Origin of the sequence: Prauserella endophytica (assembly GCF_005146945.1) — a bacterium.
Taxonomy (GTDB): Bacteria; Actinomycetota; Actinomycetes; order Mycobacteriales; family Pseudonocardiaceae; genus Prauserella_A; species Prauserella_A endophytica.
Genome location: NZ_SWMS01000002.1, coordinates 1 through 461373, shown reverse-complemented (window position 1 = coordinate 461373; position 461373 = coordinate 1). Strand labels below are relative to the sequence as shown.

Annotated in this window: 406 protein-coding genes, 1 pseudogene and 1 riboswitch (1 of these 408 only partly in view); of the genes and pseudogenes, 155 read left to right on the top strand and 252 right to left on the bottom strand. The window is 71.4% G+C overall.

The window, feature by feature from the left end:
* The 7 genes from FCN18_RS06055 to FCN18_RS06025 form a co-directional block, all read right to left on the bottom strand.
* On the bottom strand, nt 1–655 hold the 5' portion of the coding sequence (locus FCN18_RS06055; RefSeq protein WP_112270031.1) for a ribonucleotide-diphosphate reductase subunit beta. It extends 392 nt beyond the left edge of the window; the window shows 655 of its 1047 coding nt (coding positions 1–655); its start codon is at nt 653–655; the stop codon falls past the left edge of the window.
* A gap of 23 nt (nt 656–678) precedes the next feature.
* Entirely contained in the window at nt 679–3501 is a 2823-nt protein-coding gene (locus FCN18_RS06050) for a ribonucleoside-diphosphate reductase subunit alpha (RefSeq protein ID WP_137093969.1), read from the bottom strand.
* Nucleotides 3502–3638: 137 nt separating this feature from the next.
* Nucleotides 3639–3880: riboswitch (cobalamin riboswitch) on the bottom strand.
* Nucleotides 3881–3937: 57 nt separating this feature from the next.
* Nucleotides 3938–4363 (bottom strand): pyridoxamine 5'-phosphate oxidase family protein, encoded by a 426-nt coding sequence (locus FCN18_RS06045; RefSeq protein WP_137093734.1) that lies wholly within the window; start codon nt 4361–4363, stop codon nt 3938–3940.
* 214 nt (nt 4364–4577) lie between these two features.
* Nucleotides 4578–5390, bottom strand: coding sequence for a class I SAM-dependent methyltransferase (locus FCN18_RS06040; protein ID WP_137093731.1), 813 nt, complete (start codon nt 5388–5390; stop codon nt 4578–4580).
* 6 nt (nt 5391–5396) lie between these two features.
* Nucleotides 5397–7313, bottom strand: a complete 1917-nt coding sequence (locus FCN18_RS06035; protein ID WP_137093729.1) for an FAD-dependent monooxygenase — start codon at nt 7311–7313, stop codon at nt 5397–5399.
* Nucleotides 7310–8515 (bottom strand): MFS transporter, encoded by a 1206-nt coding sequence (locus FCN18_RS06030; RefSeq protein ID WP_158303064.1) that lies wholly within the window; start codon nt 8513–8515, stop codon nt 7310–7312. Before FCN18_RS06030 ends, FCN18_RS06035 begins: the two co-directional genes overlap by 4 nt.
* 104 nt (nt 8516–8619) lie before the next feature.
* Nucleotides 8620–12063, bottom strand: a complete 3444-nt coding sequence (locus tag FCN18_RS06025; RefSeq protein ID WP_137093727.1) for a BTAD domain-containing putative transcriptional regulator — start codon at nt 12061–12063, stop codon at nt 8620–8622.
* A 163-nt stretch (nt 12064–12226) separates the two neighbouring features.
* Between FCN18_RS06025 and FCN18_RS06020 the strand changes: the two genes are divergently transcribed.
* The 5 genes from FCN18_RS06020 to FCN18_RS06000 all read left to right on the top strand — a co-directional run bounded on the left by FCN18_RS06020 (nt 12227) and on the right by FCN18_RS06000 (nt 15063).
* Nucleotides 12227–12742 (top strand): hypothetical protein, encoded by a 516-nt coding sequence (locus tag FCN18_RS06020; protein ID WP_137093725.1) that lies wholly within the window; start codon nt 12227–12229, stop codon nt 12740–12742.
* Nucleotides 12743–12851: 109 nt separating this feature from the next.
* Complete coding sequence (locus FCN18_RS06015; RefSeq protein WP_112270015.1) at nt 12852–13349, top strand: DUF2975 domain-containing protein; 498 nt, start codon at nt 12852–12854, stop codon at nt 13347–13349.
* Nucleotides 13349–13600, top strand: a complete 252-nt coding sequence (locus tag FCN18_RS06010; protein WP_112270013.1) for a helix-turn-helix domain-containing protein — start codon at nt 13349–13351, stop codon at nt 13598–13600. Before FCN18_RS06015 ends, FCN18_RS06010 begins: the two co-directional genes overlap by 1 nt.
* An 85-nt stretch (nt 13601–13685) precedes the next feature.
* Nucleotides 13686–14237: a hypothetical protein gene (locus FCN18_RS06005; protein WP_137093723.1), complete on the top strand. Its 552-nt coding sequence runs from the start codon at nt 13686–13688 to the stop codon at nt 14235–14237.
* A gap of 55 nt (nt 14238–14292) precedes the next feature.
* Nucleotides 14293–15063 carry an endonuclease I family protein gene (locus FCN18_RS06000; protein ID WP_137093720.1) on the top strand — a complete coding sequence of 257 codons (771 nt, stop codon included), beginning with the start codon at nt 14293–14295 and terminating at the stop codon, nt 15061–15063.
* Here FCN18_RS06000 and FCN18_RS05995 read toward each other — a convergent pair.
* The gene (locus FCN18_RS05995) at nt 15026–16012 is read right to left on the bottom strand and encodes a DMT family transporter (RefSeq protein WP_137093718.1); all 987 of its coding nucleotides are present in this window, start codon (nt 16010–16012) and stop codon (nt 15026–15028) included. The genes FCN18_RS06000 and FCN18_RS05995 overlap by 38 nt on opposite strands.
* Here FCN18_RS05995 and FCN18_RS05990 point away from each other — a divergent pair.
* The 3 genes from FCN18_RS05990 (at nt 16011) to FCN18_RS05980 (ending at nt 18613) form a co-directional block, all read left to right on the top strand.
* Nucleotides 16011–17429: an aminotransferase-like domain-containing protein gene (locus tag FCN18_RS05990; protein ID WP_137093716.1), complete on the top strand. Its 1419-nt coding sequence runs from the start codon at nt 16011–16013 to the stop codon at nt 17427–17429. The genes FCN18_RS05995 and FCN18_RS05990 overlap by 2 nt on opposite strands.
* Nucleotides 17426–17824 carry an NUDIX hydrolase gene (locus tag FCN18_RS05985; protein WP_137093714.1) on the top strand — a complete coding sequence of 133 codons (399 nt, stop codon included), beginning with the start codon at nt 17426–17428 and terminating at the stop codon, nt 17822–17824. The genes FCN18_RS05990 and FCN18_RS05985 overlap by 4 nt, the downstream gene beginning before the upstream one ends.
* A gap of 504 nt (nt 17825–18328) precedes the next feature.
* Nucleotides 18329–18613, top strand: a complete 285-nt coding sequence (locus FCN18_RS05980; protein WP_137093712.1) for a hypothetical protein — start codon at nt 18329–18331, stop codon at nt 18611–18613.
* Nucleotides 18614–18654: 41 nt separating this feature from the next.
* Here FCN18_RS05980 and FCN18_RS05975 read toward each other — a convergent pair whose 3' ends face one another.
* Genes FCN18_RS05975 through FCN18_RS05965 form a run of 3 tightly spaced genes read right to left on the bottom strand, consistent with a single transcriptional unit; the run spans nt 18655 to nt 21855 of the window.
* On the bottom strand, nt 18655–19926 hold the full coding sequence (locus tag FCN18_RS05975; protein WP_112270000.1) for an MFS transporter: 1272 nt from the start codon (nt 19924–19926) through the stop codon (nt 18655–18657).
* A gap of 20 nt (nt 19927–19946) precedes the next feature.
* Nucleotides 19947–20921 (bottom strand): alpha-ketoacid dehydrogenase subunit beta, encoded by a 975-nt coding sequence (locus tag FCN18_RS05970; protein WP_113644245.1) that lies wholly within the window; start codon nt 20919–20921, stop codon nt 19947–19949.
* Entirely contained in the window at nt 20914–21855 is a 942-nt protein-coding gene (locus FCN18_RS05965; protein ID WP_112269996.1) for a thiamine pyrophosphate-dependent dehydrogenase E1 component subunit alpha, read from the bottom strand. Before FCN18_RS05965 ends, FCN18_RS05970 begins: the two co-directional genes overlap by 8 nt.
* Nucleotides 21856–21962: 107 nt before the next feature.
* Between FCN18_RS05965 and FCN18_RS05960 the strand changes: the two genes are divergently transcribed.
* Genes FCN18_RS05960 through FCN18_RS05945 form a run of 4 tightly spaced genes read left to right on the top strand, consistent with a single transcriptional unit; the run spans nt 21963 to nt 25662 of the window.
* The gene (locus tag FCN18_RS05960) at nt 21963–23291 is read left to right on the top strand and encodes a class-II fumarase/aspartase family protein (RefSeq protein WP_199543284.1); all 1329 of its coding nucleotides are present in this window, start codon (nt 21963–21965) and stop codon (nt 23289–23291) included.
* Nucleotides 23292–23303: 12 nt separating this feature from the next.
* Nucleotides 23304–24083 carry an SDR family NAD(P)-dependent oxidoreductase gene (locus FCN18_RS05955; protein ID WP_112269994.1) on the top strand — a complete coding sequence of 260 codons (780 nt, stop codon included), beginning with the start codon at nt 23304–23306 and terminating at the stop codon, nt 24081–24083.
* An 8-nt stretch (nt 24084–24091) separates the two neighbouring features.
* Nucleotides 24092–24577: a VOC family protein gene (locus FCN18_RS05950; protein WP_113644246.1), complete on the top strand. Its 486-nt coding sequence runs from the start codon at nt 24092–24094 to the stop codon at nt 24575–24577.
* Nucleotides 24578–24627: 50 nt separating this feature from the next.
* The gene (locus FCN18_RS05945) at nt 24628–25662 is read left to right on the top strand and encodes a LacI family DNA-binding transcriptional regulator (RefSeq protein ID WP_112269990.1); all 1035 of its coding nucleotides are present in this window, start codon (nt 24628–24630) and stop codon (nt 25660–25662) included.
* 7 nt (nt 25663–25669) lie between these two features.
* Here FCN18_RS05945 and FCN18_RS05940 read toward each other — a convergent pair whose 3' ends face one another.
* Entirely contained in the window at nt 25670–26272 is a 603-nt protein-coding gene (locus tag FCN18_RS05940; protein ID WP_137093710.1) for a TetR/AcrR family transcriptional regulator, read from the bottom strand.
* Between the two features lie 93 nt (nt 26273–26365).
* Between FCN18_RS05940 and FCN18_RS05935 the strand changes: the two genes are divergently transcribed.
* On the top strand, nt 26366–26764 hold the full coding sequence (locus FCN18_RS05935) for a DUF4345 domain-containing protein (protein WP_137093708.1): 399 nt from the start codon (nt 26366–26368) through the stop codon (nt 26762–26764).
* 437 nt (nt 26765–27201) lie between these two features.
* Here the strand turns inward: FCN18_RS05935 and FCN18_RS05930 are convergent, their stop codons facing one another.
* Nucleotides 27202–27609 carry a VOC family protein gene (locus FCN18_RS05930; RefSeq protein ID WP_228713679.1) on the bottom strand — a complete coding sequence of 136 codons (408 nt, stop codon included), beginning with the start codon at nt 27607–27609 and terminating at the stop codon, nt 27202–27204.
* Nucleotides 27610–27618: 9 nt separating this feature from the next.
* On the bottom strand, nt 27619–27987 hold the full coding sequence (locus FCN18_RS05925) for a winged helix-turn-helix transcriptional regulator (RefSeq protein ID WP_112269981.1): 369 nt from the start codon (nt 27985–27987) through the stop codon (nt 27619–27621).
* Between the two features lie 90 nt (nt 27988–28077).
* On the opposite strand from FCN18_RS05925, the gene FCN18_RS05920 reads away from it, so the two are divergent.
* A complete protein-coding gene (locus FCN18_RS05920) occupies nt 28078–28716 on the top strand; it encodes an NAD(P)-dependent oxidoreductase (RefSeq protein ID WP_137093706.1) in 639 nt (212 codons plus the stop codon).
* 2 nt (nt 28717–28718) lie between these two features.
* Here FCN18_RS05920 and FCN18_RS05915 read toward each other — a convergent pair whose 3' ends face one another.
* The 5 genes from FCN18_RS05915 to FCN18_RS05895 all read right to left on the bottom strand — a co-directional run bounded on the left by FCN18_RS05915 (nt 28719) and on the right by FCN18_RS05895 (nt 33065).
* Nucleotides 28719–29690 carry an SMP-30/gluconolactonase/LRE family protein gene (locus tag FCN18_RS05915; RefSeq protein WP_137093704.1) on the bottom strand — a complete coding sequence of 324 codons (972 nt, stop codon included), beginning with the start codon at nt 29688–29690 and terminating at the stop codon, nt 28719–28721.
* A gap of 171 nt (nt 29691–29861) precedes the next feature.
* The gene (locus FCN18_RS40675; protein WP_323808345.1) at nt 29862–30389 is read right to left on the bottom strand and encodes a hypothetical protein; all 528 of its coding nucleotides are present in this window, start codon (nt 30387–30389) and stop codon (nt 29862–29864) included.
* 72 nt (nt 30390–30461) lie between these two features.
* Nucleotides 30462–31040 (bottom strand): dihydrofolate reductase family protein, encoded by a 579-nt coding sequence (locus FCN18_RS05905; RefSeq protein ID WP_112269974.1) that lies wholly within the window; start codon nt 31038–31040, stop codon nt 30462–30464.
* A gap of 120 nt (nt 31041–31160) precedes the next feature.
* A complete protein-coding gene (locus FCN18_RS05900; RefSeq protein WP_112269972.1) occupies nt 31161–32279 on the bottom strand; it encodes a serine hydrolase domain-containing protein in 1119 nt (372 codons plus the stop codon).
* A gap of 132 nt (nt 32280–32411) precedes the next feature.
* Entirely contained in the window at nt 32412–33065 is a 654-nt protein-coding gene (locus FCN18_RS05895) for a maleylpyruvate isomerase N-terminal domain-containing protein (protein ID WP_137093702.1), read from the bottom strand.
* Between the two features lie 510 nt (nt 33066–33575).
* Here FCN18_RS05895 and FCN18_RS05890 point away from each other — a divergent pair.
* Nucleotides 33576–35285 carry an FAD-dependent oxidoreductase gene (locus FCN18_RS05890; protein WP_112269968.1) on the top strand — a complete coding sequence of 570 codons (1710 nt, stop codon included), beginning with the start codon at nt 33576–33578 and terminating at the stop codon, nt 35283–35285.
* A gap of 80 nt (nt 35286–35365) precedes the next feature.
* Entirely contained in the window at nt 35366–36130 is a 765-nt protein-coding gene (locus FCN18_RS05885; RefSeq protein WP_228713677.1) for a hypothetical protein, read from the top strand.
* Nucleotides 36131–36143: 13 nt separating this feature from the next.
* Here FCN18_RS05885 and FCN18_RS05875 read toward each other — a convergent pair whose 3' ends face one another.
* On the bottom strand, nt 36144–37343 hold the full coding sequence (locus tag FCN18_RS05875; protein ID WP_199543287.1) for a CaiB/BaiF CoA transferase family protein: 1200 nt from the start codon (nt 37341–37343) through the stop codon (nt 36144–36146).
* Between the two features lie 11 nt (nt 37344–37354).
* A complete protein-coding gene (locus tag FCN18_RS05870) occupies nt 37355–38539 on the bottom strand; it encodes an acyl-CoA dehydrogenase family protein (RefSeq protein ID WP_228713675.1) in 1185 nt (394 codons plus the stop codon).
* A gap of 119 nt (nt 38540–38658) precedes the next feature.
* On the opposite strand from FCN18_RS05870, the gene FCN18_RS05865 reads away from it, so the two are divergent.
* From FCN18_RS05865 to FCN18_RS05850, 4 genes are all read left to right on the top strand, one after another.
* The gene (locus FCN18_RS05865) at nt 38659–39384 is read left to right on the top strand and encodes an IclR family transcriptional regulator (protein WP_112269966.1); all 726 of its coding nucleotides are present in this window, start codon (nt 38659–38661) and stop codon (nt 39382–39384) included.
* A 109-nt stretch (nt 39385–39493) separates the two neighbouring features.
* On the top strand, nt 39494–40573 hold the full coding sequence (locus FCN18_RS05860) for a TRAP transporter substrate-binding protein (RefSeq protein ID WP_137093700.1): 1080 nt from the start codon (nt 39494–39496) through the stop codon (nt 40571–40573).
* The gene (locus FCN18_RS05855; RefSeq protein WP_113644252.1) at nt 40560–41138 is read left to right on the top strand and encodes a TRAP transporter small permease; all 579 of its coding nucleotides are present in this window, start codon (nt 40560–40562) and stop codon (nt 41136–41138) included. Before FCN18_RS05860 ends, FCN18_RS05855 begins: the two co-directional genes overlap by 14 nt.
* The gene (locus tag FCN18_RS05850) at nt 41138–42430 is read left to right on the top strand and encodes a TRAP transporter large permease (protein ID WP_137093697.1); all 1293 of its coding nucleotides are present in this window, start codon (nt 41138–41140) and stop codon (nt 42428–42430) included. The genes FCN18_RS05855 and FCN18_RS05850 overlap by 1 nt, the downstream gene beginning before the upstream one ends.
* A 91-nt stretch (nt 42431–42521) precedes the next feature.
* On the opposite strand, the gene FCN18_RS05845 is transcribed toward FCN18_RS05850, so the two are convergent.
* Complete coding sequence (locus tag FCN18_RS05845) at nt 42522–43409, bottom strand: DUF2268 domain-containing protein (protein WP_137093695.1); 888 nt, start codon at nt 43407–43409, stop codon at nt 42522–42524.
* The gene (locus FCN18_RS05840) at nt 43406–45670 is read right to left on the bottom strand and encodes an ATP-binding cassette domain-containing protein (protein WP_137093692.1); all 2265 of its coding nucleotides are present in this window, start codon (nt 45668–45670) and stop codon (nt 43406–43408) included. Before FCN18_RS05840 ends, FCN18_RS05845 begins: the two co-directional genes overlap by 4 nt.
* A 62-nt stretch (nt 45671–45732) precedes the next feature.
* Here FCN18_RS05840 and FCN18_RS05835 point away from each other — a divergent pair, with 62 nt between their 5' ends.
* Nucleotides 45733–46680 (top strand): helix-turn-helix transcriptional regulator, encoded by a 948-nt coding sequence (locus tag FCN18_RS05835; RefSeq protein WP_112269960.1) that lies wholly within the window; start codon nt 45733–45735, stop codon nt 46678–46680.
* Between the two features lie 177 nt (nt 46681–46857).
* Here the strand turns inward: FCN18_RS05835 and FCN18_RS05830 are convergent, their stop codons facing one another.
* Nucleotides 46858–47214, bottom strand: coding sequence for an arsenate reductase family protein (locus FCN18_RS05830; RefSeq protein WP_112269959.1), 357 nt, complete (start codon nt 47212–47214; stop codon nt 46858–46860).
* Nucleotides 47215–47274: 60 nt separating this feature from the next.
* The gene (locus FCN18_RS05825) at nt 47275–47799 is read right to left on the bottom strand and encodes a hypothetical protein (protein ID WP_112269957.1); all 525 of its coding nucleotides are present in this window, start codon (nt 47797–47799) and stop codon (nt 47275–47277) included.
* Between the two features lie 383 nt (nt 47800–48182).
* On the opposite strand from FCN18_RS05825, the gene FCN18_RS05820 reads away from it, so the two are divergent.
* From FCN18_RS05820 to FCN18_RS39000, 4 genes are all read left to right on the top strand, one after another.
* Complete coding sequence (locus tag FCN18_RS05820; RefSeq protein ID WP_137093690.1) at nt 48183–49250, top strand: FecCD family ABC transporter permease; 1068 nt, start codon at nt 48183–48185, stop codon at nt 49248–49250.
* Nucleotides 49250–50035, top strand: a complete 786-nt coding sequence (locus FCN18_RS05815) for an ABC transporter ATP-binding protein (RefSeq protein ID WP_137093687.1) — start codon at nt 49250–49252, stop codon at nt 50033–50035. Before FCN18_RS05820 ends, FCN18_RS05815 begins: the two co-directional genes overlap by 1 nt.
* Nucleotides 50035–51036 (top strand): ABC transporter substrate-binding protein, encoded by a 1002-nt coding sequence (locus FCN18_RS05810; protein WP_112269951.1) that lies wholly within the window; start codon nt 50035–50037, stop codon nt 51034–51036. Before FCN18_RS05815 ends, FCN18_RS05810 begins: the two co-directional genes overlap by 1 nt.
* Nucleotides 51037–51228: 192 nt before the next feature.
* The gene (locus FCN18_RS39000; RefSeq protein ID WP_158303063.1) at nt 51229–51393 is read left to right on the top strand and encodes a hypothetical protein; all 165 of its coding nucleotides are present in this window, start codon (nt 51229–51231) and stop codon (nt 51391–51393) included.
* A 12-nt stretch (nt 51394–51405) separates the two neighbouring features.
* On the opposite strand, the gene FCN18_RS40500 is transcribed toward FCN18_RS39000, so the two are convergent.
* Nucleotides 51406–52020, bottom strand: coding sequence for a TetR/AcrR family transcriptional regulator (locus FCN18_RS40500; RefSeq protein WP_304481740.1), 615 nt, complete (start codon nt 52018–52020; stop codon nt 51406–51408).
* Nucleotides 52021–52049: 29 nt separating this feature from the next.
* Here FCN18_RS40500 and FCN18_RS05800 point away from each other — a divergent pair, with 29 nt between their 5' ends.
* The gene (locus FCN18_RS05800; RefSeq protein ID WP_137093685.1) at nt 52050–52961 is read left to right on the top strand and encodes an alpha/beta hydrolase; all 912 of its coding nucleotides are present in this window, start codon (nt 52050–52052) and stop codon (nt 52959–52961) included.
* A gap of 104 nt (nt 52962–53065) precedes the next feature.
* On the opposite strand, the gene FCN18_RS05795 is transcribed toward FCN18_RS05800, so the two are convergent.
* Nucleotides 53066–53536 (bottom strand): MarR family winged helix-turn-helix transcriptional regulator, encoded by a 471-nt coding sequence (locus tag FCN18_RS05795; protein WP_113644260.1) that lies wholly within the window; start codon nt 53534–53536, stop codon nt 53066–53068.
* 80 nt (nt 53537–53616) lie between these two features.
* Here FCN18_RS05795 and FCN18_RS05790 point away from each other — a divergent pair, with 80 nt between their 5' ends.
* The 3 genes from FCN18_RS05790 (at nt 53617) to FCN18_RS05780 (ending at nt 57488) form a co-directional block, all read left to right on the top strand.
* Entirely contained in the window at nt 53617–55863 is a 2247-nt protein-coding gene (locus FCN18_RS05790) for an LLM class flavin-dependent oxidoreductase (RefSeq protein ID WP_137093683.1), read from the top strand.
* An 11-nt stretch (nt 55864–55874) separates the two neighbouring features.
* Entirely contained in the window at nt 55875–56774 is a 900-nt protein-coding gene (locus FCN18_RS05785; protein WP_137093681.1) for an LLM class flavin-dependent oxidoreductase, read from the top strand.
* A 246-nt stretch (nt 56775–57020) separates the two neighbouring features.
* Nucleotides 57021–57488, top strand: coding sequence for a nitroreductase family deazaflavin-dependent oxidoreductase (locus tag FCN18_RS05780; protein WP_112269939.1), 468 nt, complete (start codon nt 57021–57023; stop codon nt 57486–57488).
* A 50-nt stretch (nt 57489–57538) separates the two neighbouring features.
* On the opposite strand, the gene helR is transcribed toward FCN18_RS05780, so the two are convergent.
* Nucleotides 57539–59746 carry an RNA polymerase recycling motor ATPase HelR gene (gene helR, locus FCN18_RS05775; RefSeq protein WP_206077818.1) on the bottom strand — a complete coding sequence of 736 codons (2208 nt, stop codon included), beginning with the start codon at nt 59744–59746 and terminating at the stop codon, nt 57539–57541.
* 141 nt (nt 59747–59887) lie between these two features.
* On the bottom strand, nt 59888–60985 hold the full coding sequence (locus FCN18_RS05770) for an alpha/beta hydrolase (protein WP_137093679.1): 1098 nt from the start codon (nt 60983–60985) through the stop codon (nt 59888–59890).
* 97 nt (nt 60986–61082) lie between these two features.
* Between FCN18_RS05770 and FCN18_RS05765 the strand changes: the two genes are divergently transcribed.
* On the top strand, nt 61083–61973 hold the full coding sequence (locus FCN18_RS05765) for a LysR family transcriptional regulator (protein WP_113644265.1): 891 nt from the start codon (nt 61083–61085) through the stop codon (nt 61971–61973).
* Nucleotides 61974–62416: 443 nt separating this feature from the next.
* The gene (locus FCN18_RS05760) at nt 62417–62824 is read left to right on the top strand and encodes a VOC family protein (protein WP_137093677.1); all 408 of its coding nucleotides are present in this window, start codon (nt 62417–62419) and stop codon (nt 62822–62824) included.
* A gap of 135 nt (nt 62825–62959) precedes the next feature.
* Here FCN18_RS05760 and FCN18_RS05755 read toward each other — a convergent pair whose 3' ends face one another.
* Entirely contained in the window at nt 62960–63790 is an 831-nt protein-coding gene (locus tag FCN18_RS05755) for an SAM-dependent methyltransferase (protein WP_137093674.1), read from the bottom strand.
* A complete protein-coding gene (locus FCN18_RS05750; protein ID WP_137093672.1) occupies nt 63787–64668 on the bottom strand; it encodes a helix-turn-helix domain-containing protein in 882 nt (293 codons plus the stop codon). Before FCN18_RS05750 ends, FCN18_RS05755 begins: the two co-directional genes overlap by 4 nt.
* A 371-nt stretch (nt 64669–65039) precedes the next feature.
* On the opposite strand from FCN18_RS05750, the gene FCN18_RS05745 reads away from it, so the two are divergent.
* Both FCN18_RS05745 and FCN18_RS05740 read left to right on the top strand, forming a co-directional pair.
* Nucleotides 65040–65306, top strand: a complete 267-nt coding sequence (locus FCN18_RS05745; RefSeq protein ID WP_113644268.1) for a hypothetical protein — start codon at nt 65040–65042, stop codon at nt 65304–65306.
* A gap of 77 nt (nt 65307–65383) precedes the next feature.
* On the top strand, nt 65384–65938 hold the full coding sequence (locus FCN18_RS05740; RefSeq protein WP_137093670.1) for a hypothetical protein: 555 nt from the start codon (nt 65384–65386) through the stop codon (nt 65936–65938).
* A 26-nt stretch (nt 65939–65964) separates the two neighbouring features.
* Here FCN18_RS05740 and FCN18_RS40495 read toward each other — a convergent pair whose 3' ends face one another.
* Nucleotides 65965–66093, bottom strand: a complete 129-nt coding sequence (locus FCN18_RS40495) for a hypothetical protein (protein ID WP_255565778.1) — start codon at nt 66091–66093, stop codon at nt 65965–65967.
* 23 nt (nt 66094–66116) lie between these two features.
* Nucleotides 66117–66716 (bottom strand): TetR/AcrR family transcriptional regulator, encoded by a 600-nt coding sequence (locus FCN18_RS05735; protein ID WP_199543293.1) that lies wholly within the window; start codon nt 66714–66716, stop codon nt 66117–66119.
* A 189-nt stretch (nt 66717–66905) separates the two neighbouring features.
* Between FCN18_RS05735 and FCN18_RS05730 the strand changes: the two genes are divergently transcribed.
* The 5 genes from FCN18_RS05730 to FCN18_RS05710 all read left to right on the top strand — a co-directional run bounded on the left by FCN18_RS05730 (nt 66906) and on the right by FCN18_RS05710 (nt 72882).
* Nucleotides 66906–67427 carry a 2Fe-2S iron-sulfur cluster-binding protein gene (locus tag FCN18_RS05730; RefSeq protein ID WP_112269923.1) on the top strand — a complete coding sequence of 174 codons (522 nt, stop codon included), beginning with the start codon at nt 66906–66908 and terminating at the stop codon, nt 67425–67427.
* Nucleotides 67424–68407, top strand: a complete 984-nt coding sequence (locus FCN18_RS05725; protein ID WP_137093668.1) for an FAD binding domain-containing protein — start codon at nt 67424–67426, stop codon at nt 68405–68407. The genes FCN18_RS05730 and FCN18_RS05725 overlap by 4 nt, the downstream gene beginning before the upstream one ends.
* Complete coding sequence (locus tag FCN18_RS05720; RefSeq protein WP_137093665.1) at nt 68404–70695, top strand: xanthine dehydrogenase family protein molybdopterin-binding subunit; 2292 nt, start codon at nt 68404–68406, stop codon at nt 70693–70695. Before FCN18_RS05725 ends, FCN18_RS05720 begins: the two co-directional genes overlap by 4 nt.
* A gap of 77 nt (nt 70696–70772) precedes the next feature.
* A complete protein-coding gene (locus FCN18_RS05715) occupies nt 70773–72338 on the top strand; it encodes an MFS transporter (RefSeq protein WP_137093663.1) in 1566 nt (521 codons plus the stop codon).
* Entirely contained in the window at nt 72313–72882 is a 570-nt protein-coding gene (locus FCN18_RS05710; protein ID WP_112269919.1) for a TetR/AcrR family transcriptional regulator, read from the top strand. The genes FCN18_RS05715 and FCN18_RS05710 overlap by 26 nt, the downstream gene beginning before the upstream one ends.
* 55 nt (nt 72883–72937) lie before the next feature.
* Here the strand turns inward: FCN18_RS05710 and FCN18_RS05705 are convergent, their stop codons facing one another.
* The 5 genes from FCN18_RS05705 to FCN18_RS05685 all read right to left on the bottom strand — a co-directional run bounded on the left by FCN18_RS05705 (nt 72938) and on the right by FCN18_RS05685 (nt 79219).
* Complete coding sequence (locus FCN18_RS05705) at nt 72938–75256, bottom strand: FtsX-like permease family protein (protein ID WP_137093660.1); 2319 nt, start codon at nt 75254–75256, stop codon at nt 72938–72940.
* The gene (locus FCN18_RS05700; RefSeq protein ID WP_112269917.1) at nt 75253–75933 is read right to left on the bottom strand and encodes an ABC transporter ATP-binding protein; all 681 of its coding nucleotides are present in this window, start codon (nt 75931–75933) and stop codon (nt 75253–75255) included. The genes FCN18_RS05705 and FCN18_RS05700 overlap by 4 nt, the downstream gene beginning before the upstream one ends.
* The gene (locus FCN18_RS05695) at nt 75930–76454 is read right to left on the bottom strand and encodes a PadR family transcriptional regulator (protein WP_112269915.1); all 525 of its coding nucleotides are present in this window, start codon (nt 76452–76454) and stop codon (nt 75930–75932) included. The genes FCN18_RS05700 and FCN18_RS05695 overlap by 4 nt, the downstream gene beginning before the upstream one ends.
* 250 nt (nt 76455–76704) lie before the next feature.
* Nucleotides 76705–77733: a sodium:calcium antiporter gene (locus FCN18_RS05690; RefSeq protein WP_113644276.1), complete on the bottom strand. Its 1029-nt coding sequence runs from the start codon at nt 77731–77733 to the stop codon at nt 76705–76707.
* A 112-nt stretch (nt 77734–77845) separates the two neighbouring features.
* On the bottom strand, nt 77846–79219 hold the full coding sequence (locus FCN18_RS05685) for an MFS transporter (protein WP_228713673.1): 1374 nt from the start codon (nt 79217–79219) through the stop codon (nt 77846–77848).
* Between the two features lie 346 nt (nt 79220–79565).
* On the opposite strand from FCN18_RS05685, the gene FCN18_RS05680 reads away from it, so the two are divergent.
* Nucleotides 79566–80165 carry a hypothetical protein gene (locus FCN18_RS05680; protein ID WP_113644277.1) on the top strand — a complete coding sequence of 200 codons (600 nt, stop codon included), beginning with the start codon at nt 79566–79568 and terminating at the stop codon, nt 80163–80165.
* A gap of 363 nt (nt 80166–80528) precedes the next feature.
* Here FCN18_RS05680 and FCN18_RS05670 read toward each other — a convergent pair whose 3' ends face one another.
* Complete coding sequence (locus tag FCN18_RS05670) at nt 80529–81455, bottom strand: TauD/TfdA dioxygenase family protein (RefSeq protein WP_113644278.1); 927 nt, start codon at nt 81453–81455, stop codon at nt 80529–80531.
* Between the two features lie 246 nt (nt 81456–81701).
* On the opposite strand from FCN18_RS05670, the gene FCN18_RS05665 reads away from it, so the two are divergent.
* Genes FCN18_RS05665 through FCN18_RS05655 form a run of 3 tightly spaced genes read left to right on the top strand, consistent with a single transcriptional unit; the run spans nt 81702 to nt 84354 of the window.
* Complete coding sequence (locus tag FCN18_RS05665) at nt 81702–82724, top strand: ABC transporter substrate-binding protein (protein WP_137093655.1); 1023 nt, start codon at nt 81702–81704, stop codon at nt 82722–82724.
* Nucleotides 82721–83527: an ABC transporter ATP-binding protein gene (locus tag FCN18_RS05660; RefSeq protein ID WP_113644280.1), complete on the top strand. Its 807-nt coding sequence runs from the start codon at nt 82721–82723 to the stop codon at nt 83525–83527. Before FCN18_RS05665 ends, FCN18_RS05660 begins: the two co-directional genes overlap by 4 nt.
* Nucleotides 83524–84354 carry an ABC transporter permease gene (locus FCN18_RS05655; RefSeq protein WP_113644281.1) on the top strand — a complete coding sequence of 277 codons (831 nt, stop codon included), beginning with the start codon at nt 83524–83526 and terminating at the stop codon, nt 84352–84354. Before FCN18_RS05660 ends, FCN18_RS05655 begins: the two co-directional genes overlap by 4 nt.
* Nucleotides 84355–84448: 94 nt before the next feature.
* Here the strand turns inward: FCN18_RS05655 and FCN18_RS05650 are convergent, their stop codons facing one another.
* From FCN18_RS05650 to FCN18_RS05625, 6 genes are all read right to left on the bottom strand, one after another.
* The gene (locus FCN18_RS05650) at nt 84449–85888 is read right to left on the bottom strand and encodes an NAD-dependent succinate-semialdehyde dehydrogenase (RefSeq protein WP_112269901.1); all 1440 of its coding nucleotides are present in this window, start codon (nt 85886–85888) and stop codon (nt 84449–84451) included.
* 104 nt (nt 85889–85992) lie between these two features.
* Nucleotides 85993–87411 carry an Nramp family divalent metal transporter gene (locus FCN18_RS05645; protein ID WP_137093653.1) on the bottom strand — a complete coding sequence of 473 codons (1419 nt, stop codon included), beginning with the start codon at nt 87409–87411 and terminating at the stop codon, nt 85993–85995.
* A 47-nt stretch (nt 87412–87458) separates the two neighbouring features.
* Nucleotides 87459–88076 carry a bifunctional 4-hydroxy-2-oxoglutarate aldolase/2-dehydro-3-deoxy-phosphogluconate aldolase gene (locus tag FCN18_RS05640; RefSeq protein ID WP_137093651.1) on the bottom strand — a complete coding sequence of 206 codons (618 nt, stop codon included), beginning with the start codon at nt 88074–88076 and terminating at the stop codon, nt 87459–87461.
* A gap of 22 nt (nt 88077–88098) precedes the next feature.
* Nucleotides 88099–89832: an IlvD/Edd family dehydratase gene (locus FCN18_RS05635; protein ID WP_228713672.1), complete on the bottom strand. Its 1734-nt coding sequence runs from the start codon at nt 89830–89832 to the stop codon at nt 88099–88101.
* A gap of 109 nt (nt 89833–89941) precedes the next feature.
* Nucleotides 89942–91084 (bottom strand): mandelate racemase/muconate lactonizing enzyme family protein, encoded by a 1143-nt coding sequence (locus tag FCN18_RS05630; RefSeq protein WP_137093649.1) that lies wholly within the window; start codon nt 91082–91084, stop codon nt 89942–89944.
* Entirely contained in the window at nt 91081–91749 is a 669-nt protein-coding gene (locus FCN18_RS05625; protein WP_137093647.1) for a GntR family transcriptional regulator, read from the bottom strand. Before FCN18_RS05625 ends, FCN18_RS05630 begins: the two co-directional genes overlap by 4 nt.
* Before the next feature lie 528 nt (nt 91750–92277).
* On the opposite strand from FCN18_RS05625, the gene FCN18_RS05620 reads away from it, so the two are divergent.
* The 9 genes from FCN18_RS05620 to FCN18_RS05580 are packed head-to-tail and all read left to right on the top strand — an operon-like array spanning nt 92278 to nt 101494.
* A complete protein-coding gene (locus tag FCN18_RS05620) occupies nt 92278–93150 on the top strand; it encodes a TetR/AcrR family transcriptional regulator (RefSeq protein WP_112269891.1) in 873 nt (290 codons plus the stop codon).
* Nucleotides 93147–94040, top strand: coding sequence for a BKACE family enzyme (locus FCN18_RS05615; protein ID WP_137093645.1), 894 nt, complete (start codon nt 93147–93149; stop codon nt 94038–94040). Before FCN18_RS05620 ends, FCN18_RS05615 begins: the two co-directional genes overlap by 4 nt.
* Nucleotides 94033–94986, top strand: a complete 954-nt coding sequence (locus tag FCN18_RS05610) for a 3-hydroxyacyl-CoA dehydrogenase NAD-binding domain-containing protein (RefSeq protein WP_137093642.1) — start codon at nt 94033–94035, stop codon at nt 94984–94986. Before FCN18_RS05615 ends, FCN18_RS05610 begins: the two co-directional genes overlap by 8 nt.
* Nucleotides 94979–95416, top strand: a complete 438-nt coding sequence (locus FCN18_RS05605) for a thioesterase family protein (protein ID WP_112269886.1) — start codon at nt 94979–94981, stop codon at nt 95414–95416. Before FCN18_RS05610 ends, FCN18_RS05605 begins: the two co-directional genes overlap by 8 nt.
* A gap of 32 nt (nt 95417–95448) precedes the next feature.
* Nucleotides 95449–97002: an ABC transporter substrate-binding protein gene (locus FCN18_RS05600; protein ID WP_112269884.1), complete on the top strand. Its 1554-nt coding sequence runs from the start codon at nt 95449–95451 to the stop codon at nt 97000–97002.
* 13 nt (nt 97003–97015) lie between these two features.
* Nucleotides 97016–97972, top strand: a complete 957-nt coding sequence (locus FCN18_RS05595) for an ABC transporter permease (protein ID WP_137093640.1) — start codon at nt 97016–97018, stop codon at nt 97970–97972.
* Nucleotides 97969–98817: an ABC transporter permease gene (locus FCN18_RS05590; RefSeq protein ID WP_112269880.1), complete on the top strand. Its 849-nt coding sequence runs from the start codon at nt 97969–97971 to the stop codon at nt 98815–98817. The genes FCN18_RS05595 and FCN18_RS05590 overlap by 4 nt, the downstream gene beginning before the upstream one ends.
* Nucleotides 98814–100409: an ABC transporter ATP-binding protein gene (locus tag FCN18_RS05585; RefSeq protein WP_137093637.1), complete on the top strand. Its 1596-nt coding sequence runs from the start codon at nt 98814–98816 to the stop codon at nt 100407–100409. The genes FCN18_RS05590 and FCN18_RS05585 overlap by 4 nt, the downstream gene beginning before the upstream one ends.
* A 2-nt stretch (nt 100410–100411) precedes the next feature.
* Entirely contained in the window at nt 100412–101494 is a 1083-nt protein-coding gene (locus FCN18_RS05580; RefSeq protein ID WP_113644290.1) for a serine hydrolase domain-containing protein, read from the top strand.
* 15 nt (nt 101495–101509) lie between these two features.
* On the opposite strand, the gene FCN18_RS05575 is transcribed toward FCN18_RS05580, so the two are convergent.
* Genes FCN18_RS05575 through FCN18_RS05565 form a run of 3 tightly spaced genes read right to left on the bottom strand, consistent with a single transcriptional unit; the run spans nt 101510 to nt 107392 of the window.
* Entirely contained in the window at nt 101510–102070 is a 561-nt protein-coding gene (locus FCN18_RS05575) for a YbaB/EbfC family nucleoid-associated protein (RefSeq protein ID WP_112269874.1), read from the bottom strand.
* Nucleotides 102067–107022 carry an RHS repeat-associated core domain-containing protein gene (locus FCN18_RS05570; protein ID WP_228713671.1) on the bottom strand — a complete coding sequence of 1652 codons (4956 nt, stop codon included), beginning with the start codon at nt 107020–107022 and terminating at the stop codon, nt 102067–102069. The genes FCN18_RS05575 and FCN18_RS05570 overlap by 4 nt, the downstream gene beginning before the upstream one ends.
* Before the next feature lie 37 nt (nt 107023–107059).
* Nucleotides 107060–107392: a type VII secretion target gene (locus FCN18_RS05565; protein WP_112269870.1), complete on the bottom strand. Its 333-nt coding sequence runs from the start codon at nt 107390–107392 to the stop codon at nt 107060–107062.
* 246 nt (nt 107393–107638) lie between these two features.
* Here FCN18_RS05565 and FCN18_RS05560 point away from each other — a divergent pair, with 246 nt between their 5' ends.
* The gene (locus FCN18_RS05560; protein ID WP_137093632.1) at nt 107639–107875 is read left to right on the top strand and encodes a hypothetical protein; all 237 of its coding nucleotides are present in this window, start codon (nt 107639–107641) and stop codon (nt 107873–107875) included.
* On the opposite strand, the gene FCN18_RS05555 is transcribed toward FCN18_RS05560, so the two are convergent.
* From FCN18_RS05555 to FCN18_RS05500, 12 genes are all read right to left on the bottom strand, one after another.
* Nucleotides 107857–108477 carry a dihydrofolate reductase family protein gene (locus FCN18_RS05555; RefSeq protein ID WP_137093630.1) on the bottom strand — a complete coding sequence of 207 codons (621 nt, stop codon included), beginning with the start codon at nt 108475–108477 and terminating at the stop codon, nt 107857–107859. The genes FCN18_RS05560 and FCN18_RS05555 overlap by 19 nt on opposite strands.
* A 422-nt stretch (nt 108478–108899) precedes the next feature.
* Nucleotides 108900–109559 carry a class I SAM-dependent methyltransferase gene (locus tag FCN18_RS05550; protein WP_137093627.1) on the bottom strand — a complete coding sequence of 220 codons (660 nt, stop codon included), beginning with the start codon at nt 109557–109559 and terminating at the stop codon, nt 108900–108902.
* Nucleotides 109560–109910: 351 nt separating this feature from the next.
* Nucleotides 109911–111350: a xylulokinase gene (locus FCN18_RS05545; protein WP_137093624.1), complete on the bottom strand. Its 1440-nt coding sequence runs from the start codon at nt 111348–111350 to the stop codon at nt 109911–109913.
* On the bottom strand, nt 111347–112063 hold the full coding sequence (locus tag FCN18_RS05540; RefSeq protein ID WP_206077817.1) for a GntR family transcriptional regulator: 717 nt from the start codon (nt 112061–112063) through the stop codon (nt 111347–111349). The genes FCN18_RS05545 and FCN18_RS05540 overlap by 4 nt, the downstream gene beginning before the upstream one ends.
* A gap of 2 nt (nt 112064–112065) precedes the next feature.
* The gene (locus FCN18_RS05535) at nt 112066–113262 is read right to left on the bottom strand and encodes a CaiB/BaiF CoA transferase family protein (protein ID WP_137093622.1); all 1197 of its coding nucleotides are present in this window, start codon (nt 113260–113262) and stop codon (nt 112066–112068) included.
* Nucleotides 113263–113267: 5 nt separating this feature from the next.
* The gene (locus FCN18_RS05530) at nt 113268–114959 is read right to left on the bottom strand and encodes a thiamine pyrophosphate-binding protein (RefSeq protein WP_137093619.1); all 1692 of its coding nucleotides are present in this window, start codon (nt 114957–114959) and stop codon (nt 113268–113270) included.
* Between the two features lie 36 nt (nt 114960–114995).
* Entirely contained in the window at nt 114996–116000 is a 1005-nt protein-coding gene (locus FCN18_RS05525) for a hotdog family protein (protein ID WP_112269863.1), read from the bottom strand.
* A complete protein-coding gene (locus FCN18_RS05520; RefSeq protein ID WP_112269862.1) occupies nt 115997–117364 on the bottom strand; it encodes an MFS transporter in 1368 nt (455 codons plus the stop codon). The genes FCN18_RS05525 and FCN18_RS05520 overlap by 4 nt, the downstream gene beginning before the upstream one ends.
* Nucleotides 117365–117407: 43 nt before the next feature.
* Nucleotides 117408–118364 (bottom strand): MaoC family dehydratase, encoded by a 957-nt coding sequence (locus FCN18_RS05515; protein WP_113644294.1) that lies wholly within the window; start codon nt 118362–118364, stop codon nt 117408–117410.
* A gap of 115 nt (nt 118365–118479) precedes the next feature.
* Entirely contained in the window at nt 118480–119097 is a 618-nt protein-coding gene (locus tag FCN18_RS05510; RefSeq protein ID WP_112269860.1) for an ABC transporter ATP-binding protein, read from the bottom strand.
* Nucleotides 119094–119771, bottom strand: a complete 678-nt coding sequence (locus FCN18_RS05505; protein ID WP_228713667.1) for an ABC transporter ATP-binding protein — start codon at nt 119769–119771, stop codon at nt 119094–119096. The genes FCN18_RS05510 and FCN18_RS05505 overlap by 4 nt, the downstream gene beginning before the upstream one ends.
* On the bottom strand, nt 119758–122394 hold the full coding sequence (locus tag FCN18_RS05500; RefSeq protein WP_137093617.1) for an ABC transporter permease: 2637 nt from the start codon (nt 122392–122394) through the stop codon (nt 119758–119760). Before FCN18_RS05500 ends, FCN18_RS05505 begins: the two co-directional genes overlap by 14 nt.
* A 373-nt stretch (nt 122395–122767) precedes the next feature.
* Here FCN18_RS05500 and FCN18_RS05495 point away from each other — a divergent pair, with 373 nt between their 5' ends.
* Both FCN18_RS05495 and FCN18_RS05490 read left to right on the top strand, forming a co-directional pair.
* The gene (locus FCN18_RS05495) at nt 122768–123301 is read left to right on the top strand and encodes a hypothetical protein (protein WP_112269857.1); all 534 of its coding nucleotides are present in this window, start codon (nt 122768–122770) and stop codon (nt 123299–123301) included.
* A 225-nt stretch (nt 123302–123526) separates the two neighbouring features.
* A complete protein-coding gene (locus tag FCN18_RS05490) occupies nt 123527–124717 on the top strand; it encodes an RtcB family protein (RefSeq protein ID WP_113644297.1) in 1191 nt (396 codons plus the stop codon).
* Here FCN18_RS05490 and FCN18_RS05485 read toward each other — a convergent pair.
* The gene (locus FCN18_RS05485) at nt 124707–125915 is read right to left on the bottom strand and encodes an aromatic acid exporter family protein (protein WP_206077816.1); all 1209 of its coding nucleotides are present in this window, start codon (nt 125913–125915) and stop codon (nt 124707–124709) included. The genes FCN18_RS05490 and FCN18_RS05485 overlap by 11 nt on opposite strands.
* Before the next feature lie 129 nt (nt 125916–126044).
* Between FCN18_RS05485 and FCN18_RS05480 the strand changes: the two genes are divergently transcribed.
* Nucleotides 126045–126737: a DNA alkylation repair protein gene (locus FCN18_RS05480; RefSeq protein ID WP_137093615.1), complete on the top strand. Its 693-nt coding sequence runs from the start codon at nt 126045–126047 to the stop codon at nt 126735–126737.
* 43 nt (nt 126738–126780) lie between these two features.
* Here the strand turns inward: FCN18_RS05480 and FCN18_RS05475 are convergent, their stop codons facing one another.
* The gene (locus FCN18_RS05475) at nt 126781–128070 is read right to left on the bottom strand and encodes an aspartate aminotransferase family protein (RefSeq protein WP_112269852.1); all 1290 of its coding nucleotides are present in this window, start codon (nt 128068–128070) and stop codon (nt 126781–126783) included.
* 84 nt (nt 128071–128154) lie between these two features.
* Between FCN18_RS05475 and FCN18_RS05470 the strand changes: the two genes are divergently transcribed.
* Nucleotides 128155–129084: a LysR substrate-binding domain-containing protein gene (locus tag FCN18_RS05470; RefSeq protein ID WP_170200514.1), complete on the top strand. Its 930-nt coding sequence runs from the start codon at nt 128155–128157 to the stop codon at nt 129082–129084.
* Nucleotides 129085–129139: 55 nt separating this feature from the next.
* Complete coding sequence (locus FCN18_RS05465) at nt 129140–129859, top strand: hypothetical protein (RefSeq protein WP_112270620.1); 720 nt, start codon at nt 129140–129142, stop codon at nt 129857–129859.
* On the opposite strand, the gene FCN18_RS05460 is transcribed toward FCN18_RS05465, so the two are convergent.
* From FCN18_RS05460 to hisD, 4 genes are read right to left on the bottom strand one after another with little or no spacing between them, the layout of a single operon-like run.
* Nucleotides 129856–130440: a helix-turn-helix domain-containing protein gene (locus tag FCN18_RS05460; RefSeq protein WP_112269848.1), complete on the bottom strand. Its 585-nt coding sequence runs from the start codon at nt 130438–130440 to the stop codon at nt 129856–129858. The two genes, FCN18_RS05465 and FCN18_RS05460, sit on opposite strands and share 4 nt — an antisense overlap.
* 44 nt (nt 130441–130484) lie before the next feature.
* The gene (locus FCN18_RS05455; RefSeq protein WP_112269846.1) at nt 130485–131282 is read right to left on the bottom strand and encodes a nitrilase-related carbon-nitrogen hydrolase; all 798 of its coding nucleotides are present in this window, start codon (nt 131280–131282) and stop codon (nt 130485–130487) included.
* Nucleotides 131279–132466, bottom strand: coding sequence for an ester cyclase (locus FCN18_RS05450; protein WP_112269844.1), 1188 nt, complete (start codon nt 132464–132466; stop codon nt 131279–131281). Before FCN18_RS05450 ends, FCN18_RS05455 begins: the two co-directional genes overlap by 4 nt.
* On the bottom strand, nt 132463–133797 hold the full coding sequence (gene hisD / locus FCN18_RS05445) for a histidinol dehydrogenase (RefSeq protein WP_112269842.1): 1335 nt from the start codon (nt 133795–133797) through the stop codon (nt 132463–132465). Before hisD ends, FCN18_RS05450 begins: the two co-directional genes overlap by 4 nt.
* A gap of 72 nt (nt 133798–133869) precedes the next feature.
* Here hisD and FCN18_RS05440 point away from each other — a divergent pair, with 72 nt between their 5' ends.
* Complete coding sequence (locus tag FCN18_RS05440; RefSeq protein WP_112269840.1) at nt 133870–134775, top strand: LysR family transcriptional regulator; 906 nt, start codon at nt 133870–133872, stop codon at nt 134773–134775.
* On the opposite strand, the gene FCN18_RS05435 is transcribed toward FCN18_RS05440, so the two are convergent.
* The 5 genes from FCN18_RS05435 to FCN18_RS05415 all read right to left on the bottom strand — a co-directional run bounded on the left by FCN18_RS05435 (nt 134704) and on the right by FCN18_RS05415 (nt 140169).
* Nucleotides 134704–135762, bottom strand: coding sequence for an ester cyclase (locus FCN18_RS05435; protein ID WP_228713665.1), 1059 nt, complete (start codon nt 135760–135762; stop codon nt 134704–134706). The genes FCN18_RS05440 and FCN18_RS05435 overlap by 72 nt on opposite strands.
* Nucleotides 135763–135776: 14 nt before the next feature.
* Complete coding sequence (locus FCN18_RS05430; RefSeq protein ID WP_137093610.1) at nt 135777–137141, bottom strand: ABC transporter substrate-binding protein; 1365 nt, start codon at nt 137139–137141, stop codon at nt 135777–135779.
* A complete protein-coding gene (locus FCN18_RS05425) occupies nt 137138–138031 on the bottom strand; it encodes a carbohydrate ABC transporter permease (protein ID WP_199543304.1) in 894 nt (297 codons plus the stop codon). The genes FCN18_RS05430 and FCN18_RS05425 overlap by 4 nt, the downstream gene beginning before the upstream one ends.
* On the bottom strand, nt 138028–138945 hold the full coding sequence (locus FCN18_RS05420) for a carbohydrate ABC transporter permease (protein ID WP_112269834.1): 918 nt from the start codon (nt 138943–138945) through the stop codon (nt 138028–138030). Before FCN18_RS05420 ends, FCN18_RS05425 begins: the two co-directional genes overlap by 4 nt.
* 222 nt (nt 138946–139167) lie before the next feature.
* On the bottom strand, nt 139168–140169 hold the full coding sequence (locus tag FCN18_RS05415) for a LacI family DNA-binding transcriptional regulator (protein ID WP_112269832.1): 1002 nt from the start codon (nt 140167–140169) through the stop codon (nt 139168–139170).
* Nucleotides 140170–140309: 140 nt separating this feature from the next.
* Between FCN18_RS05415 and FCN18_RS05410 the strand changes: the two genes are divergently transcribed.
* The 4 genes from FCN18_RS05410 (at nt 140310) to FCN18_RS05395 (ending at nt 144139) form a co-directional block, all read left to right on the top strand.
* On the top strand, nt 140310–141449 hold the full coding sequence (locus FCN18_RS05410) for a cupin domain-containing protein (RefSeq protein ID WP_137093607.1): 1140 nt from the start codon (nt 140310–140312) through the stop codon (nt 141447–141449).
* Nucleotides 141446–142159: an alpha/beta fold hydrolase gene (locus tag FCN18_RS05405; RefSeq protein WP_137093604.1), complete on the top strand. Its 714-nt coding sequence runs from the start codon at nt 141446–141448 to the stop codon at nt 142157–142159. Before FCN18_RS05410 ends, FCN18_RS05405 begins: the two co-directional genes overlap by 4 nt.
* Nucleotides 142152–142892, top strand: coding sequence for an HpcH/HpaI aldolase family protein (locus tag FCN18_RS05400; protein ID WP_137093602.1), 741 nt, complete (start codon nt 142152–142154; stop codon nt 142890–142892). Before FCN18_RS05405 ends, FCN18_RS05400 begins: the two co-directional genes overlap by 8 nt.
* A gap of 134 nt (nt 142893–143026) precedes the next feature.
* Nucleotides 143027–144139 carry a hypothetical protein gene (locus tag FCN18_RS05395; protein ID WP_137093599.1) on the top strand — a complete coding sequence of 371 codons (1113 nt, stop codon included), beginning with the start codon at nt 143027–143029 and terminating at the stop codon, nt 144137–144139.
* 4 nt (nt 144140–144143) lie between these two features.
* On the opposite strand, the gene FCN18_RS05390 is transcribed toward FCN18_RS05395, so the two are convergent.
* From FCN18_RS05390 to FCN18_RS05360, 8 genes are all read right to left on the bottom strand, one after another.
* A complete protein-coding gene (locus tag FCN18_RS05390; RefSeq protein ID WP_137093597.1) occupies nt 144144–145037 on the bottom strand; it encodes a formylglycine-generating enzyme family protein in 894 nt (297 codons plus the stop codon).
* Nucleotides 144998–145288, bottom strand: coding sequence for a hypothetical protein (locus tag FCN18_RS05385; protein ID WP_137093595.1), 291 nt, complete (start codon nt 145286–145288; stop codon nt 144998–145000). Before FCN18_RS05385 ends, FCN18_RS05390 begins: the two co-directional genes overlap by 40 nt.
* A gap of 112 nt (nt 145289–145400) precedes the next feature.
* A complete protein-coding gene (locus FCN18_RS05380) occupies nt 145401–145748 on the bottom strand; it encodes a BON domain-containing protein (protein WP_112269820.1) in 348 nt (115 codons plus the stop codon).
* 169 nt (nt 145749–145917) lie between these two features.
* On the bottom strand, nt 145918–146295 hold the full coding sequence (locus FCN18_RS05375) for an MmcQ/YjbR family DNA-binding protein (protein WP_112269818.1): 378 nt from the start codon (nt 146293–146295) through the stop codon (nt 145918–145920).
* Entirely contained in the window at nt 146286–146426 is a 141-nt protein-coding gene (locus FCN18_RS38995; protein WP_158303062.1) for a hypothetical protein, read from the bottom strand. Before FCN18_RS38995 ends, FCN18_RS05375 begins: the two co-directional genes overlap by 10 nt.
* Nucleotides 146423–146752, bottom strand: a complete 330-nt coding sequence (locus FCN18_RS05370) for a YciI family protein (RefSeq protein ID WP_137093593.1) — start codon at nt 146750–146752, stop codon at nt 146423–146425. Before FCN18_RS05370 ends, FCN18_RS38995 begins: the two co-directional genes overlap by 4 nt.
* Nucleotides 146753–146774: 22 nt before the next feature.
* Complete coding sequence (locus FCN18_RS05365; protein WP_113644309.1) at nt 146775–147425, bottom strand: dihydrofolate reductase family protein; 651 nt, start codon at nt 147423–147425, stop codon at nt 146775–146777.
* A 299-nt stretch (nt 147426–147724) separates the two neighbouring features.
* On the bottom strand, nt 147725–148186 hold the full coding sequence (locus tag FCN18_RS05360) for a universal stress protein (RefSeq protein WP_137093590.1): 462 nt from the start codon (nt 148184–148186) through the stop codon (nt 147725–147727).
* Between the two features lie 251 nt (nt 148187–148437).
* Here FCN18_RS05360 and FCN18_RS05355 point away from each other — a divergent pair, with 251 nt between their 5' ends.
* Nucleotides 148438–149436: a zinc-binding alcohol dehydrogenase family protein gene (locus FCN18_RS05355; protein ID WP_137093954.1), complete on the top strand. Its 999-nt coding sequence runs from the start codon at nt 148438–148440 to the stop codon at nt 149434–149436.
* 320 nt (nt 149437–149756) lie between these two features.
* On the opposite strand, the gene FCN18_RS05350 is transcribed toward FCN18_RS05355, so the two are convergent.
* Complete coding sequence (locus FCN18_RS05350) at nt 149757–150917, bottom strand: helix-turn-helix domain-containing protein (protein WP_228713663.1); 1161 nt, start codon at nt 150915–150917, stop codon at nt 149757–149759.
* A gap of 164 nt (nt 150918–151081) precedes the next feature.
* Here FCN18_RS05350 and FCN18_RS05345 point away from each other — a divergent pair, with 164 nt between their 5' ends.
* The 4 genes from FCN18_RS05345 to FCN18_RS05330 all read left to right on the top strand — a co-directional run bounded on the left by FCN18_RS05345 (nt 151082) and on the right by FCN18_RS05330 (nt 152682).
* Complete coding sequence (locus tag FCN18_RS05345; RefSeq protein ID WP_137093588.1) at nt 151082–151339, top strand: hypothetical protein; 258 nt, start codon at nt 151082–151084, stop codon at nt 151337–151339.
* 143 nt (nt 151340–151482) lie between these two features.
* Entirely contained in the window at nt 151483–151764 is a 282-nt protein-coding gene (locus tag FCN18_RS05340; RefSeq protein WP_228713661.1) for a hypothetical protein, read from the top strand.
* 112 nt (nt 151765–151876) lie between these two features.
* Nucleotides 151877–152290, top strand: a complete 414-nt coding sequence (locus tag FCN18_RS05335) for a DddA-like double-stranded DNA deaminase toxin (protein ID WP_113644314.1) — start codon at nt 151877–151879, stop codon at nt 152288–152290.
* The gene (locus FCN18_RS05330; protein WP_113644315.1) at nt 152287–152682 is read left to right on the top strand and encodes an Imm1 family immunity protein; all 396 of its coding nucleotides are present in this window, start codon (nt 152287–152289) and stop codon (nt 152680–152682) included. Before FCN18_RS05335 ends, FCN18_RS05330 begins: the two co-directional genes overlap by 4 nt.
* Nucleotides 152683–152731: 49 nt before the next feature.
* Here FCN18_RS05330 and FCN18_RS05325 read toward each other — a convergent pair whose 3' ends face one another.
* Complete coding sequence (locus FCN18_RS05325; protein ID WP_137093586.1) at nt 152732–152941, bottom strand: hypothetical protein; 210 nt, start codon at nt 152939–152941, stop codon at nt 152732–152734.
* Nucleotides 152942–153294: 353 nt separating this feature from the next.
* Here FCN18_RS05325 and cmtR point away from each other — a divergent pair, with 353 nt between their 5' ends.
* From cmtR to FCN18_RS05310, 3 genes are all read left to right on the top strand, one after another.
* On the top strand, nt 153295–153648 hold the full coding sequence (cmtR, locus tag FCN18_RS05320; RefSeq protein ID WP_112269812.1) for a Cd(II)/Pb(II)-sensing metalloregulatory transcriptional regulator CmtR: 354 nt from the start codon (nt 153295–153297) through the stop codon (nt 153646–153648).
* Nucleotides 153645–154334 carry a cation transporter gene (locus tag FCN18_RS05315; protein ID WP_112269810.1) on the top strand — a complete coding sequence of 230 codons (690 nt, stop codon included), beginning with the start codon at nt 153645–153647 and terminating at the stop codon, nt 154332–154334. Before cmtR ends, FCN18_RS05315 begins: the two co-directional genes overlap by 4 nt.
* Nucleotides 154335–154462: 128 nt before the next feature.
* Nucleotides 154463–155254: an SAM-dependent methyltransferase gene (locus FCN18_RS05310; protein WP_137093583.1), complete on the top strand. Its 792-nt coding sequence runs from the start codon at nt 154463–154465 to the stop codon at nt 155252–155254.
* 2 nt (nt 155255–155256) lie between these two features.
* On the opposite strand, the gene FCN18_RS05305 is transcribed toward FCN18_RS05310, so the two are convergent.
* The 15 genes from FCN18_RS05305 to FCN18_RS05235 form a co-directional block, all read right to left on the bottom strand.
* Entirely contained in the window at nt 155257–156438 is a 1182-nt protein-coding gene (locus tag FCN18_RS05305; RefSeq protein ID WP_137093581.1) for a cytochrome P450, read from the bottom strand.
* 26 nt (nt 156439–156464) lie between these two features.
* Nucleotides 156465–157256, bottom strand: coding sequence for an ABC transporter permease (locus tag FCN18_RS05300; protein WP_113644319.1), 792 nt, complete (start codon nt 157254–157256; stop codon nt 156465–156467).
* Complete coding sequence (locus tag FCN18_RS05295; RefSeq protein WP_112269802.1) at nt 157253–158218, bottom strand: ATP-binding cassette domain-containing protein; 966 nt, start codon at nt 158216–158218, stop codon at nt 157253–157255. Before FCN18_RS05295 ends, FCN18_RS05300 begins: the two co-directional genes overlap by 4 nt.
* A gap of 20 nt (nt 158219–158238) precedes the next feature.
* Nucleotides 158239–159087, bottom strand: coding sequence for a DUF4097 family beta strand repeat-containing protein (locus FCN18_RS05290; protein ID WP_112269800.1), 849 nt, complete (start codon nt 159085–159087; stop codon nt 158239–158241).
* Nucleotides 159088–159163: 76 nt separating this feature from the next.
* Complete coding sequence (locus FCN18_RS05285; protein WP_199543306.1) at nt 159164–159682, bottom strand: Arc family DNA-binding protein; 519 nt, start codon at nt 159680–159682, stop codon at nt 159164–159166.
* 371 nt (nt 159683–160053) lie between these two features.
* Entirely contained in the window at nt 160054–160827 is a 774-nt protein-coding gene (locus tag FCN18_RS05280) for an SDR family NAD(P)-dependent oxidoreductase (RefSeq protein ID WP_112269790.1), read from the bottom strand.
* The gene (locus FCN18_RS05275) at nt 160824–162446 is read right to left on the bottom strand and encodes a class I adenylate-forming enzyme family protein (RefSeq protein ID WP_137093577.1); all 1623 of its coding nucleotides are present in this window, start codon (nt 162444–162446) and stop codon (nt 160824–160826) included. The genes FCN18_RS05280 and FCN18_RS05275 overlap by 4 nt, the downstream gene beginning before the upstream one ends.
* Nucleotides 162443–162997 (bottom strand): EthD domain-containing protein, encoded by a 555-nt coding sequence (locus FCN18_RS05270; RefSeq protein WP_112269788.1) that lies wholly within the window; start codon nt 162995–162997, stop codon nt 162443–162445. The genes FCN18_RS05275 and FCN18_RS05270 overlap by 4 nt, the downstream gene beginning before the upstream one ends.
* A 1-nt stretch (nt 162998) precedes the next feature.
* On the bottom strand, nt 162999–164129 hold the full coding sequence (locus FCN18_RS05265; RefSeq protein WP_137093575.1) for an NDMA-dependent alcohol dehydrogenase: 1131 nt from the start codon (nt 164127–164129) through the stop codon (nt 162999–163001).
* A gap of 13 nt (nt 164130–164142) precedes the next feature.
* Nucleotides 164143–165597, bottom strand: a complete 1455-nt coding sequence (locus FCN18_RS05260; RefSeq protein WP_206077815.1) for an aldehyde dehydrogenase — start codon at nt 165595–165597, stop codon at nt 164143–164145.
* Nucleotides 165594–166427: a sugar phosphate isomerase/epimerase family protein gene (locus tag FCN18_RS05255; protein WP_137093573.1), complete on the bottom strand. Its 834-nt coding sequence runs from the start codon at nt 166425–166427 to the stop codon at nt 165594–165596. The genes FCN18_RS05260 and FCN18_RS05255 overlap by 4 nt, the downstream gene beginning before the upstream one ends.
* Nucleotides 166428–166431: 4 nt before the next feature.
* Nucleotides 166432–166968 (bottom strand): VOC family protein, encoded by a 537-nt coding sequence (locus tag FCN18_RS05250; protein WP_112269782.1) that lies wholly within the window; start codon nt 166966–166968, stop codon nt 166432–166434.
* Between the two features lie 2 nt (nt 166969–166970).
* The gene (locus tag FCN18_RS05245) at nt 166971–167519 is read right to left on the bottom strand and encodes a VOC family protein (protein WP_158303061.1); all 549 of its coding nucleotides are present in this window, start codon (nt 167517–167519) and stop codon (nt 166971–166973) included.
* Nucleotides 167516–169240 (bottom strand): class I adenylate-forming enzyme family protein, encoded by a 1725-nt coding sequence (locus FCN18_RS05240; RefSeq protein ID WP_112269778.1) that lies wholly within the window; start codon nt 169238–169240, stop codon nt 167516–167518. The genes FCN18_RS05245 and FCN18_RS05240 overlap by 4 nt, the downstream gene beginning before the upstream one ends.
* 36 nt (nt 169241–169276) lie before the next feature.
* Nucleotides 169277–170440 (bottom strand): acyl-CoA dehydrogenase family protein, encoded by a 1164-nt coding sequence (locus FCN18_RS05235; RefSeq protein ID WP_113644331.1) that lies wholly within the window; start codon nt 170438–170440, stop codon nt 169277–169279.
* Nucleotides 170441–170610: 170 nt separating this feature from the next.
* Here FCN18_RS05235 and FCN18_RS05230 point away from each other — a divergent pair, with 170 nt between their 5' ends.
* From FCN18_RS05230 to FCN18_RS05210, 5 genes are read left to right on the top strand one after another with little or no spacing between them, the layout of a single operon-like run.
* Nucleotides 170611–171171: a VOC family protein gene (locus FCN18_RS05230; protein WP_113644332.1), complete on the top strand. Its 561-nt coding sequence runs from the start codon at nt 170611–170613 to the stop codon at nt 171169–171171.
* Complete coding sequence (locus tag FCN18_RS05225; protein ID WP_112269772.1) at nt 171168–171356, top strand: ferredoxin; 189 nt, start codon at nt 171168–171170, stop codon at nt 171354–171356. The genes FCN18_RS05230 and FCN18_RS05225 overlap by 4 nt, the downstream gene beginning before the upstream one ends.
* Before the next feature lie 9 nt (nt 171357–171365).
* The gene (locus tag FCN18_RS05220; protein ID WP_137093568.1) at nt 171366–172589 is read left to right on the top strand and encodes an NAD(P)/FAD-dependent oxidoreductase; all 1224 of its coding nucleotides are present in this window, start codon (nt 171366–171368) and stop codon (nt 172587–172589) included.
* 25 nt (nt 172590–172614) lie between these two features.
* Nucleotides 172615–172938 (top strand): ferredoxin, encoded by a 324-nt coding sequence (gene fdxA / locus FCN18_RS05215; protein WP_112269768.1) that lies wholly within the window; start codon nt 172615–172617, stop codon nt 172936–172938.
* The gene (locus tag FCN18_RS05210; protein WP_113644334.1) at nt 172935–173960 is read left to right on the top strand and encodes a zinc-binding dehydrogenase; all 1026 of its coding nucleotides are present in this window, start codon (nt 172935–172937) and stop codon (nt 173958–173960) included. Before fdxA ends, FCN18_RS05210 begins: the two co-directional genes overlap by 4 nt.
* Before the next feature lie 300 nt (nt 173961–174260).
* Here FCN18_RS05210 and FCN18_RS05205 read toward each other — a convergent pair whose 3' ends face one another.
* From FCN18_RS05205 to moaA, 15 genes are all read right to left on the bottom strand, one after another.
* Complete coding sequence (locus FCN18_RS05205) at nt 174261–174761, bottom strand: VOC family protein (RefSeq protein ID WP_206077814.1); 501 nt, start codon at nt 174759–174761, stop codon at nt 174261–174263.
* Nucleotides 174758–175513 carry an SDR family NAD(P)-dependent oxidoreductase gene (locus FCN18_RS05200; protein ID WP_158303060.1) on the bottom strand — a complete coding sequence of 252 codons (756 nt, stop codon included), beginning with the start codon at nt 175511–175513 and terminating at the stop codon, nt 174758–174760. Before FCN18_RS05200 ends, FCN18_RS05205 begins: the two co-directional genes overlap by 4 nt.
* Nucleotides 175510–176736: a cytochrome P450 gene (locus tag FCN18_RS05195; protein ID WP_228713657.1), complete on the bottom strand. Its 1227-nt coding sequence runs from the start codon at nt 176734–176736 to the stop codon at nt 175510–175512. The genes FCN18_RS05200 and FCN18_RS05195 overlap by 4 nt, the downstream gene beginning before the upstream one ends.
* Entirely contained in the window at nt 176729–177862 is a 1134-nt protein-coding gene (locus FCN18_RS05190; protein WP_113644336.1) for a thiolase family protein, read from the bottom strand. The genes FCN18_RS05195 and FCN18_RS05190 overlap by 8 nt, the downstream gene beginning before the upstream one ends.
* Entirely contained in the window at nt 177859–178233 is a 375-nt protein-coding gene (locus FCN18_RS05185; RefSeq protein ID WP_112269762.1) for an OB-fold domain-containing protein, read from the bottom strand. The genes FCN18_RS05190 and FCN18_RS05185 overlap by 4 nt, the downstream gene beginning before the upstream one ends.
* Nucleotides 178234–178264: 31 nt before the next feature.
* Nucleotides 178265–179035, bottom strand: coding sequence for an SDR family NAD(P)-dependent oxidoreductase (locus tag FCN18_RS05180; protein WP_137093566.1), 771 nt, complete (start codon nt 179033–179035; stop codon nt 178265–178267).
* A 2-nt stretch (nt 179036–179037) separates the two neighbouring features.
* The gene (locus FCN18_RS05175; protein ID WP_137093564.1) at nt 179038–180192 is read right to left on the bottom strand and encodes an acetyl-CoA C-acyltransferase; all 1155 of its coding nucleotides are present in this window, start codon (nt 180190–180192) and stop codon (nt 179038–179040) included.
* Complete coding sequence (locus FCN18_RS05170; RefSeq protein ID WP_137093562.1) at nt 180189–181058, bottom strand: LLM class flavin-dependent oxidoreductase; 870 nt, start codon at nt 181056–181058, stop codon at nt 180189–180191. The genes FCN18_RS05175 and FCN18_RS05170 overlap by 4 nt, the downstream gene beginning before the upstream one ends.
* Nucleotides 181055–182011 (bottom strand): LLM class flavin-dependent oxidoreductase, encoded by a 957-nt coding sequence (locus tag FCN18_RS05165; RefSeq protein ID WP_112269754.1) that lies wholly within the window; start codon nt 182009–182011, stop codon nt 181055–181057. Before FCN18_RS05165 ends, FCN18_RS05170 begins: the two co-directional genes overlap by 4 nt.
* 14 nt (nt 182012–182025) lie before the next feature.
* Nucleotides 182026–182451, bottom strand: coding sequence for a MaoC family dehydratase (locus tag FCN18_RS05160; protein WP_112269752.1), 426 nt, complete (start codon nt 182449–182451; stop codon nt 182026–182028).
* A complete protein-coding gene (locus FCN18_RS05155) occupies nt 182448–182888 on the bottom strand; it encodes a hypothetical protein (protein ID WP_206077813.1) in 441 nt (146 codons plus the stop codon). Before FCN18_RS05155 ends, FCN18_RS05160 begins: the two co-directional genes overlap by 4 nt.
* 142 nt (nt 182889–183030) lie before the next feature.
* Nucleotides 183031–183714 carry a TetR/AcrR family transcriptional regulator gene (locus tag FCN18_RS05150; protein ID WP_112269750.1) on the bottom strand — a complete coding sequence of 228 codons (684 nt, stop codon included), beginning with the start codon at nt 183712–183714 and terminating at the stop codon, nt 183031–183033.
* A 4-nt stretch (nt 183715–183718) separates the two neighbouring features.
* On the bottom strand, nt 183719–184219 hold the full coding sequence (locus FCN18_RS05145) for a nuclear transport factor 2 family protein (RefSeq protein ID WP_158303059.1): 501 nt from the start codon (nt 184217–184219) through the stop codon (nt 183719–183721).
* A complete protein-coding gene (locus FCN18_RS05140; RefSeq protein WP_112269746.1) occupies nt 184209–184709 on the bottom strand; it encodes a VOC family protein in 501 nt (166 codons plus the stop codon). The genes FCN18_RS05145 and FCN18_RS05140 overlap by 11 nt, the downstream gene beginning before the upstream one ends.
* 27 nt (nt 184710–184736) lie before the next feature.
* Entirely contained in the window at nt 184737–185762 is a 1026-nt protein-coding gene (gene moaA / locus FCN18_RS05135; protein WP_137093559.1) for a GTP 3',8-cyclase MoaA, read from the bottom strand.
* Between the two features lie 101 nt (nt 185763–185863).
* On the opposite strand from moaA, the gene FCN18_RS05130 reads away from it, so the two are divergent.
* A complete protein-coding gene (locus FCN18_RS05130; RefSeq protein WP_158303058.1) occupies nt 185864–186793 on the top strand; it encodes an alpha/beta fold hydrolase in 930 nt (309 codons plus the stop codon).
* Between the two features lie 6 nt (nt 186794–186799).
* Here the strand turns inward: FCN18_RS05130 and FCN18_RS05125 are convergent, their stop codons facing one another.
* The 8 genes from FCN18_RS05125 to FCN18_RS05090 all read right to left on the bottom strand — a co-directional run bounded on the left by FCN18_RS05125 (nt 186800) and on the right by FCN18_RS05090 (nt 196207).
* A complete protein-coding gene (locus tag FCN18_RS05125) occupies nt 186800–187363 on the bottom strand; it encodes a TRAP transporter small permease (protein ID WP_112269740.1) in 564 nt (187 codons plus the stop codon).
* Nucleotides 187360–188697: a TRAP transporter large permease gene (locus FCN18_RS05120; protein WP_112269738.1), complete on the bottom strand. Its 1338-nt coding sequence runs from the start codon at nt 188695–188697 to the stop codon at nt 187360–187362. The genes FCN18_RS05125 and FCN18_RS05120 overlap by 4 nt, the downstream gene beginning before the upstream one ends.
* 60 nt (nt 188698–188757) lie before the next feature.
* A complete protein-coding gene (gene dctP / locus FCN18_RS05115) occupies nt 188758–189861 on the bottom strand; it encodes a TRAP transporter substrate-binding protein DctP (RefSeq protein WP_113644347.1) in 1104 nt (367 codons plus the stop codon).
* Nucleotides 189862–190031: 170 nt separating this feature from the next.
* The gene (locus FCN18_RS05110; RefSeq protein ID WP_112269735.1) at nt 190032–190808 is read right to left on the bottom strand and encodes an SDR family NAD(P)-dependent oxidoreductase; all 777 of its coding nucleotides are present in this window, start codon (nt 190806–190808) and stop codon (nt 190032–190034) included.
* Entirely contained in the window at nt 190808–193066 is a 2259-nt protein-coding gene (locus FCN18_RS05105) for a molybdopterin-containing oxidoreductase family protein (RefSeq protein ID WP_228713655.1), read from the bottom strand. Before FCN18_RS05105 ends, FCN18_RS05110 begins: the two co-directional genes overlap by 1 nt.
* 232 nt (nt 193067–193298) lie before the next feature.
* The gene (locus FCN18_RS05100) at nt 193299–193985 is read right to left on the bottom strand and encodes a hypothetical protein (RefSeq protein ID WP_206077812.1); all 687 of its coding nucleotides are present in this window, start codon (nt 193983–193985) and stop codon (nt 193299–193301) included.
* A 139-nt stretch (nt 193986–194124) separates the two neighbouring features.
* Nucleotides 194125–194970, bottom strand: a complete 846-nt coding sequence (locus FCN18_RS05095; RefSeq protein ID WP_137093554.1) for a LuxR C-terminal-related transcriptional regulator — start codon at nt 194968–194970, stop codon at nt 194125–194127.
* Nucleotides 194971–194974: 4 nt separating this feature from the next.
* Nucleotides 194975–196207, bottom strand: a complete 1233-nt coding sequence (locus tag FCN18_RS05090) for a TetR/AcrR family transcriptional regulator (RefSeq protein WP_158303057.1) — start codon at nt 196205–196207, stop codon at nt 194975–194977.
* A 164-nt stretch (nt 196208–196371) separates the two neighbouring features.
* On the opposite strand from FCN18_RS05090, the gene FCN18_RS05085 reads away from it, so the two are divergent.
* The 8 genes from FCN18_RS05085 to FCN18_RS05050 are packed head-to-tail and all read left to right on the top strand — an operon-like array spanning nt 196372 to nt 205836.
* The gene (locus tag FCN18_RS05085) at nt 196372–196905 is read left to right on the top strand and encodes a cupin domain-containing protein (protein WP_158303056.1); all 534 of its coding nucleotides are present in this window, start codon (nt 196372–196374) and stop codon (nt 196903–196905) included.
* Between the two features lie 35 nt (nt 196906–196940).
* Entirely contained in the window at nt 196941–199472 is a 2532-nt protein-coding gene (locus FCN18_RS05080; RefSeq protein WP_137093552.1) for a bifunctional FO biosynthesis protein CofGH, read from the top strand.
* Nucleotides 199469–200107: a 2-phospho-L-lactate guanylyltransferase gene (gene cofC, locus FCN18_RS05075; protein WP_228713654.1), complete on the top strand. Its 639-nt coding sequence runs from the start codon at nt 199469–199471 to the stop codon at nt 200105–200107. The genes FCN18_RS05080 and cofC (FCN18_RS05075) overlap by 4 nt, the downstream gene beginning before the upstream one ends.
* Complete coding sequence (locus FCN18_RS05070) at nt 200104–201243, top strand: CaiB/BaiF CoA transferase family protein (RefSeq protein WP_137093549.1); 1140 nt, start codon at nt 200104–200106, stop codon at nt 201241–201243. Before cofC (FCN18_RS05075) ends, FCN18_RS05070 begins: the two co-directional genes overlap by 4 nt.
* A 3-nt stretch (nt 201244–201246) precedes the next feature.
* Nucleotides 201247–202239: an LLM class flavin-dependent oxidoreductase gene (locus FCN18_RS05065; protein ID WP_112269722.1), complete on the top strand. Its 993-nt coding sequence runs from the start codon at nt 201247–201249 to the stop codon at nt 202237–202239.
* Nucleotides 202239–203114: an enoyl-CoA hydratase gene (locus FCN18_RS05060; protein WP_199543151.1), complete on the top strand. Its 876-nt coding sequence runs from the start codon at nt 202239–202241 to the stop codon at nt 203112–203114. Before FCN18_RS05065 ends, FCN18_RS05060 begins: the two co-directional genes overlap by 1 nt.
* Nucleotides 203111–204670, top strand: a complete 1560-nt coding sequence (locus FCN18_RS05055) for a class I adenylate-forming enzyme family protein (protein WP_137093547.1) — start codon at nt 203111–203113, stop codon at nt 204668–204670. Before FCN18_RS05060 ends, FCN18_RS05055 begins: the two co-directional genes overlap by 4 nt.
* A 26-nt stretch (nt 204671–204696) precedes the next feature.
* A complete protein-coding gene (locus FCN18_RS05050) occupies nt 204697–205836 on the top strand; it encodes an acyl-CoA dehydrogenase family protein (RefSeq protein WP_137093545.1) in 1140 nt (379 codons plus the stop codon).
* 21 nt (nt 205837–205857) lie between these two features.
* On the opposite strand, the gene FCN18_RS05045 is transcribed toward FCN18_RS05050, so the two are convergent.
* The 5 genes from FCN18_RS05045 to FCN18_RS05030 all read right to left on the bottom strand — a co-directional run bounded on the left by FCN18_RS05045 (nt 205858) and on the right by FCN18_RS05030 (nt 212701).
* Nucleotides 205858–206187 (bottom strand): DUF6221 family protein, encoded by a 330-nt coding sequence (locus tag FCN18_RS05045; RefSeq protein ID WP_112269714.1) that lies wholly within the window; start codon nt 206185–206187, stop codon nt 205858–205860.
* Between the two features lie 121 nt (nt 206188–206308).
* On the bottom strand, nt 206309–209446 hold the full coding sequence (locus tag FCN18_RS05040; RefSeq protein ID WP_137093543.1) for a tetratricopeptide repeat protein: 3138 nt from the start codon (nt 209444–209446) through the stop codon (nt 206309–206311).
* A 317-nt stretch (nt 209447–209763) separates the two neighbouring features.
* The gene (locus FCN18_RS39450; protein ID WP_170200513.1) at nt 209764–209913 is read right to left on the bottom strand and encodes a hypothetical protein; all 150 of its coding nucleotides are present in this window, start codon (nt 209911–209913) and stop codon (nt 209764–209766) included.
* Between the two features lie 149 nt (nt 209914–210062).
* Nucleotides 210063–211817, bottom strand: a complete 1755-nt coding sequence (locus FCN18_RS05035) for a bacterial transcriptional activator domain-containing protein (protein ID WP_137093541.1) — start codon at nt 211815–211817, stop codon at nt 210063–210065.
* The gene (locus FCN18_RS05030; RefSeq protein ID WP_158303055.1) at nt 211814–212701 is read right to left on the bottom strand and encodes an SseB family protein; all 888 of its coding nucleotides are present in this window, start codon (nt 212699–212701) and stop codon (nt 211814–211816) included. The genes FCN18_RS05035 and FCN18_RS05030 overlap by 4 nt, the downstream gene beginning before the upstream one ends.
* A gap of 68 nt (nt 212702–212769) precedes the next feature.
* Between FCN18_RS05030 and FCN18_RS05025 the strand changes: the two genes are divergently transcribed.
* Nucleotides 212770–214452, top strand: a complete 1683-nt coding sequence (locus tag FCN18_RS05025; RefSeq protein WP_113643553.1) for a right-handed parallel beta-helix repeat-containing protein — start codon at nt 212770–212772, stop codon at nt 214450–214452.
* Between the two features lie 10 nt (nt 214453–214462).
* Here FCN18_RS05025 and FCN18_RS05020 read toward each other — a convergent pair whose 3' ends face one another.
* The 3 genes from FCN18_RS05020 to FCN18_RS05010 are packed head-to-tail and all read right to left on the bottom strand — an operon-like array spanning nt 214463 to nt 241595.
* Nucleotides 214463–240835 carry a WXG100-like domain-containing protein gene (locus tag FCN18_RS05020; protein ID WP_137093536.1) on the bottom strand — a complete coding sequence of 8791 codons (26373 nt, stop codon included), beginning with the start codon at nt 240833–240835 and terminating at the stop codon, nt 214463–214465.
* A gap of 30 nt (nt 240836–240865) precedes the next feature.
* Nucleotides 240866–241189 (bottom strand): hypothetical protein, encoded by a 324-nt coding sequence (locus tag FCN18_RS05015; protein WP_137093534.1) that lies wholly within the window; start codon nt 241187–241189, stop codon nt 240866–240868.
* Nucleotides 241182–241595 (bottom strand): YbaB/EbfC family nucleoid-associated protein, encoded by a 414-nt coding sequence (locus FCN18_RS05010; protein ID WP_112270608.1) that lies wholly within the window; start codon nt 241593–241595, stop codon nt 241182–241184. The genes FCN18_RS05015 and FCN18_RS05010 overlap by 8 nt, the downstream gene beginning before the upstream one ends.
* A gap of 42 nt (nt 241596–241637) precedes the next feature.
* Here FCN18_RS05010 and FCN18_RS05005 point away from each other — a divergent pair, with 42 nt between their 5' ends.
* Nucleotides 241638–242909, top strand: a complete 1272-nt coding sequence (locus FCN18_RS05005; protein WP_158303054.1) for a S8 family serine peptidase — start codon at nt 241638–241640, stop codon at nt 242907–242909.
* Between the two features lie 83 nt (nt 242910–242992).
* Here FCN18_RS05005 and FCN18_RS05000 read toward each other — a convergent pair whose 3' ends face one another.
* From FCN18_RS05000 to eccD, 4 genes are all read right to left on the bottom strand, one after another.
* Complete coding sequence (locus FCN18_RS05000; protein ID WP_112269696.1) at nt 242993–243286, bottom strand: hypothetical protein; 294 nt, start codon at nt 243284–243286, stop codon at nt 242993–242995.
* 27 nt (nt 243287–243313) lie between these two features.
* Nucleotides 243314–243631 carry a WXG100 family type VII secretion target gene (locus FCN18_RS04995; protein ID WP_158303053.1) on the bottom strand — a complete coding sequence of 106 codons (318 nt, stop codon included), beginning with the start codon at nt 243629–243631 and terminating at the stop codon, nt 243314–243316.
* Nucleotides 243632–243793: 162 nt separating this feature from the next.
* Nucleotides 243794–245212 carry a type VII secretion protein EccB gene (gene eccB / locus FCN18_RS04990; protein ID WP_112269692.1) on the bottom strand — a complete coding sequence of 473 codons (1419 nt, stop codon included), beginning with the start codon at nt 245210–245212 and terminating at the stop codon, nt 243794–243796.
* Nucleotide 245213: 1 nt separating this feature from the next.
* The gene (gene eccD, locus FCN18_RS04985) at nt 245214–246614 is read right to left on the bottom strand and encodes a type VII secretion integral membrane protein EccD (protein ID WP_112269690.1); all 1401 of its coding nucleotides are present in this window, start codon (nt 246612–246614) and stop codon (nt 245214–245216) included.
* 36 nt (nt 246615–246650) lie between these two features.
* Between eccD and eccCa the strand changes: the two genes are divergently transcribed.
* From eccCa to FCN18_RS04960, 5 genes are read left to right on the top strand one after another with little or no spacing between them, the layout of a single operon-like run.
* On the top strand, nt 246651–250703 hold the full coding sequence (eccCa, locus tag FCN18_RS04980) for a type VII secretion protein EccCa (protein ID WP_323808344.1): 4053 nt from the start codon (nt 246651–246653) through the stop codon (nt 250701–250703).
* 58 nt (nt 250704–250761) lie between these two features.
* A complete protein-coding gene (locus FCN18_RS04975; RefSeq protein WP_112269686.1) occupies nt 250762–251532 on the top strand; it encodes a hypothetical protein in 771 nt (256 codons plus the stop codon).
* A gap of 30 nt (nt 251533–251562) precedes the next feature.
* The gene (locus tag FCN18_RS40490; protein ID WP_137093530.1) at nt 251563–253659 is read left to right on the top strand and encodes a hypothetical protein; all 2097 of its coding nucleotides are present in this window, start codon (nt 251563–251565) and stop codon (nt 253657–253659) included.
* An 18-nt stretch (nt 253660–253677) separates the two neighbouring features.
* Nucleotides 253678–254352 carry a response regulator transcription factor gene (locus tag FCN18_RS04965; RefSeq protein WP_112269682.1) on the top strand — a complete coding sequence of 225 codons (675 nt, stop codon included), beginning with the start codon at nt 253678–253680 and terminating at the stop codon, nt 254350–254352.
* 6 nt (nt 254353–254358) lie between these two features.
* Nucleotides 254359–255747, top strand: coding sequence for a sensor histidine kinase (locus FCN18_RS04960; RefSeq protein WP_137093528.1), 1389 nt, complete (start codon nt 254359–254361; stop codon nt 255745–255747).
* On the opposite strand, the gene FCN18_RS04955 is transcribed toward FCN18_RS04960, so the two are convergent.
* The 3 genes from FCN18_RS04955 to FCN18_RS04945 form a co-directional block, all read right to left on the bottom strand.
* A complete protein-coding gene (locus FCN18_RS04955) occupies nt 255726–256688 on the bottom strand; it encodes a TAXI family TRAP transporter solute-binding subunit (protein WP_137093524.1) in 963 nt (320 codons plus the stop codon). The two genes, FCN18_RS04960 and FCN18_RS04955, sit on opposite strands and share 22 nt — an antisense overlap.
* Nucleotides 256689–256988: 300 nt before the next feature.
* Nucleotides 256989–257936 (bottom strand): hypothetical protein, encoded by a 948-nt coding sequence (locus tag FCN18_RS04950; protein WP_137093522.1) that lies wholly within the window; start codon nt 257934–257936, stop codon nt 256989–256991.
* On the bottom strand, nt 257933–259042 hold the full coding sequence (locus FCN18_RS04945) for a type VII secretion protein EccE (RefSeq protein WP_228713652.1): 1110 nt from the start codon (nt 259040–259042) through the stop codon (nt 257933–257935). Before FCN18_RS04945 ends, FCN18_RS04950 begins: the two co-directional genes overlap by 4 nt.
* Before the next feature lie 195 nt (nt 259043–259237).
* Here FCN18_RS04945 and FCN18_RS04940 point away from each other — a divergent pair, with 195 nt between their 5' ends.
* Nucleotides 259238–260182: a sigma-70 family RNA polymerase sigma factor gene (locus tag FCN18_RS04940; protein ID WP_228713650.1), complete on the top strand. Its 945-nt coding sequence runs from the start codon at nt 259238–259240 to the stop codon at nt 260180–260182.
* Between the two features lie 71 nt (nt 260183–260253).
* On the opposite strand, the gene FCN18_RS04935 is transcribed toward FCN18_RS04940, so the two are convergent.
* Nucleotides 260254–260730: an SRPBCC family protein gene (locus tag FCN18_RS04935; protein ID WP_137093520.1), complete on the bottom strand. Its 477-nt coding sequence runs from the start codon at nt 260728–260730 to the stop codon at nt 260254–260256.
* Nucleotides 260731–261115: 385 nt separating this feature from the next.
* Here FCN18_RS04935 and FCN18_RS04930 point away from each other — a divergent pair, with 385 nt between their 5' ends.
* Nucleotides 261116–261448 (top strand): YnfA family protein, encoded by a 333-nt coding sequence (locus FCN18_RS04930; RefSeq protein ID WP_112269671.1) that lies wholly within the window; start codon nt 261116–261118, stop codon nt 261446–261448.
* 63 nt (nt 261449–261511) lie between these two features.
* On the opposite strand, the gene FCN18_RS04925 is transcribed toward FCN18_RS04930, so the two are convergent.
* The gene (locus tag FCN18_RS04925; RefSeq protein ID WP_113643544.1) at nt 261512–262411 is read right to left on the bottom strand and encodes a LysR family transcriptional regulator; all 900 of its coding nucleotides are present in this window, start codon (nt 262409–262411) and stop codon (nt 261512–261514) included.
* Nucleotides 262412–262512: 101 nt separating this feature from the next.
* Here FCN18_RS04925 and FCN18_RS04920 point away from each other — a divergent pair, with 101 nt between their 5' ends.
* The 3 genes from FCN18_RS04920 (at nt 262513) to FCN18_RS04910 (ending at nt 267880) form a co-directional block, all read left to right on the top strand.
* Entirely contained in the window at nt 262513–263604 is a 1092-nt protein-coding gene (locus FCN18_RS04920) for an aldo/keto reductase (protein ID WP_206077811.1), read from the top strand.
* 17 nt (nt 263605–263621) lie between these two features.
* Entirely contained in the window at nt 263622–264665 is a 1044-nt protein-coding gene (locus tag FCN18_RS04915; protein ID WP_158303052.1) for an alpha/beta hydrolase, read from the top strand.
* Between the two features lie 233 nt (nt 264666–264898).
* Complete coding sequence (locus FCN18_RS04910; RefSeq protein WP_137093512.1) at nt 264899–267880, top strand: family 16 glycoside hydrolase; 2982 nt, start codon at nt 264899–264901, stop codon at nt 267878–267880.
* Between the two features lie 48 nt (nt 267881–267928).
* On the opposite strand, the gene FCN18_RS04905 is transcribed toward FCN18_RS04910, so the two are convergent.
* The 3 genes from FCN18_RS04905 to FCN18_RS04895 form a co-directional block, all read right to left on the bottom strand.
* Complete coding sequence (locus FCN18_RS04905; protein WP_112269661.1) at nt 267929–268432, bottom strand: nucleoside deaminase; 504 nt, start codon at nt 268430–268432, stop codon at nt 267929–267931.
* Complete coding sequence (locus FCN18_RS04900; RefSeq protein ID WP_112269659.1) at nt 268422–268898, bottom strand: DUF5946 family protein; 477 nt, start codon at nt 268896–268898, stop codon at nt 268422–268424. The genes FCN18_RS04905 and FCN18_RS04900 overlap by 11 nt, the downstream gene beginning before the upstream one ends.
* An 87-nt stretch (nt 268899–268985) precedes the next feature.
* A complete protein-coding gene (locus FCN18_RS04895; RefSeq protein WP_112269657.1) occupies nt 268986–269462 on the bottom strand; it encodes an Lrp/AsnC family transcriptional regulator in 477 nt (158 codons plus the stop codon).
* Between the two features lie 133 nt (nt 269463–269595).
* On the opposite strand from FCN18_RS04895, the gene FCN18_RS04890 reads away from it, so the two are divergent.
* Nucleotides 269596–271908 (top strand): transketolase-like TK C-terminal-containing protein, encoded by a 2313-nt coding sequence (locus FCN18_RS04890; protein ID WP_137093510.1) that lies wholly within the window; start codon nt 269596–269598, stop codon nt 271906–271908.
* Between the two features lie 3 nt (nt 271909–271911).
* Here the strand turns inward: FCN18_RS04890 and FCN18_RS04885 are convergent, their stop codons facing one another.
* A complete protein-coding gene (locus tag FCN18_RS04885) occupies nt 271912–273078 on the bottom strand; it encodes a hypothetical protein (RefSeq protein ID WP_113643538.1) in 1167 nt (388 codons plus the stop codon).
* A 138-nt stretch (nt 273079–273216) separates the two neighbouring features.
* On the opposite strand from FCN18_RS04885, the gene FCN18_RS04880 reads away from it, so the two are divergent.
* The 3 genes from FCN18_RS04880 (at nt 273217) to FCN18_RS04865 (ending at nt 276256) form a co-directional block, all read left to right on the top strand.
* A complete protein-coding gene (locus FCN18_RS04880; RefSeq protein WP_158303051.1) occupies nt 273217–274512 on the top strand; it encodes an outer membrane protein assembly factor BamB family protein in 1296 nt (431 codons plus the stop codon).
* 132 nt (nt 274513–274644) lie between these two features.
* A complete protein-coding gene (locus FCN18_RS04875) occupies nt 274645–275061 on the top strand; it encodes an ACT domain-containing protein (RefSeq protein WP_137093506.1) in 417 nt (138 codons plus the stop codon).
* A 58-nt stretch (nt 275062–275119) separates the two neighbouring features.
* Nucleotides 275120–276256 (top strand): hypothetical protein, encoded by a 1137-nt coding sequence (locus tag FCN18_RS04865; protein WP_206077810.1) that lies wholly within the window; start codon nt 275120–275122, stop codon nt 276254–276256.
* 4 nt (nt 276257–276260) lie between these two features.
* Here the strand turns inward: FCN18_RS04865 and FCN18_RS04860 are convergent, their stop codons facing one another.
* Genes FCN18_RS04860 through FCN18_RS04850 form a run of 3 tightly spaced genes read right to left on the bottom strand, consistent with a single transcriptional unit; the run spans nt 276261 to nt 278073 of the window.
* Entirely contained in the window at nt 276261–277181 is a 921-nt protein-coding gene (locus tag FCN18_RS04860) for a hypothetical protein (protein WP_112273296.1), read from the bottom strand.
* The gene (locus FCN18_RS04855; protein WP_112273298.1) at nt 277181–277537 is read right to left on the bottom strand and encodes a type VII secretion target; all 357 of its coding nucleotides are present in this window, start codon (nt 277535–277537) and stop codon (nt 277181–277183) included. Before FCN18_RS04855 ends, FCN18_RS04860 begins: the two co-directional genes overlap by 1 nt.
* A gap of 20 nt (nt 277538–277557) precedes the next feature.
* A complete protein-coding gene (locus FCN18_RS04850) occupies nt 277558–278073 on the bottom strand; it encodes a YbaB/EbfC family nucleoid-associated protein (protein WP_112273300.1) in 516 nt (171 codons plus the stop codon).
* A 155-nt stretch (nt 278074–278228) separates the two neighbouring features.
* Here FCN18_RS04850 and FCN18_RS04845 point away from each other — a divergent pair, with 155 nt between their 5' ends.
* Nucleotides 278229–278723: a GNAT family N-acetyltransferase gene (locus FCN18_RS04845; protein ID WP_137093502.1), complete on the top strand. Its 495-nt coding sequence runs from the start codon at nt 278229–278231 to the stop codon at nt 278721–278723.
* On the opposite strand, the gene FCN18_RS04840 is transcribed toward FCN18_RS04845, so the two are convergent.
* The 5 genes from FCN18_RS04840 to FCN18_RS04820 are packed head-to-tail and all read right to left on the bottom strand — an operon-like array spanning nt 278692 to nt 286382.
* Complete coding sequence (locus FCN18_RS04840; protein ID WP_112273312.1) at nt 278692–280011, bottom strand: MFS transporter; 1320 nt, start codon at nt 280009–280011, stop codon at nt 278692–278694. The two genes, FCN18_RS04845 and FCN18_RS04840, sit on opposite strands and share 32 nt — an antisense overlap.
* A 60-nt stretch (nt 280012–280071) precedes the next feature.
* Nucleotides 280072–280875 carry an enoyl-CoA hydratase/isomerase family protein gene (locus FCN18_RS04835; protein ID WP_113643525.1) on the bottom strand — a complete coding sequence of 268 codons (804 nt, stop codon included), beginning with the start codon at nt 280873–280875 and terminating at the stop codon, nt 280072–280074.
* Nucleotides 280875–282134 (bottom strand): CaiB/BaiF CoA transferase family protein, encoded by a 1260-nt coding sequence (locus tag FCN18_RS04830; RefSeq protein WP_113643524.1) that lies wholly within the window; start codon nt 282132–282134, stop codon nt 280875–280877. The genes FCN18_RS04835 and FCN18_RS04830 overlap by 1 nt, the downstream gene beginning before the upstream one ends.
* Nucleotides 282135–282144: 10 nt before the next feature.
* A complete protein-coding gene (locus FCN18_RS04825; protein ID WP_137093499.1) occupies nt 282145–284298 on the bottom strand; it encodes a hydantoinase B/oxoprolinase family protein in 2154 nt (717 codons plus the stop codon).
* 26 nt (nt 284299–284324) lie between these two features.
* A complete protein-coding gene (locus FCN18_RS04820) occupies nt 284325–286382 on the bottom strand; it encodes a hydantoinase/oxoprolinase family protein (RefSeq protein ID WP_112273319.1) in 2058 nt (685 codons plus the stop codon).
* Nucleotides 286383–286562: 180 nt separating this feature from the next.
* Between FCN18_RS04820 and FCN18_RS04815 the strand changes: the two genes are divergently transcribed.
* Both FCN18_RS04815 and FCN18_RS04810 read left to right on the top strand, forming a co-directional pair.
* Nucleotides 286563–288416: a helix-turn-helix domain-containing protein gene (locus tag FCN18_RS04815; protein ID WP_112273321.1), complete on the top strand. Its 1854-nt coding sequence runs from the start codon at nt 286563–286565 to the stop codon at nt 288414–288416.
* Between the two features lie 83 nt (nt 288417–288499).
* The gene (locus tag FCN18_RS04810) at nt 288500–289774 is read left to right on the top strand and encodes a hydroxymethylglutaryl-CoA reductase, degradative (RefSeq protein WP_112273323.1); all 1275 of its coding nucleotides are present in this window, start codon (nt 288500–288502) and stop codon (nt 289772–289774) included.
* 12 nt (nt 289775–289786) lie between these two features.
* Here FCN18_RS04810 and FCN18_RS04805 read toward each other — a convergent pair whose 3' ends face one another.
* The 12 genes from FCN18_RS04805 to FCN18_RS04750 all read right to left on the bottom strand — a co-directional run bounded on the left by FCN18_RS04805 (nt 289787) and on the right by FCN18_RS04750 (nt 300821).
* On the bottom strand, nt 289787–291046 hold the full coding sequence (locus FCN18_RS04805; RefSeq protein WP_112273325.1) for an NAD(P)/FAD-dependent oxidoreductase: 1260 nt from the start codon (nt 291044–291046) through the stop codon (nt 289787–289789).
* The gene (locus FCN18_RS04800; protein WP_112273327.1) at nt 291046–291366 is read right to left on the bottom strand and encodes a 2Fe-2S iron-sulfur cluster-binding protein; all 321 of its coding nucleotides are present in this window, start codon (nt 291364–291366) and stop codon (nt 291046–291048) included. Before FCN18_RS04800 ends, FCN18_RS04805 begins: the two co-directional genes overlap by 1 nt.
* 23 nt (nt 291367–291389) lie before the next feature.
* A complete protein-coding gene (locus tag FCN18_RS04795) occupies nt 291390–292883 on the bottom strand; it encodes a glutamine synthetase family protein (RefSeq protein WP_112273329.1) in 1494 nt (497 codons plus the stop codon).
* A 17-nt stretch (nt 292884–292900) separates the two neighbouring features.
* Entirely contained in the window at nt 292901–293572 is a 672-nt protein-coding gene (locus FCN18_RS04790; RefSeq protein WP_112273331.1) for a type 1 glutamine amidotransferase, read from the bottom strand.
* Nucleotides 293569–293844 carry a hypothetical protein gene (locus FCN18_RS04785; protein ID WP_137093497.1) on the bottom strand — a complete coding sequence of 92 codons (276 nt, stop codon included), beginning with the start codon at nt 293842–293844 and terminating at the stop codon, nt 293569–293571. The genes FCN18_RS04790 and FCN18_RS04785 overlap by 4 nt, the downstream gene beginning before the upstream one ends.
* Nucleotides 293845–294444, bottom strand: coding sequence for an aromatic-ring-hydroxylating dioxygenase subunit beta (locus FCN18_RS04780; RefSeq protein WP_112273335.1), 600 nt, complete (start codon nt 294442–294444; stop codon nt 293845–293847). It abuts the gene before it with no gap.
* Nucleotides 294441–295769: an aromatic ring-hydroxylating oxygenase subunit alpha gene (locus tag FCN18_RS04775; RefSeq protein WP_137093495.1), complete on the bottom strand. Its 1329-nt coding sequence runs from the start codon at nt 295767–295769 to the stop codon at nt 294441–294443. Before FCN18_RS04775 ends, FCN18_RS04780 begins: the two co-directional genes overlap by 4 nt.
* Before the next feature lie 204 nt (nt 295770–295973).
* Nucleotides 295974–296744 carry a FadR/GntR family transcriptional regulator gene (locus FCN18_RS04770; protein ID WP_113643517.1) on the bottom strand — a complete coding sequence of 257 codons (771 nt, stop codon included), beginning with the start codon at nt 296742–296744 and terminating at the stop codon, nt 295974–295976.
* A 21-nt stretch (nt 296745–296765) separates the two neighbouring features.
* A complete protein-coding gene (locus tag FCN18_RS04765) occupies nt 296766–297599 on the bottom strand; it encodes a GntR family transcriptional regulator (RefSeq protein WP_112274776.1) in 834 nt (277 codons plus the stop codon).
* 11 nt (nt 297600–297610) lie between these two features.
* A complete protein-coding gene (pdxA, locus tag FCN18_RS04760) occupies nt 297611–298654 on the bottom strand; it encodes a 4-hydroxythreonine-4-phosphate dehydrogenase PdxA (RefSeq protein ID WP_137093492.1) in 1044 nt (347 codons plus the stop codon).
* A complete protein-coding gene (locus FCN18_RS04755) occupies nt 298651–299829 on the bottom strand; it encodes a four-carbon acid sugar kinase family protein (protein WP_137093490.1) in 1179 nt (392 codons plus the stop codon). The genes pdxA and FCN18_RS04755 overlap by 4 nt, the downstream gene beginning before the upstream one ends.
* Nucleotides 299826–300821, bottom strand: coding sequence for a 2-keto-3-deoxygluconate permease (locus tag FCN18_RS04750; protein ID WP_170200512.1), 996 nt, complete (start codon nt 300819–300821; stop codon nt 299826–299828). Before FCN18_RS04750 ends, FCN18_RS04755 begins: the two co-directional genes overlap by 4 nt.
* A gap of 292 nt (nt 300822–301113) precedes the next feature.
* Here FCN18_RS04750 and FCN18_RS04745 point away from each other — a divergent pair, with 292 nt between their 5' ends.
* The 7 genes from FCN18_RS04745 to FCN18_RS39680 all read left to right on the top strand — a co-directional run bounded on the left by FCN18_RS04745 (nt 301114) and on the right by FCN18_RS39680 (nt 309528).
* The gene (locus FCN18_RS04745) at nt 301114–302178 is read left to right on the top strand and encodes a LacI family DNA-binding transcriptional regulator (protein ID WP_137093488.1); all 1065 of its coding nucleotides are present in this window, start codon (nt 301114–301116) and stop codon (nt 302176–302178) included.
* A 40-nt stretch (nt 302179–302218) separates the two neighbouring features.
* Complete coding sequence (locus FCN18_RS04740) at nt 302219–303847, top strand: FAD-dependent oxidoreductase (protein WP_137093485.1); 1629 nt, start codon at nt 302219–302221, stop codon at nt 303845–303847.
* Nucleotides 303848–303868: 21 nt separating this feature from the next.
* Nucleotides 303869–306007 (top strand): hydantoinase/oxoprolinase family protein, encoded by a 2139-nt coding sequence (locus FCN18_RS04735; RefSeq protein ID WP_228713648.1) that lies wholly within the window; start codon nt 303869–303871, stop codon nt 306005–306007.
* The gene (locus FCN18_RS04730) at nt 306004–306654 is read left to right on the top strand and encodes a hypothetical protein (protein WP_228713646.1); all 651 of its coding nucleotides are present in this window, start codon (nt 306004–306006) and stop codon (nt 306652–306654) included. Before FCN18_RS04735 ends, FCN18_RS04730 begins: the two co-directional genes overlap by 4 nt.
* A gap of 9 nt (nt 306655–306663) precedes the next feature.
* Nucleotides 306664–307947: a TRAP transporter large permease subunit gene (locus tag FCN18_RS04725; RefSeq protein WP_137093483.1), complete on the top strand. Its 1284-nt coding sequence runs from the start codon at nt 306664–306666 to the stop codon at nt 307945–307947.
* Between the two features lie 34 nt (nt 307948–307981).
* Nucleotides 307982–308965, top strand: a complete 984-nt coding sequence (locus FCN18_RS40025) for a glycoside hydrolase family protein (protein WP_112273351.1) — start codon at nt 307982–307984, stop codon at nt 308963–308965.
* Nucleotides 308966–309285: 320 nt separating this feature from the next.
* Nucleotides 309286–309528, top strand: coding sequence for a hypothetical protein (locus FCN18_RS39680; RefSeq protein WP_206077809.1), 243 nt, complete (start codon nt 309286–309288; stop codon nt 309526–309528).
* Between the two features lie 148 nt (nt 309529–309676).
* On the opposite strand, the gene FCN18_RS04705 is transcribed toward FCN18_RS39680, so the two are convergent.
* Both FCN18_RS04705 and FCN18_RS04700 read right to left on the bottom strand, forming a co-directional pair.
* Complete coding sequence (locus FCN18_RS04705) at nt 309677–310303, bottom strand: MBL fold metallo-hydrolase (protein WP_112273353.1); 627 nt, start codon at nt 310301–310303, stop codon at nt 309677–309679.
* The gene (locus tag FCN18_RS04700; RefSeq protein ID WP_137093481.1) at nt 310300–311385 is read right to left on the bottom strand and encodes an S-(hydroxymethyl)mycothiol dehydrogenase; all 1086 of its coding nucleotides are present in this window, start codon (nt 311383–311385) and stop codon (nt 310300–310302) included. Before FCN18_RS04700 ends, FCN18_RS04705 begins: the two co-directional genes overlap by 4 nt.
* Before the next feature lie 152 nt (nt 311386–311537).
* Here FCN18_RS04700 and FCN18_RS04695 point away from each other — a divergent pair, with 152 nt between their 5' ends.
* From FCN18_RS04695 to FCN18_RS04675, 5 genes are all read left to right on the top strand, one after another.
* Nucleotides 311538–312812, top strand: coding sequence for a helix-turn-helix transcriptional regulator (locus FCN18_RS04695; protein WP_112273357.1), 1275 nt, complete (start codon nt 311538–311540; stop codon nt 312810–312812).
* Between the two features lie 481 nt (nt 312813–313293).
* On the top strand, nt 313294–313947 hold the full coding sequence (locus FCN18_RS04690) for a TetR/AcrR family transcriptional regulator (protein ID WP_158303050.1): 654 nt from the start codon (nt 313294–313296) through the stop codon (nt 313945–313947).
* 206 nt (nt 313948–314153) lie between these two features.
* Nucleotides 314154–315062 (top strand): SMP-30/gluconolactonase/LRE family protein, encoded by a 909-nt coding sequence (locus FCN18_RS04685; protein ID WP_137093476.1) that lies wholly within the window; start codon nt 314154–314156, stop codon nt 315060–315062.
* 14 nt (nt 315063–315076) lie between these two features.
* Nucleotides 315077–316636 carry an AMP-binding protein gene (locus FCN18_RS04680; protein WP_158303049.1) on the top strand — a complete coding sequence of 520 codons (1560 nt, stop codon included), beginning with the start codon at nt 315077–315079 and terminating at the stop codon, nt 316634–316636.
* Nucleotides 316637–316638: 2 nt separating this feature from the next.
* Nucleotides 316639–317400, top strand: a complete 762-nt coding sequence (locus FCN18_RS04675; protein ID WP_137093472.1) for an SDR family NAD(P)-dependent oxidoreductase — start codon at nt 316639–316641, stop codon at nt 317398–317400.
* A 19-nt stretch (nt 317401–317419) separates the two neighbouring features.
* Here the strand turns inward: FCN18_RS04675 and FCN18_RS04670 are convergent, their stop codons facing one another.
* The 6 genes from FCN18_RS04670 to FCN18_RS04645 all read right to left on the bottom strand — a co-directional run bounded on the left by FCN18_RS04670 (nt 317420) and on the right by FCN18_RS04645 (nt 323852).
* Entirely contained in the window at nt 317420–318979 is a 1560-nt protein-coding gene (locus tag FCN18_RS04670) for an MFS transporter (RefSeq protein ID WP_137093470.1), read from the bottom strand.
* Nucleotides 318980–319138: 159 nt separating this feature from the next.
* Nucleotides 319139–319774, bottom strand: coding sequence for a class II aldolase/adducin family protein (locus FCN18_RS04665; protein WP_112273368.1), 636 nt, complete (start codon nt 319772–319774; stop codon nt 319139–319141).
* Nucleotides 319774–320727, bottom strand: a complete 954-nt coding sequence (locus tag FCN18_RS04660; protein WP_158303047.1) for a sugar-binding transcriptional regulator — start codon at nt 320725–320727, stop codon at nt 319774–319776. The genes FCN18_RS04665 and FCN18_RS04660 overlap by 1 nt, the downstream gene beginning before the upstream one ends.
* A gap of 94 nt (nt 320728–320821) precedes the next feature.
* Complete coding sequence (locus FCN18_RS04655; RefSeq protein WP_112273372.1) at nt 320822–321586, bottom strand: glucose 1-dehydrogenase; 765 nt, start codon at nt 321584–321586, stop codon at nt 320822–320824.
* Nucleotides 321587–321588: 2 nt separating this feature from the next.
* A complete protein-coding gene (locus tag FCN18_RS04650; RefSeq protein WP_112273374.1) occupies nt 321589–322554 on the bottom strand; it encodes a carbohydrate kinase family protein in 966 nt (321 codons plus the stop codon).
* Nucleotides 322551–323852 (bottom strand): MFS transporter, encoded by a 1302-nt coding sequence (locus FCN18_RS04645; RefSeq protein ID WP_112273375.1) that lies wholly within the window; start codon nt 323850–323852, stop codon nt 322551–322553. The genes FCN18_RS04650 and FCN18_RS04645 overlap by 4 nt, the downstream gene beginning before the upstream one ends.
* A gap of 187 nt (nt 323853–324039) precedes the next feature.
* Here FCN18_RS04645 and FCN18_RS04640 point away from each other — a divergent pair, with 187 nt between their 5' ends.
* From FCN18_RS04640 to FCN18_RS04630, 3 genes are read left to right on the top strand one after another with little or no spacing between them, the layout of a single operon-like run.
* On the top strand, nt 324040–325584 hold the full coding sequence (locus FCN18_RS04640; RefSeq protein ID WP_112273376.1) for an FGGY family carbohydrate kinase: 1545 nt from the start codon (nt 324040–324042) through the stop codon (nt 325582–325584).
* Nucleotides 325584–326585 carry an NAD(P)-dependent oxidoreductase gene (locus FCN18_RS04635; RefSeq protein ID WP_113643500.1) on the top strand — a complete coding sequence of 334 codons (1002 nt, stop codon included), beginning with the start codon at nt 325584–325586 and terminating at the stop codon, nt 326583–326585. The genes FCN18_RS04640 and FCN18_RS04635 overlap by 1 nt, the downstream gene beginning before the upstream one ends.
* Nucleotides 326586–326608: 23 nt before the next feature.
* On the top strand, nt 326609–328126 hold the full coding sequence (locus tag FCN18_RS04630; protein ID WP_206077808.1) for an aldehyde dehydrogenase family protein: 1518 nt from the start codon (nt 326609–326611) through the stop codon (nt 328124–328126).
* A gap of 34 nt (nt 328127–328160) precedes the next feature.
* Here the strand turns inward: FCN18_RS04630 and FCN18_RS04625 are convergent, their stop codons facing one another.
* The 15 genes from FCN18_RS04625 to FCN18_RS04560 all read right to left on the bottom strand — a co-directional run bounded on the left by FCN18_RS04625 (nt 328161) and on the right by FCN18_RS04560 (nt 342866).
* Nucleotides 328161–329336 (bottom strand): acetyl-CoA C-acyltransferase, encoded by a 1176-nt coding sequence (locus FCN18_RS04625; protein WP_137093467.1) that lies wholly within the window; start codon nt 329334–329336, stop codon nt 328161–328163.
* The gene (locus FCN18_RS04620) at nt 329333–329761 is read right to left on the bottom strand and encodes a MaoC family dehydratase (RefSeq protein ID WP_137093465.1); all 429 of its coding nucleotides are present in this window, start codon (nt 329759–329761) and stop codon (nt 329333–329335) included. Before FCN18_RS04620 ends, FCN18_RS04625 begins: the two co-directional genes overlap by 4 nt.
* Nucleotides 329758–330975 (bottom strand): MFS transporter, encoded by a 1218-nt coding sequence (locus FCN18_RS04615; protein WP_137093463.1) that lies wholly within the window; start codon nt 330973–330975, stop codon nt 329758–329760. The genes FCN18_RS04620 and FCN18_RS04615 overlap by 4 nt, the downstream gene beginning before the upstream one ends.
* Nucleotides 330965–332305 (bottom strand): MFS transporter, encoded by a 1341-nt coding sequence (locus FCN18_RS04610; RefSeq protein WP_112274782.1) that lies wholly within the window; start codon nt 332303–332305, stop codon nt 330965–330967. Before FCN18_RS04610 ends, FCN18_RS04615 begins: the two co-directional genes overlap by 11 nt.
* A gap of 31 nt (nt 332306–332336) precedes the next feature.
* The gene (locus tag FCN18_RS04605) at nt 332337–332744 is read right to left on the bottom strand and encodes a Zn-ribbon domain-containing OB-fold protein (RefSeq protein WP_112273381.1); all 408 of its coding nucleotides are present in this window, start codon (nt 332742–332744) and stop codon (nt 332337–332339) included.
* Complete coding sequence (locus FCN18_RS04600) at nt 332741–333898, bottom strand: thiolase family protein (RefSeq protein ID WP_112273382.1); 1158 nt, start codon at nt 333896–333898, stop codon at nt 332741–332743. The genes FCN18_RS04605 and FCN18_RS04600 overlap by 4 nt, the downstream gene beginning before the upstream one ends.
* A complete protein-coding gene (locus tag FCN18_RS40670; protein WP_206077807.1) occupies nt 333895–334566 on the bottom strand; it encodes an AMP-binding enzyme in 672 nt (223 codons plus the stop codon). Before FCN18_RS40670 ends, FCN18_RS04600 begins: the two co-directional genes overlap by 4 nt.
* Before the next feature lie 15 nt (nt 334567–334581).
* Nucleotides 334582–335829, bottom strand: coding sequence for an AMP-binding protein (locus tag FCN18_RS39670; RefSeq protein ID WP_206077806.1), 1248 nt, complete (start codon nt 335827–335829; stop codon nt 334582–334584).
* Between the two features lie 123 nt (nt 335830–335952).
* Nucleotides 335953–337164, bottom strand: coding sequence for a PucR family transcriptional regulator (locus tag FCN18_RS04590; protein ID WP_113643497.1), 1212 nt, complete (start codon nt 337162–337164; stop codon nt 335953–335955).
* A gap of 67 nt (nt 337165–337231) precedes the next feature.
* Nucleotides 337232–337858, bottom strand: a complete 627-nt coding sequence (locus FCN18_RS04585; RefSeq protein ID WP_158303046.1) for a 3,4-dihydroxy-2-butanone-4-phosphate synthase — start codon at nt 337856–337858, stop codon at nt 337232–337234.
* On the bottom strand, nt 337851–338615 hold the full coding sequence (locus FCN18_RS04580) for an enoyl-CoA hydratase/isomerase family protein (RefSeq protein ID WP_158303045.1): 765 nt from the start codon (nt 338613–338615) through the stop codon (nt 337851–337853). Before FCN18_RS04580 ends, FCN18_RS04585 begins: the two co-directional genes overlap by 8 nt.
* A complete protein-coding gene (locus FCN18_RS04575; protein ID WP_137093459.1) occupies nt 338596–339780 on the bottom strand; it encodes a CaiB/BaiF CoA transferase family protein in 1185 nt (394 codons plus the stop codon). Before FCN18_RS04575 ends, FCN18_RS04580 begins: the two co-directional genes overlap by 20 nt.
* Nucleotides 339777–340937: an LLM class flavin-dependent oxidoreductase gene (locus tag FCN18_RS04570; protein WP_112273392.1), complete on the bottom strand. Its 1161-nt coding sequence runs from the start codon at nt 340935–340937 to the stop codon at nt 339777–339779. Before FCN18_RS04570 ends, FCN18_RS04575 begins: the two co-directional genes overlap by 4 nt.
* 26 nt (nt 340938–340963) lie before the next feature.
* Nucleotides 340964–342304, bottom strand: coding sequence for an MFS transporter (locus FCN18_RS04565; RefSeq protein WP_228713644.1), 1341 nt, complete (start codon nt 342302–342304; stop codon nt 340964–340966).
* A gap of 37 nt (nt 342305–342341) precedes the next feature.
* Nucleotides 342342–342866 (bottom strand): flavin reductase family protein, encoded by a 525-nt coding sequence (locus FCN18_RS04560; protein WP_112273396.1) that lies wholly within the window; start codon nt 342864–342866, stop codon nt 342342–342344.
* Nucleotides 342867–343011: 145 nt separating this feature from the next.
* On the opposite strand from FCN18_RS04560, the gene FCN18_RS04555 reads away from it, so the two are divergent.
* From FCN18_RS04555 to katG, 4 genes are all read left to right on the top strand, one after another.
* Nucleotides 343012–344241 carry a PucR family transcriptional regulator gene (locus FCN18_RS04555; protein WP_137093457.1) on the top strand — a complete coding sequence of 410 codons (1230 nt, stop codon included), beginning with the start codon at nt 343012–343014 and terminating at the stop codon, nt 344239–344241.
* 79 nt (nt 344242–344320) lie between these two features.
* On the top strand, nt 344321–345430 hold the full coding sequence (locus FCN18_RS04550; protein ID WP_137093454.1) for a TetR/AcrR family transcriptional regulator: 1110 nt from the start codon (nt 344321–344323) through the stop codon (nt 345428–345430).
* A 134-nt stretch (nt 345431–345564) separates the two neighbouring features.
* The gene (locus FCN18_RS04545; RefSeq protein WP_112273402.1) at nt 345565–346020 is read left to right on the top strand and encodes a Fur family transcriptional regulator; all 456 of its coding nucleotides are present in this window, start codon (nt 345565–345567) and stop codon (nt 346018–346020) included.
* Nucleotides 346017–348293, top strand: coding sequence for a catalase/peroxidase HPI (gene katG / locus FCN18_RS04540; protein ID WP_137093452.1), 2277 nt, complete (start codon nt 346017–346019; stop codon nt 348291–348293). Before FCN18_RS04545 ends, katG begins: the two co-directional genes overlap by 4 nt.
* Nucleotides 348294–348380: 87 nt before the next feature.
* Here the strand turns inward: katG and FCN18_RS04535 are convergent, their stop codons facing one another.
* The 3 genes from FCN18_RS04535 to FCN18_RS04525 are packed head-to-tail and all read right to left on the bottom strand — an operon-like array spanning nt 348381 to nt 351727.
* Nucleotides 348381–349934: an acyl-CoA synthetase gene (locus FCN18_RS04535; protein WP_137093450.1), complete on the bottom strand. Its 1554-nt coding sequence runs from the start codon at nt 349932–349934 to the stop codon at nt 348381–348383.
* 27 nt (nt 349935–349961) lie between these two features.
* A complete protein-coding gene (locus FCN18_RS04530; protein ID WP_206077805.1) occupies nt 349962–350747 on the bottom strand; it encodes an SDR family NAD(P)-dependent oxidoreductase in 786 nt (261 codons plus the stop codon).
* Entirely contained in the window at nt 350744–351727 is a 984-nt protein-coding gene (locus FCN18_RS04525; protein ID WP_112273408.1) for a polysaccharide deacetylase family protein, read from the bottom strand. Before FCN18_RS04525 ends, FCN18_RS04530 begins: the two co-directional genes overlap by 4 nt.
* A gap of 146 nt (nt 351728–351873) precedes the next feature.
* On the opposite strand from FCN18_RS04525, the gene FCN18_RS04520 reads away from it, so the two are divergent.
* Nucleotides 351874–353118 carry a PucR family transcriptional regulator gene (locus FCN18_RS04520; protein ID WP_158303044.1) on the top strand — a complete coding sequence of 415 codons (1245 nt, stop codon included), beginning with the start codon at nt 351874–351876 and terminating at the stop codon, nt 353116–353118.
* A gap of 256 nt (nt 353119–353374) precedes the next feature.
* On the opposite strand, the gene FCN18_RS04515 is transcribed toward FCN18_RS04520, so the two are convergent.
* Nucleotides 353375–353698, bottom strand: coding sequence for a DUF3040 domain-containing protein (locus tag FCN18_RS04515; RefSeq protein WP_112273412.1), 324 nt, complete (start codon nt 353696–353698; stop codon nt 353375–353377).
* 461 nt (nt 353699–354159) lie between these two features.
* Here FCN18_RS04515 and FCN18_RS04510 point away from each other — a divergent pair, with 461 nt between their 5' ends.
* On the top strand, nt 354160–355086 hold the full coding sequence (locus FCN18_RS04510; protein WP_170200517.1) for a DMT family transporter: 927 nt from the start codon (nt 354160–354162) through the stop codon (nt 355084–355086).
* On the opposite strand, the gene FCN18_RS04505 is transcribed toward FCN18_RS04510, so the two are convergent.
* The 12 genes from FCN18_RS04505 to FCN18_RS04450 all read right to left on the bottom strand — a co-directional run bounded on the left by FCN18_RS04505 (nt 355065) and on the right by FCN18_RS04450 (nt 366248).
* Nucleotides 355065–355922 carry a class I SAM-dependent methyltransferase gene (locus tag FCN18_RS04505; protein ID WP_112273414.1) on the bottom strand — a complete coding sequence of 286 codons (858 nt, stop codon included), beginning with the start codon at nt 355920–355922 and terminating at the stop codon, nt 355065–355067. The two genes, FCN18_RS04510 and FCN18_RS04505, sit on opposite strands and share 22 nt — an antisense overlap.
* 251 nt (nt 355923–356173) lie before the next feature.
* On the bottom strand, nt 356174–356578 hold the full coding sequence (locus tag FCN18_RS04500; protein WP_112273415.1) for a hypothetical protein: 405 nt from the start codon (nt 356576–356578) through the stop codon (nt 356174–356176).
* 108 nt (nt 356579–356686) lie between these two features.
* Nucleotides 356687–356872, bottom strand: coding sequence for a hypothetical protein (locus FCN18_RS04495; RefSeq protein ID WP_137093445.1), 186 nt, complete (start codon nt 356870–356872; stop codon nt 356687–356689).
* A gap of 25 nt (nt 356873–356897) precedes the next feature.
* Nucleotides 356898–357395 (bottom strand): enoyl-CoA hydratase/isomerase family protein, encoded by a 498-nt coding sequence (locus FCN18_RS04490; RefSeq protein WP_112273419.1) that lies wholly within the window; start codon nt 357393–357395, stop codon nt 356898–356900.
* 76 nt (nt 357396–357471) lie between these two features.
* Nucleotides 357472–359121 carry a chaperonin GroEL gene (groL, locus tag FCN18_RS04485; protein ID WP_112273421.1) on the bottom strand — a complete coding sequence of 550 codons (1650 nt, stop codon included), beginning with the start codon at nt 359119–359121 and terminating at the stop codon, nt 357472–357474.
* Nucleotides 359122–359139: 18 nt separating this feature from the next.
* A complete protein-coding gene (locus FCN18_RS04480) occupies nt 359140–360165 on the bottom strand; it encodes an NAD(P)-dependent alcohol dehydrogenase (RefSeq protein ID WP_113643485.1) in 1026 nt (341 codons plus the stop codon).
* Nucleotides 360162–360893 (bottom strand): iron-sulfur cluster assembly protein, encoded by a 732-nt coding sequence (locus FCN18_RS04475; protein ID WP_112273425.1) that lies wholly within the window; start codon nt 360891–360893, stop codon nt 360162–360164. Before FCN18_RS04475 ends, FCN18_RS04480 begins: the two co-directional genes overlap by 4 nt.
* A complete protein-coding gene (locus tag FCN18_RS04470) occupies nt 360893–361900 on the bottom strand; it encodes an amidohydrolase family protein (protein WP_112273427.1) in 1008 nt (335 codons plus the stop codon). The genes FCN18_RS04475 and FCN18_RS04470 overlap by 1 nt, the downstream gene beginning before the upstream one ends.
* 102 nt (nt 361901–362002) lie before the next feature.
* Complete coding sequence (gene mimD / locus FCN18_RS04465; RefSeq protein ID WP_110343514.1) at nt 362003–362341, bottom strand: propane 2-monooxygenase effector subunit MimD; 339 nt, start codon at nt 362339–362341, stop codon at nt 362003–362005.
* An 8-nt stretch (nt 362342–362349) separates the two neighbouring features.
* Nucleotides 362350–363462: an aromatic/alkene monooxygenase hydroxylase subunit beta gene (locus FCN18_RS04460; protein ID WP_137093443.1), complete on the bottom strand. Its 1113-nt coding sequence runs from the start codon at nt 363460–363462 to the stop codon at nt 362350–362352.
* A gap of 19 nt (nt 363463–363481) precedes the next feature.
* Entirely contained in the window at nt 363482–364528 is a 1047-nt protein-coding gene (locus FCN18_RS04455; RefSeq protein ID WP_137093442.1) for an FAD-binding oxidoreductase, read from the bottom strand.
* An 82-nt stretch (nt 364529–364610) separates the two neighbouring features.
* Nucleotides 364611–366248, bottom strand: coding sequence for a ferritin family protein (locus FCN18_RS04450; protein WP_112273433.1), 1638 nt, complete (start codon nt 366246–366248; stop codon nt 364611–364613).
* 179 nt (nt 366249–366427) lie between these two features.
* Between FCN18_RS04450 and FCN18_RS04445 the strand changes: the two genes are divergently transcribed.
* Both FCN18_RS04445 and FCN18_RS04440 read left to right on the top strand, forming a co-directional pair.
* On the top strand, nt 366428–368215 hold the full coding sequence (locus FCN18_RS04445; protein WP_228713643.1) for a sigma-54-dependent Fis family transcriptional regulator: 1788 nt from the start codon (nt 366428–366430) through the stop codon (nt 368213–368215).
* A gap of 94 nt (nt 368216–368309) precedes the next feature.
* Entirely contained in the window at nt 368310–368771 is a 462-nt protein-coding gene (locus FCN18_RS04440) for an STAS domain-containing protein (protein WP_112273435.1), read from the top strand.
* Nucleotides 368772–368777: 6 nt separating this feature from the next.
* Here FCN18_RS04440 and FCN18_RS04435 read toward each other — a convergent pair whose 3' ends face one another.
* The 4 genes from FCN18_RS04435 to FCN18_RS04420 form a co-directional block, all read right to left on the bottom strand.
* Nucleotides 368778–370043: a sigma-70 family RNA polymerase sigma factor gene (locus tag FCN18_RS04435; protein WP_158303043.1), complete on the bottom strand. Its 1266-nt coding sequence runs from the start codon at nt 370041–370043 to the stop codon at nt 368778–368780.
* 152 nt (nt 370044–370195) lie between these two features.
* Nucleotides 370196–370396, bottom strand: a complete 201-nt coding sequence (locus FCN18_RS04430) for a hypothetical protein (protein WP_112273439.1) — start codon at nt 370394–370396, stop codon at nt 370196–370198.
* 648 nt (nt 370397–371044) lie between these two features.
* Nucleotides 371045–372268, bottom strand: coding sequence for an NAD(P)/FAD-dependent oxidoreductase (locus tag FCN18_RS04425; RefSeq protein WP_137093437.1), 1224 nt, complete (start codon nt 372266–372268; stop codon nt 371045–371047).
* A gap of 66 nt (nt 372269–372334) precedes the next feature.
* The gene (locus FCN18_RS04420) at nt 372335–375199 is read right to left on the bottom strand and encodes an ATP-binding protein (RefSeq protein WP_158303042.1); all 2865 of its coding nucleotides are present in this window, start codon (nt 375197–375199) and stop codon (nt 372335–372337) included.
* 124 nt (nt 375200–375323) lie between these two features.
* Here FCN18_RS04420 and FCN18_RS04415 point away from each other — a divergent pair, with 124 nt between their 5' ends.
* The 4 genes from FCN18_RS04415 to FCN18_RS04405 all read left to right on the top strand — a co-directional run bounded on the left by FCN18_RS04415 (nt 375324) and on the right by FCN18_RS04405 (nt 377388).
* On the top strand, nt 375324–375770 hold the full coding sequence (locus FCN18_RS04415) for a hypothetical protein (protein ID WP_137093433.1): 447 nt from the start codon (nt 375324–375326) through the stop codon (nt 375768–375770).
* Nucleotides 375771–376469: 699 nt separating this feature from the next.
* Complete coding sequence (locus tag FCN18_RS38990) at nt 376470–376646, top strand: hypothetical protein (RefSeq protein ID WP_158303041.1); 177 nt, start codon at nt 376470–376472, stop codon at nt 376644–376646.
* Between the two features lie 53 nt (nt 376647–376699).
* Complete coding sequence (locus FCN18_RS04410) at nt 376700–377071, top strand: hypothetical protein (protein ID WP_137093431.1); 372 nt, start codon at nt 376700–376702, stop codon at nt 377069–377071.
* Nucleotides 377068–377388: a DnaJ domain-containing protein gene (locus FCN18_RS04405; RefSeq protein WP_112273445.1), complete on the top strand. Its 321-nt coding sequence runs from the start codon at nt 377068–377070 to the stop codon at nt 377386–377388. Before FCN18_RS04410 ends, FCN18_RS04405 begins: the two co-directional genes overlap by 4 nt.
* A gap of 28 nt (nt 377389–377416) precedes the next feature.
* Here FCN18_RS04405 and FCN18_RS04400 read toward each other — a convergent pair whose 3' ends face one another.
* The 12 genes from FCN18_RS04400 to FCN18_RS04345 form a co-directional block, all read right to left on the bottom strand.
* Nucleotides 377417–377929, bottom strand: a complete 513-nt coding sequence (locus tag FCN18_RS04400) for a YbaB/EbfC family nucleoid-associated protein (RefSeq protein WP_137093429.1) — start codon at nt 377927–377929, stop codon at nt 377417–377419.
* Nucleotides 377926–378432: a hypothetical protein gene (locus FCN18_RS04395; RefSeq protein ID WP_112273449.1), complete on the bottom strand. Its 507-nt coding sequence runs from the start codon at nt 378430–378432 to the stop codon at nt 377926–377928. The genes FCN18_RS04400 and FCN18_RS04395 overlap by 4 nt, the downstream gene beginning before the upstream one ends.
* 36 nt (nt 378433–378468) lie before the next feature.
* Nucleotides 378469–380049: a putative T7SS-secreted protein gene (locus tag FCN18_RS04390; RefSeq protein ID WP_137093427.1), complete on the bottom strand. Its 1581-nt coding sequence runs from the start codon at nt 380047–380049 to the stop codon at nt 378469–378471.
* A complete protein-coding gene (locus FCN18_RS04385; protein WP_112273454.1) occupies nt 380049–380450 on the bottom strand; it encodes a hypothetical protein in 402 nt (133 codons plus the stop codon). Before FCN18_RS04385 ends, FCN18_RS04390 begins: the two co-directional genes overlap by 1 nt.
* A gap of 632 nt (nt 380451–381082) precedes the next feature.
* Nucleotides 381083–381811: an alpha/beta hydrolase gene (locus FCN18_RS04380; RefSeq protein ID WP_112274785.1), complete on the bottom strand. Its 729-nt coding sequence runs from the start codon at nt 381809–381811 to the stop codon at nt 381083–381085.
* 37 nt (nt 381812–381848) lie between these two features.
* A complete protein-coding gene (locus FCN18_RS04375; protein ID WP_112273456.1) occupies nt 381849–382865 on the bottom strand; it encodes an LLM class flavin-dependent oxidoreductase in 1017 nt (338 codons plus the stop codon).
* A complete protein-coding gene (locus FCN18_RS04370) occupies nt 382862–383182 on the bottom strand; it encodes a TIGR04076 family protein (protein WP_112273458.1) in 321 nt (106 codons plus the stop codon). The genes FCN18_RS04375 and FCN18_RS04370 overlap by 4 nt, the downstream gene beginning before the upstream one ends.
* Nucleotides 383179–384129 carry an oligopeptide/dipeptide ABC transporter ATP-binding protein gene (locus FCN18_RS04365; RefSeq protein WP_112273460.1) on the bottom strand — a complete coding sequence of 317 codons (951 nt, stop codon included), beginning with the start codon at nt 384127–384129 and terminating at the stop codon, nt 383179–383181. The genes FCN18_RS04370 and FCN18_RS04365 overlap by 4 nt, the downstream gene beginning before the upstream one ends.
* Complete coding sequence (locus FCN18_RS04360) at nt 384126–384926, bottom strand: ABC transporter ATP-binding protein (protein WP_137093425.1); 801 nt, start codon at nt 384924–384926, stop codon at nt 384126–384128. The genes FCN18_RS04365 and FCN18_RS04360 overlap by 4 nt, the downstream gene beginning before the upstream one ends.
* 1 nt (nt 384927) lies before the next feature.
* The gene (locus FCN18_RS04355; RefSeq protein ID WP_112273463.1) at nt 384928–385788 is read right to left on the bottom strand and encodes an ABC transporter permease; all 861 of its coding nucleotides are present in this window, start codon (nt 385786–385788) and stop codon (nt 384928–384930) included.
* On the bottom strand, nt 385785–386852 hold the full coding sequence (locus tag FCN18_RS04350; protein ID WP_199543136.1) for an ABC transporter permease: 1068 nt from the start codon (nt 386850–386852) through the stop codon (nt 385785–385787). The genes FCN18_RS04355 and FCN18_RS04350 overlap by 4 nt, the downstream gene beginning before the upstream one ends.
* Nucleotides 386853–386877: 25 nt before the next feature.
* Nucleotides 386878–388494 carry an ABC transporter substrate-binding protein gene (locus FCN18_RS04345; RefSeq protein WP_112273465.1) on the bottom strand — a complete coding sequence of 539 codons (1617 nt, stop codon included), beginning with the start codon at nt 388492–388494 and terminating at the stop codon, nt 386878–386880.
* A 170-nt stretch (nt 388495–388664) separates the two neighbouring features.
* Here FCN18_RS04345 and FCN18_RS04340 point away from each other — a divergent pair, with 170 nt between their 5' ends.
* Nucleotides 388665–389198 carry a cupin domain-containing protein gene (locus FCN18_RS04340; RefSeq protein ID WP_112273467.1) on the top strand — a complete coding sequence of 178 codons (534 nt, stop codon included), beginning with the start codon at nt 388665–388667 and terminating at the stop codon, nt 389196–389198.
* On the opposite strand, the gene FCN18_RS04335 is transcribed toward FCN18_RS04340, so the two are convergent.
* The 3 genes from FCN18_RS04335 to FCN18_RS04325 form a co-directional block, all read right to left on the bottom strand.
* Nucleotides 389199–390467: an amidohydrolase family protein gene (locus FCN18_RS04335; protein ID WP_113643473.1), complete on the bottom strand. Its 1269-nt coding sequence runs from the start codon at nt 390465–390467 to the stop codon at nt 389199–389201. It lies immediately after the preceding gene.
* A gap of 50 nt (nt 390468–390517) precedes the next feature.
* Nucleotides 390518–392113, bottom strand: coding sequence for an amidohydrolase (locus FCN18_RS04330; RefSeq protein ID WP_158303040.1), 1596 nt, complete (start codon nt 392111–392113; stop codon nt 390518–390520).
* Between the two features lie 134 nt (nt 392114–392247).
* Nucleotides 392248–392682, bottom strand: coding sequence for an Lrp/AsnC family transcriptional regulator (locus FCN18_RS04325; protein ID WP_228713708.1), 435 nt, complete (start codon nt 392680–392682; stop codon nt 392248–392250).
* 370 nt (nt 392683–393052) lie between these two features.
* On the opposite strand from FCN18_RS04325, the gene FCN18_RS04320 reads away from it, so the two are divergent.
* From FCN18_RS04320 to FCN18_RS04285, 8 genes are all read left to right on the top strand, one after another.
* Nucleotides 393053–393940, top strand: a complete 888-nt coding sequence (locus FCN18_RS04320) for a tryptophan 2,3-dioxygenase (protein ID WP_112273475.1) — start codon at nt 393053–393055, stop codon at nt 393938–393940.
* Nucleotides 393940–395184: a kynureninase gene (kynU, locus tag FCN18_RS04315; RefSeq protein ID WP_112273477.1), complete on the top strand. Its 1245-nt coding sequence runs from the start codon at nt 393940–393942 to the stop codon at nt 395182–395184. Before FCN18_RS04320 ends, kynU begins: the two co-directional genes overlap by 1 nt.
* Nucleotides 395181–396488 carry an FAD-dependent oxidoreductase gene (locus FCN18_RS04310; protein WP_112273479.1) on the top strand — a complete coding sequence of 436 codons (1308 nt, stop codon included), beginning with the start codon at nt 395181–395183 and terminating at the stop codon, nt 396486–396488. Before kynU ends, FCN18_RS04310 begins: the two co-directional genes overlap by 4 nt.
* Entirely contained in the window at nt 396485–397951 is a 1467-nt protein-coding gene (locus FCN18_RS04305) for a 2-hydroxymuconic semialdehyde dehydrogenase (RefSeq protein WP_113643472.1), read from the top strand. The genes FCN18_RS04310 and FCN18_RS04305 overlap by 4 nt, the downstream gene beginning before the upstream one ends.
* Nucleotides 397948–398370 carry a RidA family protein gene (locus FCN18_RS04300; protein ID WP_112273483.1) on the top strand — a complete coding sequence of 141 codons (423 nt, stop codon included), beginning with the start codon at nt 397948–397950 and terminating at the stop codon, nt 398368–398370. The genes FCN18_RS04305 and FCN18_RS04300 overlap by 4 nt, the downstream gene beginning before the upstream one ends.
* A 70-nt stretch (nt 398371–398440) precedes the next feature.
* A complete protein-coding gene (locus tag FCN18_RS04295; RefSeq protein ID WP_113643471.1) occupies nt 398441–398968 on the top strand; it encodes a 3-hydroxyanthranilate 3,4-dioxygenase in 528 nt (175 codons plus the stop codon).
* 6 nt (nt 398969–398974) lie between these two features.
* Nucleotides 398975–399970, top strand: coding sequence for an amidohydrolase family protein (locus FCN18_RS04290; RefSeq protein WP_113643470.1), 996 nt, complete (start codon nt 398975–398977; stop codon nt 399968–399970).
* 130 nt (nt 399971–400100) lie between these two features.
* The gene (locus FCN18_RS04285) at nt 400101–400883 is read left to right on the top strand and encodes a 2-keto-4-pentenoate hydratase (RefSeq protein WP_112273489.1); all 783 of its coding nucleotides are present in this window, start codon (nt 400101–400103) and stop codon (nt 400881–400883) included.
* A 271-nt stretch (nt 400884–401154) separates the two neighbouring features.
* On the opposite strand, the gene FCN18_RS04280 is transcribed toward FCN18_RS04285, so the two are convergent.
* The 12 genes and pseudogenes from FCN18_RS04280 to FCN18_RS04230 form a co-directional block, all read right to left on the bottom strand.
* Complete coding sequence (locus tag FCN18_RS04280) at nt 401155–403086, bottom strand: heavy metal translocating P-type ATPase (RefSeq protein ID WP_407675766.1); 1932 nt, start codon at nt 403084–403086, stop codon at nt 401155–401157.
* A 747-nt stretch (nt 403087–403833) separates the two neighbouring features.
* Nucleotides 403834–404454 (bottom strand): annotated as a pseudogene (ribB, locus tag FCN18_RS04275) (3,4-dihydroxy-2-butanone-4-phosphate synthase); the annotation flags it as partial.
* 28 nt (nt 404455–404482) lie between these two features.
* On the bottom strand, nt 404483–405076 hold the full coding sequence (locus FCN18_RS04270; RefSeq protein ID WP_112273497.1) for a TetR/AcrR family transcriptional regulator: 594 nt from the start codon (nt 405074–405076) through the stop codon (nt 404483–404485).
* 9 nt (nt 405077–405085) lie between these two features.
* Nucleotides 405086–405541, bottom strand: a complete 456-nt coding sequence (locus FCN18_RS04265; protein WP_158303039.1) for a YybH family protein — start codon at nt 405539–405541, stop codon at nt 405086–405088.
* 26 nt (nt 405542–405567) lie between these two features.
* Nucleotides 405568–407031 carry an aldehyde dehydrogenase family protein gene (locus FCN18_RS04260; RefSeq protein WP_158303038.1) on the bottom strand — a complete coding sequence of 488 codons (1464 nt, stop codon included), beginning with the start codon at nt 407029–407031 and terminating at the stop codon, nt 405568–405570.
* The gene (locus FCN18_RS04255; RefSeq protein ID WP_158303037.1) at nt 407031–408398 is read right to left on the bottom strand and encodes an amidase; all 1368 of its coding nucleotides are present in this window, start codon (nt 408396–408398) and stop codon (nt 407031–407033) included. The genes FCN18_RS04260 and FCN18_RS04255 overlap by 1 nt, the downstream gene beginning before the upstream one ends.
* Complete coding sequence (locus tag FCN18_RS38985) at nt 408395–408730, bottom strand: hypothetical protein (protein ID WP_158303036.1); 336 nt, start codon at nt 408728–408730, stop codon at nt 408395–408397. The genes FCN18_RS04255 and FCN18_RS38985 overlap by 4 nt, the downstream gene beginning before the upstream one ends.
* Nucleotides 408730–409872, bottom strand: a complete 1143-nt coding sequence (locus tag FCN18_RS04250; protein ID WP_112273505.1) for an LLM class flavin-dependent oxidoreductase — start codon at nt 409870–409872, stop codon at nt 408730–408732. Before FCN18_RS04250 ends, FCN18_RS38985 begins: the two co-directional genes overlap by 1 nt.
* A gap of 45 nt (nt 409873–409917) precedes the next feature.
* Nucleotides 409918–410115: a tautomerase family protein gene (locus FCN18_RS04245; RefSeq protein WP_112273507.1), complete on the bottom strand. Its 198-nt coding sequence runs from the start codon at nt 410113–410115 to the stop codon at nt 409918–409920.
* A 4-nt stretch (nt 410116–410119) separates the two neighbouring features.
* Nucleotides 410120–411439, bottom strand: coding sequence for an MFS transporter (locus tag FCN18_RS04240; RefSeq protein WP_228713642.1), 1320 nt, complete (start codon nt 411437–411439; stop codon nt 410120–410122).
* Nucleotides 411440–411480: 41 nt separating this feature from the next.
* Nucleotides 411481–412803, bottom strand: coding sequence for a phenylacetate--CoA ligase PaaK (gene paaK, locus FCN18_RS04235; protein WP_112273511.1), 1323 nt, complete (start codon nt 412801–412803; stop codon nt 411481–411483).
* Nucleotides 412800–413330, bottom strand: coding sequence for a flavin reductase family protein (locus tag FCN18_RS04230; RefSeq protein WP_112273513.1), 531 nt, complete (start codon nt 413328–413330; stop codon nt 412800–412802). The genes paaK and FCN18_RS04230 overlap by 4 nt, the downstream gene beginning before the upstream one ends.
* 533 nt (nt 413331–413863) lie before the next feature.
* Here FCN18_RS04230 and FCN18_RS04225 point away from each other — a divergent pair.
* The 10 genes from FCN18_RS04225 to FCN18_RS04180 all read left to right on the top strand — a co-directional run bounded on the left by FCN18_RS04225 (nt 413864) and on the right by FCN18_RS04180 (nt 426206).
* Entirely contained in the window at nt 413864–414631 is a 768-nt protein-coding gene (locus FCN18_RS04225; protein ID WP_112274789.1) for a FadR/GntR family transcriptional regulator, read from the top strand.
* Nucleotides 414628–415368: a cache domain-containing protein gene (locus FCN18_RS04220; protein WP_112273517.1), complete on the top strand. Its 741-nt coding sequence runs from the start codon at nt 414628–414630 to the stop codon at nt 415366–415368. Before FCN18_RS04225 ends, FCN18_RS04220 begins: the two co-directional genes overlap by 4 nt.
* Nucleotides 415369–416436: 1068 nt before the next feature.
* Nucleotides 416437–417477 (top strand): dihydrodipicolinate reductase, encoded by a 1041-nt coding sequence (locus FCN18_RS04215; RefSeq protein WP_170200510.1) that lies wholly within the window; start codon nt 416437–416439, stop codon nt 417475–417477.
* A complete protein-coding gene (locus tag FCN18_RS04210) occupies nt 417474–419036 on the top strand; it encodes an AMP-binding protein (RefSeq protein WP_112273520.1) in 1563 nt (520 codons plus the stop codon). Before FCN18_RS04215 ends, FCN18_RS04210 begins: the two co-directional genes overlap by 4 nt.
* A gap of 100 nt (nt 419037–419136) precedes the next feature.
* Nucleotides 419137–420570: an aminobutyraldehyde dehydrogenase gene (locus FCN18_RS04205; protein WP_206077804.1), complete on the top strand. Its 1434-nt coding sequence runs from the start codon at nt 419137–419139 to the stop codon at nt 420568–420570.
* A 13-nt stretch (nt 420571–420583) separates the two neighbouring features.
* Entirely contained in the window at nt 420584–421978 is a 1395-nt protein-coding gene (locus FCN18_RS04200) for a (Fe-S)-binding protein (RefSeq protein WP_206077803.1), read from the top strand.
* Entirely contained in the window at nt 421975–423495 is a 1521-nt protein-coding gene (locus FCN18_RS04195) for an FAD-binding oxidoreductase (protein WP_137093416.1), read from the top strand. The genes FCN18_RS04200 and FCN18_RS04195 overlap by 4 nt, the downstream gene beginning before the upstream one ends.
* Nucleotides 423492–423797 carry a hypothetical protein gene (locus FCN18_RS04190; protein ID WP_199543124.1) on the top strand — a complete coding sequence of 102 codons (306 nt, stop codon included), beginning with the start codon at nt 423492–423494 and terminating at the stop codon, nt 423795–423797. The genes FCN18_RS04195 and FCN18_RS04190 overlap by 4 nt, the downstream gene beginning before the upstream one ends.
* Nucleotides 423794–424819: an NAD(P)H-dependent amine dehydrogenase family protein gene (locus FCN18_RS04185; RefSeq protein ID WP_112273523.1), complete on the top strand. Its 1026-nt coding sequence runs from the start codon at nt 423794–423796 to the stop codon at nt 424817–424819. Before FCN18_RS04190 ends, FCN18_RS04185 begins: the two co-directional genes overlap by 4 nt.
* 4 nt (nt 424820–424823) lie before the next feature.
* On the top strand, nt 424824–426206 hold the full coding sequence (locus FCN18_RS04180) for a hypothetical protein (RefSeq protein WP_137093413.1): 1383 nt from the start codon (nt 424824–424826) through the stop codon (nt 426204–426206).
* Between the two features lie 320 nt (nt 426207–426526).
* Here FCN18_RS04180 and FCN18_RS04175 read toward each other — a convergent pair whose 3' ends face one another.
* The 8 genes from FCN18_RS04175 to FCN18_RS04140 form a co-directional block, all read right to left on the bottom strand.
* Nucleotides 426527–427861: an MFS transporter gene (locus FCN18_RS04175; protein WP_158303035.1), complete on the bottom strand. Its 1335-nt coding sequence runs from the start codon at nt 427859–427861 to the stop codon at nt 426527–426529.
* Between the two features lie 91 nt (nt 427862–427952).
* Nucleotides 427953–429521, bottom strand: coding sequence for an AMP-binding protein (locus FCN18_RS04170; protein ID WP_113643458.1), 1569 nt, complete (start codon nt 429519–429521; stop codon nt 427953–427955).
* Complete coding sequence (locus FCN18_RS04165) at nt 429518–430690, bottom strand: thiolase domain-containing protein (RefSeq protein WP_112273530.1); 1173 nt, start codon at nt 430688–430690, stop codon at nt 429518–429520. Before FCN18_RS04165 ends, FCN18_RS04170 begins: the two co-directional genes overlap by 4 nt.
* A gap of 22 nt (nt 430691–430712) precedes the next feature.
* Nucleotides 430713–431444 carry an SDR family NAD(P)-dependent oxidoreductase gene (locus tag FCN18_RS04160; RefSeq protein WP_112273532.1) on the bottom strand — a complete coding sequence of 244 codons (732 nt, stop codon included), beginning with the start codon at nt 431442–431444 and terminating at the stop codon, nt 430713–430715.
* A gap of 46 nt (nt 431445–431490) precedes the next feature.
* On the bottom strand, nt 431491–432465 hold the full coding sequence (locus tag FCN18_RS04155; RefSeq protein ID WP_137093409.1) for a PDR/VanB family oxidoreductase: 975 nt from the start codon (nt 432463–432465) through the stop codon (nt 431491–431493).
* Between the two features lie 20 nt (nt 432466–432485).
* A complete protein-coding gene (locus FCN18_RS04150; RefSeq protein WP_137093406.1) occupies nt 432486–432992 on the bottom strand; it encodes a Rieske (2Fe-2S) protein in 507 nt (168 codons plus the stop codon).
* Nucleotides 432989–434125: an amidohydrolase family protein gene (locus FCN18_RS04145; protein ID WP_137093404.1), complete on the bottom strand. Its 1137-nt coding sequence runs from the start codon at nt 434123–434125 to the stop codon at nt 432989–432991. Before FCN18_RS04145 ends, FCN18_RS04150 begins: the two co-directional genes overlap by 4 nt.
* Nucleotides 434126–434146: 21 nt before the next feature.
* Nucleotides 434147–435274, bottom strand: coding sequence for an amidohydrolase family protein (locus tag FCN18_RS04140; RefSeq protein ID WP_228713640.1), 1128 nt, complete (start codon nt 435272–435274; stop codon nt 434147–434149).
* Between the two features lie 237 nt (nt 435275–435511).
* Between FCN18_RS04140 and FCN18_RS04135 the strand changes: the two genes are divergently transcribed.
* Both FCN18_RS04135 and FCN18_RS04130 read left to right on the top strand, forming a co-directional pair.
* Entirely contained in the window at nt 435512–436258 is a 747-nt protein-coding gene (locus tag FCN18_RS04135; RefSeq protein WP_199543122.1) for an IclR family transcriptional regulator, read from the top strand.
* Nucleotides 436255–439101 carry an FAD-binding and (Fe-S)-binding domain-containing protein gene (locus tag FCN18_RS04130; protein ID WP_137093402.1) on the top strand — a complete coding sequence of 949 codons (2847 nt, stop codon included), beginning with the start codon at nt 436255–436257 and terminating at the stop codon, nt 439099–439101. The genes FCN18_RS04135 and FCN18_RS04130 overlap by 4 nt, the downstream gene beginning before the upstream one ends.
* 115 nt (nt 439102–439216) lie before the next feature.
* Here FCN18_RS04130 and FCN18_RS04125 read toward each other — a convergent pair whose 3' ends face one another.
* The 12 genes from FCN18_RS04125 to FCN18_RS04070 form a co-directional block, all read right to left on the bottom strand.
* Nucleotides 439217–440854, bottom strand: a complete 1638-nt coding sequence (locus tag FCN18_RS04125; protein WP_137093400.1) for a PucR family transcriptional regulator — start codon at nt 440852–440854, stop codon at nt 439217–439219.
* Nucleotides 440855–441022: 168 nt separating this feature from the next.
* On the bottom strand, nt 441023–442051 hold the full coding sequence (gene fgd / locus FCN18_RS04120; protein WP_137093398.1) for a glucose-6-phosphate dehydrogenase (coenzyme-F420): 1029 nt from the start codon (nt 442049–442051) through the stop codon (nt 441023–441025).
* Nucleotides 442052–442131: 80 nt separating this feature from the next.
* The gene (locus FCN18_RS04115) at nt 442132–443733 is read right to left on the bottom strand and encodes a PucR family transcriptional regulator (RefSeq protein ID WP_137093395.1); all 1602 of its coding nucleotides are present in this window, start codon (nt 443731–443733) and stop codon (nt 442132–442134) included.
* A complete protein-coding gene (locus FCN18_RS04110; protein ID WP_137093393.1) occupies nt 443733–445097 on the bottom strand; it encodes a hydantoinase/oxoprolinase N-terminal domain-containing protein in 1365 nt (454 codons plus the stop codon). The genes FCN18_RS04115 and FCN18_RS04110 overlap by 1 nt, the downstream gene beginning before the upstream one ends.
* Nucleotides 445094–446182, bottom strand: coding sequence for a DUF917 domain-containing protein (locus FCN18_RS04105; RefSeq protein ID WP_112273550.1), 1089 nt, complete (start codon nt 446180–446182; stop codon nt 445094–445096). Before FCN18_RS04105 ends, FCN18_RS04110 begins: the two co-directional genes overlap by 4 nt.
* Before the next feature lie 9 nt (nt 446183–446191).
* Nucleotides 446192–447349, bottom strand: a complete 1158-nt coding sequence (locus FCN18_RS04100) for a M20 family metallopeptidase (RefSeq protein ID WP_137093391.1) — start codon at nt 447347–447349, stop codon at nt 446192–446194.
* Nucleotides 447346–448284, bottom strand: a complete 939-nt coding sequence (locus tag FCN18_RS04095; RefSeq protein ID WP_137093389.1) for a DUF1028 domain-containing protein — start codon at nt 448282–448284, stop codon at nt 447346–447348. The genes FCN18_RS04100 and FCN18_RS04095 overlap by 4 nt, the downstream gene beginning before the upstream one ends.
* Nucleotides 448281–449102 (bottom strand): alpha/beta fold hydrolase, encoded by an 822-nt coding sequence (locus FCN18_RS04090; protein WP_137093387.1) that lies wholly within the window; start codon nt 449100–449102, stop codon nt 448281–448283. The genes FCN18_RS04095 and FCN18_RS04090 overlap by 4 nt, the downstream gene beginning before the upstream one ends.
* Nucleotides 449099–449548 (bottom strand): nuclear transport factor 2 family protein, encoded by a 450-nt coding sequence (locus FCN18_RS04085; protein WP_112273558.1) that lies wholly within the window; start codon nt 449546–449548, stop codon nt 449099–449101. Before FCN18_RS04085 ends, FCN18_RS04090 begins: the two co-directional genes overlap by 4 nt.
* Before the next feature lie 11 nt (nt 449549–449559).
* The gene (locus FCN18_RS04080) at nt 449560–450567 is read right to left on the bottom strand and encodes an LLM class flavin-dependent oxidoreductase (RefSeq protein ID WP_112273560.1); all 1008 of its coding nucleotides are present in this window, start codon (nt 450565–450567) and stop codon (nt 449560–449562) included.
* 312 nt (nt 450568–450879) lie between these two features.
* A complete protein-coding gene (locus tag FCN18_RS04075) occupies nt 450880–451944 on the bottom strand; it encodes a Glu/Leu/Phe/Val family dehydrogenase (RefSeq protein ID WP_137093385.1) in 1065 nt (354 codons plus the stop codon).
* 20 nt (nt 451945–451964) lie between these two features.
* Nucleotides 451965–455477 (bottom strand): indolepyruvate ferredoxin oxidoreductase family protein, encoded by a 3513-nt coding sequence (locus FCN18_RS04070; RefSeq protein ID WP_137093382.1) that lies wholly within the window; start codon nt 455475–455477, stop codon nt 451965–451967.
* Nucleotides 455478–455616: 139 nt separating this feature from the next.
* On the opposite strand from FCN18_RS04070, the gene FCN18_RS04065 reads away from it, so the two are divergent.
* Nucleotides 455617–456084: an Lrp/AsnC family transcriptional regulator gene (locus FCN18_RS04065; protein WP_369973613.1), complete on the top strand. Its 468-nt coding sequence runs from the start codon at nt 455617–455619 to the stop codon at nt 456082–456084.
* A 24-nt stretch (nt 456085–456108) separates the two neighbouring features.
* On the opposite strand, the gene FCN18_RS04060 is transcribed toward FCN18_RS04065, so the two are convergent.
* Both FCN18_RS04060 and FCN18_RS04055 read right to left on the bottom strand, forming a co-directional pair.
* Complete coding sequence (locus tag FCN18_RS04060; RefSeq protein WP_112273566.1) at nt 456109–456810, bottom strand: MSMEG_1061 family FMN-dependent PPOX-type flavoprotein; 702 nt, start codon at nt 456808–456810, stop codon at nt 456109–456111.
* A gap of 151 nt (nt 456811–456961) precedes the next feature.
* Nucleotides 456962–457660, bottom strand: a complete 699-nt coding sequence (locus tag FCN18_RS04055; RefSeq protein WP_228713638.1) for a PDR/VanB family oxidoreductase — start codon at nt 457658–457660, stop codon at nt 456962–456964.
* A gap of 395 nt (nt 457661–458055) precedes the next feature.
* On the opposite strand from FCN18_RS04055, the gene FCN18_RS04050 reads away from it, so the two are divergent.
* The 3 genes from FCN18_RS04050 to cofC (FCN18_RS04040) all read left to right on the top strand — a co-directional run bounded on the left by FCN18_RS04050 (nt 458056) and on the right by cofC (FCN18_RS04040) (nt 461211).
* Nucleotides 458056–458730, top strand: coding sequence for a TetR/AcrR family transcriptional regulator C-terminal domain-containing protein (locus tag FCN18_RS04050; protein ID WP_228713636.1), 675 nt, complete (start codon nt 458056–458058; stop codon nt 458728–458730).
* A gap of 362 nt (nt 458731–459092) precedes the next feature.
* Nucleotides 459093–460577 (top strand): APC family permease, encoded by a 1485-nt coding sequence (locus FCN18_RS04045; protein ID WP_158303034.1) that lies wholly within the window; start codon nt 459093–459095, stop codon nt 460575–460577.
* A gap of 4 nt (nt 460578–460581) precedes the next feature.
* Complete coding sequence (gene cofC / locus FCN18_RS04040; protein ID WP_158303033.1) at nt 460582–461211, top strand: 2-phospho-L-lactate guanylyltransferase; 630 nt, start codon at nt 460582–460584, stop codon at nt 461209–461211.
* The last annotated feature ends 162 nt before the right edge of the window (nt 461212–461373 follow it).

The following is a 461373-nucleotide window of genomic DNA, read 5'->3' as shown; positions in this document are numbered from 1 at the left end:
GCTCGGCGATGCCGACCATCTTGTTGCGGCGGCCCAGCGACAGGATCTGCGCGAATCCGGTGTAGAACCACATGCCCTCGAACACCACGTAGAAGGCCACGAGGTCCCGCAGGAAGTTCTGGTCGGCCTCGGCGCTGCCGGTGGCGAAACCCGGGTTCTCCAGGTTCCGGGTGTAGCGCAGCGCCCATGCGTCCTTGTCGGAGATCGAGGGCACCTCCCGGTACATGTTGAACAGCTCGCCCTCGTCGAGGCCGAGGCTCTCGCAGATGTACTGGAACGTGTGGGTGTGCACGGCCTCCTCGAACGCCTGTCGCAGCAGGTACTGGCGGCACTCGGGGTTGGTGATGTGCTTGTACACGGCGAGCACGATGTTGTTGGCCACCAGCGACTCCGCGGTGGCGAAGAAGCCGAGGTTGCGCTTGAGCATCAGCCGCTCGTCGTCGGTGAGCCCGTCGGCCGACTTCCACAGGGCGATGTCGGCCTGCATCGGCACCTCGGTGGGCATCCAGTGGTTGTTGCAGCCTGCGAGGTACTTCTCCCACGCCCAGCCGTACTTGAGCGGCAGCAGCTGGTTGACGTCGGCGCGGGCGTTGATCATCGCCTTGTCGTCGACGCTGACCCGGTCGGCGCCGCGGTCGACGGTGAAGGATTGCATTGTCGTCACAGGTCGATAGTCCTTTACTGGCAGGCTTCGCAGTCGGGGTCGTCGATCCGGCACGCCGCCGGCTCGGGCGACACGGTGGGCACCGTGGGCACGGCGGGGGCGACGGCGTTGAGCTTGCCGTCGGTGCCGCGCAGCGTGGATTTCTCCACGTGGGTCGCCGACTGCGCCCGCAGGTAGTAGGTGGTCTTCAGGCCCTTGTGCCACGCGTAGCGGTACAGCTCGTCGAGCTTGCGCCCGCTCGGCGCGGCGAGGTAAAGGTTCAGCGACTGCGCCTGGTCGATCCACTTCTGCCTGCGCGACGCGGCGTCCACGAGCCAGCGACTGTCCACTTCGAACGCCGTGGCGTACAGCGCCTTCAGCTCGTCCGGCACCCGGCCGATCTCGCCGAGGCTGCCGTCGAAGTACTTCAGGTCCGACACCATAACCTCGTCCCACAGGCCGCGCTCCTTGAGGTCGCGCACCAGGTAGGGGTTCACCACCGTGAAGTCGCCGGACATGTTGGACTTGACGAACAGGTTCCGGAACTGCGGCTCGATGGACTGGCCGACGCCGCAGATGTTGGAGATCGTGGCCGTCGGCGCGATCGCCAGCACGTTCGAGTTGCGCATCCCGCTGGCGCGGACCCGCTGCCGCAGGGTGTCCCAGTCCAGAGTGGACGAATAGTCGACGTCAAGCCCGTCGCCAACGCGGTGCTCTGCCAGCAACCGCAGGGAGTCGATCGGCAGGATTCCCTTGCTCCACAGCGAACCCTCGTAACTCTGGTACGGCCCACGCTCCTCCGCGAGCCGCGAGGAGGCCGCGATCGCGTAGTAGCTGAGGTGCTCCATGCTGCGGTCGGCGAACTCCACCGCCGCATCGGAGGCCAGCGCGATGCCCTGCTCGAACAGCGCCTCCTGGTGGCCCATCAGCCCGAGCCCCACCGGGCGGTGTCGGAGGTTCGCCCTGCGGGCCTCGGGAATCGTGTAGAAGTTGATGTCGATCACGTTGTCGAGCATCCGCACCGCGGTGGTGACGGTGCGCTCCAGACGCTCGGCGTCGAGCCCGTCGCGCGTGACGTGCCGGGCGAGGTTCACCGAGCCGAGGTTGCAGACGGCCACCTCGTCGCCGCCGGTGTTGAGCGTGATCTCGGTGCACAGGTTCGACGAGTGCACCACTCCGGCGTGCTGCTGCGGCGAGCGCAGGTTGCACGGATCCTTGAACGTGATCCACGGGTGGCCGGTCTCGAACAGCATCGTCAGCATGCGCCGCCACAGCTCCACCGCGCGCACCCGGCGGAACACCCGGATCTCGCCGCGGTCGGCGGCGGCCTCGTACTCGCGGTAGCGCTCGGCGAACGCGTTGCCGTAGGTGTCGTGCAGGTCGGGAACCTCGTCCGGGGAGAACAGGGTCCACGTCGTGTCGGCCTCGACGCGGCGAAGGAACTCGTCGGGCACCCAGTTGGCGGTGTTCATGTCGTGGGTGCGCCTGCGCTCGTCGCCGGTGTTCTTGCGCAGGTCGAGGAACTCTTCGATGTCGACGTGCCAGGTCTCGAGGTACGCGCACGCGGCGCCCTTGCGCTTGCCGCCCTGGTTCACGGCCACCGCGGTGTCGTTGGCGATCTTCAGAAACGGCACCACACCCTGCGACTGCCCGTTGGTGCCCTTGATGTGCGCGCCGAGCCCGCGCACCGGCGTCCAGTCGTTGCCGAGCCCGCCCGAGTACTTCGCCAGCAGCGCGTTGTTCTGGTAGCCCTGGAAGATCGCGTTCAGGTCGTCGTCCACCGTGGTGAGGAAGCACGACGACAGCTGAGGGCGCGTGGTGCCAGCGTTGAACAGCGTCGGGGTGGACGCCATGAAGTGGAACGTCGAGAGCAGCTCGTAGAACTCCACCGCCCGCGCCTCGCGGTCGTCCTCGCGCAGTGCGAGCCCCATCGCCACGCGCATGAAGAACGCCTGCGGCAGCTCGAACCGCGTGCCGCGCTCGTGCAGGAAGTACCGGTCGTACAACGTCTGCAGGCCCAGGAAGCCGAAGCCGAGGTCTCGCTCGGGACGGATCGCCGCCGCGATGCGGTCGAGGTCGAACGTCCGCAGCTCGGGAGTGAGCAGTTCCAGCTCCACCCCGCGCCGGACGTAGGCGCGGAAGTAGTCGCCGTAGCCGTCCGCCAGCTGCCGATGATCGGCCTGCCTCGGCTCCCCCGCGAGGTGCGTCAGGGCCTCCCCGCGCAGCTTGTCCAGCAGCAGCCGTGCGCTCACATAGGAGTAGTTCGGCTCGTGCTCCACCAGCGTGCGGGCGGCCATGATCAGGGCGAGTGCCAGCTCCTCGGCGCTGATGCCGTCGTAGAGGTTGCGGCGCGTCTCGGCGAGCACCGGCTGCGCCGCGGTGCCCTCCAGCCCGGCGACCGACTCCTCCACGAGCTCGGTCACGCGCTGCCAGTCCAGCGGCGAGGCCGTGCCGTCCGCGGCCCGCACCGTCAACCCGCCTTCGTCCCGCCTCGGAACGCGCTGCTCGCGCGCCTTGGCACGTTCCTCCCGGTACAGCACGTACGCGCGGGCGACCCTGTGGTGGCCGCCGCGCATGAGGGCCAGTTCGACGATGTCCTGGATGTGCTCGATGTGCAGCGCCGTCTCAGCACCGGTGTGCCGCAACAGCGACGCCTCCACCTGCCCGGTGAGTTCGGCGACCACGTGGTGGATCCGCGAGGACGCCGCGGCGTCGTCGCCCTCCACCGCCAGGAACGCCTTCGTCAGCGCCACCGAGATCTTGCCCGCGTCGAACGGCGACACGCTCCCGTCCCTGCGGACCACCCGCACTCCGGGCGGCGCTTCGCCGGGTGCGTTCCTCTCGGGCGTTGCCGCCACATTATGGGTCACAGCTCTCTCCTCGCGAGCTCGACAGCCGATGCCGGGGGCGCGCGAGGCGCGACGAGAGCACAGTGATGCGGCGACGGTGCCGACCCGTGCGAGCCCTCCCTCGGGGCCCCCGGACACGCGCACCGGCGGTGCGCGTACCGGTGGCAGGTCTTCGGACTCGCGGGCGGGCACGATCTCGCGACCGCGCCGGGCCTACTGGCCGTCGCTTCCCAGGCCCGTCGGCCCAGTGCGCTACCGCGCCGTCCGTCGACGGCACGGTGACGGCGTTCGTTCCCGCTCACCGCTGCGGGGCAGTCCCGGACTCGCACCGGGTTCCCTCTTGCCTCACCCCGCGCGAACGAGGTGAACCACCAGCGGGAGCAACACTACATCTTGTGGTTTGCGAGATCAGGGACCCTAGAAAATGTGGCGTGTTGGAAGTTGATCAGTGGAACCGCACGCGGGTGGGCCGCACCCGGATCACCGACGAGAACTCGGCGAACAGCTCCTGCTCAGTCAGCTGCGCCGCCCGGATCACGTCCTGGTACCTGTCGACGTAGAGGGCCGCCTCGTCCGCGCTGAGCGGCTCGCCGTCGAGTGTGGCGACGCCCTCGAGTGTCAGGACGCTGCCGTCCTCGCTGTCCCGGTCGAGGTCGAGGTGCATGGCGACCTTCGGATTGCCGGCCAGGTTGCCGACCTTCGGGGTGCCGGGCTGGCTCAGCACCAGGAACTCGGCGCCGTCCCACAGGAAGCCGACCGGTGACGCCTGGGGCTGCCCGTCCGAGCGCACGGTCGTGATCCAGATTTCGCGCTCCTCGCGCAGCCGCCGCTCCGCGCGCTCACTCGTCGGCTCGTCAAGACCAGGAAGCATCGGTTCCTCCTTTTCGTCCGGTACGCACGACCCTAGAAGTTCCACCAATGTCGAGGTCAAGCGTGCGACGAGCGCGGCGAGTCCGACCGCGGTGAAGGCCACCTCCACTGCGTTGAACAGGCACGGCGGCGCGCAGCGCCTCCCCTTGGGCGTTGGAGGGAGACGCGCGGGCGCGGGCGAGGTGGCCTTCACCGCGGTGCTGGGCTGGTACCGCTCACCGCTTGGCCGCGACCGCGACGCGGTACTCCCAGTCGGCGGCCACCGTGCCGTCGGAGGCGACGTTGGCACGGTTGCCGAGGTCGACGAGGTCCGCGCGGAACGTGGCCCGGCCCTGCTCGTCGAGGCGTTGCGCCGCCGCGTACGTCGGGCCGTAGTGGGTGAGGAAGAAGTCCGCGAAGAAGTCGGCGCTGGGGAACCGCTGCCGCGCGCTGGCAGTGGTGAAGGTCAGGTCGGTGACCCGGCCGCCCAGCAGCTCCGTCACCGCCTCCTCGGTGCCCCAGCGGGTGGGCGGCAGGGCACCGGGTGGCGGTGGCACGTGACGCGTCACCGTCTTGAGCAGCTCGCCGACGAAGCCGGTGGGTGTCCAGTTGGCGAGCCCGATCCGCCCGCCCGGCCTGCACACCCGCACGAGCTCGTCGGCCGCCTTCTGGTGGTCGGCGGTGAACATCACGCCGATCGCGGAGAGCACGTAGTCGAACGAGTTCTCCGCGAACGGGAGGTCCTCGGCGTCCGCCTCCCGGAAGTCGATCTCGAGATCCTCCGCCTGCGCGCGGCGCTGCGCGGCAGCGACCAGCGCCGGTACGTAGTCGATGCCGGTGACGTCGCAGAAGCGGCGGGCCGCGGTGATCGCGACGTGGCCGGTTCCGGTGGCGACGTCCAGCACCTTCGCACCGGGCCTCGGGTCGACGACCGCGCACAGCGTCTCGGCCAGTGGCACGGTCAGCCAGGCGATCTTGCCGTAGTCGCCGCTGCTCCAGATCTTCTGCTGTTTGGTCTTGATGTCCGCGAACGGGGTCGTGGTGGTCATTTCCGGTTATCCCTTCATCAAGCCGGCCACCGGTGTGGCCGGACGTTCGTCGACTGGCATCGGGTAGGGCGCGAGGACCGGCAGGTACGGCTCGGGGTCTCCGGTCCACCCGAGGCCCCTGATCCGCGCGGCGGAGCGTCTGCCGCTGATCGCACGGAACAACTCGTGCCGCGGCGCGGTCACGCCCGCGGCCGGTTCGCCGTCGCCGAGCACCCAGTGCTCGACGCCGTCGGAGAGCCGCAACGCCGGCAGTCCGAGGCGCGTGATCCGGGCGCGCAGCCAGCCGCGGTACACGGCGAAGCCGAGCCTCGACACCGCCGCGCCCTCGTCCACGGGCTCGCCGAGCGCCTCGCACAGGTCGTCGAGGTGCACCGCGAGGTCGGCGACCGGCGCGGTGAGCAACCACGCGGGTCCACTGGCGACGGGCCCGCTCCCCCGTCGCAGACCGGTGAGGAACCGGCGGGTCGCCTCGTCGAAGTCACCGAGCAGAGAGGCGACGTCCTGACCGGCTCGCCGCTGGACGTGGCTCTCGGTCCAGCGTTCCCGCTCCTCCGCGATCGCGGGGTCCTGCCACGCGTCGGCGGCGGCGGGGAAGTACGCGCCCCGCTCGCTGTCCTCCACCACACCCGTCAGGTGGGCCAGCAGGTCGCGCACCGTCCACTCAGGACAGGCCGGGACCTGCTTCGCGAGCACCCGTGGTTCGGCGCTCTCGACGAGTGTGCGCACGCGGTGTTGGCCGTCCTCGTAGGCCCAGGCGGCCTTCCAGCGGGCGAGCCGCTCGGGCGTGTAGACCTCGGACGGGCGCCGCCGCTTGGTGAACGTGTCCAGGAAGTCCCGGCCGGCCGCGGGATCGGCGGCGAGGCCCGAGTAGTGCGCCGCGGCCCGTGGCGAGCCGAAGCGGGCGAGGTCGAAGGAGAAGTCGTAGTGCTCCCCCGCGCGCTCGTCGCGCCACCGCTCGTACCCGGCGAGGTCACCTCCGCCGGTCAGCTGTCCGGCGATGTGGAACGCCTGCTGCACCGCGTCGCCGATGCCCTGCGCGGTGGTCGGGTGCTTGAAGTGACCGGCGTCGCCGAGCAGCGCCCACCCGGGGCCGGCAGCCTGCCGGTAGTGTCCGCGCATCATCGTCTCGGGCACCACCACGAGCGGTGACACGCGCCGGGCCCGGTCCAGCAGACGCGGGTTGAGCACGGCGGGGAACTGCCGCAGCCCGTCCCGGTAGGCGCTCTCCCGCCGCTCGGCCGTGCCGCGGGTCAGGCCGGGAGGACCGGCCAGGGACAGCAGGTGGATGCCGTCCTCGCACGGCACCGACATCAGCGCCGCCCGCTCGTGGATGTCGAGGTGGCACCATTCGGAGGCGGGCAGGCCTCGCCAGTAGGCCAGCAGGAAGGCCATCTCGCCGCGCCGCTCGCGCGATGCGGGCAGCCCCAGCCGCCTCGCGACGGTCGACACACGCCCGTCGGCGCCGAAGACCCAGCGCGACCGGATCCGCTCCCCCGAGTCGAGGACGACGCCCTCGACGGGATCGGCGCCCAGCAGTCCGGTGACGGCGTGCCCGGTCCGCAGTTCGGCCCCGGCGTCCTCGGCCAGCCCGGTCAGCGCGGCGTCGAGGACGATCCGGCGCACGGACGCGCCCCGGTCGTGGCCGCCGACGGGGGTGAAGTCGCCCGCGACCTGATGACCGAGCACGCGCCAGCCGAAGCGGACCAGCGGAACGTCGTGTGCGGCCCGGAGCCGGGCCAGGAGGCCGAGTTCGTCGAACCGGTGGAGCGTGTCGGGGAACATCATGTGCGTCGAAACGGTGTCGCTCGGGAACCGGTCACGGTCGAGCAGCAGCACCCGCCAGCCGGCCCTGGCGAGCAGCGTCGCGAGCGTCGACCCGGCGACCCGCGCACCCACCACGATCGCGTCGTAACGGTCGTTCATCGCGCGCTCCCCTCCGCGAAGGCCGGAGCGCACCTGCCGCGAGCGGCCGGGAACGTGACCACGGCGGCGGGCACGGTGAGCAGCAACGAGGTGGCGAGTACGGCGCCAAGGCCCGGCCAGCCGGCCACGCTGAGCCCGATCCCGCCGAGCACGGAGCCGCCCAGGTAGCCGGACTGCATGGCCGCGGCGCGCAGGCTCATCGCCTGCAGCGGGCCGACCCCGTCGAGGTCGAGGCCGAGCGCGCTGCCCGCGATCATGCGGGCCCCCGCGAAGAACGCGATCAGCGCGAACAGCCCCACCGAGAAGAGGAAGGACGGGCGGAAGGCGCCCAGCAGCAACGTCGCCACCGCCAGCACGGGCCCGGTGACGAGCAGGAGCCGTCGTGCCGAACCGGTCACCCAGCGGCGGCCCGTGAAGATCCCGAGCACGAACCCCACGGCGCCGATCCCGAGAGCCGTGCCGGCGGCCGATACCGACGCGCCGTGCGCCTCGGTGAGGAGGCTGCCGGAGTAGACGAGCACACCTGCCCAGCCCGCGTAGGCCAGGAACTCGCCGACCGCCCAGCGGGCCGTTCCGGGACGCCGCAGCAGCGTGCGTGCGGAAAGGTGCCCGGGTTCGGGCGCACTTCGCCGGCGCAGTGCCACGGCTACGAGCGCGACGACGCTCGCCGCGAAGGGCAGGACCCAGACGAGCCGCCAGCTGTGCGTACCCAGTGCGCCCACCACCGGCATTCCGACGATCCAGGCGGAAGGCTGCCCGACGAGTGCCCACGACAGGGCCGTGGCGCGCCGCTCGGGCGGCACCCAGCTCGCGGCCGCGGCCAGGCCTGCCGCCAGCACCAGGGCGATCCCGCCGCCCAGCACCGCCTGGGCGCCCGCCAGCACCCAGAAGGACGGTGCTCCCGCGCTGGCGACCGCACCGACGGTGATCGCCGAGAGGCCGGTGGTGAGCAGCCGCCGCAGGTCGCGGTGGCGCGCCGCGACGACGAGACCGGCCGCGGCGACGACCGCCGCAAGGCCGGAGACGGCGCGCAGCTGTCCCGCGGTCGCGGGAGAGACGTCGAAGTCGGCCGCGACACTGGCCAGTACGGGCGTCAGCGCCAGCAGCCCCGACTGGGCCGCCAGCAGGCACGCGAACAACGTCGCGCTCGCCGCGGCGATCGCCGCGCGCGCCGAGCGGGTCGTGGTCCCGCGCTCGTTCATGATGGTCTCGCTTTCCGTGGTGTCCGTGGTTGTCGAACCCACGGTCCAGCGGCACGGTGGAAGCGACGTGGAACGAGCGTGGAAGGCCACGCCTTGCCTGCCGGTCATGGCGGGGCCGGCGGTCTGCGCCAGCGCGGCACGGCGCCGAGCTCGTCGTACAGCGCCGAAGTCTCGCGGTGCCTGCCCTCGGCCTCGGCGGGACGTCCGCTGGCCAGTAGCAGGCAGGCCCACGCGTGCAGGGCGGCCGCGCGATGCCACGGGAGGCGGTGAGTCGCGAAGATCCGCACCGCGCGCTCGTAGGCGGCGTCCGATTCCCGCGACTGTCCACGTGCGCCGGCGACGGCTCCCCTCGCCAGCTCGACGACGCCCGCGAGGCCACGCCAGTCCTCGCCCCCGCCGAGGATCTCATCGCAGCGGGCGAGGTGCCGCTCGGCGTTCTCGATGTCGCTCACCACGTGAATGCGGGCCAGCTCGGCCCGAGCGCTGAGCTCGGTGGGCACCTGTGGCCCCTCGACACCCAGTGCGAGTGCCCGTTCCAGGGCGGCCACCGCCCCGGCCTCGGCGCCGAGCAGCAACCGGGCGCCGGCCAGCCAGCGCGCGTGCACGGCGGCGTCGTTCAGGTCACCGGCGGCCTCGTCGGCGGCGAGCGCCTTGGCCAGCGCGGCCTCGGCGTGTTCCCACTCACCGTCGAGGATCAGCAGCAGCCGCAGGCTGACGGCGTCGGCGGAGAGCCTGCTCGCCGTGTCACGGGCAGCGGCCAGTTCCCCCGCGCGGGCGAGTGCCAGCGTCAGCTGGTCGAGCACGGACTGGTGCGGGTGCGCGAAGGTGTCGAGCCGGGACTGCGCGAGGCCCCGCCGGCACCAGTCGCGTCCCGCCACCGGATCGAGCAGGTACTCGGTCGCGTGCAGGGCCGCCGCGTTCACGGTCATCCACCCGAGGTAGGCGTCACCGCAGTCGCGGGCCGTCGTCCACATCCCGGACAGCGTCGCCGCGGCCGCCGACAGTTCCCCGCGGTTGAGCCGGAACCACGCCTGTCCCCACCACGCGGGCACGGTAAGTTCGCGACCACCCAGGCGGGCCGCGAGCTCGCCAGCCCGGCGCGAGGACGTGCCGAGCAGCTCGGTCCGCAGTCCGTACATGGCCGCGAGGGCGAGGCCGCGCTGCAGGTGGAACGCCGCCCTGCCCTCCCCGTGCGCCGCCTCCGCGGCGGCGAAATGCTCGATGGCCCTGGGGATGTCGAGCACGGAGTGGTGGGCGCACAGCGCCGCGCCGAGTCTGCTGTGGACGGACGCGACCGCGGCGTCGTCGCCGGCCGCGCGGTACGACTCGAGCGCGGCTTCGAGGTGCCGCACCGCGAGCGGGTAACCGATGCTGGACTTCAGCCGCAGCATCGCCGCCCGCACCCTGGCGTCAGCGAGCCGGTCCGCGGGCGCGCCCCCGTCGCCGAGGATCGCGACGGCCGTCTCGGCGTGGCCGACCGCTTCGTCCCAGGCGTAGAGCCGGGCCGCCTCGTCGGAAGCCCGCAGCGCCACGTCGGCGGCCTCCACCGGTTCGGCCGCCGCCCCCGCTCGCCGCAGGTGCGCGGCGGCGGCGATGACGTCCTGCGCGCGGCCGGGTCGGCGGGCCAGCAGCGCCCTCGCGGCCCGCACGTGGATCCGCTGCCGCCGCGGCACGGCCAGGTCGGCGTGGACGGCGTCGCGCATGAGGTCGTGCGGGAACGCGTAGCTCGCCTTCCAGGAGCTGCCCGCCTCGACCAGCAGCCCCGCACCGACCAGGAGGTCGAGCGCGTCGATGAGCGAGTCCTCGTCGACGTCCACCAGCCGGGCGAGCACGTCGAACTCCACCTCGCGGCCGAGCACCGCGGCGACGCGGACCACCTGCCGCACGGGTTCCGGCAGCGCGTGCATCCGGTGCCGCAGCACGTCCCGCACGCCGGCGGGCACCGCCCAGTGGCCGTCGGCCGTCAGCGCTGCGCGGGCCGAAAGGTCGCGGACCACCTCGGTCGCGTAGAACGGGTTCCCGCCGGTGTGGCGCCACAACGCTCTGACGAAGTCCCGCGGCGCTCCTGCCCCGGTCAGCCCGGTGACGAGCGGGCCAAAGTCGTCCTCGGTGAGCGGGTGCAGCGCGAGCCGGTCGGCGAAGCCCTCCAGATCGCCGAGCAGTTCGAGCAACGGCGGATGCCTGCCGCCCGGCGGGTCGCGGAAACAGACGACGACCAGCATCCGCCTCGGGAGGTGGCCGACGAGGTGCCGGATGAGCAGGGAGCTGGCGCGGTCGATGTGCTCGCCCTCCTCCACGGTGAGCACAACCGGCAGCTCGGCCGCGAGGCGATCCAGCAGCCACACCACGGTGTCGAACAACGCGAGCCGCTCGTCCGCGGCGTCGTCGGCCGGTGCTTCGCGCGGACCGGCCGAGCCGTCCAGCAGCGGCGAGAGCCGGTCGCGGAACCCGTCCGGCGCACCGGCGACGACGCGACCGACCGCGGCGCTCGCGCGCAGCGCGCCCGCGACCGGACCGTACGGCACCGGCGATGCCGGATCGCAACGGCCGACGAGTAACGCGGCGTCGTCGCCGAGTCCGTGCGCGAACTCGGCGACGAGCCGGGTCTTGCCCACCCCGGCCTCGCCCGAGACGAACACGACCCGCCGGGCGCCCTTCCGCACCTCGGCCCAGTGCGCGCGGAGGCGGTGCAGCTCGGCGGGACGGCCGACGATCGGCACCCGGCGGACCACCGCGAACAACGCGTCGGCGGGCGGCAGCACCTCGCGGTCGTGGCCGGGTGGCCTCCGTGCGGGAAGGGACAGCGCCGGGTCGTGCCGCAGGATCGCAGTCTCCAGCTCCGCCAGCGCGGGGCCGGGGTCCAAACCGAGTTCGGTGCTGAGCCGCTTGCGCGCCGACGCGTGGGTGTCCAGGGCGTCGACCTGTCTGCCCGAGCGGTACAGCGCGAGCATCAGCTGGCCGACGAAGCCTTCCCGGAACGGGTGAGCGGCCACGAGGCGCTCGAGCTCCGCGATCACCTCGTGGTGCCGGTGCAGGGCCAGGTCCGCCGCGATCCGGTTCTCGATCGCGACCAGGCGGAGCTCCTCGAGCCGGGCGGTCGCGGCCTGGGCGAACGCGGGCTGGCCGAGATCGTCGAGCACGGGTCCCCGCCACAGCGCGAGGGCCTCGCGAAGCAGGTCGGCGGCCCGCTCGGGGTCACCGTCGTCGAGGGCGTGCTGTCCGCGCCGGGCGAGCAGCTCGAACCGGTGGGCGTCCACGTCGGCGGGATCGGCCCGCAGCTCGTAGCCGGGCCGACGGGTGAGCAGCACGTCGGTGCCGCCGGACGCGGCGAGCCGCTGGCGCAGGTGCAGCACGTGGCTGCGCAGGGTCACGTCGGCGCGCGCCGGCGCTTCCGTGCCCCAGAGCGCTTCGACGAGCCGGCCCGCGGGCACCACCCGGTTCGCGTGCAGCAGCAGCATCGCCAGCAGTTCTCGTTGCTTGGGCCCGCCCAGCTGAACCCGATGCCCGTCACCCACGACATCGAGCGGCCCGAGGACACCGAACTGCATTCGTGCACGGTACGTCGCGTTTCCCCTGTTGAGGCGCGTTCGAGCGGGACCAACTATTCAACGCGCGCGATGGCCGCTAGTGGCCACGAAGTGCCTTCCGGACCCGCGCTCGTGCCACCGTCGGCCGGTGCGGAGTCGAAGCCACGACGAGGAGGCGGCCGGCATGGCAACGGAAACCGACCTGGGCACGGTGCTGGGAACGTATCGCACCGAGAACGCACGGCGTGGCCGGCTCGCGGTGGTCCTGCTGCTAGCCGGCGCCGCGGTGTCCGCGGCCGGGGTGGCGTTCTGGCTGGCGGTCGACGACGGCGCCGGCCGGCTGGCTGGCACGGCGGGCGACCCGTTGCTGCTGCCGAGCGCCGTGCTCGGGCTCGGCTTCGGCCTGCTGATCCTGGGCGCCGCGTTCGGGATCTGGTTCCTGAACCGGCGCGGCGAGGTCTTCGAGCTGTACGACAACGGCCTTCGCTGTACGCGCGCGGGCCGCCCCGTGAGCGTCACGTGGGCGGAGGTGGAACGTGTGGACGTCCGCCGGGGCAAGGACACCGCGCTCGCCCGGTGGGCGGGCGGCGACCTCGGCTACACGATCCACTGCGCGGGCAACCGGAAGATCACGGTCACCGGCCTGACCCGCGACGCGCGGGGGCTGCTTCGGCACGTGGAGGCCGCGACCGGTCGTTGACCAGATCCCGTCAGGTCACAACTCCGTAGCGACGTGGCCTGCGGCCACACGTCTCCCCTACTATCGACTTTCGATAGATTCCTATCGCGGGTCGATCGAAGGAGAGACGATGGGAAAGCTGACGGTGCTCGCCCTGCGCGCCGTGCTCGCGGTGCTGCTCGCCGGTTCGGTGTTCGTCCAAACGGTGATGGTCACGCTGCTGGCCAGGGACCTCGAGTCGCTCGACCCCGACTACGCCTACCTGCGCACCCCGATCCTCGTGATCGTGGTTCTCGGCATCGTGACCATCCAGGTGGTCCTGGTCTGCGTCTGGCGGCTGGTGACAATGGTGCGCCGTGGCACCGTGTTCTCCCACGCCTCGTTCCGCTATGTGCACATCGTCATCGGCGCGATCGTCGCCGGCGCGCTGCTGGTGTTCGCGCTCGCGGTCGTGCTGGCTCCCGGAGAGGCCGTCGCCCCCGGCATCGTGCTCCTGCTGTGCGGCGCGGTCGTCGCGATACTCGGGGTCGCGCTCACCGTCCTCGTGTTGCGGATGCTGCTCGCCCAGGCCGTCGCCCGCGACGCCGAGGCCACGCAGTTGCGGGCCGAGCTCGGGGAGGTGATCTGATGCCGATCGCCGTCGACATCGACGTGATGCTGGCCAAGCGCAAGATGTCCGTGGGCGAGCTGGCCGACCGCGTCGGCATCACCCCCGCCAACCTGGCGGTCCTCAAGAACGGCCGCGCCAAGGCGGTCCGCTTCACGACGCTCGCCGCGCTCTGCGAAGCACTCGACTGCCAACCGGGGGACCTGCTGCGCTGGGTGCCGGGCGATATCGGGGACGGCGTCGTCGTGTCTCCGGAGCACAGCGCCGGGTAACCGTCGTGGCAGCCTCCGGTCAGCACGCACCGCCGCGCGACGCACTGCCATACCTTCGCCTTCACCGACTCGGGAAGGGTGAACCATGGCAACGGAAAGCGAGCTGCGCGCGGTGCTCGGACGGTACCCGACCGACAACCGGCGCAGGCGGAGGATCGCCATCCTGGCCACGCCCCTCGGCGCTGTCGCCGGATGCCTCGGCATGCTGATGATGCTGCTCATCGCCGGCAACGAACCGGCATCCGCCATGGTCTTCCCCGCTTTCGTCACCGGATTCGGGTTGGGCGCGCTGTTCGCCGGCCTGTGGCAGGCCCGGCTGGCCGCCACCCGCACCGACGAGGTCTTCACGCTGTACCAAGGCGGTCTCGGCCACGCCTACGCCGGAACGTCCTGGGCGGTGAGCTGGAGCGACATCGCCGGAGTCAAGGACAACGGCAGGGACACCGCTTTCCAGCGAGCACTGGGTCTCGACGTCCACTACCGCGTCGCCCTGCGCTCCCCCGTCGGCGGGCGAAGGAGCGTGACGATCACCGGCCTGACCCACGACGCCGTGGGTCTCGCCGAGGCCGTTCGACAGGCTGCGTCGGCGTGCTCGTCACCGGAAGTTCACGGGGTCAACGACGTTCGTCGGTACTGAGCCGGCACTTCGGCGTGCGAGCGTGATCGGGCGAAAACGATCACGGGGAGAACAGATGCGCACTCGAATCGTACGCACGCTGGCGGGCACGCTGTCCGCGCTCGCGGTCACCGGGACCGTGCTGGCGCCTTCGGCCACCGCACAGGACGACTACTACTCCGGCACCGAAGGACTGACCGGCGACGCCCTCAAGGCCAGGCTGCACGAGATCATCAGCGAAAGCGAGCAACTGTCCTACGACCAGGTGTGGGAGGGATTGCAGGCCACCGACGAGGATCCGGCCAACGCGAACAACGTGATTCTGCTCTACAGCGGCGAATCCCGTGCCAAGAACAGCAACGGTGGCGACGTCGGCGACTGGAACCGGGAGCACGTCTGGGCCAAGTCCCACGGCGACTTCGGTACCGCGCCCGGCCCCGGCACCGATCTGCACCACCTGCGGCCGACCGACGTGCAGGTCAACAGCACCCGCGACAGCAAGGACTTCGACAACGGCGGCAGCGAGGTCGACGGCGCGCCCGGCAACTACACCGACGGCGACTCCTTCGAACCGCGCGACGAGGTCAAGGGCGACGTCGCACGGATGATCCTCTACATGGCGGTGCGGTACGAGGGCACCGACGGTTTCGCCGACCTCGAGCCGAACGACCAGGTGGGCAACGGCTCGGCCCCCTACCTGGGAAGGCTCTCGGTGCTGCTGGAGTGGCACGCCGCCGACCCGCCGGACGCCTTCGAACGCAACCGCAACAACCTGATCCACGAACGGTTCCAGCACAACCGCAACCCGTTCATCGACCGCCCGGAGTGGGCCGGCGAGATCTGGTGACCTCACCGGCCACAGTGGACGACGCGCTCGGTCCGAGCCGCGCGCGCACGGCGGTTCCGGCGCAGGCGATCACGGCGATGCCGCCCAGCACCGTTGGCCAGGTGAGCTGCTCGCGCAGCAGCAGCGCGGCCAAACAGATGCTCAGCACGGGCTGGACGAGCTGCACCTGACTGACCCGCGTCATCGGGCCGATCGCGAGCCCCCGGTACCAGGCGAAGAAGCCGAGGAACATGCTCACCACGGCCAGGTAGGCGAACGCCGCCCACTCGGCCGGGGTGGCGCTCGGCGGGTCCTTGACGACCGAGAGTCCGGTGAGGACGATCATCATTGGCGCGGCGAGCACGAGCGCCCACGACACGGTCTGCCAGGCTCCGAGCTCGCGCGCGAGCAGCCCGCCCTCGGCGTAGCCGATCGCGGCAGCGACGACTGCTCCGAAGAGCAACAGGTCGCACCAGTGCAGCCCGCCGAGTCCACCGCCCTGCGTCGCGGCGAACGCGACGGCGGCGAGTGCGCCCACGGCCGCCATGACCCAGAAGGATCTCGGTGGCCGCTCGTGTCCCCGGAGCACGGCGAGCACGGCGGTCGCCGCGGGCAGCAGCGCGATCACGACGGCGCCGTGGCTCGCGGGCGCGGCCGTCAGCGCGAAGGACGTGAGCACCGGGAAGCCCACCACCACTCCCCCGGCGACCACAGCGACGCGGACCCACTGCGTGCCGCGGGGCGGCCGCTGCCCGGTGAGCGCCAGTGCGGCGGCCGCGAGCAGCGCGGCGACCACCGCCCGGCCGGAGCCGATGAACAGCGGCGACAGCCCGCCGTCCTCGACGGCGAAGCGCGTGAACGGGACGGTGCACGAGAACGCCGCGACCCCGAGCAGCCCCCACCAGAGGCCGGCCGGGTGCTGCGATAGCGCCGAAGCACCGGAGCGAGTAGCGCTACTATTGGCTGACATGTCCGACGATAGCAGTGCCCGGATCGTCGCGGGACTCCGTGACTGGATCGCCACGGCCGCGCCCGGTGCGAAGCTGCCGTCCACCCGCGCGCTCGCGGCACGCTACGGCGCGGGCCCCGTCACGGTGCAGAAGGCCCTGCGGGTGCTAGCCGCGCGGGGCATGATCGAAAGCCGTCCCGGTGTCGGCACTTTCGTCCGTGCGGTGCGGGTCGCCCGTCCGCACGACTACAGCTGGCAGACCGCCGCGCTGGGGTCTCCGGCGAACCGCTCCCCCGCGCTGTCCACCCCGCTGCGCACCGTGCCGAACGACGTGATCGCGTTGCACTCGGGTTTCCCCGACCGCGAACTGCTACCCGAACGGCTCGTGCGGACCGCCTTCACCCGCGCCGCCCGCGGTGCCGCGGCCGTCGGCAGACCACCCGCGGCGGGGCTCCCGGAACTGCAGGCGTGGTTCGCGGCCGAACTCGGCGCCGCCTGCCCGGCCGGGATCACGCCGCCCGCGCCGAGCGACGCGATCGTCATACCGGGTAGTCAGAGCGGGCTCAGCACCGCGTTCCGCGCGCTGGCCGGGGCGGGCAGGCCATTGCTGATGGAGTCACCGACCTACTGGGGCGCGATCCTCGCCGCCAGGCAGGCGGGCGTTCAGCTCGTGCCGGTGCCCAGCGGCGGCGACGGGCCGGACCCGGACGAGCTGGCCCGCGCCTTCCAGCGCACCGGCGCCCGCGCCTGCTACGCACAGCCGAACTTCGCCAACCCCACCGGCGCGCGCTGGTCGCCCGACGTGGCCGACCAGGTGCTCGACACTGTGCGCAGGCACGGGGCCTTCCTGATCGAGGACGACTGGGCGCACGACTTCGGGATCACCGCCGACCCCGTGCCGCTCGCCGCGCGCGACGACGGCGGGCACGTCGTGTACCTGCGGTCGCTGACGAAGAGCGTGTCGTCGGCCGTGCGCGTCGCCGGGATCATCGCGCGAGGGCCCGCGCGCGAGCGCATCCTCGGCGACGTCCAGGCCGAGGCCATGTACGTGAGCGGCCTCCTGCAGGCCGCCGCGCTCGACGTGATGACCCAGCCGGCCTGGCGCACGCACCTGCGCGGGCTCCGGCACCAGCTCGCCGCCCGCCGCGACCTGCTCACCTGCGCTCTGGCCGAACACGTCCCCGCCGCGCACCTCGACACGATCCCCCAGGGCGGGCTGAACCTCTGGGTACGGTTGCCGGACGCCACCGACCTGGCCCGGCTGGTGCGGGACTGTGAAGCCGCGGGGGTGATCGTCGCCGCGGGCACCGAGTGGTTCCCCGCCGAGCCCACGGGGCCGTACCTGCGGCTCAACTACGCGGGCCCGAACCCGGGCGCGTTCCCCGAGGGGGTGCGCCGCATCGGCGAGGCGCTGGAGCGCGGTAGGAAGGGACCATGACGACGATCGACAAGATCGCCTGGCTCCGGATCGAGGACGGCAGGCTCCTCGGTGCGCGGTCGCGCGGCAAGGACGTGTACTACCTCCCCGGCGGCAAACGCGAGCCCGGCGAGACCGATCTCGAGACCCTCGCCAGGGAGATCGGCGAGGAGCTCACCGTCGACATCGAGCCCGGCACCGCCGTGCACGTCGGCACCTTCGAGGCACGGGCACACGGCCGCACCGGCGGAACCGTGGTGCGCATGACCTGCTACACCGCCGACTACCGGGGCACACCCGCACCCGCCGGCGAGATCGACGAGCTGCGCTGGCTGACCTACGCCGACCGCGACCGCGTGTCGCCGGTGAACCGGCTGATCTTCGACCACCTGCACGAGAGCGGCCACCTGCGCTGAGGCGCGCGCTCTTTCCTCGGTCATCCCCGCCAGGCGCAGGTGAATGTCGGCGACCTCGTCCCCGGCGCCGGGAGCCCGTCCGGCTCGGCGAACCGGGCGACCAGTCCGGTCACCGGGACCGAGATCAGCACCGAGGGACCACGGGCCGGGCTCGGCCCCGCACGACCAGGCGCTCCAGGAACCGGGCGTTGCGGCGCTCGACACGGGCGCAGACCTCGTCCCTGTTGTTCCGGAACCCACGGTCGCTCAGTGCCTGGTGCGACTCGGCCTCCGCTTGCTCCCGGAGGCGCGGGACTCCTGTCCGCGCTACGCGGGTCGAGATCGCGGGCGACGTCTGCTACCGTGCCTGGCATGCAGCTGCCTCTGACGTCGAAGCGAGACGTAGTAGTGAGGCGCGCCGGCTGAACCCAGGTCGCCGGCGCGCAGCGCTGCCGACCGCGGACGAGCGGCATTCTTCTCGGGGCCTGGCCCGGATCCTGTCAGTCCTCGAACTGGAGATCCTCCATGTCTCTCGCCATCGGCCCAGCCACACATCGCATGCCCTCTGCCCGCGCGGCGTTCCCCATGCGCCGCCGGATCGCCACCTACTTCACCGGGGGTGTCGAAGGGCTGCTCACCCTGTCCTCGGCCCTGCACCAGGGCGGACACCAGGTGCACGACCTGACCGTCGACATCCACGACGGCGTCGCCGAGAGCAGCGTCGTCTGCACGATCATGACCACCGACGTCGAGCAGCTGCTGGAGAGCCTCCGCCAGCTGCCCGCCATCGTCTCCGCCGAGCTGCTGTAGCGGCGCGCGGGGAGCCGGACCGGCCCGGCTCCCCGCTCCGCTCACACCGGCACCTCGGCCGGGGTCCGCCCACGCTCCCGCACCAGGATGAGCACCGCCAGTGCGCCGCCGAGCGTCAGCACGCCGGCGAAGACGAACGCCGACGTGTAGCTGCCAGTGGCCTGCACCACCGCACCGGTCACGATCGGCGCGAGTATCCCGGCCAGCGTCGAGCACATCTGGATCACACCGGCGAGCCGCCCGGTGTAGCGGGACGGAACCAATGCCACGACGAGCGCCTGGTACTGGTAGCTGGCGAGCAGGAAGAACGTCGCCACGCACACCAGGACCATGCCCAGCGTCGGCGAGCTCACCAGCGGCGAGGGACCGAAGCAGACCGCTACCGCCACCAGACAGCCCACGATCATCCACTTGCGCGGCGTGACGAAGCTGCCGGTGCGCCGGATCAGCCGGTCGGCCACCAGCCCACCGACGACGAGCCCCGCCGTCGCCGCGACCCACGGGATCGTCCCGATACCACCGAGATCGCCCTTGTCCACGCCGCGCGCGTCGACCAGGTACTGGGGGTACCAGGTCATGAACATGAACAGCACCCAGGAGTAGGCGAAGAACGCGATCGCGAGCGCGACGATGCGCCGGTCCCGCAGCAGCTCCCAGAACCCCGCGGTCTGCCGCGCGGCCGACCGCTCGGCCGCGGACTCGTGGTCAGCCGTGATGAACGCGCGCTCCGCGTCGTCGACCTTCGGGTGGTCGGCGGGCCGGTCCCTCGCCACGAACCACCACACCGCGCACCAGACCACGCCGAAAGAGGCGAGCAGGACGAACGTGGGACGCCAGCCGATCGACGTGCAGGCCCAGATGATCAGCGGGGTCGCGATGATCGGGCCGATCGTCGTACCCGCCTGCGCGAGGTTGAGCATCGTCGAGGTCTGCCTGCGGGGGAACCAGTTGGCCGTCAGCTTGGTGCTGATCGGCGCCTGCGGCCCCTCCCCCGCGCCGAACAACAGCCTCGCGATGATGAATGACACCGCGTTCCAGGCGCTCGCCGTCAGCGGGATGGTCAGCGACCAGAAAAGCATGCACACCGTGTACGCGCGCCGGACCCCGATCCGGTCCACCATCAGCCCGCCCACGAGCGCGAAGGGCGAGTACGTCCAGAAGAACGCGCTCAGGATCACGCCCCAGACAGCGGGCGAGAAGTCGAACTCCGCGAGGATGAAGGGCGCGGCCACCGACAGCGCCACCCGGTCCCCATAGTTGATCAGGCAGGCCAGGAAGTTCATCGCGAACACCCGGTAGCGGATCTTGGTCATCGTTGACTCTCCGTCGGTCCTCAGGCGCGGGTGAACTTCCGCAGCTCGGTCAGGATCTGCTCGGTGTCCGGGATCAGCGCACCGGCCAGTGCGGTCGCCGCCGGAATGCGGGTGTCCGCCGCGCCGAGGCGCAGCGGCCTGCCGGACAGCACACCGGCCTCCAGCGCACGCACCACGACCTCGCCGCCGAACCCGCCGGTGACGTTGGCCTCGTGTACCACTGCGAGGCGCCCGCCGGTGGCGGCGACGGACCGGTGCACCGCCTCGTGGTCGAACGGGTTGAGCCACGGCGTCTCCAGCACCGTGACCTCGGTGCCCTCTTCGGCGAGCCGGTCGGCGGCGGCGAGCACGCGGTGCGTCATGGCTCCCCAGGTGACGACCGTGGCCGCCGCGCCGGTACGGCGCATGGTGCTGCCGCCGATCGGCGCGGGCGCGCCGCCGGTGGCCACCTGCTGCTTCTCGCCCAGATAGAGCGTGCGGTTGTCGAACACCACCACCGGGTCGTCGCAGTACACCGCCGAGACCATGGAGTCGTAGGCGTTCTGCGGCGTGGACGGCACGACCACGCGCAGGCCGGGCACGTGCGTGAACAGCGCTTCCAGGTTCTGCGAGTGCTGGGCACAGGCGGCGGGCGAGTTGCCCTGCTGGGTCCGCACAGTCAATGGCGCCGCCAGTCGCCCCTGCGAGACGTAACGGATGTTCGCCGCCTGGTTGACCAGCTGATCGAGCGCGACGAGGAAGAAGTCGGCCCACATGATCTCGACGATCGGCCGCCTGCCCATCATCGCGGCTCCAACGGCGGTGCCGAGAATCGCCGACTCGCTGATCGGCGTGTCGAACACCCGGTCGCCGAAGTCCTTCCAGAGCCTGCGCGTCACCCCGTGCACGCCGCCCGGCTTGGCGACGTCCTCGCCGTAGAGCAGCGTTTCAGGCAGTTCCTCCAGGCACCGGCGCAGCGCCGCGTTGACCGCGCCGGCGTAGTTCAGCTCAGGCATACAGGTGCTCCTTGGCGGTCGCTGGGTCGGCAGGCGGATCGGCCAGCGCGGTCGCCGCTGCCGCGTCGACCTCGTCACGGGCGGCGCGCTCGATCGCCTCCGTGTCCACTCCGGACTCCGCGAGCGCGGCCGTGGCCCGCGCGATGGGCTCGGCGCGACCGTCCTCCTCCAGCTCAGCGCGGGTGCGGTACTGCTGCACGTCGCCGATGTAGTGGCCGACAAGTCGCTGCGTGATCAGCTCGACGAACGCGGGGCCCCGGCCGTCCCGCGCCGCGTCGGCGTACCGGGCGACGGTGGAGCGCACGAGGGCCGGGTCGTTTCCGTCGATGCGAGTGGCGGCGATGCCCAGCGCGGTCGCCCTGTCGGTGAGCGCCTCGTTGCGCACCATGTCCCGGATGGGCGTCAGCTCGGAGTACCGATTGTTCTCGCACAGGAACAGCACGGGCAGGTCGAACGCGGCCGCGAAGTTCATCGCCTCCGCCACCGCGCCCTGGTTCATCGCGCCGTCACCGAACACCGTCATGGCGATCCGGCCGCTGCCGTCGTGCCTGCCGGCCAGCGCGGCGCCGACCGCGTGCGAGACGCCACCGCCGACGATGGAGTTCTCACCGTGGAAGCCATGGTCGGCCGCGCTGAAGTAGGCCGAGCCGCCACGCCCGCCGTTGACCCCGGTCGCCCTGCCGAGCAGCTCGGCGAACAGCGGCCGCAGCGGGACCCCCCGCGCGATGGCCCAGCCGTGGCCACGATAGGTCGCGAACAGTGCGTCCTGCTCGGTCAGCGCGGCGCACGCGCCGACGGGCCCGGCCTCCTGCCCGATGCACAGGTGCACAGAGCCGAGCAGGTCACCGGCTTTGTGCAGTTCCCGCAGCTTCTCCTCGAAGGCACGGATCCGCCACATCGCGAGCAGATCGGCCTCGGGCCCTTCCCGTGTCATCGCCACCTCCGTCCTGTAGAAGTCAAACGATTGATCTCTCGATCATTGCCTTAGTGCGACTGCGACAGTACGGTAAGACAAACGATTGACTAAGACAAGGGAGGACGATGGGCCCGCACCGCTTCGAGATGCTGCTCGGGTTGTACGGCGACGAGAAAATGGCGGCGATCCTGTCGGAGGACGCCATGATCAGCTCGTGGCTGCGGGTCGAAGCCGCTCTGGCCACCGCGCAAGGCGAGCTCGGCCAGCTCGATCCGGCCGATGCCAACGCCATCGCTGCCGCCTCGACGCCGGCGAACATCGACCGTTCGCGACTGTGGAAGGAAACCCGCACCGTCGGTTACCCGATCCTGTCGCTGATCCGGCAGATCGACGCCGCGCTTCCGGAGGAGCGCCGCGGGCGGGTCCACTACGGAGCGACGACACAGGACATCATGGACTCCGGCCTTGCCCTGCAGCTGACGGACGCCGCGGACCGGCTGGACGAGCTGCTCACCCGGCTCGGCGACGCACTGGCCGAGCTGGCCCGCGAGCACGTGTCGACGGTGATCGCCGGCCGCACTCACGCGCTGCAGGCCGTGCCCACCACGTTCGGCGCCAAGCTCGCCACCTACCTCGCCGAGCTGGCCCGCCACCGCGACCGGCTGGCAACGGCACGGGAGCGGCTCGGTGTCGTCTCCCTGTTCGGTGCGGGCGGCACCTCCGCCGCCTACGGCGCGACCGCCCCCGCACTGCGGGCGCGCGTGGCCGAGCTGCTCGGCCTGCGCACCACCGACGTCCCGTGGCACGTCGCCAGGGACGGGCTCGCCGAGTTCGGGCTGGCCTGCTCGCTGTTCACAGCCACCTGCGCCCGGCTGGCCCGCGAGGTGGTCGACCTCTCCCGTACGGAGATCGCCGAGCTGAGCGAGGCGTCCGGGCATCACCGCGGCGCCTCGTCGACGATGCCGCAGAAGGCCAACCCCATCGAGTCCGAGGCGGTCATCGGCCTCTCGGCCACGGCGGGAGCACTCGCCTCCTCGCTGTTCCGTGCCATGGAGGCCGGGCACGAACGCGCGGCGGGAGAGTGGCAGGCGGAATGGCAGGTGCTCCCCCAGCTCGTGAGCCTGTGCGCCGCCGCGCTGCGCACCTCTTCCTCCATTGTGGAGGGTTTGCAGGTCTTTCCCGAAACCATGCGCGCCAACCTCGACGCGGACGGCGGGCTCGTCCTGGCCGAGGCGTACATGATGCTGCTGGCGCCGCGGCTCGGCCGCGAGCGCGCGCACGACGCCGTCTACGAGGCGGTGGGCCGCTGCCGGGCCAGCGGCGAGTCCCTGGCCGACGCCCTGCGCGACGTGCTGCCGGATGATTTCGAGCCGGTGTCCCCCGAGCGGTACGTCGGGGACCCGCAGCTGACCGTCGACGCGGCACTCGCCCAGTGGCGCGCCGGAAAGCCCTGAAGGAGGAACGAAGTGGGACGTTTCGAAGGCAGGACCGCCATCGTCAGCGGCGCGGCGGGCGGCATCGGCAGAGCCTGCGCGCTGCTACTGGCCGACGAGGGCGCGCACGTGGCGGTGACCGACATCGCCGCCGACGGCGCGAGGCAAACGACCGAGCTGATCACCGCGCGCGGCGGCCGCGCGGCGACCTTCCCCGCGGACATCACGTCCGGCACCGCGGTCCGGGACGTCGTGGCCGCCGCGGAACAGGAGCTGGGCCCGGTGACACTCGCGGTCGCGGCGGCCGGGATCATGCGCAACGGCCCGTTCCTCGAGCTGTCCGAGAACTGCTGGGACACCACGATGGCCGTGAACCTCAAGGGCGTCTTCCTTCTCCTCCAGGAAGCGGCCCGGCGAGCGCGCGCACACGGCGGCGGGGCGCTGACCGCGATCTCCTCCGTGGCGGGCCGGGGCGCCCGGCCGACCTCGGCCGACTACGCGGCCAGCAAGGCGGGAGTAATCAGCCTCGTGCGCTCGGCGGCGCAAGCACTGGCCGCCGACCAGGTCAGGGTGAACGCCGTCTGCCCGGGTGTGGTCGACACCGAGATGACGCAGGCGATCCACCGGGAGCGCGCCGTTCTCGAGGGCATCACCCCCGAGGAGTCCTACGCCCGGATGGTGGCCCGGATCCCGCTGGGCCGCACCGTTTCCGCGGTGGAGGTCGCCGAGACGGTGGCGTTCCTGCTCTCCCCTGCCGCGTCGTACATCACCGCACAGGCGGTCAACGTCTGTGGCGGACTGGAAATGGATTGAGGAGCGACATGCTGCACGGTGTCTGGCACTTCAGCTTCACAGTGTCCGATCTGGACGTTTCGGTGGCGTTCTACCGCGACCGGCTGGGTTTCGAGCTGGTGCACACGCAGGAACAACGCAACGCCTACACCAGCGCGCTGGTCGGCTATCCCGACGCGCACCTGCGCGTGGCGCAGCTCGCGGTGCCGGGCCAGCCGCGGAACCTCTCGAGCCACGACCTCGAACTCGTCCAGTACCTGAACCCGGTGGGCAGGCGACTCGGCATCGAAATCCGCGACCCGGGCGCCGCGCATCTCGCGCTGACCGTCGACGACATCCACGAACGGTACGCCGAGCTTTCCGCGGCGGGGGTGAAGTTCTACTCACCGCCCAACGCGATCACCGCCGGTGTCAACGAGGGCGGTTTCACCTGCTACTTCGAGGACCCCGACGGCGCCGTGCTGGAAATGGTGCAGCCTCCGGCACACCGCATGACCCGGCCGGGCCCGACGTGACGGCTAGACTCCGGGCCAGGTCGTAGTCACAGCGCGAAGGCGAGGACGTGATGCCGGGCAGGCCCAAGCAGGCACACAGCGGCAAGGTCACGCTCGCGGACGTGGCGACGGTCGCGGGCGTCGACCGCTCGGTGGTGTCCAGGGTCATCAACGACGACCCGAGGCTGAGTGTGCGGCAGGAGACCCGGCAGCGCGTGCTGGACACCATCGAGCGGCTGGGCTACCGGCCCAACGCGGCAGCTCGCAGCCTGCGCACCGCGCGGGCCTACATGTTCGGGCTCTTCATCCCGGACTTCGCCAACCCGGTGTACGCCGAGATCATCAAGGGGGCGGAGCAGGCCGCGAACCAGCTGGGCTACGGGCTCATGACCGCGAGCTCCGGCGGCGTCCGGCTGGGGCTCCAGCACTATCTCGACCTGCTCGGCCAGAGCCGCGTCGACGGGTTGCTGTTCGCGGGCGAGGAATCCGGGCACGAGCTGGAGCGGCTGCGTTCGGCGTCGGTGCCCTGGCTGCTGGTCAACCGCCGTATCGAGGGCTCGCGGCGATATGTGGTGCTGGACGACGAGCGCGGCAGCGGACTGGCCGTGGAGCACCTCGCGGCGCTCGGTCACCGCCGGATCGCGCACCTGGCGGGGCCGGAGACCGCGGACACCGCCCGCCGCAGGCGAGCCGGTTACACCGCGGCGATGGCGGCCGCCGGGCTGCGCACCGGCACCCGCTACACGGCGCACGCCGACTACACCCCGGAGGGCGGGGCGGCGGCGATGCGGGAACTCCTCGCGGTCCGGCCCCGCCCCACTGCGGTGTTCGTCGCGAACGTCGCCTCCGCCGTCGGCGCGCTCCGCACCCTGCACGAAGCGGGACTCTCGGTGCCCGGCGACATGTCCGTCATCGCCATGCACGACATGTCGCTCGCCGGCCACCTCGTCCCCGCGCTCACCACCGTGCGGATGCCACTGGAGGGTCTCGGCAGGCGGTCGCTCGAACTGCTCGCCACCACGCACCCGCAGGACGACATCACCGAGGTCGTCGCCGAGCCCGTCGAGGTGGTCGTTCGCGCCTCGACCGGCCCGCCCACCCCGTGAGCCCGTCCTAGCCAGGGCGCTCGAGCCGGTCGACATCGACGACGGCGCCGAGCGCGCCGAGCAAGGCACCGACGCACATGTCGCGCAGCTGCGCGCGCGAGAACGCCTCGGTGGTCAGCCACTCGACGCACAGCGCGCGCACGAACACCAGCCAGCTCATCAGCGCCGAGGAGACCAGCTCCCGGTCCCGGTCCTCGAACGCGGTCACGTCGAGCAGCCTGCCGCGCAGCACGTCGAGCTCGCCCTCGATGACGGCCTGGATCACGGGGTCCCCCGCGAGCACGCGGTTGGCCGCGAGCACGGTGTTGCGGTTCGCGACGAAGTAGTCGAAGTGCGCGTCGAGGCCGGCCGCCAGCTGCGCCGACAACGGCAACCCTGGCTCGAGCCTCGTCTGTGCCAGGAGCCGGTCCGCGGCGCGCTGGTACACGGCGGCGAACAGGTCCCGCTTGTTCGGGAAGTACCGGTACAGCAGGGCTCTTGAGACGCCTGCCTCCTCGGCGACGTGCTCCATCAGCACGTCCGCGTACGGCCTGGCCGCGAACAGCCGGGCGCCCACGTCGAGGAGCCGCCTGCGGCGTTCGGCGGGGAGGAGCCTGCTGCGAGTGGTCATCTCACCACGCTACTTGACACGTGTCTACCAGCGGCAGTAGCTTCGAATGCACTAGTAGACGCGTGTCTACTAGTGCGCAAGGGGGTGCTCGACATGGCGAGGCTGCTGAGATCGCTCGCGCTGCTCATGGGGATCGTCTGCGCGGCCATCGGCGTGTTCCACTTCGCGCTGGGCATCGACTCGGTGCCGGGCGAGGGCTCGGCAGGGGCGACCGTCGACAGCCGCGAACGGTTCTACGGCGCGCTGTTCCTGGGCTACGGCCTGCTCTGGGTGTGGGCGGCACGGCGGTCACCGATCTCCGCGACCGGGGTGCGGTGGCTGTCCGGGATCTTCCTGCTCGGCGGTGCGGGCAGGCTGCTCTCGCTGGCGATCCATGGCCCGCCACAGTGGTTCCAGGTGGTGCTGACCGGCATCGAGGTCGTGCTGCCGTTCGTGTTCTTCTGGCTGGCGAGCGCCGACGAACGGGCCAACCGGAGCGTGGCGAGCGCGTGAGGTCCGCGGCCAGGAGGCCTACACCTCGAGCTCGACGATCCGGAAGTACCTGTGGCCGTTGGAGTCGCACGCGACGACCGGGACCCGGCCGTCCTGGACGGGTTCGAACGTGGCGGTGATCCGGCCCGGCCTGGTTGCCCCCGGCTTCCCTCACCGTGCGCCGGCCCTCGGCGGTGTGCACCTGGATGTCGAAGTCACGCAGGCCCATCACGGCTGCACGACGCTGCGAGTCCTGCCAGTGGAGCTCGAGGCGCCCCAGCGCGGTGCGCGTCGCCGGCCCGACGCCGTAGGCGGCAGCGGCACGCAGACACTCGCGTGCTCGCGGGGAGGCACGGTCATGATCGAAATCCGGGCCCGACGCCGGGTGAACGACGCGCTCCTCCGCGGGCGACGCGCCACGTGCCAATCGGTGAACGTCCGCGGCGGTTGACCGGCCGTCATCGTCCGTACGCGGACTCCAGCAGCTCCGGGGGTGGCGCGAGGGTGGTGATGCAGAACGGGTGCCCGGCCGGATCCAGCAACACCCGCCAGCGCGGATCGGGCTGAGGTTCGGCCCTCGTCGCGCCAAGCGAGAGAGCCCGTTGCTCGGGCTCGGCGAGCTTCTCCCCCGCGCTCAGATCCAGATGCACGATCGAGGTCCCCGGCCAGACCGGCGGCTGGTAGTCCGGCACCCGTTGGAGCACCAGCAGCAGTCCCGGCACCTGCACGGCCGCGCTGCGCTCCTCGCTCCACAGCAACCGGCCGCCGAGCAGACCGACGTAGAACGCGGCCAGCTCATCGGAATCGGCGCAGTCCAGTGACACGCCGACGAAACGCAGCTGATCGGACGGTGAGGACTCCGGCACGGCGCCAGCCTACGGGTGCCGCTCCCGCGCATCGAGGATCTGGTCCCAGTTCTCCGCGGCCCACGCGCATGCGGTCGCCAGCGGCTCCAGCATGCCGCGCCCCAAGGGCGTCAGCGCGTACTCGACGTGCGGCGCCGGGCCGGACCGCACCGTGCGCGAGATGAGCCCGCGGCGCTCCAGGCCGCGCAGCGACTGGGTCAGCACCTTCGGGGTGACGCGGTGCAGCGGCACGCGCAGCTCGGAGAACCGGCGCGGGCCGTCCTCCAGGCACCGCAGCACCAGAGCCGACCACTTGTTGTCACCGAAGCGGAACGGCACCAGCCCGGACGGGCAGACCTCATCGAACATGTCGCGGGGAAGCGGCCGCCGGTCGCTCATCGGTGCTCTCCTGCCTGTCTCGGTATCCAGGTGGTAACCGCCCCGCTGGATACCTTCCAGAGCACCGACTCGACGGGAGGTATTCCGGGGATGAGCAAGATCGTCGTTTTCGGCGCGGGTGGCCGCGCGGGCAGGTCGGCCGTGGCCGAGGCACGCCGACGTGGACACGACGTCACCGCGGTGGTGCGCGACCCCGTGCGGCACGGCGGCCTGGCGGCCGAGGGCGTGCGGATCGCGGCCGGTGACGTCACCGACGTGGCGACCGTGGCCGCTCTCGCGGCCGGATACGACGCCGCGATCCACGCGGCCGCCGTGTACGGCGAGGGCACCGATCCGGACGCATTCTTCCCCGGCGCCGCACGGGCGCTCGTCAAGGGGCTGCCCCGGGCCGGAGTGGACAGACTCGTCGCGATCGGACTGTCCGTGCTGCTGCCCGGCGCCGACGGGACCCGCGTGGTGGACGCGCCCGGCTTCCCCGCCGAGTTCCGAGCCTTCTGCCTGGCCCACGAAGCCGGTTTCGCGGTCGTCCGCGACGAGGGCGACGCGCTGGACTGGGTCTACGTCACCCCGGCGGGCGACTTCGGCCACGAGGGCGAGCCCACGGGCAGGTACGAGGTACGCGCCCACGGCGAGCCCGAGGCCCGAATCTCCTACGCCGACTTCGCATTGAGCCTGCTCGACGAGGCCGGGACCCCACGGCACCACCGGAGCCACCTGATCGTGACGTGACCCTACGGGAGCGGGCGTCCCGGTACGCCGACGTCGAGGGTCAGCACACCCGGGGTCGGGGTCGGCGAGAACAGCGAGAAGTTGGCGATGTAGAGCGTCCGCTGGTCGCCGCGCGCCGTTCCGAACGCCGCCGTGCTCGGCTGGTTCAGCCCGTCGGCGGCCGTCGCGAGGGTCTCGATCGCGCCGTCGGCGCCCACCCGCAGGACGAGGTTCTGCGCGGTGACGACGTAGATCGCGCCGTGGACGTCGAGCGCGATGCCGTCGGCGCCGACCAGCTGCGGCGACCGGGCGAGGACCTGCGGAGTGCCCGCGCTGCCGTCCGGCCGCACCGGAATCCGCACCAGCAGGCCCTGCTCGGTGTTGGCGACGATCACCTGGCTCCCGACGACGGCGATGCCGTTGGCTCCGATGGGAAAGCCGAACCCGCCGGCGCCCGTGCCGTCGAGCAACGGGTGGTCCGCCCACAGCTGCGCCCGCCCGTGCTTCGGGATCCGCCACACCGAACCGCCGACGGAGTCGGTCGCGTAGAGGTTGCCGCGCCTGTCGAACCTCAGGTCGTTGGGGAAGATCATGGCCCCGGTCCCCGGAATCCGTGTGACGGTGCCGTCCTCGGTGACCCGGTAGACGCCGCGGACCGAGGGGTCGGTCTGTGCCGTCTGCAGGTTCACGGCCGGGTGGGCGGCGTGGACGGCGCCGTGCGGCTGGACCGCGAGCCCGGCGGGCCCGGCCCCGCCCGCGGGGAACTGGGCCACCACGGACTGCGTACCGTCCGGTTCGATCCTGCGGATCTCGTTGCGTGGAAGCAGACTCACGTACAGGTCGCCGGTCTTGCCGAATGCGACACCTTCCGGGAACTCCCCGGCCGCCGGATCGAAGGTGACGAACGTCCGCACGTCGCCGTCCGCCGCCGCAATGGTTCCGGGCAGGACGAGCGCGGTGACGATGGCCGCCACGAGCAACCGCCCGACACGCATGTCGCCCACCTCCTGTCTGCTCGCGCTGGAAACCGTTCAGGGCCGGGGCATAACGGAGAAGTCCGCCCGGCGCGGGTGAGCGTTACAACGGGAGAGGGGACGTTTTTCACCTGCCGACGACGCTCGCGCCCACCTGCGGTCGGCGGCTCGTCCGTCGTCAGAAGGGCCTGGTCACCCCCGGCCTCCCGGACGGAGCACGCCCCCGAGCGAGACGACGGCGATCCCGGCGACCGGCACCACGAGCAGGCCGAGGCGCAGGCCCGCGGCGTCGGCGACGAGTCCGGCCAGCGGCGGAGACAGCAGGAAACCCAAGCGCATCAACCAGGACACGACCGGCTCGCGCAGAAGCTCATCCATGCCGGAGAAGTGACAGATCATGGAACCGTGCGGGAGGTCGGCGGCGGCGTTCACGCGGTTCGCCCTCGGCGTGAGCGACCGGTGCGAACAACGCCTGGCCACCGCCGACGACCTCACCTCGGCTCGCCGGGCCGTGGTGGAGATCATCACGCGCGACGTCTTCGCCGACCAGCGCGGCCTCGTGCTGACCCACGAGCTGTACGTCCTCGCCGCCGGCGACCCGGCGTACCGGGAGATCGCCAACGCCTGGATGGCCCGCAGCAGGCAGGCGCTCCAGCGGCAATTCGACCCGCTCACCGCGCGCCGATGCGAGCTCGCGCTCCCGTTGTCGTTCTCCCGCATGGAGCCTCCGCACGAAGGTGGTGACGGCGCGGTCGGGGTACGTCGCGGCCAGCACGGGTGCTATCGCCGCGCTCAGGCTTCGGTCTTGACCACACGGAACCGCAGGTGGGTGGCGCGCGGGGTGACGACGGCGTCGGCGCGTTCCAGCGTGATCGCCGAACCGAGGGAGCCGAACAGCGGGGTTCCTGCGCCGAGCAGCAGCGGGACCACGTGGACGAAGATCTCGTCGACCAGGCCGAGCGGAAGGGCCTGCTGCATCACGGTCGCGCCGTGCAGGCCGACGACCTTGTCCCCGGCTGCTTCCTTGGCCAGCTCGATCGCCTTGGCCACGCCGTCGGTGACGAACGTGTACGCCGACGGATACCGCTCGGTCGGCTCGTGATGAGTGACCACGAAGACCGGGACGCCCCGCATCGGGCCGTTCTCGCCCCACATGTCCACGCACTTGTCGAACGACGTGCGGCCCATGATCACCGCACCGGTGCTGTCCATACCTTCCCGCATGAGGGCGCGGTCGGCCTCGGTGGGGTCGTCGAAGATCCAGTCGTGCAGCGTGTCGGCGCCGTCGCCGAACGGGTTCTCGCGGCTGTCGTTGGGGCCGGTGACGTAGCCGTCGAGCGAGATCGACATGTCGGAGATCACGAGGGCCATGGGAGGTTCCTTTCCGCGTGTTTCGGTGTCTTTCACCGACGCGTCGAACACCTCCCCCGCCGATCGACACACCCGGCGAAGAAAAGCCGAAGGGCCGGACAGGCCGGCCCTTCGGCGCGGTCAGTCGCAGAGAGCGGCGTCGAGGACCTCGAAGGACTGCACAGCCGCCGGCTGGGCGAAGGTGTTGGTGACGACCGACGCGAAGCGGCCGTCATCGGTGACCGCCGTCGTCGAGGTGTGCCCCGATTCCACACCCCCGTTCTTGGCCCAGAACGTGCCACCGCACGACAACGGCACCTCGTTGAGGCCGAGGCCCATCTCACCGATGCCCCCGTTCTGGGGAACGGTCCTGCGCATCTCCGCCAGCGCGGCGTCCGACACGATCTCACCCTTGAGCAGCGCACGGAAGAACGTGACCGAGTCCTCCAGGGTGGACTGCATCGCGCCTGCCGCGGAGTAGACCGACGGCTCGAACGAGGTGGTCGTGTCCACCCACAGGAAGAACGGCGGGATCCGGCCGCCCTGGTAGCCCGACACGAACGGCGCGGCAAGTGCCCGTTCCCCCGGAGCGGGGAACGAGGTGCCCTCCAGGCCGAGCGGCTCGATGATCCGTTCGGTGACCGCGTCGCCGACGTACTGGCCGGTGATCTCCTCGATCAGCATGCCGAGCACGTGGTAGCCGGCGTTGGAGTAGTCGACCCCCTCACCTGGGGCCCCCAGCGGAGGCTCGTCCATCGTGGCACGGACCAGCTCCGCGAGCTCGTAGGTGCCGTCCGGGTTCGCCTTCGCGCCGACGCCGATCCGCGCCAGCCCACTGGTGTGCTGCAGCAGCTGGCGCACGGTGATCACGTTGCCGTCGTAGTTGCCGCTGACGACGCCCGGCAGGTACCGCTCGATCGGGGTGTCCAGCCCGACCAGCCCCTCGTCGACGAGCTGCAGCACCACGGCGGCCGTGAACGTCTTGGTCTGGCTCCCGTTGCGGAAGTGGTCCGTCGGCGTGATCGGCCGGTTCTGGAAGAGTTTCGCCGTTCCGGACGTCAGCGTCCACGTCTCGTCGCCGTTGCCGGCGTGGACCGCCGCTCCGGGGCCGCCGACCGTCGACCGGTACTGGTTGAGCGCCACCTGGGTCGCCGCGCGCTCGTCCTGTGCCGCCGCCGCGGGCGTGACCGTCGCCGTGGCGGCCAGCGCGACGCCGCCCGCGAGTCCGGCGAGCCATCGGCGGTTGGTTACCGTTGCCACGCGTCATCCTCCTTGGATCCACCGCCCGGCCCCTCGCCGGACATGATCATCACGGTGCGGGTGGCGGCGGGCCAGGGGAAGGTCGCGCGGCGGCCATCGCTGGCCGGCGGCCATGACCAGCGCGAACGGCGCTCAGCCGAGGGCGAGCGGGAGCTTCGCGGCCACGTCGCCCAGTTGCGCGTGCTCCGCGTCGCTCGGGGCCCGCCGCCCCGTACCGACGCGCAGGGCGTCCGTGTCCGGCCACGACCGAGGGAACGCGAACCCGGCGATCTTCTCCAGCAGCTCGCGGGAGCGGGCGAGGCCCTCGGCGGGCGGCCCGGCCGCGTCCGGCAGGTGCGCGATCAGATCGAGGTGGTGCAGCGTCCACTCCAGGACGTACGCGGCGAGGTAGTCGCCCGCGGTGAGGACCTCGTCGCGCGTGCCGACCCGCAGCTCCGGGTCGGCGAGCTCCACCGCCCGCCCGGCCGCGGAGCCGACGTCGTCGAGGTGGAACTTGAGCAACCACGGCTCCTCGTACGCGGCGGCGAGGCGCACGATCAGCGCGTCGAGCGGGTCCGTGCCGGTCGGCGGTTCGACGACGTTCCAATAGGTCACCGCGTCCCGCGTCGGCTCCGAATCCACGGGGGGCGCGAGGGTGATCAGGACGTCCTGGGCGTCGATGACGAGGTGGCACACCAGGTCGCGCACAAGCCAGCCGGTGCAGCCGGAGGGCCGGGCGAAGTCCTCGTCGGCGAGTCCCGCCACCGCGCTGCGCAGTGCCGCCCACGAGCGCGAGAAGAGATCCACGGCCGCAAGGTAACAGCGCCCTTCCGGGTCGGCGACCGGTTTCCCGGCGGCCGCGTGTGCCAGCGGAGCTCCGAGCTCCCTGGCGCGGCGGCCGGAGGACAGCCCACAACGGCGAGCCCGTGCTCTCACGCCGACGAGCGCCGACGAGCGCGGCCCCGCCTGACCGGCCGGGAGCGACCAGGCCCCGATCCCCTTGGCAGGGAACGCCTTCCAGCTGGCCGGACCCGAGGAGCCGGTCGGCGTCCCCAGCGTCTCGCGGACCGGCCCGCGACCTGACGCAGGCGGTCCATTGGATCCGGCCCCACAAAGTCGAGCCGTATAGGTCGTTATACGTACGGCGTGAAAGACACCGTCCTCCCGCCGGCGTGCCACCGCCGACCTGATCTGCCCAGGCGTGCAGGCACCCCACTGGAAACGCCCCCGCACGCGCCCCTGGTCGCTGTGCCTCGGAGCAAGATCCTTGTAAAACGGGAACTCTGTGTTGTGGTGCGGCGGCGTTAGAGTCGGGGCATGTCTGGCGCTACGCTCGTCGTCGTCGACGAGAACGCTGAGGTGCTGCGCGACGTCGAGCGGGAGTTGCGAGAGCGCTACGCGCGCCATTACCGCGTCGTCAGCGTGGCTTCGTCGCACGAGGCGAAAGGGTGTCTCGACGAGCTCGCCGCGGACGGCGAGGAGGTCGCCCTGGTCCTTTCCGGACAGTGGTTGTCGGGGATGACAGGAAGCGAGTTGCTCGCTCACGTCCGCCGTCTCCATCCACACGCGAAGCGCGGTCTGCTGATCGAATGGGGGCAGTGGGGAGACCGGGAGACGGGCGAAGCGATCTTCGACGGGATAGCGCGGGGCCGGATCGACCACTACCTGCTCCGGCCGATGGCGTCCCCCGACGAGGTCTTCCACCAGGCGGTGTCGGGCCTGCTGCTCGAGTGGTCGGAGGCGCGCCGGAGCTCGCCCTACACGATCCACGTGGTCGGCGAGTCCTGGTCGGGCCGGGCCTACGAACTGCGCCAGGTGCTCGGCCGCTGTGCCATCCCGCACGCGTTCTGCCTCGCCGACTCCAGCGAGGGGCGCGCCCACATCGCCGCCGCGGGGGTGCCCGCCGAGCTGCCGATCGTCGTCTTCCCGAACGGCACGGTGCTCACCAATCCCAGCGACGCCGACATCGCGCTGGCGGCGGGCTCGCCGGTGAACCCGGAACGCACCGAGTTCGACCTCGTGATCGTCGGCGCCGGGCCCGCGGGCCTCTCGGCGGCCATGTACGGCGCGTCGGAAGGGTTCAGCACCCTGGTGGTGGACGAGGGCGGGCTCGGCGGACAGGCGACGTCGAGCTCGCTGATCCGCAACTACCTCGGCTTTCCCCGAGGCGTCAGCGGCCGTCGCCTTGCTCAGCGGGCGTACGACCAGGCGTGGGTCTTCGGGGCGAAGTTCGCGTTCATGCAGAAGGTGACCGGACTGCGGCGCGAACACGGCGAGTTGTCCGTCACCCTCTCCACCGGCGCCCGCGTGCGGTCCCGCGCGGTGCTGCTCGCGACGGGCGCCAGCTACCACCGGCTCGGCGTGCCGGCGCTCGAGGCGCTCAACGGGGCCGGTGTCTTCTACGGCGGCCCGACGTCCGAGGCACCCGCGATGTGCGGCCGGGACGTCTACGTCCTCGGTGGCGGGAACTCGGCAGGGCAGGCCGCGCTGTACCTCGCGCGATACGCACCCAGCGTGACGATCGTGGTCCGAGGCCGGTCGCTGGGCGACGGGATGTCGCACTACCTCGTGCGCGAGGCGGAGGCGACGCCGGGAGTGCGGGTCCGCACGGCGACCGAGATCGTCGGCGGTGGGGGCAACGGCAGGCTGGAGCACCTCGTGTTGCGCGACCGCGTGACCGGCAGCGAGGAGACGGTCGGCGCGGATGGGCTCTTCGTGCTTATCGGCGCGCGCCCGCACACCGGGTGGCTTCCGCCCGAGGTCGGCAGGGACGCGCAGGGGTTCGTGCTCACGGGAGGCGACCTCGGCGAAGGCGCCTGGCCGCTCGAACGCGACCCGTTGCCGCTCGAGACGAGCCTGCCCGGCGTCTTCGCCGCCGGCGACGCCCGGCACGGCTCCGTGAAACGGGTGGCGTCCGCGGTGGGCGAGGGTTCGGTGGCGATCCAGCTTCTGCACCGGATGTTCGCCGCCCACGAGCTGCTCCCGCGCGGTCACGTCCGGGAGCCGGTCGCACCGGCAACGGGGTGACGGAGCACCGAATGCCCGGTCCTCCTGACATCGCCGGATGATCTTCGGTAGCGTCCACTCGCGACGACGAGGGGGGACACGTGACCTACCAGCGGGGCCGGCAGCCACAACCACAGCGGTATCCGTACCCACAGCAGTGGCAGCCGCAGGCGCCGAGGGTCGCGCCCGCCGTGCTCGCCGGGGTGAGCGCGTGGCGCCTGCTGATCGTGGTCTTCGCGTTCACCGGCTTCGGCGCCGTGGTGTCCGATGTGGGCCTCGACGGGGCCATGCCGGGCCTGTCCCAGCAGGCCAGCCTGCTCACCGGGGTGGTCTACCTCGGGCTGCTGGCGTACCCGCTGTTCACCGGCGGGCGCGCGCACGAGCCGCGCTCGCCGTGGCTGCGTGGTGCGCTCGCGGTCCTGCTGCTCCTCGTCGGGGTCACGTTCCTGACACTCATGGGAGGCGACCTCGGCGAGACGTGGTCGCTGTTCGAGCACCTGCTGACGCCGCTGGCCGTGCTCGCCGACTGGCTGTTCGTCGGGCGCAACCAGGCGGCGACCCGGTGGTGGCACCCGCTGACGTGGGTGGCCTTTCCGCTGGCGTACCTGGTGTACTTCGTCGTGGCCGACGTCGGGCTGTACGGCGGTTTCCTCGATCCGGACGACGGCGACTTCGCCCTGACCATCCTCGGCTTCCTGTTCGCCGTCGTCGCGGCGGGCTACCTGCTCTACGGGGCCGCCAAGCTGAAGGCCGCGGCCGCGAGCACTCCGCAGGGACCACCACCCCCGCCATATGCGCAGTACCCTCCGCCGCCGTACCTGCGGTACCCTCCTCCCCCGCCGCCACAGCAGTACCCTCCGCGCTGAGCGCGGCCGGTCGTCAGGTCCCCGGCCCGGGTTCGGCGGGTGCCCTGCCCTCGGCGCGGGCGATGTGGTCGTCCCCGAAACCGAGGTCGCGCAGCACCTCCAGCGTGTCGGCGCCACGGTCTCTCGGCGCGGTCCGGACGCTGCCCGGCGTCCGCGTGAGCTTGACGGGAATGCCGATCCCCCGGTAGCCGTCGAGCTCCACGACCATCTCGCGGTGCAGCACCTGCGGGTCGGTCAGCGCCTCGCCGACATCGTGCACGGGCGAGGACGGCACGCCGCGTTCCAGCAGGCGCGCGCCGAGCTCCTCACGGTCGTGCTCCGCCAGCAGCGCGCCGACGATCGCGCTCAGCTCGGCACGGTTGATGACGCGGTCGGCGTTGGCCGCGAAGCGCGGGTCGTCGGCGAGCGCGGGACGGCCGAGTACCTCGACGAGGCTCCGGAACTGGCGGTCGTTGCCGACGCCGAGGAAGATCGGCCCGTTGCGCGTGGCGAAGGTGTCGTACGGCGCGATGGTCGGGTGCGCGGAACCCGTGCGCGCGGGAACCTGCCCACTGGCGAACCAGGTGGCCGAATGCGGGTGGAGCAGGGTCACCGCCGTGTCCAGCAGCGTGCTGTCGATCAGCTGGCCGCGTCCCGACCGCTGCCGCTCGTGCAGCGCCAGCAGGATCCCCGAGAACGACAGGATCCCCGTGACCATGTCCACAATGGGCACGCCGACGCGCGTCGGGGGGCCGTCGGCGGCGCCGTTGACGCTCATCAACCCCGCGTAGGCCTGGAGGATGGCGTCGTACCCCGGCGCCGATCCCCTCGGCCCGTCGACCCCGTACCCCGTGACGCGGCTGTGCACGAGCCTCGGGTAGGCGCGCCGGAGATGGTCGTCGTCGAAGCCCCACCTGGCGAGGGTGCCCGCCTTGAAGTTCTCGACGAGCACGTCGGCCTCCTCGAGCAGACGACCGAGGACGGCCTGCCCCTCGGCCGAGTTGAGATCCAGCACGATGTTGCGCTTGTTCCGGTTGAGCCCGGTGAAGTACGCGCTGGTTCCCTGGCGCACGAACGGCGGGCCCCAGCCACGCGTCTCATCCCCGGCAGGCGGTTCGACCTTGACCACGTCGGCCCCGTGGTCGGCCAGCATCTGCGTGCACAACGGCCCGGCGAGCACCCGGGACAGATCGACGACCCTGATCCCGGCCAGGGCCCCTTCGACGGTCGGCAACGTTCGCTCCCTCAGTACGACTTCGGCAGGCCGAGCACGTGCTGGGACACGTAGTTCAGCACCATCTCCTGGCTGACGGGCGCCAGCCGGAGGATCCGGGACTCCCGGAAGTAGCGTTCGACGTGGTACTCCTTCGCGTAGCCCATGCCGCCGTGCGTCTGCATCGCCTGGTCCGCCGCGGCGAACCCCGCTTCGGCGCACAGGAACTTCGCCATGTTCGCCTCCCGCCCGCACGAGAGGCCGTTGTCGTAGCGCCACGCGGCGTTGCGGGCCATGAGCTCGGCCGCGTCCAGCCGGGTCACCGCCTCGGCGAGCGGGAACGCCACACCCTGGTTCCGGCCGATCGGGCGGTCGAAGACCACGCGCTCGTTCGCGTACCGCACCGCGCGGCGCAGCGCGGCCCTGCCGATGCCGAGCGCCTCGTGCGCCAGCAGGATCCGTTCCGGGTTCAGGCCGTCGAGCAGGTACGTGAAACCCTTGCCCTCCTCGCCGACCAAGGCGGACGCCGGGACCCTCAGCTCGTCGAGCAGGACCTCGTAGGAGGGCACCGCGTTGCGGCCGAGCTTGGGGATCGGCCGCAGCTGTACGGCGTCGGAGTCGAGATCGACGAGGAACAGCGACATCCCGTCGGTGGGCTTGGCGACCTCCGCGCGCGGGGTCGTCCTGGTGATCAGCACCATCTTCTGGGACTGACCGGCCTTCGTGATCCAGACCTTGCGGCCGCTGATGACGTAGTCACCGCCGTCCCGGCGGGCGAAGGTGCTGATGCGCGTGGTGTCGGTGCCCGCGTCGGGTTCGGTGACGCCGAAGCACACGTGGAGGCTGCCGTCCGCCGCATTCGGCAGGACCTCCTCGCGCAGCTGCGCGCTGCCGTGCTTGACAATGGTGTTGAGGCCGAAGATCGTCAGGTGCATCGTGCTGCACCCGTTCATGCCCGCTCCGGACGCGGCGACCTCCTCCAGCAGCAGCGACGCCTCGAGCAGGCCCAGCCCGCCGCCGCCGTACTCCTCGGGGATGGCGATGCCCAGCCAGCCGCCGTCCGCGAACGCCCGGTAGAAGTCCCAGGGGAACTCCCCTCGTTCGTCCCGCCCGGCCCAGTATTCGTCGGGGAACGCGGCGGCGAGGTCGCGAGCGGCCTGCCGCAGCCGCCGCTGGTCGTCGGTCAGCTCGAAATGCACGAGGAGCCTTTCACACACGTCGTTTCTATATACGACCTTGAATTCTTATTTCCGAACATAGGCAGTCCCGCTGGGCGCTGTCAACCGCTGGAGCCGGTTGACTATCGTTCGTAGATACGAACGGACCAGGAGTGGACATGACCGAATCAGTCGCCAAATCCCACCGCACGGTCAGCCGGGTGACCGCCATCCTCGAACTGGCGGCCGACCAGCCCGGCGTCCGCCTCGGCACCCTCGCCTCCGCGCTCGACGCCCCGAAGTCCTCCGTGTTCGGACTGGTGAAGGGCCTCGTGTCGACCGGCTACCTCGTCGAGGACGCCGGCGGCTACCACCTGGGTCCCGCACTGGGCAACCTGCTCACCGCGGAACGCCCCAACCTCGCCGACGCCGCGCGGCCGAGCCTCGAGGAGCTGCGGGACGCGTTCGGCGAGACCGCCATGCTCGGCACCAGCGTGGGCGACTCGGTGGTCTACGTCGCCGCCGCCGAGTCGCGGCAGCTGATCCGCTACTCGGCCCCGTTGCGGGTTCGCCGCCCGCTGTACCCGCCGAGCGCGGGCAAGGTGCTTCTGGCGTCGTGGTCACCCCGCAAGCGGGACGCCTACCTGCACTCGATCATCGACGACCCCGAGCGGTTCGAGCAGGCGAGACAGGAACTCGAACGGGTCCGCGCCGAGGGTGTGGCGACCAACCGCGGGGAGACGCTGCCGGACGTCAGCGCCACCGCGAGGCCCATCGTCGTCCACGGCCGCGCGGTCGCCGCCATGGCCGTCGCCGGACCCACCACCCGCATTTCGGAACGCCTGCCGGAGATCGCGGACGCGCTGGTGGGCGCGACCCAGGCCGTGGCCGCCCGGCTGGCCTGACCGCCGGCTCAGCCTTCCCGCACCCGCAGCCCCACCGTTGACAGTGGGGCAGACCACTCCTTACGGTGGCATATCGGAACAGCCATTCGTATTTAGGAACGGTGATGCGATGAGGCAGTCACCTCGGCGGGTCGGCGCCCTGCTGGCGGTGCCGCTCGTGCTGCTGCTGGGCAGCGCGTGCGCTCCCCCGGCGCCCAGCCTCGAGTCAGACGGCGTCTACACACTGAAGGTCGCCGACTCCTACCCGGTGGGCCATCCGTTCGCCGAAGCAGGGGCGGGCGTGCTCATGGAAAGGGCGCGGGAGCTCTCCGGTGGCCGCCTCCGGTTCGACTACTTCCCCGCCGAGCAGATGGGCCACGCCGCGGACCTGCCGTCGCTGATCCGCTCGGGAGTCGTCGACCTCGGCTCGGTCGCCCCCGCCTACGTTCCCGCCGAGCTGCCACTGTCCGGGGTGGCCGACCTGCCCGGCCTGGTCGAGGACTCGTGCACCGGCTCGGTCGCGGTGGCCCGGCTGATGTCCGAGGGCGGTGTCCTCTGGCAGGAGGACTTCCAGCCCAAGAACCTGCGACCGCTCGTGGTCGGCATGATCCCCGACTACGAGGTGCTCACCGGCTCCCGGCCCGTCCACACCCCCCAGGACCTGCGCGGGCTGCAGCTGCGCTCCTCCGGCGGGACGATCGACCGCGCCGTCGAGGGCTTCGGCGCCGCGCCGGTCGGCATGCCCGCCACCGAGATGTACGAGGCGATCTCCCGCGGCACCGTCGACGGAACCGTGCTCGGTCCGGTGAGCGCGGCTCCGTACCACCTCGAGGAGGTCACCCGCTACGCGACGCTGGGCGCCCGGCTCGGCAGCTTCACCATGACCTACAGCATCAACGAGGCGGCGTGGGAGGTGCTGCCCGAGGACCTGCGCGACGCGCTCCGCCGGGCCGGCCAGGAGGCCACCCGCAGCCTGTGCGCCGCCCTGCAGGAGGGCAACGCCGAGGGCAGGCAGACGTTGCGCGACGCCGGCGTGCGGATACAGCGGATCGACGAGGCGCAACGCGAGGCCTGGAACCGCGCGACCGCACCCATCCACGAGCAGTGGACCGCCAACATGGCGGACATCGGCAGGCCCGGCGCCGCCGCACTGCGAGACCTCAAGGACGAGCTCCGGCGCGTGGAACGGGAGAACCATGACGACGACTGACGCGCCCCGGCGCACCCGGCCGGAGACGGCCACCGCGCGGGCCGGCTCCCGCGTGCTTCGAGCGGCCTCGGCGGTCGAGCGCGCCGCGTTCGCCGTGGCGGCCGGCGCGCTGGTCACCATGACCCTGCTGATGGTGGTGGAGATCGCGATGCGGTACTTCATCGCCTCTCCGATCGGCTGGAACTTCGGCTTCATCCAGGACTACCTGCTGCCCGGCTACTTCTTCCTCGCGCTGGCGTACACGGTGCGCACCGGCGCCCACGTCACCATCGACGTCGTCTACCAGCGCTGCCCCGCCCCGGTGCGCGCGGCGATGACGGTGATCGCCCGGGTGCTCATGCTCGGCCTGTCCGCGCTGCTGCTCTGGGCGGGCCTGCTGACGACGCACGACGCCTGGAGCTCCCGCGACATCCCGCCGCCCGGCGGCGCCGAGCTCAGCATCCCCACGTGGACGTGGCACGTGCTGGTGCCCGTCGGCGCGGCGCTGCTGACCGTGCGCCTGGTCTGCGACCTGGCCGCGCGCCGGGACGTCCGGCGGGACGACGAGAAGGGGGACGACGCCTGATGTCCGTCCTCGTCGTGCTCGTCGTGATGCTGCTGCTGTTGCTCATCAGGGTGCCGGTCGGCTTCGCCATCGCCATCGCCGGGACGTTCGGCCTGTACCTCGATGGTGGACTGTCCGTTGTGGTCGGCGTGCTCCAGTCGGCCCCCGCGGCCGCCGTGTCGTCGTACTCGCTGTCGCCGATCCCGCTGTTCATCCTCATGGCACAGTTCGTCGTGGCGAGCGGCGTCATGGATGACCTGTTCCGCGCCACGCAGGTGTGGGTGGGCCGGATCCGCGGCGGCGCCGGCATCGCCGCCACCGGCGCGGGCGCGATGTTCGCGGCCGTCTCCGGTTCCAGCACCGCGGCCGCGGCGACACTCGCGCACACCTCGACCACCAAGATGATCGACGCCGGATACAGCACCCGGATCTCCACCGGGCTCGTCGCCGTCGTCGGCACGCTCGCCGCCATGGTGCCGCCCAGCATCATCCTGGTCTTCTACGCCATCCTCGCCGAGCAGAGCGTGGGCAAGGTGCTCGTCGCGGGCTTCCTTCCCGGTGCGCTGGTCACCCTCGCACTCATCGCCACCCTGATGGTCCTCATCAAGGTGAACCCGTCAGCGGCTCCTCCCGGCCAGCGGCACGCCTGGAGGGACAAGCTCCGCAGCCTGACCTCGGCCGGTCCGGTGCTGGCGCTGTTCGCCCTTGTCACCGGAACCGTCTACTTCGGAGTCGCCACACCGACCGAGGCGGCCGCACTCGGCGCGGTCGGCGGGTTCGCGCTGCTCGTCGCGCGCAAGCGGGCGACCTGGGCGGCCAGCAAGCACGCGATCACCGAGACCATCAGCTCCAGCGTAATGATCCTGATGATCATCCTGGGCGCCCACATCCTCGGCTACTTCATCACCTCGACCAGGGTCACGCCCACCGTCGTGGACTGGGTGGCCTCGCTCGATGTCGCGCCCATCGTGATCATCGTCTTCCTGGCGCTCTGCTACGTGCTGCTCGGGTTCTTCCTCGACCAGATCGCGATCCTCGCCCTCACCGTGCCGGTGGTGCTGCCGCTCGTCACGGAGCTCGGCTACGACCCGATCTGGTTCGGCGTGCTCATCGTCCTGCTCGCCGAGATCGGTCTCGTCAGCCCTCCGCTTGGCCTCAACGTGTTCGTGGTGGCACGCACGGCGGGGCGTCCGGCTGCGGAGGTCTTCTGGGGTGCGCTGCCGTTCGTGCTGGCGGTGGTCGCCGTCGCGGCACTGTTCATCGCGTTCCCCGAGATCGTGCTCTGGATCCCCGACACGATGACCGCCGAGTGAGCGGCCCCTCCCGCGGTACGGCCCTAATGCAGTGAAGGCCACCATGCCTGCGTTGAACGCAGTGAAGGTGGCCTTCACTGCGGGTGGTCACTCACCGGATCCGGTCGAGCGCGGTGTCGATCACCTCCTGGCTGCTCACCAGCAGGGCCTGCGCCGCGGTGCGGCCGGTCGCGGCGAGGTAGGCGTCGACGAGCCGGTTGCCAACGGCGTAGCCTGCCCCGTTCGGCAGCCCGACCGGCGTCCCGCCGTAGCGGGCGGCCGTGGCGTCGCCGTGCACCCAGGCGGCGAAGTTCTCCATGCCGGTCACGCCGAGGCCGGAGACGACCTTCGCGAACACCGCGTCGTCGCGCAGGTGCGGCACCCCGATGCGGGCATAGCCGAGCTCGTCGCCGTACAGCTGCCGCGCGAACGCGTCCGCGAGCCCCTCCGACACCACCTGCTCCCCCACCGTGACCGTCGCCGGGTCCCACCTGACGCCGCCGGGGCTGTAGCGCAGGTTGTGGTTCAGCTCGTGCACGGCCGTCGCCTCCAGCCGCGCCAGGTTCTCCGGGTACGGCCAGAAGTTCAGGAACAGGTAGCCGGACACGCTGCCGTTGGCCGTCATGCCGAGGGCGGGACCCATGAAGTGGGCGTCGCCGGGGTCGCCGAGCACGATGAGCACGGTGAGGTCCGGCACCGTGATCCCGGGGGTCGCGGCGAGCTGCACTGTGAGGGCGTCACCGAGGGCACGCTCGATCCGGGCCCACGCGTCGGCCTCGTGCAGCGCGTCGAGGGCTTCCCGGCACCGGGCCTCGTCACGGTCGAGCGGGAATCCCGACCCCGCACCGTGCATCGCGACGAGGTCCACCTCGCCGGGGAAGTACCGGTACATGCCCGCGGCCGGCTCCAGCATGGCCCGCAGCAGCGCGGGCCGCTCAGGTACGGGCGCCCGCAGGATGTCGCGCATGGCCGGGTAGGTGTCGAGGACCGTGATCGTCATGCCGTGGAGGCTAGGGTCTCCAGCCGCTGGAGACTCAAGCCCAGCGCCTGTGCGGTCGCGGTGCCGGTGAGTCCCGCGACGTGTCCCTCGTACAGGATCCGGCCGCCGTGCCTGCCCGGTCCCGGCCCGAGGTCGATGAGCCAGTCGGCGCGGCGGATGACGTCGAGGTTGTGCTCGATGACGACCACCGTGTGGCCGTGGTCCACGAGGTCGTCGAGCACCCCCAGCAGCGTGTCGATGTCGGCCAGGTGGAGCCCGGTGGTGGGCTCGTCGAGCACGTAGAGGGCCGGGCCGCTGGTGTCGCGCAGCTCCTTCGCGATCTTGACCCGCTGGCATTCGCCACCGGACAGCGTGGTCAGCGGCTGACCGAGCCGCAGATAGCCGAGGCCGACGTCGTCGAGATGGCGCAGCCCCCTGGTGATCGCACGGTCGGAGAGGCGGTGGACGGCCTCGGCGATCGTGAGGTCGTCTATGTCCGCAATGGACAGTCCTTCCACTCGGTACCGCAGCACCTCGTCGGTGAAGCGCCGGCCCCGGCACGTCTGGCAGACCGTCTCCTGCCCGTCCATGAAGGCGAGGTCGGTGTAGATCACGCCGAGACCGCCGCAGTCGGGGCACGCGCCCTCGGAGTTGGCGCTGAACAGCGCCGCCGGGACGCCGTTGCGGCGAGCGAACAGCTTCCGGATCGCCGCGGCGATGCCGGTGTAGGTGATGGGGGTCGACCGGCGGTTGGTGCTGACGGGTTTCTGGTCGATCACCACGGCGTCGTGCTGGGCGACGAGCTCGTCCGCGAGGCTGGACTTGCCCGAACCCGCGACGCCGGTGAGCACGCTCAGTACGCCGGCCGGGAAGTCGACCGTCAGGTTCCGGAGGTTGTTGCGCGTGGCCTCGCTGACCGTGATGCGCCCGCGCGGCGTTCGTGGCCGGTCCTTGAGGGGCCGGCCGCGCGCCAGCGCCGCCGCGGTGGGCGTGCCGGCCTCCCGAAGCTCCGGGAACGTGCCCTGGAAGACGAGCCTGCCGCCCTCCTCCCCCGCGCGCGGACCGATCTCGACGACCTGGTCGGCGATGGCCATCACGGCGGGATCGTGCTCGACCACCAGCACGGTGTTTCCCTTGTCACGCAGCCGTTCGAGGAGCGCCGTCATGGCGGACACGTCGTGCGGGTGTAGGCCGACGGTGGGTTCGTCGAAGACGTAGAGCAGCTCGATCAGGCTGCTGCCGAGGTGCTTGACGGTCTTGATCCGCTGCGACTCGCCCCCGGACAGACTCGTGGTGGCGCGGCCGAGGTGGAGGTAGCCGAGCCCGATGGTGACCATCGCGTCCAGCCGGTCCTTGAGCGCGGCCACGACCGGGGCCACGCTCGGGTCGGTCACCTCCGTCACCAGTTCCGCGAGCTCGGCGACCTCCATGCGGGCCAGCTCGCCGATGGTGCGGCCGAGCACCGTGGCCGTCCGGCTGATGGGGTTGAGCCGGTCGCCCTCGCAGTCGGGGCACACCGCGGAGCACGTGAACCGGGCGAGCGTCTCCTTCTTGCGGTCGGACAGGTTGTCCGAGGTGTGCAGGTAGATCCGCTCGAAGCGCTCGACGACGCCCTCGTAGTCCTTCGGAGGCTTGGTGCCAAGCCGCGCGGCGTGCTCGCCGCCGTACAGCAGCGCCTCCCGCTCGGCCTGCGTCCAGTCGCGCAGCGGCGTGCTCACGTCGAACGCGCCGATGTCGGCGTACCGCGAGTACCAGTAACCACCGTTTCCGAAGCCCGGCAACAGGATCGCGCCGTCCTCGAGAGACCGGTCCAGGTCGACGAAGCGGTCGACCGCGCTGGTCACCACCTCACCGAGGCCGGAGCACGTTGCGCACATGCCGGCCGGGTCGTTGAAGGAGAAGTGGTTCGACTCGCCGACGTGCGGCGTGCTCACGCGGGAGAACAGGAGCCGCAGGTAGGTCCACGTGTCGGTGATGGTGCCGACCGTGGAGCGCGCGTTCCCGCCGATGCGCCGCTGGTCGATCACCACCACCGGGGAGAGGCCGTCGAGGTGGCCGACGTCGGGCCGGGTCCACTTCGGCAGCCGGTTGCGGGTGAACGGTGGGAAGGTCTCGGTGAGCTGGAAACCGGCCTCGGCCGCGATCGTGTCGAACACCAGCGACGACTTGCCCGAGCCGGACAGCCCCACGAACACCACCACCTGCCCGCGTGGCACATCGATGTCCAGTGACCTCAGGTTGTTGGTCCGGGCTCCCCGGATCCGGATGTGACGCTCCGCCATGCCCCCGACCGTACGGGCAGATGTGGTCAGAAAATGTCCGCGACTATCGCGACAATGGAGCCATGGCCGATGTGCTGCGACGAGTCCTCGCCCTGCTGGCGGTGCTGCAGACGGGCAGGGCCTTTTCGGGCGACGAGCTGGCGGCCCGGCTCGACGTCACACCGCGCACGCTGCGGCGCGACGTCGACCGGCTCCGCGGCTACGGGTACCCGGTCGAGACGCAGCCGGGCCCTGGCGGCTACTACCGGCTCGCCGCCGGCCGCGCCATGCCGCCGCTGCTGCTGGACGACGACGAGGCCATCGCGACCCTGCTGGGGCTGGCGACGCTGGCCGCGATCGGTGACGCCACCGAGGGAGGCGTCGACGACGCGGCGACCCGCGCCTACGGCAAGGTCGACCAGTACCTGCCCAAACGACTCCGTCCGCGCGCGGCGGCCCTGCGCGAGAGCCTGGAGACCACGCCGACACGCGCCCCGAGCACCAGTGCGGGGACGCTGAGCACGCTCGCGGACGCGATCCACCACGAGCACGTCGTCACCTTCGACTACACCGCGGCGACCGGCGTCACCAGCACGCGCCGGGTGGAGCCGCACCGCCAGCTTCACCTGAACCTGCGGTGGTACCTGCTGGCCTTTGACACCGGCAGGGACGACTGGCGCGTCTTCCGCACCGACCGCATCACGGGGCTGCGCGAGCTGAGCCTGCGCTTCACCCGCCGCCCGCTGCCCGCCGGAACCGGGATCGACTACCTCCGGCAGGGGCTCGCGAAGGACCGGCGGCGGGTGGTCCTGACCATCGACGCCCCGGTGACCGCGGTGGCCGACGCGTTCACGTACCAGGACGTCGAGCTCGCCGCCGTCGCCGGGGACCGCACCCGCGCGGTGCTGTCGCTCGACTCCTGGCACTGGCTGCTGCCGAGCCTCGCCTTCCTCGACGCCGACTTCACCGTCCACGAACCCGCCGAGTTCGCCGCGGCGTGCCGGCGCTTCGGTGCGCGGCTCCGGCAGTGAGCGACTGACCCCACTCACCGGAGGAGCAACGGCCCGAGCACGCGCCGACCCGGTGTCGCCGCGGGCGTCGGGGCGCCGTGCCCGGCGAGTGGGCCGCCGGGTGGTGGCCGACGTCGATACGGGGCGGTTACGCCGAACGGGTCGTCGCCGACGTGGGCTCCCTGGTCGCGTTCACCGCTACGGCAGGACGGAGCGCACGGCCTCCTCCGAGCGCCCCACCACTGTCGTCCCGTCGTCCGCGGTGATGATGGGCCGCTGGATGAGGGCCGGGTGCGCGGCCAAAGCCTCCAGCCACTGCGGCCGATGGGCCGCGTCGCGCGCCCACGAGGCCAGGCCCAGCTCACCGGCAGCGGCCTCGCCGAGCCGGGCGATGTCCCACGGCTCCAGCCCCAGGCGCTTCAGCACGGCGTCGAGCTCGTCCGCAGTGGGCGGCTCCTCCAGGTAGTACCGGACCGTGTAGTCGGCTCCCTCGGCGTCCAGCAGCGACAGTGCGGAGCGGCATTTGGAGCAGGCCGGGTTGATCCAGATTTCCATCAGCGCGGATCCTTCGTGCCGGGTTCGAGGCTGGCCGGGGCATCCTAGCCGCACCTCCCGCTACGGTCGGTCCACCTCCTCGATGCCGAGCACCCGGCCGTCGCCGAAGGCGATCCGCAGCACCCGGTCCGGCGAGGGCAGCACCTCGAAGAACCACAGCTCGACCTCACCCGGGCTCCCGCCGAGAAACCGCACCGAGCGCTGCCTGGCCAGGAGCTCCCCCACGCTCATCCTCGCCAGCGGCTCTCCGAGCAGGCGGACCACCTCCCGCTGCGACATGCCCGCGGTGAGCTCCGTGCCGCGCAGCCGCTCGGCCCGTTCGCGCACGCGGTGATCCCGTTGCAGCGCGGCGATCCGCTGCTCGCGGAAGACCGCCTCCATCTCCTGAGGCCGCTGTCGCGCGCACGAGGCGTGCACCAGCCAGCGCCGGTGCCCGTACAGCGAGATCGGCCGGACCTCGCCTTCCGTCCTCGGCGCGCCCAGCAGCCGCAGGAGCAGTCCGGCCTCGCCGGCGTCGAGATAGTAGCCACGCCGCGTGCCCCAGACTCGCCTGCCGCAGCACAGGCACTCGCCGACTCGCCACATGCTCAGCTCCCGTCACGACCTCGCCGCACGATGCCAGGTTCCCGCGTCCGCGGGAACGACCCTGACCGGTTGCTGCCTCGCTGGGCACCGGCCCGCGCCGCTGACGTCCACGTCACAGCGGATTGACACCCTCGCCGCCGCTGCCCGACGATCATGGACGACAACCGCATCCGCGCCCGCATGGGGGAAGCCGGTCGAAGTCCGGCGCTGACCCGCAACGGTAGGCCGTCCGAGGGACGGCGAGCCCGAACGCCCGGCGAGCGCGGCGCGCTCTTGGACACCCGTCGAGGTCTGCGGGCCGGAGCCTCGGAACGCGGCCCGCCGTAGCGCGGGCGTGGCGCCGCGGCCTTCGCCGTGGGCCCGCATTCCGGAAGGCGGACGACATGGCCGACGCCGTCGCACGGCAGGCCGCCCCGCACCGCCCCGCACCCGTCCCGCTCGTGGTGGCGCTGGCACTGGGGTTGCTGGGTTCGCTGATCTGCGCGCTGGCCCTCGGTGCCGCCCGTGTGCCGCTGTCCGACGTGCTCGGCCATCTCGGCGCGGGCCTCACGGGCGGCTGGATCGACGCCGCCGACCTGCCGGACTACCAGATCGTGTGGGAGGTGCGGCTGCCCCGCGTGCTGCTGGCCGCGGTGGTCGGCGCGGGGCTCGCCGCGGTGGGCGTCGCGAGCCAGGCTCTCGTGCGCAACGCGCTGGCCGACCCGTTCGTGCTCGGCGTGTCCTCCGGCGCGTCGGTGGGCGCCACCGCGGTGATCGTGCTCGGCGCGTTCGCCGCCCTCGGCGTCTACGCCCTGTCGGTGGCGGCCTTCGTCGGCGCGCTCGGCGCCACCGCGCTGGTCTACCTCGCCGCGCGGTCGCCACAGGGCCTCACGCCGCTGCGGCTCGTGCTCACCGGCACCGCGCTCGCGTACGGCTTCTCCGCGGTCACGACCGTGCTGGTGTTCCTCGCCCCGCGCGGCGACGCGGCCCGCTCGGCGCTGTTCTGGTTGCTCGGCAGCCTCGGCGGCGTCACGTGGCCCTCGCTGCCGCTGGCCGCGGCAGCCGTTGCCGCCGGCATCGCGTACCTGCTGTCGCAGGCCCGCGCGCTCAACGCGCTGGCGATGGGCGACGAGACCGCGGCCGCGCTGGGCGTCGAGCCGGGACCGTTGCGGCGCAGGCTGTTCGTGGTCTGCGCGGCCGTCACCGGCTGCCTCGTCGCCGTGAGCGGGGCCGTCGGCTTCGTGGGGCTGATGGTGCCGCATCTGGTGCGCATGGTCACCGGGGCCGACCATCGCAGGCTGCTCGCCGTGGCGCCGCTCGCGGGCGCCGTGCTGCTCGTGTGGGTGGACCTGCTGGCGCGCACGCTCGTCGCCCCGCAGGAGCTGCCGCTCGGCGTGCTCACCGCGGCGCTCGGCGTACCGGTGTTCGTCTGGCTCGTCCGGCGCCGCGGCTACGTGTTCGGGGGCCGCTGATGGACGTCGGCATCGAGGGGCTCACCGTCACCGTCGCGAGTACGCGGCTCGTGTCGGACCTGCGGGTCGCCGTGCCCTCGGGCGCCGTCGTCGGTCTCATCGGCCCCAACGGCAGCGGCAAGTCCACCACGCTGCGCTGCGTGTACCGCGCGCTGCGCCCCTCGGCGGGCCGGGTGCTGGTCAACGGCGACGACGTCTGGCGGCTCACCGCCCGCGACAGCGCGCGGCGGGTGGCCGCCCTGCCCCAGGAACAGCACGCCGAGTTCGACTTCACGGTCGCCGAGGTGGTGGCGATGGGCCGGTCCCCACACCAGGGCAGGCTCGAGGCCGACAGCGACGCCGACCGCGAGATCTGCGCCGCCGCACTGCGCCGGGTGGGTGTGCGGCACCTGGCGCGGCGTGGCTTCCTCACGCTCTCCGGCGGGGAACGGCAGCGGGTGCTGATCGCCCGCGCGCTCGCGCAGGAACCGAGCGTGCTGGTGCTCGACGAGCCGACCAACCACCTCGACATCCGCCACCAGCTGGAGATCCTCGCGCTGGTGCGCGACTCGGGCGTCACCGCGCTGGTCGCCCTGCACGATCTGAACCTGGCCGCGAGCGCGTGTGACGTCCTCTACGTCCTCGACGCCGGCGGCGTGGTGACCAGCGGCAGTCCGCGCGACGTCCTGACGCCGGAGCTGCTCGCCACCGTGTTCGGCGTGCACGCGCACGTGCTCGAACACCCGGTGAGCGGCGCGCCCCAGCTCGTCTTCAGCAGTGCACCCGACCCGGAAGGAACGCCGTGATGCGACGCCCCCTGCCCGTGCTCGCACTCGCCGCCACGCTGCTCGTCTCCGGCTGCGGCGCGCAGGTGCGGGAGGAGCCCGGCTCCGCCGCCGACGGCTATCCCGTCACGGTCACCAACTGCGGCCAGGAGGTGACGTTCGACCGCGCGCCGGAGCGGATCGTGGCCTACGACAGCGGGATCGTGGAGACGCTGTTCGCGCTCGGGCTCGGCGACCGCATCGCCGGTTACGTCCTGCCGCACCAGCGCGACATCGCGTCCTCGCCGTGGCGCGAGGACTTCGAGCGGGTGCCGAACCTCGGCGTCGACACCATCAGCAAGGAGGTGATCCTGCAGGCGGGCGCCGACTTCGTGTACGCGGGCTGGAACTACGGCTTCCGCGAGGACACCGGCCTCACGCCGCGGCACCTCGACGAGCTGGGCGTACCGTCCTATGTGCTCAGTGAATCCTGCCGCAACGGCAACACGGAGCGCTCGCGCGGCATCATGCCTCCGCTGGAGGCGCTCTACACCGACCTGCGCAACCTCGGCCGCGTCTTCGGTGTCTCCGAGCGCGCCGAGCAGCTGGTCACCGAGTACCGCGAGGTGGTGCGGGAGGCCGAGGCGACCGTGCCGGAGGACCGGCCGCGCCCCAGGGTCTTCCTCTACGACTCGGGCACCGACCAGCCGTTCACCGGCGGGCGCTACGCCGCCTCCCACGAGGTGATCACGCGCGGTGGCGGAGAGCACGTCATGGCCGACCTCGCCGACAGCTGGACCACGACGCAGTGGGAGACGGTCGTGCAGCGCGACCCCGAGGTGATCGTCATCAACGACTACGCCCCGACGAGCGCGGCGGAGAAGCGGGCTTTCCTGGAGAGCTTCCCGCCGCTGCGGCACGTCTCCGCGGTCGAGCACAAGCGGTTCCTCGTTCTCGACTACGCCGAGCTGGTGCAGGGACCGCGCAATCCCGCCGCCGTGCGCAAGGTCGCGGACTACCTCAACGGCCTGGGTGGCTACTGACCCATGGGACCCGATCAGGTGATCAACGACTAGACTGAGGGCAGCGGCGCCCGGTCGCGGGCGCCCGAGCCGTCGGCCCTCCGGCCGGGGGCGCTCCTGCCGCTGGTGACAGGTTCCTGGCGTTCCTGTCCGCGGCGACCGATCGGCAGCGTGCGAACCGGCTCGGCCGGTTCCCGACGAGCAGGAGGTTGAATGGAGCACACGGACACCGCCGCGCAGTTCCGGCAGATCGCGAACCCCTACCGGGTCCGCGTCGAGCGGGACCGGATCATCCGGGGCACGTCCTCGCAGCCGTGGCCGCCCGCCGTGACGGCGGACGGCTCCACCGAGACGTCCGACGCCGAACAGGCGTCGTAGCGGCACTGGCGCTCAGTCCCGGCCGGGGCTGAGCGCCAGCATCGTGCGGGCCAGGTCGTCGGCCGCCGACTCGGCCCCGAGCAGCACCCGGTGCAGCTGGCCGTCCACGGCGTGCACGAGCAGCGCGGCCGTGTGCTCGGCGTCCGCTCCTCCTCGGCCACACCGGCGCAGCTGGGCCGCCAGCTCCTCGGCGAGCCCGTCGTGCAGTGCCCGCAGGCGCTCCACGCCGTCCGGCGTGCGCGGCGTGTGCTCGTAGAGCACCGCGTGCAGCCGCGGCCGGTTCCGGTGCAGGTCGTCGACCGCCGCCGCGACCATGCTTACGGTCGTCTCCCAGTCCGGGCGCGCGGCTGCCAGCTCCGCCGACAGCGCCGCGAGCCGCTCCCCCGCCTCGTCGAGATGCCGCTCCGCCAGCGCGTGGAGGAGCGCCCGCTTGTTGGGGAAGTACTGGTACAGCGTGCCGATCGAGACACCGGCGCGTTCGGCGATCCGGTTGGTGGTGGCGGAGATCCCCTCGCGCTCGAAAACCTGAGCAGCCGCCTCCAGCACCACCTCCACGGTCTCGCGGGACCGCTGCTGGCGCGGCCTTTTCCGGGGCGTGTCGATGATGGTCCTAACGCGAGTTGTCACGGGGCTCCGAACCCGCTGGGATCGAGGTCATGCACGAAGCCTACCTCGCCCGACTGCCCGAGGACCTGCGCGCGAACCCGTTGCCGCGCAGGGAGTCCACGTGGTGGCCGTGGCGCGATGCCGACATCCACCTCGAGCGCGTGGGCGATCCCGCGGCGCCGGTCCGGGTGCTCCTCCTGCACGGCGCGGGCGGGCACGCGGCCGCCCTGTGGCCCTATGCCGCCTACGCCGCGTCGCACGGCCTGCACGTCGTGGTGCCCGACCTGCCCGGGTACGGGCGCACGCGCGTTCCGCGCCGCGCGGCCGTGCGCTACCCCGACTGGGTGGCGCTCGTCTGCGACCTCTTGCGTGCCGAGCGGCGGAGCCACGCCGGGCGGCTCGTCGTCGTGGGGGCGAGCATGGGCGGGCTGCTGGCCTACGACGCGGCGACGCGCACCGGTGTCGCCGACCGCGTGCTGGCGACCTGCCTGTTCGACCCGAGGGATCCGTTGGCCCGCAGGCACATCTCGCGGTTCGCGTGGCTCGGCGCCGCGGCCCGTCCGGCGCTGCGCGTGCTCGCCGGGCCGCTCGCGTCGCTACGGGTACCCCTGCGCTGGGTCACCAACATGGGCGCGATCAGCAACGACCCGGGATTGACCGGGCTGGTGCTGGGCGACCGGCTCGGCGGCGGGAACAGGGTGCCGCTGGGCTTCCTGCGCAGCTTCCTCGACTCGGCGCCCGGCGTGGAGCCGGAACAAGCGACGGGTCCCCGCTTCGTGCTCGCCCATCCCGGCGAGGACCGGTGGACCCCCACCGAGGTCAGCCTGCGCTTCTTCGACCGGCTCGCCGCGCCGAAGGAGCTGGTGCTGCTGGAGGGCGCCGGGCACTACCCGGTCGAGGCCCCCGGCGCGCACCGCCTGGCGGAGCTGATCGTCGCGCTCGGCGAGCCGAGCCCGGCCTGAACGCGAGCTCTTCCGGGGATTTCACGTCAGCCCGCGGACCGTCGCACGGCGCCTGAGCAAGATCGTCGGCGAGCCGGTGCGCGGTCCGGCGGCGGCCCGAATCGTCATGACCCGTGCGGCTCGTGCCGGGGCAGCCCCTTGAGCACCGCGTCCGCGATGTCGCCGAGCGCGTCGAGCTGCTCCTCGGTGAGCGCGTCGACGACGTGCCTGCGCACCGCTCGCTTGTAGTGTGCCGTCGCCTCCTCGGCCAGCTCGCGGCCGAGGTCGGTGATCTGGACGACGGTGCCGCGGCTGTCCTCTGCGCAGTCGAACCGCGTGACGAGCCCGCGCTGCTCCATGCGCCGCAACTGGTGGGACAGCCGGCTCTTCTCCCATCCGAGGCCGCAGCGCAGGGCGAGCGCCCGCACGGGCTCGCCGGGGGTGTCGAGCAGCGCGGTGAGGATCTCGTAGTCCGGCTCCGACAGACCCGAGCACGCGGCGAGCTCGCGGTTGAGCTGACCGGCCAGTCGCACCCGCATCGCCTGATAGCGCGCCCACACGTCCGCCTGGCGCGCGGAGAGCCCGGAGGTAGCCATGTGCCCAGCGTAACCCAACAGGTTGATGCGTCAACTTAACCCGGCTAATATGGTTGACGCATCAACCTAAGGAGTGCGAGATGCACTACGGTCACGCACTGACCTTCGGCACGTTCCTCACCCCGACGGCCACCGAGCCCGCACGGGTGGTGTCACTCGCCACGCGCAGCGAGGAGCTGGGTTTCGACCTCGTCAGCATTCAGGACCACCCGTACCAGCCGGCTCACCTCGACGCCTGGACGCTCCTGACCTGGCTCGCCGGCCGCACCCGCCGCGTGACGCTCGCCCCCAACGTGCTCAACCTGCCGCTGCGCGACCCCGCCGTCCTGGCCGGTGCCGCGTCGAGCCTGGACCGGCTGTCCGGTGGCCGCCTCGCGCTCGCGCTGGGGGCGGGCGCGTTCTGGAAGGCGATCGGCGCGATGGGCGGGCGCACCCTCTCCCCCGGCGAGTCGGTCACCGCCCTCAGCGAGGCCATCGACATCATCCGGGCGAGCTGGGACGTCGGCGACGAGCGCCCGATCCGGCTGAACGGTGAGCACTACCGCGTCGACGGCGCCGCGCGCGGACCCGAACCCGCCCACGACGTCCCGCTCTGGCTCGGCGCGTACAAACCGCGCATGCTGCGCCTGCTCGGCGCGAAGGGTGACGGCTGGGTGGTGACGCACCAGCTGCTGCGACCGGGACAGCTCGCCGAGGGCAACAAGCTCATCGACGAGGCCGCCGTGGCGGCGGGCCGGGACCCGAGGGAGATCCGGCGCCTGCTGAACGTTTCCGGCGACTTCCTCGGCGGGCCCGGCGAGGCGTGGGTCGACGCGCTGCTGCCGCTCGTCGTGGAGGACGGCGTGGGCACGTTCATCCTGGCGACCGACGACACGGCGACCCTCGAGCGGTTCGCGGGCGAGGTCGCCCCGGCGCTGCGGGAGGCCGTCGACCGGGAGCTGCCCGGCACTTCCCTGCCGCCGCTCCGCCGGGCTGCGGTCCGGGCAAGGCGACGCGAAGGCATCGCGTACGACGACGTCCCCGCCGCGCTGGCTGACGCCGCGATCGAGCCGGGCGACGTCGGCTACGCCGGGGTGAGGTCGACCTACCTGCGGGGCGGCGCGCCAGGGCTGGTGCTGCGGCCACGCACCGAGGAGGAGGTCGCCGAGGCGCTGGCCTTCGCACGGGCGCACCCGCGGCTGCCGCTGTCATTGCGCAGCGGCGGGCACGGCATCAGCGGGCGCTCGACCAACGACGGTGGGATCGTCATCGACGTGTCCCGGCTGAACTCGATCGAGGTGGTCGACCCCGCCCGCCGCCGTGTCCACATCGGCCCCGGCGCGCGGTGGGCGGACGTGGCCGCGGCGCTCGCGCCCCACGGGCTGGCGCTGACCTCCGGTGACTACGGCGGCGTGGGGGTCGGCGGCCTCGCCACCGCGGGCGGGCTCGGGTTCCTCGCCCGCGAGCACGGGCTGACGATCGACCATCTGCGCGCGGTGCGGATGGTGCTCGCCGACGGCTCCGTGGTCCGCGCGAGCGACGACGAGAACCCAGAGCTGTTCTGGGCCGTTCGCGGCGCGGGCGCGAACTTCGGCGTCGTCACCTCGTTCGAGTTCGAAGCCGACGAGGTCGGTGACGTCGGGTGGGCGCGGCTCGTGTTCGACGCGAGCGACACGGCCGGGCTGCTGCACCGCTGGGGCGCCACGCAGGAGGCCGCGCCGAGGGACGTGACGAGCTTCCTGCTCGTCGGCCCGCCCCGGCGTGGCAGGCCGCCGGTGGCGCACCTGATGGCGATGGTCGACTCCGCCGACCCGGAGACCGTTCTCGACCGGTTGCGGCCCTTCGCGGAGATCGGTCCCCTCCACGACCAGTCGGTGGTGCTGACGTCCTACGCGTCCGTCATGGCGAACGCGAGCCCCGAGGCGCACAACGGCCACGGCGAACCGGTCACGAGGTCCGCGTTCGCCGAGCACATCACACCCGAGTTCGCGGCCGACGCCGAGCGGCTCCTCCGCAGCGGCGCCGTGTACTTCTTCCAGATCCGGGCAGTCGGGGGCGCGGTGGCCGACGTGCCCCCGGACGCGACCGCGTACGCCCATCGGTCGGCCAACTTCTCCGTCACCACCTTCGGCGTGGACCGTCGGCGGGTCGACGCCGAATGGGACCGGCTGGCCGGGCACCTCGACGGGTTGTACCTCAGCTTCGAGACCGATCCCCGGCCGGAGCGGCTCGCCGACGCGTTCCCGCCCGCGACGCTGCGGCGGCTGCGCGAACTCAAGGCCACCTACGACCCGGGCAACGTCTTCCGCGACAACTTCAACGTCACCCCTGAACGCCGATCCCACTGAGGAGCGAACCCATGCCCGACTACGGACACGACCTGCTGTTCGGCACCTTCGTCACGCCCTCGGCCTCGCCCGCCCACCACGCGGTGGACCTCGCGGTGGCCGCCGACCGGGCAGGCCTGGACCTCGTGACCTTCCAGGACCATCCCTACCAGCCACGCTTCCACGACACGTGGACGCTAATGTCCTATGTGGCCTCCCGCACCGAGCGGATCCGGCTGAGCGGCAACGTGCTCAGCCTCCCGCTGCGGCAGCCCGCCGTGCTGGCCCGCAGTGCCGCGAGCCTCGATCTGCTCAGCGGCGGGCGGGTCGAGCTCGGGCTCGGCGCGGGCGCGTTCTGGGACGCCATCGACGCGATGGGCGGCCGCAGGCTCTCCCCCGCGCAGGCGGTGGTCGCCCTCGAGGAGGCGATCGCCATCATGCGGCAGATCTGGGCGGCCGACCAGCCGGGCGGCGTGCACGTGAAGGGCGACTACTACGCCGCCGACGGAGCGAAGCGGGGCCCGGCCCCGGCGCACGACATCGGCGTCTGGATCGGCGCCTACAAACCCAAGATGCTGGCGCTGACGGGAAAGACCGCCGACGGGTGGCTGCCCTCGCTGCCCTATCTGCCGGGCGGCCCGGCCGTCCTCGGCGACCTGAACGAGCGGATCGACGAGGCGGCGGCCTCGGCCGGACGCTCGCCTTCGGACATTCGGCGGCTGCTCAACATCAACGGGCGGTTCGGGGACACCAGCACCTCGCTGCTCAACGGCCCGCCGGACCAGTGGGCCGAAGAGCTGGCCGGGCTGACGCTGGAGCACGGCATCACCGGCTTCGTGCTCGCCACCGACGACGAATACACCACCGAGCTGTTCGCGGCCGAGGTCGCCCCAGCCACCAGGGAACTGGTCGCGGCCGAACGACGAGGGTGATCGCCTGCTGATGCTGGACCGGGCGGGCGTGCCGGCGAGGCGGACCGTCCGACGGCGCGCCACTGCCGCTCCGCACGCCGAGCGCGACGAGCGGTAACGTTCCGGGCCGAACGGTACCGGGGGCTCGCCGAGTACCAGCGCGGGATCGGCCGGTCGTCCCGGTGATCGCGCTCGTTCCGGTGACCTCCGGCTGACCGATCAGGAATCGAGAAGCGCCGACCGGGCGGCCGTTCCTACCGTGAGCGCATGACCTCGAGCCAGCAGACAGGCAATCAGAAGAAGCGCGGTCCGCTCACCAGGGCGTCGCACTGGTTCCAGCGGCGGATGAACGTCAGGACCAACGAGAAGATCCGCAGGAAGGCCGGCAAGGTCATGGGCATGGACATGCTCATCCTGCACACGGTGGGCCGTCACAGCGGGCAGCCGCGGGAGTCGCCGCTGACCTGGTTCGCCGACGGCGACGACGCGCGCCTGATCGTGGCCTCGGGAGGCGGCAGCAGGCACCCCGACTGGTACTTCAACCTGATGGCACACCCCGACAAGGCGGCGATCGAGTTCCACGGCCAGTCCGCCGTCCCGGCGACGCCGCACGTGCTCGAGGGCGCCGAGCGGGAGAAGGCGTGGCAGCGCATCACCGAGGCCCAGCCGCGCTACGCCAAGTACCAGAAGAAGTCCGAGCGGCGCTACCCCGTCATCCGGCTGACGCCGCGGTGACCGCGGACGCCGTGTGGCCGGCCCCGCCCGAGGCCGGCCACACGCGCCCGCTACGCCGATCCGACCGGCGCCCCGGTTTCGGCGAGCCCGCTCAGCACCCGTGGCAGCGGGCCCTGGTGCAACACGCCGAGGCGCTGGGTCGCTCGGGTGAGCGCGACGTAGAGCTCGGCCGCGCCACGCGAGCCGTCGGCGAGGATCCGTTCCGGCTCCACGACCAGGACGGCGTCGAACTCGAGGCCCTTCGTCTCCGCCGGTGTCACCGCGCCGGGCACGTCCGGCGGTCCGATCACGACACTGGTGCCCTCGCGGCCGGCCTCGTCCCGGACGAACTCCTCGATGACGAGGGGCAGCTCCTCGCCGGTGACTCGCTTCGACCACGGCTGAACCCCGCACGCCCGCACCGAGTCCGGCGGCCGCGCCTCCGGGGCGAACTCGGCGAGCAGCGCGCCGGCGACGGCCATGATCTCCGCCGGGGTGCGGTAGTTCACCGTCAGCGACCGGTGGACCCAGCGGCCGGGCACGTACCGCTCCAGCATTGCCCCCCACGACGTCGCCCCGGCCTCCGACCGGCGCTGCGCCAGGTCCCCTACCACGGTGAACGACCGGTTCGGACAGCGCCTCATCAGCACGCGCCAGTCCATCTCGGACAGTTCCTGCGCCTCGTCGACCACCACGTGCCGGTAGGTCCAGTCGCGGTCGGCGGCGGCGCGCTCGACGAGCTCACGGGTATCGGCCTCCACGAACCGCTCGGCCAGATCCTCGGCGTAGAGCAGGTTCTCGGCGACCAGCTGGATGTCCTCGTCCTGCTCCTCCCGGTCCAGTTTCATCAGGTCCATCACCCCGGCGGCGTACTCGGCCTCGGCCCTGCGCTTGCGCTCCTCAGCCCGTTCGGCCGCCCGGTCGGCCTCCTTGTCCCGGCCCAGCAGATCCACCAGCTCGTCGAGCAACGGCACGTCCGGCACCGTCCACGCCGCACCGTCGGCACGCCACAACGCCGGGTCGGCGCCCGCCGCCCGCAGCCGCTCGGGCGAGGAGTACAGCCCCGCCAGCAGTGTCTCCGGTGTCAGGATCGGCCACAGGTCGTCGATCGCGGCGGCGAACGCCTCGTTCTCCGCGAGCTCGTCGAGCAGGTTCCCGCGAAGCTCCTCCCATTCCGCTCGGTCGTCGCGGGTCAGGCAACCCTTGCCGATCCGTCCGATCGCCCGCTCCGTGAGCACGTACGTGATGATCTCGGTGAACACCGACCGTGCCTCGTTGTGCGGCAGGCCGCTCGTGCGCGCCTCCTCCCTCGCCCACTCCGCGGTCGCGGCGTCGATGCGCACCGTGACGTCCTTCAGCTGGATCGGCACCGGCTCCTCCGGCAGCCGCTGCCGGTCGGCGATCGCCGCCGCGAGCACGTCGAGCATCGCCAGCGACCCCTTGAGCCGAGTGGCCTGCGGCGTGTCCTCGGCCGTGACGCGAAGGCCGGGCACGAGGTCGCCGGTGGTCAGGAAGACCACATCGGACTCCCCCAGCGACGGCAGTACGCGGCTGATGTGGTCGAGGAAAGCCGGGTTGGGCCCGACAACGAGCACGCCGTGACGCTCCATCCGCTCCCGCTGGGTGTAGAGCAGGTACGCGACACGGTGCAACGCCACGACGGTCTTCCCGGTGCCAGGGCCGCCCTCGATCACCAGCACGCCGGGGTGGTCGAGCCGGATGATCTCGTCCTGCTCGGCCTGGATCGTGGCCACGATGTCGCGCATCCCGTCACCGCGCGGTGCGTTGACGGCCGCGAGCAAGGCCGCGTCTCCCCTGGCGTCGCCCTCCGCGTCGCCCGGACGGCCGAGCACCTCGTCGGTGAAGCCGACGACGTGCCGCCCCCTGGTGTGGAACTGGCGGCGCCGCCGCATGTTCTCCGGGTTGGCGCCGGTCGCCGTGTAGAACGGGCGCGAGGCCGGCGCCCGCCAGTCGAGCAGCACCGGTTCGTACGAGTTCTCCTCGTCGAAAAGCCCGATCCGGCCGATGTATGAACGCGCGCCCGAATCGCTGTCCAGCCGCCCGAAACACAGTCCGTTGTCCACGGCTTCCAGCCGTCTCACCCGTTTCGCCAGCGACCGCACCTCCACGTCCCGTTCCATCGGTGTCGCGCCGTTTCCCCGCAACGCCGCCTCGTACTCCCCCTTCACCCGCGCGCGCTCGGCGTCGAGCCGCGCGTACAACCCGGCCACGTAGTCCCGTTCGGATCGCAGTTCCTCGTCGTACCCCTGTGTTGACACATGCCCCTCGCTGTGACTAAACTGGCGTTAGGTTCGGCGGGTTTTCCTTTGTTTTCCGGAAAGCACGCCGATTTTTTATTGTCCCCTTCGTGTCAAGTCCTCTCGCGATTCACGAAAGAGAAGACGCCAGTCGGCGAGGGATCACGGCGTCGCGAGGAAGTCCCGCACCTCCGCCAGGAACTGCCCACGACCGCGTTCGGCGCGATCGAGGTGCGCGTAGTGCGTCGCGCCCGCCAGCTCGACCGACCGCACCGACCGCGCGTGCACCAGGTGCTCGGCCAGCAGGTCGGCATCGCCCGGCCTGCTCCAGAAGTCGTACTCGCTGCGCAGGATCAGGGTCCGCGCGGTGACCAGGCTGGCGTCCCACAGCTGCCGGCCGGTCGCGAGGTAGAAGCTGTCCTCCATCGCCCCGGACGGGGCGCGGAAGCTCGCCGGCTGCCGGGAATCGCTGGTGGGGTCCGAGGCCAGCGCGCCCCGAACGTAGGCGTCGACGACGGCGGGATCGCGCCACACCGACTTGTCCTCGACCGGAATGCCGCTGTCCCACGATGGAAGCAGGCTCGCAGCGGTGCTCAGCCGGTAGGCCCCGTATCGGGCCGCGTTGAACCGGCCGGGGTGGTCAGGGTCCTCGTTGTCGGTGCCCCTGCCCAGAGTCGGGTGCCCGTCGAGCGGTCCGTAGAGGGCGTTGTAGAGCACGAGGTGGCTGACGCGGTGGGGATGGGCGGCGGCGTACTGGCCGAGCCAGTGTCCGCCGGTGGCCCAGCCGAGCAACGCGACCTGGCCGCTGCCTGCGCGACGCGTGATCGCCTCCACGACGGCGGTCACGTCGCGCACCACGGCCGCGGAGCGGACGGCGGGCGGGCTCGACTCCGGCGGCCGCTGCAGCTCGGCGGGCCGGGTGGAGGCGCCGTAGCCGCGGGCGTCCATCACGTAGACCCGGTGTCCCGCCCTGGCCAGGTCGGCTGCGAGTGAACCGCCGGGGACGGGCAGGTCGAAGCTCGCCACACCGGGCACGCGCGCGCCGTGCAGGAGCAGCACCGGGGGCTTGGGCCGCGCCGGTCGCCCGGCAGGCCGGACTTCCCGGACGGCGATCCGCACGCCGGGATCGCTCGTGACCCGGAACTCCGCGCGGACCAGCTCGCGCCCGGCCTCGGTCGGCGGTGCGGGGGCGACCAGGGTCGCGGCGGCCGCCGCGATCGCCGCAGCGGTGCTGGACAGGATGGTGAACACGTTGCGCATGCCTCGATCCTGGGACCGACCGGCGCCTCTCGATACGTGATATAGCTGCGCGAGGGGCCATCGATATCCCGGCCGTATCGATCGAGGGAGGACACCGGTGGAGCTGCGGCACCTGCGCTACTTCGCTGCCGTGGCGGAGGAACTGCATTTCGGCCGGGCCGCCGAGCGGCTCGGCATCCGGCAGCCTCCGCTGAGCCAGCAGATCAAGGCGCTCGAGGACGACCTCGGGGTCGCGCTGTTCGACCGCAGCAGCCGCAGGGTGCGGCTCACCGCCGCGGGGCAGACGCTGTACCCGGCCGCGCGCGACATCCTCGCCTCGGTGCAGGCGGCGCGGCGCACGACGCGGAGGGCAGGCCGGGGCGAGTCGGGCGAGCTGTCGCTCGGGTTCGTCGGCTCGGCCACGAACGTCCTGCTGCCCGAGGCACTGCGTGCCTTCCGGCGGGACTACCCGGACGTCACGCTGCACCTTCGGGAGCTGACCACGATGCAGCAGGCGCACGCCCTGCGCGAAGGCGCGCTGGACGTGGGTCTGCTGCGCCCGCCGCTGCCCGCCGACGCGGCTGCCGGGCTGACCGTCGACCCGGTCGGCGCGGAACGGCTGATGGCGGCGCTGCCCGTCGACCACCCGCTCGCCGCCGAGCGGGTGGTCGACGCCGGACGGCTCGCCGCCGAACCGTTCGTGCTCTTTCCCCGCGAGCTCGGACCCGGCCTGCACGACCGGATCCTCGGCTACTGCGCCGAGGCCGGTTTCGCGCCCGCCATCGCGCAGGAGGCGGTGCAGATGCAGACCATCGTCGCGCTCGTCGCGAGCGGGCTCGGGGTATCGGTCGTGCCCTCGTCGGTGGCGCGCACCCGCAGGCAGGGAGCGGTTTTCCGGCCGCTACGCCCCTCGGCCCGGGTCGTGCACCTCGCGGTGGCCAGACGGCGGAACGAGGAGAACCCGGTGGCGCGCAACTTCGTCACCGCCGTGAGGCGCGCGGCCTCATGAGGCAACGCCGATGCCGATCGCCTGCCCCGCTCCGACAACCGGCACGAGGCAACCGGCCGTCTCCCGGCCCTGGCCACCGAGCTCATCGAGGTCGCGCTACAGCCGGGCGTTCCCGGTGTCGGTTCCGGCGTCGCGGGGCATTGGACACCGTGTCCCCACGGCCGACCGGAACCACCCACACGCGGTGCGTCGTGCGCCGGTCTAGAAACGCGTGCGGACCGGCGAGTCCAGCCAGGCAAGCAACCGCCTCCACAAGTTTCCCGCTCCCATGGAGATCCTGCTGAACCGAGTCATCTCGCGGCGCCCCTTCCTGTGCATGTCCGGCACGGCGCGGTCGTTGTCACCGTGGCGCCCGGTTGATCGTCGGCAGGCGCCTCGGTGTTTCACCCCTGGGGCAAAGGAATCCCAGCCGCCCGGCTGTGCGCACTGGCAAGGTCGGGTCCATGCCCGTCACCTCCGGAATCAACCACGTCACCACGTTCACCACGGACCTCGACCGCATGGCCCGCTTCTACGAGGACATGTTCGGCGCGGAGATCGTGTTCGAACGGCAAGCGACCGACGGTCACCCGCGCACGGCGATCGTCGAGCTCGGTGGGACCCGGTATGTGAAGTTCGTCGAGGACCCGGCCTACCGGGCGCCGCACACCACCACGGCGATCGAGCGGTTCGGGCTCGCGGTCGGCTCCCTCGCGATTCTGCGGGAACTCCGGGAACGCATGGCGGCGGCGGGTGCGGCGATCGGTGAGATCGAGCGGCTCCCCACGCAATGGGTGCTTCCTTTCACCGACCCGGACGGCACGCCGCTGCAGGTGTCCGCGCACGCCCGTCCCGGCGACCCCGCCGCGTGACCGCGCGGCCCGTGCGGGGCGCTTGGCTGCTGCTCCGGCGCGACCGCGGTGGCCGGGTCGCCCCCCCGCCGACGGCGCGGGAGGCTGTGGTCTGGACTCGGCGGGCGGACGGCGCCTCGACCGGGGCGGCGGTGCTCAGACGAGGCGGCCGACGCCGGCGAGGCCGAGCTGGCGGGCTTCGTCGTCGGGGTCGGGGGTGTAGCCGGAGTCGGTGGGGCGCCAGTCGGGTATGTGGACGATGCCGGGGTGGAGGATCTCGGCGTCGCCGAAGATGGCTGCGATCTGGTCCTTGTTGCGCATCCAGGTGCGTTCGGTGCGCTGGTCGTAGTCCTTCTTGGCGAGGTTCTGCTGCGCGGCCACGCGAGCGGTCTGCGCGGTGGTGCCGTGGGAGATGACCAGGTAGCTGCCAGGGCAGACCGCGCGCCGGTACCGCTCGATCATGGGAAGCTCCTCGTCGGAGATGAAGTGCAGGACGGCGAACATCAGCAGCCCGACCGGCTTGTCGAAGTCGATGAGGCCCCGCAGGTCCGGATCGGCGAGCACGTGCTCGGGCTGGCGTATGTCGGCGTGGATCGAGGTGGCGTGCGGGTTGTCGGCCAGGATCTCGCGGCCGAGGTCCACGGCGCCACGCTCGTAGTCGATGTAGACCACCCGTGTCTCTGGCGCGATGGCTTGGGCGACCTCGTGCACGTTGTCCTCGGTGGGCAGGCCGGAGCCGAAGTCGATGAACTGGCGGATCCCGTACTCGCCGGTGAGCAGGTGCACCACGCGCTGCAGGAACTCCCGGTTGTAGCGCATCAGCGCGGGCACCAGTGGTAGTGCGCGCACCATGCGGTTGCCGGCGGCCTCGTCGACCGGGTAGTAGTGCGAGCCGCCGAGGATGTAGTCGTAGACACGGGCGGGGCTGGGCTTGCTGGGGTCGGATTCGCGTGGGCCGTAGGCGGGCTGCTCGCCGGACAGGGTCATCGTTGCTCCTTGAACTCGTGAAGAAACCGCAGGGAGTCGGCGGGGCGCAGGGCGGTGCGCACGGCGGAGGACCAGAGTCGTTCGCAGGCCTCGATGCGGCTGATCGGGATCGGGTCATCGCCGATGCGGCCCCAGGCAAAGGTGAGGTCGTCGAGGCTCTGAACTGGGTGGGGCAGGCGCAGGAGCGTCAGGGCGTCCTGTACTCCGGGGGTGGCGCCGAACGTCGAGACCTGAACGGTGATGTTCGGCTGACCGGCGAGCGCGGTGAGGTGGTCGAGTTGCTCCTCCAGCACCGTTGGAGGACCGGGCGGGCGTCGGTAGAAGCAGGATTCGCTGAGCACGGCGTAGATCTCGGGTGGGTCTTGGCGGCACAGCACGCGGTCGTGGCGGGACAGGATCGCGTCGGTCTTCGCCCGCCGCAGCCGCGCCGGCTGGCCGGCGAGGGCCGCGTAGGCGTAGGACTCGCAGGCCAGCAGGTCGGGAATCATCTCGCTGCCGAGCAGCCGGATACTTGCGGCGTCCTCCTCCAGGTCGACGTAGCGCCGGCTGCTGTCGGTGTCGTACGCCGCCCGCGGTCCGCCCCACCGGTCGCGCTTGGCGTAGCGGGGCCTGAGCGTGCACGCCAGCTCGATGACGGTGTCCTCGGCGCCGTAGGCGCGCAGTAGCGCGATCAGGTCGGCCTCGCGCATGCCGCCGTCGCCGCGTTCCAGCCGGGCGATCTTGTTCTGCCCCACTCCGCTGCTCATGCCAGGGCGCACGGTCCGTGCGGCGTCCAGCTGCGTGAGCCCGGCGCGGGCACGCAGGTGATGGCACAACGCGGCCAACTGGAGACGGCGGCCGGTCGGCGTGCGCGCCACGGCGGCGTCGAAAGCGGTCATCGCGGTTCCCAAGGGCCAGGGCAAGCCTGAATCCTGGCCGTGTCGGCACGGGTACGGCAAGTGCGTCGCTCAAATGGCCCCCTTGAAAAGGCTATATAGCCGACTATCGTAAACCATTGAGAGCACATGTGGTTTTATCTAATGAAACGCAGCGGGGGCGGGGAGGAATGGCATGAGCGTGGCACTTGTCGTCGATGACGTTGGCTGGGCTGCCGACCTGCGCCCGGAGAGGGCGCCATCACGCTTCGGTGTTGTGGCTGGGGCCTGCGGGTGCTGCTGTCCGTCCGGTGTGGACCTGCGCCGCGCGATCAGGGCCGGAGTCGACTCGCTGTTCTCGCGCCGACGTCCGCAACGGGGACGGAGGCCGAGCTGTGGTTGTGCATGACACCGCGGTGACGGCCGCGCTGCGCGGGGTGTGCCGCGACGCCCACGAGGCCGTGGAGCAGATGACGACCGGTGAGGGCCTCTCGGTGACCCAGGAGCACCGCCTGGCGGCACGGTTGATCGAGGTCGGCGACCTGCTCGACGAACACGCCGACCAGCGCGCGGCCGGCGCCGGAATTCCGGGGTCCAAGATCGCGGCCGAGGACGGTGCCCCGAGCGGCCACCGAGGCCGGGCGGAGGAGGCTGTCGAGTGAGTCGCAAGCGGCGACCGAAGGGTTCGGGATCACGGCCCCAGCGCAGGGTTCCCACGGGTGTTCCAGGACTTGACTGGGTGACGCCGGCTGCCCAGACCATCTTCACCGGCGAGCGGCGTGACGGCACGACCTTCGCCGTCGACCAGTGGCAGCTGGCCTCGGCGGTCACCCTGCTGGCGCTGCGGGCCGGACGCGGGGTGCTGTCCCTGACGGCCAGCGGGTGGGCACTGGCCCGAGAAGACGTCGAGCGCGGGTATCGATGGCGGCTGTCGATGCAGCGCCCGTCGCAGAACACGCTCACCCTGCACCTGCACGACACGCGGCAGACCACACCACACCGCGTCCAGCTGATCGACATCACCGGGAGCCCCGACGGGGGTCTGCGAGCTCACCACAGGACGCTGACCGCGGCGAAACCCGGGCTCAGCGGCGACACCGAGACCGACACCCACCTGGCGATCATGCTCACCATGCTGCGGGAGAACGGCGGCACCCTCTCCGCCCACCCCGACGAACTCGCAGCCACCGCCGAGCTGATCCATAGTGGACACCACTGGCGGGTGGTGGAGCTGCCCTTCAGCGGCAAGGCCAAGACCTTCCAGCTCGAAGAACCTGAAGAACCTCCTGGGTGACCTGCCGCGAGCCGGCCCCAAGCCGACTACGAGGAGTTCTGTTCGCGATCGCAGGCCTCCGCGATGTCCTGCGTTTCCCAGGAGACCATGAGCTCGCCGGCGCGCGCGGCCGCCGCGAGGTCGGGCAGCTTCGCGATGGCGAGGTGCGTCCTCACCGCGGTAGACGACGCCGGGGAGATCACCGTGGCCGCTCCGCCGCGCGGTAGCGCAGCCCGTCGACGAGCAGCGCGACCATGCGCCGCGCCTGGTCGGGCCGGTCGGCGTCGGTGGCATAACACAGACCGGACACCGCCTGGAGCAGCTCCATGGCGTCCAGGTCGGCGGGGATCGCCCCGGCCGCGGCCGCGGATTCGAGCAACGCCGCCAGTGCGGGCCGGAACCGCCTCTCGAAATAGGCGGGCAGAGCGTCGAAGGCCGGGTCACCCGAGTGCAGGGCCGCGGCGAGCCCGCGCTTGGTCGCGACGAAGTCGACGCACCGGTACAGCCACCGCTCCAGCGCCTCGGCGGGCTCACACTCGGCCGCGAGGACGGGCGCCTCGTCGGCGCAGGCGTCGACCTCGTGCCGGAACACTGCCGTGACCAGGTCGGACCTGCGAGGGAAGTGGCGGTACAGCGTGCCGAGGCCGACCCCGGCCTTCGCCGCGATCTCGCGCACCGGGGCGTCCACTCCCGAGGTGGCGAACACCGCCTTCGCCGCCGCGACCAGCGCGTCGACGTTGCGTCGCGCATCGGCGCGCAGCGGCCTCGAGGGCGCCTCCTCGCTGCTGTCCTGGCCCACGCCACTCCTCAGCCACACCCGTCCGACCTGCCGTTCGCTCGATGATAGGCCACCCGAACGCGCAGGTTACGGCGCGGACGGCGGAGATCGGTTGATAAGCGGAACGGCGCTCCATATAATCGGATCAGCGTTCCAGTTACCCCGTGAACGCGTCATCGTTCCCACCACCACATCGTTGAAGGAGTCTCCGTGGCCGACAGTGCCGACGCGATACGGATCAACGGAACCGCGGTCGAGCCACCCGGCGATCCGCGGGTGTCCCTGCTCGACCTGCTGCGGGAGCGACTGGAGCTCCACGGCGCGAAGAAGGGGTGCGACCAGGGCGCGTGCGGCGCCTGCACCGTGCTGGCCGACGGCGAGCGCATCGTGTCGTGCCTCGCGCTCGCCGTGCAGTACACCGGGCGCGAGGTCGTGACCATCGAGGGGCTCACCGGCGAGGACGGGCCGCATCCGCTGCAGCGGGCGTTCGTCGAGCACGACGGCTTCCAATGCGGCTACTGCACGCCCGGCCAGATCTGCTCGGCGGTCGGCATGGCCGCGGAGCTGGAGCGCGGGGTGCCGAGCTACGTCACGGACGACCTCGCCGCCGAGCGGATCGCACCCGGCCGGGACGAGGTGCGCGAGCGGATGAGCGGGAACCTGTGCCGCTGCGGCGCGCACAACGGCATCGTCGCGGCCATCACCGAGACCTACGGAACGGAGGCCCGATGATCCCGTTCACCTACGCCAGGGCCGAGAACGCGGCCGACGCCGTCCGGCTCGGCGCCGCGGACGGCGTGAAGTACCTCGGCGGTGGCACCAACCTGGTCGACCTGCTGCGCGAGAGCATCGAGCGGCCGACCACGCTGGTCGACGTGACGGGCCTGTCCTCGGCCATCGAGGAGCGCGACGCCGGCCTGCTGATCGGCGCGGCGGCCCGCAACACCGCGGTCGCCGAGCACCGGCTCGTGCGCACCCGGTACCCGGTGCTCTCCCGTGCGATCTCCTCCGGCGCGTCCGCGCAGATCCGCAACATGGCGACCGTCGGCGGCAACCTCCTCCAGCGGACACGCTGCCCCTACTTCTACGACGCCGACGGCTTCCGTTGCAACAAGCGCAATCCCGGCGAGGGCTGCGACGCCGTCGACGGCTCCAATCGCACGCACGCGATCCTCGGCGCATCGTCGGCGTGCGTCGCCGTCCATCCTTCGGACCTGGGCGTGGCGCTCGCCGCTCTCGACGCCGACGTGCACCTGCACGGTACAACGGGCAACCGCACCGTGCCGCTGACCGAGCTGCACCGGCTGCCGGGAGACCGTCCGGACGTCGAGACCGTGCTCGAACCGGGTGAGCTGATCACCGCGATCGAGCTGCCCGCACCGCCACCGGCGACGCGGTCGGCGTACCGCAAGGTCCGCGACCGGGCGAGCTACGCGTTCGCGCTGGTGTCGGTGGCCGCCGTGCTCGGCGTGGAGGACGGCCGCGTCACCGCCGCGCGGATCGCGCTCGGCGGCGTCGCGCCCAAACCCTGGCGGGCTCGCACGGCGGAGGCCGCGCTCCTCGGCGGCCCCGCCACGGAACAGGCGTTCCGCGCCGCCGCCGAGGCCGAGCTGGCCGACGCGAAACCGCTGCGCGACAACGGGTTCAAGGTGGAGCTCGCCGCCCGCACCATCACCGCCGTGCTCGGCCGACTGGCAAGGGAGCAAGCATGAGCAAGCCGGACAACACCGTGAAGGACGCACTCGCGCTGGGCCCGGAGAACTGGGCGGACGGTGAGGACCCGCTGGCCCGTCGCCGTGGCGGGCGGATCGGCGCGCCGGTGTCGCGGCTCGACGGTCCGCTCAAGGTACGGGGCAAGGCGCCGTTCGCCGCCGAGTTCCCGGTGGAGGGGATGGCCTACGCCGCGCTCGTCTTCAGCACGATCGCGAAGGGCCGCATCGCCACGCTCGACACCGCCGCCGCCGAGGCGGCGCCAGGCGTGGTCCTCGTGATGACCTACCGCAACGCTCCCCGCATGCGGCCGATGCAGCAGTTCGACTCAAGCGAGAAGGCGGGCGGCGCCGACACGCTGCCGATCATGCAGGACGAGCACGTGTACTGGAACGGGCAGCCGATCGCACTCGTGCTGGCCGAGACGCAGGAGCAGGCGGACCACGCCGCGTCGCTGGTGCGCGTGACGTACGAGCCCGGGCACGCCGTCACCTCCTTCGCCGAGGCGAAGGCGAACGGTACCGACACCGGCGACTTCCACGGTCCACTCCACCTGGAGATCGGCGACGCGGAGGAGGCGCTGCGGGCGGCGGCCGTCTCGGTCGACGTCACGTACCGCACCCCGCCGCACAACCACAACGCCATCGAGCCGCACGCGACGACGCTGGCCTGGCACGGCGACGAGCTGGTGGTTCACGACGCGACCCAGCTCGTGACCCACACCGCGTGGACCCTCGCCCACATTTTCGGTGTCGACGAGTCACAGGTCCACGTCACCTCGCCCTTCGTGGGCGGTGGTTTCGGCGGGAAGCTCGTCGCCCAGCACCAGGTGCTGGGCGCGGCCGCCGCGCGGCTGGCCGGCCGCCCGGTGCGCATCGCGCTCCCTCGCGAGGGTGTGTACCGGCTGATCGGCGGCCGTGCGCGCACCGAGCAGCGGGTGGCCATCGGCGCGAGCGAGGAAGGCCGGTTCACCGCGCTCATCCACACCGGGACGAGCGCGACGACCCGGCACAGCGCGTGGCCCGAGCCGTTCATGCTGGCGGCGCACAGCCACTACGCGGCCGAGACCTTCCTGCTCGACCTGCAGACGGCGTACGTCGACATGGTCGCCAACGGGAGCATGCGCGCGCCCGGAGGAGCCGTCGGGGTCTACGCCCTCGAGTGCACTGTGGACGAGGTGGCCGCCAAGCTCGGCATGGATCCCGTCGAGCTGCGCATCCGCAACGAGCCCGCCACCGGTCCGACCGACGGCAGGCCGTTCTCCTCCCGGCACGTCGTCGAGGCGTGGCGCACGGGGGCCGAACGATTCGGGTGGGCCGGGCGCAACCCGGCGCCCGGCGCGGTGCGTGACGGTGAATGGCTCGTGGGCATGGGCTGCGCGGCCGCGTCACATCCTTACGTCCGCATGCCCGGCGGCGCCGCGCGGATCACGCTGACCGACAAGGGCCTCGCCCGGGTGGAGGTCGCCGCGCACGACATGGGCATGGGCACCGAGACCGCGCAGACCCAGGTCGCCGCCGAGCGGCTGGGCCTGGAGCCCGGCCAGGTGTCGTTCCGCTACGGGGACTCTGCGCTGCCGGGGCTTGTGCCCGCCGCCGGGTCGCAGCAGAGCGCGTCGATCGGCGCGGCCGTGGTCGCCGCCCAGCACGCGCTGGTGGCTGAGCTGCTCAAGCTCGTCAGCGACGACTCCCCGCTCGCCGGGCTCGAGGCGGACGAGATCGGCGCCGTGAACGGGGGGCTGGCCAAACTCGACGAGCCCGAACGGTACGAGAGTTACGCCTCCATCCTCGCTGGTGCCGGACGCGACGAGGTGTCGGTCGAGGCGAGCGGTCCGCCGCCGCTGGAGATGATGAACTGGTCGATGCACTCGTTCGGCGCGATGTTCTGCGAGGTCCGCGTCAACGCGGTCACCGGCGAGACGCGGGTCAGCCGCTTCCTCGGCTCGATCGACTGCGGGCGCGTGCTCAACCCCAAGACAGCGGGAAGCCAGCTGCGCGGCGGGATCGTCATGGGTCTCGGGCTCGCGCTCATGGAGGAGACCCAGTTCGACGAGCGCCGCGGCCGCATCCTGAACGCGAGCCTCGCGGAGTACCACGTGCCCGTGCACCTGGACGTCCCGGAGATCGACCTGATCTGGACCGACCTCCCGGACCCGCACGCGCCCGCGGGCGCGCGGGGCATCGGCGAGCTCGGCATCACCGGCGCGGGCGCCGCCGTGGCGAATGCGATCTTCAACGCCACCGGCAAGCGCGTCCGCGATCTCCCGCTCACACCCGACAAGCTGCTCTGACCACGGGGCCCTCTCGACGCCTAAAGTTGAACGATGGTAAAACTAGTACATCGGTTCAACTTTGTGCTGGAGGGCGGATGGGGCAGGACACCGGACGGGCCGGCTGGCGGGAGTGGAGCGGCCTCGCGCTGCTGGCTCTGCCGACCGCGTTGCTGGGGCTCGACGTCACGGCGCTGTACCTCGTGCTGCCGAGCCTGGCCGGCGAGCTGGGCGCGAGCGCGGCGCAGACGTTGTGGATCATGGACGCCTACGGCTTCTTCATCGCCGGGTTCCTGATCACCATGGGCACCTTGGGCGACCGCATCGGCAGGCGGCGCCTGCTCATGGTCGGCATCGCCGCGTTCGGCGCGGTGTCGGCGTTCGCCGCGTTCGCCCCCGACGCCGCGTGGCTCATCGTGGCCAGGGCGCTGCTCGGCATCGCCGGAGCCACTCTCATGCCGTCGACCCTGTCGCTGATCAGCAACATGTTCCGCGACGCCCGCCAGCGTGCCGTGGCGATCGGGGTGTGGGCGACGATGTTCGCGATCGGCATGGCGGCGGGCCCGGTCGTGGGAGGAGCGCTGGCCGCCGGGTTGTGGTGGGGCGCGGTGTTCCTGCTCGCGGTGCCGATCGCGCTCGTGGTGCTGGCCGGCGCACCCACGCTGCTCCCGGAGTACCGGTCGGCCCGCACGGCGCGGCTCGACCCGCTCAGCGTCGGCCTGTCGCTGACGGCGATCCTGCCGGTGACCTACGCGATCAAGCAGGCCACCGAAGGGTTTGGCGCCGACGTGCTGATCGCCGCCCTGCTCGGCGTCGGCTCGGGGATCGCCTTCGCCCGGCGTCAGCTGCGCCTGCGGGAACCACTGCTGGATCTGCGGCTCTTCGCGAACCGGGCCTTCTCCGCGGCGCTGGCGGTGCTGCTGATCGGTCTCGTCGGGGTCGGCGGGGTGATGATCCTGGTTACCCAGTACCTCCAGCTCGTCGAAGGGCAGTCGCCCATGACCGCCGGGCTCTGGATGGGCCCGCCGGCGCTGGCGATGCTGGTCGCGGCCATCGGCGCCCCCCTGCTGGCCCGCCGCTTCTCCCCCGGCGCCGTCATGGCCGCAACCCTGGCGCTGTCCCTGCTCGGCTATGCGCTCCTCGCCGTCGCCGGTGCCGGCAGCGCGCCGAGCGTGATCGCCGGCTTCGCCTTCGTCTATCTCGGGCTCGGGGCCATCGCCGCACTCGGCACCGACATCGTCGTGAGCGCCGCACCGGCGGAGAGGTCCGGTTCGGCCGCGGCACTGTCGGAAACGGTGCAGGAGCTCGGCGTCGCGGCCGGGGTGGCCCTGCTCGGCAGCCTCACCACCGCCATCTACCGGGCCATGGCGGAGGCGCCGCCCGGCATGCCGCCCGCCGCCGCCGCCACGGCGACCGACAGCCTGTCGGGAGCCCTGTCGGTCGCCCACCAGCTGCCTGCCGGAGCGGTCGAACAGGCCAAGGCCGCGTTCACCACCGGGCTCAACGTCTCCGCGCTCGCCGCCGGACTCGCGATCGCCTTGTGCGCGCTCGCGGCGTTCAGCACGCTCCGGCACCTCCACCCGATCGGCGCCGACACGGTTGAGGCAGACTCGGCACTCTCGACTCACGGGAGGGACGATGGCGGACGGGGACCACGAGGTTGACGGGCGCAAGCTCCGCGGGCAGCGCCGCCGGGCCGAGATCATCGAGGCGACGCTGACCGTGGTGCTGCGCGACGGAGCTTCGGGGGTGACCCACCGGACGGTCGCCAAGGAAGCGGGTATCCCCGCCAGCCTCACCCTCTACTACTTCGCCACCCTCGACGATCTCCTGGTCGGCGCTCTGAGCAGCATCGCGGACGCCTACACCGAACGCATCCGAGGGCTCATCGAGTCCGATGGGGACAAACTCACCGGGCTCGCCGAGTTCATCGCCGAGTCGTCCGGCCCCGGCCGCAAACGAGCGCTGGCCGAGCGGGAGCTGTCGACACTGGCCGCGCGCCGCCCCGCTCTCCGCCCGGTGGCGCGGCGCTGGCGGGAGAACGTCGCCGAGCTCGCCGGGACGCTCACCGCCGACGCCGACGCCATCGAGTCCGTGGTCGCGCTGGCCGACGGCCTGTGCGCCGCGATCCTGCTCGACGACCGCGACGCGGATCCCAGGCACATCCGCAAGCTCCTGAACGACGCGCTGACGAACCCGCACCGCTAGCGTTCACCCTGGAAAGGCGTCGCCGGCCACCGCGAACCCGTCGAGCGAGGCGCGACTACTCGGCCCGCAGACCGTCCAGCCTGGTCACCTGACGCAGCAACGGCAGCGTCAGTGCCGTGGCCGCGAGCACGGCGAGCACCGCCGCGCCACACACGATCCCGATGAGCCCGGCGTCCAGGCTGAGGCTCAGGCCCGCGTAGCGCAGGGTCGGCAGCGTGATCCCGATCCCCGCCACGACGGCGAGCACGACCCCGATGGCGACGGGAATGGCGTTCTGCCACAAGGATCCCCTGGCCAGCACCGACAGCGGGACCCCAGCCGCCGACAGGGCCGCCAGCGGGCGGCGGCGTTCGACGATCTGCTCGATCGAGAGCATCAGCAACGACAGCGCGGCCACCGCCAGCACGAAGATCGACGCGACCAGCAACATGCCGCGCATCGTGCGCGTCGTCTCGTCGAGGCGGCTCGAGTCGGACACCGCCAGCGCGGGCCGGACGTCGACCTCCCAGCTCAGTGGACCGACCGCAAGTGAGGCGGCCTCGAACACCCTGGCCGGCGCCCCGGTGCCCGTCACGTACAGCACGCGCTCGGCGTCGGACGGGGTCACGCCACCCAGCGCGCCCGGCGTGACGAGCAGGATGGACGAGACCTCGCGCGCAGCCTGGTCCGCGGGCACCTGCCGCACCTCCGCCGGGAGTGTCCACTGCGGACCGTCGGTCTGCTCACCGTCGCCGCCGTAGGAGTAGAACCGCACCCGCGCGCCCGGTTCGGGCATGGCGAGGCCGCTGCTCTCCCGTAGTGCGCCGACCGAGAACACGTCGCCGTCGGCACACGTGCCCAGCTCGGCACGGGAGGCCAGCGCCGCGCAGTCGCCGATCAGTACCTGCCCGTGCCAGCCCGAGCCGTCGCCTGCCGCGCGCAACGGTGCCGCGACGACCTCGTGCACCGCCGTGATCCCGTCGGTTCCGGCCAGCAGGCTCGCGGCCTCGTCGACCTGCTCGTCGTCGCCCACGACCTGCGCGGCGACCGGGGTCGCCGCCTGCCACCTGCTGCCCTCGGACTCCGTCGCGCTGACCGCGCCCACGAGCGTCTGGATCAGGATCGCGCCCGCGAGCACGATGACCAGCCCGGAGACCACGCGACTCGCGGTGCCGCTCTCCAGTTGCAGCCTGCGCACCGCCAGCTGCCAGGCCGGCGTGCCGCCCCGCAGCCCGGCGACGAGCTTCTCCACCGCCCACGGCAGCAGCGCCGCGACACCGATCAGCAGCAGCGAGCTGCCCGCGGCCAGCGCCAGGCCGACCGGCGTGGCGTTCGAGCGTTCATCGGCGAGCAGGGTGCCCGCCATCAGCAGGCCGCCGAGTGCCGCGACCGACCAGCGCCACCACATCCGCCTGCGTGCGGGTTTGCCCTGCCGGACAACCCCGAGCGGTTCGACGATCGTGCGGCGCAGGCCGAAGATCGCCGCGCCAACGGCCAGCCCCGGCACCAGCAGCGCGATGACGACGACCAGTGGCCACGACGGGACGAAGTCCTCGGGGAAGAACCGCATCCCGAACAGGTCGAGGTGCCCGATCAGCGGGCGCAGCGCAAGGAACAGCGCGCCACCGAGCACCAGCCCCGCCACGGCGCCAACCAGCGACTCGGCCGCGGCGATGCGGCGGACCTGACGTCCGCTGACGCCCAGCAGCCGCAGTGCCGCGAGCCTGCGTTCCCGTTGCGCGGCGCCCATGCGCGAGGCAGTGGTGACGAAGATCAGCAGCGGCAGCAGGAGGACCACCGCGACCGGCGCCACGAACGCCGCCGTGGTGATGTCAAGGGCGAGGCCGTCGGGTTCCGCGCCGAACCCGTACACCGGCGTGGTGTAGTCCTCCCCCTTCAGCCGCTCCGCCGTGTCCCCGACGTACACCACCCGGTCGCTGGCCAGGCCCAGACCCGCCTTGCCGACCTCGCCGACGACGGTGCCCCCGATGCGGGCCCGCGCCGGCTCACCGGCCGGGCTGGCGAGGTAGTCGGCCGCCGCGGGCGAGACCACGACCTCCCCAGGAGCGGGGATGCGGTCCAGCCCCGGCGGCACCGGCGCGTTCGGCCCGTCCGGCGCGACGACCACGGCCCGCAGGTAGTCGTCGCCCCCGTCGATGAACCAGTCGAGCCGGTACAGCGGGTCGACACCGGGGCGCGGTTCGACCTGCGGGACCTGGGCGGCCTCTCTGGCGTCCTGCTCGCTCACCAGCGTGTTGATCGACGCCGCCGGGAGCAGGACCGCGACGACGAGCGCGACCCCGAGCGTGGTCATCGCCAGCCGCAGCAGCGCCTGCCCCGAGATCCGGCCACCCCCGACGGCCAGCCGGAGCCCCAGCAGGAGATCGCGGATCATGCCGCCAGCTCCAGGTCTTTCACGCGGCCGTCGCGGACCACGATCTCCCGGTCGGAGTGAGCGGCCACGCGCGGTTCGTGGGTCACCAGGACGACCGCGGCGCCCGCGCCGCGCGCGGCGTCGGTGAGCAGGCGCATCACCTTCTCGCCGTTGAGCGAGTCCAGCGCGCCGGTGGGCTCGTCCGCGAACACCACCTTGGGATCGCTGACCAGCGCCCTGGCCACCGCCACGCGCTGACCCTGGCCGCCGGAGACGTCGCCGGGCCTGCGGTCGCCGAGGTCGCCGACCTCGAGCCGCTCCAGCCACTGCCGCGCCCTGGCCTCCGCTGGCTTGCGCTTGGCCCCGCCGAGCCGCAGCGGCAGCGCCACGTTCTCCAGGCAGGTCAGCTCCGGGACCAGCTGACCGAACTGGAAGACGAACCCGAAGTCCGTGCGCCGCAGCGCGCTGCGCTCGCCGTCGGACATTTCGACCAGATCCCGGCCCTGGTATCGGATCGAGCCCGAGTCGGGTCGGACGATGCCCGCGAGGCAGTGCAGCAGCGTGGACTTGCCGGAGCCCGAGGGGCCCATGACGGCCAGCACCTCGCCCGCGCGCACGGCGACGTCCGCGCCACGCAGCGCCTCGGTCGGGCCGAACGACTTGTGCAGGTCTCGTCCGGCGAGCAATGGTTCGGTCATGAGCGCACCACCTCCGCGAGTGCGTCGAGCCGCGCCGCGGTGAGTTCCAGCCACCGCAGGTCGGCCTCCAGATGGAACAGGGCGTGATCGCAGATCAGCTGGTCGGCCAGGTCGCCGTCCGCCTTGCGCCTGGTGAGATCGCGCATGACGGCGAGGTGGGCCGAGCGCTGGGTGTCCAGCACGTCGTGGGCGCTGCGCCCGGACAGCAGCGCCAGCACCACCTTGGTGTAGAGCGTGTTCTGCAGGTACGGCTCCGGGTTCTCCGCCGTGCGCAGCCACGTCTCGACGTCGGTCACCCCGGCGTCGGTGATCGTGTAGCGCTTGCGGTCCGGACCGGCCCCGTGTTCGACCCCTGCCTCCTCGACGAGCCCGTTGCGCAGCAGCCGCGACAACGTCGAGTACACCTGGCCGTACGCGAGCTGCTTGCCATGGGCGAACTGCTCGTCGTAGGCGCGCTTGAGGTCGTAGCCGTGTCGCGGCCCCGGTTCGAGCAGCGCCAGCAGCGTGCGCGAGACCGACATCGGCCCCTCCTTTCCCTGTGGTCGAGCGTCGGTGCCGTGCACTATACACACGGTGTATTCACTGTGTGTATACCCGGCACCTGGCCCGCGAGCGCCCGCGGTGCTCGCGCGATCCGAGGAGGAAGGCAGGCAAGCCCTGGACCGGCGAGCCGACCCCGGCGCCATGACCGACCACTTCGGACTGTGGGGCCTCGAGATCGCCGAACGGCTCCCCGCGGCGTTGCGGCGGCGACGACGGCCGCGGGCCGTTTCACATCGCGAGGGTCAGCACCGTCACCGCGTAGATGACGACGAGCACCACGCCGTCGAACCCGAGCCGCCACCAGCCCCTGCGCTGGCGCACGAGAAGCCCGCCCAGCAGCACCGCCGTCATGAGCAGGGCCGAGGTGGTGAGGAACAGCTGGTCCTGGCTGGCGGCGTGGTAGAGCGAGCCGCCTCCGTAGAGAACGTCGCCGACGACCAGGTTCAGCGCGTCGAGACTGTTGCCCCCGACCACGGCCGCGATGGCCAGCGTCACCGCGCCCCGGCGCACCGCGGCGAGAGCCGTGACCGTCTCCGGCAGAGCGTTGACGAGGCCCATGAACACGGCACCGACCACGCCCGCGTTCAGACCCGTTGCCGTGACCAGGCTGTCGGCGGCACGTGCGACCGCCCAGCCGCCGACCACCACCACGGCGGCGATCAGCACGAACTCCGTCCACAGTGCACCGAGACCGCGGCTGCTCAATCGCCCGTGGTCGTCCGGCTCGTCCGGCTGCGTCTCGCTGGTGGCGATCGCACGCCACATCGGGTGCGGCTGCCCCCGGATCAGCGCCAGCCCGCCGACGTAGAAGGCAACGAGGATCGCCGAGGCCGGATGCACACCGGCCACGGTGACGTCCGGGCTGAACGACGCGAGCAGGGCCGTGCTCAGCAGCACGATCAGCAGGCAGCCGAACAGGAGGTTTCCGGGCGAGGCCGCCGCGTGCTCGAGGTTCACCCGCCGGTGCGCGGCGTCGGCCACCACGATCGCGAGAGTCTGGGCGGCGATCCCGCCGACGGCGTTGCCGTAGGCCAGTTCGGGCTGGTCGGCGGCCGCGCTCACGCCTGTCATGACGATCCCGGACAGCGACGTCGCGAGTCCGAAGAAGACCGCGCCGAACAGCGCCTCGCCCCAGCCGGTCCGGTCCGCCAGCGTGTCGCCGAGCGCGGCCAGCCGGATGCTGCACAACACCGTCAGCACCGCGGCGGCCACGAACACCGCGACGGACAACCCGACCGGCCATTGCTGGGTCAGCACCGCGGGCTCCCCGCCCCCTTCGATCCCGCCTCCGTGATCACGTGGCCACTGGCTACCCGCGTGCCCCCCGTCTCATGCATCGCCGAGGACGACACGGCGGACAGACCGCTGGTCAGGTCACTCTGATGCGCCACGCGAGCAGGCCCGCCGCGACGAGTCCCGCCGTCGCCAGCGCACAGCTGACGACGAACGGATCGAAACCGGAGAGCGCGGGAGCGAAACCGATGCCGACGTAGAGCGTTACCCCCGACGAGCCGCCGAGCTGGTCGGCGGCACGCTGGACACCGGACGCGACACCCGCGTCGTCGCCGGTCACGCCGCTCACCGCCGCGTACTGCAGGCCGACGAGGCCGAAGCCCATGCCTGCGGCGATCAGCACCATCGCCGGGAGCGACTCCAGCGCACCCGCCGCGACACCGGAGCCGAGTGCGATCGACACCATCCCGGCCGCGGTCAGCACGATGCCGACGAGCGCGCAGGCCCGCGCTCCCCACCTGCCGACGACGCGGGGCACGAGGGTCGCCGCCGCCACGAGCGTCACCGCGAGCGGCAGCAGCGCCACGCCCGCCGCCAGCGGGCCGAGGGCCGCCCGTTGCTGGAGCTGGAACGTCAGCAGCAGGAACGACGTGGACAGGGCGCCGCTGAGCAACGCGGTCGCGACGTTGGCGAGCACCCGAGCCCGGTTCCGGAAGAGCGCGGGCGGGAGCAGCGGGCGAGCCGCCCGCCGCTCCACGACGACGAGCAGGCCGCCCGCCACCGCCGCGCCTGCCAGCGCGACAGCCGCCACCCACGGGTGCCCGCCGCCCTCCCCCGCCTCGACGATCCCGAACACCAGCAGCAGCGGCGCGAGCGTCAGCAGCACCGAGCCGGGCAGGTCGAGCGGTGTCCGTTCGCCCGGTGGATCAGTGGGAACGAGGACCGCGCCGGCGGCGAGCACGAACACGACGAACGGCACGCAGACGAGGAAGATCCACCGCCAGCCGAGCAGTTCCGTGATGACGCCCGAGAGCACGAAACCCAGTACCAGGCCGGTGCTGGCGACGGCGGCCCACACGCTCAGTGCGCGAGTCCGGCGCGGCCCTTCGGGAAACGTCAGCACGATCACCGCCATCGCCGAGGGAAGGGCGAGCGCCTCGCCTACCCCCTGCAGCATTCGCGCGGCCACCAGCAGGGGATACGACGGCGCCACGCCCGCCAGCAGCGAGGCGGCGCCGAACACCGTCGCGCCGGTGAGCAGGACCCGCCGTCTGCCGAGCACGTCACCGAGACGGCCGCCGAACATCAGCAGGCCACCGCCCGCGACGGTGTAGCCGACGACGACCCACGTCAGCTCGCGGGCGCCGACGCCGAAGTCGGCGCCGATCGAGGGCAGCGCGATGTTGACCACGGTGACGTCGACCGCGATCAGGAACTGCAGCATGGAAAGGGAACCGAGGACGAGCCAGGGCCGCAGCCCGGACGTCGCCCGGTGAATGTCCGTACGCACGAAAGATGCTCCGTTGCTCGAGAGAAATCCGAGCAGCACAAATAAGGCCGCTCCGGTCCAGAACGAAGCGACGGAGAATGTTGCGGGAGAACCGCTCCGCCGCTAGTGGCGGAGCGTCCTCGTCACGGCCGCGGCCGCGGCGGAAGCGCCAGACATGTCGCGCAGACTAGCAGGACACCACGGTCCGGACCGGCGCCCTCCCCGCGAGAACACGGGCACGCGCGGCCTGACCTGCGCCGAGAGATTCATCATCACCGGCCTCAATGGCCGTCCGACCGCGGCTGGTGGAAACGATCAGCGCCGAGGTACCGTCGACCGCTCGTAGCCGAGTGACAACGGGGGTGTCGTGAGCCGACGCAAGATCTGGGTCAACCTGGGTGCTCTCGCCGTCGTGGGAGTGCTGGCCGGCGGGTTCTGGGCGGGTTACCAGCAGGCCCCCGACGACGACCGCGCGAACCTGGTCACCGAAGCGGGCGGGGAGCCCATCGACGACCAGGCCAAGGGTGGCCCGACCCCGCCGAGCCTGAGCGCTCCCGGGGCTCCGCGGCCCGAGGCCGTGGCCGGGCAGTGGCTGACCGGCCAGCACACGTTGCACGCGAACGACGCGCGCCCGGACGCCTGGATCAGCCGCGTGGAACAGCTCTCCACCGAGCGGATGCGGGCCGGGCTGGCACAGTTCCGGGACGGCAACGGCGGCATCGTGTGGGAGGACTTCCAGCGCAAGCAGTGCTCCCGTACCGTGCGCGACGTGCGTACCCAGCCCTCACCCTCCTCACCCGGCGCACAGGAGAGCCAGTGGGTGCTCGTGCAGGCGGTGGCCGTCACCAGCTGCCGTCGGGACTCGGCCAACCCGCCGTTCCCGCCCCAGGTTCCCGTGACGGCGACGTTCGAGCTGACCAGATCCTCCGGCAAGTGGCTGGTGAACTCCCGCACCGAGCCTGCCTGACGACGGCCGGTGCCGGGCGCCGCGGTCGCCGGCGCTCCCGGACCCGGCCGATGCCATCGGCCGGCACGCATCGCACACCGGGGATGATTCACCTGCGGACTCGCTCGCGCGGGGCCGCACCGGTCATGGTCACCTGGTGCGGCGCGGCGAAAGCTCCGGCCTGCCGGACGCGGCGGCCGAGCGCCGCGGCTGGAGCAGCCAGCGATCGCGGCGGGCTCCGACGAGTTCGACCACGGCTCCCCCGCGTCGCCCGCCGTCCCCGACCAGGCCAGTGGCACCTCGGCTCACCTGGTGCGGCATGGACGCGTGCGACAGCCGCGTCAAGGCCGCGGCGTACCGGGCACGCAGGCGAGCCCCGGCCCGTCAGTCCACTGTGGAGTAGTGCGACGCGTCGCCAACCCGTGCGGTGCTGCGAACACCGTCGACGCTCTCGGGGATCGTTCCCGCCACCGTGATCCGGTGTAGCCGGCGCGCCTGGTCGTCGTAGTCGGCGACGCCGTAGTGCTGGGTGGCGCGGTTGTCCCAGATCGCCAGGTCACCGGGCTGCCACTGCCAGCGCACGGTGTTCTCCAGCCTGGTGACGCGGGCCTGCAGCAGCCCGAAGATCGCGCTCGACTCCGCCGAGGAGAGCCCGACGAGCTGCTTGACGAAGTGGCCGAGCAGCAGCACCCGCTCCCCGGTCTCGGGATGGACCCGCACGACGGGGTGCTCGGTCTCGTACACGTCGGAGCGGAACTCGTCGCGGTAGGCCTGCTCCTTCACATCCACCCCGCCGATCCGGCGCTCGTCGACGTGACGGGAGTAGTCGTAGAGGTTCGTGTGCACGGCCCACAGCTTCTCGGCCAATGCCTTGAGCGACTCCGGCAGGCCGGCGTACGCCGCGGCCGTGTTGGCCCACACCGTGGTGCCGCCGTAGGCGGGAATCGTGATGGCCCGCAACAGGCTGAACGCCGGGATGCGGTCGACGAACGTGACGTCGGAGTGCCAGCTGTTGGCCCGGCCGTACTCGGCGTCGATGGGCAGGATGTTCTCCAGTCCCACGCTGCGCACCGTGGGGTGCGGCCGGGTCAGCTCACCGAGGAGCCGCCCGAACGCCTGCTGCCCCGCGTCGTCGAGATGGTGCTGGCCGCGGAAGAACACCACCTTGTTCTCCAGCAGTGCCGCCCGGATCCGCGCGACGGTGTCCGCGTCGAGCTCGCCGCCGAGCCGAACCCCGTCGATGCGCGCGCCGATGCGCCCGCCGATCCTGGTCACCGAAACTTCGGTGCTTCGTGCCACATCCACGCTCATTGCTCACTCCTTGGTTCCGTACCGGTCCGCATCAGACTGCGGCTTTCCCCGAGAATCGGGCAATATTTCTGCGGCGTGAAAACAATGCTTCTCAGGACGTGAGAACGTGACACGGAAACCATTGCCGTATCGACGATTTCCGTGCCAGCCTGACGAAACGGGGCCGACTTCCCCGACCGGGAAGTTAATTTCCCCGGTTCTCCAAATCTCAGTTTCCATTATTCCCCGCCGTAAAGGACAACCGCTGTGACGACCACCAATCGACGACAATTCCTCGGGCTGACCGCGCTCGGGCTCACTGCCGCCGCGGGTGCGCTCACCGGCTGCGGCGCGGCGAGCGGGGTGAACACCAGGACGATCCGCTACCAGGGCTGGGCAGGCCAGGTCATCCCGTCGGAGCTGGCCGCCGACCTCGGCTACCTAGGAGACGTGAAGCTGGAATGGGTCGGCAACACCATCAGCGGCCCACAGGACATCCAGTCCGCCGCGACCGGCCAGGTCGACTACGGAGGCGCGTTCAACGGGGCGGTGATCAAGCTGGCCGCGCGGAACGCGCCGATCACCTCCGTCGTCGGCTACTACGGAGTCGACAGGGACGAGGCCAGCGGCTACTACGTGCTGGAGGACAGCCCCCTGCGTGGCCCGAGGGACCTGCTGGGCGCCAAGGTCGGCATGAACACGCTCGGCGCGCACAGCGAGGCCATGCTGGACATCTACCTGGAACGCAACGGGCTGTCGGCGGCAGAGCGCGAGCAGGTGGAGCCGACCGTGGTCCCGCCGGTCAACACCGAGCAGGCGCTGCGGCAGGGCCAGATCGAGGTGGCCGTGCTCGGCGGGATCCTGCGGGAGAAGGCGCTGGAACGCGGCGGGATCCGCAAGCTGTTCAGCGACCACGAGCTGCTCGGCGACTTCACGGCCGGCACCTACGTGTTCCGCAGGGACTTCCTCGAGGACAACGCCGACACCGTGCGCACCTTCGTCTCCGGCGTAGCCAAGGCCATCGAGTGGAGCAAGAGCACACCGCACGAGGAGGTCGTCGACCGCTTCACCCGGATCCTCACCGACCGCAGGCGCAACGAGGACACCGACCCGCTGAGGTACTGGCGCTCCTACGGCGTCGCGGGCACGGGCGGCGTGATCAAGGACCAGGAGCTCCAGCTGTGGGTCGACTGGCTGGGCAAGCGCGGGGACATCGAACAAGACGCGGTCACCGTGCGGGACGTCTACACCAACGAGTTCAACTCCTACGCGAAGGGCGCCGGGGCATGACGACGAAGATCCGTTTCGAAGGCGTCGGGCGCACGTTCCCGATCCGCGGCGGCCGGGAGCGCCTGACGGCGCTGGAAGACATCGACCTGCACATCGCCCAGGGCGAGTTCACGGTCATCGTCGGACCGAGTGGCTGCGGCAAGTCCACGCTGCTGGACCTGCTGGCGGGGCTCGGAACCCCGACCTCGGGACAGGTCCTGCTCGACGGCGAGCCGGTGACCGGGCCCGGAGTGGACCGCGGCATCGTCTTCCAGCAGTACGCGCTGCTGCCATGGCGCACCGCGCAGGGCAACGTCGAGTTCGGGCTGGAGGCGATCGGCGTGCCCAAGAGGGACCGCGCCGAGCTTGCGCGGGAGTACCTCGAGCTGGTGGACCTCGCGTCGTTCGCCGACCGGCACCCGCACGAGCTCTCCGGCGGGATGAAACAGCGCGTGGCGATCGCGCGCAGTCTCGCCTACGACCCGGGCGTGCTGCTGATGGACGAGCCGTTCGCCGCGCTCGACGCACAGACCCGCGAGTCGCTGCAGGACGAGCTCCGCCGCATCTGGCAGCGCACCGGCAAGACGATCGTGTTCATCACCCACGGCATCGACGAGGCCGTGTACCTCGGGCAGCGGGTGGCCGTGCTGACGTCTCGCCCCGGCCGGATCAAGTCCGTTGTGGACATCGTCCTCGACCGCAGCGCGGCCGAGGACATCCGCTCGACGCCGGAGTTCGCCCGCTACCGGCACGAGATCTGGACACTGCTGCACGACGAGGTCGTGCGCGCACAGGAGCTCGAGAAGGAAGCGGTGTCGGCATGAGCGCGCCCACGATCACCGAGCGGGCCGTGGAACGGAAAACCGAGGCCCAGCCTCGCCGGGGCGCCGGCCGCCGGGCCGGATCGGCGCTGTCGGGCGTCGCCACCAGGTCGGTCGCGGTCCTCCTGCTGCTCGCGGTGTGGGAGTTCGCGCCGAGGGCTGGATTGATCGACTCCACGTTCCTCACGCCGTTCTCCGGGGTCGTGCGCGCCCTCGGCGAGCTGGCCGCCAGCGGGCAGCTCGCCGAGCACATCCAGGCCAGCCTGACGCGCTCGCTGTCCGGGTTCGGCATCGCGGTGCTGATCGCCGTGCCCCTCGGGATCCTGATCGGCTGGTACAAGACCGTCTCCGACGTCCTCACGCCCCTGGTGCAGCTGTTCCTCAACACCGCGGCGCTGGCCCTGCTCCCCGTGTTCGTGCTGGTGCTCGGCATCGGGGAGACGTCGAAGATCGCGATCGTGGTCTACGCGTGCACGTGGCCGATCCTGCTGAACACGATCACCGCGGTGCGCAACGTGGACCCCACGTTGCTGAAGCTGGCCAGGTCGCTGAACCTGCCGCCGCCGGCCCTGTTCCGCAAGGTGATCCTCCCCGCGTCGATCCCGACGGTGTTCACGGGCCTGCGGCTGGCCGGCGCGGCCGCGATCGTCGTGGTGATCGCCGCGGAGATGGTGGGGGCGAAGGCGGGGCTCGGCTTCCTCATCAACGACTCCCAGTACAACTTCGCCATCCCGTCCATGTACGCGGGCATCGTGGCCATCTCGGTGCTCGGCGTGGGCTTCAACCAGCTGCTCGTGGTGGTCGAGCGGCGGTTGACGAGCTGGAAGTGACCCGACGGGCACCTCTGAGCCACCGCAGTGAAGGCCACCTTCCCTGCGTTGAACGCAGGGAAGGTGGCCTTCACTGCGGTTCGGGCCTACCAGGTCACTGGTGTGCGATGCTGACCGCGCGGGTGTTGAGGTAGGCCTCCATCGCCTCGGGGCCGCCCTCGGAGCCGTAGCCCGAATCCTTGACGCCGCCGAAGGGCAGCTCGGCCGAGGGCATGGCGGGCATGTTGACCCAGAGCATGCCCACCTCGACCTTGCGGGTGAGCTGGTCGGCCGTGGCCAGCGAGCGGGTGAAGGCGTACCCGGCGAGGCCGTAGGACAGGCGGTTCGCCTCGGTGACCGCCTCGTCCAGGTCCTGGAAGCCGCGGATCGCCGCCACGGGGCCGAAGGGCTCCTCGTTGAACAGCTTGGCCTCGGCCGGGACGTCGTCGAGCACGGTGGGCGCCCAGAAGTTGCCCTCGTCGCCGATGCGCTTGCCGCCCGAGAGGACCGTGGCGCCCCGCTCGACGGCGTCGGCGTACAGCGCCGACATCGCGTCGACGCGCCGCGTGTTGGCGAGCGGTCCCATTTCGGTGCCCTCGGCGAGCCCGTCGCCGACGTTGAGGCCGGTGGCGACCTCGGCGAACGCCTTGGCGAAGTCCTGCCGCACCGACTCGTGCACGAGGAACCGCGTCGGGGAGATGCAGACCTGACCCGCGTTGCGGAACTTCGCCCTGCTCATGGTCTTGACGGCCAGCTCGATGTCGGCGTCCTCGCAGACGATCACCGGCGCGTGCCCGCCCAGCTCCATCGAGACGCGCTTCATGTGCCTGCCCGCCAGCGCGGCGAGCTGCTTGCCGACGGCGGTCGACCCGGTGAAGGTGATCTTGCGGATCACCGGGTGGGCGATCAGGTGCTCCGAGATCTCGGCCGGGTTGCCGTACACCAGCGCGAGCACCCCGGCGGGCAGGCCCGCGTCCTGGAAGGCGCGCACCAGCGCCGCCGGGCTGGCCGGCGTCTCCTCGGGCGCCTTCACGATCATCGAGCAGCCCGCGGCGAGTCCGGCGCCGAGCTTGCGAACGACCTGGTTGATCGGGAAGTTCCACGGCGTGAACGCGGCCACCGGCCCCACCGGGTCCTTGATCACCAGCTGCTGGATGGCGGGGTTGGCGCGGTGCGGGACGAGCCGGCCGTAGACGCGCAGGCCCTCGTCGGCGAACCAGTCGATGATGTCCGCACCGGCCAGGATCTCGCCCTTGGCCTCCACCAGCGGCTTGCCCTGCTCCCGCGTCATCAGTGCCGCGATCTCGTCGACGCGGGCGCGCACCAGCTCGGCCGCCTTGCGCATGATCTTGCTCCGCTGCGCGGGCGTGTGGTCGCGCCACACCTCGAAGCCGCGCCGCACCGAGTCGGCGGCCCGGTCGAGGTCCTGCTTGGTCGCGTGGGCGACGCGCCCGATGACCTGGCCGGTCGCCGGGTTGTGCACGTCGATCGTGCGGCCCTCCGCAGCATCCAGCCACTGGTCGTCGATGAAGAGCTGGGTGTCCGGATAGGTCATCGAGAAGCCTCCCTCGTGGCGTGCTGTCGGCACGCGGCGTCAACGGACGATGTGCCCTCCCCCGACCGTATCCGGAGTCGGGCTCGCGCACGTCATGTGATCGATCACGCACCGGCGATCCCGACACCGAACACCTCCAGCACCGTGTAGACGGCGAGCAGGAAGATACCGATGCTGCTGACGACGAACGCCGCGGTGAGCCACCGGTTGCGCCGGAAGCGCGGGTCGACCTCCAGGGTGCGCAGCCGCCACACGGCGATCAGCACCGCGAGCAGGAAGATACCGGTCGCGATCGCGCCGATCTGCATCATCACCAGCGGCGACTGGACGAACAGGAACATGAGCAGCCAGAGCACGGGCAGGCAGACGGTGAGGATCCGCAGGATCCGCGCCCGGACCTTGACGTCGTGCCAGTCGATCACGCCCAGCAGGCCCAGCGTGTTGGTCCACAGCCGGGGGACCGCGGCCGCGGAGGCGATGTTGGTGGAGAACAGCACCGCGATCGCCCCGAACAGGAACAGGGTCTCCGCCCACGGGCCCAGCGTGTCGGTGTAGATCCGGGACACGGTGGTGATCACGGCATTGCCCTGGGGCACGAGGTTCTGCGGATGCAGCACGCTCGCGCCGACCACGTAGAACGAGAGCGTCGTGACCGTGCAGACGAGCCAGGACACGAACACGTCGAGCTGCATCACCTTGATCCAGCCCTCGGCCCGCCGGGCGCGTTCCTCGCTGCCGTCGTCGGGACCGGTCCAGCGCGCGTAACCCTTCTCCAGGCACCAGTACGTGTAGTTGGTCATGTCGTCGGCGCCGACACCGGTCGAGCCGAACATGGCCACCGCGAGGCCGACGGTGCCCGCCGGGATCGCGAAGCTCAGCCCGTCGGCGAAGTCCCCGGGGCTGTAGGAGAACGGGGTGAACGGCAGCACCAGCACGATCGCCACGGTGCTCAGCGTGAAGATCGCGACCGACCACGTGGTGATCGCCTCCACGACGCTGTACCGGTTGCTGCGCAACAGCCCGATCGTCAGCGCCGTGATGATGACCGCCCACATGGCGAGCGAGCCGCTGCTCAGCGGCTCCCCCACGATGGGCCACAGAATCGAGCACGCGGCGGCCGAGCCGCCGATGACGCCACCGCGCTGGAAGTTCTTGGCGAGGTCGAGCCCGATCCACAGCCAGTTGATCCAGCCCATGCGGCCGATCCTCGGCGGCACGGTGCTGTACCCGGCGAGCGCGGTCTTGCCGTTGAGGATCGCCCAGCGGGCGAGCTCCATCTGCACCCACACCTTGACGGTGGCGCCGACGATCACCAGCCACAGCAGGACGAACCCCGCGCGGGCCCCGAGCGACGTCGTGACGATCAGCTCGCCCGAACCCACCACGGAGGCGGTGAGGATGATGCCCGGCCCCAGATAGCGCAGCCTGCCGCGCAGTGTCGTCGGCGCCTCCTTGACGTCCTCGGCACGAAGCCGGTAGGCGTCCTCGGGCTCCGCCTGCTGCGGCACCTCTTGGGTTGACATGGAAAGGCTTCCTTTCGACTCGGCGTCGTTGCCGGTGTCCGCCGCCTTCAGCGGGTGGCGGCGAGGAGGCGGCGGGCCTCCGCCCTGAGCGCGTCCGGGTCGGCCGGGTCGCCGAGCAGCTGGACGCCGACGCCGACGCCCGCACAGCCCTCGGCCAGGCATTCGCGCGCGAGATCGGCCCCGACCCCGCCGGTGGCCAGCAGTGGCACGTCGGGCAACGGGCCCTTGAGCTGCCGGAGGTAGCCGGCGCCGACGGGGCCGATCGGGAAGACCTTCACCAGGTCGGCGCCGAGGCGCGTGGCGTGGACGATCTCCGTCGGCGTGAAGGCGCCCGGCACGACGCCGAGGCCGAGCGCCTTGGCCCGCTCGATCACGGCCTCGTCCACATGCGGGCAGACGATGAACCGCGCGCCCGCGTCGGCGGCCCGTGAGACGTCGTCGGCCGTCATCACCGTCCCCGCTCCGATGGGGATCTGGTGGCCGTACTTCTCGGCCAGCGCAGTGATGGCGGCGAACGGCTCACCACGGCCCAGAGTCACCTCGAACAGCCGGATGCCCTCTTCGTGGAGCAGTTCGGTTAGCTCGAGGCACTGCCCGGCGGGTTGCCCTCGATAGATCACCATCGCGCGGTGCTCCAGCACCCGGCTCAGGAGGTCGTTGGCCATAGGTCGTTCCTCTCTCGCGTCGTCAGAGGTGCCTGCGGGGCACGGCGTGTCCCCGCCTGCCCACCAGGAAGTCGAAGTCGGCGCCCGTGTCGGCCTGCCGCACGTGCTCGCGGTACAGCCACGCGTAGCCGGAACCGGTGTTCTCCGCCTGCGTCGGCTCGGCCGCGCGGCGGCGCAGCTCGTCCTCGGGCACGTCCATGTCGATGCGGCGGGCGGGGACGTCGAGGGTCACCCGGTCGCCGGTGCGCAGCAGCGCCAGCGGGCCGCCCGCGGCGGACTCCGGCGCCACGTGCAGCACCACCGTCCCGTACGAGGTCCCGCTCATCCGGCCGTCGGTGATCCGGACCATGTCGCGGACACCGGCGTCGAGCAGCTTCTTCGGGATGGCCAGGTTGCCGATCTCGGGCATGCCGGGATATCCGGACGGGCCCGCGTTGCGCACCACGAGCACCGTCGAGGCGTCCACCGGAAGGTCGGGTGAGTCGGCCTGCTCGTGGTACTCCTCGATCGTGTCGAAGACGAGCGCCGTTCCGGTGTGCCGCACCAGTTCCTCCGACGCCGCGGACACCTTGATCACCGCACCGTCCGGTGCGAGGTTGCCCCGCAGCACCGCGGTGTGGCTCCCGGCCTCGCGCAGCGGCTCCGCGCGGGTGTGGATCACGTCGGTGTTCCAGTTCTCGGCGTCGGCACAGTTCTCGCCGAGGCTCCGGCCTGTCACGGTGGCCGCGTCGGTGTGCAGCAGTTCGCCCAGCTCCTTGATCACGGCGGGCAGGCCGCCGGCGTAGGCGAAGTCCTCCATCAGGAACCGGCCGGACGGCAACAGGTCCACCAGCAGCGGTACCTTCGCCGCGAGCGTGTCGAAGTCGTCGAGCGAAAGCTCGACCTCGGCGCGTCCCGCGATCGCGAGCAGGTGCACCACGGCGTTGGTGGAGCCGCCGATGGCCGCGTTGACGCGAATGGCGTTCTCGAACGACCGGCGGTCCAGAATGGACGACGGGGTGAGCCCTTCCTCCACCATGGACACGATCCGGCCGCCCGCCTCCTCGGCGATGCGGTGTCGCCGGGCGTCGACGGCTGGGATCGCGGCGCTGCCGGGCAGGGAGAGGCCGAGCGCCTCGGCGAGGCACGCCATGGTCGACGCGGTGCCCATCGTGGTGCAGTGCCCGGCACTGCGCGAGAGGCACGCCTCGGCCGCGTTGAAGTCCGCCTGGCTCATGCGGCCCGCGCGCACCTCCTCGCTGAACTGCCACACGTGGGTGCCCGACCCGGCGTCACAGCCACGGAACTTGCCGTTCAGCATCGGGCCGCCGGTCACCATCACCGCGGGCAGGTCGACGCTGAGCGCGCCCATCAGCTGCGCGGGGACGGTCTTGTCGCAGCCACCGAGCAGCACGACCCCGTCGAGCGGATTGGCGCGCAGGGTCTCCTCGACGTCCATGGCCATGAGGTTGCGGAACAGCATGGCCGAGGGCCGCATCAGCGTCTCGCCGAGCGAGATCGTGGGGAACTCCAGCGGAGTCCCTCCCGCCATCAGCACGCCGCGCTTGACCGCCTCCGCGACCTGACGCAGGTGCGCGTTGCAGGGCGCCAGGTCCGACCAGCTGTTGCAGATCCCGATCACCGGCCGCCCGTCGAACATCGACGCGGAGTAGCCCTGGTTGTACATCTTCGAGCGGTGGACGAAGCCGAGTTTGCCGTCGAGGCCGAACCACGCGGCGCTGCGCCGGGGTGACACGTCGTTGTCTGGATGCATCATCGCTCCACAGTGAGGGCACATCTGCATGCAAAGCAGATCTGCAGCATAGATTTTCTCAAAGTTACATGCAACATGTTGGCAGCAGGAGCCGCCGCGGAACCGCGGTCGGTCAGGTACGCGGTGTCGCACCCACCTCGGTCTCGGTCGCCGCGGCGACCGCCGTCTCGTCGAGGCGCACGCCGAGGCCCGGCAGGTCGGGCAGGTCGACAAGACCCCGCTCGGGTGTCGGCGGGCCGGCCAGCAACGGGTCACGCAGCGGGTTGTCCCTGACGTCGTACTCGACCCCGGTCACCGCCTCCGCCATCGCGGCGAGCTGCAGTGTCGCGGCGTACGCCACCGCGCCGCCGTACAGGTGGGGCAGCACGGACTTGCCGTGTGCCGCGGCGAGCGCGCACACCGCGAGCGCTTCGGTGAGCCCGCCGGTCTTGGCGAGGTCCGGTTGCAGGACCGCGATCGCGGGCGACGCCGCGAAGTCGCGGAACTGCTCGACCCCGTAGAGGTTCTCCCCTGTCGCGATGGGCAGGCCGGTGCGACGGTGCAGCTCCTCGAGCCCGGCAAGCGGGTTGCCCCGCACCGGCTCCTCGATCCACTCCACGCCGGCGTCTCTCAGCAGCGGCGCCATCGCGACGGCCTCGGCCACGTCCCACGCCTGGTTCGCGTCGGCGTAGAGGGTGACCCCGGGTCCGGCCGCCTCCCGCGCCTCCGCCAGGTTCCGTTCGTCCTTCGCCCTGCCGAAGCCGAGCTTGACCTTCACCGCCGTGTGGCCCGCGCCGACGCACTCGCGCGCCTTCTCGCCGACGTCCTCGGGGCCGAGGCTGCTGGCGTACACGGGGATCCGGTCGCGGACCCGGCCGCCGGCAAGAGTGCTGACCGCGGCTCCGGCCCGCAGGCCAGCCAGGTCCCACAGCGCGAGGTCGGCCCCACTGATCGCCTGCCGGATCGGTCCCGGTGCGCCCCACTGCCTGCCGAGCGGGTCCAGCCGCGCGCACAGCCGCCGGTGCAGCGCCGAGATCCTGGTGGCGTCCTCGCCGAGCAGCAGCGGGAACACGCCCTCGCGCAAGGTGGCGACACGCTCCTCCGCCGCCCACGGCGGGTAGTTGATCCAGCTCTCGCCCCGGCCGGTGAGACCGTCCTCGGTGGTCACCTCCACCAGCACGATCGACCGGTCGCGCAGCGGGGAGAAGGACATCGCGATGCCGTCGTTCGCCGGCGCGCGCAGAACCCGCAGGCGGGCACCGACGATCCGGGTCACTCGCCGCCCTCCAGCTGCCGCAGGAGCACACTGCGCAGGCGGAAGATGTGCGCCCTGGCGGCCTGTTCCGCGGCGACGGCGTCGCCGGACTCGATGGCCGTGAGGATCGCGCGGTGGTCGTCGATGGCCTGCCTCGGGCCCGCCGTCACCGTGGTGGTGCGCATGGCCAGCCGCACCTGGGTCTGCACGTCGTCGAGCAGCCGGATGACCTCCGGGTTGCCCGCGGCCTCCCGGATGAGCCGGTGGAACCGCAGGTCCGCCTCGGTGCTCGCGGCGAGGTCAGCGGTGCGCGTCGCGGCCTCGTGCTCGTCGAGCGCCTCCTTCAGCGCCCGCACCAGCTTGCGCCCGGCGTTCTCGACGGCCAGCCGCGCCGCGAGCCCTTCCAGCACCTCGCGGATCTCGTAGATCGAGACGAGCTCGGCGAGGCCGACGCTCGCCACGATCGCCCCCCGGCGCGGTTCCTCACTGGCGAGCCGTTCCTGCACGAGCCGCAGCACCGCGTCGCGCACGGGGCTCCGGCTGACGTCGAGCGACTCGGCGAGCGCGGGAACACTCAGCCGCGCGCCAGGGGAAAGCTCGCCGGTGAAGATCATCTCACGCAGTCGCTCGTAGACCGCGTCGGCGACCCTGGTCCGGGCCGCGGTCTTCTCGTTCACTCCCACCATGACGGCCACCTTACATGTAAACCGTCGAACTTACATTCTATATGGCAGGGCGCTTCGCCTCGTGGCGACCCGGCCGTCCTCCAGCACGAGCTCGCCCCCGATCATGACGTGCCGCGGCGAGCTGCCGTTCTCCGAGTACACCGGTCGCCGATCGAGCCTGTTCCTCGGCGTGAAGGCGAGCGGGTCGAGATCGAGCGTGGGGGGCGCGCAGCATCTCGTCGGCGGTCGGCCAGGTCTCGTGGCCGGGCTCGGTCACCTTGTGCGGCAACGCGGCCACCTTGGTCACCTCCGGCAGCCGCGGGGTGTCGCTGCTGGAGCAGCCGTCCGGGCCAAGGGCGAGGGCCACGCCCTCGTCGCGGTATTCGCCACCAAGTGGCGGCCGCACGACCACGCTCAGCGAGCGGAAGACCGGGAGCGTCCCGCCGAGTCCATAGTGGGCGGTCCGCGGGCGGCACCGAACTTGCGATGACCTGGCTGACGAGTCAGTAGCCTTGCGCGAATCGCAAGATGACACTACGGTCGTCCCACATGGCCGAGACCGAGGACTTGCGAACGCGGGTTCGGAGTCTCATTCCGGCGAAACCCGGCGCACAGCGCGAGTTCGCCAGGGCCATCGGGATCGACGAGACCAAACTGTCCAAGTCGCTCAAGGGCACGCGGCGGTTCTCCCCGCACGAGCTCGTGCGCATCGCCGAGTACGCCGGTGTGACGGTGAACTGGCTGCTCAACGGCAGCGACGACGCCGTGACCGTCACCGCGGTGCCCGCACCGGCGGCGCGGTCCGCGAGCGCACCCGGCGAGGGCGGCCGGACCGAGCGCAGGCGGCACATCCTGGAGACCGCGTGGGAGCTGATCGCCACGCGCGGCTACCACCACGTGCGCATCGCCGACATCGCCAAGGCGTGCGGCACGAGCACGGCGACCATCCACTACCACTTCCCCACCAGGGAAGAAGTGCTCAACGAGGCGTTGCGGCGCAACGTGAAGCTCGCGTTCGACCGGCAGGTGGCCGAGCTGCACGCGATCGACAACGCCCACGAGCGGCTGGTGCGCCTCGTGGAGCTGCAGCTGCCTGCGGACGGCCTGCTCAGGGACGAGTGGTCGGTGTGGCTGCAGGTGTGGAACGAGAGCGCGCTGAACCCGGCGATGCGCGAGCTGTACTGGGACTCCTACGACCGCTGGTTCGACACGATCGCGATGACCATCCGCAATGGACAGGAGCAGGGGGTGTTCCGGAAGCGGGACCCTCGCGAGATCACAACTCAGCTGAGCGCGCTCATCGACGGGCTCGGCATCCAGGTGCTCACCGGCAAGCCCGGAAGCTCGGTGGACTCCATGCGCGAGCACCTGAGGGACTTCATCGACCGCAACATCGTCCACGGAGGACAGCAAGAACCATGAACAGCGAGATCATCGTCACCTGCGCCCTCACGGGCGCCGGCGACACCGTGGGCAAGAGCGAGCACGTGCCGGTCACTCCCGAGCAGATCGCAGCCTCGGCCGTCGAGGCCGCGAACGCCGGAGCCGCCGTGGTGCACATCCACGTGCGCGATGTCGAGACCGGCCAGGGTTCCCGCGACGTGGCGCTCTACCGCGAGGTCGTGCGCAGGGTCAGGGACAGCGGCGTCGACGTGGTCATCAACCTCACCGCGGGCATGGGCGGTGACCTGGTGATCGACGACGAGGACCCGCTCAAGCCAGTGGACGGCACCGACCTCGTCAACGCCGAGGACCGCCTGCCGCACGTCGAGGAGCTGCTGCCCGACATCTGCACGCTCGACTGCGGCTCGCTCAACTTCGGCGAGGGCCACCAGCTCTACGTGTCCACTCCGGACATGCTGCGTGCGGGCGCCAAACGCGTCCAGGAGCTCGGCGTCAAGCCGGAGCTGGAAATCTTCGACACCGGCCAGCTGTGGTTCGCCACCAAGCTGATCGAGGAAGGGCTCATCGACGCTCCGCCGCTCTTCCAGCTGTGCATGGGAATTCCCTACGGCGCGCCCGCGAACCCCGAGCTGCTGCAGACGATGGTGCACATGCTCCCCGAGGGAGCGCAGTGGGCCTCGTTCGCCATCGGCCGGAACCAGCTGCCGTGGGTCGCGCACTCGGCGTTGCTGGGCGGGCACGTCCGCGTCGGACTCGAGGACAACCTCTACCTCAGCAAGGGCGTCAAGGCCACCAACGGCCAGCTCGTCGAGCGTGCCGTGAACATCGTCGAGGACCTCGGCGCGAAGGTCGCCTCCCCGGACGACGCGCGCCGCATCCTGAATCTGAAGGGGGCCGCGGGTGCCTGAGCCAGCGGAGGTCACCACCGTCGCGTGCGTCGGCGCGGGCGTGATCGGCGGCGGGTGGGCCGCCCACTTCCTCGCCCGCGGCTACCGGGTGCGCGCCTGGGATCCCGCGCCCGGCGCCGCCGAGCGGCTCGGCAGGCTCGTCGAGGCCGCGTGGCCCGCGCTCACCGAGCTGGGCCTCGCCGACGGCGCCTCGCGGGACAACCTCACCGTGCTGCCGACCCTCGCGGAAGCCGTGGACGGCGCCGGGTTCGTGCAGGAGAGCGCCCCAGAGGACCTCGCAGTGAAACGCGCGCTGCTCGCCGACATCGCCGAGGTCACCCCTGCCGACGTCGTCATCGCCTCGTCCACATCGGGCTACGGCATGAGCGAGATGCAGACCGAGGCCGCCAGCCCCGAACGGCTCGTGGTGGGCCATCCGTTCAACCCGCCGTACCTCATCCCGCTGGTCGAGGTGGCCGGCGGCACGCGCACCGAGACGTGGGCCGTGGAATGGGCGAGCGAGTTCTACCGCCGGGTGGGCAAGTCGGTGATCACCATGGACCACGAGCTGCCAGGGTTCATCGCCAACCGCCTGCAGGAGGCGCTGTGGCGAGAGGCGCTCCACATGGTCGCCAACGGCGAGGCCACGGTGGAGCAGATCGACACAGCGATCACCGACGGGCCCGGCCTGCGCTGGCCGGTGCACGGACCGTGCCTGACGTTCCACCTCGCCGGCGGCGAGGGCGGCATGGCGCACATGCTCGACCACTTCGGACCGTCCCTCAAGGCGCCGTGGACCCGGCTGGAAGCGCCCGAGCTCACCCAGCGGCTGCGTGACGACATGGTGGCGGGCTGCGACTCCGCGGCGGGTGACCGCTCGATCGCCGACCTCGTCGCCGAGCGCGACCGCGCGATCATCGCCGTGCAACGCGCCGTCGAAGCCAGCCGAGGGAGGCGCGGTGAGTGAACCACTGGAGTACCACGACACCGTTCGCGACGAGTGGATCGACTACAACGGACACCTGAGCGAGCCGTTCTACGTGATGGTGTTCGGGTTCGCGACCACCAACCTGATGGAGCACACCGGGCTCGACGAGCGCTACCGCGCCGCGACGGGCCGCTCGCTCTACACCGTCGAGGCCCACGTCCGTTACCTTCGCGAGGTCGGGCCGAAAGCGGACCTGCACGTCACCACATTCGTGCTTTCCGTGGGAGAGAAGAAGGTACGGCTCTGCCACGAGATGCGAGTGGACGGTGAGCTGGTGGCAACGGAGGAGCTGCTGGCGATCCACGTCGCGGGGGCCAGAGCGGCGCCCCTGCCCGAGGACGTCGCGCAGCGCCTGCGAAGACACCTCCGCCCAGCCCCCGGCTACGCGGGGCGAGCCATCAGCTCCTGACCCTCAGGTCCCCTATCCGGAAGCCCGACTTCATGTCGTTTGACAAACGCATCTCCAGAAGGAATTTCCTCGTCGGCAGCGCCGTTCTCGCCGGAACGGCACCGCTGCTGTCGGCGTGCGGCGGACGGTCGAGCGCCGTCGCGGCCCCCACCGGAGCGCCCCGCCGGGGCGGCACGCTGCGCGTCGGCATCACCGGCGGCGGCGCGTCCGACACCCTCGACCCCCATATCCCGGCGACCAGCCCGGACATCGCCCGCGTGCGAAACCTCTACGAGCCGCTGCTCTACCGCGACCACGACTACCGGCTCGAGATGCTCGTCGCGGAGTCGCTCACGCCCTCGCCCGACGCGAGGACGTGGACGGCGACCCTGCGCGAGGGCGTCCGGTTCCACGACGGCAGGCCGGTGACGCCCGCCGACGTCATCGCGACCTTCCGCCGGATCATGGACCCCGACGATCCGAAAAGCGGCGCGGCGAGCCTCACCATGCTGGGCGAGGTCGTGGCCAGCGGCGACCGGCGGGTCGAGTTCCGGCTCACCGAGCCGTCCACGGTGTTCGACGACTACCTCGCGCAGTACTCACTGGGCATCGTGCCGGCGGACTTCTCGGTGGACCGTCCGATCGGCACCGGACCCTTCCGCACGCAGGACTTCACGCCGGGCCTGCAGAGCACGTTCGTACGCAACGAGCACTACTGGCGGCCCGGCCAGCCCTACCTCGACGAGCTCGTGTTGATCAACTTCGCCGAGGACGACGCCCGGATCAACGCTCTGTTGTCGTCGCAGGTGGACGCGATCGACCAGGTCCCGGTCGCGTTGGTGGAGGTGCTGCGCAGCGACGAGCGGCTGCGGGTGCTGAGCGCGCAGACCGGTACCTGGCTGCCCTTCACGATGCGGGTGGACCGCCCGCCGTTCGACGACGTGCGCGTGCGGCAGGCGCTGCGGCTGGTCGTCGACCGCGAGCAGATGATCAACCAGGTGCTCAGCGGACAGGGCCGGATCGGCAACGACCTCTACGGGCCGTTCGACCCCGCCTACGCGAGCGAGCTGCCGCAGCGAAGGCAGGACATCGCCGAGGCGCGCCGCCTGCTCACCGAGGCCGGGCACCCGAACCTGGACGTCGAGCTCGTCACCGCGCCCATCCAGGCCGGCGCGGTCGAGGCCGCGCAGGTGTTCCAGCAGCAGGCGAAGGCCGCCGGCGTGAACGTCCGCCTTCGCCGGCTGGACACCACCGCCTTCTGGGAGAACTACCTGAGCTGGGACTTCGCGCAGTCGTTCTGGTACACGCGCAACTACCTGCCGCAGGTGGCTTCCGGCTCGCTGCCGCAGTCGCCGTACAACGAGACGCATTGGAGCGACCCGGAGTTCCTCGGGCTGGTGCGCCGCGCCGACCGCACGGTGGACCGCGCCGAGCGTGAGGACCTGCTCAAGCGGGCGCAGCGCATCGAGTACGAGCGCGGCGGCAACATCATCTGGGGCTTCATGAACCAGGTCGACGCCCACCAGGTGTACGTGGCCGGGCTGCTGCCCGACCGCACCGGCCTGCCCCTGTCCGGTTACTCGTTCCGCGAAGCGTGGCTCGGCTGAGGAGGTGGGTTCGTTGTCCCGTTTGATCGTCCGCAGGCTGCTCGTGAGCCTCGCGGTGCTGTGGCTGGTGACGCTGCTGGTCTTCGTCGCGACGCTCCTGCTGCCCGGCGATCCCGCCCGCGCGATCCTCGGTCAGCAGGCCACGCCCGAGCGCATCGCCGCGCTGCGCGCCCAGCTCGACATCGACGCGCCCGTGTGGGAGCGCTACCTGAACTGGCTCGGTGGCGTCGTCACCGGCGACCTCGGCACGTCGACGGCCACGCAGGGCCCGGTCAACGACCTGCTGGGCGACCGCATCGGCGCGTCGCTCGTGCTGCTCGTGGCCGCCGCGGTGCTCAGCACGCTGGTGGGGCTCGCACTGGGCACCTGGACGGCCATGCGCCGGGGCCGGGCGGCCGACCACACCGTGTCCGGCATCAGTCTCGTGATCGCGGCGCTGCCCGAGTTCGTGATCGGTGTCGCGCTGATCGTGCTGCTGTCCACGACGGTGTTCCCGCTGCTGCCGTCGGTGACGCTCGCGCCGCCCGGTGAGCCCGTGTGGTCGCAGCCGAGCCAGCTCGTGCTGCCGGTGCTGACGCTCACGCTCGTCGTCACGCCCTACATCACGAGGATGATGCGCGCCACGATGAGCGAGGTGCTCGACAGCGGCTACGTCGAGATGGCGCGGCTCAAGGGCATCCCGGAGAAGACGGTGCTGCTGCGGCACGCGCTGCCGCACGCGATCGGCCCGGTCGCGCAGGTGATCGCGCTGCAGCTCGCGTGGCTCGCGGGCGGCGTCGTGGTGGTGGAGTTCCTGTTCCGCTACCCCGGTGTCGGCCAGGCGCTGATCGACGCGGTGAACAGCCGTGACGTGGAGGTGGTGCAGGCGATCACGCTGCTCATCGCCGCCGTCTACATCGTGGTGAACCTGCTCGCCGACATCGTCGGCATCCTGACCAGCCCTAAGCTGCGTGCCGAGGTGACGCGATGAGTACCCGCTCCACTGTGTTCCGTCGCGCGCTGTCCCTGCCGCAGGCCAAGATCGGGCTCACGCTCACCGCCGTGGTGGTGCTGCTCGCGGTGCTCGGCCCGTGGCTTGGGCCGTGGCTCACCGGCCACGACACCACCGGCTTCGCGGGCAAGCCGTTCCAGTCCGACGGCGTGGCCGGCACCGACGGGCTCGGCCGCGACGTGTTCACCCGGTTCCTCGCCGGCGGCGCGACGCTGTTGCTCTACGCCGTGCTGGCCACGGCGATCGGCGTCGTGCTCGGCACCGCGCTCGGCATGCTCGCCGGGTACACCGGAGGGCGCCTGGACAGCGTGATCATGCGCGGCAACGACGTGCTGCTGTCGTTCCCGCAGCTGGTGTTCGCCCTCCTGGCGATAGCGATGCTCGGGCCGCAGGGCTGGCTGCTGGTGCTCGTCATCGGCATCACGCACGCGCCCCGCGTTGCGCGGGTGGCGCGGCAGGCCACGGTCGCGGTGAAGGACAGCGACTACATCAGGGCCGCGCAGCTGTACGCGATGCCGAGGCGGCGCATCCTGCTGCGGGAGGTGCTGCCGAACATCACGGGCCCGCTCATGGTGGAGCTGGGGCTTCGCCTGACCTACTCGATCGGCTACGTCGCGTCGCTGTCGTTTCTGGGGCTCGGCATCCAGCCGCCCTCGGCCGACTGGGGTCTGATGATCAACGAGAACCGCATCGCGCTCGTGGTGGAGCCGTGGGGCGTGCTGCTGCCGGTGCTGGCGATCGCGGTGCTGACGGTGGGCACGAACCTGGTCACCGACTCGCTCGCGTCCGCGGCCGCAGGTCGCGAGAAGGAGGTCACCGCATGACCGCGCACGTCGCCGTCGCAAGCGCCCTCGAGGTCAGCGAGCTGCGCGTGAACACGCTCACGGGCTCCCCAGTGCTGAAGGGTGTCTCGTACGCGATCGCGCCCGGCGAGGTGCTCGCGCTGGTCGGCGAGTCGGGATCGGGCAAGACCACGGCGGGGCTGGCCGCGCTCGGCCACTTCCGGCGCGGGCTCGCCCCGGCGGGCGGCACCGTCACCGCGCGCCCCCGCGACGGGGAGCCGGTGGACGTGCTCGGGCTCGGCGAGCGCGAGCGCAGGACGCTGCGCGGCCACACGCTCGCCTACGTGCCGCAGGACCCCGCGCTGTCGCTCAACCCCGCGCTGCGCATCGGCCGCCAGATCGGCGAGGTGCTGGAGGCGCACGGCTACGGCACGTCCGACGAGGAGCGCGCGGCGCGCGTGGCGGAGGTGCTCGGCGAGGTCGGGCTCCCCGCCGACGAGGCCTACCAGCGGCGCTACCCGCATCAGCTCTCCGGCGGCCAGCAGCAGCGGGTGGGCATCGCGATGGCGTTCGCGTGCAGGCCGAGCGTGGTGGTGCTCGACGAGCCGACCACGGGGCTCGACGTGACCACGCAGACGCTCGTGCTGCGCACCGTCGCCGCGCTGACCGCCGAGCACGGTGTCGCGGCGCTCTACATCACCCACGACCTCGCGGTGGTGGCCGCGATCGCCGACCGGGTCGCCGTGATGCGCGGCGGCGAGATCGTGGAGTGCGGCACGACCGGGGAGGTGCTTCGCCGCCCCGCGCACGCCTACACGCGGGAGCTGGTCGACGCGGTGCCCGACCTCGACCGCGGCGGCGACCTGCCCGCCCCGGACGGCGACACGCAGACCTTGCGGGTCAAGGACCTGTCGGTCTCGTACGGCGAGCACGAGGTGCTGCGCGACGTGTCACTGACCGTCCACTCGGGAGAGTGCCTGCTGCTGCTCGGCGAGTCCGGGTCGGGCAAGACCACGCTCTCGCGGTGTGTGGCGGGCCTCAACGAGCACCACACCGGCACCGTGGAGCTGGACGGCGCCGCGCTGGCCCCGGCCACGCGGCGGCGCTCGGCGGAGGAGCTGCGTGCCGTGCAGTACGTGTTCCAGAGCCCGTACTCGTCGCTGAACCCGCGGCGCACCATCGCGCAGTCGGTGGAGGTCCCGCTGGAAATGCTCACCGAGCTGCCGAAGGCCGCGCGGCGCGAGCGGGTCGCCGAGACACTGGACCGCGTGCGGCTGAGCCGCGAGCTCGCCGGCCGCCTGCCGGACCAGCTGAGCGGCGGCGAGCGGCAGCGCGCCGCGATCGCGAGGGCGCTCGTCACCACGCCGAAGGTGCTGCTGTGCGACGAGGTCACCTCGGCGCTGGACGTCTCGGTGCAGGCGACGATCATCGACCTGCTGTGCGAGCTGCGGGCCGAGCTGGGCACCGCGATGGTGTTCGTCACCCACAACATCGCGCTCGCCCGGCACGTCGCCGACCGCATCGCGGTCCTGCGGGGCGGCGAGATCGTGGAGGTGGGCCCCGTCGACGAGGTGCTGAGCGACCCCCGGCACGAGTACACCCGCCGGCTGCTGGCCAACACCCCGAGGATGTGAGCATGCGGGTCAGCGGCACGGCCCGCCCCGGGTTCGACGGCGTCCGCGATGCCTTCGCCGATGTCGTCGCGGACAGCCGCGGGGGTGCGGCGTTCTCCGTCGTCCGGCACGGCGAGGTGCTCGTGGACCTCTGGGGCGGGCTCGCCGACCCCGAGCGGCGCCTGCCGTGGCGCGAGGACACGCTGTGCGTGCTGTTCTCCGGGACGAAGGGCGTGATGGCCGCCGTCGTCGCCGCGCTCGGCGTGCTGGACCCCGGCTCCGAGGTGCGGCGGTACTGGCCGGGGTTCACCGCAGGGGTCCGGGTGCACCACGTGCTCGCCCACACGGCCGGCCTGCCCTATGTGGAGGCCGATCACGACCTGCTCGACAATCGCGCGTGCGCGGACCTCCTCGCGACGCAGGCTCCACTGTGGACCCCGGGAACGCGCGTGGCCTACCACGCGCTGACCTACGGCTACCTCGTGGCCGAGCTGCTGCGCAGGACCACCGGGCGCTCGGCGGGCCAGGCCGTCGCCGAGGTGCTGGCCCGGCCGCACGCGCTGGACCTGCACCTCGGCACGCCGGCCCACCTCGACGAGCGTGTCGCGAGGCTGGTGCGGGCGCCGGACTACCGGATCAGCACGTTCCTGGACGACCCCGAGCGGCGGCGGATCGTCGAACGGATGTACGCGGGCCTGCTCGACTCGGACGACCTGATCAACTCGGCGCGCTACCGCAGGGCCGAGCTCGCGGCGGGTGGCGCGACCGGCACCGCCAGGGCGATGGCGACGCTCTACGACCTGCTCGCCGCGGGCCGCGTCGCCTCACGCGACGCGCTCGCTCTCGCCACGCGCACCTGGTCGGTGGGCACCGACGCGATCAACGACCGGCCCGTTCACTTCGGGCTCGGCTTCGAGCTGCCCGACCCGATCGGCACGTACGGCCCGGCGACGACGGCCTTCGGCCACTCGGGAGCCGGCGGCGGCAGGCACGGGGCATGGCCCGAGGCCGGGCTGGGATTCTCGTTCCTCACCAACGAACTACGCGCCGAGAACGCCGACGGCAGGGCCGACCGCCTGCTCGCCGCACTGCACGACGCGCTCTGACCGGCCCCGCCGGGATCACCAGGGCGTGTTGTCCTCTTCCTCTGGGTCACCGCCGCCCGCACGGCGGGCCGGTGGCGTTCCCCCGGCCCGAGGCTCGGCGGCGCCGCCCGAGGACGGGGCCGGCGGGGGCGTGGGCTGCGGCGGCTCCGGGGGTCCGGACGGGCCGTCCTGCGGGTCCCCTGGGTCGGGGAACCGGTTGCGCAGCGAGTCGAGCAGCGTCGTGCGGGTCCGCGGGTCCTCGTCGCCCAGCTGCTCGGTCATCACCTCGGCGACCCGCTCGGTGATCCCCGACTGCGCCTGGCGCATCGTGCTGAGCACCATGCGGGCGAGCTCCTCCGGCGGGATCGTCCGTGTCCTGGAGCCGAACTCGAGGTCCGACACCACGCCGTCGGCGCCGACGGTCACGCGCACCGTGCCGTCCGGGCTCGACGCCGTCAGCCGCAGCTGCTCCGTGCGCTCCTGCGCCGCCTTGTACCGCTCGGCCTTGCGCGCGAATCCGGCGGCCCAGTCGTCGATCCGCCGCTTCGCCTCCTCCGGGTCGCGCATCGCCTCGCCGAACGCACCGGCACCGGTCATTTCTTACCGCCCTTGCCGTCCTTGAACAAATCCGGATGCGATTCCTTGTCCGCCCAGCCGGGACGGTCCTTGCCCGCCTCGACGCCGCCGATGCGGCTGCCCGGCCGGTTCTCCCAGTCGGACAGTGACCCGTGGCTTCCGCTCGGCTTGTCCATCTGGTTGAACCGGTCGATCATCGCGTCGACGTCGTCCGCCGTGTACGCGTCCGGGTTCCTGCCGAGGTCCACCCACTGCCGCCGGGCGTCCTTCCAGTCCTCGAGCTGCTGGGTCGTGCCGCCCGGCCAGTCGAAATCCGCGTTGAACCGCACGTCGTCGAGGAACTCCCGCCGCCTCACCGGATCCTTGATCTCGTCCGCCGCCGCCATGATGTCCCCGGCGAACTCGTTGCGGATCTCGTGCAGGTAGCCAGAGGACTCGTAGAACGCCTTCCTCGGGTCCTTCGGCGCCTCCGGAAGGCCGTCCTTCCCCAGGTGGGTGCCGTCGATCTTGCTCTCGATGATGTCGAACTTGTCAACGGTGGCGCCGATGGAGGTGTTCGGTTTGCCGGGGCCGAGCGGGAGGTTGCTGATATTGCTGTTCGCTTCCCGCAGCTTCTCGACGTACTTCTCGGTCGCCGCCTTGTGCTCGGGCGTGCCCGGCGCATATGTCTGGTTCACCCACGACCTGAGGCTGTCGCGCATCGTCTGGAACGACACGATGTGCCGCTTGTCGAACTGGCCGCCGCTCTTGTATGCCGGGTTGTTCGGGTCGTTCTTCTGATGCTTGATGTTGGTCTGCGTCGCGCTCTTGAACTCCGGCCTGTCCCAGGGGTCGTCGCTCTTGGTCTTGGTCTTCTTGGCAGACGGCTGCGTGCCGCTCCCGTCGCTCTTGCGCTTCCGGCCCGCGCCGCCCGGGTTGGGGCTGGGCGCGCTGCCGCCGGAGTTCTTGGGGCGCTGCCTGATCGGCAGGTTGACCGCCGGCGGTGTCTTACCACCCGCCGAGGGGGTCGTGCAGCTGTTCATCAGACCGAGCGCGTCGAACTCGGCGAACGGGTCGGCGACGTAGGCGACCGGGTTCGGTCCCGGCTCCAGGCCAAGCGGGTCCTGGCTGACGTACCGCGCGGTCGCCGGGTCGTAGTAGCGGAACACGTTGTAGTGCAGACCGGTCTCCGCGTCCGCGTACTGGCCGGGGAACCGCAGCGGCGTGGCGGCGCGGGCTCCGGGGGAGGGCAGTTCGCGGCCCCACAGCGTCCTGCGGGAGCTCCAGGCGAGGTCGCCGCGCTCGTCGACGAGATCGGTGGGCGTGCCGAGTGCGTCGGTGACGACCGAGTGGAACCGTTCCCCGGCGGGGCCACGTTCGAGCTGGGTGACCGGCGTGTGCTGGCCGGGCAGGCGTTCCCACGTGGTTGCCCGGCGCACGCCGTGAGCGTCCACGTGCACCTGCTCGATCAGCTCGGTGCCGTCCCAGACGAACCGCACCGACTCGGCCACCGAGCCGTCCGGCAGCAGGCACTCCTTGGCGGTGCGCCTGCCCAGCGGGTCGTAGTGGTAGCGCCAGCGCAGCCCTTCCGGTGTCCGCACCCCGGTGAGCCGGTCGCCGGTCCAGGCGTACTCCCACACGCGCTCGCCGTCCGGGTGCGCCTCGCGGTGCCGGACCCGGCGACCGAGGGCGTCGTGCTCCACCGCCACGCGCACGGCCGAGGAGCCCACGAGGTTGCCCGCCGGGTCGTACCGCAGCTCCTCACTTCCATCCACAGTGGACATCGAAACGACGCGGCCGGTGACGTCCCGGCTCAGCGTCAGGTGCGGACCGGTGTCGTCCCGCACGGCGGCGAGCCTGCCGTCGGGCTGGTACTCGAAACCGCGTTCGCGCACCGGCCCCGAGGTGGCCAGCAGCCGCTGCGCGGTGAGCCGGCCTCCCTGGCCGAAGGACTGCCGCAGCACGCTCGCCTCGTCGACCTTGCGCGCCGCCGCGCGGCCGTCGTCGTCGAGCAGGAAGCGGACCGTCTGCCCGGCGGTGGCCAGCGCGATCGGCCGGTCCCGCTCGTCGAAGGACCATTCGCTCTCCGCACCCGACGGGGTCCGTCGCCGGATCGTGTTGCGTCCCTCGTCGTAGGCGAAGGTCACGGAAAGGCCGTCGACCGTCTCGCGGACGACGCGCCCGTACTCGTCGCGCTCGAACTCCACCACCGAGGTCGCCGAGGCCACCCGCACGACCTCGCCGACCGGGTCGTAGGCGTAGGTGGTGAGCCCGTCGGGCGCGTGGACCTCGACGAGGTTGCCGAGCACGTCGTACCGGTACTCGGTGACTCCGCCCTCCGGGCCCTGCGAGCGCACGAGCTGTCCGGCCGCGTCGTAGCCGTAGGCCCACGTCCTGCCGTCGAAGTCGGTCTGCCCGGCCAGCCTGCCCGCGGCGTCGTAGCGGAAGGACCACACTCGGCCCAGGGGGTCGGTGACCGACACCAGCCGCAGCTCGGTGTCGTAGCCGTAGGCCGTGCGCGCGCCCGCGGGGTCGACCATGGCGGTGAGCAGGTCGAACGGACCGTACTCGCGCCGGGTGACCCGGCCGAGCTCGTCGATGTGCTCGGTCTCGTTGCCCTCTCCGTCATAGCGCCACAGCGCGCGCTCCCGGCGGGGACCGGTCCGGGAGGCACGCTGCCCGTCGACCGTCCAGCCCAGCAGAACCACTCCCCCATCGGCCTCCCGCACCGCGCGGGGCCTGCCGAACTGGTCGCGCTCCACCGGTTCCGGCTCGGCGGCGGGTTCCGGCGCGGGCAGCCCCGCGGTGGCGACGCCCACCGGCTCCCGCACGGGGTCGGGCGCGGCGCCGTCGGCGTAGAACCGGCGCCAGACCCGGCCGTCTCCGTACACGGCGACCGAAGCAGGCACCCCGTCCTCGAGGGTGAGGACGCTGCCGTCGGGGCGCGTGACCCGCAGCGGCCTGCCCTCGTCGTCGTAGGCGTACCGGGTGACGCGGCCCAGCGGATCGGTGCGGGAGAGCAGCCGGTCGTAGCGGTCCCACTCGAAGGCCGTGACGTTGCCGAGCGGGTCGGTCTCCCGGACGGTCTGGCCCGCGTCGTTCAGCTCGAACACGCTGGTGTGGCCGAGCGAGTCGGTGTGCCGGGTGCGCCCGCGCCGCCGGTCGTACTCGAACACGCCGTCCAGGAAGCCCTCGGCGCCCACCGTGCGCACGCACCGGCCTGCCGAGTCGTAGACGTAGCGGTACCAGACTCCGTTGCGGTCCTGCCAGCCCGTCAGCCTGCCCTCGGCGTCGTAGTCGTACCGCAGCGGCAGGCCGGAGGAGTTCACGACCTCGCTGAGCCTGCCCTCCTCGTCGTAGCGGTAGGTCAGCACGCGCACGTCCGGCGCCCCGTCGGCGCCGAGCACGCTCAGCTCCACCAGCCGCGCGCCGTCCGACCGGAGTCCCACCCGGATACCGCTGGAGTGCGTCAGCCGGACGGGCACGCCCGCGTCGTCGTAGGCGAACTCGGTGCGCGCACCGTCGGCGTGCTCGACGGCCCGCAGCGGCAGCAACCGCCCGGTCCCGGCGAAATGCAGTGTCCTGCCGGGAACCGGCTGGGCGACTGTGAAGCCACCGTCAGCGTGCCGGGACAGCGGCCAGCGTGGTCCCTCCACCGGAAGCACCGTGTCACCGGCGGCGGGCACCGGGTAGACCAGGATGACGCCGTCGGGGCCGACGAAACAGACGTCCGTGGCGTCGACCTCCAGCCGCTGGTCCACTGTGGACGCCCAGGACGGGCCGAACCAGCGGCCCGCGCGGTACGACGAGACGTGCACGCGCTCCAGCAGCAGCTCCGGCAACTCCAGGTCGGCCTGCGGCAGGATCACCTCGCCGGTGGCGACGTCGACCGGGTCGCCCTTGCAGTTGCGGTCCGGGGGCCGCACCGATCGTTCGCGCGCGGGGTCGGGCTTGACGGAGCTGGCCGTGGTGGCGTCGCCGCCCTTCTTCGGCTGCTGGACCGGGGGCGGCGGAGGCGTCGAGGTGACGTCGTTCTTGGGGGCGGGCTCGGTCTTGGGCGGGTCCGTCTTCGGCGGCTGTGGCGGGTCGGTCTTGCCGGTGTCGCCGCTGGCGACGGTGCCGCCGCCCCTGTCGCCACTGGCGGTGGTTTGGCCGCCGGTGGAGCCGGGGCTCTCGTACTTGTCGCCCTTGAAGTCGGTGTCGCCGGGCTTCGGCTCCGGGCCGCTCCTGACCGGCGGCGGGACGTCGATCTTGCCGTCCTTGATGCGCTTCAGCGCGGCGGCGGCGTCGCTGAAGGAGTCGCCGAGCGAGCGCAGCAGCGGCGAGAGCTTCGACAGCGCGTCCACCAGTTTCTTGGTGAGGTCGGCGATCTGCGTGGCCGTCTTCGCCACCGCGGCCACGACCTGCGGCACTACCCACGCCATGCCGATGCCGAGCGTCAGCAGCACCTGCAGCGCCCAGCTGATCATGTGCCCGACGAGGTCGGCGATGATGTCGCGCACGAGCGTCCGCACGGCGCCCACGACCTCGCCTGCCGTGCCGATACCGCTGGAGGCGCCGTCGGCGGCGGACTGGGCGGCGGTGATCAGCGTGGCCGTGTCAGCGCCGCGTTCGCGGTAGGAGTCGGCGGCGGGCCCGGTCCAGCCGGCCGTGTCCTCCTCGATCAGCCTCCGCAGGTCGGCGCTGATCGCCGTCAGCTCGGTGCTGACGTTCTTCCAGGTCTCCGAGTGCGCCTTGATGGTGTCCGGGTCGCCCGTGAGCCCGTCGAGCGCGTCGGAGAGCGGGCCGACGTGCTCCATCAGCCAGCCGACCCCGGCGGACAGGATGGCGCCGAACGGGTCCATCGCCATGCCCAGCGCGTCGAGCCCCGCGCCGACCGCGCCGAGCACGGCGCCGGCCCACTCACCGCTCTCGATCGCCTTGGTGGTGTCGTTCACCGACTCCAGCAGCGGTATCCCGGAGAACGCCTCGGTCGAGTCCTGAACCTCTGCCACCAGAGGGTTGCCCACAGCGCGTCCCTTTCCTCGTCCGTCAGACGTCGCGTACCCGCACCGCTGCCAGGTCCCGTTCGAAGCCGGTCATCGGCACCGTGTGGGCCTTGTCGGACTCGCGGTAGGTGTCGGCGGCCTTGCGGACGTTGTCCGCCGTCACCGTCACGCCCTCGACTGCCGCGTCGAGGGCCTCCAATCCCTTTTCCTCCATCGGGTTCACGACCGGTGGGAGGAACGAGCAGAGCAGCCCGTAGGCGCTGTCGTCCATGCTGACGGTCTGCGCGGCGGACACGGCCACCCGCAGCCGGTCGGTGATGCCGTCCAGGTGGCTCGCGTGCGCGACGAGGTCCTCGGGCACGACTTCGAACGCCATCGGTGGTGCCTCCCCAGGCTTCACAAGCACACCGACCAGCGCCGTCGCCAGCCGCGGCTATCCGATCTCGACGGAGGGCACGAAGATCATTCCCGCGCCCGGCACCGACCATAACAGCCCGGACCGACCTGATGGTGGACCAGACCACAAGGTGCTCAACTGAGCGCTCAAAGGCGCTGCGGCGGCACTCCGTCGTCGTCCGGGGTGAGGACGGCCGGTGCTCCCGCCACCCGGTTTCCGGCTGTCGTGGACCACGAGCAGCCCGACCTCGACCCGGGTGCGGGTGACGCCCTGGCTGGTGACCGGCTTGCCGTCGACGACGGCCCGTATGGGCTCATCGTGCGCCCGGCCCCGGACGGCCGGAATGCCAGCGCTCTGACAGTTCCTGCCATGGCCGCCGGGTCCGACGACCTCGACCGGCCCGTCGGACTCAACCACCGGCAGCCGGGCATTCACCCCACGGTTCAGGACAGCACGCGGTAGGTGACGTGCGTGACCGAGCCCGCCGCCCGCGACTCCACCTGCTCGAGTTCCAGCGCCGGAACCCCGTCGAACAACCGCGTGCCCGCGCCGAGAGTGACCGGCACGATGTGCAGCCGCAGCTCGTCGACCAGGCCCGCGGTGAGGTACTGGTTGATGGTGGTGGCGCCGCCATGGATCGAGACGTCGCCGTTCCCGGCAGCGTGGCGCGCACGTTTCAACGCGGACTCGATTCCGTCGGTGACGAAGTGGTAGGTGGTGCCGCCATCCATCGGCTGCGGATCGCGCGGGTAGTGGGTGAGCACGAACACCGGGGCGTGGAACGGCGGATTGTCGCCCCACCATCCGTTCCACTGCCGATCCCATTCGCCACGCACCGGGCCGAACATGTTCCGCCCCATGATGAAAGCCTTGGCCACGTTCATCCGCTCGACCTCTGCCCGGTTCTCCTCGGGACTGTCGAACATCCAGGCGTGCAGCTTGCCGCCCCAGCCGTCAGCGCCATCGTCGCCGAACGGGCGGTCCTCGGTCTGGTTCAGCCCGGCCGAGTATCCGTGGGCCGAGATCGACAGTTCACAGGTCACCTTGCCGGTACGTGTGGTCATCTCTCTGTCCTCCTCGTGACACGGTCACCGGAACAGACCCAGGACCCCGCCGAAACTCATCGGTGAGGGGGACACGCCAGAAAGGCGCCAGGGGTTCGCCGGCGTCGTGTGGTGGGCGGCGGCTGCCCTCACCGGAGTCCAGGAGAATGTCCGGAGGCCCTCGTGATCCGCACCCGCACCGGCACACCGGCCTCGCCAGCCGCCGAGGCGCCCCGCAGTGGCTGGGCGGGCACCTGGCATACGGAGGATCGGGAACGATCCAAGCCCCCTCCACGGACGGTGAGGTGAACCTGACGCAAACCCGCGTCCGCACAAGCCTCTCCGCACTGCGTCACCGTCTATTGTGGCCGATTCGGTCGCGGGGACGAGAGCACCTCCTCGAAGCTCGAGAGGACGCCCGCCGATCACGGCCCGGCGGGCGATCAGGACTCCTGGGGCTTGCGAACCAGCAGCTGGGCCTGCTGGAACTGCCGCTCGTCCTCGTGAGGCTCGCGCAGCAACCGGGCGACCTCGACGAACCCGGCCTGGCGCGACAGTTCCGCCAGACTGTCAGGCGACCATCGATAGGCGAGCGTCACTTTGTGATCGAACTCCCGCGGCAGGGGGTCGTCACCAGCGAAGAATCCGAGCAGCAGGTGACCGCCCGGCGCCAGCACTCGCCGGAACTCGGTGAACACGACCGGCAGCTGCCGCGGTGGTGTGTGGATGATGGAGTAGAACGCGAGAATGCCGCCGAGAACTCCGTCGGCGAGGTCCAAGGCGGTCATCGACCCCTCTTCGAACCGCAGATCCGGATGGGCTCGGCGGGCAAGGGCGACCATCTCGGAGGACAGGTCGATGCCGAAGGTGGCCGGCCCGAGCGCGTGCAGATGCGCGGTCACCTGACCGGGGCCACATCCGATGTCGGCGACCGGTCCGGCGTTGTGGGCCCGCACAAGTTCGGCGAAAGCGGCCAGCATCGCACGTTCCATCGGCAAGGTCTCGAGCACATTGCTGAAAAGTTCGGCGTAGCGGGACGCAACGGCGTCGTAGGCACTCCTGGTGTCATGCAGGACGGAGGGTTCGGTCACGGCGGAAACCATAGCCCGCTGCCGGTGCGGAGACCTGACTGCCGGACCGGTCGAGCTGTCCAGGTCACGAGGAAGGTCGGCCCACCTGCGAGCGCCACAACGAAGAGGAACGAGCGAGACACGCGGATGGAGGGCGGCGCCGCACTCGTGGCCGGCGGGACGTGCGGACAGGGGCCGGGCTCGCCCGTGAACCGCGACCCCGGTTCCGACCGGACGCCGCACAGCGCCCGCATCGCCGACTGCGGTCGCACCCTGCGCCGGCGCCCTCGGCGGGGCCGCCACGCTGCCGGGCCCGCTCGGCACCGGATTCGCCATCATCGACCCGGCGCTCGCGTCGAGCTGGGACCGCCATCGCGGTCGCCCCTACGACATGCGACCGGCGCCGTCCCCGGACAGCCCGTCGACCGCGTCGCGCGCCCGGAGCCACTCCGCGTACAGCGCCGCGTAGCGCGCCGCGCGGGCCGGATCGGGCTCCACCTCGCGTGGCGCGCCGACGAGCCGCGTGCGCAGTACGTCCGGGTCGGTGACCTCCCCAGAGCCGATGAACGCGAGTGAGGCGGCGCCGAGCAGGGTCACGTCGGGCTCCCTCGACACCAGCAGCGGCCGGCCGAGCACGTCCGCGCGCAGCCGGGCGACGTGCGGGCTGCGGGCGGAGCCCCCGGCGAACGCCACGGGCAGCCGGCCAGAGGGGTCGAGCAGGTCCAGCCCCTCGCGCACCGTGTACGTCGCGGCCTCCTGCGCGGCGCGCAGCAGGTGGGCCGCGTCGTGCTCGGGCCGCTGCCCGAGCAGCGCGCCGCGTGAGCCGGGCCGCCACAGCGGGAAGCGCGCCCCGGTCATGGCCGGGAGCACGACGAGTCCGTCGGCCCCCGGCGCAACGGCGGCGAGGCGCTCGTCCTCGACCGAGCCCGCCAGTGCCCGCCAGCGGGCGACCGCGCCGCCGGTGAGCCCGGTGGCCCCGCCCGCCACGAACCGTTCAGGCAGCACCGACGGGTTGAGTACCGCGCCGGGCGGCGTGGCACTCCCCGCGGGAAGCAGGCGGCCGACGACATCGGTGGTGCCCGCGACGTCGGCGAGTACGTCCTCGCGTGTGCCCAGCAGCAGGCCGAGCCCGACGGAGCCGTCGGGGCCGCCCGCCACCACGGGCAGCCCCTCGGGCAGTCCCGTGTCCTCGGCCGCCTCCCGGGTGAGCTCGCCGACGACCGACGCCGGTTCGGCCTGCGGCGGGAACAGCGCCGGGTCGAGCCCGACCCGGGCAAGCGTCGCGGTGTTCCACGCGCGGCCGTGCACGTCGGACGCCAGCGTGTAGGCGGCGTCCACGGTGTCGGTGACCACGCGTCCGGTCAGGCGGGCCACCAGGTAGTCCTTGGGCGAAAGGACGGCCGCGACGCGCTCGGCCACCCGGGGGTCGAGTCCGAGCAGGTAGGCCAGCGCTCCCCCCGTCGGCGCCGGGCGGCCGGAGGCCCGCAGGAGGTCGCGCGTGGTGTCCTCGTCGAGTGCGGCGATCCGATCGGTGCCGCGCGGGTCGGCCCACCCTCCCCCGGCCTCGACGGGCCGGAGAACGGCGTCCACCGCGACCGTGCCGATGTGCGCGGCGATCGCCAGCGCCGACGGCCGCGGACCACCGGCAAGCCCGGCGAGCGCGGCGACGACGTCCTTGTGCAGTGCCTCGGGGTCGAAGGTCTCGCCACCGATTCCCGAGGCCCTGCGGATCTGGTTCGCTGTGACGACCTGCCCGTCGGCGTGCACGAGCGCCGCGCGCACGGCCGAGGTGCCGACGTCGACCGCCACGACGACGCCGCTCATTCGGCGTCGATCCGCAGCAGCACGGGGAACGCGGGCAGCGTCCAGCTCGTGGTGAACTCGACGACCTCGGCGGCCGCGCCGTAGGTGGTACGCCGGGCCTCGAGGACGGCGCCGCCCGGCTCGGCGTCGAGCAGCCCCGCCTGCTCGGCGGTCAGCAGCGCACCGGTCATGGACTGGTCGGCGTAGCGCAGCTGCACGCCGAACCGCTCGGTGAGCGTCCGGTAGAGCGAACCGCCGAGCAGCGGCTCGCGGCACAGTGACGGGGCCACCGAGTAGGGCACCCAGGCATCCTGCAGCGCGGCGGGCGCGCCGCCGATCAGGCGCACGCGAGTGACGCGGTTGACCACGTCGCCCTCGGCGATGCCGAAGACGGCGGCCACCTCCGCCGTGGCCGGGCCGGTCTCGGCGCGCACCACCCGGCTCGACACCTCACCCGCGGTGCCCGCGATCTCGTCGGCGAACGAGCGGAGCCGGTTGAGCCTGCGCCCGCGCTTCGCCGTCTCGCTGACGAACGTGCCGCTGCCCTGCCTGCGCACGACGAAGTTGTCGGAGTCGAGCAGGTCGAGCGCCTGGCGGACGGTCATCCGGCTGACGCCGTACTGCCTGGCGAGGTCGTTCTCGCCGGGCAGCTGTGCCGCGGGCGCCAAGAGCCCCTCCTGGATCTGCGACACGATGTCGTCGTAGATCACGCGATACCTGGGTGCGTGCGCCATGATCAGATCGCTCCCGCCTCGCGCAGCCGGGCCACGTCCTCGCCCGACATACCAAGGATCGTCCGGTAGACGTACTCGTTGTCCTCACCCACCCGAGGGGGCGCCTTGCGGACCGTGGGCGGGGTCTTCTCCAGCTTGACCGGGTTGCCGGGCATCCGGATCATGCCGAGCTCGGGGTGCTCGGACTCGACGATCATGTCACGCGCGGCGATCTGCGGTGAGCGAGCCACCTCAGCGACCGAGGCGACCTTGGCGTAGGGCACCCCGGCGTCGTCGAGCACCCGCGCGATCTCGTCGGTGGTCAGGGTCGCCGCCCATGCGCCGATCTCGCCCTCCAGGTACTCCTGGTGCGCCATCCTGCCCTCGACGCTGCCGAAGCGCGGGTCGTCGGCGAGCTCCGGCCGCTTCATCACCTCGCACAGCCTCGGGAACAGCGACGCCGTGCCCGCCTGGATGTAGATCGGACCGTCCGCGGCCTCGTACACGTTGACCGGGGCCGTGAGCAGGTCCCGCGACCCGCTGCGCGGCATGTCCTGCCCAAGCATCAGCTCCGACATGAGCCGGATGCCCAGCGCGGAGAACATCGTGTCGAACGACGCGATGTCCACCAGCTGGCCCTCGCCCGTGCGCTCCCGGTGCAGGATCGCCATGAGTGCGCCGATCGCGCCCTGGTAGCCCGTGGTGTAGTCGGCGATGTAGGTGCCGCTCAGCGTCGGTTTGCCGTCGGGCTCCCCGGTCATGCTCATCAGCCCCGACGACGCCTGGGAGATCGCGTCGAACAGCGCCCTGCGCGAATCGGGCCCGGTCTGGCCGAACCCGGAGATCGACACGAGGATGATGTCGGGGTTGAGCTCCTTCATGCGCTCGTAGCCGATGCCCATCTTCTCGATCGTGCCCGGCCGGTAGTTCTCCACCACCACGTCGGCCCATTCGATGAGCCGCTCCAGGATGCCGAGGGCCTCGGGGTGGCGGGTGTCGAGGCTCGCGTCGTACTTGTTCCGGTGGTACAGGAACATGTAGATGCTCTCGTCGCGGTAGTACGGCCCGTGGTGGCGCGAGTCCTCTCCCCCCGGCCGCTCGAGCTTCACCACCTCGGCCCCGAAGTCGGCCAGTATCTGCGCGCACAGCGGGCCTGCGATGAACCGGGAGAGGTCCAGCACCTTCACTCCGGCGAGCGGCCCCGTTGTCGCGTTCGCCATCGTCGTCATCCCTTCCTCGGCGCCACGAACGACGGAAACGTCCACGCGTTGACGTCGCGGTCGATCGGCACGTCGAACAACACCGGCTCACCCGCGGCGAACGCGTCGGCGACGCCCTGCCGCAGCTTCGACAGGCTCGTCACCACCTCGCCGCCGACCCCCATCGCGCGGGCCGCCATGCCGTAGTCGACCGGTCCGAAGTCGACACCGACCGTGCGGCCGTTGAAGTGCAACTCCTGCTCCTGACGGATGTTGCCATAGCTGGAGTCGTTGAGGACCACGACACAGACGTTGCCGCCGACGCGCGCGAGTGTCTCCAGCTCACCGAGGCTCATGCCGAGCGAGCCGTCGCCGATGAGCGCGAGCACGGGTCGTCGCGGGTCGATCAGCGAGGCCGCGATGGCCGAGGGCAGGGCGAAGCCCATGTTGCCGAAGCCGACCGGCTTGATGTAGCTGTTCGGCCGCGTGATCTCCCAGAGGAACGACCACACGCCGGGGTTGCCCGCGTCGGGGATCAGCAGGGTGTCGTCGGGCGCCACCTCGCGCAGTGTGCGCACGATGTCGGCGGGCGAGAGCGCGCCCTCGGCGTCGGGGTCGCGGACCTCGGAACCCTGCCACCACACCGTGCGCGCCTTGCTCAGCGACGCGAGCCACTCGGCCCTGCCCTGCCTGGCGGCTTCCGCACGGTCGCCGACCGCGGTGACGAGATCCCGCGCGAACGAGCCGAGATCGCTCACCACGCCCTGGGTGACTTCGGAGTAGTAGCGCCCGATCATCGCCGGGTCGACGTCGACCTGGATCACCTCCGGCAGGGCCCGCTTCCAGCGGCCGGTGGACACCGCGTTGAGGCTGTTGCCGAGTGCCAGCACGAGGTCGGCGTCGCCGAGCACCTGCCCGGACAGTGCCGTGCCCATGCGGCTCACGGCGCCGAAGACCCGCGGGTGGGTGGTCGGGACGGAGCCGATGCCGTTGAACGTGGTGACCACGGGGATGCCCAGCGCGTCGGCGAGCGCGAGCACGTCGTCACTCGCCCGCGCGCGGTTGCCGCCGTTGCCGAGCCAGATCACCGGCCGCTCCGCGGCGAGCACGCGTTCGGCGACCCTCGCGAGCGCGACCGGATTGGCCGACGGCCGCTCGCCGACCCAGTCGCGGCTCGGGTGCGTCTCGGGCACCGAGGGGTTCGCGACCTCACCCTCGATGGTGTCGCGGGCGAAGTCGAGGTGCACCGGACCGGGGTTGCCGGTCAGCGCGTTGACGTAGGCCTCCTCCATCGCCTGTTTGATCGAGGACGCGTGCGCCACGAGGCGGGAGTACTTCACGAGCGGCTTGATCAGCTCGACGTGGTCGGCGTTCTGCGCGTCGTCCTTGTGGATGTTCTCGCCGTTGTTGTTGCACGTGAGGACGAATCCGGGGCTCGAGTCGCGGTAGGCGCCGCCGATGCCGGTGAGCAGGTTGGTCGCGCCGGGCCCGGTGGTGGAGATGCACGCGGCCGGCTTGCCGGTGAGCCTGCCGTAGGCGTCCATCATCACGGCGGCGGCGTTCTCGTGCCGGGTGTGCACGACCTCGATACCCGGGGTGTCGATGATCGCGTCGGTGATCGCCAGCGTCTGCCCGCCGACGACGCCGAAGACGTACTCGACGCCGAAGGAGCGCAGCATGTCGACGACCAGCTGGCCACCGGTCTTGGGATTGCTCATGGAGGTGGTTCCGCTTTCTGTTGTCGGTGCGGTCGGTCAGGTCGCGGGCACGGTCACGCTCGCCCAGCCGGCCGTCATCAGCCTGCTGTCGGAGTCGCGGCGCACCCAGATCTCGAGCTCGACGTCGAGCCCGCCATCGACGGGGGTCACCGCGGTGACGACGCCGGTCGAGGTGAACGGGTCGAAGACGTCGAGCGGGGCGAGGAACTTAACCCGCAGCCAGCCGGAGGTGAGGAACGACGGTCCACAACGGAGGGTGAGCAGCTGGGCGAGCACGCCGAACTGCTGCTGCCCCTGCACGATCGGCATGCGCAGACCGCCCGCGCGGGCCACGTCGATGTCGTTGTGGATGTTGCGCACGTACTCGCCGATCCGGCTGAACACCGCCGCCTGCTCGGCGGTGATCGTCTTGTGCAGCGGGGCGAGCACGTCGCCGGCCCTGGTTCCGGCGTCGACGCTTTCAATCACCCTGGCGTTCTCGGGCACCTCGCCAGTGACACGCTTCTCGGGTCTGGCGGAGCCGCGCCCGCCGATCGCGCCGGGGTTGGTCTTGAGGATCTCGACGCCGCGGTGGCGCACGATGCTGCGCCCGTCCTCGCCGGTGGCCCGCGCCTCCATCACGACGTAGCCCTCACCGCGGCGCTCGTATGCCTCGGTGTAGGTGCCGCTCAGCGTCACCACCTCGTCGAGCTTCGCCGGGCTGTCGAACCACATCTGTTCCTCGGTGTGGTAGCCGACGACCTTGCTGCCCGCGTAGACGAGGGTGAACAGCTGCACGAGGTCGTTGCCGAGCAGGGCCGCGTGCCCGACGCGGCCGCCGAAGGGGCTGTCGTGCAGCGCCCACGGCGAGTGGTCGTCGTGGGTGAAGGCGTAGCGCTTGATCTTGTGATCGTCCACCACGACCTGGACGGTGCCGAGGTCCTCTGGGATCTCGAGGTTCTCGAACTCCGGCTCCTTGAGCCCGGCCTCCAGGTCGTCGACCTTCAGTGCCCGGCGGGGGTCGGTCAGGTCCCGCCAGGGCCGGTCCGGCGCGTTCGTCATCGGGCCTCCTCGTGCTCTTCGCCGATGCGGGTCATGTCGGCCTTGTTGGTCTCGGGCGCCAGCACCGCGCACACCAGCCCGATCACGGCGCAGACCGCGGTGATGAGCGCGATGGGCCACGGGTCTCCGTCGGTGGCGGCCAGCAGGGCCGTCGAGGCGAGCGGCCACAGTCCGATGAGGATGCTCGGCACCTGCGCGGCGAGCGACAGCCCGGTGTAGCGGACCTTCGTGCCGAACAGCTCCGAGAAGAAGGCCGGTTCGACTCCGTAGAGGGCGCCGACGCCGATCGCGTAGCCCACGGCATAGATCACGTACATCAGCACGACCGCGTCGGCGTCGAGGATCCAGAAGAACGGGAACGAGACCACCACGGCCACCACCGAGCCGAGCACGAACACCGCGCGCCTGCCGATCCGGTCGGACAGGCTGCCGAAGAAGTAGTAGGTGTAGATCGCCAGCGCCGCCGCGACCGTGCCCGCGATGAGCACGTCGGTGCGCGGGATGTCGGTGTAGTTGGTGGCGAACGTCAGGCCGATCGTCAGGATGATGTAGCCGAACACCGCCTCGCCGAGCCGCATGCCCATCGCGAGCAGCAGCGGCCGCTTGAACCGCGTGAACAGCTCGGCGATCGGCATCTTCTCCTTGGCCTTGGCGCTGGCCGCCTGCGCCTCGAGCTTCTCCTGCGCTGCCTGGAACGTGGGCGTCTCGGTCAGCTTGAACCGGATGAACAGGCCAACCGCGATCAGCACGGCGCTGAGCAGGAACGGGACCCGCCAGCCCCACGACAGCAGCGCGTCGTCCGGCAGGGTCGAGACGATCGCGAAGATGCTCGTGGACATCACGAGGCCCACGGCGTTGCCGATCTGGGGGAAGCTGCCGTACGCGCCGCGTTTGCCCTCGGGCGCGTACTCCACGGCGACGAGTGAGGCGCCGCCCCATTCCCCGCCGACGCCGAAGCCCTGGATCAGCCGGAGCAGCACCAGCAGCACCGGGGCCCAGATACCGATGTCGTCGGTGGTGGGCAGGAGTCCGATGAGGAACGTCGAGACGCCCATGAGCATCAGCGTCGTGACGAGCGCGGCCTTGCGCCCGAACTTGTCGCCGAAGTGCCCGAAGACGATGCCGCCGACGGGCCGGGCGAAGAAGCCGACGCCGAACACGGCGAACGCCGAGAGCGTGCCGATGATCGGGTCGTTCTCGTTGGGGAAGAACAGCTGACCGAAGACGAGCGCGGAGGCCGTGCCGAAGATGAAGTAGTCGTACCACTCCACGGCGGTGCCGACGAGGCTCGCGACGGCGGCGCGCTTGGCGAGTTTGGTGCGCTCGGTCTCGGTGGAGGGAGGAGCTGTGGCGGGTTCGGCCATGATGACTCCTTTGTCGATCGGGGGGACGGGGGTGGAACGGGGATCAGAGCAGCGGGGCTGGACGGGAGGGGTCGTCGTCGACCCGCGCGGAGGCCCAGCCGAGCGCCGTGCGCGTGCCGTCGGCCTTGTCGACCCAGACCTCGAGCTCCAGCCTGCCGTCGCCGGTGAGGCCGGAGATCGCGCCGCCCGTGGTCAGCTCGTCGCCGACGAACACGGGCGAGACGAACCGCAGGTCCAGTTCGCCCGAGGTGAAGAAGCTCGCCCCGAAGAAGTCGACGACGTTGGAGATGATGAAACCGGTCTGCTGCTGAGCCTGCACGATCGTGCGATCGAGCCCCGACGCGGCGGCCCTCTCGGGGTGAGTGTGCACATTGGAGTAACCGCGGCCCGCCCACGAGAACACCGACATCTGGTCCTGGGTGAACGCCGTCGAGCGGGAGGGGATGCCGGCGTGCTCGGGCGCGTCGAGCCGTGCGCGCTCGACCACGGGCAGGCCCGCGTCGACCGTGCCTCGGACCGTGCGCGGCCGTTCGTCACCCGCGGCCCTGCCCTTCCCGACCACCTCGCCCGCGACGGTGCGCATGATCTCCTTGCCGACGTGGCGAACCAGTAGCCTGCCGTCGGCCCCGCGGGCCTCGGCCTCGAGCGTCACGTAGCCCTGACCTCGGCGCTCGTACTTCTCGACGTAGCCGCCCTGGATCGTCACCGTTTCCCCGACCGGGATCGGCGCGTGGAACGTCAGGTGCTCGTGGGTGTGCAGTCCCTGTGCCGTGTTGCCGTCGTAGTTCTCGTAGAAGAGGAACAGCAGGTCGTTGGCGAGGACGAGCGGATGGCCGACCGGGCCGCCGAACGGCGACTCCCCGAAGTACCACGACCCGAAGTCGTCCTCGCAGTAGGCGTAGTCGAGCACCTTGCGCCGGTCGACGGTCACGGAGACCGGCCCCATCGGCTCGGGCACCTCGACCAGCTCGTAGCGGGCCTCTTTCAGCTGCGACGGCATTGTCACCTCCAGCGGGATCGGCGATTCGTTGACTAGATGTATAGACGACTAGGCAGAACGTAAGGCCGCGACGGTCCGCCTGTCAACCCGGCACCCCGAGCCCGGGGCGTGCCGCTCAGCCGAGCGTGATCTCGCGGTCGGCGCGGGCGATCGCGACGGGGTCGTGGCTGGCGATGAGCACCGCGGCGCCGCGGTCGGCCGCCGCGCGCAGCACGTCGAGCACGAGGGCGCCTCTCCGGCGGTCCTGGTGCGAGGTCGGCTCGTCGGCCAGCACCAGCGACGCCCCGGCCGCCAGCGCCCGCCCGACGGCGGCGCGCTGCTGCTCGCCGCGTGAGGTTTCGCCCGGCAGTCTGCCCGCGAGCGGCGCCAGGTCCAGTGCCGCCAGCAGGCCGGCCACGTCGGCTCCCGCGGTGCGGCGGGCCGCGAACGCGAGGTTGTCCTCGATGGTGAGCTCGTCGAGGAGGCTGATCGACTGCGGCACCACTCCGAGGTGTTCCCACGGCTGCTCGGCCATGCCCACGTCCGGCAGCGGCGGGTGCGGCTTCACCTCGCCGTCGTCCGGCGTCTCCCAGCCGCCCGCGATCATGAGCAGCGTGCTCTTGCCCGAGCCGGACGGTCCCGTCAGCACGGCCAGCTCCCCCGGATACAGCTCGAGACTGACGGGGGCGAGCGCCGTCGTGCGCCCGTAGTCCTTGCGCACGCCGGACAACGTCAGGATCGGTGCCCCGCTCATGCCGTGTCCCTCCGGACGCCGTCGACCAGTTCGATCACCTCGTCGGCCACGGCGAGCACCTCCGGGTCGTGGGTGCTGACGAGCACCGCGTGCCCGCGTGCGGCGAGCTCACGCAGCGCGCCGACGACGAGCCCGGTGGCCGCGCGGTCGAGCTGCGCGCTCGGCTCGTCGGCCAGCAGCACCGGCGGGCCGCCCGCGGCGGCGAAGGCGAGCGCCACGCGCTGCTGTTCGCCGCCCGAGAGCTGCGCGGGCCGGCGCCCAGCGCGGGATCCGAGCCCGAGCGCGTCCAGCAGCGCCGCGGGGTCTCCCCCGGCCCCGCGCAGGCGCGCGCCGAGCGCGACGTGCTCGGCGACGGTGAGGTAGCCGAGGAGGTTGTCGGCGGGGTCCTGGAAGACGTAGCCGATGCGGGCCCGGCGCAGGGCCCGGCGCCGCCGGGTGGACAGCGCTGCGGTCTCCACGCCCTCGACCTCGACGCTGCCCTCCTCGGGCCGGTCGAGGCAGCCGAGGATCCGCAGCAGCGTGGACTTGCCGGAGCCCGATGGCCCGGCGAGCACGGTGACCGCACCGCGCGGAGCGGTCAGCGAAACGCCGGTGAGCGCTCGCACGGGCGCGCCGTCCACGTGGTAGCTGTGGCTCACGCCGGCACAGCGCAGGGCGGGGCTAGCGGGTGTCACGCAGCACCCCCGAGGGCCGGGCGGCGGACGCCGCACGCTGTGCCGCCGCCGAGGCCAGCACCGCGGTGAGCGCGGTCGCCACGGCGAGCACGGCGAACACCGGCCAGGGCAGGGCGACGAGCGTGCCGGGCGAGGTCGCCGGGTTGAGGTCGTAGTCCGCCGCCGTCAACGCGATCACCGCCGCCGCCAACGCCGCGCCCGTGGCGAACCCGGCCAGCAGCAGGCCGCCGACCTCCAGCAGCAGCGCACGCCAGTGCGCTGCCGCGCCGATACCCATCCGGCGCAGCAGCACCGACGCACTGCGCCTCGCCCGTGACCGCGCGTCGAGATACAGCAGCAGGCCCACCACGATCACCACGCCGGTGAGCAGCGAGACGGCCGCGAGGAAGGCGAAGGTGTAGGTGATCCCGGCGTAGACACCGCTGGCCTGCACGTCCTCGGCGCGCGCGACGGCGCTCACCGGCAGCCCCGCCGCCGAGGCCGCCGCCACGATCTCGCCGGGGTCGCCGCGCGCCCACAGCTGCGGTTGTGCCGACGGCGCCAGCTCGTCGAGCAGCGCGCGGTCGACGAGCACCAGCGGGTAGCCCGCCTGCTTGCCGGGCAGCTGCGCCACATCGACGAGGTCGAGCTCCCTGCGTTCGTTCCTGATCGTGAGCACCGAGCCGGTGTCCACTGAGGACATCCCGGCGACGGCCGCTCCGGTGGGTTCGCCGGAGAGCTGGCCGAGCACCTCGTTCAGCGAAGGCCCGGGCAGGGCGGGGTCCCAGAACGCGGCACCGGCGAAGGTCTCCGGATCGACGCCCAGCACGTGGACGGTGGTGTCGCCGAGCCGCCCGTCGACGTAGCGCGTGACCACGCTCGCGCGCCCGGCCAGTTCCGGTGGCACGGGCGTCCGCTCCTTCAGCGACAGCACCGCGTCGGTGCCGACGATCAGCTGCCCCTCGGCGTGCATCGTGCGATCGACGGAGCCGGTGACCGTGGCGCCGTACCCGGCGAGCGCGACGGGCACGGCGGTGGCGCCGACGAGCACCGAGGCCACCAGCGGCGCGGCGACCACGCGCCGCGCCGCCAGGTACACCGCGGGACGCGCCATCGACCGCGGACGGGAACGCAGCCGTCGCAACGTCCACCGGACGAGCCGGGCGCCGAGCATCGCCAGCCCGATCGCCAGCAGGATCGGCGCGACGATGAGCCGGGGCGGGATGCGGGCGACCGTGCCCACGGCGTCAGCGGCGCGTACCTGCACCTCTGCGTCGAGCGCGAACCAGCACACCACGGCCGCGCCCAGCGGAAGGATCTCCCACGGCACGCGGCCCCGCCGCCGGCGCCGCGCGGGCCGCGTGTCGTGCAGGCGTCCGGCCCGGAACCCGGCGACGCCCGCGATCACCGCGAGCGCGGCCACCAGCGCCGTGGCGGCGGCCACGAGTGAGGCCGTGGTGGCACCGGGCGTCACGAGTGGGCTCGGCCCCGCGGCCGCGACGAGCCCCCGCGCGCCCGCCCACCCCGCGACGGCACCGAGCGCCACGGCTCCCGCGGTTTCCAGTGCGGCCTTTCCGCCGAGCGCCACCGGCCCCACCCCGCGCGCGGACAGCACGGCCAGCTCGGCCCGCCGCCGGTCGGCCCAGAACGCGCCCGCCGCCGCGGCGATCACGAGCCCGGCGACCGTGCCCGCACCCGCGAGCGGCCCGACCGTGCCGGTGAGCGCGGCCAGTACCAGCTCGGAGCGGTTGACCTTGTCGGCCAGCGAGGACGTGAACACGCCGCCGTACGGCGCCGAGTCGTCGAACAGGCCGGGTTCCGGCGAGCCGACGGTGTCGGCGCGCAACCGCTCCAGCCCGTCGGCGGAAGGCCGGGCGCCGACCGTGGTGAGCCCGCCGGTGTCGACCGCCCGCTCGATCCACATCGACGCGCCGGTGTCGCCGGCGACGGCGAGCAGGTCGCCGCGCGACACGAACGCCATCGGAAACACCGGCGCGTCGCTGAGCGGGGCGCCGTGGATGGTCTCCCGCAGGCTGCACCAGAACGGCAGCTCCGGCACCGAGCGCAGGTCGCGGAACACCGCGGCCACGGGCATGGTCACTCGGGCGTCGCCGCTGGAGAGCGTCACCTCGTCGCCCACCGAAAGGCCCTGGAGCCCGGCGAAACGGTCGGGCAGCCACAGGCCCCGGCCCTGGCCCCCGGCGACGACGTCGACGTGCTCGCGAAACCCGTCACGCGCCGCGAGCGTCACGAGCGACTGGTCGGGTGCGGCCGCGGGGCCCACGCTCGCGGGCGTCAGCAGTGTCACCACCGGCTCGCTCAGGTGATCCAGCCCGCCGGTCCGCGCCCGCACCAGCTCCACCCGCCGGTCGACGAGGTCCTCCCCCACCGGGTCCCCCGGAGCCTCCGGCGTCGGCCGCGTCGGCACGGCGCCGGCGAGGTGCATCCCGGTCTGCCACGTGCACGATGCGTCGACCAGCTGCCTCAGCGTGGCGTTGCCCGCGGAGGAGAGGAACAGCGGAGCCGCGGCGGCAGGCATCGCCACGAGCAGCGCACCCACCGCGACCGCCAGCGCCACGACGGGCCTGCGCAACAGCATCAGCGGCGCGCGCGACCACGGCGCCGGCATCCCCCAGCGGCTCATCCGGTGGAGTTTGTCATGTCGTCGGGCACGCTCATCCGGCTGCCGCCGATTCGCGGCCCCGCGCTTTCCGGCAGTGCCGCCGGATCGCGGTCCACCTGGTGCGCCGCCAGGCCTCGGCTCCGGCCTTGATCGCTTCGCGGAGGCGGCAGATGATCCTGCAGGGCCGGCAGTGTTCCTCCCGCGACGCGGACTTCCTGATTCGCTACGGCCACGGGGACGCCGTGCGTTGGTCCGGCCGGACACGCGGTGACGGGCTGCGACGCCGAGCCGCCCGGAATCGTCGCCCTGGCCGGGTCGAAGGCGGCTCGGCACATCCGCCGTCGACAGGCCGAAATCGTGAATAGGTGCGGCGGACCGGGGTAGCCGAGGCGACATGATGAAACGCGCGCTGTGGGAAGGGCCGGCCGCCGGTGCGGCGGGAGTGCTGGCGATGACGTTGGGCGAGAAGGTGGAGCAACGCCTGACCGGTCGCCCGGACTCGCACGTTCCCGCCAGGACCATGCAACGGCTCACCGGGATGCGGGAACGAGCCGGCCGGCAGCCGGCTCCGGTGAACCTGGCGATGCACATCGGCCAGGGCATACTGCTCGGCGTGCTGCGCTCGGTGATGGCGCACGCGGGGCTACGCGGCCCGTGGTCCTCGGCGAAGTTCGCCGTGGTGCGGCTGACCAACGACCAGATCCTGGAGAACGCCACGGGCGTGGGCTCCCCGCCGCCCACCTGGCCCCGGCAGGAACTCGTGGTGGACCTGCTGCACAAGACCGTGTACGCCTTCACCACCGGCGCCGTCGCCGACGCGCTGGCCGCCCGCTCCGGCCCTGGCCCGGGGCAGCGCCATGCCGCGCTGCGTCCCGGCCGTCACGCCGACGTCGGGCCGATACCGCGCGAGCACGCCCACACCCGGTAGGCGCTCCGAGCGCCCGGCGCCCACACGAGCAACGCGGAACCACGGCCGAATCCGCTCGCCCCGCCGAACCGGAGCCCGGCCCTGCACGGGCGGCCGCTGGCCAGCCGCGCGGTAACGGGGCCGGTATGTCCACATCGGACTAACCGGGCGCCGTGACAATCCGGTTGCGCCCGCCGTGCCGAGCGATCATCCTGGATCGCCGGTACCGCAAGGGAAGGAAACTTGATGTACGCGTCGGTTGACGGTGGCCGGGTGCCGATCAGGATGTGGGCGGATCCGTCCACGGTAGAGGACGCCGCGATGGGCCAGCTGCGCAACGTCTCGAACCTTCCCTGGGTGCACGGGCTGGCCGTGATGCCGGACGTGCACTACGGCAAGGGCGCCACGGTGGGCAGCGTCATCGCCATGCGCGACGCCGTGTCGCCCGCGGCCGTCGGGGTGGACATCGGTTGCGGGATGAGCGCCGTGCGCACGTCGCTGACCGCCTCGGACCTCCCGGACGACCTCGGCCGCCTGCGCCGCCGGATCGAGTCAGCGGTGCCCGTTGGGTTCGACCTGCACCGCACACCCGTCAACCCGGCGGTCGTGCACGGCGTCGGCGGCTGGGACGCCTTCTGGCGCGCGTTCGGTGAGCTGCACCCCGGTGTGCGGAACCACCTCGACCGCGCCCGGCGGCAGATCGGCAGCCTCGGCGGGGGCAACCACTTCATCGAGGTGTGCCTGGAACAGGGCGGCGCGGACGCGGGGCGGGTGTGGCTGATGCTGCACTCCGGTTCCCGTGGCATCGGCAACGAGCTCGCCAAGCGGCACATGGACATCGCCCGGCGCCTACCGCACAACGCCGACCTGCCCGACCCGGACCTGGCGGTGTTCGTGGCGGGAACGCCGGAGATGGAGGCCTACCGGCGGGACCTGTTCTGGGCCCAGGACTACGCGGCGCGCAACCGGGCGACGATGGTGGCACTCGTGCAGCGCGCGGTCGCCGCCACCGTGCCGGGTACGCGGTTCGACGAGCCGATCTCGTGTCACCACAACTACGTCGCGGAGGAGACCTACGACGGCTTGGACGTGCTCGTGACCCGGAAGGGCGCCATCCGCGCGGGCTCAGGTGATCTCGGCATCATCCCGGGCAGCATGGGCACCGGCTCCTACATCGTGCGCGGACTCGGCAACGAGCGGTCGTTCCAGTCGGCCTCACACGGTGCGGGCAGGCGCATGTCGCGCACCAAGGCACGGAAGACGTTCACCGCGGCGGACCTCGCCGACCAGACGGCGGGTGTCGAGTGCCGCAAGGACGCGGGGGTGGTTGACGAGATTCCGGCCGCCTACAAGGACATCGAGTCGGTGGTCGCCGCGCAGACGGACCTCGTCGAGGTGGTCGCCCACCTCAAGCAGGTCGTCTGCGTCAAGGGCTAGCGACGGTCCGCCGGAGGACGTCGCACGTGTACTCCGCCTCCTCCATGAGACGGGTGGCCTCGGCCAGCAGAACGCCGTACGGTCGGCTGGGATCGGCCAGGGGCAACGAGTCCTGCGCGTACTCGGCCAGGCGGCGACAGTGCTCCCGGGCGTCCTCCGCGGCGGCCCGCAGCTGCGTGGTCTGCTCGTCGAGACGGTCCTCGTCCAGGTCGCCGAGCAACTGCGTCACGTCGGTGAGCGCGGCAAGCAGGTCCCCGTAGCGGCGGAAGAACCCCGCGTGCTCGGGGCCGTCGCCGTCCTTCGGGTACTGGGTCAGGCTGCGCGTCATGGACCCGACCTGGTACGTCACGCGCTCGAGCGCGTCGATCACGGCCTGGTATCCGGCGAACGCGTGGTCGCGGGCATGCCGCCGGAGGATCCGCCGGGGATTGTAGAAGCTACTCTCCCTGGCCAGGTCCACGGAGGACTGCGCCTGCGTCACCAGCGGGCCGAGTCGCGAGGCGCGGTCCCGCCAGTGCGCTGCGCTGTCCTCGTCCAGCTCACCCTGCCGCAGCGCGGGGTACATGTCGCTCATCAGGTCGCACAGCGACCGCGCGAGGACCTGCACGCCGTACTCGGCGCTGCGGTAGCGCAGTGGGGGCAGGACGAGCACGTTGACCAGCACGCCGATGCCGCAGCCGAGTGCGACCAGCTCGATGATCTCGCCGAGCTGGCTCAGCCGCTCCAGCCCGCTGGCCGCGGAGACGTAGGTGGAGAAGGCGAAGAACGCCGCCGTCCCCACCTGCGCTCCCTCGGCGCCGAGCCGGCGCCAGCGGCCGATCGTCGCCGCCGTGGCCGCGACCAGGGCGAAGGTCGCGAGCCCCGTGCCGAAGAGAAAGCCGAACACCAGCTGCACCGCGACTCCGGCGGCGACCGCGACGACGTAGCGCAGGGAATGCCACACCGACTGGTAGACGGTGACCCGCAACATCAGGACGGCGGAGAACGGCGCGAAGGCCGCCGACTCCGCCTTGAGCACGTAATAGGCCACCGCCCATGCCGCGGTGGCCGCGAGAGTGCTCTTGCCGATGAAGACGACGGTGTGGCGTTCGTGTCCGTTGCCGGTCAGCGCCCTGCCGAGCCACTGCCGGAGGCGGGCCGCGCGCCCTTGCTCCGGCGCCTCGGTCCGCCGTTGCCGCATCCCGGTGTGCTCGCTCACCGTAACCCCCACGTTCCCGCTCGAAGTGCTTCCGGCTACCCGCGGCACCGGGCGGAGCAAACCGTGGGCCGCCCTCCGGCCGCCGCGGCAGGTGAGCGCGGCAGCGACCCGGCACGCGAGAATGTCCGGATGACGGCCGAGATCACGCAGCTACGCACGGCGTTGGAAGCGCTGCGAAGCGACACCGAGCACGCCAAGATCACCAGACGGCTGCCCGCGGACAGTGGGCTGAAGGCGATCGGGGTCCGCATGAAGGATGTCTTCGACACCGCGAAAACGTGGACGGACCTGGATCTCGATCAGGTCCCCGAGCTGCTGGCCAGCCCCCTGTACGAGGTCCGCATGGTCGGTGTGTCGATACTGGACTTCAAGGCACGACGTCCGAAGCTGACCGACGCCGGCCTTCGCCGGCTGTACGAGACCTACCTCGATCACCACGACCTCATCAACGTGTGGGACCTGGTCGACCGCGCGGCGCCCCGGGTCGTCGGCGGCTACCTCCTGGACAAGCCCCGCCGGCCGTTGTTCGACCTCGCGCGCTCGCCCAGGGCCATCGAACGACGCACCGCCATCACCGCCGCCTTCTGGCTGATCCGGCAAGGACAACTCGACGATCCGCTCGCGCTGGCGGAGCTCCTGCTGGACGACCGGTCCGAACTGGTCACCAAGCCGGTCGGAACCGCGTTGCGCGAGGTCGGCAAGATCGACCAGCGACGCCTGATGGAGTTCCTCCACCGGCATCACGATCGCGTGCAACGCCCGACGTTGCGGCTGGCCACATCGCTGCTCACCGACCAGGAGCGTGCCGAGCTCGATCGGTGAGGCCGGTGCCCGGTCACCGCGCTGCACGCGGCCGATCGATGGGTCAGCGGCGGATGCCGGTCAGCGCGGTGTCGAGTATGGCCAGTCCCCGGTCGATCTCGGCCTCGGTGGCGGTCAGCGGCGGCGCGATGCGGAACGTGCCGCCCATGCCGGGCAGCTGCACGATGTTCATGTGCAGGCCGAGCTCTGCGCAGCGCCGGGTGACGGCGGGGCCGAGTGCGTCGGCGTTCCCGCCGTCCTCCTCCACCAGCTCCAGCCCGACCATCAAGCCCCGGCCGCGGACGTCGCCGATCACGGGGTGCCGCGTGGCCAGCTCGGTCAGTCCGGCGCGCAGCCGCTCGCCGAGCTCCCGGGCGCGCTCGTCGAGCCGGTCGCGGGTCAGCACGTCCAGCACGGTGTTGCCGACGGCGGCCGGGAGCGGGTCGTTGACGTGCGTGGTGAAGAACAGGAACCCGCGGTCGTGAGCCTCCTGTTCGATCTCCGCGCTGGTGACCACGGCAGCGAGGGGCAGCCCGGCGCCGAGGGTCTTGGACAGTGTGAGGATGTCCGGCACGACGCCGTCGCGCTGGAACGCGTACCAGTGACCGGTGCGGCACAGCCCGGTCTGCGCCTCGTCCAGGATCAGCAGCATGCCCCGCTCGTGGCATTTGTCCCGCAGCGCGGCCAGGTAGCCGGGCGGCAGGTCCACCACCCCGCCGGAGCTCAGGACGGGCTCGATCAGGCACGCCGCGAGGCTGCCGACCGACTGGGCGTCGATCAGGTCGAACCCGAGGTCGAGCTGACGACGCCAGTCCAGGTTCCCGTCGGCGTCGACGATGGCGGGCCGGAACCGGTCCGGCACCGGCAGGGCGAAGTTGCCGGGGGTGGCTGGCCCGTACCCGGCCCGCCCCGCGCTGTAGGTGGCGTTGGCGGCGGCCTGCGTCATGCCGTGCCAGGACCGGGCGAACGAGACGATCTCGTGCCTGCCGGTGACCAGCTTCGCCATCCGCAGCGCGGCCTCGTTCGACTCGGCGCCGGTACTCAGGAACATCGCCTTGTCCAGCGGCCGCGGCAGGGTGTCCGTGAGCCGCTGGGCAAGCTCCAGCACCGGGCGGCTCAGCATGGCGCTGTGGAGGTGGTCGAGCTTGCCGGCCTGCTCGCGGACGGTCGCGACGATCTCCGGATGCGAGTGGCCGAGGATCGCGCTCATCTGCCCCGAGGTGAAGTCGAGCAGCTCGCGCCCGTCCTCGGTGAACACCGAGGTGCCCTTGGCGCGGTCGATGATCCCGGGGCTGAAGGCGCCGTGTCCGGCGTAGCGGACCAGGAAGCGTTCGGGTGCGGTGTCGTCCGGCATGGCTCCGACGCTACGAACGGACGTCCCCGCGCGTCCAGCGCACGAATGCGACGACGCTGTTCGGCGACATCGCACAATGGCGGGGTGTTGAACCCGTGGCGTCTGCGCCTGCTCGGCCTGCTCGACAGCCTCGGCACCGTGCGCGCGGTGGCCGAGACGCTGCACCTGAGCCCGTCGACCGTCTCCCAGCAGCTCGCCGTGCTCGAGTCCGAGACGCGCAGCCGGCTGCTGGAGCGCTCGGGCCGCCGGGTGCGGCTGACCAGGACCGGGATGGTTCTCGCCCGCCGCGGCCGGGAGATCCTCGACCGGATGGCCGAGGCGGAGGCCGAGCTGCGCGCGCTCAACGACGAGCCGATCGGCACCGTCCGGCTCGGGACGTTCCAGAGCGCGATCCACCCGCTCGCGGTTCCCGCGGCGGCGCGGCTCGCGGACTCGCATCCGCACCTGCACGTGGAGCTGGTCGAGTCCGAACCGCACGAGAGCGGCCCCGCGCTGCGTACCGGGGAGCTGGACGTCGTGGTCACGACCACCGACTATGTCGAGTTCCCGTGGAGCCGGGACCTGGAGATCGTCCCGCTGGGCACGGACCCGGTGGTGCTCGTACTGCCGCCCGGCCATCCGCTCACCCGGCGCCGCGTGGTGGACCTCGCCGCGTGCTCGGAGGAGGTGTGGGCGTGCGACCGGGCCGGCTCGTACATGGCCGAGCTGACGCAGCGGCTGTGCCACGAGTCCGGTTTCGAGCCGAGGGTCGCGTGCCGGTTCAGCAACTACCTGCTGCTGCTCCGGCACGTCGAGGCCGGCCGGTCGGTCGCGCTGCTGCCCGCGCTGACCGTGGAACCCGGCCACCAGGTGGTGACCCGCGAGCTGACCACGCCGGTGCATCGCAACATCGCGATCGTGGTGCGCCGGGGAACGGCTCCGCGCGCGGCCGTGGACGCGGTGGTCGAGGCGCTGCTCGACCACCCGGACGTCCCCGCCCTGTCCGCACCTGCCGGCGATCCCCGCGCGCGGTGACCGGACCCTGCCAGAAGCGGTCCGGACCACGGTCGCCGCGCATACGATGGGTGGCGTGCTCGGCTGGCTCAAACGCAATCGCAGCGATACTCCCGGACCGGACGTGCCCGCCGCGGCGGCCGGGATCCCGAGATGGCCGCTGGAGACCTGGCGTGGCGGCCTTTCCGCCGACGTTCCCGGGTACACCACCCTCTGCCTGACCCCGGCGTTCCCGGAAGAACCGGAGACGCGCAATCTCCGCGACGGCGACGCCCTGAACCGGATCATCGAGGTGGCCAGGACGGACGGCTCGACCTCACCGGCGATGGCGGCGGTGGTGGAGGACCTGCTCGCCGACCCGCGCTACGCCGCGCTCGACTCCCTCTACAGCTGGCTGGCGCCCGTGTACCGGGGAACGGACCGGCAGCTGGAGGTGATCGAGCAGGGCCTGCGCACCTGTCCGCGCAAGTACTGGCTGCTCGACCTCGCCGGCACCGCCATGCTGCAGAGGGGGCGAGGCGCGGAGGCGCTGTACTACTGGGCGCACTCGGTGACCAACGCCGAGTCGGTCGGCGAGGGCCGGGAGGCGAGCGCCTACGACTTCCTGATCGTCACCGCCCACGTGCTCGGCGAGCGCACCGCCACGAAGGCGTTCCGGGCCAGGGCGGATCAGGCCGACCACCCGCAGACCGTGCTCGACGAGGAGTACACCGCGCTGGTCGAGCGCGCGTTCCGGAAGGGCACCAAAGCCATGAAAGCCGTGGTCCAGACGCTCGCCCAGCGGGTCCCCGCCTAGTCGGCCGGATAGCGGGCGCGGATGTGGAAGCGCTCGCCCTGCGGGCCGAGGATGCTCAGGAACTCCACGGGGTGCGAGTCGGCGTTGCCGAACCAGTGCGGGAGGTGGGTGTCGAACTCGGCGACCTCCCCGGCGCCGAGCACGAGGTCCTGGTCACCGAGCACCACGCGCAGGCGTCCATTGAGGACGTACAGCCAGTGGTACCCCTCGTGGGAGCGGGGGTCAGGCTCCTGATCGGCCCGCCCTGCCGGGAGTATCTGCTTGAACGCCTGCAGTCCGCCGGGCCTGCGCGTCAACGGGACGACGGTCATGCCGTTGCGCCTGAACGGCCGCGGGTAGACGCGGGGATCCCCGCTCGCCGGGGCGCCGACGATCTCCTCGAGCGGCACCTGGTGGGCCTTGGCCAGCGGCAGCAGTAGTTCGAGGCCCGGCTTGCGCTGCCCGGACTCCAGCCGCGACAGCGTGCTGATCGGGATGCCGGTGGTCTCCGACAGGGCGGTGAGGGTGACTCCGCTGCGGCGGCGCAGTTCACGGAGCCGGGGCCCGACCGCGGCCAGCACCGCGTCGAAATCGTCGCTCATGTGGCCATCGTCGACCGGTCTTGCGATTCGCGCAAAGGGCTTTGTCAGTCGTACAACTCGGGCCTGCGGTCGGCCAGCACGTCGTTGCGTTCCGAGATCGCCTTGTCCCGGGCGCGAGACAGGTCGAGGTCGGCCACGACCAGGGTGTCCGCCGTGGACTCCGCGACCACCCAGCCGGATTCGTCGATGATCGAGGTACCCGCCGTCCACCGCTGCCCCCGCTCGGTGCCCGTGCGGTCGCAGATCGCCACGAACACCCGGTTGGTCCGCGCGGCCGCCATCGCCTGCACCACCTCGGGCGGACGCTCCCCGTGCGGCCTCGGCACGAGCGGCCAGTTGACCGGCGCCACGATCAGCTCGGCACCGCGCAGGGCCAGTGTCCGGGGCAGCTCGGGGAACTCCAGGTCGTAGCAGATCAGCACGCCCAGCGAACCGGCCTTGGTCCGCACCACGGGTGGCGGGAGCTCGCCCGGCGTGAACACCAGCCGTTCGCGATCCCACAGGTGGGTCTTGCGATAGACGGCCCGCACGCCTTCGCCGTCGAGCACGGCGGCGCTGTTGTAGAGCGCGCCGTCGTCGCCGAGCTCGCAGAACCCGGCGACGACGGTCAGCTCTCCCGCGGCTCGCACCCAGTCGGCGAGCAGTGGATCCCGTGCCGGGACGGCCACGGACCGGGCTTCGGCCTCGTCGGCGAACACGTATCCCGACGAGGCCAGCTCCGGCAGCACGAGCACCTCGGCGTCCCGCAGCCGCGCCGCGTGGATGGCAGCGAGCGTGCGCGCCCGGTTCTCGGCCAGGTCACCGAGCCGCGGCGCGAGCTGCGCGCACGCGACCCTCGTCACCCGCGCTCCGGCTCGTCCCGCAGCAGCTGCGCGAGCACGTCGAACTCGTTGAACAGCGACCACTCCTCGACGATCCGGCCCTGCGCGAAGTACAGCTGCGAGATGCCCCAGAGGTGTACCCGCCGGCCGGTCGGCTCGCCGTAGAGCCCGTAGCCGCGGTGGGTTCCCGCACCGGTCCAGCGCACCGACACGCTGAACCCGTCGGACTCGTTGCCCATCCAGTACACCTCGTCGACCCGCACGCCAAGATCGGGGAACGTGGCGAGCAGGTTGCGGGCCATGCCGCGGACGTCCGAACGCCCGTAGCCGGTGCGGTTGGTCGTGCCGTGCCAGCGCACGGTCGGCGCGTAGACGCGGTCGACGGCACTGAGGTCGCGCCGGTTATAAACGTCGTGGAAGAGCCTGCGCACCTCGTACTCGACGTCGAAGCCCGGACGCTCGGCCGCCGGGTACGGCAGTGGCTTTCGCCCGCCCTCGATGCGGTCGACCTCGGCGAACGGGCGCTCCGACAGCGTGGGGAACGTGACCGCGTTGCCGAACTCGCGGGCGGCGGCGAGCACGTCGATGCCGAGCTGCTGCAGCTTCGCCGCGGTGTTGTAGAGCACCCACTCCTCGTAGATCTCGTTGTCCCGCACCACGCAGTTGGCGATGACCCACGTCTCGAGCTTGCGGCCGGTGGGCTGGCCCCAGCGCCACGGGCCCGTGTTGTGCCCGATGTTGATGGCGCGGTGGGAGGTGACGAACCCCTCCTCGTCGGTGCCCGCCCAGATCACGTCGTCCGCGTAGTGCCTGCAGTCGGGGAAGGCGTTGATGCTCTGCATGGTGCCGTGGACGAGCTGCTCCACTCCGAAGTGGACACCGCTGTCGTCGTAGAGCCGGCAGCCCGGGCTGTAGGTGTCGTAGATGTAGCCGACGTCCTGGTCCTCCCAGATGCGGTGGGTGATCCGCACGATGTAGTCGACGATGTCGGTGTAGGTGTCCTCGAAACCGCGCAGCGACTGCCTGCGCTCACCCGGCTTGACGTTCGGCGCGTCGGCGCCGTAGCCGGGCCGCAGCGAGATGCTGTAGTCGGCGGGCATGGTGCGCCTGCCGGGCGCCATCGTGCCCGGCGGCGTCGACGGGCGGCTGTCGGCCTTCGCCGTCGCGGGCTTGGCCACCTCGTGGTTCTGATCGGCCTTGGTCATCGGTTGCCCTCCTGCTCCGGACGGTAGCCTGCGAGCCGCAGCGTCGCGGTGGCGCGGTGTGCCGCCATGCCCTCGTACTCCGAGATCACGTCGACGGCCTCGGCCAGCGCCGGGGTCGCCTCCCTGGTCACGCGCTGGTAGGTGAGCGGCTTGAGGAACCGCGACACCGACAGGCCCGCGCTGTGCTTGGCCCCGCCGGCCGTGGGCAGGACGTGGTTGGTGCCCGCCATGCCCTTGTCGGAGTAGGCGACCGTGCTCCACCGGCCGAGGAAGAGGGAGCCGTAGTTGCGCAGCGCGTCGTGGTAGTAGGCGTCGTCGGCGGTGTGCACCTCCAGGTGCTCCGGGGCCAGCTCGTCCATCAGCTCCACGGCGGTCGCGGCGTCCTTGGCCCAGGTGACCGAGCCGTAGTCCCGCCAGGCGGGGCCGGCGATGTCGCGTGTGGCGAGTGTCTCCAGCTGGCGGTCGATCTCGGCGATCACCTCCTCGCCGAGCCGCTGCGAGGTGGTGACGAGCGCAGCGGGCGACTCCGTGCCGTGCTCGGCCTGGCCGAGCAGGTCGGCGGCCACGAGCACGGGGTCGGCCGTGTCGTCGGCGAGCACCGCGACCTCCGAGGGCCCGGCGAGCAGGTCGATCGCGACACGGCCGAAGAGCTGCCGCTTCGCCTCGGCGACGTAGGCGTTGCCCGCGCCCACCAGCATGTCCACCGGCCGCTCGCCGAGCAGCCCGAAGGCCATCGCGGCCAGCGCCTGAACGCCGCCGAGCGCGTAGGCGCGGTCGGCGCCGGAGAGGTACGCGGAGTACAGCACGGCGGGGTGCGCGCGCCCGTCCCGTCCCGGTGGCGTGCAGGCCAGCACGCTCGGGACACCGGCGGCCTTGGCCACGCCCACGGTCATGAACGCGCTCGCCAGCAGCGGGAACCGGCCGGCGGGCAGGTAGGCGCCGACACGGCCGACCGGCACGTAGCGGTGCCCGGTGACGAGGCCGGGCGCCAGCTCGGTCTCGAAGTCGACGAGGTGGGCACGCTGAGCGAGCGCGAAGGCACGGGTGCGCTCGGAGCCCAGCTCCAGCGCCACGCGCACGTCCTTGGGCAGCTCGTCGCCGGAGCGCTCCAGCTCGGCCGCGCTGATCTCCACGTCCCCGCCCTGCCAGCCGTCGAGGTCGCGGGCGTGGCGCAGCACGGCGTCCATGCCGTCGCGCTCGATCTCGCTCAGCATCGCCGAGACGCGCTCGGCGACCGCGGGGTCGCGCTGTGCGGGCGGCCGGTCGGCCGGGGTCTTGAGCAGGCGGTAGGAGCCGTCGAGCTCCGCGAGCCGGGAAGGGCTGAATCTCATGGCGATGACGCTAAATCCGGTCCCGCCAAAGGACAAGGCCAGTAAATCTTGGGGTTCGGATAGGGTTTCCCTATGACACTGAAGCAGCTGCGCGCGTTCCTGGAAGCGGTGCGCACGGGATCCTTCACCGCGGCCGCCGCGCGCATGGGCATCACGCAGGCGTCGGTGTCGGAGCTGATCCGCAAGCTGGAGGACGAGCACGGCACGCCGGTGTTCTCTCGTGGTGGCCGCAGGCTCGTGCTGACGGCGGCGGGATCAGCGCTGCTGCCGTTCGCCGAGCGCGCGGTCGCCGCGGCCGACGGCGCGCAGCAGGCGCTGCGCTCGGTGCGTTCGCTGCGCGGTGGGGTCGCCACGTTCGGGCTGCTGCGCAACGCGGCCTACTATCTGCTCTCCGATCTCGCGGAGCACTTCCACGACAACTACCCCGAGGTGCGGATCCGCCTGATCGGCCTCAACTCCGTCGAGGTCGCTGCAGCGGTCGCAGCCGGAACCGTCGAAGCCGGGCTCGTGGTGCTGCCCATCGACGACGCAGGGCTCACCGTGACGCCGCTGCTGCGCGACGAGGTGCTCTACGCAAGCACCGCGCCGGAACGCGTGGCCGAGCCGATGACCATCGGCGGGCTCGCGAACTCCAGGCTCATCCTCTACGACGCCCACTACGGATGGAAGGACCCGACGCGCCGCCAGCTCGCCGAACGCGCGCAGCTGGCCGGCGTCAAGCTGGAGCCGTGGATCGAGGTCGAGCACGTCGAATCCGCGCTGGGCCTCGTGGAGCGCGGCATCGGCGACACCATCGTGTCCAGGGCCGTGGCCGAGAGCGGCTCCTGCCCTCCGTCGGTGCGCACGGTGGGCTTCGCGGAGCCGCTCTACGACACGATCGCGCTCGTGCGGCGCGAGGCCGAGGTGCTATCCCCTGCCAGCAGGGAGCTCGCCAGGCTCGCCCAGCGGATGCTCCTCGCCCGCGACGGAGGGCGCTGAGGGCTCGTCGCCGCGCGCCCTGGCGATCTGGGCCAGAATGGACAGTTCGTCGTAGACCCGCCACTCGCGCACGATCCGGCCTTCCCTGAACAGGAACTGCGACGAGCCGAGCAGCGTCACCGGCGAGTCCGTGACGGCGCCGTAGGCCGGGGTCCCGCTGTAGGTGCCCTCCAGCCACCACACCACGCCCACGCGGACACCACCGTGCGCCGGGGAGTCGTGCGCGACGACGTCCCGCACCTCGAACCGCGCGTCCGGCAACGGGGCGAGCAGGTCGAGCAGCCCCAGCTGGTAGCCGTCCGGCCGGGTCAGCGTGCGTTCGCGCGAGATGTGGCACGTGACGTCCCGCGCGACGAACTCGGTCACCTCGTGCAGCATCCGCCGGTTCCACACGGCGTCGACGAGTGCGAGCACGTGCTCGCACTCCGCGCGGTGGTGACCGGGCCGCGCGCCCGAGTCGCCCTCGGCGAGCACATCCGCGAGCGGGGCGCGCACGCCGTCCCAACCGGAGAACGCCAGCGTCCTGGCCACCGCGAACGGGTCGAGGCCGAGCTGCCGTACCACCGCGTACTCGTCGCGCACCACCCACTCCTCCTCCATCTCGCCGCGCCGGTAGAGGCAGTTGGCGATGGTGCGGGAGGAGAACGAGCGGTGGGTCGGCGGCCCGTAGGCCGACCAGCCGGTGTGCGTTCCCGAGCTGAACACCCGGTGTGAGCTGAGGAACGCGTCGTCCCCGCGCGCCTCCCACACCACGTCCTCGGCCTGGCCGACCCGGCCCGGGAACGCCGCGATCTTCATCAGCGTCGAGCGCACCACCGGCTCGACACCCTTGCTGGTCCCGTAGGCGCCGTGCACGATCGCGTCAGAGGCGTAGTTCTCCCTGATCAGCCCGATGCCCCTGCGCACCCAGATCCGGTCGGTCCACTCGACGATGAACTCCTCCGGATCGCGGTAGGGCTCGTAGGCGATCTTGTCCACTGTGGTCACTCTTCTCCTCGCGGTCAGCGCCGGGTCAAGGTGCGGATCTGGGCGGCGGCCTCATCGAGCTTGGTGCGCACGTCGGCGCCGTGGGCCATCTCGTTGATCGCGACCTCCAGCACGTCCTGGATCTGCGGCCAGTCGATCGTCATCGGCACCGTGCGGGCGGTGCGCAGGGCCGACTCCTGCAGCTTCGGCAGCCCGTGGTTGACGGCGTTCACCTCGGGGTCGAGCATGTTCGCCGTGTGCACCACCACGCTGGTGGCGGTGTCCGGATCGGACTTGTCGAGCGCGACGTCGCGTTCGGTCTCGGCGTTGGTGACCCACTTCAGGTACTCCCACGCCGCTCCCTGGTGGTCGGACGTGTTGAGGATGCCCATCAGCCACGTGAAGCCGTAGGTCACCGTGGGTTTGCCCGGCCAGCCCGGCAGCGGGGCGACGCCGATGTCGCCGGCGACCTCCGGCTGCACCTTGGCCGGGTCGGTGAAGTCGTCCATCTGCCACGCCCACGTGAACACGGAGTTGGTGCGGTTCTGCTCGAAGGACTGCGTCGAATCGGTTTCCGTCCAGTTCGTCGACGCCTGCGGGCTGTGCCCGTCGCGCAGCAGCGCGAGATACTGCTCCGTGGCCGCCACGCCCTGCGGTGTGGTGAACGCGGGCTCGCCGTCACGGCCGAGGACGTCGGCTCCGTTGCTCCACAGCATGGACATCCACGTGTAGAGGTTCTGCCCTCCGCCCCGGCCGTACTGCCCGGCGAAGGCGGCCCTGCCGCCGGCGCCGTCGAGCCGCCGCAGCTGCGCGGTGAACTCGTCCCACGTCGTCGCCGGTGTCATGCCGAGCCGCTCGTACTCGCTCTTGCGGTAGAAGTGGTTGTAGGAGAAGCCACGGAACGGAATGCCGTACACGGTGTCCGGGTCACCGGCCCGCGCGGCCTGCTGGAACGGCGGGGAGAACTCGTCGATCGACCGGTCCGCGCGCCGCATCACCTCGTCGAGCGGCTGCAGGCCGATCTTCGCCGAGGCGCCGTAGGCGTCGGGCCACACCACGAGGTCGTAGGTGCCGCCGCCGACCGCGGTCTCCGCGACGATCTTCTGGAGGTACGACTCGTAGGGGATGTTGGCCCACTCGACGGTGATGCCCGTCTTCGCCGTGAACTCCCGGTCGGTCTTCTCCTGTAGAGCGGCGAACTGCGCGGTCGTCTTGCAGCAGCTGAGCAGCCGGATGTGCGTGCCGTCGTAGGGCTTGCCGGTGAGCAGGCCGAGCTCGTCGGTCGGCCCGGTGGCCACCGAGTCCAGCAGGTCCTGCTCGCTCGGGCCCGCCGCGCAACCGCTCGCCAGCAACGCCAGCGCGGCGCCGAGCGCGGCCACGAGCCTCGGTGTGCGCCTCATTTCACGGCTCCCATCGTCATTCCCTCGGCGAAGTGCTTGCGCACCAGCAACGCCATGATCAGCATCGGCGCCATCACCAGCAGGCCGGCCGCCGCCATCTGCCCCCACGCGACGCCCTCGGGCAGCACGAGCGTCATCAGCGCGACCGGCAGCGTCGAGGCGTCGGTCCGGGCCAGGAACGTGGGGAACAGGAACTCGTTCCACGACAGCAGGAACGAGAACACGGCGGCAACGAAGATGCCGGGCGCGGCGAGCGGCGTGATCACCCGCCACAGCAGGCTCACCTGGCCGCAGCCGTCGAGCCGGGCGGCCTCCTCGATCTCGATGGGCAAGCCGTCGACGAAACCCTTGAGCAGCCACGTGATGTAGGGGACGACGAGCGAGAGGTTGACCACCACCAGCGCGAGGTGCGTGTCGATGAGCCCGAGGCTGCGGAACAGCGTCAGGAACGGCAGCGCGATCGCCACGCCGGGGATGAACTGCGTGGCGACGATGGCCAGCAGCATCCCGCGGTGGCCGGGAAACCGGTAGCGCGAGAACGCGTAGGCCGCGAGCAGCGCCAGCGGGATCGAGACGATGGTGGTGGCCACCGCGATCAGCACGCTGTTGACGAGCGCGCCGGTGAGATCGCTGGCCCCGCCGAGGATCGCGGCGAAGTTGTCCAAGGTCGGCGCGAACACCACCGCCGTGGAGAAGGCGTCGCGGGCCGGCTTGAACGCGGTGAGCGCCATCCAGAGGATCGGGAACAGGACGAAGAACAGGATCGCCAGCGTAGCGAGCACCCGGAGGGCCGCGCGCACGATCGCCCAGCCGCCGGGCCGCCGCCGCGGACGTGGCGCCGGGGCGGACCGCGCAGGCGCGGGTGCGGGTTTCACGGCCATGTCGGTCATTTCGCCTCCTGCTTGGCCATCGCGATCAGGTACATGGTCGCCAGCACGCCGAGCACGAGCACGATCACCCACGACACGGCCGACGCGTAGCCGATGTCGAGGAACGTGAAGCCCTGCGAGTAGGCGAAGAAGTTGAGGCTCTCGGTGGCCCTGCCCGGTCCACCGCCGGTGGTGGTGACGACCTGGTCGAAGATCTTCACCGAGAAGACCGCCTTCAGGAAGATCACGATCAGCAGCAACGGCCGCAGCAGCGGGAAGGTGACGCGCCAGAACCGCTGCCACGCGTTCGCGCCGTCGATGGTGGCCGCCTCGCGCACCTCGGGCGAGATCGAGTTCAGACCGCCGAGCAGCATCAGCGCGATCAGCGGCGCCCAGCCCCACACCTCCGTCAGCGCGATCACCATCAGCGCCCAGAACGGGTCGCCGAGCCAGTTGATGTCGTCGGCGAAGGGCAGCACGGTGTCGAGCATCTGGTCGTAGACACCGGTGTCCGGGTTGAGCATGAACCGCCACGAGAAGCCCTTGAGCGCGGGCGCCACCGCGAAGGGCAGGATCAGCAGCGCCTTGGTGAGCGCGCTGAGCCGGGTGCGGTTGTTGAGGATCAGCGCGATGCCAAGGCCGAGCCCGACCGACAGCACCACCGAGATCACGGTGAACTGCAGGGTCACGAGCGCGCTGTTGAAGAACGTGTCGTCGGTGAAGACGCGCTGGTACTGCTCGAGGCCGACGAACTCGCCCGCCTCCCTCGTCTCGTTGAGCCGCCAGTGGCGGAAGCTGGTGATGAGCGCCGAGACAAGCGGGTACACGGTCGTGAGCACGACCGCGAGCAGCGCGGGCGCCAGGTGCAGGTACGGGACGGCGTGCTTGCGCATCCGGGACCGCGGGCGCGGCGGCGGGACGGTGGTTGCCACCATCGAGGGTCGACCTCCTCTGCCGGGAGAACGGCGGGGCTGGGATTCCGGGCAGTGTATGCGTATTCACAGTGGAAGGGCAACGGTGGATTCCGCCCACGGCGGGACGGCGACCTCGCACTGCGCATACTTCGTCTACGTGCGGTGATGATGCGAACGCGCCGACCAGCCCGGCATCCGGGCCCGGGAAGCCGTGATGAATTGCGTATGTAGCGGTGCTGCGGGTCAGTTCCCCGAGGGCGCGCCGTGGGTGCGCCTGCCCACGAACCGGGGGCTCAGCACGACCCGCCTCGGCTCTCCCTGGTACGCCCCGGAGACCCGCTCGACCAGGAGCCCGGCCGCCGTCCGCGCCATCCCGCGCAGGTCGTGCCGCACGGTGCTCAGCTCGAAGCTCGCCCAGGAGGCCATCGGGATGTCGTCGAAGCCGACCACCGTCAGCTGCGACGGCACGTCGACGCCGAGCCGTCGCGCGGCGTCGAGCACGCCGATCGCGACGACGTCGTTTCCGCAGAACACGGCGGTCGGCGCGGGGTCGGCGGCCAGCAACTCGGGCAGCGCGTCACGACCCGTCTCGAACTCGAAGGGGCCGTGCCGCACGTGCGCGGGCCGCAGCGCGATACCCGCGTCGGCGAGCGCCTGCCGGAAACCCAGCTCCCGGTCGCGGCCCGTGCTGGTGTTGTCGGGACCGAAGATGCCGCCGATGTGCCGGTGCCCGTCCTCCACGAGCTGTCGCGCGACCTGCTCGCCGCCGAGCCGGTTGTCCACGGCCACCGCGTCGGCCGGCGTGGTGCCCTCGCGGTTGAGGTAGACGAACGGCAGCTCGCGGCGCCCCAGCTCGGCGGGCAGCGCCGAGTCAAGCGTCGAGGTGGCCAGCACGAGGCCGTCGATCGAGCGGTCCACGAGCCGCTCCGCCGACGCCGCGGCCTCGGAGCGCTCGGTGAACAGCATCATGCGGTAACCACGCTGCTCGAGCTCGTCGTGCAGCGGCCCCACCAGATGCGGGTAGAACGGGTTCGCCAGGTCGGTCACGAGCACGCCGATCCGGTGGCTGATGCGGGTGGAGAGGCTGCGGCCCGCCTCACTGGGCACGTAGTTGAGCGCCTCCGCCGCCATCCGCACCTTGCGCACGGTCTCCTCGGAGACCCGAGGGTCGCCGCGCAGCGCCCGAGAGACGGTCGGCTGCGAGACGCCGGCCAGTCGGGCCACGTCGCGGCTGGTGATCCCCACAGTTCCTCCCGATAGCCGTGCTGCCGCAAAAGCATACGTCCTCGCCCTGGTCGCACGCTCCGATGCCCTGGCCGGGGTTGACAAGAGACGTACCGTCCGAGCTAGTGTGCATACGTATGAAAGAGGAGGATCCAGCTGTGATGAGTGATCGTGTGACGGTGACCGAGGCCGAGGCGGCCAGGCGGACCATCCGCCGCACCGACTTCGTCTCCTGCAACCAGGCGTTCATCGACTGCCGGACGCCGGGCTCTGATCGCAAGGAGAACTACGCGATGATCGGCCCCGGCGTCACCCAGAACGCCGACCAGGTGGTGAACCTGCGCGAACCGCACGGCTACAACATCGGTGCCGCTGCCATGCCCACCGGCATCACCAACAACCTGCACCTGCACTTCACCGCCGAGGTCTTCTACTGCTTCCGCGGCGAGTTCCTGCTGCGCTGGGGCGCTGACGGAAAGGACGGCGAGCTCGTCCTGCGCGAGGGCGACATCGCGTCGATGCCGACCTGGATCTTCCGCGGCTTCACCAACATCGGGCCCGACGACGGCTGGCTGTTCACCACGCTCGGGCACGACGACACCGGCGGCATCATCTGGGGGCCCTCGGTGCTGCGGGAGGCCGAGGGGCACGGCCTGTTCCTGACCGCCGAGAACCAGCTCATCGACACGGTCGCCGGCGACGAGCCGCCCGAGGACGTCGAGCTGGTGCGGCCCATGACGGACGAGCAGATCGCCGGCCTGCGCACCTACACCGCCGAGCAGATGCGCAGGCGCGTCGCAACCGCGGCCGACCTCGAGTACTCCCCCGCGCCGTTCCTGGACAGCACGCTGCCGGGCGGCGGCGCGCAGCTCGCGCTCGTGATCGGGTACGGGATGACCGAGGACATGCACCAGGAGCCTCGCGTGTTCAACCCGCACGGCCACAACGTCGCGTGGCTGCGGGCGGAACCGGGCCAGGGCATGCTCTCCCACCGGCACGCCGAGACCCAGGTGCTGCTGGTCAAGGACGGCGAGTGGGAGGTCACGCTCAACCTGCACGACGAGGTGACGGTCCGGCTCGGTCCGTGGGACATGCTCTCCGTGCCGCGCGGCGCGTGGCGGGCGCTGCGCAACTCAGGGGACGACACCGCGACGATGCTCGTGATCAACGGCGGCGACGGCCGGGTGCGGCTGGAGTGGGACGCCGAGGTCGTCAAGGCCGCCGCGGACGCTGGGGTCGCCACCGACCACAACGGCTACGTCGCGCCGTACGCGCTCGTGCCTAGGACCATCGGCCGATGACGACGGCACCGCTCGTGCTGCTGCCCGGCATGCTCTGCGACGCCGGGCTGTGGGACGACGTGCGCGACGGGCTCGGTGGGTCCACAGTGGACGTCGAGCTGAGCGCACCGAGCATCGAGGGCATGGCGAAGCAGGTGCTCGCCGCCGTCGACGGACCGTTCGCACTCGCCGGGCTGAGCCTCGGGGCGATCGTCGGCTTCGAGGTGCTGCGCCTGGCCCCGGAGCGGGTTACCGGGTTCTGCGCGATGTCCACCAACGCCGGTGCTCCCCGCCCGCACCAGCTCGACCAGTGGGCCGCACTCGCCCGCCTCACCGCCGAGGGCGGCTTCGCCGACGCCGTCGAGGCGATCCTGCCGACGATGTTCGCCACCCCGGATCCGCCGGCCGAGCACGCGCGGCGGTTCCTCGCCATGGCCCGGCGGGTGGGCCCGGACACGTTCGGCGCACAGCTCGCCGCGCAGGCCACGCGCACCGACGCGCACGAGGCGCTGCGCGCCGTGCGGGTGCCGTCGCTCGTGCTGAGCGGCGGCGCCGACGCGCTGTGCCCGGAGAGCTTCCACACCGCGATCGCCTCCGCGATCCCCGGCGCCGACCTGCGCACGCTGCCCGGCGCCGGTCACCTGCTGCCCATCGAGCGGCCCGGCGACGTGGCCGGGCTGCTCGCCGACTGGCTGCGCACCGTGCCGCGGCGGAAGGAATCCCATGCCTGAGCCCCTCAAGCGACGCCTCCTCGCCGGTGAGCGGCTGCGCGGCGGACTCCTGCGGATGCCGGCGGACTTCCTGGTCGAGCTGGCGGGGGTCGCCGGGCTGGACTTCGTGCTCGTGGACTGCGAGCACGGCCCCGCCGACCTCGGGGCACTGCAACAGCACATCCAGGCCGCGCAGGCCAGGGGCATAGGGGTGCTGGTGCGGGTGGGCCACGACGAGCCCGCACTCGTGCTGCGGGTCCTTGACCTCGGGGCCGAGGGCATCGTGGTGCCGCACGTCGACTCGGCGGACCAGGCACGGCGGGCCGTGCGGTCGGCGCACTACCCGCCGCTCGGCGACCGCGGGTTCGCCACCTACTCGCGGGCGGGGTCGTTCGGCGCCGCGTCCATAGCAGGCCACCTCGCCGCCTCGGCCGAGACCACGCTGGTGGTCCCGATGCTGGAAACGGCGGCCGCCTGCACGGCCGCGAGCGAGATCGCGGCGGTGGACGGCGTGGACGCGCTGGTGGTCGGACCCGCCGATCTCTCGGTGTCGATGGGCCTCACCGGCGGCGCGGCGGAGCCCGCCGTGCGGGACGCGATGGGCCGCGCGGCGGCCGCGGCGCGGGAGTCGGGCAAGCCGATGCTGAGCATCGTCGGCACCAGGGAGCAGGCCGCGGCCGCGCCTGCGGGGGCCGTGGTGTTCAACCTGGCGCACGTCCTGCTGGGCACGTTCCGTGAGCTGGCGGCCTGGTGAGCCGCTCGATCGCCACCCACAGAAGTCTCAGTGTGTGCGTTGCGCGACAAGCGGTTGCGGCATTGGCGCGATCTCGGTCGGCACCGGTGTGACGGCCGATGACACGCCCGATCCGGCTCCTCCACCGTTGAGGAATGCACCCGGCACTCGATCAGCTCTCCGACCGGCTGCTGATCCAGTGCAGGCTCTCCCACGCGGCGGCCGCCGCCAGGATCGCCGACGAACACGACACGGGCCTCGTCCTCACCGGCAGCTCACCGGAACCGACCGTCCGTTACCTGCGCGATCAGGGCTTCGACAGACCGATCCTGTGCGATGCCGACCGCTACTCCGGCACCCGGCGGATCAGCGCGGGCAAGGGCATCCGTCCCGCGTGGTGCCGACGACAGCATGACCTCGGCTTGACCGCCCTCACCGACTCGGGCTATCTGGCCACACGCAACTGGACCGGACTGCGCACCATACTGCGGGCCGCGGCGCGGCAGCCGGAGCCCACGATCGCGATGCTGCCCCTGGCCGCACGCTGGTTCGCCACTCCATCCGTGTGCGACGCGCTCGCTCGCGTGATCAACGGGCAGCACGTCCCGGTCGCGCTGGCCATCGAGCACCGCAGCGACCCCTTCGGCGCACAGTACGTGCTGCGCGGGTTCCTCCGGCTCCTCGACGCAATAGCGGTGCCGGTGCTCCTCCTCCGTTGCGACGTCTCCGCGCTGGGCGCCTTGTGTCACGGAGCGCACGCCGCGGCGATCGGCACCGTCAGCGCGCTCCGCCACTTCTACCCGATCACGGTCGGCGGCGGACCCCCTCCGCCCAGGGTCTCCGCCTTCGTCACGCCGCTGCTGAGCTATCACCGGCTCGACACCTGCGAACGCGTGGTTGCCGGAACGCCTGAGCTTCATCAGTTGTGGCCGTGCGACTGTCCCGCATGTCACGGAGCCACGCCCGCACAGCTGAGCACAACCGAGGATCCACCGGTCGCGACGACCGAGCACTCCCTGCACGCGCAGCTGCGGCTTCGGGCCGAGCTGCTCCGCCACACCGGCGAACAAGGCCTGAGTGCCTGGCACGAAGCCTGCAGTCACGCGTTGTTCGTCCATGACCAGGTTGCCGAGACGACCACTCGCTGGCTGGCACCGGCCAATCTGCGAACCTGGTACGCCGTCACTCGCGACCCCCTGCCGCACCGCACGGGCATCCCGCGTCAGCCGGGACGGCGAGCAGCGCGCACGCCACGGCCGCTTGGTTGAGCCGCTAGCGACTCACGTCGGCGGCCACGCGGAAGCCGAGGTTCCCGCTGGAGCTGTCCGGGGTGTTCCCGGTGCGCGCGGCGACCCGGTACCGGTTGCAGTAGGAGTCGTGGCACAGGTACGAGCCGCCGCGCATCGCCCGGTTCGTCCGGCTCGGGTCGAACCAGTCGGCCGTCCACTCCCAGACGTTGCCCGAGGTGTTGTACAGGCCGAACCCGTTGGGGCGGAAGGCATCCACCGGCGCGGTACCGGCGTAGCCGTCGTCCTCGGTGTTCCGCACGGGGAACCTGCCCTGCCAGATGTTGCACCGGTGCTCGCCGTCCGGGGTCAGCTCGTCGCCCCACGGGTAGCGCTTCTGGTCGAGGCCGCCGCGCGCGGCGTACTCCCATTCGGCCTCGGTCGGCAGCCGCACCCCGGCCCACGCGCAGTAGGCGACCGCGTCGTTCCACGACACGTGCACCACGGGATGGTCCTGTCGCGCCTCGACGTCGCTGCCAGGGCCCTCCGGTGCCCTCCAGTACGCTCCCCCGACGGCGCACCACCACGGCGTCTGCTCCGGCCTCGGCGACCGCTTGCGCAGCGCGGCGGGGACGAAGCGGGCGAAGACGTAGGTCCAGCCGAACTTCTCGGCCTCGGTGCGGTATCCGGTGGCGTCCACGAACTGGGCGAAGCGGGCGTTGGTCACGCAGAACGGGTCGATCGCGAACGGCGCCACGGTCACCTCCCTGATCGGCCCCTCGCGATCGTCGGGGAACCCGTCGGCGTCCTCGGTGCCCATACGGAAGGTCCCGCCCGGCACCGTGATCAGCCCGTCGGTGGCGTGGGTCGTGCCGGGGTTCGTCCCCCGGCTCGCCTCGGTCACCGGCCCGGACCGGGACGGCGGGCAGCACTCGGACATGGGCGGCACCTCCTGTTTCCTCGCTCCACCCTAGGGCGCCGCCGCGCGGGCACGGTCGCCGAGGCCCACGCGACGTACTCCTCGTGCGGCCACGCGCACACGGTGGTGAGGTGGTCGTAGGCGTCGTGGGAGGCGATCAGGCCGAGCGCGTCGGCGAGGCGCTCGCGGACCGCCGCGGCGCGCCCGGGCGGTAGCCCGGCGGTCTCGAACGACTCGAGCCACGCGGTTATCTCCCAGCGGCGGGCGAGCACCGGCTCGGCCCTGACGGCGGCGACCGCGGGGGCGTCGGCCGCGGCGAGGAGCGAACGCCCCGTCAGATCCCGCGGGAGGCAGGCGCCGTCTGCCCCTGCCGGACGAGCGCGGTCACAGGTGGATCCAACGATGCTCGCGGCCCTGCCGGTCGTTCCAGACGTAGTCGAGCCGGTTGTGGACCTCGACCACATCGGACACCCGCTCGGTGAGCGTGGTCGCCAGCTCGACGTCGCTCTTGGCCGGAAACTGACCGAGCAGCGTCACGACACCGCGCTCGACGGCGACGCCGACCGAGCCGGAGGAAACACCCAGCCGCAGTCCGAAGACGTCGTCGACCATGTCGCGCCGGATCTCCTCGTCGTGGCGCAGGAAACCGCGCAGCAGGTCGGCCCGCGACAGCACGCCGACGAGCCGTTCACCGTCCACAACGCACAGTCGGCGGACCTCATCGACGACCACATCATCAACATCTACGCGCTCGTGCCGATCCTGCTGGCCGACGTCTGCGCGGGCAACACCTGGGTGCCGGCCGTTACCGGGCCCAGCTGGTCAAGCACAGCCGCTGGCTGCTCTGAACGGGTACGCTCGATCCCGCGCGCAGGCGCGCCCACGGAGCGCCGGACTCTGCTCAGCCGGGCTCGCGCCGTTCCCCGGGACCGCCGGGATGGGCGAGGTCGTAGGCGCGGGAGACCTTCTGGGGCACCACCATCCGCCACGCGTCCACGACGAGCTCGCGGGCCTCGGCCGGATCCAGCGCGGCGAGCTCGGCGCGGACCCAGTTGAACCGCAGGTCCGACTCCGACGGCAGCCGGAACTTCTCCGGCTCTCCGGCGACGAGCGCGGCGCGCTCCTCCTTCGGGAACGCGAACTCCATCACCGTCTCGTCGAGGGAGAACGCGACGTAGACGATCTGCTTGACCCGGAACTTCAACCGGCCGCGCACGTAGACCGGATAGGAGCGCTCGAGCTCCGAGCCCAGGGCGCGGACATCCTCGATCACCGCCATGACACACCTCCTCGCCCGAGGACGAAGGCGGCCATCCCGCCCGCGGCGGAGCGCGCGGGCCGCCGGTCGTCCTCGTACCGGGCCGCTCCCGTCGCCGAGAGGGCGGCCGCGAACGCTCTGGCCGCACTCATTCGTCGAAAATCGGACGGACCTCGACCTTTCGGTTACAGGCCTTCGATCCCTCGGCGGCGAGCTTCAACGCCACGTCGAGGTCGGGGGCCTCGATGATCCAGAAGCCGATGAGGTACTCCTTCGATTCCAGGAAGGGCCCGTCGGTGAACAGCGCCTCCCCGCCCCGGTTGTCGATGACGGTGGCCGCGCTGGGCGAGGCGAGACCGGCTGCGAAGACCCAGTGGCCCTCGGCCTTGAGCCGGTCATTGAACCCGTCGATCGCCGCCTGCTCGTCCGGAGTGGCGAGGCCGGACTGGTCGTGGATCACCGAAACGAGATACTGCATCTGAGAATCCTCTCCTGTGGTGTCAAGACCGGGTGGTGGTGCGGTCGGGTCCTTCCGTCGGCGCGTACCGCGGGCGTCCGGCAGGCCGGAAGACCTGGATCGTCACGCCCTTCGAGTCGACGCGCGACTCGAGCAGCTCGAGCGCGAGGTCCGCACCGGTCTGCGGGAACAGTCGCGCGCCCTGGCCGAGAATCACCGGGATCACAATCAGGGTCAGCTCGTCGACCAGCTCGTGCTCCAGCAGCCACCGGGTCAGGACGCCGCTGCCGTGCACCTGCAGCTCGCCACCCGGCTTGGCCTTCAGGTCCGCGATCGCGGTTGCGAGATCGCCGGACAGGACGGTGGTGCCCGGCCACCCCGAATCGGTGAGGGTGGTCGACGCCACGTACTTGGGCCGTGTGTTCAAGGCCCGCATGACGGGTTCCCAGCCGGGGACGTCCTGGGCCGCCAAGGACCCCCACGAGGCGGCGAAGAGCTCGTAGGTCCGCCTGCCGAACAGGAATGCGTCGGCACGCTGGTAGGTCTGGTTGATGAAGGCGCGGGTCTCGTGGTCACCCTTGCCCCGGGCCCACCCGCCGCGCTCGAATCCGTACCTGCGGTCCTCATCCGACGCGTGGCCGTTCCCCTGCATCACTCCGTCGATAGTCACCTGGGTCATGGTCGTCAGCTTCATGGTCGCGCTTCCTCGCCGTCGGCGCCGCCCCGTCGCGGGCGGCCTCACCCCTGCTACGAACAGCACCGCCCCGATCCGACAGCGCCTTCCGGAATTTCCGCGGATAACGTTCCGGCAGGCCTGGAACAACAGTCGCCGACAGGCGCCGGGGTGCACGTCCGGGTACTTCTCCTGCCAACCGGCGAGCCGCTCGGCGAGCAACCGCTGCTGGTCCTTCTCGTACGGGCCACCCTCGAAGTACCGGCGGGCCTGGTTGAACGCGCGGTCGTACTCGACGTCCAGCGACGCGTTCCCCGCCATCAGAGGCACGCCTCGCAGGGACGCCTCGTGGTAGGCGACGCCGATCGCCTCCTCGCCGACCGGCTGCCGTCGACGCCGACCACCACGGGAACGTCGGCGGGCGCGGCGCTGCCGTCCTCGTGCTTGCGAAGCACCACCACCGGGCCCTCCGCCGGTGGCTCGGCCTCCGGTGTGCGGCCCCGGACGACCGCGACGGGACACCGCGCGTGGGAGACGAGTGCGGTGGCGACGGAGCCGACAAGCGTGGCGGTCAGCGTCCTCAGCCCGCGTGTGCCGACCCACGAGCATCCACGCGGAGGCGGCGCGGATGCTCGCAGCACGGCGACCGCGCCGCCGACCTGGAACTCCGTGGTGACCGTGAGCCTGCCGACGCCGTCCGCGGACTCCGCCGCCGTCTCCGCCGCTTCCGCGAGCCTGCGCCACCCCTCCGCGCGCAGGTCGTCGAGGAAGCTCCGCGGCAACCCGGCACCGGCCTCCCTATGGGGCGGGGATCATGCCCACGGCGACCAGCCGCAGGGCGCGCGTTTCTCAGGCGCCGCGGCGCGCGGCCCAGGCCGCGGGGCCGCCACCGGTGTCGGCCTGGCTCGATGCCGCCGCGCGGGCCGCGGCCGGGAGCAGGGGCCTTCCGTCACCTCACCGGGCACGGCGCGTGCTCCGGTCCGGGGACCTTGGGCCCTTCCCCGGTCCCGGCGTCGGCGGCGACAGTGGCGGCATGCTGGCCTGGCGAGTCCGTCGTCCGAGCACCGCGCCCTATCCGGGGTTCGAGGCACGGGAGGAGCCCACGCCACGGCCGGAACGCGGGGAACTGCTCATCCGGGTGCGGGCCTGCGGGGTGTGCCGCACCGATCTGCACGTGGTCGAAGGGGACCTCCCGCCGCATCGTCCCGGCGTGGTCCCTGGCCACGAGGTCGTCGGGGAGGTCGTCGACGTCGCCGAGGGCGCGACCGGTTTCGCGCCCAGTGACCTCGTCGGGGTGGCGTGGCTCCGTGGCACGTGTGGACGGTGCCACTACTGCCGCCGTGGCGCCGAGAACCTGTGTCCGCTATCGGTCTACACGGGCTGGGACGCCGACGGTGGCTACGCCGGTTTCGTCACCGCCCCGGCCGCGTACGCGCATCGGCTTCCCTCCGGCTACACCGACGCGGAGCTCGCGCCGCTGCTGTGCGCGGGCATCATCGGCTACCGCGCGCTGAAGCGAGCCGAACTGCCCGACGCGGGCCGTCTCGGCATCTACGGGTTCGGCGCGAGCGCGCACCTGGCCGCGCAGGTCGCGCTGGCGCGAGGGGCGACGGTCCACGTGTTCACCCGCAGCGCCAGCGCCCGCGAGCTGGCGCTGAAGCTGGGCGCCGGCTCGGCGGGCGGGGCCACAGATCCCCCACCGGAGCCGCTCGACGCGGCGATACTGTTCGCCCCGGTCGGCACACTCGTACCGCCCGCGCTCGCCGCACTCGACCGCGGCGGCACCCTGGCTCTCGCGGGCATCCACCTCACCGACATCCCCGTGCTCGACTACCAGCGCCATCTTTTCCAGGAGCGGCAGCTGCGCAGCGTCACCGCCAACACCCGCGCCGACGCCAGGGAGTTCCTCGCCATCGCCGCCGAGCATCCGCTGAAGGTGGTCACCACGCCGTATCCGCTCGACCGCGCCGACCGCGCTTTGGCCGACCTCGCGGCCGGCCGGGTCGACGGAGCGGCGGTACTCATCCCCTAGCCAGGGGTGCGAGGCGGCGGGATGGGCTCGGTCTCCACGCGGTGAAGGCCACCTTCACCGCGTGGAACAAGACATGGCGGCGCGGAGCGACTCCGTGGCGGGTGGTGGCCGGAGACGGGTGGGCGCAGGCATGGTGGCCTTGAGAGCAGGCCAGTCGCTGACCTGGACGACTTGCACCGGAGGGCCGCTTGACCGGGGAATATGGCTTGCGTCCGTTGGCGTCGGTGTGCGGTGCTAGTCGACATGGCGGGTACCGGGTAGCGGGCACGCACTTGCGTCCGGCTGTCGCCTTCGGTCGTGCCCGCCCTGGCGTTACCTGCCTAGCTGGGTGCGTCCGTGGCGGCCCGCTTGAGTTGGCGTTCGTCGTCGGTGGCGAGCAGGCGGGCGACGTGTTCGATGCGGATGTCCAGGCGGGTGGAGTTGACGCCGTGGCCGGTCTTACGGGCTGCGCGGAGGGCGGCCCAGGCGGCGTCCAGTTCGCCGGAGCGGGCGTAGGCCTCGGCGATCCAGGTGCGGTAGAGGGCGACCTCACGTGCGTGTTCTGGTGTGTAGGCGGCGACGGCGGCGGAGATGAGCGGTTCGGCATGGGCGGGGTCGCCGAGTTCGATGAGGCAGCGTCCGGCCATGATGTCGATCTCCTTGCGGTCCAGCCAGTACACCCATTCCGGCTCCGGGTTGCCGGGCGTGCGCGCCTCGTAGGCGTCGTCCACCGCGTCGAGTGCGTGTCGGGTGCCGTCGGCGTCGCGGGATCGGGCGCTGGCCCAGGCGACCCGCTCCAGGAGCAGGGCGCGGACCACGGGGGTGGCGTCGGTGGCGCCCTTGACAGCAGAGCGCGCGAGCAGGGCGGCGTCGGCGGGGTTTCCGACGTTGGCGATCTGGTAGCTGAGGCTGGACAGCAACTGCCCGGCCAGGGCGCGGTTTCCTGCCTCGTGGGCGGCGGAGACGCCGGAGAGGTAGACGTGCTGGGCCTCGGCGTAGTGACCGGCGTCGCTGGCGACCCATCCGGCGAGCTGGGCCAGCTCACCGACGACGGTGAGCAGACGCCGGCCGGTGTTCTGGTCGTAGCTGGCTTCGGTGACGACTTGCTGGGCGTCGGTCAGCTCCCGGCGCACGAGAGGGAACAAGTCGCCGCCGCCGATCACGTCGTCCAGGTGCCGCAGGTCGATCACGCGGCGTTCCAGCTCGGTGGCGAGGCTGTCGCCGACGCGGCGCCCGAAAGCGGTGTGGATCGCAACGGGGGTATCCGCCACGAGCCATTCGTGTGCGACCCGCAACGGGTCATCCGGGCGGCCGTACAGGGCGTCCACCGAGATGTCGAGCGCGCGGGAGTAGGCGGTGACATGCTCCGGCTTGACGGTGCGCTTGCCGGTCTCCAACAGACCAAGCAAGGGCTTGCTGTAGTGGGTGCGGGCGGCCATCGCGGCCAGGCTGACCCCGGCGGCCTCGCGGGCCGCCCGTAACGCTGCCCCCAGTTCGCTCACCCGGTCACCACCTGCACGACGACGCTTGTAGACGACAGTAGACGCCCGACCTCTGTCTATCGTGCCCGATCTTCCCGATGGTGGAGAACGTGCGGAAGCCCGGTGGTCGCAACCCGACCCGGCCATCGGGCTCCACGTCCACCGGAAGCGCGGGGAGGCACGACTTGGTGACCGGTCAGGAGCACGCTCGGCACACGGCGGCGCTGTCGCGGCTGGTGTTGTCCGGCTGGCGCGGCACGCCAGTGGGTGACCCGACCGAGCCAGCCGCGCTGGTCTACGTCCACGAGCGGGGCGGCGTCTCCGACGCCGTGGTGGTGCAGGGCTGTGACGAGGCCGTGGCCACCCGCGAAGTGCTGGGCCGCACCGTGCGCGCGGTGGACGGCCCGGCGGCCGAGGTCGTGCACGAGGTCCTGTCGTGGTAACCGGGTCCGTCGTCATCGGTGCCGTCGCTGTGTTGATGACGGCGTGGTGGTGGTTCACGGGTCACACCTACGGCGGCGCCCGTTTCGCGGCCTGGCGCCTCAACCGCCGCGACCGGCGTCACCCACACCGTTGAGCACACTCTATGGAGGTCGATTCACAAATGGCATCTCACGAGGAAACCCTGGCGCATCTCCAGCAGAGCGCGGACAACTGCCTCAACATCCACGGCGCTATCCAGAACGCCGTCCAGTTGTCCTCGGACTTGCTCGGCTCCTTGCAAGCCAGTCTGGGCAACACCACCGCCTACACCGAGGTCGCCGGGTACTGCCAGTCGGTGTTGTCGCAATTGGAGGCCTCGGCGCAGGCGATGGAGCAGACCAAGCACGCCATTGACGGCCTGATGGCCCGATTTCACGGCGCCTAGCGGTGGCCCGGCGCCGACATCCCGCAGCGCGGCCGCCGCGGCCGCCCGGCCGCCCGTGCGGTCCCCGCACGGTGACCGCTACCCAGCGGGGGCCGCGTGGGGTGCGCACCTCATGGAGCGCTACTCACCACCGGGCAGCGGCGTGCCCGTGCGGGGGTTGGCGCGGGCGGCCGGACAGGACGCCACGGTGGAGTTCCGGCCGGGGCAGGAATACTGGGCAGCGAAAGCGACCGAGCGGGCGAAGGCGATCGGTGCACCGGCCGCGTTTTGGGAGGCGAACGTGACGCATCACGTCGAGTTCGAGACGGCCGTCTGGATGATCGAGTCCGGGCACCGCGAAGCCGAGGTGATCGTGAACCGGACGCCCTGCGGCTACCGCAGGGACCTGGAACCGTACCGGCACGCTGGTTGCCACCAGTTCCTCCAGGGCTTCCTACCCCAGGGGCACACCCTGCACGTCTACGGCACCGACGACCACGGCACGAAGACGTTCATCGCCAGCTACGAAGGGCAGAACCCCCAATGAAGGTCACCGAGACCGCCGAGGCGATCAAGACGCTGCGCGACCACGCCGCCGACCCGACCGCCGCGAGGCACAAGCTGCTCGTGCTGGAACGGGCGGACTGGACGACCGAGGACGACGTGTGGGGCACCCAGTCCGGTCCGAACCTGCACGTCTACGCCGGTCCCAACGTCGGCTTCCTCATCTGGGAGGGCCGCGACGACACCTTCATCACCACCGGCGGTACGAACATCGCGCCCGTCGAGTACGCCGTGGACGAATGGAAGACCCGCGCGTTCCCCGAGCGGATCGAGCTGCCGGTCGCCGAACTTGCCGAGGCGATGACCCGGTTCGCGCGCGAAGGTGAGCGGCCGGCCAATGTCGGATGGAAGCCACACGATCCGTCCGGACGCTAGGACCGCCTCCGTCGCGCTTGGCGGCGCCGCATTTTGCACCGCCCCGCCCTCATGACTGGCGCTCCCGGCTGACCGTCAGCCCGGCAATGAGGGCAACGAGCGCGGCACCGATGAGGAGGTAGGTGAACTCCTGCGGCGTCGAGAGAGCGCTGCTGCGCAGCGCCGGGTAGTCCAGGAACCCGGAAGGCGGGTCCGTGCGACTGAAAACGCTGCCGCATGGCATCCCTTGGGCGTCGTGATCAGCGTTGCCGATGGTCACGCCCACGATCCCGAGCACCACGGCCAGCGAGCAGCACCCTCCGCCTGCCGATGTAGTAGGGCATCCGGGTCCGTGGAATCCATCCGTCCGGCGCTCGACATGCCAACCGTCAGCGTCGCCATCTCGACGCGCGGCTTGCTCGTCGGCAGTGCCCGTGGCTCGTCCTCGCCGCCACAACCCACGAGGGCCGCGCCCGCCGATAGCAGCGCTGCGGCAACTGCTGCTCGCATCGTGGTTCCTCCGCTGCCGCACTGCAGCGATCAGCGTGCGGTGAGGGGACGCCCGACGATCCACCGCTAGTCGAATAGTTCAGCGCTTGCTGTCATATCAGCAACGGCTGTACTGTTCGCCCCATGCTGACGTGTGAGACCCGCGGTGCGGCGCTGGCCCGGCTGGGCCGCGCGCTGGCGGACCCGACCCGCTGCCGCATCCTGGTCGCCCTGCTGGACGGCGTGAGCTACCCCGGAAAGCTCGCCGAGTCACTGGGGCTGTCCCGCTCGAACGTGTCCAACCACCTGGCCTGCCTGCGCGGCTGCGGCCTGGTGGTGGCGGCCTACGAGGGCCGTCAGGTCCGCTACGAGCTGGCCGACCCGCACCTCGCGCGAGCACTGGGCGAGCTGGTGCACGTGGTGCTGGCCGTGGACACCGACAAGCCGTGCCTGGACGACGCCGAGCAGCCGGAGCCCGCATCGGGGGCGGCACGATGAGCGAGCCGCGCGAGCTGTCGCCGTCCCCGGCCGGAGTGGAGAGCTGCGGGGACACCTGTTGCGCCGAGGAGCCCGTGGCCACCGTGGTGTCGCCGGAGCGGCGAGCGGTTCTGTCGCGCCGGGTCCGATGGTTCGTGGCCGCCACGATCACCTACAACGTCATCGAGGCGGTCGTCGCGATCACGGCCGGCACGGTGGCGTCGTCGACCGCGCTGATCGCCTTCGGCCTGGACTCGGTGATCGAGGTCGCGTCGGCGGCAGCCGTGGCCTGGCAGTTCTCCGGCAGTGACCCCGAGGCCCGCGAGCGCGCCGCGCTGAGGGTGATCGCGGTGTCGTTCTTCGCGCTCGCCACGTACGTCACGGTCGAGTCGGTGCGCGGGCTCCTCGGCGCGGACCCGGCCGAGCACTCAACGGTCGGGATCGTGCTGGCGACCGTGTCGCTGCTGATCATGCCGTTCCTGTCCTACGCCCAGCGCAGGGCGGGCCGGGAGCTCGGCTCCGCGAGCGCCGTCGCCGACTCCAAGCAGACCCTGCTGTGCACCTACCTGTCCGGCGTGCTGCTGCTCGGGCTGCTCCTCAACAGCCTGCTCGGCTGGTCGTGGGCCGACCCGGTCGTCGCACTCGTGATCGCCGCCGTCGCGGTCAAGGAGGGCCGCGACGCCTGGCGCGGCCAACACTGCTGCTGAGCCGGTCCGGCGTCACGCCCGTCCTCGACCGGGGTGGTCGAGGGCGGGGGCGCGGCGGAAACGCATCCTCTTGCCGTCCGGCCGCCGAACTGGAACCGTGCAGGCAACCTCACCACCGGAGGCGGCGGATGGCTGAAGAGCGCACTCGAGCGACAGCGGCCGGGGTCTACGACTGGTGTCTCGGCGGTCACCACCATCTGCCATGCGACGCCGAGGCCGCCATCGCCGCGCAGCGAGCGTTCCCGCTCACCACCCGCACCGCGCGGTACAACCGGGACTTCCTGCAACGCGTGGTGCACTGGCTGGCCAAGCAGGGCGTGAGACAGTACCTCGACATCGGGTCCGGCTATCCCACCGCGGGCAACGTCCACGAGATCGCGCAGGCCAGCCGGCCCGACAGCCGCGTGGTGTACGTCGACATCGATCCCGACACCGTCGCCGTCAGCAACGGCATCCTGGCCGACGACCCGTGCTCCCTCTGCATCCAGGGCGACATCAGCGACCCCGACGCCGTGCTCGGCCATCCGGGGACGGGGCTGCTGGACTTCACCGAGCCCGTCGGGCTGCTGCTGGTCTCCGTGCTGCCGTTCGTGGAAGGAGACGTCGGACCCTTGCTGCGCCGCTACATCGGCGCACTCGCCCCGGGCAGCCACGTCGCGATCAGCCACATCACCGCGCCGGAGGGCGAGCACGCGCGCCTCAGGCTGGAGGCCGCGGAGCGCCAGTACAACACCAAGGTCCAGCAGCGGGTCAACGTCCGCAGCGGCGACGAGATCACCGCCCTGTTCGACGGTACCGAGCTCGTGCCGCCCGGCCTGGTCCGCGCCACGCACTGGCACCCGCCCCGGCCCGGCTACGTACCCGGTGACGACGACGAGGCCAGCGGCGTGCTCCTCGGCGGCGTCGGCCGCGTGCCCTGAGCTCAGCGGTCCCACGTCACCGGCAGCCGGTGCACACCATGGATGTTCGCGTTGCCCCGCATCGGCACCTCGGCCGGATCCACCGCGAGCCGCAGCGTCGGGAACCGCTCCGCCAGCGCCGGGAACGCGACCCGCAGTTCCACCCGCGCCAGCTGCTGGCCGAGACACTGGTGCGCGCCGTGCCCGAACGCCAGGTGACCGCTCGCCTGCCTGCGCACGTCCAGCACGTCCGGGTCGGGGAACCGCGACGGGTCCCGGTCGGCCGCCTGCAGCGCCAGCGTGACCGACTCCCCCGCCCTGATCGTCTCCCCGGCGAGCTCCACGTCCTCCAGCGCGGCCCGTACCCCGGTGTGTCCGACCGTCAGGTACCGCAGGAGCTCCTCGACGGCGCGCTCGGGATCGTCGCGCAGCGCGGCGAACTGCGCCGGCTCGCACAGCAACGCGAACGTGCCGAGTGCGAGCATGCTCGCCGTGGTGTCGAGGCCCGCGCCGAGCAGGAACGCGCCGATCCCGGCCAGTTCCCCGTCGGTGAGGTCGCTGCGGGTCAGGTCGCTCAGCACGTCGTCGGTGGGCGTGGCCCGCTTGGCGATCACCAGCTCGTGCAGGTAGCCGTACAGGTCGTTGATCGCGGCGCCCTTCTCCTCGGCCGAGGAGTCCATGCTCACCAGTGTGGCGGTGTGCCGCTGGAAGAGCTCGTGGTCGGCGTAGGGCACTCCGAGCAGCTCGCAGATCAGCAGCGCGGGGACCGGCTGCGCGAACATCGCCACCAGATCCGCGGGCGGGCCGTGCTCGGCCAGCACGTCGAGCTGCCGCGCGGTCACCTCCTCGACCCGTGCGGTGAGCAGCCGCATGCGGCGCACGGTGAACCTGCCTGCCAGCAGCTTGCGGTAGCGGGTGTGTTCGGGCGGGTCGATACCGGTGAGGTCGCCGAGCGGCGCGGTGAACCCGTCCGGAATCTCCTGCTCGGGGAACGGCAAGTGCATCAGCTCGTAGCGTGAGCTGAACCGCGGGTCGGCGAGCACCGCGCGGACCACGTCGTAGCCGGTGGCGAGCCAGCCTTCGTGACCGTCCGGGTAGGACATCCGGCGCAGTGGGCGCTCGGCGCGCAACCCGGCGAGCTCGGCCGGTGGGTCGAACGGGCGGCCCACGGGCCTGGCGGTGGGCAGCGTCGTCGGCTCTCGCATGGTGTGCTCCTGACGTCGTCGGCGGGTCAGCGCCCGGCCCTGCGGTGGAACAGTGACTTCGCCCAGATGTAGCCGCCCAGCGCGATCGCGAGCGACCAGCCGACGGCCAGCGCGGCGCTGCCGCCGTCCACCGGGGTGCCGAGCAGGAGCGCGCGCAGCGTGTCGATCACCGGGGTGAAGGGCTGGTAGTCGGCGAACACGCGCAGCCAGGCCGGCATCGAGTCGGTGGGCACGAACCCGCTGCCGAGGAACGGCAGCAGCGTCAGCACCATGGGCAGGTTGCTCGCCGTCTCGACGCTCTTCGACACCAGGCCGAGCGCGACCGACAGCCACGTCAGCGCCACGGTGAACAGCACGATCAGCCCAGCCGCGGCGAGCCAGCCGCCCACGTCCGCCGAGGGCCGGAACCCGGCCGCCATGGCGACGGCCAGCACCACGACGAGCCCCACCGCGGTCTGGATCAGCGTGCCCAGCACGTGTCCGGTGAGCACCGAGGCGCGGCTGATCGCCATCGTCCGGAACCGCGCCATGATGCCCTCCGTCGCGTCCATCGCGACCGAGACCGCGGTGCCGAGCGCGACGCTGGCGACGGTGATCGTCAGGATGCCGGGCACCACGAACGCGAGGTAGTCCGCGCGCCCACCGCTCGGGCCGAGCCCGGCGCCCAGCGTGCCGCCGAAGACATAGACGAACAGCAGCAGGAAGAGGATCGGCTGACCCAGCAGCATGAGGGTCATCGACGGATAGCGCAGCATGCGGCGCAGGCTGCGGCGCAGCATCGTTACGGAGTCACGGGCGGGCAGGGCGAGCGTGGTCACGAGGCGGCCTCCTTGGCCGGTTCGGGGGCGGTGGCGTGCCCGGTGAGGATGAGGAAGACGTCGTCGAGGTCGGGGGTGTGCACGGTCAGCTCCGCGACGTCGACGGCGGCGTGGTCGAGGCGGTCCAGCACGGCGCGCAGGGCGCCGACGCTGCCGTCGGTGGGCACCTGGAGCGTGAGCGACTCCTCGTCACGAACGGGTTCGCCGAGTGCCGCGGCCGCGAGCGCGAGCCCACGGGCATCGGGGAAGCTCAGCCTCAGGTGCCCGCCGGGCACGAGCCGCTTGAGCTCGTCGGCGGTGCCCTCGGCGACCAGCTTTCCGTGGTCCAGCACCGCGATCCGGTCAGCGAGCTGGTCCGCCTCCTCGAGGTACTGGGTGGTGAGGAAGAGGGTGACGCCCCGCGCGGCGAGGTCACGGATGATGTCCCACATCGTGCGGCGGCTGCGCGGGTCGAGCCCGGTGGTGGGCTCGTCGAGGAAGATCACCGACGGGTCACCGACCAGAGTCATCGCGAGGTCGAGCTTGCGGCGCATGCCGCCGGAGTAGGTGGCGGGCGTCTTGCCCGCCACCGCGGTCAGGTCGAACCGCTCGAGGAGTTCGTCCGCGCGGCGGCGACCCTCGTCGCGGCGCAGGTGGTGCAGGTCGGCCATCAGCAGGAGGTTCTCCCGGCCGGTGAGCAGGTTGTCGATGGCGGAGAACTGGCCGGTGACGCCGATCGCGCGGCGGACACCGTCCGCGTCGCGGGTGAGGTCGTGCCCCGCTACCCGCGCGGTGCCGGAGTCGGCGGCGAGCAGGGTCGAGAGGATGTTGACGGTGGTGGTCTTGCCGGCCCCGTTGGGGCCGAGGAGGGAGAAGATGGCGCCCGGCTCGACGGTCAGGTCGACGCCGTCGAGCACCACCTTGTCCCCGAACGACTTGCGCAGCCCGGTGGTGACGATGGCGGGCTGGTTCGACGAACGCATGATCGGTGTCCTTTCCGGACTCAACTGCGGCGGATGATGATGTCGCCCATCGACGTGCGGGCGCGCACCTCGATCGACTGGTTGTCGGGCCCCGGCCCGTCCGTGCTCGGGTCGAGCTCGCTGTCGACGCGGCCGAACGCGGTCTTCACGTCGAGCCACGCCGGCGTGCCCGCCTTGATGCCCACGTCGACGTTGCCCATCGACGTCTCCAGCGCGAGCGGACCACCGGCGGCCTGACCGAGACCGATGGCGCCGTTCGCGGTGCGGGCGTCCACGCCGTCGGCGGAGGCACCGACGGAGATGTCGCCGTTCGCGTTGCGCACGCGGAGCTTGCCGGTGACCGTGCCGATCTCGCAGTCACCGTTGGAGTTCTTGACCACGCCGGTGCCGTTGAGCTCGCCGATCCGGAGCTTGCCGGAGCCGGTGGAGACCTCGGCGCGGCCGTCGATCCGGTCGACCGAGACGTTGCCCGCGGAGGTGTTCAGCTCCAAGGGACCTGTGTGGTCGAGGTGGACGTGCCCGGCGGCGGTCTTGAACCGGCAGTCGGCGAGCCGTCCGGTCCCACGCAGGTCGGCCATCGCCGCGTCGGCGTGCACGCGGGAGCCCGAGGGCAGCTCGATGGTCACGTCGACCGAGCGGCTCTTCTTGGAGAAGTCCAGCGGCCGGTTCTTCGGCGCCCGCACGACGAGGTTCCCGCCGGAGAACTCGACGCGGGTCTGCTCGGCGGCCCGCACGTCGGACTCGTCGGACTCGTCGGTGGGCCGGACCCGCACCACGGTGTCGGCGCGGTCGCTCGCCTCGATCCGCAGGTCGCCGACCACCAGCTCGATGGTCGCCGAGATCGGTTCCGGGGTGTCGAAAGTGGGCATGACAAAGCCTCCTGGGGTACTTGCGTGTCGTCGTCCCCGCCTGCCGGGGACGGTGCAGGTGGTGAAGCGGTATGGGTTAGCGAACCCAGCCGGTGATGTGCTGCGCGGAGCGGGGCCCGCGCCGTCGGGTGTCCGCTGTGGACCGAGGCGCCTGCAGGGCCGCGGTGGCCGCCTGGACGAGCCAGGCGTTCACCGAGCGTCCCTGCTGTGCCGCCGCCTCCTCGATGCGGGCCTTCAGCGGCTCGGGCATCCGGACGTTGATCCGGGACATCGCCCCGTCCTCGGTGTCCGGCACCGGCGGCACGGCGGGCTCGGGTTCCGGTGTCTCGATGCGCTCCGCGGGCTGGTCGGCGGGCGGGAGCGTGACGGCGAAGCTCGGGTCACCACCGCGCAACCGCACCTCCACGGAGCCGGGCGCGAGGTCGCGGGTGATCTCGTCCGCCGCGGCCGACAGTGCGTCGAGCAGGGTCAGCCGGATCGCCGACTCCAGCGGGGCGCTCAGCCGCTCGGCGAGCGCGCGGGCCTCGGGCCCTCCCGCCTCGGCGGCCACGGCCAACTCGTCGCGGACGGTGCTCACATACGACCTCAAGTCCATGGCATCACTATGGCACATCGATGGTGCCATGACAACACAGTAAGGTGCCATTGCAGGTCAAGAGCAGGGTTCACCAGGCAAAATAGCCTGGCACCAGATGGCAGCACCTGGTGCCAGGCAGGTGGGATACCGGACTCCTGCCGGACGCTTGGGGCTACCCCAGCGAGATCCGGAGCTCTCCACCGTCCGGCCTGGCGGCGTCCAGGAGCTCGCCGGGGATAGGGAACACACGTCCGCCAGGAAGGACGGCACCTCGCGGTAGGCCCGGTCGGCTCTCTCGCTGCTCCGGCGCGTCGGGATGGGACGCGCCGGGGCAGCCTCGATCCCGGTGCGCACGAGGCCGCCGTACCGGCGGAAGGCCCGGCCGGCAGTCACGCACCCGGCGGCGCCAGCTGCGCGGTGCGTCCGGTGGCCCCGCCGTCGACGGGCAGGACCGCGGCGGTGATGAACGACGACGCGGGCGAGGCGAGGAACGCGATCGCCTCGGCCACCTCCTCCTGTTCGCCCCACCTCCCCAGCGGCAGGCTGCGGCGCAGCTCTTCGTACTTCTCCGGCCGGGTGTCCTTGATCGGCCGGGTCAGCTCGGTGTGGGTCGGGCCGGGCGCCACGACGTTGACCCGGATCCCGTCCGGAGCGAGATCGACGGCCGCCGAGCGGGCCAGGTTGGTGATCGCGGCCTTCGACGTGCAGTAGGCCCAGTGCTCCGGCTCGCCGCCGGTGCCCGACACCGACGACAGCACGACGATCGAGCCGCCACCAGACCGGCGCAGCGCGGGCGCGGCGGCCCTGATCCCCAGCACGCCCGCCCGTACGTTGACGTCCATCACCCGGTCGTACACGGCGAGATCGAGGCTCTCGATGTGGCCCCACGCGGTGATCCCCGCGGAGAGCACCACGGCGTCGAGCCGCCCGAAGCGCTCCTCGGCGAGGCGCACGGCCGCCTCGTTGCCCGCGGCGTCGGTGACGTCGGCGGCCAGAGCCGCCGCCGGGTGCCGTCCCGCCCGCGTGCCCGTCAGCCACTCGACCCGTTCGGGGGCGAGGTCGACGCCCACCACGGGTCCGTGGCGCTCCAGCCACAGCTCGGCGAACGCCTTGCCGAGCCCGGACCCCGCGCCGGTCACGACCGCGACCGCTCCCGCGCTCATCGGGTCTCACCCCGCACGCGCTCGGCGGCCTGCTCGCGCAGCCGGAACTTCTGGATCTTCGTCGTGGACATCGGCCACTCGGTGACGAACCAGACCCGCCGCGGCACCTTGAACCTCGCCAGCTCGCCACGGCAGTGGGCGATCAGGTCCTCCTCGGCCACGTCGTGACCGGGGACGAGCTCCACGAACGCCACCGGCACTTCCTGCAGATGCGGGTCGGGAACGCCGACGACCGCTGCGATCTTCACCGCGGGGTGCTGCGCGAGATGGGCCTCGATCTCGGCGGCGGCGACGTTCTCGCCGCCGACCTTGAGCATGTCCTTGAGTCTGCCGGTGTAGGTGATGCGGCCGCTCTCGTCCACGCTGCCGAGATCCCCGGTGCGCAGCCTGCCGCGCGGGTCGGTCCGGGCGGCGGTGGTCTCGGGGTCGTTCAGGTAGCCTGTGAACATGCCCGGGCCCGACACCCGGATCTCCCCGGTCACTCCCGCGGGGCACTCCTGCTCGGTCACCGGATCGACGATCGCCACGCGCATCCCGGGAAACGGTCTTCCCGCCGTCGTCACCCGCAGCTCCAGCGGGTCGTCGAGGTGGCTGTAGGTGATCACCCCTCCCGCCTCGGTGAGTCCGTAGGAGCCGACGACCTTCGCCTGCGGGAACGCCGCCTGCACCTGCCGCAGCGTGTCTGCGGGCGCGGTGTCGAGCACGGCGCGGATGCGGGAGAGGTCGGCGGAGGCGAACCCGGGATGGTGGATGAGCGACTGCGTGATCGTCGGGAAGGCCGGATAGGCGAACGTCGCCCGCTCCTCCACGAGCTGGCGCAGCGCGGTGCCGGCGTCGATGTGGGTCATGCTGAGCGTCGCGCCGCCCCGCAGCACGTTGGCCAGTGTGGGCAGCAGCCCGGCCATGTGGAACAGCGGCAGCGGGTCCCAGAACCGCTCCCGCTCGGTGAGCGCGAACCGCTCGGCCACGCAGTCCGCGGTTCGCATCAGGGCGCCGTGGGTGAGCGGGCAGCCGCGCGGGGAGGAGGTCGTGCCGGAGGTGTACATGATCACGGCGATGTCGTCGGCCCGCACGCGGGCACCTCGCGCGGCGACGGTCGCGGGATCCACGGCGTGTGCCGCCCCGTCCCAGGCCGCCTGGTCGACGTACCCCTCAGGACTGCTCGCGCCGAGCAGCACCCGCGTGCGCAGCCGGGGCGGCGTTCCGTCCGCGAACGCGCGCCCGAGCAGGTCGACGAACGGCACGTACTCCGCCACCAGGTCGGTCGTCACCAGCGCGGCCAGTTCCGCGTCGGTGACGACGTGCCGCAGCTCCTTCGGCTTGTAACGGGCGTTGACCGTCACCGGCACGATCCCGGCCAGGTGGGCGCCGAAGAACACCTCCAGGAACTCGAGGCAGTTCGGCATCAGGATGCCGATCCGCTCGCCGGGCCCGATCCCGAGCCCCGCGAGCGAGCGCGCCGCGAGGCGGGACCGCGCGAGCAGTTCGGCGTAGGTGTGGCGGCGCTCGGGGTAGACGACGGCGTCGGCGTCCGGCCAGCGTTCCGCGGCGCGGGTCAGCGCCTCGCCGACGGTGGGGACGGCCGCGGGCGCGGCGACGCGGGCGGAGAGGGCGGTCATCGTGGGCTCCACTTCGGACTCGGTTCGGCGAAGGTGACGGGACGGCAGACCAGTGCGGCCCCCTCGGCTCCGCGGGTCAGCGACAACGCCTCGGCGGCCTCCGCCACCAGAGCGGTGTACACGCGGGTGCCCCGGCCCGGTGGCGGTACCGGCCGGGACAGCTCCAGCGGGTGCCAGCGCGCACCCGGCGGCGGGTAGTCGTCGAACCAGAGGACCCGGACTCCCCCGGCCGGGTCCGGTTCCCCGGACCCGGCGACCACCGCCGCGGACCACGCGGCATCGCGGTCCAAAAAGGACATCTCGTCTGCCGTGACGACGTCGCGGTAGTACGCCGACGAGTACGCCCTCCGCTCGGCGTCCCGGTCGGCGAACCAGGTCTCGGAGCAGAACCTGGCCGTGCCGCGGGCCCATTCCTCGGCCACCGGCCGGTTCTGCCGGTAACCGAGGAGCCCGGGTGTCGCCGTGAAGAGGTCGCCGTGCCGCCGCTCCCAGTGGACCCGGCCGTCCTCGGGATCGCCGTGCGGCGGGACGAGGAAGATCCGGTGCTGCACGTCAGTCGTCGTAGAGGATGACCCCGCGGATGTTGCGCGCGGCCTCCATGTCGGCGTACGCCTCGTTGATCCGGTCGAGGGTGTACGTGCGGGTGATCATCTCGTCGATCATCAGCTCGCCGCGCTGGTAGCGGGCAAGCAGCCGCGGGATGTCGACGCTGGGCTGCAGACCGCCGTACAGGCCGCCCCTGATCGTCTGCTGCATCATCACGAAGCCGAAGATGTTGAAGTGGGCGTCGATGTCCCACATGGACGAGACGCCGGCGATCGCCATCGTGCCGCCCTTGGCGAGCAGGCCGAGCATCGGCTGGATCATGGTGCCCTCGACCACGCCGATGGTGACGATCACCTTGTCGGCCATGCGGCCGTGGGTGAGGTCGGTCAGCAGCGGCATCGCCTCCTCGATCGAGCCGACCGCGTGGGTCGCCCCGAACCTCGGCGCCTCCCGCTGCTTGAACTCCGCCGGGTCGATGACGATGATCTCGCGGGCGCCGGCGTGCTTGGCGCCCTGCACCGCGCTCATCCCGACGCCGCCGACGCCGAGCACCACCACGACGTCGTCGATCTCGACCCCGGCGATCCGGACGGCCGTGCCCCAGCCGGTGGGGACGGCGCAGCCCGCCAGGGCGGCCGCGGGGAAGGGAATGTCCTTGTCGATCTTGATGAGGGAGTCCACCGGGGTGACGATGCGCTCGCTGAACGTGCCAAGGTAGGTCATCGGCCCCACCGGCTCGCCCGCCGCCGTGTGGATGCGGTTGGTGCCGTCGAGCATGACGCCCTGCAGCAACCCGGCTCCGCGGTCACACAGCTGGCCGAGCCCGCGGACGCACGGCACACACTTGCCGCACGACGGCATGAAGGTACACGTGACGTGGTCTCCCACCGCCAGCTCGGTGACGCCCTCGCCGACCTCCTCGACGATCCCCGCGCCCTCGTGGCCGCCGAGGAACGGCGCGAAGTCCACGGCCTGGTCGCCCGCCGCGGCGTGGTTGTCGGAATGGCAGAGGCCGGCCGCCTTGAGCTTGACCATGACCTCGCCCCGCTTCGGCGGCGAGATCTCGAGTTCCTCGACGTGCCAGTCGTTGCGCACGTTCTGCTGGGTCTTCAACAGCACAGCACCGTGGGACTTCATTGTCGCTCTCCGCTCACTTCACCTTGACGGACTTGTACTGGAGGAACTCCGCGAGCCCCTCGAGGCCGAACTCGCGGCCGAAACCGGACTGCTTGAACCCGCCGAACGGCGCGAAGAGCGAGACTCCGGCGGTGTTGACCGCCACCGCGCCCGCCCTGATCCGGCCCGCGACGCGGCGGGCCAGTTCCTCGTCGGAGGCGTAGACCGAGGCCGCCAGGCCGTACGGCGTGCCGTTGGCGATGTCGACGGCCTCGTCGAGGCTGTCGTAGGGAATGACGCTGAGCACCGGCCCGAAGATCTCCTCCTGCGCGATGGTCGCGCCGGGGTCGACGTTCGCGAAGACGGTCGGAGCGACGTACCAGCCGCGGTCGAGCCCGTCGGGCCTGCCGCCGCCGAGCACGAGGTCGGCCCCCTCCCGCACCCCCGTCTCGATGTAGCCCATGACCCGCTCGAACTGGCGCGAGCTCGCCAGCGGGCCGAGGTCGGACGAGGCGTCGGCGGGGTCGCCCACCGTCATGGCCTGCAACCGTTCGACGAGCGCGGCGACGACCTCGTCGTGCCGGTGCCGGGGGACCACCACGCGGGTCAGTGCCGCGCAGATCTGGCCGTTGAAGGCGATGAACCCGGGCACGAGCGACGGCAGGACGTCGTCGAGCGGGATGTCGTCCAGGATCACGGCGGGCGACTTGCCGCCCAGCTCCAGGGTCACGTTGGCGAGCCGCCCGGCACAGGCGCTCATGACGGCCTTCCCGGCGGGGATCGAGCCGGTGAGGCTGACCTTGTCGATCGCGGGATGGGCCACCAGGTGGGCGCTCACCTCGGTGGACGCGGCCAGGACGCTCAGGACACCCTTCGGCAGCCCGGCCGCCTCGGCCATCTCGCCGACCAGCGCGGCGGTGAGCTGCGACTCCTGGGCCATCTTCAGCACGACCGGACAGCCGGCCAGCAGGGCGGGCACCAGCTTCATGGCGAGGTAGAGACCCGGGCCGTTCCAGGCGGTGATGACCACGGCGGGGCCGATCGGTTCGCGGAGCACGTCCACGATGCCGTCGGGCACCTCGCGGCGCTCGGCGAGGCGCAGATCCCTGGCCTGCTCGAGCAGGCTCCGCCAGATCATCACGACGCCGGCGTCGAGGGCCGCGGCGTGCGCGAGGGTCGGGCCGGACTCGGTGGTCCAGGCCTTGTCGAACTCCTCCTTCCTGGCCTCGAACTCGTCGCAGAACCGGCTCAGCACGGCGATGCGCTCGGCGAGCGGCAGCGTCGGCCACGGCCCGTTGTCGAACGCCTCGCGGGCCGCGGCCACCGCACGCTCGGCGTCCTCGATCGTCGGGTCCGCGGCGACGGCCACCACCTCGCCGGTGGCCGGTGAGACCACCTCGTACACCGGGTCGTCCTGGCTCTTGGACACCCACTCGCCCCCGACGTAGAGCCGGTCGATGCGGGTAACAGGGTCGGCGCTCAGCGTCACGATGCCTCCTTCGCGGTACTTGTCTGTTGTGGACAGTCGACTGCCGTGACCGCCGCCCACGCCGCACGGGCCCGGTCGAGCGGTGCCATTGCCCGGGTCGTGGCGGTGGGCGCCTCGACCGAGACCGCCCGTCCCGGCAACGCGGCGAGCAGGCCGGTGAGATCCAGTTCGCCGGTGCCGGGCAGCAGGCGCGCGGCGAGTGCCTCGGCCCGCAGCGCTTCCGTTCCGCCCTCCGGAGCGGCGAGCGGGGCGTCGCAGAGCTGGAGGTACGGAAAGAGCGCGTCGCCGTGGGTCTCGAGCGCGGCGGCGACCTCGGCGACGCTGCCGCCGGAGCGGTGCAGGTGCAGGGCGTCCACCAGCACCCCCGCTCCCGCCGGGACGGCGAGGTCGATCGCCTCGGTGAGGGTCCGGCACCGCGTGAACACCATCGGCTCCAGGCACGGGAGCACGCCGGCAGGGGCGGCTTCCTCGACGATCGCCGCCAGGCGATCCACGGCCTCGGCCGGGGCGAGGCCGGCGTTGACCACCACCAGGTGCCGCGTCCCGAGTTCGGCCGCCAGCTCGATCGCGCCAGAGACCTCGGCCAGGGAGAGGTGCGTGCTCAGCCTGAGGACCTCGACGTCGAGCACGCCCAGGCCCGTGGACCGGAGCGCGGCGAGTACCCGCCCGCGGCGGTGTTCGTCCCGCCCGAGGTCCGCGGCCACGGGCTCCCGGCTGCCGGCGACCCGCAGGGTCACGGCGTCGAAACCCGCCTCCGCGGCAGCCGCGACGTGCACCTCCGGCTCGTCGTCCAGGAAGTCGAGGCAGGCCAGGGCGATCCGGTGTCCCACGTCCTCACCGTTCCCGCAGCAGTTCTGTCCCGTCCCAGTCCCGCGCGGCCTCCGCCACCCGCCCGTAGAGGCGGGACAGGTAGGGCGTCTCCTCGTAGAGCTCGACCAGGTGGCCGACGTGCGGCCCTGGGTCGAGGAACACGAAGCGGACCTCCGGCGTCGAGGCGTCCATGACCACCCTCGCGCCCTCGGCCACGAGCTGGTCGCGGGCCGCGTCGAGGTCGTCGACGAAGCACGCCACGTGGTGGATCCCGCCCGCGTCGCGGCGCATGTCCCGGTCGAGGGAGGCGGGCGCGAGTGCGTGGTGGTGGACGAACTCCACCATCACGTTGCCCCACTGCCCCAGCGCGCACGTGTGGTCGAAGACGCCGGGCGCGGGCTCCTGGCCGTCGCCGGGCACCTCGACGCGTTCGGTCGGCACGTGCTCGCGGACGTAGAACGGCCCTGCGCCGTACCGCTCGTGCCAGCTCCGCGCGCTCGCCCGCACGTCGGTGGTCGCGTACGCCACCTGCACCATCCGCAGTCCCCGCGGCGGGATCATGGTCACCTCCAGGCCGGCCGGGCGTCATTCCACGCGATGCGCCCGGCCAGCACGTCGCCGATGCCGGCGCCCTCCGGCATGACGGGGTCGGTCCAGCTCAGCGGCGAGTCGGTGAGCTGCACCAGCGTGCCGAACGCGGACGAGGGGCGGATGAAGGTCTCGTCCCAGCATCCGGTTCCCGTCCGGGTGTCCACAGTGGAGTACCCGGCGGCCTCCAGTCGCCCGGCCGCCTCGGTGACGTCCTCCACGAAGCACGTCATGTGGTGGAATCCGGGGCCGCGTTTTTCCAGGTACGCCGCGAGGTAGGACTGCTCGTGCAGCGGCTGGAGCAGCTCGATCTTCACCCCGGGCGGGAAGCTCAGCTGCAACGACCGGATCGCGAGCCGGTCGTCGTCGCCGCCCGCGATCAGCCGGCCGCCGAACAGGTCCGCGTAGAGCGGTGCGGCGGTGGCGAGGTCCCGCACCGCGACGGCGACGTGGTCGAAACGCGTGACGAGGCCGGCGAGCTCCTCGACCGCGCCGGCCTCCGCCGGGACGAGGTCCCCGATCACGGGAGCTCGATCCCGAGCTCGGCGCAGATCGCCTCACGCAGCCGGAACTTCTGGATCTTGGTCGCGGCCATCGGCCACTCGTCGACCACCCGGATGTGCCGGGGCAGCTTGAAGCTCGCGATCCGGCCGCGCAGCCACTCCCCGAGCTCCTCGCCGGTGACGTCGTGTCCCGCGCGCAGCTCGACCGCGGCGACCGGCACCTCCACCAGCCGGGCGTCGGGGATGCCGACGACCTGTGCGATGTTCACCGCGGGATGGCGCTGCAACGCCTCCTCGATCTCGACCGCCGCGACGTTCTCGCCGCCGACCTTGAGCATGTCCTTCAGCCGCCCCAGATACGAGATCCGCCCGTCCTGGTCGACGGCCCCGATGTCGCCGGTGTGGAACCAGCCCTCGGCGTCGGTGACGGCGGCGGTCTCCTCGGGTGCGTTGTGGTAGCCCTCGAACATCGAGTAGCCGCGGACGCAGATCTCGCCGCGCTCCCCTGTCGGCACCTCCGCGCCGGTCTCCGGGTCGACGATCCGGATCTGGATGCCGGGGAACGGCGGACCGCTGGTGTTGGTCCGCTGCTCGAGTGTGTCGGTGGGCACCGAGAAGGAGACGCAGCCTCCGGTCTCGGTGGAGCCGTAGGCCGTGACCACCGCGGCGTGCGGGAAGAGCCCCTGCAGCTCCCTCAGGGTCGCGGGCGGCGCGACGCCGTTGACCACCCGCACGGCGCTCCAGTCCACGGTGGAGAATCCCGGATGGTTCGCCACCGCCTGCGTGATGGTCGGGAACGTCGGATAGAAGTGGGTGAGCCCGGCGCGCCGCAGCATCGCGATCGCCGCGTCGGGCTCGAAGTGCTCCATCGAGAGGAACGTCGCGCCGACGAAGAAGCAACCGTTCATCGGCAGCACCGAGGACATGTGGAACATCGGCAGCGGGTCCCAGAAGCGGTCGCCCCCGTGGACGTCGAGCCGCTCGGCCACGGCGATCGCGTTGCGGACCACCATCTCGTGCGACAGCGCGCAGCCCTTCGGCTTCGCGGTGGTGCCGGAGGTGTACATCATCATGCCGACAGCGCGCAGCGGCACCTGACGGCGCAGCGTGTGGACCTCCTCCGGCGTCACCCGCGCCGCGCCCGCGTAGAACCTCTCCGCCGGGGTGTACGCGGGGGCGACCGTGCCGTCGCCGCCGAGCAGCACCACCGCCTCCAGCGAGGGGACGGACGCCACGGGGAAGGCGTCACCGCGCCCTGGGTCGAGCTCGGGCATGGCGGCTTCGATCCGCCTCGTGAGCTCGAAGGGCCTGCCGGGCTGCTCGGCGGTCACGAGCACCTTGATGCCCGCGTCGCCGAGAACGTGGGCCAGGTCGTCGCCCTGGTAGCGGGCGTTGACGAGCACCGCGACCGCACCCAGCATCGCGGCGCCGTAGGACACCCGCGCGAAGTCGGGGCAGTTCGCCATCAGCACGCCGACGTGGTCGCCCGGCCCCACGCCCATGGCCCGCAGGGCCCTGGCCGCCAGCTCGGCCTCGTCGGCCAGCTGCGCGAAGGTCAGCCGCTCGCCGGGGAAGACGAGCGCCTCGGCGTCCGGCCACAGGGCGGCGGCACGGATCACCACGTCGCCGATCGGAACCGCCTCGGCCCAGCCACGGTGCCCCGTCGAGGCGCTACCGGCCCCGGGGGCCGCTGTGTCCCTCAGCGCCGGCGCCTCGGGCGAGGACGTCTCCGTTGTCGTCACCGTGTGTCCTACCTTTCAGCTGTTGTCCCCTGCCTCTCAGAACGACCGGGGCAGACCGGCCATCTCGGCGATCGAGTTGCGGGCCATCTCATTGGCGATGGGGCCGATCCGGTAGAGCCGGGCGTCGCGCCAGTATCGCTGCATCTGCGTCTCGAGCGCATAGCCCATGCCGCCGAAGATCTGGATGCCCCGGTCGGCCGCGGTCACCGCGCCCTCGGAGGCGACGATCTTCGCCATGTTGGCGTGCATGCCGCACTCCAGGCCCTCGGCCTGGCGCCACGCCGCCTCGTAGACGAGCAGCTCCGCCGACTTCTGCGCGATCAGCATGTCGGCGTAGTAGTGCTGCAGCACCTGCATCTGGCCGAGCTTGCGGCCGAAGACGTCGCGCTCCTGGAGGTAGCGCTTCGCCTCCTCGATCACGCCGTCGAGGATGCCCAGCGCGAGCGCCGACATGACGATCCGCTCGTTGTTGAGTGTCTTCAGCAGCATGTACCAGGCCTGGCCCGGCTCGCCCAGCACGAGGTCGTCTGGCACGAAGACGTCGTCGAGGAACACCTCGCAGGACCCGACGTTCTTCATGCCGAGCTTCGGGATCTGCCTGCACTCCACGCCCGGCGTCTCGCGCGGGACCAGGAACAGGGTGGTGCCCCTGGTCTTCTTGACCGGGTTCTTCTCGGTCCGCGCGAGCAGGAGCAGGTAGTCGGCGACGTGTGCCTGGGTGGACCAGATCTTCTGGCCGTTGATGACCCAGCCGTCCTCGGAGCGGGTGGCTGTCGTCTTCAGCACGCCGAGCAGGTCGGTGCCGCCCGCGGGCTCGGTGAGCGAGATGGCGAACTTCGTGCGCCCCTCGGCGATGTCGGGCAGGAAGCGGCGCTTCTGCTCCTCGGTGCCGTAGTAGCCGACGGACTTGGCCCCGGCGAAGGCGTTGATGCCCCAGATCCAGGCGATGCCACCCAGCGAGCGGGCCAGCTCGCGGATGAGAATGACCTGGTCAAGCTCGGTGCCGCCCGAGCCGCCGTACTCCTCGTCGATCGCGATGCCGTGGAAGCCGGCCTCGGCCATCTTCGCGAAGAGCTCGTGCGGGTATTCGAACTCCTTCTTCTCCAGCTCGAGGGCGACCTCCTTCGGGCACTCCTTCTCGACCCACGTCCGGACGGCCTTCCGGAACGCCTCCTGCTCGTCGGTGAGCGCGAAGTCCACGGTCCCTCCTGATCAGCCGGCCATACGGCGGCTCTTGGTATTTCCACCAAACGATTGCTTGATTCATGGAACACTGCCCTCCTAGTGATGTCAAGCACGTCCCTGGACTTTTATCAACCAATCGTTTGGTGTAAACATGGAGGAGTCGAGGGCGACGAAAGGAAGACCCCATGACCCGTGTGCACATCGACCACATCGCGCTCTGCGTGAAGGATCTCGACCAGGCCATCGCCGACTGGAAGGACATCCTCGGCGTGCTCACGCCGGAGATGACCGAGACGATCACGTACTCCCGGGGCAGCTCGGACGGGACCGAGATGGTGTGGGCGACCTTCCAGAACCCCGACCCCACGGGCGTCTCGATCCAGATGTGGGCACCGGGCTCCCCGGACAGCTGGGTGCACAAGGTGCTCGCCAAGCGCGGCGAGTTCGTCCACCACATCGCGTTCCTGAGCGACAACTTCGGCCACACGATGGAGCAGTGCCGCGCCGCCGGGCTGCCCGTCCTGCTCGACGAGGACAGCCACCCCGACACGATGCCGTGGCTGAAATGGAACTTCCTGCCCGAGTCGAAGGCCCACGGCGTGCTCATCGAGCTCGCCACGCGCTACCAGGTCGGCGGCGACCGGTGGGTGCCGCACCCCGGCAACGCCGAGAACGCCGACCTGCTCAAGGAGATGACCCAGCGCTTCTACACCGACCCGGGGCTGCAGGGCGGAGGCCGGCCGTGAGGATCAACGTCGACCTGGCGCTCTGCCAGAACTACGGGCAGTGCGTCTTCGCGGCGCCGGACGTCTTCGACCTCGACGACGCCGGCGAGCTCGTCTACCAGGCAAGCGCCGAGGAGACCGCGCGCGCAGACGTCGAGGCCGCCGCCATGGCCTGCCCCGTGCAGGCCATCACGATCGAGGGGTAACGAGCCATCATGTCGACTCCCCCGGCCCGGCGGATCGTCGTCGTCGGCGGCTCGCTCGGAGGTCTGCGGGTGACCGAGGCGCTCCTCGCGGGCGGCTGGGACGGCGAGGTCGTCGTGCTCTCCGCAGAGCCGCACGTGCCCTACACCCGGCCACCGCTGTCGAAGGCCGCGCTCGCCGACGGTCCGGATCTCGCGACGCTCGCCTTCAAGCAACGCCCCGAGGCCGCGCGAGCCGAGTGGCGCTTCGGCTCCCGAGCCGTCGCCGCGGACCTCGCCGCGCGCACGGTCACCCTCGCCGACGGCGGCACGCTCGCCTACGACGGCCTGGTCGCCGCCACCGGCGTCCGCCCGCGACGGCTCCCCGCGCGGATCGACCACTCCGCCGGAGCCGGGCACGTGGTGCGGACGATCGAGGACTGCCGCGCCCTGCACGCCGAGCTGCGGCCAGGCGCCAGGGTGGTCGTGATCGGCGCCGGCTTCATCGGCTGCGAGGTCGCCGCCACCGCCACCGGACTCGGCTGCCACGTCACCGTCGTCGCCGTCGACGAGTCCCCGATGCTGGTCCCGCTGGGCCGCGCGGTCGGGGACGCCGTCAGGGCCCGCCACGAACGCGCCGGTGTCGCCTTCCGGCTCGGTGTGTCGGTGGCCTCGGTGAGCGGGACCCGCGGGGCGTACTCCGTGGCCCTGTCGGACGGCACGTCGGTGAAAGGCGACGTCCTCGTCCAGTGCGTCGGCTCCGCTCCCTGCGTCGAGTGGCTGGAGGGCAACGGACTCGACCTCACCGACGGCGTCGTGACCGACAACCGGCTGCGCCTCGGCGGCGGCACGGGCGCGGTCGCGGTCGGCGATGTGGCCCGCTTCCCGAACCCGCTCTTCGACGACGTCCCGCGCCGGATCGAGCACTGGCAGACGCCACTGGAGACCGCGCGCCGCGCCGCCGCCACCCTGCTCGCGGACCTCGCGGGCACGGAAGCGGACCCGGTGCCGTTCACCCCGCTGCCGTCGTTCTGGTCCGACCAGTACGACCTGCGCCTGCAGTCCTTCGGCGTGCCCGGCCTCGCGGACCGGACGGAGGTTCTCGAAGGCGACCTCGAAGGCCAGGCGGTGGTGGGCTACTTCCGCGGCGAGCAGCTCGTCGGCGCCCTGCTGCTCGGCCTGCCCCGGCGGGCCGCGGCCGTCCGCAAGCACCTGCTCGCCTCACTCACCGACCCGGCGGCCACGTACGCCGCCTGAACCGTTCCCCCGCCAAGGAGACCCGATGACCTACGTGATCGCCGAGCCCTGTGTCGACGTGCAGGACAAGACCTGCATCGACGAATGTCCCGTCGACTGCATCTACGAGGGCCCTCGGATGCTGTACATCCACCCCGACGAGTGCGTCGACTGCGGAGCCTGCGAACCGGTCTGCCCGGTCGAGGCCATCTACTACGAGGACGACCTGCCCGAGGAGCTGGCCGCCTACACCAAGGTCAACGCCGAGTTCTTCGACGGGCTCGGCAGCCCCGGAGGCGCCTCCCGGCTCGGCGCGGTGGACGCCGACCATCCCCGGGTGGCCGGACTGCCCGCCCAGACTCCGGCGTGAGCGGGGGCGACGTGCACCTCGCCGCCACCACCACGCGACTGCGCACCGTCGTCACCGCCCCGGTCACGCCGCCCGACCCCGGCCAGGACGAGGCGCTGCTCGCCGTGGAGCGGGTCGGGATCTGCGGGACCGACCTGCACATCTGGGACGGCAGCTACGCCACCGGCCTTCCGCTCATCCAGGGGCACGAGATCAGCGCGACCGTCGCCGCCCTGCCCGGCGGCTACGCCGGCCCGCTCGCCGTCGGCGACCGGGTGGCCGTGGAGCCGGTGGTGGCGTGCGGGACGTGTTACCCCTGCCGGATCGGCCGCCGCAACACCTGCCGGTCGATGGACGCCGTGGGCGTGCACCGGCCGGGCGGCTTCCAGGAACGCGTCGCGGTGCCCACCGGCAACTGCCACCCGGCGCCCGGTCTCACGGCCGACGTCGCCGCGCTCGCCGAGACGCTCTCGGTGAGCCTGCGCGCGATCACCCGCCCCGGCGTGCGGGCAGGCGAGCGGGTGCTGATCCTCGGTGCGGGACCGATCGGGCTCGGCGCCGTGATCGCCGCACGGGACGCGGGCGCCGAGGTGATGGTCGCCGACCTCCACGAGTCCAGACTGGACCTCGCGCGCAAACTCGGCGCCGCCGTGACCGTCCGGGGCGTCGAGGACCTGGCCGAGCACGTCGCCGAATGGACCTCCGGCGAAGGAGCGCCCGTCGTGGTGGAGGCCACCGGCGCCGCGGCCGTCGCGGAGCGGGCCTTCGAGGTGGTCGCCACCGCGGGCCGGATCTCACTGGTCGGCGTCTCCGAGCAGACCGCGCGTCTCGGCCTGCGCACGTTCACGGCGAAGGAACTCGACGTGTACGGCAGCCGGTCCACACTGGACTTCCCCGCCGCGATCGCCCTCGCCGGAAGGCACCAGGACGACGTCCGCCGCCTCATCAGCCACGAGTTCGGCCTCGCCGAGGTCGGCGAGGCACTGGCGTTCTCCCACGACAACCCGCAGTCGGTGGTGAAGACGGTCATCGCCGTGGGCTGAACGCAGCCGGTCACGGCGAATGGTGATGTGTACCCGCCCGTACCTGGTGAACGCGGCGAGGCGCGGTTCGGCGCTGCGGAACGCGTGCCATTCGGCCCGGATGGCGGCGGCGCGGTTCGCACGCGGCCGGATCACGATCAGGCCGGCGGGCTAGCCGATCGTGCTGCGGCTCGGCCGCGCCCTGCGTGCGCGTGAGGGCCAGGTCGGTGAAGCGGACGAGCCTCCTCGCCAACGGCGGCAAGGCCTCCCCCGCGATGCCTCCAGCGAGTCCGCCAAGGTGTGTCCGGAGGAACCTCGTCGTCAGCGTGTGCCCTTCCAGCACGGCCAGGCACCGTCGAAGCCCGCGCGGCCTGCCAGCACGTCGTCGAGCGTGATGCCGTCGACCGGACCGCTCCAGTCGCGATCGGTGTCGACGAGCTGGACCAGGCCCCCGGTCTGCCGTGGCCGCAGGAACGTCTCGCGCCACGTCGGGTCGCCGAGGTCGGTGCCGACCGTCTCGAACCCCGCCGCCTCGACCACGTCCACGGTGCGGGTCACGTCGCCCACCACGAAGGTGACGTGGTGGAAGCCCTCGCCGCGTCGGTCGATGGTCCTGGCCAGCAGGCTGTCGTCCCGCAGCGGCTGCATCAGCTCGATCTTGAAGCCGCCGAGCCGCAGGTGGATGATCCGGTTGCCGGTCTCGTCGTTGTCGCCGCCGAGGACGAACCGCCCGCCGAGCACTCCGGCGTAGAGCGCGAGCGCCGCCTCCGCGTCGCGGACCGCGACGGCGACGTGGTCGAGCCTGCGGACCCCGGCGGTCAACTGATCTGCCCGCCGTCGACGACGAGGGTGCTGCCGGTGACGAACGAAGCGGCGTCGGAGGCCAGATACACCACGGGGGCGGCGATCTCCTCCGGCCGAGCCCAGCGCCCGAGCGGGATCTCGGCGGCGTAGAGCCTGCCCATGCTGGGGTCGTCCTCGTAGTGGTCGTGCGCTCCGGAGTCGACCAGCCCCGGCTGCACCACGTTGCTCCGCACGCCGTGCCTGCCCCACTCGCGCGCCATCGTGCGGTTGAGCATGGTCAGCCCGGCCTTGGCCGTGCCGTAGTGGGCCATCCCGTGCTGGGCGGCCTCTCCGACGATCGATCCGATGTGGACGATCGCCCCGCCACCCGCGCGGATCATCCCTGGCAGGGCGGCGCGCGCGCAGAGCAGCGGGGCCTCCAGGTTGAGGGCCACCGTCTTCTGCCAGCCGGACAGCCGCATCTCCGCCAGCGGGGCGAGGAACCGCGCGCCGCCCGCGTTGTTCACCACCACGGTCGGGTCGCCGAGCTCGGCGGCGACCTTGGCGACGGCGTCGGTCACCTGTGCCTCGTCGGTGACGTCGGCGGTGACCACGCTCGCCCGCCTGCCCGTGGGCTCGATCAGCGCGGCCGTCTCCTCCAGCGCCTCCCGGCGGCGCGCGAGCAGGCCAACGTCGGCGCCCGCGTGTGCGAGCGCGAGCGCGATCGCCCGCCCGATGCCGCCGCTGGCGCCGGTGACGACGGCGACCTTCCCTTCGAGCGCGCCGGTCACGACACCGCTCCCCGCCGGACCGGCATCCGCTTCATGCCGCGGCTCATCATCGTGGTGTGCCATTCCTCCGGCCCGTCGAGTGCGAGGTCGGGCAGGGCGTCGAGCACCGCTGGGATCGCGACCTGGGCCTCCAGCCGGGCGAGGAAGTTGCCGAGGCAGTGGTGGACGCCGAAGCCGAAGGCGACGTGGTTGTTGCGCTGGCGCGTGATGTCGAGCTCGTGCGGCCGGTCGAAGACCTCCGGGTCGCGGTTGGCCGCGCTCTGGACGAGGAAGACGTTGTCGCCCTTGCGCAGCGTCTTGCCGCGCAGCTCGAGGTCCTCGGCAAGCAGCCGCTGCTCCAGCCGCGACGGGCCGTCGAAACGGAGCAGCTCCTCGACCGCGGTGGTGATCCGCTCGGGCTCGTCGCGCAGCAGATTCCACTGCTCGGGGTGCCGCAGCAGCTGCCGGGTGCCGTTGGCGATCAGGTTCGTGGTCGTCTCGTGCCCGCCGAAGACCAGCAGCGCGCACGTCGCGATGATCTCCCTGTCGTCGAGCGGGGGCTCCACGTCGTGGGCGGTGACGAGGCTGGAGATCACGTCGTCACCGGGATCGCGCCGGATCTTCGCGACGAGGTCGGAGAGGTAACCGGTCAGCTCCACGAGCCCCTGCTGCGCGAGCTCCCGCCGCCCCGGCTCACCCTGCGCGCCGAAGACCAACGTGAGGATGTCGTCGGACCACTTCTTGAACAGGTCGCGGTCCTGGGCGGGGACGCCGATCAGCTCGGCCACCACGATCGCCGGAATCGGGTACGCGAAGTCGGCGACGAAGTCGAAGCGCTCGCGGTCCCTCAGCCCGGCGAGGGTCTCCTGCACGACCTGTTCGACCCTGGGCCGCCACGTCGCGACGCGTTTCGGGCTGAACGCGGGCATCACCAGCTTGCGCAGCCGCGTGTGCTCCGGCGGGTCGAGGAACACCATCCAGTGCCGCAGCACCTCGAACGTCGGCGCCCTGGCAGCGCGCTTCTCCTCCGACAGGTGCGTCTCGTAGACGGGCCGCACGCGGTCGGACGAGAAGGCGGGGTTGCGCAGCGCCCACAGCACGTCCTCGTGCCTGTGCAGGAACCACGCCCGGTACCGCTCGTTCCAGTGGACCGGATGCTCCGCCAGCATGTGGGCGAAGTAGGGGTAGGGGTCCGCGAGGCGCTCCCCACCCAGCATGTCGTCGAGCTCCAGCGTCTCAACCACCGAGCACCACCACCACACACCCGTTTCCGTCGATTCCGGCGGTGCCGCCGCCCATGGTCTCCACGGCGGCGACCCGCGCTCCTTCCACCTGTCGTGCTCCGGCTTCGCCGCGCAGCTGCCACACGGCCTCGGCCACCTGGGCCAGCCCGGTGGCGCCCAGGGGATGCCCTCGGCTGAGCAGCCCGCCAGAGGGGTTCACCGGCTGGCGGCCGCCGAGCGCGGTGTGCCCGGAGAGGACCAGGTCGCACCCACCGCCGGGCTCGGTGATGCCGAGCGCCTCGGTGGCCGTGATCTCCCCGATCGTGAAGGCGTCGTGCACCTCGAACACATCCACGTCGCCGGGGCCGATCCCGGCCTCGTGCCAGGCGTCCGCGGCCACGCCGGCCATCAGCTCGTAGCCCCAGGGATGGGTGCTGCGGTGGTCCCACAGCTCGCCCGAGCGCAGTGCCGAGGCCGCGATGCGCACGTCGCGGCCGACGCCGCGCTCGCCACCGATCACCGCGGCCGTGGCGGCGTCGGAGATGTCGCAGCACTGCAGCAGCGTCAGCGGGTCGGCGACCATCCGGGAGGCGAGAACCTCCTCGGCGGTCACCTCGGCTCCGTGCTGGGCGCGCGGGTTGAGCGCCCCGTGCCTGCGGTTCTTCACCGAGACGGCCGCGAGCGCCTTCGGCTCGAGGCCGTAGAGGTGCTCGTAGCGGCTGGCGACCATCGCGTACACCCCTGGCAAAGCCAGGCCGGCCCGGCCCTCCGCGTCGGTCTCCTCGGGCGTGATCGGCCCGGAGAAGTGCAGGGTCATGGTCTCCACGCCAAGGCAGAGCACGCGCCCGAAACGGCCGGAGAGCACCGCGTGGCGCGCCTCGTGCAGGGCGGTCGACGACGTCGCGCAGGCGTTCTCGAAGGTCAGGATCGGAACACCGGTGATGCCGAGCAGCTGCAGCGCCCGCTGCGCCGTGCCGGGGGCGCCGAACACGGTGCCCGCGAAGACGGCGTCGAGCTCGCGCACGTCGTCGACACCGGCGTCGTCGAGCGCCTCGGTGACCGCCTGCTGGACGAGCGACGGCGCGCCAACTCCGGGCTGGCGGCCGAACCGGGACGTGCCGACGCCGTGGACGAAAGCCGCGCTCATGACTCCTCCCCCGCGGGGACGGCGAGCAGGTCGCCGGTCCCGGACGTGCCCGTGACCCGGGCCCTGGTGCTGGGCGGCAGCGGCCGGTCGCCCGGCGTGTGGACCAGCACGCGAGGCCCGTCGTCGAGCACGACGTAGGCCACCGCGTACGGCGGGGTGTGGCCGGGCACCCGCACGCGCAGGCACGTGGAGGCCCACACCTCGCCCTCGGGCGAGAACGCGCTCTCCGCGACGGGTCCCCGGCACAGCGGGCACCGCAGAACCGCCTGCGCGACGGGATACCCGCACCCGGTGCACCGCCAGCCGAGTACGGCGACACCGTCGGGGCCGGTCCGGACCCGCGGACGCGGGTCACCGGTCGTGGTGCTCATCGGTCTCCTTCCACAGAGCAGGGGCGGCGGGTCATCGCGGCGCCATCCGCACGCCGGCGTCGACGCGGATGACCTCGCCGTTGAGGTAGGTCGTCTCGAGGCAGGTCCGGACCACGTTCGCGATGTCTCCGGCCCGGCCGAGCCGTTTCGGGAACACGTTGGCGTCCCGCAGGTAGCCGCGGACCTCCTCGCTCGCGGCGCGCACCATCGGCGTGTCGATGGTCCCGGGGCACACGCACAGCACGCGCACGCCGTGGGAGGCGAGGTCGCGGGCCAGCGGGAGCGTCAACGCGACGATGCCGCCCTTCGACGCGGCGTACGACGCCTGCCCGACCTGGCCCTCGTACGCCGCGATCGAGCCGATGTTGACGATCACTCCCCGCTCGCCGTCCTCGCCGGGCTCGTTGCGGGCCATCACCCCGGCGACGTTGCGCAGCACGTCGAACGCGCCGACGAGGTTGACCTCGATCCCCTGCCGGAAGCGCTCCAGCGGGAACAGGGTCCCGTCGCGGGCCACGACCCGGGCCGCCGGGCTGATCCCGGCGCTGTTGACGAGCACGTCGATGCGGCCGAAGCGTTTCCCGACCTCCTCGACGGTGGCGGCGACCTGGCCGGGATCGGTGACGTCGAGCGGGAAGAACTCGGCGCCCCCGCCCAGTTCCGCGCACAGCTCGGGGCCGCGTGAGCCCGGCAGGTCGAGCACCGCGGCGCGGCCTCCGCCGTCGACGAGCATGCGCGTGACGCCTTCGCCGATGCCCGAGGCACCGCCGGTGACGACTCCCACCGCGCCGGTGACACGCATCGCTACACCCGCTCCAGGATCGTGGCGTTGGCCAGCCCGCCGCCCTCGCACATCGTCTGCAGGCCATAGCGGGCGCCGGTGCGCCGCAGCTCGTGGACGAGTGTGGTCATCAGCCGCGCGCCCGACGCCCCGAGCGGGTGGCCGAGCGCCATCGCCCCGCCGTTGACGTTGACCCGGTCGAGGTCGACGCCGAGGTCCTTCGCCCACGCGAGCACCACCGCGGCGAACGCCTCGTTGCACTCGAAGAGGTCGATGTCGTCCACCGTGAGCCCGGCGCGGTCGAGCACCCTGCGGGTCGCCGGGATCGGGCCCGAGAGGATGAGCACCGGGTCGCTGCCGACCACGGTGGCGGTGTGCACCCTGGCGATCGGGGTCAGCCCGAGCCGCTCCACCGCGCGCTCCGAGGCGACCAGGACGGCGGCGGCGCCGTCGGCGATCTGGCTGGCGAGCGGCGCGTTGTGGACGCCGCCCTCCCGGATCGGCGGGACGCTTCGCATCTTGTCCCGGTCGGAGCTGCGCCGGACGCCCTCGTCGGCGGTGACGCCGGCGGCCTCCATGAGCTGGCCGGCGAACCGGCCCTCGTCGTGAGCGCGGGCGGCCCTGGCGTGGCTGGCGATCGCGAGGTCGAACATGGCCTCGCGGTCGATCCCCCACCGCTCGGCGATGAGGTCACCGCCGCGGAACTGGTGGATCTCCTGGTCCCCGTAGTGCTTGGCCCAGCCCGCGCCCGCGAAGGGGTAGCCGTAGCCGAGCTTCGGGTCGCCGGAGCTGTTGAGTGGCACCCGGCTCATCACCTCGACTCCGCCCGCGACCACGAGGTCCTGCTCCCCGGACTTCACCGCCTGCGCGGCGAAGTGCACCGCCTGCTGAGAGGAGCCGCACTGCCGGTCGATGGTGACCGCGGGAACCTCGACCGGCAGCCCCGCCGACAGCCAGGCGTTGCGGCCGACGTTCCACGCCTGCTCGCCCATTTGCGCCACGCAGCCTGCGATGACGTCGTCGACGCGGCCGGGGTCGACCCCGGTGCGGTCCAGCAGGGCGGCGAAGACGTCACCGAGGAGATCGGCCGGGTGCAGCCCGCTGAGCCCACCGCCGCGCTTACCCGTCGGGGTGCGAACTGCGTCCACAATGTACGCCTGGGGGCGCGACTCGGTCATGTGATCACCTCTCGTTCAACTCCTGCGGTGTGCTGGTGCGTGCGCTCGGCGTCCCACAACTCCTCCAGCCCGGCTGGCAACCGCTCCTGCTGGAGTCGCGGCCGGACCACGACGGCGAGATCGGCCAGCGCGGCGTGCCACGCGGCCGTGCCAGGCGGTGGGGTGAGGCGCAGGAGCGTGGTGTCCAGGCCCCAGCCGTCGCGCTCGGCCGACAGCCTGCGCGCCAGCTCGACGACGTCCTCGGCGCCCGGGTCCCACGTCCGCACGGCGGGACGGCGCAGCCGGCGGCACGCGGGCCCGAGCGAGCGCTCGAGGTGCCGCCAGACGGGTGCCCCGTCCTCTTCGGACACCGGGCTGAGCGCGTACGCCGAGGCGACCGCCGGCGCGGCCCGGCCGAGCAGCCACAGCGTGGGCTCCAGCGCGTAGGGCGCGGGCGTCACCCGCACCCGGGTCTCGGGGTTCACGGTGTGTTGCGGCAGTCCCGCCGGGATGGTGTGCCGCGGACCCCGGTGGGCGAACGGGGTGGTGCCCGCCGCGGCGAGCAGGACGTCGGCCCACTCGGTCAGCGAAGCCTCGTCGTCGCCGCGCAGGCCGAGCACGAGCCTGCCGCCGAGCAGCTGGTCGGCGACGTGCCGTTCCTCGGCCAGGTACAGCGGATGGTGCTCGGCGACCGCCGTGCCGGCGCCGATCAGCACCGTGCGCGTCGGCTCGGCGCACGTGGCCGCCGCGGCCAGTGCCACCTCGGGCCGCCCTGACGGCGCGGCGAGCCAGACCAGGTCGAGTGCCGCCTCCTCCACGGCCGCCGCCAGCGCGGGCACATCCGCGAGCGAGACCGTGGCCAGGTCGAGAGTGACGCCGATCCTCATGCCGTCACCGCCTTCAGCACGGTTGCGGCGAGCAGTTCGAGCTGCTCGCCGAGCTCACGGTCGGAGACGAAGTCGAAGTTGACCCTGGCGACGATGGTGTCCACGCCGGCGTCGGCGATCTGCCCGAACCGGGCCGCGACCTCGTCCGGGCTGCCGACGACCGCGCTCGTGGCCGTGCGGTCGACCTGCCCCTGAAGGCGTTCGGGGCTGGTGAAACCGTGGCCTCCGTCCAGCACCCACCACGCACCGGCCTCCTCGGTGTAGTGGCGCCGCAGCCGCGGGAGGAACCAGGAACGCGCGGCCTCGCCGTCGACGTCGACCCAGGTGTCCTTGATCATGCCGATCCGGCCGGGCTCGCGGCCCGCGGCGCGCGCGGCGCCGGTGATCGTGGCGACCGCACGCCGGATGCCCTCGGCGTCGAGTGTCTGGGGCAGCAGGGCCGACATCCCGTGCCGCCCGATGCGTTCCAGTGCCGCGCGGGCCATCCCGCCGCCCCACACCGCGTCAGGGCGCCGGTCGCGCGGCTCGCGGTCGAGCACGTCGAGACCGGCGTCCATGCGGCGACCGCGGCCCGTACGCGGCAGGCCAAGCGCGTCGAACTCCGCGTCCCGGTGCCCCAGTCCGACGCCGAGCTCCAGCCGTCCCCGCGCCGCGTCGTCCACCGCGGCCGCGAGCGAGCGCAGGCGCTCCGGGTCGTGCTGGGGCAGCAGGACCATCGCCGTCCCCAGTCGCAGCGTCGTGGTGGCAGCCGCGGCGGAGGCGATCGGCAGCAGCGGCGCCGGGCAGAACGCGTCGTACCAGAGCCGGTGCTCGGCCAGCCACAGGTGGGCGTAGCCAAGCTGTTCGACTTTCCTTGCCACGGCGGGAAAGTCGCGGTAGAGGCACGGAAGCTGGTGTGGCCGGGTCACCGTGGACTGGAACGTCCACAGCCCGACTCCCATTTCGACACCCATGAGCGTTTCCCGCCTCAGTCCTGGGTTCCGGTCAGGTGCGTGACGTCGGTGGTGGCGGTGCCCGCGAGCACCACCCGCTCACCGACCATCAGCTCCACGGCACAGTCGGCGAGTGTGCGGCCCTTCTCCTCGCGCAGCGCCGACACCGTGCCGCGCGCGACGACGTGGTCGCCGCCGAGGACATTGCCCTGGAACCGCACGCGGATGCCGCGCAGGTGCTCGTGGCCGCCGGTCCAGGCGGCGAGCATGTTCATGACGTACGCGACGTTGTTCGGGCCCTGGTTGACCGGCTTCTCCCCCATCCCCAGCGCGCGCACGGCGTCGAGGTCGAAGTGGATGGGGTTGGGGTCCACCAGTACCAGCGCCATCGTCTTCATCTTCTCCGCGCTCACGGCGGGCAGCTCCCAGCTCGGGATGACGGTGCCGACCCGGATGGTCATGCGTCCCTCCTCGGGAAGACGATGGAGTTGTAGGTGGACGCGGCGAGCTCGCCCGCGGCGTCGGTGAGCGCCAGCCGGAACCCGACGATGTCGAAGACGCCGGTTCGCTTGCCCCGCTTGCGTTCGGCGGAGACGAACTCGCCGCTGACACTGAAGCTCTCGCCGACCTCGAGCGGGCGTTCGAGCACGGTCTCGTGCTCGCCGAACATCGGTCCGTCGGCGGCGGTCGCGCCGCAGATCGCGAAGACCTCGTCCCAGCTGACGCCCTTGCCGACCGCCACGCTGATGTACGCGAAGAGCGGGTGCGCCACCTTGCCGTCCCTCGGCGACCCGACGACGTCGTTCAGCAGCCAGTCGACGTACGGCTCGATGGTGTAGGTCCCGCCGGGGATCGGGCGGCCGACGATCGCCGCAAGCTCGCTCTCGGTCATCGTCATCGAGACTCCAATTCACCAACCAACTGATTGGTAGAAGTCTGCCAGACGTCGCCCTCCCTGCCAAGCACCTCGGCGGGTGCACACGAGAGAAGGGCCCGAGCCGACGTGCGGCTCAGGCCCTTCTCTCGTCAGCGTGGCGGGCTCAGCCCCGGGAGAACGCCGCGCGCAGCGCCTCGATGCCACCGGCCGAGGCGACCGCGGACTCGGAGGCGACCGAGGACACGATCATCCCGATGTAGACGTCAGCCAGCTGCTCCGCGGTCCTTGGCCCGTCGGGGCGGTACCACCGGGTCATCGAGTTGAGCTCGCCGGTGATCACGATGCTCGCCAGCCGGGGGTCGATGGCCTTGTCGATCACGCCCTGACGCTGACCCTCCTCGAGAATGCCCTGGAGCACCACGACGTAGGTCTCACCGCCCTCGCGGATCTCGGCACGGCGCTCCTCGCTGAGCCGGTCGAACTCGCGCAGCTGGATCGTGTACGGCACGAGGTGGTCCGCGGCGAACAGCACGTGGGTGCGAACGAACGCGGCGAGCTTCTCCAGCGGCGCCTGCTCCGCGTCCGTCACCACGCGCATGTCCGCGATCGCCTCGTCGTAGACATCCTTGATGATCTTGTAGAGGAAGTCCTCCTTCGATCGGACGTAGTGGTAGAGGCTGCCTTTGAGGATGCCGACCCGGTCGGCGATGTCCTGGATGCTGGTCGCGCTGTACCCCTTGTCGAGGATCACCTCGGCGGCGGCCTCGACGATCTCGGCGAAGCGCTCCGGGTCCGGCCCGCGACGCGGCCGCCCCCGCTTGGCCGGCTCGGCGTCGGTTTTCGACATCTGGTCACGTCCCCCTTGCCTGAGCTGCGCCCGCAGCACCGTCGCTGCGTTGCGCGCGGTCGAACCACGGCAGGATAGTCCGGTCACCGTCGACCCACCGACCGTCCACCCGTCGTTCGGCGATCCGCCACCCGAGATCGGTGCGGAGCAGCAGATCACGGTACGACGCCGCGATTTCGACCCGGGCGGGCTTCCCCCGCTCTCCGGTGGCGCGTGCGACCAGCGTGGCCCGCACCTGACTGCGCACGCGCACCCGGCCATCGTGCTCGGCCGTGGCGCTGACACTGCCCAGCAGATGCTGGGTGGCGCGCAGGCCGCGATGGAGTTCCGCCATCACGTCCGCGACCTCCGCCCCGCCCCGGCAGCGGAACGCGCCGTAGTCGGCGACGGCGTCCGGGAGGAAGAGGGAGCGCAGGTCGTCGTACGCCTCGTCGTCGATCGCCCAGCAGTAGCGCGCGAGCAGCTCGGCGGCCACGGCGGTCGCGCGCACGTCGTCAGGAGCCATCGGTCGCCCCCGCCGCCGGATAGTCGGCGCCCTCGAACCACGCCTCGAGCTCCGCCCTCCTGGTGGCGTCGACGAGCTCGACGAAGGGTCCGCTGGGCAGCCGGTGGTAGGCGAACCGGACGGCCCGCCCGCTGCCGTCGTCGAAGGTGAGCACGCGCGGGAACCCGGCTGCCTCCAGCTTCGCGGAGGTGGCGGCGAAATCATCGGCCCACACGCCAACGTGGTGCGCGCCGCCCGCGCCGAAGGACAGCGAGGGGGCCTCCCAGATCGTGCCCGGGACGGGTTCGAGCAGCTCCAGCCGCGGCGAACCGCCCTGGGAGTACGCGAACCGCATCCGTGCGGCCACGGGGCCGTCGGGCGTCAGCACGGGCATCTCCCGCTCCTCCACGCCGGTCCAGGCCACGCCGAAGACGCCGGTCAGGTCGGCCATCGCCGCATCGAGATCCGGGACGACGAAACCGGTGTGGTAGATGTCGGTGATCTTCAGCAACGCGCTCTCCTTCGCATGGGCCGGCGATCAGCCGCCGATGTACGACATCTCCACTCGCGGACCACGCAGACCGTGCTCGCCGCGGAGCTCGGACGCGCGGTCGGCCCGCCCGCCCCAATGCCGGGCGAGCGCCGCGTGCAGCTCCTCGTCGGTCCGGCCGCCACGGACCAGCGCGCGCAGGTCGTGACCCGTGGCCGCGAAGAGACAGGTGAAAAGCTCACCGGTGGCCGAGATCCGGGCCCGCGTGCACGTCCGGCAGAACGGCTTCGTCACCGAGGCGATGATGCCGATCTCGCCGCCACCATCGCGGTAACGGAACCGCGTCGCGACCTCGCCCACCACGCCGGGCGGGACCTCCTCCAGCGGCCACAGCGCGTCGATCCGCGCCCGCACCTCGCAGGCGGGAACGACCTTGTCACGCACCCAGCCGTTGGTGGTGCCGACGTCCATGTACTCGATGAAGCGCAGCGCGACGCCCTCCCCCCGCGCCCACGCGGCGAGATCCTCGATCTGGTGGTCGTTGACGCCGCGCTGGACCACGGTGTTGACCTTGACCCCGAGACCGGCCTGCCGGGCGGCGGCGATGCCGTCCAGCACGGCCGAGAGCGGCAGCGGGGTGTCGGCCATCGCGCGGAAGGTCTGCTCGTCGAGCGCGTCCAGGCTGACGGTGACCCGGTGCAGTCCGTTCCGGGCGAGCACTTCGGCGAACTTCGGCAGCAGGACGCCGTTGGACGTCATGGCGAGATCCTCGATCCCGCCCACCGCGGCGAGCATCGCGACGAGGTCCGGCAGGCCGCCGCGCAGCAGCGGCTCGCCGCCGGTCAGCCGGAGCTTGCGGACCCCGCCGCGCCGGAAGACCCCCGCCAGCCGGGCGATCTCCTCGAAGGTCAGCAGCTCGGAACGCGCGAGAAAGGCGTGGTCGGCGCCGAAGAGCTCGCGCGGCATGCAGTACCGGCAGCGGAAGTTGCACCGGTCCGTGACCGAGATCCGCAGGTCGGTGAGCGGACGGCCGAGGCGGTCGAGCAGGGCGCCCGCACCGCTGCGCTGCTCCATCACTGGTGCTCCTCCCCGGCCGAGACTTTCGGCAACCGTTCGTTTGGTAGGTTATGCGCGATCGGGTCGCCGAGCAACCAGCCCACCGGGAGGACAGCTGCATGAACGCCGGCACAGAGGTCGTTCCGGAGTACGGCAGCCCGGAGCCGCCCGCCGGACGCGGCACCCCACCCGCGTGGTTCTCCGCCGCGCTGCGCCGCGAGCGCCACACCGGCGAGGTGGACGTCGGCGGCGTCCCGATCCGGTTTCTGGCCTGGGGCGAACCCGGCAGTCCCGCCACGATCCTCGTCCACGGCGGCGCGGCACACGCCATGTGGTGGGCGCCGATCGCCGCGCGGCTCGACCCGGACTCCTACGTCGTCGCACTCGACCTGTCCGGCCACGGGTGCAGCGGACACCGGCCGGTCTACGCGGTCGAGCACTGGGCCGAGGAGATCGCCGCCGTCGCGGAGGCCGTGTCGCCGGCCCCGGCCACCGTGGTCGCGCACTCGCTCGGCGGCATCGTGACGTCCTGCGCCATGACACGCGCCGACCTCGCCGGCCGGTTCCGCAGGGCGGTCCTCGTCGACGCGCCCGTCTGGCCCGACGCGGCCGCGCCGGAGCAGCCGCTGGCCGACCGGGAGATCCGGCCCCACCGCACCTACGCAAACGCCGCCGAGGCCCTCGGCCGGTTCCGGCTCGTGCCACCACAGCCGTGCGACAACGACTGGTACGTCGAGCACATCGCCTGGCACAGCCTCCGCCCGGTCGCGCCGTCCGGCTGGCAGTGGCGCTTCGACCCGAGGATCTTCGCCAATCCCACGGGCGACCACCGGATCACGCGGTTCGAGGGCAGCCTGGACCGGGCCGGGTGCCCCTTCGCGGTGGTGATGGGCGAGCGGTCCTACCTCGCGCCGGGCGCACGGGCGGCACTCGCGGACCGGCCGGGCACCCCGCTGCGCTTCGTCCCGGATGCGGCCCACCACGTGATGCTCGACCAACCCCTCGCCCTTCTCTCCCAGCTGCGGGACCTGCTCGGCTCGTGGCCATGAGGACCCTCAGATCCCGGCAGCGGTCAACCTTTCCGCCTTCGGGCGGGCCCGCACGTCTTCGACAGCGGTCACGATCTGCTCGAGCGCGAGGATGAGGAACCCGGCGAACACCGCCAGCCGGGCAGGCCACATCGGCAGCCGGACGAGGCCGAGTTTGTACTCCCCGGTCTCGAAGGCGGCGCTCAGGACGCTCCAGGAGGCCCACGCGAGCAGGATGGCGACAAGCGCCGCGCCGATTCCGCCGGCCAGGCGCACGATCCGGTAGGCCGGCCCCTTCAGCCGGTCCACAAGGGACGACATCGAGACGTGCTGCCGCCGCCGTTCCGCCTCGCCCAGCGCGAAGAACGCGGTCAGCGCCATCGCCAGCTCGACGTACTCGACGGTCCCGGTCACCTCCTGCTTGCCCAGCTCCCGCAGGACCACGTTGTAGACGATGAGCAGCATGATGAACACCATGCCGACGATCGACACCACGGCCAGCGCGCGCGAGAGGGCGTGGACCGTCGCGGCGAACCCCCGGCCGACCGCACCGGCGAGTCCACGGCCGGTCCCGTTCGTTGTCTCGGTCATTCGGTCAGTCCCATCTGGCTCGGGATGAAGGTGACGATGGCCGGGAAGACGAACATCAGGATCACGATGACGATGTCCAGCCTCACGTACCAGAGCACACCCTTGAACGCGGTGCTCAGCTCCACGTCCTTGCGGATCCCGGCGACGACGAACGCGTTGAGCCCCAAGGGTGGCGTGAGCAGCCCGATCTCGATCAGCTTGACGAACAGCAGCCCGAACCAGATCCCGTTCATGCCGAGCTCGGTGATCACCGGATACGTCAGCGGCACCATGATGAGCAGGATCGACGTGGGATCGAGGAACATCCCCAACGGGACGAGTACGAGCAGGAGGAGCGCGACGATCAGCCACGCCGGCACGGGCAGGCCGGTGAGGCCGTCCGCGATCAGCTGCGGCGCTCCGGCGGCCACCATGAACGAGGAGAAGATCGCGCCGCCGATGAGCAGCGAGAAGACCATCCCGTTGAGACTGACCGCGGCGGACAGCGAGTTCCACAGGCTCCTGCCCATCTCCTTCGGCTTGCGCAGGTGCTCGATCACCACCATCAGCAGGGCGACGAACGCCCCGACCGCGGAGGCTTCCACCGCCGTGAAGAAGCCGGAGTACATGCCGCCGATGATGATCACGAACAGCAGTCCGATGCGGAACAGGCTGTAGGCGCCGGAGAGCAGGGCCGGCCGGTTGCTGAGCGGCAGCACGTCCTCGGCGCCCTTGCCGAACAGCTCGGGCTTGCGCTTGGCCCGGATCATGATGCTGATGCCGTAAACGGTGGCGGTGACCACGCCCGGCCCGATACCCGCCATGAGCAGCGCGCCGATGGACTCGCCGGTCAGCACGCCGTAGATCACCAGCGGAACGCTGGGCGGGATGAGCACGCCCAGCGTTCCCGCGGCACCGACCACCCCGGCGGCCACGTGCATGGCATAGCCGGCCTTGCGCATCTCCGTGATCGCGAGGTTGCCGATCGAGATCACCGTGGCGATGCTCGACCCGCTGACCGCGGCGAAGCAGGCGCACGCCGTGAGTGTCGCGACCGCGAGGCCGCCGGGCAGGCTGCGCAGCAGCCAGCCCAGCACGCGGTAGGCGCCCTCGGCGAGGTTCGCCCGCTCCGCCGCGTTTCCCAGCAGGACGAACATGGGAATCACGAGCAAGGTGAACTTCGAGGCACTGCTGATCGGCAGCGCGCCCAGCGTCGACATCCCGACGTCCCAGCCGTCCAGCAGGTAGTAGCCGGCGAATCCCGCGAACGTCAGCGCCAGCGCGATGCGCATTCCCGAGAGCAGTGACACGGCGAGGATCGCGATGACCACCAGGAAGAGCTCAGTGGTTCCCATCGGGTGCAGGCCCTTTCGTCGACCCGGCCGTCCACAGTGGAGGCCGGCAACGTCACTGGGTTACTTCTGACCGCACGTGGTGAGGCCCTCGACGTAGCCCGACTCGCCGGTGTGCTCGTCGACCGCCTCGGTGTAGGCCTGCCAGACCTTCTCGACCGTGCCGGAGTCGGTGGACTTGGCCGCCTCGTCCTTCCAGACCTTCGGCGCGAGCCGCTCCACGGCGTCGGCGATCGTGGCCTGGTCGGCCTCGTTCCAGCGGACGATCGTGCCGCCGGAGTCGAGGAACTTCTCGCAGGCCTGCTTGTCGTACCTGGTCATCAGCTCGTCGGCCTTGGCGTACCACTCGCCCTTGAGCTCCTCGATCACGGCCTTGGCGTCGTCGGACATCCGGTCGTAGGCGTTCTTGCTGATCGCGAAGATGGAGCCGCCGTTCTCGCCGACGTCCGGCGCCATGTACTTCGCGACGTCCGTGATGCCGTTGGCGACCTGCGTGTCCATCGGGTAGGTCACGCCGTCGACGATGCCGCGCTCGACGGACTCGTAGACCTCCTCCGATGCCTGGAACGTCGGCTCCGCACCGAGTTCCCGCCACACCACCGAGGAGGGCTGGGCCGGGATGCGGATCTTGAGTCCGTCCACATCGGCCAGTGACTTGACCTCGGGCTTGAACGCGACCGCGGAGGCGTTGTTGGGCAGGAAGCCGATGAGCACGAGGTCCTGCTTGGCGAGCTCGTCGGCGAAGGCGTCCACGCCGTTGACGAGGTCCTGCAGCGCCCGCAGCCGCGCCGCCTGGTCGGCGTGCGCGATCGGCACCATGTTGATGTTGTTGAGCGGGAGCTCGGCCGGGAAGTACGCCGGGACGACATTGCCGGCCTCGGCACGCCCCTGCTTGAGCCCGGGGAGCGTGTCGGTGCCGGACAGCAGCCCGCCTCCGTAGGTGACCTCCGTCTTGACCTGCCCGTCCGTGCGCTTCTCCAGTTCGTCCATGAACCACTGGATGAGGTCGGACTGCGATCCGCCAGGCGGCAAGACCTGCGCGGCCCGGACCTGGACGGGTCCACCCGCCTGGGACGCGGCACCCGCGCAGCCGCTCGCGACCAAGGCGAGACCGGCGAGTCCGGCGAGGAGCCGGGTGACCCGGCTGGTCCTGGTGGTGCGCATCATTGCGCCCTCCTCTGGATGTGCGTGTCTCGAAAACCGAGGCCGGTCGGATTCATTCGACCAACCGGTTGGTCAATTAAGACCGACAGTATCTGTGGTGTCAAGCACACTCGAAAGTGGACGTTGTGACTTGACTCACACGGTGACGCCGTGTCGCTGCACCGTCACCGTTGTCAGAGCGAATAGCCCCCGTCGACGTCGATCCACTGGCCCGTGACGTACCGAGCCTCGTCGCTCGCCAGGAATCCCACGGCGGCGGCGATGTCGCGGGCCTTGCCGAACGACGCCAGCGGGATCCGTCCAAGTGCGACCTGGAGATGTTCGGGGAGGATGTCACCGCGGTCCAGCAGCGCCTGGGTCATGCCCTCGTCGAGGATGCCCACGCCCACGGCGTTGGCGCGGACGCCGTAGCGTCCCTCCTCGGCCGCCACCGCCTTCACCACCGCCTCGTTGGCCGCCTTCGGCCCGCTGGAGAGCACGTCCCGCAGGACGAAGCGGCGGTTGGCGACCGTCGAGACCACCACCACGGACCCCCGCGTCTCGCGCAGCGCGGGCAGTGCCGCGCTGATCACCGCGAACGTACCGCCCGCGTCGATCCGCAGCTGCTCGGCGTACTGCTCGGGCGGCAGCGCGCTGACCCAGGACTGGAAGTTCGTCGGCGACGCGGCCAGCACCACGGTGTGGAGCCCGCCGTGTCTGCCCGCCACCTCCTCGACCACGCTCCGGACTCCTCCGGGGTCGCCGAGGTCGAGCCGGACCGCCACACCGTCCACACCGGACTTCCTCACCAGCGCCGCGGTTTCCTCGGCGGCGGCCGCGTTGCCGGCGTAGGTGACGGTGACGTCGGCGCCGAGCTCGGCCAGCCGGATCGCCACCGCCCGGCCGATGGCGCCGCTGCCGCCGACGACAAGGCACCCGCCGGCCCGGCCGCCGAACGCGTCCGTTGACATCAGCCGGACACCGCCGCGGGCACCTCCGGCGCGTCACCGGCCCGGACCCGGCAGCGCGCTCCGCGCAACGGCTGGTCGCCCGCGAAGCTCGACAACTCGGGCGCGCCCGGGGTGATGGCATTGGCGTTGGAGACCCACACGCCGGACAGGTGCGGCTCGTACTGTTGCTGCTCGGGGTTCCACCAGTAGCCGTCGGGGTTCACCGTGTCGCGCCGCAGGGAGGCGTCGAAGCGGGCCCGCTGCCTGATCGCGCCCTCGGGTCGTTCGATGATCATCCACTCGCCATCGACGACACCGTACTTCGCGGCGGTGTCGGGGTGGATGTCACACAGCGGCTCGGGATGGATCCGGCGCAGGCGCGCGCTCTGGCGGAGGTTCGAGGCGGTCAGCTCACGTACCCGGCTGCCGGGGATCATCTGCAGAGGGTACTCCTCCTCCGGGGCGTCCGGGATCGAGTAGGGCGGTCCGGTGTAGACCGGCCGCGCCTCGATGCCGAAGCGCTCGAACATGCTCGGCACCAGCTCCACCTTGCCCGAGGGAGTGGCGAACCCGCGCTCCCGGTACTTGTAGAACACGGGCTTGGTGAAGCGGTGGTTTACCTCGCCGTCGGCCCACTCGCGATAGGACTTGCCGGACGGCGCGAGGAACCGGTCGAACATCCCCTCCACGGTCTCCGGCCAGTAGCCGGGATCGTCGGAGAGCCTGCGGCCCAGCTCGGCCCAGAGGTCGTAGTCGTTCCTCCGCTCCCCGATGGTGGTGGCGACCTGCTGGCCCACCACGAAGAAGTTGCCGATCCCCCAGTGGGCGCTGAGGTCGGCGCGCTCCATGAAGTCCGCCGCTGGCAGCACGTAGTCGGAGAGCTGTGCCGTCGGTGTCATCCACATGTCCATCGTGACGAGCAGCTCGAGGTTCTCGCTCGTGAACGCCTCGTAGGCGTCCCTGCCCGCACCCATCGACAACAGCGGCTCCCCGCACTGCACGATGATCGCCTTCACCGGGTACGGGTCCTGCCTCGTGACGGCGCGGTAGATCGCGGGCTGGCTCGCGAACAGCACGTAGGCGGTGCCGGTGTGCCCCTGCGGGTAGACCTTCCCGGTGGCCTCGCGGAACGCCTGGTACCCGGAGATCGACGTGATCGGCGTTTCGTGGGCGTTGACGCTTTCCCTCGTGCGCAGGGGATGGTCGACCAGCTTCTCGAAGTTGATGTTCGGCAGCCACGCGAAGGTGCCGGCGTCGTAGGGGTTGCCGAGCGGCTCCCCGCCGGGGCGGTCCAGGTTGCCGGAGATGGCCCGCAGGATCGCCCGCCCGAGCACCGCCGAGCGGGAGGCGCCCTCTCCGAGCTGCGTGGCGGCGACGCCGAACGACAGGCGGGCGGGTCCCAGTGTGGCGTACATGTGCGCGGCCTTCACCACGTCGGCCGCGGGAACGCCGGTGATCTCCTCGGTGCGTTCGGGAGTCCACTTCGCGGCCTCGGCCTCGACCTCGTCGAAGCCGGTGCACCACTGTTCGACGAACTCCCTGTCGTAGATGTCGTCGCGGATCATCACGTGGATGAGCCCCAGCGCGAGCGCGCCGTCGGTGCGGGGGCGCACCTGGAGATGCAGGTCCGCCCGCTCGGCCGTCTTGGTCCTGCGAGGGTCGACGACGATGAGCTTGGCGCCCTGGGCCTGACACTGGCGCAGCCGTTCGAACGAGGGCGGCGAGGACTCCGCGGGGTTGGAGCCCCAGATGATGATGCACTTGGTCTTGCCGGGGTAGTAGCTCTGGTAGACGGTGTCCCAGCCGTAGACCGAGACCTCCGCGATGTACTCACCGACACCGCAGTTGCGGCCCTGGCTCACGAAGTTGGGGGTGCCGAAGTCGGCCGCCCAGCGCCAGCTCGCCCAGTCGCCCGGCGTCTTGTGGGTGCCGCCGAGGGTCGCAACCGACTCGGGGCCGTCCTTCTCCCGGAGTTCCCGGAGCTTCTCGGCGATCTCGTCCATCGCCTGCTCCCAGGAGATCCGCTCCCACTTGCCCTCACCGCGCTTGCCCACGCGCTTGAGCGGGTAGTTCAGCCGGTCGTCGTGGTGGTGGATCTCGATCGCCGTCGTGCCCTTGATGCACAGCTTGCCGTTGGCCACCGGATTCTCGCGGTCTCCGTCGAACGCCAGCGGATGCCCGTCGCCGTCGACGTGGAACAGCATGCCGCAGTGCTGCGGACACAACGTGCAGAACGTCCGGCGAACGTCGGGACCGTCCGCGAAATTCAGCTTGGCCAACGCTATGCTCCCGTCGCATCTACCAATCGTTTGGTGAAATGAATCTACCTCGCCGTGGCTCCACTCACAAGGGCCACTCCGGCCCCGGCGGGGAATGCGCTGGCCAGGACGTCCTGGCGGGGCGTCGGGCGCCGGCCCGGCACACGGCCTTTGCGCCGACCTGCGTGCGTTCGCGGCGGTGGCCGGACTCGGCGTCGGCGTCGGCGCAACAGCGGAAGACATCGCCTGCCGGTTACCCGGCCTCGTCCGGATCGCGCAACTCAGCTCCGGGCCGGGTGCGGTCGGGCTTCACCGACGCCCCCTGGCTCGCCCGCTCCCGCGCGCGGCTCTCCAGCCACATCGCGATCCCGGCGCCAGCGGCCGTGCCCACCGCCATCGCGCCGAACAACAGCAGCCACCACACGTCGATGACGTGTCCGACGATCGCGATTCCAGCACCCACGCCGAAGACCCCGCCGACCGCGGTGGTCCTGCCCGGGTTGACCGGGGCGCGCTTGCGCGGTCTCGCCTTCGACCGGGGGGACAGCGCCGGAGCGACCCAGAACGCCGCGCACGAGATCATCAGCAGCACGACGCCGACGTCGCGCCACGCGTTGTCCGCCTCGGCGAGCCCGTAGGCCAGCACGGCGAAACCGCCGACGAAGGCGACGCCGAACGGGGTCGCCCTCCAGCCGCCCAGGAGGTACAGCCCGGCGCACGCGGCGATCAGCAGGCCGAGTCCGATCAGCCCCAGCATCACGCCCATCGCGACGGGCAGCATGTAGTCCGACGGATAGATCTCGGCCGCACCCAGCGCACCGGCGCCGATGCCGAGCACGGGGCCCGCGATGACGAGCCCCACACAGATCCTGGTGACGGTCTTCTCGAACTTCCCGGTATCCGCGGGCCCCTGCCCGCGATCCACCTTGCCGGACGCCATCGCGCTCCCTCCGCCGCACGCCGCGTACCACGCGGTGCTCCGACGAGCCGGGCACGCTACGGCGTGATCACCGGCGGCGCGAGCAGAATACCCAGAGCTCCGGGCAGCCGAAGCGGGTCGCCCGCGCCGCTCCGGGACCTCAGTCGATCAGCCGGCTCGTGCGCGCGAGCCACACGGCGTGGGTGCGGTTCTCGGCGCCGAGCTTGCGCATGACGCTGCGGAGGTAGGCCTTCACCGTGTTCGGCATCAGGCCCAGCTCGGCGGCGATGTCGTTGTTCGACGCGCCGGCGGCGACGTGTTCCAGCACCTCGACCTCGCGCTTCGACAGCGGTCCGCGCGCACCCGGCTCGCGGGGCCGTCCGCTGCCGGTGACGAAGTTCAGCAAGCCCTCGCAGACCTGGTGCAGGCGTTGCCGCGCGGACTGGTCCGCCACGAGCTCGATCGCCGCTTCCAGCTCGCTCAGCACGTCGCCGAGTGCCCGGGTGTCGCGCAGGGCCGCCGAGGAGCCCTCGGCCAGCCTCCGCCGGACCTCCAGCTCGATAGCCAGGTCGCGTTCGAGCGAGCGGACCGCGGCGGCCGCACGGGCCGCGGTGCGATCGCCGAGCGGGAGACTGTCCCGCCGCGCCAGGTACACCAGCCCCGCCACGTCGCCGTCCAGGCGCACCGGCAGGGCCAGAACCGCTCCCACCCGCTCGGGCGCGACGGCGTGGTCGTAGGCGTGCACGATGTGCGGCGTGCTGAGATAGTCGCGCACGACCACCGGCCTGCGCTGCGCCAGCGCCTTGCCCCCGAGCCCGGATCCCCGGCGCACCCGCACGTGGCGAAGCGTCTGCCCGAGGTTGCCGTCGAGGTGCCGGATCGTCACCGAGCCGCCCCCGGCATCGAGCGGTCCCCCGAAGGTCAGGTCGACCGCGCACTCCCGGCGCAGCGCGTGCACGCGGTGCGGCAGCATCCGGTCGAGCTCGCGCACGGCCGCTCCGGTCATGGGCTCACCCCTCCCGGACCGCCGACCCGGCGGTCCTGAGTGGACGGTTCACCGGCGCCTCCAGCACGGCCGTGGCCGCGCCGGCGACCGCGTCCACCGCACCGTCGGTGTGCATCACCCGCGGCGTCCGAACCGTGTCGTCGACGAGAACCCGGGCCGTGTGGGCAAGCATCTGCGTGGCCGAGTCGGACCGTTCCGGACGCGCGGCACGGGTCCAGTGAGCCCACTCCTGAAGGTGCTCACCACGGGCCCTGGCGAGGCGCTCGGCGGCGTCGGGCGGCAGGTGGTGCGCTTCGGTCACCGTCACCCCCAGCAGGTTCACCGCCTCCGCGGCGAGCCGGACGTAACCGGCGACCATCGCCGCCGGCGCAGCGGCGTCGCTCGTGGCCGTGCGCAGAGCCCTGATCGTCTCCAGCGACACCCATTCGCCGAACCGGTCGGCGATGGCCACGAGCATGGCCGTCTTGCTGTCAAAGTAGCGGTAGATGGCGGGTCCGGCCAGGCCCGCCTCGGCCGCGATGCCGTCGACGCTCGCGCCGTCGAAACCGCTCCGCTGGAACGTGTCGGCGGCGATGGCGATCAGCTGCTCCCGCCGGGACACCGGCGCCCGGCCGCCGGGCTCCGGCCAGGCCCCGGGCTCCCCGGCGCGGATGTCGTGATCCACCACGGCCAGCGCGGCAGCGCTGAGCAACGCGGCCGTCTGCTCCGCGTCGCCCGAGCCCAGCGGGGCCTCGCCGTGGCTGTTGAGCACCGCGATGGTCGCCCACGCCCGCACCGTGACCTCGACGGGCTCCAGGTCCGGCCGCCGCAGGCGGATCGCGCGCGCGAGTCCGGACGCCATGTCGTTCAGCCTGGCCCGCAGCGCGCGGGAGCCCTCGGGATCGAGGTGCCGGGCCTCCCGCTTCCACAGCCGGGCCATGTACGGGACGGCCAGCGAGGCCCTGGCCATCGCGTGCAGGTCATCGGGTAGCCGAGCCGGGTCGTATCCGGGTGTGAGCTCCGGCAGCGCGGACAGGAACGCGCCCTGCGCCTCGAACAGCACGTGGGACAGCAGCGCCTGTTTGTTCGCGTAGTGCCGGTACAGGGCGCGGGGGGTGATCCCGGTGGCGTCGGCGATGTCGCTCATGCGCACCGAATGGAAGCCGCGCTCGGCGAACAGCGCCCGCGCGTGGACGGAGATCTGCTCCCGCCGGTCACTGGGCCTGCGCGCCCTCGCCGGGCCGCTCACGCTCGTCATCCCGTCCCCCTTCATCGGACATCACGGAGCCTAACACGTGAACGTTGATGTACTTACTTGACGTCGTCGCGGCTTTACCCCCATACTTCCGCCGTCAAGTGGATTCGGTCACGTTAACGATCAGTGACTCACACCGGTACACATCTCGGGAGGCGAGCGACACTATGAAGGTCCGCAGGGTTGTCATGGGCGACGACGGCAACGGCACGACGACGGTTCTCGACGACGGCACCGTCGAGCCGACCACGGCCACGTTGCTGCCCGGGGTCGAGATCCACCGCGTATGGGAGCTGGACTCGGTGTCGGTGCCGGTCACCGACGCGTCCGCCGGTGCCCCGAAGTCCACGTTCTTCCCCGCCAACCCCGGTGTGCGGTTCGGCTTCCTCACGGTTCCGCCGGGTATCACCTATGTCCCGGAGCCGGGTGCGGACCTTGCGGCCGCGGCGGCGGAGATGGAGGAACGCCTGCCGGGCGCGGCAGCCACGTTCGCGTTCCCCGACAAGCCGGGCGCACACGTCACCCAGACCGTCGACTACATCGTCGTGCTCTCGGGCGACGGCGTCCTGCGCTTCGACGACGTCGAGGTGCGGCTGTCCCAGGGCGACTGCCTGATCCAGAACGGCACCCCGCACGCCTGGTTCAACGACGGCACCGAGCCGTTCGTTGTGGCGTTCGCCCTCTGCGGCGCCACCCGCTGACCCGTCCCCGTCCCTCCACCGAAAGGCGGCCTCGCGTGAGCACACCGCCCGCGCCCTCCCCCACCGCGATCCGCAGGGCGTTGCGGCGCGCGCGGGACGGCGCGCCGCTGGACGTCACCGAGGCCGCCGTGCTGCTTGCCGCCGAAGGCAAGGACCTCGACGCGCTGCTCGCAGCCGCCTCGCGGGTGCGGGACGCGGGACTGGCGGCCGAGGGACGGACCGGGGTCGTCACGTACTCGCGCAAGGTGTTCGTGCCGTTGACCCGCCTGTGCCGGGACCGTTGTGGGTACTGCACGTTCGCAACGGTCCCTGGCAGGGTCGACTCGCCCTATCTCGAACGCGACGAGGTGCTCGAGATCGCGCGGGCCGGCGCCGCGGCCGGTTGCCGCGAGGCGTTGTTCACGCTGGGCGACCGGCCCGAGGACCGCTGGCCGCAGGCCAGGCACTGGCTCGCCGAACGCGGCTACGAATCCACAGTGGACTACCTCAGGTCGTGCGCCGTCGCCGTGCTGGAGGAGACCGGCCTGCTCCCGCACCTCAACCCCGGCGTGCTGAGCTGGCAGGAGCTGCACCGGCTCAAGCCGGTGGCGCCGAGCATGGGGATGATGCTGGAGACGACGGCGCGCCGCCTGTGGTCGGAGAAGGGCGGCCCGCATTTCGGCAGTCCCGACAAGGAACCCGCCGTGCGGTTGCGGGTCCTCGCCGACGCGGGCCGGGTCGGCGTGCCGTTCACCACCGGAATCCTGATCGGCATCGGGGAGACCCTCGCCGAGCGGGCCGAGTCGCTCTTCGCCATCCGGGCCGTCGCCCGCGAGTACGGCCATGTGCAGGAGGTGATCGTCCAGAACTTCCGGTCCAAACCGGACACCGCGATGCGGGCGACGCCCGACGCCGGGCTGACCGCGCTGGCCGCCACCGTGGCCGTCGCCAGGCTCGTGCTCGGACCCACCATGCGGGTGCAGGCTCCGCCCAACCTCGTCGGCGGGGAGCACGCGTTGCTGCTGCGCGCCGGCATCGACGACTGGGGCGGGGTGTCCCCGGTGACACCCGACCACGTCAACCCCGGGCACCCGTGGCCCCGGATCGACGAGCTGGCGGCGCACTCCGAGGCGGCGGGTTTCACCCTGCGCGAGCGCCTGACCGTGTACCCGCCCTACGTCCTCGCGGGCTCGCCGTGGATCGACGCCAGGCTGCACGCCCACGTCGCCGCGCTGGCCGACCCCGCCACCGGGCTGGCCGACGAGTCGGCGACCCCCGAGGGGCGTCCGTGGCAGGAGCCCGACGGCGGGGAGATCGGCACCACCGGCAGGGCGGATCTGCACACCACAGTGGACACCGCGGGCAGGAGCTCCGACCGCAGGGGAGACTTCGACAGCGTCTACGGCGACTGGGACGCGCTGCGCGAGCGTGCTCCCGGCCGCGGCGCACCGGCCCGGCTCGACGGCGACGTCAAGGCGGCGCTCGCGCTCGCCGAGGCGCGGCCGTCCGCGCTGCTCGATCCCGCGTGCGAGGCCGAGGCCACGGACCTGCTGCTCGCCGACGGCCCGGCGCTGGAGGCACTCGCGCGGCTGGCCGACGACGTGCGCGCCGACGTGGTGGGCGACGACGTCACCTACGTGGTCAACCGCAACATCAACTTCTCCAACGTCTGCTACGTGGGCTGCCGGTTCTGCGCCTTCGCCCAGCGCGAGCGCGACCCGGACGCCTACCGGCTCTCACTGGACGAGGTCGCCGCGCGGGCGGTGGAGGCCGCCGAGGCCGGGGCCACGGAGGTGTGCCTGCAGGGCGGTATCGACCCCCGGCTCCCCACGTCGTTCTACCCCGATCTGGTCAGAGCGGTGAAGGCCGCGGCGCCCGTGCTGCACGTCCACGCGTTCAGCCCGATGGAGATCACCGCGGCGGCGGCCAGGGCAGGCGTGCCGGTGGCGGACTGGCTGGGCGAGCTGCACGAGGCAGGGCTCGGCTCCATTCCGGGCACGGCAGCCGAGATCCTCGACGACGACGTCCGCTGGCTCCTCACCAAGGGCAAGCTGCCCGCCGCGCAATGGGTCGACGTGGTGACGACCGCGCACCGGCTCGGCATCCCGTCCTCGTCGACGATGATGTACGGCCACGTCGACGCCCCGCGGCACTGGCTCGCCCACCTCCGCACGATCGCACGCGTGCAGGACGAGACCGGCGGGTTCACCGAGTTCGTGCTGCTGCCGTTCGTGCACCACAACGCTCCGATCTACCTCGCGGGCATCGCGCGGCCAGGGCCGACGGTGCGGGACAACCGCGCGCTGCACGCCGTCGCGCGGCTGGCCCTGCACGGCCGGATCGACCACATCCAGTGCTCGTGGGTGAAGCTCGGCGACGAGCTGTCCGCGCGGATCCTGCGCGGCGGAGCCGACGATCTCGGCGGCACGCTCATGGAGGAGACCATCAGCAGGATGGCCGGCTCGGTGCACGGCTCGCGGCGCACCGTCGCCCAGCTCGAGGCGATCGCCACCGCCGCTGGGCGGCCGTTGCGGCAGCGCGACACCGTCTACTCCGGACGCACCGTGGCCGAAGGAGCGCGACCGTGACCGCCCCGCCACTGTGGCTGCTGATGCCGGTGAAGCCACCGCATCGCGCCAAGTCCCGCCTGCGCGGCCTCACGGGCCTGCGCGGCTCGCACGAGGAGCTCGTGCTCGCCATGGCGGCCGACACGCTCGCCGCCGCGCTCGACGCACCCGGAGTCGCCGGGGTGGTCGCGGTGACCGGCGACCCGGTGGCGGCTCGGACGCTGGCCGCGCTCGGCGCGCGGACCTTCTGCACCGAGCGGCACGGATCCGGGCTCAACGCCGCCCTCGACGCCGCGGCGGCACGGTTGCGCGACCGCGACGCCGAGGTCTCGCTCGGCGTGCTCCCGGCCGACCTGCCCGCGCTGCGTTCGGCCGAGCTCGGCGCCGCGATCGCCCACGCCGGGGGACGCCGCGGGTTCTGCACCGACATCGCGGGCACGGGAACCACGCTCCTGCTCGCGGGCAGGGGCCCGCTGGAACCCTCCTACGGTCCGGACTCGGCCCGCAGGCACGCCCGGTCGGCGACCGAGCTGCGTGGACCGTGGCCGAGCGTGCGGGCCGATGTGGACACCCCGGCGAGCTGGCTGCTGGCGGCCGGGCTCGGCCTCGGCCCCCGCAGCGCGGCCCTCGCACGGCCCGGGCTGGTGAGCACATGAGCACGTCCTCGGGACCCCTCGCCGGCGTGAAGGTGGTGGAGCTCGCCGCGATCGGGCCGGCCCCGTTCGCCGCGATGCTCCTCGCCGACATGGGCGCGCAGGTGATCCGGCTCCAGCGCCCCGGCGACGACGGCGTCGGCGCGGGCGCGTGGAACCACCTGCACCGGGGCCGTCCCTCGGTGGCATGCGACCTCACCACCCCCGCAGGGCGGGAGCTCGTCCTGCGCCTCGCGGAGAGGGCGGACATCCTCGTCGAGGGCTTCCGGCCCGGCGTGTTGGAGCGCCTCGGGCTCGGCCCCGACGAGATGCTGGCACGCAATCCTGCCCTCGTGTACGGCCGCGCCACCGGGTACGGCCAGGACGGCCCGCTGGCCACCGTCCCCGGACACGACATCAACTACATCGCGCTGGCCGGAGCACTCGGCGCCATCCGCCGCCACGGGGAACGCCCGCTGGCCCCGCTGAGCCTCGTCGGCGACTTCGGCGGTGGCGGGATGCTGCTCGCCTTCGGTGTGCTGTGCGGGTTCATCGAGGCCCGCACCTCCGGAAAGGGTCAGGTGGTGGACGCCGCGATGGTCGACGGCGCCGCGTTGCTCACCACCGTGTTCCACGCGCTGCGCAACGCGGGCGACTGGACCGACGAGCCCGGCACCAACGTCCTCGACAGCGGCGCGCACTTCTACGAGGTCTACGACACCGCCGACGGCCACGTCGCCGTCGGCGCGCTCGAACCGCGGTTCTACAGCGAGCTGCTCCGGCTGCTGGAGCTCGATCCCGCCGAGTTCCCCCAGTGGGATCGGTCTCGCTGGACGGAGCTGAAGCACCGGTTCGCGCAGATCTTCCGCTCCCGCCCGACGGCGCACTGGGCGAAGCTGTTCGAGCACGAGCAGGCCTGCGTGACCGCCGTATACGGGCTCGCCGACGCACCCGACCATCCCCACAACCGGGCCCGCGGCACGTTCGTCGAGGTCGACGGCGCGCTGCAGCCCGCACCCGCTCCCCGGTTCAGCCGGACCCCTCCCCCGGTCCCGACTCCCGCCGCCGAGCCAGGCTCGGGCGACGGGACCGCCCTCGCCGCGTGGGGACTCAGCGCGGCCGACATCGCCACCCTCACCCGATCGCACGAAAGGACCTGACACATGCGCACGCCGAAGCTCTCCTGCGCGTTCTACACCGGACCGCACACCCCCGACCACATCGCACTCGCCGAACGGCTCGGCTACCACCGCGCGTGGGTGTACGACTCCCCGGCGCTGTGCCTGGACTCGTGGAGCGCGCTCGCCCGCGCGGCCGACCGCACCGAGCGGATCGGCCTCGCCACCGGCGTTGCCGTGCCAAAGCTGCGGCACCTCGTGGTGACGGCCTCGGCCATCGCGACCATCGAGTCGATCGCGCCCGGCCGCTTCACCCTCGGCGTGGGCACCGGATTCACCGGCCTGCGCGCACTTGGGCACAAACCGATGAAATGGGCCGAGGTCGCCGAGTACGTCACCGCGCTGAAGACCCTGCTGCGCGGCGAGCCCGTGCAGTGGGAGGGCAAGACGATGCGCCTCATGCACGCGAGCGGGTACCTGCCGCAGCTGCCGGTCGAGTTCGACGTCTACATGGCCACCGAGGGTCCCAAGGGCTTCGCCGTGGCGAGGGAGCACGCCGACGGCGTCCTCACCGTCAACACCGAGCCCGGCGAGGGCTGGGAGAACTCCGCCCGCTGGGCGATGGGCACCGTGCTCGACGACGGCGAGTCCCCCACCTCCGACCGCGTGTGGGCCGCCGCCGGCCACGCCGCCGTGGTGATCTACCACCTCTACTACGAGGCGGGCTTCGACCTGAACGCGCTCCCCAACGGCGCGGCCTGGGGCGAGATGATCTCTTCGCTGTCCGAGGAGGAGCGTCACCTGTCCCTCCACAAGGGACACCTGATGGAGGTTTCGGAGCACGACGACCGGCTCATCCCGCGCGAGACGGTGTCGGCGCTGACCTTCACCGGCACCGTCGACGAGCTGCGGGCCCGCCTGGAGGAGATGGTGGCCAAGGGCATCACCGAGGTCGTCTACCAGCCCGCGGGCCCGGACATCCCGCGTGAGCTGGAGGCGTTCGCGCGCCTGGTGCCCTCGGAAGCCGTGGCGCGCTGATGGCGGCGAGCACGATCCGGTACGAGCAGCCGGAGCCCGCCATCGCCCGGATCGTGCTCGCACGACCGGAGAAGCGCAACGCGCAGGACCGTGACCTGCTGTACGCGCTCGACGACGCCTACACGCGCGCGGTGCGCGACGAGCGCGTCCGGGTGGTCATCCTGGCCGCCGACGGACCCGACTTCTCCGCCGGCCATGACCTCGAGACCGACTGGGCGATGGGCGACGCGCGGCCGAGGACGCTGACCGGCGGCTTCGACGCGCCCGGCGCGGAGGGCTGGTTCGCCACCGAGGAGGAGCTGTTCACCGGACTGTGCCTGCGCTGGCGCGACCTGCCGCGGCCCACCATCGCGGAGGTCCGGGGCCGCGTGATCGGCGGCGGGCTGATGCTCGTGTGGCCGTGTGATCTCGTCGTCGCGGCCGAGTCGGCGACGTTCGTCGACCCGGTCTCCGCGTTCGACATGAACGGCATGGAGTACTTCACGCACCTGTGGGAGCTCGGTGCGCGGCGGGCGAAGGAGATGCTGTTCACCGGTGAGCCGATCGGCGCCCGCGACGCGCTGGCGATGGGCATGGTCAACCGCGTCGTCGCCGACGCGGACCTGGAGTCCGCGACACTGGAGCTGGCCACCCGGATCGCCGGCCGCCCACCGTTCGGGCTGCGCCTGGCCAAGCGCGCGGTGAACCACGGGCTCGATCTGCAGGGCCAGCGCGCCGCCGTCGAGGCCGCCTTCGGTCTGCACCAGCTCGGCCACAACCACAACCTCCGGCTGCACGGCAGCATCGTCGACCCCGAAGGCCGTGCGGTCATCCGACGGAACGCCCGGCGGAGCCATCCGGATCGCCGGGACAACCCCACCCAGGAGCCACGATGAATCCCATCAGCCTGCTCGACAAGAGCGCCCGGATCTACGGTGACCGCGTCGCGTTCGCCTGCGGCGACCGGCGGCAGACCTTCACCGGGCTGCGCGACCGCGCGGCCCGGCTCGCCAACGCCCTTCGCGCCGAGGGAATCCGGCCCGGCGAGCGCGTGGCCGTGCTGAGCGACAACGCGTTCGAGGCGCTGGAGCAGGTCGCCGGCCTCGCCGTCGGCGGCTACGTCCGGTGCGCGCTCTACGCCCACGAACCCGCCGAGAAGAACCTGTACCTGCTCCAGCTCACCGGCGCGGCCGCGCTCTTGGTGCAGGACAAGCACTACGCCGCGATCGCGCCCGTCCTCGCGCAGGCCCCCGACGTGCGGGTGGTGTTCGTCGCGGGTGAGGCGCCCGAGGGCACGCGCGGCTACGAACAGGCGCTCGCCGAGGCGTCGGCTGAGCTGCCGGACGTGGTGCTGCGACCCGAGGACCCGCACGTCATCCGGTTCTCCTCGGGCACCACGGGCAAGCCGAAGGGCATCCTGCACACGGTGCGCGGCTGGATGGACATGGGCAACGAGTTCGCGCTCGTGCTCGGCGGGTTCACCGCCGACGACCGCTACCTCGCCGCGACGCCGTTCAGCCACGCCGCGGGACTGCTGGCGTGGCCGCTGATCGCCGTCGGCGCCACGAGCGTCGTGATGCCGTCGTTCGACCCGGACGCGTGGCTCGACCTGGTGGAGCGCGAGCGCATCACGTTCGGGATGCTCGCGCCCACCATGATCCAGCTGGTGGTGAACCATCCCGGCGCGGGTGAGCGCGACGTGTCCAGCCTGCGCAAGATGCTCTACGGCAGCGCCCCGATCTCGGAGACCACGCTCGTCGCGGCGCTGCGGCTCTGGGGCGACATCATGTACCAGACCTACGGGCAGAGCGAGGCCATGCCCATCACCTGCCTCACGTCCGGCTACCACGTTCCGGACGGCACCGACGAGGAACGGGCGTGGCTGCGCTCTGCGGGCCGTCCGACCCCGAACTCGGTGGTCCGGATCGTCGACGACGAGGGCAACGACCTGCCACCCGGCGAGGTCGGCGAGGTGGTCGCGCTGTGCCCTGGCACGATGCACGGCATCTGGGGCGATCCCGAGGCCACGAAGCAGCGCCTGCTGCCCGGTGGCTGGATCCGCACGCGCGACATGGGATCGCTGTCGGCGGACGGGTTCCTGTTCCTGGCTGACCGCAAGGAGGACACGATCATCTCCGGCGGGTTCAACATCTGGCCGATGGAGCTGGAGAACGCTCTCGCCGCGCATCCCGCCGTGGCCGAGGTGTCGGTGGTGGGCGTGCCCCACCCCAAGTGGGGCGAGACACCGCACGCCGCCGTGGTCCTGCGCGAGGGCGCGAGCGTCACGGAGCAGGAGCTGATCGAGTGGAGCAGGGAGAAGGTCGGCTCCGTCAAGAAGATCACCGGCGTGACGTTCACGGACTCACTGCCGCGCACGCCGATCGGCAAAGTGCTGCGCAGGGTCGTCCGGGAGCAGTACGTGGGTGACGCCCCGCGCATCGCCGGCGCGTGAGCGGGTTCGAGGGAAAGGAGACCACGGTGCCACTGGACGAAGCGGCACGCCGGGACTTCGCGGCGGCCGTCCGCGAGTTCGCCGAGCGCGAGTGCGGGACAAGGGAGAAACGCGTCGCGCTCACCGGTGGGGAGACCGAAGCCCACAGCCCCGAGCTGTACGCCAAACTGGCCGACCTCGGCTGGATCGGCGTGGCGATGCCCGAGGAGTACGGGGGCGGCGGCGGAGGTCTCACCGACGCCTGCGTGCTGCTGGAGGAACTGGCGTACGGCCAGGTTCCGGTGTTCGCGCTCGGGATCTCGATGATCGCCGCGAAGGCGGTGGAGAAGTTCGGCACGCGGCAGCAGCGCGAGAACCTGATCGGCGGCTTCTGCCGAGGGGAGATCTCGTCGGTCGCGATGAGCGAGCCCGAGTCCGGTTCGGACGTGGGATCGCTGCGGTGCCGGGCCGAGCGCCACGGCGACGAGTTCGTGCTCAACGGACAGAAGACGTGGATCTCGTGCGCGCACTATGCCGACCGCATGCTGCTCGTGTGCCGCACCGACTCCTCCGGCTCCAAACACGACGGCATCACGATGCTGACCGTGCCGCTGCCCACCGAGGGCGTCACCGTCCGCGGGATCGACACGCTCGGTGGCCGCGAGGTCAACGACGTCTACTTCACCGATGCCGTGGTGCCGGCCGCCAACGTGATCGGCACCGAGGGCGGCGCGTGGGCGCAGCTGATGGCGGGGCTCAACTTCGAGCGGATCACCTGCGCGGCGATCTTCCTCGGCAAGGCAAGGCGCGCCTTCGACGACACGCTCGCCTACGTGAGGGAACGAAAGCAGTTCGGCAGGCCCATCGGCAGCTTCCAGGTGCTGCGGCACCGCCTCGCCGACCTCGCGACCGAGCTGGAGTGCTGCCGGGCACTCGTGTACGACCTCGCGGGCAGGGTCGACGCCGACCCCGGCACCCAGCGCGCCAGGGAGGCCTCGATGGCCAAGCTGAAAGTCACCGAGACCGCCAAACGCATCAGCATCGAGGGCATGCAGATGTTCGGCGGGGCCGGTTACACCACCGAGTACGACATCGAACGGCACCTGCGCGGCAACATCATCTCCACGGTCTTCGCGGGAACCAGCGAGATCCAGCGCGAGATCATCGCGGGCTCCTACGGTCTGTGACGTTCCGCCGCAGAGCCCGCCTCAGCCGCCCGGACTCGCGGCCTCCCACTCCTCCCGCCAGTCCGGGTGGGCCGCGTACACCGAGGCGATGAGGCGGGCCGTGTCGGCGTCGGCGTGCTCGCGGATCTCTCGTCGGAGATGGGCCGCCTTCTCCGGGAACGGCACGGGCACCCGCTCCTCCGCGGCCTGCACGGGACCGGGCAGGAGCACCAGGCCCTCACCGTCGTCGCTGCGCACGATGCGCAGGCGGCCACGCCGCTCGGCTTCGTCCAGAGCAGGCAGAACGCCGTTGCCGTAGCGCCGTTCGTCGTCGTCCAGTCGGGCAAGCACGAAACTCGTCAACTCGGTCATGGGCCCGGGGTAGCCCGTGCGGCCCGGTTCAACACGCGGCCCGGTCCACGTCGTGAGCGGTGTGGCGACCGGCGTCCCCGGGTGGACCATCAGTGGCCGACCCTCGCGCACGGTCGCGCCCTCACGACGTGGCGGCCTGATCGCCTGAGTCGCCGACGAGGGCCTTCAGCACCGCGCGGACGTTCTCGACGTGGGGATGCCCGAGGTCGTCGAGGATCGCGATCGCCTCCTCGAGGCATTCGACGGCGCGACCGTGCTCCCCCGCCTTCCAGTAGGTGTCGCCCAGGGTTTCCAGCGCCTCGGCCTGCGCCGAGCGGAAGCGGTTGCGCCGGTCGATGTCGAGCGCGCGGCGCAGCGCCGGTACGGCCTCGTCGTACCGGCCCAGCCTGGCGAGGCCCGCACCGAAGCTGTGCAGCACCGTCGCGTAGTTACGCGGATCCTCGGCCTCGTCCGCGAGGTCGAGCGCCTCCCGGAAGTACCGCAGGGCCGTGTCGTGTTCGCCGAGGCGCGCGTGAGCATGGCCCAGGTTGTTCCTGACCCGCCCGCCCAGGACGCTCAGGCCGGCTCGCCGGTCGAGTTCGAGCGCCTCCCGCAAATGCGTGATCGCGGCGTGCTGGTCGCCGCGCATGGCCACTGCCACGCCGAGGTTGTTCAGGCTCCGGGCGGCAAAGAAAGGGTCGCCGACCCGCCTGCTGATCTCCAGTGACCGCGTGAGGTGGTCCACCGACTCCTCGAGGTTGCCGCACTGTCCGTGAGCGACCCCCAGGTCACTGAGCATCCACGCCTCGCCGCGGAGGTCTCCGTCCCTGCGTGCGGCCATCAAGCCCTTGTGGCTGGTGGCGATCCACAGTGGCCAGTCGCTCCTGCGCTCGAGATAGGCCCGCAGCACGGCGGTCTGCCGCCAGGCCACGCCCCACAGCTCGTGCTCGATCGCGACGTCCACAGCCGCGATGAGCGTCGCGTGTTCCGCCTCCAGCCAGCTCAGCGCGGCGCCGGTGTCCCCGAACCGCGGGATCCGGCCCGGCTCGCTCTCCTGCTCGGCCGGTACCTCGTCGAGTGGGTTGAGGACCCGGCGTGCGGCCCTGCTCGCGTGCAGGCACCACCGCAACAGCCGGGCGACCGCCTCGGCGCGTTCCCCGGGCTCGTCCTCCTCCACCAGGTCCCGGGCGTAGTCCCGGAGCAGATCGTGCAGGCGGTACCGGTCGCCCGTCACCGCGCTCACCAGATGCTCGTCGACGAGGCCTTCCAGCACCCGTTGCGCGGCCGCCTGCTCGATTCCCGCGAGAGCCGCCACCGACCACGCCGTGAAGTCGTCACCGGGATGCAGGCCCAGCAACCGGAACACGCGCTGGGATTCCGCGCTCAGCGCACGGTAGGACAGGTCGAAGGCGGCCCGCACGCGGCGCGTGCCGGCCGCGAGCTCGCTCGTGCGGTGCTCGGCGTCGCGCAGGCGCACGGCCAGGTCCTCGATGCTCCACGTCGGCCGCGCCTGCAGCCGGTGCGCCATCAACGCGACGGCGAGCGGCAACCGCCCGCACAGGTCGATCACCGTGCGCGCCGCGGTCTCCTCCTTCGCGACGCGCCGATCGCCGATGAAGTGCGCGAGCAGCGCCCTCGCCTCGTCCGGGGTCGGAACGTCGAGCGGCAGGAGCTGGGCGCCGTCAAGGGCCAGCGCGCGCCTGCTGGTCACCAGTACGAGGTGCGTCGGGCCCGCGGGGAGCAGCGGCAGCACCTGATCCTCGCTGGCGGCGTTGTCGAGCAGCACCAGTGCCCGCTTGCCGTGGAGGCGGTCACGGTAGAGCGCCGCGCGCGAGGTGGTCTCCCTCGGCACCTGCTCGCCGGGAACCCCGAGCAGGTGCAGGAACGAGGCGAGCACGGCGCCCGGATCGGCCGCGGGCTGGTCGGCGTGGCCGTTCAGGTCCACGTAGAGCTGCTGGTCGCCGTACTGCCCCGAGGCCAGCAGGCGGTGCGCGAGGTGCACGGCGAGGCGGGTCTTGCCCACCCCGGCCATGCCGACGATGCTCAGGACGGCGGTCGCCGTGCTGTTCTCGTGCGCCTCCACCAGGTTGTCGTGGAGTGTCCGCAGTTCGGCCGCGCGGCCGGTGAACTCGGCGATGTCGCGGGGCAGCTGCCTGTGCGCGCGCGTCACGGTGCCCACCTGTGCGGGCCGGTCCACCTCCTGGCGCAACACGCGCTGGTGCGCCTCCACGAGCTCAGCGCCCGGAGCCACCCCGAGCTCGTCGTCCAGTCGCTTTCGCAGCTCGGAGAAGACGGTCAGCGCCGCGGCCTGCCTGCCGCTGCCGGCCAGCGCGATCATCAGCGCGGCGTGTGCCGCCTCGTGCAACGGATCGGACTCCACCACCTCACGCAGCGCGGGCACGGCGTCCCCGTGGCGGCCCGCCTGTGCGGTGACCGCCGCGTACTCCAACACGACGGCGTTGCGTTCGGCTCCGAGCGCCACCGCGGCGGGGTGAAGGCGCAGCACCGGAAGGTCGGCCGCGGGGTCGCCCTCCCACAGCTCGACGGCCTTGCGCAGCGCCTCGCACGCGCCGACCAGGTCACCCCGCTGCCGCGCCTGCCGTCCCTCCGCGGCGAGGTGCCGGAACAGCAGCACGTCGAGCTGCTGCTGCGTGCACGAGAGCTGGTAGCCGGTCTGGGTGGCGGTCAGCACCCGCCCCGCCTGCGCGTCGCCCTGCCGTGAGGCCAGCCGCCTGCGCAGCCGCGACACGTTGGTCTGCAACAACTCCACGGCCGTCGGCGGCGGCTTTCCCTCCCACACGACCTCGATCAGCTCGTCCCTGCTCACCGGGGTGTTCGGGGAAAGGGCCAGCATGCCGAGCAGCAGCCGCTGCCGCACCGAGCCGAGCTCGACCGCGCGATTGTCCACCCGTACCGCCAGCGGGCCGAGCACCCGCAACCACAGGTCGTAGCCCACGCTCTCACTGTGCTGGACCACTCGTTCGAGCTCGGCCGTCTCCTCGGGAGCCAGTCCCAGCGCCAGCGCCAGCCTGCGCAGGGTCGCCAGCCGGGGCTTGGCCACCCGGCCCTGTTCGAGATCCCGCAACCAGGCGACGCTCATCCCGGCGAGGTCGGCGGCCTGTTGCTGGGTCAGCCCGGAGCGCGCGCGGTACTCACGGATCGACTGGTCGAGCCTCCGACTCTGGTGGCTGGACATCGCGGTCATGCGGGGCGCGCCGCGCACGAGAAGGGGGAACGTAACGCCGAAGTCATGTCGGAGGCCCATCCGATCCTGAATCACGGAGATGTCCTTGTACGGCCTCGGATGAAGGGAAAGCGGCGATGGTTCCCTGCGCCTCGGCCAAACCCCCAGAAATTCACCCGCCACGCCGTCTCGGGATCGATTGTCCCGGCAAGAAAGCGCCTTCCTCCTTCCCCGGACGAGGCGTGTGTTGGGCCCGACTCTACCGGCCGGGTGGGTGGCATGCCCAGTGGGCTGGGACAGCGCGGCACGACCGGTTGCGCCGGCCGGCGCAACCGGTCGTGCCGGGTGCCGTGATGGATGGGCGACGGTCAGGGCAGACCGAAGTGTGTGGACCAGCTGGTGCGGCGCGCCGGCTAGGAAGCGAACTCGCTGAGTGCGGGAACACCCCAGCACGCGCAGGGAACCTCGCGGGAGTCGACCTCCCTGGTGTACTCGTCGACGACGGTCTGCAGGATCCAGCCGCTGCCGCCACAGGTGCGGCAGGCGTTGTCGTCGGTGCTCATGTCGGCCTCCGTTCCGCATTCGGCTAGGACTACCCCAGCATCGCGGGCGGCGCTGGCAGACCACGGACACCGCGCCTGGTAAGCGGGAACCGGGAAAAACGCTGCGTACGGCGCATCCGCCGCGGTGCTACGGAGCCGCTACGACCCGACTACGGATAGGAGCGGTTCAGGATTTCGCCGTGGCCGAGCCTGGCGAGCAACCGCGTGGTGGCGGCGTCCGGCTCGGTGCGCGAGCCGTCGCCCCCGAGCGCCGCGCGCAGCTCGCCGGCCGTTCTGCCGACCCCCTCCGGCTGGTGCTCGGACTGGAAGAGCAGCAGCGTCCGCCACAGGCCCTCCATCCGGGGCAGCAGCGTCAAGCCCTTGCGCAGCGCCCATTCGACGCCCGCGAGGTCTCCCGCGGCCATCGCGAGCTCCGCCGCGCGCCGCACACAGCGAACGGTGCGGGCTTGGAAGTCTCCCGTCGCGTCCTGCAACGCGCGCCGCACCGGTTCGGCGAAGTCGGCGGAGGCGAACAGCTCGCCCCGGACCAGCCCGAGTGCGTTGGTGAGCCTCGCCCGCTCGGTGCTGGGCTCGGTACCGCTCACCAGATCGTGGAAGAGCTGCCAGTCCACCCGCACCTCCGGCGACAGCGTCCAGCCTTCCCCGGAGCCCCGCAGCCTCGGCTGCCCGGACGCGTCGACGCCGAGCCACTCGTGCAGCAGCCGCACGAACTCCGGGGCCGCCGGGCCCGCGACCTCGTTCAGCAGTGCGATGGAGACACCGCCGGGCAGGACCGCGGCGGCGGCGACCAGCTGCGCCAGCGCGGACTTGCGCTCCTGCGGAACCTGGCCCGGCGCCTCCACTTCCACGCGCCCCAGCACGCGGACCTCCGCCCTGGCAGGCGCGCGCAGCACCACGGTGCGCTCGAGCCCGCCACCGCACTGGCCTTCGCGGAACCACACGGGTTCGCCGGGGGCCGGCGAGTCCGGCCCGTACGCCGACGGCACCGCGGAACCGCCCCTGGCGAGCAGAAGCTCCCGGCGCAGCCCGGCCATGGTGGGCGCGATCGACCCGAACCGGAGGCCGAACGGGTTCAGCTGCGCGTGCCCCTCCGCGGCGACCCCCACGAGCCACCGGGCAGACGGACAGTTGCCCGCACAGAGGACGAGCACAACGCGTCTCGGATCCTCGGCGAGCCTGCGCAGCCGGTCGAGATCGGGAGCGGGCGGCGTCCGCGCGGTGATGACGACCAGCAGGCCGTGTGGCCGCTGCGCGAAGCTCTCCGCCATCGTCACCGCCTCGGCCACGGTGCGGGTGCGGCGGACCCGTCCCGGAGCCGGCAGTACGACGTCGGCGGGGAACTCGGCCAGCACCACCGTCGCCTCCCGCGACCACGGATTGGTGACCAGCTCGAACGCGATCGCCTCCAGCAGCCGCAGCGGCTGCTCGCCGGCGCCCTCCACGGCCACGAGGCCACGCGCCTGGCGCAGGTCGACGAGCACGTCGCTCTCGTCGGCCCGGCCGATCGTCACCACGGCCGGAAAGCCCGCGGGCAGCCGGCGGCCGGCGTTCAGGTCCGCCGCGGACAGGGACCACGACTCTCCCGGCGGTCCGCCGGGATGCGGACGCCAGCGGCCTGGCAGCGGCGCCGCGGCCGGCCGGACGAGGCGCAGCACCACGTGGTCGCGCCCGACGAGGAGAGCCCGCACGGCGGGTGGTTCGCCCTGACCGGCCCCCAGCTCGCCGAGCGCGGCGGCGGTCAGCGCCGCCGCGCGCACGTCGCGCATCACCCACGAGCCGGGCAGCAGCTCGGCGCGCGGACGCGGATGCCGCCACCGCCGCCACGCCTCGGGGCCCGCGGCGACGGCGAGGCCAAGTACGGCACCACCCGCCATGAGGCAGCCGAACAGCACGCCCGCGATCATGGCTCCTCCGGCCGCGACAGGCCCGCGAACAGGTCGAGCAGCACGTCGCCGGGCAGGATCAGCTCGGTCCTCGCGCCGGGGTCGAAGCACAGGGTGTGGTCGGGGCCGGGCCAGTTGGCCAGCAGCTCGACGAAAGGGACACCGATGTGGTGCTGCGCGGACCCGCCGGTGACCTCGAGCCCCGCGACCGAGCTGAACACCGGCACCAGCGGCGAGTCCTCGGGGCCCACGGTCCGCCACGGGAACCCGGTCTCGCGGATGCGCTCCGGGCCGGCGACCTGCCCCTCGGTCGGCAGGATCACCGTGGAGCCGAGCAGCCGCAACAGGAACGCGTCGGCGTCCTGCCGGTCGGCGGCGTCCCACAGATCCGCCTGCAACGCGCCCGCCGGGACGTCAGAGCCCGGGGTTCCCCCGGCGCCGAGTTCCTCCAGACAGCCACGCCGCAGCAGCCCGACGCACCGCTGCGCCACCGCTTCCGCGAGGAGCGCCGCCGGCACGATCTCCTCCCGTCCGTCCCTCAGGGCGGTCACGGAATCCACGGGAAGCGACACGGCGATCGGCGAGCCGGGATTGACGGCGAGGTGGTACGCCGGTTCCCGCCACACCTCGCGCAGCGAAGCGAGGTCGGTCGTCCGGTGCCCGAGCGCGAGCCCGCCGAGACACCAGGACAGGCTCTCCTCGGAGGTGTAGACCACGATGTGCTCGTGGCTCAACGGGATCCGCCGCGTCAGCTCCGCCCACTCCGGGCTGTCGTGCGCGGGCAGGACGGGCAGCAGCAACGGCGCGCGCAGCAGCAGTTCCGCGTACCGCGCGCCGTCGCCGGTGTCGAGCGCGGCGGCCATCGCCCGCTCGGCGTCGTTCCCCGGCCTCCACTCGTTCTCCACCGAGCCATCACCGTCCTCTTCCATCAATACAAGCCCGGCGACGCAAGGGCGGGGTATGGTCACTGACGATGGCAAGGACATTTCTCGTCGCACCGGGACAACCCGGCGCGCACGCCTCGATCGCGGAAGCACTCGACGCCGCAGACGAAGGCGCGATCATCTCGGTGAGTGCCGGGGAGTACGCGGAGACGCTGTCGATCCGCGGCCGCGACGTGACGATCGCGGCCAGCGAACTCGGCACGGTGACGATCACGCCGTCGTCGCACGACGAGCCACTGGTGTCGGCCACCGGATCCCGGCTGCGGCTGACCGGGCTCACCCTGCGTGCGGGCGACCGGGCCGCCGTCGAGGTGCGCGGCGGCACGGTGCACGTCACCGACTGCGAGGTGTCGGCGGGCTTCGCGGCCGCGCTGAGCGTCGCGGGCGGAGCCGAGGCGGAGATCACCGGCACGCGGATCACCGGAGCGCAGGTCGGTCTCGTCATCGAGGAGTCCGACGGCCTCGTCGACCGTTGCGAGGTGCGCGACATCGTGGACGACGCGGTGATCGTGCGCCTCGGCGCGCAGGCCACCATCCGGCATTCCACAGTGGCCGGTTGCGGCTTCCGCGGCGTCTACATGTACCAGGCGGGCGGCTCGCGGATCGAGCGCTGCGACATCTCGCGGGCGGGCGACGCCGGTATCGCCGTCGCCGACCAGAGCTTCCCGACCATCGACGAGTGCTGGGTGCACGACACACAGGGGCCTGGCATCACCGTGGGCCGGGGGTGCGGCGGGGTGGTGCGCAACTGCCGGGTGGAGAACACCGCGGAGCCCGGAATCCACCTCGCCGAGGACGCGAGGACGGAGATCACGCAGGACTCCGATGGCCCGGCCACCCCGCAGGTCGGCGCGGCGAAGGCCACCGGAGGGCGGCAGGACGCCGAGCAGGTGGAGAAGCTGCTGGGCGAACTCGACGGCATGATCGGGCTCGCCGGGGTCAAGCGCGAGGTGCGCGCGCTCATCGACGAGCTGCAGGTGAACGAGTGGCGGCGCAGCGAGGGACTCAGCGTGGGCGCGGTGAGCCACCACCTCGTGTTCGCGGGCGCTCCCGGCACCGGCAAGACCACCGTGGCGCGCATCTACGGGCAGCTGCTCAAGGCGCTGGGCATCCTGCCCAACGGCAACTTCCGCGAGGTCTCCCGGCGCGACCTGGTCGGGCAGTACATCGGGCACACCGCGGAGAAGGCCGCCTCGGTGTTCGACGAGGCGCGCGGCGGCGTCCTGTTCATCGACGAGGCCTACACGCTGTCCCGCTCCGGCGGCAGCGGCGCCGACTTCGGCCAGGAGGCCATCGACACCCTCGTGAAGCTGATGGAGGACCACCGCGACGAGGTGGCCGTGATCGTGGCCGGCTACACCGGGGAGATGCGGGAGTTCCTCGACGCCAACCCCGGTCTGGCGTCGCGCTTCGCCAAGAACATCGAGTTCGAGAACTACAGCCCGGAGCAGCTGGTGCGGATCAGCGCCCGCATCGCCGGGGGCGACGACTACCGGCTGACGGAGGACCTGGATTCCGCGCTGCTCGAATGGTTCGCGCACGTGGAGCGCGACGACAACTTCGGCAACGCACGCGAGGCACGCAAGCTCCTGGAGCGGATGCGCAAGTCGCAGTCCACCCGCCTGCGCGCGCTCGGTCGCAGGCCGACGAGGGACGACCTGTTGACGCTGACGCTGGACGACCTGCTGGACGCCGTCCGGCAGAACGGCTGATCCGGCCGGGTCAGCCGTCGGCGTCGTACCGGCCGGTGGCCACGTCGGCCAGCTCCTGGTGCACCAGCACCCATTGGCCCTCCGTCCACGCCGACGGACAGAACACGTGGTCGGCGAGCAGGCCGAGCATCGCCCGCTCGTCCGGATGGCCGGCGAGCGCGTCGCGGAACCGCAGCTCGGCGTCGGCCGCGCTCGCGCCGGGAACCTTCACGCCGCGCATCGCGCCGGGCTGGAACGGGAAGAGGTCCACCAGGCCCGTGCGCATGTTCCGGCGCAGTCCCCTGGCACGGACGAACTCCGCCACCACGGGTGAGGTCTGGCGCAGGCGGGCGAGGATCTCGTCGGTCACGGTCACGACGTGGGTGTCCGCCGACGGGTCGAGGTCAGGATCCGCACCCCCACCGGGCACCGTCTCGTCCCGCAGGGCGGTGGCACCCGGTCCGGTACCGATCAGGGAGCCGAGCTCGGCATCCCATTGCTCGCGCAACCCATCGGAGAGCGCGAGCCCGCGCGCCTCGGCACGTTCCCTGGTGAGCCGCAGCGACCGCCGCAGCAGGACCGACGTGTCCCCCGGGGCGGAATCGGCGTAGTGACGCAGGGCCAGTAGCTGGCTTCTGGCGCGTGGATCGTCCAACTGCCGGAAGACCTGGTCGAACTCACCTGTGAGCCGGCCGGGATCGCCGCGCACTCCGTCGGCCCAGAAGGACAGCGCCTGCTGGACGATCTCGAACCGTGCCCCGCCATCGAGCAGCTCGAGGTACCGCGCCGTGGGCGGCCGCGCGTTCACCACGCTGACGGGGTACGTCCGCGTGCCGTTCGTCGCGTCGAGCACGATCGGCCGTCCCCCACCGTCCACTACACCCACGACGATCTCGTACCACCGGCCATCCGGAGGCTTGGCCAGCGACACGAGGTCCGCGGATCTCACGATCCGGCCGCGCTGGTTGTGCAGGGTCACGAAATCGGCGCCGTCGCCGGCCGCCACGATGGCTCGCGCGCCTTCTCCGGAACGCGACAGGATCGTGCCGAGTTCCTTGTCCAGCCGGTGCAGGGACCCGTGGATCTCCAGCAAGCGTCCCGTTTCCGGGTCGGCGTGACGTGTCTCGACGGTGACCGCAGCCTGGAAACGCACGCCACTCACCTGTGCCATCCGCCCGAAGACTCCGGCCTCGACGCCGATCGGACGGTCGAGGTCGCCGTCGGCGAAGAAATCCATGGTGGGCGCCAGGCTGGTGCGGACATCCAGAATGCCGGGACCCGCCAGGAAGAGTTCGGGCTCGTACACCCATGTGCGGTCAGGATCGCTCACCGGAACGAGCCCGCCCGGTTCGGCCAGCGGTGCGCCGATCGTCACGTCCACCCCGTCCGCGCCGGCAGCACCGGTACCCCACTGCCGATCCAGTACCGGGAACGAATTGGCCCGGGCCCAAGTCACCGGGCTGGTCTCCACCAGGTTCGCCCGAGCGCGTGGGCCGAGTTCGTCGAGCCGGGCGACGAGATCCTCGGTCCCGTGCCGGAAGGCGGCGATCGCCTCGTCGATTCCGCCCGCGAAGTACCGGTGATGGGGCGTGGTCGCCAGACTGGTGAACAGCGCGCTCGCGGACTCCGCGCTCAGGGTCTCCGGCCACCGCCGGAGCAACCACGGCTCCGGCTCCATCCCGTCCCGCTCGGCGGCCACCTCCACCCCGGACAGGGCGTGCCTCAATCCGTCCAGATCGCCCCGCGCCGCTTCGGCCAACGCCCGCAGCCACGAGCGGGCTGCGGGCTGGGCCAGAGCCTGCGCGAACGTGACGACCGGTTCCACGGCGGCCGCCAGTCGTGCGACGGGAGCGTTCGCCCGCCACTGGTCGGCGAGAGCCTGTTCCAGGTTGCTCCCGCGTGCCTCGGCTCTCGCCTCCGTCAGGCGCAGCGCTCGCTCCAGCAGGCGCACGGGTGCCACTCCCTCGGCCTCGCCGGCCCGAACGGTGTGCTCGGCCAGTGCCACGAGCTGGCTGCGCGCGTTCTCATCGCCCAGAGAGGCGAACAGGCCGGCGAACTCCGACGGCACGCCGAAAGGCCAGCCGAGCGCGCCCGCGAGCATCGGCCCGGCGGACTGCGCCGCGGCCTCCGCGGACGAGTGGTGATGCCGCGTTGGGGGTCGCGCGTTCACCGGGCTCAACGGATGGTCGGGCAGCACGAGCGGCGCGCCGTCGCCGTCCACGGCCAACGCGACGAGCTGCGACGGGTGCGGGGCGTCGTCGGGCAGGGCGGCGAGCGCGCGGGAACCGGGCTCGATGCGGGTCCCCTTCACCACGCCGCGGTCGTTGGACCACATGACGAACTCATACGGCGCGGTCCGGCCGCGGCGCAGCGCGGAGTCCGTGGCGGCCGGGCTGGTTCCCTGCGGCAGCCGCGCGATGAGCATCCTCGCTCCGTGCCCCGCCTTCGCCAGGAAGGCGGCAAGATCGTCACGTACGCGCATTCGCGCCACCACGGCGCTCCCGTACCCGGCCGCCCGGCCTTCCTCCTTGAACAGGCTGTGGAAACGAGCTCCGGTGAGGTCCGCGATCCTGCCGAACACGCCGATCTCCCTGCGGTAGGGCAGTTCCCGGTTCCCGGCGTGGTAGCCGTCGTCGGTGGGAACCAGGCCGAACGGCGGTTCCTGGTCGGGCTTTCCCGGTCCGGCGAGAAAACGTTCGACGACGTACTCGCCGAACCCGCCACGAACGGGCCGCAGACCGCCGGGCTCCATGACCGGGGCGCCCGCGTTGATGTCGACTCCGTCGGCTCCGGCGACGCCCGCGGACGCATGTCGCTCGTGCGGCAGCAGGTAGATCCTGGCGTTTCGCTGCCGCCACAGTTCCGGGTAGCCGGTGTCGACAGACTGCCGTTCCTCGTCGGTGAGCGACGCGATGGCGGAGGCGGCCCGGCGCTCGAGTCGCTGGTTGAGCAGGTCGACGTCCTTGGAGGTCGCCGTCAGGTCCGGCCGGAGGTAGTCGGCGGTCTCCGCCGGGACGGCCGGGTCGGCGCGTACCGCGGCGGCCGCGGCCCACGCCCGCCCCCGGCGAGCCAGCACCGCCTCCAGTGACCCGCCATCGCGCTCGGCGAGCGCGCGAACGCTCTCGAGCGCCTGGCCCAGTCTGACCGGATCGCCGCCGACGGCCACCGCCATCGCACGCAGCTGCAACCTGGCGTCTCGATTGCGCAGGCCGTGATACAGCGACGTGGTCTCCGCCGCACGCAGCGCCGCCTCGCCCCGGTCCGGTGCGCGCAGGCGCTCCGCCAGGTCGACCTCCGACGACTCGTCGCGCTGGACCCGGCGCAGCGCCTCCCACCAGCGAGCCCGTTCGGCCGCGGGCAGTGACTCCAGTGCCTCGGGGCTCGGCGGTCGGGCGCTGAGGTTGCTCAGGGCCGCGCCGGGCAACGGGACCGAGCGACCCGTGGGGCCGACGACCAGGACGTCGACGCCGGTCACCTCGCCGTCGGCTTCGAGTTCTCGCCGCGGAAGGGCGGCACTCGCGGTCTGGGCCACCGGGTCGACGAACATCAGACGTCGATCGGCGTGCACGGCGCCGACCACGTACGGCTCCCGGCCGTGGCGCCTCAGTGCCACCACCGCGAACGAGCGCTCTCCGGCACGTTCCAGTGCGGCGCGGATCCGCTCGGGCACGGACGCCACCGCCTCGCGGTGGCCACCGCCCGGCGGTGCCGGCTCCAGCGACTGCCAAAGCCCGTCGAACTCGTCCTCGACCCTGCCGAACCGGTCCGCGTCGACCCGCGCGACCACGGTGCCGTCGCTGCCTGGTTCGTCGAGGACCGGCGGGGGCGCCACCATCGGTTCTCCGCGCATCGTCCGCAGCAGGGCCAAGGTCGCCGGAAGGGTCAGCTCGTCCGACGTGCGAAGCGCGTCGGGCCACAAAGCGGTCACCAGCCCGAACGCCTCAGCCGCGGGCAGCGCGAACCCGCGCCTGGTGTTCCGTTGGCGCCTGGCGACGCGCTCCGCGAGAATGTCGAGGGCCAGCCGCTCAACCGTTGCCTGGTCGTCCGCAAGGCGCAGCTGTTCCAGCAGGTCCAGTTCTCGCAGGAAACCCCGCAGCGGGGAGTCGTTCCCGGCGGCCGAGCCGAACATCCCGCGCACATTCCCGCCCGTGGACTGGACCCTGGCCCGCAGCGCCCGCGTGAGAGCAGGGTTCCCGGCCCGCATCTCCCGGAACAAGGTGTCGGCTTCCGCCCGCAGTGCCGTGCCCGAATCCGTCGGAGCCAGGCGGGCGAGCTCGCGTGCGATCAACTCCAGCTGCGCCATCCTGCCCTCGACAGCGGGAGCGTTGCGCGACAGTCCGGACAACAAGCTCGTCGCGCCGAAGCCCGCGCCGGCGATACCGTGCGCCAGCGCGAGTCCCAGCCGCCGGCGCTCCAGCCCTGCCGCGATCTCGACCACGAGGGTGTCCCGGTCCGAGGGGTCCAGCGAGCCCGCCGACGGCTCGTTGTCCGGCAACGCGTTCGCGGGAACGAACGACACCCTGATCCGATCGAAGCGGACCCGGCCGACGCGGGACCCCCGGATGTCGACGACGTAGTGCCTTGGTCCGGCGTGCCGGACCCGGAGATCATCGCGGTGGGGCCCGCGTTCAACGAGCCACAGGACCTCCCGGACGGCGTTGCTGACGTCGGCCGTGGTGATCCGATGCGTGCCGAAGCCGTTGTCCCATCGCTCGGCCGGGTCCCGTTCGGCGGAGCGCACGAGGCCCGTCTCCGGGAGGACGGCCTGCTCGGTGGACGCCGTCGGCCTCGTGGACGCCGCCGACCTTGTGGACGCACTCTCGCGGACGGGCGTCCCGGTTGCGTCCCGGGCTTCTGCCCACGTGCTCTCCCCCACGGCGTGCACGACGAACCCCGCGCGCCCGGCGATCGTCGTCCTGCGCACGTCCCGCACGACCAACGGCTCGTCGGGGGCCAGCAGGTGCTCCCGCAGCTCCGCGCTGTCGGACCGGACCGCGGTCAGCGAGACTCCCCGGCGGGTGTCGATCCGCCACACCACCGGAACACCCGTGCCGCGCTCGCCGCCGGGCGGGTTCCGCAGCGCGAACTGCTTGGCCCAGCGAAGTTCGTAGGACGCGAAGTCGACGGGACGGCTGACGACGTCCGCGGCTGCGCCCGCGCGCCACGGCGTGAGCACGGAACCCGGTCGCAACACGTCGACATACGCCTCGTCCCGCACTGCGATCCCCCGGTAGACGGTGACCGGCCGCGGGAGCCTGCCCGCGCCGTCGACGATGCGGGCGAACGACAGCGCCGCCTCGTCGGCCTCGGCGTCGCGCACGGGCGGGTCGTCGTTCCAGTACGCGAGGTAGGCCAGGTACCGGTTGTACCGGTCGCTGGCGAACCCGGCGCCCTTGCCGCGCGCGAGAAACGCGTGGACCCGCTCCCGGTCGCTCTCCGGCAGGCCCTCCCACCAGAGCCGGGAGGCCTCCTGCGTCGCCGCGATGTCGGTCGCGGCGGGACCCCCGAAGCGGGCCAGGTCGAGCTCGCCGACGCTGGGCTCCGTCTCGTGCCATGGCGTCTCCGCCGGTGCGGCCAGCGCCTGCACCGCCTGCGCCCGTGCGTGCACCTGCTCCAGACTCGTCCGCAGATAGCCGTCGTCACCGATCAGGTCCCACAGCGAACCGGCCCCCACGAGGTCGGTCTCGGTCGCCTGTGGCCGGAAGTACCGGTAGATCGACAGCGCCGTCCAGCCGGTGTCCCCCTGGCCCGTCGGCGCGGCCGTCACCCGGCGCAGGTACGCGGGACTCAGCGGGTCGGGCAGGCGCGGGCCGTCGAAGGGCACCTCCTGCTCACGGAGCACCCGGTCGAAGGCGTTGACGTAGTCGCTCAGCCCGGTGACGAACGTGAGACCGTCGGCCAGTGCGCGCCTGCCGGAAAGCCCATGGACGGGGGCCGAGGCCCGTCCGGCCAGCATCGTCGCGTACCGGTCGACGCCGTCGAGCAGCCGGTGCAGCTCACCGGCCCGGTGGAATGCGGGCTGCTCCGCCGCGCTGTCCACAAGGGACCTCAGCCGGGCGGAGACACGGCGCAGTTCCTCCGGCAAGCGCGCGGCGGGCACGAGCCGAGGGCGTCCGCCCCAGTCGCCTCCGGTCGCGTGCGGCGTGGCCTGGTCCCGGATCAACCTCGTGAGAGACGGCCGGGCGCCGGCGTCGTCGACGCCGCGAGGGGCGCCTTCGAGGTCACCGAACGCCGGCCCCGTACCTCCGTCCTTCGGCCGGCGGGGTCCTCCGCCCTGACCATTCCTGCCGTCGGCGCCGTCCAGCCGTGGCGGGGAGGCGGGCCGCGGCAACGGTTCCGGTTCGCCGAACGACCACGGCGTGGTGTCCGGCGAGCGCCGCAGGCCGAGCGCCTCGGTCAGCCTGGTGGTGTCGGCGTCGATCTCCCCGGCCACCTCTGTGAGCGTGCGGGCGTAGAAGAGCGCGATCTGGTCGCGCAGCGGCGACAGCGGCCCGCCATCCCAGTTGATCAGGAACCTCAACAGCTCGCCGGAGAGGAACTCGCCCCGGCCGTGCCAGGCCTGCGCGGTGACGCCGACCGCGGCGGCGCCGATCGAGATGGACAGCTGCAGGGCGGCGCCCGCCACGTCGAACGCCCCTGGCCGCATCGCCTCGTCCGACGTCCGGCGGACCATCCCGCTGGCGGCACCGGGACCCGCCTCGGACAAGGCGAGCGTCGCCCGGCCCGGCACGCCGACCGGCCCATCGTGATAGACGTCCACTAGCCTGCGCAACTGCTCGATGACCTGCGGGTATCCATTGACGGCATCGGTGGGACTGACCAGGGCGAGCGCGTGGGTGTCCGCCCCGTTGGGCAGGAGCAGCGATGGCAGCCCCGGGATCCAGGGCAGCACCCGGACCACCATCTCCTGACGGTGCCTGCCGCGAACCTTGGAGCCGAGCTCGTAGACACCGGCATGCTTGACCTTGTCGATGAACAGCCGGAGCTCGCCGCGCCCGATCGTCCTGACCTCGGCCAGGTGCGGGATGCCGTCGGCCAGCGCACCGGTCGCGGCGAGCTCCAGGAAACCGTCGACGTACTCGCGCGGCGACGCCGCGGTCAGGTCCCTGGTCTCCCGGTACCAGGCCGACCGCGTCGGCGGCAACGCCGCGGGCGCCTGCTCCGCGAACCGGGCGGCGGCATTGATCGCACCGTGCAGCTCGCGCAGGCCTAGCTCCGCCCAGTCGTCCATGGTCGCGGGCACCGCGGTCTGCTCGCCGATGGCCTTGAGGGCGCCTTCCGCCTGGCGGGTCGCCGCGGCACGAACCGTGCGGGCGGTCGCGGCCCCGTCGATGGCCGACTGCAGCACCCCGACACCGTCGCGAACGGCCGACGCGTCGTTACCCGTCGCCGCGGAGTACACGGCGTTGGGCCCGCCGCTGCTGATCCCGACCACACCCGTCCGCACCGCGAGCTGGCCGATGGTGCGCGCCCACAGGTGGACCTCGCGGTCGAGGATGTCGGCGACCTTGCGGTCGACCTCGTCCCGCAGTGCGCCCATGCTGGAGTACCGGGGCACCAGCATGGTCACCGTGCGCCGCGGAAGCTCGAACTTCGAGTGCACGACGCGAGGCGGAAAGTCCTGCCGCATGGTGGGCGAGGCGCCGACGACGATCCGCAGCTCCACGGTGCGCAGCCGCTCCGGCAGTCTCCCGGGCCGTACGAGGGAGACCACGACCGTCCTCGTGTCACCATCGGTCTCCTCGTCGCTCACCGAGCTCACGTTCGCGTGTCCGGCGGCCGTCGCCTTCACCCGCTGGGCGGCCCGCTCTGTCAGGCCGAACCGGTCGGAAGGCACCGGCGCGTCACGTTCCGGGTCCGCGGGTGTGCCGGGCTCGGGCGCGTGCGCCTCGAGCTCCCTGCGGAGCCTGCTGACGATCTCGGTGGCCGAGGCCAGCACGCCCTGTGCCGTGTAGGCCAGGCTGTTGATGGTCAGCGCCCCGTCCGGCTTGTCGTAGCCGAGCCGCGCCCGGCGGCCGTCCGTCCACAGTGCCGCGATGACCTTGTACGCGCGCGTCGACGCCAGCGCGGCGGCGACCGCGGCGCCGCGCTTGCCGATGCTGCCGACGAGGATCTGCGCGATCGTGTCCAGCCTGCTCATCGCCAGGCCGAAGGCGATCGAAGCCGGCGCTTCGAGCAGGAGGGTCGCGTAGTTCTGCCAGATGTAGTCTTTCAGGCTCGGCATTTTCCACAGCCTCGAGGCCTTGTAGAGGGCGCTGAGCAGTTCCCGGGAAAGGGTCTGCCACAGCAGTTCGTCGCTCGCGCCCGCGAGCCCCGTGGAGTAGATGACCTCATAGGACAGCTCCCGGGTGCGCCAGCTGCCGTCGACGAGCCGCTGGGTGGAGAAGTCCCGGCTGTGCGGAACGAACGCGATGTCGACCTTCTCGCCGGTGCCCAGCTCCACCCGCAGCCGCTCGGCGTCGGCGTCCCAGGACACCGCGCGAAGCTCGTCGAGCAGTTCCTGGTAGTCGCCCTCGGCCAGGAGGTCGGAGGGAATCCGCCTGGGTCCCTCGCCGCGCAGGGCATCCGCCAGCTGTCGCGCCGTGCCCCCGACCCTGGCCGTCAGTTGCGCCTGCGCAGAGCTGGAGCCAGCGAGATCCTGGGAGGGCGGCGCCACCTCCGGCAGTTCCACGCCGTAACGGCGGGCGAGCGGTGTCATGGACTCGACCGTCGCGCGCAGCTCGCTGGTCAGCCTGCGCAGCCCCGGCCCTCCGAGGCCGCCCCGCCAGGCCGCCATGAGCCTGCGCATCTCGTCCGCCGCGATCGCCCGCTTGCCCCCGACGGTGTAATAGAGGGGAACCTGGGTCAACCCGCCATAGGCGAACCCGAACAGCGCGGACAGCAGGCCGACGCCGTCGGCGCCGAGTCCGGTGGCCGAGCCGAGGAGGTAGCCCGCGGTGTTGCCGCCGATGTTGCCACCCTGGTCGTAGACGGCGAACCGCATGTACGCCTGGATCTCGTTGATCGGCGCGACGTACTCGTTGATCTCCTCGATCAGCAACTCCCGCAGCGCGGAGTCCACTTCGGACATCGATGCGTCGCGGTCGACCAGGATCACCCTGCGCCCGCCCTCCACCCAGGCCTCGTCCCGATCCACCGGGCCGAGCACCTGGCCCTCCGGCAGGTCGGCGGCCTCCAGCTGCACGGTGAAGCCTGGGCGCAGCAGGGCCGCGCGCCCGGTGCCCGACCACCAGGTGACGAGGAACGAGTTGTGCCCGCGCGGATACTCCGGCAGCTCGTAGCCGTCGACACCGTGATCGCGGGCCGAGATCGGCAGCTCGATGGTGGGCGAGACGACCACGCGGTGGATGTTGTCCCCCAACGAGCCCTGTTCGAGCGGATCGGCGTAGTGGTTGTGCTTGAGCAGAAGCGCCATGCGCGACACCTTGTGCTTGAACAGCCACCGGGCCCTGGCAAGGCCCGGCGCCGGGTGCTCGTCGACCTGCCGGAAATGGTCGACGATCGCCAGCCCGTGCTCGGTCAGCCGCCCTTCGAGACGCGGGTGCCGCACGGCCTTCGGCAGCCACTTCCGGCGGCGGTCACTGCCGTGCACCGCCTCGCTGAGGCCCGCCCCGTTGTCCCTGCCCGCGTCGTCGCCGTTGATCAGCCGCCGCAGCAGCTCCTCGACGTGGCGCAGCTCGTCGAGCTCGGGCTCGGCCACCGCGAACTCGTCGGCGCGGGAACCGGCATGGCCCTGCTCCCGCAGCCCGGTGACCAGCTCCTCGTGCCGAGTGAGGAGCGTGAGCATGCGGTCGAGCAGCGCCAGGTCGCCCTTGCTCAGCCGCATCCGCCTTGGCGGGCGGGGGTCGCCCGTGAACGCGCTCGGGCGCTCGTCCTCGGACTCGACCCGCGTCGTGCGCGCGGGGTCGGCCAGCTCGAGGTATCGCTCGAGCACCCGGCCGGCATGCGCCCGGCCGCGCAGCAACTCGCCCGCGGTCCGGGCGAGCTCGGCGTCCAGCGTCGCGGCGAGGTACAGGCCATCCGCTCCATCCTCTTCGGACACCAGGCTCCGGTATCGCAGGGTGTCGGCGAGGCCGGACAGCACGGGCACGTGCTGACGGTAACTCTCGGCGAGCCGCAGCTCGGCTCTGGCCAGTCCGGTACCGGACTCCGGCTCGGCGTGCCGGTCGGCCAGCTCGGCGAACTCGGCGGCCAGCACCTCGGCCCGCTCGGCGAGCGCTGCCGGATCGGCATCCTGCCGCGCCCACAGCAGCGACTCGGTGAGTGCCGCCAGCTCCTCGTCGGCACGTTCGTCGGCGGCCAGCAGCTCCGCGGCACGCGCGGCCGCCGACGCCTGCGGGGCTGCCCCCGGTGGCTCGGCGGGCTCGGGTGTTGACTCGGCCGCCGGTGCGGCGGCGTGCAGGTCCCGCACCCGGCCGGGCAGCTCAGCCAGCGCGGCCCGCAGCGGAACGCCCAGCAGCGGCACGAGCCCGGGCCCGGCGTCCGGCAGCGGCGGCAGCACGATCGTGGCGGGGCCGTCGGGCCGGCCGCCGTCGAGCGTCATCCGCAGGCCGGGCAGCACCAGCGACGCCTCGGTGGCATCCGGATCCGCGCGCACCTGCAGCTCCACTTCCAGCCCATCCGGCCAGCGCAGCCGCCAGCGGTTCTCACCCGCGGGTTCGGCCGCGACCTCGGAGCGGTCGAGCAGGGTGGCGACCGTGTCGGCCAAACCCTCTGGGACCGTTGAACCCGCCCTGACCGGCAGGGTCGGCAGCGCCACGCGCTCCCCGGGCACCACCACGGCGGGAGCGGCCGGGGCCGCGCCCGCCGGAGACTCCGGCTGCGCCGGCGGCTCGGCCCGCTGCGCGGAAACGGCACCGGGGTCGTCGTCCGGATCGAACACTGGCATGTGCTGGCCAGCCGCGCGCAGCAAGGTGGCGGAGCCGTGCCGCACCAGCGGCCGGTGCTCGGTGGCGAGGCCGGCGGCGTCGACCTCGGTGATCGCGAGCCCGTAGCGCTCGGCGAGCAGGGCAGGCAGCCTGCCCTCGAAGAGACCGTCCACAGCGGACGATCCGGTGCGCAGGGCGTCGAGCGCGGCGGCCTGGTCGCCGTCGGTCACCAGCTCCGGGGCGGACGACCACAGTGGCCTGCTGTCGACCGGCAGATCCAGCTCGGCCTCCAGCGCGGCGATCAGGCCGTCCCGCAGGCCGGCGGGTGACGCCACCCCGTGCAGCTCGGCGAGCCGGGCGCGGTCCGCGGCGGGCAATGCGCGGTACAGCGCCTGGAACGTCGCTTCCGCCCCGAACTCGGTCCACTCCGTACGCGCGCCGATCCGGTCCAGATACCGGAGCTGCGCGGCCGTGAGCGCGTTGGGATCGCCCACCACGCGCGGGAAGTCCTCGGCGGTGAGGTCGCCGGTGAACCGCGAGCCCGGTGCCTGGGTCGCGACCCAGGCACCGTAGGAAACGCCCCAGCGTTCGATCGCGGCGGCCAGCTGGTCCATGAGCGGGCCGAGCGGATCGGCACCGCGGTGGGTCTGGCCAAGGGGCAGACCGTGGTAGTAGCGGTCGGCGACGAGCCGCACGGTCTCGTCGAACCGCGTCTGCGCGGCGGTGGTGCGGGCCGAGGCCGGCGCAGGCGGATCCAGCACCTCCAGCGGCGGTATCCGGGCGGGCCGGGTGGCGACCGCGCCGGAGAGCCAGTCCCGTTCGACGATCGCGCGTCGCTCGGCCGCGGTGAAGGCCCCGTGCCGCAGCGCCAGCTCCCCGGCGAGGCCGCGCAGCAGCAGGGCGTCGCGGCCGTCGACCGGCAGCCCGACCCCGGCCCGCCGCAGCACGTCGCGGAACGCGGCCAGCTCGTGCTCGGTGGAGTGGAAACCGAACAGCGTGGCGAGCGCGGGCTCGGTGCGCGGCGCCGGCCCGGAGGGAGCACCGGCCAGCGCGGCCCGCAGGACGGGGCCGAACTCCCGCCCCTCGGCCACCGCCTGCCTGTGCAGCGCGCGCAGGTCGACGTCGTGCGCCAGCACGCGGGCGAGCTCGGCCGCTGAGAACTCCGCGGCACGCAACGCCTCGTGCAGCGCCGCACGCTCGGCGGGCCAGGCGTCGTCGGCAGGCGGGACGATCTGGGGCGCGGCCGGGCGGCCGGGTTCCTGGCCGCTCTCGCCGGGCACGGCGCCGTCGGGGGTGACCCGGTACCGGTGCCGCGTACCGTCGAGCGCGGTGACCTCCAGTGCGATCTCGGCGTCGAGCGCGGTGGCGAGATCGTGGGCGGCCCGCACCGGATCCGGAGGCACGCCGGGTGGTGGCCGCACCGTCGACGCGGGGCCGAGGACCAGCCGCCGCGCCGCCTCGGCGTCGGCGAGCATCCGCTCCGTACCGGCGGCCGCCGCCACCCACTCCCGGTGCGCCTCGGCCGGATCGCCCTCCGCGCGGGCGCGCAGCAGCGCCTGGCCACGCTCACGCAGTAGCGCCGCGGCGGTCTCCGCGCGCCGCAGGTGGGTCAGCGCCGACACCACGGAGCGCCGCGCCGCCCCGGACTGAGGATCGACTGGGAGCGCGCGGCGGACGTCGGCGGTGACGCGGCCGGCCCATCGGGCCGCCTCGTCGTGCGCCGCGATGGCCGCCGCGGTCTCGTCGAGCGACAGCCGCAGCAGCGAGCCCGGTGGCAGCCCGCCCGGCACGGCACGGACGGCGGCGCCGGCCGGATCGTCGTGCCGCAGCAGGTCGGCCAGGTCGAGCCGGGGCGCGTTGCGGTCCCGTGCCGCGAGCAGCACCCGCACGTCCCGCTCGTCGTAGCCGGTGAGCCCGGCCGCGGTAGCCGGGTCCCAGGGAGTGAGGCGCGCGTCGCCGAGGGACTGCGTCCTCGGCGCGGACGCGGGCGCGGGGCTCGCGGGCTCGAGCGCCGCCCGGTAGGGCTCCAGCTCGGCGGGAACCGTGCGCAGCGCGGCGTCGGCCGGGACGTACACCTCGGCGCTGCCGGGCCGGGTGACGAGGCTGCCGCCCACGGTCTGGCCGTCGTGGTCCAGCAGCTCGACGCGGACGGTGTGCGGCACCCGGAACACCGCGGTCCGGCCGCGGTAGCCGGTGGCACGCACGCCGTCCTCCCCGCGCGCGAGCTGCCCCGCGGCATGGTCGAGGTAGCCGAGAAACTCCGCCGCCCCCGGATCCTGGTCGAGCCGGACCACGAGCTTCACCTGCTCTGTCCGGCGTGGCCATGGCCTCGGCCGGTCGAGCCGCAGGCGCAGGCCCTCGGTGGCGAGCCGCTGGTAGGCGGCCTCCAGCCCGGCCTGGCTCAGCGACGCGTCGACGCGGAGCATCGTGTCGAGCTGCCGCGCGCGCACGCGCCGGTTGCGGCTGACCGGGGCGTTGTCCCCCGCCGCCGGGTCGCCGTCCGGTACGTAGCCCGCGCTGGGCACGACCCCGTGCCGGGCCAGTACGCCGTGCACCAGTTCCCGCAGTGGCCCGGCACCGTCGTCGTGCGCGGTGGAGCCGAGGGGACGCCCGGTACGCAGCTCCCGCGCGATGACGGGGACGTCGTTCTCCGCGGCCCTCGTGAGATGGTCGGCGGGATAGGACGGCGCGGGCTCGGCCGGGTCGGCGACCGGGACACCGCGTACGAGGCGGCCGTCGGCCACGGCGTCGGCGGCGACGGGCAGCCCGTAGCGGTAGGCGTCGGCCTCGGCCATGCGCGTGAGGAGCGTGCCGCCCACCTTGACGCTGTCCAGCTCCACGCCGGTCTCGGTGAAGAGGGTCAGCTCGTGCACGACGCCGGGCGTCCCGGAGGAATCGCCCCATTGGTGCACCTGCGTTGGCCCGGTGCGTGCCTCGACGGTCACCCGGCCGCCGTCGTCGAGATCCACCCGGTCGGTCCGTACGCCGGCGCTCGGCCCGCCCACCATGGTGACGTCGCCTCGCCGGACGGTCGCCGTGTGCCGCACGACGAACCGGCCGCCGACCTCGGCGCGACCGGTGAACACGTGCCCCTCGGCTCCCGCCGCGGCGCTGGGCAGCACCTCCTCCAGCCTGCCGGCGTAGGCGGTGACCCGCCTGCGGACCTCGGCGTCGAGCGAGTACCCGGACTCGCTGAGCAGGCGGCGCAGCGCCTCGGCGAACTCCTCGCGTCCGCCGAGATCGAGCACCCGCAGATGGGGCAGCGGGTGTCCGGCCGCCTCGTCCCGGCGCACGCTCTCCGCGGCTTGCTCGGCGGGAGTCTCGCCCGCGGCCAGCAGCAGCGTGCCGCCCGTGCCGGGCCCGTCGGAGGTGAAGACGACGGACTCGGTGAACTCGCCGGTCGCGGGGTCCCGTTCGGACACCTCGACCGCCACCGTCACCTCGGTCGGCTCCCCCGGTTTCCCGGTTTCCACGGCGATGCCGGCGGTGCCGGGCCGCCGGTCGAGCGCGCCACGCAGTGGCGCGGAGGCGTCGGGCTGGGCCTCGATGCGCACCGGGCGGGGCTCGTCGAGCCGCAGCCGGACCCGGAAGTCGCGGGGCTGCGTGGTGCCCAGCGACCACACCTCGCCCTCGGCCGAGACAAGTCGCGAGAACCGTTCGGCCAGTCGCGCCCGCAGCCACGACGTGGTGATCCCGTCGTCCGCCGCCCGGTCGGCGAGGTGGGCGGCCAGCTCGGGCGCGAACGGCACCGGCTCCAGCGGCACCGCGGTGACCAGCGAGAGCTGCCGCGCGGGGTCACCCTCGACCCGATTCTCCACAATGGACGCCGCGGACTCCTCGGCTGTTTCCCTGGGTAGAGCGGGCAGTGCGGCGAACGGGTCCAGGTCGGGATCCCGCGCCTGGAACGCCCGGCCGAGCCAGTCGGTGTGCGTCTCGGCGAGGGCACGGCGGGAGGCCGCCGAGTAGCGTCCGTGCAGGTAGGCGTCACCGGCGAGCGCGCGAAGGCGCTCGAGCCCGCCACGGTCGAGCCCCTCCGGGACGCGGGCCGCCGCGAGCAGGCCCGTGAACCGGCTGACGTCCTCCGCGTCGGCCGGGTCGAAGCCGAAGAGCCCCGCCACGGCCGGGAGGTCCACAACGGACGGCTCCCGCTCCTCGCCGTCCCGGTCCCGCTCGGCTTCGAGCTTCACGTCGGCGGGCAGATCCAGGACCTTCGCCGTGCCGCGCTTGGCCGCCAGCTCGGCGGCGAGCCGCAGGTCAGAACCGAAGCGAGCGTGCAACGCGCGCAGGTCGACCTCGGCGGCCAGCAGCCGGTCGAGGTCGATTCCGGCCAGGTCACGCAGCGCCCGCTGGAACGGCAGGTCGTCCTCGTCCTCCCGCGCGCCGCCACCGAGCCGCCCGGCGGCGAGCTCGCGCAGCGCGTCCGGCAGCGCCTTGGCCGACACCGACCGCACCGCCATGCTCGTGAGCAGCATCCGGTGCGCCGGGTCCTCGGGCAGGGGAGGGAGCACGACCTCGGCCACGTCGCCCACGACAGTGACGAGCACCCCGCCCTCGCCGGGGCCGATCCGGAACCGGACCGGCCCCGCGGCGCCTCCGCCGAGGTCGAACCGCCAGCCCTCGCCGTCCCGCTCCGCGTCGACGGGCTGCCGGGCGAGCACCTGTTCCAGTGTCGCGTCGAGCAGCTCCGCGTCGGTGGTGGTGGGGCCCTCGTAGCGCACGAACGGGCCGTCCAGCCGCAGCGGCTCGGGCCCGGATGCCCCGGGCGCCCTCCCCGGACCGTTCGCAACGTCCGCAACGTCCGCCGTGTCCACGGTGTCTACCTTTTCCACCGTGTCTGCGGAGGACGGTGTTGCGGGAAAGATCGTCGCGACGTCCACGAGCGGGCCTGACTCGCTCGGAGGAGGTCCCGGAGAGGCGGCGCGCAGTCGCTCCAGCTCCAGGGGTGGCCGGGGAATGCGGGCGGCAAGCCGCCCGGGCCGCCGCGGCCGCCCCACACCCGGATCCACCGGCGAGCCCGGCGTCTCCGGCGGGGACGGCACGGCAGCGGAACCCAGGAACGTGTCGGAGAACGGCACACCGTCCCGCGCGATCCAGCGCCGGCGCTCCCGCCCGCCCTCGACACTGTCGAACCTGCCGGTGATCCCCAGCTCGGCCAGCACACCGCGGACCGTGTCGGCGAGGTCGTAGCGCAGGAACCCCGTCCGCGCGACGAGATCGGGCACCACGTCGAGTGTCGTGCCGGTCCGCTCACCGACCGCCGCCTGCGCGCGGACGAGCGCGTCATGGAGCCTGCCGAGCCGGGGCCGCCAGTTCGCCCAGTCCGCCGAGGCCGCGTCGTGCCGCCTGACCGCGGCGGAACGTTCCTCCGGCGTGCTCGCGGTCGACAGCTCGTCGCGGGCCGCGTGGAGCGCCAGCAGCGACTCCCGCAGCTGACCGACCAGGGATCGCGCCTGCTCCAGCTCCCCGGGGCGGAACTCCGGCGCCGTCGCGTCGCGGAGCGTGTCCAGCGCGTCGTCGGCGCGCAGCAAGAGCTCGCCGACGGTGGCGAGCTCGGCGCGGCCCCGATCGCCGGTGAACACCGCGAGCGGGTGTTCTCCGACGACGTCCCGCACCAGGTCGGCGACCGTCGCATAAGGACGGTCGGCCGAGAAGTCCTCCCGCTGGGAAGCCTGCCGGAGGAGGTCGGCGATGTCGAACCTTGGCGCGTTCCGCACGGTGCGGCGCAACGCTCTCGGCGCCGCGCCCTGGTCGGCGAGGGGATCGGCGAGCACCGCCCGTTCCTCGGGAGACCGGGGCAGCCGCACCCGCTGCTCGAGGATGTCCGGCACGCGCGCGGACGGGGTCTTGAAGTAGACACCGCCGACCACCTCCGCCCGGCGGGTCTCCGGCGGACGCAGCCGGGGCTTCCAGGTCACCGTGAGCGCGTGCTCAGCCCGTCCCGACCAGAGCGCCGACCCCATGCGGGTCATCATGTGGTGGTCGACGCGGGTGCCACGGGTGAACGTGTTCTGCTGCCCGCCCGACACGCTGCCCCTGACCGTCCCCGCGGGGTCGGCCTCACCCCGGAGCCCGGGGGCCGCGCCATCCAGCTCGTACGGCGACTCGGCGTCTCCGCCGACGAGACCGGTCAGCGCCGAGCGCGCGCCCATCGTGCGGCCAGTCGCCTCGACCACGCGGGTCTGCGCGCTGAATCCGCGGTCCGCCTCGGGATCGTCACCGTCCTCCCAGCGCTCCACCCGCACGTCGAACAGCCGTGTCCGCAGGCTCACGGTGAGCGTGCCACCCGGGATCGAGTCGAGCAGCATCGTCGTGGCCTCGCCGCCGCCGTTCAGCGTGGCGAAGTAGGCCTGCAGCACCGCGGGCCCCAGTGCGTCGCTGATGCGGTCGCGGTACTGGTGCACCCGGTGGCCGAGCACGTCGGGCGCGGAGAGCAGGTGCAGCGCCTGCTCGACGAGCCGCTCTCGCTCGACGAAGATCGCCCGCACGTCCTGGTCGGCGAGCGCTCCGGGGCGCAGGCGGCGGAAGTCGAGGGGACCGGGCTCGGCGGGAACCCCGTCGGCGACCGAACGCGCCGGGTACTCGAGTGTCAGCTCACCCCGGACCGTGGCCTCGAACCGCGAGGCGGATTCTCCCCGGCCCAGCAGCCGTCCCGGCTGGGTGAGGAGCTGCTTCGCCGCACCGACCGGCCCGCTGAGCCCCGCGCCGTACAGGGGTTCCGCCCAGACCCCGGCTGTGATGTCGAGCCTGGCCCGGAGCCGGTTCACGGCGACCCAGTCGAACTCACCGGCGAGTGTGTGCTCCTGAGCGGAGGTGACCGCCTGGTCGGCGTGCTGGCGGCCGGCGAGTGGACCGCCGGTGGGATCGACGCCGATCTCGTCGCCGGGCCCGGTCTCGTCCTTGCCGCGGGCGGGGAGGTCGAAGCCGCCTTCTCGGCGGTGCCCGCCCTGGCCGGACCTGGTCGCGTGCAGGAACCGTTCCTGGCCGACCCTCTCCTGCCGTCCCGTCACCTCTGGCGTGCCGAGCTCGGCCGTCAACCGGACCACGAGGTTCTGCGTCCACAGCCTGGTCCGCACCGGCAGCCTCAGCTCGAGCCCGGTCGAGAGCATCGTGTCTATCGCGGCGGCGGAGCCGAGGGCCGACACGTGTGTCTCGAGCGCGTCGAGCACCCTCGGCTGACGGTCGAGCAGGCCGGGCATCACCCGGTCGACCAGGTTCCACAGGACGTCGACGGGGTCGGTGTCGTGCGTGAGCCGGACTCCCGCGTTCGCCCCGAGTCCCTTCTCCCCCGGCCTCGTCAGCTGTGGAGGCGGAGCCGCCTCGCCGATCTCCTCTGGCGGTTCCGGATGTTCGGTGACGAGCCGTTCCAGCACCACCCGGTACTCGAGTGCCGTGACGACGGGGTCCTGGGCTTGCGCGGTGCGCTCGTCTGGCAGCAGGCGCGGATCTGCCCCGGGATAGGCGCGTGCGATGTCGGTGAGCACCGGCCAGAGGTGCTGCGCCGCCACCTCGTCGCGATGCTCGGTGACCAGCCGGAGCGCGGCCTTCGCCACGACGGCGCGGTCGAGCTGCTGCTCGCCACCGCTCCAGGCGCGGAGCACGTCCGCCACCTCGCTCGCGGGCAGCGGGACGCGGCCGTCGCCGTAGAGCTCCAGCGCGTCGACCTTCGCCAGCGCGTACACCACCGACAGCGGCGTGGTGTCGCCCGGCTCCCCCGGGGTGACGGTGACGGTTCCCTCGGCCGTGAAGAGGTAGACGTCGTTCGTGAGGACCACCCGGCCGGTCTCCGACGTCGCTCCCGTGGCGCCCGCGGTCGACGACCCTCTACCGACCAGGCCGGACTCGCCCGTCCCCGGCGATCCGCCGAGTTTGTCCGCCGTGGAGGCCAGGCTGACGCTGACCCCGGCCCCGATGTCGTGGGTGGCACCGAGCAACGTCTCCGACAGCACGGCGGTGCCCGACGCCACCCAGTCGGCCTTGCCGACCCACGTCGAGCCCTCCAGCTCCCCGCGGAGCGTGATCCTCCGCCTGCCCGTCAGGAACGGCGCGGTCGTGCCGTAGCCGGCGCCGAAGATCCTCGGCAGGTGGGAGAGCAGGTCGCCGTAGTCGCCGAACTGGCGGATCGCGCGCTCGCTGACGACGGGCAGCAACGCTCCGGCGAGAAGCGAGCCCGGCCGGGATCGCAGCCGGTCCCGCAGCGGGCGGCGGCGCTGGGGCACGGCTCCCTCGGGGCTCCTCGCGGCCTTGCCGATGGCGCGCTGGACATCGGCCGCGTTCGACACGTGCAGCGGCTTCGCCCGGTCTAGCACCTCGGTCGAGGTGGGAGTCGCGGAGCGGACCGACTCGCCGGCGGTGAACGCCCGGTGCAGGAGCACGTCGACCCGCTGGCCGTCCACCGCCCCGAGGAGCGTTTCCCGCTCGCCGTCCCGCACGGTGATCTCGTAGGACACCGGCACGCTGAACGCGGCGTCGGTGCCCCGGTCGTTCATCGACGCGACCCTGCTGCCGCTGCGGCGCGCCGTCACCCCGGGCTCCACCGTGCCGCTGGCTCCGGCCGCCGGGGCGAGCGCCAGCAAGCGCAGCAGTCCGCTGGCGCCGACCTCACCGCGGCCGCCGCCCGTGAACGAGCTCGACCGGCTCAGCGCCTCCGTGCCGAAGACCAGGTTGATCAGGTGGTACTCGTCGCTCGTTCCGCGGTACACCGCGTTCGCCGTGTCCACTTTGGCGCGCACGTTCAGTGTGACGCTGCGCCATCCGGTTACCGCGGTCCGGTCCCGCTTCCACAGGGTGAGCGGCAGCCCGGTCTGCGCCGCCTCGTTGAGCTGCGCGGCGATGACGGCGTCGGACAGCTGGTCCTCGATGTACAGCCTCGTCTCGTGCCGCGCTTCGGTGGGGCTCCGGGTGGCCAGCGGTACCAGGCTGCCGTCATGGGCAAGGACACCCCTGTTGTCGAGCTTCACCGCGCCGGTGCGCGGGTCACGCCTGGTGACGTACCCGTTGTCGACCGCCCAGTCCAGCACCGCCGACCGGATGCCCTCGCCGTCGAGTGTGCCGGGCAGCACGTGCGCGGGGCCCACACCGTCCCGGATGTAGGACGGGAAACGCACCTCGCCGTCCGCCTCGGTCGGCGGGGTGCGGAGGTTGCGGACCCGCTCGACGAGCACAGGGCCGTCGCGAGTCTCGACCTGCTCGGTCAGCCGGTTGCCGGCGGCGTCGACCAGGAACGCCTCCTCGGGCACCGGCAGACCCCAGTGCGCGGCCTGCTCCTCCGGCATCCGGAGGTAGACCTCCCCGTCGAAGCGCTTCGGCTGCGTACGCGCCGACTCCTCGATCGGGCGCACGATGACCGAGGCACGGTACGACACCTTGTGGACGATGGTGTTGCCGGTGAAGCGCAGGTCGCGCATCTGCAGCGTGTCCCTGTCCACCCCGTACCGGTGCAGGCTGCTGCGGGTGCCGTACGCCGTGGCACTGGCCTCGAGCGCCGGGGTCAGCCGCGGCCCGGCGCCGAGGCCGAGCGTGCCGTTGTCGGCGACGGCCGTCGCCCCGCCGTAGCCGGAGCCGGACCGGCTGTCGAAGCTCAGGTAGGGGTCGCGCATCGGCGCGGTCAGGAGTTCCGCGGTGTCCTTGCGGATCTCGACATCGATCTCGACGACGTGACTGAGCCTGCCATTGGTGCGGACCGGGAGCTCCAGTCTGTCTCCCTCGGCGGCCGCCTTCCGGAGGCGCGACTGCAGACCGCGCACGTCGATGCGCACGGCCTCGTACTCGGCGTTGTCCGGGGTCCGCTCGCCGTCCGACAGCAACAGGTCGTCCACCACCGCCTCCGCGATGGCGTCGAGCCCGCTCATGCCGTAGGCGTGCCAGTGCGGCACCCGCGGGTCCTGCCGGTCGGCGGGGCTGCTGGCCACCGCCTCCGGCGGCGGGCGCAGGAAGCCGTTGCCGGACCACACGGTGATCTCCGCGGCATCCCCGGTGGGCGGCACGCGCCTGGGTGATCCCCATGAACCGGTGTCGTCCCGGACCGATACCTCCCACTTCACCGCGACGCCGACGAGCGTGGCCGAGTCGTGGTGGAACTGGTTGTAGTCGACGGAGCTGCCCGCCGCTGCGGCGAAGCGTCCGGTCGCCGTCCGGATCTCCGACTGCCCTCCCTGTGCCGTGAACCCGGCCGTGACCGGGATCAGCAGGCGCGAGACGGGGTCGACCAGGCGGGCCACGTCGGCCTTGAACTGCACCTGCCTGCCGCGCTGGCGATCCCGCCCCACCCCGGCGCCGCTCTGCACGATGCGCTTCTGGGCCAGCTCGACGACGTCGGTCTCGGTCGGGACGATCCGCGGACGGCCCTCCGGCACGGCGCGGACCCGGACGTCCCTGCCGCCGAACGCGGCGACCGCACCGTCCGGCCCCACGAGGCGGTCGAACCGCGCCAGCAGCGTGCGGTTCAGGCTCTCCGCCGTGGCACCGTCGACTCCCAGTCCGGCGAGCTCGGCGGCGAGCTCGGCCATTCCAGGCAGCGGCCCTCGGGGAAGGCCGGTCAGCAGCACCAGCCCGGGTGGGCGGGCGGCCACCTCCTCGGCCGTGGGCGGCGCCGGTTCCGGGGGAGCCGGCGGGCCGGGTGTGCTCTCCGGCTCGTGGCCGGTGTGGAACTCCACACCGGCGTGGCCGAGCGGGCCCCTGCCCGGCCGGGAACCATGGCTGTCGTCGCCGGGAGAGAACCGTTCCCGGCGGTGCCGTTGCAGCGCGATGTCGGTCTCGACATCGGTCCGCGACGGCAACCGCACCGCACCGGCACCCTCCGGTGGCGGCAGCTTGTCCACAGTAGACTCGGCGGCGCCGTGGCGGGCGAGCAGGGACTCCGCGGTCTCCAGCCGCAGCGGGAACGTCTCCCTGCCCAGACCGACGTGCCGCCACCGCGTCGTCAGTCCCGGATCGCCGTCGGCCCACCCGTCGCGGATCGTGCCGACCGAGCCGTACCCGCGCCGCGCCAGCAGGTCCAGCACCGCCTGCGCGTCGCGCGCGTACGTCGCGTGATCCGGCAGCCCGACGGCGTACCCGTCTCCCTCCGGGAGCACGATCGCGTCACCCGCCACCTGCCTGACCGTGTCGGCGAAGTGCAGGGCGTGCGCGTCGCCGTCGGTGCCGCGACCGTCCGGAGCCGGCAGGTGCGGCGGCGCGTCGCCGAGGTCGAAAAGCTTGCGAACGAACCCCTCGTAGCGCGGGGAATGGGTGACATAACCGCCCGCACCCGAACGTTCAGGCGCGTACGTCGGGCTCTGTGCGGCGTTCTGGACCTTCGCCTGCACGTACAGATAGGACAGTGTGCCGTCCTGCCACGCCTGGTGTAGCCGGATCGCCAGCGCCGCCTCCGCCCCACCACGTCGCAGCATCGCCACGAGCACGGACTGCACGTACCGGGGATGCCCCTGCTCGTACCGGTTCGGATCGGCGCCGAGGCCGTCGCGGGCGCCCAGGCTCGCCGTCGGTCCCTTCACCTCGACGACCCGGTAGCCGACCGCGTTGCCGTCGGCGTCGCGCTCCTCGTACACGCTGTCGAACCGGCCGGCCCCGGCGAGCGGGACCGGCACGGGCACCAGGGTGTGCCCCACCGGCAGCTCCTGCCGAGCGAGGTGCATCGCGTGTGCGCCGGCGACGTTGCCGAGCTGCTCGCCGATGTCGCGCCGGACCCGGTTGAACCCGCCGCGGTCGTGCTCGTCCTGGTGGGCGTTGCCGAACGGCCGCCGCGCGGGCCGTCGCTTGCCCGACGAGAGCGCGGCCGCGTCGGCGACGGCGTCCTGGATGCGGGGGCGGTTGGCGGCGAGCCAGTCGGCGTCCTCGATCCCGAAGTGCGTGCCCTCGGCCACGACACCGTTCGCCGGGAACGAGGCGCGGTCGCCGTACACGGGGCCGCCGAGGTACTCGGCGGGGATCGCCGGGACGTCGGTGCCCTTGACGCGGTAGAGGCCGTCGGAGCCGCGCTCGATCATCGGCACCTCGTGGCCGAGGTAGGCCGGCCGTCCGCCACGCCGCTGGATGATGTGCGGTGGGTTCTGGTTGGGCTTCTTGTAGTAGCGCGCGTACAGCTCGTCGGCCGCGTCGCGGTCGGCGCCGTTGAGCACCGAGAGCAGCGCCTCGTGCGCCTCCTCCTCCGGCATCTCCCGCGGCGCGGGCGGCTGGTCCGGCCGCGCCGGGTGCCCGGTGTAGAACTCGACGCCGGGGTTGTCGCCGAGCGGGCCCCTTCCACGCCGGGGACCGAAGTCCTCAGTGGACCGTCGCTCGTGCAGCCACCGCTGCCTGGCGATCTCCGTCCGCGCGTCCGTCCCCGGCGGTGGCGTGCGTGACCCGGGGGTTTCCAGCCGGAGGGTGAAGTCGTTGCCCGGCTCGGGACGCCGCCACGTCGTGGAGCGGCCGGGACCGTCGCCGGTCCAGTCCGCCGGCAGCGGTTCCCCGGCGCGGTAGCCGCGCTCCACCAGCCCGTCCGCCAGTGCCTGGGCGTCCTCGGCGAAGGTGCCGTCGTCCGGCAGCCGCACCACGTACCCGTCGCCATCGGGCAGCACGAGCGCGTCGGAGACGGCCGCGCGCACGGTCTCGACGAGGTGCCGCGCGCCAGGGTCGTGGGCGAGGCGGACCGCACCGTCGGCGAGGTCGCCCTTCCCGGCGACCGACTCGCGCAGGTCGGTCAGCGCCGCGCGCAGCGCCTCCTCCGTTCCAGTTGACGACACCTCGACCACGGCCAGCTCGCTCTGCCGCGTGGCCCCGTCGAGCACGCGGGTGCGCGGCGGGTGCGCGCGGCCCGTTCCCGGGGCCAGTGCGTCCTGCACGGCGACGGCGGCATCCACCACCGCGTCGGGGAAGTGCAGGCGGACCGAGCCGTCGGCCGGCTCGACCCGCACGCCGTCCCGCTCGGGGGTGAGCGACTCCAGCAGGTCCGCGACCCGCTCCGCCGCGGTTGCGGCCTCCCCTGGCTGCCCGACGGGATCGCCGTCGACGGCCTCGGGGACCACCCCCGGGGTGCTTTCGGCGAGGTGAGTGAGCACCTGGTCGAGCACGCCGCCGGTGACGTCGGGGTAGGCGGAGAGCACCACGCCGGCAGGCCGCACCTGGGTCCACTCACCACCGTGCCGGGCGAAATCGCCCGCGTGCACCATGGCCTCGCCGCGTGCCAGCCCGTTGTCCGCGGACGTGTCGACCGAGAACTCGACCGTGGTGCGGGCCCCGGCTCCGAAATCGAAGGTGACGGTGCCGCTGCCACGGTCCACCGTGGCGAACCCGCCCTCGGTTAGCCCGCTGAGCTGTGCCGCCAGCACGCGCCTGGCCGACGTGGCGTCCCGCTCGACGTGCTCGGAGGGCTCCGCGGCCTCCAGGCGGATCTGCTCTCCCGTCCGGAGCTCGTCCGGGGTGTGCCCACGGACGGGTCCCTCGGGAGATCCCCGGACGGGTTCCTCGGGAGGTGCGGTGTCCCGGGGCGCCGCATCGGGCGGCGTCCCTTCCCCGGCCGTGGCCGGCTCCGTGACGGACGCGTCGCCACCAGGGTCAATGGGTGTGCCCTCTCTGTCCGGAACTGGCTCCCCGGGCGCGGGCTCGTCCCGCTGCGCGGGCCGCTCCCCACCGCCGTCCTCCGCCGCCCGCGCGGGTCCGTCAGCGGGCTCCGCCGGCTCGGCCGGAGTCGTCGCGCGCTGCTCGCCGAGCACCGCGCCCTCCGGTTGCCGCTCGACGGCCGTGTCCGCGGTGGGCCGGGACGCCGGTGAGGTCAGCTGGCCCCTGCCTCCGGCCGGCGCGCCGCCGGGTTTCGCGGTGCCGCCGGGTTTCCCCGTGGCGGTCTCGGCCCCGCCGGTCGTCGAGCCCCCGGCCGCCGGGGCGGGCGCCGCCGAGCCTGCCGGGGCCTGGGCAGCCGGGGCAGCCGCGGTCGCGGCGGCGTGGGCAGCGGCGGCCGCCTCCACGGCGGCGGCGTGCCCCGCCACGTCGGTCTCCCCGATGACGGTGAGCGGGTCGGCGGGCGGGCGCCAACCGAGATAGGCACGCTCCTCGAAGTTGAGCCGCACGGTGGAGAGCTCACCGTGCGTCTCGATCACCCGCTCCCAGGCGCCCCCGATCGCGCCGCCGAGCGCAGCCTTCGCCGCGTCCTTCCAGGTCCACTCCGCGTTCGGGTCGGCGCGGGTCGAGCGCACGGACTGCTGGTAGTCCTGTGCGGGGTCCAATGCGGCGGTGAGGGCCTTCGTACTCGCGTCGCCGAGGACACCGCCGAGCGCGCCGGTCGCCATGTACCCACCGGTCCGGCTGGCCAGGCCCATGGGCGCCGCGCTCAGCGCGCCACCGACGCCCGCGACGAACGTGGAGCCCGGGCGGTACTCGTACCCGTCGATGCCCCACAGTCCCACCGGCAGACCGCTCTGGGCGGCGACGTCCCCTCCCGCCGCGATGGCACCGCTGAAGAGCGCGTACCCGGCAACGCGGCGGCCGAGCAGCGCGGCGGGGTTCACCCCGTTGCGCACGGCCCGCTCGACCGCGTCGTCCACAAGGGACCGCACAGCGGGCGACAGCACCTGGGTCGCGCCGCCCCGCGCGCCGGCGTTGACGGCGAACTGCCGGGCCAGCTCCCGCCGGACCGCCGCTCCCCGCAGTTCCCGCACCACGCTGCGCTGGGCCCCCTCCCTGATGACCTCCCTGCGCAGCGCCCGCTGAGCGTCGAGCGCCCAGATGCGCGAGCCCGGCCCGGACAGCGCGCGCTGCGCCCACCCGGCCAGCCCGGTGGCGCCGTCCCGCGCCGCCGCACCGGCCCCGAGACCCGCGGCGGTGAGGCCGGCGTGCTGCGCGGCCCGCTGTGCCGCGGCGTTGCGGCCGGCGGTCAGGCCAAGGCGCGCCGCGGTCGGCAAGGTCGTCCGCAGCTGCGACAGCGCGACCTTGAACCCCACCTGGCGCAACGCCTCCAGCACCGCCTTCATCGCCACCCGGATGCCCACGCTGCTGGCGGTGATCGCGGGACCGATCGCTGCCAGGGTGGCGCCGAACGACGGGATCGCGCCGACGACGAGAACGATCACCTCGACCATCATGATGATCACGTTGACCAGGAACATCCCCTTGGCCAGCACGACCTGGTGGTAGAACTCCTGGACGCCCTGAGACAGCTCGCGCTGCGTCGCGAGCAGGTCGAAGGCCGCCCTGGAAAACTCGGACATCCGCATGGCCAGCGCGACGGGCGCGCCGGTGCCCTCCCACGTGAGCTGGATGCCCGAGGTGATGGCGCCCGCACTCTCCATCAGCTCGTGCGTGGCCTCCGCCTCGGCCGCCCAGGCCTCGTAGAGCTGCCGCAGGTTGTCCTCGTCGCCCCTCGGGTACTCGCCGAGAATGAGGTCGAACAGGGTCGAGGCGTTGACCGGGATGGGGAAGCCCACCCCGAGCGCCTCGGCCCCCACCGCACCGTAGGTTCCGAGCAGGTGCGCGTTCTCCGCGAACCAGTTGTTGAACTCCTCGATGTAGCCGTCGACCTCACGAAAGAAGTCCTGTGCCGCCCATACCGCGTCGTCGCTCCATGCCATCGGCTCCCCCTGCCGGTCTTTCGGACCCGCTCAGCCCACGCGGGGGTCGATGCTGCTGATGTTGGCGGCGTTCTGGCCTTCCTGCTGCTCGTAGAGGTCCATGGCGGTCATGCAGTCCTGTCCGGTGTCCACAAGCGACTGGCCGACCGACATCTTGTTGTCCCAGATGGGCCAGGTGCTGGCGGGATACTGTTCCCGCATCGCGGCGCCGAACTTGTCGTCGCCGAACTCCTCGAGAGCGCCGATGTCGGCCCAGCTGCCCGCGTCCCGGAAACCGCTGCCGAGGTCGGTGAGCCGCCCGCCCGCGGACCGGATCGCGGCGGGACTGGTGTTGATGCTGACGTAGCTAGCCACGGCCGGCCTCCCGCTCGGCGACGATGTCGGCGTCACTCCGGAAGGCACGGGCCACCGGATCCGGCCTCCCGGGCTGGAACCGTTCCCTCAGCTCGGCGACCTCGGGCGGAAGCTGCTCGTACATGAGCTCCTGGGACTTCTCCACGACCTGGCTCACCGCCTGCGCCGAGGCGGCGAGGATGGCCGAGCGCAGGGCGTGCGCGTCCGGCCTGCGGAACACGCGCGGATCGATCTCGAGGTCCACCAGCTGCCCCCTCGGCCCTACGACCACCTTCACGGTCCGGTCCGCCGACCACGCCGTGCCGGAAAGCTCCATCAGGCGCTGCTGGGTGTCCGGAATGGACGCCATCGCCTTCCGGAGCTCGCCCATGATGCTCTCCAACGCGGTCCTGCTCGGCATCTCCATGACGCCTCCTCCCGGGTTGCCTCGTGTGGCTACCGTTCTCCTGTGTACGTAACACGCCGGGCGCAAGCCCTGTCCTGTGCCGCCCTCGCGCTCGCGGCGGTCACAGCCGTGCCCGCGCCGGCGCTGGCGCAGCAGTGCCTGCCCGCGGGTGAGCAGATCACGCCGGTGCCGTGGGCGCAGGACCTGCTCGCGCCGGACCTCGCCTGGCAGGCCAGCACCGGGCAGGGGCAGCGCGTGGCCGTGATCTCCACCGGGGTGGACGACTCGCCGTTCCTGGCCGGCAAGGTCGTGGGCAGCGCCGACGTCGCCCCCGCCGACCCGTACGGGCGCGACAGCGGGAAGGCCGACTGCCTCGGCACCGGTACCGGCGCTGCCGGCATCGTCGCGGGCGCCGAGCTTCCGGGCATCGGGTTCCGCGGTGTCGCACCGGGCGCGCGGATCCTGTCCGCCAAGGTGGTGGGCGACAGCCATCCCACGGGATCCCAGCCCGCCGACGCGGTTTCGCCCGACACGCTCGCCGACGCCATCGACTGGGCGGCCGGGCAGGACGCGTCGGTGATCGCCGTCTCCTCGGTGTCCTACCGCGACAGTGCCCGGCTGCGTGACGCGGTCCGCCGCGCGCTCGCCGGCGACGCGGTGGTGGTGGCGGCGGTCGGCGACGCGAGCCAGAACGATCCTCCCGGCACGACGCCCTATCCGGCCGCCCATCCGGGGGTGCTCGGCGTCGGCGCGATCACGCGGACCACCGAGATCACCCGGTTCTCCCGGCCCGGCGAGGTCGACCTCGTCGCACCGGGAGAGGACGTGGTGGTGCCGCGCCCCGGCGGCGGGCTCGGCACGGCGGCAGGCACCGCCTACGCCACCGCCTACGTCGCGGGCGCCGCCGCGCTCGTGCGCGCGTACCGGCCTCAGCTGTCCACTGAGGATGTGGCGCGGCGGCTGCTCGCCACCGCGACCCCGGCGAGCGAGGGCACCGGCAGCGCCGCGTACGGGCACGGCATCGTCAACCCGCACCAGGCCGTGCTCGCCGGGACCGCCGCCGGGGCACCCGTCGCGCTGCCCCCCATGACCACCGAGGCCGCCACGGCCGAGGAGCTCGCCAGGCAGCGGGAGACCGCCCGCAGCACCACGCTGGCGTTCGGGCTCACCGCGGCCGGGGTCGCACTGGCGGCGTTGCTCGCCGCCGTGGCGGTGTTCGGCCCGAGGGGACGCCGCCGCCGCTGGCGCAGCGGCCGGGCAGCCGCTCCCATGGCACACCGGGAGCCGGAGACGCCCGGCCCGCTGGGCGGCCTGTTCGGCGACCGCGGCCGCTGATCCGGTGGCCCGGCCGGGATTCCTTGTCCTGGCAGCGGAAAGTCCCGTGGAGCCGACCCCTGGACCGGCTCCACGGGACCCGCTCAGCCGAACAGTCCCGCGCACCGGTTGTCGATACCGAGCATGTCCGTGCCGGCCTGCTGCGTCGCACAGCCGCTCTGGCGTTCCTTCTCCGCGAACTCGTCGAGCAGGGTGTTGCACTTCGTCTGCGCCGTCGCGTACATCTCCGACGCGCCGCCGTTCCAGTCCTCGGCGCACGTGTTCCGCATCTTCACGCCGAGCTCGGCCACCGCGGCCTTGCATTGCGCCGCGGCCTGGATCAGCAGCGCACCGGTCTCGTCGATGCTGCCGAACTCGTACCTGATCTGTTCTGCCATCGGGCTTCCTCCTTCGTCAGAGTTCCGTCACAGCCGGGAGAAGTGCATACCGCCACCGCCGCTGAAGTCGATGCTCCGCGCGGCCGCGGCGCTCTCCTCGTCGCCGCGGGTGACTTCCTGCCGGGTCTGCGTCACGCCTTCCCGGAGCTGCAGCAGCACGGCACGCAACTGCGAGACCGTCTCCTGCGCGGTGGTCTGCTGCTGGGAGAAGGCGGTGTAGCCGTCACCCTTCCAGCCCCCGGACACGGCGGCCACCTGGTTCATGACGCCGTTCATGATTCCCTGGATCTTCGCGTTGGTGTCGTCGATGTGGTTCTCGAGCGCGAGCACCTGCGCCTCGGTCAAGTTGAGAGTCAACGCATGTCACCCCATGAGTCGTCCTGACTGTCCATGGCAAGCTTGCTGCCGGCCGCTGACAGGCCACCGACACCCCGGATTCCCCGGTCCGCCAACGAACCCGCAGGTCGGTGGGCTACGGGAGCACCTGTCCGCGGCGGTACGGGCGCACTACGGCCGCACCGGCACCGCGGGCCGCAGCGCGGCCTCGGGCGACAGTGTCGGCCCTTCGGGAATGCGCTGCACCAGTGCCGCGGGCAGGTCCACCAGCGAGGCCGGGTCGTAGCCCAGCGCGGCCAGCACCTCCTCCGACGGCACCGGGTAGCGCACGCCGGTGTCGGTCACGAGGTTGATCGCGCCCGACTCGGCGCGGTTCGACGGCAGGGCCCGCACGACCGCGGCCCCGCCCGGAGGCACCAGGACCCGGTCGGCCAGCCTGGTGCCGGCTCCGGATTCCACGGTGGTCCGGATGCCCTCCGTGAGCCCGGTCGCGTCGCCGCCGATCGTGACGCGCGGCGCCGTGCGCGCGTCGACGGTCTCGGCGCACAACGGCGCCTCCCCGTCCGAGGGCACCGCTACGAGCTCCGGCGGCACGGCGGGCGGCGCGGGCTCGCCCGCGGCGGGCGCGAGCGCGTCGCTGGAGGGCAGGGAGTTCGCGACGGCGGTGGGAATCTCGGCGGGCTCCACGGCGTACTGCCCGCGCACGATGCGGGTCTGCAGCTCGGTGAGCGCGGCGAGCCCGCCGTCCAGGACGAGGTAGTGCTGCCGCCCCCCGCCGACGGGGTGGTACACGAGATCACCGATGGTGAACCCGCTCGCGGCCGACGACGGGGAGCCGAGACCGTCCACCGGGACCGGGCCGATGTCCTGCCCGGACGGCAGCCCGTTGAGCCATGCGCCGCCCACGTCGATCACCGGTTGCCCGGCGCCGTACAGGGACCGCACGACGCTGTCCGGCCGCTCCCCCACGATGCGGTACCGCTGGTTGTGCCAAACCAGATACGGCGTGCCGTCCTCGGCGTCGCGCACGAGGGCGGCCCGGTCGCCGAGCGGCGAGCCCTCGGGGGCGGACTCGCCGATCCGCAGCGCGGTGGTCGTCGCCGGCGCGCCCGAGGGGTCCACCACCGGCACACTGCACATCGTCCACGGCGTCCCCGCCACGCGGTCCGCGGGCGGCAGCGAGTCGGGGGCGCCGGGGATGCCGACGGTCGGCTCCCTCGGGATCCCGGCGAGGCTGCTGCCCGCGACCCGGTGCGGCTCCGCGCCCGGCTGCCCGGCCAGCAGCCGGGCCGAGGCGTAGTTGAGCACCGGTCGCAACGTGCCGTCGAGGTAGACGTACCGGGTCCCGGTCTCGCGCTCGATGACGATGGAGCCGTCCTCGCGCCAGCCGTCGCCGCCCACCCCCGTGAGCGCGCCGACCACGCCGAAGCCCGCGGCCACGAGCACGGAGATCATCACGCCCCCGAAGACCGCGCCGACCCCCCTGCGCAGCGGGGTCTGCTCGGGATCGGTCTCCCGCACCATGATCGAGGAGACGACGCGTTGCACCAGGAACTGGTACGAGTGCAGCTGGTCCCGCCTGGACGGCATGTCAGCCGATCCCCGCCATGAGCCCCTGAACCAGGGTGAACAGGCCGGTGAGGTAACACGTCAGCGGCACCAGCGCCAGGATCGCCACCACGTCGAGCACGTCGGCGATCCGGCCGAGGTACGGCGAGGGGTTGCGGCGGCTGTAGGTCAGCCCCGCGACGGCGACGAGGCCCGCGATCGCGAGCAGCACCACCAGGAACAGCAGACGGCCGGTGTTGGTCTGGGCCATCGCGACGAAACTCGCCAGCAGCAGGGCGGCGGCCACGGCACCGGCGGTGAGCAGCGGAACCCGTTGGCGGCCCACCGCGAAAAGCCGCGCGCGCAGCAACAGCGCCACCGCCACCGCGCCGAGCAGGATCAGGTTCGCCGCGCCCCCGGACACGGCCAGCACCACCGAGGAGACGACACTCGCGACGGCGAGCCCGGACAACAGGCCGGACAGCATCTCGTCGGTGCGCACCGCCGCCGCGAAGACACCGGACGACGGCGGCACCGGCTCGTCGCTGAACAGGTCCGCCGAGCTCTGCGGCAACGCGGGCATCGGCAGCCTCCCGAGGCGGATGGCGAGCACCGGATACCCCGGCAGCAGCCCGATCCCGGCCGTCAGCACCACCGCGGCCGATCCACCCGCGCCCAGCGGTCCCGCGAGCAGCGCGCCGAGCACGCCGAGCAGCCCGGCGGTGACGGCCGCGGCGAACACCCTCGCCATCGCCGCGACGCCGAGGTGGCCCACCACGCCGAACACCACCACGGTGACGGCCGCCAGCGCCAGTTGCGGCGAGCCGAACTCCACGGGGGCCGCGTGCCGTGGACCGGTCACCAGCCAGCCGCCCGCCAGCGCGTAGAGCAACCCCGTGCCCGCGAGCACGGCGCCCGCGCCCGCGTCCGGGACCGCGCGGGCCACCGCGGCCCCCGCCGCCGTCAGCACCACGGCCACGCCGAGGAACGCGAGCCCCGGCAGCAGCCACGGCGGCTCGAACAAGAACAAGAACGACGTGCCCGCCGCCAGCACCACCGCGCACACGGCGAGCGTGCAACGCCGCGTCGCGTCACCGCCCCAGCTGCGGCCGTGACGGCGCGCGCCGCTGGCGATCGTCTCGACGACGTCGTCGTACTCCGGCTCCGGCCAGTCCGCGTGCCCCGGCACCAGGTGCATGACCTCGCCGTCGCGGACCTCCTGCGCGCCCAGCGTCCGCCGCGAGTCGACCCGCGTGCCGTCGGGCCTGCGCAGCACCCAGCCGCCGTGCCGTTCCCCGGCGTCGGGCGCGTCCGCGCCGGCGTGCCGCAGGATGTACGGCAGCAGGTCGGCGACCGCGACGTCCTCGGGCAGGGCGACGTCGATCGACCGTTCCGGCGTCGCGATGGTCACGCGCGCGAGCGCCGTGCCGGAGGCAACTGTCATCGAAGGTCCGTTCGTGTGCTGCATGGCGTTGCTTGAATGGTAGGGACGAGAGGCAAGCGCCACCCCGCGCTGCGCCCGGTCCGTCCACACCAGACGCACGAGGAGTCGATCTTGGGGACCGTGATCGTCAAGCGGCCGCTGCGCCGTCCGGCACCCGAGCTGCCGTCCGGTGACGTGGTGCTGGAGCCGCCGCCGGAGAACCCCTCTCCGTCGGGCAGGAACTGGGCCAGGATGCTGATGATCCTGCCGATGCTGGGCATGGCGGGCGGCATGGCCGTGATGATGGGCGCGAGCAGGGGCTTCGGCCCGCTCATGTTCGTGGCGGGCGGGCTCATCGGCATCGGCCTGCTCGGCATGGTCGCCTTCCAGGTGTTCAGCCAGGCCGGTCAGGGCGCCAGCAAGCAGGACATGATCGTGAGCCGCCGCCGGTACATGCGCAGGCTCAGCCAGCTCCGCGCGCAGGTCCGCGAGACGATCGCCCGCCAGCGCGAGGCCATGCTCTACCGGCACCCCGACCCGGACCGGCTCTGGTCGACCGTGCGCAGCGCCCGGCTGTGGGAACGCCGCCAGGGCGACTGGGACTTCACCGTGATCCGGATCGGGCTCGGCCAGCAGGAGCTGGCGACACCGCTCGTGCCGCCGGAGACCAAGCCGATCGACGAGCTGGAACCGCTGTGCGCGATGGCGCTGCGCAGGTTCGTCACCACCTACTCGACCGTGCCCGACCTGCCCGTGGCGGTGGCGTTGCGCGGGTTCTCCCACATCTACGTCACCGGCGACCAGAGCCGCAAGCGCGACTTCGCGAGAGCCCTCGTCGCGCAGCTCGGCGCCTTCCACGCCCCCGGGGACGTGCTGGTGGCCTTCTGCGTGCACCCCGACGAGCGGGAACGCTGGGAGTGGGCCAAGTGGCTGCCGCACGCCCTGCACCCGTCGAAACTGGACGCGGTCGGCCAGCTGCGCCTGGTGGCGTCCAGCGTGACTGCGCTGGAGGCCATGCTCGACGACGTGCTCGCCAACCGGCCGCGGTTCGACGCGCGGTCGGCTCCCGTCGACGGCGCCGCGCACCTCGTCGTGGTGCTGGACGGCGGCGCGAAGGACGGCTCCGAGCACCTGCTGGTGGAGGGCGGCACCGAGGGTGTCACGCTGCTCGATCTCACCGACGCCCCGCCGCGGATCCTGGACGCCACCACGCTGGTGCTGGAGATCGCCGACGACGGCACGCTCAGCAGCCGCACCATGGACGGTTCTGGCGCCGTGGGGCGCGCCGACGCGCTCGCGGAGCCCGACGCGCACGCGCTCACCCGCGCGCTCGCGCCGCTGCGGCTGTCTGCGCTGGCCGTCAGCGGGGAGCAGCCGCTCGCCGGGACCCTGGAGCTGACGGCGCTGCTCGGGCTCGGCGACCCGTACGAGTTCGCCCTTTCGCGGGCGTGGGCCGCCCGGTCCAACCGCGACCGGCTGCGCGTGGCTATCGGGGTACAGGCCGACGGCAGGCCGATGGAGCTGGACCTCAAGGAGTCGGCGCAGGACGGCATGGGCCCACACGGGCTGCTGGTCGGCGCCACCGGATCGGGCAAGTCGGAGCTGCTGCGCACCCTCGTGCTGGCGCTCGCGGTCACCCACGACCCCGAGATCCTCAACCTCGTGCTGGTGGACTTCAAGGGCGGGGCGACGTTCGCAAGGCTCGACCAGCTGCCGCACACCAGCGCCGTGATCACCAACCTCGCCGACGAGCTGCACCTCGTGGATCGCATGCTCGACGCCATCCAGGGCGAGCTGCTGCGCCGCCAGGAACTGCTGCGCAAGGCGGGCAACTACGCCTCCCAGCGCGACTACGAGAAGGCCCGCGCCGCCGGAGCGCCGTTGGAGCCGCTGCCCGCACTGCTGGTGATCGTCGACGAGTTCTCCGAGCTGCTCACGGCCCGCCCCGACTTCATCGACATGTTCGTCCAGATCGGACGCGTCGGCCGCTCGCTCGGCGTGCACCTGCTCCTGGCCTCGCAGCGGCTGGAGGAGGGCAAGCTACGCGGGCTCGACTCGCACCTGTCGTACCGGATCGGGCTGCGGACGTTCTCCGCGATGGAGAGCCGCGCCGTGCTCGGGTTCCCGGACGCTTACCAGCTGCCGCGCTCCCCCGGCAACGGCTACCTCAAGACCGGCACCGACGAGCTCACCCGGTTCCGCGCCGCCTATGTCTCCGGCATCCACCGGCGCGAGGGCTCCGAGCGCGCCGCCGCGGCGGGCGGCACGAGGGCCGACCCGGTGCAGGACTTCTCGACCCGCTACGCCGTACCGGTCACCGACACCCCGGCCGAGGAGGCGGCGCCTGCCGAGACCGAGGACGAGGGCGGCGAGACGTTGCTCGACGTGCTGGTGGAGCGCATGCGAGGGCAGGGGAAGGCCGCCCACCAGGTGTGGCTGCCGCCGCTGGCCGAACCGCCGACGCTCGACCAGCTGCTGGCACCGCTCGTGCAGCACCCGGAGCGGGGGCTCACCACCGAGGTCGCCGAGGAGCACGGCGCGCTGCGGGCCGTCGCCGGGATCATCGACATGCCGTACGAGCAGAAGCGCGAGACCTACCGGCTGGACCTCGCGGGCGCGGGCGGCAACGTGGTCGTCGTCGGGGGGCCCCGCAGCGGCAAGACCACCGCGGTGCGCACCATTCTCGGCAGCCTCGCGCTGACCCACACGCCCGCCGAGGTCCAGTTCTTCTGCCTCGACTTCGGTGGCGGCGGGCTCACCGCGATGCGCGAGCTCACCCACGTCGGCGGCACGGCGACCCGCCGCGACACCGACCAGGTCCGGCGCAGCGTCGCCGAGGCGCACAACCTGCTGCTCGAGCGCGAACAGCGGTTCGCAGAGCACGGCATCGACGGCATGGCCACCTACCGGCGGCTGCTGCGCTCCGGCAAGTTCGCCGAGGACCAGTTCGGCGACCTGTTCCTCGTCGTGGACGGCTGGACGACGCTGCGCACGGAGTTCGAGGACCTCGAGCCGGTGGTCGGCGAGTTGGTGAACCGCGGCCTCGGCTTCGGAGTGCACGTGATCGCGACGTGCAACCGATGGATGGACCTGCGCATGAACACCAAGGACATGTTCGGCACCAAGCTCGAGCTGCGGCTGGGCGACCCCGCCGACTCCGCGGTCAACCGGCGCAAGGCGGCCACGGTGCCCGAGCAGACGCCCGGCCGTGGACTCACCCCGGACGGCATGCACTTCCTCACCGCGGTGCCCAGAGTGGACGGACGCTCGACGGACGCGGAGCTCACCGAGGGCGTGAGCCACTTCGTCGGCGCCGTGAGCGACGCCGCGCCGGGGCCGGCCGCCCCGCGTGTGCGGCTGCTGCCGTCGCAGCTGCCGTACTCCACGCTGCCCGCTCCCGACGAGCGGGGCATTCCGATCGGGATCGCCGAGAGCGACCTGCGCCCGGTGCGCCTCGACTTCGAGACCGAGCCGCACCTGTTGCTGCTCGGTGACGTCGAATGCGGCAAGAGCACGTTCCTGCGCGCGCTGGCCACCGGCATCATGGCGCGCTACGGGCCCGAGCAGGCCCAGATCGCGCTCATCGACTACCGGCGCAGCATGCTCGGGCTGGTTCCCGAGGAGTACCGCATCGGCTACGCCACGAGCCGCTCGACCGTGGATCAGATGGTGGGGCTGACGGTGAACGCGATGACGAAACGGCTGCCCGGCGGCGACATCACGCCGGAGCAGCTCCGCGACCGCAACTGGTGGAGCGGTCCCGAGCTGTTCGTGCTCATCGACGACTACGACCTCGTGGTGCCGCACGCGCACGACAACCCGCTGACGCCGTTGCTGGAGTTCATGACCCAGGGCCGCGACATCGGTCTGCACCTGGTGGTCACCCGGCGCACCGGCGGCGCGGCAAGGGCCCTGTTCGACCCGGTCATCGCTCGCATCCGGGACCTCGCCTCCCCCGGCATCCTGATGTCGGGCAGCAAGGAGGAGGGTCCGCTGCTGGGCAACCTCAAGGCACAGCCGCTGCCGCCCGGCCGCGGCCGGCTGATCACCCGGCGCTCCGGGGCACAGCTGGTGCAGCTGGCGCACCTGCCACCGGGGGTTGCGCCGTGAGGGTTGACTTCTTGGGGACAGCACTCGTCCCCGTCCACGGTGGCATCCGGAGGCCCCCATGAGCAATCTCGACGCCGACCTCGGCTCCTTCCGCACGTTCGGTGAGAACGTCGCGAGCCTGCGGGAGGGGCTCCAGGACTACCTTGGTGCCGAGTCCGCGCTGCTGCTGGGCGGCAGCGACGGCCAGTTCAGCACCGGGTTGTTCCCGCCGGGGAGGGAAGCGGAGAACGCCACCAGGTGGAGCGCGGAGGAAGCGCAGCTGTTCCTTGGGGACGCCATGCAGAACCTGACGGTGCTGTCCTCGGTCGCGCACATCATCGCCGACCTCTACGGCACTGGTGACGCGATGGGAGCGGTGAGTCTCAACGCGATCAAGTTCGCCTTCGACGCACCGGGCGCGACCAGGCCCGCGGGGCTGCCGTCGCACATCGACGGCACCACCGTGGAGGAGCTGTACGACCAGCAGCCCGCGGCGGGCGCCTCCGACGGCGGAGGGCAGGCGCCGGGCTCCGAATCCGGCTCCACCCCCGACCAGCGGGAGTACACGACACACGAGTCCTACCCGCACGCGGGCCTGACCCACACGCAGCACGTCACCGAGATCCGCGACGAGAACGGCGCACTGGTGGGACGCACCATCGAACACGAGTACCACCACCGCGACGGCACCGTCGAGATGCACACCGAGCGGCAGGACGCGGACGGCAACAGCGAGACCTCGGGGCACCGCACGATCACGCCCCAGCCCGACGCGGTCACGCCGGACGACTGGATCGCGCTGGCGGAGGCACAGGAGCAGGAGGCCCGGGAACAGGCTCCGGGTCTCTGATCGGGCCTGCGGGCAGACGGGGGAGGACACATGTCCGGCGAGGACTACTACGGGGCGAACCTGCCGCACGGCGGCCCGAACGGGCCCGGCCACTACATCACGGGTGATGAGGGCGGCGACGCCGCCAACTGGCATCCGTCGATCATGGGCGGGCCGCCGCCGGCCAGCGCGCGACAGCTCGAGATCGGTGTCGCCGAGGGCGCCCGCGGCGACACGATCGAAGCCATCAACCTCGAGCTCATGGGCGAGCAGCCCGGCAACGTCGACGATCGCGCCGGCCAGTTCAGCAAGCTCGCGAGCGCGCTGTCCACCCTGAGCAGCGATCTGCGCACCCAGACCGACGGGCTCGACGCCAACTGGGAGTCGCCCTCGGCGAAGGCCGCGTTCCTCCTCCGGGTCGGGACCACGCTGGTGTACCTGGACCAATGGCAGGAGTCGGCCAGTGACACCGCCGGCGCCCTGCGCGGGCTCGCCGGTGTGATGCGTGAGAAGCAGGAGGAGATGGCCACCCTCTGGGAGGAGTACCAGACGGCGCTGGAGAACTCCAAACCCGACGGCACTCCTTACCTCGCCGCCAAGGACGGCGGAACCCACACCGACATCAACAGCAAGCCCACCGAGTCGGAGACCAAGGAGAAGTACAACGAGAAGGCCCGGGAGCTCGCCCGCGAGGCAGCGGACGCCTATCTGCCCTACACGCAACGGATCGCGGGCGCCCGTGGACCGAAGATGACGCCGCTCGACGGGGTCTTCCATCCGGGGGCGTTCGGGCTGCCGAACCTGCCGGGTGGCCCGCCCGGGGGTGCTCCCGGCGCGCCGCCGGGGTTCGGCGCGGCGCCGCCGCCCGGTTTCGGTGGTGCACCGACGGGAGCCACCGCCGCACCGCCACCGGTCGCCACCTTCGCGATGGCCGCACCCCCGCCCGCGCCTTCGCCAGCGCTCGCCGGTGCGCCTGCGCCTGCGCCTGTGCCTGAGGGGACGCCACCGCCGGGGTTCACCGGCGCGGAGGCTCCTCCGGCAGGCGAGGTGGCTCCGCCGCCCACCGGCCCTGACCCGGCGCCGCTATCCGCACAGGGGCTCACCGGCCCCGGTCTGGCGGGACTCACCGCGATGCCGCCACCGGGCATCGGCCTCACGCCTCCGGCCGCCCGTCCCGGCTTCTTCACGCCGCGTCCCGCCGCGCCACCCGGGTTCGGCACGGGATCCAGCGGGGCGCCGAACCTCGGAGTGCTCCGCTCGCCGGGGTTGCTGAACTCGCCGGGGTTTCCCGGCGGGACCTCGCTCGCGGGGCCGCCGGGCAGCACGATCGGCGCACCGCCCGGCGCGGGACTTCCCCCCGGCGCGGGACTTCCGCCCGGCACGGGACTTCCCCCCGGTACCGGGATGCCACCGGCCGGCCAGCAGCCGGGCCGCCAGTCCCGGCAGTCGCCGCAAGACGGCCGGTCCGCGCCCGGTGACCCCGGCACGCCCGCGCTGCCGCCGGGAACGCCCGGCACGGCACCACCGGGAACCCGGCAGTCCACTTCGGACGAACAGGACACCACACGCCACCGGCAGGACGCGTTCCTGTCTCCTCCCGGGGTGGCGGCGCCGCCCGTGCTCGGAGGGCAGGACCGCAAACGCACGCGGCCGGGTGGCCTCGCCGAGGCGCCCGCGGCCGCGGGTACCGCGCCCGGCACCGCCGCTGCGCCACCGGTGCTCGTCAACCAGCGGCTGGCCTCCCCGCGCCGCAGCTACACCGAGCAACGCGCCGAACGCAGGGCCGCCCAGCGGCGACGAGAGCTCGACCGCCGCCGCACCACGCCCGCGTCGGAGTTCGCCACGGGGCTGCCCGGCGACGTCCCTTCGGTCCTCGCCGGGCGCACCGCGGACGCCCCGGAGCAGCCGCAGCACGCGGTCGAGGTTCCCGCCGCACTGCGCCGGTCCGGCGCACCGGCACCCGCAGGGCAGCCGGCCGTCCAGGCCGACCGCACGGACCGTCGCGTCACCGACGAGCCACGGCACCAGGGTCCGGTGACCGACGAGAGCGCCTGGGAGGTCTCGACACCGGGTGGACCGGTAGTCGCCGGAGCGGATCGCCCGGCCCCCGCACGACCCGACACCGCACCGGTGCTCGGGAAGCAGTAGCGGGCGGCAGCGGCTTCGATGCGGGTGCTGATCGTCGAGGACGACGACGCTGTGGTCGGCGCGCTGTCGGCCGTCCTGCTGCACCACGGGTACGAGATCCGGGTGGCGCGAACGGCGGCCGAGGCGCTCGCCGCGGTCGACGACACGCTCGACGTCGTGCTGCTGGACCTGGGGCTGCCCGACCGGGATGGCACGCACGTCTGCAAGCGCATCCGGACGGCCACGGACGCCGCGCTGCTCATCGTCACCGCCCGCGACGACCTGCGGTCCCGGGTGCAGGGCCTCGACCTCGGCGCAGACGACTACATCGTCAAGCCGTACGACTCGCGGGAACTGCTCGCCCGGCTCAACGCCGTCGTCCGCAGGCGCACCGCGGGGCGGGCCGTGTTCCCGGAGCCCGCGCCCGACGCGCAGCCGTGCCGCGTCAAGGTCGACCTGAGACGCCGCGAGGCGACGGTCGACGGCCGCTCCGTCCGCCTGACCCGGCTCGAGTTCGACATCCTGGCGTTGCTCGCCCGCAGCCCCGGTGTCGTCATGCGCTACGAGCAGATCATCAGCGAGCTGTGGGGAACGTCATGGCGCGGTGCCCAGCGGACGCTCCAGGTGCACATCGCGTCGGTGCGCGGCAAGCTCGCGCCCGCCGACAGCATCGAGACGGTGCGTGGCATCGGGTACCGGCTCCGGACCGGGTGAGCCCCGGTGCGAGCGAGGTTGCGCGCCGTACTCGTGCTGCTCATGGCCGCCGTCGTCACCGCGCTGTCGGCGCCGCTGGCCGCCAGCCGGATCGACGTCGAACAGCAGACCATGCTCACCGACCGGCGCGACGACGCCCGCAGGCTGGTCTCCATGGCCGAGGCCGCGACGACCGGCGCCGACCGGATCTCGCTGCTCACCGATTTCCGGCGCTACGAACAGGTCCACGGCGTGCGGGTCGCGCTGTTCGATCTCACACCCGCGGTCCGCCTCGCATCGAGCGACACGGCCCGCTGGGCGGATCCGGACGTCCGCGAGCACGTGGCGATGGCGCTCAGCGGGCACCGGGACGTCACCGGCACCCGCATCCTGCCGTGGCAGTCGAGGGATCTCGTCGTGGCCGAGCCGGTGACCCGCGACGGCGACGTGCTCGGCGCTCTGGTCACCCTCTCGCCCACCCAGCACCTCCGTCACACGGGCGGGGTCGTGGTCGGTGTGGTGGCCGTGGCGGCGCTGCTGACGCTCGCCTGCTGCGTGGCGGTGGCCTCGCGCATCGCGTCGTGGGTGCTGCGGCCGATCGGGCTGCTCGACCGCGCCGCGCACGAGTTCGGCTCGGGCAGGCTCACGGCCAGGGTCGTCGGGGAGAGCGGGCCGCCCGAGCTGCGCAGGCTCGCCGCGTCGTTCAACGACATGGCCACGCGGGTCGAGGCCGCGATCGACCGGCAGCGGCGGTTCGTCGCCGACGCCTCCCACCAGCTGCGCAATCCCCTGGGGGCACTGCAGCTCCGCATCGACCAGCTGGAGTTCGCACTGCGGCCCGGCCACGAGGAGGATCACGAACACGTGCGAACGGAGGCCAAACGACTCGGCCACATCCTCGACGACCTGCTGCGGCTCGCGCGCGCCGACGCCAGCGCGGGCGAGCCCGCGCTCGTCGAGGTGAGCGCCATCGTCGACGAGCGGTTGCTCGCCTGGGCGCCGCTCGCGAGGAACCGGCGGATCACGGTGACCGGCGGCCCGCACGACCCGGCGTACGCGTGGTTCGAGCCGACCGCGCTGAGCACGTCACTGGACGTGGTGCTGGACAACGCGTTGAAGTTCACGCCCCGAGGGGGCGCGGTCTCGATCCGGATCCGGCGTGACGACGACGAGCTGGCGATCGCCGTCAGCGACACCGGTCCCGGTCTGGAGCGCGACGAGCTCGCCAGGGTGACCGACCGGTTCTGGCGCAGCCCCCGGCACCAGAACGTCGCGGGAACCGGCCTCGGGCTCAGCATCGCGTCGGAGCTGCTCCGCCAGCACGGTGGCCGGGTGGAGGTGGAGCCGACCGAAAGGGGCGGGCTCACCGTACGGCTGGTGCTCAGGGCCGCCGATCACGGCTTGATCGCCCGGTAGTAGGCGAGCGCGCCCGGATGCAACGGCACGGGATCGGTGAAGATCGCGGTCCGCGGGCTCGGCGAGCGCGCGACCGGCACCGCATCCCCCAGCGCGCGGCTGCGCTCGAACAACAGCCTGGTCACCCACGCGACCACGGTGGGATCGGCGTCGGCGCGCACGAGCAGGTAGTTGGGCACCGCGAGCGTGCGCGTCTGCGGCACGTCCGCGTAGGTGCCGCCCGGCACGGTCGCCACCCGGTAGCCGGCGCTGCCGTGGGTGGCGCGCATCGACGCGGCCTCGTTGCCGAGTGGCAGCAACCGGATCGGCAACTCGGCGGCGAGCGCGGACACCGCGCCCGTCGGCAGGCCGCCCGACCAGAAGAAGGCGTCGACCTCGCCGCGCAGCATCGCGGCCGCGGAATCGCCCAGCCCGAGAAAGACCGGCCGGATCTCACTCATGGAGAGGCCGGCCAGCTCCAGCAGTCGTTCCGCGATGAGCTCCGTCCCGCTTTCGGCAGAGCCGACCGACACGGTGCGGCCGCGCAGATCGCCGAGCTCGCGCACGGGCGACGACGCGGGCACCACGACGTGCAGGTAGTCGTCGTAGAGCCGGCCGATCGCCCGCAACGAGACCGTGGGCACGTCGGGCGGCAGCCCGGTCTCCGTCACCGCGTCGGCCGCGCTGAACGCGAGGTCGCCCGTTCCCTCCACCAGCGCGCGCAGGTTCTCCACCGATCCCTGCGTCGCCACCACCCGCGCGCGCACACCGGTGGCGGCTGCGAGCTCCCGCGCGATGGCCAGCCCGTACGAGTAGTAGACCCCGCCGGTCGAACCCGAGACGATGACGATCCGGCGCACCGGGCCGCCGTCTTCCGCGGCCGTGGACGCCGCTGGCAGCAGGCCCAGCAGCAGCACGCCGAGCAGCGCGAGTGTTCTCCGTGATCGCCGACAAGGTCGCAAAGCTCAAGATTCCTCAAGAAGACTGCGTGAACCTGACCACGCCCCGTAGCTTTTCGTTGTCGCGCAAGAAAAGGAGGACCTGGGAATGCCAGCGACCGGCGCGGGAAGCCAACTGCCCGTTCGGCTTCCCAGGCCGCGCGGCGATCGCGACGGCGCGATGGTCCACTGTGTCCCGTGCACGGCCGTCCCGTCCGCCGGTTCGTTTCGGCCTTCCAGGTTTCCGGCTGAGCGGCGGCCGGAATGAGGTGCCCCCACGTTAATCCCCCGGCGTGGGGGCACCTCGTGTCCCATCGCCCCGCCTCATCGTGGACCGGGCCGGCCGAGTGCGCGCTGCTCGGCGCCTCCCGGATTGGTCCAGACGTACCTGACGCCCGTACCGGCGTCCAGCGCGAGCATGTCGTCCTGGAGCAGCTGCAGGGCGTGCGCGTCCCGGTCGGCGAGCCCTCGGGCCGCCACGACGGCGCCCGCCTCGTCGGGCGTCAGCCGCTGGGTCAGCAGCACGTCGGCGGCACGGACCGCTGGCAACCGCGCGGGGGTGAGCCGCCGGCACACCAGCAACCGGGTCTGCCACGGCGGTTCCCCGGCGGGCGCTGGCTGCGCCTCGCCTGCGTCGTCCAGGTCGTCCACCCGCAGCAGCGGGGCGTCGGCGGAGGCCACCGTGCCCAGCGGCGAACCGGGTGGGAGCACCGCGACGCGGTCGGTGCGGCCCGTCGCCCACTGTCCGAGATGCCGCCAGGCGGCGTACCGGCCGGTCAACACCACCGCCCTCGCCCCGAACCCGAGCGAGCGGAAGACCACGAGCTTGGCGGCCCAGAGCCCGCCGAGCAGGACGACCGACGACGGGCGCGGGCCGAACATCTGCAACGGAACGGGCGCACCCGCCTGGTCGCTGCCGAGCGGCAGGCCCACCGACCGGGCGGTGAGCTGCACGCGGTCCAGTTCGTCCGCCGGCGCCAGGTGCCTGCCGATGTGCAGCCTGCTGAGGCCACGATGCCGGCGAGTCCGCCACTCCGGCCGGGTCCGCGGCTCGCGCCGCGTGCCGTCACCGGCCGGGGGTGGAGCTGGTGGGACCGTCGGCGTGGCCAGTGGCCTCGCGGCAGCCTGCGGCGCGGGCAGCTCCTGCGCTGACGCGCTCGCCGTGGCCTCCCCCGTGGACTCCGCCAGTGCGGGTTCCCGCGCGACGGACGCCGCGACGAGCTGCTCACCGTGGACGGCCTGCTGCGGCCGGGCACCCCCGGGCACGGTCATCGCGCACCGCCTCCGCTCGGCACGGTGGCGTACACCGCGGGGGCGTGCTCACCGTCGAGCCGGAACAGCCGCCCGCCCAGGTTCTCGGCGAGCTGCTGCGCGTTCGCGCACGCCGCCTCGTAGGACGAGCTCGGCGCGGCAAGGCGCAGCAGGCACCGCAGGCCGGTGCCGTCGTGCCCCGGCTCCAGCAGGAACGTCAGGCTGGTCTGCGACGCGGGCAGGTCCCGCAACGCCGCCAGCAGCGCCGTGCCCCGTTCCGGATCGGGCCAGGACTCGAGCCAGAAGCATCCGTGCCGCACCTCGTCCACCTGCCATGCCTCCCAACGTTCCTCGATGTTCGCTGGGGCGCCGGTACCCAGCCCGCAGGAGCGGACGAGCGCGTCGAGCAGTTCGTCCGCGCTGAGCAGCCGCGTGCCGAGTCCTCGCCTGCGCAGCACCCGCGCGGCCCGCCGGGTCAGCTCGGCCAGCACCGCCGGAACGTCAACCCGCACGTCGGTGTCGTCGACCACCGAGTCGGCCACGGCGCCCGCGTCCAGCCGCACCGCCACCCAGAGCGCGCCGTCCGGTGGCCCGGCGTGCGCGACGACCTGCAGCACGGCGCCGGACTGCTCCGCGTCGGTGACGAGCCTGGCCAGCGCGGCGAGCGGCAACGGGGGCCGGGTTCGGTCGTCAGGAGCGGGCACCACCTCGAGCGCGGTGAACCAGCCCGCGCCGTCACTGCCCATGCCGAGTGGGACACCCCCGGGTCCGTCGATGTTCTCCACCACCAGATCGGGCACGAGCTCCCGGACCGACGACAGGCGCGCGTCGTCGGCGCCGCATCCGGAGGCGCCGCGCCGCGCGCGATAGCGCCACCACAGCCGCACGTGCTCGCTCAACCAGCGACCGCGGTGACGGCCGAACGTCACGACGACGGCGAGTACGCCGACCACGGCACCGGTGATGGCAGCCCACAACTCCTGGACCACGACCACGAAGATCGCCACCTGGACGACCTCGAACACCAGCAGCCTGCCCACACCGGCCGGGCCGACCCGGCCCCGCCGCCCGCGCGGGCGGAACCACGGCTGCCTGCGAGCCGGCGGCGTCCGCGTGCTTCTCACCACTCAGCTGACGATAACCACACGGCGCCAGCCTCCCCCGTAGTCGATCCGCACCCGTCGCAAGCCGCGGCCCGCGCCACGCCGCTGACCTGCGCTTAGCCGCGCCGCTACGGGTGCCGCGGCACCCCGGTGCCGGTCAGTGCACCGCGCGAACCTCTAGTCAGCCAGCAATACGGGGGCACTTGGAGGGAACCACTGGTGTCCGCACCGCAGATCGACAACACCTCACCGAAGGGGTACGGCCCGCATTCCGACCTGGTCGGGACCTACCTCAACGGCATCAAACGGACTCAGCTGCTCACCCGTGAGCAGGAGGCCGAACTGGCGCAGCGCATCGAGGCCGGCCTGTTCGCCGAGCAACTGCTCGCCGAGGGCACCGACCGGTACGACCACGCCGACCTGCGCGCCATCGCCGACATCGGCAAGGCCGCGAAGAAGGAGCTGCTCGAAGCGAACCTGCGGCTGGTCGTCAGCATCGCCAAGCGCTACACCGGCCGTGGCCTGGCACTGCTCGACCTGATCCAGGAGGGCAACATCGGGCTCATCCGGGCGGTCGAGAAGTTCGACCACACCCCGGGGTTCAAGTTCTCCACCTACGCCACGTGGTGGATCCGGCAGGCGATCAGCCGCGCGCTGGGCGAGCAGAGCCGCACGATCCGCATCCCGGCGCGTGTGCTGGACCGGGTCCAGCGGGTGACGAGGACGCGCAGGGCGCTGGCGGCGGAGCTGGGCTACGACCCGACTCACGCCGAGATCGCGCGGGACCTCGAGATCCCGGTGTCCGAGGTGATCGAGCTGCTCTCCTACGACTGCGAGCCGATCAGTCTCGACCAGACCGTCGGCGACCAGGGCGACCGTCCACTGTGGGAGATCCTGCGCCAGCCGGACAACCCGGACGACGACGAGGGAGCAGGGCGGGCGCTGCGCGGCGAGATCGACACGGTGCTCGCGACCCTCACGCCGAGGGAGCAGGAGGTGATCCGCCTCCGGTTCGGCCTCGACGGCGGGCGCGAGCGCACGTTCGAGGAGGTCGGCCGTGTCTGCGGCGTCACCCGCGAGCGGGCACGCCAGATCGAGAAGCGCACCATGCTGAAACTGCGCGACCCCGAGGTGTCCGGGAGCCTGCTCACCTACGCCTCGTAGAGCCCCGTGCCCGGCCGGCCGACGGCCTCTCGCCGGCCGGGCACGGATCCACGGCGAACCACCGGCCGGGTTCAGTCAGACCCGGCGGCCTCGGCGGCCTCGGCGGCCTCGGCGAGCCGGTCGAGCGAGGCGCGAAGGCGGTCCTCGGTCGTCGCCCGGGCCCTGGCGAAGCGGTTCTCGTCGGTCAGCCGGGACCAGTCGTACGTGTGGGTCACCCGGGTGCGTCCCGCGTCGAGCGGCTCCAGCTCCCACCGCCAGAGGTGCCCCGGCGGTTCCTTCCCCTGCTCGGACGGCAGCCACGCGATGCGCCGCCCCTCCTCGAACTCGACGACGCGGTTCGCCCGCACGCCGCCATTGCTCAGCGTCATGGTGAACACGTCGCCGGTGCCGCGCACGCGCTGGCCCTGCGGCGCCTCGGCGAGATTGTCGTTGCCGTCCCACCCGGGCTGCCGCGCGGGATCGGCGATCAGCTCGAAGATCCGCTCCGCGCCTGCGGCGATCTCGCGGTGAGCGGTCACCACGGTCGGCGTTTCGGAATTGTCGGTCACCACCTGATTGAACCATCCGGGCGCCCCGTGCGGCGGCGTGGCAGCCGAGGGTCGGGCCGCCCGCACCCACCCGGAAGCCCGCTCCCGGGTGTTCCGCAGCCATGAGCGAGTCCGCGTCGTTGCCGCACGCGTAGAGCCCCGGCACACGAGCGCGTCGCCCATCGCGAACCGCCTGCCACGCGGGTAGCGCAGCCGGTCGGCGGCCCACGCACCTCGAGGCGGGACGGCCACAACACGGAAGCCCCGCTGACGGCCGCCGCGGTCTGGCTGGGCCGCACCGGCTGAGGCGGGACACTCCACGGCCCGAGGGGCAGGGACGGGAGGCAGGGCGGGCGTCTACCGTCGGTACCGGCCTTGTCAGCGTCGCCGGTTCGAAGGGTTCTCCGTGCTCGTACTGCGTTCGATCGCCCTGTTCGTGCTGGCCGCACTGGCCGAGATCGGAGGTGCGTGGCTGGTGTGGCAGGGCGTCCGGGAACACCGTGGCTGGATCTGGATCGGCGCGGGAGTGATCGCGCTGGGCGTCTACGGGTTCGTCGCCACGTTGCAGCCGGACGCCCACTTCGGGCGAATCCTCGCCGCCTACGGCGGGGTGTTCGTCGCCGGGTCGCTGGCGTGGGGCATGGTCGCCGACGGCTACCGCCCCGACCGGTTCGACGTCATCGGTGCCCTCATCTGCCTGGCCGGGGTCGCGGTGATCATGTACGCCCCGCGCGGGTGAACGCCCGTGGCACGGCAAGCACGCCCAGCGAGCGGCGGCGCGCTCGCCGGGGAGCCCGGCCGCTCAGTCCTGGGGAAGCCAGCCTTCGGCGCGGGCGAACTCGACGGCGGCCCGGATGAAGGCACGCGCTGCCGGGCTGGGCGGCTGTCTCCAGAGGATGTCGAGGTCAGCCGGTAGCGCCTGCTGGAGCGGGAGGCAGACGAGCCCTTTCGGTAGGTGATCACCGAGCGACCGCGGGAGGAACATGAAGCCGCCGTCGCGGAGGTGGACGTTGAGGTTTCGGAGTCCGGGCAAGGGGTTCTCCCAGATGTCGAACGTCTCGCCGGTGCTGTGCAGGGCCGCGAGCGCCGCGTCGTGGTAACGAGGCGCGAAACTACGGGGGAAGAATCGCAGCGTCTGCCCGCGCAGGTCGGTGAGTGACACGCTGTCCTCACCGGCCAGCGGATGACCGGCTCCGACGACGATCGCGAATCGGTCCCGGCGCAACCCCCTGGTGCGGCAGGACCGCGGCACGGACACGAACCGCCCGATCACCACATCCAGCCGGCCTTCGTCCAGGGCGGCCGTGAGCTCCGTGTCCCAGGCCTCGTGGGCGTCGACCACGATCCCGGCGTGGTGGTCGCGCAGGAACGCCACCAGGGCCGGCATCTCGCTGAACGCCGTGGTCAGCGTGTACCCGACGCGGACGGTGTCGTAGTGGGCGTCGCCCTCGGCGCGGACGTCCCGCACGAGCTGGTCCGTGGCGGCGAGGATCTCCTTGGCCGAGGCCACGAACACCTCACCGGCGCTGGTCAGCCGGGTCGGCCGCCGGTGAAACAGCTCGACGCCCAGCTCTCGCTCCAGCTCCCGGATCTGGCGGCTCAACGGCGGCTGCGTCATGTGCAGCCGGGCCGCCGCGGCCTCGAAACTCCCCGCCTCGGAGATCGCGATCACGTACCTCATCAACCGCAGCTCGACCGCCATACCCGCAGAGTATCCCGGCGGTCCCAACAGGTGTGGCAGCCGACGGTTCGTTCCTGCGAGGCTCGGATCGAGCGCCGATGCGACAAAAAGGAGCGGTCGACGTGCACCGAAACCCCACCGGAAAGTCCCCTGTCTCCCGCCGCCGCGTGCTTGGCGCGGCGGCGGCGGGCACAGCTCTCACGGCGCTCGGCCGAGCGCCCTCCGCGCAGGCCCGGCCGGCACCGGCCGACCGGCACGACGACCTGATCAGGAAGCCGGTCCCGGGCAGTGGTGAGCTGCTGAGTGCCATCGGGCTCGGCACGTTCATGACGTTCGACACCGCGCCGGGGGCGCGCCGCGCCCACCTCCGCGAGGTGCTGCGGCTCTACCACGAGAACGGCGGGCGAGTCGTCGACACCTCACCGCTCTACGGCGCCGCCGAGGACAATGTCGGCCACTTCGCCTCGTCCCTGCGGATCAAGGAGGACCTGTTCGTCACCAACAAGGTGTGGACCACCGGCGACTACCTGTGGGACGACAGCCTGGCGGCGCGCAGCCTGAGGAAGTCGGTCTCGCGGCTGTCCGACGACGGCCGGATCGAGTTGATCCAGTGCCACAACCTCGTCAACGTCGACTGCCATGTTCCCCTCTTCCACGCGTGGAAGAAGGAGGGGCGGATCCGCTATCTCGGCGTGACGCACCACGATCTGTCGTACTACGACGCGCTCGCCCACTGGGTGGAGGTCGGCGACCTGGACTTCGTGCAGGTGCGCTACACGATGGCCACCCGGCTAGCCGAGGAGCGCATTCTGCCGGCCGCCGCCGACCGCGGCGTCGCGGTCCTGGTCTGCATGCCCCTCGAAAAGGGGCGGTTGCACCAGATCGTCCACGGCCTGCCGGTTCCCGGTTTCGCTCAGCGCATCGGAATCACGAGCTGGGCGGAGTACTTCCTCAAGTGGACGATCTCCCACCCCGCCGTCACGTGCGCGCTACCGGCCACCACGAACCCCGCTCATCTGCTGGAGAACGTCGCCGCGATGCGGGGCACGCTACCTGATCCCGACCTCCGCGAACGGATGTACGCGCACGTGAAGAACCTCCCCGGATTCGACCGGATCGAACGAATGCCGTGGTATCCGGGAAAGCGATTCGACGGACTGGTCTCCCGCGCTCAAGCGGAAATGCGCCGCCGAAGCCCGTGGTGGCCCTCGTAGGGATGGGGTTCTTTCTCATGACGCACCAGACGACCTTGGGACGTCGGCGGGCGCTCGCCATCAGCGGAGCCGCGGCGACCGGCATGGTACTGAACGTGCCCATGGCGCGGGCAGGGGTCACCGGGGCGGACGTCACGCGACCGGAGGGCGTCTCGCGCCGCAGGGTCGAGTTCCGTGCTCCCGACGGCGTCCGGCTCGTGGGCCACCTGCGGGTCCCGTCAGGAAAGCCAGGTCCCCGGCCCGCGATCGTGCTGTCCAACGCCATGACGTCGGTGAAGGAGCAGTCGGTCAACGCCGGCTACGCCCAGCGGCTCGCCGTCTCCGGTTTCGTCACGCTGGCCTTCGACCAGCGCGGGTTCGGCGAGAGCGGCGGCTCACCGCGCCTGCACGAGGACAACGGGAAACGGCTGGACGACCTGCACGTGGCGGTCAGCTACCTCACTTCCCTCGAGTCGCTTGTGGACCCGGAGCGGATCGGCGCGATGGGCGTGTCGATCGGCGGCGGCCTGGCGATGAACCTCGCCGCGTACGACCCGAGGGTCCGTGCCTTCGCCGCCATCTCGGCCGGGTTGCTCAACCCCGCACGCGCCCGAGAGCTGATGCCGGCCTATCCCGACCTGCTCGCCGAGCAGACCTCGCTGCTGCGGCGTTACCACCACACCGGGGAGCTCGACTACATCCCGGTCGTCCGCACTCCCGACGTCCCGCCGAGCCAGCCGGTGCTCTTCGACGACCCGATCGCCGCCGAATACTACGGAACCGCGCGCGGCGCGGCGCCGAACTGGCGCAACCGGGCCAGTGCCCTCTCCCTGCGCACGATCCTGGTCGACGACACCCGCACCTCCAGCGACGCCATCGGACGGAGCGCCGGCCTGCTGGTCGTCGGCGATCGGGACGTGTCCACGCTGCCCGAGGACCATCAGGCGGTCTACGACCGGCTCACCGGACCGAAACGGCTGGAGATCCTGCCCGGCGTGACGCACAACGATCTCTACGACCGGCCTCCCGTCGACACCGCGGCCGCGCTGGCCGCCGACTGGTTCACCACGCACCTCCACTGAAGGCACGACGGACATCAACCCCAGGGGTCGCTCAGCGCGGTTCGTCGATCACCGCGTCGACGTGCAGCGGACCGCTACGCCGAACGCACGAGCCGGGCTGCGCCCAGTGGTCGACTTCCGCACAGATCAACACGACTTTCGTTGACTTTCGCACGAAGCTGATCGTTCACTGTCGGCCACATGGTCATCGCGCACCGGAGCGCGGGCCGTGTTCTGCCCAAGGAGGAACGCCCATGCGGTTGTTCGTCGCCCTGTTAGCCCCAGTAAGCGCTTTCACCTTCCTCGCCGCCCCCGCCACCGCGCAGTCCGACATCCCACCGCAGGAACCCGGAGTGACGCTGCGAGTGTTCGACGTGCAGGCGCCACTCACCGACTACTGCACGCTCAAACCCGGCCAGACCCCCAACATCGACAAGCTGATGCCGACGATCGACTGGCGCACCACTTCGGACTTCGGGATCGCCGACAGGTTCGTCTCCGAGGTCTCCGGCTACCTCCACGTCGCCACCGCCGGCCGCTACGACTTCCGGCTCACCAGCGACGACGGGGCCCGGTTGTTCCTCGGCGGAACCGAGGTCATCGACAACGGCGGCCGGCACGGGGCGACGCCGAAGGACGGCTGGATCGAACTGGCAGCGGGACACCATCCGCTGCGCATCGACCACTTCGACGCCGACTACGACCAGCGGCTCACGCTGGAGTGGCAGCCACCCGGAGCCGACGGCTTCACCGTCGTGCCCAACTCGGCACTGAGCACCGACGCCGACGTCACCCGCGTCACCTCGCCCGGCCGCAAGGAGTGCGAGGGGGTCACCGAGTCGCCGGGCGACGGGCTGCCGCTCGTCGGCGTGCACCCGAACTACACACTGACCGACCTGCGCCCCGAAGGCTTCGAGCCACAGGTCACCGGTATGGACTGGCTACCGGACGGGCGCCTGGCCATCTCCACGTGGGGCGGCGCCAGGGAGAGCGTGCTGGGCGAGGTGTACCTGCTCGACAACGTCACCGGCAACACCGACCCGTCGAAGGTCACCGTCAAGCGGGTCGCCGAGAACCTCCAGGAGCCGATGGGCATCTCCTACGTCGACGGCACCCTCTACGTGTCAGAGAAACACCAGCTGACCGCGCTCGTCGACACCACCGGCGACGAGGTCACCGACGAGTACCGCAGGATCGCGACCTGGCCGTTCGGCGGCAACTACCACGAGTTCGCGTTCGGTCTGCTGTACCGGAACGGGTACTTCTACGTCACCACGGGCATCGCGATGATCCCCGGTGGCCAGACCGCCGACCCGCAGCCCGTGCCCAACCGCGGCTCCACACTCAAGGTGAACAGGCGGACGGGCGAAGTGTCCTATGTGGCTGGTGGGTTGCGCACGCCCAACGGCCCAGGCTGGGGTCCGGAGGGCGACATCTTCGTCACCGACAACCAGGGCGCCTACCTGCCGACGTCGAAGCTGGTGCGGATCAAGCAGGACCGCTTCTTCAACCACTACACCAACCCGGACGGCCCGTTCGACGACCGGCCCGTGACAGAGCCCGTGCTCTGGCTGCCGCACGGCGAGATCTCCAACTCGCCGAGCAACCCGCTCGTGCTGCCCGAGGGCGTGTTCGCCGGGCAGCTGGTGTTCGGCGACGTCACCTACGGTGGCCTGCAGCGGGCCTATCTGGAGAAGGTCGGCGGCGAGTACCAGGGCGCGGTGTTCCGCATGACTCAGGGCCTGGAGGCCGGGGTGAACCGGATCTCCCTCGGCCCCGACGGTGCGATCTACGCGGGCGGCATCGGCTCGACGGGCAACTGGGGCCAGGAGGGCAAGCTCAAGTTCGGGCTGCAGAAACTCACCCCGAGCGGCGACAAGGCGTTCGACATCCGCACCATGCGCGCGATCGACGGCGGCTTCAAGATCGAGTACACCAGGCCGCTGTCCGCGGAGACCGCGCAGGACCTGACGGCGAGGTACAACGCCGAGCAGTGGCGGTACGTGGCGACCCCGCAGTACGGCGGGCCGAAGGTCGACGAGGAGACCCTCGAGGTGACGTCGGCGCAGCTCTCCGGAGACCGCAAGACGGTGACACTGAAGCTCGCCGGCCTGAAGCCCGGCCGGGTGGTGTACGTGCACACCCCGCGTCCGTTCGCCGCGGAGTCGGGCGAACAGCTGTGGAGCACCGAGGCGTGGTACACGCTCAACCGCCTGTCCGACGGCTCGACGGCGCCACCGGAGTACGAGGCGGAGTCCGCCGCGCTGGCAGGCGGCACCGGGTTCAACACCAACCACACCGGCTACTCGGGCGCCGGTTTCGTCGACCGCAACTGGACGCCGGGCACCAGCACCACCTTCGCGGTGACGGCGGACCGCGGCGGCCGCCACGACGTCGCGCTGCGGTACGCCAACGGGACGAACCCCGACCATCCGCAGCCCGTCCCGAAGTCGATGAGCCTGTACGTCAACGGCACCAAGGTGAAACAGGTATGGCTGGCCAACACCGGCGCCTGGAACAAGTGGGCGACCCACGTCGAGACGGTGCCGTTGCGGCCCGGCGCGAACACGATCGCCTTCGTCTACGAACCCACCGACGAGGGCCACGTGAACCTCGACAAGATCACCGTAACGCCGACGGAGCGCATCACCTTGTTCGACGGGGAGAACCTCGACGCCTGGGAGTCGGCCAGCGGCGGGCCGGCGACCTGGCCGGTGGCGAACGGATCGATGGAATCGCTGGGCGGGGACATCCGCACGAAGGAGAAGTTCGGCGACTTCCGGATGCACGTCGAGTGGTACCAGCCGCACTATCCGCCGGAGGTCACCGGGCAGGCGCGCGGCAACAGCGGGGTCTACATCCAGGAGCGATACGAGATCCAGGTGCTGGAGTCGTACGGGATCACCGCTCCGGCGCTCGACTCGGCCGGCGCGATCTACCTCAAGAAGGCCCCGGACGTCAACGCGGCGAAGCCGCCGGGCAGCTGGCAGACCTACGACATCGTCTTCCGGGCTGCCCGCTTCGACAGCGACGGCACCAAGATCGCGGACGCGCGCGTGACACTCTGGTGGAACGGGCGGCTGGTCCACGACGACGTCGCCATCGACGGCAAGACCGGCGCCGGTCAGGCCGAGGGTCCCACGCCGGGTCCGATCCGGCTGCAGGACCACCGGGACCCCGGCGAGAACCCGAGGTTCCGCTCCATCTGGATCGAGCGGCTCCAGGACAGGTCGTGAACCGAGGGCCGGTGGCGGCTTTTCCGCCACCGGCCCGCCTGCCCCGCCTCACTCCGGTGACGCGTCCACGGCACCGGGAGCGAAACAGGCGCGGTGGAGCGAACGGATCTCGTCCTCGAGCTCCGGAACCGGGCCTTCCACCACGGCGGCGGGCACGACCGTGGTGATCGGCAGAGCGGCGACCGGAGCGGGCGCCGCGCCCCACCGGGACAACCATCCGCTCAGCTGGGCGCTGGAGACCGCGTAGACGATGCGGCCCAGCCCGACCCAGCCGTGGCTCGCCGCGCACATCGGACAGTGCTCACCAGACGTGTAGACCACGGCCGCGGCACGTGCCTCCGGTGTGAGGTTCGCCGCGGCCCAGCGGGAGATCTCGAACTCGGGATGCCGGGTGGAGTCCCCGCCCCTGACCCGGTTGCGGCCCTCGAACAGCACCGAACCGGCACCGCTCACCAGGACCGACCCGAACGGTTCGTCCCCGTCATCCAGTGCTTCGCGGGCCAGCTCGACACAGCGGCGCAGGTGCCGCAGATCCGTCTCGCTAATCGCCATGTCCGAACTCCTTCTCCGATCGCCAGGCGTCGATGATGGCTCGCGCCCAGTCGGTGACGCGCTCGGGGAAGCCGTCGGCCGGGAACGTGCCGTCCCCGGCGACGTCGGCGATGGTGACATCGAAGGCCGTGGGCGGTGCGGTGAGCGGCGGCGCCGGCACGCCGGGGACGGTCCCGGCTCGTCGGGCGCCGCGGTTGCGGTGGCTGTTGGCGTTGCGGGCCCGCTCCGTGAGCCGGGTGACCGCGGCGAGACCTCCGTCGAGGTAGCTGTGCACCATCGCCCAGGGTCCGGACCTGGCGGTCTCGGGCAGGCGGCTGGGATGCTGGAGAAGGAAGCAGGCCACCGTCACGCCGTGGAGGGGACCCCAGGGCGGGCGCCGGGAGTGGTCGAGCGCGAGGACGGCGTCGAAGAGCTCCTGGCACGAGCGGGGCCCGGCAGGGGCTCCGCATTCGGGGCAACGGGTCACCGGCACCTCCGTGGTATACCAGGACGCGCGGTGAGCAGAAGGGGAACATGTCGATCGAGATCCCCGGCTGGCGCCTGAAGGCCACCTTCAGCGCAGTGCCCGGCGAAGCAGCGGAGTGATCCGGTAGTCGACGAGCTGCCGCATGACCAGTGCCGTGTTGGTGCGTTCGACGCCGGGGATGGCGAGGATGCGCCCGGCGATGCGGTAGAGGTCGTCCGCGTCGCCGGCGACCACCTGGATCATCAGGTCGACCGGACCCGAGATGCCCTGCACCTGAAGCACCTCGGGCACGTCGGCGAGCGCGGCGGCGACCTCGTCCAGCAGGCGCTGGGTAACCTGTGCCGTGATGAACGCGGTCAGCGGGTAGCCCAGCGCGGCCGGGGCGATCCGGTGCTCGAAGGACTCCAGCGCGCCGTTCCGCTCCAGCCGGGCGAGCCGCGACTGCGCGGTGTTGCGGGAGATCCCGACGCGGTCCGCGACAGCGAGCGTGGTGGCCCGGGGATGCTCTGCCAGTTCGAGCAGGATCCGGGCGTCCACCGCGTCGACGGGGCCGTCATGGGGCATTGTGCTCGCCTCTCCCTCTCGTTCGGTCTCCGTGATTGAGCAGATTGCTCATTATCGGGGCGAAGTATTGAGCATCAGTCCAGCAGGTTGTTTCACTGTGAGCAACCTGCACCCAGATCGAGGACGGCCAGTGATGACCAAGCCCGCCACCACCACACCCGGCACCGACGCCCTGCGCGCGGTGGAGGACCGGGTGTTGTGGCTGTCCAGCGCGATCATCCACCACGCCAACCGGGTCCGCCCCAATCCGTCTGGACTCAAGGTGGGCGGCCACCAGGCGTCGTCGGCGTCGATGGTCTCGATCATGACCGCGCTGTGGTTCAACCGCCTGCGCACCGACGACCGGGTCTCGGTCAAGCCGCACGCCTCGCCCGTGCTGCACGCGATCAACTACCTCCTCGGCGAGCTGGACTCCTCGTACCTGTCGCGGCTGCGTGAGTTCGGCGGCCTGCAGAGCTATCCCAGCCGCACGAAGGATCCCGACCCGGCCGACTACTCCACCGGTTCGGTCGGCATCGGCGCCACCGCGCCGATCTGGGGCGCGGTGTCCCGCCGCTACGTCGACACCGCCTTCGGCGGCGCGGGCACCGGACGGCAGTACTCGCTGGTCGGCGACGCCGAGCTGGACGAGGGCGCCGTATGGGAGGCCGTGCTCGACCCCGGCGTCGCCGAGCTGGGCGAGATCGTGTGGATCGTCGACCTCAACCGCCAGTCGCTCGACCGGGTCGTGCCCAACATCGCCGCCGACAAGCTGCGCGGGATGTTCACCGCCGCGGGCTGGCAGGTCATCCAGCTCAAGTACGGCCGCCTGCTGGAGGGGCTGTTCGCGAAGCCGGGCGGCGCCGAGCTGCGGCAGCGCATCGACGCCATGACCAACCCCGAGTACCAGCGGTTGCTGCGCTGCGACGCCACCGAACTGCGTCGCAGGCTGCCCGGCGAGGGTCCCTCGGCCGCGGCGATCTCCGCGCTCGTCGCCGGGCTCGACGACACCACCCTGGTGGACGCGATCGCCAACCTCGGAGGCCACGACCTGGCCGCACTGGACGACGCGTTCGGCGCGATCGACGACACCCGGCCCACGGTGATCTTCGCCTACACCGTCAAGGGCTACGGCCTCGCCACCAAGGGCCATCCCCAGAACCACTCCGCCCTGCTCACCGACGCGCAGATGCGCGAGCTGGCCGACCGGGTCGGCGCCGACCCCGACGATCCGTGGCGCGCCTTCCCCGAGGGCAGCTCCGAGCACGAGCTGTGCCGGGCCACCGCGCGGCGCCTGCGCAGGCCGGAACTCCCCGCGGTCGCACCTCCGCCGGTTCCCACCGACTTCGGGCGCACACCCGCCGGCACCGCCACCACCCAGGCCGCACTCGGTCGCGCGCTGCTCGACCTCACCCGCGAAGCCCCCGACGCCGCGCGCCGCGTCGTCACCGTCAGCCCCGACGTCAGCTCCACCACCAACTTGGGCGGCTGGGTCAACAAGGTCGGCGTCTGGTCGGTCCAGGAACGACAGGACTGGTTCGCCGACGACGCCGAAACCATCCTGCACTGGCGGGAGAAGCCCACCGGCCAGCACATCGAGCTCGGCATCGCCGAGGTCAACCTCGTCAGCCTGCTCGGCGAGCTCGGCGCGACCTGGAGCCGCTGGGGCCAGGCGCTGCTGCCCATCGGGGTGCTCTACGACCCGTTCGTCGAACGCGCCCTCGAACCCTGGTCCTACGGCATCTACGCGGGCGGGCAGTCCATCCTCATCGGCACCCCCTCCGGGGTGAGCCTCGCCCCCGAGGGCGGCGCGCACCAGTCGATCAAGACCCCCTCGATCGGCCTCGAACAACCAGGATGCGTGACCTACGAACCGGCCTTCGCCCTCGACGCCGAATGGACACTGCTCGCAGCGCTCGGCCGGCTCGGCAAGCCCGATGGCACCTCGGCCTACCTGCGGCTCTCCACGCGACCGGTCGACCAGACCCTCGCCGACGTGCCCGGTGACCCCGCCGCCAGGGAACGCCGGCGCCGCCAGGTCGTCGCCGGCGCCTATCCCCTGCGCCGCACCATCGCCCCGAAGGTGACCATCGCGGCGATGGGCGCCGTGGTCCCGGAAGCGCTCGACGCCGCCGCCCGGCTCGACCAGATCGGAATCCCGGCGGACGTCGTGTGCGTGACCAGCCCCGATCTGCTCTACCGCGCCGTGCGCGCCCGGCAGGGCCACGAACAGGCCGACTCCTGGATCCTCGACCAGGCCTTCCCCGCCGACCGGGCCACGCCGCTGGTGACCGTCCTCGATGGACACCCGCACACGTTGTCCTTTTTGGCCACCATCAACCGCGTCTCCACGACAGCTCTCGGCGTCACCCGATTCGGACAGTCCGGCTCGCTCGAGGACGTCTACCGCCACCACGGCCTCGACACCGACAGCGTCGTCCGAGCGGCCCTCGACGTCGCCTGCTGACTCTCAGCGCGGGAGCACCGTCACCGGCAGGCCATCGGCGTTCACGGCGCCCACGCGGGGCGCGGCCTTCGACACCGACAGCTCGCCCAGCTCGACGGCCGCGAACCGGCCGGGCCGCGTGACGCGCCGCCCGTCGGAGAGCGCGACGTCGATGCGCGCGACCTCCGGGGTGCCCACGGCGACGAGCCGCTCATCCTCGTCGAACCACCACACGACGGTGTCGCGACGGACCGGGTGGCCCGTGGGGATCACCGAGGTCTCGTCGCCGGTGTCGACCAGCACCGTGTCCCGGCCCCCCGACACGGCGAGCACCGACGCATCCCGGCCACCGGGCAGGGTTCCGCGCCACAGTTCGACGATCGCGAACAGCAGCGGGATGGGCCTGGAGTACTCGGCACTCTCGGCGCAGGCCAGCTGCGAGACCAGCCGCAGCTCGGCCGCACCGACGTCATCGAGCGAGCTCACCGGGCGGTCGTCCGCCGGAGTGCGCCCCGAGGCGTCGAGCGGCGTGAGGCGGCCCACGTTCGTTCCCACCCCACTCTGCCGAGTGCGGAACAGGTGAAACCGCACCGCGTCGCGGCGCTGCTCCGCGATCACCTTGGCCCCGCAGGCGTCCGGGCCCACGGCAGGCACCCTCGGCACGATCCCGTTCTCGGCGGTGACCCGCTCCCAGCGCACCTCGTCGCCGGCGAGCACGGCGGCGTCCAGCCGCGGGTGCTCGCCGCTCGCGCCGATCCACGCGCCGTCGCCGACGACGAGCGACCTCACCTCGGTGCGCCAAGGGTCGACCGGCGGGGTCGTGTCGCGGGGACGGCCGAACTGCTCGACCCAGAGGATTTCTCCCGCACCGTCGGCGCGGCGTTCGTAGACGGCGCCGAGGCCCGTGTCGTCGAGCAGGATGACCACGTCCCGGTCGCCTGCCCGGCCCGCGTGCAACACACTGAGCTCCCCGCGGGGCTGCTCGGTGGCCGGCCGGGACCGCCACGCGTCCCGCGCCTCGGCGAACACGGCACTGTCCGCATCGGAATCCGTCTCCGCCGGTTCGGCGATGGCGATCGGGTTCGGGTCGTCCTCCCGCGGGTCCAGAAAGAGCCAGGTGCTCACGCCGCCCACGACGAGTCCCGCGAGCGCTGCCAGCACGACCAGCCGGTTCCGGAGGAAACCCTTCACAAATCGGGCACGTTAACAGAGCGCGCTCACCGGACACCGGGTTTTCGGGAACTCGCCTCGTGAAACGGACGAACCGGCTAGCCTGACGCCACGATCGGATCGACCGGGGTGAGCATGCGTCGTCGAGGCTGGATGTGGGTGGGCAGTGCCGGACTGGTCGCAGTGCTGGCGGCCGGCCTGCTGGTGTGGCGGCCGTGGACAGCACCCGGCCCCTGCGAGACGGCACTCACGCCCACCGGGCGGATCCCCTCCGGCGCTCCGCTCGCGGACGTGGCCGAACCGGAGGCCCTGCGCGTCCTGGACGCACCGTCCGCGCCGTTCGGTCCCGCGCGGACGGCGATCGCCGGAACCCGGACGCCTCAGCTGACCGTCGGCGGCGTGGTCGTCGGCAGAGCGGGCGACGACGTGGTCGGCGCCGTCGACGCCGGAACCGGCGGGCGGCTGTGGGCATTCGAGCAGAACGGAACCAGTTACGGCGGCGCCCACGTCGGCAGCGGCCTCGTTCTGCTCCAGCATCCGGACGGCTCGGCCCCGACGGCCGTCGACATCGGACTCGAAACCGGTGAGGTACGGGGCTGCACCGTTCTCGGTGACGTCGGCGCCGCTCCGTCCGGCACGGCCGTCGCCGTGGCGAACCGTGCGGTCGTGCTGCTGCGCTGGCCCACCCCTCGGCAGGGCGTGCTTACCCTGGTCGACCCCACCCGTCCGGAACCGGTGTGGACCCGCGAGGTGGACCTCGGCCAGTCGTTCCGGTACGGCCGGGCGGCAGGCGACACGATCGTGTTCGGAGCCGCGGGCCCGGACTCGACCAGCGCCTGGGAGCTGGTCACCGACCCGCGCGGTGGCCTGGAACCCGGGTCGCTGCGGCTGTACGCGTTCTCCGGCGCCGACGGCACGCCGCTGTGGGACTACGGGCACGAGGACTTTGCCCAGCAGCTCGTCGCGACCACCGCGGAGGAGGTCGTGGTGCGCTCCACCCGCCACGACGAGGCACGCGGCGTGTTCGAGAACCGGATCGCCGTGCTCGACGCCCGCACCGGCGAGGAACGCTGGTCGGCCGACCTGCCCGACAGCTCCCCCACCTACTACGAGCAGGCCGCGCTCTACGGCGATGTCCTGCTCACGTCGGACTCCGATCCGCGGCGCGGCACCCACGCCTACCTGACCGCACGCGACCTGGCCGGCGGTGAGCGGCTCTGGCGGATCGAGAACCGGGCCACGGAGCTGGACACCTCGGCCGTCGTCGGCGACCTCGCCCTGCTGCCCGGAAGGTCTCAGCGGGGACTCGAAGTCGTCGACCTCCGAACCGGCGAGTCCCGCACCGCCTTCGACGGTGTTTCGGTCACCCGGGTCACCGCCGACGGCACCGGCATCGGCCTGGAGGTTCTGCTCGGCGGCGAGCCCGCACTCGTCACCTACGACCGTCCCCGGTGACCGGATCGGCCCGGCCCGCCCGTCGAGGGCGGACCGGGCCGCTGCGCCCCGCCCGACCGATCAGGAACGTGGCCATCGGCGGCGACCTTCGTTTCGGCGCCTACCGCAGGATTCCGCTCCTACGGTGCCGTCATGCACAGCTACGACCTGGAGATCGTGTTGCCCGCACAGCCCGGTGCGCTGGCGCGCCTTGGCAAAGCGCTCGGTGACGCCGGGGTGAGCTTGGAGGGTGGAGGCATGTTCACCCACGACGGGCGTGCGGTGGCCCACTACCTCGTCGACGACGGTCCGGCCGCGCTGGCTGCCGTCACGGCGGCCGGGTTGGGCTCAGCCGTCGTTCGCGAGGTCCTCACGACGCGCCTCGACCAGGAGACGCCCGGACAACTCGGGAAGGTGGCCGGTCTGCTCGCCGACGCGGGCGTCAACGTGCTCGTCCAGTACAGCGATCATGGCGGCGATCTCGTCCTGCGTGTGGCCGATGACCACGTGCGAGCCTGCCGGGAGGTCCTCGCCCGCTGGACAGCTCAGTCCACTCCGGACGCTCACTGACTCCCGATCTGGCCGACCGGCATCTCGTCGCGCTCGACACCCGGCGCCCTAGGGTCCAGTGGCGACGACGTGGTCCGGTTCGGTGATCGCGAGGACGCTGCAGAGGTACCGCTGTGAGGGCGAGTCCAGCCACGCGCGGATCCGCCCGCGTGAGCCGTCCCCGGAGGACGGCGACCAGCTGCCGAACGACGAGCCGCTGGTCGACGCGCACAACGCGCTGCTGCCACCGGACGCCTTCCACCTGCCGGTGGGGCGCCCATCACGCACAGGATCTACCGCGCCGCCGCCCATCGGCCCCGGTTCGGGGCTGCCGCCGCTCCCGGCACGCCACGGCGGGGAACCGGTGGCCGGACAGGCCGGGGCCGGTAGGGTCCGTGACATGCGCCTTCCCGCGCTTCCCTTCGCCGTCCACGTGTCCCGGCGCGCCGAGTTCGGTCACCGCTGGGCCCGCGCGCGGTCGGCGCTGCTCGTCGCGTTCGTCGTGGCGCCGCTCATCGTGCTCGGCATGACCCTCGCGGCGCTGATCGGCGCGAGCGGCAAGGGCCCCGCCGGCACGGGCACCAGCGTCGTGGCCCTGGCGCTCGTCGTACCCTCGGCGGGCTACCTGCTGTGGTTCCGGGCGAGCGGCCGGTTCCTGACCCGCACCCGGTACTGGACGGTGCGGGCGTTCTCCTTCGGACTGGTTCAGCTCCTCGGGACGATCCCGCTCGCCGTGGTCGCCGGCGGAGCGGTGGGCGTGCTGTGCCCCGTGGTCATCGCACTGGGCGTACTGGCGAGCACGGTCGCGGCGGCGCGGGCGCACCGGGCCCTCTTCGCAGCGGCCGACGGTGCGCCCGCGGCGACGAGCCTGCCCCTCGAGAGGGATCTGCGCATCCACCCGCCCAGGCTGTACGGCACGGCGACGATCGGCGCCGACCGGCTCAGCTGGTCGCTCAAACCCCGGGGACGGTACGGGTTCCCGGGCGCGCTCGTGGCCGGCACGGTTCCGTTCGGCGAGATCACCGGCGTCCGGGTGGATCAGGTGGACGAGCACACCGCGCCGCTGGTGGGCCCGGGGGTAGCCGCCCCGGCCGGGCCCGTCGTCGTGGTGAGCACGCGACGCGGCGACGCCGTCGTGGCCGCCAAGGACGCCGCGGAGTTCGCCGTGCTGCTCGACCTCCGGTTGCGGCTGGCGGCCGAACCGGGCTGGAGCTGACGCCTCAGCGGCCTGCCCGCTCGGCCCGCTCCAGCTCGTCCAGCGCCTGCAGCAGATCGACGATGACCGCGGAGAGCCTGCTGATCACGACGGCGAGCTTGGTGATCCAGTTCGCGATGTCGATGCCGGCCTTGGCGATCCTGGTGATGATCGTCTTGACCGCGCCGGGTGCGAGCACCACCGTCGCGGCCTGGATCGCGGCGCTCACCAGGCCACCGGCGAGGTCGGCGAGGATGTCCCTGACCGCGGTGCGCACCGCGGCCACCACGTCCTTCATCTTCGCCGCCGCCGAGGACACCGCGTCGGCCCCCTGCGCCGCGCCCGCGCACAGCTGGATGGTGCTCACCGCGCTCGCCCGGTAGGCGTCGCCACCCTCCCCGCTCCAGTCGCCGGTCTCGTCGGGCACCCGCTTCAGGTAGTCCTCACCCTGCTCCGCCATGCGACCAGAGATGTTGGTCCACGTGTCGGCGTAGCCCTGCACCATGTCCGGGTTGCCGGTGAGCTGGTGCAGCACCATGCGCAGCGGCTCGACGTGCTCCAGCATCCAGCCGATGAGCTGACCCGCGACGGCGCCGATCGGGTCGGCGACCGCGCCGAGGACGTCGGAGGCCAGTGCGCTCCCGCTGGCGAGGGCCGAGGCCCAGTCGCCGCTCTTCACCTGGTTCACCGCGTCGATCACGGTGGACACGGACGTGCCCTGCGCCAGTTCCGTGCCGCTGCCCAGGTTGTCGAACTGCCCGGTGGCGGCGCCCAGCGGCACCGTCACCGCGAGGGCGGCCGGGCTCAGGCTGCTGGCGACCAGCGCCAGTCCCGCGGCCGCGCTCGCGTCGCTCTGGAGCATGTCGTACTGGTTGGTGGCGTCCGTCTTGCTGTCGACGAGCGGGTTGTCCGACGAGGGGTCGTCGCTGACGATCGAGGAGGACATCAGCGGCCACCCAACTTCGGGGCATCGCCCGCCTTGTCGAGCGACTCAGCCAGCTGCTTGAGGATCTCGATCACCTTGGCCTCCGCCTCGTCGTACCGTTTGGCCGCGTCGCCGAGCTTGTGCTGGTCCTCACCGAGCCTGGTGCCGACCCGCTGGATCATCGCGGTGACCCGCTCCTGCGGCCCGCGCAGCATGTCCGGAAGACCCATGCCCTGACAGATCCAGCCGTATGCGTCGTTGAGCGACGCGACGTGACCACCGGCGTCGGCCGCCTCGTCCACCCCGCTCTTGACGCCACCGACACTGGCGGCGTGTGCCCGGAGCCTGTCCGGGTCTACCTGGAAGCCTTCCGCCATCGAGCTGTCCCCCTTCGTGCTCAGCGCAGTACCGGACCGCCGAAGTCGTCGTCTCCGTCGTCCTCGCGGGTCGGACGGCGCCGGGGCGGCCGCGGTTCCCCTCGTCGCGAGGTGTCGTCCTCGATGCCGCCGACGTCGAAGGTCGGCGGCTCGACCGCGGGCTCGTCGACGGGGTCGGGAAACCGTTCCCGGTACTGGGCGACGATGTCGTTGCCGGGCCCGTCGTCGCCGACGGTCGCGCTGGTCAGTTCCGACACGCGGTCACGCAGCTGCGCCTGGGCGCGGTGCATCGTGCTCATGAGCGCGGCCGAGAGGGCACGCGGATCCGCTCCCCGGCCACGCTCGGTGATCGCGAGCTCTGTCGGCACCCCGGTGGAGTCCACCGTGACGCGAACCGCGCCGTCCGGCGACTCGGCGGTGACGCTCGTGCGATCGAGCTGCTCCTGCAGGTCGCCGTAGCGCTGCGCCTTCTGCTCCAGGCCCTGAGCCCAGCGCGTCAGGTCCTCGGCGAACTTCATCGGGTCCGGCGCGCTCATGATTTTCCCCCAGAAAGTCGTCTCGAACGGACCGACGCTAACATGGCACGCCACGCGCCGTACTCGATGTCGCCATCGTCCTGAAGAAGGCCCACGGCTGACATCGCCGTTTCGCGAACACGCGGAACGCCCCGCGGACGCCCGATACTGTCGGCATGCTCGTGCGCGACGCAACAGCCGACGACTGGCCTGGGATCTGGCCCATCTGGCACCGGATCGCCGTCGAGGGCGAGACCATCGCCTGGCACCCGGACACCGGCTACGACCAGGCACGGGCGAGCTGGCTGCTCGACCCGCCGGGCCGCACCTACGTCGCCCACGACGCCGGGCGGATCGTCGGCTCGGCACAGCTGAAGCCGCACTACGGTCCGGCCAGTCACGTCGCCAACGCCGCGTTCATCGTCGACCCGGACCGCCGGGAACAGGGCATCGGCAGAGCACTGGCGCGCCACGTGCTCGGCGAGGCCCGCGACGAGGGCTACCGGTCGATGGTGTTCAACGCCGTCGTCGAGACCAACCACGGAGCCGTCAGGCTGTACCGGTCACTGGGGTTCCGGATCCTGACGATCGTTCCCGAAGCGTTCGCGCACCCGCGTCACGGGCTCGTCGGCATGCATGTCATGTACCTGCCGCTCGAGGATCGTCGCTGAGCCAGTGTGCGGCGAGGAGCCCGGACGCGGCGGTGAGCGCGGCGGCGGCGATGACGGTGGCGTCGAGGCCGAAGGCATCGGCGAGGATCCCGGCGAGCAGGGCGCCTGCCGCGTAGCCGAGGTCGCGCCAGAAGCGGTAGACGCCGAGCGCGCCGGCGCGCCAGCCGGGGTGGGCGTGGTCGGACACCGAGGCGATGAGCGCGGGGTACACCAGCGCGGTGCCGACGCCGAGCGCGATGGCGGACAGGATGCCGGCGAGCAGGGGCCACTCCAGCAGTGCCAGGGCGAGGACGAACCCGCCGGACTGGACGAGCATGCCGGTGACGATGAGCGGTTTGCGGCCGATGCGGTCGGAGAGGTGCCCGGTGGGGATCTGGCCGAGGCCCCACAGCAGCGGATAGAGACCTTTGATCAGCCCCACGGCCGCCAGCCCGAGGCCGTGGTCGGTGAACAGCAGGGGGAACACGCCCCACGTGAGGCCGTCGTTGAGGTTGTTGACCAGTCCGGCCTGGCTGGCTCCCCGGAGCGAACGGTGCCGCCAGGACGTGCGGGCGAACGTGGTCGCCAGCCCGGTCGACGTGGTGGGCGCGGATTGCGGGCGCTGGGCCAGTTCGAGGGCGACATGCGCGGCGGTGTCGCGCACGACCAGGGACAGGGCGAGACCGGCTGCGACGAACACGACGCCGATCAGCTCCGGGGCCGGGCGCAGTCCGTAGGCGGTGGCGAGGTAGCCGGTGAGCAGGGCGGTGGCACCCACGGCGACGTATCCCGCGGCCTCGTTGAGCCCGGTGGCCAGTCCGCGGCGCGCGGGGCCGACGAGGTCGATCTTCATGTTGACCGTCATCGACCAGGTCAGGCCCTGGTTGAGGCCGAGCAGGACGTTCGCGGCGACGATCCAGCCCCACGACGGAGCCCACGCGAGCGCGAACGGCACGGGAATGCCGATCAGCCAGCCCGCGATCAGCAGCTGTTTGCGGCGGAACCTGGCCGTCAGGGCTCCGGCGGCGAGGTTGGTCAGCGCCTTGGTGACGCCGAAGGCGATGATGAAGGAGAACACCGCGAGGTCGCTGGTCAGGCCGAACACCTCGGTGCCGATGAGCGGCACGGTGGTGCGTTCGAGACCGACCAGCCCGCCGACGCAGACGTTGACGATCACGAGCAGGGTGAACTGCCAGCGGTTCTCGCGCAGGCCGAGCCGGACAGGCGCGGACGGCGACGGGGCGGAGCCCGCGCTCGTCGCGGGCTGCCCTCGGCGAGCCGCCGGCCATGGTCGGCGACGCTCTCCCATTCCGTCAATGTACGAACGGTCCGGCCCGCTCGCCGGGACCGGAACACACGACCTACGTCGTCAATGCCGCTCCCGGGCGGTGTTCGCGCCGTTGCGCGACGGGAACGCCGGTGGCCTGCGTTCGGCGAACGCGGCCAGTCCCTCGCGAGCGTCCGGCGAGGTGAACGCCTTCTGCCCGTAAAGGGCCTCGGAGTGGAACGCCTGGTCCTGTGGGAGGTCACCGAGCCTGAGCACGGCCTCCTTGATGGTCTCCAGTGCCGTGCCGCTGCGGGACGCGAGCCGGTGGGCGCGCGCCAGCGCGGCATCGAGCACCTGCGGAGCGGGGACCACCTCGTTGAGCAGGCCGTACCGAAGCGCCTGGTCCGCGGTGATCCGGTCGCCCTGCAGCATCAGCTCCATCGCCCACACGTAGGGGATCTGCCGCGTCAGCCGGGTGAGCGTGCCCCCGGCAGGCACGACGCCGACACCGCTCTCCGGGAGGCCGAACTCGGCGGTGTCGGCCGCGATCCGGAGGTCGGTCGAGAGCATGATCTCGAACCCGCCGCCGAGGCAGAGACCGTTGACGGCCGCGATCACCGGTTTGAACAGCGTTGTGTGCTTCTGGTGCGCGGCATCCCACTCCGAGATGTCGAAACGCCCTTCCGCCAGTGCCGGGATCGACTCGGTGAGGTCCGCGCCGACGCAGAAGGCCCGGTCTCCCCGGCCGGTGAGGACCGCGACGGCGAGCGAGTCGTCGTCGCGCACCTCCGCGAACGCCTCGCCGAGCTCCTCGTACATCGCCAGGGTGAGCGCGTTGAGCTTGTCCGGCCGGTCGAAGCGGATGATCGCCACCGCGCCGTCCCGGTCGAGGCTGATGCCGCCCATCAGATGACGCCCTTCTCCCTCAGCCGCGCGATCGACTCCTCGTCGAGGTCGGTGAGTGCCCGCAGGACCGTGTCGGCGTGCTCGCCGACCTTCGGCGCGAGCCCGCGTGGCTGGGCCGGCGTGCCGCCGAGCTTGATGGGCGAGCCGAACATCCGCAGCTCGCCGAACTCGGGGTACTCGACGTCCACGACCATGTCGCGAGCGGCGATCTGCGGGTCCTCGACGACCTCGGCGATGCTCTTGATCGCGCTCAGCGGCACGGCGTCGCCGACGATTTCCTCCAGTTCCGTTTTCGTCTTGTCCTCGAACCACTTGTGCAGCAGTGGCCGGACCCGCCGCTCGTAGACCTCGGGGGCGAACCGCTTGGCCATCGTGTCGATCTCGGGGTCGTCGGCGAGCTCGGGCTGTCCGAACAGGTGGCAGGACAGCCGCCAGAACTTGTCGGTGTAGCCGCCGAAGAACACGAACCCGTCCTTGCACGGGTAGAGCTCGTAGGGCTTGACGAAGGGATGCTCGTTGCCGAGCGGCCCGGGGACCTTGCCGTCGACGGTGTAGGACACCACCGCGTTCTCGGTCAGGCTGAGCACCGAGTCCTGCTGGGACACGTCCACCAGCTGCCCCTCCCCCGTCAGCTCCGCGTGCCGCAGCGCCGCGAGCGTGCCGATCACGGCGTACATCGTCGCGGACAGGTCACCGATGATGGTGCCCACGCGCGCCGGTGGCCGGTCGGGAAAGCCGTTCATCGACCACAGCCCGCCCGTGGCCTGCGCGCTGTTGTCGTAGGCGGGCCGCCGCCGATAAGGGCCGGTCTGCCCGTAACCGGAGATCGCCGTGTAGACCAGGCGCGGGTTCTCCGCACGCAGCACGTCGTAGCCCACGCCGAGCTTGTCCATCGTGCCGGGCCGGAAGTTCTCCACCAGGATGTCCGCGCGCCGCACCAGCTTCTTGAGCAGGTCGGTACCGTCCTGTGTGGACAGGTCGATGGTCAGCCCGAACTTGTTGCGGTTGTACTGCGCGAAGAAGGCGCTGAACTCCTCGCCGGACCCGGTCTCTAGCTTCGGCGGGAAGTCCCGGGCGTAGTCCGGGTCCTTCGGGTTCTCGATCTTGATCACGGTCGCGCCGAGGTCGGCCAGCAGCATCGAGCAGAACGGGCCTGCCACGACCCGGGTGATGTCGAGGACCACGATGCCGCGCAGGGCGCCGTTGGACATCCCGCCGGGCAGCATGCCGGCGAAATCGCCGTCGTCGTTGATGGTCATGGTCCGCCTTTCAGCTCGGGGCCGCCTCCACCCTGACACGGGCCTCGAGGAGGGTTCCGCAGGAGGGGCTGTAGAACTCGTCGATCAGCACGCGGCGGCCCTCCGTGCGAGGGCGAACGCGGACGCCGTGTTCGGCGAGCCGGTCGGCGGCGACGTGGGTGAGCCTGCGCGCCTCGGCGCGCCAGTCCTCGCCGGTGCCGAGGCGAGCTCCGCTGGCCGGCACGTACCAGCCGTCGGCGTCGCGGCGCGGAGCGGACGACCGGGCCGGGGACGTCGGCGGGACCGGCTGGGTGGGCGTGTCGCCGCCCAGCCGCTCCTGGCGCAGGGCCGCGCGGGCCCGCCTCGTGGCGGCCTCGTCGGCGGTGCCGTCGGCGACGACCACGCCGTAGGTGCGCCGCGCGGTCTCCGCGGTCACGTAACCGTCCCGGACGTCCGCGGCGACGAGCTGCGGGTCGCGCAGCAGCGGGTCTCCGTAACCGCCTCCGCCCGCGATCCACTGCACCAGCACGTCTCCGGCGTGGATGGCGACGGACTGCTGGTTGATCTCCAGCAGCTGCCTCTCCTCGGCACTCAGCGTGTCCCGGGTGGGCACCCTGCCCTCGGTGAGCAGCCGGGCGACGTCGGTCCGGCGCCAGACCTCGTGGCCGCTGCCTCCGCCGGGCAGGCCGCCCCCGAAGCCGTCGGCGACCACCTGTGCGTTGGGCGCGAACACGGTCTGCGTGACCTCCTGAGCGCCGTGCAGCGTCCAGGCGAAGCGCAGACCGAGCCCACCGCGATGGGCGCCGTGGCCCGCGCTGTCGATGTTGAGCTGCTTCCACAGGTAGAGCACCGGGTAGAGCATCTCGTTCATCTCCACGTCCGGCAGCATGTTGTTGACCTGCGTCATCATCCCGGCGCAGTCGAGCCCGTCGCGGTCCGGCTGGGCGCCTGCGCCCATGCCGCCACCGTCCATGTTGAACAGCACGAAGTACTCACCGCCGTCGGTGGTGCCCGCGGAGATGCCTCCGGTCCACGAGTCACCCCACACGCCTTGCGTGCGGTCCCGGACGGTGTCGTCGCCGCTGCCCCGGCACGCCTCGTTCATGAGCTTGGTGACGACACGGCTGACGCGGGCGCCCGTGGTGAGGTGGCCGTTGCTGATCGGGGCGGGAGGCCGGGGGTTCACGATGGAGCCGGGCTCGGCGACGATGTCGAACGCCGTCATGACACCTTCGTTGAACGGCACGTCCCAGGCCAGGATCGGGACGATCGCGGTCGCGACGCTGCCCACCAGCGCACCGTAGCTGCAGTTGACGAAACCGTCGGTCTGCTCACTGGAGCCGGTGAAGTCGAAGGTGATCTGGTCGTCGCGTTTGGTCATGGTGCACGCGACGCGGTACAGCTCGTCGACGTGTCCATTGTGCTCGGTCCACTCCTCCGCGGTGTAGGTGCCGTCGGGGATGCGGGAGATCCGGTCACGCACCACCTGCTCGGCCAGCTGGAAGGACAGCCGCGTGTAGTCGCGGAACTGCTCGAGCCCGAACTCGTCGATGGTGCCGAGCAGCCTGCGGATGCCGGTGTTGTTGCTCGCCACCAGGCTGCGCACGTCGTTCCAGAACAGCGCGGGCACCCGCACGTTGTTGAGCAGGATCCGGCGGACCCATTCGACGGGCTCGCCCCGCTCGAAGATCTTGACGCCGGGCGGAAGCCGCAGCGCCTCGGCGTAACAGTCGTGCGCGCCCGGAGCGAACCCGCCCGGAGTCATGCCGCCGACGTCCACCAGATGCGCCTGCGACTGCGCCCAGCCGATCAGCTCGTCGCCGTGGAAGATCGGTGAGATCACGTTGGTGTCCGGCGGATGGCTCGCCCCGGCCGTGTGCGGGTCGTTGCAGATGAACGCGTCGCCCGGCGCCAGCGGCTCGCCCTCGATGGCCTTCACCAGGTTCTGCACGGCGACGCTGCCCGAGCCGATGTGGAACTGGACGTAGTCGGAGTAGGCGTAGATCCGGCCCGTGGGATCGAACAGCGCGGTGTTGAAGTCACCGGCCTCGGTGATCACCGGGGAGCCCGACGAGCGGATCATCGCGATGCCCATCTCCTCCACGATGGAGTCCAGTCGCATGCGGATCACTTCGAGCGTGACCGGGTCGAACCCGTCGGGCAGGGTGTTCGGGGTGGTGGTCATGGGTCGTCTCCTTTGACGGCGCGGGTTCAGCGGTCGGCGAGGCGCAGCAGGAAGTCACCGCTGCCGGTGAGCTCGACGGTGGCGCCGGTGGGCACGTAGACGGTCGTGTCGGGTTCCTCCAGCAGGCACGGGCCGCTCGCGCTGCCCAGCGCGCCGAACCCGCGGTGGACGTCCAGCGCCACGCGTTCGCCGGTGAGCGGCTCGAGCACCTCGCGACGGGACAGCTCGTGCCGCTCCTCGTCGGAGCCCGCGAGGAGCTCGACGGTCTGCACGTCGCTGCGGCCGATGGCCCGGACCCGCGAGTTGACGAGCAGGATATCCGCCTCGGTCCACGCGGTGCCCGCTCCGAACTCCTCCTCGTAGTCGGCGACGAACCGCGCGCGCAGCGCGTCCTTGTCCGCCTCCCCGAACGTGCCCGCGGGCAGGCGGGTGGTGACCTCGAAGATCTGGCCCACGAACTTCATGTCGGCCTCGCGGTACAGCTCGCGCCGGTCCTCGGGAATCCCCTCGGCCTCGAACCACGCCCTGGCGCGTTCCTCGAGCGCCGAGAACTCGCGGTCCAGCGCGGCCGCGGGCTGGGCGGGCGTCCAGGGGCTCGTCTGCACCGCGGAGAACACCGAGTCGGCGTGCATGAGCCCGTGCGCCGAGAACACCGCGGCGTTGCGCGGGATCACGACCTCGCGGACCCCGGCCTCGGCGGCGATGGCGGCCGCGAACAGCCCGCAGGCGCCGCCGAAGCCCACGAGGGTGAACTCCCTCGGGTCGTGGCCCCGGTTGACGGTGATCTTGCGCAGCGCGTTGGACATCTGCGATGTCGCCAGGCGGTACACGCCCTCTGCCGCCGCGTCCTCGGTGATGCCCAGCGGCTCTGCCACGTGTTTGCGCAGCGCGGCCCGGGCCTGGTCCTCGTAAAGGGGAACGGCGCCGCCGAGGTAATAGTCCGGGTTGATGAGGCCGAGCACCAGCGCGGCGTCGGTGACCGCGGGGCGGGTGCCGCCCTTGCCGTAGCACGCGGGACCGGGTGTGGATCCCGCGCTGTGCGGGCCGACGCGCAGCAGGTTCCGCCCGTCCACCCAGGCGAGGCTGCCGCCGCCCGCGCCGATGGTCTCGATGTCCACGGCGGTCAGGCTCGTGGGCAGACCGCCGATCTCGGCGCGGGGAAGCAGCCGGAACTCGTCGTCGATGATGGCTGCCGCGTCGAGACTCGTGCCGCCCATGTCCGCGGTCAGCACCCGCCGGCGGCCGAGCTGCTTGCCCAGCAGGCGTGCGCCCGTCACGCCGCCGACCGGGCCGGAGTTGAACATCGAGATCGGGGCCTTGCCGGTCTCCTCCACCGACAGGAATCCGCCGTGCACCTGCATGATCTGTACCCGGGCGCGCAGCCCCCTGCTCCGCAGCTCGTCGGCGAGGTGGTCGAAGTGCGACGCGACGATCGGCTTCACCGCGGCGTCCAGCGCGGTGGTGACCATGCGCTCGTACTCGCGGTACACCGGGGTCAGCTCGCTGGACAGCGTGTACGGCACGTCCGGGTGGTGCTTGTCGAGATACTCGCCGATCGCCTTCTCGTGGGCGGGGTTACGGAACGACCACAGCAGACAGACCGCGATCGCCTCGGCTCCGGTCGCGAGCACCGCGTCCACGGCGGCGGCGATCTCGCCGTCGGTGAGCGGGACGAGCACGGTGCCGTGCGCGTCGACGCGCTCGGCCACCTCGACGATCCGGCGACGCTCCACGATGTCCGGTGGCGCCGACATCTCATGGGGATCGCGCTCGTCGGTCCGCGCCGACCGGGCGATCCGCAGGGTGTCGCGAAAGCCCTGCGTGGTCAGCAGTCCCACGGCGGCGTACTTCTGCTCGTCCACGGCGTTGGTGACGATGGTGTTGCCGAGGACGAACCGGTCGACCGCCGCGAAGAACTCGGCCTCGGCCATACCCGCCCGCTCCCGCAGCACTCCCAGCGCGCCGAGGATCCCGGTGGTCACGTCCCTGGTCGAGAACGCCTTGCCCCGGATCGCGCGCCCGTCGACGATCGCCACGGCGTCGGTGAACGTGCCACCGACGTCGATGCCCACGTGAAGCGTCATGCTCGCTGTCTCCCTTGACTGCGTCGGTTCTGGCCGGTGCTGGCCGGTGCTGGCCGGTGCTGGGGTCCGGCTCGCCCGCGGTCAGGACTGTACGAGCAGGAAGCCGCCCGAGCTATGTATCGTTCGTCCAGTATCCCCACAACATCACTGGGTAATCGGCACATCGAAGCAAGGTGGATCATGGCGGACACGATTCCTGTCGGCGTCGTCGTCGATCTCCTGCAGGCGGCCTCCGCCGAGCACGAGGTGGACGTGGACGAACTGCTCGCGGGGATAGCGCTCCGCGACCAGGACACGGCGCGGGTCGGCTACGAGCTGCGGCGCCTGCGGGCGACCTCCGACCGCTGGCGACGTCGCGGCCAGGAGCTTGCCGCGCTGTTCTCCTCCGCGCGCGAGCTCGCGCAGCTCCGGGACGTCGACGAGCTGCTGGGCCGCCTCGTCGAACGTGCGCACGACCTGGTGGGCACCGACGTCACCTACCTGTCCGAGTTCGACGCGGAGACCCGGGAGCTCCGGGTGCGCACCACGCTCGGCACGGTCGCGCCTTCGTTCCTCGGGCTGCGGGTGCCTCCCGGAGTGGGCTTGGCCAGCCAGGTGGCCGAAGGGCGCCGCCCGTACTGGACGTCCAAGTACGCCACCATGACCCAGGCACCACACGACTCCGCCATCGACGCGGCCGTGGCCGCGGAAGGTCTCGTGTCGCTGCTCGGTGTCCCGCTGCTCGCCGGTGAGGAGGTGATCGGCGTGCTGTTCGCCGCGAACCGCGTCGAGCACGCCTTCTCTCCCGACGAGATATCCCTGCTGTCCGCCTTCGCCGACCACGCCGCCATCGTGTTGCAGACCGCCCGGCTGCTCGCCCGCACCCAGGCGGCGGCCGACGAGACCCGGCGCGCCTACGGCGAGCTCGCCCGTCACGTCCAGGCGATGGAAAGGGCCAGCGAGGTGCACACCGACCTGACCAGCCTCGTGCTCGAGGGCGGTGAGGCGCCGGACGTGGCGACCGCGCTCGGGCGCGCACTGAAGTGCCAGGTCACGCACCTCGACCCCGACGACCTCGAGGACACCGTCGCCGAGGCCGTGGATCACAGCCGCCGCAGTGGACGGTGCGCGCCCGCGGGTGACGGCAGGTACGCCGTGGCGGTCCTCGCGGGGCCGACACTGCTCGGGGCCATGCTGCTGGAGCAGGGCGAGGTCGAGTTCGGGCCGGTCGAGCTGCGCACCGCGGAGCGGGCGGCCCAGATCACCGCGCTGCTCACCCTCAAGCGCGACGCCATGATCGAGGCCGAGCAGCGGGTCCGCGGCGACCTGCTGGCCGACCTGCTCTCCGACGACCCCGACCGTCGCGCCGACGTCGCGGCCCGCGCCCGCGCGCGCGGAGTCCACCTCGACGAGCTGCGGTCCGTGGTCGTCGTCTCCGTACCCGCCGAGCTGCGCCGCGAGACCATCCGCGCGTTGCGCCGGACCGGCGGCGCGGTCGGGGAACACACCGACCGCGCCGTGGTTCTCACCTCCGAACGCGACCCGGCCGCCGCGAGCTCGTCCGTCCACGCCACGGCGAGCCGCGCGGTCCGGGCGCCGGTGCTGACGGTCGGCGCGAGCATCGCCGACGCCGCCGCCGACCTGCGCGCGCAGGTGGAGGGGGCCATCGCGTGCGTGCGGATCCTGCCGTCGCTGGGACTGAGCGACGCCGCGGTCACCACCGACGAGTACCTCCCGTACACGGCGCTGTTCGGACCCGGCGAGGCGCGCGTGGCGACGTACGTGCGGCGGGTGATCGGCCCCGTGCTGGACTGGGATGCCGAACACGCGGGCAAGCTGCTGCCCACGCTCGCCGCGTACCTCGGCAACCGGATGAGCCCGGTCGCCACCGCGCGCGCACTCCACCTGCACAAGAACACCGTGCTCCAGCGACTCGAACGCACGGCGCAGCTCCTCGGAGCCGACTGGCAGGAGCCGGACCGGCTGTTCCGCATCACCGTCGCAGTCCGCCTCGCCCACCTGACCAAAAGCCCGTCAACGAACGGCGATCAGTAGACGTTCGGTCCGTTCCCGGCCGTCGCAGCGCGAGCTAGCGTCCCTTTCCGTCACGCAGCTACACCGAGGTGGGAGGGGCGCCCATGCCGCGCACCAGTCGTATCCAGGGTCTCCGGGACCTGTCCGTGGAAGCCCGGCGCAAGGCGGTCGCCGAGGCCGCGGGTGTCGACCCCGAGTCGATCGCCGCCCTCGACCCCGCGCACGGCCTCGGAACCGGGCTGGCCGACCACCTGATCGAGAACGTGACCGGGATCCTCGGCGTCCCGCTGGGCGTCGCGACGAACTTCGTGGTCAACGGCGCCGACGTGCTGGTGCCGATGGCGACCGAGGAGGCCTCGGTCGTCGCGGCGGCGAGCAACGCCGCCAAGATCGCACGCGTACGGGGCGGGTTCACCACCTCCTCGACCTCGCCCATCATGCAGGCCCAGGTGCAGATCGTCGGCGTCGCGGACCCCGAGGCCGGGCGAGTGCGACTGCTGGAGGCCCGCGAGGAGCTGATCGAGCTCGCCAACGCTCAGGACCCGAAGCTCGTGGAGTTCGGGGGTGGGGTCCGTGACCTCGCGGTCCGGCTGGTTCCCTCGCGTGCCGGCACCTACGTGGTGGCACACCTCCAGGTGGACGTCCGTGACGCCATGGGCGCCAACGCGGTCAACACGATGGCCGAGGCCATCGCGGCCAGGGCCGCCGAGATCGCGGGCGGCACGAGCCTGCTGCGGATCCTCACGAACAAGGCCGATCTCCGGCTTTCCCGTGCCCGGGCGGTGTTCGAGGCGACCGCACTCGGCGGCGCCGAGGTCGTCGACAACATCATCCACGCCGCCGCGCTCGCGGAGGCCGACCCCTACCGGGCGGCCACCCACAACAAGGGCATCATGAACGGCATCACCGCCGTCGTGCTCGCCACCGGCAACGACACCCGTGCCGTCGAGGCCGGCGCCCACTCGCACGCCATCTCCCCCGCCGGGCGCTACACGTCGTTGTCCCGCTTCGAGAAGGACGCCGACGGCAACGTCGCCGCCACCCTCGAACTGCCCATGCCCGTCGGTCTCGTCGGCGGCGCCACCAGGGTCCACCCGGTCGCGCAGGCCGCGATCGCGCTGCTCGGCGTCCGCACCGCAGCCGAACTGGCGGAGATCATCACCGCCGTCGGTCTCGCCCAGAACCTCGCCGCCGTCCGAGCGCTGGCCACCGAGGGAATCCAGCGCGGCCACATGTCCCTGCACGCCCGCAACATCGCCTCCGGCATCGGCGCCACCGCCGAGGAGGTCCCTGCCGTGGTCGCCCGCCTCATCGCGGACGGGAAGGTCCGCGCCGACCACGCCGAGCGGGTCCTCGCCGAACTGCGAGCCGGACGATGAGCGGCCTCCTGGTCACGCTCGGTCGGTGATCAGCTCCTTGAGCGGCGTCGCCGGGTCGGCAGCCGGTTCGGGGGCGATGGTCTTTCCCTTGCCCAGCGCGCGTTTGACGGCCAGGAAGTCCGCGGGCCGGTTCACCGACTCGGCGGCGATCAGCTCGCCGCCGCGGTAGTACAGCACGGTGAGGTCGGCGCCGGGGCTCGTACCGCGCACCACGTGCCGGTCGTACCCGCTCGAGATGCCCGCTATCTGCAGCTTCAGGTCGCGCTGATCGGACCAGAACCACGGCACGGGCGGCCGGGGCGGCTCGGCCCCGGCGAGGGCCGCCGCGGCCGCCCTCGCCTGATCGTTCGCGTTCTGCACCGACTCGACGCCGATCAGCTCGCCCGGCAGGTGCGGGTGGGCGCGCACCGTGCAGTCGCCGACCGCCCACACCCCGGGATGGCTGGTCCGGCAGCCGGCATCGACGACGATGCCGCGCCGCACGTCGAGCCCGAGCTTCTCGGCCAGCGTGGTCTCCGGCACCGCCCCGATCCCCACCAGCACGAGATCGGCCGGCAGCAGCCGCCCGTCGGCCAGGCGAACGTCATGGACGCGGTGACCGTCACCGACGAGCTCCCGGACGTCGGCGGCGAGCTCGAACTCCACGCCCCACTCGCGATGCCGCTCGGCCAGGAACTCCGACAGCGGAGCGGCGCTGACCCGGCTCAGCAGGCGGTCCTCGCGTTCGACCACCGTGGTCGCCAGACCGCGCGCGCTGGCGAGCGCGGCGACTTCCAGGCCGATGTACCCGCCACCGACGATCACGACCCGGCCCGCCGTGGCCAGCCGGTCGCGCAGGCGCTCCGCGTCGTCGACGCCGCGCAGGACGCACACGCCGTCCAGGCCACCGCCGTCGACCGGGAGCGGGCGTGGCCGCGCACCGGTCGCCAGGACGAGCCGGTCGAACTCGACGGTGTCCCCGCCCTCGCACGTCGCCGTCCCGGAGCCGGAGTCGTCCACCTCGACGTCCGTCACCCGTTGGCCGGGGCGCACCTCGATGCCGGCGTCGCGAAAGAACTCCGGGGTGCGCAAGGCCAGGTCGGCGCGGACCGCCTTGCCGTCGAGAAAAGCCTTGGACAGCGGGGGCCGCTGGTAGGGCTGGTGGGGCTCGTCACCGCAGAGCACGATCGGCCGGTCGTAGCCGAGCTCGCGCAACGTCGTCGCGACGCGGACGCCGGCCTCACCGGCTCCGGCGACGAGCACACCGGCTCGCGCGGGGACACGCTCGCTCATCATTGCTCCGGAGCCACGGTCACCTCGATGCCGTCCAACTCGTCGGTCATCCGGATCTGGCAGGACAGCCTGCTGTTGGCCGTACGTTCGGCGGCCGCGTCGTCCAGCATCTCGTCCTCGAACTCACCGACCTCACCGACCAGCGGCAGGTAGTCGTCGGCGACGTAGACGTGACAGGTCGCGCAGGCCATGGCACCGCCGCACTCGGCGACGATCCCGGGGACTCCCGACCTGGTCGCCGTATCCATGATCGAAGCACCCGGACGGGCTTCGACGATCTGCTGGGAACCATCGGCACGGTTGAACACGATCTTGGGCATGAGCAGGTCTCTTCGGTCGGGGCTCAGAACAGCTCGAAGTACTCGCGGTGCTCCCAGTCGGTCACCCCGTTGACGTAGGTGTCCGGGTCGGGGTTGTCGGCGACCCAGGCTTCGTAGCGGGAGATCTCGCTGCGCTTCATCGTCACCAGGTAGTCCACGAAGGTGTCGCCGAACTGCTTGCGGAAGAACTCGTCGGCGTGCAGGACGTCGACCGCGTCGGCGAGCGTGGTCGGCAGATGCGGAACCTCTGCCGCGTACGGGTCCTCGCTCAGCGGGCCCGGCGACGTCTCGTTGAGGATGCCGTCCAGCCCGGCCGCGGCCTGGGAGGCAAGGTAGAGGTAGGGGTTCGCGGCGGCCTCGCCGACCCGGTTCTCCACGTGGGAGGCCTTGTCCCCTGGCGAGCTGATCACGCGCATCATGGCCGCGCGGTTGTCGTAGGCCCACGTGAGCCGGTCCGGCGCGAGCGAGTACGGACGGCGCCTGCGGTAGCCGTTGACAGTGGGTGTGGTGAACACCGACGCAGGGGCGCCGTGGGCCAGCTGGCCTCCCACGTAGTGCTGACCCAGCGGGGACAGGGCCTCGTCCTTGCCGGGAACCATCAGGTTCTCGCCGGTCGTGGCGTCGGCGATGGAGGTGTGCAGATGCCAGCCGCTGGCATAGAAACCCTCGATGGCCGGGGTGCACATGAACGACGCGAGGAATCCCCGGCGTTTCGAGATCTGCTTGACCGCCATCTTGAACAGGATCGCCGCGTCGGCGGCCGCCATGCCCTCCAGGACGTCGAACGTCGTCTCGACCTGGCTCGGCGCCCACTCGTCGTCGAACGAGCGCAGCGGAAGGCCCATCGCCAGCAGCGCCTCCCGGATCGGGAGCAGGGCGTGATCGATCTCGTCGAGGTGGTCGAGCAGCAGGTAGTTGTAGCCGCGGGCGACGGGGGCGACGCTCGGCGGGTCCGCCGGGCTGCCGGGCGCTCCGAGTGAACCCTTCCCCAGCAGGTCGTCCACGACCCTGGTCAGGTACCACTCCATCTCGATCCCGGACACGAGGGTGTAGTTGTGGTCGGCCAGGCGGTTCAGCGCGTCACGCAGGATGGTGCGGGGCGCGAGCGGAAACGGTGTCCCGCTGGTCAGGTACAGATCCGTGAACACCACGGCGGTCTTCGGCGCCCAGGGCAGGATCGTGAACGTCTGCGGGTCGGGCACCATCGTGACGTTCGGGCTGCCCCCGAGTCCCTCTATCTCGAAGCCCCCGTCGGCGCTGAAGGGGTTGAGCACGATCGCGTTCGCCGGGTCGAAGAAGAACGGCGCCATCGTGATCTCGTTACCGGACTCCAGGGCACCGAAGTACGCGGGTGCCGTCAGGGCCTTGCCGCGCATCAGGCCGTGCTGGTCGGGCCACACCAGGCGGATCATCTCGATACCGTGCTGTTCGACCAGGGAACGGGAGCGCGCTGCCGCCTCGGCCTGTTCCGGAGTGTGGAGGCCGTGACGTTCGATGAACTTGGCGTTGCTTGGCATTGATCTCTCCTTTGAAATCAGCGGGAAAGGCGGTCGAACCACCGGTTCAGCAGGGCTCGAGAGTCGTCGGCACCGTCGGCGAAGTACCGTTCGGCGTCGCGTCGCATACTCGCCACGTCCACGCCGAACCGCTCGAGTTTGGGGCCTTCGACGGCGAGGAGACCGCCGATGCCGCGCATGGTGATCTCGGGATGGAACTGCACCGCGAAGGCCGATCCTGCCGACCATGCCTGCAGGTAGCGGTCCGATCTCGCGAGGATCTCGGCGCCCACGGGCGGGGTGGCGGAGTCGGAGTGGAACGAGAAGAACTCGCCGGCGACCTCCGTCGTGGCTCCCTCGGCGGGCTTGACCGTGATCATGCCCGCCTCCAGGCCGGTGTCCCCCGGCTCCGCCGACCCGCCGAGCGCGCGCGCCAGCAGCTGGGAGCCGAGGCAGATGGCGAGGACGGGAACCTCGTCGCCGACCGCGGCGGCGAGATAGCGTTCTTCCTCGCGCAGGTAGGAATGATCGTCGTAGGCGCTCTGCGGACCGCCCATCGCCACCACCGCACCGACCCGGTCGAGCCGGGGCAGCTCGTCGCCCCGATAGGGCCGGACGAGCTCCAGCGCGATGCCACGCTCCCTGCCGAGTTCGGCCACAAGTCCCACGTCTGCGCGGTCGACATGGGTGATCACCGCGATCGGTTTCATGGTCGCGGCCTCGGCTCGATCGTGGTGCCCCACGGGTTCCAGTGGTCGATGCGGGCGAGCGCGGCCATCAACGCCGCGGCCTTGCCGCGATCGACAGCGACCCAGCTCTCGTCCGGACCGACCTGGTACGGGGCGAAGTCCCAGAAAGCGAGGTGCTTGACCTGCTCGACCAGCGGGGAGACGCTCGCCAGTTCGCGCTCCAGCCGCGCGATCCGACGGCGGAGCAGGGCGTTCTCGCGCCGGAGCACGTCGAGTTCCTTGTCGTCGGCCATTCAGAACACCAGCGTGAGATTCTCGTGGAGCTGGTCGGAGTCGAGCAGGTTCACCTGCTTCAGCCTGATGCGCCAGCCGTCCGAAGAGGACCGGAGCACGTGCCCGTACCACCCGGGGTAGATTTTGGTGACGCCGGCCCGGAACTCGTGCACGACGAAGTTCGAACGCACCAGCCGGTCCCCGGTCGAGGGATCGACCGTGGTCTCCACGTTCCCGATCACCCGCCTCGTCCTGGACGCGGGGATCTGGCAGAAGGCCAGTCCCGTCCGCAGCCAGTAGACCCGGTCGGTGAGCCGGCGCCGGTCGTCGAACGCGTGCGACACCTCGACGGTCGGTTCCCCGCCACCCGGGGTCACCGGAACCCAGTAGAGGCAGTCGTCGGTGAACAGTTCGAGCCAGTCGTTGAAGCGGCCCTCGTCGACCAGCCGCGCTTCCCCGGCGAGGAACGACGTCGCGCGGGACAGTTCGTCCGTTGTGGACTCCGGCCAGTCCTCCCTGAGCAGCTCGGACTGGCGGCTCAGCTCACGGTAGTAGTCGTTGCCGATGTGGTACGACCACGACGACGTGTCGGCGAACCGCGAGGGAATCTCGGTGCTCATCGGACCCCTCCGGGAGTCATCAGGTCGAGCCAGGTGGCGTAGTAGTGCCGCATGTGCAGTTCGTCGGTCGCCGTGCTGGAAACCACGCCGTCGGGGCCGACCTCCTGCCAGCCGGGGACGTTGAGCCCGCGGTTCGCGAAGACCCATTCCGCCTCCGGCGCCGCGAGACCACGCTGAACCTCCTCGAAGTTCGCCTGGTCGTCTGGCTCGCCGAACGCGGGAAAGTCCTCCTGCGTGCGCATCCTCATCGTGTTGATCTCCGGGGGAACGCCGCCGATCGACGTGGCGTGCCAGCTCAGCTGCGTGCTGTCCACGGCGAGCGGTTCGACGACCTGGATCTGGTTTCCGATGATCAGCAGGTTCGGGAAGATGCTGAGATTGATCTGCGAGCCCACACAGAGGTCCAGGAGCCGGTCGGCGTCGGCGCCGTACTCGGCGCGGATGTACTCCTCGACCCGTTCCCGGCCCGGCTGTGGCCGCTGGTTGGCCCAGAAACTGCCCGGGCCTTCGTAGTTGGGCCGCTGGTCGATCACGCTGTGCCCGTTGCCGAGCATGTAGGTCCGCATGGGGCCCTCGTCCGGTGACCGTCCGAAGTAGGCCATGTCCTTGCTTTCTCCCATGCGCGAGGCCATCTCCAGCAGCGACCGGTGGGAGAACGCCGGGTGGTAGCCATCGCCGGCGTTGTCGTAGGCGAGCTTCCAGTTGCCGCGGTAGCCCATGCGATGCGCCCCGCTGCGGACGAGGACCTCCCCGCCGGGAGCGCGGTCGATCCAGTAGTCGAGCCACCCGGTCGCCGGGCCGAGCCAGTCCGTGAGCGCCGGTGCCGACTCGTTGAGCGTGGCGAAGACGAACCCACGGTAGGACTCGGTCCGGGCAACCTTGTGCAGGCCGAACTCGCCGCGGTCGAAGTCCTCCCCGTAGCCCTGCGGCCACGGCGTCCCGACCAGCTCACCGGTGTTGCGGAAGGTCCAGCCGTGGTACGGGCACTGGAAGCTCTTGGCGACCCCGCTCTGCTCACGGCACAGCGTGGCTCCCCGGTGACTGCAGCGATTGAACACCGTGTGCAGCGCGCCCGCCCGGTCGCGGGTCACGATCACCGGTCGGAGTCCCATTCGGACGGACAGGAACGAGTTCGGCTCCGGCAGTTGCGACTCGTGTGCGAGGTAGACCCACGATCGTCCACCGAAGATCTTCACCATCTCCTCGGCGAAGATCTCCGGGTCGGTGTACAGGGTCCGGTGGACCCGGTCGTCGCGGACGAGGGCGCGGAGATCTGGCCGGATCGCGGCGGATCGCCCGGCCACCGCGTCGTGCTGGAGGGTCATGCCCACCTCCGGCCGGGAAAGCGCGAAGCGTGTTTCGACGCTCGCACTTCGGAAACCGACGTCATCGCCATTCCGGTTCACTCCTAGCAACACCATTGGGCCGGACTGCTTTCGAACGCGCGGTGCGTTCTGGGCACTATCGTCGGCCGGTGCCGTCAGGGAGTAAAGGCAAGGATTCTGACAATTCGAACCGTGGCCGGAGCCTCAGCGCTGTGCGGGCGGCTCGATGCCGCACAGGTCTCCAGCCAGTTCGAGATGACGCCGCATGGCGTCACGTGCCAGGAGCGGGTCGCCGTCCACCACGGCCTGCCGGACGTCGTCGATGTGGGCGAGGACGTCCGCCGGATCGAAATCCTCGATATTCACGCCACAATCCTGGAAAGCGATGATCGTGGAGCTGACAAATGCCACGACCATCGGATTGTGCGAGCATTCGGCCAGTTTGCGGTGGAATGCGAGGTCGTAGCGCAGAGCCGACTGCCGGGTCCACGAACCCTCGTCCCCGGCCGGGCGCAGCCGCTCCAGATCGGCCAGCGCATCGAGATCCTCCGCGGTGCGCCGCTGCGCCGCGGTCCGCGCCGACAGCAGTTCGAGCTCGAACCGGACCTCGACGATGTCGCGGTAGCTCATCCGCTCGGCGCCGATCGCGAGTGTCATGTACTGACCCATTCCGAGCGCGAAGTGCTCCATGGAAAGGTCCGAAACGCAATGCCCGCCGTTGCGGCCTCTCGTCGCGATGATCACCCTGGCCTGCTTCAGCGTCCGCAGTGCCTCCCGCACGGTCGGCCTGCTCACCCCGAAGTTCTCGGCCATCTCCTCTTCCGAGGGAAGGCGGGATCCCGGAAGCAGGCTTCCGTCCAGAATGGCCTCCTTGATCGCCGTCGCGACCTGTTGCGGAGCCGTTTGGACCTTCTTGAACAGCCGAGCGTCCACCTTGCCCACGAGCACTCCCGACTGGTTCACCGCTGTGTGCACTTCAGCGGGAGTATAGGGTGCTCACCCGAGTACCCGCCGCAGCTCGTCGAGCAGTGCGCGCGCCCGGTCCAGGTCCGCGCCCGCGGGCGTGGCCGTGGGCGCGGGCGTGTCCATGCGCACCGTTTCAGCAGCCGTTTCCGAGACGTCGATGTCGAACACCACGCGGTCGGCCCGGTGCCACGCGGCGAACCACTCCAGCGGGCGTTCGTGCTGGTCGGTCGTCTCGCCCTCCAGCAGTAGCAGGGGGTCGCCCGCGCCAGCGTGCAGTGTGGCGGCGAGCGCGTCGTCCGCGGCGACCGCGCGCACCTGTCTGCGGCCCCGCACCGGCCGCAGCCCGTATACCTCGGTGAGCAGCCGGTGCAGGGACGCGTCGGTGAGCTGGTCCGCCCGCAGCCCCGGCACCCGTTCGGCGGGCAACCACGTGCGGACGTAGGAGAGCACCTCGCCGTCGACGAGGCGGACGCGTTCCAGGCGAAGGGCTTCGCTCGTGCGCAGGAACGCTCGCGCGGCCGGGGGCGGCTCGTCGGCCCGCAGGCCGAGCACAGTGGTGCGCAGGTCCTGTCCCCGGCTGGCGAACTGGTCGAACAGGCCGGTGGCGCGCTGGACCAGCCTGCGGTACTCGGCGGGCTGGGCCACCAGGGTCGGCCTGCCCTGACTGCGGATCACGAGGCCGTCGGAGGCGAGAGCGGCCATGGCCTGGCGCACCACGCTGCGCGCGACCCCGAACCGCGTGCTCAGCTCCGCCTCGCTGGGCAGCGGTGCGCCAGGGGGCAGGTCGTGGTCCAGGATCTGCTTCCGCAGCGCCTGGGCCACCTGCTGGTGCAGGGGTCGCGAGTCGGACCGGTCGACGAGCACGATCGTGGATTCTACGAACCGGCCGTCGCGCGTGCGGCCTCCCACACCTGACCCCAGCCGGGTGCGAGCTCGGCCGCGCGACGGGTGGCGAGCACCAGGCTCGCCTCCCTGGCGACGCCCTTTCCCGCGATGTCGAACGCGGTGCCGTGGTCGACGGACACGCGGACCACGGGCAGCCCTGCGGTGATGTTGACGCCGTCGTCGCCGTAGACGGCCTTGAACGGGGCGTGCCCCTGGTCGTGGTAACAGACGACGACCAGCTGCCACTTGCCGCGCACGGCCGCGGGGATGAGCGCGTCCGCGGGCAGCGGGCCGACGGCGTTGATCCCGGCGGCCTTCGCCCGCTCGATCGCGGGCGCGAGCACGTCGGCGTCCTCGTCCCCGAACAAGCGGTTCTCCCCCGCGTGCGGGTTCAGCCCGGCGACGCCGACCGGGGTGTCCGGGCTGCCGAGCGCGTCGGCGAAGGACCCGACGAGGCGCAGGACCTCGTCGATCCGGCCGGGGGTGATGCCCTCGATGGCGTTGCGCAGCGAGACGTGAGTCGTGAGGTGGAAGAGGTACAACTCGCCGGCCGAAAGGACGAGGCTGAAGTTGCGTACCCCGAACTCGTGGGCGAGCAGTTCGGTGTGCCCGGGCCAGTCGTGCCCGCCCGCGTGCATGGCGGCCTTGTTGAGCGGGGCGGTGACGATGCCGTCGATGAGTCCGTCCCTGCCCAGCGCGCACGCGGCGATGACGAAGCGAGCCGCCGCGTCGCCAGCCACGGCGCTGAGCTCGCCGTAGGGCACGGCCTCGAGCTCCGGGCCGACCTGGATCAGCTCGATCGTGCCCGGCTCGTTCGCGGCCTCGGCAGGTGAGCCGATCACCCGCACGACGCCGGGATCGGCGCCGACGAGCTCGACGGCCCTGCGCACGGCACCGGCGTCGCCGAGCACGACCGGCCTGCACACCTCGCGCAGCTGGTCGTGGAACAGCAGGGTGCGGGCCGTGATCTCGGGCCCGATTCCCGCAACGTCGCCCACGGTCAGCGCGAGGGTGGGTACCCGCGGTTGGTTCACCGCATGCTCCTTCTCTCTCGGACCGCCTCCGCGGCCTTGATCAACACATGGGGGTCGCCGAACCCGCCCGCCTTGGTGGAGATGGGCAGCCCGGCGGCCCAGCCTCCGACGACACTGCCCAGCGGCACGCCCGGCGCGACGTGGCCCTGCAGGCGGATGCCGGCCCCGTCGAGCCGGTCGAGCACGGCGCGTGCTCCGTCGCCGCCGGTCACCACCAGTCCGGCGAGGTCGTGGGCCCGCAGGACGCGGGAGGCCACGTCCGCCAGCCGGTCGGTGACCAGCGCGGCGGACAGACCGGCGGTGCCCGGCGCGGTGAGCAGGAGCACGGGCGGCCTGGCGGCGGCCGACTCCAGCACGCCAGCGGCGAAGGACTCCCAGGCCGCGTCGTCGGCCAGGGCCCCTCCGGCCGGTTCGTGCTGGACGGCGGAATGCGCCGCGAGCGCCCGCACCTGTTCCCGCGCGGCGTCGTGCCGGCTCGTCACCACGACGAGCACCGTGCTGGGCTTCGCCGTGGGCTGCCACAGCCTGGCGAGCGGCCCCGCCAGCCCCGCCGAGCCCACGGGCAGCGCGGGTGGCCCGAGCTCGACCGCGGTGCGGGCGATCCGCACCAGGTCGTCGTCATCGGCGGCGTCGAGTACGACGACCGGCGCCGCCTCGCGGACCTGTCGCGCCCACGTGACGGGTGAGCCGTGCGGATCGAGCCGCACGAGGGGCGCGCCGAGCAGCGTGGGCACGTGGCTCTCGGTCACCGGCGTCACCGGGTCGCGCCCGGCGGAGGTCTCGGCCACGGGCCGCCCGTTCACCAGCAGCACGCCGTCCTCGACCGTGCGGCCGAGTGCGGGGAACGCGGGACAGACGAGGGCCGTGGTGCCGGGGGCGAGCTCGCCGAGCACCGCGTCGAGCTCGGCCCGGATCGGGCCACGAAGGGTCGAGTCGACCTTCTTGAACAGGTGCGTCACGCCCGTGCCGAGCAGGTCCTTGACCGCGTCCCGCACCAGGGCCGCCGCCTGCTCCGGCGCGCAGGCGCGGGAGTCGGTGGTAACCGCGACGACCTGCGCGCTGCTGTGCCCTGGCCGCAGCCTCAGCTCGGCGGCCCAGCCCTCTTCGCTGAACTGCACCGCCGTGTCGCCGGCCCCGGTCAGGTCGTCGGCGACGATCGCGACGTCGTGGCTCATGCCGGGGCCGCCGTGGAGTCCGAGGGTTTGAGAGCGCCGGCCCGTTTCAGCGCGAAGGAGGCCAGCAGTGGCGCCACGATCGCCGTCACGAGCACCGAGGCGGCGACCTGGGCGGTGGCCGTGCCGACGTACTGCTGGAAGCTGGGGTCGGCGGCGGCGACCACGGCCGGAGTGGCGATCGCGTTGCCCGCCGTCGTCCCGGCGGCGAAGCCGATGCCCGACATGGCGCCGCGGCGCAGGAGGAACCGGTAGCCGAGGTAGACCAGCCCACCGGTGACCGGCGCGATCACGAGGCCGAGCACGAGGCCGGTGAGCCCGCCCGTCACGACGTCACCGAGATCGATGCCGGTGCCCAGCGCGAAGGCGAAGAACGGGATCACGATGTTGGGCACGGGCTCCACGACCCGGCGCCACTGGGCGTCGATGTTGCCGACCACGACGCCGAGCAGGAACGGCACGATCGCGGCGACGAGGGCGAGCAGCGGGATGTCGCCGAACCCCGAGGCGCCGAGGAACAGCAGCGTGAGGAACGGTCCGTCGTTCACGGCGCTGGCCACGTAGGCGCCCCGGTCGCGCTCGTCGCCGTACTGCCCGGTGAAGGCCAGCCACAGTCCGCCGTTGCTGTTGTCGATCGCCGCGAGCAAGCCCAGCAGCGAGATGCCGAGGAACCCGTCGACGCCGACGAAGACGCCGAGCAGCACCACCAGACCGGCGGGGATGAGGCTCTTCGTCAGCAGGACGGTGCCCGCGGTGGCCAGGACCTGACCGCCGGTGCGGGCGGTGACCTGCGTGCCCGTGGCGAAGATGAGCAGGGCGATGAACGGCAGGGCGCTCTCCTGGAACAACGCCGTGGTGAAGCTGCCGATCTCGAGAGCACCTGGCGCGAACGTGCCAACGAGCGCACCCAGCACGAGCGGGACCAGCATGAGCCCGCCCGGAATGCGCTGCATGGTGGCGAACAGGGGAACTCGCGAGGCGTCCGGACTGCCCACACCGGCCTCCTTGTCAACTCTGACACTTATCCGTACATGTTGTACGTACAAGATGGCACACGAGCTACGGAGACGGAAGCGTGACCTCGGTCTCCGCGACGTTCGAGAGGGACGTTCGTCCGAACTGGACACGCCGGCCGCGCGGGCCGCCGGATATTAGCCGGATATTAGGCGGATGCCGGTCTTGACGACGCCCGCGCAGCGGCGACAGACTCCTTGACTAATCCGCATCAGCACTGCTCAGGGCGGTTCGCAAACGCGGACTAATGCGTATTAGTCAAGGAGAATCGCAATGGCCGAGAACCGATCCGCGAGGGTACGGCGGGGCCGGCCACGGCAAGCGGAGGTCGCCCGCCTCGCCGGGGTCTCGCAGACGACGGTGTCGGTGGTGCTCGGCGGCAACAAGCAGGGCATCGTGCTGCACCCCGACACCACCGCGAGGGTGCTGGAGGCGGCCAGGGAGCTGGGCTACGTGCCCGACCCGGCCGCACGCAGGCTGGCGGCCGCGCGCAACAACCTGCTCGGCGTCTTCAGCTTCACCGCGACGTTCCCGACCGCCGTGGAGCACTCGTACTACCCGTTCCTCGTCGGCGTCGAGCAGGAGGCCGCGGCCCGCGGCTACGACCTGGTGCTGTTCACCGGGTCCAGCGCCGGCGCCCAGTCAGGCACGTCCGGCGCGCTGGAGCGGGTGAGGCTCGCCGACGGATGCCTGTTCCTCGGCCGCCACATCCCCGCCGGCGAACTGCGCAGGCTGGTCGAGCACGGCTACCCGGCGGTCCACATCGGACGCCGCGACGAGCTCGATGGCCTCGCCTGGGTCGGCGCCGACTACGTCGAGGCCACGGCCGAGGTGGTACGGCAGCTCGCGAAGCTCGGCCACCGCCGCGTGATGCTCGTCCGCGAGGACGACGACGCCCCCGCGTCCACCGACCGCGAGCGCGGCTTCCGCGAGGCGCTGGCCACCGCCGGGCTCGCCGGCGCGGATCCCGTGGTGCGCGCCGCGCACCCGGCCGCGGAGATCACCCCGGCCTGGCTGCGGGACCGGTACGCCGAGGGCGTCACCGCCTTCGTCGCCGAGGAGACCGACACCGGCGCCGCCTGGCGGGCGCTGCTCGCGGCCGTCGAGGGGGCGGGGCTCGACGCCCCATCGGACGTCTCCCTCGCGCTGCTCGGCTCGCCGCCCGCCGACCTCGCCGGGCGACCACAGCCCACCGGCTTCGACATCCCCAGGGCCGAGCTCGGCGCCGCCGCCGTGCGCGCGCTCACCGGCCTGCTCACCACCGGCGAGGCCGAGTCGCCGTTGGTGGCCTGCGCCTTCCGGCCGGGGAGCACCGCGGGCCCCGCGCCCGTCCACTGACCCGAATCCCCTTCCACCGCAGCAAAGGAGCCCGCACCACATGCCGACCCCCACCGCCGCTCCGGCCGAGACCGACGTCCTCATCGTGGGCGGCGGGCTCGGTGGCGTCGCCGCCGCTCTCGCCGTCTGCCGGGCCGGGCGCCGCGCCGTCCTGACCGAGGAGACCGACTGGATCGGCGGGCAGCTCACCGCGCAGGCCGTACCCCCGGACGAGCACCCGTGGGTGGAGCAGTTCGGCGTCACCGCCACCTACCGGGCGCTGCGCGAGGCGATCCGCGAGCACTACCGCCGCTGGTACCCGTTGCGCGCCGAGGCACTGGACCTGCCTCGGCTGAACCCGGGAGCCGGCCGGGTCAGCAAGCTCTGCCACGAGCCGAGGGTCGCGCTCGCCGTGCTGGAGGCGATGCTCGCCCCGCACCGCGCCGCGGGCAGGCTCACCGTGCTCACCGAGCACCGGCCGGTCGCCGCCGAGTCCGACGGCGACACCGTCCGCGCCGTAACGCTCGCCGACGTCCGCGACGGCGCCCTGCACACCGTCACGGCCCCGTACGTCATCGACGCCACCGAGACCGGCGAGCTACTCGAGCTGGCAGGCGTCGAACACGCGCTCGGCGCCGAGTCCCGCGCCGAGTACGACGAGCCGCACGCTCCCGAGGCCGCGGACCCGCTCAACCAGCAGGGCATCACCGTCTGCTTCGCCGTCTCCCACCACGAGGGCGAGGACCACACGATCGACCGGCCGAGCGGCTACGACTTCTGGCGCACGTACCGCCCGGACTTCTGGCCCGGCCCGCTGCTCGGCTTCCTTGCTCCCGACCCGCGCACGCTCGCCGCCGTCGAACGCACCTTCGTGCCCAACCCGGACGTCGACCCGCTCGCCGTCAACGCCGACCAGAGCGCCGACGCGGGCGACAAGGAGCTGTGGGGCTTCCGCCGCATCCTCGCGCGCGGCCTGCACCGGCCCGGCGCCTTCGACTCCGACATCACGCTCGTCAACTGGCCGCTCAACGACTACTGGCTCGAACCGCTCGTCGGCGCGGGCGAGGAAACCTCCCGGCAGGCGCTCGCCGGGGCCAGGGAGCTGTCGCTGTCCGTCCTGTACTGGCTGCAGACCGAGGCCCCGCGCCCCGACGGCGGCACCGGCTTCCCCGGCCTTCGCCTGCGTCCCGACATCACCGGCACCGCGGATGGCCTCGCCAAGTCCGCGTACGTGCGCGAGTCCCGCCGCATCAAGGCCGTCACCACCGTCACCGAGCACGACGTCGCCATCGACCTCGTCGGGCCGTACGGCGGCACCCGGCACCGCGACTCCGTCGGCGTCGGCGGCTACCGCATCGACCTGCACCCCTCCACCGGGGGCGACAACTACATCGACATCGGCTCGGTGCCGTTCGAGATCCCGCTCGGCGCGCTGGTTCCGCGCCGGGTCCGCAACCTGCTGCCCGCGGGCAAGAACATCGGCACCACGCACATCACCAACGGCTGCTACCGCTTGCACCCCGTCGAGTGGAACGTCGGCGAGGTCGCGGGCGCGCTCGCCGCGCACTGCCTCGCCGAGAACGTGCAACCACACGAAGTCCAGGCAGAGGACAAGCGGTTCGGCGAGTTCGCCCGCGTGCTCGACCGCGAGGGCGTGCAACGCCACTGGCCCGACGTCCGCGGCTACTAGGCCGCTTCACGACACAAGGAGGTGTCCACTTTGGCCCCGCACCGCATCCGCGTCGGCATCGACGTGGGCGGGACCTTCACCGACGCCGTCGCGATCGACTCCGCCACGCTGGAGCTCGTCGCGCAGGTGAAGGTCCCGACCAGCCACCACCACGCCGACGGTGTCGCCCATGGCATCGTGGAGGCGCTGAACCGGCTGCTGAAGGACGTCGGCTGCACCCCCGAGGACGTCGCGTTCCTCGCCCACGGCACCACCCAGGCCACCAACGCCCTGTTGGAGGGCGACGTGGCGCCCGTCGGCCTGATCGGCATCGGCGCCGGGCCCGGTTCGCTGCCGACCAAGCGGCTCGCCGGGCTCGCGAACCTCGAGCTGACCCCCGGCAAGCGGCTCCCACTGCACTACGCGCACGTGCCCGATCCCGGTGACACGGCGGCCGTGCGCGCCGCCGTGGAGCAGGTCCGTTCGGCGGGCGCCGAGGTACTCGTCGCGAGCGAACCGTTCAGCGTCGACCTGCCGGACGGCGAGGAGGCGGTGCTCGAAACGGCCCGCCCGTACGGGCTGCCGATGACCGCGGCACACGAGATCACCTCGCTGTACGGGCTGCGCAAGCGCACGCGCACCGCCGTGGTCAACGCCGCGATCATGCCGAAGATGCTGGCGACCGCAGACCTGGTGGACTCCAGCATCACGGCGGCCGGGGTGCAGGCGCCGCTGATGGTGATGCGCTGCGACGGCGGCGTCATGTCGCTGGCCGAGATGCGGCGGCGGCCCCTGCTGACCGTCCTTTCCGGACCCGCGGCCGGCGTGGCTGGGGCGCTGATGCAGGAACGGGTCAGCGAGGGCGTGTTCCTGGAGACGGGCGGCACGTCCACCGACATCAGCGTGATCCGCCGCGGCAAGGTCGCCGTCAAGCACGCCACCATCCTCGGCCGGTCCTCGTACCTGTCGGCTCTGGACGTGCGCACGGTCGGCGTCGGCGGCGGTTCCCTGGTGCGGCTCGGCGGCGGCCGGGTGCTCGCTGTCGGGCCGCGCTCCGCGCACATCGCGGGCCTGCCATATGCCTGCTACGCCGACCTCGACGATCTGCGCGACGCGCGGCTCACCACCGTGAGCCCGCTGGAGGGCGACCCGGACGACTACGTGGTGCTCGACGCAGCGGGCGGCCGCTTCGCCATCACCATGACCTGCGCGGCCAACGCCCTCGGCCGCGTCCCGCACGGCGACTTCGCCGCCTGCGACCCGGAGGTTGCCGCGGCGGCGCTGGCCCCGCTCGCGCGGGCACTCGGCACGGACGTCGCGGGCGCGGCGGCGCAGGTGCTGGACGCGGGCGTGCGGCAGGTGCGCGACGTGGTGGACACGATGATCGGCGACTACCGCCTCGACCGCGACACCGCCGTCCTCGTCGGCGGCGGGGGCGGCGCGGCGGCCGTCACCCCGCACCTCGCCGCCGACACCGGGCTCGAGGGCCGGATCGCCGCGCACAACGAGGTCATCAGCCCCATCGGCGTCGCACTCGCCCTGGTGAGGGAACAGATCGAGCGGATCATCCCCGGCGCCACCCAGGAGCAGATCCTCGGCGTGCGGGGCGAGGCGGAGGCCGCCGTCGTGGCGCAGGGCGCCGCACCGGAGGCGGTGGAGGTCGAGGTCACGGTCGACCCGCAAACCAACACCGTGCGGGCCGTCGCCACCGGCGCCACCGAGCTGCGCACTCAGGACCGGGCCCACCGGGCCGACGCCGCAGAGCGCCTCTCGGCGGCGGCGACCAGCCTCAAGGCCGACCCGTCGGCGGTGGAGGTGCTCGCCGGCACGCCCGCCCACACCGTGTACGGCACCACCCACCGTCGCCGCTTCCGCAAGCCCCGCCGCCCGGTCCGGGTCCTCGACGCCGACGGCGTGGTCCGCCTGCACGCCGCCGACGCGCACGTGGCGACCACGACGGTCGGCGAGGCGCCGGAGCTGCTGTCCCGCCTGATCCACGAGTCCACTTCGTACGGTGACGGCGGCGTCCGCGCCCCCGCGCTGCGCCTGCTGCTCGGTTCCCGCATCGCGGATCTCTCCGGGGTGCTGGAGGCGGAACCGCTGCTGGCGCTGGCGCGCAGCGAGCTGCGCTCCCGCGCGGCGGACGAACCGGTCATCGCGGTGCTGGAGGCGCGGTCATGACGGGCACGACAGGCGACACCCTGGCCACGCTCGGCCGCCTCTCCCCCGCTGTCCGCGAGGCGCTGCGCACCGAGTGCGCCCGGCTGGCGGACGAGGACGACGCGGAGTTCGGCGTCCGGCTGCTGGCGGGCACCCCGACGCACGAGGGCCGCGACCCGGCGCTGTTGCGCCGTTGGGCGACGGCGGCGACGGAGTTCGGCGCCGGGCTCACCGGCCGGGCCCGGCTTCCGCAGCCGCGCGTCGTCGAGCGCACCGGCGGTATCGAGCGGCTCCTGCTCGCCCGGTACGTGTCGCGGCCCGCCCCCGCCGTCGAGCTGTTCACCGACACCCTCGCCCTCGGCGAGGAGCTCGTCGACCTGCTCGGCTGGCGCGGGTGGTACCCCGCAGGCGCGCTGCGCGCGGCGGCCATGGCGCACGAGGACGCGCACCGTCTGCTGCACGACGACGCCGCACTGAAACGCGCGCTGCGCGAGCGACTCGGGCACACCGCCCTGCGGTTCGGCAGATTCCGGATAGCCGCCCACGTCGCCGGTGCCGACGAGCTCGCCGCGCACGGCTACGCGGCCGCCCGCCGCGGTCTCGGCCGCAGCCCCCTTCTGCTCACCGCCGCGCTCGCGAGCGCGGTCCGGGCCCTCGCACAGGACTGAGGTACCGCCATGGGAATCGTCATCATCCTGCTGATGCTCGCGGGCGTCGGCCTGATGCTCACGCGCAAGCTGCCCACCGCCTTCGCCCTCGTGCTGCTGGCCGTGGCCATCGCTGCGGTCGTGGGCGCCCCGCTCACCGGCGAGAACAGCATCGTCGACACGGTCCTCCAGGAGGGCGCGGTGGCGCAGGCGGCCACCATGCTCGCCGTGCTCATCGGTTCCTGGATGGGCAAGCTGATGGCCGAGACCGGCATCGCGAGCACACTCGTCCGCAAGATCGTGGAGTTCGGCGGCGACCGGCCCACCGTGGTGGCGCTCGGCGTGCTCGCCGTCTCCGCGCTCATCGGCACCGTCACCGGATCCGCGCCCGCCGCGATGATGGCCGGCATCATCGGCATTCCCGCGATGGTCGCCGTCGGGGTGCCGAAGACCACCGCCGCCGGCACGATCCTCATGGGCATCGCCGCGGGCATGCCGTTCGAGCTGCCGATCTGGCAGTTCTTCTCGACCACTCTGGACCTGCCGGTCGACACGGTGCGCGGCTTCATGCTGAAGCTGTTCCCCTTCGCCGCGGCGTTCGCCGTGCTGTTCGTGCTCGTCGAAACGCGGCGCAAGGGCGTCGAGCACGCCTGGTCGCTGGCCGCTCCCGCGCACGACCGGCGCCGCGACCGGGCCCGGCAGCTGGGCGACGCGCCGTGGTACGCGCTGCTCGCGCCACTCGTGCCGCTGGTGCTCGCGCTCGGGTTCGAGCTGGCGATCATCCCGTCGATGCTGGCCGGTGTGCTGTACGCCCTGGTGACCACCACCCGGCCGAGGGAGATGAACAAGCGGCTGCTGCGCACCCTTTACCGCGCCTTCGACATCGCCGCCCCGCCCATCGCGCTGTTCGTGGCCATCGGCATCCTGCTGGCCGCGGTGACTCTGCCCGGCGCGGTCGAGGCGCTCAACCCGCTCGTCACGGCGGTCAGCCCGGGCCATCCGGTGGTCTTCGTGGTGGTCTTCGCGCTGCTGACCCCGCTGTGCCTCTACCGCGGCCCGCTGAACGTCTTCGGCCTCGGTGCGGGAATCGCGGGGGTGCTCATCTCTGCGGGCATCTACCCGGCCGTGGCCGTGCTCGGCCTGACCGCCTCGTACAACCAGGTCTTCGGCGTCGCCGATCCGACCAGCACCCAGACCGTCTGGGCGGCGCAGTACTCCGGCGTCAGCCCGCAGCAGGTGATGGTGCGGACGCTGCCGTACGTGTGGTGCGTCGCACTCGGCGGGCTGATCGTCACGGCCGCCACCCAGCTGTAGCAGAAGCCTCCGTCCACAAAGGAGCAGAAGAACGATGACGTTCAACCGCCGCCGTTTCCTGCAGGTCACCACCGCGGGCGCCACGGTGCTCGCCTCCGGCGCGCTCGGCACGAGCGCGCTCGCCGCACCCGGCGGGTTCCCGGACTACCGCTACGTCCGCACCCTGCTGCGCCCTGACCGGCTCGCGTACAACCCCACCGGCGAGATCATCTTCCCGTGCGTGCGCGGCGTGTACGACAGGCTCAGCGCGCCGCTGGGCCGCTACTATCTCTACTACGCCCCGCACGACGCCCCCGGCGGCATCTGCCTGGCCTACGCCGACTCGCTGGAAGGACCGTTCACCGAGTACGCGCACAACCCGATCGTGGGCAGAACCTGGAACCCGCACTACGACGTCAGCCACGTCTCGTCGCCGCACGTGCTGTGGCACGCCGAGCGGCGGGAGCTGTGGCTGTACTTCCACGGCGAGAACACCACGACCCGCCTCGCCCGCTCCAAGGACGGCATCCACTTCACCTACGACAAGACCGTCCTGACCACGGACATGCTCCCGGACGCCAGGGAGGCCTCCTACGCGAGGGTTTTCCGGCACGACCTCCCCGCCCGCGGCGCCCGCTACGTCATGGTGTTCATGCGCAACACCTCCGCGGACCGGCGCGACATCTGCTGGGGCTGGTCGGCCGACGGTCGCGACTGGGAGTTCGACCCGCGGCCGCTCGTCGGCCCCGACGAGGTCGGCGCCGTCAACCTCTCCGGCCCGCACCTGCTCGAACGCGGTGGCAGCACGTACGTCGCCTACCACACCGACAAGGGCAGCGGCGGCAACATCCTCATCACCGAGGTCGGCGCCGACTTCTCGCGCCGCGAGCACCTCGGCGTCTTCTACGACTCGGGCTCCGCCGCGCCGGAGAACGGCCGGGCGGCGGCGCCGTGCTTCGGCACTGACCGCGGCGTCCCGTACATGATCTACGAGGCAGGCGACCGGCTCGGCGGCGTCATCGCCATGGCGCGCGGCTGACGGCGGGTCGTCACCGTCGCGAGCGTGCCAGCGGCCGTGGTCCGGTACGTGCTCGCCGTGCGGACCGCGGCCGGCCAGCCGCTGGAGAACGCGGCTCCGCGCGGCGCCCACGAGGTCTGAGCCGGTGACCAGCGCACGGCCGGCGAGGCACTCGGCGAGGTCACCGTGCACTCGCCGGCCGTCGCGGTCGTGGTCGTCGCGGCGATCGGCCTGGCGCCACCGGGCCGACCTGGCGGTCGCCGCCCGGTGTCATCGTCGCCGGGCAGCTGATCACACAGGCGTTCAAGCGGTTCGTGCTACCCCAGCCCTCGCTGGTTCCGGTGGGCGGGCCTGACGTGGAGAGCAGCCTGCCCAGCGGGCACACCACGGTCGCGATGACGGTGTTGTCCGCCGTGGCCTGCATCGCGTCGTGGTGGCTCGCGCGTCGTGGCATGGTGCGCCACCACGACGGGCCCGGCGGATCCCTCGGGTGGTCATCGTCCGCCAGTTCGTTCGCGTCGTTCGGTTCGATCGCGACGGCACCGGTGTTCCTGGCGACCTGGCGCAGGCTGGAGATCGCGTGAGGCCGTGGCTGATCCCGTTCGCCGTCGCCCCGCTGTTCGCCGATCAGCTTCGTCCGCGACCGGCGCAAGCTGCGCAACGGGTGCTACCTGTTCTTCGCGCTGGTCTTCTTCGCGCCGAGGTCGCTGTTCCTGGTGGCCTACGGCGGACTCAGTGCCCGCGGGCGATCCACTCCTCCAGGTGCGGCGCCTCTGCGCCGATGGTGGTGTGGTCGCCGTGGCCGGTGTGCACGCGCGTGTCCTCGGGCAGCGCGAACAGCCGTTCCCGGATCGAGGCGATGATGGTCGGGAAGTCGGAGAACGAGCGGCCGGTCGCGCCGGGCCCTCCGGAGAACAGGGTGTCACCGGAGAACAGGGCCTTGGCCTCGGGCAGGTGCAGGCAGATCGACCCGGGCGAATGCCCCGGCGTGTGGATCACCTCCAACTCCGTTCCCGCCACCGCGATCCGCTCGCCGTCGCCCGTCCGCCAGAACGTCTCGCCGGGGTGGGTCATCTCCCACAGTTCCGCATCGCCAGGGTGCAGCAGCACCGGCGCGTAGAGCTCCTTGCCCAGCTGCGGGGCGAAGGTGACGTGGTCGTTGTGCCCGTGTGTGCAGACCACGGCCACCACGTTGCGCCCGGCCACGGCCTCGGTGATCGCCGTGTCGTCGTGGGCGGCGTCCACGATCACGACCTCGTGGTCGTCGCCGACGAGCCAGACGTTGTTGTCCACCTCCCAGCTCCCGCCGTCGAGCTCGAAGACTCCGGAGGTCACGACCCGTTCGATCCGCAGGTTCACAGGATCACCACCGAACGAAGCACCTCGCCGGCGTGCATCGTGTGGAAGGCCTTCTCGACGTCGTCGAGCGCGATCCGCTCGGTCACGAACTTCTCCAGCGGCAGCCTGCCCTGCAGATACAGGTCCACCAGCATCGGGAAGTCCCGCTCCGGCAGGCAGTCGCCGTACCAGGAGGACTTCAGCGAGCCGCCGCGGGAGAAGAAGTCGAGCAGCGGCATCTCCAGGCGCATGTCCGGCGTTGGCACGCCGACGAGCACGACCGTGCCCGCGAGATCGCGGGCGTAGAACGCCTGCTTCCACGTCTCCGGGCGGCCGACCGCGTCGATCACGACGTCGGCGCCGAACCCGCCGGTCAGGCCCTGGATCGCCTCGACCGCGTCGGTCTCGGTGGCGTCGACGGTGTGCGTGGCGCCCAACTCGACCGCCCAGTCGAGCTTCCTCGCGTCGCGATCGACGGCGATGATCGTGGACGCGCCCGCCAGCCGGGCGCCGACGATCGCCGCGTCCCCCACGCCACCGCAGCCGATCACCGCGACGGAGTCGCCCCGGCCCACCGCGCCGGTGTTGACCGCCGCGCCCAGCCCGGCCATGACGCCACAGCCGAGCAGCCCGGCGACCGCGGGATCGGCGGCCGGGTCGACCTTGGTGCACTGCCCCGCGTGGACGAGCGTCTTGTCCGCGAACGCGCCGATGCCCAGTGCGGGGGTGAGCTCGGTGCCATCCGTGAGCGTCATCTTCTGGCTCGCGTTGAACGTGTCGAAGCAGTACTGGGACCGCCCCCGCTTGCAGGCGCGGCACTGCCCGCACACGGCCCGCCAGTTGAGGACCACGAAGTCTCCGGGCCGAACCGAGTCCACGCCCTCGCCGACGCTCTCGACGGTGCCCGCGGCCTCGTGCCCGAGCAGGAAGGGGAACTCGTCGTTGATCCCGCCCTCCCGGTAGGTCAGGTCGGTGTGGCAAACGCCGCACGCGGCGATCGCGACCACGACCTCGCCGGGACCGGGATCGGGCACCACGATGTCCGTCAACTCCACCGGAGCCTGCTTCGACCGGGCGATCACACCGCGCACCTGTTGTGGCATCTCGACTGCTTCCTTCACCACTCGACGAAAGGCATGCGCATCAGCGCATATCCAGCGCGACACTAGTCCGGCAGCCTGCGCCCACAACCTGATCGTCAGGCCAGGAAAACCTGGACTTCCGGACAGGTGGCCCTACAGCTACGCTGACCGGGATGCCCGAGAAGCCGACACCGCCCGCGCAGAACTGCCTCCCCGCGTTGCGGGACGTGATCGACGGCCCGCTGCACGAGATCGCGGGCCGGTTCTCCCGGTTCCTTTCCGACCGGTGGCCGCACACCGCGCTGGTCATCTTCACCAGGGAATGCACCGGCCGCCCACGCAAGGTCGCCGGGGACACCGAGACGATCAACAAGGTGACGATCGGCGAGCTCGAACGGCTCAAGGCCAGCGTCGAGCCCGGGCACGCACTCGGCACGACGGCAACCATCGCCGGCGCGACCCGGACCGTGTGGGCCGTCCAGGACCCGATCGGCACCCTGCTCGTCCTCATCCCCCGCTCCGCCAGGAAGCACCTCCCCGAGCACACGGTCCTCGCCGACCTCTTCGGTATCGTCGCCACCTCGATCCGGCAGCAGGTCGCCCAGGCCAGCCCCGACTACCTCGCCGAGTCACGGGCCGCCTCCAGCGAGCGCGCCCGCACCATCGCGGAAATGGCCGCGGCACAGGAAACCGCGCTCGTCACCATCCTCACGACCCTGCGCTCCACCCGGCTGGACGACCACCGCGCCCGGGTCGCCGCGACCGAGTCGGCCTCCTCGGCACTCGTGGCACTGCGCTCGGCGCAGAAGACCGATCTGGCCCTGTCCGAAGAATCCGCCTCGGCGGCGTTCACCAAGCTACGCAAGAAGATCCGGCAGACGCTGCGACACCACGACGCGCGGCTCGACTTCGTGCCCCCTGCCACGGCCGCGCGACCGCTGCCGGGCGACATCGCCCACGCCGCCAGGGTCATGACGCTGACGGCCGTGCTGGCCTTCACCGCCCAAAAAGGACTGCAGCGCCTGCGGGTCGCCTGGCAGTCCGACGACACCTCGCTCCGGATCGACGTGCGCGACCACGAGTCCGGAAGCCTCGACGTGAACGACCTGCGCCACCAGCTCGACGGCCGGGCCAGGACGCTCGGCGCCACGGTCGAGCTGGAAGCGGTGCCCGGCTGGGGCAGCCGGATGACCATCCACCTGCCGTTCGAACCGGCCCACGACCACGCGGGCGAAACCCGGCTGGAGAGCCTCAACCGGCGGGAACTGGAGGTGCTGCGCTCCCTCACCCAGGGCAAACGCAACAAGGCCATCGCGGCCGAACTCGGTGTCACCGAGAGCACGGTCAAGTTCCACGTCGCCGGGGTCCTGAAGAAGCTGGAGGTCTCCTCGCGCGGCGAGGCGGCAGCGATGGCGATCAAAGCCGGGTTCGCGCCACACCCCCTCTGACCTCAGCCGAGCGCGGCTACTCGGCCTGTCCCCCACCGCGGGCCGGCGCCACTCGGCAGGTCCATCGGCACGGCGCGCCCGTGAACCGCACCCACCACCGGCACCGGCGTGGTACCCGCCAGCAGCGGGGTGTCGTCCTCTCTTGGCCGGGAACCTCTCCCGGCCCACACGGCTTCCCCGATGAGCCTGGCATGCACAGCCTCGGACACGCCCGTGGTGAGCGCGCAACGCCCGCCCCGGCGGGCACTTGCTCCACGCCGTGCGGACGGCTGGTGCGCGGTCTGCGATGGCCCCGGCGCTCACCTCGTCGCCCGTGGACTGATCGAGAATTGCCACCTGTGCGATCTGCGTACATTCTGCCCGCATGCCTTCAAACGACGCTCCCCAAGGCCCGGCGCACGTCAAGAGGAGGCGCCTGCCGCGTCTCGGCTCGGCCGCCCGCGGCCGACACCTGCGGAGTCAGGCAGCGATAATCGCGGGCGTGGACACGACTGAGGGGCTGACCGCGCCGGCGAACGGGCGGACCGGGGAGACGAGGAAGCGGCGGTCCAACGCCGAGCGGAGCGCGACCACGCGGTCGGCCGTGCTGGACGCGACGATCACGGCGATCGTCCGGTACGGCTACCGCGGAGCCACGTCCGAGCGGATCGCGGAGCTGTCGGGACTGACCAGGGGAGCGCAGAAGCATCACTGGTCCAACAAGGCCGAGATGGTCGCCGAGGCCCTGCTCCACCTGCACGACAAGTTGATGGCCGTGACCATCTCCGAACTCGAGCAGGCGGCGGACCAAGGCGTTGGCCCCGCGCTCGAGGCGCTCTGGCGGTCCTTCAAGTCCGACCTGTTCACGGCCGCCGACGAACTGCACATCGCGGCACGCAGCGACGAGGAGCTGCGCACGCTGCTGATCGACGTCGAGCGGGAGATCGGCCGCCGGATCCGCGACATCACGATGTCCATGCTCGACGACGGACGGCAGTCGCGGCAGCGGCTCGCCGACATCGGGGCCCACGCCATCAACGTCATGCGCGGCATGGCCTTCCAGTCCGCCCTGTTGCCCAGCCCCGAACGGGAACGCCGCCAGCTCGCGGTGCTCGAGGAGTCGGTGCGGGACCTGCTGCGCGCCGGCTCCGACTGAGCCTCGCTCGTCACCCACTCGGGCACCGCCCGCTCAATTGACATCCAGCCTGGGATGTTTGTATGTTTGCCCGCATCGGTCGACGGCGACCGCTGGCGGGCAAGGTGATGGATGTCGGCGGACGGCCCTCGTCACCGGAACCCGGCCGTTGCCGGACCGGGTTTCCATTCACTGCACAACGACGTACAGGAAGCGAGGCGGTCGCCATGACGACAACGAGGCCGGTCCAGCTGCTCGCGAGCGGTGGTCACTACTTCGAGGGTGCCCGCTGGCACGACGGCCGGTGGTGGGTGTCGGACATCTACGCCCAGAAGGTCTGCACCTACGACACCGCCGGGAACCGCACCGAGGTGATGCACGTCCCGAACAACCCGTCCGGGCTCGGCTGGCTACCCGACGGTTCACTGCTGGTGGTGTCGATGCACGACCGCAAGATCCTGCGCCGCTCCGCCGACGGTGAGGTGAGCGTGCACTCCGACCTCTCCCAGCTGTGCGCCCACGACCTCAACGACATGGTCGTGACCGCGAGCGGGCACGCCTACGTCGGCACCATCGGCTTCGCCATCGCCGAGGGCGACGAGCTGCGTCCCGGCGCGGTCTACCGGGTGGACCCCGACGGGACACCGAGCGTGGCCGCGGACGACCTGATCTGTCCGAACGGGATGGTGATCACCAACGACGGGCGTACGCTGATCGTCGCGGAGTCGTTCTCCTCCCGGCTAACCGCCTTCACGATCGGCGACGACGGCACTCTCTCCGGCCAGCGGGTCTGGGCGCAGATCGGCGAGGACCCCGGCCTTGTCCCGTTGCCGGAGGCGATGGCCAAGGCCGAGCTGTGGCCGGACGGGTGTGCCATCGACGCGGAAGACCATGTGTGGGTGGCGGACGCGGGACACAAGCGCATCGTGCGCATCGACCCTGCCGGCGCCATCGTCGACGAGATCCGCGACGGCGACGAGCTGGGCATCTACGCCTGCGCCCTCGGCGGCGAGAACGGGCGCACGCTGCTCCTGTGTTCCGTGCCCGACTTCTTCGCCGCGGCGACGGGCGTCGACACCGACAAGGCCGTGCTCAAGACCACGACGGTCGACGTTCCGCACGGCGGCAGGCCGTAGCAGATATGTCCACAATGGATCCAGCGAGCCTTCTGCGCAAGAGCGCCCGTCTCTTCGGCGGGAACCTCGCCGTCGTCTGCGAGGGACGGCGGCAGACCTATGGTGAGCTGTTCGACAGTGCGAAGCGTCTCGCGAACGCGCTGCGGGACGCGGGTGTCCGGCCGGGCGACCGCGTCGCGATGCTGGGCGACAACGCGTTCGAAAGCCTCGAGCAGATCGCGGGACTGGCCGTGGGCGGCTACGTCCGATGCGCGCTGTACGCGCACGACTCACCGGAGCGGCACCACTACCTGCTCGACCTCGTCGGCGCGCGGGCGCTGATCGTGCAGGACAGGTACTACGACGCGGTGGCGCCGCTACTGGCCGAACTCCCCGGGTTGGACACGGTCCTGGTGCTCGGGAAGAGCCCGGCGGGAGTGCGCTCCTACGCCGACGCGCTGGCGGCCGCGTCCCCGGACGACCCCGAGGTACCGCTGGCCGAGGACGACCCGCACATCATCCGGTTCTCGGCCGGCACCACGGGTAAGCCGAAGGGCATCCTGCACACGGTGGGCGGCTGGATGGACATGGGCAACGAGATCGCGCTCGTCGTCCCGAGGTTCACCGAGCGGGACCGGTACCTGGTCCCGGCTCCCCTCGGCCACGCCGCGGGCATGTTCGTCTGGCCGCTGCTCGCCGCGGGCGCGGCGTGCGTGGTGATGCCCGCCTACGACACCGCGCGCTTCCTGGAGCTGATCGAGACCGAACAGGCGACCCTCGCGCTGGTCGTGCCGACGATCATGCGGATGGTCATCGACCACCCCGACGCACGGACGCGCGATCTCCGCAGCCTGCGCGCCGTGCTCTACGGGACGGCTCCGGCTCCCGCGGCGACGCTGACGGAGGCGATCGCCTTGTGGGGCAACATCATGTATCAGGTCTACGGGCAGAGCGAAGGGCTACCGATGACCGTGCTGGCCCCCGAGCACCACGTCCTGGACGGCACCGAGCAGCAGCGCCGCTGGCTGCGCTCGGCCGGACGGCCGACACCGAACTCCGACGTCGTCATCCTTGACGACGACGGCAACCGGCTGCCGCCGGGCGAGATCGGCGAGATCGCCGGCCTCACGCCCGGCCGCATGCGCGAGCTGTGGGGCAGCCCGGAAGCCACCGCGGAGCGGATCACGCCTGACGGGTACCTGCGCACCAGGGACATGGGCTACCTGTCCGAGGACGGGTTCCTGTACCTGAGTGACCGCAAGGAGGACACCATCATCTCCGGCGGTTTCAACATCTGGCCCACTGAGCTGGAGGACGCGCTCACCGGGCATCCCGCCGTGTCCGAGGCGGCCGTGGTCGGCGTCCCGCACGACAAGTGGGGCGAGACCCCGCACGCCGTGGTCGTCCTGCGCGACGGCGCGCAGGCGTCCGAGGAAGAGCTCGTCGCGTGGACACGGGAGAAGCTCGGCTCGGTGAAGAAGGTGACGGCGGTGCACTTCGCGCAGTCCCTGCCGCGGTCGCCGATCGGCAAGATCCTGCGCCGGGTGCTGCGCGAGCAGCTCGCATCCGAAACCGGCACGAACACTGAAGGGTAGCGATGTTCCCCCGACTCAGAGACAAGGTCGCGATCGTGACCGGTGCCGCCCACGGCATCGGCCAGGCGGCCGCCCGCCGGTTCGTCGCCGAGGGAGCGAAGGTGGTGCTGGCCGACGTCTCGGAGCGGGGGCTTCGCTCACTCAGCGACGAGCTCGGCGACGCCGTGCTCGACGTCCGGTGCGACGTGGCGGACGAGGCCGACGTCTCCGCGGCGGTCCTTCGCGCCGTCGGCGAGTTCGGCGGCCTCGACATCCTGTTCAACAACGCGGCCATCGGGTCGCGCGGGCATATCGTCGACCTCGAACTGTCCGACTGGGACCGCGTGTTCGCGGTCAACGTCGGCGGCGTGCTGCACGGCATCCGTGCCGCGGTGCCCGCGATGCGTGAGTGCGGAGGCGGCGCGATCCTCAACACCTCGTCGCTCGTGGGCCGGCGAGGGGGCCCGGGGATCGCCGCCTACGCAGCGTCGAAGGCCGCCGTCGAGGCCGTGACCAGGTCCGCGGCGCTGGAGCTGCGGTCCGACGGCATCCGCGTCAACGCGATCGTGCCCGCGATGATCAGGACCAGGGCCGCCGACGCGAGCGCCCCGTTTCTCGGCGAGGCACTCGGCACCGACGTCGCGGGCTACATCGAGCAGCGTCAGGGCCGGTGGGGCGAGCCGGCGGAGGTCGCAGCCGTCGCCGCGCACCTCGTCAGCGACGAGGCGTCGTTCGTCACCGGGCAGGCCTACGTGCTCGACAACGGCGCGACCGCGCACGCCTGAGCCGGATCCGCTCGCCGCGTCACGGCGCGGCGAGCACCTCGTCCTCGACGCCCGGAGCGGGCTCGGCCGGGGCGGTGCCGGACTTGCGCAACGCGGACATGCCGACCACCGCGAAGACCACGACGACGGCCGCGCCGATGACCGCTACGGTGTGCAAACCGCTGGTGAAGGCTTCCCGCGCCGAGGCCAGCAACGTCCCGGCGACCTGGTGGTCGAGCCCGGCGGCCGTGTTGACCGCGCCGGCCAGGCTTTCGGCGGCGTCGGTGGCCGCACCGGCCGGGAGCTGGTCGGGAACGGTCACGTCGTGCCGGTAGACGGCCGTGCCCACGCTCCCGAACACCGCGATCCCCATGGCGATGCCGAACTCGGCGCTGGTCTCCGACATCGCCGAGGCGGCCCCGGCCTTGCGCGGCGGCACCGAGCCGACCACCATCTCGGTGCACAGCACCCCCTGCGGGCCCATCCCGAAGCCGGCCACCGACAGGCCCAGCACCACCAGCACGACGCCGTTGCCCGCGCTCGCCTGCGTGAACAGCAGGATCCCCACAGCCGCCACGAGCATGCCGAAGCCGAGCACGAACTCCGGACGAAACCGCCTGGCCAGCCGCGGCGCGACGAGCGAGCCGATCACCACGGCGATCGCCTGCGGCACCAGCGCGACACCGGCCTGCGCCGCCGACAAGCCTTCGACCAGCTGAAGATACTGGCTGACCAGCAGGAAGACGCCACCCATCGTGACCGCGCCGACGAGCATGATGCACAGCGCCGCCGCGAAGGTCCGGTTGCGGAAGAGACCCAGGTCCAGCATCGGGTCGGCCAACCGCCACTGACGCCGGGCGAACACGGTGCCGATACCGAGACCGGCCCCGAGCACGAGCAGGTTCCGCGCGTCCGGCCCGCTCTTCGCGATCTCCTTCAGCGCGAACACGACGGGCAGGATCGCGCCGAGCGAGAGCGCCACGCTCACCAGGTCCAGCCTGCCGGCGTGCTCGTCGCGGTACTCCGGCAACAACTTGGGCGCGGTGACCAGCAGCAACACCATGACCGGCACGGCAAGGAGGAAGACCGCGCCCCACCACGCCACCTCCAGCAGCAGACCGCCGACGAGCGGCCCGGCCACCATGCCACCCATGAAGCAGCTCATCCACACGGCGATCGCGGTGCCGCGCTGCTTCGGGTCCGGGAACATGTTGCTGATCAGCGCCAACGTGGAAGGCATCAGGGTCGCTCCGGCAATCCCCAGCAGGGCCCTCGCCCCGATGAGCATCGCCGGGCTGGTCGCGAACGCCGCCGCCACCGAAGCCATCCCGAACGCGGCGCCCCCGATCATGAGCAGCTTCCGCCGCCCGATCCGGTCGCCCAGCGTGCCCATGGTGACCAGGAACCCGGCGATCAGGAACCCGTAGATGTCGATGATCCAGAGCAGCTCGCTGCTGCTGGGCCGCAGGTCAGCGGCGAGATGCGGCACCGCTAGGTGCAGCACGCTCATGTCCAGCGACAACAGCAGGGTCGGCAGGGCCAGCACGGCCAGCCCCGTCCACTCGCGGCGCCCCGCCAGCGCATTCGTCTCCACCCTCATCACCCGGCTCCGTGGTCTCGGTCTTCACGTCTCACCCGTTCGTCGAACGGGGCCACGCGATTTCGACATCCACCGGAGAACTGTTCTGAGGGTCGCGGACGCCCTGACCTGCCAACGGCGTCCCGGTTGCGCGAGCACCCGACAGCGGACGGGCGCCGCTCAGGCGTGGTGCAGCGACCGGTAGGCCTCCTCGGGGAACGCGGTCGCCGTGTCGCCGAGACAGAGCGCCCGGTAGGTCGCGATCGCCGCCTCCTCGAGGTTCATGGCCCGCCGGAACGCCATGCCGACGTCCTCCCCCAGCGCCGAGCAGCCGTGGTTGCCCATGATCACACAGTTGTGGACCTTGGCCTCCTCGGCCGCCGTGTCGGCCAGCTCGTCCGAGCCGTTGGGGTAGTAATCGGTGCGCCCCACCGACTTCACGTACACGGCATGGTCCAAAGTGAACAGCCGAACCGGGTGGCCCAGTGCGTCGACCAGCACCGCGTGCTGCGGATGGATGTGGATCACGGAGTTCACGTCGTCGCGAACCCGGTAGGTGCGCTGGTGCAGTTTCCACTCGCTCGACGGAGCGGGGTTGCCGCCGACCACCTCACCGTCGAGGTTCATCGTGCTGAAGTCCGCCGGCTCGAGCCGGTCGAGCCAGGTGCCCGACGCGGTCACCACGAACTCGGCCGCACCGGGCAGCCGGGCCGACAGGTTGCCTCCACTGGCGAGCACGAGACCACGCTCGACGGCCATGCGGCCGACCTCGATCAGCTGCTCGACGAGCTCGCCGACGGTGGTTGCCTTCTTCATTACCCACTCTTTCTGTTGTCGGACGCCGCCTTGGTGAGCGCCTTCGCGGTGTCGACGTCCGTGACCACCATGTTCATCAGCCCGGTCCGCAGCGCGGTCTCCAGCGCGTGCACCTTGTGCGGGCCGAACGACACCGCGACGCGATGCGGGATCGCGGTGAGTTCATCCAGCGAGAGCCCGACCACGCGCTCGTCCACTTCCCCGCCGACGCTGTGTCCGGCGGCGTCGAAGAAGCGAGCGGAGATGTCGCCGACCGCGCCGTTCGCGACCAGCTGCCGCTGCTCGGACCTGCCGAGCACGTCGATGAGGATGCCGGATCTCGGGTCCATGCCGCCGACCCCGGCGATCAGCAGGTCGGCGCCCGCCGCCAGCTGCATGGTCTCCCGCACACCGGGGTCGGCGCGGAACGCCGCGGCGGCCTCGGGCGTCGAGGCCAGGATCGGCGCGGGCAGGTGGTAGGTCCGCGCCCCGAACGCCGTGCCCAGCCTGAGCGCCAGCTCATGCGGGTTCATGCCCCTGGAAATGCCGCCCCAGCTGCCGGCCAACGGCACGAAACCGAGGTCGGGCGCCGGCTCGGCGTGTACGTGCGGCACGATCGCGGCGACGCTGGACGACAGCCCCACCGCGACGGTGCCGGACGTGGGCACGAGCGCACGCAGGCACTGCGCTCCGGTCATGCCCACCGAGTCGGCCGTGCGCCGCTCGTCGGCGAAACTCGGCGCGATCCAGACCTGCTGGAGCCCGAACCTGCCGACCAGCGCGGCCTCCAGCTCGTCGAACGGACTGGCCGAGCTGTGGATCCTGATCTCGACGATGCCGGAGCGGCGCGCGTCGGCGAGCAACCGGGTCACCTTCACCCGGGAGAGCCCGAGCAGCTCGCCGATCTCCTGGTGGGTCATGCCGTGCTGGTAGTGCAGGCGCGCGACGCGGCCGTGCAGCTCTCGCGACTCCATGAGTTGAACATCCGTTCTGGTAACCGAGCGTAGGTTCACACTCATCTTGCCTCGTCCCCGGGGGACCCGTCGACCGGCCCGGCGCGGACGTCCTTCACCAGCATGTGAAACCCCCGTCCACGAGCAGGTCGACCCCGGTGCAGTAGCGCGCGGCGTCCGAGCACAGGAACACCGCCGGGCCCGTGAGGTCGTCCACCGTGGCCATGCGGCCAAGTGGGATGTCGCGCGTCCACGCCTCGCGCAGCTCCGCCACCTCGGGTCGCGCGGTCAGTGGCGTGAGCGTGTATCCCGGCGAGATCGCGTTGACCCGGACTCCCCTGTCCGCCCACTCGACGGCCAGCGACTTCGTCAGGTGGGCGACGCCGGCCTTCGAGGCGTTGTAGTTGGGCTGGAGCAGACCCCGGTTGGCGATGGTCGCCGACATCGACGCCGTGTTGAGGATGGCGCCGCCGCCCCGCGGCAGCATGACCCTGGCCTCGGCCTGTGCGCACAGGAACACGCCGGTCAGGTTGACGTCCACGACCCGGCGCCAGTGCTCCGGATCGAGCCGCTCGGAGGGCACGTCGCCGATCGCGATCCCGGCGTTGTTGCACGCGACGGACAGCCCACCGAGCTCGGCGACCGTCCGCTGGACGGCGTCCTCAACGGCATCGGAATCGGTGACGTCGGCGGCGATCGCGATCGCCCGGCGGCCGTGCCGGGCCACCGCATCGGCGGTGCGTTCGGCGAGTGTCCCGTCCTTGTCGACGCAGGCGACGTCGGCTCCCGCCTCGGCGAAGGCAAGGGCGATCGCCTCGCCGATCCCCTGGCCCGCGCCGGTGACGAGCGCCTTCCTGCCGGTCAGTGCGAAGTCGGGCATTCTCAGCCGCTCCTTTCCTTGTCTCGCCGTGGGGTGGCCTCCATGAACCGGGTGAGCGCGGCGCGGTCGGTGAGGCCCGCGTCGGAGCCGAGCCCGGTCGCGACGAGGCTGCCGCACGCGAGTCCGAGTTCCAGCGCGCTCTCCTCCGAGGCGCCCTCGACGAGCCCGGTGATGAACCCGGCCGCGAACGCGTCACCACAGCCCGTCGTGTCGACGACGTCGACGTCATAGGCGGGCCTGCGCAGCTCGCCGCGGCCGCGCGCGGCCAGGCAGGCGCCGTCGCCGCCCATGGTGATGACGACGCAGCCAGCTCCAGCGTCGAGGAAGAACCTCGCCGCCTCGGCGCCGTCATCGGTGCCCGCCAGCGAGAGCGCGTCCTCGTAGCTGGGGAACACGTAGTCCACATGGGGCAGTGCGGGCAGCAGGGCATCGAGGTCGGTGGCGTCGCCGGTGGGGATCAGATCCAGGGTGGTGATCAGGCCGTTGTTCCTGGCCCGCTCCAGCACGCGTGCGGCCGGCTCACCGTCCAGCCCGGGCAGCAGGCACGTGCCGCCGAGGTGGAGCACCTTGGTCTCCGCCATGTCGGACCACGGCACGTGGTCCGCCTCGAGAACCGCGTTCGCACCCACCACGTGCAGTGCGGGACGGCTGCCGTCCGGCCGGATCGGCAGCATCGTCGCCGAGGTCGGAACGCCGGAATGTTCGGTGAGCCACGCGCACCCGACACCCTCGTCCAGCATCTTCTGCCGCAGGAACCTGCCGAGCGAGTCCTCTCCGAGCGCGCCCACGCTCTCCACGCGCACCCCGAGCCGGGCGAGGCCGACGGATGTCGCGGCGGCGGTCCCGGCGACGGTGATCGCGATCTCGTCGATCCGGCGCATGCCCTGTCCGGGTGGGATCTCGGTGACCGGCCTGCCGAGCACGTCGACGATGTGCAGGCCGATGCTGACGACGTCGTTGGCGCTCACGGCGCGGCCACCTCGCTGCGCCCTGCCTTCCCCTCGGTGGTGCCATCGTGGTCGCCGGGCTCCCGCAGCCGGAAGGTGAGCACGATGCCGACGGCGTAGAGCGCGGCGAGCAGCCACATCATCCCGCCGACGCCGAACGGGCCGAGGAAGGCGCGGGCCAGCAGCGGGCCGGTCGCGTTGCTCAGCCCGGCGCCGAGGTTCAGGATCGCCACCGCCGCGGCCTTCTGCCGCGGCGCCAGCAGCGGCACGATGGCGCTCAGCGGCACGTAGGCCGCCATGGCCAGGCCGAGCAGGATCGCCACGGCGATGGTCGCGGGGAAGTTCGGGCCGAACCACTCGGGCACGTAGTACATCCCGAGCACGGTGATCACGCAGCCGAGACCGCCGAACCACGCGACGACGTTGATCCGCCCGATCTTGTCGCCGAGGTAGCCCGCGAGGACGTTGCCGATGATGTTGGCGAAGAGCATCGTGCCCCAGATCGTCTGCCACTGCGGCAACGAGAACCCCACGTTGTTGACCATGTGCGAGGCGAGGAACACCGGGAACGCGTAGAAGCACAAGGTATTGATGATGCGCACGACACCGCCGATGCCGACCTTGGGGTGTTCCCGCACGACCGTCAGGCCGCGTACGACCTGACGCAGGTTCGTCCACGCACCGGCCTTGGCCTCGTGGCGGCGCGCACGCACGAGGAAGAGCACGATGACCCCGCCCGCGACGACGAAGGCGAGCGACACCCACATGGTCGCCAGTTCGCCGATGACCGGAATGACCGCGCCGGCGAAGTAGGAGCTGAGCACGCCGAGGCCGGCGGTGGAGGCGAACCAGTACCACCCGACCGCCCTGCCGATCACGGCCTTGGGCGTGTCCATGGTGACCCAGACGAGGAACCCGTAGGCGAAGAACGGGTATCCGAGGCCGCGGATCCCGTAGGACACCAGCATGACCTCGTAGTTGCCCGCCGTGACGCCGAACGCCAGGAAGACCACTTCGAAGACGGCCCACACCACGAACCCGATCAGCATCACGCGCCGGGGGCCCCACGCCTCCGCTAGCGCGCCGGCCAGCCAGGCCGCGACGGCCACGACAACGCCGTAGACGCTGATGAGCGTGGCCACGCCCGCGGCGCCGAACCCGCGGGATTCCAGGTACGGCCCCAGGAAGCCGAGCTCGATCCCGTCGCCGACCATGAAGAGCAGCAGCGCGAGATAGCCCCACGCCAGCGAGCGGACGATTCCCTGTCTCGCGAGCCAGCCCGCGAAGCCGGTGCGTGGTTCCTCAGTCGCGTCTGCCATGGCGAACTCTCCCTTGAGCCCAGTCTCGCTTGAACAATTGTTCATCACCTTGCACGTCCGGTCGGAGAGTGACGCGCCGGACCGCCGGTTGTCAAGCCCGCGCGGAGCCTGGTTGACCGAGCGGGGACAGAGCCGTACGTTGTGAACCGTAGAACAAAGCTATGAACTATTGTTCAATGGAGAGCAGATGAGCCAGCTCCGGCACGCCGTGCTCGGAATCGACGCGGGCACCACGGCCGTCAAGGCGACCGTGCTCACCACCGAGGGCAGGGAACTCGCCACCACCCGGACGTCGGTGCACGTGGAACGGCCCGGCCCCGGCTGGGCAGAGCAGTCCATGCACGACGTCTGGCACGCCGTGACCGACACCGTGCGCCGGGCACTCGATGCCGCGGGCGAGGTCGAGGTCGTCGCCGTGGGCGTCACCGGGCAGGGCGACGGCGCGTGGCTGCTCGACGAGAACCACGAACCGGCCGGGCCCGCGGTCCTCTGGCTGGACGGCAGGGCCGCCGACCGGGTGCGCGAGTGGGAACGCGACGGCCGGGCGGCCGCGATCCGGCGCATCACCGGTTCGACGCTGTTCCCCGGTGCGCTTCCGGTGCTGCTGGAGGAGCTGGAGGCCACGCGACCGGAACTGCTCGCCAATGCGCGCCACCAGGCCAACTGCAAGGACTGGATCCGCCTGCGCATGACGGGTGTGCTGGCCACCGACGCCTCCGAGGCGTCCCGGACCTATGTGGACACCTCGACCGGCGCGTATTCGGCAGAGCTGATCGACGCGCTGGGGCACCGGAGGTTCGCGACGCTGCTGCCACCGATCGTCCCGGCCGGCGCGCACCGGCCGCTCACGGACGCCGCCGCGGCCGCGCTGGGTCTGCCAGCCGGGATCCCCGTGGTCACCGGCCTCGTCGACACCGCGGCGGGCGGCGTGGGACTCGGCGTCAGCACACCGGGCCAGGCCTACGCCATCATCGGCACCACCGCGTTCCTCGGCACCGTGCACGCCACGGCCGCCGACGTGCGCACCGACGTCGGAATCACCCTGTCCACCGGGCAGGACGGCGAGGTGCTCGAATGCCTGTGCCCCATGTCCGGAACGCCGAACCTCGACTGGGTACGGGACCTGCTCGGCAGGCGTTCGCGGAGCTGGGACGCGATCGAGGCCGAGGCGCGCACCGTGCCGCCGGGCGCGGGCGGCGTGCTGTACCTGCCGTACGGGGCGCAGGCGGGCGAACGCGCCCCCTTCACCGACCCGCACGCGTCGGCGGGCTGGCTCGGTCTTTCCACGGAGACGACGCCCGCCCAGCTGCTACGGGCCGTGTACGAGGGGCTGGCGCTGAGCCTGCGCGAATGCCAGGAAGCGCTGGGCGTCGGCGGGACCCTGCGCCTGTGCGGCGGCGCGGCCACCAGCGGCCTGCTGTGCCAGATCCTCGCCGACTTCACCGGCTGCACCGTCGAGCGTGCCTCCGCCGGGGAGCTCGGCGCACGCGGCGTCGCCGCGCACGCGCTCGCCGCGGTGTCGGGAATCGACGTGCCCACGGCCGCCGCGCGCCTGCTCGGCGAGCTCGACGTGTTCCGGCCCGACCCCGGCGTGCGCGAGGTCTGTGACGCCCAGTTCGCGACGTTCGTGGCCGTCCGCGACGCCCTCCGCCCACGCTGGCCCGATCTCCGCGCCCTCCGCACGGCGGGTGGCGGACTTTCCCTGTCCGACAACCACAAGGAGCTCGCCTGATGACCAGACCGCGCGTACTCGTGACCGCCGCCTTCGACCAGGACGTCGCCGAGGAGCTGCGGGCCGAGTTCGACGTCACCGTGGCCCCGCCCTCTGACACCGGGCGCTCGCTCGCCGACGCAGGGCTCGACGACGAGCTGGCCGCGGCCGAGGCCGTCGTGTGCGAGCTGGACCTGCTTGACGAGCGCTCACTGGCGATCGCGCGCAACCTGCGGCTCGCGGTGTCCTGCCGCGCGGCACCGGTCAACATCGACCTGGACGCGTGCGGGCGGCGCGGTGTTCCGGTGGCCACCACACCCGGCCGCAACGCCGACGTCACCGCCGACCTCACCTTCTCGCTGCTGCTGTCCGCGCTGCGCAACACCTCCCGCGCCGAGGCGTGGCTGCGCGCGGGCTCCTGGCACGGTGACGACGTGTTCGAGCCCTACCGGATCTTCCGAGGGCTCAGCCTCAACGGCCGAACCCTCGGCATCCTCGGCGGCGGGGCCGTGGGCAGGCGGGTGCTCGCCAGGGCTCGCGCCTTCGGCATGAACGTGCTCGTCTACGACCCGTACCTGCCCGCGGACACGTTCGGGCACGAGGCCCGCCTCGTGCCGCTGGAGGAACTGCTCGCCGCCTCCGACGTCGTGAGCGTCCATGTGCCGCTGATGGAGTCCACGATCGGGCTGCTCGGGGCCGAGCAGCTGGCCGCGATGCGCCAGGGCGCGTATCTGATCAACGCGGGCAGGGCCGCGGTCGTCGAGGAGCGGCCGCTGATCGACGCACTGCGCAGCGGGCACCTCGCCGGAGCCGGTCTCGACGTGTTCTGGACCGAGCCGATCCCCGAGGACCATCCCTTGCTGTCACTGCCCAACGTGACCCTCACCCCGCACATCGGCGGCGCCTCCGACGACGTGATCGCCGAGCACTCGCGGCTCGCCGCCGCGGCCCTGCGGGCGTGGCGTGCCGGTGCGGAGATCCCCGCCGTGGCCAACGCGGCCGCCCTGCGCGCCAACGCCTGACCGACCCCGGAACGGAGCCCGACGTGACCACGACCGAACTCACCCTGCCCGCCGGGGTCAGCGAAGCCACCCGGCGGTTCCTGGCAGGCCCGCCACGACTGCTCATCGACGGCGAGCTGGTTCCCGCTCGCGACGGCGGCACCATCGACGTGCTCGACCCGGCCACCGGCAGGCGGATCGCCACCGCGGCGGCCGGCGGCCCCGCGGACGTGGACAGGGCGGTGCGCGCGGCCCGCGCGGCGTTCGACCCCGCAGCGCCGTGGCGCCGGATGAGCGCGCCGGACCGAGGGCGCGTGATCGCGCGCTTCGCCCGGCTGCTCGCCGAGCACGCCGAGGAGATCGTGGAGCTGGAGGTCCTCGACGGCGGCAAGGTCGCCGCCGCGGCCCGCACCGTCGACGTGCCGCTCGCGGTGCGGCACCTGGAGTACTTCGCGGGCTGGGCGGGCAAGATCGAGGGCGACACCATCCAGCCGGCCGTCCCCGACGTCATGGTCCGCACCGAGCGGGAGCCGGTGGGTGTCGTCGCCCAGATCGTGCCCTGGAACTACCCGCTGCTCATGGCGATGTGGAAGGTCGCGCCCGCGCTCGCCGCCGGGTGCACGATCATCCTGAAGCCCGCCGAGGACACCCCGCTGACCGCGCTGCGCTTCGGCCTGCTCGCGCTCGAGGCCGGGATCCCTCCCGGCGTGCTCAACATCGTCACCGGCTACGGGACCGAGGCCGGCGAGGCACTCGTCGACCACCCCGGGGTGGACAAGATCGCGTTCACCGGTTCGACCAGGGTCGGCACCCGGATCGCGGCCAGGGCCGCCGCGCAGGTCAAGCGCGTCACCCTGGAGCTCGGTGGCAAGAGTCCCAACATCGTCTTCGCCGACAGCCCCGTCGAGGAGGCCGCCAGGGGCGCCGCGAACGCGATCTTCTTCAACGCGGGCCAGGCGTGCTCGGCGGGCTCCCGGCTCTACGTCGAGCGCAGCCGCTTCGACGACGTGGTGGGCAGGGTCGCCGAGCTGGCGTCGGAGCTGGTGGTGGGGCACGGCCTCGCGGAGTCGACCACGCTCGGCCCGCTCATCAGCGGCACACAGCACAACCGGGTCCGTGGCTACGTCGACCAGGCCCTCGACATGGGAGCGACGGCACTCACCGGGGGCAGCGACCGGCCAGAGGGCACCGATCCCGGCGGCTACTTCGTCTCCCCCACCGTGCTCACCGGTGTCGACGACTCGTTCCCCGCCGTCCGCGAGGAGATCTTCGGCCCGGTGGTCGTCGCGCAGCCGTTCGACGACCTGGACGAGATCGCCCGGCGCGCCAACGACTCGCCGTACGGCCTCGCGGCCGGTATCTGGACCCGGGACATCACCCGCGCCAACCGGCTCGCGCAGCTGCTCCAGGCGGGCACCGTCTACATCAACATGTACGGCGCGACCGACGCGGCCGTGCCCTTCGGCGGGTACAAGACCTCGGGCTACGGCCGCGACATGGGCCACGCCAATTTGGAGTCCTATCTGGAGACCAAGTCCGTCTGGACCGCGCTGCCCCGGTGACGGCGAGGCAGGGGCAGCGTCGTCAGCGCTCGCGCTAGAGCCTGCGCAGCAACACGGCCTGCCCCTGCCCACCCCCACCGCAGATCGCAGCGATCCCGAACTCGGCGTCGGCACGGGGAAGCTGCGCGGCCAGCGTCTGCGCGAGCCGGAAGCCGGAGGCGCCGAGCGGGTGGCCGAGCGCGATGGCGCCGCCGTTGACGTTGACCGTGTCGAGGTCGATGCCGAGCTTCCGGGTGCTCGCGAGCACGACACCGGCGAACGCCTCGTTGATCTCCCAGCGGCCGATGTCGCTCACCGCGAGCCGGTTGCGCTCGAGCAGCACCTGGATGGCGTCCGCTGGCCGCAGGTGCAGTGCGGGGTCCGGTCCGGCGACCACGGCCCGGTCCACGACCTCGGTCAGCCCCGTGAGGCCACGTTCCCGTGCCGCGCGCAGGGACATCAGCACGCCGGCCGCGCCCGCGTCGGACATCTGGGAGGCGTTGGCCGCGGTGATCGTGCCCGCCCCGGTGAACGCCGGGCGCAGCCGCGCGAGCGTTTCGGCCGAGCTGCCGGGGCGGATGCCCTCGTCGGCCTCCAGCGGCACACCGGCGACAGGCACGCATTCCGCGGCCAGGAGCCCCTCCTCGGTCGCCGCGGCGGCACGCTGGTGGCTGTGCGCCGCGAACTCGTCCTGCGCGGAGCGGGTGATGCCGAGCCGCTCGTTCTCGGCGTCGGACAGTTCACCCATGCCCTTCTCCGCGAGACCGCACCACAGGCCGTCGTGGACGAGCAGGTCGACCATGGTCGCGTCACCGACCTTGCCCGAGCCACGGACCCGCAGCGCGTGCGGCGCCCTCGACATCGAGTCGAAACCGCCCACGACGGCCGTGCCGATCTCGCCCGTGCGGATCTGCGCGGCCGCCCAACCCACGGCGCTCATGCTGGCCAGGCAGACGTCGTTGAGGGTCATGGCCGGGACCGTGATCGGCACGCCCGCGCGGGCCGCCGCGAGCCGGGCGGGGTTCTGCCCGTTGCCCGCCTGGACGACGTTGCCGAGCAGGACGTAGTCCGGTGTCGGCCCGCCGGCGCGGTCGAGGGCGCCCGCGACGGCGGTGGCACCGAGGTCGAGCGCTTCGACCCCGGCGAGCGCGCCACCGAACTTGCCGATGGGGGTGCGTGCCGCGGCCGCGAGCACCGGCACCCGGTCGTGGTGTGCGGACACGGTGTTCATCGCCCCAGCGCCATCGTGTAGCAGACCGCGGTGCCCGAAAGTGCGGCGGTGCCGTCGTCCCGCGTCACGCTCACCTTCAGCTTGGTGATGGGCTTGTCCTCACGGGCCTCGGTCACCTCGACGCGGCCGGTGATCGTGTCACCGGGCCGCACGGGCGCGGAGAAGTCGAACTGGGTGTTGAGGAACACCGTGCCGGGGCCGGGCAGCTTCTCGGCGACGACCGCGTTGAGGATCGCGCTGGTGATCCCGCCCTGGACGACGATCTCGCCGAACCGCGAAGCCGCGGCTGCCTCGGCGTCGTAGTGCAGCGGGTTCCGGTCGCCGCTGATCTCGGTGAACAACTCGATGTCCCGGGACGTGACGGGCCTGCTCAGCTCCGCGGAGTCTCCGGCCGACGGCGCTCCGTTGGGCCAGCACGAGGTCATGTCGTCTCTCCAATCGGTTGGTTGGGCCGGGAGGCGGACGCCGCCCGGCCGCCGAGTGCCCGCATGGCGAGTGCACCCAGGATGGGGCCTGGCGCGAGCACGAGGAACGCGTAGCGCCAGCCGGTGAGATCGGCCAGCACGGGAACGAGATTGATGGTGACCACGGTCAGCAGGAACCCGATCGCCGTCTGCGCCGTCAGCGCGGTGCCGACGTAGCGGGAGTCTGCGACCTCGCTGAGCGCGGTGGAGAACACCCCCGAATCGGCGATCACCGCCGCGCCCCACACCACCAGCAGCACGAGCAGCACCGGCAGAGCCGTCCCGTAGAACAGCGGGGACAGCACACAGCACGCACCGCTGATCACGAGCGCCACCCCGGCCGCGCGGGCCCTGCCGTACCGGTCGGCCGCCCAGCCGCCGAGCAGGCAGCCCGCGAACCCGGCGACGCCGATCGCCGCGAACGCCACGAGTCCCGCGGTCGTGTCGGCGGCCAGCGAGCCCGCCGCGACGAACGACGGCAGCCACGTCCACAGCGCGTACAGCTCCCACATGTGCCCGAAGTAGCCCAGGTTCGCCAGCAACGGCCCGCGCTCGGTGAACATCTCCAGCGCGTACCTCGGGCGGTGCCGGGCCGCGCCCCCAGACAGGTGCGGGCCCGGACGGACGAACGTCACCGCGAGCACGGCCGCGACGGCGCCCAGCGCGGCCGCGGCGCCCAGCACGCCCTGCCACGGCAGCGTGCCCAGGCCCTTGAGCAGCTGGGGCAGGGCGGAACCGAGCGTGAGTGCCCCCACCAGCACGCCCAGCGCCAGCCCCCGGCCCGTGGAGCCGAACCATGACGCCATCAGCTTCATCCCCACCGGGTACACACCGGCCAGGAAGAACCCCGTGCACAGCCGTAGCACGACCGCGACCCCGAAGCCGTCCGCGAACACCGGCACCGCCGCGGTCGCCAGAGCCGCACCGAGCGCCGAGCACGCGGCGACCCGCTGCGGAGGGAACCGGTCCGGCAGGTTCAGCGCCGCCGACGTGATCGCGCCCGCCACGAACCCCACCTGCACCGACGCCGTCAGCCACACGGCCTGCGCGTCACCGATCCGCCACACCTCGCGCAACGTCGGCACCACGGCCGACGCGGAGAACCACACCGCGAGGCCGAACACCTGCATCGCGGCGATCAGGCCGAGCTGGACGTACCGGTGGTCACGTGCCATCGACGCTCCCGCTCGTCTCCCGTGGCTCGCGGCGGTCGCCGCGATGGGTCTCCGGGCCGAGGGCCAGCGCCACGATACTGATCACCCCGACCACGATCATGTAGGCCGCGACGGGCCAGTGATGGTTGCCCGCCACGCCGAGCAGTGCCACCGCGATGACGGGCGAGAACCCGCCCGCGATCAACGAGGACAGCTGGTAGCCCAGGGATGCGCCGCTGTACCGCACCCTGGCGTCGAACAGCTCGCTGAAGTACGCGGCCTGCGGACCGTACATCATGTCGTGCCCGATCATGCCGATCACCATCGCGAGCCAGATCACCGCGGCCGAGCGGGTGTCGAGCATCCAGAAGAACGGGAACGAGAACAGCAGCGACACCACGGCGCCCGCCAGGTAGACCCGCTTCCTGCCGTACCGGTCGGACAGCCAGCCGAAGAACAGCAGGCTGACCAGGCTCAGCCCCGAGCTGATCAGGACGCCGGTGAGCGCGACGGACTGGCTCAGTCCCAGCACGGTGGTCGCGTAGGTGAGCACGAACACGGTGAAGATGTAGAAGATCGAGTTCTGGGCGAGCTTGACCCCGGCCGCGAGCAGCACGGCCCGCCACTGGGTGCGCAGCAACGTCACCAACGGCCTGCGGTCCACCTCGCCGGAGTCGGCGACCTCCGTGAAGGCGGGCGACTCCTCGACCTGCAACCGGATGAACAGCCCGACGAGCACCAGCACCGCCGACAGCAGGAACGGGATCCGCCAGCCCCACTGCAGGAAGGCGTCCTCCCCGAGCGCGTTGGTCAGCGTCATGAAGACACCGTTGGCGAGCAGCAGCCCCGCGGGCACGCCGACCTGCGGCCACGCGCCGAAGAAGCCCCGGGAGCGCTTGGGGGCGTGCTCGACGGCCATCAGCACCGCGCCGCCCCACTCGCCGCCGACACCGAAACCCTGCACCATCCGCAGCACGACCAGGAGCAGTGGCGCCCAGATCCCGGCGACGGCGTAGGTCGGCAGCAAGCCGATCAGGGCGGTGGCGATGCCCATCAGCAGCAGCGAAAGCACGAGCATGGATTTGCGCCCGATGCGGTCCCCGAAGTGACCCATCACGATGCCGCCGAGGGGCCGGGCGACGAACCCCGCCGTGTAGGTGGACAGCGCCAGCAGGGTTCCGGCCAGTGGCGAGAACGACGGGAAGAACAGCTTGTTGAACACGAGTGCGGCGGCAGTGCCGTAGAGGTAGAAGTCGTACCACTCGATCGCGGTGCCGATGAAGCTGGCCACCGCGACCCTGCGTGCGGACCGGCCTCGGGTGCCTGTCGCGGTTGTGACGGTTGAGCTCATGGTCATCACCTCGTTGTGAAGACGAAGGTCGTCAGGATTCCTCGGGTCCGAACTGGACGATCGCGCTGTCGCCGCGTTCGGCGAACCGCGCCACGACCGGGAGACCGACGGCGACGTCGGCGGGGTCGATGCCGACGATGTTGGTCAGTAGCCGGGGTCCCTCGTCGAGCTCGACGATGGCCAGTGCGTAGGGAACGTCGTCCGTCCACGCGGGATGACCGGGCCGGTGCACGATCGTGAACGTCCACACACGACCCTTTCCGGCCGAAGGAACCCAGTCCAGTTCACGGTGCCAGCACCGGGTGCACAGCACGCGGGGGTAGTGCTGGTGGTGGCCGCACGCGCGGCAGCGCTGGAGCAGCAGCTCGCCCCGGTGCGCGGCCGCCCAGAACGGCTCGGTCAGCGGAACCGGCGTGGGGCCGGGCTTGGCGATCGTCATGTCGCGGCCTCCAGCACCAGCGCTACCTCCTCGCTCATCGTGGCGCCGTTGCCCGTCACCAGTGCCAGCTCCGGGTCGCGCACCTGCCGCTCCCCCGCGACGCCGCGCAGCTGGCGCACGGCCTCGACGACGTGCGCCATGCCGCCCGCCAGATCGGCCTGGCCACAGGCGAGCTGGCCGCCGTGCGGGTTGCAGGGGAGGTTGCCCGTGTGGGAGAAGTCCTGGTCGGCCAGCCACGGACCGACCTCGCCCTTCTTGCACAGCCCCGCGTCCTCCAGCGTGACCGCGAGCATGATCGAGTAGCAGTCGTAGAGCGAGAGCAGGTCCAGGTCGTCAGGCCCCACCGAGGCCATCGCGTAAGCGTCGCCGATCGCCGCCGCCAGCGGCGAGGTGGTGAGCTCGGGCGCCTGGCTCAGCGCGCGGTGCGTCACCTTCTCCCCCGCGCCGCGCAGCCACACCGGCCGGTGCGGAACACTCCGCGCGCGGGCTGCCGAGGTGACGACCACCGCGGCCCCGCCGCCACACGGCATGACCACCTCCAGCAGCCGAAGCGGCGACACCACCAGCGGTGAGGCGAGCACGTCGTCGACGGTGATGGGCTTGCCGTGGAACACCGCGTCCGGGTTCAGCCGGGCGTTGTCCCGCTCGAACACCGGCACCAGCGCCAGCTGTTCGGGCGTCGTGCCGAACTCCGCGCAATGCCGGGTGGCGACCATCGCGTACGCCTGGTTGGCGCCGCTGCCGCCGTAGGGCACGTCGAACTCGCGAATCGGGTTGCGGTTGGGCGAGCGCGGTGTCACGTCGGTGCGCACGTTGCCGAGCACGCACAGCGCCGTTTCGCACATGCCCGCGGCGATGGCGGCCGCCGCCCGCCACACCATGCCCGCGCCGGTGGCGCCACCGAGGTCGACCAGGTCCGCGTACGTCGGCGCCAGCCCGAGGTACTCGGCGACGGTGGCGGGCACGTGCTGCGGCGTCTCTCCCACCTGCGGCCCGACGAGCAGGCCGTCGATCTCGGCCCGCTCCATTCCGGCGTCGGCGACGGCCAGGGCGGCAGTGCTCGCGATCATGTCCAATGTGCTCATGCCGGGTGTGGTGCGGCGAGGCGGGATCTCTGCCGCGCCGACCAGCGCGGCGGCGCCACGCAGGCTCATCGGACCACCTTCACGACGTCGATCGACTCCGGATTGTCCAATGAGGATAGATCGCCGGGAGGCTCCCCGAGATACACGGCGCGGATCACGCGCCGCAGGATCTTGCCGCTGCGGGTGCGCGGCAGGCTCGGCACAACGTGCACGGCGTGCGGCCGCAGCGCGGCGCCGAGCCGTTCGCGCACCAGCGCGCTCACCTCGTCGGCCAGCCCGTCCTGCGCCACCTCGCCCGAGGGCACGACGAGCACGACGACGCGCTCCCCCTTCACCGGGTCGGGCGTGCCGAACGCGGCCGACTCGCTCACCCCTGGATGTTCACCGGCGATCTGCTCGATCTCGGCGGGCCCGAGCCGCTTGCCCGCCACGTTCATGGTGTCGTCGCTGCGGCCACGGATGAACCAGACGCCCTCGGCGTCGACCTCGGCGAAGTCCCCGTGCAGCCACGTGCCAGGCCAGTGCGACCAGTAGGTCCGCTCGTAGCGTCCCGGCTGTCCCCAGAAGCCCAGCGGCATGCCGGGTGAGGGGCGGCGCAGCACGAGCTCGCCGACGGAGCCGGTGACCGGCTCACCGCCCGGGCCGGCCACCTCGGCCGCCATCCCCGGCACCGGGCCCGCGAACCCGCACGACACGATCGGCTGCAGCGTCGTGTTGGACAGGATCGCACCGGACACCTCGGTGCCGCCGGACTAGTTGATGATCGGGACGCGACCCCGGCCTGCCCGGTCGAACAGCCAGGAGAACGCGTCCGGGGTCCACGGCTCGCCGCTGGAGGCGAACACGCGGATCGTCGCCGGCTCTTCCGGAACCGCCTCCTCGCCACCGCGGGCCAGCGTTCGCACGAGCGTGGGCGACACACCCAGCATGGTCACGCCCGCACCCTCGGCGAACCGCCACACCCGGCCGTGATCCGGGTAGTCGACACCACCGCCGTAGACCGCGACCGCGCTGCCCGCGACGAGCCCGCCGAACACGGTGATCGGGCTCATGATCCAGCCCGGGTCGGTGATCCACGCGCTGACGTCGCCCTCGCCGACGTCGAAGCACCACGCGGCGTCGGCGCCCGCCTTCACCGCGAACCCGGCGTGCCCGAGCGTGATGCCCTTCGGCGCGCCCGTCGTGCCCGACGTGTACGCGATCATCAGCGGATGGGTGCTCGCGCAGCGGGCGGCCTCCACGGGCCCGGCGCGTTCCGTGCCCAGCGCGTCCCAGGAGACCTCGCCGGGCAGCCGTGGCCCGGGCACTTCCGTTCCGGCCAAGGAGACCACGACGCACGTACGCAGGCTCGGGGTGCGCTCCGCGACCTTGGCGATCACCTCGCGCAGCGCGACGGTTCTGCCCCGCCGGGGGAAGCCGTCGGCGCAGACGAGCGCGACCGCTCGGGCGTCGCCGAGGCGCTGCGCGACGGCCGCCTCGCCGAAACCGGAGAACAGCAGCACGGTGATCGCACCGATCTTGGCGCAGGCGAGCGAGGCGACCACGGCCTCCCGCACCATGGGCAGCTGGATGCCCACGCGGTCCCCGAAGCGCACGCCGTGCCGCAGCAGGCCGGCGGCCACGCGGTCCACCTCGGCCGCCAGCTGGGCGAAGGTCAGGCACCCGCGCTCGCCGTCCTCGGTCTCCCAGCGCAGCGCGGGCTCGGCGCCCCGGCCGCAGCGCACCCAGCGGTCGACCGCGTTGTCCGCGATGTTCAGCTCCCCGCCGGGGAACCAGCGGGTGGCGTGCGGCTCGTCCAGCCCGGCGACGACGGCGTCCGGCTCACGCTGCCACTCCACGCCCAGCCAGCGCGCCGCCTCACCCCAGAACCACGCGGGGTCCTCCCTGGCGCGGTGGTCCAGGCTTCGCGGATCCGCACAGCCGGTCACGGCGAGGAACTCGCCGAGACGGCTTCGCGCCACCGTCTTCTCGTCGGGCACCCACACGGGCGTCGCGGCCACGTACACCTCCGAAGGACGTCTTCGACCTGGGGTTCAACGGAGGCGACGCTAGGTCGGCGCCCCGTGGAGTGTCAGCGCGCTAATCCGCGAAGTTGCACCCACGGTTGTTGTAGAAAACGCAAATCAGCTGGTCCAGCGGTCGCTCTTCATGCCGAGCAGCAGCAGGAGCAGCTGGTCGGGGTCGCTCGGGTCGTGCCCGGTGAGCTCGTGGATGCGGCGCAGCCGGTACACGACCGTGTTCGGGCGCACCCCAAGCCGGGCGGCGCTGCGCGCGACGTTGAACCCGTGCTCGAAGTAGACCCGCAGCGTCCGCACCAGCTGCGCGTCCCTGGCCCGGTCGTAGGCGTGCAGCGGGGCGATCGTCTCGTGGTGCAGCGTGGCCAGGTGCGGGCTGCTCGACAGCAGATGGTCGAGCAGCACCTCGGAGAACGTGCTGGCCTTGCCGCCACCGGTCGCAGCGCCGAGCCGGACGGCCTCCTCAGCCTCGGCATAGCTTGCCGCTATGCCCTCGGTGCCGTGGTGGGCACGGCCGACGCCGACGGCGAAGCCGTCGAGTCCGGCCGCCCACTCCCCGGCCTGTTCGACGAGCACCGCGTAGTCCCCACGGCCGGCCACCGGATAGATGGTGACCACCTCGTCCTCCCTGATGCCCACGAGGATCGCCGAGGACGTGGGCCGCAACCGTTCGCGGGCCTCTCCCACGGCGGCGCGCAGGGCGGAGCGGTCGTTTCCCATCGGCTCGAGGGACCTCGCGAGCACGACGGCGTGGTCTCCATCGACGTCGAGTGCCGAAGCCCCTACCCGGTGCCGCATGTGCTCGCTGATCGGCCTGCCGGAGACGAGCGCCTCCAGCAGGTCCCTGCGCATCGCCTCCCGGTCGCCGAGCATCCCGGTGACCTCGTCGAGATACGACTGTGCGACGACGACCGACACCTGGTCGACGTAGGCCATCACGCGAGCGGCGACCGCGAGCGCTGCCTCCCGCTCCCTCGGTGCGCGAGGATCGGTGACGGCGAGGATCTCCTGCCACACCACCTGGCCCCACAGCCGGTACGCGTGCAGCAGGGCCTGAAGGGGAATGCCCTGGTGGACCCGCCGCAACGCGCTGCGCCGCAACGCGTCCAGCGACGACTCGGTGGGCGGCGAATCCTCGCGCAGCGCGGTGAGCAGCTCCTCGACGTTGCGCTGGGCGGTGGGCAGCACGTCGCCACGCAACGTGTGCTCGTCGAGAGCGCGGTAGTCGACGATCTCCGCCTGGTAGCGCTCGACCAGCCGGGCTCCCACCGCGTCCAGCCGCTGGCCGACCCGCTCGATGGTGCGCAGGACGTCGTTCACCCTCGCTCACTCCCTTCCCTGCCGGTCCGGGTGAGTCTAGGCGCGTTCCGGCGCACCGTGTCGTCCCTTATGGACGGACGGCGGCGGCCAGGGAAGGACCTCGCTCGACGAGCTCTGCCGTCGATACGGCGGTCAGCCCTTCGCGCCTCGCGAACTCCCGGGCCTCGCGCGCGCCCGCCAGGCCGGTGGGGTCGCGTTCACTGACCAGATGCCCGTAGGCGGCGATCGGCTCACCCCCGGTCGCACGGACGAGCGCGACGGCAGCGCCCGGCAGGGTCACGGGCGGGAGGTGGGCGGTCAGGACCCGGACGGTGATCACGTGACCGGGGCGGGTGAAGTCGCCGGGTACCGCGGCCGGATCGGCCAGCCGCCGGAAGGTCGTCGCCCTGGCCGCGGCCGAGATCCCCGTGCCCGTCCCCACGGCGTCCACGGAGATCCCGAACTCGATGTCCCGGGGGCGCAGATCGCGGGCTGGGCTGACGGGAATCCTGAGCCGGTCGGGCACCTGTGGGGGCATCGCCGCGCACAGGAAACCCGAGGTGTGACGAACCAGCACGGCCACCGTCGAGGGCTCGGCCGCCCCGGCGGCCAGCACCAGTGCCGCCAGGTCCGCCTGCGAGTCGATCAACACGACCGGCTCCGGCCGGCCGAGCGCGAGGACGGCGGCACCTGCCTGCGGCGCGAGGTCAATCACCGGTACCGCCCAGGTAACGGGCGAGGCGACCACGCAGTCCCGGCCGGGTCAGCGACGTGACCAGGGCCGCCAGGTCCGCCGCGTCGTCGGCGTCGGAGACCGTCGCCGTCCGGCTCAGGATCGCGGCGACCGACGGCAGGTCGACCGTCCCGGTCGCCGCCAGGATCCGCTCCGCCTGCTCCTGCTGGTGCTCGCGGGCGACCACGGCGGAGCCGAGGCCCAGCCGGACCGCTGTCGCGGCGTCGACCTCGGACGAGTGCAGCAGCAGGTCGCGGGCGGCGCGGGTGCCGACGAGCGCGGCGAGATGCCGGGTGCCGAGCGCCACGCCGAACCGGAAGCCGGGAAACCGCAGTGTCGTCCGCGGGTCCAGCAGCCGATACGCACACGAGGCGACGATGTCGGCACCGGCCCCGATGGCCTTGCCACCAACGCAGGCCACGGTGACGAAGGGCGCTCGGCGAAGCCGCTGGAGGAGCTGTTCGATGCGCACGAAGCGCCACAGCAGGTCGCCTTCACCGCTGTCGAGGACACCGGCCATGTCGAAACCCGCGCAGAAGTGCCGGCCCGCTCCCCGGAGCACGAGGGCCCGGGTGCCGTCGCCACCCGCGGTGTCGACGACCGTGAGGAGACGTTCCACGGTGGCCGCGTCGAGGGCGTTCGCTCGCCGTGGCCGGTCGATGGTGACGGTGAGGATGTCGCCGGATCGTTCGACGCGCACCTCGCCGGTGCCCGGTGCCTCAGCGCTCGCCGTGCTCATCGAGCCACTCCTTCGCGACCTCGTCGTTGTGTTCCCCGAGCAGCGGAGGGGGACGCAGCGGCGCGACATGCCCGGTGATCGGGACGGGGAACGTGACCGTGCTGGTCGTGACCCCGTTGGGCAGGTCGAGGGGCTTGATCAGGCCCATCGCCTCGACCTGTGGGTCGCCGAGGATCTCGGAGAAGGTGTTGATCGGGGCGCACGGCACCCCGGCTTCCTCGAACGCGGCCAGCCAGGCCGCCGCGTCCCGCTCCAGGAACGGCGGGGCGAGCAGTTCGGTCAGCTCGTCCTGGTTGCGGGCGCGCAGCTCCTGCGTGCGGAACCGGGGATCGTCCGCGAGCCGGGGCAGGCCCACGACCGCGCAGAAGCGCCGCCACAGGTCGTCGTTGCCCGCGGCGACGACGAAACTCTTGTCCGCCGCCCGGAAGGCGCGGTACGGGGCGTTGCGCGGATGCGCCGAGCCGAGCCGGCGCGGGTCGCGACCGGTGCCGAAGTACTCACTGGTCTGCAGGGCGGCGATACCCAGCAACGTGCCCAGCATCGAACAGTCGATCCACGCCCCGCGGCCGGTGCGCTGGGCCCGGTGCACGGCGGCGGTGATCGTGTACGCGGCGTAGAGCCCCGCGACGAAGTCGCCCACCGGGACACCGCACTTGACCGGTTCGCCGTGCTCGTCGCCGGTCACGCTCATCAGCCCGGACACGGCCTGCACGGTGACGTCGAAAGCGCCACGCTGAGCGTACGGACCGGTCTGGCCGTAGCCGGAGATCGAGCAGTAGACGATCCTCGGGTTGCCCTCCGCCACCGCCTCGTAGCCCAGGCCGAGGCGATCCAGTGTTCCCGCGCGGAAGTTCTCCACGACGACATCGGCGGCGCCGGCGAGCTCGAGTACCCTGGTCTTGTCCTCAGTGGACTTCAGGTCGACGGCGATGCTTCGCTTGTTCCGGTTCACCGACGCGAAGTTCGCGCTGTACCGCGCCGGGGTGTCCGGTTCGCCCATCAGCGGCGGCCACTGCCGCATGCCGTCTCCGGCACCGGCCCGCTCGACCTTGACGACGTCGGCCCCGAGGTCGGCGAGCAGCGATCCGGCGAACGGGCCTGCCGCGATCTGGCCGAACTCGAGCACGCGCAGCCCCGCGAGCGGCGCGCCCTGCGAGCCGGTCATCGGCCGGCCGCCTTCCGCAGCCCCGCCTCGACCAGCAACGGCATCACCTGCTCTCCGAAGCGCCGCAGGTCGGGCAGGTAGTCGAAGAAGTTCACCTGCATGCCGTCGCAGCCGGCCTCGTGCAGCTTGCCGAACCACTCGACGATCTGCTCGGGTGTGCCGACCAGGTGCACGTTGCCACCGACCACCCACTGCTCACGGCTGTGCCCTCGCCAGGACTTGTTGTCGCCCCCGGTGAAGCCCGCGACGAAGTTGTCCGCGGCGACGGTGTCCTCGTTGTCGAGGATCGCCTGATAGGCAGCCCACGCCTCCTTCTCGGTCTCCCTGCAGATGACGTGGGGGTTGATCACGGTGCGTACCTCGCGGCCCCGGGCGCGAGCCAGGTCCTTGATCTTCTTGTTGTGCGCGGGCAGCGTCTCGACGGCCTTGTGCGGGTCCGCGCCGCCGGGGCTGGTGATGAAGATCAGGTCGGAGTACTGCGCGGCGTACTCCAGCCCCGCGGGCGAGGACGCGGCGTTCACCAGCACGGGCCGCCCGTGCACCGGTTTGGGCAGCACGTGCGCGTCCTGCATCGACCAGTACTTGCCGCGCGTCGTCACGTTGTCCTCGCTCGCCCACAACGTGCGCAGCATCTCGGTGAACTCGGCGGCCATGTCGTAACGCAGGTCGTGCTCGATCGGATCGAGCCCGAACATCCGGTACTCGCTGGGTTTGTAGCCGGTCACGACGTTGAGCCCCCAGCGGCCGCCGGAGATGTGGTCGATGCACGCGCCGTACTTGGCGAGGTGCACCGGGTGCCAGCCGTACAGCACGTGCACGGTGCTGATCAGCAGCAGCCGCGTCGTCTGTGCCGCGAGGGCCGCCGAGCTGATCAGCGGGTCGAGCTCGTGCTCGCGGAAGCGCGTCTCGCCGCCATAGCCGCCCTTGCCGAGCCACTGGCCGAGCCCGAATGCCAGGTCGAAGCCGTACTTCTCGGCCTCGAGCGCGCAGGTCGCGTTGTAGTCGTAGGTCCAGCTCGTCTCTCGGGGCGCCGACGAGGGGCTCCACGCGCCCTCCTGCAGCGGCAGGAACAGGCCGAGTATCAGGTCGTTCTCCATCGCGGCCGCCAGCGGCGAGCTCGGCGCCAGATCGGCCGCCGGTACGGGATTCGTCGACATGTCGTCCGTCCTTTCTCGTGAACTGGTCAGGAAGGCACGTGCCGTGCGGGCGTTTCCGCCTGCGCAGGCTCGGCGTCGCGTCCGTCCACAGTGGGCATGAAGAGCAGGGACACGAAGGCGATGGCGCACATGCCCATCAGGTAGAGCGCGATCGGCACCGTCGAGTTGTAGTGCGCCATGAGCGCCGTGGCGATCAGTGCGGCCGGCCCGCCGGAGGTGATGGACGAGAGCTGGTAGCCCAGGGAGGCACCGCTGTAGCGAACCTCCGCGGGGAAGCTCTCGGCGATGAATGAGCTCTGCGGGCCGTACTGCATGTCGTGGACCACCAGCGACAGCACGATCCCGACGACCATCAGGGCGGTGACACCCGAGTTCAGCAGCCCGAAGTACGGCAGCGCGAAGACGAACATCACCACGATGCCGATCTGCAGCATCCGCTTGCGGCCGATGCGGTCCGACAACGCTCCCCAGAACAGCGTGCTGGCCAGCGAGACAGCGGCGGCGAGCATGACGGCGAGCAGCATCGTCGAACGCTCGTGCCCGAGTGAGGTGACGCCGTAGCTGAGCACGAAGGTCGTGAACAGGTAGAACGACGCGTGCTGGCCCGCGCGCATCAGCGTGGTCTTCAGCACCATGCGCCAGTGGTGGCGCAACAGGTAGGCGACCGGCGCCTGCCGCACGGTCCCCGCCTGCTTCGCCTCGACGAACGAGGACGTCTCCGCCACCCGCAGCCGCAGGTACAACGCGAGCCCGGTGAGTACCAGGCTGAACAGGAACGGGATCCGCCAGCCGAAGGACTCATAGGCGGCGGGCGACATCAGGCGGCTGGCCCCTTCCGTCACCGCCGTGGCCGTGATCAGCCCGAGCGGACTACCGAACTGCGGCAGGCTGCCCATGAAGCCGCGCCTGCCCTTGGCGGAGCTCCACTCGGTGGCCATGAGCACCGAGCCACCCCAGTCGCCACCCACCCCGATCCCTTGCAGGACACGGAGAACCACCAGCGCTCCCGCTCCCCACATTCCGGCCGTGTCGTACGTCGGCGCCAGCCCCACGAAGACGGTGCCGAAACCCATCAGCAACGTCGTCATGATCAGGACCCTGCGGCGGCCGATGCGGTCGCCGAAATGCCCGAAGACCATGGCACCGAGCGGACGCGCCACGAATCCGGCGAAGAACGTCGACAGCGCGAGCAGTGTCCCGGAGTACGGGCTGCTGTTGGGGAAGAAGAGCTGGTTGAAGATCAGGGCGGCGGACAGCCCGTAGACATAGAAGTCGTACCACTCGATCGCGCTGCCCGCCGTCGAGGCGAGCAAACCGCGTCGCGCCATTCGAGCATCCGACAACTCGTTCGCACCGTTGCGTGGCATCCGAGACCTCCTTGTTTCGGATCGCGTGGCGGTTGGGTCAGGCGGCGAGCCGCCGGTGGCGGCCCCGGAAGAAGAGCAGCGGCTCGCCCTCGTCGTGCCCCGCGTCGACGACCCGGCCGACGAACAGGGTGTGGTCCCCCGCTTCCTGAACGGTGTCGACAGCGCACTCGAACCAGCCCAGCGTGTGCCGCAGGATCGGTGCGCCGAGGACGCCAGAACGATGCCCGGCCCGCGCGAACTTGTCCTCCACGCGGCTCGCGAACAACGAGCACAGTTCGGCGCCTTCCTCGCTGTCCGGGAGGATGTTGATCGCGAACGAGCCCGCCCGCTCGATGGCGGCGCGGGTGCGTGAGCCGTGGCCGAGGGAGATCAGCATCAGAGCCGGGTCGAGGCTCACGCTGAGCACCGCGTTGGCGGCGCAGCCGTGCGCGTTGTCGCCTGTGGAGCAGGTGATGACCGTGATGCCCGTGGCGAAGGTGCCCGCGACGGCCCGCACCAGTCCGGGTTCGATGTTGCGGCCGGAGGCAGGCACCTCGATGCTTTCCCGATGGTCGAGCGACATTGCCTTCTCCCCTGTTCGGTGAGTGACCACGCCGGCTCCCGTACCCCTGTCACCGCCGTGACCAGGCGGGATCCGTGTAACGTATGTTTCCGCCCGTCGCCGACGGTGTCATCGGAGACATCGCACGATTCGGAGGGTCGTAGTTGTGACGACGTCGCAACCGCAGCCGGAGGACTTCGGCCGGGTCGGCCGGTACGTCACCGACACGATCTGCGCCGCCAACCCCGACTACGCCAACCTCGATCCCGCCGTGCTCGCCGATGTCGTGCAGACGAACGTGCACAACGCCCGTATCTACCTCCAGGCCGTCGCGCACCAGCGGCGCCCGACCGGCGAGGAACTCGCCACGCTCGCCGAGGCCGCACGCAGGCGAGTGCACCAGGGGATCGCGCTCGGGGCCATGTTGCGCGCCTACCGCATCGGCGCCAGGGCGATGTGGGAGAAGCTGAGTGAGAGCAGGCCCGACCTCGATCACCGGACGCTCACCGACTACACCCTCCGCTACATCGACTGGGTGAGCAGCGAGGCGGAGCGGGCCTATCTCGCCGAGCGTGACCGCCTGCTCGACTCGCGGCTCGAGGCGACCCGGCTGCTGCTGTCCCGCATCATGGAGGACGATTTCTCCACCGCCGAGGAACGCGACGCGGCCGTGCGTTCCCTCGGCTTGGATCCGCGGCAGCCGCACGCGACCGTCGTCATTGGACCGACCAGCCGCGCCGGCCACACGCTCGACGACGTCCTGCTCGAGGTACTCCAGGAGATCCGCCGCCACGTTCCTGGCAGCATCTCGTCGCTGCTGCGCCGCGGAGCCGTCATCCTTGTGCCGACGGCCGCGACCAGCGGGATCGAAGCCCTGCTGGAACGCGCGCTGCGTCAGTCGGGAGCGGAGGCCGGGTACGTCACCGCGGGAGTCGGCCGCCCCACCCCCACTGCTGAGGGCCTCCCCGCGGCGGCGCGCGAGGCCGAACGCGCCCGCGCGCTCGGTGAGATCCTTTTCCCAGACCGCCTGGTGCACACCTACGAGGCAACGGCATTCTTCGACCTTTTCCGGCAGGGAGAACCGGTCGACACGTTCGTCGCGACCGTGCTGGGCGAGTTCCTCGGTGGCGACCGCACGAGCAGGATCGATCTCGTGCGCACGTTGTACGTGTACTTCACTCTCGGCATGAACCGCCGCGCCACCGCCACGCGGCTCGGCATCCATCCGAACACCCTCGACTACCGGCTTCGCCAGGCGGCCAAGACCTCCGGTGTGGAACTGACCTCGCCGGAGAACTCGTTCCGGTTCCAGCTCGCGGTCCGTCTGCTGCCGCTGTGCACGCACACGTCGTGGCTCGGCGACGAGGACGCGCTGGGGCAGATCCTGGCCACGTGACCCAGGCCGATTTCGAATGGTCTTATCATTCGGATTCTGTCTGTGTTCTGATGTCCGGCGTCAAGGGAAGGGAGTGCCGATGGTACGGCTGACCCGGGCACAGCAGCAGGAGCGCACCCGCGCGTCCGTGCTGGCGGCGGCGAGGGAGGAGTTCACCGAGCACGGCTACGCACTGGCGAAGGTCGACCGGATCGCCGAGCGGGCCGAGCTGACCCGTGGGGCGGTGTACTCGAACTTCCCGAGCAAACGCGCCCTGTACCTAGCCGTGCTGATCGACCTGGTCGAGAACACCGCCACCGCCGCGCCCGCGGCGTCGCCGTCGTCGCCTGCCGACGCGCTCGGCCGGTTCGCCCGGACCTGGCTCGAGCGGCTGCCGTTGGTGGGCGACACGGCCTCCGGAGGGCGGCTGCAACTGCGCTCGCTCGTCGGCGTCCTCGACGACGAGCGCGGGCGGACGGTGCTGGCGCAGGTCGCCCGGCTTGAGGCGCTGCTGCTCGGCGCCGCGCTGGAGTCGTGCGAACCGCCTCATGCGGAGTCACCGCGGCGGGTACGTCTGGCGGCGCTGGTGCTGACGCTGCTCGACGGCTCGGGCCACCTGGCCGAGGCCGCACCGGGTTCGGGTGACCCGTTCGACGTGGCGCGCGCGTGCCAGCACCTGGCGGGAATCGGCCTCGCTGACACCTGGGCACCGCCACACCTGCCCTCCGTCGCCCCGGCACAGCCGTGCGAGGACACCTGGGCTCCGCCCACGGATCTCGCGGATCGGATCAGCGGTGCCAGGGTCGACCTCGGTGCCGACGGCGTGATCGCCGTGCTGGGGGCAGGCAGGCTCGCCGCGGCCGAGGAAGCCCTCCGGTCCGCCCGGCCCGGCGACCAGGTGACGGTGGCCGCCGTCACGAGTGATCCGGCGGAGACCGGCCGTCTCGTCCGGCTCAAGGTCAGCGACCTGGTGGGATGTCTGCGGCGGGTGTTCGCCGAGGGCGCGTTGCCCCCGCTGCGCCTGGTGCTCGACGACCACGCCACGGTCGCCTCGGCGCTCGGGCTCCCCGATCCCGACGACGAGACCGAGACCGCGGTGCGCGTCGAGCGCGGAAAGATCGTCGCGCGCGCCCACGGCCGAGGCGCCGCCCATGCCGCGGCGACCGCCGAAGCCGCGGGCGCCAGACGCCCACGGAAGTCGAGAAGCTGACGCACCCGGAGTCGCTCCCCGCGACCGGCACCGGCCTGCCGGTGCTCCACCCGCCGCGCTGGATCGGCCTCACCGGCTCGGCCCCCGCAGTCGCCTAACTTGAGCTGTTCAAGACAACGTCCTATGGTCGGGGTGTGTCTTCGGACTTCGAAGCGCAGCTGCGGGCGGTGTCATTGCGCGTGACACGGCCCCGGTTGGCAGTGCTCGCCGCACTGCGCGACCACCCGCACGTCGACACGGAGACGGTGATCGCGCTCGTCCGGGCCGAGCACCCCACCGTGTCCCACCAGGCGGTCTACGACGTGCTGCGGGCGCTGACCGACGCCGGTCTGGTGCGGCGCATCCAGCCCGCGGGCACGACCGCCCGCTACGAATCCCGGGTCGGAGACAACCACCACCACGTCGTGTGCCGATCCTGCGGCACGATCGCGGACGTCGACTGCGCCGTCGGCCACGCGCCCTGTCTCACCGCCTCGGACGACCACGGCTTCGTGATCGACCAGGCGGAGGTCGTCTTCTGGGGTATCTGCCCCGAATGCTCGGCCCGGCCCACCCCCGAACGATCCGTCAGCTCGAAAGGAAGCAGATGAGCGACCCCCAGGACAACACCCCGTCCAGCGCACAGGGAGTGGACAAGAAGGCCGCGGCAGGCTGCCCGGTCGCGCACGACTCCGTGACCTCCCACGGCAGCGAGAGCGAGAACCCGGCGATCGACTCGCCGACCGCGAAGACCGGCGGCCGTCCGCGCACGAACCAGGACTGGTGGCCCAACCAGCTCGACCTCTCGGTGCTGCACGCGCGCTCGTCGAAGGCCAACCCGCTCGCGGAGGACTTCAGCTACGCCAAGGAGTTCGCCAAGCTCGACGTGGAGGCCCTCAAGCAGGACGTCATCGAGGTGCTCACCACCTCGCAGGACTGGTGGCCCGCCGACTTCGGCCACTACGGCGGTCTGATGATCCGCATGAGCTGGCATTCCGCGGGCACCTATCGCATCCACGACGGCCGCGGCGGCGCGGGCGACGGCGCCCAGCGGTTCGCCCCGCTCAACAGCTGGCCCGACAACGCCAACCTCGACAAGGCCCGCCGCCTGCTGTGGCCGGTCAAGCAGAAGTACGGCCAGAAGATCTCGTGGGCCGACCTGCTCGTGTTCGCGGGCAACGTCGCACTGGAGTCGATGGGCTTCAAGACCTTCGGCTTCGGCTTCGGCCGCGAGGACACCTGGGAGCCCGAGGAGATCTACTGGGGCCCGGAGGACGACTGGCTGGGTGACGAGCGCTACGTCTCCGGCACGGAGATGGTGCCCGAGCTCGGCGCCACCGAGATGGGGCTGATCTACGTCAACCCCGAAGGCCCCCGCGGCAGCGCGGACTTCCACGCGGCGGCCCATTTCATCCGCGAGACCTTCAGCCGGATGGCGATGAACGACGAGGAGACCGTCGCACTCATCGCCGGTGGCCACACGTTCGGCAAGACCCACGGCGCCGGCAACGCCGACGACCACGTGGGCCCCGAGCCCGAGGCCGCGCCGCTGGAGGCGCAGGGCCTCGGCTGGTTGAGCACCCACGGCAGCGGCAAGGGCCCGGACACGATCACCAGCGGCCTCGAGGTGACGTGGACCGACCGGCCGACCGAGTGGAGCAACCGCTTCTTCGAGATCCTCTTCGGCTACGAGTGGGAGCTCACCACGAGCCCCGGCGGCGGCAAGCAGTACGTCGCCAAGGACGCGCCGGAGATCATCCCGGACCCGTACGACCCGAACAAGAAGCACAAGCCGACCATGCTCACCACGGACCTGGCACTGCGCTTCGACCCGGTCTACGGGCCGATCTCCCGCCGGTTCATGGAGAACCCGGACGAGTTCGCGCTGGCCTTCGCCAAGGCCTGGTACAAGCTGCTGCACCGCGACATGGGTCCGGTCAGCCGTTTCCTGGGGCCGTGGGTCGCCGAGCCCCAGCTGTGGCAGGACCCGGTGCCCGCCGTGGACCACGAGCTCGTGAGCGAGGCCGACGTCGCCGCGCTCAAGGCGAAGGTCCTGGAGTCCGGTCTCACGACCGCCCAGCTCGTCACCACCGCCTGGGCCTCCGCCGCGAGCTTCCGGTCCACCGACAAGCGCGGCGGCGCCAACGGCGCCCGGATCCGCCTGGAGCCCCAGCGCAGCTGGGAGGTCAACCAGCCCGAGCAGCTCGCCCCGGTCCTCGAGAAGCTCGAGGGCATCCAGCGGGAGTTCAACGAGGCCGACGGCGCGAAGATCTCGCTCGCCGACCTGATCGTGCTGGCAGGCTCGGCCGCCGTCGAGAAGGCGGCGCGCGACGCCGGCGTCGAGGTGACCGTGCCGTTCCACCCCGGCCGCACCGACGCCAGCCAGGAGCAGACCGACGTCGAGTCGTTCCGGGTACTCGAGCCACGCGCCGACGGGTTCCGCAACTACCTGCGTGCCGGGGAGAAGCTCCAGCCGGAGGTGCTGCTCGTCGACCGTGCCTACATGCTCGACCTGACCGCACCCGAGATGACCGTCCTCGTCGGCGGCCTGCGCTCCCTCGGAGCCAACTTCGGCGGCACCCGGCACGGCGTTCTCACCGACCGGCCCGGCGTGCTCACCAACGACTTCTTCACCAACCTGCTCGCCCCGGGCACCAGGTGGAAGGCGTCGGAGTCCGAGGAGAACGTGTACGAGATCCGCGACTCGGCCACCGACGAGCTGAAGTGGACGGCCACCGCGGTCGACCTCATCTTCGGCTCCAACTCCCAGCTGCGGGCCCTCGCGGAGGTGTACGCCAGCGCCGACGCTCGCGAGAAGTTCGTGGGCGACTTCGTCGCGGCCTGGACCAAGGTCATGGAGCTCGACCGCTTCGACCTCGCCTGATCCAGTCCGCACCGGCGAGCCCGGCCGATCCACCGTCGATCGGCCGGGCTCGCCGCGTCCCATCGCAAAGCCGCGCCGCGACGGACCTCAGTCACCGGCCGGTGGCGCCACCTCCTTGCGGAGTTGCCGTTTCACGAGCTTGCCGGTCGGCGTGCGGGGAAGCGTGTCCACGAACTGGAAATGGCGAGGCAGCTTGAACCGCGCGATCCGCTGTTCCAGATATCCGCGCAGCTCCTCGACCAGTTCGTCGCCGGGCGTGGTCCCGGCCGCGGGTTGCACCACCGCCATGACCGCCTCGCCCATTTCCGGATCGGGCACCCCGATCACCGCGATGTCGTCCACCGCCGGGTGCAGCGCCAGACCGTCCTCGATCTCCTGCGGATAGATGTTCACGCCACCGGAGATGATGACGAACTCCTGCCGGTCAGCCAGATACAGGTAGCCGTCCTCGTCGACGCGACCCAGATCGCCGGTGGTGGACCAGTTCGGGTGCTTCGGGTGTTGCGCGGCGCGGGTCCTTTCCGGGTCGTTCAGGTACTCGAACGGCATCTCGTCGCGCTCGAAGTACACCACTCCGACCTCACCGGCCGGCAGTTCGGTGCCCTCCGAGTCGCAGATGTGGATGACGCCGAGCGCGGCGCGGCCCACCGAACCCGGCCGCTGCAACCAGCTTCGCGGGTCGATGACGGTCAGGCCGTGTGCCTCGGTCGCACCGTAGTACTCGTGCACGATCGGACCCCACCAGTCGATCATGGCCTGCTTCACCTCGACCGGGCACGGCGCCGCCGCGTGCACCGCCACCCGGTGACTGGACAGGTCGTACTGGTCGCGCACCTGCTCGCCGAGCTTGAGCATGCGCACGAACATGGTCGGCACCCACTGGCTGTGCGTGACCCGGTACCTCTCGATCGCGGCCAGCGCCTCACGTGGGTCGAACCGCTCCATCAGCACCACGGTGCCGCCGAGCGACTGGACCACGGCGCAGAACCGCAGCGGCGCCGCGTGGTACACGGGTGCCGGGGACAGGTACACGGTGTCCTCACCGAACCCGTACAGCGGGCCGAACGCGGCGACCAGCGGGTCGCCCGGCTCGCTCACCTGCCGATCCGGCAGCGGCGGCTTGATGCCTTTCGGACGCCCCGTGGTCCCGGAGGAGTACAGCAGGTCCGAGCCGCGCGGCTGATCGTCGAGCGGGGCGTCGGACACCCCGTCCAGCGCGGTGGACAGCGCGGTGAACCCATCCGGTGCCCGGCCCTGGTGCAGCGAGAGGCGCAGCGGGACGGCGGCGTCCGCCGCCGCGTCCGCGGCGAGCTGTACCACCGTGTCCCGGCCACCGGTCACGATCACCTTTGCGCCGGAATCGGTGAGGATGTAGCTGACGTCCGCGACGGTGAGATTGTGGTTGATCGCGGTGATGTACAGGCCGGACCGCTGCGCGGCCCAGTAGACGATGAACACCTCGGCGAGGTTCGTGGCGACCAGCGCGACCACGTCACCGCGGCGCAGCCCCTGCTCGTGCCAGTAGCGCGCCAGCCGTGCGGAGGAACGGTCCAGCTCGCCGTAGCTGAGTGCGGCCCCGGTCCCGCTCATGATGACGGCGGCCCGGTCCGGCGCGCTGCGCGCATGGGTTCCGGGAAACATTGCGACCTCCTCGGGTCGGTAGGAAAATCAGCGTCCGAACTGGCCGTCGTCGACCTTGATCACCGTTCCGGTCACGGCCTCCGACGCCGGTGAGGTGAGATACAGCAGCGTGCTGTCCAGCAGGCTCGGGTCCGGCAACCGGCCGCGGGGCAGTTGGTCGGACGGGTCGCCGACCCGCGAGATCATCCCGGCCATCATCTCGGAGTGGAACATCCCCGGGGCCATACCCACGACGTTGATGCGATTGCGCGCCCATTCCACCGCGAGCACCTCGGTCATCCGTGCCAACGCCGCCTTGGTGACCGAGTACAGCGCCGCAGTCGGAGTGCCCGAGTAGTGGAACGCGGTCATCGACGACACGTTCACGATCCGCCCTGGCCTGCCGTCGGCGATCATCCGGCCGCCCACCTCGCAACTGAGCAGGAACGGCCCGCGCAGATTGGTGCCGATGACCAGGTCGGCGTCCGCGGCCGACACCTTGTGTGGCCGCACCCCGTACGGAACGCCTGCGTTGTTCACCAGGGTCGTGACCGGGCCCAGCTTGTCCTGTGCCTCGTCGACGGTCGCGGCGAACGTCTCGGGCTTTGTCAGGTCGAGGCGAACGCCCACGGCGGTACCGCCGGCCGCGGTGATGTCGGCGCACACCGCCTCGATGCGGTCGGTGCGGCGCGCCGCGAGCGCCACTTTGGCGCCCGCGGCGGCCAGTACCCGCGCGAACCGCTCGCCGAGTCCTGACGATGCCCCCGTGACCAGCGCTACCTGGCCTTCGAGCAGGTGAGGGTCGCGCTGGCGCACGCTCTGTCGCTCGGTCACCAGTCGAAGTTGTCGAAGTCGGGCACGCAGCCTTCCAGGCCCGCGGCCATGTTGCCGAACATGGCGCCGAAGATCGTCGGCTCGTCCAGGCCTTCCACCGGAATCACGGCGCGCACCTCCGCGATCGCCTCACGCGGCGGGATGCCCTCAACGGCCACGTTCTCGATCTCCGCCCACTTCTGCGTGAAGTTGCGGAACATCGGGGTGACCGTGTTGGGCGGGATCACGTTGGCCGGGTCGGCCATCGCCTCCTCCAGCGTCACGAACTCCACGCCGAGCTCCTTCAGGCCGGCGAGGACGCGGTCCGCGGCGTCCCCGGTCACCGGCGTGCCATGCAGAAGTCCGATGTGGACCTGCTGGCGCCCGAGGGCCTGGTAGGACAGGTTCACCTGTCGTTTGAACTGATCGATCGCGGTTTCCACGAACTTGTCCAGGATCCAGTTGCGGACACCCTCGTCCTTGTTGTGCAGCGCGCGCAGGTACGGCACGGCGAACTGGGCGTCGTAGAACCAGTAGGACAGCGGGGCCGCCAGGTAACCGGCCTTGGCGAGCCACGCCTGCACCTGCGCGGTCTTCTCGGGCGAGTTGCCCCACATGTCCATGCAGTAGCGGAAGTACTTGCTGGGCGCGCGCTCGATGTAAGAGCCGATGACATCCTCGCTGCGCTTGATGTCGTCGATGTACACGCTTGGTTTCACCCAGTTCAAGCTGGCGTGGTAGTGCGTGTGGTTGCCGACGTGGTGGCCTGCGTCCACCCACTGGTCGAAGACCTCGGCGAACGCGGGCTCGTCGTCCACCGGCGCGGTGGACGAGAACGAGTACACCGGTGGGTGGCCGTGGTTGGCGAACGCGTCGATCAGCAACTGCGCGGTGCGGGCGGGTGGGTGGCTTTCCGGGTATGGCATGCCCTTCCACTGGAAGAGGTCGTCCACACTCATCGCGACCTTGACGGGCTCGCCCGACGGGGACAGCACGGTCATGAGCACAGCTCCTTTGCTGGCGGGAACTCAGCTGGTGCTGTCACGCTAGGAACCGCGGTCCTACTCGGGGTATGTCCGCGCCGCCCACAGTGCGATGGGCGCACTGCACATATGGCCATCGCCGCACCTGTGACTACCATGTGACCATGGTCACGGTCGGCGGAGAGTTGTCGGAACTGGAGTCCGCCCTGGCAACGCGATTTCGTGCGGATTCGGCGCGCATGCTGGCCGAAGTCGCCGACGCGATCATCGCACGGTTCCCACGGCTCGCCGATGACACGGTGGTGCCGACGGGCTTTCTGCACACCACGTTGGCTTCGCACGCGGCTACCTTCGCGCAGTTGCTGGAACGCAGTCCTGCCGTTGCGCCACCCGAGGTGAGCGAGCTCGGCAGGACGCTCGCGGCGATCAGGGAACCGATCACCACCCTGACCCGGGTCTTCGAGATCGGCCACGAGACCTTCTGGCAGCTGCTGGTGACGATGATCTCGGAGTCCGAGGACCTGCGCGGCAGCGAGGTCGAACTGTTGCGGTTGCTGACCGTGCGGCTGTTCGACTACATGCAGGTCAACACATCGGCCGCGCTGCGCGCGTACATTCAGCGCGACGGCGAGGAGACCAAGGCCACGCAACGCCGAAGGCTGGCCGTAGTGCGCGGCAGCCTGCGCGGTGAGGTCGCCGACCAGGAGCTGGAAGGCGTGCTGGGGTACCGGTTGTTGTCCCAGCACGTGGCCTACGCGGCGCGCGGTACGGCGCTCGAGGCCGACGAGCTGAACACCGTCATCGAGCAGCTGCGGCGCGGTGTGCGGCCGATTCAACATGTGACGCTGTACGACGACGACGTGTTGTACGGCTGGTTCACCCCCCGCGATGCGACCTGGCATGACCGGCTGGCTGAGCTGTCCGTGCCGACGGCGGTGACGGTGGCGTGCGGGCCTGCCCGGCATGGCCCGGAGGGGTTCCGGCAGTCTCATCGCGATGCGCTCGAGGTGCTGCGCGTCGCCGACGCACTGGACGCGAGCGGGGTCCGGCACTACGAGGAGTCCGCCGTGCTGGCGCTGGCCACGCACGATCCCAGTGCCGCCAAGGCGTTCGTGGACCACCAGCTCGGTCCTCTGGCTGAGCCGTCCGAGCAGACCCAGCACCTGCTGCGCACCCTGCAGGTGTATCTGGCCGAGAACGGCAGTCCGACGCGTGCTGGCCGGCGGCTGCACACGCATCGCAACACCGTGATCCAACGGATGGAACGCGTGGAAGCCCTGCTCGGCCGGCGGCTGGATCCGTCGAGCCTTGCTCTGCGGGTGGCCGCGGAGCTCTCCACGATCACGGCCTCGAGGTGTTCGGCACCCCGCGCCGACACCGCGTCCGAGCCCAGAAGCGCACGCTGCTGAGCGGCCGCTGATCGCCGCACCCCTGTGCGGGTCAGGCGGCTGCGCAGCGGGGCGCCGCCGTGTTCGACCAACGCAGTGAAGGCCACCATGCCTGCGTTGAGCGCAGTGAAGGCCACCTTGCCTGCGCGCACCCGTCTCGCGCCACCGCCGGATCGGCCATGATCGCGTGCGTGTTCATCGCCACCGGACATCCCGTTCCACGCCTAGCGGCGTCTGGGCCGGGCCCGCCTCGAACTCAGCGCGACCCCTGTGCGGGTCAGGCGGCTGCGCAGCGGGGACAGTTCGGTTCCGACGCCGGAACCAGGTGGTGGCACGCCGGGTCGTAGTGGCTCCTCGAGACCCACCGGATCGGCCCGACGGCACCGAGCACCAGCGCGAGCAGCCCGAACAACACCCATCCGGCCACGAGCAGGCCCACGCCCACGACGGCGGCGGCCAGGATGGCCAGCGTCAGGAACGTCGACGTGGAGTCCTCCGGCGGGGTCATCCGGCGCAGCCACTTGTCGAGCCGGGGATCGTCGGCGCGAAGGCCGTGTTCGAGTTCGGCCAGCGCGTGTTGTTCCTGCTCACTCAGCGGCATGGCCTGCCACCCTGGAATGGTGCGCTGAATTGCACAAGAGACCTTTTCTCCTTCGGGGCACAGGAGGTCGTAGCGGGGGCTACCTCCGTCGGAGACATCGTGGTCAGCCCTGGATCTGGCCGCAATGACGGTGGTCACAAACGCCACAAAGAATGAGAAGCGATAATTGCAAGCTCGCGCATTGGATAATGATCGACACTTTTCGTCAGCACCGGTTTCACCCGGGGCTCACGCGGGGACCGCCGAGCGCCCACGGCTCCGCCGGTGCTCGCCCCGCACCGCGCCAGCCGCGCCCGGTGCGACCGAGGATCCGCGCCTCGGACGCTGAAGGGCGGCGGCGAAGTTCCTGGGTGACCGTTGACGTCCGGCGAGCGGGACGACCGAGCGACTCCCGGCCCACCGCGCGAGGGACTTTCGCCCCTGCCGGGGAGGGCGGCGCGGCGCGCACGCTGTGGCCCGTGATGCTCGTCATCCTCCTCTGCTTGCTCGCCGCGGCGGCCAACGCCGCGGGTTCGGTGCTGCAGCGGCTCGGGGTGCGCACCCTGCCCCACGGCATGCGGATGTCGGTACCCGTGCTGCGCATGCTCGTCCGCCGGCCGGTCTGGGTGCTGGGTGTGGCGGCGATGCTCGCGGGGCTGGCTTTGCAGGCCGCGGCGCTCGCGTTCGGCCCGATCGTGCTGATCCAGCCCCTTCTGATCAGCGAACTCGGCTTCGCACTGGTGCTGTCGGGGGTAGCCTTCGGCAGCAGGCTCCGCCCTCGGGAGTGGGCGGCGGTGCTGAGCACGGCGGGCGGTGTCGCCCTGCTGCTCGTCGCACTGGCGCCCGCCGGTGGCGACCCGAGCCGCGCCTCGGCAGATTCCTGGCTGCTCGGGTGTGTGCTCACCGTTGGCGCGGTCGCGGCTCTGGTGACGCTGGGCCACCGCAACCGGCTCGCGCACCGCGCGGTGTACCTCGGGATGGCGGCGGGTGTCTGGTTCGCGTTCACCGCGGCATTGGTGGCGGCGATGACCGACGCGCTCGGTGACGGCGGTGTCGCCGCGCTGGTGTCGGCCTGGCAGACCTACGCCATGGTGCTCGCCGGGCCCGCTGGATTCCTGCTGTTGCAGAGCATGCTGCGCGCCGGAAGGCTGGAGGCCTCACAGCCCGCGCTGGTGCTGTCGAACCCGCTGGCGGCACTCGGCTGGGGCGTCGTGGTTTTCGGGGAGACGGTCCGTGGCGAGGCATGGATCACCGTCGAGGTGCTCGCCGCCGTCATCATCGCCGTGTCCACGGCGATGCTCGCGCGTTCCTCACTGCTCACGGACGACCGCGCCCCGGCACCCGGACGGGGAAGCGACAGCGACCAGCAGCAGCCGCGGATCTCCGCTCACCGGGCGGCGACGACATAGGCGGTGCCCAGGCACCGTCGTGCGCCGCGGCTCACCGTGGTCTCCGGGTGCTCCCGCCACCGGCGAGACCACCTCCGCACGAGGCGGTCGAAAGGCGGCAGAAGCGGTGTCACGTCGTAGTAGGCGATGTCGACCGGACGCAGCCCGAGGTCGCCGAGCAGACGGCACAGTCGTCGCCGCGACAAGGCGCGGATACCGGTCCTGCTGGCCGCATGCCTGCGCTCTGGCGGCGTACCCGCCCACCGCTCGACACGGCCCAGCAGGCGGACCGCCGGCCAGTAGACGGACCACTCGAACAACCGGTACGGGCTGCGCGGGTTGAGCATGGTGACCACGACGAGGCCGCCGGGACGGAGCACCCGCGCCAGTTCACGCAACGCGCGCCGTGCATCCGTGTACTCGAGCACTCCCATCGCGACGACCACGTCGAAACTCCCTTCTGGAAACGGCAGCTTCTCGATGTCCGCCACCGTCAAGCGGAGATCCGCCGCGTCGGCGAGTCTCTCGCGAGCAACTTTGATCATCGCCGCTGACTGGTCGCACCCGGTCATCCGGAAGTCAGCCGGGCGCGTATCGACAAGATGGCGCAACAACACACCGGGGCCACAGCCCGCGTCGAGGAGATCACCACCACGACTGTCGCGCAGGACCTCGTCGACAATGTGCAACCGCGAGTGAAGATATCGTGCACCGGGGCCCCAGCCTTGGTGCGACGCGGCGTACCGTCGTGCGTCCGTCAGAGTTTCGTATTGGGCGGCGGCAACGGTTTCGGCGCGCTCGCGTCGTCCGGTGAAGCCGCCTCGCCGGGATCGGATGACGGGCACATCTGCCTCCATCGGTTTGACTTTCCTGCCGATAGCCGGAGATGCCGGTGATCAGTGCTGGCCCGCCACGAGACGACGAGCAATAGTCAGGAAGTCGCAGCCCAGGACCTGCCGTTACGGCTACGACAGAACAGTGGAGTTGAAGCCGGCAACCGCGGATCCCAAACGCATTCGGGTAGCCACCTTCCGTTCGCCCGACGTTCCCTCTGGAGACCACTTTGGACCGATCCCGGTGTTCGTGGCGTTGGAGAAGCTCACGGATGTCACCTTCCCGTGGTGCTCCGTCGAGGCAGGATGACCCGGGGCGCGACCCCGCTGTCGGCGTTGACCACGAGCAGGGCGACGAGGCCCAGCGCGGCCAGCAGGGCCATCGGCCCGGTCATCGATCCGGTCACCGGCCCTGGCTCCGGAAGCGCGTAGGGCGCCGCGATGGCGCGGCCGGTCGCGACCCTGGGACTCCGGGTACGCAACACCAGGTCGACCACGGGCTCACCCTCGGACGGCCGCTCCACGGCCAGCGCGACGACGACGAGTGCGCACGCCGCGGTCACGCTGAACGCCGCCCACTGCCCACGTATGCCGTGCCGCACCAGCCCGCCCGCCACCGCGATGCCGAGCACGACGAGCATCCAGACCGGGACCACGTCGACGATCCGCCTGCGCACCACCGCCTGCCGGCTCCCCGGCCTGACCGGGCGAACGCGAGCAGCTCACCGAGCCACCCGCCGAACAGAACGGTGGCGACGACCGACCACAACGAGCTCCCGTCGTTCCCCTCAGCCACCCGCATCGATCTGCCAGCCGGAGCGAGCCAGCGCGCGGCGCGCCCGCTCCAGGCAGACCGAGTGCGCACCCCTCCGGGCGACCTCGTTCTCCGTGGAATCCGCGTTCTCCCGATCGTCCTTCAGCGCCAACCCGCACCCTGTCGATGAGGTGTGGGGGCCGTCGATCTGCTCACTCACCGCCACCGAAACACCCTTCGACTCGTCAGCCGGTCGTACGCGCCATGACCGCGTTCCCGCGGAGACGGCCGATCTGTCGCAGGCTCGCCTCGATCAGCTCCGCGGCAGCGCACCGGTGTTCCACCAGCCCCACGGTCACCGCCGTCCTCGCGCAGTAGGACACGCCGCTCCGGGGTGAGGGCTGGAGGAATCCCCCGGACATCACCCGGACGTCGGCGGCCTCGGCCAGCAGGTAGCCGGCGCCCACCGCGTCGCCGTTGACGGCGGCCACGACGGGGAGTGGATGGGCTCGCAGCTCGCGCAGCACGCGCCACAGGTAGGTCCGTGCCCGCGTTCGGCCGGGGCCGATCATCGGGTCCAGGTCGGGGGCGAACACGCCATCGGCACCCGTGAGGACGATCGGATGGACCGCTCCGACGTAGGTGATGGCCGCGCTCAAGCCTTCGAGCACCTCGCCGGTGAGAACCGGCCCTGTCCGGGTTCGGATCACGATCGTTCCCGCCTGGTACTCCAGGTCGATCATTCGCGGCCTCCTGTCGTGCTCGGGGCCTGCCGCGCCTGGCGCCGCCGTGATCGGGGGGCACCAGGCGCGGGTCGGCCTAGTAGATGTTCGACGGCCGCACCATGCCTTCGGCGAGGTCGCCGAAACCGGGATCCACGATCGCGCCGGGGTTGACCAGCACCTCCTCGACAATCGCGGTCTCGGTGGTGATCAGGAGCGCCGCAATGGATGCCGCGCTCTCCAGCGCCGAACGGGTCACCTTGAGCGGATCGACGACACCGGCGGCGAATAGGTCGCGGTACTCGCCGGTGAGCGCGTCGAACCCGCCACCGTTGTCCATGGCGGACACGTGGTCCACGACCTCGTCGCCGTCGTAGCCCGCGTTGGACGCGATCCACCGCAGTGGCTCCCCGAGCGCCCTGCGCACGATCTCCCTGCCCTGCGCCGCGTCGCCGTCGAGACCGACCAGGTCCACCCAGCGCGCGGCCTGCGCCAGGGGGGCACCGCCGCCGGCCACGACTCCCTCCTCCAGCGCCGCACGCGCCGCCGCGAGCGAGTCCTCGACCCTCAGCATCCGCTCCTTGAGCTCGACGCTGGTCGCCCCGCCGACGCGCACGACGGCGATCCGGCCCGACAGCCTGGCGATGCGCAGCTTCAAGCTGTCCTGGTCATGCTCGATCCGGGCTCGCTGGAGCTGCTTGTCGAGCTGGCCGATCCGGGCCCGCACGGTCGCCTCGTCACCGGCGCCACCGATGATCGTCGTCGTCTCCTCGGTGACCGTGATGTGTTCACAGCGCCCGAGATCGCGCTCGGTGACCTCGGTCAGGGTGACACCGGAGTCCTCGCTGACCACGCGTCCGCCCAGCGCGGCGGCGAGATCCTCAAGCTCGGCCACTCGCCGGTGACCGAAGCCGGGGGCGCGCACCACGACAGCCGGGCAGGTGCCGTGCACGTTGCCGCTGACGATCATCTGCAGGGCCGGGCCGTCGACGTTCTCCGCGAGAATCACCAGCGGCCGGTCGAGACGGCGGGCCGCCTCCACGGTCGGCATCAGCTCCTGCACCTGGCTGATCTTCTTGTTCGTCAGCAGGATGACCGGGTCGTCGTAGGAGGCTTCCATCCGCTCCCGGTCGGTGACCATGTAGGGCGAGGTGTAGCCGTGGTCGAACTCGATCCCGTCGACCAGCTCGACGCTCAGGCCGGTCTGCTCGGACTCCTCCACCTCGACGACACCCTCACGTCCCACCGCGGCCAGCGCCTGCGCGATCACTCGGCCGATCCGCTCGTCGTCGCTCGCCGCCAGTGTCGCGATCCGCTCCAGCTCCGTCTCTCCCGCGACCTGGGTCGCCGACTTGCGAAGCCACTCGACGACGGCCTCGACCGTCTCCTCGATGCCGCGGCGCACCCGCATGGGGTTGGCCCCCTCACCGAGCGCGGCCATGCCCTCCCGCACCATGGCCTGTGCGAGCACGGTCGCGGTGGTGGTGCCGTCGCCGACGGCGCCGTTGGTCTTCATCGCGACTTCCTTGACCAGCTGAGCCCCCATGTTGGCGAACGGCTCCCGCAGTTGCACCTCCCTGGCGATGGTCACGCCGTCGTTGGTGATGGTCGGCGGCCCCGTCAGCTTCTCCAGCACGGCGTTGCGCCCCTTGGGCCCCAGGGTGACCTTCACCGCGTCGGCCAGCGTGTTGACACCGAGCTCGAGCTGGCGCCGCGCATCGACACTGAACCGCAGCTCCTTCGCCATGGTTGCTTCCTTTCCTGATCAGGGGATGAGAATCGCGCGGCCACGAACCTTGCCCGCGTTCAGGTCGTCGATCGCCCGCTGGCACTCGTCCAGCCCGTACCGGGCTGTGTGCAGCTTCACCTTGCCCTGGGCGGCGAGCACCATCAGGTCCTGCAGATCGGTGTACGAGCCCACCAGGTTGCCGATGAAGTTGATCTCCGTCGAGATGATGTCGATGGTCGGCACGTCGATGTTCTCGCCGTACCCGATCACGTAGTAGTTGCCCGCGCGGCGCAGCATCCGCACGCCTTCGGAGGTGGTGCCGCCTTCGCCGACGAAATCGAGTACCGCCTCCGCACCGTGGCCGCCGGTGTACTCGAGGACCTGCTCGACGTGGGTACCGTCGGCGACGACCGTGACGTCGGCGCCGACCTGCCCGGCAAGCTCGAGCGCCTCGGGGTTGCGGTCGACCACGATGAGGGTGGCCGCGCTCATCGCCTTCATGCACTGGATGCCGATGTGGCCGAGGCCGCCGGCTCCGATGATCACGCAGGCGTCGCCGGGACGGAGGGCACTGGCAGCCTTGGCGGCCGCGTGCTGGGCGGTCAGCCCTGCGTCGGCCAGCGCGGCGACGTCGGCGGGTTCGAGGCTGTCGTCCAGCTTCACGCATGACCGGGCCGACGTGAGCAGGTACTCGGCGTAGCCGCCGTGGGTGTCGATGCCGGGGAACCGCGAGCTCTCGCAGTGCACGTCGTCGCCGAGGCGGCAGGCCCGGCACAGGCCGCACGTCATCAGCGGGTGCAGAATCACCTTGTCGCCCACCGTCACGTTCGTCACGGCGTCACCGACCGCTTCCACCCAGCCGGCGTTCTCGTGCCCGATCGTGTAAGGCAGGGTGACGCCCGACTTCTCCGCCCACTGGCCCTCAAGAATGTGGATGTCGGTGCGGCACACCCCGGCTGCGCCGACCTTCACCACGACGTCCAACGGCCCGGTGATCTTGGGCTCGTCGACGTCCCGCAGTTCGAGATTCTGGTGGTACCCGGTTACCTGTGCGGCTTTCATGCGTGGCTCCTGGAGTTGGTGACGACCGGGGCCGCCTGGTCGGCGTCGGCGTACCGGGTTGCGAGCAGGCCCCGGCAGAAGTGGGCGTTACCCTCGATGGACACGCGGGTGGTGGCCGCCAGCCGCAATCGCAGCGCCACGTCGGTGGTCGCGATCGGCGTGCCGTCGTGGTCGACCAGCACGCGTGCGTGCGGATGGTTGGGCAACCCGATGGCCTCACGCCGTCGCAGCAACGCCGACTTGAGCGGGTTCACGGGCAGATCGAACAACTCCAGCAGCGGCAGCTCTTCGATCGTCCAGGCGCCGCTGGCCAGCAGCGACCGGCAGCACCGTTCCATCGCGGCCAGATGTGCCTTGCGCCGGAAGGTGCGGCGGAGCTCGTCGAGACTGTCCTCCGCCTCCACCCCGAAGGTTCCGACGTACCCGAGCCCGGCCGCGGTACCCTGGTTGATCTTGTCGGAGTCATGGTGGTCGTCGAGCAGCACCCGCACCCGGCCTGCTTCCGGCACCGCCGCCAGGGCGTCGTAGGCATCGGCGACCATCAGGTAGGCGAAGTTGGGCGCACAGAACGAGGTGGGCAGCCGCAAGTGCACCTCGACGCCGCGGTCGTCGATGGTCACGGACCGGACGAACCCCAGTTCCGTCACAGGTTCGTCCAGCTCCGGGTCGATCACCGTCGCCAGCGCCGCGAGAACCTCGGCCTCCACGGACCGGACCGTTCTCGTCATCACACACCCGCCCCCGTGACCTCACCGGGCAGCCGGGACTGCCGGGGCACGTCGAGGTCGTACAACGCCGCCGCGTTGAGCCCGAGGATCTTCCTCTTCTGTTCCGGGGTGATCGCGGGATACTCCGTCATGTCCTCGGGGATCTGGAAGTCGACGAACTTCTCGACGAGCCACTTCGGCGTCCACAGGGCGTAGTCGCTGCCGAACAAAATCCTGTCCTCGCCGATCCAGTAGAGCAGCTCCCCGATGATCTGGGCGAAGTACCGCGGCCGGGTGTGGATGAAGGGCATCGCGACCGCGAGTCCACCGTAGACGTTCGACTCCTGCGTGGCGATCCAGCAGAAGTCCTCCAGCCGGGGCAGGCCGACGTGCTCGACGACGAAGTTCAGGTCGAGGTAGTCGGTGGCGACCCTGTCGATGTCGGCGACGTCGAACGCGTCCCGGTCGAGCGGGCGGATCGTCGGTCCCTTGTGGACGTGGATGTTCCTGATTCCGAGCTCGAGGCACTCCTCGAGGTAACGACGCGACCACGGCTCATCGAGCTTGTAGCCTCGCGAGTCGCCGTGCCACTCGGCGGTGTAGAGCTTGACGCCCCGCAGGTTCATCCGCTCGGCGTCACGGCGCAGCTGCTCCAGGCCGGCCTGACCGTTGCGCGGGTCGTAGGCGTGGTTGTAGGTCAGCTTGTCGGGGTACCGCTGGGTGAGTGCGAGCGCCTCCTCGGTCTGGCCGAAGCCGTTCTTGTAGAAGTCGCTGAGCAGCGTCGCCTGGAAGATGGCGTGGTCGACGTAGCCCTCCTGAAAGAGGTCCTTCATGAACCTTTCGGCTCCGTAGTAGGTGTAGGTGTCGTAGTCCCAGACGACCTCTTCGGGGCTGAGGTTCCTGTGGTAGTCGTAAAAGCAGTCGATGAACTGCTTGCCGTGCACGTTCTTGTGGTTCGACGCCCGGCCATCCCAGATGTGGACGTGCCCGTCGACGACGTAGTACCGCTCGCCATCCTTCTCGTACATCGAAGCTCCTCACCCTGTGCTGTGCTCGTGTGCTGTGGAACGGTGGTGGCGGGACTCCCCCTTGCGAAGGTCCCGCCACCACCCGGATCGGTCTGCCCGGCGTCAGCCGTGTGCGAGCAGGTCGAAGCCGATGTACTCGGCGGCGTCCTCGGGGTTGGCGAACAGCAGTGTGCGGTCGTCCAGGTGCACCATGCGACCGTAGTGCGTCGAGCTGATCTCCTCGAAGATCGAACCGTCGAAGGACTCGCCGAGTGCCTCGGTCAGCTCGTCGTAGTCGAACTCCAGTAGCCTGGTGCCGTCCACCCGGATCATGGAGGGGTACTCCACGAGCGAGACACCCTCCTTGGTCGCCATCACGTCGGCGACCACCCGCCCCACCGGGGTGTTCATCAGGGTGACGCCGCACATGTTCGACGACCCGGCCTGGGAGCCGAACTGCATGCTGTCGCTCACTTCTCCAACTCCTTCGGTACGTCGAGCCCGATCTCCTCGAGCAGCTGGCTGAACTTTTCCTTGGTCGCGCCGAGCGAGTCGGCGAACGTGAGTGTCTTCTCCGCCGGCTGCGACCAGATCGGCTGTAACGCGTGGGCGGCGTCCAGGCACGGCGGCACCCACTTCGCCAGCCACTGCCCGAACAGTTCCCGGTTGCTCTCGCCGAACTGCTCGTCACGCGTGAGCAGCCGGAACAACGCCCGTGTGTAGCCGAGGTCCCGGCTGTAGTCGTGCTCCCCGGTGCCGACGATGGTCGGCGTGATGTAGTCGCCGTTCTTGGCGGCGATCTGCATGACCAGCTCGGACCGGAAGAGCTGACCGACGAGCTGCTCGAAGACGACGTTGGTGCCGAACAACAGCTCGGCCCAGTCGCCGACGGCCGTCAGCTCCTCGACGACCTTGCGGGTGGGCTGCCATTCCTCGGCCGAGGCCCACACCTGCTTGTGCACCGAACCGTCGAAGGTGTCGAGCGACTCGGACAGGTCCAGGTTGAACAACGCGAGGTCCTGGGCGAAGCGCATCTTGTGCGCCGCGTTGACGGCCACCGCGGTGTTGATCATGTTCGTCGGGCCGGAACGTTGGATCGACGTGAAGACGTGCAGCGCCATGCCGTTCTCGGCGTGCATCCAGGCGCCGAGGTTGCTCGCGATGAACTTCTGCCAGGCCGCGTTCCAGTTGCCGTAGGCGCCCGCGCGCTTGGCGTTCTCGAGGCACAGGGAGACCTGGCGCACCACCGCGGAGTTGTTGCGGTAGATGGTCTGCTCCCACTCCTCGTTGGGGTCGAGGAACGCGTGCCAGTCGGACGATTTCGCCGCCGTCCACTCCTGCGGGTAGCCGCCGGGGCCGTCACCGAAGCCGTAGATCCACCCCTGGCTGAGGTGCCGCTCAGGATCGGGCTGCACGTCGACGGTCACGTCCTCGTACACGGTCGCCCGCAGCTTGGCGGGCTTGAAGTAGTTGTAGGTGCGGCTCTTCGAGCTCGGGAACTCGAGGGCACCCGCCTCGGAGTCGGTGAACTCCACCTTCGGGAAGCTGCGCACCTTCGGCGCAGACGTTGCGCTGTTCGCCATGTGACATCTCCTCTGATATCTACTCGTCACGAACCGACGTGGTGAACTTGTCGTAGAACACCTGGTCGTCCGGCACGCCCTGCCGGGAGGCCAGCGCCAGCGCGGCGTCCACCATGGGCGGCGGCCCGCACAGGTAGACCTCGGCCCGGTGCAGCTCGGGCTCCCGCGCCTCGACCACGTCGGTGACCATCCCGCGCTCGGCGGTGATGCCGAGTCCCTCGACGCCGTCACCCGACTCCGAGAGGGCGACGACGAACTCGAAGTCGTCCAGCCGATCACCCAGCGCGCGGATCTCGTCCAGATAGAACAGGTCCGCAGGGGTGCGGGCGCCGTAGTAGAAGCGGATCCGGCGGGCGTCACCGGTCGCGCTCAGGTGCCGCAGCAGGCCGAGGACGGGTGCCATGCCCGCTCCGCCCGCCATCAGTACCAGGGGCAGTACGTGCCCGTTCTTGAGGGTGAAGTTGCCGTACGGTCCCGTCAGGTCGATCGTGTCACCGACCTCGATGCCCTCGTCCAGCAACGAGGAGAACCGGCCACCCGGGTACTTCTTGATGACGAACTCGATGTGGTCGCTTGTGGACGGTGTCGTCGCCATCGAGAAGGACCGGCGCTCGTCCGTGCCCGGGATTGTCAGGTCGGCGTACTGACCGGGCTTGAACTCGTACGCGGCCGGGTCGACCGGCTTGAGCTTGAGGCCCACGATGTCGTGCGTGTGCGGAACGATCTCCACGACCTCGGTCCGGATCTCCTGCAGCGGGGCGGAGTTGAGCAGCTCCTCCTCGTCGAAGTTGAGCAGCTCGATCGTGCAGTCGCTGAAGGCGTGTGCCCGGCACAGCAGCACGTAGCCCTCCTCGACCTCGGCATCGTTGCAGGCGAACGTCGAGTAGCGCTCCATCTGGATCTCGCCGTCCAGTACGTAGGACTTGCACGCCGAGCACTGACCCTCGCGGCAGCCGTGCATGAGGTGGATGCCCTGGCGGAACGCGGCATCGAGGATCTTCTCGTCCTCGCGGACCTCCATCTCGATGTCGACCGGTTCGAAGGAGATGCGATGTTTGTCGGCCATTGGTCTCTCGATTCTCGGGAGCGGACGGCGGCGGCGCCTCGGGCCGGCGGCCACCGCCGTCCGCTGGTCCTCCTGGAGGCCGTCAGGCGGGGCACACGTTGGGGTTGGCGCGGTAGGCCGCCGCCCACTCCTCGCGCTCGGAGTCGGTCATCTCGTTGAGGGTCACGTTCGGGCTGGCGAACCGGATGCCGCGGAGGTCGTCCAGCGTCCACAGCTTCTTCTGGTCGTCCAGGTCCAGGTGCGGCTGCGGGATGAGGGTCTTGCCGTCGTCGCGGACGTAGCCCAGGTCCTTCACGATGTCGGCGAGGTCCCGGTCGTGGTGCAGCGTCTCCCACTCACGCTGCCCGGTGAGCCTGCCCATGTTCGGGGTCTCGCGGCCCTCGTACTCTGGGCGGAAGGCGACCTTGTCGGTCCAGGCGCAGGTCTCCGAGCAGTAGGTCCGCCACTGCTCGTCGACCTTGTCGACCACCAGGTCCTCCCGGACGAGACAGGGCACCATGCAGGTCCAGCAGCGGTGCGGGTACTCGTACCCGACCTCCTCGAAGGCGATCGGCTTGTTCCGGCCCGGATACCGCAGCCGGTTGTAGGACTCCCACCACTTGCCGAACTGGTTGTACCAGCCCGGGTACTTGTCCTCGAACCATTCGAAGTCGGCGTCGGTCATGCCGTCGATGCGCCAGTAGTTCACCGGCCAGCCGGTGGCGAAGAACTGCGCCACGCGGTGCACGTAGAACTTGTTCGTGATGCGGTTCCACGCCTCCTCGACGAGGTCGTGCGGGATCACCAGCCCGTACTTCTCCAGCGGGAGCAGGTAGCTGCGGTAGTAGTCGTCGTAGATCCAGCGGCGCCACATCTCGGCGTAGGACTCGCGGTCCTTGCGACGGTCCTTGGTTCCGTACTCGATGAAGGTGCCGATGGCGGCGTCCACCACGCAGTGGTTGTTCCACCAGGCGTAGCGCAGGTCGCGTTCCAGCAGCGGGCGGTTGCGCTCGTCGGCCAGCGCCATCAGGAGGATGGAGTAGCCGTTGCTGATGTGACGGGACTCGTCGGACTGCACCGAGTGGAAGACCGTGGGCAGCAGGTAGTCGCCGTTGGCGGCGGCCTCGTCGGGCATGGCCACGAACAGCGTGTTGGTGAACGCGGTCTCCGCGACGACCGTCAGATAGATGTTGGCCGCGGTGATCGCGTCACCGGTGATGAACCCTTCGCCGAACTGGCGGCCGATGGTGCCCGCGTAGTTGTTCGCGAACGCCTTCTCCGTGATGTCGAACCCGGCCGGGTCGATGTAGTTGTTCATGTAGAGCTTCTTGAGGTTCATCTGGATCGTCGAGTGCCGGACCTCGTCGATCATCTGCACCGCGAGTCCGTTGTGGATCTCCGGGTTCGGCACCGCGTCGATGGCCATCGGCATCGCCCGCGCCGCGGAGATCTCCGGAAACGGGATGATGGACAGGAACAACTTCTGCCACTCCAGCCAACGCTGCTGCACCTGCCGGAACATGTTCCCGCGAATCGCGCCGTCCATGGCCCCGAAGACGCGGTTGTCCTTCTCCTCCTCCATCGGGAAGTACGACCGCATGATCTGCTTGAGCGGGTCCTTCTTCGGTGCCTTCTCGAACGTGTAATCGGTGCCGAAGCGAGTCGCCGGGGTCGCGAACGTCGGCTCCCAGGACAGCTCCGTGATCTTGTTGTGCGCCTTGGTGAGACTCTGCCTGCTCAATTCAGCCTCCTCGAGAACCGGGGTCAAATTGCCCGGCGGTCGTCACTGACGGAGGAGAGTGTGTTGCGCATCGCAGGTACGTTCTGTCTCAATGTGAGACTGCGCGCCCAACGGGTGCCCGCCACGATGGCTGTGTAGGTCGGGGCGGGCCCCAGCACGCAACGTCAAAGGAGACGGTGGTGACGACGCACGGACACAGGTCGGACTCGCAGGTCAGCGTCCTGCGGGAGAAGTTCCTCGAACGTCCTCTGCCCGAGCTTCCCGGCGTGCGGGACATCATCTCCGCCTCCTGGCGGCGCGCGCTCGAACACCAGGTCGACGCCGAGGAGCCGGACCCGGTGTTCGTCGCCGACCGCGACGAGGAAAGCATGCTGGTCCGCAGTGCCACGCCGATCCTGGACAACCTGTGCACCGAACTCGCCGCACACCCGGTCGCCGTCCTGCTCACTGATGCCGACGGCCTGGTCGTGCACCGGTCAAGCGTGGACCGGTCGCTCGACTCCGGCCTCGATCGCATCTCGCTCGCACCCGGCTACAGCTACGCGGAGGAGTCGATCGGGACCAATGGGATCGGCACCACGCTCGAATGCCAGCAACCGGTGCTCGTGTCGGGATTCGAGCACTTCAACAGCCGCCTGGCGGACTTCGAGTGTGCCGGAGCACCGATATACCACCCCGTGCGCGGACAGCTGGTCGGCGTACTCGATCTGACCTCCTGGGCGGGCACACCGGGTCCCCTGCTCCTGACGCTGGCGCGCCGGACGGCCAAGCAGATCGAGGAAGCCATGCTCGCCGGCACGGGCGCCCGCGAGCTGGCGCTGTTCCGCGAGTACCTCGTGTCCTGCCGCCGGGGCTCGGGCGCGATCCTCGCCGTCAACGAGGACGTGGTCATGGTCAACAACCACGCCCGGGAGCTGTACGACGCGGCCGACCGGGCGGCTCTGATCACCCACAGTGCCGACGTCGCCGGATCGTCCACACCAGTCACCGTTCTGGCCGATCTCCCATCCGGCGTGGTCGCCCGGCTGGAGTACCGGCCCGTGTACAGCGGCTCGGTGCTCGCGGGCGGGGTGTTCCGCGTCAAGAGCCAGGCAGCCTCGCGACGCACGGCCGGCCACGCCGATCCGCGGTTGACCGGAGTGGTCGGCGGCAGCCCGGCCTGGCGGCAGGCGTGCTCCGCCGCGCAGACGAGCTTCACCAGCGGCAACTGGCTGGTGCTGATCGGTGAACGCGGCACTGGGAAGGCAGCGCTCGCGCAGGCCGTCGCCCGCCATCACGCACCGGGTGGGCACCTGATCGTCCGCGACTGTGAGGGCGTGGACGACTTCGAGGCATGGGCGGCGGCACTGGCCGACGAGGTGATCGGAGGAAACTCACCGGCGGTGGTCCTGCAGCACGCCGACACACTCGGCACTGAAGGCATGCGGCGCCTCACCGACGTGTTCACGACCTGGCAGGCCGCTGCCCCGGCCGAGGCTCCCCAGTGGGTCGCCGTCACGCTCAGCGACGCACCACACGACCCCGATGCCGCCGGATGGCTGATGCCCTTCTTCGCGCACACCGTCGAGGTGCCACCGCTGCGTCACCGCACCGAGGACCTGCGCCGCCTCGTGCCGCACCTCCTGGCGCGCCACGCGAAAGGGCGCCACCTGATGCCCTCGGACGCATGCCTGCGCCAGCTCATGCGCCTGCCGTGGCCGGGGAACGTCCGGCAGCTGGGCCGCGTACTGGCCGAGGTCTCCCGGCACCACCGCTCCGGCACGATCGAAGTCACCGACCTTCCCGCAGAATGCCGCACCGTCACACGACGCCAGCTGACCCAGCTCGAGTCGATCGAACGGGACGCCATCGTCCGCAGCCTCGCGGCCAACCACGGCAACAAGGAGCGCGCGGCGGCCGACCTCGGCATGTCGAGGGCCACCATCTACCGCAAGATCCGCTCGTTCGGCATCGTGCCCGGCCACTGAACCGGAGCCCCTCACACGGGTGAGACCTGCCGCTCGAACGGCGGATCAGACGTACGGTCGGAGGTTCGTTGTCGCCGAACGAGCACAGGCAGTCGTGGAGCGAGACGCCCCTGGGGAGATCTCGTCCTACGTGGCCGGATTGGACTTTGCCATGGCGGAACACAACCGAGAGCCGTGCGCTGCCGAGCCTGGTTCGAGTGCGCTTTCTGTCGAGGTCGTCCGCCGTGAAGCCTGCTGTGTCGTGACCCTGGCGGGCGAGATCGACATGGCCACCGTTGACCAGGTTCAACGCGCGGTGGGCGACGAGCCCGCCGGAGCGACCGAAGCACTGATCGTCGATTTCTCCCTCGTGACCTTCTGCGGCTCCAGCGCCGTGAGCTACCTGCTCCAGCTCGCCGAGCGCACTCGCGCGCGCGATGCCCAGCTCGCCATCATCCCGTGCCGCTACCTGAACCGGGTGCTCGAGATCGTGGGCCTCCAACGAGCAATGCCGACATACGACACATGCGCGGATGCGATCGCGGCCACCGGCTGCGCGCGACACGGCGTCGCGTAGGGGCCCTCAACGTTCCGCCGGGTCGGCCGCGACGACGTGGAGCGACAGCGCTGGCGGTGCCGCCACCGGGGCGAGCGGATCATCGGCCGGAGGAGCCTTCTCGACGATGGACGGTGCGCCGCGTACCGCACTCGCGGGAACGCCCTCCGGCAACGACCGCGGTACCTCGTCCGGCCCCGGCCCAGCGCCGGGGACGGAGAGCAACGGGTCAGCCGCTCCGGGCGGGGAGGGCGTGTCCGCGGGAGGATCCGGGTGCCTCACCCGGTACGCGCAACACGCGGTCCGGAGAGCAGGGACGTCTCCCGCCCGCGACGCCACCGATCGCTCGGCCGCTGTCGCTCCCTCGAACTGGTACGGCAGAGCAGTTGTCTGCGGTGCGACGACCGCGGTCACGCCGAGTGTGATCCCAACCGCGATCTTTCCGCCGCCGGAGGCGACAGCGGCCACGACGGAGGAGTGCGAGGCCACGGCGCTGGGCGCGACGGAGACAGACGGGCTCACCGGCGATGCCACGGCCGGCGCCGCGCCACACAGGGCGGGGGCGAACACGCCCGGGAGCGCGTTGTTGACTTCCTTCAGCGCCGTGGCCACGTCACGGCATGCCGGGCAGTTGTCGAGGTGCCTGGTCAGGACCCGAGAACGCCCGTCGCGCAGTTTGCCGCGCACCCAGGTGCCGAGGTCAGCGCGGAAACGCTCACAGTCGGAGTCCACCGCGTACGGCACGTGCGCCTGCAGGAAGGCCTGCCGAAGCCCCTCACGCGCGCGGACAGCCAGAGCCGCCGCGGCGTTGGGCTTGATCCCCAGCATCTTGCCCACTGTCGCCGCCCTGCGGCCTTCGACCTCCGAGTACCACAGCACTGCCCGCCAGCGCGCGGGCAGGCTGGCGAAGGCGGTCCGTGCGAGCTCCGCAGACCGGCGGTCCTCGGCCCGCTCGTCGGCTCCTGCGGCGCGCATCACCTCCGGCACGTCGGCATGCAGCTCCACCCGCCTGCCGCGGCGTCGCGCGGTGGCCACCACGTTACGTAACGTGGCCAGGAGATACGCGCGGAATCGCTCATCGGGACCGCCACCCTGACGGATCGCCGAGAACACGCGTGCGAACGCGTCGGCGACGAAATCCTCGCGGTCCAGAGCGCCTGCCTCCAGCAGGCTCGCCACTCCCAGCGCCGCACCGACGTGACGCTCGACCAACTCCGCGTAGGCATCGACGCGGCCATCGCGTACCGCGGCGATCAACGCAGCATCGTCAGCTGCCTCATCGTCGCAGGTCATGGGAGCCTCCGGTCCGTCGTGGCGAGCCATCGACGGAGGGACGGCACAACTGCCTGGCCATGACGGTAAACCCGTGCACACCATGCCGCAGATGCCACATCGCCACATCGACAAGTGCGCAGCACAGCGCGTCGAACCGGGCCGCCGGACCGCTACTGCCGCACCGGCTCCGCCTGCGTCGCGGCAGCGGCGGATGCCGCCACCTCGCCCGGCTCGTCCACCTCACCCGCGACGGCGTCCGGGTCGGACTCGTCAGCGAGCGGCCATCCGTGCCGGCCGACGATCTGATCGAACAGAGGCGTCGACTCCCCTTCGCCGCCGTGTCTCGAGCCCGCCGCATGATCGCCACTCATGGCGCCCCCTCTACATCGACAATCCGTTCCGCCTTCACCCAGCTCGGTTCGCGATCCGCGGCTGAATCAGGCGCCTTCACCGGAACCCACCACGTGGTCGTGTACTGATCGAAAACCGGCTCGGCCACCACTGTCGCCCGGCGGCAAACACGACTCCAATCGCGACGATGGGCAGCCAGATACGTCACTCGATCACCGATCCGCCAACGGCCGTGACCGTGCCCGGTCATGTCCCCTCCCACACAAGCTCGCTCCGACAACCAGCGGGAAACGGCCACGCGAGACTAACAGCTCCGGGCTACGACGGAAAACGAGTCACTTGCCCGGGGGATAACGGGCGATCGGTTAACGGCGCGAAACGAGAACGACAGGCGAACGAGGAAAAGAGCAAATCGGACAACGGATTCGAGCTTCAGCCATGCCCGTCGCTGTCACCTCACCGTGAATCATTGTGGCGAAATCACTCCCGCGTCATTGTCTGCTTGGTCGATGAACCACTACCGGAGACCTCACTCACCTCACGATCACGACGAGCTCGTCAAACCCGTCCGCAGTGAAGGCCACCCTGCCTGCGTTGAACGCAGTGATGGTGGCCTTCACTGCAGAAGGCGGAGCGATGAAACGGGCCGTTGCCGGGCATGGTTCTCGTCAGCCGACCGCGGCCGTCCTCGGGGTCGGCGCCATGATGCGGGCGATGTTGTCCGGCGCGAAGAACTCGGCCGGTGAGATCGTTCCCGCGGTGACGCTCACGAAGTCGGCCATGGCCTCCTCGTCGCCCGCGAGAGCGCCGAACAGCTGTCGCATCTCGGGTGGCGGTGGCTCCATGGTCGCCAGCTGCGTGGCGAACTCATAGATCGGCAGTCCGCGTTCGTCACGTACTCGCTGGTAGCCCGCCATCGCCACGTCGTAGGTTCGGAGGCCGCGCAAGTACTCGTCCAGCGCGCCAGCGCACAGTTCGGCGCTCGCGAACGCGTCGCTGATGCCCTTCGGGACGACCGGGTCCTTGTTGTAGCCTGCGTCGCCGACCAGCGCCCACCCAGGACCGTACGGCTTGCGGAAGTAGTTCCACACCCCGCCGCCGAGGAACGGTTCCACCCGGGCGGCGGCACGGACGCGCTCGGCGAAGGCCGGCGCCAGCTGGGCCGTCTGCCAGAAGCCGGCCTCGGGGTCGGATTTGAGCGCCCGCATTTCCGCGACCGGCCAGCCGAAGACGACGAGCGTCAGATCGTCGTTGGTGGGAATCGCGCCCATCGCGCGGCCGGGCCGGATGATGAACTGCACGCCGTCCACCGGCAGGTCGCGGAAGAAGGTGTAGTAGCCGTACTGCAGCTTGGGTTTCTCGTTGTACTGCTCCGCGCCCACCCACTTGGCGACGTGCGAGGTGCGCCCATCGGCCCCGATCACCACGCGAGCCCGCTCGACCACCGGGTGGCCGTCCGCGCCGTGGCCACGGATACCGACGACGCGACCGCCCGACACCAGCAGCTCGTCTACGTTGAAGTGCTCGCGGACCTCGGCGCCCGCGTGAGCCGCCGCGTCGACGAGGATCTTGTCCAGAATTCCGCGGCGCGGCGCGTACGCGGTGCTGACGCCCTCCACGGGGCGCGGCGTTCCGCCCAGTACCACTTCCCCGAAGTCCAGCAGCCATGACCGAAGCGGCGGGCACCCTGAGGCGACCACCCGCCCGAGCAGTCCCCATCGCTCGAGGGCGGCCACTCCTGGCGGCTGAATGATCAGCGTTGACAGCGTGTCGCTCGGGAACGTGGCCCGGTCGACCAGCAGCACGCGGTGACCCGCGCGCGCCAGCAGCATGGCGGTTGGCGATCCGGCGCATCGGGCGCCCACGACGATCGCGTCGTACTCAGCGGCCATGGCGTCCTCCTCGTGCATCGACGTCGACCACCAGCGTGGTCACGAGGGCGTTCCGCGAACGTTCCGTCACGTGCTGGCAGGGTGCTGCCTGGCGAGGAACTTCGCCCGCAGGCGTTCCGCCTCCGGCCGCCAGATCACCGAGCTGGTCAGCGTGCTGAGCTCGTCGGCGACCTGCAGGCCGGTGTCCGGGTCGCCGGCCACGTCGCACGCGGCCAGCAGGATGCGCAGCAGGGCCGACCGCAGTCCGGGCGCGGCCTGCTCCCGCACTCGCGCGGCCGCCACGATCCGCCGGATCCGCGCGATTCCCTCGGCCGGCCGGCCGTCGACGACCTCGAGGTAGGCGGCGAGAGCCGCGATGGCCGCGTCGATCTGCTCCCCCGCCACGGGCGGTGCCACTGCCTTGCCCCGCTGCACGAACCGCCGAAGCGCCGACACCTCGCCCATGTCCAGCGCCAGCAGCGAGGCGAAGAGCAGCGTCGTCATCAGGCTGTACGGGTGCGCGATCTCCTCGGCGCGGGCCAGTCCCCGGTCGCGAGCTCGGATCGCGGCCTGCTCGTCGCCCAGGAACCAGTAGGTCAGCGCCAGCCGGGTCAGGCAGATCACCAGGGGGTCCTGCGCGTAGCGGAGCAGGTGCTCGCGACGGTTCTCGTCACGATAGGTCGCCACCGCGCGTTCCAGGTGCTTTCGGGCGGCCGTCAGCTCGCCTGCCCAGAACGCGGTGACGCCGAGCACGTAGTCGCCCTCCACGCGCAGGACATCGTCGTCCTCGCGCTGCCCGCGATCGCGTAGTGCGGTGCCGTGCTCCCGTGCGGCGGCGAAGTCGCCGAGCGCCAGGCTGCCCAAGCCGAGGGATCGCAGCAGCGGCGGCGACGGCTCGGCGCCCAGGGAACGGCACAGCTTCAACGCGCGCCGGTGTGTCTCGTGAATCCTCGCCGAGGCGTAGCCCTCGCTCGCCACCAGTGGAGCGAGCAACGCGTTCGACAGGTCGAGCTCACAGGTCCAGCGCCGTCTCGACTCGGGCAGGGAACGCACGAGCTCCAGCGCACGGGTCAGATGGCGGGCCGACTCGGCATGCGCGTAGAGCTGCTGGGCCACCTCGGCGGCGTGAGCGTACGCGGCGACCGCCTGCTCGATCCGCTCCGCCTCCTCGTAGTGCCGCGCCAGCCGGCCGCTGACACTGCCAGGGTCCTGCTGGTAAGCGGCCTCCAGCGCTCGCGCGACCCGTCCATGCAGATAGCGACGTCGCACCGGGCTCAGCTCCGCATACACCGCCTCGCGAATCGTGTCGTGGCTGAAGTCGTAGGCCCTCGTGTCGTGCTCACGGATGATCCGGCGCCGCCACAACTCGTCCAGCCCTCGGATGACGACGTCCTCGCTCACCTGCCCGGCCAGGGCGAGTACCTCGGCGGTGAACTCGCGGCCGACGGTCGCAGCGACATCCACCAGCTCACGCGCCGCTGCGGAAAGCTGCGCCACCCGCGCCTGGACCACCGCCTGCACCTTCGGCGTGAGCACGTCGCCCGCACGCAACGCCTCGACGATGAACAGCGGGTTGCCCTCGGTCTGCCGGTAGAGCGCCGCTATGTCCGCGTCGGCGAACCGTTTCCCGGACAGCTGCTCGGCCAGTACTGCCGTCTCGGACCGGTTGAGCCGATCGAGATCGATCTCGGTCACTCTCTCGGCCAGCCGCAGGGCGTTGAGCAGCTCGCCGACCGGGGTCGCGGTCTCGATGTCCTCACGCCGTGCCGTGGCGACCACCAACAGCGGGGCCGATGGCCGGGTCCGCACCACATAGTGCAGCAGTCGCAGTGCTTCACGGTCCCACCACTGCACGTCATCGGCCACGAGCAAGACCGGAGCACCGGACGCCAGCAGAGCCTGGACCACAGCGTCGTACAACCGCTGCCTCTGCTCGCTCTCCGGTAACCGCAGTGGGCGCGGCACCGTGGCCAGCAGCTCCGGCAGGAGGCGTGCCAGCTCGGTGAGATACGGCGCGGCCAGGGCCCGCAGACCCGCGTTGAGCCGCTCCGACCGAAGCCACGCCACCACGGGGCCGTACGCCAGCGCACCCTCGCCGGGATACGCGCGGGCCACTGCCGTGACAGCGCCGCGATGGGCACACCACGCCCGGAACTCCTCCGCCAGCCGGGTCTTGCCGATTCCGGGCTCGCCGGCGAGCAACACCACTTGAGCCGCTGTGCGCGCCTGGCGCCATCGGGCCGTCAACGTCGCGCGTTCCGCGGACCTGCCGACGAACGACGTCCCGCCCACCCGCGAGATCTGCTGGACGTCGTCCGGCGACAGCAGCGCGTCGTAAACCGCACGCGTCACCGCCGCAGGCTCGATGCCGAGTTCCCGCTCCAGCGTCGCCGCGCACTCGTGGTACACCCTGACGGCGCTCGTCCGATCACCCTGGGCGTCGTGCAATCGCATCAGCAGCCGATAGGTCTCCTCGCGCATCGGCTGCTCCCGCAGGAGCCGCTCGGCATACCGCACCGCGCCGGTCAGGTCGCCGCGCTCGTGAGCCGTCGCGACCAGCCGCTCCAGCGCCTCGACGAAGGCGTGTCGCAGCCGAGCCCGCTCTCCCTCCACCCACTCGTCCGCGCGGCCCACCAGTAGGTCGCCGGTGTACAGGCGGACGGCAACGTCCCAGGACCCTCTGCTCAGCGCCGCCTCGAACTCGGCCACGTCCAGGCGGTACGGCGGGTCCGGTCGCCAGCTCAACGTCCGCTGTGTCACCTCGAGATGCCGGTCGATCTCCGGCCACGAACGGCGCAGGTTGTGCAACACATGCCGCAGGTTGGTCAGCGCCTGCGCCTCAGTGGAGTCTGGCCACAGAGCGAATGCCAGCCGCTGCCGTTGCAGCGACTGGTGCCGGTGCAACAGCAGGAAGGCCAGCAGCGACTCGCCGCGAGCGGAATCCAGGTGCATCGGGGCCCCGCCTCGGTGCACCTGAAACTGTCCGAACAACCGGATCGCGAGCGGCGGATCCGTCACAATTCCGGACCGTAGGATCCTCGGCCGCGTCTGTCTACGGGCGCACGAACCCATATCTGTGTTCCGAGCAGACCGACACCATTTCCCGCGCTCGACGTGGCGCTGGCTTTCGAACGGCGAGCACGGCTGGGCGTTGGCCGTGGAGGCACGCTGCCGCGACGAACTGGTGGTGCTTTCCTCCCGGACACTGATCAGTCCGAACTCCGCCGAACGGCTCGACGACGATCTCGTCGACACCACCGACGGAGGAACGCCGATTTTGTCCTGCCGCCACCGCGGCGAGGTCCTCGGCGAGACCGCAGTGGCGGCGGCCGAACTCGCATTCGCCCACGAGGGTCCTGCCACCTCGGCCGGACCACAGATCATCGCCAACGCGGCCTGCTGCATCGACCGGCCGTCCACCTGCCCGCGGGCGAAGCCGGTGTCGCAAGGGGCATTTATGTCCACCCTGGGCTTGACAGAAGCTCCAGTACGCGCTATAGAAATTAGCAGAAGCGGTACATGACCTGGTGTCCATGAACGAGGTGCCGGGGAGTGATCGACGATGCAGGACACCACGCGCCATGCGGCGACCAGTGACTTCGCGGAGCTGGTCTGCGCTGATCCGGCGTGGCTGGACGCGGAGTTCGACGCGATCGTGGCCGCCAACTTCGCTGACGTTCCCCCTGTTCCCCCGACGCGGCCCGGATCCGCGGGCCCCCGACGGCCGGGGCGCACGCTGCGGCTTCCGGCCGTGGCCCGGATGAGCGGTGGTGTGGTGACCGGGGCGGTGGAGGGACGACACCGGCAACGATCCCCTCCGCGAGAGCCAGCCTTCGCGTCCACGGAAGCAGAACGGTGAACTCGGAAGGCAGGTGATGCCGCGGTTCATACCCTCGCACCAACCGATCTGTTGTGGTGGGCTGTCCGCTCCACCCGGCCGGCGAGACCCGATGGTTCCCGGCCCGCGCCTCGCGACGCAACCCGGCGGCAGCCCACCCGCTCCGGTCGGCGGGTGCGAACCGCACCCTTGCATTTCTCGCACAATCCTTGCGACAGCTTCCCTTCGACACCGGCTCGGCCCCGCCAGGGCTGCGGCGGGGCCGGGCCAGCCTCGGAAGTGTGCAGAACGCCATCGCCGGATCGGCGAGGCCGAGCAGATCAGCGCCTGAGCCCGCGCACCGCGACGGCCACGACACCCGAGCACACGTGGGAAGGAACCGCCATGCTGGACCACGCCAACAGCCACGACGTCGCCGACCAGCAGCGCCCGGCCCATCCCGCGGTCGCCGAACCCGGGGATGGTCCCGAGGCCGCCGGGTCGCTCGACGCCGACCCGGCCGACCTCGCCGACCAGCTTCACGAGGTGCCGATGCTCGACGAGCCCGAACCCTGGCTCTGACACTCCGCAACCGTGTGCCATCCCGGCATCACGACATCCGTGGGTGAGCAACGATGGGCAGAACCCGAGTGGCCACGATCGCCACCACGTTGGCCGGCACGTCCCGGGCGATCCACCGCGCGATCCGCGCCACCGACCCCGCCAGGGCGGCGAGCCTGACGCAGTTGCGGGACACCGGCTGGGAACTCACCCAGCTCACCGCGGAACTGACCGACCTGGTCGCGCTGCTGGCCGATTACACCGGCCGGCACACGGACCAGCCCGAGCGGGTGCGTCGAGCCGACGGCGGCCCCGCCGGTGAGGACCTCGCCCACGCGAGCCGGCACCTGACCTCGCTGCGCCGATCCCTCGACATCGCCCACACCGAGGCCCGCGACTACTACACCGCGCTCAGCCACCTCAACCCAGCACAGCTACCGCCATGAGCAGCATCCCGTCCGACCCGCACACCGTGCTCGGCCTTGAGCCGGGCGCCGGCACCGCCGAGATCACCACGGCCTACCGGCGGGCCGTGCGCGCCTGCCATCCCGACGGACCCCAGCCCGACCCCGAGCGACTCGCCGCCGTCCTCGCCGCCTACCGTCTGCTGCGCGACCGGAACACCCGACGCCAACGCGAGCACCAGCGCACCGGCCATGGGCAGGAGATCCCCGTCCGCGTCCACCCGCACGTCACACCATCGGGGCCGGCACTGCGCGCCGGGCCGGTCCGCCATCACCGGCGGGGAACCGCGGTGACATGACCCGCTTCGGACTGCTGGTGACGAGGGCTCAACGGCCAAGGACCCGGAAGTCCTCGAAGCCGTCGTCATCCAGCGGCCGCGGACGACGGGCGGCCGCACGGGGGCGTGGCCTGCCGTCTTGAACGACGGCAACGGCCGACGGCGCCCGCGGGTCCGGATCGACCGGCCGCTGGTCGCCGAACATGCGCGCGTTCTCGGCCAGCACCTCGTCCAGTAACTCGGTGTCGCCGAGAACCCGGCGCACCATCTCCGCCTGAGCCCGTGCGGCCGCGGCCCGAGCCTGCGCGATCGTGTGCAGGAGGCCGGCGGACAGTTCCGCGGGCTGCACCGCGCGGACCTGGCCGGAGAAGGTGATCTCCTTGACCGAGCCATCCGGCCCGGCGACCACGGTCACGACACCATCCGGCGAGGTCGCGGTGCCCGTGGCCGCGTCGAGCTCCTCGGTCATCCGCCGGTAGGCCTCCGCACGCGTCCGGTTCTCCGCGGCGGCGGTGTCGATCGCCTCGATCCGCCGCAGCAGCCGCTTGGCCGTTTCGCTCATGGCATCCCTCCCGGTGCTGTCGTGCGCTGTTGCGGCCTGATGGTCTCGATGAACCGCTGGTAGTCGTCGATCACCTGCGGGAACTGCTCCAACCGCGAGGTCAGCACGATCCGCAGAACGGCCCGTCCCCCGGCGCCCGCGAAGGCCATGAAGACTTGGTACTGCACCAGGTGCTGCCGCTGGCCGGACAGATCCACGGCCAGGCGGACCGCCTGGGTGTAGACGGGGTTCCACGCCGTGCCACGCTCGCTGGTGCGGCCGACCTTCACCTCGTGCGCTCCGGATCGCAGCCGTTCGATGGACTCCTCGGCGATCCGGGACAGTGGAACGTCGGCGTCCCGCAGTTCACCGGCGATCGTGATGTTCGGTGTGAACCCGCCGCCCCCGGCCCCAGGGTGCAACGCGACGAACGCGACCTCCGGAGTGCCGATCTCGTCCGGGTCGACCGATCTCCAGCCCTCCGGCAGGGAGAACTCGATCGGAACGGGAAGCATCGTGGTCATCTGTTCACCTCTCTCGTCGCTCGCCGGCGGACGGGGTCAGAAGCCGAGGACGGCACCGACGGCGCCACGCATGTCGCTCGGGGCACCACCGACCGTCTCGCGGACATCGGAGGCGACGCCACCGACCGCACCGGCCGCCTCATTGACCGCCTCGGCAACCCCGCCCGGATCGATGGTCACGTCGAAGCCGACCCTGCCACCCACCCCGAACGCGGCGCCGGCCGAGGCACCAACGTGGAACTGGCCATCGTCGCCCATGCCGAACTGCGCGCTGCCCTCGACGCCGACACCTGCCCATGCCTCGCCGTTCACACCGGCACCGACGCCCGCCACCTCTGCGCCGACCTCGCCGCTGGCCCGGGCACCGGCGAACGCCTCACCGCTGACTTCGGCGCCGCTTAGGCCGACGCTGCCCCGCGCGGACGCCTCAGCGCCGGCCATCGCCTCGCCGCTCGCTGACACTCCGGCGTGAGGGCCCAGGTTCAGCTCGCCAGCCGCTTCGGCACGTGCCCCGACGAACGCCTCCGCATTGCCCTGCGCGCCAAAGGCGTCCACGTTGCCCTCGGCGCCGGCGGAAGCGCCGACCATGCCGGCGGCGGAACCGGCCGCGTCGACCCCGTGGCCGAGGTCGACCTCACCCTCGACGCTACCCCTCGCCAAGTACGCCTCGGCGTTGGCGCCCGCGGTGACCCCGTTCTCGGTGACCTCGTTGTAGGCACCGGCATTGGCGCCGAGTAGCGAACCCTCCGCGCTGCCCCGGCCGGAGATCCCCCCGGCCGCAAAGGATCGCTCGGCCTCGCCACCGACCCACTCCGTGGCGGCTCCGGTTTCGGATCTGCGCACATTCAGGCCCAGCGCGTCCGCGAACGGCACCTCGATGCCGAACTCGGCGAGCGTCCGGCGGATACTGTCGTGCATCAGGCCGTCGGCCTGGCTGCCCCACTCACGCCGGTAGCTGCGGCCGTGATCGTTCTCCTGCCAGCCACCGGGGTCCTGTTCGACCCACTGGCCCGTTGCCGGGTCCCAGTGGCGCTCCATCTCCCGCCGCCCCGCGCCCCACTCGTTCTGGCCGAACGTCCGGGTGTAGCCGCCTTCGCCGTCCGGTTCGAACCCGAGCGCACTGGCCACCTCACCGCCGGCCTGCTCAACCTGCTGTCGTGCGGCGTTCAGGATGGCCTGTGCCTCCTGTGCGGCGGCCACACCGGGATCCTGGAAAGGTCCGAGGGTCTGCCCACCTGCCTTGGCGGACTGCGCCAGTGCGTCGTACCGTGCGGCGGCGGCGCGGCTCGCGGCCTGCGCCTGGTGGTACAACTCGATCGCCCGCTGAGCCTCACCCTGGCCCCAGGTCAGCACGTCGGCGAAGTCGCACAGTGCCTGTCCGCCCCGGCCGGCGGCCTCGACCACGTGCGCCCACTTCGGCGGCTCGTCGCCGAAAGCGGACCGGAACGCCTCACTCGCCTCACCGACCCACTGCACCGGATCGATCCGGCCGAGCCTGGCGCTGATCTCGTCGGCCGTGGTGATCGTGCCGACCAGTTCCCGCAGATCACTGGAGATCGTCGCCGGATCGCCCGGTATCAGGTCACTGGGATCGTCCGTCTGCCCCAGCTCAGCCACTAGCGCACCGGCCCTTCGCCGACACCGGCCACGGCGGACGTGCCTGCGTCGTCACCGTTCAGGACATCGCTGATGCCGCCGCCCACCGCGCGGAGGGCGCCGCCGTCGTTCTCCAGCACGTCCCCGAACGTGCCCAGCGTGCCGCCGGCCTCGGTTTCGGAGTCGAGGTACCTGCCAGCGGCCTCACCGAGCCGCACGCCGAAGTCCTCCGCCTTGTCCCGCAGCGCCTCGACCTGGCGCCTCAGGTGGTCGACGTACTGTTCCCAGCCGGCCTGCACCCCCGGATGGCCGTAGTCGCCACTCGGTCCTCGCCAGACCATGCCGGCCACGCCGGCGACGGCGTCGCCGATCATGCCCGCCGTCTCCCGCAGCTCATCGGGAACCGCACCGAAACCCGCCACCTGCCCAAGCCCCCTGTCAAATCACCGCAACGGACGATCGCGCTTGCCCTGCCGGGTCACCGTCGCCGCTGTGCCTGCCGGGCACCACCGCCCGAGACACCGGGCCGTTGAAGCTGTCCCCGAGTACGACGGCGCTCACGCCGGTAACCGATTCGAGCCTGTCAGGAGACGTTCGCGGTGGACCACACCTGTTGGGACCGGCGAGATACCCTCAGGGTATGGCCGTGGATCTCCGGATCAAGCGAGCTGGCGGGGCAACCCGGTGCACGTGGTCCATACCGGTACCGGCTCCGGGCCACCCTTGCGGCGATACCGGGTTCCGCGAGAGCCGGGGCGCGGTACTGGCTGGCGTCTCCCGGCTGTCCAGCGGCGGATCGACGTGACAGCGGAGACCGACGCGCTGGACACGAACGCACCGCGAGCGGCCCGCTCCCGGTGCGCGGATTCGCGGTACGGACGCGGATGACGAGCAGGGCCCTGGCGCCTCGCGCCCTCCGTGCTACCCCGGCGAGCCGGGTGAGCAGCCCGTCGCTACCGGAAGCCGGACCGACACCGGTGATTCTCCGGTTGACCGGGCGGCCGGGCGACGCCACCGACCGTCCACACCGGACTCGCGGGGAACGTCCGTCAACTCACGACGAGAGCGCCGCCAGCCCCGCCAGCTCCGTCGTCACGGCCGGCCATGCCGCACTGAGGGGGTCGATGACCTCGAAGTGCGCGGCATCCGGCACCACGACGAGCTTCGCGACCGGATGGGTATCCACATAGGATTCACTGACCGCCACCGGCAACCCGTCCTCGGCTCCGTGCACGAGCACGACCGGTCGCTCCGGCGCTGCCATCCGCACCGGGTCGAGGTCGGCACGCTCGTCCGGCGGCCCGCCCAGGAACGCGGCCACCGCGCCGTCCCCGAGCCCGAGCCGATGCGCGAGCATCAGGTCGGCGACGGGGGCGAGCGCCAGCGTGCCGAGCAGGCCGGGAGGCGGGCAGACCGACGATGCCCAGAGGGCGAGATGCCCGCCCGCGGAGTGCCCGGCGAGCACCACCTCGCGCGCGCCGAGCTGCCCCGGCAGCTCGGCCAGCGCGGCCCGGACGTCGGCGACCAGGTCGTCCGGCTTGCCCGGCACCCGGCGGTACTCGATGGACACCACCGGCCAGCCGTCCTCGCGCAGGGCCGTCGCGAGCGGGCGCGTGTGCGTGCGGTCGTACTCCGGAGTCCAGTACCCGCCGTGGATGAACACCAGCAGCGGGTGCCGTGCGGCACCGGGCAGCCAGGCGTCGGCGACGTGTTCGGGCGCGTCGCCGTAGCGCAACGTGCGGTCGGGCTCCGGAGCGGAGCGCGTGAGCACGGAACGGTCCATCACGGCCTCCCACACTGCGTCGTCGTGACCATCGTCGTCATCCCCGCCCCGCCGACCGGTCGAGCGCGGGCAGCACCCTGTTCCCGATCAGCTCGATCCCGCGCTGGGTGTCGAGCCCCTGCGGGGTGCCGAACTCGACGCGGGCGGCGCCCGCGTCGATGAGCCGCTGTGCCTGCGCGGCGACCTGGTCGGGCGTGCCGGAGAAGGCGAACAGATCCAGCAGCTCGTCGGGGATCAGGGATCCGGCGCCGTCGTGATCGCCGGCAGCGACGCGCGCCTTGATCTCGGCGAGCAGTTCGTGCGGTACGTCGACCGTGGGATCGAGGTCACCGACGACACCGAGGTACATGGCGACCTCCCGGCGCGCGCGGCGTCGCGCCGCCGCGCCGTCGAGGTCAACGACCGTGACCGCGCCGACGACAATGCGCACCTCGCCCGGTTCTCGTCCCGCCGCCCGCTCTCCCGGTCGGAGCCGCGCCCGCATCACCGGCAGCATCGCGGGGTTCGCGGTGCCGCCGATCTTGATCTCGTGGGCGAGCGAGCCCGCCATCGCGACGGCACGCGGGCCCCACGCGCCGATCAACAACGGCGGGTCGGCCCGCTGGGTCTCGTACCGCAGGGCGACGCCGGGGGTCAGCTCGAAGACCTCCCCCCGGAATCCGGCACCGTCGCCGGCGAGCAGCCGGTAGATGAACTCCACCGCCTCGCGCAGGTGGGCGAGCGGCCGCGGCTGGGTGAGCCCGATGTCACCCAGCCAGGTTCCCCGCGCCAGGCCGAGATACGCGCGCCCGTCGGACGCGGCGTCGAGCGCCGCGAGCTGGCCGGCGATCTCGTACGGGTGCATCGAGTACGGGTTCCAGCAGGCGGCGCCGAGACGCACCCGGTCGGTGACCCTCGCCATCTCCAGCAGCGCGGGCAGCGGCGGCTGGAACAGCAGATCCGCGAACACGCTGAGCACGTCGATGCCGTGGGCCTCGGCGGCCGTCGCGAGCCGCGCGTACTCAGCGAACGAGAGGTTGCTCTGCAGGCCGAGCCCGATCTCCACGTCCCTCATGTCAGGTCGCCGGAGTTCAGGGCGCACCGCCGTGTCCGGTCGACGCGCATGACGAGCCGCTCCTCGGGGTCCGGGCAGGCGACGTGACAGTCCCGTTCAAGCCAGTCGCCCTCGGGCAGATCGCGCTGTTTCGCGGGCAGCAACGGCAGCGCGGCCTGCAGAGCGTAGACGCAGAAGTGCTTGCCCTCGGGGATGCGCAGCTCCGCGCTGTTGGTCAGCTCGAAGTAGTCGCCGACCTCCATCCCGCACACCGAGCGCCCCTCGATGCGTTCGACGGTCACCCGCAGGTCCCACAAGCTCATGTCCGGTTGTGTCATGCTGCCCTTCCCGTGTCGTCGGCCTCCAGCCAGCAGGCGACCGTGTGGTCCTCGCCCGCGAGTTCCGGTTCCTCGGCGCAGGCGGCGAACGCCTGCGGGCACCGGGCCCGGAACCGGCACCCGGTGCGCACGGCGGCGGGGTCGCCGACCTCACCCGCGAGCGCGCGCGGCAGCCCGGCGTCCGGGTCCGCGCTGGGGATCGCGTCGATCAGCGCCCGCGTGTACGGATGCTTCGGCTCCCGCCACAGCCGCTCGGTCGGCCCGGTCTCGACGATCCTGCCGAGGTACATCACGGCGGTCACGTCGGCGAGCCTGCGCACCAGCGCGAGGTCGTGCGAGATGAACAGCATCCCGACGTCCAGCCCGCGCACCAGCTGGGAGAGCACGTCCACCACCTGTGCCTGCGACGACACGTCGAGCGCGGTCACCGGCTCGTCCGCGATGAGCACGTGCGGGCGGGCCGCCAGCGCGCGGGCGATCGCGATGCGCTGCAGCTGCCCTCCCGAGAACTGGTGCGGGAACCGGGTCGCGGCCGACTCGTCGAGCCCGACGCGGGTGAGCTGGTCGAGCGCGTACCGCTCCCGCTCCGGCCCGCGCCCGACGTCTGGTGGCACGCCGTCCAGCAGCTGGCTCAGCACCGTGCGCCGCGGGTTGAGCGACGAGTACGGGTTCTGGAACACCATCTGCAGACCGATCTCGGCACGCCTTCGCCTGCGCCTGCCCAGTGGCGTGACGTGCTCGCCGCGCAGCCGCACGTCGCCGCCCGTTGGCGCGGACAGTCCCGCCGCGACCCTCGCGAGCGAGGACTTGCCGCACCCCGACTCGCCCACCAGACCGACGATCTCGCCGGACCGGACGTCCAGCGACACACCGTCGACGGCGCGGACCCGCCCGCGGCCCGGCGCACGGTGCTCGACGGCGATGTCGGTCAGCTCCAGCAGGGTCATCGCGGCACCTCCGCCGTCTCGGCGCGCTCCGCGAGCAGCGCGCGGGTGTAGGGGTGGCCGGGCGAGCGCAGCAGCTGCGCGGTCGGCGCCGACTCGACGACCCGGCCGTTCTGGAACACGCACGTGTGTGTCGCGAGCGAGGCCAGCACGCCGAGGTCGTGGGTGATGAACAGGACGCTCAGCTCGAACTCGGAGCGCAGGGAGTCCAGCAGCGCGAGGATCCCCGCCTGCACCGTGACGTCGAGCGCGGTCGTCGGCTCGTCCGCGATCAGCAGCCTCGGCCGGGCGGCGAGCGCGGAGGCGATGGCGATGCGCTGCAACTGCCCGCCGGAGAACTGGTGCGGGTACGACCGCAGCGCGCGCTCGGGGTCTGGCAGGCGCACCTGCTCCAGCAGCTCGACGGCCTGCGCCTTCGCCTGCGTGCGGGTGAGGCCCAGGTGCACGCGCGTGTGCTCGGTGAGCTGCCTGCCGATGCTGAGCATCGGATGCAGTGCGGCGGTGGGGTCCTGGAACACCATCGCGATGCCGTGCCCGCGCAGCGCGTGCATCGCCTTGCGGTCTCGGTGGTCGAGCTCGGCACCGTCGAACCGCAGCGTGCCGGACACCTCGGCTCCGGCGGGCAGCAGGTCGAGCAAGGTACGGGCGGTCATGCTCTTGCCCGAGCCGCTCTCCCCCGCGATGCCGACGATCTGTCCGCGCCGGACGGTCAGCGAGACGTCGTTGAGCACCGGCACCGGGCCGTCCGGTCCGGGCAGGCTCACCGCGAGGTGTTCGACGGCGAGCAGTTCGTCGCTCATGTCAGCGCCCTCCCACGAGGTTGGAGTCGAACCGGTCGCGGATGGCGTCGCCCAGGATGTTGCACGCCAGCACGACGGTCAGGATCGCCAGGCCGGGGAACACGCTGACCCACCACATGCTGATGTCGTTGGAGCCGAGCGCCACCATCGCTCCCCACTCCGGCGCCGGCGGGCGCGGGCCGAGACCGAGGAACGACAGCCCGGCGAGGAGCAACACCGCGTTGCCAAGCTCGAGCGTGGCGAGCACGATGGCGGGCCCGACACTGTTCGGGATGACGTCGCGGCGGAGCACCGTCACCGGCCCGACGCCGAGCATCCGGGCGGCGGACAGGTAGTTCTCGCCGCGGATGCTCAGCACGGCGCCGCGGATGACCCGCGCGTACACCGGCCACGACACGATCACCAGCGCCAGCACGGCGTTGGTCGCGCTCGGTCCGAACGCGGCTGTGACCGCCATCGCGAGGATGATCTGCGGGAACGCGAACACCAGGTCGGTGACGCGCATGATGATCTCGTCGGCGACCCGGCCGAGGTAACCGGCGATGAGGCCGAGCAGGCCGCCCACCAGCAGCGCTCCGGCGACGATCGCGAGCGCGAGCGGGATGGACAACCGGGCGCCGTGCAGCACGCGGCTGAGCACGTCACGGCCAAGCTCGTCGGTGCCGAACGGGTGTGCCGCCGACGGCGGTGCGTAGATGTCGGCGCTCTGCGCGAGCGGGTCGTAGGGGCTGAGCCAGCCCGCCAGTACGGCCACGGCGAGCCACGTGGCGAGCACGACGAGTGCGGTGACCACGACGGGCTGGCGCCATACGCGGTGCCGCCGGGTTCGGCCCCCGATCCGGGGCAGGACGGTCGCTGTCATGAGAGGCGGATCCTCGGGTCGGCGAGGCCGTAGAGCAGATCCACGGCGAGGTTGATCAGGATGTAGGTCGCGGCGACGAACAGGGTCACGCCGAGGATCGCGGGCCGGTCGAGCGCGCTGGCGCTGGTGTAGGCGTAGTTGCCGAGGCCAGGCCAGGCGAAGACGCTCTCGATCAGCACCGTGCCGGCGAGCATCGAGGCGAACGTCAGCCCGGCCATCGTCATGATCTGCACGAGGCCGGCGCGCAGCAGGTGCCGGAACAGCACGGTGCGCGACGGCAGGCCCTTGGCGTGTGCGGCCGTGATGTAGTCCTTGCGGAGCACCTCCAGCAGTGCCGAGCGGACGAACCGGACGAGCGTCGCCGTGGTGACGAGGGTCAGCACGAGCACCGGCAGTGCCGCGTGCTGCACGGCGTCCCAGGCCAGCATCAGGTCACCGGCGAGCAGGGCGTCCACGGGATAGAGCCCGGTGACCGAGGGCGGCGGGGAGAACTCGGGACTGAGCCGACCGCCGCCCGGCGACAGGCCGAGCACGAAGAAGAACAGGTACAGCGCCAGCAGGGACAGCCAGAACGGCGGCGTCGACAGCCCCAGCAGCGAGCCGACCCGCACCGCCTGGTCGGCCGCCTTGCCGTGGCGCAGCGCGGCGAACATGCCGATGCCGATGCCGAGCAGGACCGACAGCACGATCGCGGGCAGTGCGATCTCGAGTGTCGCGGGGATGTGGTCGAGGAGGTCTTCGAGCACGGGCCTGCCGGTGTGCTGCGAGGTGCCGAGATCACCCTGCACGAGGTTCCCGAGGTAGGTCAGGTACTGCACGGGCAGCGGCTCGTCGAGGCCCCACCGCTCCTCGAACGCCGCCACCGCCGCCGGGTCGCCGAGCGCCTCGTCGGACAGGTTGGCTGCCACGGGGTCGCCGGGCACGGCCTGCACCAGCAGGAAACCGATCAGCGTCGAACCGAACAGCAGGCCCACGGCGATCGCGAGCCGTCGCGCGAGGTAGCGCACGATCGGTGGGACACGCGGGCGCCGCGCGGGCGGCGCGTTCGTCTCCAGTGTGGTCACGGGTTCTCCTCCCGGGTCGGCGCGCTCATGCGGCGGGCCGGACGGCGGCCAGGTCGACGATCCAGCCTGCCGGCGTGTACTCGGCTCCGGTGACCTCGGGCGTGCTCACGACCGTGCCCGAGTTGTTGCCGAGCAACACGTACGGCGCGTCGCGGTACATCGCGTGTTGCCAGCGCACGACGGCGGCGTTGCGTTGCTCTTCGGTGGTGGCTGCGAGGAAGTCCTCCGTCGCGGACAGCACGTCGGGGGACGCGTTGTCCTCGGTCCAGTTCATGCGCTCGGCGTTGACGCCGCCCGGCGACATCACGCGGACCATCGAGTCGGCCCTCGGGTAGGTCAGCGCCTGCGGGGTCATGCCCATCTGGGCCTTGCCGCCGCGGTACTGCTCCAGGAACGAGTTCAGCGGCAGCGGCCTGAGGTCGATGGTGATGCCCGCCTTGGCCGCGTCGCCCTGGACCTTGGTGGCGATCGTGCCGAGGTCGACGCCGCGGTAGGTGATGGCCGGGTAGATGAACTCGATGGCCGGGTTGGTGATGCCCGCATCGCGCAGCAGCTTCCTGGCCAGGGGCAGGTCCTGCCGGAGCGTTTCCTCCTTCGGCAGCGTGCCGGGGTACGCGGGCGCGATGAGCCCGCGCGCGGGCCCGCTGCGGCTGCCGAACAGCTCGGCGAGTCCCTGGTAGTCCAGCGCCGCGCGGACCGCTCTGACGAACTCCGGTCGCGAACCCACCGGCGAGACCGCGGGATCGGTGTTCACGAACGAGAAGTACGCCGTGTCGGGCTGCTGCGAGACCTTCAGCGAGGGCGGCAGCCCCTCGAGCAGCGTGCCGGCGATGTCGAGCGCGATCTCCGGGCTCGACGATCGGGTCAGCGTCAGCTTCTGGTTCTGTGCCTCCATGTTGCGGATGACCACCCGGGAGTAGCCGGGCTTGTCACCCCAGTAGTTCTCGTTGGCTGTGAGCACCAGCTGCTCACCGGGCTGGTTCCGCTCGAGCACGTAGGGTCCGCTGCCTGCGGTCTCACGGTCCAGATAGGACTGTGCGCGGTCCTTGCTCGCGGCGCTGGCGTCGGAACGTCCACCGTGCTCGGCGACCACGTCCGCGTTCACGATGGAGGCGGCGGGCATCGCCATGAGCACGGGCACGTTCGGGTTCGGTGTCGGCGAGGTGACCACCACCGTACGGTCGTCGGGAGCGCTGATCTCCAGTCCGGCGAAGTACGCGGACGCGCTGCCCTTGAGGTTCACGAGGCGGTTCAGGGAGAACTCGACGTCCTCCGAGGTGACGGGCGTGCCGTCGGAGAACGTTGCGTTCTCGCGCAGGGTGAAGGTGAATCGGGTGGCGTCCCGCGAAGCCTCGTACGACTCCGCGAGGCCCGGCTTCGGCTCGGTCACGTCGCCGCCCTCGAAAGTGAGCAGGGACTCGTAGAGGGCGTGCACGGCGAGGTAGCCGGTCTGCTCGTACACCAGCCCGGGGTCGAGTGTCTTGTACACAAAGGACGTGTCGACGACGAGCGTGTTGTCTCTCGCCGCCGAACCGGCCCGGCCTGCCGTGCACGCGCTCAGCACGCAGGTGACGACGGCGGCAAGGGACACGGCGGCGAGCAGGAGACGGCGCCGGGCGGGGACTCGGAACCGACGGGGCATGTTTCCTCCGGAAGAGTTCGCCGAGCGGAGATACCGGAGTCAAACCCGCCACGGAAGTATAGTCAAGATGTACTGTTGTTTATCTTCAGTAAACTAGCGTCGAAAGCTCCGCGGTTCCCTCCGAATAGGGCACTATCGGACAATCGCACCAGCGAAAGGACGGCGAACACGTGCTCGGCAACCGGATCCGGGATCTGCGCAAGGAGCGCGGGCTGACGCTGCGGCAACTGGCGGCGCGCATCGAGGTCACTCCCGGCCTGCTGAGCCAGATCGAGAACGGCGCCACCGACCCGAGCCTGACCACGATCCGCAAGCTCGCCGGCGCCTTCGGTACGTCGCTGGCGGAGATGTTCTCCGACGACGCGCCCGCCGTGCACGTCACGCGGCCCGGCCACCGGCCACAGCTGCGCCGGTCCAACGGCCACCTCCTCTACGACCGGCTCACCCCGGGGCGCGGTGACCTGGAGGTGCTACTCGGCCAGCTCGCCCCCGGTGAGGCGACCTGCGACGAGCCGTGGGGCCACGCGTCGACGGAGTGCGCGCTCGTGCTGGAGGGCACGATCACGGTCGAGGTCGGCGGCGGCACGTACACGCTGGACAAAGGCGAGAGCGTCACGTTCGACTCCCGGCTGCCCCACCGCTACGTCAATACGGGAAACCGGCCCGCCGAGTTCGTCGTGTCCGTGACGCCGCCGAATCCGTGACTACCCGAGTGCGGCGGGCTCCCTTCGCGCCGCCACCGCACGGGCCCGGTCGTCCCGGACCACCTCGCCTCCCTTGAGGACCATCGAGATCGACCGGAACGCCGAGGTGTCCGCGAGCGGGTCCTGTTCCAGGACGAGCAGGTCCGCGTACTTGCCCTCGGTGACCGAGCCCAGCACGTCGTCGGCGTCCAGCCAGCGCGCGGGCGCGATCGTCGCCGCGCGCAGCGCCTCGCGGGCCCCGAGCCCTCCGTAAGCCATGTACTCCAGTTCCCGCACGGCGGCGCTGGTGCCCTCGAACCGCCAGAACGGCGGCATGTCACTGCCGAGCAGCACCTCGACCCCGGCCTCCAGCGCCCACCCGTAACTCTGCAGGTGCCGCTCCCCCGCACCGAGGGAACGCTGCTGCATCCACTCCGGAACGCCGAGCTCGTCGAAGAACTCCTTGCACCGTGTCACCACGAGCGTCGGGACGTAGGCGCAGCCGCGCTCGGCCATGAGGCCGGTCAGTTCCCTGGTCAGCTCGTAGCCGTGCTCGACGCAGTCCAGCCCGAGCTCCACCGCTTCCCGGATCACCGGCCACGGACCCGCGTGGGCCGTCACCTTCCGGCCCCACTCGTGGGCGGTGGCTATGACGGCGGACAGCTCGTCCGTGGTCACCTGCCGGGTGTCGATGGCCTCGTGCCTGCCCGAGATGCCGCCGGAGATCATCACCTTGATCAGGTCGGCGCCGGCCTTGATCTGCGTGCGCACGCCCCGGCGGAACTCCGTGGCGCCGTCACACTCGAACGCGCCCGACGACCCGTGACCGTGCCCGCCGGTACAGGTCAGCGCCCGGCCCGCGGTGAAGATGCGCGGACCCGGGACGAATCCGGAATCGACCGCCGTGCGCAGCGCGAAGTCGGCGTGGTCCTTCTCGCCGACACACCGCACCGTCGTGACTCCACTGTGGAGGGTACGCCGAGCGCCGTCGGCCATGTAGAGCGCGAGGTCATGCGGGCCCATGCGCTTGACGCGTTCCCCGAGCGCGCCGGGCAGGGACAGCGAGAAATGCGTGTGCATGTTGATCAGGCCTGGCGTGACATACGCCCCGGCAAGGTCCAGCTCCACGCAGCCCGCCGATCGGGCTCGGGCGCCGAGATCGGGGTCCGTGCCCACCTCCTTGATCCGGTCGCCCTCGACCCACACGGCGGCGTTCTGGAGGGGAGCCTCGGCGAGCGAGTCGACGACCGTGCAGTCTCGCAACAGGTATCCGGGCGCCGTTTCAGCCATGGGCAGCTCCTTGTCGTGTCGTTCCGTCGGTGTCCCCGCGAGACACCGAGTCAGTCGTGGTCCATCCACACGGGACGCCCGCCGACGGCGACGAGCGCGGGCCGCAGCGACGGCCAGCCCTCCGGCGCGCAGCCGAGCGGGTTCTCCGGCCACACCACGAAGTCGGCGACGGCCCCCGGCGCGAGCACCCCGACGTCCCGCAGCCCGATGTGGTGCCCGGCCTCGCGGGCGTAGAGCGAGAGCGCCTGGTGCGGTGTGAGCGCCTCGTGCTCGCCGAGGCTCGAACCGTCCCACGCCTTGCGGGTGACCGCGATGGCCGCGCCCGTGAGCGGGTCGCACGGGTGGGTGTCGGATCCGCCCGCGAACCGCGCGCCATGGCGCGCCATGGTGCCGAAGGGCACGGCCTGCTCGGCCAGCGGGCCCCACACCGCGCGCATCTCCCGGACGTAGGTGTAGGCGAGCGCGGGCTGCACCGAGATCCCGATGCCGAGCTCGGCGCAGGCGTCGAGATCGCGCTCGGTGATGAGGAAGGCGTGCGCGATCGACACCTGGCCGGGCGTGAACGCCGCGCCCTCGGCACGCAGCTCGCGCACGGCCGCGGTGACGGCGGCGATCGCCCCGCCGCCCATGGCGTGCACGCAGGCCGGCCAGCCCCGTTCGGCACACAGGCGCAGGACGGTGCGCAGTTCGCCCGGCGAGTAACGGGCGTTGCGGTCGCTGCCGGGTTCCTCGGCCGGGCGTAGCCACGCGCCGGTGAACTCACCGTCGAGGACCAGCTTGAGCGCCCACGCACGGAGCCGGTCGTCGCCGTCCCCCGGCAGCGCCGTGCTGTGCAGGACACGGTTCAGCTCGGCGTCGAACTCGCCGCGCCAGTCGAAGCGGTTCATCAGCAGGACGCGCTGGGCGAGCACGTCGCGGTCGGCGGCCGCGCGGTACAGCTGCCAGGCGGCGTCGAATCCCGCGGGGAGGCCCGGATCGACGACGGTCGTCACGCCCATCTCGAGCAGCCGCCGGGAGGCGCGGGCCAGCAGGTCGAGTTGCTGCTCGCGCTCGTGCACGCCGGGCCGGTACAGCGCGTCGTTGACCAGCCGCACGCGTGGCCCGTACAGGTGGCCCGTGTCCGGCTGCCACTCACCGTCGCCCGCGTCCGCGAGCAGTCCGGCAAGTGCCGTCGCGGCAGCGGTGTTCAGGGCACCGTGGTCGGGCCTGCGGTACAGAAACACCGGATGGTCCCCTGCGGCGGCGTCCAGCTCGGCGCGCGTCGGGAGTCGGCCCTCGGCGAGGTTGCTTTCGTGCCAGCCCCCGGCGTCACCGAGGCAGCGGATCCATGCGCCCGGCGCGGCGTCTGCCGCCCGCTCGCGCACGCGCTCGCACACGTCGGCGATGTCGCGGGCGTCGCCGAGCGCGAGCATCGAGAGCTCGTGGGAGACCTTCTCGAGGTGCATGTGGGTGTCGCAGAAGCCCGGCAACACGGCCGCCCCGCCGAGCCGGGTGCGGCGGGTGCCGGGTCCGGCGAGTGGTGCCAGCTCGTCGTCGGAGCCCAGTGCCACGACCCGCCCTGCGGTGACGGCCAGCGCCGATGAGGCAGGGGTCGCCGGATCGAAGGAGACGATCTCCCCGCCGGTGAGCAGCCAGTCGACGGACACGCGATCACCCTCCATTTCGGACCCGTGGCGAGCGGCGGGCTCGCGACTGGCCCATTAGAGCCGGGTACCGAGCGTATAGTCAAGATGCACAGTATTTAGTCCAGGTAAAACCGTGCGCGAGGGGACAGCCCGACCTACTTGTCCTGGACGCTCACGACGCGGGTGTGCTTGACCGGCGTCGAGAGCACCATCGTGCTCGACGGCCTTCCGTAGACCGCCAGCCGGTCGATCAGCGCTTCGAAGGCCGTCATCGACTCGGCCGCCACCTTGAGGATGCTGCACATGTCGCCGGTGACGCGGTGGATCTCACGCACCTCCGGCCACTCCGCCACCTCGGGATCCCGCAGCACGCAGCGCGGGCCGTAACAGGACATGTGGATGAAGGCCGACACCGTCCAGCCGGCACTGCTGAGATCGACGTGCGTGTGGTAGCCGGTGATCACCCCGGTCTCCTCGAGCCTCCGCACACGCTCGGTGACCGCCGGCGCCGAGAGGTGCACCCGGCGGGACAGCTCGCTGAACGACAGCCGAGCGTTGTCCTGCAACTCCCGCAGGATCTCCCAGTCCATCCCGTCCACCCGTCGATCCTCTCGTTCGTTAAGTGATCGGGAGGATATGCCAGGAAATCGACGGTGAAAAGCCCGGATCGCCCTCGAGACCGCCTTCCGTCGGCGCGTCCGGCAGACGAAGATATCCACCATGATGTTCACGACCGAGGCGCCCGCCGGCCCGAAGTCCGGCTCCTCCTGCGAACCGCGACCCTGACCGGCGCACCACCGGTGGGAGCTCGCTGAAGGAAAGGCCGTGCATCCGATCTGAAAGTGACCCGTGCCCACAACCTTGGAACCGCAAGCACGGCCACTGATGAGCCTTGAGAAGACCATTCAACGCCCGTGCTCACCTTGAGAGCATGAGAACCCAGCAGAGAGGAGGAGATCCGTGCGACACACCTCGGAGACCCCGGCCGTCACGGCGTCGAACGAGTCGGAGCGCACCCGCCGCACGGCGGCCAACGGCGGCGACCCCACGCTCGACTTCGAGCGCGTCCCGTACGACGACTACGTGCACGCCAGCACGCTGCACCGCCTGCAGCGGACACTGAGCGACGACCCGGGCGAGATGTCGTTCCTGATGATCAGCCAGGTCATGGAACTCTACTTCGGACTCGTCCACTTCGAACTCGGCGTGGCCCAGGAGCGGCTGCGCGCCGACGACGTGTGGGAGTCGTTGCTCCCGCTGCGCCGCGCCGCCCTGCACCTGGAGGGGCTCAACGCCGGCTGGCAGACCTTGCGCTGGATGACGCCGGGCGACTTCAACCGGTTCCGCGACCTTCTCGGCGAGGGGTCCGGGTTCCAGTCGGCGATGTACCGGAAGCTGGAGTTCCGGCTGGGACTCAAGACGGCGTCGCTGATCCGGCCGTTCCGCAACGACCCCGCCGTCCACGGCGACCTGGAGAACGCACTCGCGGCGCCGAGCCTGTGGGACGACGTGATCCGGGTGCTCGCCCGCCACGGCCACGACGTCCCGGGCTCCGTGCTCAGCCGGGACCTCGCCGAGGAGCACACGCCGGACCCCGCCGTGGAGTCCGCCTGGGTACGGATCTACGACGACCCCGGACCCGGCAACCACCTGAGGATGCTCGGCGAGGCCCTGACCGAGGTGGCCGAGCAGTTCGGCGACTGGCGCTACCGCCACCTCCAGGCGGTGCAGCGCTCGATGGGTGCCCGCGTCGGCACGGGCGGCTCTAGCGGCCTGGCGTGGCTGCGGCGCAGCATGGAGCGGGTGGTGTTTCCCGAGCTGTTCTCGGCCAGGACGGTGATGAACTGATGGACACGACCGAAGCCGGGGCCCGCGAGCTGGACCTCGGTGACCCGGGGTACCGAGATCGGTTCGCGATCCCGCCCGCGGACGGCGGCGGCTACGCCGAGACGGCCTACTTCGCCGGGAACTCGCTGGGGTTGCAGCCGCATGCGGTGCGGGCGGAGCTGCTGGAGGACCTCGACGACTGGGCGCGGCTCGGCGTCGAGGGGCATCTGGAGGCTCGGCGGCCGTGGCTGCCCTACCACTCGCTGCTTACCGAGACCGCGGCGCGGCTCGTGGGTGCGCTGCCGAGCGAGACCGTGGTGATGAACTCGCTGACGGTGAACCTGCACCTGCTGATGGTGTCGTTCTACCGGCCGCGTGGACGGCGCACCAAGATCCTCATCGAGGACTCGACGTTCCCCTCCGACAGCTACGCGGTGCGCAGCCAGGCGCGGTTCCACGGCCTGGACCCGGACACCACGGTCGTCCGCCTCGGCACCGGCGAGGTGCTGGACTTCCTCGCGCGTGAGGGCGACACGGTCGCGCTGGTGCTGCTCGGCGGGGTCAACTACCTGACCGGTGAGCTGCTGGACATCCCCGCGATCACCGCCGCCGGGCACGCCGCGGGCGCGGTCGTGGGCTGGGACCTCGCGCACGCCGCGGGCAACGTCCCGCTGCGGCTGCACGACTGGGGCCCGGACTTCGCGGCCTGGTGCTCGTACAAGTACCTCAACTCCGGTCCCGGCGCGGTCGCCGGGGCGTTCGTCCACGAGCGGCATCACGGCGATCCGGGGCTGCCGCGGTTCGAGGGCTGGTGGAGCACCGAGGAGACCACCCGATTCGAGATGGCGCCGGTGTCTCGCCCACCGTCCACTGTGGAGGCATGGCAGATCTCCAACCCGCCGATCCTGGCGATGAGCCCGGTCCGCACGTCACTGCGCATCTTCGACGAGATCGGCATGGACGCCCTCCGGGCGCGCAGCCTCCGCCTCACCGGCTACCTGGAGACGCTGCTGGACGAAACCGTCGCGAACGGACCGGTCACCCTGCTCACCCCGCGCGAGGCCGACCGGCGCGGGTGCCAGCTGTCACTGCGCGTCGACGACGCCGCCACGATCGCCCGCCGCCTGCGCGCCGAGCACGGCGTCTGCGCCGACGTGCGCAACCCGGACGTGGTGCGGATCGCGCCGGTCCCCCTCTACTCGACCTACCACGACTGCTGGCGAGCCGCGACCGCGCTCGCCGCCGTGATCGGAGACCGGCCATGAGCGAGATCGCCGTCGTCGGCGGAGGCCTCGCCGGCAGCCTGCTGGCCTGTGTGCTCGCCCAGCGCGGCGAGCACGTCGTCCTGTACGAGCGGCGGCCCGACCCGCGTGGCGGCGTTGCCGAGCGGGGCCGCTCGATCAACCTGGCGCTGTCCGAGCGCGGCCTGGCCGCACTGCGCGTGGTCGGGCTGGACAAGCAGGTACTGGCCGACGCGCTGCCCATGTACGGGCGCATGATCCACCCGGTCACCGGAGAGCTGGACTTCCAGCCCTACAGCGCCGACGGCGAGCGCGCGATCAACTCGATCAGCCGGGGCGCCCTCAACAACATCCTGCTGGATGCAGCCGAGTCCGGTGTGGACATCCGGTTCGAACATCGGCTGTCCGGCCTGGACCCGGTGACCGGCGAGCTGACGTTCGCCACACCGGCGGGCGAGGTACGCGCCCGGGCGGACGTGATCCTCGGGGCCGACGGGGCGGGCTCCGCCGTCCGCGGTCAGCTGGTCGCGCACGGCGTGACCACCGAGACGCTCGACTTCCTCGACTACGGCTACAAGGAGCTGACGATCCCGCCCCGCGACGGGGATTTCGCGCTCGACCCGCGGGCCCTGCACATCTGGCCACGCGGACGGTCGATGATGATCGCACTGCCCAACCCCGACAAGTCGTTCACCTGCACGCTGTTCTGGCCCACCAGCGGCACCTCCGCGTTCGCCTCCCTGTCCAGCCCGGCGGCGATCGAGCGGTTCTTCGCCGAGCACTACCCCGACGTGCCGCGACTGGCGCCCGGACTCGTGGACGACTACCAGCACAACCCGGTCGGCCTGCTCGGCACCGTGCGATGCGCGCCGTGGCAGTCCGGGCGGGTCTGTCTCATCGGCGACGCCGCCCACGCGATCGTCCCCTTCTACGGGCAGGGCGCGAACTGCGCCTTCGAGGACGTCGTGGTGCTCGGCCAGTGCCTCGACCGCACCGGCGGGAACTGGGCGCGAGCCCTGCCGATGTTCGAGTCGTCGCGGCGCGCCGACACCGAGGCGATCGCCCAGATGGCCCTGGCGAACTTCGTCGAGATGCGCGACAAGGTCGCGTCTCCGCTGTTCCGGCTCGGCAAGCGCATCGAGCACACGCTCGAACGGCTGGCGCCCGGCCGCTATGTCTCGCGGTACGAGTTGGTGTCGTTCTCCACCACCCCCTACGACCGCGTGCGGCGGCGCGTCCGCGCCCAGCACCGCGTGCTCGCGGCCGCCGGGCTCGGGCTCGCCGCGGCGATCGCGGGCGGGGTCGTCCAGGCCAGGAGGAAACCGTGACCGTTCGCAACCACATCGACGGCGAGTTCACCCTTTCCGCCCGTACCTTCGCCAACACCAGCCCGGTCACCGGGAAGATCCTCGGTGAGGTCTCCGAAGCAGGCCGCGACGACGTCGACGCCGCGGTCGCCGCCGCGAGGGCAGCCCTGAACGGGCCATGGGGCCGCACGAGCGAGCTGGACCGCGCGGCCGTGCTTCGCCGGGTGGCCGACGAGATCGAGCGGCGCTTCGACGACCTGGTCGCGGCCGAGGTCGCCGACACCGGCAAGCCGGTGAGCCAGGCCCGCACACTCGACATCCCCCGGGGCGCGGCGAACTTCCGGGCGTTCGCCGACATGGTGAGCACCGTGCCCGGCGAGTCGTTCCTCACCCCGGCTCCCGGTGGCGGGAAGGCGCTCAACTACGCCGTCCGCAAGCCCGTGGGCGTGGTCGCCGTGATCGTGCCGTGGAACCTGCCGTTCCTGCTGCTGACCTGGAAGGTCGCGCCGGCGCTCGCCTGCGGCAACGCGGTGGTGGTCAAGCCGTCGGAGGAAACGCCGTCGTCGGCCACGCTCCTGGCGGAGATCATGGCCGCCGCCGGGGTGCCCCGCGGCGTCTACAACGTCGTGCACGGGTTCGGTCCGGACTCCGCGGGCGAGTTCCTCACCACCCACCCCGGCGTGGACGCCATCACCTTCACCGGCGAGTCCGGCACCGGCCGCACGATCATGAAGGCGGCCGCGGACGGCGTGAAGGCGGTGTCGTTCGAGCTGGGCGGCAAGAACGCGGGCATCGTGTTCGCCGACGCCGATCTGGACGCCGCTGTGGCGGGCGCCGCGCGGTCGTCGTTCACCAACGGCGGGCAGGTGTGCCTGTGCACCGAGCGGCTCTACGTGCAGCGGCCGGTGTTCGAGGAGTTCACCGCGCGGCTCGCGGCGCACGCGTCCGAGCTGCGGTTCGGTCTGCCCGCCGACGACGGCGTGACCACCATGCCGCTCATCTCGCGGGCCCACCGCGACAAGGTGCTCGGCTACTACGAGCTCGCCAAGGCCGAGGGCGCCACGGTGCATGCCGGCGGCGGACTGCCGGTGTTCGGCGACGAACGCGACGGCGGTGCCTACGTGCAGCCAACCGTGCTGACCGGGCTGCCGCCGGGGGCGCGCACGAATCGCGAGGAGATCTTCGGCCCGGTCTGCCACGTCGCGCCCTTCGACGACGAAGAGGAGGCCTACGCGCTGGCCAACGACAGCGACTACGGGCTGGCGGCCGCCGTCTGGACCCGCGACGTCGGCCGCGCGCACCGTGCCGGAGCCGCTCTGGACGTGGGGCTGGTGTGGGTCAACACCTGGTTCCTCCGGGACCTGCGCAGCCCCTTCGGCGGGATGAAGGCCTCCGGGATCGGCCGTGAGGGCGGGCACCGCTCACTGGACTTCTACACCGAGACCACCAACGTGTGCGTCGACTTCCAAGGAGGACGGCCGTGAGCCAGGCCAGAACCGTCGCGGGCAAGGCGACACCACGGGGCAGGTTCCCCCACGTCAAGGTGTCCGGCGGGTTCGCCTACGTGTCCGGTACCAGCAGCCGCAGGCCCGACAACACGATCGAAGGCGCGAGCGTCGACGAGCTGGGCACCACGACGCTCGACATCCGGGTACAGACGCGGGCGGTGCTCGAGAACATCCGCGACCTCCTCGCCGAGGTGGGCGCCGACCTCGGCGACCTGGTGTCGGTGACGACGTATCTGGTGTCGATGAACGATTTCGGCGGCTACAACGAGGTCTACGGCCGGTTCTTCGACGAGAACGGTCCGGCCCGCACGACCGTCGCCGTGCACCAGCTCCCCCACCCGCACCTGCTGATCGAGATCTCCGCCATCGCACGGATCCCCGAGGAGGAACGATGACACCGAAGACGGCACGCGAGCATCGCATGTCCCCCAGTGCCCGAGGAACGCTGCGGGAAGGAGCCGAGCGATGACACAGCTCACCGAGCCGATCGACTTTCCGGGCTGGCTCAAGGAGAACGAGTCCCACCTGCGCCCGCCCGTGAACAACAAGCAGATGTTCCCGGCCGGTCAGGACTTCATCGTGCAGGTGGTGGGAGGGCCCAACCAGCGCACCGACTTCCACGTCGACCCCTACGAGGAGTACTTCTACCAGGTCAAGGGCAACATGCACGTCAACGTCGTCACCGAGGACAAGGGCGTGCAAACGGTGCACATTCGAGAGGGCCAGATGTGGCTCCTGCCCGGCAACCTCCCCCACTCCCCGCAACGACCCGAACCCGGCTCGATCGGCGTGGTCATCGAGCGGGTCCGCGAGGAGGGCACCCTCGAGAAGTTCCAGTGGTACTGCCCGGACTGCTCCGCGCTGCTGCACGAGGTCGAGCTACAGGTCCGCGACATCGTGGCCGACCTGCCGCCGGTGTTCGAGAAGTTCTATGCCGACGAACGAGCTCGCACCTGCGACGCGTGCGGCGCCCTGCACCCGGGGAAGGGCTAGTCCGGCATGGCGGACAGTGTCGTTGAGGTCGTTGACGTCCACACCCATCTGGTGCCCCACGGCTGGCCCGACCTCGGGCCGGGCTGGCCGTGGCTGCGGATCGACTCCGAGCGGGACGCGATGATCATGGTCGGAGAGACCGAGTTCCGGCCCGCGGGTCCGCAGGCGTGGGACCCCTCGACCCGGCTCGTGGACATGGACCACGACGGGGTGAGTTTGCAGGTCGTGTCGCCCACGCCGGTCTTCTTCGGCTACGACCGGCCCGCGGCGGAAGCGGTCAAGGCGGCACGGATCCTCAACGACGTCACGCTGGAGACCCTCGCCGGGCACGATCGGTTCGTCCCGTTCTGCCAGGTGCCGCTGCAGGACCCGGACGCGGCGTGCGAGGAGCTGGACCGGTGCCTGGCCGCAGGGCACGCCGGGGTCGAGATCGGCAACCACGTGGGGGACAAGGACCTCGACGACGCGGGAATCGTCACGTTCCTCCAGCACTGCGCCTCCATCGGAGCGCCGGTGTTCGTGCACCCATGGGACATGCCCGGCGGGCCCCGGCTGGACCGCTGGATGGCTCGGTGGCTCACGGGAATGCCGGCGGAGACGCACCTGTCGGTGCTCGCGATGATCCTCGGCGGCGTCTTCGACCGCGTCCCGGACACGCTGCGGCTGTGCTTCGCACACGGCGCCGGGAGCTTCCCGTTCTGGCTCGGCCGCGCCGACAACGCCTGGCACCGCCGGGGCGATCTCGTGCGGGGCCGGTCCGAGCGGCCGCCGAGCGAGTACACACACCGGTTCTTCGCCGACTCGGTCGTGTTCGACCCGGCGGCGCTGCGCCTGCTCGTGGACACCCTCGGCGACGATCAGGTCCTCCTCGGCAGCGACTACCCGTACCCACTCGGCGAACGTCCGGTGGGGAAGGTCGTGCACGAAGCCGGGTTCCTCACCGAAAGGCAGCGGGGGAAACTGCTGGCGGGCAACGCCATGCGGTTCCTCGGACGGGGCTGATGGACCGTTCTGCCCACCTGGACGCCGCCGCGCGGCTCGTCATTCTCGCTGGCGTACAGCACCTCGAACCCGTATACCCCACCGGCACCGCGTGGACCGGCGTCCTCGCGGAAGTGAAAGGGCTAAGCCGTTGACGCTCTGGACCGTCGACCACGCCGCACACGTCCTCGCCGAAGCCGAGCGAGCGCGCACCGAGCGGCCACCCATCACCAGTGAATGGCCGGAACTGGATCTGCGCACGGCCTACCAGGTCCAGCACCGGCTCATCGACCACAAGACCGAGAACGGAGAGCAGGTCGTCGGAGTCAAGCTCGGTCTCACCTCCCGCGCGAAGCAGCGACGCATGAACATCGACTCGCCGCTCACCGCGTGGCTCACGGACCGGATGTCACTCCCCGCCGGCCAACCCCTCGACACGGCGGCCCTGATCCACCCCAGGGTCGAACCAGAGATCGTGTTCGTGCTCGGCCACCGGCTCGCCGGCCCCGGCGTGACCGCCACCCAGGCGCTGGCAGCCGTCTCGGAGGTCCGTGCCGGACTGGAGGTCATCGACAGCCGCTACACCGACTACAAGTTCACCCTCCCCGACGTCGTCGCCGACAACGCCTCCTCCGCGGGTTTCCTCGTCGGCGCGCAGGCACGCCGGCCGGAGGAGCTCGCCCTCGAACTGGAAGGCTGTGTCCTCGACGTCGACGGCGAGATCGTCGACACCGCGACCGGCGCGGCAGTCCAGGGACACCCCGCGGAGGCCCTGGCACTCGCGGCCAACTCGCTGTGGGAGCGAGGTGTCGCGCTCGAACCTGGCTGGATCGTGCTGACCGGCGGCCTCACCGATGCCGTGCCCGCACGACCCGGCTCGTCGATCACGGCGCGATTCGCCCACCTCGGTACGGTCACACTCGGCTGTAGCTAGGCCGCGCCCGGCGGAGCACGCGAGGCGAAACGACCACGCCTCAATAGCCGCCGACCAGCAGCCACACGGCTCCCGCAGCGCAGGCGATCGCGACGAGCACCAGCATGAGCATGCCCACGCCGCGTTTGGACACCTTCATCCCGAGCTCCGTTTCACCGGCTTGCCGGCCCAGTGTCGGCGTCGGCGTGCGGCCGCGCAACCGCACGCTCGTGGAGGCCGTCGGGCAGTGGGGCGGTGGCGCTCGGGTCCCCCAAGGCCACCTTTGTTGCGTTCAACGCAACAAAGGTGGCCTTGGGGGGCAGTGTGCTCGTTTCCAGGCCGCCGAGCGCAGCAGCCGCAGCCCGTTGAGACCGACGATCACGGTGGAGCCTTCGTGCCCGGCCACCCCCAGCGGCAGTGGCAACGTGCCGAGGATGTCCCACAGGGCCAGCACCGCGATGAAGCTGCCCGCGATGACCAGGTTGGCGACCACCACGCGACGGGCGCGGCGGGACAGTGCGATCACGGCGGGGATCGTGGTCAGGTCGTCGCGCACGACGATGGCGTCGGCGGTCTGCAGGGTGAGGTCGGACCCGGCGCCACCCATGGCGATACCGGTGTGCGCGGCCGCCAGGGCCGGCGCGTCGTTGATGCCATCGCCGACCACAGCCACCCGCTGCCCCCGCGCCTGCAGTTCGCGGACCGCCGTGACCTTGTCGTCCGGCAGCAGCTCCGCCCGCACGTCCGTGATGCCGACCTGGCTCGCCAACCTGGCGGCGGTCACCTGATTGTCGCCCGTGACCAGCACGGGAGCGGCGCCGGTCAGCTCTGTGACGGCGGCGACCGCCGGTTCGGCTTCCTCGCGGACCTGGTCGGTGATACCCAGCACGCCCACCGGCCGGTGCTCCCACAGCACGACCACAGCGGTGTGGCCACGCGCCTGGATGCCGTCGACGACCTCCCGCGCGGTGTCCCCCGCGGACCCCGGATCGAGCAGCGCGGCCGGTGAACCCACCTGGACCAGGGAGCCGTCGACGCGCGCGGACACGCCCCTGCCCGGCCGGGCGAGGAACTCGCCAACGGGCGGCAGGTCGAGGCGTCGGGCCCGGGCGGCGCGCACGATCGCCGCGGCCAGCGGATGCTCACTGGGATGTTCAGCGGCCGCGGCATAGCGCAGCACCTGCTCGGCGGTGAGCTCCCCACCGGGTAGCACTCGGACGTCGGCAAGTTCGGGCGTGCCGCGCGTCAGCGTGCCGGTCTTGTCGAACGCGACCCGGGTGGTCGTGCCCAGCTGTTCCATCACCACCGCGGACTTGACCAGAACCCCGTGCCGGCCGGCGTTGGCGATCGCCGCCAGCAGCGGCGGCATGGTCGCCAGCACGACCGCGCACGGCGAGGCAACGATCATGAACGTCATCGCCCGCAGCAAGGACTCCCGCAGCGGCTCCCCCAACCACAGCGGGATGACGAACAGGGCGACGGTGGCGATCACCATGCCGATCGAGTAGCGCTGCTCCACCTTCTCGATGAACAGTTGAGTACGAGCCTTGGTCCTACTGGCCTGCTCGACCAGCCCGGCGATGCGGGCCACAACCGAGTCCTCGGCACGCCGGTCGACCCGCACCCGCAACACCCCGGTGCCGTTGAGCGTGCCCGCGAACACCTCGTCCCCGGCCGCCTTGTCCACGGGCAGCGGTTCACCCGTGATGGTCGCCTGGTCCACCTCGCTGGCCCCGGCCACGACCGTGCCGTCGGCGGGCACCTGCTCCCCCGGCCGCACCAGCACCGCATCACCGACAACCAGGTCGGCGGCCCGCACGGTCTCCTCCGTGCCCCCTTCGGTCACGCGAACCGCGGTGTCGGGGGCCAGGTCCAGCAAGCCGCGCACCGAGTCCTCCGTGCGCGCGGTCGCCAGCGCTTCCAGGGCACCTGAGGTGGCGAAGATGACGATCAGCAACCCGCCGTCCATCACCTGGCCGATCGACGCCGCCCCGATCGCCGCGGCGACCATCAGCAAGTCCACGTCGAGGGTCTTGTCCCGCAGCGCCCGCAAGCCCGCCAAGGCGGGCTCCCAGCCTCCGGTCACGTAGCAGGCCAGATACAACGCCCACGACAGCCCGGACGGGCCGCCCAGAAGCTGGACAGCCAGCCCGGCCAGGAACAACGCGAGCGCAGCCGCAGCCCAGCGCACCTCGGGCAAGGCCCACAGTCGAGTCCTACGCACGGGCGGCAGGGCCGGACGAGCGGACGCCGAGCGAGTCAGCGTGGCACTGGGCGACGTGGCCACGAGTCACCTCCGGGGACGACGGACGACTCCCCGACGATAACAGAACACATGAAGACGTCTTCATTTGTGGGCGAACAGCGGCCCCTCGCCTGTGACCCGCACCACTGCAGCGCGATCGAAAGCGCTGATCGCCCTCCCCCTGTGCCGGCCGTCGTCGCACCTGGCCGATCGAACCCGCCCGAGCCCGGTCGCGACGACCGCGCGCGGGATCGCCGACCTCGTGCGCGCCAGCCTGGGTCTGGATCCGCGGGCGTCCGCGACCGTGCGGCAGCTCGCCCGCGCCGAGCCCGGGTGTCCGCCGATCGAGGCCAAGATCATGGTGCTCGGCGCGGAGTCAGGTCGGTGGACGATCCACGCCGCGGTGTCCGAAGTGGACGACCAGCACGTCCGCCCCGGCGCCACGCACGGCCCGTCAGGCTCCACCGGCAGCCGGGCCCGGCGCGGATGCCGCTGCTCGCGTTCCAGAGCAAGACAGGCCGGCCAAGCCATCGACCTGGTGGCTGACGATCTCACACCGGCTCGCAGCACCTCCCTCGATGAGTTCGGTGGGTCGGCGCGCGTGGCCCGTCATCACCGCCGGGACGCGACCTGGCCCGGTCGTGCCAGCAGATCGGCTCGACCGCAGTCGCAGCCGGGTGTCCCAAGTGGATGATGATCCGGGTCATCACCCAGAGCCTTCGGCGGGTCGGCGCGCCTCCGGTACTCGACAAGGTCGGCGATCGTGACCAACTTCAGGTCGTGGTCCTTCGCGAAGACGGCCAGCTCGTCGAGGCGAGCCATGCCGCGGTCGTCGGCCGGTGAGACGATGCGGCTCAACGCCGCCACCGGCGCCCACCCCGCCAACCCGGCCAGGTCGACCGCTGCTTCCGTATGCCCGGGCCTGCGCAGCACCCCGCCAGGGCAGGCACGCAGTGGTACGACGTGGCCAGGACGGGCGAACGAGTGCGGCGACGCGCCGGGGTCGGCCAGCAACCTGATCGTGCGAGCCCGGTCCCGGGCGGAGATCCCCGTGGTCACCCCGTCACGCGCGTCCACCGTGACCGCGTGGGCCGTTCCGCGAACGTTCTGGTTGATGGCCGTCATCGGCGGGAGCCGCATCCGGTCCGCGGCCTGGGCGGGCAGTGCGGTGCAGACGAATCCGGACGTGTGCCGGACCGCGAACGCGACGAGCTCCGGGGTCGCCGCGGCCGCCGCGAACACCAGATCACCCTCGTCGTCCCGATCGCCATCGGCAACGACGACGACCGGTCGGCCCTTCGTGATGTCCGAGATCGCCTGCTCAATGCCGTCGCCACGGAACATCATCTCCTCCTCCAGCGGGGTGCGACCCCGCCTATCCGCGCGTGTACAGCCCATGCAGGATGACCTCCAGCAGCTGGTCGGCCACCTCGCGCGGGCTCAGTTTCCCGTCAGCGACGTACCAGGACGGCGCCCAGTTCAACGTGGACAGCAGCACCCGCGCACCCAACTGGGGGTCGGCGTCGAATGCCTTGCTTTCGACACCGTCGGCGATCGCCAGGCGGAAGCCGTCCTCGTAACGTTCCCGGAGCCGGATCACCTCCGCCTGGTTGGCGTCCCCGAGTTTGCGCCATTCGTCGAAGTAGACCCGGACGGCCGGACGACGATCCCGGATCATCTCCAGATGCGACCGGCACCGGGCCCGCAGCCGCTCCTCGGGGTCGTGCACGCCTTCCGTCGCTCGGTCGGCCCGCTCGAGGAAGTCGTCGGCGACGTCCAGGATGATCTTGTAGAGAACATCCTCCTTGCTGGAGATGTGGGAGTAGAGGCTGCCACTCTTGATCCCCATCCGGTCCGCGATCAAGCGGACGGTGGTCTGCTCGTAGCCGATCTCGCTGATGAGCTCCGTCGCGATCTCGATGAGATCGCGACGGCGAGGGGTATCGCGCTGTCCTCGTTCCGATCGCATTATGGTCGTTCACATTTCCGTTCGGCTCGGCGGTGCGGCGAATCCGGGCACCTGGCGGGACTCATGATATTGCACGAAGAACCAGCCGCTCGGACGCTTCCGCAGCAGGTAGGTCTGGCGGATCTGCCCGTCCATGGGCTCGTCGTCGGGCCGTTCGATGCGGCACCAGAACCGAACGTAGGCGTGCGCGAACTCCCCGCACACTTCGAGTTTGCGGTCCACGACCCGCGTGTCGTACAGGCCGCGGATGACGTTGGGAAGGTTCCGGATGTAGCTGTGCAGGGCATCGCGGCTGTAGATCGCGTGGTGCAGCTCCTCGGGCTGGTACACGATCGTCTCGGCCTCCGGATCCCACAAGGAGACCATCAGGTCCGCGTCGAACGTGCCGACCGCTCGCGAGAAACTCCGCATCACGGCGGTGACGGCCTCTTCTTCGCTGCCTGGGATGGGCTTCGTCGCTGTCATCATCACTCCTCGGTATGTTTGTCGTGTCAACGAAGGGGGTTGGCCGGACGCCGGCTCGTCCAGGTCAGGACGCTCTTGCTCTCGAGGTATTCGGAGAGCGTCTCCAGCGCGAACTCGCGGCCGAACCCGGATTGCTTGAATCCGCCGAACGGCACGCCCGGGAACGTGGTGTAGGGGTGGTTGATCCCGACCGTGCCCGCCCTGACGCCCGCCGCGACGCGCTGGGCCCGGCCGGGGTCACCAGTCCAGACCGTCGCGAACAACCCGTACTTGGTGTCGTTGGCGAGGGCGACCGCCTCCTCCTCGTCGCGGAACCGCTGGACGGTCACGACCGGACCGAAGACCTCGTCCCGCACGATCTCGGCGTCCCGCGGCGCGAGGACCACCGTGGGTGGGTAGAACGCACCCGGCCCAGCCGGGACCACACCGCCGAGCAGGACCTGGGCGCCGGCGGCACGGGCCCGTTCGACGAAACCGTGCACCCGCTCCCGATGGGCGGTGGAGATCAGTGAGCCCACCACCGTGTCCGGATCGAGGGGATCGCCCACACGCAGGGTTCGCGACTGGTCGAGGAAACGCTCCAGAAACCGGTCGAACACCTCGTCCTCGACGAGCACGCGCGACCGGGCTTCGCAGCTCTGTCCCGCACAGGTGAAAGCGCCCCAGACCGCGCCCGGCACCGCGTCGTCGAGGTCCGCGTCGGCGAACACGACCGTGGGGCTCTTGCCGCCGAGCTCGAGCGAGAGCCGTTTGACCGGATCAGCGGCAAGCCTCATGATCTCGCCGCCGGTCGCCGTCGAGCCGGTGAACGCCACCCTGTCGACACCGGCGTGGCGGACCAGATGGGAGCCCACCCGCGGCCCGTCGGCAGGTACCACGTTCAGCACTCCGGGTGGGATGCCGGCGTCAAGTGCCAGCTCGGCGAGCCGTAGCGCGGTCAACGGTGTCGCCGGATCCGGTTTGAGCACCACCGTGCAGCCCGAGGCCAGCGCCGGCGCCACCTTCCAGGCGGCCATCAGGAGCGGGTAGTTCCACGGCACGATCTGGGCCACCACGCCCACCGGTTCGCGGAATGACTGGAACGCCAGTGCGCCGTTGGGTCGCGACGACTTCCCCTCGATGGCCGCGGTGGCCGCCGCGAAGTAGCGGAACGTGTCGACGGCGTGCGAAACCTCGGCTCGTACCGAGGTGATCGCCTTGCCCACGTTGCGCGCTTCGAGCATCGACAGCGCGTCGTGCTGGGCCTCCAGCTCGTCGGCGAGCCTGTGCAGCAACCGGGAGCGGGTCACGGGCGACGTGCGCCGCCACGGACCGTCCAGCGCGCGACGCGCAGCCAGCACCGCCGAGTCCACGCACGCTTCATCGGCGGTCAGGAGCCGGCCGAGCGGCTCGCCGGTCGCGGGTTCGCGCAACGCGGTGTGCACCCCGCTCCCGGGCTCGACGGCGCGCCCTTCGACGAAGGGCAGCGACAGCGGATATGTCGTGGTCATCAGCTCACCTGCCATGCGGTCGCTGGCATCGCCCCGGCGCTCGGCTCCCGGTCGACCCACCGCCGCTCGGTGACCTGTTCGAGCAGTTCGGCTGCGTCGACGAGGACTCCCTCCTGGTGCCACGGGGCGTGGAACATCAGCCCGACGGGCAGCCCATCGCGGTCCAGTCCACAGGGGACGGTGATCGCCGGTACGCCCGTGAGGTTGGCGAGCCCGGTCGTCCGCATCGCGGCCAGGTCGGCGGACACCGTGCCGGAGGGCAGCGCGGCCCGCGGACGGTCGAGCAACGGCGGGGGCGTGGGGACGGTGGGCCAGGCGACGAGGTCCACGCTCTCGAACGTGGCCTCGAGCTCGTCACGTGCGGCCTGCCGGGCAGCCCTGGCGCGCCCGACCTCGTGTTCGGGCACACCCCGCGAGGCTTCCAAGGCCCGCTGGATCGTCGGGTGGAGTGTGGGAAGCACGGTCCTCCTCCAATGGGGCGTCATTCGGGCCAGCCGTTCCGCGCCGAGCACGGTCGCGGCGGTTCGTGCGACGTCGACGGATCCGGACAGGGTGATTTCGACGATCTCGCAGCCGGCTTCGCCGAGGTCCTCGATCGCGCGGCGACAGGCGGCCAGCACACCCGGCTCGACGTCGCTCCAGTAGGCATCCACGGGCAGCCCGATGCGCGGCCGACGGTTCCCCGGTGGCAGCGACTTCGACAGCAGCACCTCGGTCGCGAGACGGCAGTCGGCGGCGTCCCTGGTGATGGGGCCGATCGCCATCATCGACGACGCACCGGCGCAGCCGTCCGAGGGCACTGTCCCCCACGTCGGCTTGAGCCCGGTCACGCCGCAGTACGACGCGGGGATTCGGACCGAGCCGACCGCGTCGGTGCCGATCGCGAGCGGCACGAGCCGGCCGGCCACGGCCGCCGCCGATCCGCTGGACGACCCACCGGGACAGCGCGTGACGTCCCAAGGGTTACGGCACGGGCCGTACGCCGAGACGTGTCCCGTCGTTCCGAAGCCCAGCTGGTGCATGTTGGTCGCGAAGGCAACCGTGCAACCGGCGTCGCGCAGCCGCCGGAACACTCCGCTGGCGCCCGCGCCTGGCCGCCGGTATGCCACGGGGGTCGCGTCCTTCGGCGCGTACCAGGGCAGTGCGAAAGTGTCCTTCACCGCCACCGGCACCCCCGCCAGCCTGCCTCCCGAACCCGCATCCGCGCGGGCTTCCGCGTCGAACGTCGCGCAGGCTGCGTTCAACAGGGGATTCACCCGCCGCACCCGATCCACTGTGGCCGCGGCCAGCGACCGCGCCCCCACCTCCCCGCGCGTGAGGGCGCCGATCTGCTCGCGCAGGCCGAGACGCGTGAAGTGCTCCGTCACGGCGACGTCCCCAGTGCGCAGGCGGGTTGCCGGACCACGTGGGCGGCCACCTCGCCCGACGCGGGGTGGAGCCAGCCCTTGGTCTCGGCGTACCGGAGCATGCGTGCCAGGTTCTCCGCCCGCGGACCGGTGCGGTAAGCACCAGCGTCGCGAAGCCAGCCCGGATCCACCCAGGCGTGGTTGCTGCCGTCGAAACGTACTTCTGGCACCTCCTGGTCCGCCCGCGCCGGGTCGACGTCGTCGGCGAGGACGACGGCGAAAGCGCTGAAATCGTCCGCGTCGAGCAGTCGCAGCCGCAACGACCCCTGGTGCTCGTCGATCACCACGCGCATCAGGACTCCGTCCCCTGGAACGCCGGCAGGACCTCCTCGGCGAACAGCTGCAGCATTTCGAGGCTGACCTCGGAGCCGTGCGGGGCCGGGAAGTAATCGGTCAGGATGAACTCGCTGACCCCCAGCTCGCTGTGGAGCCGGCCGATCTGGTCGACGATCTGGGCCGGAGTGCCGTTGAACGCCATCGGGTGCGGAAGGTTGTAGGGCGGCACGCTGTACACCAGGGAATCCCACTCGGACATCACGTCGGCCCGCTTGCGGGCGGTCGCCTCGTCGGCAGCGATGGACAGCGTGCCACCGGCGATGATCCCTTCCCCGCGCCGCGGTGTCCTCCCGGCCTGGTGCGCCTCGTCGGCGTAGACCTCGAGCATGCCCTTGACAAGATCTTCCCGGGGAGTCAGGCACATGATCGTCGCACCCTCGCGGGCCCAGAACCGCACGGTCGCGGACCGGCCCGACATCGGAGCGAACACTCGCGGATGCGGCGTCTGGTACGGCCCGGGGGCGATGCTGACGCCGAGCAGGTTGTCGTCCTCGTCGACCCCGGCGCCCCAGGTCTTGGTGTGCGGGTAGGGCCATTTCGTGCCGGGCACGGGGAACTTCCAGAACTCGCCGTCGAAGCTGAACACGTCCTGCGTCCAGGCCAGTTTGATGATCTGCCAGCATTCTTGAAGGGCCCGCAGGTTGCGTTCGTCGGCCTCCGACTTGTCCGAGCGAGTGGCGCGCATCGGGATGTGCTGGCCGTACTGGTCTGCCCAACGCGGGGTGTTCCCACGGGAGAAACCGGCGAGCGCGCGTCCGCCCGTCAGCTGGTCCAGCTGGGCGATCTGGTCGGCCACCAACAGGGGGTTGGACACCGGGAGGGTCATCCCGAGCTGGCCGACCTTGAGCCGTTCGGTCCGGGAGGCGACGAAGAGGTCCAGGAGCACCGGGTTCGCGGTGACCTCCGGGATGCCTTCGATGTTCCCGTGCTGTTCGCTGAAGAAGACGCCTTCGAAACCGGCGCGGTCGGCGAGTTCGGCGTGAGCCGCGAGCTGCTCCAGCATGTGCTGGTAGCGGTCGGTTCGCCGGCCTCCGAGTTTGATGGGCTTGTCCATCCGTTCCCAGCTGAACGGGTTGAACATCAGGTAGAACTTGATCACGAGCTGCTCCTCGTCTTCGCGGGTCGTCGTCCGATCGCCTTGTCGCTAGGCCACGGTGGTGGATCCGGGGGATCCGCCGATGCCCCAGCGACGAGCGGGTACTTCTTCGAGGACCACCCACGTCTGCGCGCGGACCGAGTCCCCCAGCACGCCGGTGATCGCGTCGGTCAGGGAGTCGATCAACCGGGATTCGGTATCCTCCGAGAGCCGTCCCTCGAAAAGCTTGACCTCGATCAAGGGCACTGTGTCACCTTCCTTCCTGGCGAGTCAGATCGCCTTCCCGGGCTTCGTGGTCCGGGGACAATGGACCTTCCGGCATCGAGTTCCGGATGTGGCGGTGGCGAACGGCTGCCACGCAGCCGAGGCTGACGAGCGTCGTCGCGGTCAGGTACACCGTGATCGGCAGCGACGAACGCCAGCTGGCGTAAAGGCTGGACGCGACGGTCGGCGCGAGGCCGCCGCCGAGCAGCGCGCCGATCTGGTAGGCCAGCGACGCGCCGCTGTAGCGGACCCGCACCGGGAACAGTTCTGTGTACAACGCCGCCAGCGGGCCGTAGACCGTCCCCATCGCGACTCCGGTGACGAGCAGAGCGATCAGGATGACCACGGAACTGCCGGTGTCGACGAGGGGGAACAGGGCCGCCGCCGCGGCGGTGAGACCGATCGAACCGTAGAGGAGCACCTTCCGCCTGCCGTACCGGTCGGACATCACAGACGCCGTGGGAACCGTGACCAGCCAGGCGCACGAGCCCAGCAGGATGAAGGTGAGAACCAGGCTCCGGTCGAGGTTCAGCGCCTCGTCCGAGTACGCCAGCAGGTAGGCCATGTAGATGTACCCGACGGCGTTGATCCCGATGAAGGCACCGGCTCCCAGCGCGACCGCTCCGGCGTTGTGCCGGAGCACGGCGACGATCGGCAGGCGTTCGGTGCCGCTGGACTCCTTCTCCCGCTCGAAGTCGGGGCTCTCGGTGATGGTGAAGCGGATGACCACGCCGACGACCACCAGCACGGCGCTGAAGAGGAACGGCACCCGCCAGCCCCAGGTCAGGAACGCGCTGTCGCTGACGCCCGCGGTCACCCCCAGAAAGGCGACGTTGGCGAGGATCAGGCCGGCCGGCACGCCCATCTGGGCGAAGCTGCCGTAGAAACCCTTCCGGTTCGGCGGTGCGTGTTCGACCGCCATCAGCACCGCGCCACCCCATTCGCCACCGACCCCCAGGCCCTGGATCAGCCGGAGCGTCACCAGGAGTACGGGAGCCCAGGCGCCGATCGCCTCATAGGTGGGCAGCAGACCGACGCCGACCGTGGCGATGCCCATCATCAGCAGCGAGGTCACCAGCATGGACTTGCGGCCGATCCGGTCGCCGAAGTGGCCCATGACGATCCCGCCCAGCGGCCGCGCGATGAACCCGACCGAGAAGGTCGCGAAGGCGGCCAGTGTTCCGGTGACCGAGGAGAAGGCCGGGAAGAACAACGGGCCGAAGACCATCGCAGCGGCCAGACCGTAGACGAAGTAGTCGTACCATTCGATCGCGGTGCCGATCAGGCTCGCAATCGCGACCTTCATCGGCCGGACCGGGCCGGGGGCTGTCCCGGACGAAGTAGCGTTCATCGGTACTCCAGGGCGGTCGTGGGCGTTGCGCGCCGGTCGACGACGCGCTGGATCTTTCCGGCCGAGCGGCCGAGGGTGTCGGGTTCGGTGACGTCGACGTCGACGGTGACGCCGATTCCGTCCTTGACGCGGGCGGCGAGCGTGGTCGCCGCGGCGCGGCGGTGCTCGGTGGAGGTCCCCGCTCGCGCCTCGACACGCACGGTCATGCGGTCGAGCCGGCCCTCGGTGGTGAGAACGAGCTGGAAATGCGGGGAGAGGTTGTCGGTGCGGAGCACTATCTCCTCCACCTGGCTCGGGAAGACGTTGACTCCCCGGAGGATGATCAGGTCATCGGTGCGCCCGGTGACCTTCTCCATCCGGCGCAGGCCGGGCCGCGCCGTTCCGGGCAGCAGCCTGGTGAGATCCCGGGTGCGGTACCGGATGACCGGGAACGCCTCTTTCGTGAGCGAGGTGACCACCAGCTCACCCGGTTCCCCCTCGGTCAGCACCCGCCCGTCGACGGGGTCGATGACCTCCGGGTAGAAGTGGTCCTCCCAGATGTGGAGGCCGTCCTTGGTCTCAACGCATTCCTGTGCCACGCCGGGGCCGATCACCTCGGAAAGGCCGTAGATGTCGACCGCGTCGATGCCCATGCGTTCCTCGATCTCGCGGCGCATCTGCTCGGTCCACGGCTCAGCGCCGAAGATGCCAACCTCGAGTGAGCTCGATCGCGGGTCGATGCCTTGCCGCTCGAACTCGTCGAGCAGGGTCAGCATGTACGACGGGGTCACCATGATCACCTCCGGGCGGAGGTCGGTGATGACCTGAACCTGTCGAGCCGTCATGCCGCCCGAGGCCGGGATCACGGTGCAGCCGAGCTTTTCGGCGCCGTAGTGCGCGCCGAGTCCACCCGTGAACAGGCCGTAGCCGTAGGCGATGTGCACCTTGTGCCCCGGTCGGCCGCCCGCCGCCCGGATCGACCTGGCGACCAGGCCGGCCCAGGTGTCGATGTCGCGGGCGGTGTAGCCGACCACGGTCGGCCGACCGGTGGTGCCGCTGGAGGCGTGGATGCGGCTGAGCCGGTCCACGGGTACCGCGAACATGCCGAACGGGTAGTTGTCCCGCAGGTCCGACTTCATGGTGAACGGGAATTGCGCGAGATCTTGAAGGGTTCGCAGGTCTTCCGGGCGCACGCCTGCCTCGTCGAACTTCCGGGTGTAGGCAGGGACGTTGGTGTAGGCGTGGTCGAGTGTCCATCGCAGACGCTGGAGCTGCAGGGCCCGCAACTCGTCTACGCCAAGGCGTTCGCCCGGGTCCAGGGCTCGGTCGATCGTCGTCATGGTTTCTCCTCGCCGTCCACTAGGGGCGTCCAGGTGCCGAAGCTGCGCTGGAAGTACACGAGTGGCTCGTGGGCAGGGGGCGACACGTCTCCTTCTCGCACCTCCGCGATGAGCACGACGTGGTCACCCACGGGAACCGCTTCCAGAAGGGAACAGTCAGCCCAGGCCAGGGAATCTTCTGTGAGGATCGGCAGTCCGCCCGGACTCGGATGCCAGCGGACCCCGCTGAACTTGTCCTCCTTCTTCGAGGCGAACAGGATTGAGGTGGCGCATCCGGAGTTCCGTAGGAAATTGACCACGAATTCCTTGCGGGACAACAGCGACGGGAGTGTCCGGCTGCCGCGGTCGACGCACACCAGCAGTGCCGGTGGGTCCGCGGACACGCTGCACAACGCGGTGGTGGTGAGCCCCACCGGCTGCGCGTTTTCGTTGAGTGTGGTGATGACTGCTATTCCGGCTGGAAAGGCACTCATGATCGACAAGAACGTGGCGGGATCGATTCGATCGTCCTGACGCGTCACATCCATGGCGCAGTGCTCCCTGCTGTGCGGTGGACCTGCCTCGCTCGCCGGCCGACGACGCCTGGTCCAAGGCGTCCGATCCGGAACCGGTGGCTGGGTGGATCTGTTGTTGTCTCCCCGCGGAACGACTCCTGATCGCGCCTACAGGGAGGAAGCTAGCGACCGCTAGTGCGTAGACTAGCGCTTGCTAGCCTCTCGTGTCCAGACCCGGCTGAAGACGACTCCCCCACGAGCGGAAACGTGCCCAGGCCGGCTCGCGCCAGATCGCGACGGTGATCAGCTCGCGGACCGCCTCGCGGGGCGTCAAGGATCGTCCGACGTCGGAGCCATCGCCGACATCGAGCTCCAGGACCAGCTGGCCCATCTCCGCATCGAGGGGTCACCCTGCATGGCGCCACCTGATCGCCAGGGCCTCTCCTCGACCGAGTCAGCGGCCGGGCGGCTCGACTTGCGCGCCTCATCGAGAACGGCCGCTAGGATCGTCCTACTCAGCCGCGAGCGACAGCACTGACACTGGCCCAGAGGGAGAGGTGGGTTCCTTGGAGAACGAGCGCCATTCCCTCATCGCGCCCCTTTCGTCCTCGGGGCGCGCCGACGAGATCGCTGTGCGTATCACGGAGGCGATCCAGCTGGGTTTGCTACATGACGGCGAGCGGTTGCCGTCAGAATCGGAGTTCGCGGCGCAGTTCGGCGTTTCGCCGGTCACCCTACGCGAGGCCATCGCCGATCTGCGTGATCGGGGCCTCCTCGAAACGAGGCGCGGACGCTGGGGTGGCACGTTCGTCAAGCGGTCTCTGGAACCCGACGAGGGGCCGGACATGGACCGGCTGAGGAGCAGCGGAGCAGCAGCCCTGCGGGACATTGCCGATGAGCAGGCCGCCATCTCGGGTCTCGCTGCCCGTCTGGCTGCCGAGCGCGGATCCTCGTCCAATGTAGAGCGCATATTGATGCTGGCCGAGCAACTGGCGACGGCAGCAAGTAGAGGCGCGCGGATGAAGGCGGACAGCAGGTTCCACATCGAGGTTGCGATCGCGACCCGCTCGGAACGCCTCACGCGCCGTGAAGTCGCCTTGCAGGCTGAGACCACCGGAATGCTGTGGGGCTCCCATCTGGCGGAGGTGGAGGTGGAGGCCATAGCCGCCGAACATCGTGAGATCGCCGCGGCGATCGCAGACGAGGACGGGACCAAGGCGGGATTCCTAGCCGAGAGGCATGTGCGTAACAACCTGCGCCGGCTTACGTCCGGCCATCTCGCCCTCGCCGCCGCCGGCAAAAGGCCACCACAACGATCGCGGAGGGCCAAATGAAGGAACTGCGAAAAGGCGCGGATCAGGTTCGGCGTGAGCTCGACGAGCAGATCAACGCCTGGCAGCGCCCCGTGGCAGACCTTGCCGACGCCGTGAGACAGCTCATTGGCCGGAACGAGCAACAGGGCGGGCAGGCGACGCTAACCGAGAAGAGCATCGTCTCTCTCGTGCCGCGCGTGGAACAACTGATCAGTTCGGAAATCGGAGCAATCGGCGCTGGCTTCATAGCCGCACCAAGTGTGGTCGAGGGACGCAGACGCTACATGCTCTGGCTGCAGGAACGGGATGGCGTTCCCAGGCACTTGCGCTTGAACTTCGATACCGAAGACCTCGACGCGTACGACTACGAGCGAATGGACTGGTATACCGCTCCCCGAAATAGTCGCACCGCACGCCTGACCGGCCCTTTCCTCGACTACTCCGGTTCCGACCATCTGGTCGTGACTCTGACGGTGCCCGCGTGCAGCGGGGGCGACTTCCTGGGTGTGGCCGGAATCGATCTCAGCGCGCACGCCGTCGAGGATGTCCTCGTGGACCACCTACGCGTCCTTGACGATGCCGCGGTCGTCTTCAATGAGGAGCGGCTGGTGATCGCGGCGAACTCGACGCGATGGATGCCGGGTGAGCGGATTGCGAATTTCGGCACCGCCACGCCGAATCCGGATCCCCAGCTCACTGTTCCGCTCGTGGAGTGGTCAGGTTGGACGATAGGCATCAGGCAGACCGTGGACGCATGATCAGGTGCGGCAAGCGTCGTTTCGGCTGCATGCTGTGCGTCTTGCTGGTGACGTAGTCCGTCGGCATCGCGCCGGGGAACACCAGCGCCCCAGTCTCTGAGCCGAGGTGGCTGGAACCAGGACGTCGACCCGGCCGAACCAGACCAACGCGGTGCCGACCAGACCCTGGCGATTCGGTTGGCGCGCGACGTCCGTGGTCAGCGCCGCCGCGCGGATGGCCGAGGTACGCGACCAGCTTCCGCGTGCTGCTGGCGCTCGCCGCGGCGTGCGCCAGCAGCACGGCGGCACCCGCATCCGCCAGCGCGACAGCGACGCCGAACCCGATCGGACTGGGACCCGGACCCGGACCCGGACCCGGACCCGGACCCGGGCGACGCTCCCCTTCGTCGGTCCTGCGGCCAGACCGAAGCCGTCTCGGCGCACGGCGCCGATCCGTCCAGCCGTCGCCCTTCAGCACACGTGGAAGTCGACACACCGATGTTCTCACAGGCCTAGACTTCATACCTACAGATCTGTATGTTTGGAGCCGTCCAACAAAGGTCTCGTCAGAGGGCAGGGCAATGTCGCTCAAGCACATGACGGAGGAGTGGTCGCGGCCGGGCGCACGCTCGCTCGCCGGCCGGCGTCCGGGTCAAGTCGATCAGGAGGTCGAGTCCGCCCCTTCGCGGCACCTGCCACAAGCGCGGTGGGTCCGGCACCAGGGCCGGAGATTCGGCGCGACCGACAGCTCCCGTCCGGGCGCTCTGTACGAGACCTGCGGCTCCAGCATCCTTGTCGGATCACTTCATCGCTCACCGCGGCCGCCGGCGCCGTTGGCGGTCGCCGAAGCCGGAGATCGCTGACCGCTAAGCAGCGCTACCCAGTTCGGCCTACGTGGCTCGCGTGTCGCGGTCTCCCTCCGCCTCGACGTGAGCGCATCAGCTAGCCATTCGGTCGCCGATGGCGTTTTACACAGCTACTGAATCCGCATTTGCACAGGTAGATCTTTCAATCCGACAACTCTAACTGTTTGACCAGCGAGGAAGCCGAGCTGCGGTAGCTCTCGATCAGCTAAGGAGGAGCGTCATTGTGGCGGTCACACGAGTGGCACTGGTCGGCCTAGGGGCCACGGGGTGCGCGATCGGTACCCTGCTGGCGGCCCGGGAGGACTGTGTACTGGTCGGTGCTGTCGATCAGCGCCCCGACACGATCGGCAGGGATCTCAGCGAGTTCCTAGGTCTTGATCGGCTGGGCATCGCGGTCACCAGCGATCTCGGCGCCCTTCCCGCGACTGATCTCGCGGTGGTCGCGACGACATCGGACCTCGATCGCGTCGCGCAGACAGTGATCCCACTGCTGGAGCGCTCGATCAATGTCGTGAGCATCTGCGAGCAGCTGGCGTACCCATGGGAGAGCCACCCCCAAATCGCCAAGCAACTGGATGCGGTAGCGCGTGAGCACGGGGTGACGGTGGTCGGCACGGGTGCCAACCCGGGAGTCCTGATGGACACGCTTCCCATGCTGATGAGCGTGCTGACTCGACAGGTCAACCGGGTGGTCATACGTCGGCGCACCAACATGTCGCGCTACGGCGCGATCTTGTCGAAGTTCGGGCTCGGGCTGGAGCCCACCGCCTTTGCCGCTGCGCGCAACAGCGGGCAGGTGATCGGCCACGTCGGTTTCGAGCAGGCGATCGGTGCGCTGGCCGCCGGCCTCGGATGGGAGCTGGACACCATCGTCGTCTATGACGTCGAGCCGAGTGTGGTGAGCGATCGCAGGCGTCAGGGGGCCCACACGGTCATCGAGCCCGGTGCGATCGCAGCGGTCACCCACCGAGCCCGAGGGCTGCGGTCCGGGGACGCGGTGATCGATCTGGAGATCGTCTTTGGGTTCTTCGACGCCGAGGACGAGGTCCAGCCGGGCGATGAGTACCTCATAGAAGGTGACGACCAGCTCATCACGCTGGCGTCAAACCACGGTTTCGAGTCGTTCCTGAGCACGGTGGCAGCTGCCGCCAACGTGGCGACCGCGGTGGTCGACGCCCCGGCGGGCCTGCACTCGATGGGTGAGCTTCCGGTGCTCGCGATGGCATCCAAGGGAGCGCGGATCCGTCAGGCGGTGCATCGGTGAAGCACAGTTTCCAAGCGCTCTCCCCCGCACGGTTCCTGTCCCGTGCCGCGGCGGTGTACGGCGACCGGGTGGCCGTCGTCGATGGTCGTGACCGCTTCACCTACGCGGACCTCTACCGGCGCGCCCGCCAGCTGGCCGGGGCGCTGATCGGTCTGGACCTACGGCCTGGCGACCGCGTCGCGGTTCTGTCGGCGAACAGGCATGAGGTGCTGGAGGCGCACTACGGCGTCCCCTTCGCCGACGGCGTCCTCGTCACGGTCAACTCGCGGCTCGGTGCCGCTGAGATCGCCCACATCCTGAGGCACTCCGGAGCGGGCATCCTCATCTGCTCGCCCTCGCTGGGACAGCTCGCCGAGAAGGCCGCCGCCGAGTCGCGCCGCGATATCACGGTCGTGCACATCGGCGACGAGTACGAGCGTCTGCTCGAGCAGGCAACCCTCTACGAGGCGGTGGTCAGCGACGAGCTTGCAGCGGTCGCCGTCAACTACACGAGCGGAACGACCGGTGCACCGAAGGGTGTGATCTACAGCCACCGGGGCGCTTACCTGCAGGCGTTGGCCATGGCCTTCCACGCCGGCCTGACCGCCGACTCGACCTACTTGTGGACACTGCCGATGTTCCATTGCAACGGCTGGTGTTTCACCTGGGCGGTGACCGCCGCGGCCGGCACACACGTCTGTCTGGAGACGGTCGGCAAGGACGCCGTGTGGTCGGAGATCGAGGCGCACGACGTGACCCACCTTTGTGCCGCCCCCACCGTGTTGTCGATGATCGCGCCCGGGGACGAGGACCCGGACCATGGTCACGGCCGTTCGATCTGGGTGGGCGTGGGAGGTGCGCCCCCGGCACCTGCCGTCCTGGCCCGCGCCAGGGCGCGTGGCCTGCGCGTCACTCACCTGTACGGAATGACCGAGACCTACGGCCCGGTCGTCATCAACGAGTGGCAGTCGCGGTGGGACGAGCTGCCGGAGGAGCAGCGCGACCGCCTGGCAGCGCGGCAGGGCGTCGGCAACATCGTGTCCGAGCCGGTGCGCGTCGTGAACGAGGCCGGTATCGATATTCCTGCCGACGCCGTCACTCTCGGCGAGATCGCGTTGCGGGGCAACAACATCACGCCGGGCTATCTCAACGACTCGGCGGCGACGGAGTCCGCGGTTCCCGACGGCTGGCTCCGCACGGGCGACCTGGCGGTCCGCCATCCGGACGGCTACATCGAGATCCGCGACCGGGCAAAGGACGTGATCATCTCCGGCGGGGAGAACCTGACCTCGGTCGAGATCGAGCAAGCGCTGCTCGCGCATCCCGCAGTCGCCGAGGCGGCGGTGGTGGCTCGGCCCGACGAGCAGTGGGGCGAACGTCCGGTCGCGTTCATCGAGCCCGTCGGCCAGACGCCGGTGACTGCGGACGAGCTCCGAACACACCTTTTGGAGCGCATCGCCCGATTCAAGGTCCCGGACGCCTTCGAGTTCGGTCGGCTTCCCAGGACAGCCACGGGAAAGGTTCAGAAATTCGCACTCAAGCAACGTCTCCACGCGCCGCACGGGGGCCGGCCCGCTTGACCGGCTCGCGAGGTCCGAGCCAACGGGCGAGGTCGATCCGGACGCGTGACCGGACAGGTCGTTGAGACCTCGCACTTCCACCACGATCAAGGAACGTGACATGACTGATGTAGACATCCACACCCGCAACCTCGTCGACGGCGAGCTGCTCGGCGCCCGCAGCGGCCGGGAGCTCGACGTGATCGATCCGGCGACCGAGGAGGTGATCGCGCGAGTTCCCGCGAGCGACGCCGACGACGTCGATGCGGCCGTCTCGGCCTCGGAGCGGGCGTTCAAGACATGGAGGCGCACGACACCCGGCGAGCGCGCCGAGAGGCTGCTCGCCCTCGCCGACGCCGTCGCGAAGGACGCGGAGCACCTCGCTCAGCTCGAGTCGCGCAACGTCGGCAAGCCGTTACCGGTCGCTCGGGAGGAGATCGGCTTCGTCGCCGACAACCTCCGGTTCTTCGCCGGTGCCGCACGCTGTCTCGAAGGGCGTGCCGGCGGCGAATACCTGTCCGGCTACGAGTCCTACGTGCGACGAGAGCCCATCGGCGTGGTCGCAGGGATCGCCCCGTGGAACTACCCGCTGCTGATGGCGGCCTGGAAGTTCGCTCCCGCTCTGGCGGCCGGGAACTGCAGCATTCTCAAGCCCTCCCGCCAGACCCCGCTGTCGGCTCTGCACCTGGCTCACCTGGCCAAGGACATCCTGCCCGCCGGTGTTCTCAGCGTCCTCGCCGGCAGTGCCGGCGACTTCGGTGACTCGCTGGTGAGCGACAGGCGTATCGGCATGGTGTCGGTCACCGGCGACACGAGCACTGGCAGGCACATCGCTCGTACCGCAGCCGATCACGTCGCCAGGTCCCACCTCGAGCTTGGCGGCAAGGCGCCGGTCGTGGTGCTCGACGACGCCGACATCGACGATGTCGTCGCGGGAATCACGGTGGCGGGCTTCGTCAACTCCGGCCAGGACTGCACCGCGGCTTGTCGGGTGATCGCCACGCCGGGCGTCTATGACAAGCTCGTCGAGCAGCTCGTCCCGGCGGTCGGATCCCTGAGGATGGGCGACCCCAACGAGAGCGAGGAACTGGACCTCGGCCCAGTCATCTCGGGCGCGCACCGGGACTCCATCCTCGCCGCGCTCGAGCGGACGAACGGCAAGGTCGCCGTCGGCGGGCGCGCTCGCGGCGACAAGGGCTTCTTCGTCGAGCCGACCGTGGTGGTGGATCCGACGCAGGACGACATAGTCGTGCAGAAGGAACTGTTCGGGCCGGTCGTGTCCGTCCAGCGCGCGCGCGACGACGACCAGGCGTTCGAGTGGGCCAACGACGTCGACTTCGGCCTGGCTTCCTCCGTCTGGACCCGCGACGTGAACGCGGCGGTCCGGGCTGCCCGCGAACTCGACTTCGGCTGCGTGTGGGTCAACGACCACATCCCCGTCGTGTCCGAGATGCCCCACGGCGGCTTCAAGCAGTCCGGCTACGGCAAGGACATGTCGGTGTACGGCCTCGAGGAGTACACGCGGATCAAGCACGTCATGACCAAGAGCGCTTGAGAGGTACACGCACGTGAGCGACAAGCAGGTGACACAGGCCGCGGCGCGGTCCGAAGCGACCACGACCACCGATCCCGAGCCCACGCCGTCCACATCGGGCGACGACACCACCCCGGGACGCGCCCCCGACGACCACGGACCCCGCGGCTCCAATGGCGATGACCGCGCGGTCGACCTGGCGATGCCCCACCTCGGCCAGATCGAGCAGGCCTTCGTCGAGCGCTGGCACGAGAACGCCACCGGGTGCTTCTCGTCCGGTCACAAGTTCTGCCGCGAGGTCTGCCCGGTCACCCAGGTGACCCGCAACGAGAACCACACCCCGACAGCGTTCCACGCCAACGTCATCGGCCTCGAGAAGGGCCACCTGAGCGTGGAGGACGTCGCCGACGACTACGTGCACTGCACGCAATGCGGCGGCTGCGAGGTGCGCTGTCCCAACACCCTCATGGTCGGTGACTTCTACCGCGCCCGCACCGAAACGGTGAAGGTCGTGCGTGCCATGCGGGCGATGCTCGTCGACAAGGGCCTCGACCGCGAGAAGTGGAAGGTCTGGAACAGGCTCACCGACGAGCTCAAGAACGAGCCGGTGTTGGGAGTCGAGGGCGAGCAGCCTAACGGCCAGGCACAGGTGCGTGACTGGGCCGCGGGCCTGGACATCCCCATCGGCGGCGACACGATCATGTTCGTCGACTGCGAGGCCGCCTACTACCGGACTTCGGTACCGCGTGCCACCGCGCAGATCCTGCGGAAGGCCGGCGTGGAGTTCGGCCTGATGAACGAGCAGTGGTGCTGTGGGGGCCCCGCGGCGGAAATGGGTTACGTCGAGCAGTCCATGCGCTTCGCCCGCCACAACGTCGATGACTGGCGCCGCTCCGGGGTAAAGCGGATCATCGCCATCGAGCCGCACGATTACGTTCACTTCACCGAGGATTACCCGGCCTACTTCGGTGACGAGTTCGACTTCGAGGTCGTCCAGATCATCGACCTGGTGGCCGAGCTGATCCGCGACGGGCGCCTCGAGCTGGTGAAGCCCATCGAGCGGGTCGCGACCTACCACGACCCGTGCCGGCTCAACAAGCGCAAGGGCATCCACGAGGCGCCTCGCGAGATCCTGCGCGCGATCCCTGGCCTGGAGTTCCGCGACGTCGACCGGGTCACCCAGTGGTCCTACTGCTCCGGCGGCGGGGGTGGGCTGCCCATCGAGAAGCCCGAGATCACCGCCGAGATCAGCCGTCGCCGCCTGGAGAAGGCTTCCGAGCTGGACGTCGACCTGCTCGTCAGCGCCTGTGTCTGGTCCGAGCGCCCACTCACCGCGGCCGGGGACGAGGCCGGTATCGAGGTGCGCGACATCATCGAGCTCGTCGCCGAGTCCGCTGGCATCGAGGTCGGCGGGAGGACCCGGGCATGACCGTCACCGCCAGCCTCGGCAACGAGGTCGTTGACAGGCTCAACGAGATCCTGGACGAGCCCGGAGCAGTCCTGACGAGCCGCTCGAGCCGGTTCAACCGCGCCCGGGTCCCGGCGCCCTTCCCGGTGCACCGTTGGGAGGAGTTCCTGCCCGACGTCGTCGTGCTACCGCGCACGACCGAACAGGTCTCGCGCATCGTCAAGCTCGCCAACGAGCTCAAGGTGCCGATCGTGCCGCGTGCGGGCGGCACCGGCCTGGCCGACGGCGCGGTCCCCATGCGCGGCGGCATCCTGGTCGACGTCAAGCGCATGGACCAGGTCAAGGAGATCGACCTGGTCAACAACACCGTTACCGTCGGCCCCGGCATCAACATGCAGACCCTCAACCGGCATCTCAGGCCTCACGGGGTCATCTACCCCGACGACCCCGCCTCCTACGCGTGCGCCCTGGTCGGCGGCCGCATCGGGACGTCCGGGCTATCGCTGCTGGGAGCTCGCTACGGCCACACCCGCGACCTGGTGATCTCCTTCGAGATGGTGCTGCCCACCGGGGAGGTCATCGAGGTCGGGGACGGCGGGGGTCGCAAGGTCCGCAAGTCCTCGACCGGCTATCAGCTCAAGCACCTGTTCATGGGCCATCAGGGCACCCTCGGCATCGTCACCGAGGCCACCCTCGAGCTCGTGCCGCGCGCGGAGACCGAGTTCGCCGCGTTCTTCCTCTTCGAGGACTACGACACCGCATACCGCACCTTCTCCAAGCTCGCGAAAAGCGGGCTGGCCACGCTGGCCGGGGTCATGCTCTTCGATCCCGAGAAGGTCGACTACCTGCGCCGCGACGACGAGGCCTACATCGTCCAGCCTGCGTGGGTGAAGGCGGTCTGCGCGGTGTCGCTGCTCGGCACCAGGGTCGAGGTCGAGCCGGCCCGCGACGTGGTCATGAAGCTTGGCCGTAGCCTGGGCGGGCGCTACATCGGCGATGAGATCGCCTCGGGTGACTGGGCCGCGCGGCACGACCGCTACGCCAATCCCCTGCACGGTCGCGACAAGAACGGCAAGGTCATCCCGATGTCGTGGCACTGCGAGGACGCGGCGATCCCCTACAGCGAGGTGCCCGAGGTTCTGCGGAAGTGGCATGCGATCGCCCGCCGCTACTGCGAGCAGTACGAGATCTTCGACGACTGGGGCGCGTTCGCCTACACCAATGCCGCACACAAGCCCTGGGGAGACATCCTCCTGGAGATCGACATGGGCCTCTGGGAGGACCGCATGGACGAGTACTCCTGGCAGGCCTTCGTGTCCCTGAAGAAAGAGATCGCCCAGGTCGCCATCGACCACGGTGGCTCCATGTCGTCCTGCCACGGGGCCACGCGCGCCGGCGACGCCGAGCTGGTCCCGACCGAGATGGGGGCGTCCTGGGAGGTCATGAAGGCGATCAAGCGAGCGCTCGACCCACACAACATCATGAACCCCGGGAAACAGAGCCTCGACGAGGCCTACTCGGACGGACACCGGTCATGAGCGGCGACGACTACCGGTTCGGCCGCTACGTGCCCGCCGAGCAGGTGCCGCCTGCACCGAAACGCGTCACCGACCAGGTCGTGCAGCGCTTCGAGCACGTCTTCGAGGTCGATCCGGAGCGAATGACCCGGTTCCAGCAGCAGAAGATGCCGACCTGGGACACGCGCCGCATCGTCGCCGCGAGGTGGGACCACCTCGATGCGGTGCACCGGGAGTTCGCAGACGAGGTGCTGCTCGCGGGCGAGGGGCCCGACCCCGGCCCGGAGTCCACTCAGGACGAAGGAAAAGGAGCGAACGAATGAGTATCAAGGCAGTCGTCTACGGCGTCGGGGCGATGAACACCATCGCCACCCGCATGCTGCTCGAGAAGGGGGTCACTATCGTCGGTGCGATCTCCCGTAGTGAGAGCAAGGTCGGCAAGGACCTCGGCGAGCTCACCGGTCTCGGCAGGCGGCTCGACGTCCAGGTCAGCAACGACCCGCACGAGGTGTTCGAGCGCACCCGTCCCGACATCGCCGTGATCGCGGTCAACAGCTACATGGCCGACGCCGTCGAGCAGCTGCGGACGTGTGCCGAGCACGGCGTCAACGCCGTCACCCTGTCAGAGGAGGCGCTGCACCCTTGGGCGACCTCGCCGGAAATCACGCGCGAGCTCGACGAGATCGCCAAGGGCACCGGCGCCACCCTGACCGGCACCGGCCATCAGGACACCTACTGGGTCAACATCGTGGCCATGATGATGGGCACGGCGCACCGGATCGACTCGGTGGTCGGCCACGCGAGCTGGAACGTCGACGACTACGGCCCCGAGGTCGCCGGTGACCAGCAGGTCGGCAAGACCGTCGAGGAGTTCCACGCCTGGCTCGACGGCGCCACTCGCCCGCCGAGCTTCGGCCGCAACGTCCTCGACGCACTGGTCGCCGACGTCGGCCTGACCGTCAAGTCCGTTACGACGACCACGCGCCCCGACGTTGCCCAGCAGACCATGTTCTCCAAAGCCCTACAGCGGGAGATCCCGGCCGGCCAGGTCATCGGTTTCACCGACGTCGACGAGATTCTCACCGCCGAGGGCCCGGCGTTCAACTTCGAGATGTCCGGGCGGGTCTACGGCCCCGACGACGGCGACATCAACGAGTGGGAGATCAAGGGCGAGCCCGACCTCGTGCTCTCGAACGGCACGGTCCCGACCCAGGTCACCACCTGCACCCAGCTGGTGAACCGGATCCCGGACGTCATCTCCGCCCCGGCGGGCTTCGTGACGGTCGAGACGCTGCCGCGACTGCGCTACCGGGCGTTCCCGCTGCACACCTACCTGAAGGGGTGAGAAGATGACTCCCACCACGGTGCTGGCGGCGGCGTTCCCGGACCAGGTAGACAGCGACGCACTGACCCAGAACCTGCTCTACATCCTGTCCTCGACCGCCATCATCCTCGCGCTACTGGGCCTGATCCTGATCGACTCCGGCCTCGTCCGGCGGCAGAACGTGCTCTCCACCAGTGTCCAGAAGCTCGTCGGGTTCACCATCGGAACCCTCGCCTTCATGGTCGGCGGCTTCGCTCTGTGGAACTACCAGTACTACGTTGCCCTCGGTGTGGAAGGCAGCCTCGTGCAGGCCTTCAAGGACTGGTGGTTCGGCGGCGCGCTGCTGCGGAACTACGCTCACAACATCGACCCTGCCGTCGCCCCCGGCGTGGGCAACTCACAGATCTTCTTCGCCTTCCTCGCCCTCTATGGCGGTTTCGTGTGCGCGCTGCTGCACACCAGCGCATCCGAACGGATCCGAAGCGCCCCCTACTACGTGATCTGCGCCGTGGTCGGCGGTGTGCTCTACCCCGTCCTGCTGTGGCTGACCTGGGGCTCCACCAGCCCGCTCACCAACGCCGGTCTGCACGACTTCGTCGGGGCGTACACCTCCTACATCTTCGCCGGGATCTTCGGGCTCGTACTCACCATCAGACTCCGACCACGCGTCGGGCTCTTCCCCAAGCCCGGCCAGCAGACCACCTGGGCACCCAACAGCATCCCGCTGGCCGCGCTGGGGATCGTGGTCCTGCTGTTCGCCGCTCCCCTGATCGTGATGGGCTGTGGTTTCATCGTCCCGGGCGAAGCCTTCTACGGCGTCTCCATGACCACCTCGGGACTCGGACTCGTCTACGCGAACGTCATCATCTCGATGGTCGGAGGAGGGGTCGTCGGCGCGGTCATCGCCCACTCCACCCGCAACCCGACTCACGCCCTGCTCGGGCCCCTGGCCGGCTACGTCGCGAACACCACGGGTTTCGACGTCTTCCAACCGTGGGAGACACTGCTGGTCTCCGCTACCGGGCCGCTCGTGGTCCTGGTGGTCTACAACTTCGTCAACCGCCGGGGGATCGACGACGCCAAGGTCTTCCCACTCGCCTGCGCCACAATCGTCGGCGGCCTGCTGGTGGGCCTGCTCGCCTGGGGCACACCCACCGGCGGCTACTTCGGCCTCGACGGAGCCTACGGGTTCCAGCACGCCCAGATCACCCTCTGGTGGCAGCTCGTCGGAGTCGTCGTCACCGTCGCGGTCGCCGCTCTGTCCGCTTTCGCCTTGGTATCCCTGCTCGGCACCGTCATGAAAATGCGTGTGGACGAGGACGACGAGGTCGCCGGCATCGACCGGATCGGGTGGAACCCCGCGGCCAAGAGCGTCGACGCGGCACCGCAGGTGGGCACGTCGAGCTGACCGGACCTTCTTCGCCATCCAGCCGAGCTGATAGCCGATCCGGGTGGCCCGAAGGAGGGAGGGGCTGGTCGAAGGCGTTCGACCAGCCCCTCCTCCGATCGCGTTCGTGTCACCGGAGCTCGAGTCCCGCCACGAGTGCCTCACGCGCTCGAGACTTGCGAGCACGACTCTGGACGACGTCGCCCGCTGCGCGAACAGGTGAGCCGGATGCTCCCCGTGCGCACAGAACACGCGAGCACCTCAGTGTCACACCGCAACGGGACCGGCTCACCGGGAGCTGTTCGGGTGCAGCCGCGAGGCCGTCGCCGGAGGGACGGTGACTACCGCTGCGAAACCTCGCCCGAGCGCTCGGGCAACGTGGGCTTCGCCCGCGCAGCACCGGCGAGGGTGGTGGCCGCCCGGTTGCGCGGGGCGAGGCGGGCGATGCCGGACGCGACGAGAGCCCCCACTAGCAGGGAGAAACCCAAGACGTAGAGCCCACTCGCGGCGTGTCCTTCGGTGGCTACGAATCCCACGATCACCGGGCCGACAGCACCACCGAGACTGCCCATCAGGTTGATCATCCCACTGGCCTGGCCCGCCAGTTCGGGCGCGATGTACTGCAGCGCCCACGCCCACCACGGTCCGAACGCCGCGTACACACCGATTCCGGTGACGACCAGCAGCGTCAGCTGAACGCCCAGCGTGGCGGGCAGGAGCTGCTGCAGCAACAGTGCGATGCCACCGACGACCAGTGGCGGAATGACGAACCAGGATTTCGGGCGCGCCGAACGATCGGCGGCCCGCGAGTTCAGCAGCATGGCCACACCCGCGACGGCGAACGGGATGACGGACAGGAGCCCGACGGCGCCGATCCCGCGGGAAGACAGCTGCCCGACCACGGTGGGCAACCACAGTCCGAAACTGTAGAAACCCGTCAACCACAGGAAGTACACGACACAGCAGGCCCACACGGCCGGTGACTTCAGCACCGTCCAGAACGAGGCGGCCTCGGCCCCGGTCGCGCGCTCGGCGCGGGTCGCGAGGATGTGGTCTCGTTCCACTTCGGACAGCCTGGCGTCCTGCTCGGGCGAGTCCTTCAGGTAGCGCAACACGACGAACGCCAGCACGAACGCGGGCAGGCCCTGCACCACGAACATGACGCGCCAATCCCAGGTCTCGATCAGCCAGCCCGCCGACGGGACCATGACGATCGACGACGCGGGGAGCGCGAAGAGTGAGAGGCCTGCCGCACGAGCTCGCTCGCGCAGCGGGAACCAGACGACGAACATGACCGCGAACGCGGGCCAGACCACACCCTCGGACAGGCCCATCAGAAACCGCCAGACGATCATCGCCGTGGTGGAATCCGAGAGTGCCTGGCCGATCGACACCACACCCCAGCAGAGCAGTGCGCCGGCGATGACCTTGGACGGACCGATCTTGTTGGCGAGCCAGCCGCCGGGCACTTGAGTGAGGATGTAGCCCCAGAAGAACGCCGAAAGCACCACACCGGTCGCGGTCGCGGCGAGGTGGAGGTCGGCGCTCATCGCGGGTGCGGCGACGCTGATGTTCGCCCGTTCCGCGAAGGCGACCAGATAGACGAGGAAGAGCAGCAGGCCTGTTCGCCGCCAGCGAGCGGCCGGCAGTGTCGTCGACGTTGACGAATTGCTCACGGAAACCTCTTTTCGCGTGTTGCGGGCGTGCGCCTCCGCCCAGCGGCCGCTCGTGGCTGCCCGCGGGACGAGGTCGGTTTGGCGGGAATGCTCAGTCGGGCGCGGTCCAGCCTGCGGCGAAGAGCTGATCGCGAATGGTGCGCTTGACGATCTTTCCGTAGCCGGACTTGGGCAACTCCGGCCAGCGGATGAACTGGCGGGGCAGCTTGTACCGGGCCAGCCTGGGCTCGAGCCAGTCGCGCAGCCCGGCGTCGTCGGTGTCGTGATCGGGCTCGCGCACCCAGACCGCGACCCCGATCTCGCCCCATTTCGCGTGTGGCATGCCGAGCACGGCGACCTCGGCGACCGCGGGGTGAGCGACGAGCTTCTCCTCGATGTCGCGTGGGTGCACATTGGACCCGCCGGAGATGTACATGTCCGATGCGCGCCCGGTGATGTAGAGGTAGCCGTGCTCGTCGACGGCACCGAGGTCGCCGGTGTGGAACCAGCCGCCGTCGAACGCGGCCGCCGTCGCCTCCTCGTTACGCAGATAGCCCGTGCACACGGCGGGGCCTGCCACACAGACCTCGCCGATCTCCCCCGGCCCGAGCTCGGTCCCGGCGTCGTCGAGGATGGCGATCTGCATGCCGGTCCGTGGCCTGCCACAGGTGCCGAGCTCGAACTCGGGTGGTTGGGGCCGGCCGTGGTCGGCGGGGGTGAGGACAGTGATGTTGCCGGTGACCTCTCCCAGGCCGTAGTACTGCACGAGGACGGGTCCGAGGACGTCCAGCGCGTGGTCGCGGTCGGCGTTGAGCATCGGGGCGCCCGCGTAGATCACGTGCCGCAGCGAGGAGTGGTCGAACTTGTCGACCGCGGGGTCCTCGGCGAGCATCTTCAGAATGGTCGGGACGGTGAACATGTTGGTCACCCGCTCCCGCTCGACCAGCTCCCACACCTCCTCGGGCCGCAGCCCCGGCCCCTCCGGAATGATCGTCGCCGCGCCGCGGGCGACCTGGGGCAGCAGATGCACGCCCGCGCCGTGCGAGAGCGGAGCGACAGCGAGCGAGACATCGGTCTCGGACAGGCCGGGCATGAGGTCCGCGGCGTGGTTCGTGGTGACGAACCCGAGCTGGTCGTGGGTCAGAATCGAGGCCTTTGGCGACCCGCTGGTGCCAGACGTGAAGAAGTACCACGCATGGTCGCCCACGTAGACCGTCTCCGGCTCGGGTGACGCGGCAGGCAGCGCGGCGACGGTGTCGCAGGAGGCGTCGTCACCGAGCCACAGCACGCCGCCCGGCAATCCCGTCACGTCGCGCACCGCCTCCACGTGCGCTTCCGAGCCCCCGGCGGCGATCATGGCCACCGGCCGGCAGACGCCTGCGATCACCGCGACATCCGCCGGGGTGAGCCTGACGTTGGTCGGCGCCACCGCCGCGCCGGCTCGCCAGATTCCGTACAGGGACTGGATGTACTCGGGGTGGTTGTGGCCGTGAAGCAGGACGCAGTCTCCGCGGCTCACGCTCCGGCGCCGCAGCTCGGCACATACCCGGTCGGCGGCCTGGTCGAGCATGCGCCAGGTCCACCGGGTCTGGCCGTGTACCACGGCGGTTGCCTCGGGCGACCTGCGCGCGGTCTGTGCGAGCATCTCCGCCACGTTGACGGCACGGACCTGGGTTCTCATCGACTGGCCTCCAGGACGGTCGCGTAGTTGGTGACGGCGGCGCCGCCCATGTTGAACACCGCGGCTCGTTCGGCCAGGGGCAGCTGCATCCCGCCCGCCTCACCGACGAGCTGCATCGCGGCGATCACGTGCTGGGACACCCCGGTCGCCCCGATGGGATGCCCCTTGGCCTTGAGCCCACCGGACACGTTCACCGGGAACGCGCCGTCACGGTCGGTGCGACCCTCGGAGGACAGCAGGCTTCCCTTGCCGGGTTCGGCGAGTCCGAATGCCTCGTACTGCAGGAGCTCGGCGAGGGTGAAACAGTCGTGTGTCTCGAGCAGGTCGAGATCGGCCAGAACGACACCCGCTTCGTCCAGCGCACCGCGGAAGGCGGTGGCGGCCGCGCCGAACGCGAGCGGATCCGGCCGCGACGCGAGCGGCATCGGATCGTTGGCCTGTGCCCGCCCCCGCACGACCACCGAGCGGCGGGCGGCGCGCGCCACGTCGGCGCTGGCCACGACGACGGCGGCGGCGCCGTCGGAGACCATGGAGCAGTCGGTGCGCAGGAGCGGATGGGCGACGACCGGGTTGCGGTCGGAGACGGTCACGCAGAACTCGTAGCCGAGATCGCGCCGCATGTGGGCGTAGGGATTGTCCACGCCGTTGCGGTGATTCTTGGCGGCGATGCGGGCAAGCGCGTCACGGGGGTCGCCGTATCGCCTGGCGTACTGGCGGGCCAGCCAGGCGAACACGGCGGGGAAGCTGCCATGCTTGCCTTCGGTCGGCAGGTAGGCGGCGCCGAGGAGGACGTCGGTAACCGTGGCGGCGGGTGCGCGGGTCATCTTCTCGGCCCCGACGACGAGTACCGCGCGAGCCCGCCCAGCCTCGACCATGTCGAGCGCGGCGTAGAGCGCGGCGCTGCCCGTGGCGCAGGCGTTCTCGGAACGCACGGCGGGGACACCGGCAAGCTCGGGCGCGCCGGTGCCGACGAGTGCGGCCTCGAACCGCTGGTTGCTGGTGTCGGTGCCGTAGACCCCGACGGAGATGGCATCGATGTCAGCGGGCATGAGCCCGGAGTCCTCGACGGCGGTGGCGCTGACCTCGGCCATCAGCGACTCCACGTCCGGTTGATCGGACCTGCCGAACCGCGTGTGCGCCCAGCCGGTCAGATGCGGGTGCTGTGTCATGGAAACCTCCAGGTGGGGCGGGTCAGAGCCGGATTCCGCCGTTGACATCGAGCACGGCGCCGGTCATGAACGATGAGGCCGGCGACCACAGGTACAGCGCCGCCTCGGCGATGTCCTCAGGGCTGGCCAGCCTGCCGACCAGGGAGCGTTCGACGAACATCGCGTGGACGTCCGGGTCGTCGCCGATCATGCCGGTGGCGGTGGTTCCCGGGGCCACGCAGTTGACCCGGACCTTGCGCGGTGCGAGCTCCCGCGCGGCACCCTTGGTCAGGCTGATGACGGCGGCTTTGGACGCGCCGTAGACCGGTCCGCCGATGTAGCCGCCGCCGGTGTAGGCGGCCACCGACGCGCAGAGCACGACCGAGGCGTCCGGAGCGAGGTGGGGCGCCGCCGCCTGGATCGTGTTGACCGCCCCCAGGACGTTGATCATGAGGCAGCGCTGCGCGTCCGCCTGGCTCACCTGCAGCAGCGGTGCTGGCAGCGTGATGCCCGCCGGGACGAAGACGCTCGTCACCGGCCCGCTTCCGGCGGCGAGGGCGAAGCCCTTCTCCAGGCTCGCGGGATCCAGCACGTCGGCGCGCTGGTACCGCGCGCCCGGAAAGGCTTCACTGACCTGCGGAGCCTCCTCGGGCAGGTCGAGCACGGTCATCGCGGCGACGCGGGAAGCGGCGAGGCGTACGGCGGCGAGCCCGATGCCCCTGGCTCCACCCACGATCACGGCCGAGCCGGTCGGCGTGCTCGTCTGGTCACTCATGTCAGCGGACTCCTTCGTGCAGTGGTTCTGCGATCTCCGGACGGGGTCACAGGTCGAGGACGAGGCGCGGGGTGAGTGACCGCGAGCAGCAGGGGGTCATCACTTCGTTGGTCGCGCGTTCCTGTGGACTCAGATAGGAGTCGCGGTGGTCGGGAACGCCGTCGAGGACGACCGTCTCGCACGTGCCGCAGGTCCCCTCGCGACACGAGGTCGGGACCTCGATGCCCGCCTCGGCGAGTGCGTCGACGATCGTCTGCCCGGCGGGCACGCCGACGACCATGTCCGAGTAGTCGCAGACGACCTCGAAGGCGGTGTGCTCCCCGTCGAGCACGTTCTCGGCGGCACGGAACCGCTCGACGTGCAGCGTCCCGTCCGGCCAGGCGGTGCAATGCTCCTCGACGGCGGCGATCAGTGGAGCGGGTCCGCAGCAGTAGATCGCGACGCCGTCCCGCGGCTCCCCCAGCGCCGCCGCGAGGTCGATGTGCCCGTGCTCGTCCTGCGCGCGGACGGCGACCCGGTCGCCATAGCCGGCAAGCTCGTCGAGGAACGCCATCGAGCCACGGCTGCGACCGCCGTACACGAGGCTCCACGGACGGTCCCGTGCCGTGCAATGCGCGATCATCGGCAGGATCGGTGTGATGCCGATGCCGCCAGCGAGGAAGACGTACTCGGACGCGGTGACGAGCGGGAAGTTGTTGCGTGGTCCCCGGCAGCGGATCTTGTCGCCGACCTCGACCCGGTCGTGAACATGGATGGAGCCACCCCGCCCGCCGGCCTCCCGGAGAACGCCGATACGCCACGAGCCGGGCTTTTCCGGGTCACCGCACAGCGAGTACTGGCGGACGAGATCCGGCTCCAGCACGAGATCGAGATGAGCACCGGGTGTCCATGCGGGTAGCCGCTCCCCTTTCGCCGGCTCGAGTTCCACGACGGCGACGTTGTCGGCGACGATGTCCTTCGCGGTGACGACAGTGACGAATTCACCCGGCTCGCCGGTGGACCGGGTTGGATTGGCGATCATGGATCCTCCGCTGAGGTCGGTCAGGCGGTGGCCGCCGGACGGCGTCTTTCGGCCTGGTCGCGGGTGCGCCCCGGCCGCCGACGACTCGTGTCGACGACAACGACGTCCCCTTCGACCGAGACGGCGTAGCCCTCGAGAACCAGCGGACCGTCCTGACGGCCGCCGTCCGGGTCGACGACGTCCTCGGGAGAGCCGGGGACGACCTCGACCTCGTACTTGCGCACCCGGGCGTTGCGAGGGTCGTAGAACGACACGCCGGTCCGGATGTCGAACTCCCAGGCGTGCCAGGGACAGCGCAGCGAACGCTGCCGCTCGTAGTCGATCGGCGCGTCCGGGCCATCGGCCGACGCGACTCCGAAGACGGTCCCGTGCTCGCAGAGCGGCGCGCCGGCGTGCGGGCACCTGTTCAACAGGGCGTAGTACTCGCCGTCGAGGTTGAAGATGCCCACCGAGCGGCCCTCCAGCTCGACGATCTTCCGCTCACCCTGCGGGATGTCCGTGGTGTTGGCGACGATGTAGCGAGTCACGCGCCGTCCTCCAGACCGAAGAAGCGCACGGCGTTGCCGCGCAGGATCTTGTCCTTCAGCTCCGCCGGGAACGAGGGTGGGAAGATCGCGTCCGGCGCGTCGAAGTCGAAGTGCGGATAGTCGGAGGCGAACAGCACGTTGTCGGCGCCGAACTCCTCGATGTACTCCACCAGGTGGGCGGGCTTGTCGGGCTCGTCGATCGGCTGGGTCGAGACCCAGATGTGGTCGGCGAGGTACTCCGAGGGCTTACGCAGCAGGTCGGGCACCTCGCTGCGCAGCGTCTCCCAGTGGTAGTCCAGGCGCTGCATCAACGGCACGAAATGCGCGACATTGCCCTCCACGAACATGATCCGCAGGTCCGGGTAGCGGTCGAACGTCCCGGACAGCACCAGGCTGAGAATCTGCGACTGGAAGCTCTGTACCTGTCCCACGTGGTACTCGGTGTGGTACGACGCCCAGCCGGTGCCGGTGCTCGGGTTCCCGCCGCCCTGGGAGAGATGGATCTGCATCGGCAGTCCGTTGGCGATCATCGCCTCGTAGATCGGCCAGTATCTCCGGCTGCCCAGCGGGTCGCGGGTCTTGCTCAGCCCCAGGACCGCGACCACCCCGGGATGCGAACCCAGCCGGTCGATCTCCGCTGTCGCGAGGTCGGGACTTTCGAAGGCGACCGAGATCGCGGCCCGCAGCCGGGGCTCCGGCCGGACGAGGTGCTCGAGCTGCCAGTCGTTCACCGCGCGGGTGAGGGCATCGGCGAGCTCGGGACGCAGTGCCTGGGAAGCGGGATTCAGGGCCTGCCCTCCGGGCGAAATGCACTGCAGCACACCGAGTTGCACGTCGTAGAGGTCCAGCAGCTGCTTGCGGATCAGGTCGAGGTCCGAGCCGGGGAAACCGGTCTCGGGCCACGTGTCGGCCCGCATCGCGCCGCCGTAAAGCTGCGGATACTCGCCGAGGTTGAACAGACCGTTGGTGGTGCGGACCCCGTACTCGCGCACGATCTCCCGCCAGCGACGGGGCAGGTACGCGGTCAGCGCGTCCGCCGGCGGCACCGGGTGGATGTCGACGTCGGCGATGCCGGTGGTCACCTTCGGGGCCGGCAGGTCCAGCACGCGCGGCCGCTCCTGGATTGTGGTCATCGTGGTCTCACTTCCGTCGATTCAGAGGTCCGAGTGGACGCTCAGGCCGTAGATGTCGAAGGCGTTGGTCCGCCGGATCCGGTCGATCAGCGCGGGATCCGAGCTGCCGTTCTCGATCTCGCGCGGCGCGGAGTGGTGGCGGTGCGGGTAGTCGCTGGAATAGACGAGCATGTCCTCGGAGCCCAGCCGGTCGACGAGGCGGTCGAGCGCCCCCGGCCGCTCGAAGCCGTCGGAGGGTGCGGTGGTGAAGCGAACGTGACGGCGGATGAGGTCCGACGGCCGCTCGGTCAGCCACGGCACATCGGGTCGATAGCTCTTCCAGAGCTTGTCGAACTTCCACAGGAACGGCGGAACCCAGCCGAACCCGAGCTCGCTGACCACGATCCGGGTCGACGGGTACTTCTGCAGCACCCCCTCGGAGACGATCGAGGCGAGCTGCGCTTCGAGGTTCGACTGCTGCCCGACGTACCACTCCAGGTAGGTTCCGGGCCAGCCGACCGAGGTCGGCGCTTGCCGGAACACCCCACCGATGTGCAGGGCGACCGGCAGGCCGTGGCGCTCGGCGGCTTCCCAGATCGGCCAGTTGATCTGCCTGCCATAGGGCAGTTCCGACTGGCCGAGCAACAACACCTGGGCGAACCTGCCATCGGCCGCGCACCGGTCGATCTCCTCGGCCGCCGCGTCGGGGGTGCCCTGGGGTACGACGATCGAGGCCCGGAGCCGGTCGTCAGCGTCCAGCCATTCCCTGGCGATCCAGTCGTTGAGGGCCCGGGCGTGGGCGATCTCCCGGCGCGGCTGGTGGATCTGCTGAACGCCGTAAAGACAGTTCAGTACGGCGAAGTCGGGCCCGCCGTCGCTGAAGACGTCCGCGACGAGTGCGTCGACGGCGGTGCCGGCACGCCCGTCCGGACCGGGCGTGACCTCGGGCCGCTCCGCGATCGGTGAGGAGGGCGGGTGGTAGCCGGGCTCGTAGTACGGAGCCAGCTGCGCGACCAGTTGATCAGCCCAGTAGTCGTCGAGGTAGGGCAGCAGACTCCTGGCCGAGGGAAGGACGGCGTGGACATCGCAGTCCACGACGGCCGCCCTCCGGCCCTCCGGCACCGGACGGTTCGCCCCCGTGCCGCCGGTCGTCATGGTGGGAGCACCCATGGAGGCCTCCGTTCGTCGTTGAAGCAGCTCCTCAGTGCCACCGACGGTGCGAGGCCGCGACGAAACCCGTCAATCAACCGATGCGTATGCCCAGTTCGGTGTTCCATAATGTGGAGTTTGACAATTCGATGGCTTCACTTTTAGCTTCTGCCTGTGACAATGGGACATAAGCCGTTCCATAACATGGAACGGCAGGGTCGCCGGGCAGGTGCGGAAGCGCTGCAGGGATCGCAGAGCGTGCGGCGTGCACTCGATCTGCTCTCGCTCATCGCCGCCTGGGAGCGACGCGGCGGATTGTCGGTGGCCGCCGTGGCCGAGGAGACGGGCCTCGCCAAGTCCACCACTCATCGGTTGCTCTCCGAACTGCTGCGAGCCGGCTACCTCGAGCAAGGTCCCGACCGGCGTTACCGGATCGGCCCCGAGGCCTACGTCGTGGGCGTCGCCGCCGAACCGCGCTACGGCGTCCAGCAACAGTCACTCGCGGCCGCCACGCGGTTGGCGGCGGTCTCGGAAGACGTCGCCTTCGTCTCGATCCGCCGCAGGCACCATCACGTCTGCGTCTATCGCGAGGAGGGCCGATGGCCGATCCGCAGCCACGTGCTCCAGGTCGGCGACCGGCTGCCGCTGGGAGTCGGAGCCGCCGGCCTGGCCTTCCTGGCAGCGATGGAACCGGACGAGGCCGCCGCGATCGTCGAGACCAACGAAGCCGAAATCGAACAGGGATACCGGCCACTGTCCGCCTCGGTGATCCTGGAGCTCGTCGCGGACGCCCGCGAACACGGCGGCGTCGCGATCAACCGCGGGATGGTCGTCGACGACTCCGTCGGCATCAGCAGGGCGGTGCCGGCTCGCACTGGTCAGCCGGTCGTGGCACTGGGCATCGCGACCATCGCATCGCGGATGGAACCCGAACGGGAGAGATGGCTGGAGTCCTTGCTACGCCGGGAAACCGACCACCTCGCCGGACGAAAGAGGAGCCGATGACCCCGACCACCGAGAGCGGGCCTCAGACGCTGGCGTGGCTGCGCGGCGCGGTACGCGATGAGGCCGCGGTCCGCGACCGGCTGACCGACCGCCTCGCCTACGCCCACGACGCGTCACATTTCCGCCTGACACCCCGCGCGGTCGTCATGGCCTCGACCGCCGAAGAAGTGGGCCGCGTGTTCGCCGCGGCCGGCAAGGCCGGTGCACCCGTGGCCTTTCGCTCCGGCGGGACGAGTCTGTCCGGCCAGGCGGGAACCGACGGCATTCTCATCGACACGCGGCGGCATTTCCGCGACATCGAGGTGCTCGACGACGGTGCCCGCGTCCGGGTCGGCCCCGGCGCCACCGTCCGCCAGGTCAACGCGCGGCTGGCCCGGTGGGGCCGCAAACTGGGTCCGGACCCGGCCAGTGAGGTGGCCTGCACGATCGGCGGCGTCGTCGCCAACAACTCCAGCGGGATGGCGTGCGGCACCTGGGCGAACAGCTACGCCACCCTGGAATCCCTCAGTCTGGTGCTACCCAGCGGCACGGAGTTGGACACCGGGGCGCCCGACGCCGACGAACAGCTGCGGGCCGGAGAACCTGAGCTTCACGCCGGCCTGCTGCGGCTCCGTGATCGGCTTCGCGGCGACTCCGTGCTCCGAGACCGGGTCACGCGGCAGTTCTCCATGAAGAACACGATGGGCTACGGGCTGAACTCCTTCCTCGACCACGACAGCGCGAGCGACATCCTCGCCCACCTGGTGGTCGGCAGCGAAGGGACGCTCGCGTTCGTGTCGTCGATCGTCCTTCGCACGGTCCCCCTGCTCGGGCACGCCCGAACCGGGCTGCTCGTGTTCGACGACCTGGCTGCCGCCACCGCGGCGTTGCCCGAACTCGTGGCGACCGGGCCGGCCACCGTCGAACTGCTCGACGCCACCTCTCTCCGCGTCGGCCAGAACGCCGACCGCGCCGACGCGACGCTCAAGGCCCTCGCGGTCGAGCGGCACGCGGCCCTGCTCGTCGAGTACCAGGCTGATACGGCCGCCGAAGCCGACGGTCTCGTCGACGCCGCCGGGCGAACGCTAGAGCTGATCCCGACCGTCGTGCCGGCGGCCCTGTCGGCCGACCCCGCACAACGCGCTGCGCACTGGCACGTACGCAAGGGGCTCTACGCGATGGTGGCCGAAGCGCGGCCCGCCGGGACGACCGCACTGCTGGAGGACATCGTCGTGCCGGTCCCCGAGCTCCTGCCGACCTGTGAGGCGCTGACCGCGTTGTTCGACCGGCACGGATACCGCGACAGCGTGATCTTCGGGCACGCGAAGGACGGCAACATCCACTTCATGCTGACCGAGCGGCTGGGCGACGGCGTTCCGCTCGACCGGTTCGCCCGGTTCACCGACGACATGGTCGACCTCGTTCTCGGACGAGGTGGCTCGCTGAAGGCCGAGCACGGGACGGGACGCATGATGGCGCCGTTCGTCCGCCGCCAGTACGGCGACGAGCTCTACGACATGATGCGCGAGGTCAAGCGCCTGTGCGATCCGCGAGGGCTGCTCAACCCAGGTGTCGTGCTCTCCGACGACGCCGGCGCACACCTGCGGGCACTGAAGTCGTCGCCGCCCGTTGAGGAGGAAGTCGACCGGTGCGTCGAATGCGGGTTCTGCGAACCCGTCTGCCCCAGCCGTGACCTGACCACCACGCCGCGCCAGCGCATCGTGCTGCGCCGCGAGATCGAGAGCGCCCGCCGCGAAGGCGACCGGGCGACGTACGAGTCGCTGGTGGCCGAGTACGACTACGACGCGACACAGACCTGCGCCGTGGACGGGATGTGTCAGACCACCTGCCCCGTCACGATCAACACCGGCGACCTCGTCCGACGGTTGCGCGCCGAGCAGACCGGGCGAGTCGCGGACACCGCTTGGTCCGTGGCGGCTCGTCACTGGGACCTCGCCACACGGACGGCCGCCCGAGCACTCGACGCCGCGGCCCGCCTGCCCCTGCCCCTGGTCACCAAGGCCAACCACGCCGCCCGTGTCCTCGCCGGAACCGACACGGTGCCGCTGTGGTCGCCCGAACTGCCCGAGGGCGGCCAACGCCGTCGCGTCGAGCGTGACCGGGGCCGATCGCCATCGGCCATCCTGTTCTCCTCGTGCACCGGCACGATGTTCGGCACCACCGGGCTCGGCTCGGCCGAGGCGCTGCGACGCCTGTGCGAACGCGCCGGGATCACCGTCGGCACCCCGCACGACCTGCCCGCACTGTGCTGCGGCACCCCATGGAAATCGAAGGGACTCACGCGCGGCTACGACACGATGGCCGACAAGGTGCTCCCCGCACTCTGGGACGCGACACGGCAGGGCGAGCTTCCCGTTGTGTCCGATGCCGCGTCCTGCACCGAAGGCCTGCGCCACATGGTCGGCACCGGCGACGAGCCATACCGGCGACTTCGGGTCGTCGACGCCGTCGAGTTCACCGCCACCACGCTCATGCCCCTCCTCACCGTCACGGCCAAGGCCGACTCCGTCGCACTGCACCCCACCTGCTCGGCGACGAGGCTGGGCATCGACACCCACCTGTACTCAGTCGCCGCCGCGGTGTCCGGAAACGTCGTCGTGCCGGACGAGTGGAACTGCTGCGGCTTCGCGGGCGACCGGGGACTACTCCATCCCGAACTCACAGCGTCGGCGACCGCCCGGCAGGCGGCGGAACTGACGAGCAACGCCGAGCAGTCCGGCGGTCACGACGCCCACGTCTCCTGTAACCGAACCTGCGAGCTCGGCATGACCCGCGCCACCGGCCACACCTACGAACACCTCGTCGAACTCGTCGAGCGAGCCACCCGACCCCGACCGCAGTGAAGGCCACCATGCCTGCGCCCGCCCGTCTCCCACCGCCACCCAAGCGGAGGCGCTGCGCGCCGCTGTGTCGATTCGACGCAGTGAAGGTGGCCTTCACTGCAGTTGGGCGACGGGCTCACCAGCCTCCACGGAGGACGAGGAGCCGCACCTGCAACTCGAGGGTGAATCGCTGGACGGCGTCGTCGAGGTCGACTCCGCAGAGCTGCTCGATGCGCTGCAGCCGATAGCGGAACGTGTTCCTGTGCACGCGCAGGGCAGCGGCCGCGCGCGTGGCGTCACAACCGGCGTCGAACCAGCTCAGCAGTGTGTCCAGGTACTCGGCACTACGGGGCGACTCGTCGCGGCGTAGCACATCGAGCGCGCCGTTCAGCAGCCCCGGATACTCGGTGGCCAGGCCGGCCAGCTCGGCGATCACCACATGTGGCCGCAGTCCCGACAGGTCGGCGGTGACCGCCGACGGACGCGCGGCGAGCACCGCCACCGCTTGCTTGAGCAGCCGGCATTCGGCACGGGCGTCATCCCCCGTGGCCAATGCCTGGCTGACACAGGCCACCAGCGGCGCCCCGACCGGCGTCGCGGCGCGCTGACGCAGTCGCTCCGCGAACACGGAAGGGCCAGGCCCTGGCGAATGTGGGATCAGCACGTAGGCCACGGTGTCGAGGACCGCGGTGGCCGCACTGGGATCCAGCATCCGCGCGCAGCGCGCCAGCAACCGTTCGACGTCAGGGGTGAGGCCGCGAGCCGGGCTCGTTGCCCTTGTCTCGCCGTCGCCGTGCGCACCCAGGCTTATCAGACACCAGCGTGCGGCGGCGGGCCGGCCGAGTCGCTCGGTCAGCGCCTCCAGCGAGCCCCGTCCGGTCAGCAGTCCGCGCAGCAGCTCGGCCCGGACCAGGTCCTCGTCGTCAGGCCCGGCCTGCTCGTCGAGGAACCACGCGGCCGCGGCAGCCGCCACCTCGCCGACCACGCGCGGGGCGCAGTCGGGAGTGTCGGGGCCTGGCGTCACGACCACGTGGCCGGCGACGAGGTCGCCGACCAGGATCGGCGCGACCAGCCGGGGACCTGCCCCTGCCACCTCGATTCGCGAGACGTTCCGCCCGCTCCCAGCGAGGACGAGCCGCTCCCTCAGCACTTTCGGGGCGCGCCGGGCCAGGATCGTCTCGCTGGTCAGATCGTCCACTGTGTCCCCACAGGCGAACGCGAGCACGCGCAGTCCGGCGTCGGTGAGCACGACCGCGCCGTCGAGCGCGAGCGCCGCGCCCTCGGCGAGCTCGTAGAGTCCGCTGGCGGTGGGTGTCGCGCCCCGCACGCCGAACCCGGCGGCGGACACGAGGGAACGGGCAAGCGCCCCGATCTCCTCCCAGCTGACCCCATCGGCGACCGCCAGCACCGGCACCCCCGCCCGGCCCGCCGCCAGTTCGACGTCGAACTCTCGCGGAAGGCAGCCGCTCCGCACCACGACCGCGGCGGACTCAGCCGCGCTCGCCTCCGCCAGAACCTCGGCGAGCTCGTCGCCGGTCGGGTGGGACGAGACCACCAGCAGCAGCTGATGCCGGCCCGGCGCCCTGGCCGGGTCCCAGATCGTGACCCCGGCCAGCGGCCGATCGATTCCCGTGGCCGGGGCCACCACCATGAGCCAGCCACGGCGGGCACCGATGAGCTGCCTCAGCCGCACCGCCCCCTTCGCACCGGCCAGATACGGCGGAGGGCCCTCGGCGACAGCCGGTTCGCTCGCCACGTTGTCCACGACCGTCATCGAGCCACCTCACCTTCCCTGCGGCAGGACCGGAAACCGCGATGGAGCAAGGGTAGGTACCGCATCCGACGACGTCAGTGGGCGCAGAGCACCGTGACGATGCCTCGACCGTGCGCTGAGCAACGGGTGAACGGTGCCGTAACAGCCCGCGACGACACCGGTCGTGGTTCAGCCGAGGGCTCGCAGCCGGGGCAGCAGGTCCTTCCCGGCCAGTTCCAGGAACCGGGCCTGGTCACCGCCGGGGGCATGCAGCACCAGGTCGGTGAAACCGGCGTTCACATAAGGACGAACCCGCTCGACGACCTCCTCCGGATCGGTGGAGACGATCCACCGGCCGGCAACCTGCTCGATCGGCAGCTCGTCGGCAACGTTCTCCATGTCGACGGGGTCGGAGATGCCGTGCTTCTGTTCGGGGGTCAGCGACAGCGGGGCCCAGAACCTCGTGTTCTCGGTGGCGGCCCGCGGATCGGTGTCATAGGACAGCTTGATCTCGATCGAGCGCACCACGTCACCGGGCTTGCGGCCGGCCTGCCCGGCACCGGAGTCCACCGCGGGCTGCAGCTTCTCCGTGTAGAGGTCCATGCCCTTGCCGCTGGTGCAGATGAAGCCGTCAGCCACCCTCCCCGCGTACTTCGCCACGAGCGGTCCACCCGCCGCCACGTAGATCGGGACGGGCAGTGGCGGCCGGTCGTAGACCGTCGCGTTCTCGGTGCGGTAGTAGTCCCCTTCGAAGGTCACCCGTTCCTCCGTCCACAACCGACGGATCAGCTCGACGGCCTCGCGCAGCCGCGCGAACCGTTCCCGAAACTCCGGCCACTCGAGCTTCGCGACCGCGACCTCGTTGAGCGCCTCGCCCGTGCCGAGGCCCAGCACGACTCGCCCCGGATACAGGGCGCCGAGTGTCCCGAAGGCCTGAGCCACCACGGCGGGGTTGTAGCGGAACGTCGCGGTCAGCACGCTGGTGCCCAGCCGGACCCGCTGTGTGCGCTCCCCCACCGCGGCGAGCCAGGCCATCGAGAACGGCGCGTGCCCGCCCCGGTGCCGCCACGGCTGGTAATGGTCGCTGACCATGACCGAGTCGAACCCTCGTTGTTCGGCCAGCACGGCCAGCTCGACCAGCTCGCGCGGGCCGAACTGCTCCGCCGATGCCTTGTAGCCCACCGTGATGTGCGCGTTGGCGCCGTCTGTCGTGTTCATATCCGGGAGTCAACCGGCCGGCTGGGGCCGGGTCATCGTGCTCGGTGGCCGAAAGCGAGCCGCGCGCGCTGTGCGCCTCGTCAGGCCGGGTCCTCCCATTGGACGTCGACGGCACGCGCCGCCAGGTGCACGGCAAGCCGGTCGTCGGGGTCGTCGAGGTCCGCGGGCAGCAGCTGGGTGACGCGGTCCATGCGCTGCATCACGGTGTTGCGATGGACCCCGAGCAGGTCCCCCGCGGCTTTGGCCGAGGACTGGCAGTCCAGGTAGCACCGCAGAGTCCGCACGAGCTCCCCGGACGGATCGGCGTCCTGGAGCGGAGCGAGCAGGTCGGCCGCGGCGCCGCGCAGCGGGGCCGAGCCGTACCAGCCCGCGAGCAGCCTCCTGGCGCTGACGGCGTCGATGTGCTCGACGGCGGCGGGGCGGCGGGTCGTGCGAGCGAGCAGCACAGCCTGCCGCGCCTGGTCGGCGGACCGGCCGATACCCGCCGTACCCGCGTGGGCACCGCCGACCCCGGCGCACAGCCGCAGCCCTGGATGCTCGGCCTCCACCGCGGCGAGCGCCGTGTTGACTCGCTTGGTCAACGGTCCCGGGTCCGCGGCGTCGGCCTCCGCCTCGGCCGTGGACCAGAACACCCACCCCTCGGCGCGTTCCACGAGGGTCACGGTCACGCCGCGCTCGGCAAGTTGTTCCTCCAGCTCGGCTCCGAGCGCCGAGAGCCGGACCGCGGAGGGAGCGTGGGAGACCTGCACCTGCACGGCGGTGTGCCAGCCGGCAAGGCGCCAGCCAAGGGCGGTGGCCCGCTCGACCGTGCGGCGGCCAGGGTCGTCGGGTTGTTCGAGGATCTCGTTGAGCAACAGTGACCGCCGCCGGTGCTCCCTTTCCACCCTCACGGCGTCCCCCGCCACATGAACGGCGAAGGACAGTGCCGCGATCGCCACCGCCCGCCGGATCGGTTCGAGCAGCACCCCCGCCGCAGAACCGGGCAGGCGCACCGCGATCCAGTAGACCGCGAGCCCCGCGGGGTCGACCTGCACCGGTTGCAGCAGCACGTCCGCTTCGCCCGCGCGGACCGTCACGGCGACCGGGTGCGGGCCGCCCAGCTCCTCAGCGGTCGGGCACGTTCCGAGCAGTGCGTGCACCTCCGGATCGCCCGCCACGAACCGGGATTCCGCGTCGATGAGCGCGACGGGCTCTCCGAGCGTCGCCGAGAGCGAGGAGGTGAGCGCGTTCGCGTTGGCGGGCGGGCGCTGGAACCGGCGGGCCGCGTCGCCCAGCACCCTCAGTCCCGCGATCTCCGGCGCCCGGACGTACGGATCGAAAGCGGCCACCACGCCGGCCGGGGCGATGTCGTCGACTCCGATGAGTGGCAGGGCGAACCGGTCCGCGAGGCGGCGGGTGACCAGCGGAACCTGACGCGGGGTCCTGGCTGCGATGATGCCCGACAGCCCCGCGCTGCCGGCCAGCCGGATCGCGATGTCCATCGCCAGATCGTCGAGGGTGAGCTGCTCGCGGCCGAACACCACGACGCTGCCCGCGGCGAGCTCGGAGATCTCGTGGATGGTGGAGCCGACGACGACCACCCGGACGGGCCGCCGCAGCCCAGCCTCACCACCGAGCACCTCGTAGCGCTTCAGCAGGCCGAGATCCAGTAGTTGCCCGAGGTTGACGGACGGCGACGCCATCACGGCTCCACCGCCGCCACATCGGCCGATTCCAGCAACGGTCCGACGGCTGTCACCTGTAGGCGCGCGGCCGGCACCGGAACGTACGTCATCAGCGCCTCCCTCACCGGCGTCTCCCGCAGCTTCCGTGGATCCGCGCCCGCGCGCAACGCGGCGTCCAACGCCAGCATGCGTGCGCGGGTCACCGAGTCCTGCCCACCACCCGTTCCCTGCCAGAAGATCCGGTCGACGGAGCCCGCCGCCTCCGCGACCGCGGCGCCGACCGCGGCGGCGAGATCGCCGTCCCCGGGTCTGATCGCCGCGATGCCCGAGGGGTCGGGGACCTCCTCCGCGCGCTCGCCGACGACCACGACCGGCAGTTCGTCCCGCCCTCCTCGCGCACGGGCGATGGCCGCGAGCACCTTTCCGGTGAACCCGGCGTCGCGCCGGTGGATCACGGTCAGCCTGGGCGCCCGCAGGCCGGTCCGGATGCCGTCGATCTCCCGCTGTAGTCCCGAATCCGGCAGCAGGCCGCCGAGCGTGGTCCCGACCACCGCCCGGCCGGCAGTCGCCTCGACGACGATCGCCGACGGCACTCCTGCCAGCCGCGCCGCCCCGTGGAGCAGCCCGCCGAGCGCGGCCCCCCGCCATGCCGTCGCGTGCCGGTACGCGTCGAGCGAGGGCAGGACCGTGCCATCCCCTCGGACGAGGTACAACGCCGCGTCAGGGGCGTGAACCCGGACCGCCGCGCTCAGCTCGTCGATGCGCACGCGGGCGGCGCTGACCAGTGCCGCGTCCAGTACCGCGGTGTTCTCTCGCTCCAGCAGCCCGAGCGCCTCCGTCTCGGCGCCGCGCATCACGGGAACGTCCGGCCCGAGTTCATCGGCGATCACCGCAGCGGCCAGCTGCTCGTGCTCGGGATTCTCCAGCGCGTTGACTCCGGTGAGCGCGATCGCGTCGACCTTTCCCGCGCACGTCCGCGCGAACTCCGCCACCGCGGGCACATCCAGCGGCGCCGAGACCCGGCCGTCGTACTCGTGTCCACCACGCACCATCGCCACCGGTCCGGCGAGAGCTGCCCGCTCCGCCGTCCAACCGGCCAGCGGCGGCACAGCGGTCGCGGCGGGTGCGCCGACGCGCAAGACGCCGACACGTGCCCGTTGGGCCGACTCGGCGAGCGTGAGGTCCGGCAGGACCGCCACCACCCGGTCCGTTGGTGCCATGCCGGGACCGCGGCGAAACAACGCGTCGAGCACGCGCGCGGGCGGGTCGCCTCGCCGCCCGCGGTGGACGGCGACGAGCCGGCCTCCCGAGTCGACGGCCACCGCGCGAGCTCGGACTCCGTCGACACCCACCCGCAGCCTGGTTCTCGCCGGGGTCGTCATCGTGGACCAGCCGCGGTCAGGTCGCCCGTGCCGTCGAACCGAACCGGATCGACGGCGTAGCCGAACGCGCGCGGTCCCACCATGTCCAGGCCCTCCGGCGTGTGCCAGCGGTCATCGACGGGGCCTGCGATGACATGGACCTCTTGACCGAGTGCGAGATCGGTGGTCTGCAACAGGCTGCCCGTCTCGGCGTCCGCCAGGGAGATCAGGTCCGGCACGGTCGCCAGCACCGTGCCAGACCTGCTGACGATCAGGTTCTCGTTCTGGAAGTCGATCCGTGCGAAGCCTTCAGGCGTGTTCAGGGAGACGACACCACGCGGCCAGCCGTCGGTGGAATGCTGCACGAGCTCAGCCACCGTTGCCGTGCACAGCATGCGGCCGCCGCAGGCGCGCAGGAACGGGGCATACCCAGCTTCGCTTCCCGGCGAGACGGCGCCGAGCGCGGCCCCGATCCTGGCGCAGTCACTGATGGATCCGTCGACTCCCAGACGGGCGCAGGCCCCCGCTGTCACCTCGTAGGCGCTGGCCAGCGCCACCAGCCCGAGGCCGGGCATGACAGCCCGAAGCAGCTCGCCGAGCACGGCGCCGTCACCACTGCTGAACTCCACCAGGGCACCGGTACAGCCGACGAGGGTGATCGGCGGCACCGGATGCCCCGACAATCTCAGTAGCGTCATGTCGATCGAGGGAAGCGTCCGCCGCATCAGGTCGGCGTCCAGGCAGGGCAGACCGAGCCGGGCCGCGACCGCCAGCGGGACGGCCACGTTGGCGCTGCCGAGCTGCACCGGAAGTACCGCGGCGCATTCCCGCCCGGCCCTGGCCTCCACCGCCGCACGCAGAGCCTCCGCCTCGTGGACGCCGTGCGCCTTCTCCAGCAGGGCGTACGGCGCGCCCGCGGACACCACGGGCAGCACGAGAGCGTCGGGGGCGAGCGATCCGGCCTGCACGAGCGGGACGGGCCCGTACTGGCGGACGGCAGCCGTCAGCAACTGCCGGCCCAGGTGCGGTTCACCGCCGCCCCCGCTGCCGAAATGCACGGCCCCGCGCACGATGTCGTCGATCGCGCTCTCGGCCACCTGCTCCATCCGGGAACCCTAACCGCCCCCGCGGAAGGTCGCGTACAACCTGGCGAAGGTGCGCGCCGCGGTGGCCAGCTCGGCGACCGAGACGTGCTCGTCGGCGGCGTGTGCCACGGTCATCGAGCCGGGCCCGTACACGACGGCCGGGATGCCGAGCTGGTTGCGGAGGAACCGCGCGTCCGTCCCCAGGTACAACCCGCGGACCGGGGCCTGACCTGCCGCCTTCCGCACCTCGGACACGAACGGGTGCCCCGCGTCCAGCTCCGACCCCTCGGCGAACGCGAGCACCTCGATGTCGTAGTCGAAGTCGCCCGCGGTGTCGATCGCCTCTGTCAGGGTTCGCAACGCTTCCTCGCGCGTCTGGCCGGGCAGGACCCTGCGATCCACCCGCAGCCGGCACTCGGAGGCCACGATGTTCGCCGCGGTTCCGCCGCGAACGGTCCCGACGTTGCAGGTGGGCGAGCCGAGCAGCGGATGCGCCGGTGCGCCGAAGTCGACCAGGTGCAACGCGGAAACGATCCGCGCCGCGTCGGCCACCGCGGAGTGCCCGGCGGCGGGATCACTGCCGTGCGCGGCCCTCCCGCGCACGACGATCTCCACGAGCAGCGAGCCCCGCTCGGCCACACACACCCGCAGCTCGCTGGGCTCGGGAACCACGGCGGCATCGGCACGCACGAGCCCCGCGGCCACCAGTGCCTCGGTCCCCACCAGGCTGCCGGTCTCCTCGTCGGCGACGAGGTGGAACACGAGGCTCGACGGGGGAACCACCCCGGCGTCACGACAGGCCCGCACGCCCTCCAACGCCGCGGCGATCCCCCCTTTCATGTCGCAGGCTCCCCTGCCGTAGAGCAGCCCATCGCGCACCTGCCCGGCGAACGGCGGCACCGACCATTCCGTCTCGACCACGGGAACCACGTCGACATGCCCGTTGATCAGCAGAGTGGGGCTATCGCCGGAACCGATGCGGGCCAGCACAGACGGCCTGCCCGGCGCCGGTTCCACGAGCTCGACCTCGGCGCCCAGCTCCCGCAGCACCGCCCGCAGCGGCTCGACGACCGGCCGTTCGTCCCCCGGCGGATTGCGGGTGTCGCACCGGATGAGCTCGGCCGCCAGCTCGGTCACCCGGGCGCCGTCGACGGCCCCCGCGGCTGCCGCGGCCGCCGAGGCGCTCATGCCCGATCCCCTGCACCGGAGGTGAGCCCCGCCAGCGCCTTGTCGTCGAGGAAGCCCAGCGGCGCGAGCCCCTCGGCGAAGCGCAGCAGCGCGGGCCGGAACGCGACGACCTCGGCGAAAAGGGCGGCAGCCTCCTCGAACCGCCCGGCGCGGGCCAGCAGCACCGCGCGCCAGAAGTCGGCTTCGCGGTTCTCCGGTCCGATGACCTCGGCCGCGTTCGCGAGCTCGCGCAGCCGGTCCTCCAGCTCGTCCGGTCCGACCCCCTCGAAGGGGCCGAGTGCCAGGCCCCGCGCGAACATCACCCCGCCGACGGCGCCGAACGCGCGCGCACGGGGCAGCAGCCGGGACAGCTCGGCGAGCGGGTCCGCGTGGTCGTCGACCCGCAGATCCACGAGCACCTCGTTCCACGGCGTCGGGCTGCGCCTGCCCGACACCACCAGCAACGCTGCCGACTGCGAACCGCGCACGTCACCTCCCCGGGCCTCCGCGGCGTGCAGCCCGGCCAGTATCCGGTCGGCGAGGTCACCCTCCGCGGACTCGAACGCCGCCAGCGCGGCACGGCACACCTCCGGGCCGGCGAGCATGTTGCCCTGCACGGTCACCTGCTCGCCCTGGGCGCTGCCGACATGCGGCGCACAGGAAGCGCCCGTGTGGACGCCGACCCGGCCCCGCGCGTCGACCACACCGAGCTGGCGATAGGCCGAGTCCGGGTCTCCCTCCACCAGAACGTCCACAGTGGTGGGAGCGGAAGCCCCCGCCCGCAACAGCTCCAGCCCATGCGGCCCGTGACCCACGTTCACGAAGGCCTGGGTGGCGACCGCGCCGACACCCGCCTCCGCCCAGGGCAGCAATGCGCCGACACCGAAGAAGTGGGTCTGCGTGCCGACGCCGAGCGCCCCGGTGGCGGGGTCCCGAGCGACGATCGAGTAGGTCACGAGGCCGCTCCCGCGACCGCCGCGATGTTTCCTCGCAGGATCTCCACCACGCGGGCTGGCTCCTCCAACATCGGCAGATGACCGACCCCCACCAGCGTCGTCACGGTGCCGCCGGTGGTCTCGGCCAGCTCTCGCGACATCTCCGGTGGACAGGTGACGTCCTCGGTGCCCGCCACCGCGACCACGGGGATACCGGTGGCGGCGACCTTGCCGGCGAGATGCCGGATGTCGGCCCCGAAGGCTCCATGGAGGATCTCGGCGACCACCGCTTCCGAACGAGTTCCGACCGCCTCCTCCATCACCTCCCGCACCCGAGCGGACCCCCGGTGAGCGGAGCCCACGACCTGCGGGACGAGGTCGGCGAAGTAGCCGGCGGTTCCCTTGGCCCGCAGCTCGGCGACCATCGCGTCGATCTGCTCGGCGGGCACCCCGGTGCCGAGCGTCGAGCCGAACGTCGTCACGCTGAGCACCCGCTGCGGGTACAGCGCGGCCAGCGCCACGGAGATCGTGCCGCCGAGCGAACCGCCGCCCAGATGCACCCGGTCCAGCCCGAGGCCTTCGAGCACCGCGAGTACGTCCGGCACGTACCCCTCCTCGACGGTGAACGGTCCCTCCGCCACCGAGCCGCCGTGCCCGCGAAGGTCGAGGGCCACGACGGGCCGATCGATGCGAGCGGCGACATCGGTCCAGACCACTGCGGCGGAGTTGATGGGATGGATGAGGACGAGCGGATCGCCGTGCCGGGCGTCGGTGGTGCGCAACACCGAGAGCCGGCCCGCCTGCCCGTCGACGCTGAGGCTTTCCAGCGCCATCGTCATTCGGTCCCGTACTTCGGCATCACCTTGTCGGCGACGCTGGCGTGCATGTGCCAGATCCGCCACTCCGGCTTCCCGTTGCCGTCGTCGCGCCGGTAGAACTCGGTCGCCCGGAACGGCGTCTGGGCCGGCTCCGACAGCCCGCCATCGGGGGTCGGCAGCACCATCTCCGCCACACCCTCGGCCGTCAGCAGCGCCACGTCGCCGAAGATCTGCACGTCGGGGTCGGCGACGTCCTTGATCGCGGTGATGTTCACGCCCAGCTTCTGCGCGTTCACCCACAGCCGGTGCTTGTCCATCACACCGTGGTAGGTGTGGCCGTTGGTGTTGAACTGGTGGTAGCCGTCCCCGGACGGGAAGTACGGCAACATCGCGTCGGCGACCAGCCCGACGTTCGACTCGTACCAGCCCCGGTGAACGGCAAGGATCTGTTCGAGGTCAGTGCTCATGTCGTGCCCTTTCAGTAGATGAACTCACTGGTCAGCTCGCCGACGGCGGCGAGGGTCTCGTCCGCTCCCTCGGCGACCACGGTGGCGATGGAGACGTTGTCCGCACCGGCGTCGAGGTACTCCTTGAGGCGGGACCGCGCCGCCTCCTGGTCACCGACGACGCCGAAGATGTCGAGCCACTCGTCCGGCATCTCAGCGGCGACGACCTCTGGGCCGCCGCGGGAGAGCATGTCCGCGAGCTGCTCGTTGGCGCCGACGGCGCCGAACAACGGCGTGGGGCCGGTCGCGGCGAGATAGAAGGCCAGCACCGGCCTGAGCGCGTCCCTCGCGGCGGCCACCTGGCTCGGGTCCCTCGTGACGTTGGCGGCGGCCAGCACGCTGATCGTGATGCGTTCGGTGCGCCCGGCGGCAGCGGCGGCGGCGTCCAGTTTCTGCCGCGCGGCACGCACGTACTCCACCGGCGCGAGCGCGCTGACCAGCAGTCCGTCCGCGAGGCGTCCGGTCAGCTCCAGGCCCTTGTCCCCGAGCACGCCCGTGAACAGCGGCACGGGCTCGGGGACCGGGTGCGTGAGCGCGACCTGCCGGAAGGTGGCGAACCGCCCGGTTTCGTCCACCGTCTCCCCCTTGAGCAACGCTCTGACACCGGTCAGCGTTTCGCGCAGGGCGCTCATCGGGGACTTCTGGGTCAGCCCCATCTGCGCCGTCCACCCGGGAACACCGTGTCCGATGCCGGGGATCAGCCTGCCGGGGTAGGCGCGCGCAAGCGTCCCGATCTCCATGGCGAGCAGGGCCGGATGCCGGACCACCGAGGAGACGACTCCGATACCCACCGGAATCCGCGTCGTGGCGCCGAGAGCGATCGCGGCGCCGGCGACCCCGCCAAGGAAGAAGTAGTCCTCCGGGAGCCACAACTCGCCGTACCCGGCGGACTCCGCGTCCGCGGCGAGCTTGCCGATCTGTTCTGGCGGGGTGGTGCTGCCTAGCAACACTCCCAGCCGGCTGCGGAGGGGGTAGGTCATGAGAAAGACTCCTGTCGTGTGGGCGGCCTGCCGGGTCCTCTCGTCGGGCCTGCCCCAACGTTAGGAACCAGCCCCGTTCCTTCGCTTCGGCCACGACGACGAACCCGCGAACAGACCACTGTGCACGGTGCACGCGTGGCAGATGCGGCGCAGAACACCGGTCGGCGCCGTCCGGCACGCAGCGACGCCGGGACGACCGCGTGGGGAGGCGCCGGCGAGAATGGGGAGTTCGATGGATCGACGGCCGCCGTCGTGGCACCGAGCCGACGTCGGTGCCGAACAGGGCGAGCGCGGCGCTGAGGTCGCGGGCCGCTACGCCGCCTTGCGCAAGCGCCGCTCGGCGATCCGGAGCGCGGCCTGGCCGGGGGTGACGGCGTCCGCGGCCGCCGTCCGGAGGATCTCGTCCACGAACCCGGTCAGCTTCCCGATACGCGTCCGGGCCTGGCCGAGCGTGCCGCCTGCGCGCTCGACGGCAACCTGGACAAGGCCTCCGGCATTCGCCACGTAGTCGGGAACCCAGACGATGCCGCGAGCGGCCAACCGGAACTCGACGCCGGGGTCGGCGAGCTGGTTGTTCGCGGCGCCGCAGACGATCCGTGCGGTGATGGCCTCGGCAGAGCTGGGCGACAGCGTGGCTCCGAGCGCGCACGGCGCGTACACGTCGACGTCCGCGTCGAGCACGGACTCGGTGTGCGTGATCCCGGGGTGCCTCTCGAGCAGCCGCGTCCGTACCTCGCCGTTCGGTTCGCTGAACAGCACGGAGGCACCGTCGTCGAGCAGGAGGCCGATCAGGTGTGAACCGACCTTGCCCGCTCCCTCGACACCGACGCGGACGCCGCCGAGATCGTCTTGTCCCGTCGAGTACGCGACGGCCGCGCGCAGGCTCGCGAAAACGCCGTACGCGGTGGAGTATCCGCTGTCCCCCAGCCCGCCCGCCGTCTCGGTGCGGGCGACGACATGCCGGGTGGTCCCGCTGATCACGTCCATGTCCTGCGACGTCGTCCCGACATCACACGCCGTGATGTAGCGGCCGCCGAGGGAGTCGACGAACCGGCCGTAGGCCTCGAGCAGCCGAGGGGTCTTGACGGTCGCTGGATCGCCGATGATGACCGCCTTGCCGCCGCCAAGGTCGAGGCCTGCCACCGCCGCCTTGTACGTCATCCCCTCGCTGAGCCTGCGAGCGTCCTCCAGTGCGCTCTCTACGTCGGGATAGGACCGGAACCGGGTCCCGCCCAGTGCCGGGCCGAGCGTGGTGTCGTGGATGGCGACGATGGCGCGCAGCCCCGTCCGCTGGTCGTGGCAGTAGCGGATCTCCTCGTGGCTGGCGGACTCGATCGACGTGATCGACATGCCTTCGTGGGATGTCGTGGCTGTCATGAAGGTCTCCGTGGGTGCTCTCAGGGCTGTTCCCGTTCGGTTCCGGCGGGTGTGCCGGCCGCGATCCGGCTCAGCAGGGCCGCCGCGCGTTCACGGAACACGGCGACGTTGCGCAGCTTGATCTCCTCGTAGCCGCGGACGACATCGGGCAGCTCCGCGAGTTCGACGACGAGGTCGATGTTGTGTTCGTCGAGATAGGACAGTGCCTGGCCCATCAGCTGCCGGTACTCCTCGATCAGGCGGCGCTCCACCCGGCGGACACGGGCGTAGCCGAACGGGTCCAGCCGCGTGCCGCGAAGCCTGCGACCAGCGCGCAGCGCGCGGAACGCGGGGCCGGACGTGCGGGTGAGACGGATCTTGCGGTTGACGCCGAGTGCGCGCAGAACCGGCGGGTGCAGGAGCACCGAGACCTTGGCGTCGGGACCGAACTCGGCATCGCGGCGCGCTTTCTCCACGCCGTCGAGATGCAGCCGGGCGACCTCGTACTCGTCCTTGTACGCCAGCAACTTGTGCAGGCCCCGCGCGTAGGCCAGGCCGATCCGCTCTCCGGCCTGTGGTCCGGCCACCCGCGTCGCCTGCTTCAGCACCCGGTCCACCTCGTCGGCATAGCGGCGGGCGAGGGCACGGTCCTGATAACCGGTCAGGTCGGCGACCCGGCTCGCGAGGGCGTCCGCCAGCTCGCCGCGTGCCGCCGTCGTGTGCTCGACGATCGCCTTCGAGGCGGCGTCGACCTCGACGGTCGCCCGCGCTGACGGCGTGAGGACGGCGGCCACCGCCTCGGCGTCGAGGACTGCGGCCCGGCCCCAGCGGAAGGCCGCGAGCGTTTTCTCCACCCCGGCGCCGTTGAGGCGGATGGCCTGCTCGATCGCCTCGGCGGCGATCGGGATGCACCCGTGCTGATACGCGGCGCCGATGAGCAACATGTTCGTGGGCATGTGGTCTCCGAACAGGAGTTCCGCCAGCCGCTGTGCGTCCAGGTAAAGGTTCCGCTCGTGACGGGTCGCTTCGGCGATGCGCTGCACGGCGTCGTCCGGTGAGCCGGGCAGCGCCACCCGGTTGGTGACCATCGCCGCCGTCGGCACCAGCGACGTGCTCACCACCGCGATCGTGCGGTCCGGGCACGCGGTGGCGAGGTTGCTCTCGTCGGCGACGCCGAGCAGGTCCAGTCCCAGCAGGACGTCGACCGTGCCGCGGGCCGCGCGAACGGACCCGCGAATGGGTTCCTTGGCGATCCGCACGTCCGACACCACCGGTCCGCCCTTCTGCGCCAGGCCGGTCTGGTCGAGCCCGGCGGCGAACTGGCCGTCGAGGTGGGCCGCCATCTGCAGGATCTGGGACACCGTCACCACGCCGGTGCCGCCGATTCCGGGCATGCGAATCAGCACGCCTTCCCCGCCGAACCGCTGCTCGGGCTCGACGAGACGTATCGGCAGCTCGGGCACCGCGCGCGACACGGGACTCCGGGGCTCGACGAGCAGGAACGAGGGGCAATCGCCTTTCAGGCAGGAGAAGTCGGAGTTGCACGAGGCTTGATGAATGCGGGTCTTGCGGCCGAACTCGGTCTCGACGGGCTGGACCGACAGGCAGGTCGACACGTCGCCGCAGTCACCGCAGCCCTCGCAGACCCGTTCGTTGATCACCACCTTCTCCGCGGGCGTGGGCAGCTGGCCGCGTTTGCGCAGCCGCCGTTCCTCCGCCGCGCACCGGTCGTCGTGGATCAGCACGGTGACACCGTCGACGTCGGCGAGCTCACGTTCGGCGGCGGCGAACTCGTCGCGGTGGCGGACGGTCGCGATGGGGTCGAGCCGGACGCCGCGGTAGCGGGCGGGGTCGTCTGTCGTCACGACTACGCGACGTACCCCCTCGGCGGCCAGCAACCGGGTGAGCTCGGGAACGGCGAGCCTGCCCTCGGCGCGCTGGCCGCCGGTCATCGCGACGGCATCGTTGTAGAGCAGCTTGTAGGTGATCGTGACTCCGGCCGCGACCGCCGCGCGGATCGCCAGGGAACCCGAGTGGTGGAACGTGCCGTCACCGAGATTCTGCACGAAATGCCGGTCGTCGGTGAACGGCGCCAGCCCGATCCACTGCGCGCCCTCACCGCCCATCTGGGTCAACCCGATCTGGTGGCCACGTCCACTCTGGTCGAGGGCGATCATCGTGTGGCAGCCGATGCCGACGCCGACCAGCGTGTCATCGTCGGTGCGCGTGGACGTGTTGTGCGGGCAGCCCGAACAGAAGTAGGGCGTGCGCGCCGTCGAGACGGTCGGCAGCGCGATGCGCGCGCGTCGCCGGCGCATCGCGGCCAGGCGGGACTGTGCACTCGGGGGGAGCCCGTCCGGTCCCGCGACGGTGGTGATGCGCGTGCTCAAGGCCCGTGCCACGTCCTCGGCGCCGAGGGTTCCCCGCGCGGACAGCAGGGGCCGGTCACGCTCGTCACGGCGCCCGACGACGCGCGGCGCGTCCGGCCGCCGGTACAACGCGTCCTTGAGATGACCTTCCAGGAACGGCGTCTTGTCCTCGACGACCAGCACCTCCTCCAGCCCGGAGGTCAGCTCGGCCAGCGCGCCGGCGTCGACCGGGAACGGCATCGCCAGCCGGATCAGCCGCACACCGAGCGCCTCCAGCTCGGCCTCGCCCAGCCCCAGGTCGTCGAGGGCACGCTGGACGACGGCGTATCCCGTGCCCGAGGCCAGAATCCCAAGGCGGGCTCGCCGAGCGGAGAACGTGACCTGGTTGAGCCCCGTTTCCCTGGCGTACGCCCGGGCGAGGTCGAGCCGGCGGGTGAGCATGTCGTGCTCCGCGTCCAACGATGCGGGGCCCACCAGCGTCGGTGGGGCACCCCGGTCGGCTTGCGGCGGGTGAGGAATTCCGTGCCGCAGTGCGTCGACGCTGATGGTGGCGGACGCGTCGGCGACATCGGCGACGATCTTCAGTCCGCTCCACAGGCCGGTCGCACGCGACATCGCGACGGCATGCAGGCCCAGCTCGATGATCTCCGGGACCGTACCCGGCGCCAGCAGAGGCATGGAAAGGCTCTGCGCCATCGGCTCGCACGAGCTCGGCACGGTCGAGGACTTGCTCGCCGGGTCGTCGCCGATCCACGCCACCGCACCACCGAACGCGGCCGTGCCGGCGACGTTGCCATGCCGGATGGCATCAGCCGCGCGGTCGAGGCCCGGGTTCTTGCCGTACCAGAAACCGGTGACGCCGTCATGCCGCCGACCGGGCAGCTGCCCGAGAAGCTGGGTTCCGGCAACGGCGGTCGCGGCGAGTTCCTCGTTGACCCCTGGACGGAACACGACACCGGCCGGCTCCAGGAACCGCTTCGCGCGTCCCATTTCCAGGTCCACTCCGCCCAGAGGTGACCCCTGGTATCCGGAAACGAACACACGAGTGTTCAGGCCCCGCGCCTCGTCGAGCCGTCGTTGTTCGAGTGTCAGCCGGATCAGGGCCTGGACCCCGGAGAGCAGGACCCGGCCGTCGTCGGCGACGTACTTGTCGTCGAGGCTCACATCAGTGCGCGCAGTGCTCACTTCGGGCTCCGTCCTCACGCCGTGGTGGTGGTCGACCGATCACACCCGGAGGAGCCGCGTGACACAAGCAATCAGCCATTGATCAGGCACAGGACGCAAAGAAATTGACCAGAAGCGACTTATCGCCGAGACTCTTTGCATGGCTGGCGGCAAGATGAGCGACGCGATGGTCGAGGTGGACGACGCCGACCGGCAGCTACTGAAGCTGCTGCAGGAGGACGGGCGCCGGAGCTACTCCGAGATGGCGCCGATGCTGGGGCTGTCGGTCGCCGCCGTCAAGCGGCGCGTCGACCGGCTCCGCGAGAACGGCGTCATCACGGGCTTCACGGTGCAGATCGACCACGCCAAGCTCGGCATGGGTGTGGAGGCGTTCACCGAGGTGCGCTATGTCGGCACGACCAAGGTCACCGAGATCGTCGCGACCACGGCGAAGATGCCCGAGGTGCAAGCCATTCACACCATCGCCGGTGATCCTGACGCCCTGATCCAGGTCCGTGTGCGCGACATCGCGCACCTGCAGGAGGTGATCGACACCTTGCGCCGCACAGGGACCGTCACCGGCACGAAGACCTTGATGGTCCTTGGCTCCTGGGTGAGGCGGGGCTGAGCGCTCACCCAGTCGCGAGGAGCACTAGTACAGGTGATGCTTGTAGTGCTCGTCGATGACGTCGTAAAGGCCGCCGGCGACGAGGTCGCCGAGGTTCTCCGCCATCTTCCGGGCGTTCTCTGCGATGGTCAGGGTGTAGAAGTCCCCGCCCAACGTCACCGCGTCGGCCAGTCCCCGCTGGTCACCTTCCCAGAGCTTCGACCGGATGACCGCCTTGCCGCATTGGCCGAACACCTCGCGAATGCGGACGACCGTCGCCAGCACAGCTGGTTTCCCGTCCGCGCCGAGCATGTCGAGCAGGTCCGGGTCATCGGTGATGAACGCGTCACCGTTGACCCGGATCACCTCTCGGAGACCGGGAACGAAGAACACGAGGCCGACCGCTGGATTGTGGGTGATGTTCTCGAAGGTCTCGGCAAGCTTGTTTCCGGGCCGATCAGGTATCGCGAGCGTCCACTCGTCCAGAATCCTGACCGAGCCGGGAGGATCCCCCTTCGGGCTCGCATCGAGCCACCCGTCGGCTCCCACAGTGGCCATGCAGAAGAACGGGCTGTGGGCGATGAACCGAGCCGTGAACTCACCCAGCTTCGGTTCCTTCTTTTCCGCGATGAACCGCTCCGGATACCCGATCACCTCGCGGACTCGCTCCATGGTGATCGGCGAATACGAGTCAGCCGCGGTACGGGCCGGGCTCGGCGGGCCCTCAGGGATGTGGACTGTCTTCATCTCTGTTCTCCTCGCACTGCTCCGATTGGCGAGAGCAAAATGGACAAGAGCATCCAGTGTCCTCCGCCGGAAGTCTGTTGCTTGAGTCGGTGGATCCAGGTTTCCGCTGGCAAGGCGCCGGTTCGTCCTGGCGAACTTCCGGCGGGGGGCACTAGAGGTCGAGCACGAGCCGCGGTGTCCGTGCACGGGACACACAGATGAACATCCGATCACCGGCGGCGCGATCGCTCTCGGAAAGAATCTCGTCGCGATGATCGGGCACGCCGTCGAGCACGGCGGTGTCGCAGGAGCCACAGAGCCCGGATCGGCACGAGGCCGCCGACCGGATTCCCGCCTCCTCCAGAGCATTGAGGATGCTCCGGCCGGCCGGCACCTCGACAGTCCTGCCCGAGGCCGCACACACCACCTCGAAGGGCGTGTCCTCCGAGCGCACGCGCGGACGTGACTTGAAGCGTTCGACGTGCACGGAGCCCGCGGGCCAATGCGCGGTGGCCTCGTTCAGAGCGGAGATCAGCGACTCGGGGCCGCAGGCGAAGATCTCCAGCTCCGGCCGGACCTGCGCGACAACCTCGGTCAGTGGAATGCGACCCACCGTGTCCGCAGGAAAGACGCGCACGCGTGGACCGTACTCACGAAGTTCTTCCAGGAAGGGCATCGAGTCCGCGGTATGACCGCCGTACAGCAGTTGCCAATCCGCGCCCCAGGACTGGGCTTGACGCACCATGGGCAGAATAGGCGTGATCCCGATACCGCCGGCGATGAACAGATACGACCCGGCTCGCCGGAAGCCGAAGTTGCTCCGTGGCCCTTTGAGCAGTAGCGGCTGACCTGGGCGCAGGAAAGCGTGCACGTACTCCGATCCACCGCGACTGGTTCGTTCTCGCCGGACACCCAGCTGATAGCAGGATGGGTCATCGACTGGGCCGCACAAGGAATACTGCCGCTCGATCCCCGTCGGCAGAATGAGATCGACGTGCGCTCCCGGTTCCCACCGGGGAAGCCGCTCCCCCGTTCGCGACCGGAGCTGCAGTGAGACCACGCCTTCCGCCTCCCACCGGAGCTGGGAAGCCACAACTTCCAGCGGGGAGGAGGCCGGCGATTGCCGCTTGGGTGTTCCAGCTGTCAGTTCGCTGAGCTGCGTCATTAGAGGCTCGCTTCGTTAACAGTGTTACTGGATAGGCCGGGAAGTGTAGTGATAACATCGTTAACGTGTCAACGGAGGCAACGCGCCGCGCGCGAGACGGGGTGGCCGCGATTCGCGCGGACCAGGTCGTGCAGGAGGCCCTGGAGCTGGTCGACGCTGGCGGCCTGGAGTCACTCACGATGCGCCGACTGGCCACCAGCCTCGGTGCGCACCTTCCGACGATCTATCGGCTTTTCGACAACAAGGACGCACTCATCGATGAGATGGCCGAGGCGATCCTCGGGAGGGCCTTGTCGAACGCCCACACTGACAACGCCGATTGGATTGGCCGGGTCAGAAGCCTCGCCGCAGGCCTCCGGGCGGCCTTGCTCTCGCAGCGCGACGGTGCTCGCATCGTCGGAGGCAACTACGCCGCAAAGCGAAACAACCTGACGTACATCGACACCCTCGTCGGTTGTATGCAGGACGCCGGTTTCGCTCGCGAACGCGCACTGTGGGCCACGAGTTCGGTCTTCTGCTTCGTACTGGGCGAGGCTCTCGAACAGCAGGGGGCCTCCGGTGGTGAGGTAGGTACCCTCGCGGAGGTCCTCCGCGCTGATGAACATCCGCATCTCCAGGCCAGCCCGGCTGAGCGCCTGCTCGACTTCGACGGGCGATTCGCCTTCGGACTGGAGCTCCTGCTCGAGGGCATGCGCTCACAGCTGGAGGCTGAAGGCGTGTCGAGGAAGAAGACCGCGGGCGCCAGGGACCGCGGGCGGGTGCGCACGCGGCGATAGTCCACCTTGGAGCGCCGGTGCCCGAGTGAGGCCCCGCGCTCGGTGGAGCGTCCTTCTTCGCCTCGGCTGCCCTGACCTGTCCGGTGACGGACGATCAGGAGTGGTCGATGGATCATCCCGGCCGGGAGCGACCGCGTGTGCTCGGTGCACAAAAGCGGGTCCTCGCGGTTTGGCGAATCGGTCGATGCGCGATCAGTCTCGCAGGCCATATGTTCACAACCGCGCCGGCATCGCATGGACAGGTTGACAGACGGACCCCGGGCCGGGCCAATGCAGTCGCACCAGCACGGAACCAAGGTCGGATTCTCGCCCTTCTCGAAGACATGACCCGGGCCCGGGTCCGGTGCGTGGCGGGAATTCCGGTGCTGAACCCCAGCGTGTTTCAAGCCAACGGAGGCGAGCACATGCGACCCGATCCCCCGACGAGCGAAAAGCTCGATCCGCCCTCGTCCGCAGAGAAAACCGCTTCGCTTGAACGCGGCGCGATCGGCGCGACGGGTGTGGCGATCATGGTGCTGGCGGGCGCAGCGCCGCTCACCAGCCTCAGCTCCAATATCGCGCTGAGCCTCGGCTTTGGCGTCGGCCAGAGCACCGTACTCGTGATCGTTCTCATCGCCGTGGTGTTGACGCTCTTCGCCACCGCGTACACCGCGCTGAGCCGAACCGTGGTCAATGCGGGAGCGTTGTATGCCTATATCGCGCACGGACTCGGTCGTACGATCGGGGCGAGTGGTGCCATTATCGCCACCATCCTGTACAACGTCGCCGCCGCCGCATTCGCCGCCCTCGGCGGGCACTTCCTCGGGATCGGCCTTGCGACATACGCAGGCATCGACCTGCCGTGGTGGATCTACACTCTGCTCATCCTGATGTTGGTCGCGGCGCTCTCCCTTCGCGGGATCGCCAGCCTGGCCCGATTCACCAGTATCATCTGCGCCGCGCAGTTCGCTCTCTTCGCCGTACTGGTGGTGGCGGTTCTCGTGCAGAATCCTGGCGGGTTCTCGTTCGACGTTCTGTCACCCGCGGCCCTCTCGAACGACGGGGTCTATCTCTCCATTGCCCTGCTGGTCCTGATCTTCACCGGCTTCGAGTCAGCGGCGGCGTACGGGGAGGAAGGGAAGAAGCCACGGCAGATGGTGTCCCGAGCGACCTACCTCGTGCTCTTCGCCCTCACGTTCGCCTACGCCGCAGGCACCTGGGCCGTCACAGCCGCGGTCGACGATGTCGGGGCTGCCGCTCGCGCCAACCCCGACACGCTCCTCGGCACGGTGTTCGTGACCTACCTCGGAGACTGGTCAGGTCCGGTTCTCTACTTCGTTGTCACGGCGAGTCTCGTCGGTGCGGCGATTTCCATGCACGCCGTCGCGACACGGTACCTGTTCTCGCTCGGCCGCTCTTCCCTGCTTCCGGATTCCCTGTCTCGGGCCTACGGACCGAGAAACCTGCCTCGCGTGAGCATCTGCACGCAGATCGCATTGACCATGTTGGTCCTCGCGCCGTTCGCACTGACCGGCACGTCGGTGTTCGCGGGGCTTCTGCCCGCGGTCGCCGGGCACAACTCTCTCGGCATCGTGCTGCTGATGACAGCGGTCTGCGTCAGCGTGATCGTCGCCGCTGCCAGGGGACGACTGAACGGCTCGTTGTGGGCGACCCGGATCGCACCGGCGATAGCCGGCCTGGCACTGGCAGGCTGCGAGGTACTGATCATTCTCAATTTCAGCAGCGTTACGGGAACCGAAGACCCATGGATCAACTTCCTGCCGCTTCTGCTCGTCGCCGGAGCGGCCTACGGCGCCTGGAAACAGCGCACTCTCGGGAAAGCCGCCGATGCAGCACCATCGAGGTGACGGCATGTGGAACGTGGTCGTACCGCTTAAGGAGCTGAACAGCGCGAAAAGCCGGTTGCGCCGAGGTGGACTCGACGCGAGGACCTACGCGCGGGCCTTCGCGCTCGACACGGTGGCCGCCATCAGGGGATGCGCGAGCGTCGGCGAGATCGTCGTCGTCACCGACGACAGGGAGATACGGCGCGCGCTCCGCCGGTTCGGCTGTCACTTCTGCGCTCAAGGTCCCCTTCCGGGTCTCAACACAGCGATTCGCGTCGGCCGGGACCATCTTCGACGCCTGTTCGGCGCCGATCCGTGCGCCGCACTCGTGGGCGATCTGCCCGCGTTGCGATCAGCGGAGCTCGACGACGCACTTCGCATCGCCGTAGACACCGGCGGACAAGCTTTCGTCACCGACACGTCCGGAACCGGGACGACCCTCCTTGCCGCAGCGGACCCCGTCCTGCTGAACCCCGCCTTTGGAAGGGGTTCAGCAGGGCTGCACGAGAAAGCTGGCGCAGTGCGGCTGGCCGGCGAGTACCCGACGCTCAGCCTCGACGTCGACACTCCCGCCGGGCTCGAGTCGGCCGCCGCGTACGGCCTCGGCGTGCACACCACCCGACTGCGGCAGCGAACGCCCGCCACCCCACGATGAGCACGGCACACCCACCCTCTTGACGACGCGAAAGGCCCACTTCGTGCGCACCGCACCGCAGGGCAGCCCGTGCCCGAGCCCGAAACCGTCAGCCTCCGCGCTGCGTCGCGCGCTCAAGCGTGCCGTGGATGGTGTTGCTCTTGATGTGACCGAGTCGGCGGT

Coding starts and splice junctions, on each gene's coding strand:
- FCN18_RS06045 (WP_137093734.1), bottom strand. CDS start 4,363: ATGCTTCCTGGTCTTGACGAGCCGACGAGTGAGCGCGCGGAGCGGCGG.
- FCN18_RS06040 (WP_137093731.1), bottom strand. CDS start 5,390: ATGACCACCACGACCCCGTTCGCGGACATCAAGACCAAACAGCAGAAG.
- FCN18_RS06035 (WP_137093729.1), bottom strand. CDS start 7,313: ATGAACGACCGTTACGACGCGATCGTGGTGGGTGCGCGGGTCGCCGGG.
- FCN18_RS06030 (WP_158303064.1), bottom strand. CDS start 8,515: ATGAACGAGCGCGGGACCACGACCCGCTCGGCGCGCGCGGCGATCGCC.
- FCN18_RS06025 (WP_137093727.1), bottom strand. CDS start 12,063: ATGCAGTTCGGTGTCCTCGGGCCGCTCGATGTCGTGGGTGACGGGCAT.
- FCN18_RS06020 (WP_137093725.1), top strand. CDS start 12,227: ATGGCAACGGAAACCGACCTGGGCACGGTGCTGGGAACGTATCGCACC.
- FCN18_RS06015 (WP_112270015.1), top strand. CDS start 12,852: ATGGGAAAGCTGACGGTGCTCGCCCTGCGCGCCGTGCTCGCGGTGCTG.
- FCN18_RS06010 (WP_112270013.1), top strand. CDS start 13,349: ATGCCGATCGCCGTCGACATCGACGTGATGCTGGCCAAGCGCAAGATG.
- FCN18_RS06005 (WP_137093723.1), top strand. CDS start 13,686: ATGGCAACGGAAAGCGAGCTGCGCGCGGTGCTCGGACGGTACCCGACC.
- FCN18_RS06000 (WP_137093720.1), top strand. CDS start 14,293: ATGCGCACTCGAATCGTACGCACGCTGGCGGGCACGCTGTCCGCGCTC.
- FCN18_RS05990 (WP_137093716.1), top strand. CDS start 16,011: ATGTCCGACGATAGCAGTGCCCGGATCGTCGCGGGACTCCGTGACTGG.
- FCN18_RS05995 (WP_137093718.1), bottom strand. CDS start 16,012: ATGTCAGCCAATAGTAGCGCTACTCGCTCCGGTGCTTCGGCGCTATCG.
- FCN18_RS05985 (WP_137093714.1), top strand. CDS start 17,426: ATGACGACGATCGACAAGATCGCCTGGCTCCGGATCGAGGACGGCAGG.
- FCN18_RS05980 (WP_137093712.1), top strand. CDS start 18,329: ATGTCTCTCGCCATCGGCCCAGCCACACATCGCATGCCCTCTGCCCGC.
- FCN18_RS05975 (WP_112270000.1), bottom strand. CDS start 19,926: ATGACCAAGATCCGCTACCGGGTGTTCGCGATGAACTTCCTGGCCTGC.
- FCN18_RS05970 (WP_113644245.1), bottom strand. CDS start 20,921: ATGCCTGAGCTGAACTACGCCGGCGCGGTCAACGCGGCGCTGCGCCGG.
- FCN18_RS05965 (WP_112269996.1), bottom strand. CDS start 21,855: ATGACACGGGAAGGGCCCGAGGCCGATCTGCTCGCGATGTGGCGGATC.
- FCN18_RS05960 (WP_199543284.1), top strand. CDS start 21,963: ATGGGCCCGCACCGCTTCGAGATGCTGCTCGGGTTGTACGGCGACGAG.
- FCN18_RS05950 (WP_113644246.1), top strand. CDS start 24,092: ATGCTGCACGGTGTCTGGCACTTCAGCTTCACAGTGTCCGATCTGGAC.
- FCN18_RS05945 (WP_112269990.1), top strand. CDS start 24,628: ATGCCGGGCAGGCCCAAGCAGGCACACAGCGGCAAGGTCACGCTCGCG.
- FCN18_RS05940 (WP_137093710.1), bottom strand. CDS start 26,272: ATGACCACTCGCAGCAGGCTCCTCCCCGCCGAACGCCGCAGGCGGCTC.
- FCN18_RS05935 (WP_137093708.1), top strand. CDS start 26,366: ATGGCGAGGCTGCTGAGATCGCTCGCGCTGCTCATGGGGATCGTCTGC.
- FCN18_RS05925 (WP_112269981.1), bottom strand. CDS start 27,987: ATGAGCGACCGGCGGCCGCTTCCCCGCGACATGTTCGATGAGGTCTGC.
- FCN18_RS05920 (WP_137093706.1), top strand. CDS start 28,078: ATGAGCAAGATCGTCGTTTTCGGCGCGGGTGGCCGCGCGGGCAGGTCG.
- FCN18_RS05915 (WP_137093704.1), bottom strand. CDS start 29,690: ATGCGTGTCGGGCGGTTGCTCGTGGCGGCCATCGTCACCGCGCTCGTC.
- FCN18_RS40675 (WP_323808345.1), bottom strand. CDS start 30,389: ATGCGGGAGAACGACAACGGGAGCGCGAGCTCGCATCGGCGCGCGGTG.
- FCN18_RS05905 (WP_112269974.1), bottom strand. CDS start 31,040: ATGGCCCTCGTGATCTCCGACATGTCGATCTCGCTCGACGGCTACGTC.
- FCN18_RS05890 (WP_112269968.1), top strand. CDS start 33,576: ATGTCTGGCGCTACGCTCGTCGTCGTCGACGAGAACGCTGAGGTGCTG.
- FCN18_RS05865 (WP_112269966.1), top strand. CDS start 38,659: ATGACCGAATCAGTCGCCAAATCCCACCGCACGGTCAGCCGGGTGACC.
- FCN18_RS05860 (WP_137093700.1), top strand. CDS start 39,494: ATGAGGCAGTCACCTCGGCGGGTCGGCGCCCTGCTGGCGGTGCCGCTC.
- FCN18_RS05855 (WP_113644252.1), top strand. CDS start 40,560: ATGACGACGACTGACGCGCCCCGGCGCACCCGGCCGGAGACGGCCACC.
- FCN18_RS05850 (WP_137093697.1), top strand. CDS start 41,138: ATGTCCGTCCTCGTCGTGCTCGTCGTGATGCTGCTGCTGTTGCTCATC.
- FCN18_RS05845 (WP_137093695.1), bottom strand. CDS start 43,409: ATGACGATCACGGTCCTCGACACCTACCCGGCCATGCGCGACATCCTG.
- FCN18_RS05840 (WP_137093692.1), bottom strand. CDS start 45,670: ATGGCGGAGCGTCACATCCGGATCCGGGGAGCCCGGACCAACAACCTG.
- FCN18_RS05835 (WP_112269960.1), top strand. CDS start 45,733: ATGGCCGATGTGCTGCGACGAGTCCTCGCCCTGCTGGCGGTGCTGCAG.
- FCN18_RS05830 (WP_112269959.1), bottom strand. CDS start 47,214: ATGGAAATCTGGATCAACCCGGCCTGCTCCAAATGCCGCTCCGCACTG.
- FCN18_RS05825 (WP_112269957.1), bottom strand. CDS start 47,799: ATGTGGCGAGTCGGCGAGTGCCTGTGCTGCGGCAGGCGAGTCTGGGGC.
- FCN18_RS05820 (WP_137093690.1), top strand. CDS start 48,183: ATGGCCGACGCCGTCGCACGGCAGGCCGCCCCGCACCGCCCCGCACCC.
- FCN18_RS05815 (WP_137093687.1), top strand. CDS start 49,250: ATGGACGTCGGCATCGAGGGGCTCACCGTCACCGTCGCGAGTACGCGG.
- FCN18_RS05810 (WP_112269951.1), top strand. CDS start 50,035: ATGCGACGCCCCCTGCCCGTGCTCGCACTCGCCGCCACGCTGCTCGTC.
- FCN18_RS39000 (WP_158303063.1), top strand. CDS start 51,229: ATGGAGCACACGGACACCGCCGCGCAGTTCCGGCAGATCGCGAACCCC.
- FCN18_RS05800 (WP_137093685.1), top strand. CDS start 52,050: ATGCACGAAGCCTACCTCGCCCGACTGCCCGAGGACCTGCGCGCGAAC.
- FCN18_RS05795 (WP_113644260.1), bottom strand. CDS start 53,536: ATGGCTACCTCCGGGCTCTCCGCGCGCCAGGCGGACGTGTGGGCGCGC.
- FCN18_RS05790 (WP_137093683.1), top strand. CDS start 53,617: ATGCACTACGGTCACGCACTGACCTTCGGCACGTTCCTCACCCCGACG.
- FCN18_RS05785 (WP_137093681.1), top strand. CDS start 55,875: ATGCCCGACTACGGACACGACCTGCTGTTCGGCACCTTCGTCACGCCC.
- FCN18_RS05780 (WP_112269939.1), top strand. CDS start 57,021: ATGACCTCGAGCCAGCAGACAGGCAATCAGAAGAAGCGCGGTCCGCTC.
- FCN18_RS05770 (WP_137093679.1), bottom strand. CDS start 60,985: ATGCGCAACGTGTTCACCATCCTGTCCAGCACCGCTGCGGCGATCGCG.
- FCN18_RS05760 (WP_137093677.1), top strand. CDS start 62,417: ATGCCCGTCACCTCCGGAATCAACCACGTCACCACGTTCACCACGGAC.
- FCN18_RS05755 (WP_137093674.1), bottom strand. CDS start 63,790: ATGACCCTGTCCGGCGAGCAGCCCGCCTACGGCCCACGCGAATCCGAC.
- FCN18_RS05750 (WP_137093672.1), bottom strand. CDS start 64,668: ATGACCGCTTTCGACGCCGCCGTGGCGCGCACGCCGACCGGCCGCCGT.
- FCN18_RS05725 (WP_137093668.1), top strand. CDS start 67,424: ATGATCCCGTTCACCTACGCCAGGGCCGAGAACGCGGCCGACGCCGTC.
- FCN18_RS05720 (WP_137093665.1), top strand. CDS start 68,404: ATGAGCAAGCCGGACAACACCGTGAAGGACGCACTCGCGCTGGGCCCG.
- FCN18_RS05715 (WP_137093663.1), top strand. CDS start 70,773: ATGGGGCAGGACACCGGACGGGCCGGCTGGCGGGAGTGGAGCGGCCTC.
- FCN18_RS05710 (WP_112269919.1), top strand. CDS start 72,313: ATGGCGGACGGGGACCACGAGGTTGACGGGCGCAAGCTCCGCGGGCAG.
- FCN18_RS05705 (WP_137093660.1), bottom strand. CDS start 75,256: ATGATCCGCGATCTCCTGCTGGGGCTCCGGCTGGCCGTCGGGGGTGGC.
- FCN18_RS05700 (WP_112269917.1), bottom strand. CDS start 75,933: ATGACCGAACCATTGCTCGCCGGACGAGACCTGCACAAGTCGTTCGGC.
- FCN18_RS05695 (WP_112269915.1), bottom strand. CDS start 76,454: ATGTCGGTCTCGCGCACGCTGCTGGCGCTGCTCGAACCGGGGCCGCGA.
- FCN18_RS05670 (WP_113644278.1), bottom strand. CDS start 81,455: ATGAGCGTGGATGTGGCACGAAGCACCGAAGTTTCGGTGACCAGGATC.
- FCN18_RS05660 (WP_113644280.1), top strand. CDS start 82,721: ATGACGACGAAGATCCGTTTCGAAGGCGTCGGGCGCACGTTCCCGATC.
- FCN18_RS05655 (WP_113644281.1), top strand. CDS start 83,524: ATGAGCGCGCCCACGATCACCGAGCGGGCCGTGGAACGGAAAACCGAG.
- FCN18_RS05650 (WP_112269901.1), bottom strand. CDS start 85,888: ATGACCTATCCGGACACCCAGCTCTTCATCGACGACCAGTGGCTGGAT.
- FCN18_RS05645 (WP_137093653.1), bottom strand. CDS start 87,411: ATGTCAACCCAAGAGGTGCCGCAGCAGGCGGAGCCCGAGGACGCCTAC.
- FCN18_RS05640 (WP_137093651.1), bottom strand. CDS start 88,076: ATGGCCAACGACCTCCTGAGCCGGGTGCTGGAGCACCGCGCGATGGTG.
- FCN18_RS05635 (WP_228713672.1), bottom strand. CDS start 89,832: ATGATGCATCCAGACAACGACGTGTCACCCCGGCGCAGCGCCGCGTGG.
- FCN18_RS05625 (WP_137093647.1), bottom strand. CDS start 91,749: ATGGTGGGAGTGAACGAGAAGACCGCGGCCCGGACCAGGGTCGCCGAC.
- FCN18_RS05620 (WP_112269891.1), top strand. CDS start 92,278: ATGGCCGAGACCGAGGACTTGCGAACGCGGGTTCGGAGTCTCATTCCG.
- FCN18_RS05615 (WP_137093645.1), top strand. CDS start 93,147: ATGAACAGCGAGATCATCGTCACCTGCGCCCTCACGGGCGCCGGCGAC.
- FCN18_RS05600 (WP_112269884.1), top strand. CDS start 95,449: ATGTCGTTTGACAAACGCATCTCCAGAAGGAATTTCCTCGTCGGCAGC.
- FCN18_RS05590 (WP_112269880.1), top strand. CDS start 97,969: ATGAGTACCCGCTCCACTGTGTTCCGTCGCGCGCTGTCCCTGCCGCAG.
- FCN18_RS05585 (WP_137093637.1), top strand. CDS start 98,814: ATGACCGCGCACGTCGCCGTCGCAAGCGCCCTCGAGGTCAGCGAGCTG.
- FCN18_RS05580 (WP_113644290.1), top strand. CDS start 100,412: ATGCGGGTCAGCGGCACGGCCCGCCCCGGGTTCGACGGCGTCCGCGAT.
- FCN18_RS05575 (WP_112269874.1), bottom strand. CDS start 102,070: ATGACCGGTGCCGGTGCGTTCGGCGAGGCGATGCGCGACCCGGAGGAG.
- FCN18_RS05565 (WP_112269870.1), bottom strand. CDS start 107,392: ATGGCGTTCGAAGTCGTGCCCGAGGACCTCGTCGCGCACGCGAGCCAC.
- FCN18_RS05555 (WP_137093630.1), bottom strand. CDS start 108,477: ATGACCACACGTACCGGCAAGGTGACCTGTGAACTGTCGATCTCGGCC.
- FCN18_RS05550 (WP_137093627.1), bottom strand. CDS start 109,559: ATGGTTTCCGCCGTGACCGAACCCTCCGTCCTGCATGACACCAGGAGT.
- FCN18_RS05545 (WP_137093624.1), bottom strand. CDS start 111,350: ATGAGCGGCGTCGTCGTGGCGGTCGACGTCGGCACCTCGGCCGTGCGC.
- FCN18_RS05540 (WP_206077817.1), bottom strand. CDS start 112,063: ATGGCGCACGCACCCAGGTATCGCGTGATCTACGACGACATCGTGTCG.
- FCN18_RS05535 (WP_137093622.1), bottom strand. CDS start 113,262: ATGGCGAACGCGACAACGGGGCCGCTCGCCGGAGTGAAGGTGCTGGAC.
- FCN18_RS05530 (WP_137093619.1), bottom strand. CDS start 114,959: ATGAGCAATCCCAAGACCGGTGGCCAGCTGGTCGTCGACATGCTGCGC.
- FCN18_RS05525 (WP_112269863.1), bottom strand. CDS start 116,000: ATGACGAACGCGCCGGACCGGCCCTGGCGGGACCTGACCGACCCCCGC.
- FCN18_RS05520 (WP_112269862.1), bottom strand. CDS start 117,364: ATGGCCGAACCCGCCACAGCTCCTCCCTCCACCGAGACCGAGCGCACC.
- FCN18_RS05515 (WP_113644294.1), bottom strand. CDS start 118,364: ATGCCGTCGCAGCTGAAAGAGGCCCGCTACGAGCTGGTCGAGGTGCCC.
- FCN18_RS05510 (WP_112269860.1), bottom strand. CDS start 119,097: ATGAGCGGGGCACCGATCCTGACGTTGTCCGGCGTGCGCAAGGACTAC.
- FCN18_RS05500 (WP_137093617.1), bottom strand. CDS start 122,394: ATGAGCCGCTGGGGGATGCCGGCGCCGTGGTCGCGCGCGCCGCTGATG.
- FCN18_RS05495 (WP_112269857.1), top strand. CDS start 122,768: ATGATGAAACGCGCGCTGTGGGAAGGGCCGGCCGCCGGTGCGGCGGGA.
- FCN18_RS05490 (WP_113644297.1), top strand. CDS start 123,527: ATGTACGCGTCGGTTGACGGTGGCCGGGTGCCGATCAGGATGTGGGCG.
- FCN18_RS05480 (WP_137093615.1), top strand. CDS start 126,045: ATGACGGCCGAGATCACGCAGCTACGCACGGCGTTGGAAGCGCTGCGA.
- FCN18_RS05475 (WP_112269852.1), bottom strand. CDS start 128,070: ATGCCGGACGACACCGCACCCGAACGCTTCCTGGTCCGCTACGCCGGA.
- FCN18_RS05460 (WP_112269848.1), bottom strand. CDS start 130,440: ATGAGCGACGATTTCGACGCGGTGCTGGCCGCGGTCGGGCCCCGGCTC.
- FCN18_RS05450 (WP_112269844.1), bottom strand. CDS start 132,466: ATGACCAAGGCCGATCAGAACCACGAGGTGGCCAAGCCCGCGACGGCG.
- hisD (WP_112269842.1), bottom strand. CDS start 133,797: ATGAGATTCAGCCCTTCCCGGCTCGCGGAGCTCGACGGCTCCTACCGC.
- FCN18_RS05440 (WP_112269840.1), top strand. CDS start 133,870: ATGACACTGAAGCAGCTGCGCGCGTTCCTGGAAGCGGTGCGCACGGGA.
- FCN18_RS05430 (WP_137093610.1), bottom strand. CDS start 137,141: ATGAGGCGCACACCGAGGCTCGTGGCCGCGCTCGGCGCCGCGCTGGCG.
- FCN18_RS05425 (WP_199543304.1), bottom strand. CDS start 138,031: ATGACCGACATGGCCGTGAAACCCGCACCCGCGCCTGCGCGGTCCGCC.
- FCN18_RS05420 (WP_112269834.1), bottom strand. CDS start 138,945: ATGGTGGCAACCACCGTCCCGCCGCCGCGCCCGCGGTCCCGGATGCGC.
- FCN18_RS05410 (WP_137093607.1), top strand. CDS start 140,310: ATGAGTGATCGTGTGACGGTGACCGAGGCCGAGGCGGCCAGGCGGACC.
- FCN18_RS05405 (WP_137093604.1), top strand. CDS start 141,446: ATGACGACGGCACCGCTCGTGCTGCTGCCCGGCATGCTCTGCGACGCC.
- FCN18_RS05400 (WP_137093602.1), top strand. CDS start 142,152: ATGCCTGAGCCCCTCAAGCGACGCCTCCTCGCCGGTGAGCGGCTGCGC.
- FCN18_RS05395 (WP_137093599.1), top strand. CDS start 143,027: ATGCACCCGGCACTCGATCAGCTCTCCGACCGGCTGCTGATCCAGTGC.
- FCN18_RS05390 (WP_137093597.1), bottom strand. CDS start 145,037: ATGTCCGAGTGCTGCCCGCCGTCCCGGTCCGGGCCGGTGACCGAGGCG.
- FCN18_RS05375 (WP_112269818.1), bottom strand. CDS start 146,295: ATGGCGGTGATCGAGGATGTCCGCGCCCTGGGCTCGGAGCTCGAGCGC.
- FCN18_RS38995 (WP_158303062.1), bottom strand. CDS start 146,426: ATGAGTGCGGCCAGAGCGTTCGCGGCCGCCCTCTCGGCGACGGGAGCG.
- FCN18_RS05370 (WP_137093593.1), bottom strand. CDS start 146,752: ATGCAGTATCTCGTTTCGGTGATCCACGACCAGTCCGGCCTCGCCACT.
- FCN18_RS05365 (WP_113644309.1), bottom strand. CDS start 147,425: ATGAAGCTGACGACCATGACCCAGGTGACTATCGACGGAGTGATGCAG.
- FCN18_RS05355 (WP_137093954.1), top strand. CDS start 148,438: ATGCTGGCCTGGCGAGTCCGTCGTCCGAGCACCGCGCCCTATCCGGGG.
- FCN18_RS05340 (WP_228713661.1), top strand. CDS start 151,483: ATGGAGGTCGATTCACAAATGGCATCTCACGAGGAAACCCTGGCGCAT.
- FCN18_RS05335 (WP_113644314.1), top strand. CDS start 151,877: ATGGAGCGCTACTCACCACCGGGCAGCGGCGTGCCCGTGCGGGGGTTG.
- FCN18_RS05330 (WP_113644315.1), top strand. CDS start 152,287: ATGAAGGTCACCGAGACCGCCGAGGCGATCAAGACGCTGCGCGACCAC.
- cmtR (WP_112269812.1), top strand. CDS start 153,295: ATGCTGACGTGTGAGACCCGCGGTGCGGCGCTGGCCCGGCTGGGCCGC.
- FCN18_RS05315 (WP_112269810.1), top strand. CDS start 153,645: ATGAGCGAGCCGCGCGAGCTGTCGCCGTCCCCGGCCGGAGTGGAGAGC.
- FCN18_RS05310 (WP_137093583.1), top strand. CDS start 154,463: ATGGCTGAAGAGCGCACTCGAGCGACAGCGGCCGGGGTCTACGACTGG.
- FCN18_RS05305 (WP_137093581.1), bottom strand. CDS start 156,438: ATGCGAGAGCCGACGACGCTGCCCACCGCCAGGCCCGTGGGCCGCCCG.
- FCN18_RS05295 (WP_112269802.1), bottom strand. CDS start 158,218: ATGCGTTCGTCGAACCAGCCCGCCATCGTCACCACCGGGCTGCGCAAG.
- FCN18_RS05290 (WP_112269800.1), bottom strand. CDS start 159,087: ATGCCCACTTTCGACACCCCGGAACCGATCTCGGCGACCATCGAGCTG.
- FCN18_RS05285 (WP_199543306.1), bottom strand. CDS start 159,682: ATGGACTTGAGGTCGTATGTGAGCACCGTCCGCGACGAGTTGGCCGTG.
- FCN18_RS05280 (WP_112269790.1), bottom strand. CDS start 160,827: ATGAGCGCGGGAGCGGTCGCGGTCGTGACCGGCGCGGGGTCCGGGCTC.
- FCN18_RS05275 (WP_137093577.1), bottom strand. CDS start 162,446: ATGACCGCCCTCTCCGCCCGCGTCGCCGCGCCCGCGGCCGTCCCCACC.
- FCN18_RS05265 (WP_137093575.1), bottom strand. CDS start 164,129: ATGAAGTCCCACGGTGCTGTGCTGTTGAAGACCCAGCAGAACGTGCGC.
- FCN18_RS05250 (WP_112269782.1), bottom strand. CDS start 166,968: ATGATCCCGCCGCGGGGACTGCGGATGGTGCAGGTGGCGTACGCGACC.
- FCN18_RS05230 (WP_113644332.1), top strand. CDS start 170,611: ATGACCCGTGTGCACATCGACCACATCGCGCTCTGCGTGAAGGATCTC.
- FCN18_RS05220 (WP_137093568.1), top strand. CDS start 171,366: ATGTCGACTCCCCCGGCCCGGCGGATCGTCGTCGTCGGCGGCTCGCTC.
- fdxA (WP_112269768.1), top strand. CDS start 172,615: ATGACCTACGTGATCGCCGAGCCCTGTGTCGACGTGCAGGACAAGACC.
- FCN18_RS05190 (WP_113644336.1), bottom strand. CDS start 177,862: ATGAGCGCGGCTTTCGTCCACGGCGTCGGCACGTCCCGGTTCGGCCGC.
- FCN18_RS05185 (WP_112269762.1), bottom strand. CDS start 178,233: ATGAGCACCACGACCGGTGACCCGCGTCCGCGGGTCCGGACCGGCCCC.
- FCN18_RS05180 (WP_137093566.1), bottom strand. CDS start 179,035: ATGCGTGTCACCGGCGCGGTGGGAGTCGTCACCGGCGGTGCCTCGGGC.
- FCN18_RS05175 (WP_137093564.1), bottom strand. CDS start 180,192: ATGACCGAGTCGCGCCCCCAGGCGTACATTGTGGACGCAGTTCGCACC.
- FCN18_RS05170 (WP_137093562.1), bottom strand. CDS start 181,058: ATGAGGATCGGCGTCACTCTCGACCTGGCCACGGTCTCGCTCGCGGAT.
- FCN18_RS05165 (WP_112269754.1), bottom strand. CDS start 182,011: ATGGGTGTCGAAATGGGAGTCGGGCTGTGGACGTTCCAGTCCACGGTG.
- FCN18_RS05160 (WP_112269752.1), bottom strand. CDS start 182,451: ATGACCATCCGGGTCGGCACCGTCATCCCGAGCTGGGAGCTGCCCGCC.
- FCN18_RS05155 (WP_206077813.1), bottom strand. CDS start 182,888: ATGACGATGACCGAGAGCGAGCTTGCGGCGATCGTCGGCCGCCCGATC.
- FCN18_RS05150 (WP_112269750.1), bottom strand. CDS start 183,714: ATGTCGAAAACCGACGCCGAGCCGGCCAAGCGGGGGCGGCCGCGTCGC.
- FCN18_RS05145 (WP_158303059.1), bottom strand. CDS start 184,219: ATGGCTCCTGACGACGTGCGCGCGACCGCCGTGGCCGCCGAGCTGCTC.
- moaA (WP_137093559.1), bottom strand. CDS start 185,762: ATGGAGCAGCGCAGCGGTGCGGGCGCCCTGCTCGACCGCCTCGGCCGT.
- FCN18_RS05130 (WP_158303058.1), top strand. CDS start 185,864: ATGAACGCCGGCACAGAGGTCGTTCCGGAGTACGGCAGCCCGGAGCCG.
- FCN18_RS05125 (WP_112269740.1), bottom strand. CDS start 187,363: ATGACCGAGACAACGAACGGGACCGGCCGTGGACTCGCCGGTGCGGTC.
- FCN18_RS05120 (WP_112269738.1), bottom strand. CDS start 188,697: ATGGGAACCACTGAGCTCTTCCTGGTGGTCATCGCGATCCTCGCCGTG.
- dctP (WP_113644347.1), bottom strand. CDS start 189,861: ATGATGCGCACCACCAGGACCAGCCGGGTCACCCGGCTCCTCGCCGGA.
- FCN18_RS05110 (WP_112269735.1), bottom strand. CDS start 190,808: ATGTCAACGGACGCGTTCGGCGGCCGGGCCGGCGGGTGCCTTGTCGTC.
- FCN18_RS05100 (WP_206077812.1), bottom strand. CDS start 193,985: ATGGCGTCCGGCAAGGTGGATCGCGGGCAGGGGCCCGCGGATACCGGG.
- FCN18_RS05095 (WP_137093554.1), bottom strand. CDS start 194,970: ATGACCGGAGCGGCCGTGCGCGAGCTCGACCGGATGCTGCCGCACCGC.
- FCN18_RS05090 (WP_158303057.1), bottom strand. CDS start 196,207: ATGACGAGCGTGAGCGGCCCGGCGAGGGCGCGCAGGCCCAGTGACCGG.
- FCN18_RS05085 (WP_158303056.1), top strand. CDS start 196,372: ATGAAGGTCCGCAGGGTTGTCATGGGCGACGACGGCAACGGCACGACG.
- FCN18_RS05070 (WP_137093549.1), top strand. CDS start 200,104: ATGAGCACGTCCTCGGGACCCCTCGCCGGCGTGAAGGTGGTGGAGCTC.
- FCN18_RS05065 (WP_112269722.1), top strand. CDS start 201,247: ATGCGCACGCCGAAGCTCTCCTGCGCGTTCTACACCGGACCGCACACC.
- FCN18_RS05060 (WP_199543151.1), top strand. CDS start 202,239: ATGGCGGCGAGCACGATCCGGTACGAGCAGCCGGAGCCCGCCATCGCC.
- FCN18_RS05055 (WP_137093547.1), top strand. CDS start 203,111: ATGAATCCCATCAGCCTGCTCGACAAGAGCGCCCGGATCTACGGTGAC.
- FCN18_RS05045 (WP_112269714.1), bottom strand. CDS start 206,187: ATGACCGAGTTGACGAGTTTCGTGCTTGCCCGACTGGACGACGACGAA.
- FCN18_RS39450 (WP_170200513.1), bottom strand. CDS start 209,913: ATGAGCACCGACGACAACGCCTGCCGCACCTGTGGCGGCAGCGGCTGG.
- FCN18_RS05035 (WP_137093541.1), bottom strand. CDS start 211,817: ATGATCGCGGGCGTGCTGTTCGGCTGCCTCATGGCGGGTGGTGCCGTA.
- FCN18_RS05025 (WP_113643553.1), top strand. CDS start 212,770: ATGGCAAGGACATTTCTCGTCGCACCGGGACAACCCGGCGCGCACGCC.
- FCN18_RS05020 (WP_137093536.1), bottom strand. CDS start 240,835: ATGGCATGGAGCGACGACGCGGTATGGGCGGCACAGGACTTCTTTCGT.
- FCN18_RS05010 (WP_112270608.1), bottom strand. CDS start 241,595: ATGGAGATGCCGAGCAGGACCGCGTTGGAGAGCATCATGGGCGAGCTC.
- FCN18_RS05000 (WP_112269696.1), bottom strand. CDS start 243,286: ATGGCAGAACAGATCAGGTACGAGTTCGGCAGCATCGACGAGACCGGT.
- eccB (WP_112269692.1), bottom strand. CDS start 245,212: ATGCCGTCCAGGCGGGACCAGCTGCACTCGTACCAGTTCCTGGTGCAA.
- eccD (WP_112269690.1), bottom strand. CDS start 246,614: ATGACAGTTGCCTCCGGCACGGCGCTCGCGCGCGTGACCATCGCGACG.
- eccCa (WP_323808344.1), top strand. CDS start 246,651: ATGGTAGGGACGAGAGGCAAGCGCCACCCCGCGCTGCGCCCGGTCCGT.
- FCN18_RS04975 (WP_112269686.1), top strand. CDS start 250,762: ATGAGCAATCTCGACGCCGACCTCGGCTCCTTCCGCACGTTCGGTGAG.
- FCN18_RS40490 (WP_137093530.1), top strand. CDS start 251,563: ATGTCCGGCGAGGACTACTACGGGGCGAACCTGCCGCACGGCGGCCCG.
- FCN18_RS04965 (WP_112269682.1), top strand. CDS start 253,678: ATGCGGGTGCTGATCGTCGAGGACGACGACGCTGTGGTCGGCGCGCTG.
- FCN18_RS04950 (WP_137093522.1), bottom strand. CDS start 257,936: ATGACCGTGCCCGGGGGTGCCCGGCCGCAGCAGGCCGTCCACGGTGAG.
- FCN18_RS04925 (WP_113643544.1), bottom strand. CDS start 262,411: ATGGCGGTCGAGCTGCGGTTGATGAGGTACGTGATCGCGATCTCCGAG.
- FCN18_RS04915 (WP_158303052.1), top strand. CDS start 263,622: ATGACGCACCAGACGACCTTGGGACGTCGGCGGGCGCTCGCCATCAGC.
- FCN18_RS04910 (WP_137093512.1), top strand. CDS start 264,899: ATGCGGTTGTTCGTCGCCCTGTTAGCCCCAGTAAGCGCTTTCACCTTC.
- FCN18_RS04905 (WP_112269661.1), bottom strand. CDS start 268,432: ATGGCGATTAGCGAGACGGATCTGCGGCACCTGCGCCGCTGTGTCGAG.
- FCN18_RS04895 (WP_112269657.1), bottom strand. CDS start 269,462: ATGCCCCATGACGGCCCCGTCGACGCGGTGGACGCCCGGATCCTGCTC.
- FCN18_RS04890 (WP_137093510.1), top strand. CDS start 269,596: ATGACCAAGCCCGCCACCACCACACCCGGCACCGACGCCCTGCGCGCG.
- FCN18_RS04875 (WP_137093506.1), top strand. CDS start 274,645: ATGCACAGCTACGACCTGGAGATCGTGTTGCCCGCACAGCCCGGTGCG.
- FCN18_RS04860 (WP_112273296.1), bottom strand. CDS start 277,181: ATGTCCTCCTCGATCGTCAGCGACGACCCCTCGTCGGACAACCCGCTC.
- FCN18_RS04855 (WP_112273298.1), bottom strand. CDS start 277,537: ATGGCGGAAGGCTTCCAGGTAGACCCGGACAGGCTCCGGGCACACGCC.
- FCN18_RS04850 (WP_112273300.1), bottom strand. CDS start 278,073: ATGAGCGCGCCGGACCCGATGAAGTTCGCCGAGGACCTGACGCGCTGG.
- FCN18_RS04845 (WP_137093502.1), top strand. CDS start 278,229: ATGCTCGTGCGCGACGCAACAGCCGACGACTGGCCTGGGATCTGGCCC.
- FCN18_RS04840 (WP_112273312.1), bottom strand. CDS start 280,011: ATGGGAGAGCGTCGCCGACCATGGCCGGCGGCTCGCCGAGGGCAGCCC.
- FCN18_RS04835 (WP_113643525.1), bottom strand. CDS start 280,875: ATGGGCGGCATCAGCCTCGACCGGGACGGCGCGGTGGCGATCATCCGC.
- FCN18_RS04830 (WP_113643524.1), bottom strand. CDS start 282,134: ATGACCATCAACGACGACGGCGATTTCGCCGGCATGCTGCCCGGCGGG.
- FCN18_RS04825 (WP_137093499.1), bottom strand. CDS start 284,298: ATGACCACCACCCCGAACACCCTGCCCGACGGGTTCGACCCGGTCACG.
- FCN18_RS04820 (WP_112273319.1), bottom strand. CDS start 286,382: ATGACGCTTCACGTGGGCATCGACGTCGGTGGCACGTTCACCGACGCC.
- FCN18_RS04815 (WP_112273321.1), top strand. CDS start 286,563: ATGGCGGACACGATTCCTGTCGGCGTCGTCGTCGATCTCCTGCAGGCG.
- FCN18_RS04810 (WP_112273323.1), top strand. CDS start 288,500: ATGCCGCGCACCAGTCGTATCCAGGGTCTCCGGGACCTGTCCGTGGAA.
- FCN18_RS04805 (WP_112273325.1), bottom strand. CDS start 291,046: ATGAGCGAGCGTGTCCCCGCGCGAGCCGGTGTGCTCGTCGCCGGAGCC.
- FCN18_RS04800 (WP_112273327.1), bottom strand. CDS start 291,366: ATGCCCAAGATCGTGTTCAACCGTGCCGATGGTTCCCAGCAGATCGTC.
- FCN18_RS04795 (WP_112273329.1), bottom strand. CDS start 292,883: ATGCCAAGCAACGCCAAGTTCATCGAACGTCACGGCCTCCACACTCCG.
- FCN18_RS04790 (WP_112273331.1), bottom strand. CDS start 293,572: ATGAAACCGATCGCGGTGATCACCCATGTCGACCGCGCAGACGTGGGA.
- FCN18_RS04785 (WP_137093497.1), bottom strand. CDS start 293,844: ATGGCCGACGACAAGGAACTCGACGTGCTCCGGCGCGAGAACGCCCTG.
- FCN18_RS04780 (WP_112273335.1), bottom strand. CDS start 294,444: ATGAGCACCGAGATTCCCTCGCGGTTCGCCGACACGTCGTCGTGGTCG.
- FCN18_RS04775 (WP_137093495.1), bottom strand. CDS start 295,769: ATGACCCTCCAGCACGACGCGGTGGCCGGGCGATCCGCCGCGATCCGG.
- FCN18_RS04755 (WP_137093490.1), bottom strand. CDS start 299,829: ATGAGCCACGACGTCGCGATCGTCGCCGACGACCTGACCGGGGCCGGC.
- FCN18_RS04745 (WP_137093488.1), top strand. CDS start 301,114: ATGGCCGAGAACCGATCCGCGAGGGTACGGCGGGGCCGGCCACGGCAA.
- FCN18_RS04740 (WP_137093485.1), top strand. CDS start 302,219: ATGCCGACCCCCACCGCCGCTCCGGCCGAGACCGACGTCCTCATCGTG.
- FCN18_RS04730 (WP_228713646.1), top strand. CDS start 306,004: ATGACGGGCACGACAGGCGACACCCTGGCCACGCTCGGCCGCCTCTCC.
- FCN18_RS04725 (WP_137093483.1), top strand. CDS start 306,664: ATGGGAATCGTCATCATCCTGCTGATGCTCGCGGGCGTCGGCCTGATG.
- FCN18_RS40025 (WP_112273351.1), top strand. CDS start 307,982: ATGACGTTCAACCGCCGCCGTTTCCTGCAGGTCACCACCGCGGGCGCC.
- FCN18_RS04700 (WP_137093481.1), bottom strand. CDS start 311,385: ATGCCACAACAGGTGCGCGGTGTGATCGCCCGGTCGAAGCAGGCTCCG.
- FCN18_RS04695 (WP_112273357.1), top strand. CDS start 311,538: ATGCCCGAGAAGCCGACACCGCCCGCGCAGAACTGCCTCCCCGCGTTG.
- FCN18_RS04685 (WP_137093476.1), top strand. CDS start 314,154: ATGACGACAACGAGGCCGGTCCAGCTGCTCGCGAGCGGTGGTCACTAC.
- FCN18_RS04680 (WP_158303049.1), top strand. CDS start 315,077: ATGGATCCAGCGAGCCTTCTGCGCAAGAGCGCCCGTCTCTTCGGCGGG.
- FCN18_RS04675 (WP_137093472.1), top strand. CDS start 316,639: ATGTTCCCCCGACTCAGAGACAAGGTCGCGATCGTGACCGGTGCCGCC.
- FCN18_RS04670 (WP_137093470.1), bottom strand. CDS start 318,979: ATGAGGGTGGAGACGAATGCGCTGGCGGGGCGCCGCGAGTGGACGGGG.
- FCN18_RS04665 (WP_112273368.1), bottom strand. CDS start 319,774: ATGAAGAAGGCAACCACCGTCGGCGAGCTCGTCGAGCAGCTGATCGAG.
- FCN18_RS04660 (WP_158303047.1), bottom strand. CDS start 320,727: ATGGAGTCGCGAGAGCTGCACGGCCGCGTCGCGCGCCTGCACTACCAG.
- FCN18_RS04655 (WP_112273372.1), bottom strand. CDS start 321,586: ATGCCCGACTTCGCACTGACCGGCAGGAAGGCGCTCGTCACCGGCGCG.
- FCN18_RS04645 (WP_112273375.1), bottom strand. CDS start 323,852: ATGGCAGACGCGACTGAGGAACCACGCACCGGCTTCGCGGGCTGGCTC.
- FCN18_RS04640 (WP_112273376.1), top strand. CDS start 324,040: ATGAGCCAGCTCCGGCACGCCGTGCTCGGAATCGACGCGGGCACCACG.
- FCN18_RS04635 (WP_113643500.1), top strand. CDS start 325,584: ATGACCAGACCGCGCGTACTCGTGACCGCCGCCTTCGACCAGGACGTC.
- FCN18_RS04625 (WP_137093467.1), bottom strand. CDS start 329,336: ATGAACACCGTGTCCGCACACCACGACCGGGTGCCGGTGCTCGCGGCC.
- FCN18_RS04620 (WP_137093465.1), bottom strand. CDS start 329,761: ATGACCTCGTGCTGGCCCAACGGAGCGCCGTCGGCCGGAGACTCCGCG.
- FCN18_RS04615 (WP_137093463.1), bottom strand. CDS start 330,975: ATGGCACGTGACCACCGGTACGTCCAGCTCGGCCTGATCGCCGCGATG.
- FCN18_RS04610 (WP_112274782.1), bottom strand. CDS start 332,305: ATGAGCTCAACCGTCACAACCGCGACAGGCACCCGAGGCCGGTCCGCA.
- FCN18_RS04605 (WP_112273381.1), bottom strand. CDS start 332,744: ATGACGATCGCCAAGCCCGGCCCCACGCCGGTTCCGCTGACCGAGCCG.
- FCN18_RS04600 (WP_112273382.1), bottom strand. CDS start 333,898: ATGAGCCTGCGTGGCGCCGCCGCGCTGGTCGGCGCGGCAGAGATCCCG.
- FCN18_RS04580 (WP_158303045.1), bottom strand. CDS start 338,615: ATGAGCACGGCGAGCGCTGAGGCACCGGGCACCGGCGAGGTGCGCGTC.
- FCN18_RS04575 (WP_137093459.1), bottom strand. CDS start 339,780: ATGACCGGCTCGCAGGGCGCGCCGCTCGCGGGGCTGCGCGTGCTCGAG.
- FCN18_RS04570 (WP_112273392.1), bottom strand. CDS start 340,937: ATGTCGACGAATCCCGTACCGGCGGCCGATCTGGCGCCGAGCTCGCCG.
- FCN18_RS04565 (WP_228713644.1), bottom strand. CDS start 342,304: ATGCCACGCAACGGTGCGAACGAGTTGTCGGATGCTCGAATGGCGCGA.
- FCN18_RS04560 (WP_112273396.1), bottom strand. CDS start 342,866: ATGTCGCTCGACCATCGGGAAAGCATCGAGGTGCCTGCCTCCGGCCGC.
- FCN18_RS04550 (WP_137093454.1), top strand. CDS start 344,321: ATGGTACGGCTGACCCGGGCACAGCAGCAGGAGCGCACCCGCGCGTCC.
- katG (WP_137093452.1), top strand. CDS start 346,017: ATGAGCGACCCCCAGGACAACACCCCGTCCAGCGCACAGGGAGTGGAC.
- FCN18_RS04535 (WP_137093450.1), bottom strand. CDS start 349,934: ATGTTTCCCGGAACCCATGCGCGCAGCGCGCCGGACCGGGCCGCCGTC.
- FCN18_RS04525 (WP_112273408.1), bottom strand. CDS start 351,727: ATGACCGTGCTGTCCCCGTCGGGCGAGCCCGTCAAGGTCGCGATGAGT.
- FCN18_RS04520 (WP_158303044.1), top strand. CDS start 351,874: ATGGTCACGGTCGGCGGAGAGTTGTCGGAACTGGAGTCCGCCCTGGCA.
- FCN18_RS04515 (WP_112273412.1), bottom strand. CDS start 353,698: ATGCCGCTGAGTGAGCAGGAACAACACGCGCTGGCCGAACTCGAACAC.
- FCN18_RS04510 (WP_170200517.1), top strand. CDS start 354,160: ATGCTCGTCATCCTCCTCTGCTTGCTCGCCGCGGCGGCCAACGCCGCG.
- FCN18_RS04505 (WP_112273414.1), bottom strand. CDS start 355,922: ATGGAGGCAGATGTGCCCGTCATCCGATCCCGGCGAGGCGGCTTCACC.
- FCN18_RS04490 (WP_112273419.1), bottom strand. CDS start 357,395: ATGATCGACCTGGAGTACCAGGCGGGAACGATCGTGATCCGAACCCGG.
- groL (WP_112273421.1), bottom strand. CDS start 359,121: ATGGCGAAGGAGCTGCGGTTCAGTGTCGATGCGCGGCGCCAGCTCGAG.
- FCN18_RS04480 (WP_113643485.1), bottom strand. CDS start 360,165: ATGAAAGCCGCACAGGTAACCGGGTACCACCAGAATCTCGAACTGCGG.
- FCN18_RS04475 (WP_112273425.1), bottom strand. CDS start 360,893: ATGACGAGAACGGTCCGGTCCGTGGAGGCCGAGGTTCTCGCGGCGCTG.
- FCN18_RS04470 (WP_112273427.1), bottom strand. CDS start 361,900: ATGTACGAGAAGGATGGCGAGCGGTACTACGTCGTCGACGGGCACGTC.
- mimD (WP_110343514.1), bottom strand. CDS start 362,341: ATGCAGTTCGGCTCCCAGGCCGGGTCGTCGAACATGTGCGGCGTCACC.
- FCN18_RS04460 (WP_137093443.1), bottom strand. CDS start 363,462: ATGGCGAACAGCGCAACGTCTGCGCCGAAGGTGCGCAGCTTCCCGAAG.
- FCN18_RS04455 (WP_137093442.1), bottom strand. CDS start 364,528: ATGGCCGACAAACATCGCATCTCCTTCGAACCGGTCGACATCGAGATG.
- FCN18_RS04435 (WP_158303043.1), bottom strand. CDS start 370,043: ATGACCTGCGACGATGAGGCAGCTGACGATGCTGCGTTGATCGCCGCG.
- FCN18_RS04430 (WP_112273439.1), bottom strand. CDS start 370,396: ATGAGTGGCGATCATGCGGCGGGCTCGAGACACGGCGGCGAAGGGGAG.
- FCN18_RS04425 (WP_137093437.1), bottom strand. CDS start 372,268: ATGGCCGCTGAGTACGACGCGATCGTCGTGGGCGCCCGATGCGCCGGA.
- FCN18_RS04420 (WP_158303042.1), bottom strand. CDS start 375,199: ATGCACCTGGATTCCGCTCGCGGCGAGTCGCTGCTGGCCTTCCTGCTG.
- FCN18_RS38990 (WP_158303041.1), top strand. CDS start 376,470: ATGCTGGACCACGCCAACAGCCACGACGTCGCCGACCAGCAGCGCCCG.
- FCN18_RS04410 (WP_137093431.1), top strand. CDS start 376,700: ATGGGCAGAACCCGAGTGGCCACGATCGCCACCACGTTGGCCGGCACG.
- FCN18_RS04405 (WP_112273445.1), top strand. CDS start 377,068: ATGAGCAGCATCCCGTCCGACCCGCACACCGTGCTCGGCCTTGAGCCG.
- FCN18_RS04400 (WP_137093429.1), bottom strand. CDS start 377,929: ATGAGCGAAACGGCCAAGCGGCTGCTGCGGCGGATCGAGGCGATCGAC.
- FCN18_RS04395 (WP_112273449.1), bottom strand. CDS start 378,432: ATGACCACGATGCTTCCCGTTCCGATCGAGTTCTCCCTGCCGGAGGGC.
- FCN18_RS04380 (WP_112274785.1), bottom strand. CDS start 381,811: ATGGACCGTTCCGTGCTCACGCGCTCCGCTCCGGAGCCCGACCGCACG.
- FCN18_RS04375 (WP_112273456.1), bottom strand. CDS start 382,865: ATGAGGGACGTGGAGATCGGGCTCGGCCTGCAGAGCAACCTCTCGTTC.
- FCN18_RS04370 (WP_112273458.1), bottom strand. CDS start 383,182: ATGACACAACCGGACATGAGCTTGTGGGACCTGCGGGTGACCGTCGAA.
- FCN18_RS04365 (WP_112273460.1), bottom strand. CDS start 384,129: ATGACCCTGCTGGAGCTGACCGACATCGCCGTCGAGCACCGTGCGCCG.
- FCN18_RS04360 (WP_137093425.1), bottom strand. CDS start 384,926: ATGAGCGACGAACTGCTCGCCGTCGAACACCTCGCGGTGAGCCTGCCC.
- FCN18_RS04355 (WP_112273463.1), bottom strand. CDS start 385,788: ATGACAGCGACCGTCCTGCCCCGGATCGGGGGCCGAACCCGGCGGCAC.
- FCN18_RS04345 (WP_112273465.1), bottom strand. CDS start 388,494: ATGCCCCGTCGGTTCCGAGTCCCCGCCCGGCGCCGTCTCCTGCTCGCC.
- FCN18_RS04335 (WP_113643473.1), bottom strand. CDS start 390,467: ATGGCTGAAACGGCGCCCGGATACCTGTTGCGAGACTGCACGGTCGTC.
- FCN18_RS04325 (WP_228713708.1), bottom strand. CDS start 392,682: ATGGACTGGGAGATCCTGCGGGAGTTGCAGGACAACGCTCGGCTGTCG.
- kynU (WP_112273477.1), top strand. CDS start 393,940: ATGGACACGACCGAAGCCGGGGCCCGCGAGCTGGACCTCGGTGACCCG.
- FCN18_RS04310 (WP_112273479.1), top strand. CDS start 395,181: ATGAGCGAGATCGCCGTCGTCGGCGGAGGCCTCGCCGGCAGCCTGCTG.
- FCN18_RS04295 (WP_113643471.1), top strand. CDS start 398,441: ATGACACAGCTCACCGAGCCGATCGACTTTCCGGGCTGGCTCAAGGAG.
- FCN18_RS04290 (WP_113643470.1), top strand. CDS start 398,975: ATGGCGGACAGTGTCGTTGAGGTCGTTGACGTCCACACCCATCTGGTG.
- FCN18_RS04270 (WP_112273497.1), bottom strand. CDS start 405,076: ATGCGATCGGAACGAGGACAGCGCGATACCCCTCGCCGTCGCGATCTC.
- FCN18_RS04265 (WP_158303039.1), bottom strand. CDS start 405,541: ATGACAGCGACGAAGCCCATCCCAGGCAGCGAAGAAGAGGCCGTCACC.
- FCN18_RS04260 (WP_158303038.1), bottom strand. CDS start 407,031: ATGACCACGACATATCCGCTGTCGCTGCCCTTCGTCGAAGGGCGCGCC.
- FCN18_RS38985 (WP_158303036.1), bottom strand. CDS start 408,730: ATGCGCGTGGTGATCGACGAGCACCAGGGGTCGTTGCGGCTGCGACTG.
- FCN18_RS04240 (WP_228713642.1), bottom strand. CDS start 411,439: ATGAAGGTCGCGATTGCGAGCCTGATCGGCACCGCGATCGAATGGTAC.
- paaK (WP_112273511.1), bottom strand. CDS start 412,803: ATGACGACGATCGACCGAGCCCTGGACCCGGGCGAACGCCTTGGCGTA.
- FCN18_RS04230 (WP_112273513.1), bottom strand. CDS start 413,330: ATGGATGTGACGCGTCAGGACGATCGAATCGATCCCGCCACGTTCTTG.
- FCN18_RS04220 (WP_112273517.1), top strand. CDS start 414,628: ATGAAGGAACTGCGAAAAGGCGCGGATCAGGTTCGGCGTGAGCTCGAC.
- FCN18_RS04205 (WP_206077804.1), top strand. CDS start 419,137: ATGACTGATGTAGACATCCACACCCGCAACCTCGTCGACGGCGAGCTG.
- FCN18_RS04195 (WP_137093416.1), top strand. CDS start 421,975: ATGACCGTCACCGCCAGCCTCGGCAACGAGGTCGTTGACAGGCTCAAC.
- FCN18_RS04190 (WP_199543124.1), top strand. CDS start 423,492: ATGAGCGGCGACGACTACCGGTTCGGCCGCTACGTGCCCGCCGAGCAG.
- FCN18_RS04185 (WP_112273523.1), top strand. CDS start 423,794: ATGAGTATCAAGGCAGTCGTCTACGGCGTCGGGGCGATGAACACCATC.
- FCN18_RS04180 (WP_137093413.1), top strand. CDS start 424,824: ATGACTCCCACCACGGTGCTGGCGGCGGCGTTCCCGGACCAGGTAGAC.
- FCN18_RS04170 (WP_113643458.1), bottom strand. CDS start 429,521: ATGAGAACCCAGGTCCGTGCCGTCAACGTGGCGGAGATGCTCGCACAG.
- FCN18_RS04165 (WP_112273530.1), bottom strand. CDS start 430,690: ATGACACAGCACCCGCATCTGACCGGCTGGGCGCACACGCGGTTCGGC.
- FCN18_RS04160 (WP_112273532.1), bottom strand. CDS start 431,444: ATGAGTGACCAGACGAGCACGCCGACCGGCTCGGCCGTGATCGTGGGT.
- FCN18_RS04155 (WP_137093409.1), bottom strand. CDS start 432,465: ATGATCGCCAATCCAACCCGGTCCACCGGCGAGCCGGGTGAATTCGTC.
- FCN18_RS04145 (WP_137093404.1), bottom strand. CDS start 434,125: ATGACCACAATCCAGGAGCGGCCGCGCGTGCTGGACCTGCCGGCCCCG.
- FCN18_RS04140 (WP_228713640.1), bottom strand. CDS start 435,274: ATGGGTGCTCCCACCATGACGACCGGCGGCACGGGGGCGAACCGTCCG.
- FCN18_RS04130 (WP_137093402.1), top strand. CDS start 436,255: ATGACCCCGACCACCGAGAGCGGGCCTCAGACGCTGGCGTGGCTGCGC.
- FCN18_RS04125 (WP_137093400.1), bottom strand. CDS start 440,854: ATGACGGTCGTGGACAACGTGGCGAGCGAACCGGCTGTCGCCGAGGGC.
- fgd (WP_137093398.1), bottom strand. CDS start 442,051: ATGAACACGACAGACGGCGCCAACGCGCACATCACGGTGGGCTACAAG.
- FCN18_RS04115 (WP_137093395.1), bottom strand. CDS start 443,733: ATGGCGTCGCCGTCCGTCAACCTCGGGCAACTACTGGATCTCGGCCTG.
- FCN18_RS04110 (WP_137093393.1), bottom strand. CDS start 445,097: ATGACGACCCCGGCGAGAACCAGGCTGCGGGTGGGTGTCGACGGAGTC.
- FCN18_RS04105 (WP_112273550.1), bottom strand. CDS start 446,182: ATGGAGCAGGTGGCCGAGAGCGCGATCGACGACATCGTGCGCGGGGCC.
- FCN18_RS04100 (WP_137093391.1), bottom strand. CDS start 447,349: ATGAGCGCCTCGGCGGCCGCGGCAGCCGCGGGGGCCGTCGACGGCGCC.
- FCN18_RS04090 (WP_137093387.1), bottom strand. CDS start 449,102: ATGACGATGGCGCTGGAAAGCCTCAGCGTCGACGGGCAGGCGGGCCGG.
- FCN18_RS04085 (WP_112273558.1), bottom strand. CDS start 449,548: ATGAGCACTGACCTCGAACAGATCCTTGCCGTTCACCGGGGCTGGTAC.
- FCN18_RS04080 (WP_112273560.1), bottom strand. CDS start 450,567: ATGACCTACCCCCTCCGCAGCCGGCTGGGAGTGTTGCTAGGCAGCACC.
- FCN18_RS04075 (WP_137093385.1), bottom strand. CDS start 451,944: ATGACAGCCACGACATCCCACGAAGGCATGTCGATCACGTCGATCGAG.
- FCN18_RS04065 (WP_369973613.1), top strand. CDS start 455,617: ATGGCTGGCGGCAAGATGAGCGACGCGATGGTCGAGGTGGACGACGCC.
- FCN18_RS04060 (WP_112273566.1), bottom strand. CDS start 456,810: ATGAAGACAGTCCACATCCCTGAGGGCCCGCCGAGCCCGGCCCGTACC.
- cofC (WP_158303033.1), top strand. CDS start 460,582: ATGTGGAACGTGGTCGTACCGCTTAAGGAGCTGAACAGCGCGAAAAGC.